This is a genomic window from Corynebacterium occultum, from assembly GCF_009734425.1.
Lineage (GTDB): Bacteria > Actinomycetota > Actinomycetes > Mycobacteriales > Mycobacteriaceae > Corynebacterium > Corynebacterium occultum.
This window is the reverse complement of record NZ_CP046455.1, coordinates 57,672-519,044: the sequence shown is the minus strand read 5'-3', so window position 1 is coordinate 519,044 and position 461,373 is coordinate 57,672. Positions and strand designations below refer to the sequence as shown.

Below are 461,373 nucleotides of genomic sequence, written 5' to 3'. Positions count from 1 at the left end.
CCCTGAACCGGGAACTGATCCGTCGTGATGCCATCGACCATGAGTTCCTGGATAAGTTCTGCTCCGGTGTGGATGAGACCATCGCGCATCTCAGCAGCCTCGATGATGCGGAGTTGCTGCGTGGTTGCGGGCTGAGCATGAAGGAGATCAAGAAGGCCGCGGACATGGTGGAGCAGTCCAGCAGCGTCATCCTCTCCTGGACCCTGGGTGTCACCCAGCACAAGAACGCCGTCTACACCATCCGTGAGATGGTGAACTTCCTGCTGCTGACCGGAAATATCGGCAAACCCGGCGCGGGTACCGCCCCGCTTCGTGGCCACTCCAATGTGCAGGGCAACCGCACCGTGGGTATCTGGGAGAAGATGCCGGAACGTTTCCTGCAGGCCCTGCAGGATCGCTTCGGTTTTGATGTCCCCCGCGAGGATGGTCTGGACACGGTGGATTCACTGCGGGCGATGTGGCAGGGCAAGACCAGGTTCTTCATGTCTCTCGGTGGCAACCTGGTTCGGGTCGCCTCGGACACCACCCGGTTGGAGAAGGCGATGAGTCAACAGGAGCTGACGGTGCATCTGTCCACCAAGCCCAATGGTTCCCATGCCTGGCCGGGTGAGAAGTCCCTGATCCTGCCGGTCAAGGCCCGTACCGATGAGGATGTGCAGGCTTCGGGCCGGCAGGAGCTGACGGTGGAGAACTCGGCGGGCATCGTGTCCGCGAGTGTCGGTAAGCGCCGTGCGAATAAGGACCTGAACCTGCAGGCGGAGCCGGAGATCATCGGCAAGATCGGGCACCACACCTTCGGTGATGAGTTCTGGATGCCGATGGTCAATGACTATGGCGTGGTCCGTGAACATATCGAGGCCACGATCCCCGGTTTTGATGACTACAACCGTCGGATCCGCACCCCGGGTGGTTTCGCCCTGCCGAATGGTCCCCGGGAGAGGGTGTTCAACACGCCCACCGGGCGGGCCATGCTGACGGTCAACCAGACCGAGGTCATCGACCTGCCTGAGGGTTATCTGCTGCTGCAGACGGTGCGTTCCCATGACCAGTACAACTCCACCATCTACGGCCTCGATGACCGCTACCGTGGGGTGAAGAATGGCCGCCGGGTGGTCTTCGTCAACCCGGAGGACGCCAGGGAGCGTGGGCTGCGGGATGGTGACCTGGTGGACATTGTCTCCGTCTTCCAGGGTGAGGAACGCCGGGCACCCAATTTCCGGGTGGTGGAGTACTCCTCCGCCCGGGACTGTGTGACCACCTACTTCCCGGAGGCCAATGTTCTGGTGCCCATGGATTCGGTCGCGGAGAAGTCCAACACCCCGGTCTCCAAGTCCGTGATCGTGCGCCTGGAGCCGCTGGGTAAGCGGGCTGAGGATATGCCGGACAAGGAGGACAAGTAGATGGGACGGATCACCCGAAACTTCGCGGTCACCCGTGTTTCCGTTGGCGCGGATGGCCGGTATTTCACTGACACCCGCGCTGACACCGTGGCGGTGGAGGAACCTCTGGAGTTGAAGGTAAACAACACCACGCTGACCACCACGATGCGTACCCCCGGGGATGATATCGAGCTGATCCACGGTTTCCTCCACGGTGAGGGTCTGATCAGTTCCCGGGTGGATGTGGCGGAGGCCCGCTACTGTGCGGGTACCGATGAGCAGGGGCAGAACACCTATAACCTGCTGGAGGTTGATCTGGCCGAGGGGGTCAAGGCCCCGGGCCCGGAGTTCATCCGTAGCGTGACCACCACCTCCGCCTGCGGGGTGTGTGGTTCCACCTCCATTGAGCAGATCATGGATAAGCAGGCTCATCCGATTGAGCCGGTGGAGTTGGATCCCCAGGTGGTGATCTCCCTGCCGGAGAAGCTGCGCGAGGGCCAGAAGGCCTTCAAACGTACCGGTGGTATCCATGCCGCAGGCGCCTTCACCCTCGATGGGGAACCGGTGGTGATCCGGGAGGACATCGGCCGCCATAACGCCGCCGACAAGGTCATCGGTGCCCTCCTGCTGCAGGACCGGTTGCCCGCCAGGGATCTGATCCTGGTGATGAGCAGCCGTGCTTCCTTTGAGCTGGTGCAGAAAGCCGCGATGGCGGGTTTCCCTGCCCTGGTGGCGGTCTCCGCGGCAAGTTCCCTGGCGGTGGAGCTGGCCCGGGAGGCCGGCATGGCGTTGACCGGTTTCACCCGTGGGGAACGTTTCAACCTCTATTCGGGTGCGTTGAAACCGGTGAAGCAGTTGAGCGAGAGCGCCTGCCCCCCTGCTCACCTTGACGTGTGAGGGGTCGGTTTCTGCAGTGCAGGACCCGGCCCCTTTGTTGTTTACGCACCGCTTTCATCTCCGTCGGGCGGCTACCCCATGAGCGCTGAACACGGCATTCCCACATCAGCCTTCCCTGCGGTCGAGACAAGGGTCGAGGCAGGGTGTCGAGGCAGGGCAGAAAAGCGGGCTTTGCCTGTAATCTTTCGGATTCAGGGGGCGTTGATCTGATGCTGCTGAAGGGGTTCTGGTTATCCGAAGTTCTCCGCGCACCACTGCTCGCCATACTTACGGAAGTCCTCCGGCGTGCCGTACACGTGGTTTGATGCCTGAAATGCATCACGCACGACCAGATCAGGCTCGAGTGACTCAATCTCCTCTACGGTCAATGCCACACCGGAAAGGTATTTTTCCTCGGCAAAAGGAAGGGGTGAACCACCTTTCTCAACGCTCGGGTGGGTGATAATGTACTTTTCCTTTTCCGTGGGTAGCGCAAGTGGTTCCACAATCTCCCATGGTGCTGGATCAGCCAGGTTGATGGCGATGTACCCCGACATTGGCTCGGGTGGCTCCAATTCCCCCAAGGGGGGATTATTCGTCCCGGAAGGGCCGTCGTAGAAACCACCCAAAAGCTCAAGGCGGTTTACCGCATTGTTGTCACAGACATACATATGGACGGTGATATTCCCCTCGTCATCGGAGGAGATACCGGATATGCCTTGGGACTCCACGTTGACATAGTTGCCGCAACCGGTGAGGGCGAAAACCGGAAGCAGCAGGATGAGGCGCTTCATGGGCTCAAGGCTAGTCAGATCTTCTCCCCTCACGGCGGCGATCCTCTTCCCCGGGGCGGACTTGGAGAGGGGCCCTGACAATTAGAAGGCGTACTTCTGCTTGGTTTCGGCTGCAGCCTCCGCACCCGCACACCATTCATTGATCTTGACGCCCACGTTCTGCGCCATCCTTCTATTTCCGGAGTTCAACGCGGTCGATGCCTCTGCCACCAGGTTCTTCCAGGAATCCACCGGGATGGGATATCCAGACTGCTGCTGATAATCGTGGAAAGCCACCATCGCCGCCATCAGCTCCTGTTCCTGGGGGCTGATCGGCCGACCGCCCGCGGATAGCACTGGTAATGGAGCAGCTTTTAATTGTTGTGCAGCCTCCGTGCGCTGTTGTTTCTTGGAAGTAATCCCGAGATACACCGCCCGGAAGATGGCGATGGGGGCACCGAACATAATCGCCATCATGATCATCCCGGCGGCCGCCACAAAGGGGTCATCTTCTCCCCCGCCGGAAAATATGGCCAGAACAATGAAGAGCGCCACGCCCACGGCCAGGGCAATGCCACTTCGTTTGAGACTCTTCATCATTCTTGAGGGTTGTTTCGCCAGCGTCTCCAGGACATGGTTCTGCAATGCGGCATCATCCGCGAAAAAGGCCGCTCGAGTGCCGTTGAGCAGTGGTTCATTGGTGGGTTTCACCAGCGTGAGGAAATTACGCTCCCCGAGAATCAGCTCAAGTAGGGTGGGCTGCTCAACTGGGACGGTGGCTGCCTCTGACATCGGCTCAGGGACAGGTGGTTCCTGCAGCTCCAGGTTTTCTGCAACAGGATCCGGTTCAGGGTTGTCTGCTTCCCTCAGGGGCGGAACCATCTCCACCGTTTCAGTGCTCCCCGATGTCGACTCAGGCAGGGGCTCAGGCAAACTTATTTCTTCCCCATGCTGAGCTTCTTCCGGCTTTCGCTCGGCGGTTATTTCTGCTTCTTCATCGACCCTCGTCAGTTCCTGTGATTCCACCCATTTTTCGAATTCATCGGTGGAGATGATCGGTTTAGCGAATTCCCTAGCCTGCTCGAATTTTGCCGTGGGGGTGGAGGCCGGGTTGAAAATGAGAACATCACAGCGGGTGCGACTGATATTTGCCTTGAATTCCAGCCCCAGCTCCTTAAAGAACTTCTCAAGATCTCCCCGTGGAACAGGCTCGCCCTTGAGCTGGAGTACTCCACTTACGGCGGCGCGGGTGCCTGCTGCGAGCACTTCGTGGGGATCCGCGAATTCAGACTCGAGTATCAACTCTGTCGCTGGGGCCACTATTGGAACTTCCCTGTCCATTTCCGCCTCCGATACTTCTTCTACCAGCGGAGGTACCTCCTTGATGTGCTGTGGTGCATCACCCAGGTACCAGGTGTTGAACTGGTCATTGGAGAAAATGGGTTTGCCCCATTTACGGGCGTTCTTAGCTTTGGTGGACATGGTCGCCACATCAAGGGCGATCAGGGCATCACAACGGGTCTTTGAAACAGCTCCCTTATACTCCAATCCCTTTTCCGCACAGAGTTCTTCAAGTTCCTCGTCACTACGTGGCTTTCCAAGGATGTTTCCACCACCGCTAAAAGCGAGGCGGGCACCGGGGAGCAACACCTCATGGATGTCCACACCGCTTTCCTCCACCTGCGGTAGCTCTGGGACAGCGGCGCCGGTCTTGGTGATGCGGCAACGGAGGTCGTCGTGAAGCTCCCTGGTCCAACCATTTCGGACCCGGGCGGTGTCAGCGATCTGGAGTGCAGCGTGGTGGATGTCCCGTTCAGCGGCATCTCCCTCGCCATTCAGTGCCACCCACGCCAGGTCATTATCATTGGCCTGCCGTTCATCCAGAATCGGGGTCTCCGATGGTGCCCAGGCAGGGATGAAGAGCGCCCCAGCACCAGTGGGATTCGCCCTCACCTCAGTGCCGCGGGTGGGGTTGAAATGGCCCTCCAGGTAGGCGGTGCTCATACTGTTGCAGCGGGAGACCGGATCCTCGCCGACCGGGGAAAAGCCGAGGTCGTGAATGTCATAACCGACCCCGAGGTCCACTTCCAGTTCCCGAGACTGGTGGCGGACTGCGCGTTCTAAGGTGGCCAGGCCGTCACCGATCACGAGAGCGCCATTGAGTTGTCGCAACAACAGGGGCCAGAATTCCTCAATGGTGGGGTTTGCAGCCATACCGCCCGCGGGGATTGAGTATTTCCCGGTGAGGGTACCCAGATCAGCCATAGGGTTGAGCCAGGAACCGAAGTCGGCGGTGATGCTGCCGTGTTCGATGACCGTGGCGTGGATGCTGGCAATGTGCTGACTACGGCCGAAATCAACGTAGTCACAGGACATGAAGGCAACTCGTTCCGGGATGCGCTCCGGGGAGCTGTCCCGGAGAATGCGGCGGACCAGGGAAGCATCTGCAAGCACATTGGCGTGCCGGACGACTTCGGTGAAATAGAGGTTCTCCAGGGACACGGCGCGCGAAAGTGCCACATAGAACTGTCCGTCAGTGGTGGTGCCGCCCTTGAGATCGATGATGCACTTCGGGATTGTCTTGCCCTGGGACTTGTGGATGGTCATCGCCCAGGAAAGGATGAGCGGGAATTGGGTGACGGTGCCGATGACATCGCTGCTGAGCACTCCCCCGGTGACCTTGGGCCGGAGAATTTCCCAGGTGTGGGGTTTAAGTTCAACCAGGGCGAGGGTGTCATCGATCTGCACGGTGATGGATTCCCCGGTGGCCCGAATGATCTCACCCATGCTGCCGTTGACGAATCTTCCCAGGGGATCATTGATCACCGTCATCACCCGGGCGCCTTCGCCATAACGGAACTCAATATCCCCAGGGAAAGAGTTTTCTTCTGCCTCTCCGGTGAAGGTGGCCGCCGAAGTGTAGATCCGAGTACCGAGGTTTTCCAACCATTCCTGGTTGATCTGGGCAACCCGCCTCCTACGGGAGGTCAGGGTGACAAACCCCTCATCAGTGGGCGGGTTTTCTCGGACCCGGGAGTTGAGGATCTCCAGGGCATTCTCATTGACCTTCCCCTCACGCACCTGGTTAAGGATCTCGATGAATTCCTCATCATTTTGACGCCACACCGTCTGCAGGTTGATGGACTCAAGTGCCAGCGCCGGGTAGCAGTGCGCAGAGAAGAAATAGGGGGTCTGCCAGCGTTGGAAATACTCAGCACGTTCCCGGTCGGTGATCACCGGAGGCAGCTGTAACAGGTCGCCGACCAGAATGATCCGGACTCCACCCAAGACGGTGTTCACTCCCCGGATCTGCCGCAGGGCGAGGTCCATCATGTCGAAGAGATCCGCACGGACCATGGAAATCTCATCCACGATGATGGTGGAGACCGCCTTCATCACCGAACGAATCTGATTGCTGGGGTGGTAGTTGGAAAATCCCCGGACATCATCGGGGTACATGCCTGGCCGGAAACCGAAGGCCTTGTGGATGGTGGAACCACCAACGTTGAGCGCGGCGACACCGGTCGGGGCAATCACCAGGATCTTGTCCTTATGCTTTCCGGATGTCGAGTCTAGGTATTCCCGCAGCAGGGTGGATTTTCCGGTGCCAGCCTTGCCGCTGAGCAGGACATGGGCGCTCGAGTGCAGAATCTCCAGTGCTGCATCGGTCTCCGGGGTTCGGATGAACGACATGGTCAGGACACTTCCTTCAGTTGTCTCGCCAACAGGCCGAGGTAGAGGGCCAGGGGGTACGGCAGGGAAGCCGTTGGGGATATCCTTTCCGCGTTGAGAGGCGCGGGAGTTCCACACGGCCATCACGTGGCACCAATTCCAATTTAGAACCGGCCCCGGACATAGCATCCTGAGATATCGAACATATCTTTCAGTTGTTCTAAGTTTTCCCTGGTTACCACCTCTCGCCCCGCCCCGTTGCTGGATCAGGCGAGGTCCTTAATCCCGGTAGCTTTCCCTGCCCTTGTTCAGCCAGGCGTAGACCCCACCCATGAGGAATCCGCCGCCGAGAATATTGCCGAAGAAGACCAGCACCCAGTTCAGGCTGACCTGGGCGGCATTCATCTCCGGGATCAGTGGGTCAGCACTGAAGAAGGTCAGGGAGAAGAGCGAGAAGTTGGCGATCAGGTGCTCTAGGCCGAGGATGACGAAGGCCCCGATGACCACCATGAGCATGAGGAATTTTCCACTCCACTCCTTGATCAGGGTGGCACCCACGATGCCCATGTTGACCACGAAGTTGGCCAGGACCGCCTCGATGAACATCTGCCCAGGTTCCTTGAGCAGCTTGCCCTGGGAAAGTATGGAGAGCAGGTGTCCCGGGTCAACCACCGCGAAGACCTTGGCCTGGCCGAGGAGGAACCCCACCATCACCGCACCCACCAGGTTGAAGAGGGTGGTCACCAACAGAATCCGGGCGGCACTGAACCAGCTGAGGTCTTTGCGGATTGCGCCGTACACCAGGTACATCATGTTTCCGGTGGCCAGTTCCGCGCCGAGCAGGATGATGGTGAAGAGACCCACGAAGAAGAGGAGACCGAAGACGATCGAACCCAGACCGGGGGCAAGATTCTCCACCGCATTGCCCACTGCGGCAGCCATGGCGGTGCCGATGGTCAGGTAGACACCAGCGAGAATGGACCGCACCGCGAAGCGCCAGAAGTCGTGGGAATAAAGATCCACCTTCTTGTCGATGGCCTTGGATACCGTGTCATTCAGACTCATGTCTCCCCTTCTCCTTTAATTGTTTCCGCAGCTCAATGCATCTATTCCCACATTAACTCTAATATGACCAATAATTGCCGTGAGGTTCCTCCCAGAAGCACCCCCTGCCCAAGATCGGTCTCGGAGGCGCAGAAGGTGGCGCCGGCCAAGCCGGGCACGCGGCGCGGGGCAGTCACGCGGCCGTCGATAAGCAGCTTTGAGCGGAAGCGGTGGCGGCCCTGGATTCGTTGGGCGCAACGGGCCAGCATCGCTGGGGTCAGGCCCCCGCCACCCATGAGGGATACTGAAGACTAGCCGGAAAGAAACTCCACCACAAGGCCCATTCCAGTGATATTTCTCATATTTTATTTTCTTCCTGAACCCCTGGCCCAGCCCGTGGCCATGGGGGAAGCCCAGCGTTTATAGGTATCTTTCAGTCCCTACTGGACCGATAGTCAGAATTCATCAACACTATCCCGAATAAAACTTTGGGACTATCATTGATCTCTGTTTGAAGCGCCTTCGGCCTGCAACGCTCATATTCTCCTCCCTGCCGGCCTTGAGGGTGTTTATTTCCCCCTCCCCGACCATGGAAAGAGAGCCTGCGTATGACTGAGTTCCCGCATCAGAACCCCAACAACGAAGAATCCACGCCGAGGGTTGACCGGGAAAAGCTGGGCGGCAGCCAGCGCAACCGGCCCCCGGAAAAGTTGGAACGCGAAGCGAACCGCCCGCCGAAGTCCAGCGCTGAAATGGCCCGGGCCCGCACCGCGGTCGCCGGGGACGGCGCCGTCAAGATCAACTGGCAGGTGCTCATCATCTCCTCGGCGATCATCATCGCCTTCTCCCTCTGGGCGATCTTCGCCCCGGACAACGCTTCCGGAACCCTGCAGACCGTGGTCACCTGGATCGGTGACAACCTCGGCTGGTTCTACGTCCTGACCGTGGCCGTGGTGATCTGCTTCGTGCTCTGGGTGGCCTTCTCCAAGGAAGGCGGGGTCCGCCTGGGACCCGACCATTCCCGCCCCCAGTACAAACTCTTCACCTGGGTGGCCATGCTCTTCGCCGCCGGGGTGGGCATCGACATGCTCTTCTACTCGGTCACCGGCCCCATCAGCCACTACCTGACCCCGCCCAGCGCTGATCCGGAGAGCGCGGCCGCCCTCCAGGACTCCGTCATCTGGACCATGTTCCACTACGGCATGGCCGGCTGGTCCATGTATGCCCTGCTCGGCATGGCCATGGGATACTTCGCCTACCGCTGGGGCATGCCCCTGTCCATCCGCGCCGCGCTCTACCCCCTGCTGGGCAAACGTGTGAAGGGAGCCACCGGCGATGTCCTGGACATCATCACCCTGGTCGGCACCGTCATGGGCGTGGCCACCTCCATGGGCATCGGTGTGGTACTGCTCAACGTCGGCTTCTCCCTCCTCTTCGGCCTGCCGCAGGGACTCAGCCTGCAGATCGCCCTGGTCGTGGTCGCCGTTGTCCTGACCATCGCCGCCACCTCCTCAGGTGTGGACAAGGGCATCCGGCTGATCTCCGAGCTAAACCTCTGGGTGGCCGGCGCCATGATGCTCTACATCCTGGTCAGCGGCCAGACCGCCTTCCTGCTCAACGCCTTGGTCGAAAACATCGGCCGTTTCTTCGCCACCATGCCGCAGCGCATCACCCAGACCATGGCCTACCAGCCTGAAGGTGGGGAATGGATGTCCGGTGAGACCCTCTTCTTCTGGGCCTTCTGGCTGGCATGGGGCCCCTTCGTCGGTCTCTTCCTGGCCCGGATCTCCCGCGGCCGCACCCTGCGGGAGTTCGTCATCGCCGCCGTCACCGCCCCGGTGCTCTGCGATCTGGTGATCGTCTCCCTCTTCGGCAACTCCGCCATCCACGAAGTGGTGATCAACGGCAACCGGGAGTTCGCCGAAACCGCCATCAACAACCCGGAACAGGGCTGGTACGACCTGCTCCAGATGTTCCCCGGCGGGATGTTCCTGGTCGGCCTGGCCACCCTGTCCGGGCTGCTGTTCTACCTGACCTCCGCCAACTCCGGCGCCATGGTCATGTCCAACTTCTCCGCCTCCATCGCCAACCCCGAGGAGGACGGTCCGAAGTGGCTGCGCATTTTCTGGGCCATCGTCACCGCCCTGCTCACCATCGCGATGCTGATGGCCGGTGGTGTGGTCACCATGGAGTACGCCACCCTCATCTTCGCCCTCCCGGTCACCATCGTCGCCTACCTGGTGATGCTGTCCTTCTCCCGGGCACTGCGCATGGAACGCGCTGACCGTGAGGGACACATCAGACGCCGCCGCAGTGAAGCCACCACCGGTGGGCAGGCCCCCGAACGGACGCTACGACAGCGACTGGCCAGCCTGCGTTCCTACCCGGATGACAAGACCGTCCGCCGCTACGTGGAACAGACCATCGCGCCAGCCATGGCCACCGTCGGTGCGGAATTCCGGAACCAGGGTTACCAGGTCACCCAGGAGCAGGTCAGTGACACCACAAGCGGCATCGACGAGCATCTCTTCCGCGTCGAGATCAAGGGCCAGCGGGACTTCCTCTACCAGATCGTGGCGATCCCGACTCCGGTGCCGACCTTCGGTGCCCGTCCGGCACCGCGTTCCGAGAAGTACTTCCGGTTGGAGGTCTTCACCCACACCGGCTCTGAAGGCTATGACCTCTACGGTGTCTCCCAGCAGCAGATCATCGATGACGTGCTCGACCGCTTCGAGGCCCACCTCGGGTTCCTCAGCTACTCCGCCGAAGTGCTGGCGGAAACCGTGATCACCCCGCCGGTGACCTCCGCGGTGGCCGAGGTCCCAGTGGCAGCCGCCGGCGTGGACCCCACCGGGGAGGAAACCCCGGATCAGGATCCGCGGACCTCCGCGCCGAACTAGCGCCAAACCAGAGCCGAGGCACTCCCGTCCCTCCCCCGGCGCGCCTCCCGGGGGGGGCGGGCCGCTCATGCCTCCGCGCGTAGGGACTCCACCCAGGCGGCGACCTGGGTCCGGGAGCTGAACCCGAGCTTGTTCAGGATCCGCTCCACATGCCCGTCCACGGTGCGGCGCGAGAGGGTGAACTTCTCCGCGATCTGCCGGTTGGTCAGCCCCTGGGTCACCAGCTCCGCCACCTCCATCTCCCGGGCGGTCAGTGGATTGTCCTCGGTGCGTGTCACCTTCCGCCCCTTAGGTTTCGTACCCAGCGCCACTGCCAGTGCCTCCGCCACACTGAGAATCTCCCGCAGCGCAGGCTGTTCCGTCTCCGCCAGTCCCAGCTGCTGCCGACAGAAGTCGATGGAACGCTCCGAAGTCCCGGCGATGTGGGGGCCGAAGGCACGCAATGAGGTGCCCATCCCCTGCCACACCGAATCCGCCGCCGTGGCCAGTTCCCAGCCCCGCGCATACTCACCGGTGGACACCGCCACCCAGGACAAGAGCTCAATCCCCATGGCGGTGCAGATGACATCATGGAAATCATGCTGGATGTCCAGGGCTTTCAGGGCCGCCTCCCGGGCCGCCCCATGATCTCCCAGGTGCCAGTGGCACACCCCCGAGATCCACCAGATGAAACCGAGATTCCACCGCTCCCCCTGTGCCTCAGCCAGGATCCGGGCCTGTCCCGCCAGCACCAGGCCCTCCTCGGACTCCCCATGGAAGGTCAGAGCCATCACCAACTGAAACATCGCCAACAGCTGCTCCGCGGTCCGGCCATCCCGTTCATGGGCCGCCACCGCCTGAAGATAAAGGCCAATGGCGTTCGGTAGTTCCCCGGTGAAGATCTGGTGCAGGCCCTTCCAGTGGTCATGGTGAGCACGCATCACCTGATCATCCAGTTCCATGGCGATCCGCTCTGCCACCCGAAGATGATCTGCCGCGGCCCGGTGATCCCCCTGGATCAGGCAGACCCAGCTGACCGCCCAGGCGGCGGTGCCACGTTCCAGATCCGAGAGCTGCCCCGACCTTAGGATCCGTTCCAGCGCCAGGCGCCCGTCACTGAGGAAGCTACCGGAAACCCAGTGGTAGCGGAGGGTGGCGGCCATGCGGGCGGCGGCGTCATGTTCCCCCGGGGTGTGGAGGGACCAGTCCATGGCCACCATCAGGTTGGGGCGTTCACTCCGGGTGGCTGCCAGCGCCACCGACTGCCCCGGCCCACACCACCGCTCGGAGCGGGTGAGCACCCGCTCCAGATAGAGATCCCGGTGACGGCGCCGCAACTCGCCCAGTTCGCTCACCTCCCGGAAGAGCTGGCCGCCGTACTCCCGGATCGTCATCAGCATGCGGTAGCGAACCTGCTCCCCCGCCCGCTCCGTGAGCACGATGGATTTGAGCACCAGCTGCTCCAGCAGGTCGAGGATCTCCGGGCTGCTCAACTCCCCGAAACCACACACCTGTTCCGCCGCCTCCAGGTCGAAGCTGCCCGGGAAGATCGACAGCCGCCGCCAGAGGCACTGCTCAGCAGGGGTACACAACTCAAAGCTCCAGTCGATCAATGACTGAAGGGTCTGCTGCCGGGGCAGGCTGGTCCGGTCCCCTTTGTTGAGCAGCTGAAAACGTTGGTCGAGCCGCTCCAGCAACTGGGATGGGGAGAGTACCCGGAGCCGGATGGCAGCCAGTTCAATGGCCAACGGGATGCCGTCGAGTCGGGCGCAGATCTGTGCGATGTCGGCCCGGTTCTCCGGGGTCACCGCGAAATCGGGGATCACCTGCCGGGCGCGGTCAACCAGCATCGCCACCGACTCAAAGTTCTCCACCTCCACCACTTCCGACGCCACAGCAGCCTGCTCGGTGGAAGACAGCTGGGTGCTCAGTGGCGGGGTGCTCAGTGGCGGAACCACACAGACATACTCCCCGGAGATTCCGAGTGGTTCCCGGCTGGTGGCCAGAACCCGACATCTGGGGGCCATGGCCAACAACACATCCACCACCTCAGCGGTGGCCTGGAGAACATGCTCACAATTGTCCAGCAGCAGCAGCACCTCCTTACCTTCCAGGTAGTCGATCACTCGTTCCAGGGCGAAGCGGTTCGACTGGTCCGGGATCTGCAGCACATCGGCTATCAGTGACGCCACCCGTTCCCCGCTCTCCAGGCTGTCCAGGCCGACCTGGTACACGCCGTCCGAGAAGGCCCGCCGGGAACGCTCCACCAACTCCACGGCCATCCTGGTCTTACCCACCCCTCCGGGACCGGTGAGGGTGAGCAGTCGGGATTCCACCATCCTGGTCTTCGCTTCCGCGAGCTCACGTTGGCGGCCCACGAAGCTGGTGACCGCTGCCCGACCGATCAGGGAGCCACGGTTCTTGAGCTCAATTCTGCTGCTCACAGCTGTGTTCCTTTCCCTCCCGACAACCCGCCCGGGAATTTCTCCGTCGCCCTTTTCCAGTTCGCTCCACCTGCCCGGGAAAACCATGCAGGTATCGCCGGGCACTCATACCCCCTATACCCGGGTACAGGGCAAAATCGCTGCTCAGCGGAAGTGCCCACCGAATGGGTAGTGCTTGGGGTGATTCTACGCATGCTTCCCGTCTCCAAGATCCCTAAATTGTAAGCCACGCCACAAATCAGAACCCAAGGGAGGAGCCTGCACCCCACCCCCAAGGCAGCAGACAACCCGCACTAGTCCACCAACCGCCGGGCCGCGGATTCCCCGAGGCTCCCCTGGCGTTTCCCGCCAACCAACTGGAGGTTAAGCAATGACTGAAGCACCTGCCACCACCAAAAACATTGACCCTCGGGAGCTCCGCAACGCCTTCGGCAAATTCGCCACCGGGGTTACCGTGGTCACCTGCCGAACCCCGGACGGCACCCCGCATGGGGCGACCGTCAATGCCTTCACCGCGGTGTCCCTGGATCCGCCGCTGGCCCAGGTCACCCTGATCCGCGGAAACAAGGCCTCGCAGTACCTGGAGGATCAGCCTTTCGCCATCAACATCATGGCCGAGGACCAGTTGGATCTCTGCCTGAACTTCGCCGGTAAGCCGATGGCGGCACCACCGGAATGGCGTTCCGATGAGGGCATCCCGGTGCTCTGTGGAAACGCCGCCACCATCGAATGCAAACCCTGGCGCATCTACGACGGTGGTGACCACATCATCGTCATCGGTGAAGTCACCGACATCGAGGTCACCGACGCCAACCCCCTGCTCTTTTTCTCAGGTAAGTTCCGCGAACTCGGCCCGCACTGCGAGGGAAGCCCTTGGGAAGCTTCCGGGGACGCGCTCGCCTTCGGATGGTTCGAGGGCAGCACCTCCTTCAAGTCTTTCTGACACCCCCAGGTTTCTTGCCAACCGATTTTTCATCTCATCCCCTCAAGGAGACGTCATGACCACCCCCCAGAATGATCAGATGAGCAGCATGTCTGAGCGCACCACCCCGGCGAACCCGAAGATGCCGATGACCGGCGACGAGTACATCGAATCCATCCGCGACGGCCGCGAGGTCTACCTCCACGGTGAACGTGTCGAGGATGTGACCACCCACCCGGCCTTCCGCAACTCCGTCCGCATGGTGGCCCGAATGTACGACGCCATGCATGACCCGGCGCACTCCGACAAGCTGCTGACCGACACGGACACCGGCAACGGTGGCAAGACCCACGCCTTCTTCAAGGTGCCCAAGTCCGTTGATGATCTGCGTGCATCCCGCACCGCCATCGAGACCTGGGCGAGGATGAGCTATGGCTGGTTCGGCCGCTCCCCCGATTACAAGGCCGCCTTCCTGGGCACCCTGGGTTCCATGCCGGACTTCTACTCCCCCTACCAGGAGAACGCGTTGCGCTGGTACAAGGAGTCCCAGGAGAAGGTGCTCTATTGGAACCACGCGATCATCAACCCGCCGGTTGACCGCCACCTCCCGCCGGACCAGGTCAAGGACGTGTTCATGAAGGTGGAGAAGGAGACCGACAGTGGTGTCATCGTCTCCGGCGCCAAGGTCGTGGCCACCGGCTCCGCGATCACGAACTTCAACTTCATCTCCCACTACGGGCTGCCGATCAAGAAGAAGGAATACGCCCTGATCTGCACCGTGCCGATGGATCAGCCCGGCATCAAGCTCATCTCACGCGCCTCCTACTCCCAGAACGCCGCTGTCACCGGCACCCCCTTCGACTATCCGTTGTCCTCCCGCATGGACGAGAACGACGCCGTGTTCATCTTCGACAAGGTGCTCGTCCCCTGGGAGAACATCTTCGCCTACGGCGACCCGGACCAGATCAACGGATTCATGCCCAAGACCGGCTTCATCCAGCGCTTCACCTACCAGGGCTGCATCCGTCTGGCCGTCAAACTCGACTTCATCGCCGGCCTCCTGCTCAAGGCCCTCGAAATCGCCGGCACCCAGGACTTCCGTGGTGTGCAGGCCCGCGCCGGTGAGGTCATCGGATGGCGCAACCTGTTCTGGGCGATCGCTGACGCCATGATGCTCAACCCCGATGAGGGACCGAACGGCTCGGTCCTGCCCAAGATGGATTATGGTCTGGCCTACCGCATGTTCATGGCCCAGGGTTACCCACGTGTCAAGGAGATCATCGAGCAGGATGTGGCCTCCGGGCTGATCTACCTGCCCTCCGGCGCACTGGACTTCAAGAACGCCGATATCCGCCCCTACCTGGACAAGTACGTCCGCGGTTCCAACGGCATCGAGGCTGTGGATCGGGTGAAGCTGATGAAGCTGCTGTGGGATGCGATCGGTACCGAGTTCGGTGGCCGCCATGAGCTCTATGAGCGCAACTACTCCGGTAACCACGAGAACGTGAAGATCGAGCTGCTCATGAACGCCATGAACAACGGCACCACGGACACCATGCATGGCATGGTCGAGGACTGCATGGCGGAGTACGACCTGGACGGTTGGACTGTCCCGGACCTGTTCAACAGTGATGATGTGAACGTGTACCTGAACCGGAACCGCTAGGAGCGCTCTGTAGGTTCTGCTGCCTGAGGCAGGGCAATAACGTAGAACAACTTCACCAGGCATCATGAGCCGAGGTCCCGGATTCGCCGCCCCCACCCTTGATACACAGCGGGTGGGAGCGGCGCTCACCTTGAGGTGATGGTGTATAAAGTGGGGAAAACGGCCCTTAAGGTCGCCACCTCACGTGCTTAAGTGCCGTTTTCCCCACTCTAGAATGCACAGGGGTCTAAGGTGCCAGGGCCAAGGACAAAACCCTCCCACCCCAGGTAATCCCCGGGGAGGGAGGGTTTGTGTGTCAGACACTCAAGGAGCATCTGAACTGAAGAAGACTACTTCTGGCGGGTGCCGTCTTCGCCCTTGAAGGGGAAGCCCAGCTCGCGCAGGAGTGCACGGCCTTCATCATTGTTGGTCGCGGTGGTGACGACGGTGATGTCCATACCACGGGGGCGATCAACCTTGTCGACGTCGATCTCGTAGAACATGGTCTGCTCAGTGAGGCCGAAGGTGTAGTTGCCGTGACCGTCGAACTGCTGGTCGGAGAGACCACGGAAGTCGCGGATACGCGGCAGGGCCACGGTCAGCAGACGGTCCAGGAATTCCCACATGCGGTCGCCGCGCAGGGTGACCTTGGCGCCGATCGGCATGCCCTCGCGGAGCTTGAAGTTCGCGATGGAGGTCTTGGCGCGACGCATCTGCGGCTTCTGACCGGTGATGAGGGTCAGGTCCTCGAGAGCGCCGTTGATCATCTTGGAGTCACGGGCAGCGTCGCCGACGCCCATGTTGACGACGATCTTGGTCAGACCCGGGATCTCCATGACGTTGTCGTAGGCGAACTGCTCCTGCAGCTTGCCCTTGATCTCGTCGCGGTAGACGTTCTTGAGACGGGGGGTGTAGTTCTCGCTCATGCTTAGATGTCCTTCCCGTTACGACGCGAGATACGGATCTTCTTGCCGTTCTCGTCGAAGCGGTAACCGACGCGAGTCGGGTTGCCGTCGGCGTCCAGAACCATCACGTTGGAGATGTGGATCGGAGCTTCCTGGGTCACGATGCCGCCGGACTCGGCGCCACGCTCGGGAGCGGAGTTAGCAACGTGCTTCTTGATGCGGTTAACGCCTTCGACCAAGACCTTCTCGGTTGCCGGGAAAGCCTGAATGACCTTGCCCTTGGCACCCTTGTCCGGGCCGGAGACGACGACGACCATGTCGCCCTTATGGATCTTCATTTAGATTACCTCCGGTGCCAGCGAGACGATCTTCATGAACTTCTTGTCACGAAGCTCACGAGCGACGGGGCCGAAGATACGGGTACCGCGGGGCTCGTTGTCATTCTTGATGAGGACAGCTGCGTTCTCATCGAAGGAGATGTAGGAGCCGTCTGCACGACGGGTCTCCTTCTTGGTGCGGACAATGACAGCCTTGACGATTTCGCCAGACTTCACATTGCCGCCGGGGGCTGCTTCCTTGACAGTGGCGACGATGGTGTCGCCAATGCCAGCAAAACGTCGGGTAGAGCCACCGAGAACGCGGATGCACAGAATCTCTCGTGCACCGGTGTTATCGGCGATCTTCAGACGCGATTCCTGCTGAATCACTACTGGTCTCCTGACCTGGTTGTATGTGCGTCGGATTTCCGTCCCGAACGCACGCGGTCTGTACTGCTTCCTCGCCTGCCACTACACAATGAGCGACGAACCTCAGCTGCGGAGCATGAAATGCCCTGCATCTGTGCCGAAGGGTCTCGGACCGGGATTCGGAAACGCACCACGGGCCGACCTGGACAAGCGACTGGAACAGTCAACCACAGCGGGCACCCGAATGGCAAATCGCCTGATTACCCTGATGACCTCGACAAACCCGCCTCCCACCGAGGAGGCGCCGGACGGCTGGCATAACCTGTTCAACTCCGCAACCTCAGGGGCATCAGCGCCCCCCTGAGGATGGGGGTTCAGGAAACCAACCCCAGCTCCCGGTCCACCGAGCGCTCCCGGGCCGCCAGATAACCGACGGCCCCCTTGACAACCGCGCCCAGGCAGAGCACCGCCAGGATGACACTCCATCCCCCGAGAGAGTCATAGGCGGCACCCACCAGCAGCGGCCCGGCACCGGCGAAGAGATAACCAACCGGCTGCACGAACCCGGAGAGCCGGGCGGTCATGACGGCACTGACGGTCCGGGAGGGGATCAGCGCCAGCGCCGTCGGGAAGCAGAATCCACCCAGGCCGAGCAGCATCGCCCAGAGCAGCCAGCCCTGTGCCGGGGCGAGGATGATGCCGAGGTAGCCGGCGATGGTCAGGGTGGCGAAGAGGATCGGGAAAAACCGGAAGTGCCGGAAGCGGGCGATCATCGTCGGGATGACCAACCCACCCAGCAGCCCGAAGGCGCCCAGCAGCGCGATGGCGATGCTGGCCTTGTTGAGGCTGACCCCGGCGTCGATGAGCATGGTCGGCAACCAACCCATCTGGATATAGGCGTTCATGGACTGCATGCCGAAGAAGATCATCAGAGCCACCGCGGTCGGGGATTTCCACAGCGACACCTTCGGCTGCGTTGCGACGCCCCCGTCGACCCCCACCCCGGGCGGGGATGCCGGGAAATCATTGCCGCTGCGCAGCCAGACCGGGATCCACACCAGCAGCTGCGCCACGGCGGCGAACACCCAGATGAAGATGACCCACCGCCAGGCCCCCTCCCCGTGGAAGAGCAGGGCTGAAAGTGGACCCAATGCCCCGCCCAGGCCCAGCACAGCGGTGTAGACCGTGGTCAACGCAATCCAGTTCTTCCCGCCATGGAGTTTGATCCAGGCGGGAAGCAGGACATTGGCCACCGCAATCCCCGCGACCAGCAGTCCGCTAAGCAGGATGAACACCCAGATATCACCCACCCAGGGACGCAGCCCCACACCCACCAGGCTGACGGCCATGCCGCCGGTCATGGTGGCCGTCAGGCCGATCTTCCGGGCCAGGGGGACGGCGATGATCCCGAAGATGGCGAAACAGAACCCGGGCAGCGCGGTGAGAACACCTGCCGAGGCACCACCGGCGTCGAAATGCTCGGTGATGTCGGTGATCACCACTCCCAGGGAGGCGATTCCGGGGCGCAGATTGAGGGAGGCGATGAAGACGGCGACGACAGCCAGGAGCGCCGGGATCAGCGGCCGCCGGGACACCTGCCCCTTCCTGGAGTTCTGCGCTTCAGACTCTGATGCTCCTCGCCGATTTCCCATGCCCAGATGGTAGACCCGCCCACCACACAAGGTGAGGCAGGCCCCCACCCAGCCCGAATATTTAGGATACCCTGACCTAATTGCCCAGGGCTTCGCCCATCACCACAGAGGAGAGCATCCCCATGTCCCGAGAATCTGAGAAGCTGCACTACCTGGTCACCGGAGCCCGCGGCGGCATCGGAGCGGCCGTGGTGTCAGAACTCACGGCCGCCGGACACCGCGTGCACGGCTGGGACCTGCCGGAACACGACATCACCGATCAGCCCGCCATCGAGAAGGCAATGGCCTCGCTCGAGAATGAGCACGGCCCCCTGGACGCCCTGATCCACACCGCCGGCACCCTGTTGGCGGACAGCGCCCTTGCCCCCGACGTGGCGGCACTGCGCCATTCCCTGGAGGTGAACCTGCTGGGCACGGTGAATATCTGCTCAGCCACTGCGCGCCGCATGATCGGGCGCAGGAATGGCTCCATCGTCGCAATCTCATCCAATGCGGCTGCCACGCCCCGGGCCGGGATGGCCGCCTATGGCGCCTCCAAGGCCGCGACAAGTTCCTGGCTCCGGACCCTGGGCCTGGAGTGCGCTCCGCATGGGGTGCGCTGCAATATCGTCACCCCGGGCTCCACCAACACCCCGATGCTGCGCGGGATGTGGCAGGAGGGCCGGGATGAGAGCGCGAAGGTGATCGCCGGAAACCCTGAGCAGTTCCGCCTGGGCATCCCCCTGGGCAGGGTGGCCGATCCGGAGGATATCGCCCGGGCCTGCATCTTCCTCAGCTCCTCCGCCGCCCGCCACATCACCATGCACGACCTTCGGGTGGATGGCGGCGCCACCCTCGACCAGTGAAGGCACTCTCCCCGACTTTGCATATTAGGTAAGGCTTAGCTACCTTTGGTGGCCAACAGCTAGTGACCCACACGGATCTAGCTCTCCCCCGAGAAAGGATCAGGATCACAACCATGGCCATCCCTCGCATCGCCCCCTACCCCCTCCCGGAGATCAACCACCCACCGGTCGTTGATTGGCCGCTGAACCCCGAACGTTCCGCACTGCTCATCCACGACATGCAGAACTACTTCATCTCCGCCTATGCAGCGGAGCAGGATCCCATCCGCAGCGTCATCCCCCATATCCGTGGGCTTATCGACGCCGCCGATGCCGCCGGCATCCCGGTCTTCTACTCCGCCCAGCCACCACGACAGCAGACTGCCCGGCGCGGCCTGCTCAGTGATTTCTGGGGCCCGGGGATCCAGACGGATCAGGAGGCTGCGATCATTCCGGAGCTGGCTCCGAAGCAGCACCACCATGTGGTGACCAAGTGGCGCTATTCCGCACTGACGCGCACCGATCTGCGCCAGTCCCTGGCGTTCAGTGGTCGGGATCAGCTGTTGATCACCGGGGTGTACGGGCACATGGGTTGCCAGGTGTCCGCGGTGGACGCTTTCATGAATGATGTGGCTCCCTTCCTGGTTGGTGATGCCATCGCTGATTTCACGGCCGAGGATCATCGGCAGACCCTGGACTGGGTGTCGCGCCGCTGTGGCCGGGTGATCGGTACCGCGGAAGCCCTGGCTGCGTGGCAGCCGGACGCGGCGTCGATAAGCGTGCGGAGCTGATCTGCAGGTGTATTCCTTCATCTTCACCGATAGTCAGCAGACCTTGGAAGCGGAGGGTGTCCAGGACAGTTGGGGCAGCGTGGCTGAGGCGCTGAGTTCGGGTGCCTCGCTGGTGGTGGGTGCGCTGCCTTTCCACCCTGAGGAGACCCCGGCGCTTTTTGCCCCGCAGAGTTTTTCCTTCCGGCGGGGTGCCCCGGAGTTGCCCACCGGGAAGCTGCCCGAGGTTCATGACATTGCGGAAATGACCTCCCGGGGGGAACATGCCAACCGGGTAGAGCAGGCGGTGTCCCAGATCCGTTCCGGGAAGTTCCAGAAGTTGGTGCTCTCCCGGGAGGAGCGTTATCTGCTCGCCGCACAGCCTTCCCCGGAGGTGTTGCTGGGGAGTTTCCTCACCGGTTCCGGTACCGGCCACGGTCACCTGGTGGATCTGGGTTCCGCCGGCCACCGGTACCGCGGTGCCCAGTTGATCGGTTCCAGCCCGGAGCTGTTGATCGCCAAGCGGGGTGAGTTCATCGAGTCTTATCCCCTGGCGGGCACCATCCCCCGTTGCCCGGATCCTGATGAGGATCAGGCCCGGGCGGATGGGTTGCTGCGCTCCGGGAAGGATATTGCCGAGCATGGTTTCGTGACCGAGGACATCCGGCGGGTATTGGAGCCCTACTGTGTCGAGCTGAAGATCCCGGAGGTTCCCTCCCTGACCGCCACCTCCCACACCTGGCATCTGGGTACCCGGATTCGGGGGCGTCTGAAGGATCCCCGGGTCCCCGTCCTGGAGCTGGCCGCTGTCCTGCACCCCACCCCGGCGGTGTGTGGTTTCCCCACCCCGCGCACCCAGCAGGAACTGCGGAAGGTTGAACCAGGGCGAGGTTTCTATGCTGGCGCGGTCGGCTGGTCGGATGCCGCCGGCGATGGGCAGTGGCGGGTGAGCATCCGCAGTGCTGTCCTCCAGGGGAACACCGTCCGGGCCCATGCCGGGGGTGGGATCGTCGCGGATTCCGACGCTGCGGCGGAGGTACGAGAGACCGTCGCAAAGCTCGGTCCGGTCCGCGCGGCTCTGGGGTTGCCCACCGGAGATCTGGTGGTTGCCCCCTAGCTGAGACAGGTGTTGCACGCAGACTCCCCCAGGGAAGGAGGAATTCCGAGACACGACAGGCAGCGCAAGCGGAACATCCTCTGAAAGAAAGGTGCCATGACACCCCCGATGAAACATCACCATCTTCTCCCCTGTTTTCCCACCGAAACTGAGGTCCTGGAGCAGCTCAGCTGGGCCGGAACTGAGCTGCTCGAGGAATTCTGGCGGGAAATCCACCGTCGGGGCACCCCGATCTGGGATCCGACAGGGGTCCGGGCCACCTTCTTCTGGCGCAACCCCAGTGGCACCATCCCGCCGGATGGGGAACCCGTTCACCTGCACATCAACCGGGTCAGCGACGGGGAAAATCACGAACTGGGGTTCATGTGTGCGGTCCCCGGCACCGATATCTGGGTCCGCACCCTGGATCTGAGTCCCACCCTCCAGGCTTCCTATTCCTTCGCGCCGCTCGGGCAGCACCCCGGGCTGCCGAGACACAACCACTACCCCAACCTGATCGACCCCTGCAGTAGCCAACCACCACTGATCCACAGTGCGGAAGGACATGGACTCAGCCTGCTCTCCGGGAAACTGAGCCCCCGGCAAACGGAATGGCAGCACCCCGGGAAGCTGCGGGGAAAGGTGATCCGCGGGGAGCTGCCTCTGGGCAACGGTGCCGGCGAAACCCCCACCCGCCCCTGTCACCTTTATCTCCCCGACAGCCACACCCCGGTAGCTCTGCTCACGCTTTTCGACGCCGAGATCTGGTTCGGCCACCTCAATCTGCCGCAGGCCCTGGAAAACGCCCAGGAGCTGGGGCGGATTCCCCCGGTTGCGGTCCTGGGCATCGAGAATCTGGACCAGGCGGACCGCTTCCAGGTTCTGGGTGCGAATCCCGATTTCCTCAGCTCCCTCGCCGACACCGCCACCACCTGGGCGCAGCAACAGGCCGAAAGTGCGGGGATCAGGCTGCAGGGAAGGGAAGGGAGGTTGATCGCCGGGCAAAGTCTGGGCGGTCTCTCCGCACTACTCGCCGCCCACCTGCAGCCCGAGGTCTATGGCACCGCCATCTGCCAGTCCCCCTCCCTCTGGTGGACCCCGGATGGTGCCTCCACACCCCGGGACTTCGGCAGCCGCAGCCTTGACTGGATAGCCGAGGAATCTGCGCTCCGTCCGGCACGCAGCACACAGGTCCACCTGGATGTCGGCCTACGGGAAGGCCTGACCCTGCCCAGAACCCATCAGTTGAATCAGCTGCTCTGCGCCAAGGGCTGGTCCAGCCAGGTCAATACCTATGACGGTGGGCATGACTTCGCCTGTTGGCGCGGTGCCCTGATAGATCAGCTGGCGCAGTCCCTGGCCTCCTGAAATGGTGTCCGGGGATGGTGTCCGGCATTGAACAGGTCTCAGGAAATGGCCGATTCCACGGCGGCCCGCAGCTCCTGCTGGAAGCTGCTGTCCGGCGGGGTGTAGAAGACACCGCTGGTCCACAGTTCCGCTGTGGCTGCGGTCCCTGACTCTGAGCGGGTCTGAATCGAGGGGGCATGCTGCACCAGACGACTGCCACTGTCCTCATCCACCCAGGATTCCCGCTGGAACCACTCCTGCCATTCCGGCAGTGCCCGGGCGCGTTCCGCCACCTGCCCGACCGCGAAAAACAACACCTCATCCCCCTCGATGCTGTTGATGCCCAGCTGATCAGAGAGGGATCCCAATTCCAGGGAGCTCACGCTGATCCCCATCTGGTTGACCTCCCCGATCAGTGCCAGCGCATCCCCCAGTCGTTGCCGGTTCAGGGGGTTATCGCAGGTGGTGTGAACCCCGAGTTCCAGCCAGCTTTCTCCCCCAGGGTCCGAAACGATGATTCCCAGACGTTGGTTTTCCACCGGATCATCTGCCCGGAGCAGACTCTGCTGTATCTTCCCCAGCTGATCCGCGGCATCCAGCAGACCCTGCATCCACTCCCCCAGGCAATTCATGTCATTGACCTCGCAGGTGTCAATGCTCAGCTGAAGGGCACCATTGCTGCCCACGCCCAACCCAGTGGGCTTCGACTCCAACAACAGCTCCACCGCCGCCAGACTTCCCGGCGACACCTGGGGAGCCAGCTGAACCCGAGTGCCGCTGATGCTGGCGCGAAGCATACCGGGCTGGAAATACACCCCTTCCGAGACAGCCTGCTGGCGCTGTCTCTCCAGCAGGTGCACCGCCCTGGTCAGCTCCGCAAAATCCGTCTCCCCGAGATCAGCCCCGGCAAAAATGAGGGTTGGGACCCGCGCTGGCGGGCTGGGCACCGGATCATCGGCTCGGTCAGGGCACTGCTCCGCCCGGTAGCTGATGGGCAGATTCTGCTCCGCCGCTTCCCTGGTGAAGGTGTCCACCAGGTTCTCCCCCGCTGCAGGTTCAGCGCTGGCACGGGAACTGAACATGAGACCAGCGGTACCGAGTACCCCGGCCAACAGGAGAGTCCGTTTCCTCATGCCCGCCTCCCTACTGTGCTTCCGGCTCCGGCGGCACCCCAGGATCACCGGGGGATGGGCTGCTCCGTTTCCCGGTGTTTCCCATTGAGTTTCAGGGTGCCGTGCGGCCACTGTTCCTGCAGTGAGGGAATAATCAGTCGGCTGGTTTCCTCAGCCAGCGCTGAACCATCCGGGGCGACCCCTCCGAGAATCAGCTCGCCACGCCCATCAGTCCACTTCGCGCCCTCTGGTGGAAGGTGATCAGCCACGATCCAGAGTCTGGTGAAGCTGATGTCCTCCCCGGCTGCCGCCAACACCCCCGGCAATGCGGCGAGTTTCTCCGCGCGCTGTTCATCCACCAGTTCTGCCAGCAGATTCAGCTTTCTCTCACAACCGTGGGCAGAAATGACCATGCCAGGGGAACCTGGCGCATCCCACCCCAGGCCAGCCAGTAACCCCTGGGCCCGATCCACCGCCAGGCCGAAGAAACGCCCCCTCTGAGCTGCCGCATCAGATGCGCACTCCCCGACCTCGGTTTCGCTCCAGAAGACCTCTGCGGTGTTGGTGTCCAGATTCAGGGCAAAGTCGGTGCCGGGAAGCAGCTGCTGATCCAGCACCCTGCTCAGTTCCTCCCAGTGATCGCCATTGACGCCCCGGATCTGCACCTCACCATCCTGCTGCTGGCCCAGGGTGTTCACCTCCAGACGCCAACCGCTCTCCACGAAATCAGGGTGCAGGAAGGAAAGTTTCTCCCAGAGTGGCAGGAGTTGTGATTCATCGAGTTCCTGTTCCAGGAAGAAAACCTTCATCTCCAGCACCGCCCGATCCTGGTTGATGAAGATGTTGTAGCTGAAACTGCCGTGGTGTTCCTGCTCCAGGTAATCCACGATCTCCCCGTGCAGGCGCTGCCCATCCGAGAGGAGGGCGCTGCCATCAGGGCCCACGGCCACCACCGCCTGGCTCTCCGCGGCATTGGCTTCCTGTCGCTCCATGTCCCAGCTCAACTTCAACAGTGGCAGGAGTGCGATTCCGAGCATCAGAACCAGGATGAAGACCAGGGTTGCGATGATGGCGAACAACAGTTTCGCGGTGCTCCTCATGTCCTACTCCCATTCATGATCGGGGGAGCTGCCTCAACCGGCCGGACTCCCCCTGCTACGCACAAAGCCTAACCTGCGGCAGGGGTGTGCGGGCCCCCGGTGGGCATGCAGAAACCCCGCCCGGGGTGAGCGATTTCTCGCGGCCCTGGACGGGGTTTTCTGAAGGTTATCTCGAAAGAGATGCGGGGAAGCCTACTTGGCCTTCTCCACGATCTCGATCAGACGGTAGTGCTTGTCCTTGGAAAGCGGACGGCACTCCTCGATGCGGACCAGGTCGCCGATACCGGCGGTCTGCTCCTCATCGTGGGCCTTGACCTTCTTGTTGGAGCGGAGGATCTTGCCGTACAGCGCATGCTGCTTGCGATCCTCAACCTCGACGACGATGGTCTTGGTCATCTTGTCGGAAATGACGTAACCCTGGCGAACCTTACGAGCGCCCTGATCCTTTTCGTTCACGTTTGCCTCACTCATGATTAAGCCTCAGCTCCCGGAACCAAGGACAGGCCCAGCTCACGCTCGCGGATAACGGTGTAGATGCGGGCGATGTCGCGCTTGACCGTGCGCAGGCGGCGGTTGTTGGTCAGCTGACCGGTGGCCATCTGGAAGCGCAGGTTGAAGAGTTCTTCCTTTGCCTCAGTCAGACGGGTGGTCAGCTCTTCGGGGTTCAGCTCACGGAACTCGTGTGCGGGGGTACCGGTTGCCATTAGAACTGATCCTCCTTCTTCACGATACGAACCTTGCAGGGCAGCTTCTGACCTGCACGACGGAGTGCCTCAAGGGCGGTCTCCTCGTTAGGGTAGGTCATCTCGAAGAGGATGCGGCCGGGCTTGACGTTGGCCACCCACTTCTCAACCGGGCCCTTACCGGAACCCATACGCACGCCGAGCGGCTTCTGGGTCAGGGGGCGGTCCGGGAAGATGTTGATCCAGACCTTGCCGCCACGCTTGACATGCCGGTTGATGGCAATACGTGCGGACTCGATCTGACGGTTGGTGATGTAGGCCGGCTCGAGAGCCTGGAGGCCATAATCACCGAAGGTGACGCGGTTTCCACCCTTGGACACGCCGCTACGGTGCGGACGGTGCTGACGGCGGAACTTGACGCGCTTAGGGATAAGCATGTTTAGCCCTCCTTCTTCTCAGCGCGCTGGCGACGCTGGCCGCCGCGACGCGGACGTGCGTTGCGATCGCGATCGCCGCCGCGGCCGCGACGGTCTGCGGGTGCGTTGATCTCGCTCTCACGACGACCACCGACGACGTCACCCTTGTAGATCCACACCTTGACGCCGATACGGCCGAAGGTGGTGTGGGCCTCGTGGAAGCCGTAATCGATCTCGGCGCGGAGGGTGTGCAGCGGAACGCGACCCTCGTGGTAGCGCTCGGTGCGGGACATCTCGGCACCGCCGAGACGACCGGAGCAGACAACCTTAATGCCCTTGACCTGCGGCTGGCGCATGGCGGACTGGATTGCCTTGCGCATTGCACGACGGAAAGCAACGCGGTTGACCAGCTGCTCAGCGATGGACTGAGCCACCAGAGCAGCGTTGGCGTCGATGTTCTTGACCTCGAGGATGTTGAGGGCGACCTGCTTGCCGGTGAGCTTCTCGAGCTCGCGACGGATGCGGTCAGCCTCGGAACCACGACGGCCGATCACGATGCCCGGGCGGGCGGTGTGAATATCGACACGGACGCGATCACGGGTGCGCTCGATGACAACGTCGGCGATGCCGGCGCGATCCAGACCCTTGGACAGGAAGTCACGGATCTTGATGTCCTCGGCGACGTAATCAGCGTAGCTGGAATCGGCGTACCAGTGGGACTTCCAATCGGAAGTGATGCCCAACCGGAGGCCGTGAGGATGAATCTTCTGGCCCACTACTTGGCCCCTTCCTTGCTCTCAACAACCACGGTGATGTGGCTGGTGCGCTTACGGATCTGGAAAGCACGACCCTGTGCACGCGGCTGGAAGCGCTTCATGGTCGGACCCTCGTCGGCGAAAGCCTCGGAGATGACCAGGGTGCGCGGATCCAGGCCGAGGTTGTTCTCAGCATTAGCTGCAGCCGAAGCCACAACCTTGGAAACCGGAGTGGCGGCATCCTGCGGAGCGTACTTCAGGATGGCCAGGGCCTCAGTCACGGACTTGCCGCGAACGAGGTCGATCATCCGGCGGGCCTTCATCGGAGTGACGCGGACAAAACGCGCAGTGGCGCGTGCGGAGGTGATGGTCTCACTCATCGCTTATCGACGTCCCTTCTGATCCTTGATGTGACCCTTGAAGGTCTTAGTCGGAGCGAACTCACCGAGCTTGTGACCGACCATGGAGTCGTCAATGAACACCGGAACATGCTTACGACCGTCGTGGACGGCGAAAGTGTGGCCGATGAAGTCCGGGAGAATGGTGGAACGGCGGGACCAGGTCTTGATGACCTGCTTGGTACCCTTTTCGTTCTGAGCATCAACCTTGTTGAGGAGGTGCTCATCGACGAACGGGCCCTTCTTAAGGCTACGTGGCATTCTCTGTTACCTCCTCTTAGCGCTTCTTGTTGGACCGGCGGCGACGCACGATCATGTTGTTGCTGTAACGGTTCGGGTTGCGGGTGCGGCCTTCCTTCTGGCCCCACGGCGACACCGGGTGGCGACCACCGGAAGTCTTACCCTCACCACCACCATGCGGGTGATCCACCGGGTTCATGACGACACCTCGAACGGACGGACGCCAGCCCTTCCAGCGCATACGGCCGGCCTTGCCCCAGCGGATGTTGATCTGGTCAGCGTTGCCGACCTCACCAACGGTTGCGCGGCAACGGATGTCCACGCGGCGGATCTCGGTGGAGGGCATACGCAGAACTGCGTAGTTGCCTTCCTTACCGAGCAGCTGGACGGAGGCACCTGCGGAACGAGCCAGCTTGGCGCCAGCGCCCGGCTTCAGCTCGACAGCGTGGATGGTGGTACCGGTCGGGATGTTGCGCAGCGGCAGGTTGTTGCCAACCTTGATGTCCGCGTTGGCACCAGACTCGATGAGGGTGCCCTGCTTCAGGCCCTTCGGAGCAATGATGTAACGCTTCTCGCCATCACGGTAGTGAAGCAGCGCAATGTTGGCGGTACGGTTCGGGTCGTACTCGATGTGAGCGACCTTTGCCAGGATGCCGTCCTTGTCATTGCGACGGAAGTCGATGACACGGTAGCGACGCTTGTGTCCGCCACCGCGGTGACGGGTGGTGATGTGACCGTGGACGTTACGTCCACCGGTCTTGTGGATCGGGCGCAGCAGAGACTTTTCCGGGTTGGAGCGAGTGACCTCGCTGAACTCGGAAACGGAGCTAGCGCGGCGACCCGGAGTTGTCGGCTTGTACTTACGAATAGCCATAATATTCCTTACCTTTCGACGCCTTAAGCGGCGGTGCCACCGAAGATGTCGATAGAGTCGCTGCCCTCACGGAGCGAGACGTAGGCGCGCTTGGTTGCCTTGCGGACACCGAAACCGGTGCGGGTGCGCTTGCGCTTGCCCTCACGGTTGACAGTGTTCACGGAGGCGACCTTCACACCGAAGATCTGCTCGACGGCGGTCTTGATCTGGGTCTTGTTGGAGTCCGGGCGAACGAGGAACGTGTAAACGTTCTGCTCCATCAGGCCGTAGGACTTCTCAGAGACGACCGGGGCGATGATGATGTCACGCGGATCTGCGATCTTGGCCATTAGTTCTTCTCCTCCTGCTCCGCACCAGAGGTGCGGTTGATGAAGGTGTTCAGAGCTTCAACCGAGAACACGACGTCGTCAGCGTTAAGCACGTCGTAGGTGTTCAGCTGCTCAGCGACCAGGGTGTGGACGCCGGGCAGGTTGTTGGCGCTCTTACGGGCGTTGAAGTCCTCACGACCGACGACGAGCAGAACCGACTTACGGTCGGTCAGACGCTCGAGGAAGGTGCGTGCAGCCTTGGTGGACGGCTTCTGGCCCGGGACGAGCTCCTCGACCACATGAATGCGGTCGTGGCGAGCACGGTCGGTCAGAGCGCCGAACAGGGCAGCGGTCTTCATCTTCTTGGGGGTGCGCTGGCTGTAGTCACGCGGCTTCGGGCCGTGGGAAATGCCACCGCCGACGAAGTGCGGAGCACGGATCGAGCCCTGACGGGCGCGGCCGGTACCCTTCTGACGGAACGGCTTGCGGCCGCCGCCAGCGACCTCTGCGCGGGTCTTGGTGGAGTGGGTTCCCTGACGCTTAGCAGCAAGCTGAGCGATAACAACCTGGTGCATCAGCGCGATGCTGGCCTCACGGTCGAAGATCTCAGCCGGCAGCTCGACCTGGCCGTTGGTGGAGCCAGCAGCGGTGTGGACGTCAAGCTTCAGATTGGTCATGCGTGTGCACCGCCCTTCACTGCGGTCTTAACGGTGACGATGCCACCCTTGTTGCCCGGGATTGCACCCTTGATGAGCAGCAGGTTGGAATCGGCGTCAATCTTCTGAACCTTCAGGTTCTGGGTGGTGACGCGGTCATTACCCATGCGGCCAGCCATCTTCTTACCCTTGAAGATGCGGCCCGGGGTAGCGGCAGCGCCGATACCACCGACGCGACGGTGCGCAGCCTGGTTACCGTGACTGGCACCCTGACCTGCGAAGCCGTGGCGCTTCATGCCGCCGGCGTAGCCCTTGCCCTTGGAGGTACCGGTGACGTCGACGAAGGAGATGCCCTCGAAGATTTCAACGGTGACGTCCTGACCGATCTCGTAACCGGAGACATCGTCCATACGAATCTCGGTGACGTGACGGCGGGGGGTAACGCCAGCCTTCTTGAAGTGACCTGCAGCAGGCTTGTTAGCCTTGCGCGGGTCGATTTCGCCATAGGCGATCTGGATGGCGTTGTAGCCATCGATTTCCTGGGTGCGAATCTGGGTGACCACGCACGGCCCGGCCTCGACGACGGTAACGGGGATGACCCGGTTCTCCTCATCGAAGACCTGAGTCATGCCGAGCTTGGTGCCCAGAATGCCCTTGATCTCGTTTTCACTCATTAGTTATTCTCCGCTGCCAAAGTTTCCGTCGATCACTGAATGTTCACGTCGACGCTGGCCGGGAGGTCGATGCGCATAAGTGCATCAACCGTCTTCGGCGTCGGGTCGAGGATATCGATCAGGCGCTTGTGGGTGCGCATCTCGAAGTGCTCGCGAGAATCCTTGTACTTATGGGGAGAACGAATAACGGCGTATACGTTCTTTTCAGTGGGCAACGGCACCGGGCCAACCACACGTGCACCCGTACGGGTCACGGTCTCCACGATCTTGCGTGCAGACGCATCGATCGCTTCGTGGTCGTAGGCCTTGAGCCGAATGCGGATCTTTTGTCCCGCCACGCTTATCCTCTTCCTCGCTTGCCCCACATCCATGATGGAGAGGTGGGAATCGCTTCTCGATTTCTCTATAACGTTGTCCGGCCGGAGCACGGGCGCAACGCCAGTTTCTTCTTGACTGTCATGAATGACCGGATGCATAGCAGGCGTGGGATAAACACACGCCAATGCCTCAGACGGGGTACAAGAAACCCGAAATCAAGCTGGAAGGGACCAATACTCGTGATAAGCGTGGTCCAGACCTACTGCCGCTGTTTATTTGCCATGCCCCTTCACCGGTCCCCGTTCCCGGGCGCGTCGTTTGCACGATCCACTCGAGTTCGGGAGCCTCCTGCAGACCCCGGAGGATCTGACTGAAGGTGTCATGTTCGCCTCACCATGAACGATTTTGTCAGTTGAGCTACCGTCAGCCACCCGTTTCAGGGCAGTGAGCGGAGGCGCGATCGACGCACGTCCTGTTAAAGCAACCTGTCCATTAAAGCACGAGACACCCCGATAACACAAACACTTTCTTCTTTGCCACTCCGAATGAAAGCCAGATCACGTTCCAGGTCAATGAGAGCGCCCCGGGACATAAAGCCAACTGCGGTATCTCCCCAGGATGATCCGGAATCATCCCAGGTGGTGGTGAAACCATCTCAGCCCGCAAGATGAAATATAGGGGACATGGGATGCCCCCGTCATCCCACCTCGTTCAGGCCTCCAGGGGGATGATCCGCAACAGCTCCCCCAATTCCACGTCCTCCCCGTTGCCGGCCTGCCGCACCCGCAGCACCTGCCCCGGGGTTGCGCTGAGCAGCTTCTCCCACTTCAGTCGGCGCTGAGCCACGGCACGACGCGAAATATTGAAGACCCAGAGCCCATGAGTCAACAAGGCGCTACTCCCCTCCCCCAGGATCAGCTGGTAGACCCGCTCCCCGATATCCCGACGTTCCATTCCGTCGAGGGTGCCCACCTCCGCCAGGGGGCGCTCATTGAGGAGGGTGATCCGGGAGACCACACCCAGGCGGTGGTCGATACCCGACTCATCCCGGATCACCAGTGGTTCAGCCACCCGGCAACGACGGATCCGTTCAAACCCCCAGACCCCGGGCTGAGGCTGCTCACCATCCGCCGTCACACGGCGCACACCGATGCGAAAAGGGTCGATGGTGACGCGGTGATCCGGGGACACGGTCTCCACCAGGAAACGCCCCGGAACCTCCTGCCCCGGGATCCCCGCCTCCAGGTCGGCGGACCGGGAGTGGCCACGCACCTCAAGTGGATTGTGGCGGCGCAGCTCCCGCAAGGCCTGGACAAGCTCCTCATCGCCGCTGCCCCAGCCGATCCCCCGGTTCTCCAGCAACCCGAAGAGGGTGGGCAGGGAAAGGTCTGGCTGTGCCTCCCAGGTTTCCTGCAGTTCAGCGATAACCGGGGCAATTCGAGCAGGATCCTTCATGGGTGCCCATTCTAGTCAGCACCCCAGTAGACCAGGCACCATCCATCCCCCTTGCCGGGCACCCCGGCACAACGTAGAAGGTGCATCTGGGGGCTGATTCACCCGTTTTGAGCCCCGCAACCCCCTAAATGCGCCTTCTACGTTGCCCAACCCCGCAACCCCCTGGGACCCCACCCCAGACAAAAACAGCTGCCCCGGAGGAAAATTCCTCCGGGGCAGCTGTTGGCCTGTCAGACTAGAAGAGCTCTGACGCTTAGATCAGTAAATTACTTGGTGATCTTGGTGACGCGGCCAGCGCCGACGGTGCGGGAGCCCTCGCGGATAGCGAAGCGCAGACCCTCGTCCATGGCGACCGGCTGGATCAGGGTGACCTGCATGTCGACGTTATCGCCCGGCATGACCATCTCGGTGCCTTCCGGCAGCTTCACGACGCCGGTGACGTCGGTGGTGCGGAAGTAGAACTGCGGACGGTAGTTGTCGAAGAACGGGGTGTGGCGGCCGCCCTCGTCCTTGGACAGGACGTAGACGGAACCCTCGAACTCGGTGTGGGGGGTGTAAGCGCCCGGCTTGATGATGACCTGGCCGCGCTCGATGTCCTCGCGCTTGATGCCGCGAAGCAGCAGACCACAGTTGTCGCCGGCCTCGGTGTAGTCGAGGAGCTTACGGAACATTTCGATACCGGTGACGGTGGTGGTGGTGGACTTCTCCTTGATGCCGATGATCTCGACATCCTCGTTCACCTTCAGGGAGCCACGCTCGACACGGCCGGTAACGACGGTGCCGCGGCCGGTGATGGTGAAGATGTCCTCGACGGGCATGAGGAAGGGCTTGTCCATCTCGCGCTCCGGATCCGGGATGGAATCGTCGCAAGCCTGCATGAGATCCAGGATGGCCTGGGTCCACTTCTCTTCGCCGTTCAGGGCGCCCAGAGCGGAAATGTGGACGATCGGAGCATCTTCGTCGTAATCCTGCTCAGCGAGCAGCTCACGGATCTCCATCTCGACCAGCTCGATGATTTCCTCATCGTCAACCATGTCGCACTTGTTCAGGGCGACGAGGATGTAGGGAACGCCAACCTGGCGAGCCAGCAGCACGTGCTCGCGGGTCTGCGGCATCGGGCCATCGGTGGCGGCGACCACGAGGATGGCACCGTCCATCTGAGCAGCGCCGGTGATCATGTTCTTGATGTAGTCGGCGTGGCCCGGGGCGTCAACGTGCGCGTAGTGGCGCTTCTCGGTCTGGTACTCGACGTGGGAGATGTTGATCGTGATGCCACGCTCCTTCTCCTCCGGTGCCTTGTCAATGGCGTCGTAGGCGAAGGACTCGTTGAGATCCGGGAAAGCATCTGCCAGAACCTTGGTGATGGCCGCGGTGGTGGTGGTCTTACCGTGGTCAACGTGACCGATGGTACCGATGTTGACGTGGGGCTTCGTACGCTCGAACTTCGCCTTTGCCACTGTATGTCCTCCTGGACTTCATGGTGGCTACGAACTTCGCAGCCACGTGGTGGATGTATGTCATTTCCGCTGTCCACTGTAGTGAATAACAGTCATGACGTTTTTCAGATGTGCCAGTTACATGATCCTAGATTTGTGCAGGCAGATTTTCAAACCACGAACCTGGTTCGCGGTTTTTGATCCACCCACCTGATTCCAGGGATACCGGAGGGTAACGGCCGACTCAGGGTTCTGTGTGGAAATTGAGGACAGAACCCTCAGCAGGCCGCTACCCCCGCGGTTCCCTTCTCCCCCGGTGCCGGCACGGTCACTGGAAGAGAAGGGAGGGGGTTCGACAACCCTTAGGCGCCGGTGCGCTCCGCGATGATCTCTGCGGAAACGGAGGCCGGAACCTCAGCGTAGGAGTCGAAGACCATGGAGTAGTTTGCACGACCCTGGGTCTTGGAACGCAGGTCACCGACGTAGCCGAACATCTCGGACAGCGGTACCTTGGCCTTGACCAGCTTGGCGCCGGCACGGTCTTCCATGGCGTTGACCTGGCCACGACGGGAGTTCAGGTCACCGATGACCTCACCCATGTACTCCTCCGGGGTGGTCACCTCGACAGCCATCATCGGCTCGAGCAGGACCGGCTTCGCCTTGGCGACGCCTTCCTTCAGTGCCTGGGAACCAGCGACCTTGAAGGCCATTTCCGAGGAGTCAACGTCGTGGTAGGCACCATCAAGCAGGGTGGCCTTGACGTTGACCAGCGGGAAGCCGGCGAGGAAGCCGTACTGCATGGCGTCCTGGATACCAGCGTCAACGGAGGGGATGTACTCCTTCGGAATGCGTCCACCGGTGACGGCGTTCTCGAACTTGTAGGTTGCGGACTCGCCTTCCTCCAGCTCCTCAGCCTCCGGGGCGTAGGGCTCGAAGGAGAGGATCACCTTAGCGAACTGACCGGAACCACCGGTCTGCTTCTTGTGGGTGTAGTCGACCTTCTCGACAGCCTTACGGATGGTCTCGCGGTAAGCAACCTGCGGGTCACCAATGTTGGCCTCGACCTTGTACTCACGACGCATACGGTCAACCAGGACGTCGAGGTGCAGCTCGCCCATGCCGCCGATGACGGTCTGTCCGGACTCCTCATCCAGGTGAACGGTGAAGGTCGGGTCCTCTTCGGAGAGCTTCTGGATCGCCAGACCCAGCTTCTCCTGGTCAGACTTGGTCTTCGGCTCGATGGCGACCTGGATAACCGGATCCGGGAAGTCCATGGACTCCAGGATGATCGGACTATCGGAGTCACAGAGGGTGTCACCGGTGGTGGTGTCCTTCAGACCGATGAAGGCGTAGATGTTACCGGCGTGCGCGATCTCAACAGGGTTTTCCTTGTTGGCGTGCATCTGGAAGAGCTTGCCGACGCGCTCCTTCTTGCCCTTGGTGGAGTTGAGCACCTGGTCGCCCGGCTCCACCTTGCCGGAGTAGACGCGAACGAAGGTCAGCTTACCGAAGAAGGGGTGAGCGGCGATCTTGAAGGCCAGAGCGGACAGCGGCTCGGAATCGGCCGGCTTACGGACCAGTTCCTTGGTGTCGTCCTTGGGATCGATGCCGTGGACCTCGCCGATGTCCAGCGGGTTCGGCAGGAAGTCGATGACAGCGTCGAGCAGGGGCTGAACGCCCTTGTTCTTGTAGGCGGTGCCACAGTAGACCGGGTAGATCTCGGAGTTGACCACCATCTTGCGGATGGCGCCCTTGATCTCGTCGATGGTCAGTTCCTCGCCACCGAAGTACTTGTCCATGAGCTCGTCATCGGACTCGGCAACGATCTCGAGCAGCTTCTCGCGGTACTCCTCGGCCTTTTCCTGCAGGTCGGCCGGGATCTCCTCGATGGTGGCCTCGGTGCCGATCTCGGTCTTGCCGCGCCAGGTCAGGGCCTTCATCTCGAGCAGGTCGACGACGCCGTCGAAATCATCTTCAGCGCCGATCGGCAGCTGCATGACCAGCGGCTTGGCACCCAGACGGTCCTGGATGGTGCCGACGGTGAAGTAGAAGTCAGCGCCCAGCTTGTCCATCTTGTTGACGAAGCAGATACGCGGCACGTCATACTTGGCAGCCTGACGCCAGACCTGCTCGGACTGCGGCTCAACGCCTTCCTTGCCGTCGAAGACAGCGACTGCGCCATCGAGGACACGGAGGGAGCGCTCAACCTCGACGGTGAAGTCGACGTGACCCGGGGTGTCGATGATGTTGATCTGGTTGTTGTCCCAGAAACAGGTGACGGCAGCGGAGGTGATGGTGATACCACGCTCCTTCTCCTGCTCCATCCAGTCGGTGGTGGAGGCACCGTCGTGGGTCTCGCCGACCTTGCGGTTAATACCCGTGTAGAACAGGATGCGCTCGGTGGTGGTGGTTTTACCGGCATCGATGTGTGCCATGATGCCGATGTTGCGGACCTTGGTCAGGTCAGAAAGCACTTCTTGTGCCACAGTCATACCCCAATTTAATGGTTATGGGAGTTCATGGCTGCACCATGAACGCCAACGACGAATAGTTCTCGTTCAATTTTGCCACTGATCTGTCGATAAGGCAGTACCAGACCAATATTTCCGGACTGACCTTAGCCTATCTGTGGCTTCTCGCACTATCAGGAATGTCACACTGAACTAGGGCGTGACCCCCGGAAAGCACAATGGACCCAACCACTGCCTTCCGATCCCCGCAGCAGACTGCCGCAAAGCCGGCGTCGCTGCAGGGAGCGGGAGGAGGGGAGGGTCACAGGCATGCGATTGACTACCAGCGGTAGTGAGCGAAGGCGCGGTTGGCCTCAGCCATCTTGTGGGTGTCTTCGCGACGCTTCACGGAGGCACCGAGACCGTTGGAGGCATCCAGGATCTCGTTGGCGAGGCGCTCAATCATGGTGTTCTCGCGGCGGGCACGGGTGAAGGTGACCATCCAGCGCAGAGCCAGGGTGTTGGAGCGGCCCGGACGGACCTCAACCGGAACCTGGTAGGTGGCGCCACCGACACGGCGGGAGCGGACCTCGAGGTCCGGGCGAATGTTGCCCAGAGCCTTCTCAAGGGTGCCAACCGGCTCGGTGCCGGTCTTCTCGCGGCAGATCTCGAGGGCACCGTAGACGATGCGCTCGGCGGTGGACTTCTTGCCACCCATGAGAACCTTGTTCACGAGCTGGGTGACCAGTTCGGACTTGTAGACCGGGTCCTTGACGACGGGACGCTTCGGAGCTGCATTCTTACGCATGGATTACTGTCCCTTCTTGGCGCCGTAGCGGGAACGGGCCTGCTTGCGATCCTTGACGCCCTGGGTATCCAGGGAACCACGGACGATCTTGTAACGGACACCCGGAAGGTCCTTCACACGACCGCCGCGGACGAGCACCATGGAGTGCTCCTGCAGGTTGTGGCCTTCACCCGGGATGTAGGCGGAAACCTCGATGCCGGTGGTCAGGCGCACACGGGCGACCTTACGCAGCGCGGAGTTCGGCTTCTTGGGGGTGGTGGTGTAGACACGGGTGCACACGCCGCGACGCTGCGGGGAACCCTTCAGGGCCGCGGTAGCGGTCTTCTGGTTCTTATCGTGGCGACCCTTACGGACCAGCTGCTGAATAGTTGGCATGAACCATCTTTCTGATAGATCGGCAATCCGGCCGGGATTGCCGACCGAGCTTGAAGATTCTCTGTTCGCCTGCGCACGTTCGAAGAGCTGGGAAACCAACTTCCAAATGAACGCGCGAAACCCAGTCAGCCGCTCTCGCTGGCCTACCGGGGAAAATTTCAGGCTCCCACCATCTAGACGTGGGACTGGGTGTCAGAGTACAGCAGCGCCACCCATACACCAAAATCCCTTCTTGTCCACAATGTAGCGCCCTGGCACCCCTGTACCCCCGGAAATCAGGGTTTTCCCCCTCCCGGGCAGTCACTTCGGCCATTAGCATGGGTGATATGAATGACATTTCCGGCCCTCTGGAACCCGCCAAACCCATCCGCAAACTGGCTTCCGACGCCGATCGTCAACGCGTCTGCGATGAACTTTCCGCCGCCATGAGCCGCGGCCAGATCGACTTCACCGAGTTTGATGAGCGCTCCGCCAAAGCCTGGGCGACCCGGTATCGGGAGGATCTGGTTCCCCTGGTCGCGGATGTCCATGATGCCCCGGAACAGATCGCCGGCCTGCCGCCCAGTGGGCCTGTGGCCGAGACCCCGGTGCCCTTCAACCAGCACTCCCCCATCCCTTTCGCGGCCCCCGGCGGCGGTGCCCTGACACCCCGTCAGGCGGTTGACCGGGTGCGCAGCCGGATCACCGGGGACACCAATGGTTCGGAGTTCAGCTTCTCCATGATGGGCGGCGCAGTACGCAAGGGTGATTGGCTGGTGCCGCGCCGCCACAATACTTTCACGGTGATGGGCGGAAATGACATTGACCTGCGGGAAGCGCGTTTCGAGGGCGGAGAGACCGAGATCCAGGCATATGCCCTGATGGGCGGGATAAACATCATCGTGCCCGAGGGGGTCCGGGTGATCTGCGATGGTTTCGCCCTGATGGGAGGGTTCGACTCGAGCGTGGACAAAAGATGCACCATCCGTCCCGAAAGCCTGCCCCCGGATGCCCCGGTGGTGCGGGTGACCGGTCTGGCCCTGATGGGTGGCATCGAGGTCATCACCAAGCCCCGCGCCGCTTAACGACGCCCCCGGGCAGCGCGGGGCGTCGACAAGCTGTGGTGGGGAAAGGCCGGAGGCCCCCACCACCCATGGTTTGGGTGGTGGGGGCCTCGGACAGCTTCAGGCGGGCTTAGAAAGCCTCATCCAGCGGCACCGAAGGGCCGGTGAATTCGCCGTAGCCATCATCGCCGTAGATCGAATCACCGTAGGTCGGGATCGAGTAGGCGGCGTTGCGGGCAGCCTCGGTCGGCTTGACGGAGATGTTGCGGTAACGGGAGATACCGGTACCGGCCGGGATCAGCTTACCGATGATCACGTTCTCCTTGAGGCCGATCAGCTTATCCGAACGCTTGTTGATCGCGGCGTCGGTAAGCACACGGGTGGTCTCCTGGAAGGAGGCCGCCGAGAGCCAGGACTCGGTTGCGAGCGAGGCCTTGGTGATACCCATGATCTCGGAACGCAGCTCCGCCGGCTGACCGCCAGCGGCCAGAGTCTCGGCATTCGCCATCTTCGCCTCGGAGAGATCCACCAGGGTTCCCGGCAGGAACTCGGTGGAACCGGACTCGATGACGGTGCCGCGACGCAGCATCTGACGGATGATGATCTCGATGTGCTTGTCGTGGATGGCCACACCCTGGGCGCGGTACACGGCCTGCACCTCGTCGATCAGGTGCTGCTCCACGCCACGACGGCCGAGAACCTCGAGCACGTCATGCGGGTCAGCCGGACCACGCAGCAGGCGGTCGCCCACCTCGACGTGGTCATTCTCACGCAGCGCGCGTTCGATCGTGGCGGCCGGGTTAGACTCCATGGGACGACGCACCTGGGCCAGGCCCTGACGCTTCGAGAGCTTCTCGTAGATCACATCATCGGAGCCGTCATCCGGGGTGACGGTCAGGGTCCAGAAGTTACCGTCATCCTCAAGGTGGACGGTGCCGGCGACCGAGACGATCGGGGCACGGTTCTTCGGGACACGAGCCTCGAAGAGCTCCTGGACACGCGGCAGACCGCCGGTGATATCGCCACCGACACCACCCTGGTGGAAGGTACGCATGGTCAGCTGGGTACCGGGCTCACCGATCGACTGAGCGGCGACGATACCGACGGCCTCTCCGATGTCGACCAGCTTGCCGGATGCCATGGACTTGCCGTAGCACTTGGCGCAGACACCGGTCGGGGTTTGACAGGTCAGCACGGAGCGGACCTTGACCTCGGCGACGCCGGCATCGACCAGGGAGTCGATGTTGAGCTCGTTGAGGTCAGCACCCTGCGGCAGGATGACCTCACCCTCGGAGTTTTTGGCGTCAGTGGCCAGCACGCGGCCGGAGACCGAGGTCTCGACCAGGCTGTGGCGCACGTAACCGGCGACCTCGCCGTTGGCGTCGAGAGCTGCCTCGGCGACCGGGACGCGCACACCCTGACGGGTGTTGCAGTCATCCTCGCGGACGATGACGTCCTGGGCGACGTCCACCAGACGACGGGTCAGGTAACCCGAGTCGGCGGTACGCAGCGCGGTATCGGCCAGGCCCTTACGGGAACCGTGGGAGTTGTTGAAGTACTCCAGCACCGACAGTCCTTCACGGAAGGAGGTCTTGATCGGTCGGGTGATGTACTCACCACGGGAGTTCACGACCATGCCCTTCATGCCGGCCAGGGTCCAGATCTGACGCATGTTACCGGCCGCGCCGGACTTCACGATCATCGGAATCGGGTTGTCATCCGGGTACAGGTTCTCAACAGCCTGGCCGACGGTGTCGGTGGCGTCCTTCCACAGTTCCACGAGACGGTCGTAGCGGTCACGCTCGGTGAGCGCACCCTTGACCCAGAACTTGTGCTCGATCTCCTGAGCCTCGGCCTCATAGCGGTCGAGAATCTCATCCTTGTTCGGCAGCACCAGCACGTCAGACATGGCGATGGTGACACCCGAACGGGTGGACCAGTAGAAACCGGCGTCCTTCATCTTGTCCATGGTCTGCGCGACGGTGATCATCGGGTACTTCGCAGCCAGGTCGTTGATGACGTCACCGAGCAGGATGGAGTTCTTCGCGCCACCCTTACGAACCATGACGCCCTCAAGGTAGGGGTAGTTCCACGGCAGAAGCTCGTTGAACATGACCCTGCCCAGAGTGGTGGCGGCGGTCCAGGTTTCACCCTGCTGCCAACCATCCGGGAACTGCTCAGCCTCGATCTCGGCCGGCGGACGCAGGTGCGAGATACGCACCTGGATCGGTGCCTGCAGACCCAGGACGCCACGGTCACGGGCCATGATGGCCTCCGCAACGGTGGAGTAGTTGCCCTGTGCCGGACCGTTCTCATCGGCCGGGCGGAAGCGGCCTGCGCCACCCAGCTCGTCCTCACGCTTGTCCATGGTCAGGAAGTACAGACCCGTGACCATGTCCAGACGCGGCATGGCCAGCGGCTTGCCGGATGCCGGGGAAAGGATGTTGTTCGAAGCCAGCATCAGGACGCGGGCCTCAGCCTGTGCCTCGGCGGACAGCGGCAGGTGGACTGCCATCTGGTCACCATCGAAGTCGGCGTTGAAGGCTTCACAGGCCAGGGGGTGCAGCTGAATGGCCTTACCCTCGACGAGCACGGGCTCGAAGGCCTGGATCCCCAGGCGGTGCAGGGTGGGGGCACGGTTCAGCATCACGGGGTGCTCGGAGATGGCCTCCTCGAGCACGTCCCAGACCTCAGGACGCTGACGCTCAACCATGCGCTTGGCGGACTTGATGTTCTGGGCGTAGTCATTCTCCACCAGACGCTTCATGACGAAGGGCTTGAAGAGCTCCAGCGCCATCAGCTTCGGCAGACCACACTCATGCAGACGCAGCTGCGGACCGACGATGATCACCGAACGGCCGGAGTAGTCGACACGCTTACCCAGCAGGTTCTGACGGAATCGACCCTGCTTGCCCTTGAGGAGGTCAGACAGGGACTTCAGCGGACGGTTGCCCGGTCCGGTGACCGGACGGCCACGACGACCATTGTCGAACAGTGCGTCCACGGACTCCTGCAGCATGCGCTTCTCATTGTTCACGATGATCTCGGGGGCACCGAGGTCGATCATGCGCTTGAGGCGGTTGTTGCGGTTGATCACGCGACGATAGAGATCATTCAGGTCGGAGGTGGCGAAACGGCCACCGTCGAGCTGAACCATCGGACGCAGCTCCGGGGGGATCACCGGGATGCAGTCCAGGACCATGCCGGCCGGGTCATTGCCCGAGCGCTGGAAGGCCGCGACGACCTTCAGGCGCTTGAGGGCGCGCATCTTCTTCTGGCCCTTGCCGTTCTGAATGGTGTCGCGCAGAATCTCGGCCTCGGCGTCGAGGTCGAAGTTGCGGATCAGGGTCTGGATCGCTCCTGCACCCATACCGCCGGTGAAGTAATCCTCGTAGCGGTCGATCAGCTCGGAGTAGAGGTTCTCGTCGATGATCATCTGCTTCGGAGCCAGCTTGACGAAGGTCTGCCAGATCTCCTCGAGACGCTCAATCTCACGCTCGGAGCGCTCGCGGATGTGCTGCATCTCCTTGTCGGCGGCATTCTGCACCTTGCGACGGGCATCAGCCTTGGCGCCGGCGGCCTCGAGCTCGGCGAGATCTTCCTCGAGCTTCTGGGCACGCTCAGCGATGTCGGACTCGGCATCTGCCTCGACGTCCTTCTTCTCCAGCAGCATTTCAGCTTCCAGAGTGGTCTGGTCGTTGTGGCGGGCTTCATCGTCAACACTGGTGATGATGTTGGCGGCGAAGTAGATGATGCGTTCCAGGTCCTTCGGAGCCAGGTCCAGCAGGTAACCCAGACGGGAGGGAACACCCTTGAAGTACCAGATGTGGGTGACCGGGGCGGCCAGCTCAATGTGGCCCATCCGCTCACGGCGCACCTTGGACTTGGTCACCTCAACGCCACAGCGCTCACAGATGATGCCCTTGTAGCGGACACGCTTGTACTTACCGCAGGCGCACTCCCAGTCCCGGGTGGGGCCGAAGATCCGCTCACAGAAGAGACCGTCCTTCTCAGGCTTGAGGGTACGGTAGTTGATGGTCTCCGGCTTCTTGACCTCGCCCTTGGACCAACGACGGATGTCATCAGCGGTGGCGAGTCCGATGCGGAGCTCGTCGAAGAAGTTGACGTCGAGCACGTAACTCCCTTTCCTCCCGGATACCCGGGAGATTGATGGCGTTTAAAAAATAAAGGTGATTATGCGCTCGCGGTCTGGGGCGGGGAAGCGGTGTACCGCTCCCCACCCCGGACCACGAACACCGGGGGTGCCATTGTGGCTGCTAAGCGATGTCCGCGTCGGAACGCTCATCACGGGAAAGGTTGATGCCCAGGGAGGCACCGGCCTGATCCAGCTCGTCGTCATCGGAACCGGACAGTTCCATCGGGGTGCCGTCCGCGGAGAGGACCTCCACGTTCAGGCACAGGGACTGCAGCTCCTTGAGGAGAACCTTGAAGGACTCCGGAATACCCGGGTCCGGGATGTTCTCACCCTTGACGATGGCCTCGTAGACCTTCACGCGGCCGACCACGTCATCAGACTTGATCGTCAGCAGCTCCTGCAGGGTGTAGGCGGCGCCATAAGCCTGCATCGCCCACACCTCCATCTCACCGAAACGCTGGCCACCGAACTGTGCCTTACCGCCCAGCGGCTGCTGGGTGATCATGGAGTACGGGCCGGTGGAACGGGCGTGAATCTTCTCGTCCACCAGGTGGTGCAGCTTCAGCATGTACATGTAGCCGATGGCCACCGGGTACGGGAAAGGCTCACCGGAGCGGCCGTCGAAGAGCTGGGTCTTGCCATCCGAGTTGACCATGACGTCGCCGTCACGGTTCGGGCGGGAGTTGGCGAGCAGACCAGCGAGCTCCTGGTTGGAGGCACCGTCGAACACCGGAGTGGAGGTCAGGGAACCGGCCGGGACATCGTAGAGATCCTCCGGCAGGGTCTTGATCAGCTCAGCGTTCTTCGGATCCTCGGGATCAACCTCCCAGCCGGTTGCAGCCAACCAGCCGAGGTGGATCTCCAGGACCTGACCGATGTTCATACGACGCGGGACACCGTGGGTGTTCAGGATGACGTCGACCGGGGTGCCGTCCGGCATGAAGGGCATGTCCTCCGGCGGCAGGATCTTGCCGACGACACCCTTGTTACCGTGGCGGCCGGCGAGCTTATCGCCGTCCTGGACCTTACGCTTCTGAGCCACGTAAACGCGGATCATCTCGTTGACACCCGGTGCCAGATCGTCATCGTCCTCGCGGGAGAAACGACGCACGCCGATGACCTTGCCGGTCTCGCCGTGAGGCACGCGCATGGAGGTGTCACGCACCTCGCGGGCCTTCTCACCGAAGATGGCACGCAGCAGTCGCTCCTCCGGGGTCAGCTCGGTCTCACCCTTCGGGGTGACCTTACCGACCAGGATGTCGCCGTCGCGGACGTCGGCACCGATGCGGATGATGCCGCGGTCGTCGAGGTCGCGCAGGACGTCCTCGGAGACGTTCGGGATCTCACGGGTGATTTCCTCGGCACCGAGCTTGGTGTCGCGGGCATCGATCTCGTGCTCCTCGATGTGGATCGAGGTAAGGATGTCATCCTCCACGATCTTCTGGTTGAGGATGATCGCATCCTCGTAGTTGTGACCTTCCCAGGGCATGAAGGCAACCATGAGGTTGCGACCCAGGGACATCTCACCGTTGAAGGTACCGGGGCCGTCGGCAAGCACCTGACCGGCCTCGACACGATCGCCCAGGCTGACCAGGGGCTTCTGGTTGTAGCTGGTGCCCTGGTTGGTGCGCTGGAACTTCCGCAGCATGTAGGTGTCGCGGATGCCGTCATCATCCATGATGGTGACGAAGTCAGCGCTGACGTTCTCGACCACACCGGACTTGGTGGAGATCACCAGGTCGCCGGCATCGTAGGCGGCGCGCAGCTCCATGCCGGTGCCGACGTAGGGGGCCTCGCCACGGATCAGCGGAACAGCCTGCTTCTGCATGTTCGCACCCATGAGGGCACGGTTGGCGTCATCGTGCTCGAGGAAGGGAATCATCGCGGTACCGATGGAGACCATCTGGCGCGGGGAGACGTCCATGTAGTCGATCTCGTTGCCGGGAACGACCTGGATGTCACCGTTCTTCACGCGGACGGTGACCATGTCCTCGACCACGTTGCCATCAGCGTCGACCTCGGTCTTGGCCTGGGCGACGACGTAACGGTCCTCTTCATCAGCGGTCAGGTAGTCGACCTGCTCGGTGACCCGGCCGTCGACGACACGACGGTAGGGGGTCTCGATGAAGCCGAAGGCGTTGACACGTGCGTAGGAGGAGAGGTTGCCGATCAGGCCGATGTTCGGGCCTTCCGGGGTCTCGATGGGGCACATACGTCCGTAGTGGGACGGGTGCACATCTCGGACCTCGATGCCGGCGCGCTCACGGGAGAGACCACCCGGGCCCAGTGCGGACAGACGACGCTTGTGGGTCAGACCCGAAAGCGAGTTGTTCTGGTCCATGAACTGGGACAGCTGGGAGGTGCCGAAGAACTCGCGGATGGCCGCGGAGACCGGTCGGACGTTGATCAGCGAGGTCGGGGTGATGGACTCCGCATCCTGGGTGGTCATGCGCTCACGCACGACACGCTCCATACGGGTCAGACCCAGGCGGACCTGGTTCTGGATCAGCTCACCGACGGTACGCAGACGACGGTTACCGAAGTGGTCGATGTCGTCGACCTGGACCGGAATTTCCTCACCGTTCGGGGAAACCATGCTGCGCTCGCCGGCGTGCAGGCGGACGAGGTACTCCAGGGTGGTGGCGATGTCCTCTTCGGTCAGGGTCAGCAGACCTTCATGGTCGCCGCCCAGACCCAGCTTGCGGTTGACCTTGTAACGGCCGACCTTGGCCAGGTCGTAGCGCTTGGCCTTGAAGAAGGAGTTGTCGAGCAGGGACTGCGCGAGATCGCGGGTCGGCTGCTCGCCGGGACGCTGCTTGCGGTAGATCTCCAGCAGTGCCTCGTCGGTGTTGGCCACACCATCGGACTCCAGGGTCGACATCATCAGCTCGGAGAAGCCGAAACGCTCGGTGATCTGCTCAGTGGTCCAACCAAGGGCCTTGAGCAGAACAGTCACCGGCTGGCGACGCTTACGGTCGATGCGGACACCGACGGTGTCGCGCTTGTCGACGTCGAACTCCAGCCACGCACCGCGGGAAGGGATAACCTTCACGGCATGCAGCGGACGCTCGGTGGACTTGTCGATGGACTGGTCGAAGTAGACACCCGGGGAACGGACCAGCTGCGAAACGACGACGCGCTCAGTTCCGTTGACGATGAAGGTACCCATCTCGGTCATCATCGGGAAGTCACCGATGAAGACGGTCTGGGACTTGATCTCCTGGGTTTCGTTGTTGATGAATTCAGCCGTCACATAGAGTGGGGCCGAGTAGTTGATGTCCTTGTCCTTGCACTCGTCAATGGTGTACTTGACGGGCTCAAAACGGGGGGCGGACAGCGAAAGAGACATATTGCCGGAGTAATCCTGGATCGGGGACAACTCCTCGAGAATATCCTCGAGCCCGCTGGTGACGCGGGCATCCGGGCCGAGCTCCTCCTGCTGGCGGGCACGCCACTCCGGCGTGCCAACGAGCCAGGCGTAGGAGTCACGTTGCAGGTCAAGAAGACCTGGAACGGCAATGGGCTCCGAAATTTTCGCGAAAGAGTATCGCTTAGGAGCCCCGGGGATTTCGGCCACTGACTTGGTCTGGCGGGAGACTGCCAAGATGGGTCCTTCCAGCACCTCACGCGGATGGTGGTTTCCTGGACTGAAACCACCGAAACCGCTGGTAATTTAGCATTCGGTCTGCTGTGGAACCGCCGTCCCCAGATAGCACAAAATCACCTTGTCAAATCGGTTTTTGCAAACCGTTGTGAACAAGGTTTCCTCTGCTACCGGAGAGAAGTTCCAGCGCAACGAATCAGCCTATACCATATGTGACTGAAAGTAAAGAACCAGAATGAATGCTAAATTCTCGGACCCAGGACTGAAACCTGAGCCGAGTGGCTAGAGCGGGGCATCCACCGACACTGATGCCTGGGTCACCCGCTGAACTCCATTAAACCGGGACTGTACCACCTGATTATCTTCGGGGAGAATTACGCCCACCGAAAATCCCGAAGGAACCGGCCAATCCGAGCAGAATCAGCAGGCCACCAAAACCGACGATAATCCACCTGATCAGCTGCGCCGTGGACTGCTGTGGCACCTCCGCCGCCTGATTCAGCCGCTCTTCCACCTGTTCATCGGACATTTCTCCGTCGAATTCCAGAACCACCTCACGGGCCTCCCCATCAGCGGTGCCGTAGTAGTTGTCGACCTTCTCCTGGATATCCACGATCAACCCGGAGTTCTGGTCCACGAAGAAATCGCGTTCCACCCCATGGAAGAGATAGCCCTGCTCGGTGCTGCCGTCCTCATTCATGAAGTCGGTGGTGTTGAAGACCCCATTCCAGCGCTGCGCCACATTCTGCGGCTCAATCACCTGGTGGTAGCGGTAGACGGTCTGCCCGCCCATCTCCAGCTCTTCCTGGAACACCGCCGGATGGGACTCCCGCAGGGTCTGATCGAAGACCTCATAGGTGGTCTGCTCCGCATTCGAGGGGAACTTCACCCAGATACCGTCGACCTCGACTTCCCGGACCGGGGAAGCGGGTTGGTCACTGACATTCGCAGGGCTCAGTGCAGCGCCGCTGAGGCGGTCAATGCGGTAGTTCCACACCTCCGCGGAGATCAGGCGGTCCAGGTCGCTCTGCTGGCTACCACGGGCCAGGGAGGTACCCACCCGCACTGTGGCGGCATCGGCATCAACCGGGTTCTGCACCTCCAGGTGGATCTGACGGGTCACCGGGGACTCCACCACCCGCCCACCAGGGTCGGACATGATCCGGGTGCTGGCCTGATCATCGGTGATGCTGAACGTGGTCACCTTCAGGTCCATCGGGAGCCGGCCGTCCACATGGAAAAAACGTGGTGCCAGAAGTCCCGCTACAACTAATGTGACCCCGAGACCGAGGATGAGTGTGGAAATGATGCGGGACTTCGGGAGCATGGCCAAGATGTTACCGCAGGCCTCCCAATAACCGCCGAGCCCCGCCCCCCAAGAACCCAGAAATGCTTCTCGACGCCGCCGCTGACTCTGCCGCCGCTGCGGTAGTCATGGGGGTGAGCAGGGGGTTTGGGTGGGTATTTCGGGAAAACGAGCAAAATTGGTCGATATAGGCCTTCCACGAGGTTGTGCAATCCTTTGCAACTCTCCATATCGACCAATTTTGCCCGCATAAGGCTCCGGGGGAACAGAAAAATCCCGCCACCACCGAAATCGGTGAGGACGGGATTTTCAAGAAGTCATGAGGTGATTCTGGATCACCGCAAAATTACTTCAGGGTGACCTTGGCGCCAGCCTCTTCGAGCTTAGCCTTGGCAGCATCGGCGTCTTCCTTGGAAGCAGCCTCGATGATTGCCTTCGGAGCGGACTCAACGAGCTCCTTGGCTTCCTTCAGGCCCAGGCCGGAGACGAGCTCGCGGACAGCCTTGATGACGCCGATCTTCTTGGCGCCAGCGTCCTCGAGGACGACGTCGAACTCGGTCTGCTCTTCAACAGCAGCGGCAGCTTCGCCACCGGCAGCAGCGACAGCGACCGGAGCGGCAGCGGTGACCTCGAAGACCTCTTCGAACTCCTTGGTGAACTCAGAAAGCTCGATGAGGGTCATTTCCTTGAAAGCCTCAATGAGCTCGTCCTTGGTGAGCTTAGCCATAATGGCATCCTTTCCTTGTCGGCCTCAGTAGTTGAGAACCGGGTGTGTGGTGAAAGCTTGGGTGCGTATCGCCTGATGGCGGTACGACTTAAGCGTCCTTCTTCTCCTGGAGCGCAGCAGCGAGGCGTGCGACCTGGGAAGCGGGAGCGTTGAACAGGCCAGCGGCCTTTGCCAGGTTGCCCTTCATCGCGCCAGCCAGCTTTGCCAGCGTGGTTTCGCGGTTGTCAAGGTCAGCCAGAGCCTTGACCTGGTCGGCGTCGAGTGCGGCGCCATCCAGGTAGCCACCCTTGACAACGAGCTTGTCGTTGTCATCGGCGAACTTCTTGAGTGCCTTGGCAGCGTCGACAGCCTCGCCCTTGATGAAGGCGACGGCGGTCGGGCCGGTCAGGTACTCGTCAAGGCCCTCGATGCCGGCGTCTTTGGCCGCCAGCTTGACAAGGGTGTTCTTGGCGACGGAGTACTGGACATCTGCACCGAGGGCGCGACGCAGCTCAGTGGTCTGAGCAACGGTCAGGCCACGGTACTCGGTCAGCACGACGCTGGAAGCCTCAGCGAACTGAGTCTTCAGTTCGTTCAGGTCCGTGGTGTTCTTCGGGTTTGCCATTACTTCGCCTCCTTCCTTTACGTGTATTTCGACTGATCCGCCGGAGCTCACTTCAGAAAAACAAGAAAGCCCCGTGCAGAAGCACAGGGCGCATCAACCTCAACAGCGTTGAGGAAATGCTCGAAAGTGTCTCCTGCGTGGGCCGTTCCAGGGAAACTGGAATCCTTCGATCCTTAACGGATGACCGACGGTCTTCGGTGAAACTTGAGCTGGACCCCCTCTCGGGAAGTCCTTCAAACTTCGGTTTGTGACTTTATAGCACGGGGTCCCTTTTGAGCAAATCGTCCCTCCAACATGGCTTATCGACGCCCACCGGGGTGAGGCTGCAGGTGGACAGGAGTGCGAGGGAAACCAGCTACCCCCGCTGACGCGGGGAGCCCGCTCCCCATCCCCCTTCACCTCACCAACTGCGCCCCCACCGGAAAGAACCCCAGGTAAGAGATGCCGCTGAGGTTGTATTTGAACTTGATGCCCATGATCACCCGGATGCCGGCATGCATCCCCCAGGCCGCAATCACGAAGCCCTGTCCCAGGCGGCGGTCGATCAGTGCCAGCGGGGCACCGAGTTCCACGGCCAGGGCGGTGCCCGCCAGCACCCCGAAGCTCAGGTTCGAGCGGTAGAGCGCACCGGTGGTGGCTGGCACCTTCCCACCGAAGACCTCTTTGCGGATGCTGTCCGCGGCGATCTGTTCCCGTAGTGCAGTTCCCCCGGCCCAGGACCAGCCCAGTGGGCTGCGCACCTTCGCCACCCCGGAGATCAGGTAGACCGTCACCGCCGCAATATTGACGGCGGTGGGGATACCACCGTAGGTCCTTTCATAGCGCTCGGGCAGCAGTGTCTTCTCCCGGATCACGGAGTCCACGGAGAGCGCATCCCCGGAACGGCTGAGACCCAGGACCATCTGCTGGAGGAGCAGCATATTGTCATTGTGGTAGATCATTCCCCAGGAGTTGCGGTAGCTCAGCGTCCACAGCTGCAATGCACTGTTCAGCGGCCCGCTCACCCGGTGGGCGATGCCCAGGGTGGCGGCGGCATTGGCCAACTGCGCGGCGTCGAAAAGCAGGTCGGCGAACTTGGGTGGCAGGGGGCGACGCAGGATCTTCACGGGCCCCACCGGTCGGAATCGGGCGGGATCCTGGTGGTGCAGGCCCCGGAAGATGCCCCGGCGGCGGTGGTTATTCCACGCGGAGAAGGCCCCCACCCCGAGGCGGATCACCGCGGGGCGGGCGGGTGTGGCTGCTGGGCGCAGCTTATCGACGACGCGTTCAAGCAGCGGTGTCATGGGGTCTGGGTCTCCTTGATTCGGGGCAGGGCTTTTCCGGGTCCGGCCTGGGCGGTGCCACCCACCCGGCAGGCGGCGTGCAGGGATTCCGCGACGGGTCGGGTGTCACCGTTGAAGTACTCATCGAAGAGGAAGCGGGCACGCACCACCTGCACCTCCACGATCTGCTCCTCCCCCGCCTGGGGTCGGACTGCCAGGGAATCGGCGTAGCACTGGGCGATGTCGGCGGCACGACCCTCCCTGATCCCCCGGGAGATCTGGCGGCGAACCTGGTTGAGTCCCCCTGCTCCGAAGTGGAAGTAGTGGGGGATTATCCGCTCCCCCGCTGCCGTGAGTCCCACGACATGAGGAACCGTCACCCGACCTTTACGGTCAGCGGAGAACATCGGGTAGGTCGAAAGCGGGAAGCTGTCCCGCTCATTCTTGGCCGCACTGACCTTCTTCATCGGCCCGAGATAGTGGCGCAGCGGGCTGAGCAGCAACCCGGCGAAAGCGGCATAACCTGCCAGCGCCACCAGATCACGCTCGGTGACCGGGGCGGCGTGCTGGGAACTCATGTCTTATTTCCCACCCTGATCCTGCATCGCGGCCCGGGCGGCCCAGGAACCGGGCACACCATGGACCCCGGCCCCGGGTGGAGTGGCTCCGGAGGCAAGGTAAAGGCCCCGCTCATTGAGCCGGTAGGGGTTCAGGGTGATGCCGGGGCGGAGCAGGGACTGCAGCCCCTGCATGCCGCCACCGGCGATATCCCCGCCGATGAGGTTGGGGTTCCAGGACTCCAGATCATCAGGGCTGTGCTGCACCTGGTGTTGGATCCGCTCCCGGAAACCGGGGGCGAAACGCTCGATCTGGGATTCAATGAGGTTGGCGATGAAACCGGGCTGCGGTTCCCGGTACCCCTGGGGCACATGCGCATAACTCCACAGCACCTGCTTGCCGGCCGCAGGTCCCGTAGCTCGGGTGGGGTCAGCCACCTGCTGCTGGCAGACCATGACGAAGGGGCGGTCCGGCATCCGACCCCGAGCCACCTCCGCCTCAGCATGTTGAATTTCATCAGGCCCGCCGACCACATGCACGGTGCTGGCTTCCCCGACCCGGGGGTCAGACCAGGGCACCGGGCCATCCAGCAGATAATCCACCTTGAACACCCCGGCACCGTACTTCCAGCCAGCCAGGCGTTTGAGTACCCGGGGGGCCAGCCCGGTGTGTTGGAGGCGCAGAATCTGGGCCGGGGTCAGGTTCAGGACGGTGGCCTCCGCGGGAGGCAGTTCCCGCAGGTCATGGACCTCTACCCCGGTGTGGATCTTCACCCCGTGCTCATTGAGGGCGCTGAGCAGGGCGTCGACCAGTCCCTGGGTGCCGCCGCGGACCACCGGCCAGCCGCGGCTCATGCCCAGTGATCCGAAGAGCAGGGCGAAGGCCGTGGTGAAGGGCCTGTTCGGTGGGGTGATGGCATGTACCCCGGAGCCGAGGAAAAGTGCCCGGGTGGATTCCTCCCGGAAGAGCATCTCCGCTGTGGTTTTGGCGGGAAGTGCCGCCAAGGTTCCGAATTGGGCCATGCGGAGGGGGTGCTTCGGCCAGCGCAACATGGGGCCCAGGATATTTTCCAGGTGCTCATCAATATTGCTCACCAGGTGGCCGTGGGCGCGCTTCCAGTTCTTGCCGTCTCCGCTCAGTCCGGCGGCGGTGGCGGCGAGGTCACGGTGCAGGAAGGCGGCGGGCTGGTCCGCCATGGGGTGCGCCATGGGATAAGTCGAGTGGCACCATTCCAGGCCATGCTTCTCCAGCTCAAACTCCCGGAATACAGGGCTGGCCACACCGAAGGGGTGGGCGGCGGCACCACGATCAACAATGGTGCCCTCCCCCAGCAGGGGGGCGGATGCTGCGGCCCCGCCGGGGTGTTCATTGCGTTCGAAGATCTCCACCTCCCACCCTTCGCGCGCCAGCTGGAGTGCGGCGCTCAGCCCATTGGGGCCGGAGCCGACGATGTTCGCCCGGGGGCGGGAATGGTGGTTGCTGTCATGGGGCTGGTTCGGTGGCATGGTGGGCAAACTCCTGAGGATTCATCGACCGGGGAATAAACGTTGTTCTTTCTTCCCCTCCATCATCCGCTCTTTCAATGAAGCTCAGGTGAGCCCCAGATGAGACATCCTTCATCAGCTGGGTGGACCTGCACAGAAGGGGTCCCAGAATGCTGCCCCGGGCAGGAGAAAACCCCGCCTCCCAGTAATTGGGTGACGGGGGTTGCCCTTAAACTATATCCCTCAGCGGGGAAACAGCGGCGGAATTACTCGCCGACGTAGTTCTTCTGCACGTGGGTGTCAACCGGGATGCCCGGGCCAGAGGTGGAGGAGAGGGTGATCTTCTTCAGGTAGATTCCCTTGGAGGAGGACGGCTTGATGCGGTTGAGCTCATCGATCAGCGCGCCGTAGTTCTCGGCGATGGCCTTGGCATCGAAGGATGCCTTACCGATGGAGGCGTGCAGGTTGGAGGCCTTGTCAACGCGGAAGGAGATCTTGCCGCCCTTGACCTCGGTGATGGCCTTGGTGACATCGTTGGTGACGGTGCCGGTCTTCGGGTTCGGCATCAGGCCACGGGGGCCCAGGACGCGAGCGATGCGGCCGATCTTGGCCATCTGATCCGGGGTGGCGATGGCGACATCGAAGTCGGTCCAGCCTTCCTGGATCTTGGCGACGAGCTCGTCGGTGCCGACGAAGTCAGCGCCAGCAGCCTCAGCCTCGGTGGCCTTCTCGCCAGCGGCGAAGACGGCGACGCGGACGGTCTTACCGGTGCCGTTCGGCATGGAGACGGTGCCGCGAACCAGCTGGTCAGCCTTACGGGGGTCAACGCCCAGACGGATGGCGACATCGACGGAAGCGTCGTAGTTCTTGGAGGAGGTCTCCTTGATCAGGGCGGCAGCCTCGATCGGGGAGTACTGCTTGTTCTGGTCAACCAGTTCAGCGGCTGCGCGGTATGCCTTGGACTTCTTGCTCATTTGCGGATTTCCTTTTCTGGAATCTTGTGGTGCGGGCCGGAGCTGGCCCTGCCACGGTTGTGCTGGGGGTGTCCCGGGGCGTGAATCCCCGGGACAGGGGGGTGTCAGGGAAAATTAACCCTGGATGGTGATGCCCATGGAGCGGGCGGTGCCGGCGATGATCTTGGCGGCAGCCTCGACGTCGTTGGCGTTGAGGTCTTCCTTCTTGGTCGCCGCGATCTCCTTGATCTGATCCATGGTGACGGATCCGACCTTGTCGGTGTGCGGGACACCGGAGCCCTTCTGCAGGCCAGCGGCCTTCAGCAGCAGCTTGGCTGCCGGCGGGGTCTTCAGCTTGAAATCGAAGCTGCGATCCTCGTAGACGGTGATCTCGACGGGGATGACGTTGCCACGCTGGGATTCGGTTGCGGCGTTGTAGGCCTTACAGAATTCCATGATGTTGACGCCGTGGGAACCCAGTGCCGGGCCAACGGGCGGTGCCGGGTTAGCGGCGCCAGCCTGGATCTGCAGCTTGATGAAGCCTGAAACCTTCTTCTTCTTCTTCGGAGCCATCGAATTACCTACTTCCCTTGATACCGGGGAGGCGTCACGATGATGACACTTCCCCGTCCGGATTCCGAGACCCGCTACCAGCCTCAAAGGACTGAGATCTTCACGTGTACCCGGCCACCGGGGATGAATGATTTTGGGCACGTCAGAAAAATGACACGCGGTGTACCAGAATACACGGCAGCCCGCCACCCACCAAACACTGTGGGGGACGGGCTGCGGTGGAACCTCAGATGCGGTATTAGGCCAGCTTCTCCACCTGGTCGGCGGTGAGCTCGACCGGGGTCTCGCGACCGAAGATCGAGACCAGGGCCTGGATCTTGCCGCTCTCCGGGTCGATCGCGGAGATGGTGGCGGAAACAGATGCCAGTGCACCGGTGAGGATGGTGACAGCCTCGCCGACCTCGAAGTCGATCTGGTTCTTCGGCCGCTTCTGCTCCTCCGGCATGGCAACCAGCTTCTCACCCTCGGCGGTGACGGCTGCAGCCTCACCGGCAGCGCCACTCTCGGCGGGCATCAGGAACTTGGCGACGTCGCGGTGCTTGACCGGGGTGGCATTGCCCTCGTTGCCTACGAAGCTGGTGACACCGGGGGTGTCACGGACGACGGACCAGGAACGGTCATTGATGTCCATGCGCACCAGGACATAACCCGGGAGCAGCTTGCGTTTGACCAGTTTCTTCTTGCCGTCCTTGATCTCGACGGCCTGCTCGATCGGGACGACCACATCGTAGATGGAGTCCTCCACCTCGAGGGTCTGGGCACGCATGTCCAGGTTGGTCTTCACCTTGTTCTCATAACCGGAGTAGCACTGGATGATGTACCACTGGCCCGGCAGCTTCTTCAGCTCGCGGGTGTACTCCCGCAGGCGCTTGCGGTGTGCGGCCTCAGCATCAAGTTCCTCCGTGTCACCGAGGGCGGCGGCTGCCGCGGCGGTGGCCGGGTCAGCTTCCTCGTTGCCGGCGCTGGCCTCAACGGCAGCTGCGGCATCCTCTTCGAAGGAGGAGGTGTCCTCCTCGATTTCCCCGGCCTGGTTGGCCTGGGCCTCAGCGAGGGCGGTCTCTGCGGCCTTGGCGAAGTCCAGGTCGGTGTTCTGTTCGGTTGCGTTCGAGGCGAATTCCTCGGAAATGCTGTTCTCGTCGCTCATGATTTCTCCCAAACTTAATTCATCGTCGTCCGTCAACTCCCGCAGCGGGGCGACCGAGCTGTCTGGGTCACCATGTTACCTGCGGGATCTGGCAAATAATTATCCCGCCGACTCTTTGAGGAGTCGGCGGGATCAAGATCTGTATATCTAGGAGTCTACCTAGGGTGTCAGTACTGCTTCAACTCCGAGGCCGGCCAGGAAGTCAACGCCGGAGACCAGTGCGGTGAGCACGATCAGGAAGGCGAACACCACCAGGGTGTAGGTGACCATCTGGCGCGCGGTGGGCCAGACAACCTTACCCATCTCCGAGACAACTTCCGGCAGGAAGCGGGTGACGGAACCACCCGGGGAATCATCGTCCTTGGGTTCCGGTGCGAGACGCTTGGCCTCATAAGAGGAGGTGGAGGTCGTAGACACACCAGCCAGCTGTCGCTTACCGGCGGGACGGAGTGAACCGTCCTTGTCCAGCTGATCTTCGCTCACGACACTCCTCAGATAGAAAACTTTGCAGGGGCGACAGGACTCGAACCTGCAACCTACGGTTTTGGAGACCGTTGCTCTACCAATTGAACTACGCCCCTATTGGCCCCCATAACTAGAGGGCCTAAACTATCCTACCAGAGAAGAAATCTTCCGGAGAAAACTACCCCCTGGCTGGAGTTTGGGAAAAGAAAAGGCACCTTCCGCGGCCAAGACCGAAGATGGTGCCGATCTTTGTCCCAGTAGCGATGGAGGGATTCGAACCCTCGACCTCGCGATTATGAGTCGCGCGCTCTCACCAACTGAGCTACATCGCCAAGTGTTCCGCCTCCGCAGCACGCGTGAGACAAAAAACAGAGCCCCCTATCAGAATCGAACTGATGACCTTTTCCTTACCATGGAAACGCTCTACCGACTGAGCTAAGGGGGCATAGTCATTACTTGATCAGGACTCACTTATTTGTGGGCCCCTCTCGTTGCGACCTCCAAAAGATTAACCCGACATACATTTGGAACACAAATCGGCAGGAAGACATAGGTTTTTATCCTTTTCCGGCGCCACCCCGAAGCACGACTCCCCGGAACCCGTCCCACCCTCCGGGGATCTCGGCGACAGAACCCCGAAGCTCCCCCGTTCCCCGGGAAAAACAAAAATCCCTGACTGAGAACCTACCGGTCCAGAGTCAGGGTGACTGCGAAAAAGCAGAGCCCCCTATCAGAATCGAACTGATGACCTTTTCCTTACCATGGAAACGCTCTACCGACTGAGCTAAGGGGGCATGATCACAGTGCAGGGAGGAACTTTTCCAAGCTTCGCCCCTGTGCGATCAACCAAGAGATTAGCCTGAGTTGCCCGAAGAACACAATCGCCAGCTGAGAGCCCCTTTTTTCACTCACCCCAGTCACTCCTGCAAACCCCGGGAACCTCCCAGCGCCCCGGGGAGCACACCGCCCACATTGCCCCCAAGGCCCCCGCTGGCGCCGGAGGCCACCCCGGGGGACGTCGATAAGCGCCTCACAGGGACTGCAGCGCGCCGGCACAGACTTCAGGGCGGCCCCAGCGAGCCGAGCCACCAACCCTGGAAACACCAAAAGAGCCCATCCGATTTCTCGGATGAGCTCTGATCTGGTGCCAGATGAAGGATTTGAACCTTCGAAGGCTGAGCCGGCGGATTTACAGTCCGCTCCCTTTGGCCACTCGGGCAATCTGGCGTTGCACCATTGCTGGTGCGCTTCAATACTTTAGAGGCACTGCCGGAGATACCGCAAATCGGCAGGACAGAAGCGGTTTTTAACCGACCCGGCGGGAGCTGATCTCCGCCAGGGTGCGCAGCGCTGCGGTGACCTGGTTCTGTGGCAGCAGATCCAGCTGCTCCTCCGCCTCGGCCAGGTAGTGCTTGATATCGGCCAGGGCGCGGGCCCGGCCGGTGGATTCGGCAAGCAGGTCGAGTACCCGTGCCACGGTGGCGTCATCGGTGACGGGGCCGGTGAGCAGTCCGCGTAGTTCTGCACCGACCGGGGTGTCCTCCGCCATGGCGTAGAGCACGGGAAGGGTGAACACCCCTTCCCGCAGATCAGTGCCGGGGGTCTTCCCTGACTCATCGGGGTCGGAGAAGATGTCGATGATGTCATCGACGATCTGGAAGACCATGCCGATGGCGGAGCCATAACGCTTGAGGGCGTTGATTTCCGCCTCCTCGGCACCCCCATGGAGGGCTCCGAGGTAACCGGCGGAGGCGATGAGCACACCCGTCTTCTCCCGGATGACCTTGGTGTAGTGCTCGATGGGGTCCTCATCCCGGGCACCGATGGTTTCGCGCATCTGCCCGGTCACCAGGTCACCGAAGGTTTCGGCGAAATGGGCGACGGTTTCCGACCCCAGCTCGGACATGAGCTTGGAGGCGTGCGCCAGGAGAATGTCACCGGCGAGGATGGCCACTGAGTTGGACCAGCGGTGATTGGCGGATTCCACCCCACGGCGACGCTCCGCCTCATCCATCACATCATCGTGATAGAGGGTGGCCAGGTGGACGATCTCGACCACCGCGCCGGCCTTGATGACCCGCTCACTTTCCGGGTCGCTGCCATATTGCGCGGCAAGCAGCGCGAACATGGGGCGGAAACGCTTGCCACCGGCCTCAGCCAGGTGCAGCACCTTGTCCACGAGGAAGTCTTCGCCACGGGAAAGTTCGGCCCGCAGGAGGGTCTCGATCTTGAGCATGCCCTGGGTGATTCGGGCGTTGAGCTGCTCATCTCCGAAATCAATGACTCCGTTAACAGCGCCGGTCAGTTCCGGCTCCACCCGGTGTCCGGAGGGACTCGGCGGAGTGTTGTGACCGTTGCTCATGTGTTGGGTGTCCTTGCAGCTCAGCTAAGATTCCGAAGTGACCGGCGGGTGGTCATCATGGGAATTATCCAGTAGGAGTTCGCACTTAACCGTAGTCCAAACCATGGAGACGGGGCACCCTGGGGTCATCCCTCCCCCGGCGGTGGTGCGACAATGGGCATGTGAGTGTTCAGAACCAGCACGTAGACGTCCTCGTCATCGGGGCCGGCCCGACCGGTTCCACCGCCGCCCTGCACGCCGCGGAGTCCGGCTTCGAGACCCTGCTCATCGACGCCGCCGAATTCCCCCGCGATAAAACCTGCGGTGATGGCCTGACCCCGCGGGCGGTGAATCAGCTGCAGAAACTCGGCCTGGCGGATGAGGTGACCTCCTCCCACCGCAACCGGGGCCTGAAGCTGCACGGTTACGGTGGTTCCGTGACCGCACCCTGGCCGGAGGGTCACTATGGCACGGTGGGTTCGGCCATGCCACGCACGCTTTTCGACGCCCTCCTGGTCGCCGCCGCAGTCCAGCGCGGGGTGCAGCTCTGGGAAGGGGCAACCGCCACCGGGGTGGAGTTCGACGGTGCCCGACTGGATCGGGTCCGCATCAGTGTGGCTGGCCGCGAGGTGGAGGTCACCGCAAAGTATGTGCTGGTCGCCGATGGGGTGCGTTCCACCTTCGGCAAGTTGCTGGGCCGGCGGTGGCACCGTGGGGAGGTTTACGGCATCGCCGCACGTTCCTACTGCTCCTCCACCCGCTCCGATGATGAGTGGATGCATTCCCATGTGGAGCTCCGCGATGCCGATGATGTGGTGCAGCCCGGTTATGGCTGGATCTTCCCCCTCGGTAACGGGGATGTGAACCTCGGCCTGGGGGCACTTTCCACGGAGGAACGCCCGGCGAAGATCAACACCAAGAAGCTGCTGCATTTCTACGCTGATCAGCAGCGCACGGACTGGGGGCTGGGTCAGCCCCGCGAGGTGGCCTCCGCCCTGCTGCCCATGGGTGGGGCGGTGTCCAATGTCGCCGGCCGGAACTGGATGCTGCTTGGCGACGCCGCGGCCTGTGTCAACGCCCTCAATGGTGAGGGCATTGACTATGGCATGGAGACCGCGGAAATGGCGGTCAATCTGCTGGATGCGGGGAGCGGCAGGGACTTCACCCTGCTCTGGCCGGAGGTGCTCCGCGCCCATTATGGGGAGGCTTTTCTCCTGGCCCGTACTGCGGCCCGGCTGCTGACCTACCCCGCTTTCCTGCCGCTGGTGGGCCCTCTGGGACTGCGGGGCCCGGTGGGGGCGACGCTGATGCCGGCGGCGGCCCGCCTGATGGGCAATCTGATCACCGATGCGGATCGGGATCTGATGGCCCGGCTCTGGCGGACCGCTGGAAGGGTGGTCTCCGGAGTCCGTAAGGACAGCCCGCTGTGGGACGCTACTCCGGTTTGATCGCCGAGTGGATGGCGACGATACCGAAGGTCAGGTCCTGCCAGCCACTGTCCGACCAACCGTTGCGGTTGATCTCCCGGGCCAGGCCCTCCTGCCCGGGCCACTCCCGGATGGAGTCCGCCAGATACTCATAGGCTGCCGGGTTGGAGGAGACCAGGCGCGCCACCTTGGGCAGCAGGCGCATCAGGTATTCCTTGTACAGGGTGCCGAAGACGGGCACCGTGGGGGTGGAGAACTCATTGACCAGGAGTCGGCCACCGGGTCGAGTGACCCGGGCCATTTCGCGCAGGCCGGCCCGGAAGTCATGGATATTGCGCAGCCCGTAGGAGATGGTGACCGCATCGAAGCTGTTGTCGGCGAAGGGCAGCTGCATGCCATCCCCGACCACCTTCGGCACATCGCGGTCCCGACCGGCGGCCAGCATGCCCTGGGAGAAGTCGCAGGCGACCACCCAGGCCCCGGATTTGCTCAGTTCCACCGTCGAGACGGCGGTGCCTGCCGCCAGGTCCAACACCTTCTCCCCCGGCTGCAGGGCGAGACGTTCGCGGGCCTTCTTGCGCCAGACACGGTCCTGCCCGAAGGAGAGGATCGTGTTGGTCAGGTCGTATTTTTCTCCGACGTCGTCAAACATGGACGCCACGTCGAAGGGTTTCTTGTCGAGAGATGCCTTAGCCACAGTCCCCCAGTCTAGGTGAGGCTAGTCGGAACGGCCCCTGAGGGCACGGGCAGCCCACATCGGCAGCTCTGGGCGGGGCCCGAAGAAGGTCAGCGGAACACGTCGTGTCTCCGCCAGAACCTCCTCGTAGTAGTCGAGCAGCTGAGCACCCAGGGCCTCCCAGGTTTTATCGGCCACCCCGGCCCGCGCATTGTGGCGGAGCTGCTCGTGTCGGCTGTCATCGAGGAGATATTCCGCAGCCGCCGGCAGATCCCGGCTGAAGGTTTCCACCTCCAGCAGGCGACCATTGTGGTCATCGTGGATCAGGTCGACGGGGCCACCGGCGCGGGGGCCGATGGTGGGGACCCCGGAGGCCTGGGCCTCCTGGATGGCCTGGCAGAAGGTCTCGAATTCACCGGCGTGGACGAAAAGGTCGAGGGTGGCGTAGGCCTCGGCGAGTTTCTCCCCGTGGAGAGCTCCGGTGAACACCGCATCCGGCAGCAACTCTTCAAGGGCCTGTCGTTCCGGGCCGTCACCGACGATGACCAGCTGGATGTCCTTGCGTCCGGAAAGGGGGGCCAGGCGGTGGACCCCCTTTTCGGCGGCCAGGCGGCCGACGAATCCGACGATCTTCTTGCGGCCGTCCGGGTTCCAGCGGCGACGCAGACCGGGGTTGCGTTTGGCAGGGTTGAAGCGGACCGTGTCAACTCCCCGGGCCCAGTGCCGGACGTTCTGGACCCCGTGTTCCTCCAGCTCAGCGATGGTGAGGGAGGAGGGTGCCAGGGTGAGCTGGCACATGTTGTGGATGGTGCGGGTCCATTCCCAGATGGCGGCGGAAAGCCCGGCCAGGTGGTAGCGGGTGGAAAATCCGGCGATATCGGTCTGGAAGAGGGCGACCGCCGGGATCCGCAGCTGACGGGCAGCGAAGGAACCCGCTCCGCCGAGGACGAAGGGGGAGGCCAGGTGGATGAGGTCCGGTTGGAAGCTACGCAACGCCAGGGTGACTGAAGCGGTGGGCACCCCCACCGGCAGGGAGTTGATCAGGGGCACCTTGATGGTGGGTACCCGGACAATCTCGAAACCGAGGTAGGAGGGGATCTCCTCCTCGAAGTCCCGAGCTCCGGGGGCGATCACCATGGCCTCATGCCCCTCCCGGTGGAGGTGCTCTAAGACCCGCAGCACTGAGTTTGTGACGCCATTGACATTGGGCAGGAAGGATTCCGCAACGATCGCAACTCGCATAGGCGTTATCTTCTCCGATCCAGACTAAAACGAACCTAGTTTCACATTTACTTCTAGAGAAGCTTTGGTGAACTAGACCTTTTTGACCCAGCTGTACCAGGTTTCCCGGCAACCTTCTTGGGCCTCGTGAAGAAATTCACACTGAACCAGAGGATAGCGGTGACCACCAGCACCCAGAAACCGACACTGAGCGCCGGGATGATCGAGAGGGTCCATTCCCGGTGTTCCACCTTCACCAGATCAGGATCTGATTTCGCATAGTTGACCCATACCCGCTGGCCCTCCCCCAATCCGGTGGGATAGAGCAGCCCCGTGGAGGGCGAATGGTAGATGCCCTCCTCATCCTGGAAGTCCACGGTGGTGCGCAGCGCACCCACCCCGGTGACGATCGCCAGGGCCCGCCCCTGATCCGCGGCGATGCTGCGGTCATTGAGGAAGGGGCCGGCCACCATGCCGAAGGTTCCCAGCAGAGCAAGGGTACATAAGGCCAGCACCAGCTGGTGGAGCCTGCGACGTACCCCCGGTCGGGCATCCTCCACCGGGGTGGGGATCTCACTCACAGCCCGATCTTCTCCTTCAGCTGGCGGTGCAGGGCACGCCGGGTACCCCGGGTGATGCGGGCCTCGATCACCTGATACCCAGCCGGGGACTCGGTGGTGTCCAACAGGGCGTCGATAAGCTCACGCAGCGTGCCCACCTCACGGTGCGCCACCCCGTAGCCCGCGCAGAGGGCCGCCAGATCAGCGCCGTGCGGGGTGCCGAAGACCCGGTCGAAATCACGGCGCAGGCCGGGGGCACCCACCTCCAGGGACTCGAAGATGCCGCCGCCGTCATCATTGGCCACCACAATCGTCAGGTTCTCCGGGCGGCGCTCATCGGGGCCGATCTGCAGACCGTTGATGTCATGCAGGAAGGTGATGTCGCCGAGCAGGGCCACGGTGCGCGGAGCGCGTGGTTCGGCGGGGTGGGCCGCCTGGGTGGCCAGGGCGACACCCACCGCCTGGGAGACGGTGCCGTCGATACCGGCGACCCCACGGGCCGCATAGGTGTCCACCCCGTCGAAGGGCATACCCAGCAGGCTGGCATCACGCACCGGGTTGGAGGAACCCAACACCAGGGTGTCCCCCGTACCGAGGGTGTCCGTCACCGCGGCGGCGACATGCAGCCCGGTGAACCCGTGTTCCTCAACCTCCAGGGTCTCCCGCATCGCGGTGGCACCCAGCTCGGCGGCCGCCGCACAGATCTTCAGCCACTCCCGGGAAGGCTCACCCTTGACCTTCAGGGAACTGCCGCGCCGGGTGGCATTGCCGGAGGGGTCGGTGAACTGGCTCGTGCGGGACAGCAGGGTCACCTGGATCTCGGGGTCCGCCATCAGGGCGAGCACCTCACGGTGCAGGGTGGGATGACCGACCACCACCAGCTGCTTCGGCTTGGTGTCCACCACATAGTCATTGGCGGAAATCTGCTGGTGGGCGAACACCCCCGCAGCCAGGGGGTGGACCGGGTTATAAGGTGCCGGGGCGGTGGGCTCAGCGATGGTGGGAACATCCTCCAGCCCCTCCACCGGCCATGCCTCATCACCCATGATGACCAGGGTGTTCAGGCTCAGATCCAGCTCCAGCTCACCATGGTCGACGAAGTGAGAATTCGGGGACACCCGGGCCACTGCGGGGCCCGCCTCAGGCAGGGACTCCCCCACCAGCGGATCATCGAAGGCCACATTGAGATGCACCTGGGCGGATGCCCGAAAAGCCTGCTCCACCCGCCCCAGATCAGTGATGTCATTGAGCTGGGTGGTCGGTGCGTAGGAACCGAAAAGCCCCTGCTGCTGGATGCTCTGGGAAGCACCCGTGCCAATCAGACGTTCCGGACGGTCCGCACTGATCACCACCAGCGGGGTATGGGAATGGGCGGCCTCCACCATCGCCGGCAGGCAATTGGCCACCGCGGTACCGGAGGTCATCATCACACCGACGGGACGCTGCTGCACCCTGGCCATGCCCAGGGCCAGGAAGGAGGCACTGCGCTCATCAAGCCGGACATGCACCCGGATATCGGGGCGCGCCAGCAGCGCCAGGGAAAGCGGGGAGTTCCGGGAACCGGGACACAGGACCACGTCACTGAGGTTTTCAGCGAGCTTCGCGGCGAGAGCGGTGGCCAGGGAGATCGATTCGGGTTGCGACATGGACCCGAGTCTACTTCGCGAAACTCCCATCCCCGCACCCACACCAGGGGGTCAGAGGAAGGCCAGGGACTCCCGCACCCTCTCAAACCAGAATGCCCGCCGCTCCGGGGCCGCTGCCAGGGCGGCGATGCGATCGCGTTCCGGCACGATCGGAGCCGTGGACATGAATCCCTCCTCAAACTGGCGCGCCGGGGCCACATCCTCCAGGAAGAGGGAACCGGTGGCCAGGCCGGCGGCGGCCGGAGGCACATCAAGCAGGTCATCATCATCCAGTTTCGGCAGGGCCGCCACGGCTGCAAACCCGGCGTTCATACCCACTGCGGTGTCCAGGGCGCTGGCCACGGTCACATCCACCTGGGAGGCCCGCAACCGGGTGGCGATATCCAGCAGGCGACGCACCCCACCCAAGGGGGCGACCTTGAGCACCGCCACATCCGCGGCCCGCAGCTGCGCCACCTTGAAGGGGTCATCGGCCCGACGGATGGATTCATCTGCGGCCACCCGGACGAAGATCCCGGCGCGTTGCAGGGACATGCGGACCTCGGCGAGTTCTTCGGCGCTGTGGCAGGGCTGTTCGAGGTAGTCCAGGGGGCCCAGGGAGCGGGCTGCTTCGAGGGCTTCCGCCACGGTCCAGCCCCGGTTGGCGTCGACGCGGATGACTGCGCCGGGGCGGGCCTGGCGGACTGCTTCGACGCGCGCGATGTCATCGGCGAGGGTCTGGCCGTGTTCGGCGACCTTGATTTTGATGGTGCGGCAGCCGGGGTAGCGGTCGAGGATGTCGGGGACCTGGGCGGGGTCGACGGCGGGGATGGTGGCGTTGACTTCGATGCGGTCCCGGAGTGGTTCGGGGAATCCGGTCCAGGCGGCTTCGATGCCGGAGCGGAGCCAGGCGGCGGCTTCCTCAGGCCCGTATTCGAGGAAGGGGGAGAATTCTCCCCAGCCGGCGGGGCCGTCGATGAGCAGTGCTTCGCGGGTGTCGACGCCGCGGAATCGCACCCTCATGGGTAGGGCGACGACGTGGGCGCGTTCGAGGATTTCATCGACGGAGGGAGTGTTCATGGTGTCCACCTTAGATAAGACAGGTGTGGGAATCCTCGATGAGCAGGGCTTCGCCGTCCCGGAGGAGGAGCAGGGGGTGTTCCTGGCCGTAGCGGCGCACGAGCTCGGCGTAGGTCTCGATGGGGAAGAGCGGGATGTTGCCGCTGGCATGGGGGATGATGACCCGGTCGGTGAATCCCAGCCCGCGGTGGTCGCTGAGTTCGGGGGCGATGGCGGGGTCGTCGAGAAGCGAGACGGGTTCGATGCTGGGGCCGGCGATGACGGAGCCGGCGCTGCAGCCAATATAGGGCAGGCCGGCGTGGACGTGTCGGCTGAGTATGTCATCGGTGCCGGTGGAGCGCAGTACCCAGGCCAGGTCGAAGGTTTCCCCGCCGGCGACGTAGACCCCGTCGACGTTGTGGAGGATGCGGTCGACCTCCGTGGGGTCGGTGTCGGCCAGGGGCAGTTCCTTAAGTTCCAGGCCGTGGCCGCGGAGCATCTCCCTCTCGACCTGGGTGTCGGGGTGGGTGGCGAAGCTGCGGGCGGCGTCGGAGATGTAGGCGATGGTGCGACCGCCTTCCCCGGGAATGAATTCGGCGATGTGGGGGTGTCCGAAGGAGGTCAGCAGCAGTTTCATGGCCGCCAGGGTACGGCAGAGGGCACACCTGGAACAGGGGGTGTTCATCGGGTGCTTTTGAGGGGAGGATGGGGGTTATGAATGATCACAAGCAGAGACTGACCCCTGACCAGATCGCCGCGGCCAACCTGGTTGGCTGGGAACAGGTCGAGGACACCATTCAGGCTGAGTTTGACACCGGTGATTTCGCCACCGGCCTCCGCCTGCTCAACCTGATCGGGGAATCCGCGGAGGCCGCCAACCACCATCCGGACCTCACCCTGACCTATCCTTCCCTGGCGGTGACTCTGTCCAGTCATGACATCGGTGGTCTCAGCAGCCGGGATGTGGACCTGGCCCGCCAGATAAATGAGCATGCTGCCTCCCTGGGGGTGGAACACGCCTGAATCGCCGGGGTAGATAATGCGCTGTGGCGTCCGCTGCGGCGCACTATTACTAGGCTGTCAGGCATGAGCAATTACAGCACCGAGAATCCTTTTGATCCCACGCAGTGGCGCACCGTCCCCGGTTTTGAGGACCTGAGCGACATCACCTATCACCGCCATGTGGGCACCGAGCGGGTGGACGGGATCGTCCGCATCGCCTTTGATCGGCCGGAGGTGCGTAATGCCTTCCGTCCGCACACCGTGGATGAGCTCTACCGGGTACTCGATCATGCCCGCCGGACCCCGGATGTGGGTACGGTGCTGCTCACCGGCAACGGTCCCAGTGAGAAGGATGGCGGTTGGGCCTTCTGTTCCGGTGGTGACCAGCGGATCCGAGGGCGTTCCGGTTACCGCTACGCCGAGGGTGAGACCGCGAACACCGTTGATGAGGCACGCACGAAGGTGGAGGGTGGTCGTTTGCACATCCTGGAGGTGCAGCGGTTGATCCGCACCATGCCGAAGGTGGTGATCGCGGTGGTCAACGGCTGGGCCGCCGGTGGCGGGCATTCCCTGCATGTGGTCTGTGACCTGACCATCGCCTCCCGCCAGGAGGCGCGTTTCAAGCAGACTGATGCTGATGTCGGTTCCTTCGACGCCGGTTATGGTTCCGCCTATCTGGCGAAGATGGTGGGTCAGAAGTATGCCCGTGAGATCTTCTTCCTGGGCCGGACCTATGGTGCGGAGCGGATGCAGCAGATGGGTGCGGTCAATATCGTCGCCGATCATGCTGAGCTGGAGGCCGAGGCCATTCAGGTCGCCCGGGAGATCAACGGTAAGTCCCCCACTGCGCAGCGCATGTTGAAGTTCGCCTTCAACCTGACCGATGACGGCTTGATGGGTCAGCAGGTTTTCGCTGGTGAGGCCACCCGCCTGGCGTACATGACCGATGAGGCAGTGGAGGGTAAGGAGTCTTTCCTGGAGAAGCGGGATCCGGACTGGTCACAGTTCCCCTACTACTACTAGCTGATTGGTTCCTGGGAGGGTCGTCACAGGTAACGCAAAGCGAGAGTGTTCAGAATCGAAGTTGTGGACAACGACCTAAACACTCTCGCAACAATGACTCTACGTCACCACCGGGGACTTCAGCAATACCCCACCCATACCTGGTCCTTCACTGCCCCAGCTGGATGATTGATTTCTGGGGCGGACCAACCCTCCAAGGGAAGCGCTGCCCCCCAAGGAGGGTTCTTTTATGCCCGAGTGTGGGGAGAAGGAAAATCAGCAGCCCCCGAAGTGGGTTAAATTCATCAACTGTTCATGCAGTAGGTTCCGAGTGTCCATTTATGGGCTAAAAGATGCGGGCAGCCCTACCCCTACCCACCCCCACCAGAAAAGCGCACGTTAAAGATGGGCCACCCCAACTATCGTGTGGCCCCAATACACTGTCCCACCCCCCAGTGGGGGCGGCAACTGTGATTTATGCCATGATCTCCCCTGCTCAGAACCTTTTTTCGATGTCTGAACCCACCCATCTCTGGGGCATACTGACTCCTCGTGACCGAGTTGATAATTCTCCTGATCGTGATTCTCACGGCTCTCGCCTTTGATTTCACGAATGGTTTCCACGACACCGGCAATGCGATGGCCACCTCCATCGCCACCGGAGCCCTCCGCCCCAAAACTGCTGTGACCCTCTCCGCCGTCCTGAACCTGGTGGGTGCCTTCCTCTCCGTGGAGGTGGCGGCCACCGTCGCCAAGGGCATCGTCGACCTCGACCAGTTCGACCTGGGCAATGCCCTGGACGCCCACCAACTGCTGCTTGTGGTCTTCGCCGGCCTGATCGGCGCCATCGTGTGGAACCTGCTGACCTGGCTGGTGGGCCTGCCCTCCAGCTCCTCTCACGCCCTCTTCGGCGGCCTGATCGGCGCCGCGATCGCCTCCCTCGGCGTCGGCGGTGTGGTCTGGGAGGGGGTGCTGGCCAAGATGATCCTGCCCGCCCTGGCCGCCCCCGTGGTTGCCGGACTAGTCGCCGCCATCGGCACCTTCGCGATCTACGCCATCACCAGGACGGTCGCCGAGAATGACAAGAACCGCTATTTCCGTTGGGGCCAGATCGGCTCCGCATCCCTGGTTTCCCTGGCACACGGCACCAATGACGCCCAGAAGACCATGGGTGTCATCTTCCTTGCCCTGGTCGCCACCGGCCATGTCGGCCAGGATGCCGACATTCCCTTCTGGGTCAAGGCCTCCTGTGCCCTGGCCATCGCCGTGGGCACCTACATGGGTGGCTGGCGCGTGATCCGCACCCTGGGCAAGGGTCTGGTCGAGATCGACTCCCCGCAGGGCATGGCCGCTGAAGCCTCCTCGGCCGCCATCATCCTCACCTCCTCCCACTTCGGCATGGCACTGTCCACCACCCATGTGGCCACCGGCTCCATCATGGGCACCGGCATCGGCCGCAAGGGCGCCTCGGTCCGCTGGTCCGTCGCCGGCCGGATGGGTCTCGCCTGGCTGATCACCCTGCCCTGTTCCGCAGCCGTCGGCGCGCTCTGCTGGTTACTGGCACACGGGGTCGGGTACTTCACCACAGACCTGATCGGCGTGTTGCTCGCCTTCGCTCTGCTGCTGGCCCTGTCCGGCCTGATCTTCGCCCGTTCCACCAAGGAACCCATCAACCCGGACAACGTCAATTCCGACTGGGATGAGGAAAACAACGGCCTGACCCCCGTCGCGGCACAGATGTCCGCCCCGCAGCACAGCCCCCAGCACCAGAACACCCCGGACGTCGCCATGTCGGTGGAGGAGAAGTAGATGGACATGAACACCCTCTTCAGCAGCCTCATCGAGGTCACCATCGTCGGCATCCTGCTCGGCGCCGGGCTGCCCGCCCTCTTCGCCCTGGGCATCCGCCTCGCCCACGGCTCCAACGTGACCACCGCTGACGGCATGGTCACCCACAACGCCAACCCCCTGGGCAAAACCGCCGCCGGCATCTGCTTCGCCATCATCATCTTCGCCGTCCTCATCGGCATCCTCTGGGTCACCAAGTCCACGATCCACCAGTACTTCAACCTCGACCTCTTCGGCACCGAAAGCTGATAACCACCTCCGGCGCAGCCTGGCCTGCCCAGAAATGACACCTTCGCCCCGAGGATGATGCCGCGCGCGAGGACTCCAACACCGCCTGATCCAGAACCGCTTATCGATGCCCCTGCCCAAACTCTTCAGTGCCGGAACCCCCGGGGTGCTTTCAGCAGCACCCTGGAGGTCCAGCCGGGCAACCAGGGCCCGGCAACAAGCTTGACAGGGGTGCTGCCCTGCCCCCGTACGGTGCGGCCAGGGCTGCGGGATTCCGCCCCGAAGGAGGTGCGGAGGCTGGCGGAGCGGGGCTCGACGCTGGCGATCACGGAGCCGTCAATCACCGAGAAGATGGCCTTGTCGATCATCTCCAGCAGATCATCTGAACCGGAGTCGCAGGCATCACAGGCGCAGTCCGGTGCCTCACTGAGCTTGAGTGCCGGTTGCCCTGCCCAGACCTCCAGGCAGGGGGCGTGGCCAGTGTCGAAGATGAAGTACTCATATTTGAGCACCAGGGGTTGGGCACCCAGTTCCCCGCGCCGGGGAGACACATTCAGCACTGCTCTGCCCGGTCCGGGATGCGTTTCCTTGAGCGAGGCCACCGCCTTGCGCTCCTGCAGCACCTTCACCCAGGCCGCTCCCCTGGCCTGGGTCAGCGCATAGCGCCCCGGGTCCAGGCAGCGCTCATATTCCTCGTCTTCGGGATTGCGGCGAGCAAAGGGGACATCCGGATCCAGGTGGGGATCCGGCCAGCCGGGGGTATCAGACCCGGTCACAGTGAAGGCCTCGGCGACCTCCCTGAGCAGGCTCAAGGCCGCAGCGGAAAGCTGGTTCCCGGGAGCTGTGTATTCATTGTGGCGTTCCCACCAGGGTGTCATGTCACCTGAGCCTATCCCCCTTGGTGACCCGGGAGGGTGCCTTAAACTTCGTGGCCCTCGCGGTGGGCTCTTTCGATTTCCTCCCGGGGCAGGTTGGAGGCCTCCACCTCGGCTTTGAATTCCGCTTCCTCCCGGGGTGCCATCTTTCCACCGGCACGGAGTCCCAGCAGCACCATGAGGCGGGCACGTCGCCCGGATTCCGCCCGGATCTGACTGTGACCCCGGAACCAGGCCCAGGTCATCACGGCGATCAGCAGCAGGCCGATGTATCCCAGCACCGGGTAGACATAGGCCACCAGGGTCTGGAAGCCGATGAAGCTGAGGACAAAACCGATGATGGTGACCCCGATATAGACCACCCTGAAACGGTCCGGGTTCTTGGCGGTGAGGCGCTTGCCCAGGGCGTAGAACATGCCCAGCGCGGTGTTGAAGATCATCCCGTAGATGACCACCGCCATCGCCTGGCCCAGCCAGGGATTGAGCTGGTTGATGATGGTCAGCATCGGCAGGGCGTCAGTGCCCACACTCTCCACGGCGGCGAAGAGGGTCAGCGCACTGACCAGCAGCATGAGGGAGTAGAGCAGGCCACCGACCATGCCGCCGATACCGGCCCAACGGGGGTTGAACATGCTGCCGCCGATGACGATCGCCATGGACACCGCCACCATGAGGTTGAAACCGACGGAGTTGACCGCCGCCACGGTCCAGTGCGGCAGGGTGGTGTCCACGGTGGCCTTGGCCGCGGCGTCGAGACGCGCGACGTCGACATCCGCGGTGAACAGGGTGTACACCGAGGCAATCAGGATGAAGGCCAGGATGAAGGGGGTGATGGCACCGATCACGGCGGTGACCTTGTCCACGTCCAGCATGCCGGCGGCCAGGACCAGGAGGAGCATGATGATCGCGCCCACCCAGATCGGCAGCCCCCACTGCTGCTGCATATTGGACCCTGCCCCGGCGAACATGACGAAGCCGGTGGAGAAGAGGGTGATCACCACACCGATGTCGAGGATGCGGGAGAAGACCGGGTGGGAGACCCGTTTGAATACCTCACCGTGCTCCCCCGCGCGGAAGTAGCTGCCCAGCTGCAGGATGATCATGGCCATCAGGGTCATGACCAGTCCGGAGAGGACCGCTCCCCAGATCCCCTGGATACCGAAAGCCACGAAGTATTGGAGCACCTCCTGTCCGGAGGCGAAGCCGGCACCGACGACGATGCCGACGAAGGCCATGGCGATCTTGAGGATCTGCATGATTTTGCCCATCAGGGAACCTCTTCTCAGTTTTTCTTCTCGCGGGTCCGGCGGACCGCTGTGTACTGCCTGGGAAAGAAGTTACCTGTTAGATCCATCACCACGCGAGTTGGCCACGCCTCTTTGGAGAAATGACATGATTCAGGCCACTTCTTTACCCCTGAGGAGCGAATCCGTGGCCGGTGTCTCAGGGGCAGGGGAATCCCAGAGGCCAAGGGGGGAGTTAGATCTTGCGTTCCGCGTAGTGGGCCGGCTCAGCGTCCCGCCCCCTGTGGCGGGGGCGGGGGCGAGTACCTTCACCCTGGTGGTCCTCGCGGTGGGCTCGTTCGATGTCCTCCTGGGGCAGGTTGGAGGCTGCCACCTCGGCTTTGAGCTCCTGTTCCTCGGCGGGCTTGAGCTGGCCGGCTTCGCGCAGCCCGAGGAGCACCATGAGGCGGGCGCGGCGCCCGGATTCCGCCTTGATGTGGCGATGGCCGCGGAACCAGCCGTAGATCATCACGGCGATCAGGAGGAGGCCGATGTAACCGAGTACCGGGTAGACATAGGCGACCAGGGTCTGGAAGCCGATGAAGCTGAGGACGAAACCGATCAGGGTGACGGTGATGTAGACGACCTTGAAACGGTCCGGGTTCTTGGCGGTGAGGCGTTTGCCCAGGGCGTAGAACATGCCCAGCGCGGTGTTGAAGATCATCCCGTAGATGACCACCGCCATCGCCTGGCCCAGCCAGGGGTGGATCTGGTTGACGATGGTGAGCATCGGCATCGCATCGGTGCCCACCTTATCCACGGCGGCGAAGAGGGTCAGGCTGGTGACCACGAGAATGAAGACATAGCCGATGCCGCCGACCAGTCCACCGAGGCCGGCGAGGCGGGGGTTGAACATGCTGCCGCCGATGACGATCGCCATGGACACCGCCACCATGAGGTTGAAACCGACGGAGTTGACCGCCGCCACCGTCCAGTGCGGCAGGGTGGTGTCCACGGTTTCCCTGGCCACGGCATCAAGCTGTGCGGAATCAATGTCGGTGGTGGCCAGCGTGTAGGCCGAGGCAATCAGCACGAAGGCCAGGATGAAAGGGGTGATGGCACCGATCACGGCAGTGACCTTGTCCACGTCCAGCATCCCGGCGGCCAGGACCAGAACCACCATGAGGATCGCACCCACCCAGAGGGGAAGCCCCCACTGCTGCTGCATATTTGAACCAGCCCCCGCGAACATGACGAAGCCCACCGAGAAGAGGGTGAGGATCACGCCGAAGTCGAGGACGCGGGAGAAGATCGGGTAGGAGACCCGTTTGAACACCTCACCATGCTCCCCCGCGCGGTAATAGCTGCCCAACTGCAGGATGATCACGGCCAGGAACATCATGATGGCACCAGAGAGAACCGCTCCCCAGATCCCCTTGATGCCGAAAGCCACGAAGTACTGGAGCATTTCCTGGCCGGAGGCGAAACCGGCGCCGACGACGACACCGATGAACGCCATGGCGATCTTGAGTACCTGCATCACATTTCCCATGGGACCTCTTCTCAGATCTTTTTCTGCGGCCAGGGTGGCCAGTTTTCAGGATTCATGAAGACCCATAAAAGAAGATAGCTGTAACCCATGTCACAACATCAGGTATTTATGACTTATTTTAAAAAAGATCCGCCAGCCACCTCCCAGACCCCCTTGCGAATCCACTAGTTGACACGACACCAACTTAATTACTATGTTAATTGACATGTCAAACATCAAAGAGATTGCGCTACTGCTTTCCCGTGTCCTGCTCGGTGTCATCCTGATCGCCCACGGCTGGGACAAGTTCCAGATCACCGGCCTGGAAGGCATCTCCGGCTACTTCGACTCCATCGGCATCCCGGCCGCCAGTGTCGCCGCCCCCGTCGTCGCCCTCATCGAGATCATCGGTGGCGCCCTCCTGATCCTCGGCCTCTTCACCCCTATCGTCGGGATTGTGATCACCTTGGTCATGGCCGGTGCCGCCATCTTCGCCCACCTGCCCTACGGCATCTTCGTCGGCAACGGCGGCTGGGAACTGGTCGGCGCCATCTCCGCCGGCACCATCGCCCTGGCCGCCCTGGGTGCCGGCCGCTACAGCATGGACACCCTCATCAGTGCCCGACGCAGCTCCACCCAGCAGGAAGCAACCTTCGCCTAATCCCCCCCCCCAGCACCCCTGGGATGCCCTGAAATCCAGTCCCCCGGGAACCTCTCTCAACCCCGCGTGGTGCCGACCATTCCCCAGGTCGGCACCCCGCTCCGCTATTTCCACCCCGGAAATACCCCGGGCCGGGATTAGACTCAGGGACATGGCTGCCCGCATCCTTGAACCCCTCCCGGTCGACCCCGCCAACCCCACCGCCATTCTCACTGACCTGGAGGAGGCGATCGCCGGGCAACGCTGCCTCCTGCCGGTCCCCCTGCATGACCGCTCCCGCACCCAGCTGCTGCGCGACACCCAGCACGTGGGCCGCCCCATCGACGGCTCCATCGCCCTGGTGATGGCCACCTCAGGATCCACCGGCACCCCCAAGGGAGCCCAGCTCACCGCCCGCAACCTGGTCAGCTCAGCGGATGCCACCCACCACTACCTCGGCGGGGAGGGACAGTGGCTGCTGCCCATGCCCGCCCACCACATCGCCGGCATCCAGGTGCTCATCCGTTCCCTGATCGCCGGGGTCGAACCCCTGGCTCTGGACCTCAGCAATGGTTTCCAGATCCCCGCCTTCCTCGCCGCCACCCGCGAACTGGCCGAGACCGGGGACCGCCTCTACACCTCACTGGCCCCGATGCAGCTCGCCAAAGCCATGGACACCCTCGAAGGCATTGAGGCCCTGAGGCTTTTCGACGCCCTCCTGATCGGCGGTGCCGCCCTGAACCCCCAGACCCGGCGCGCCGCCGAGGAACTGGGCATCAAGATCGTGACCACCTACGGCTCCTCCGAGACCGCCGGGGGTTGTGTCTATGACGGCCATCCCCTTCCCGGTGCCCGGATGAAGGTGCGCAATGGGCGGATCCACCTGGGTGGGCCGATGATCGCCCAGGGTTATCGCAATCTTCCCGATCATGAGGCCTTCGCTGAACCCGGCTGGTTCGCCACCTCTGATACGGGGGAACTGCAGGAGGGGGTGCTCAAGGTGCAGGGGCGGCTGGATTCGGTGATCGATTCCGGGGGTCTCAAGCTCCACCCGGAGGTGCTGGAGCAGGCCCTCCTGGGGGTTCCGGGGGTCACCGGGGCCTGTGTGGTCGGGATCCCCCATCCTCGGCTGGGGCAAGCCATCGTCGCCGCCTATTCGGGTGGTGCCACCCCGGAGCAGGTGATCGAGGGGTTGGATGAGCTGCCGCGCTGGCAGCTGCCGAAGGAGCTGCGTCATCTGGATGAGCTGCCCTTGATCGGGCCGGGCAAGGTGGATCGCCGGGGCGTCGAGAAGCTCTTCTAGTCCTCCCGGTCATGCGCGCCCAGCAGGAGGTCCATGTCCTCCTGGGTGTAGACCCGCCTGATCTGCTCATCATTGCCACCCATGAGGGTGTTGCCAACCACCAGGGCCCCCACCTGGGTGGTGGGCACCACCGCAAAGTGGCGGGGTTGGGCGTAGACCTGCCGGATGGGGTGTCCGGACCGTAGCGCGCAGGCATGCAGCCAGACATCATCGGCCCGGGGGGAGAGCCCGGTGAACACATCCCCCTGCGCCACCACATAGTCGATGAAGCTCGCCGGGTACATCACCCCGGAGACCCCGGTGGCGAAATGCAGCACCGATGCCGCGCAGGTGTCCGCGGCGGTCCATTTCGTGTAGGGCAGCATCTTACCCTCCCGCAGTTCAATGCGGTGGGCCCGGTAGGCGATCACCGCGTCCAGGCGCAGATCCCCGATGAACAACAGACGCTGCAGGAACCATTCCGGGTAGATCATGTCATCATCGACGGTGACCACCCTGGTCCCGCTGCCGGCCACCTCACGAAACTGACCCCAGTACTTGGTGTGTGGGCCATAATCCCCATCGGAACAGCGCACCTGAAGGCCACGTGTGACCAGGCGGCGCAGTGTCACCGGCCACTCAGCCTCATAATCGGCCCGATCCAGCCAGAGCACCACCGGGGCCTTTTCATGACCCCGGAAGATGGATTCCAGGGTGTAGTGCACCCGGTTGATCCGGTTGCCGTGGGAGGTCAGGGAGATGATGACCTCACCCTCCCGCGGCACCCGGGAACGGCTGAGACGGTTCGCCAGGGCCAGGGGGATCATCCGGAGCAGGGTCAGGAAGAAACTCGCGAACTGTCCCACGGCATAACCGATCCACACGTTGTTCTTTCCCACCTGATCTTCTCGACATCGATTCGCTTGTCTGCACCGTCCCTACTTGAGGAGGCGGCCATAACTCCCCCGACCCTATAACCCCGATCCGCAGGGGGACACTTCGGCGCGGAAAGTTGCCGGATCTTCGCCTTTGGGACGTGATAATCACATCATCCCTTTGGATTGTTCTCAGTGGATTCCGGGTTGACCTGGGGCCACCACCATCAGGGGGTACCCACCCTCGACTCCCCCTCCCCAGCCACCGTGGGGAAGAATAGGGATTATGTCTGAGCCCCTCACCACCACCCCGCAGCCCCGAGCCACCCTCCGGGACTGGCTCACCGGAGCCCGCCCACAGACCTGGGCCAACGCCTTCTCCCCTGTCCTGGTCGGTTCCGGTGTCGCTGCCTTCCATGACGGATTCAGCTGGTGGCGTGCCCTGCTGGCCCTGGTGGTCGCCTGGGCGCTGATCGTCGGCGTGAACTACGCCAACGACTACTCCGATGGTATCCGCGGCACCGATGAGGACCGCACCGGGCCGCTGCGGCTGACCGGTTCCGGTCTGGCCCGGCCCGGGCAGGTCAAGGCCGCCGCCTTCCTCTCCTTCGGTCTCGCCGGTATCGCCGGCATCGCACTCAGTCTGGCGAGCGCCTGGTGGTTCATCATCATCGGTGCCATCTGCATCCTCGGTGCCTGGTTCTACACCGGTGGCAAAAACCCCTATGGCTACCGCGGCCTGGGAGAGGTGGCGGTGTTCATCTTCTTCGGTCTGGTCGCCGTCATGGGCACCGAGTTCACCCAGCGGGGTGCGGTCAGCTGGCAGGGACTGGTCGCCGCCATCGCCATCGGCTCCATCTCCGCCTCGGTGAACCTGGCCAACAATATCCGCGACATCCCCTCCGATGAGGAGGCCGGCAAGATCACCCTGGCGGTACGTCTGGGTGACCGCAACTCCCGGATCCTCTACCGGGTGCTGCTCTGCATGCCCTTCCTGGCTTCCGTGGTCCTGGCCTTCGCCACCATCCCGGCACTGATCGGCCTGATCCTCTTCCCGCTGGCCATCAAGGGTGCCTCCCCCATCGTGCGCCTCAAGACCGGCAAGGACCTGATCCCGGTGATCGGGGCCACCGGAAAGACCATGCTGGCCTGGTCTGTCCTGACCACCGTCGCCCTGGTCCTCGGGCTCTAGGGAGGCGGGACCATGCTCGGCATCATCACCGGATTCGCCATCATCCTGTCGATCATCTTCATCGGCTTCCTGCTCTCTGCAAAGGGCATCATCCAGGGGGAGAAACAGCGGCTGGTGCTCAACCGGGTGGCCTTCTACGCCGCCACCCCCGCCCTGCTCTTCAACGTGGTGGCCACCTCCGACCCGGCCGAGCTCTTCTCCCCGGTGATCGGGGTGATCTTCCTGGCCACCGCCCTGACCGCCCTGCTCTTCTGCGTCATCTCCGTGATCTTCTTCAAACGCGATATCCCCACCACCGCGATGGGGGCCTCAGCCGCCGCCTACGTCAACTCCAACAATATCGGCCTGCCCGTCAGCATCTACGTCCTGGGCACCGGCGCTTATGTTGCCCCCGTCCTGGTGCTCCAACTGGTGGTCTTCACCCCGCTGATGCTCGCCGCCCTCTCCGTCAGCGGTGGTGCCAGTGGACTCAGTGATGACGGCAAGCGACACAGCTCCCGCCGCAAGATTCTGCACGTGATCAAGAACTCCCTCTTCAGCCCCATCGTGCTCGGCTCCGTCGCCGGCCTGGTGGTCTGCCTGATGCAGTGGGAGGTCCCCGCACCGGTGATGGCCCCCTTCGAGATCCTCGGCGGTGCCTCCATCCCCATGATCCTGCTCAGCTTCGGCGCCTCCCTCACCACCACCAGGGTGCTCAACTCCACCGCGGACCGCGCCTCGGTCCTGACCGCCACCACCATCAAACTGGTGGGCATGCCCCTGATCGCCCTGGGGCTGGGACTGGCTCTGCGGCTGGACACCGACGCCCTCTACGCCGCCGTCATCCTGGCGGCACTGCCCACCGCGCAGAATGTCTACAACTACGCCGCCACCTACCGCAAGGGGGAGGTCGTCGCCCGGGACTCGGTATTCCTCACCACCTTCGCCGCCCTCCCGGCGATGCTGGTGATCGCACTGCTCTTCGGACGCTAAAAACCCCGCCGCACCACCAGCTGGCGGGGACGGGGGTTTCAGATATCAGGGCGTGTCAGATACCAGGGGTGTGGCCGAGGGGGAAAGCCGAAAAGCGACTCAGCGCTCCGCAAGCTCTTGGGCGACCCAGGCCTTATGGGCCTTACGCTGGGCACTTAGCTCCGCAACCGTTTCCGTGGCCTCGGTGCGCAGCCCCGCGAAGAGCAACATGGACAGCGGGAAAGCCACGATCAACGCCAGCAGCGCCGACATCACCAGCGGCACCGGGGCGCCGATCAGAATCGCCGCGCCATGGATGACCACCGTGAGAAGCAGGAAGAGACCCAGCCGGGCCAGACCATATTTCAGCAGGGCCCGGTTACGCTTCTTCTTCAGCGCCGGATCCTGCTGCGGGGCCTCATTCAGCTGCTGGGGGGCGGAGTTTTCGGCTGGGGTGGCTACGGACTCCGGCACACTGTTCTGATCGGGGAAATCTGGGGTGCTCACCCCTCCGACCCTACTTCAGAAGCAGCCAAACCCGTACTCTGGATAGATAAGAAGGAGGAGACATGGGACGAGTACTACTGCTGATCCTGATCATTGTGGCCGTGGTGCTGCTCTGGAAGGCCTTCGGCCCCAAAAGCTGGAAGAAGAACCAGCTCAAGGGCCAGGCACCGCCCCGCGAGATCAAGGGTCCTGATGATGACGAGGAATTCCTCTGGAGCCTCGAGAAGGACCGCTTCAAGCAGCGCCGTGCCCGAGAGGAAGCGGCCCGCGAAGAAGCCGAGCGAATGAAACGTGCCCAGGAGCGCTATCAGGCCCCACCTGGTGCCGCCCCGGGCGGTTCAGTGCGAGGAGCTGCGGAAGGCACTCTGGGGCCGCAGGGCTCCACTGAGGGGCCACCCTCAGCCGGCGGCGGTGGCGGTGGCAGCACCCCTGCCGACGGCACCCCGGAAGGGCCAGAAGAACCAGAAGGTGGGCAGCGCAAGAAATAACCGGACCTGACCCACCAACCAGGGCAACCTGAAAATCAGGGTGGGCCACATGGTTTCACAACCTAGCGTGCCGGCCGTTCCCGCCGGAGGGTGTCCAAGAGATAATCCCCGTAACCGGAAGCCTTCAGCGCCGCCGCGCGGGCACAGAGCTGTTCATCATTGATATAGCCCATCCGCCAGGCCACCTCCTCCGGGGAGCCGATCTTCAACCCCTGACGCTGCTCAATGGTGCGGACGAAATCAGCCGCCGCCATGAGCAGGTCCACGGTCCCGGTATCCAGCCAGGCAGTACCACGTGGCAGCACCTCCACCTGCAGTTTCCCGCGGCGCAGGTATTCATTGTTGATGTCGGTGATCTCCAGCTCACCCCGGGCGGAGGGGGTGAGGGAACGGGCGATGTCAATGACCTCATTGTCATAGAAATACAGACCCGGCACCGCATAATTGGAACTGGGTTCCGCCGGTTTCTCCGCCAGGGAGAGAGCCTGCCCCTGCTCATCGAAGTCCACCACCCCATAAGCCTCCGGATTGGACACCCAGTAGGCGAAGATGGCCCCACCCTCAGGTTCGGTGTAGCGCCGCAGCTGAGTTCCCAGGCCCGCGCCATAGAAAATATTGTCACCGAGCACCAGCGCCACGGAGTCCTCACCGATATGCTCGGCGCCGAGAATGAATGCCTCCGCCAGGCCCCGGGGAGCATCCTGTTCCACATAGCTCAAGGCGATGCCGAACTGGGAGCCATCACCCAGCAGTCTTTCGAATTGGCCCCGATCCTCAGGGGTGGTGATGACCAGGATATCGGTGATACCGGCCAGCATCAGCGTGGACAACGGATAGTAGATCATCGGTTTGTCATAGACTGGGACCAGCTGTTTGGAGATGCCGTAGGTGATCGGGCGGAGACGGGATCCGGTGCCACCGGCCAGGATGATCCCCTTCACTCCCCCGCTCCTTCATTGGCGATGACCCAACCATCCCGCAGCAAATTCTCAAAGGCACGACACTCATCAAACTCCGGCAGTAACGCCTTCTGCAGGGAAGGGGCCTTCTGATCCTTCTCGGAGAGGAGATAGTCCATGTCCGGCCAGTCGATACCCAGCTCCGCATCAAAAGGATCAATGGCGTGCTCCACCCCGGGCAGATACTCGGAGCTGGTCAGGTAGGCCACAGTTGAGTCCTCCAGAGCGAGAAAACCGTGGGCGAAACCCACCGGAATATACAACCCCTCCCGGTTCTCCGCGCTCAGCTCCACCGCGATATGCCGCCCGAAGGTCTCCGAACCGCGGCGCACATCCACCGCCACATCCAGAATCCGGCCAGCCACACAGGAGATGAACTTCGCCTGCCCCGGCGGCACCTCCGCATAGTGCAGGCCCCGCAACACCCCCGCCGTTGAGGTGGAGAGATTGGCCTGCTGCAGATCGAAGGGATAACCGGTGGCTTCCTCGAAGGCCGAGGCCTTGAACCATTCATTGAAGACACCCCGGGAATCCGGGTGAATCTTCGGGCGGGAATGCAGGACACCGGGCAGTTGCTCTATTTCATGCAGCATGCCCCCGATCCTACTTGGGCAGCTGTACTTCGCGGCGTCGATAAGCACTTTCTGTGGCCTCGCGGGCCCTTTCCCACCACCCGGGGTTCCCCCGGTACCATTCCACGGTCTCACGCAACCCGGCGCGGAAGTCGCGGTGCCGCGGCTCCCAACCCAGGGCCAGGGTGGAGCTCGCATCGATCGCGTATCGACGATCGTGTCCGGGGCGGTCCGTGACATGGAGGAAGGCCCCCGGCTCCCGGCCGAAAACACGGTTCAGTTCGGCCACCACCGCCAGGTTGTCGTGCTCCCCATCCGCGCCGATCAGATAGGTCTGACCGATCTCACCCTTCTCGATGATGGTCCACACCGCATCATTGTGATCATCCACGTGGATCCAGTCCCGCACATTCTCACCCGTGCCGTAGACCCGGGGTTCCTCACCGGCCAGGAGATTAAGGATCTGGCGGGGAATGAACTTCTCGGGATGCTGGCGTGGGCCGTAGTTATTGGAGCAGTTGGAGATGGTGGCCCGGAGCCCATGGGACCGGACGAAGGCGCGGACGAAATGATCACTGGCCGCCTTGGACGCCGAATAGGGCGAGCTGGGGTTGTAGGGGGTGTCCGGGGTGAAGCGCGCCGGGTCATCCAGGGCCAGATCGCCGAAGACCTCATCGGTGGAGATGTGGTGGAAGCGCACATCATGCCTGGTGGCCGCGTTGATCAGCACCACGGTGCCCTCCACATTGCTGCGGGTGAAGGCCAGGGGGTTGTGCAGGGAGTTGTCATTGTGGCTCTCTGCGGCGAAGTGGACCACCAGATCCGCCTCAGCCATCAGCTCATCCACCAGTTCCACATCACAGACATCCCCCTCCACCAGGCGGCAACGTTGCGGGTCCAGTCCGGCCAGGTTCTCCGGGTTAGCGGCATAGGTCATGGCGTCGAGCACCACGACCTGGGTGTCGGGGCGGGTGCTCAGGGTGCGGTGGACGAAGTTGGAGCCGATGAAACCGGCACCCCCGGTGACCAGGATGCGCACTCAGGCCAGCTCCCCCGGGGCCTGATCTTCCTTCGGCCCATCCGTGTTCTCGATGAGCTTCAGCTCCATGTCGAGGGCGGCGGCCACCGAGACGATCTTCTCCCAGCGCACCCCGGCACCCCCATGTTCAATGGTGTGCAGGGTGGAGCGGGAGACACCTGCCTGATCGGCCAGATCCTGCTGCAGCCGACCCAGGTTGCGGCGACGCTCCGCCAATTGCTCACCCAGGGCGAGCAGTTCGGGGACATCACCTGCGGGCTTGCCGGTTTTGCGGCGGGGACCAGACATTTAACACTCCATCATCCATCTACTTGAATCATCTGTCAGATTACGCGGTTCCCACCCCTGGCGTGGAAACCCGCAGCAGCCGAGAGTCTTCCCCCTTGAGCCCCCGCCTGAAAGATACTGTCCCCGGTCAGGGGGCGCGCAGACCGGGGAGGGGAAGGTGTCTGGGTGGGGGCGGTTGAGACTGGGGTGGTCAGGGATCAGTAGCCGTAGTCTGCCTCAGTGAAGAAGACGATGTAGATGAACTCGCCGTCATTGCTGGCGGCCAAACCCATCGGGCCGGTGTACTCCGGATCAAGGATGCTCATCAGATCCCCGGCCGCCCAGTAGTCGGCCTGTTCCCCGGTGTACCGGATGATCTGGATGCCATTGCCCCAGTCGTCATATCCCTCGGTGATGTAAAGATCCGAAGGGTCACGGTAGTAGGACCAGGTCTCCTCCAGGGAGAGTTCCGCGTAGTCCCGGGCGAAGCGATCCAGGTCGGCGCGACGGATGATATTTCTTGCCCTGATCCAGTCCTCATAGGCCGCGATCAGATTGGCCTGGGAGCGGTCCAGCTCGGTGGGGGCTGCTACCGAGCTGCTGCCGAAGAGCGCTGAGCTGAGATCACTGGTCTGGGCGGTGGCGGTGGTGGTGCCGGAGAGGGCAAGTGCGGCGAGGGCTAGGAGGGAAATGGAGAACTTCCTTATGTGTTTCATGTCACATATCCTAGTTCTAATGAAAATTTTTCCCAGCTCAAGAGAACAGGTATGACCAGAGGGGGCGACCCCCCTTTACCCCCATATCCACCTAAGAGTCCGAGGATGCCCCCTGGGGGGGAAACGACGGTCCAGTGGCGCTGCGACCAGGACCGTCGACAGCGCCTGCACCCCCCAGGCTCTACCCCTGGAGGGTTATGACCAGCGGCAAGGATCAGACCCGGGCCAGGTCCGGATAATTCTCGCTGTAATCAAAGACCAGGGAAGCGTAGATATAGTCGCCGATGCGTTCCATCGCGAAACCGGTGGGAACCCCGTCCTCGGCGGGGATCTCATCCACCAGCCCCCGCTGCGCCCACTCCTCGGCCTCCTCCAGATCGAAGCGGGCGATCTGTACGAAGGCGCCGCCCGGATCGCCGATGACGGCGATCTCGATACCGACGACATCCTCCTGATAGTTCCATTCCGCTTCAGGTGCGCCAGCCACGTATTCCGCGGCGATCGCATCCAGGTCAGCGCGGCGGGGGATCTCATTGAATGCGATCCACTCCTCATGGGCCGCGCGCAGACGCTCCTCCACCGGGACCTCCTCGGACACCTCCCCCGGTGTCAGGGTGATGGCGGGGCCACCATCCTGGGGAGCTGAAACAACCTGCTGTACCCCCGGGGTTCCGGCGGGCTGGTCATCTGCCAGGGTGCGGGCGGAAGCGACCGAGGCGCCGGAGACCACCAGCGCGAGCATGGTCACCACGGAAAGGGAGGCTCTCGTATTGTGTCGCATGCCACAAGGGTATGTAGCACGGATCACTTATTCCTAATACTTGGGGACAGGTGTGACCAGTCAGGGACATCCGGGGGTGATTTTGAGCTAAACGGACATTATTGTCAGGTGGCCTGACTTCTTTTTCACAAGCCTCAGGCAACCCAGCACAAGGGGGCCCTCCCCAAAGGTGGAGGGCCCAAAAACACTTCACAGAAAATACTGCGGTGCTCGCCCAGGTGTGGAATCTGGACTGCTCACACCTCAGGGGCCTAGTTCAGGCCAGCGTAGGAGTGCAGGCCGGCGACCACGATATTGATGAAGAAGAGATTGAAGATCATCGCCGCCAACGCCAGGACGTTGATCCAGGCGGCCTTGGAGTCACGCCAGCCGGCCGTGGCCCGGGCGTGCAGGTAAGCGGCGTAGAGGATCCAGGTGACGAAGGACATGGTCTCCTTCGGGTCCCAGCCCCAGAAGCGACCCCAGGCAGCTTCCGCCCAGATGGCGCCGAGCACCACGCCCAGGCCGAAGACCGGCAGGGCGATGATGGCGGTCTTGTAGGCCACGCCATCTAGGACCTTGGCGGAGGGCAGCGGGCGGACCACAGCGCCGAAGAAACCGTGCTCCTTACCCTTGGGCTGCCACATGCGCAGCAGGTACAGCAGGGAGGCGATTCCGGAGACCATGCCGATGGCACCACCGATGGAGACGGTGGAGACGTGGATGGGGAACCAGTAGGACTGCAGTGCCGGAACAACCGGGGCAGCTTCGGCATAGAGCTTGCCGCCACCGTAGAACAGCAGTGCCAGCATGGGGGTCAGCACCCAGGGCCACATCCCGCGCCACTCTCGACGCTGGAAGACGATGGCGGAGGCGATCATCGTGAAACCGGTGATGATCAGCACATACTCATAGAGGTTGCCGAAGGGGAAACGTTCGGTGGCCAAGCCGCGCAGCACGATGCTGACCACATGGACGATGATGCCCAGCCAGACCAGCGACTGGACCATGCCCGCCAACTTATCGGACTTGAGCTCGCGAAGGTTCAGTTCCTCCTCGCTCGGCAGTTCCCGGGCGATACCCGCCTTATCCTTCGGATCCCCACCATCCACCGAGTCGCTACCGCCGGTGGCTGCGCCCTCAACACCTGCGCCGACACTGATCAGTTCCTTCTCGGCCAGACGTTCGCGCTCCCGGCGGGCATCAAGGATCCCGGAGAGCTTGATGTACTGGAAGATCGAGATCACCAGCGCCAGGAGATAGATGAAGAAGGTGGTGATGAAGGCTGTGTCAGAAAACGACGCGAGGGTCTGGTTGACAGGCATGGCAGGTGGACACCCTATCCAATTTCAATGTGTGAGAAGTTCCGGCCCGATAATGGGCACCATTGAAGGACAATACCCCCGAAGCGGTGGGAAACTCAATGTGGGAGAGCCTCATCATCATTCGAAAGATTGATAGGTTTTCATCCTAAAGCTTGATGGCGGGCAGGGAAAGGCGCCGTGGGAGGATCTTCCTCCCACGGCGCCTTCACCCTCTCCCCGTTGGGGCAGCTGGAAAGAAAACCGCCCCCCTGGTGGTTTCAGCCCCTGAAGCTAGCGGCTGCCCCCGGAGGCACCGCTCCCGGCGTCCTCCTCCTCATCGAGGTCATCCGGATCCGGCAGGCCGAGCAGCTTGCGGTGGACCACCTCATATTCCTCACCCCAGCCCGCCCGGTCGGTGCGCGCCAGGCCGGCGGTCTCGATATGGGTGCCACCGTCCGCCGCAGGGCGCAACCGCACCCAGATGCGGCGACGCTTGATGATCAGGGAGCCGACCAGGCCCACCAGCATCGCCACCGCAGAGACCAGCACCCAGACCTGGGTGGGGTCATGGCTGATCTGGTAGTTGGCGAACTCATAGGCACCATTGAAGGTGACCTTGGTGCCGTCATCCAGGGTGACGGAGTCACCCTCCATGAGGTTGACACGTTCGATCTTCTGCAGCTGGCCGCTGTGGATCATGGCGCTGTCCAGGCTGAAGATCGACTGGGCCCGCCCTGTGTCCAGGCCATTGTCACCCCGGTAAATGTCGATCGCCACCGCCGGATCCCGCATCGCCGGGTAGGAGGACTGCAGCAGTTCCCCGTTCTCACCGGACCATTCCGCGGTCGGGGCAAACAGCCCCTGGATGGCCAGCTGGTTCTGACGACGCTCGAAGAGGTCGGGGTACATACCGGCCGGCGGGTCGAAGCGCAGCGCACCCGAGGAGAGGAAGTAGGTCAGGTCATCGGGGCGGAACTGCACATTCTGGGTGCGGGTTTCGCCATTGGGCCATTCCACGGTGAAGCTCGGGGCATAACCGTGACCCTGCAGGTAGACGCGGTCCCCATCCACCCGCAGCGGGCTGTTGACCCGCAGCTGGTAGTCCTCCCAGGTCTCCGGATCGCTGAGGATGTCCTCCCCGGCGGCATAGGAGATATTCGAGGTGAACATCTCGGCCTGACCATTGGGCAGGTAATCAGCGGTGAAGTCATGGGCCACGAAGCAGAAGGGGGTCAGGCCCGTGCCGTCGAAGGGGGGTCCGGCCCGGAAGGAGTCGAAGTTGGCGGTGGAGGTATTGCAGAACTCACCGCTGTGGCCCTCCTCCTGGGCGCCGGTGACCACAATGACCATGCCCTCGTAGTAGAGCATGCGGCCCAGGGCCACGGTGATCAGCATGCCCACCAGCGCGATGTGGAATACCAGGTTGAAGAACTCCCGGGCGTAACCCTTCTCCGCGGCGAAGGAGAATGCCCCGGCACGGTCCTGCTCCGCCGGGGTCTCGGAGAGATGCCAGCCCTTAAGCAGGCCGCGGACCTCGGTCGAGACTTCGGCCATGGGCTTATCGACGACCCCCTCACCGTGGTGCGGCAGCCGGGAGAGCACCTTCGGTGCCCGCACCGGTGGAGTCTTCATCGCCTTGTAGTGATCCCAGGTACGCGGCAGGATGCAGCCGATCAGGGAGAGCATCAGCAGCACGAAGATGGCGAGGAACCAGGTGGAGCTGAAGACATCGAAGAGCTGAAGACGGTCGTAGAACTCGGCGACCCGGCCGTTGTTCTCGATGTATTCGATGACATTCGTCTCGTTGAGGTTGCGCTGCGGCAGCAGTGCACCCGGGATTGCGGCGAGTGCCAGCAGGAAGAGCAGCGCCAGCGCGGTGCGCATGCTGGTCAGCCAGTTCCAGGCTCTCCTGAGGTATTTGATGACGGTCCGCATCTTGGTCGGCCCTACTCCTTGCACGGTGGGATTGAGCCCTCATCCCGGGGGTTCCGGGTTCGGTGGGCCCTTCTGAGCTGTTCTGGAAGTTTCTCTGCAGCAGGTGGTGCTAGATCAAGGTGGCCCCATACTCCACGGTCCACTGCCGGACCCAGTTGATGAAGTAGGCCCAGGCCCCGGAGGCCAGCATGATGCCGACGGCGATCATCAACCAACCGCCGATCTGCTGGATGCGGCGGGAGTGGCGGCGCAGGAAGTCCACGCCCTTCATCGCCTTGGTGGAACCAAAGGCGAGGAGGATGAAGGGCAGTCCCAGGCCGAGGCAATAACCGATGATCAGGATCATGCCACGAACCGCGGTCATGCCTTCGGTGCCCGCGGAGACCGAGATGATGGCCGCCAGGGTGGGCCCCAGGCAGGGGGTCCAGCCGAGAGCGAAGACCCCGCCCAGGAGTGGGGCGCCCAGCCAGGTGGTCCAGCGTCGGGGCTGCAGGCGGGTGTCGCGCTGCAGGCCGGGCACCATCCCCAGGAACACCAGTCCCATGAGGATGGTGATCACCCCACCTACGCGCATCAGTATCTCGGAGTTCAGGGTCAACATGCTGATTGCCCCGAAGACGGTGACGGTGGCCAGGAGAAAGACCACGGTGAAGCCGAGGATGAAGAGCCCGGCGGCAAGCGTGACCGCCCAGTTGCGTTTCCGGGCCACGCTGGGCCCGTACTCGCCTTCGTAGTTCATCTCCCCACCGACGATGCCGGTGAGGTAGCTCATGTAACCCGGGACCAGCGGAATGACGCAGGGGCTGGCGAAGGAGACCAGCCCGGCAGCCGCGGCGGCCAGAACCCCCAGCAGCAGGGGTCCGGAGACGGCCATGTCGGCGAACTGCGCGCCGATGCCGGCCTGCGCCATCACCTGGAGGGAGGTCATGCCTCCTCCGTCAGGGGCAGGGCCACGTCGAGGATGTCCTCATAGGTGATCTCCCGCAGGAAGACTGCTGCCGGGCGGTGCTGTTTGTCCAGGACAATGGTGGTGGGGATCACCGAGGTGGGGACACCACCCAGTGCCACCGCACTGCGGAACGGTGGGTCGTAGAGGGAGGGGAAGGTCAGTCCGTTGTCACTGACGAAATCCTGGGCGATGGTGCGGTTGTAGTCCCGGACGTTGATGCCGAGGATGGTGCCACCAGCTTCCTGGAGTTCCTCGTGGGCGACCTGGAGGTCATCGGATTCGCTGCGGCAGGGGGCGCACCACTGCCCCCAGGCGTTGAGCACCACAACCTGGCCGGCGTAGTCATCGAGGTTGATCTCCACACCCTCCTCCATGAGGGATTCCCCGGAGAAGTTGGGCAGTGGTTTGCGCTCTCCCTCTTCGTAGAAGATCTCGGTGTTACCGCCCGGGGAGTGGAACTCGAAGGTGCCGCCGGAGGCGACGGCGTTCTGGGTGGCGGTGTCCTCGACGCTGCAGGCCCCCAGGGCGAGAGCGCTGAGCAGCAGGGTCGCCACCATGGCGGCCGCCTTGGAAGGGAACATAGTCACGGGTGGATCAGATCTCCTGTGCAGGTTCGGTGTAGACGACATCGATGAGGTTCCTGCCCTCAAAGACCAGGGAGGTCACCGAAGCCAGGTCGCACTGCCGGGCGGCGGGATTGTGAGCCAGGGACTGGCCGCGCACGGTGCGCTGCACACAGACGATGGGCAGCTGGTGGCTGATCAGGATGGCTTCATGCCCCTCGGCCCGGGACCGCACCTCCTCAATGGTCTCCATCATGCGTTCCGCGATGTCGACGTAGTACTCACCCCAGCTGGGCAGGGTGGGGTTGATCATCAGCGGCCACCGCAGGGGGTTCCACAGCTGGCTGCGCCAACCCTTGACGTGGAGTCCCTCATACCGGTTGCCGGCCTCCAGCAGACCCTGCTCGGTGTTGATGTCGAGGCCGGTGACCTCACTGAAGGGTTGGGCGGTCTCCTGGGCGCGTTCCAGGGGGGAGGCCGCCAGGTAGGTCACGTCATGGCCGCTGAAGGCCTTGGCGGTGCGGGCTGCCTGGCTGCGGCCACGGGCGGAGAGGTGGTAGCCGGGGATCCGTCCGTAGAGGATCCTCGTCGGGTTGTGGACCTCGCCGTGGCGGACCAGATGCACAATCGTGGTGCTCATCTTCGCGTTTTCATCCATTCGCTACTGATTTTTGGGGGCGCTGGCTGCTGCGGCTGCCTTCGCGGCCGGCACCAGCGCCTGCTCGATCTTCTGGAAATCATCCTCGTTCAGGGCTGTGGACACAAACCAGGTCTCGAAGACACTCGGCGGGGCGAAGACACCGTGATCGAGCAGAGCGTGGAAGAAGGCGGGGAAACGGAAGGTCTCGGCGGCCTTCATGTCGGCGAAGTTGTGGCCCTCCCCCTCGGCGAAACGGATGGAGAACATGTTCGCGGCCCGCTGCATGTGGTGGGCCACGCCCTCCCTGCTCAGGGCCTCGGAGATCAAGGCGCTGAGGCGGTCGGCGTTGGAGTTGAGGACCTCATAGGAGGCTTCATCGGCCAGTTTCAGGGAGGCCAGACCAGCGGCGACGGCCACCGGGTTACCGGAGAGGGTGCCGGCCTGGTAGACAGGCCCTTCCGGTGCCAGGTGCGCCATGATGTCGGCCCGACCACCGAAGGCGGCGGCGGGCAGACCACCGGAGACGACCTTGCCGAAGGTGCTGAGGTCACCGGCGACCCCGTCCACGCCGTACCAGCCCTTGTAGGAGGTGCGGAAACCGGTCATGACCTCATCCAGGATGAGTAGGGCACCATCAGCGTGGGCGATCTCCTTCAGGGCGGCGTTGAAGCCTTCGACCGGGGCGACGGTGCCCATATTTCCGGCGGCGGCCTCGGTGATGATGGCGGCGATCTCACCAGGGTGCTCGGCGAAGGCGGCACGCACGGCGGCCAGGTCGTTATAGGGGACGACGATGGTGTCGGCGGCGGAGGCACCGGTGACACCCGGGGAATCCGGCAGGGCGAAGGTGGCGACCCCGGAACCGGCGGCGGCCAGCAGGGCGTCGACATGGCCGTGGTAGCAGCCCTCAAACTTCAGGATCTTGGGGCGACCGGTGAAACCGCGGGCCAGGCGGACCGCGGACATGGTGGCCTCGGTGCCCGAGTTGACCAGGCGAACCTGCTCCGCGGAGGTGCGGTCAATGATGGCCTGGGCCAGTTCCACCTCTCCGGTGGAGGGGGTGCCGAAGGAGAGTCCGGAGGTGGCGGCACGCTGTACCGCCTCGACGATCTCGGGGCGGGCGTTGCCGCTGATCATCGGCCCCCAGGAACAAACCAGGTCGACGTATTCATTGCCGTCGACATCCACCAGGGTGGAGCCGTGGGCGGAGGAGATGAAACGGGCCTGCCCCCCCACGGATCCGAAGGCCCGGACCGGGGAGTTCACTCCACCGGGGGTCACTTCGCGGGCACGGGCGAACCATTCCGCCGAACGGGAAACATTGGCGGAGGTCAGATCAGCAGCAGTCATGCGGACCATTGTACGGGGTCAACCGGGGGTATACTCCACCGCGTCTCCCGGGAAGCACCCGAATGTGTGTTAAGCCACTAACCTGGGTCGATCAGCCCACGAGACGGGCCGCGGCGGCACGCGCATCGGCGACCACCGCGGGTACCCCCACTCCCCCGGCCCAGGCGCCGGAAAGCTCGATACCGGAGACCTGCTCGAGTCCCGCGCGGGCGGCGACGACAGTGGCGAGGTGGGTCTCGTCATAGCGGGGCAGACCGCCGAACCAACGCTGAGTGTAGATCTCCCCCAGGCCGGCGGCACGGCCATCAAAACCGGTGATCTTCTGCAGATCATCCAGGGCGTGGTCGACCAGGTCATCCTCCTCCGCCCGGACCAGGGTTTCATCCCCGAAACGGCCGAAACTGGCGCGGATCAGGGCCCCACCGCGTTCCGCCAGGTGCGGCCATTTGTGGGAGGAGAAGGTGAAGGCCTTGGCGTGCACCCCGGGTTCATCCGCGGCGACCAGCACCCCGGAGTTCTGCGGCAGACCGGTGGCGGTGTCGAAACGCATGCCCACCACCACGGAACTGGCCAGCTTGATCTGTTTCAGGGCGGCCGTGGATTCCGGTGCCAGGTCACGCAGCAGGACCGCGGTGGTCGGTGCCGGGGTGGTCAGCAGCAGGCGGTCATAACTGCCCTCACCGCCACCCTTGAGGAGGAAGGCGCCCTCCTTGTCCCGGGACACCCCGGAGATGAAGGCATCAAGGTAGATATCGGCACCGGATTTCTCCGCCAGGGTCTCATAAAGTTCGGCATAACCCCCACGGAAGGTGTTGAACACCGGCCCATCCACCTTGACCCGGGCCTCCTCCACGCGGCGCACCGCGGCAGAGAGGGTCACCTTCTCCCCCTCCCCGGCCAGGGCGTCCAGTGCCTCAGCCAGCTGCGGGATGGTCGCCCGGATACCCAGGTCATCGGCGGTGCAGGAGTAGACCCCGCCGAGCAGTGCGGACACCACCCGGTCGACGACCTCACCGCCATAGCGTGCCCGCACCAGCGCACCGACATTCATGTCCCCGCCGACCTGCCAGTCGATGGCCGGCTGTTCCCCCTCGGCGTCGATACACGCCGCAGTCTCCTCGGAGACCAGCTCGCGCACCGGTTCAGCGTGGGAGGGAATACCCATCACCCCGCCAGCGGGAAGACGGTTGAGTTGCGCCCCGGAGTAAACCAGGGAACTTAAGCCCGAGGGTGCGACCAGGGAGTCCTGCAGCCCCAGGGAATGGAAGAACTCCATGGCATCAGCCCGCCGCGCCAGGAAAGCCTCAGCGCCCATGTCGGTGGGCCCAGAGGCGAAGGGCACGGTGAAGAGTTTGCCGCCGATGCGCTCCCCAGCCTCAAAAACCTCGATCTGGGCATCCGGGTCGAGGCGCGAGATCTCATAGGCAGCGGTCAACCCCGCAAGTCCGGCCCCGATGATGGCGTAGCGCATGAGCAGCTTTTTCTCCCTCTTAGTTCTCGTGGATGATGGCGACGGTCTCGGTGATGGCCTCAGCCGGGGTGTTCGGCAGCACGCCATGACCCAGGTTGAAGATATGACCGGTGGCATGACCGGCGTCAATGGCGGCGGCGGCCTCCGCCTTGATGCGGGCCACCTCCTCCTTGACCACGTCACGGCCGGCGAAGAGCATCGCCGGGTCGAGGTTGCCCTGCAGCACCTTCGGGCCGGTGGCGGCGTGGATGCGCTCAGCGGCGCGATCCAGCGGTACACGCCAGTCCACACCCATGATCTCGGAACCAGCCTCGCTCATCGCGCCGAGCAGTTCACCGGTGGCCACCCCGAAGTGGATGCGCGGCAGCTGGTACTGGGCGACCTCCTCCAGGATGCGGGTGGAATAGGGCAGCACGAACTTGCGGTAGTCACGCTCGGTGAGGAAACCCGCCCAGGAGTCGAAGAGCTGGAGGGCGTCGATACCGGCGTCGATCTGGATCTTGAGGAAGTTGATCACGGTGGGGGTCAGACGTTCCATCAGCAGATGCCAGGTCTCCGGCTCGGAGTGCATCATGGCCTTGGTGGCCTCATGGTTACGGCTCGGCCCGCCCTCGATGAGGTAGCTGGCCAGGGTGAAGGGGGCACCGGCGAAACCGATCAGGGCCTGGGAATCCTTCAGCTCATCACGGATGATGCCGATACCCTGGGCGATCTCCGGGACATCTTCATCCAGGATCGCCAGCTTCTTCACGTCCGCGGCGGTACGGATCGCCTTGTCCATCACCGGGCCCTTGCCCGGGACGATCTCCACGCCGACACCGGCCGCACGCAGCGGGACGACGATATCGGAGAAGAGGATGGCGGCGTCGACATCATGGCGACGCACCGGCTGCAGGGTGATTTCTGCGAGCAGTTCCGGCATGAAGCAGGAGTCGAGCATGGTGATTCCCTTGCGGACCTCACGGTATTCCGGCAGGGAACGGCCTGCCTGACGCATGAACCACACCGGGGTGCGTTCGGGGGTACGGCCATTTGCGGCATCAAGGATGGGGGAGTTCTTGAGCTTCCGGCGAGTTGCCGGGATTGAAGCGGTCATGTGCTCCATAGTGCCCCAAAATGCCCACATTGGGCCAATACCCGCTTTATCAGGCCCCGCACCCCCATGGTGGGACAGGGTGCCCGGCGCGGCGTGGGGAGGTGGGTGCCCCCGGTGATTCAGAAGCGCCGCGCCTGGTTGGAGCGGGTCTCGATGAGCACCGAGGCCCCCAGCATCAGCACGGTCGCCGCCATGGGATGCAGCACCCCGGCGATCGCGGCCACCATCACTGTCGCGTTATAGGCCCAGGAGAAGGTGATGTTGCGGTCGATGACCCGGATGATGCGCCGGGCCAGGCGCAACAGCTGCGGCACCGCGGACACATCCTCCCGCAGCACCACCACCTCCACCGCCGAATCATCGTCCTGACGCAGTTGTTCCAGGGTGCCGTCTGAGGCGACCAGCACCCCGACATCAGCCACCCGCAGGCACTCCGTCACCGAGTTGTCCCCCACCATGGCCACCTTCGCGCCGCGGGTGTGCACCGCCCGCACCGTCCGGGGTTTCCGGCTCGGCGCGATTCCGGCGAGGACCGCGGAGATGCCGATGCGGTCCGCGAAACGCCGGGCCACCGGGTAGGTGTCGCGGCTGAGCATCATGGTGGAGACCCCCATCATCTCCAGGTCATCCACTGCGCTGGCGGCATCAGGTTTCACCGAGTCATGCAGGGTGATCACCCCACGGTCACGGCCTTTCCAGCGCACCACCAGGGGGGTGCCCCCGGCGACGGCCGCTGCCGCCAGTCGGCCGCGGAGTTCGGACATGTTGTTCGGTCGCCAGAGGGTCGCCTCCACCTGGCGGCTGCTGATCTCCCCCTCAGCATCTTTCAGCGGCAGGGTGACCAGGCCGGTGAACTGTCCGTCTTCCCCGATCCCGGCGTGGGTGACTTCGATCCAGTGCGGGATCTCATCCCCACCGGCCCCGCTGTCCCGGGCCTCCCGGGCGGCGTGCACCAGGGCTCTGGAGACGGGGTGATCGGATTCCATGGCCAGCGCACCAGCCACCCGCAGCACCAGTTCGGGGTTTTCACCCCGTTCGGCGACGACCGTCTCCACGCTCATCTTTCCCTCGGAGAGGGTGCCCACCCGGTTGAAGATGACGGTGTCGATGCTGCTGAGCTGGCGCAGAACATTTTCATCGCGCAGCAGGATGCCATGCCTGGCCAGGGCTTCGATGCCGTGGCGGACCGCCAGGGCGGTGGACAGGGCAAGTGCGACGGGGGCAACCCCGGCCAGCACCGAGAGGGAGGTGGCGAAGGCGGCGTTGAGGTTGCCGGAGATCAGCCACCACATGCCGAAGTTGAGCACCGCGACGGTGATCGCCAGGGGGATCAGGCCGGAGGCGGTGCGGGTGGAGAGGTAGGTGGAATGGTGGTGGCGACGGGTTGCCCGGTCGATCCAGCGGCGGATCAGGGCCAGCTGGGTGCGGTGTCCGGTGCGCAGCACCCGGATCTTGAGCTGTCCTTCCAGGACGGCGCTGCCGGCATGCACCGCCGAGCTGACCTTCACCTGCCGGGGTTCCCGTTCCTTGGCGATCAGGCCCGGGCCCACCAGGGCGGTGCCCCCGATGACCCTGCCATCCACCGGGATCACCCGACCTGCGGGAACCACCACATCATCACCCTCATTGAGCTCCGTGACCGGCAGCTTCACGGCACTGGCCGCTCCCCTGCCGCGATGTCGCTCAAAAACCTCATATTCGCTTTCCAGGGGTGGCTGGTGGGCGCTGATCTCCTCCAGCAGGCCGGCCCGGGAACGTTTCGACAGGGCTCGGCCCACCAGCAGCAGCACCGTGACTCCGCAGGCCACGTCGAGGAAGAGTTCCCCGGCATCCAGTGGGGCATGCCGGAATGCGAACCAGCGGGGCTGGGACTGCCACCCGGGGGAACCGGCGGCGGTGAACACCAGCATCATGATCGACCAGAGGTAGGCGGCAAGAATCGCCACCGAACTGGCGCCGTCCAGGGCTGACATGCCCCGGCGGATCCCCCCGAGCATCGCCCGATGGAAGGGCCAGGCACCCCAGAGCACCACCGGGGTGGCGCACACCAGGGCCGCCCACTGCCAATAGGGGAACTGCCAGGCGGGGACATAGCTGAGCAGCAGTACCGGCAGGGAGAAGAGCAGACTGACCAGCAGTCGGGAGCGGGTCAGCAGGGAGCGGGCGGTGAAGAGGACCTCGGCGTTTTCCTCATCTTTGTCCTCCTTGGCCACGGCCACCCCCAGGCGGCCCGCCAACTTCGCGCGATCCAGCAGTTTCCGGTCCACCCGGGAACGCGTCCGCCGGGTGGTTCCGGAGGAAGGTGACTTCAGCTGAGCGGCGGCGCGGCGGCGCAGCGAAACATCACTGAGATGTGCGCTGACCCCCTGGCTGGCGAAGAACTCCTCCAGCACCCGGGGGTCATAACCTGCTGGGGCGGTCACCCAGGCGGTGGCCGGTTCATAGATGATCCGCGCCTGGATGCCCCGTACCGCGTTGAGCCGATCCTCCAGCCCCCTGATCTGCGGGGCGTCATCCAGGCCCGCCAGCTCAAAGGAGAAGGAGACCTTAGGTCCTTCGGCCGAGTCATGATCCTCCGGATCAACCGGGCCATCCGATTCCACGCCGGCGGCTTTCGCCGCGTCATGGGCCCGACGCAGAGCATCATCAAGGGAGTCGTCCCCGAGCATCAGGGGGCGAGGCTGCTCCGGTATTTCCCGCTCCATGATCTTTCCCCCAGGTACCTAGTCGTTGATCCGGTTGATGTAGGCGGTGGCGGAGGGCTGGAAGATGACAACCCCGGAAATCATCAGCAAGGCTGCAACCAGGGCCAGCGAGAAAGGTTCCCGCAGGATCACGAAGGAGATCAGATTCAGCAGCGTCGCGATGATGATCACCCCGAGCAACCAGCGCCGGGAATCCCGGCTCCCCTTCTTCAACTGCGGTGCCAGGGCCGAAATGAGGATGCCCGCCACCAGGTTGAGGACACCCACGAACGCCAGGTTATTCCTCACCGCGGTGGCCGCCTCTGAACCCAGCGCGCCAGGGTCAGGGGGCCGCGCCGAAAACAGGAAGAGACTGGTGACCACCATCAGGATGGCGATGCCCACCAACAGGTAATAACCCCAGGCGATCGGCAGAGGCACACCACTGCGGTCACGTTCCGTGGGACGATAGCGGCGGTTGAGGTCATTGGGGTCATTGCGAAACCCCGGAAACATACTCGGCACGGCTATTTCTCCTGCTCATGGGAGGGTGGGTCCTGCGGGGTGTCACCCTGCCTGGGGGCTGACCCGGACTGGCCGGGATACTGCCATCCCTGCGGGGTGGGGTCATCGCCCCGACGCTTCCCCGGCGTGTCCCCACCCATTCGCTCCGGACCCCCACGGCGGCGGGTCGGCAACTCAGGGGCACCCGGGTCACCCGGGATCTCCCCGGTCCACTTCAGGGTCTCCTGGCGGAAGGAAAGAATCACCGTCAGGACAGCCAGCACACCAATGAGAATCTGCAGACTGCCATCCACCGCATAGAATGCCACCGGAACATCCGAGGCACCCGGGGTAAGCAGGAAGATCATCAGGATCCGGAAGCCGAAATAGAAACCAAAGAAGAGCAGCAGACGACGTGCCATCGCCGCTTGCCGGGAACGCTTCCGGAACAGCAGCAGCATCCACAACAGCAACCCCATCATGGCGACACTGAGCAGGCCCATCACCACGATGCTGCCGGTGGCGGCAGCACCCAGTGCATCCTCCCCCAGCATCTCCAGCTGCGCATCACTCATGCTCTCCCGGGCTGAAGCCTTCAGAACAGAGGTGTCCAACAAGCCGATCACCACATTGAGAACCTGGTGGGTCACCTCCAGGCCGAGCACCAGCAGCCATAGCTGCACAAACAACCGGATATTCTCCGGCAGACCGGAAAACCACCCGGTCCTGCCACCTGAGTTCGCTGAGCTTCCCGAACCACCATCGGCGGGCGGGCGGGACTGCGGGGAAGGGGCGCCGGCGGGCGGGGTGGGCTGCTGGCCGGGGGAGGGAAATGAAGAAGTCACTACAGGTCTACTGGTCCTAGAAGATCGTTGAGCGGAAGTTCTCGGCTCAGGTTACCCGCTGCCCACCCGGCTACTGCGGCCGCGCCGGGGAAATCTGTGCCGAGGGGGCAGTTCCGGGTTCTCAACCGCGGAGCTTACGGGCAGCCTCGATGGCGAAGTAGGTCAGGATCTGGTCCGCACCGGCCCGCTTGATGCCGATCAGGGATTCCATCATCACCGCATCCAGATCAACCCAGCCATTGCGGCCAGCAGCCTGCAGCATCGCGTATTCACCGGAGACCTGGTAGGCGGCCACCGGCACCGGGGACATCTTCGCCACCTCGGCGAGCACATCCAGGTAGGGCATGGCCGGCTTGACCATGACGAAATCCGCACCCTCATCAATGTCGAGCTGAACCTCCATCAGCGATTCCCGGGCGTTGGCCGGGTCCTGCTGGTAGGTGCGGCGATCCCCCTGCAGGGAGGAGCCCACCGCCTCACGGAAGGGGCCGAAGAAGGCGGAGGCGTACTTCGAGGAGTAGGCCATGATGGCCACATCCTGGAAACCTTCGGCATCCAGCGCATCCCGGATGGCCAGCACTTCACCGTCCATCTTTCCGGAGGGACTGACGATGTGGGCGCCAGCCCGGGCCTGGGCCACCGCCATCTTCTGGTACAGCGGCAGGGTTGCGTCATTGTCCACGATGATGTTGCCGAAACGGTCGGTGGACAGCACCCCGCAATGGCCGTGGTCGGTGAACTCATCCAGGCAGGTGTCGGCCATGATCAGCAGATCATCACCGAATTCCTGTCGCAGTGCCCCCAGGGCCTTGTTCAGCACACCCTCCGGGTTCCAGGATTCGGAGCCGTCGGCGTCCTTGTCCTCATCGCGGGGAACGCCGAATACGTCGATGCAACGGATCCCGGCCTCCAGCGCCTCATGGGCGGTGCGCAACAGGGAGTCGGTGCTGTGCTGGTGGACACCCGGCATGGAGCTGATTTCGCGGGCTTCGCTGAGGCCATCGGCGATGAACATCGGCAGGATCAGGTCCGCCGGACGCAGGGCGGTTTCCGCCACCAGTTCACGCATCGCAGGGGTGGAACGCAAGCGGCGGGGACGACGATCGGGAGCCGGAACAGGGATGTAATTCTCGTGGGACACGGAGCTTCGAGGTCCTTCCTGGAATGTTCCGGGATCACCGGCAGGTGGCGGGCCGGAACTTAAGGGGTGGTCGGAGTTTCCCTCATCTTATGTCAGCGGGTGGCACAGGTGAGCGGGGGTGAGTTCCACCAGAGGTCCCGGAAAATGCGGCACCCCGTCCCGGGGCGGGAGAATTTCTCCGGCCGGGGACGGGGTGAGGGGCTCAGGACTGCGGCGCGGGTGCCCTCCTGGGCAGTCTCAGCTGAGCTTCTTCCGGGCGCGGCGCTTCTTCCGCGGCGGGGGCAGCTGGCCGGCGGCACGCAGCTCTGCGACATGGTCAGCCAGGGCGTCCACCAGGTTGGGGATCTCGGCGATCTCCGGCATGACATCAACGCGCAGGCCCAGCTCCTCAGCGGTGGCCTTGGTCATCGGCCCGATGCAGGCGATGATGGTGCGCTGGTGCGGCTTGCCGGCGATACCCACCAGGTTCTTCACGGTGGAAGAGGAGGTGAAGCAGACGGCGTCGAAGCCACCGGACTTAATCATGTCGCGGATCTCCGCGCTCGGCGGGGCGGCCCGGACAGTGCGGTAGGCGACGACATCGTCAACCTCCCAGCCCAGTTCCTGCAGCCCGTCGACCAGCACATCGGTGGCGATATCGGCACGCGGCAGCAGCACCCTGCCCACCGGATCCAGGTCCTCGACGTACTCCGGGAATACCTCGACCAGGCCGGCGGCGTTCTGCCTGGTGCGTTCCGGCAGCAGCTCCGGGGTCAGTCCCAGGGCGGAGACGGCGGCGGCGGTCTTCTGCCCCACCGCAGCCAGGCGGACCCCGGCGAAGGCGCGGGCGTCGAGACCGATTTCGGTGATCTTCTCCCACACCGCTTCGACCGCGTTGACGCTGGTGAAGGCGACCCACTGGTAGCGGCCCTCAACAATGCCCTTGATGGCGCGTTCCATCTGGGCGGGGTTGCGGGGCGGCTCCACCGAGATGGTGGGCACCTCCTGCGGGATGGCACCGTGGCCGGAGAGCCGGGTGCTCATTGCGGCGGCCTGGGGCTTGGCGCGGGGCACCAGCACCCGCCAGCCGTAGAGCGGACGATTCTCCCACCACGAGTACTTGGAACGGTTGTCCACCCCCTTACCGAGGGTGACCACCAGCTTGCCCTCCAGCTCGGCGTCCAACTTGCCGAGCGTGCCGAGGGTGGTGTCATAGGTGCGCTGCAGACGGGTGGTGCCATGCACGGTGACCGAGGTCGGGGTGTCGGCCGGCATGCCCTGGGCCAGCAGGTTCTCCGCGATCTTCGGCAGATCGGCGGAGGTGGCCTGCAGCACCAGGGGTTGCGGGGCGGCGGCCAGACGCTCCCAGTCCACCTGGTTCTCGGTGACATCGGTTTCGGTGTAGGTGGAACCCAGGCCGATGCCGGCGAAGGAGGGGACGGTGGCCGGCAGGGACATGCCCGGCACCACCTGGAACTCCAGGCCGGCGGCGGCCACCACCGCAATTTCAGCCAGGGAGGAGTCCTTGCTCAGCGGGTTTCCGGTGACCAGGCGGATCACGTCCTCCCCCTCGGCCACCATCGGGCGGATCTTATCGACGATCGCCTCAGGTGCCGGGTCGGTGACCTCGGCGATCTCGGCGGCGGTCGGATCCGCGGGGCGCGGCGGCTTACGGCGGGCGCCGTTGGCCTTGGCCTCGGAGCAGAGCGCCTCATAGGCTTCCTCCGCCGCCTTCAGCACCTCCTCCGGAACCGGAAGATTGCTGGCCACGATCTCGCGTATCCCACTGGGAACATCGGGGTCAGTCAGCACCTTTGCGGTGTTCGAAAGCACCTCACGGGCGCGGACGGTCAACAATTCGGGGTTGCCCGGGCCGGCACCGACAAAGACAATCTTCCCCGCCTGGGAGGTCGGGGCCGTGGAAGCCTGCTGGGCCATGCTCATGTGATTCATTTCTAGGGTCAGGCGGCTGCCACCCAAAGTCGAAGGAGGCTCGTGCCGAAGTCGATGGGTTTCAAGTTCAGCGCACGAAGTAACGCCCTTATCATCCATACGGGGGTATCTGCTGCGAAAATCCGCTCAACCAAGACCCATCGCGGAGGGGGCGTTAACTATGTGGTATTAACAGACTAATTGAGGAAGCCCGGATTAGAAAAACGCCTTATATAAGGGGCTTGCCATCCGGCGCCCCGAAGTGGGGACTCAACCCGGGTTTTCGGCAGGGTATTTCCCCGCCCCAGGGGCGGAAAATCACCCTCGGCAGGAGACAGTGGCCGATACCAGGGGATCAGGCGGGGTTGAGCAGGGCGGCATACCGGTGGGCCGCCGCCGTGGAGATCACGATGCGATCCAGGGTGACATCCTTCAATTCCAGGACGATGCCGGGGCCACGACCGTGGCAGGCGACGAAGCTGGAGGAACGGGAGCCGTCCTCGGTGGTGATGGTGCCGGTGTAGGTCAGGCCGCGGACCCTGGTGGCGGAGACCCGGCGGCCCTCCCCGACTGCGGTGCAGGCATCGTCGACAAGCGTCACCGCCTGGATGGCGCGGCGCGGAACAGTCAGGTGGGAACGCCGGGCCACCACCTTCTCCCACCAGTCAAGTTCGACGGTGACGCGCTGTTCCGTGATCTTCAGTTCCGCCATGACCGGAAAGCCTACTAGCTTCCGATGATTTCGGCTGCCCCCGCGGCGATCAACTCAGAGGCAACCTCCTCAGCCAGGGAGATGGCCTCCTCGCGGGAACCGGTGCGGCTGGCGATCAGCTGGGTGGAGCCGTCGAGGGCGAAGACACCACCGGTCAGGGTGATCTCCAACCCGTCAATCCTGGAGTGGGAGGCCACCGGTGCGGTACAACCAGCCTCCAGGCGGTTGAGCACCACCCGCTCCGCGACCGCGGCAACCTGGGTGTCCGTGTCCACCAGGGTGTCGATGGCGGCCCGGGCCGCCGCATCATCGGCACGGCACTCGATGGCCAGGGCACCCTGGGCCGGGGCCGGCATGATCAGGGTCGGCTCGAATACCTGGGTGGCGCGATCCGACATACCCACCCGGGAAAGACCGGCGTAGGCCAGGACCACGGCATCCAGCTCACCTGCGGTGACCTTGCCCATGCGGGTGTCGATATTGCCGCGCAGCGGAAGAATGTTGAGGTCCGGGCGCTGCGCCTTGAGCTGGGAGATGCGACGCGGTGCGGAGGTGCCCACCTTCGCCCCCTCCGGGAGGGTGTCCAGGGTCAGTCCATCGCGGGCGATGAGGGCCTCGCGGTGGTCCGCACGCACCGGCACCACCAGGTGGAAACGCTCATCGGCGGCGGTGGGCAGGTCCTTGAAGGAGTGCACCGCGATATCGCAGATGCCCTGCTCCATGGCCTCACGCAGCGCCTGGGTGAATACACCGACACCGATGCGTTCGACGGGCGCCATGTTCACGTCACCGGCGGTGGTGATGATCTCCAGCTCGGCGTCGTGTCCGGCGGCGATCAGGGCGTCACGCATGTGGCCGGCCTGCGTGGTGGCCAGCTTGCTGCCACGGGTACCGATCTTGAAGGTCATGCCATCTCCTGGGGGTGTGGAAAGTTGTTGGTGTTTTATTCAGTGCCGAGGGCGACGATGTCGGCTTCGGGCAGCTCATTCAGGTCGACCGCCGCGGAACGGCTCGGTTCGGCCTGCTTGAGACCGAAGAGCTCCTGCAGGGCGGACTCATAGGAGACCACCCCGGACTGGGCGGCGAGTTCCTTGACCCGCACCGTCGGCTGGTGCAGCAGCTTATCGACGACGCGACGCACGGTGCGGGTGACTTCCTCGAAGTCGGATTCATCCATGGAACGGGTACGCCCCTGGAGGCGATCCAGTTCGGCGTCGACGACCTCGGCGGCGTGCTTGCGCAGTGCAGAGACCGCCGGTGCGACATCCCGCACCCGCTGAGCGGAGGTGTAGGACTCCAGCTCCTCATGGACAATGCTCAACGCATCGGTCTTGCCGTCCTCGCCGCCACTGTCGCGCATCCGCTGCTCCCGGGTCTGGTGTAACCGTTCGATATTAACCAGGTGCACGCCCGGCACGGTGGCGGTGTCATCATTGATGTCACGCGGCATGGACAGGTCGATCAGGGTGAGATCGGGGCGACGGTTCTCCGGCAGGTTCTCCGCGGAGATGGTGAAGCTTCCGGCCCCGGTCGCGGAGACGGCGATGGCCACGCGGTCCAGCACGGAACTACGGTTCTCGAAGTCGACGACCTCGGCAGCCACCCCGGCCTCCCGGGCGTGCTCCGCCAGGCGTTCCGCGCGGGAACGGGTGCGGTTGGAGATGATGAGCTTCTCGACGCCCAGTCGACCCAGGTGGGTCGCTGCGAGGGAGGCCATGGCACCGGCGCCCAGCACCAGGGCGCTGCGGCCGGCGAGGGCATTGTCCCCGCTCGGGATGTGCAGGTTCTCCAGGGCCTCATCGAGAGCGAAGGAGACCATGGAGGCACCCGCATCATCGATGTTGGTCTCGGAGTGGACCCGCTTCCCGGTGTGCAGCGCGGACTGCGCCAGCTGGTGCAGTGCCGGTCCGACGGTTCCCTGACCGGAAGCCTCCTGGTAGGCGGTGCGGACCTGGCCGATGATCTGCTGCTCACCGACCACCATGGAGTCCAGCCCGGAGGCGACCACCATCATGTGTTCCGCGGCCGCATCGGCGTAGCGGACGTAGAGGTAGCCGCGGAGGGTCTCGATGTCGACACCGCTGATGTCGTGGAGCACCTCCACGACATCCTTGACACCGGTGTGGAAGCTATTGGTCACCGTGTAAACCTCAAGCCGGTTACAGGTGGAGATGATCATGGCCTCAGAGAGCGAATTCCGGCCCAGAAGATCCGAGGTGGTGCCGGAACGCACCTGCTCATCCATACTCAGCCGCTCCAGAAGAGCCACCGGTGCCGATCGGTGTGACATTCCGACCACAAGCACACTCACGCTAAAGTTCACCGCTTTCAACTGCGATTGACAGTTATCCCCCGGGTTCTCGCGGACCCGGTACCGCATCAACCGAAAGGATACCCCCAACAGGTGGGGATGGAACTAATCAAAGGTAACCCTCGCCCTACGCCTGGGACAACAAAGCCTGTGCTAACTCAGCATTATCAACTTCCCAGCAGGAGAATTCCTCATCGTCAATAACCACCACCGGGACCCGGTCCCCGAACTCCATGTTCAGCTCGGAATCATGGTCCACATTCCGGATCAGCAGCTCCGCCCCGGCGGCAGCCACCACCGGCGCAATCTGTGCGGCCACCCGCTTGCAGGAACCGCACTCCGTCCGCACCATCAGTTCCACCATGTGAACAGCCACCGTCGACAAACCACCTTTCTCAGCCCACCCCCAACACGAGCCCGCACTCCGGCATCTGAACCGCAGGGGGCATACCATAGACACGATACCCAGTCGGTGCCGGAACACCGCCCGACAGCCAGCTGCCAGATCGCCGACAGGAAGGGCCCGGTCCACTCGTGAGCTCCGCCAAGGAAACGAACTCCCTGCCCGACTCCCCCCAGGAGTTCCTCGCCAGCTGGAGCGCGACCCGCGGCAATCTCCGCCGCTTCCTGGAGGAGACCGCCATGCCCCCGCTGGGCGAGGAATTCCAGCGTGAGGCAGGTGAGGCAGCCGCCGCGGCCGCCGTGGCCGAAACCTTCGGCATCGAGTTGGGAGACTTCTCCTCCGGGGTGGACTCCGTCTCCGGGTCCATCGAGGCCGCCGGCAGCTTCCGCATCAACGCCCCCGACCCGGATATTCCCCAGGATGTCGGGGTGGCCGCCTTCTTCGATGTGGACAACACCCTCATCCAGGGTTCCTCCCTCGTCGTCTTCGCCATGGGCCTGGCGCGGCGCCGTTATTTCCGGCTCTCCGAGGTCATGCCCATCGTCTGGAAGCAACTGAAATTCCGGATCACCGGTTCGGAGAACGCCGGGGATGTCGCCGAGGGCCGACAGCAGGCACTGGCCTTCATCAAGGGCCGCCGGGTGGATGAGCTGGTGGAGCTCTGCGAGGAGATCGTCGACTCCCACATGCAGGACAAGGCCTGGCCCGGCACCCGCGAGCTGGCCAATATGCACCTCAACGCCGGACACCAGGTGTGGCTGGTGTCCGCCACCCCCGTGCAGCTGGCCCATATCCTGGCCAAGCGTTTCGGCTTCACCGGCGCCCTGGGCACCGTCGCCGAAGTGGAGGACGGCAAGTTCACCGGCCGCCTGGTCGGCGATATCCTCCATGGGCCGGGTAAGAAACATGCGGTGGCTGCGCTGGCCGCCATTGAGCAGCTCGACCTCTCGGCGTGCACCGCCTACTCCGACTCCATCAACGATGTGCCCATGCTCACCATGGTGGGCACCGCGGTGGCAATCAACCCGGACAAGAAGCTCAAGAAGGTGTCCCTGGAGAAGGGCTGGGAGGTTCGGGACTACCGCAGCGTCCGCAAGGCGGTACGCAAGTGGGGTCTGCCCACCCTGGCCACCGCCGCCTTCAGTTACAGCAGCTGGCGGATCTTCCGTAAGCACTGAGCCCCCTGGGGAAGCGAGTCCCCCCCCCCCTGGGGCCAGCCATGACGAAACCGCGCCCCCACCACCCGAAATAAATCGGGATGGCGGGGGCGCGGTTTCGGGAAAGAAGCGTGTAGCCCCAGCGACTTACTTGCCGAGTTTACGACGCTGCACGCGGGTGCGACGCAGCATCTTGCGGTGCTTCTTCTTGGACATGCGCTTGCGGCGCTTCTTGATGACTGAACCCATGGGGATTCCTCGTTTCATGTAGATCTGTACGTACAAACCTGTCGATCGCCAATCAGCTGGCCCGAAGCCAGTGGCCGGAGTGCACTTCCGTCACCCACCACAATCCTCACCCCGGCAAGGGATTCAGACTGCGGCGCACTGGGCGTGCATCGACACGAATGGGTATCATCTTAGCTTTCTGCTATTCCACATCCAAACACCCCCCACGTAACTGCCGTCCCATAAAGCATTCAAGCTCACAGAAGGCAACCTCAGCGGGGGTGCTGAGCAGGGGAACAGGCAGTGGGAAAAGGGATCCCCAGATGAAGGAACCTGCAGTGCCAACGATCCACCTCAGAGCTTGAGGGCGATGTTGAAACTGCAGGTCCGTTCACAGGGGAAACCGCGGCACCCCAGGGGGGTTAGCCAGCCTCAAAGAAGGAGGCGTCGAGATAGTCGTTGACGGCCTTCTCGTGGACCCGGAAGGATCGACCCACCCGAACTGCCGACAGCTCACCGGAGTGTACGAGCCGGTAAACCGTCATCTTGGAAACCCGCATGATCTCCGCCACCTCAGCGACGGTCAGGAAGGTTCCCTTGTCTTCATGTGCCATAAATTCTCTCACCCTTCAGCAAAGTGGCGCGCTGCAGGCTTCCCCTCCTGCAGATCGGACACGCACGTGCTTGGCCTAGCTTAGCGTGAATCATGTGACTGTTGCGACTGTTGTGTCCGAATATATGTGTTCCACACCAGCCGCAGCGGCCATGTTCACCCGTTTGGGAATGTTCGGACTCCCCCATCTCAGGGGAGAAGATGACCCCCTCAGGGCAGCAGGGAAAGAACCTGCCCCAAGGGGAAGTGCGGAGACTAGTTTCCGCTGTCAGGGGCAGGCGCCCCCAGCTCTGCGGAACGCACCGCGCAGGCCTCAGCAGCCCGGAAGAAGGCCCCCCGGATCCCGGATTCCTCCAGCTCCCGCAGGGCAGCCACGGTGGTGCCTGCCGGGGAGGAGACCTTGGCACGCAGGGTGGTCGGGTCATCCCCGGATTCCTTGAGCATGGTGGAAGCACCGTGGATGGCGGAGACCGCCAGTTCCTGGGCGGCGGCGCGGGTGAGACCTAGGTTGACCCCGGCGTCGATAAGCGCCTCAGCGACCAGGTAGATGTAGGCCGGGGAGGAACCGGACATGGCGGTCACAGCATCCATGTCAGATTCCGCGACCACCCGGACATCACCGACCGAGCGGAGCAGTTCGGCGACGGTGTCCATCTGCTCCGAGTGGGTGAAACGGCCCGCTGCGAGGGCACACATGCCCTGGCGCACCAGCATCGGGGTGTTGGGCATGACGCGCACCACCGGAGTGCCGGCGGAAACTGCCTCCTCCATGGCAGCAAGCGAGATGCCTGCGGCCATGGACACCACGACGGTGTCCTGGTCATTGTCATCCAGGGAGCCGGAGATCTCGGCCAGCATCTCGAGGATGCCCTTTGGTTTGACGCAGAGGAACACCACATCAGCACTGTCGACCGCCTGCGCATTGTCCTGCAGGGCGGTCACGCCATAGCGTTCCTCAAGCTCCCGGCCACGCTCTTCGCGCCGGTTGGTCACCTTGATACTGGCCGGCGGCATGCCACTTGCGATGAAGCCCGAGATCAGGGCCTCACCGATATTGCCACCACCGATTACCGCGATAGAAGTCATGGTCCCCACCTTGCCACGAAAGGGCCTCAGGTGTCTTAACCGGGGTCCTAGGTGAGGTACATGATCAGGGCGGGGCCGAAGCTCATGAGCAGGCCAGCGGCACCTGCCAGGGTCATGCTCAGTCCGTCATTGGTGGTGCGCAATGCCCGGGTTCCCAGCACCATCGCCAGGGTGACCACCAGGGCAGCGATGCCGACGAACACCCGGTTGAAGTTGCCCCACAGGTAGTCGAAGCCGAGGAACACCAGGATACCGAGGATGATCCCTGCCACAGCCAACCCGATGACGGCTGCCGGGGAGATACCCTCGTCCTCCTCCAGCTCCTCCTCCAGCTCATCCTCCAGCTCATCCTCCACCTCGGTCTCCACCGGGGCAGCGTCCCCGACGAGGGGGATCTCACCGGTGGCGTCGGTGGTCTGGGCAATGCCCACACCGGTGGCCAGAGCCGCAGGAACCCCCGCCGCAGCACTCTGGGCCGCGGAAGCGGTGACGGGGCCGCGGCGTAGCGGCTCATCCGCCTCCACCGCGCCGATCACCTGAGTGTCTTCCCCACTCGGGGAAGTTTTTCCGCTGCTGAGGTCTGCCGTTTTGAGGGGCTGGTCCTTGCTCGCCACGGTCTTGGGTTCAGCGGTCTTGGGTTCAGCGGTCTTGGGCTCAGTGGCCTTCGGTTCAGCGGTGGCAGCCTTCGCCGCCGGGCTTCCCGGAGCGGGTGCCGCCGTTGCGGCATCAGCCGAAGGGAACCCCCCGGCCCTGGGCTTTTCAGACTTCTCCGGCGTGGCGGACTGAGCCGGGGCAGCAGTCTTGGCGGTGGCGGCGGCCTTAGCTGCCGCGAACTTATCCGCGGCGCTGGTCTGCCCGGACTTCCCGGCGCGCTTCTCGACGTCGGTTTTCTTCTCCCCTCCCGCTGGCTTGGCGGGAGTTGCGGGCCCCGCGGCGGCCGGTGATGGCTTCTGCGGGGTTGCCGGAGCCTGCTTTTCGCTGGCGGGGGTTGCCGTGGCCGGCTTCGGGGCGTCCCCCTTGGGGAGGTCAGCCGGTTTCGGGGTCTCGGCCGCCTTCGGCTGCGCGGGGGTCTTCGCCGCGGAATTTTCTGCCGGGTCAGCACCCTCCCCCAGTTCCTGGTCCATTGGAACATTGGAGTGTCGCGCCTCTGCAGGCTTCGCCTTGACCTTGGGGATGGATCCGGTCAACTCTGCGACGGAGACGCCACCCTCCTCCAGGCTGCGACGGCGACGCGGGCGCGACTTATCACCGGTGGGGGCATTCTTCCCCGACCGGGCCAGCAGCTCTGCCACTGTCAGTTGCTTCTCGTCGCTCATCTCGACGTCCTTCCTAATCCAAACCCGTATCGATCCGACGCAGGATCACGCCTTCACGCAATGCCCACGGACAAATCTCAATCTTCTCCAGCCCGAGGGCACGCATGCTGGCCTCGGCGACCAATGCGCCCGCCACGATCTGGTGGGATCGGTCAGAGCTGATTCCCTCCAATTCGGCGCGGTCCGCCGCAGTCATTCTGGAGATAAACGCTATCAGCTGGCGGAGGCCGGGGGCGGTCAACGTACGTTTCACATGAGGACCAGCTGAGGAGGGGGCCGCACCCGTCAGACGGGCCAGGGTGCGGAAGGTCTTGGAGGTACCCACCGAAAGGCTCGCCTCACCCAGGTTGCGCATCTGCCGGGAAACATCAACCAGCTCTGCGTCAATGTAGTCCCGGAGCAGGTTGACCTTCTTCCGGGCTGGCGGATCAGTGTCGAACCAGGTGTGGGTCAGTCGACCCGCACCTAGGTCGAGAGAGAAGGCCAGGTCCGGTTCCTCATCTGAGCCGGTGGATATCTCCAGGGAGCCGCCACCGATGTCGAGGTTCGTGATCCGACCAGCGGACCAGCCGTACCAGCGGCGTACCGCCAGGAAGGTCAACCGGGCCTCATCCTCGCCGGAGAGAACCTCCAAGCGAACCCCGGTCTCCTTCTCGACATGATCAAGCACCGCATGGGAGTTCGTCGCCGAACGCACCGCGGAGGTGGCGAAGGGCATGATCTCCTTGCAACCGAGCGTGACCGCCAATTCGGAGGCCTCCCCCACGGCACTGGTCAACTTCTTGATACCGCGATCATCAATGTTGCCATCGTCGTCGAGCAGCTCCACCAGTCGGAGAGTGGTCTTCCAATCACTCATGGGGGTCGGATGCCCGCCAGTCCGGGCATCCACCGCCACGAGGTGGACAGTATTGCTGCCCACGTCCAATACACCTAATCGCACATCCTCAGGGTAGACGGTCTACGGTGGCAAAGTGTGAATCACCCACGTTCGACCAAGGTTTTCCTCGGTTTTCCGGCTTCCTCTCCCGCCGGGAAATCCATCGCCGCCGGGGTGGAGGTCGCCCCCGATTTTCCGCGCGAATGGTTCGAGTTCACGAACCCTGAGGACCCCAAACATCTATTCAGCATCGACCTGACCTGGCTGGAATCCCATTGGAACTGCACCTTTGGCACTTCCGCCTGCCACGGGATCGACGCCGCCCAAACTGATGTCGGCTGCTGCGTCCACGGTGCTTTTCTCGCCGATGAAGAGGATCGCGATCAACTTTATGACGCGGTCGCGGAAATGCCCCCGAAATATTGGCAGAACCGCCCCGCCGATACGGAGCGCTATATCGAGGAGGCTGACCCCGCCGAGCTGGAACCCTGGCTGGTGTGGGATGAACTCGATGATGAGGAGGGCAACCCGGAGCCGGCACTGAAAACCATCCTCCAGGACGGTGCCTGCATCTTCGCCAACCGGGCAGGCTGGGGCACCGGAGCCGGCTGCGCCATCCACCAGTGGGGTGTGGCGGAGGATAAGGAACTGACCGTCGTCAAGCCGGAGGTCTGCTGGCAGCTGCCGCTGCGCCGCATCGAGGATTATGAGGAACGTTCCGACGGTGAGGAGATCCTGCGCACCGTCATCGGTGAATACGACCGCCGGGGCTGGGGCAACGGCGGCGAGGACTTCGACTGGTACTGCAGCGGAGACTCCGGCTGCCACACAGCGGCGGAACCGATGTGGCTCACCCAGGAGTCGGAGCTGCGCGCCCTGATGGGAGATGCCTCCTATGAGCTGCTCGCCGAACACTGCCGGGGGCGTCGTGAAGCGCGGGAAGCGGTCGCCGCAGCAGGTCTGGACCCCACCCAACTGCACTCCCCCCATCCCGCGACAGAGAAGGCCAAGGCCGACATGAAACAAAACCCGTTTGAGTCCTGATCCCCGCCGAGAATGCCCGGCGCGCTGCTTCACGCTATGCTGAAGAACTTGCCTTAAGCAATGGATTGAGGAGGGCCCGGTGACAACTCGCCCAACAGCTCCGCAGCAGGGCAGGCACCGCGCGTCGTCTAGTTCTTCGGCGCTCCGCGCCTTCCTGAGTTCCCCGATGCGGCGGGTCACCCTGCGTAGTGTCGCCTCGAATAAGGGGCGCCTGGCGCTGACGATGCTCTCCGTTCTGCTGGCCACCGCCTTCATCTCCGGTTCCCTGATGCTGACCAACTCGCTGGAGAAGTCCTTCAACTCGCTGGTGGACAGTGGGGTGGAGGGCGTGGATGTCGGTGTGGTCGGCAGTCAACGTTCCCCCGAGGGCGTCCCCTTCGAGGTGATCGAGCAGATCCGTGACCTGCCGCAGGTCAGGGCAGTTAATGTGGTCGGTTCCGGGCCGGGCCTGCCCAGTGGCACCCGCATGGCCGGGGACTCCGGGATCGTGGTCACCGGCACCAACGGGTTACCCCTGCAGACAGGATCCTCCGGGGCCCACCCCCTCGCCGGCTACCCCTCCGAGCAGGTCGTCGGAGCGGTCCCCCAGTTGCACAGCGGCAAACGTCCGGGGGGCCCGGATGAGGTGATGATCAACACCGCTGCCGCGGAGCGGGGTGAGATCGGTGTCGGGGACATCATCAATGTGCTCACTCCCACCGATCGGCTCCGGGTGCGGGTCAGCGGCATCTACGACACCTCCACGGAAACCCCCGGCTGGGTGGGTGTGGTTTTCACCCCGGAGCGCTACCTGGAGTTGTTCACCGCCGGGGAACACGCCTCTCAGATCGTGATCTCGGTCCACGAGGGCCAGGATCCGATGGCGGTACGTAACTACATCGGCATCAACTTCCCCCAGCTGACCCCCCTGTTACCGGAGCAGATCGTGGAACGCAGCGGTGGGCAGTTTGCCCAGCAGCTGGAGTTCCTGCGCTATATTCTGGTGGTTTTCGGGGCGATCGCCTTGCTGGTCGGCGCTTTCAACATCGCCAACACCTTCGCCATGATCGTGGGCCAACGCACCCGGGAATTCGCACTGTTGCGCAGCATCGGTGTCTCCACCGGGCAGATAGTGTTCTCGGTGATCATGGAGGCCGCGGCGGTCGGTCTCCTCGGTTCGGTGCTGGGTATCCTCACCGCCCTGGTGCTGGTGGCCGCACTGGCCCGTTTCCTGGCCGATGGCAGCGGTGATCTCACCGCCATCGAGTTCGCCCCCACCCCGGGGTCCGTGGTGCTGCCGCTGGCCTTCGGTGTGCTGGTCACCATGATCAGTGCCTTCACTCCGGCGAACCGGGCCGGCAAGCTGCCTCCCGTCTCTGCCCTGGAGCTTGCCGACGCCCGCGCTACCCGGCCTCGTCGCATCCAGCTGTTGATCGCCGGGCTGCTCAGCGGGTTGGGCATCGTGGCGGTCATCGCCGCCGCCCTGGTCTTCGCGATCAACAACTCCGAGATCACCACCTCACAACGACTCTCCCTCACCGGGGCCGGTGCGGTCCTGCTCTTCCTGGCGGTCGCCACCGCCGGCCCCAGCCTGATCTCCGCGGTGGGCAACACCTTCGGGGTGGTGCTGACCGCCCCGGTCAAGGACATCGGGCTCCTGGCCCGACGCAACACCACCCGTAACCCCCGTCGTTCCGCCGCCACCGCACTCTCCCTGGCGATGGCGGTGGCCCTGGTGTCCACGGTCAGCATCATCGGCACCACCACCAAGGCCAGTGTCTTCGGTCTGGTGGAGTCCACCGTCAAAGCCCCCTTCATCCTGGAGGGGCTCGGCGGTTCCGTGCTCGCCGGACAACGTTCCCTCTCCGGTAATGGGCTGACTCTCCCCGCGGAGACCACCCAACGGGCGGAATGGACCAGTGGGGTGGCTGCGGCCGGCACCCTGATGACCGCCCCGCTGCGGGCCAACAACTGGGATAATCCGCAGACCACCGTCGTTGATGATGACTTCAGCCGCTACCTGGATCTGGGAATCCGGGAGGGGGCACCCAGTGCGGAGAATGAGGCGGCGGTGATGATCTCCGCCACCTACGCCCAGGAATCCGGGCTGCGGGTCGGTGACACCATCTCCGTCGGTGCCCTCGGCGCCGCCCCAGACAGCGAGGTGACTGTCCCCATTGAGGCGATCTACACCGAGGTCGACATCCTCGGCCACATGGTGATCAACTACTCGGTGGCTCAGGAGCTGGTCGGTGGAGAGGCTGACTTCAACCGCCTGGCGGTCTTCCTGGACACCGATGGTTCGGCCTCCCCCAATGAACTGCGCCGCAACCTCAACAACACCATGGCGGAGCTGCTGGTGGTGCAGATCAAGTCCCGGGAGGAGTTCGGCGGTTCCCTGGGCACCCAGCTCAATCAGTTGCTGACCATCATCTACGGGCTGCTCACCCTGTCGGTGGTGATCGCCGCCATGGGCATCATCAACACCCTGCTGCTCTCCGTTACGGAACGTATCCATGAGATCGGGACACTCCGGGCGGTGGGGGTGCGCCGCAACCAGATCCGGCGGATGATCCAGCTGGAGTCACTGATCCTGACCGTGCACGGTGCCGCCCTCGGCATCACGGTGGGTACCTTCACCGGTTGGTCGGTGGTGGAGGTCCTCGGGTCCAAGGGCATGGCCGCCCCCGAGATCCCCTGGCCACAGATCGCCCTGACCATGCTCGGTGCCATTCTCGTCGGGATGGCGGCCTCGGTGGTGCCGGCAATGAAGGCCGCCGCCACTCCCCCACTGGAAGCCATCAACCGCTGAAGAACCCGCTCCCACACAAAGAGTGGGAGCGGGTTCTCAGGGTTTGGTCGTGGCGTTGATCAGAGGCAGCTTCAGGCCTCGAACTTATAGCCCAGGCCACGGACGGTCACCAGGTGACGCGGGCGGGAGGGCTCTTCCTCGATCTTGGAGCGCAACCGCTTGACATGCACATCCAGCGTCTTGGTGTCGCCGACATAGTCCGCGCCCCAGATCCGGTCGATGAGCTGACCCCGGGTGAGTACCCGGCCGGAATTGCGCAGCAGATACTCCAGCAGGTCGAACTCCTTCAGCGGCATGGGCACCTGCGCACCGCTGACGGTGACGGTGTGGCGTTCCACATCCATGACCACCGGGCCACCCTGCAGCACCTGCTCCTCAACCTCATCGAGGTCATTGTCCTGTTCCGCGCCACGACGCAGCACCGCCCGGATTCGGGCGATCAGCTCACGGGAGGAGTAGGGCTTGGTGACATAATCATCCGCACCCAGCTCCAGGCCCACCACCTTGTCGATCTCGGAGTCCCGGGCGGTGACCATGATGATGGGGACGGAGGAGGTGGTGCGTAGCTGCTTGCACACGTCAGTACCGGACATTCCCGGGAGCATCAGGTCCAGCAGCACGATATCAATGTCATTCTTGGCGAACTCGATCAGCGCAGTTGGACCATCACCAGCGATGATGGTGTCAAAACCCTCCTTCTTGAGGAGGAATGCCAAGGGATCGGCCAACGATTCTTCATCTTCAACGATGAGAATGGTCGTCATGATGTCTTGTCCTTTCGACGTGTCGCCACCCGTGTTACCGCATTACGGATAGGCGACCTGGAGATAGAGTCATCCCCTTCACCAGGTGTGGGGGAATCTTTCTCCGGATGATGGATCGGCAATTCAATGGTGAAGGTGGATCCGGTGCCGGGTCGGGACCATAATTTAATATTACCTCCATGGTTGGCCACCACATGTTTGACGATGGCCAGGCCAAGCCCCGTTCCGCCGGTGGAACGGGATCTGGCCTTGTCGACCCGGAAGAAACGCTCGAAAACCCGTTTCTGCTCTTCTTCACTGATTCCGATGCCACGGTCGGTGACCCGGATCAGCACCAGATCACTGTCCACCACCTTCTGCGACACCGAGACCGGGGCGGTCTGCGGAGAATAGTTGATGGCATTGCTGATGAGATTCGAGAGGGCAGTGACCAGCAGGGACTTATCACCGTTGACGTAGACCCCCCGGGGGTTGCCCTTGGTGAGCACGATCCCGGCATTATCGGCGGCCAGCTGGTTGCGGCTGATCGCCTCATCCACCAGCTCATCCACCAGCACCGGTTCCATGTCCGGCAGGGATTCCGCCCCCTGCAGCTTGGACAGGGAGATCAGCTCATTGATCATGTCCGCCATGCGGTGCGCTTCCTTGAGCAGACGGGCACCGAAGTACTCCACCTGCTCCAGGTCGTCCGTTGACTCCATGAGCGCCTCCGCCAGCAGCGCCATACCACCAACCGGGGTCTTCAACTCATGGGAGACATTGGCCACGAAGTCACGGCGGGCGGACTCCATGCGCACATTCTCGGATTCATCCGTGCCATAGGCGATGACGAAACGATCATCCACCAGGGTCAGGGGTTTGACCACCACCCGGATGGCGGTGACCCGACTGCCGGGACGTCGCCGCGACATACTCAGATCAACTGCCCGGGTTTCCTGGTCACCATAGACATTGGCCGCAAAGCGCCAGATCTCCGGGTTGAGGGTGCGCTCATGCACCATGCCCATCTCATGGGCCCGGGCATTAGAGAGCACCACTTCCCCACCCCGGTCGAGCACCACGATGCCGGTGGGTGAGCCCTGAATCGTCAGGTGGAGCACCTGGCTGACAGTGGTGACCTCATTCTTCGCCAAAGTCCCGGATGAGCGATAACGCTGCACCCGCTTATTCAGCCAGAGCACACCGGGGACCGCGAGCCCAGTGGCCACGGCCCCCAGCAGAAAGGCGATTACAAGGGACAAGTTCCTACCTGATCAAACTAATTACTTGCCACCCTGGGCGGCGACGGCTGCGGCGCCGGCGGCGGCAGCTTCCGGATCCAGGTAGGTGCCACCCGGGTTGAGGACATTGCCCTCAGCGTCGATCTCGTAGATCAGCGGGATACCGGTCGGGATATTGAGCTCTGCGATCTCCTCATCGGAGATATTGTCCAGGTACTTGACCAGGGCACGCAGGGAGTTGCCGTGCGCGGCGATCAGGACATTCTCGCCTCGCTGGGCGCGGGGAGCGATCTCCTCGAGGAAATAAGGGATGAAACGCTCGACGACGTCCTTGAGGCACTCGGTGTTCGGCACCTTGTCCAGGTCGGCATAACGGACATCATTGGCCTGGGAGAACTCAGAATCATCAGCCAGCTCCGGCGGCGGGGTGCCGTAGGAACGACGCCAGGCCATGTACTGCTCATTGCCGTACTTATCCTTGGTCTCAGCCTTGTTCAGGCCCTGCAGCGCACCGTAGTGACGCTCATTCAGGCGCCAATCCCGGATGACCGGAATCCAGTGGCGGTCAGCTGCATCCAGGGCGATGTTCGCGGTGCGGATCGCACGACGCAGCAGGGAGGTGTAGAGGACATCCGGGAGGATGCCGGCCTCAACCAGCAGCTGGCCGCCACGCTTGGCCTCAGCCTCGCCCTGTTCGGTCAGGTTGACGTCATACCAGCCGGTGAACTGGTTAGAGGCGTTCCACTCACTCTGACCATGCCGAAGAAGAATCAGTTTTCCGTTGCTCATAATGTCAAGCATGCCACTTTAAACCCCCTCCCGCCGGTTCTGGCCACAATTTCCCCCTGCCATCTCCACCCGTTGTGTGCTAGAACACGCAGCGACTTCCTCATGGCTGATCCCCGGGTTCCCTCAAGGTGCACTGGATGTGGGCGGGGTGAGGCCGGTACAGGGGCCGGTACAGGGGCCGGTACAGGGGCCGGTACAGGATTAAGTGGTGAAACTCGGCCTTAAGGTGCCAAAACCGAACCTTAAGGCCGAGTTTCCCCACTCTAGAATGCATGGGAAGAGCCACCAACCCCAGGGAAGCCTCCACCCCACCTGAGTCCCCCAGAACACCAGTACTTATCTGCCCTGTGCCCGCCGCCCGTGACAGTTCGGTAATTCCAGGGAGAGCGCCTCCGAATAGACACCGGCCAATTGCTCCGCGGTCCGGGCCCAGGAGAAGTTTGTGGCGTGTGCCACGGCATCTTCAGCCATCCGGATGCGGGTGTCATCATCATCGAGCAGCTGTGCCAGGGCATCCGCCCAGTCCGAAGGATCATGCCCATCGACCAGCAGTCCGGTTTCCCCCTCCGCCACGGCGACTGGGAGACCCCCGACCCGGGCGGCGATCACCGGGGTCCCGCTGGCCTGCGCCTCCATGGCCACCAGGCCGAAGGATTCGTTGTAGCTGGGTACCGCGATGATGTCGGCGGCCCGGTAGATGGCCACCAGTTCGGCCGGGGGACGGGGATCCAGGAAACGAATGCGGCGTTCCACCCCGAGTTCAGCAGCCATCTCCCGGTAGCTTTCCGGGGTGGCGTTCGGCCCGGAGGGACCACCACTGATCAGCACCCTCAGATTACGGTCGGGGTCACGGCGCAACAGTTCCGCCACCGCCCGGATCAGCACCTGGGGACCCTTGAATTCCTGGAGCCGACCGACAAAGGCCACGACCTTGGCGTGCAGAGGCACACCCAGTTGACGGCGGGAGCGTTCGGTGGCGCGGTCATTGCCGGGAGTGAAGAGTTCCGTGTCGGCACCCGGCGCGACCACCACGATGCGCTCTTCATTGGCGTCATAGTGCTGGATCAGGTCTGCGGTTTCCTCCCTGGTGTTGACGACCAGGAGGTCCGCATTGTCCACGAGTTGTTGTTCGCAGATGCGGCGAGCCTCGGATTCCGGGGAGTCATTTTCGCTGCGGTAGACGTTTTTCACTGCGGCCAGAGTGTGGGAGGTGTGTACCTGGGGGATTTCCCACAGGTCGCGGAGCAGCCAGCCGACCTGTCCGGAGAGCCAGTAGTGGGAGTGGATGAGGTCGTATTCGAGGTTTTCACAGCGGGCGTATTGGAGGATTCCTCCGGCGAAGGCCGCCAGCTGGGTGGGTAGTTCTTCCTTGGCCAGGCCTTCGTAGGGACCGGCGATAATGTTGATGACCCGGAGGTTTTCCCCGACTTCCACCACCTCTCCCTGGCTGGGTCTGGTGGCCCTGGTGTAGATGTCCACTTCAATGCCCTGTCTGGCCAGGTGGGTGGCGGTGGAGAGGACATAGACGTTCATGCCTCCGGCATCACCGCTGCCGGGCTGCTGCAGCGGTGAGGTGTGCATGGAGATCATCGCGATGCGCATGTCCTTCATCGTAGCCCCGCGGGACCCCAGACAGCAGCTCCACCGGGAGGCAGCAGAACCGGCACCGATGAAGAGCTCTGATGGAGAACTCGCCCCGCCACCGGGAGGGGATTGAGGACACCGGGAGAGCAGCAGGTGCCCACCTTCTTGCCTAGGGTGGGATTGAAACCCCCCTGGTGGGGGTTCGGCCCGTCCGTATACTCGGAGAGGAAAAGGTCAGGGATGCTCTCGGCGGCCCGGGTTCTGCCAGGTTTCCCGGGGGCTCCTGAATCGGAGGTCCCGGGGTTGTCCCAGGATCCCCGGGGCCGAAAGTTATCCCGCCCCACTCTCAAAGAATCGAAGGAAGAGAAATGTCGGCATTCGAGACAAAGGCCTGGCTCCAGTACTACCCGGATTGGACGCCGCACTCGCTGGATTATGAGCAGACCACCTTGCTCGACATCTACGACAACAACCTCGCCATTAAAGCGGATAAGCCGGCCACGAATTTCTTCGGCCGCACCCAGACTTACGGGGAGCTGGATCGCCAGGTCCGGCGGGCCGCCGCCGGGTTGCGGGCTTTTGGGGTCCGCCCCGGTGACAAGGTCGCCATTGTACTGCCGAATTGTCCGCAGCATATCGCCGCTTTTTATGCCGTCCTGAAGCTGGGTGCGACAGTGGTGGAGCATAATCCGCTCTACACCGCCCATGAGCTGGAAAAGCCCTTCGCCGATCATGGTGCCCGGGTGGCGATCGCCTGGGACAAGGCCGCCCCGACGCTGGAGAAACTGCGGGAGACCACCTCTTTGGAGACCATCATCTCGGTGAACATGATCGAGGCGATGCCGAAGGTGCAGCAGCTGGCGCTGCGCCTGCCGATCCCGGCGTTGAAGAAGTCCCGCGCATCGCTCTCCGAGCCGGCCCCCAACTCGGTGCCCTGGGAGGCCCTGATCGGGTCGGCCATCGGTGGTGACGGTGCCGACATCGAGAGCAGCCCGGAGGTGACCAAGGATACGATCGCCCTGATCCTCTACACCTCGGGCACCACCGGTGCACCGAAGGGCGCGCAGCTTTCCCATGGCAACCTCTTCGCCAACCTGTTGCAGGGCAAGGCCTGGGTTCCCGGTCTGGGTGAGAAGGACGAGAAGATGCTCGCCGCCCTGCCGATGTTCCACGCCTATGGCATGACCATGGTGGGCACTCTGGGTGTCTACATCGGGGCGGAGATGATCCTGCTCCCCACCCCACGGATCGACCTGATCATGAAGGTGATGAAGAAGAACACCCCGACCTGGTTGCCGGGGGTGCCCACCATCTACGAGAAGATCGTCGAAGCCGCCGAGAAGGACAACATCGACATCTCGGGGGTCGACAACGCCTTCTCCGGCGCCTCCACCCTCCCGGTGTCCACGGTGGAGCGTTGGGAACGCGCCACCGGTGGCCTGCTGGTGGAGGGTTATGGCCTCACGGAGACCTCCCCGATCATCGTGGGCAACCCGATGAACACCAACCGCCGCCCCGGCTATGTCGGCATCCCCTTCCCTGACACCGAGGTGCGCATCGCAAACCCGGAGAACCTCTCCGAGACCCTGCCGGACGGGCAGGAGGGTGAGGTGGTGGTCCGGGGCCCCCAGGTGTTCCAGGGTTATCTCAACCAGCCGGAAGCCACCGAATCCAGCTTCCACGAGGACTGGTACCGCACCGGTGATATCGGGGTGATGGAAGAGGACGGTTTCATCCGCCTGGTGGCCCGCATCAAGGAGGTCATCATCACCGGCGGCTTCAATGTCTACCCCGCTGAGGTGGAGGAGGTCGTCACAGGTCACCCGGATGTCGTGGGGGCCGCCGTCGTCGGCCTGCCCCGCGAGGACGGTTCCGAGGAGGTCGTCGCCGCGATCACCCTGCGCGAGGGTGCCGCCATGGATCCGGAAGCGCTGAAAGAGTACGCCCGCGAGCGACTCACCCGATACAAGGTGCCGCGCCGTTTCTACCACTTCGAGGAACTGCCGCAGAACATGATGGGCAAGGTACTACGCCGCGAGGTGCAGGACCTCCTCATCAAGCAGCAGCAGAAATAACGCTTATCGACGCCCCCCGCCCCAACCGTGGGCAGGGGGCGAGGGGGCACGGCGTCGTCAAGCGGGGGGTTTAGTCGAGGGAGACCCCGACCCAGACCGGCTCCGGAACCAGCTGCACCCCAAAGCGGTGCTGCACCCCATCCCGGATGGTGCGCGCCAGGTCCACCAGCTCAGCCGTCGTGGCCGAACCACGATTGGTCAGCGCCAGCGTGTGCTTGGTGGATAAGCGCGCCGGGGCGTTCTCACCCGGATAGCCGCGTTCGAAACCGGCACGGTCGATCAGCCAGGCGGCGGACAGCTTGAACGTGCCCTCCCCCGCGGGGAAGCAGGGCATCTTCGCCGCGTCCTCGGCACCACGTTCCGCGGCCACCTGGGTGCGCACCTGTTCCGCCAGCGTTCCCGACACCACCGGGTTGGTGAAGAAGGAACCCGCCGACCAGGTGTCCACATCATCCGGTTCCAACACCATGCCCTTGCTCCGCCGCAGGCGCAGCACCTCCGCCCGGACATCCGCGGCGGGGCGATGCTCCCCGGTTTCGCTGAGTTCCAGGGCGCGGGTCAGCTGACCGAAACGCAAGGGGGCGGAAAGACCATCCACCCGCAGCTGGAGTTCGATCTCCAGGACCACGGCCCGGCCGGTGAACTTCAGGTTGGAGTAACGGTAGGCCAGTTCCAGGTCAGCCACCGGAACCCAGTGGTCCTGCCCGGACTGGCGGTCATAGAGACGGACGCGGGTGAGCACATCCGCGATCTCCACCCCGTAGGCCCCCACGTTCTGCACCGGGGTGGCACCGGCGGAACCCGGGATTCCGGAGAGACATTCCAGGCCACCGAGCCCGGAGTCCACGGAAAGTTCCACCACCTCATCCCACACCGCGCCGGCTTCGGCACGCAGCAGACCGGTGGCCACATCCACCATCACGTCAGCGCATTCGATGATCACGGCCACCAGATCCAGCTCCCCATCAGCGATGAGCAGGTTGGAACCACCACCCACCACCAGGGTGGGCACCCCCCGACGGTCGAGCAGCTGCAGGGCCGCCACCACTGCCGCCGGAGTGGCACAGCGCACCGCCAGACGCGGTCTCCCACCAAGATGGAGAGTGGTCAGCTCGGCGAAGCTGATCTCGTGGTCGATGCTGACATCAGCGATCTGGGTGAGCTGCTGGGCTAGATCTGGGGTCTGGGATGAGTTCGACACACCGGTAACGGTAGTCTGTCAGGCATGGCAACCCGTAGCGAAAACACCGTAACCATCAACCAGTCCGCCGAAAAGGTGCACCAGGCACTGAGCACTGAGCAGTTCTGGGCATATGATGTGGCGAACCTCAGCCCCGAGCCGGGCGAGGTCAATGAATTCAAGGCCGTCGACGGCGGCGCCGAGGTCACCCTCTTCGAGGTGCTGCCCCTGGATGTCCTCCCCGAGGCAGTGCGCGCCATGATCAGCCAGGCGCTGAAGGTCAAGCGTGTGGTCAACGTCGGCCCGCTGGCTGACGGCAAGGCAGACATCACCTATGTCGCCGACGTCAAGGGCACCCCGGTGGACTTCAAGGGTGAGATCACTCTCGCCGGCGATGACACCACCACCACCCTGGCCTACTCCAACGAGGTCTCCGTGAACATCCCCTTCATGGGCCCCGCCATCGAGCCGAAGGTCGGCACCGCACTCGGTGAGCTCTTCAACAATGAAGGCAAGCTGGCCGAGAAGTGGATCTCCGAGAACCTCTAGTTCTTCCCTCTCTCATCTCCCGTCATGGCTGATCACGCCCATAATTTGCGCGCCCACTTCGCTGCCGCGGAGGCGGGGCGCCCCATCGGGGTGATCACCCGCGGGACCACCAACTTCAACCGTCTCAGGCGCAGTGACCGCTGGAGTATCCACCACCCGGAACTGAGGGGGATGCTCAGTTCATCCCCCCTGCCCCATGCGGTGGATGTGGGTTACGGTGCCAGTTTCACCACCACCGTGGAGTGGGCCCGCTGGCTGCGCCGTCTCCGCCCCGACATCCGGGTCACCGGCCTGGAGATCAACCCCGAAAGAGTCCTCCCACCCCGTGAAGGTGTGGAGTTTGAGCTCGGTGGTTTCGAGCTCGCCGGCTACCGCCCCCATCTGGTGCGCGCCTTCAATGTGCTGCGCCAATATGATGTCGAGCAGGTCACCGCCGCCTGGAACCTGGTTTTGGACAACCTGGCACCGGGAGGCATGTTCATCGAAGGCACCTCCGATGAACTGGGAAGACGCGCCACCTGGGTGTTGTTGGACAAGTCTGGCCCCCGTTCACTGACCCTGGCCTGGGATCCCATGGCGGTGGAACGCCCCTCGGATCTGGCGGAGCGACTGCCCAAGATGCTCATCCACCGTAATGTGCCCGGGGAGAAGATCCACGGTCTGCTCACCACCCTGGACAATGCCTGGGAACGCAGCGCCGGTTGGCAGCCCTATGGTCCGCGGGTGCGTTGGCGTCAGACCCGGGAGTTGCTCGCCCAGGAGGGCTTGACGATGGCCCCGATCCGCCGCAGGGTGCGCGACAGCCTGCTGACCGTCCCCTGGGAGACCGTCGCCCCCTGAGGCACTTCCTCCCACGATGGATATCCTGGATCACCGTGTTTCGGCTCCCCTCCCCCCGGTTTCCACCTCCCCTTGTTGAAAAGTTCCTGTCATTTGGCGGGGCGCAGTGGCGGGCGGGGCGGTTGATGGGAGACACTTGATGCCGTGGCTAAATCAACTGGTACGAAAATCTGGCAGATCCTGGTCGGCATTCTGGTTCTCATCCTGATCCTGCTGGTCATCGCGGAGCTGGGGTTGCGCTGGTTCATCGGGAACCAGCTGCGCTCCACTTTCGAGGACCAGGCTCAGGAACAGGGCATCACCCTGGAGGAGAAGCCGAGTGTCTCCTTCGGGGCGAGCCCTCTGGTGTTCTCCGTCCTCGGCGGCAATATCGGCGAGATGGACATGACGACCCCCTCCACCCTGCAGATCAACTACCCGGATGGGCCGACCTCCATTCCTGAGGTGCTCGGCTCCCCCGCCGCCACGGTCAACATGGTCAACCTGGACATCTCCGACCCCAATAACCCGGTGGCCGGGGAAATGCTCACCACCACCGAAATCCCGGATGAGATGATCCTGGCGATGATCCAGCGCAGCACCGCCGATGCCCAGGGCACCAGCCAGGACACCGGTTTCGGTGCCGCTTTCCTGCAGGAACTGATCAAGGTCACCGGCATCACCTCCCGCCCGGAGGGCAATGTCATCGACGTGGAGTTCACCAATGGTGCCGCAGTGCTCTCGCTGACGCCCCGGGTGGAAGCAGGAGAGCTGCTCTTCCAGGCCACCAATGCCAGCCTCTTCGGTTTTGATCTGCCGGCCGAGGTCAGTGAGATGATCACCACTGCCCTGGAGCAGAACATGCAGGATGCCACAGGCGACATGGAGATCACCGAGTTCGGGGTCATCGATGGCGGTATCCAGCTGAGCATCCGCGGGGAGAACCTGCCCCTGAGAGAAATTGGGGAGTCCGCCGCACTCAACTCCGATTCGGCGGCCACAACCCCTTAAAAGACCCTTCTAACGCCGTTCAGCGGCCATTGAAAAGACTCCGGGCCAGGCTCACACTGAGCATGGCCCGGAGTCCGCTATTTCCGGAGTAGTTTTCACCAAGCCAGCCTGGGGATCCCACCGGGGGCAACCCTTGGGGGCGAGCCCCGCAGAGAACTCAGGCCGGGAACTGCGAGAGGTCTGAGACCAGCACGCGGTCCGCCCCAGCTGCCAGGAGTTCCGCCACCATCTCCGGGGTGGGTTCATCGGTGATCGCACTCAGCCCCGGGATCGGTTGCCCGGGGTGGCTGGTGGCGAAGTCGACCAGTTCCGCGGCGATCACCTCCACATCGGCGGGATCCGCCCCACCGAGGTGATGTTGCCCGGTGGCGGCGATGATGCGGTCCGCGCCAGCCATCCGGATGGTGCCGACCAGGGCCTGGAGCGCGCCATCCTCGAGCAGAGAGGGTTCCAGGATCACCGCCAACCGGGCGGGGTGCGGCACTGCCTCGCGTAGGGCGATCAGTTCAGAGAGCACCGCGTTCCGGTCCGTGCGGGCAGTGACCGGGTCGAGTACCACCGCCACCTCCCCAGCCCCGTACTGGACCGCCAGGCGGGCCTCCGAGGCCTTGATGAGGGTGTGGTGCTTGCCGCTGGGGAAGCCTGCGACGGTACCCAGCAGCACCCCCTGAGTTGCCGCGGTCTGGGCTGAACCCAGCAGGGAGGGGCTGACCACCAGACCACCGAGGCCGCGTTCGAGGACCTCCCGGATCCCGGCGGCCACCTCGGCAGGCGAGTTCTCCGGCGCGAGCAGCGCCAGATGGAGATGGGGGTTCAAGAGCTACCAGCCGCTGTTTCCACTCAGAATGCTGCGCAGGTGGGGGCGGACATCAAACCAGTAGATGCCGATCGCCACCATGCCGGCCCAGGAGAGGAAGGGGAAACGGAAGTAGACCACCACTGCGGAACCCAGCAGGATGGCCGTCCAGATCCACTTGCTGTGCCGGTCACCGGCGGTAAAGGCATCTTCGCGGGTGCTGGCGGCAAGTGCGGCGCCCACCAGACCGGAGAGGGCGATCGCAATGTAGATGATGCGCTCCAACAAACTGGCGGCGAAGAGGATGTAGTCGGCAAGCATGAGGAAACTAATTGTCCTTTTCGGTGGGGTTCTTCGGCTCCGGGGAGGCATCTGCGGCCGGGCCCTCGGAAATCACTTCTCCCTCGATGATATCGGGGATCCCCCGGTTTCCGGCATCCTCGGCATCCAGGGTCTTTTCCCCAGCGGATCCACCACTCCGGCGGGCCATGGAACCTGCCCTGGTGATCAGGTCATCCAGGCGGGCGCGCAGTTCCTCGATGGTGGAATTTGCCTCACCTTCATCGGTTTTGTCACCCGACCCGAGTGTGGCGCGGCGTTCCTGCACGGAATCCACCGCCTCATCGAAGGACTCCCGCACCGACTTCACCGCCGTGGTGAACGCCGCCCGGGCCTGCTCCGCAGATTCGCCCTCCTTGGTTTCTGCGGCAGCCCGGCGGAGGTTGGCGGAGGCATCCCGGAGAATATCCTCCGCATGACTGGCGAAGCCACCGGTCGCCGCCTTGAGCTCACCAGCGCTGCGGGCACTGCTCAGCTTCGCTGAGGCCTCCTTGGTGGCGGCCCTGAAACGACTGGCGGTACTCTCCTGCGCCAGGACGGGGTCATGGAGGGCATGGGCCCCCGCAGAGGTGGTACTGCCCTCCTGTTCCCGGAAACGGCCGGTGAAATCGGAGACCACATCGCCCAGGCGGGAACCTGCCGAAAGCCAGGCCTGACCGGTTTCCTTGAGGTTGTCGAAGATGGAGTCCTTCTCGGGGGAGTTATCAGCGGAGTTGTGGGTGCTCATGGTGTTGCCTTCCGACCTTAAGGGGGGGTACTTCAACTACAGGGGGGCGATGATCAGGGAAGCTGCTGTGTATCTCCCATATTAGGTTCCGAAGAGCAATTGCGACACGGTGTAGATGATCAGGCCCGCCAACGCACCGACAAGGGTGCCGTTGAGGCGGATGAACTGCAGGTCCTTGCCCACCATCAACTCGATCTTCTCGCTGGCTTCACTCGCATCCCAGCGCTCCACTGTCTCGGAGATGATGGCGGTGACCTCCCCGGAGTAGTTATTCGCCAGGAAGGCCGCCGCACCGGTGATCCGCCGGTCCAGGGAGACACGTAGCTCCTGGTCCTCCTGGATGCGTTTGCCCCAGGTCAGGGAGAGCTCGGTGATCTTCTGTCGCAGCAGGGACTCCGGATCCCGAGCTGCCTCGATCACGGCTGCGGAGGTGCTGGCCCAGATGGTGGCACCGGCGGACTGGATGGAACGGGAAGCCATCAGGTCGGCCTTCCATCCCTCCACCCGATCGATCATCACCGGGTCCTCCTGCAGGTCGACGGCCAGGTCCTCCAGCCATCTGCGGATGGCATTGCGGGCCTCATGGTCGGGGTTCGCGGCGACATCGGTGGTGAACTTGATCAGTTCCTTGTAGACCCTTTCCCCGATGAGGTTGTTGACGAACTTCGGGGCCCACACCGGTTTGCGCTGGTCCACCAGGGTGACGATCATCTCCTCGGCACCCAGCGCCTTCTCATGGGCCCATTTGACCACTCCGTCGATGATCGGTTCGGTCTTGCCGTCCTCGATCAGCTGCTGCAGCATCCGACCGGCCGGCGGACCCCACTGGGGTTCCGCCAACTTTTCGATCACCGCGGCATTGATCACCGCCTCGGCATCCGCGGGATCCAGGGCGGCCACCGCATTGGCGGTCAGTTTGCCGGCCTCCCGGGAGACCTTCTCGGCGTTCTCGGGCTCAGCGAGCCACTGCCCCACCCGTTCCGGGATCTTCGCCTTGGACACCTTCTCGGTGATCAGGTCGGCATTGAGGAAATTCTCCCCCACGAAGCTGGAAAGCGCGGCACCCAGCTGGTCCTTCTTCCTCGGAATGATCGCGGTATGGGGGATCTTCAGTCCCATCGGGTGGCGGAAGAGGGCGGTGACGGCGAACCAGTCCGCTAAGCCACCGATCATGCCGGCTTCCGCTGCGGCGCGGACATAACCCACCCAACCCGGGGTTCCCCCCGGCTGAGCGTCGTACCAGCTGCACCAGAGGAAGATGATGGCGGCGACCACCAGCAGGCCGGTGACGAAGGCCTTGTGGTTGCGTAGCGTCTTCCGGCGTTGTGCCTCCACCTCCGCAGTGGTGCCGGGCAATCCCCCAACCTGCTCATCGACGCCTGCGGGGGCCACCTCGGTCCGCGGCGGCTCCAGCGTTGCAGCCTGGTGGGGGGCGGCCGGAGTCGGCTCCTGCCCTGGCTGATCCGCGGGCCCTTCGAGATTATGTTTACCCATGTTTCCCATTATGGCGCGGTCACGGCCAACCGGGGTGGTTCATGTGCCGGAAACCAGGTTTAAATCAGGGGCTCACATCAGGGAAACCCCGGAGGAGATGAGCTGCCAGGCCACCACCGCGGTAAGGAAGACACTGAGGATGATCTGGATCTTCTGCCACATATCCACCAGTTTAGAGAGATACTGCCGGGGATGCCGGAGCCACCTGTGGATATTCACTCCCCCAGATTCTCTGGTGGGCATGGTGGCCGGGTCTGGCATCACGTGAATTGGTGGGAAAGATTAATACCGCCGGACCGGGGCCAGAGTCCCCCGGGGCCCGGCGGCGCGAGGGGGCCCTGCATGAGCATGCGCCCTCCTCCGGAAAAGACAGCACTCCCTCACCCCGCCGGAGCAGGGTGAGGGAGTGTGTTCAGTAGTTCAGCAGGTACCTGCTAGTGAAGTCGTCCGGTTTCCTTGACGTACTTCTTGTAGCTACGGCGGCCGATGTTGATCAGGACAAAGCCGATCACCATACCGACGACACCGGCGATGGCACCACCGATCATGAAGCCCATGGAGTGATCATCACCGCCCCAGAGATGGGTGGCGGCTCCGTAGATCAGGGCACCGAAGCCAGCCAGGCTCACCAGCACAATTCCCATGCCGATCCAGGTTGCGGAACGCTCCAGGGAGGAGTGCGGTGCGCCGAGGCTCACCGGGGTGTAGCCGTCGATGTAGTTCAGCCGACCATCATACGCCGGGAAGTCCTGCGGATCCTGGATATTGGCGGGGGAATGAGCAGACATTACCTAGACTCACTTTCGTCTTCTGAGAAAACAACCTGACTTCAGCTTAGCTGAGGTTAGTTGTCCTTTGCGGAGAAGGCCGCACGTGCCCGCTCCTTGTTGATGGCTGCGACTGCGGTCAGCGGGATACCCGCCGGGCAGACATCGGCGCACTCACCGTAGAGGGAGCAGGGACCGAAGTTGGTCTCCATGTCGTCAATCATCTGACGGGCACGCTTACCGCGCTCCTCCTTGCCGAGCGGGCTCAGCTTCAGGTGGACCAGCTTGGCACCGGTGAACAGGTGCGCGGCACCGTTCGGGCAAGCTGCGACACAGGCACCACAACCGATGCAGGCCGCGTGGTCGAGCGCGAGCTCGGCGGTCTGGTGGTTGGTGTGCAGGGTGTCGGCATCCGGGGCGGTGCCGGCGTTGATGGAGACGTAGCCACCCTGCTGCATGACGCGGTCCAGGGCGGAACGGTCGATGACCATGTCGCGGATGACCGGGAATGCGGCGGAGCGCATCGGCTCGATCTTCAGGTGGTCGCCATCGTTGTAGTTGACCAGGCGCTGCTGGCAGGCGGGGGTGTTCTGCTCAGCACCGTGGGGACGACCGTTGACGGTCAGGCCACAGGTACCGCAGATGCCCTCGCGGCAGTCGGAACCGAAGGCGAAGGGTTCCTTGTTTTCTTCGGTGTAGCGGTTGTTGACGTGATCCAGGAGCTCCAGGATAGACATCTGCGGAACAGCGTCCGGGACCTCAACGGTCTCGAAGTGACCCGCGTGGTTCGGTCCTTCCTGACGCCAGATATCCAGTGTCAGCTTCATTACTTGTAGTTCCTTGTCTGCAGCGGGATGGATTCGAAGGAGAGGGGCTCAGCGTGGCGGACGAAATTGCCCTCGCCGGCCGGCTCCCATGCGGAGACGAAGCACCAGTTCTCATCATCACGCTCTGCTTCGCCATCCTCAGAGAGGTGGTCATCGCGGAAGTGTGCGCCACAGGACTCATCGCGGTCGAGGGCGTCGACACACATGAGCTCACCCAGGTCGATGTAGTCAGCCACGCGTGCGGCGTACTCCAGTGCCTGGTTCATGTAGTTCTGCTCACCGGGGACCTGCACGTTGGTGCGGAAGTCCTCACGCAGTTCCTGGATGTCCTTGATGGCCTGGGTCAGGTCCTTGACGTTACGGGAGACACCACAGGCGAAGTAGAGGATCTCACCGAGCTTGCGGTGGTAGTAGTCCGCACCGTGCGGGTTCGGGCCCTTGGTGTTGAGCAGGTTGTCGATGCGTGCCTGCGCACGTGCCAGGGCTTCCTGGGCGGCCGGGGAATCCTCGGCCGGGGCGTCGGTACCCAGCAACGGCGCCAGGTAGTTCGGCACGGTGAAGGGCAAGGTGAACCAGCCGTCGACGGATGCGGACAGCAGCGAGTTAGCACCCAGACGGTTTGCACCGTGGTAGGTCCAGGAGGCCTCACCGGCGGCGAAGAGGCCGTCGATGGAGGTCATCTCGTTGAAGTCGGTCCACAGGCCACCCATGGTGAAGTGGCAGGTCGGGGCGATACGCATCGGGGTGGAGTAGGGATCCTCGCCGATGGCCTCTTCATACATCTGGAAGAGGTTGGAGTAACGCTCGCGGATGGTGTCCACGCCCAGACGCTCCATGGCATCAGTGAAGTCCAGGTAAGCGGAGTTCTTCAGCGGGCCGATGCCGTAGCCGGCATTGATCTGCTGGGAGATGGCACGGGAGGCGACGTCACGCGGGACCAGGTTGCCGAAGGCCGGGTATCGGCGCTCCAGGAAGTAATCGCGATCCTCCTCGGGGATGCTGTTCGGGTCGCGCTCGTCGCCCTTTTCCTTGGGAGACCAGATGCGGCCGTCGTTGCGCAGGGACTCCGACATCAGAATGGTCTTCGACTGCCAGGTCGCGTTGACCGGCAGGCCGGTCGGGTGGAACTGGATGAAGGAGGGAGAGGCGAAGTAGGCACCCTGCTCGTAGGCGCGCATGAGGGCGCCGGCGTTGGAGTTCTTGGCCAGGGTGGACATGTGGTACACGTTGCCGTAACCACCGGTGGCCAGGATGACCGCATGGCCGGTGTGGGCGCGCAGCTCACCGGTGATGAGGTTGCGCATGATCAGACCCTCGGTGCGCTTCTTGCCCTCATGTTCGGTGACGATCAGGTCAACCATCTCATTGTGGGTGAAGATCTCGACGGTGCCGAGGTGGATCTGGCGCTGCAGTGCCGAAGCGGTCGACAGCTGCAGCTGCTGCCCCGTCTGGCCACGGGTGTAGTAGGTACGGGAGACCTGCACACCACCGAAGGAACGGGTGGCCAGGGCGCCGCCGTATTCGCGGGCGAAGGGGGCGCCGATGGCGTTCATGTGGTCGATGACGCGGGCGGACTCGATGGCCAGACGCCAGCAGTCGGACTCGCGGCCACGGTAGTCGCCACCCTTGACGGTGTCCTTGACGTGGCGGTAGGCGGAGTCATTGTCCACCTTCTTGCCACGGGCGGAGTTGACACCACCCTGGGCGGCGATGGAGTGCGCACGACGCGGTGCATCGTGGTAGGTGAAGACCTTGACGTCGTAGCCCAGCTCGCCGAGGGCGGCTGCGGCAGCACCACCGGAGAGGCCGGTGCCGACGACGAGGATCTTGAACTTGCGGCGGTTCAGCGGAGAGACCAGGTTCATGTGGTCCTTGTTGTACTGCCACATATCCTTGGTCGGAACACCAACGGGCTGGTTGGAGTCCAGAACCGTACCAGGCACAACACCCTGGACCACGGAGGTCGGGTGCTGGAATTCCTGATTCGCAACGGTTTCAGTGTTAGAGCTCATTTTTTCCTTTTCCCCTTTAACCGATCCAGCCGAAGGCGACGGACAGCGGGATAGAGATGTTGCCGATCATGACGACCGCGGGAACCAGGTAAGCCACGAACAGGAGGATTGCCCGCCAACGCTTACCCACGATGCCCAGGTCGCTCACTGCGAGCCAGATGCCGTGGGAGAGGTGGAAGAAGAGAACCACCATGGCGATGATGTAGAAGGCGGCAACCCACCAGCGGGAGAAGCTGGCGATCAGGTTGGCGTAGATCTCACCGTGCTGGAAGACCTCGGCCGCAGCCGGGGTCACACCCATGGTCAGGTCCAGGATGTGGAAGATGATGAAGGCCAGCAGGATGATGCCGGTGATCAGCATGGTGCGGGTAGAGAAGGAGTTCAGGCCACCAACCAGGTTGGTGCGACGGAACTTGCCGCGAGATTCGCTGGCCCGCTTATTCAGCGCGAAGGCACCATAAACGTGGAGCACCACAGCGACCAGCAGGACGATGCGGAAGAGCCACAGGAATCCCTCACGAGGAAGAATGGGGTCACCCATGGTGCGCAACCACTCACCGTAGGTATTCAGTGGGTGAGAGCCGTCCGCGTAGGGGGACATGAAAACCTTCATGTTTCCCACCATGTGGACAAGAACATAAAAGCCGAAGAGCAGGCCGGTGACGGCCATCGTCAGCTTCAGCGCCCAGGTCGGGTATTTCGGCCGCTCACGCAGCGGCTTTTCAGTAATCTTGCCGTGAGCGATTGCGTCACGGTCTGCATTCGTAACAGTCATGGCACCTCCAGTGTCGGGATTACCTTACGTCCTTCCATGAACTTTGAACTACTTATAACCCCCTCAGGTGAGCGTGACCATACCGGGAAATGCCCCCTTTCGGGTATAATTTAGGCCAGCCTTACCTCTCAATTTGAAGTATTTCAGGGAAGCAAGTACACGTCACGCGGTTTCGGCGAATCCCGTGGTAGGAGTTCCTGCGGCTACTGTGAGGTTGATCACGAGGCCCGGTACAAAGTGCCAAAGCCACCCTAAAAGGGATCAACCATTTGGATGAGACTCCCCCTTGCCCCATCTGTTCAGCTGCCCTACTTTTGCCCACCCAATAGTCACAGTCTGCTAATTTTGCGGAAGTTTTTTGTTAAATATGTGCAGTCGTGATCGTCATCACGGTATTGTTGGCGCATGGCTAAGACTTATGTAGGTTCACGTCTGCGTCAGCTGCGTCGGGAGCGGGATCTCAGCCAGGCGTCACTGGCTGCGACCCTCGGTCTCTCTGCAAGTTATGTGAACCAGATTGAACACGATGTCCGTCCTCTGACGGTTCCCGTTCTACTCCGCATCACCGAAGCTTTCGGTGTCGACGCAACCTTCTTCTCCCGGGACGATGACTCCCGCCTCCTGGCTGAGATCCAGGACGTGATCACCGACCAGGAGATCAACCAGTCCCCCGTGGAACTCCAGGAGCTCTCCGAGCTGGTGTACAACCACCCGGTGATCGCCCGCACCCTGGTTGACATGCACCGCCGTTATAGCAATGTCCGCGACAAACTCTCCATCGCCACCGACACCCGTCGTTCCTCCGACCCCTCCGACGGCAAACTCGCCTCCCAGGCACTGTCCATGCCCCATGAGGAGGTGCGCGACTTCTTCTATGCCCGCAAGAACTACCTCGATGAACTCGACCTGCGCGCCGAGGACATCTCCCGTCAGCTCAACGTCACGCTTTTCGACGTCCGCGCCACCGAGGACGCTCTCTCCCGCCGCCTCCAGGTCGAACATGGGGTCCAGGTGAGCACCCGCACCAGCAATGAGGGCACCCTCCACCGCTATGACCCCGCCACCCGGGAACTCTGGCTCGACTCCCAGCTCTCCCCCGGTCAGCGGGCCTTCCGCATGGCGCAGGAACTGGCCTACCTGGAGTGCAACCCCATCCTGGAGTCCCTGGTCGCCAGCGGTAACTTCACCTCCGAGGCCTCCGAGCAGCTCGCCCTGCGTGGCGTGGCCAGTTACTTCGCGGCGGCCGTGATGCTGCCCTACCGCACCTTCCACGCCGAGGCCGAGAAATCGGGTTATGACGTGGAGTTCCTCTGCCAGATGTTCGGCGTGGGTTATGAGACCGTGGCCAGCCGACTGTCCACCCTGCAGCGCCCCAACCTGCGTGGCATCCCCTTCACCTTTGTCCGGGTGGACCGGGCCGGCAACATGTCCAAGCGGCAGTCCGCCACCGGTCTGCACTTCACCAGCTCCGGCGGCACCTGCCCGCTCTGGGCCATCTACGAGACCTTCAGTAACCCGGGCAGCATCGTCCGCCAGTTCGCTCAGATGCCCGATGGCCGCAACTACCTCTGGGTGGCGCGCACCGTCCAGCACCACCAGGGCCGTTTCGGGGAATCCGGCAAGCTCTTCTCCATCGGCCTGGGCTGCGAGGCCCGCCATGCGGACCGCACCGTCTACGCCAGGGGTTTCGACCTCACCGACATGTCCCAGGCCACCCCCATCGGTGCTGGTTGTCGGGTGTGCTCCCGCAAGAACTGCGCCCAGCGCGCTTTCCCGCAGGTGCATGAGCCGGTGGTCATCGACGCCCACTCCTCCACCGTCGCCCCCTACTAAACCCTTTTCGCTTATCGACGCACCCCCTCCGCTCCGGCAGGGGTTCACCGGATGGTGCCCGGCGGGGAAAACACCGGGGACCCCACCACTGCAAAAGCAGTGGTGGGGTCCCCGGTTGCGGTGTCACTTCACCGCGAAAATGATTCAGTCTAGAGGTTGATCATGTGGCCTTCAATGCCGTGAGCGGCTTCCTTGATGGCCTCGGACATGGTCGGGTGGATGTGCACGTTACGGCTGATCTCGGTTGCGGTCAGGTCGAAACGCTCTGCCAGGGTCAACTCGGCGAGCATCTCGGAGACGTTGGCACCGACCAGGTGGGCACCCAGGATCTCACCGAACTCGGCATCCGCGACGACCTTGGCGAAACCGGCGGTCTCGGCCAGTCCGGCTGCCTTACCGTTGGCGGTGAAGGGGAAACTGGTGACCTTGATCTCGCGGTCCGCGAACTTCTCGCGGGCCTGCTCCTCGGTGTAACCGAAGGATGCGACCTGCGGGTTACAGAAGGTGGCACGCGGCATCATCATGTAGTCGCCCAGTTCCTGGGTCTCTTCATCAGCGATGGTCTCGGCGGCGACGACACCCTGTGCCTCGGCGACGTGTGCCAGCTGCAGCTTGGCGGTGACGTCACCGATCGCGTAGATGCCCTCGACGTTGGTGCGCATGCGCTCGTCGATGTCGATGGCGCCACGCTCGGTGAGCTTGACACCGGTGTTCTCCAGGCCGAAGCCCTCGACCCGCGGTGCGAAGCCGACGGAGACCAGCACGCGGTCGACGTTGAGGGTCTCAGACTTCTTGCCGTCCTTGGACTCGACATCCACCTCGACGACATCGCCCTTGTCGCGGACGGCGGTGGTCTTGTAGCCGGTCAGCAGCTTGATGCCCAGCTTCTTGTACTCCCGGGCGATGACCTTGGAGACCTCGATGTCCTCATTCGGCAGGACGCGGTCCATGAACTCGACGAGGGTCAGTTCCACGCCATAGTTAGCCAGCACATAAGCGAATTCCATGCCGATGGCGCCGCCACCGACGATGACCATTTTCTTCGGCAGCTCACTGTTGAGGATCTGCTCCTCATAGGAGACAACGTTCTCGGAGAGCTCCACACCCGGGAGGGTGCGGACGACGGAGCCGGTGGCGATGATGACATCGTCGAAGGTGAGGGACTTGCCCTCATCCTTGCCATCACTGATCTCGATGGTCTTGGCATCCTTGAAAGTGCCCAGGCCGTTGATCTCGGTGATGTTGTTCTTCTTCATCAGGTAATGGACGCCCTTGACGATGCTGTCAGACACCTTGCGGGAACGCCCGTGGGCGACCCCGAAATCAAAGGAAACCTCACCGGAGATGCCGAAGGTCTTCGCTTCATGGTTGAAGGTGTGTGCCACCTCGGCGTTCTTCAGGAGAGCCTTGGAGGGGATACAGCCGACATTGAGGCAGACGCCACCCCAATACTGCTTCTCCACGACTGCGACCTTCTTGCCAAGCTGGGACGCACGAATTGCGGCAACGTAACCACCGGGGCCCGCGCCGAGGACTACTACATCATAATGTTCACTCACGTTTACAAGGATACGTAATCAATGCCGCATTGTCGTAGAAACGTGCAATTGATGGCCCCTCAGGTTCTGCACTTTCGGGACCCCCGGGCCCACAACGAGGGAAAAGTGGACACCCCCGGAAAGCAGCGAACCCCGTTCCGGGTGTGGTACGCGGAGCGGGGTTCGGGCAACGACAGGTCGTATCAGAACATACCCAGGGTGTAGCTCAGGTTGGAGGAACCGGAGGAACCCAGGTGGATGAGGTTGCCCAGGTGGGTGTTGATGAACAGGAGTACCTGCTCGACAATGGGATGCATAGGGAGACTTCCTTCGATTCTGTCGTGGTTTCTTCGGAGCCCCACTCCCGCCACCGAGGCATCGCTGCAGGGCCCCAGATATTAAAGCGACACTCTTCAACAAAGTGTTACGCCCCAGCTGAGTACAAGCCATTATGGCACAGCCCCTACATACCTAACATGGAAACCACCATCACCGCAGTCCCTGAAAACCCCCGGCGCAGGGGGCAGGTCACACACCGGCCCGGGAAAGTGCCCCCGGCCCACTTCACCATCCGCTGATAGCATCTCAGCGTCACCCGCTATCCGGCTCCGCACCCCCCCAATGAGGAAGCGAATCCCCCATGAAATTTCTGCACCGCCTGGCCGCCCCACTTGCCGTCCTCAGCATCTGCGTCACCGCAGCTGCCGGGGGCATGCCCCTCGCCGGCGCCGGAACCATGGGTGAGCCGACCCCGGCGGATCTGGCGGCCGGGGCCCCGGTTTCGGAGATCTACCCGGAAACCGCCCCGGTAACCGCGGACTCCCCGGAATGGCGGCACCAGCTCCACGCCGACACCTCCGGCCGGATCGAGGAACTGATCGCCACCTCGCCCGCCATGGATGGTCGGGAGATATCGCTGGCGGTGATCCGCGCGGAACAGCCCGGTGCCCCGACCATGTACATGCTCAATGGTGCCGACGGTGGCGAGGGCGGGGCGAACTGGATCCAACAGACCGACATCCTCGACTTCTTCCTGGACAAGAACGTCAATGTGGTCATCCCCATGGAGGGTGCCTTCTCCTACTACACGGACTGGGTCACGGAACATCCCGGCCTGGGTGGCAAGCAGCGCTGGGAAACTTTCCTGACCAGGGAGCTGCCCGTCCCCATCGAGTCCCACCTGCAGGCCAATAATGACCGTGCCATCACCGGTATGTCCATGTCGGCCACTTCTTCCCTCCTGCTGGCCCAGCACAATCCTGGGTTCTATGCGGCGGTGGGTTCTTTCTCGGGGTGTGCCGCAACATCCAACCCGGTGGGTTATCTGGCAATGCAGACCACCCTCGACCGGGCCGGCACGAGCCCCGAGCAGGTCTGGGGCCCCCGGGGCACCGCCAACTGGCACTACAATGACGCCCTGATCAACGCCGCTGAGCTGCGCGGCACAGAAATCTATGTTTCCAATGGCTCCGGTCTGGCCGGGAAGTGGGATCTGCCCTCCAGCCCCCGGCTGCAGGAATTCAACCAGATCCAGGTGTCCGCCGCCATGGCGGAGACCATCGTGGTCGGGGGTGCGATCGAGGCGGTCACCAACACCTGCACCCATGACCTGGCCACCGCACTGGCCGCCGAGGACATTCCCGCCACCTTCAGTTTCCGCCCCACCGGCACCCACTCCTGGGGTTATTGGCAGCAGGATCTCTGGGACTCCTGGCCGACCTTCGCCCGCGCCCTCAACCTCTCCTGAGCGCTTGTCGACGCCCTCCCCCTTGGGGAACCGCGGCGTCGATAAGCATCCCCGGTGGGCCACGTAGACTGCGGTCATTATGACTGATTCCCCCTCCCCCGACTTCCTTCCCGGCGAGATTGACCCGGATCTGCTGCTGCCCATCGACTCCGAGGCCGCCCTGGACTGGGCCCGCACCTGGTCCACGCAGACCGAGGCGATGGTGGATGCCGATCCGCTGCGCGCCCAGCTGCAGGAAGAGATTCTCGCCGCCCTGGACAATGATGAACGCATCCCCTACGTCGCCCGGCGCGGGGAGCAGCTCTATAACTTCTGGCGGGATGCCGAGCACAGCCGGGGGTTGTGGCGCACCACCGATCTGGCTTCCTACCTGAATGGGGAGCCGGAGTGGCGGGTGCTGATTGACCTGGATGCGCTGGCCGCGGCGGAGGGTGAGAACTGGGTGTGGAAGGGTGCGGTGGTGCGCCGCCCGGCGGATGACCGTGCCCTGGTTCGGTTGTCCCGGGGTGGTGCGGATGCTGTGGTGGTGCGCGAATTTGATCTGCACAGCGGGACTTTCCTCGAGGGCAATGCCTTCACCCTGCCGGAAGCGAAGTCCGATCTGAGTTGGCTGGACCTCGACACCCTGTTGGTGGGTACCGATACCGGTGCGGGTTCCTTGACCACCTCTGGTTATCCGGTGGAGGTGCGTCGCTGGTCCCGGGGTACTGAACTGGCTGCCGCACCCCTGCTGGCCCAGGGTGAGGCCACTGATGTGGCGGTGGGCGCCTATGTGGACCCCACCCCCGGTTTTGAGCGGGTCACGGTGTCCCGGGCCCTGGATTTCTACCGCTCCCGCACCTGGGTCGGGGATGTTGGTGCTGAGCTGCGGGAGGTTGAGGTCCCGGAGGACTGTGAGAGCATCACCCACCGCCAGTGGCTCTTCCTGCTGCCCCGCAGTGATTTCGCCGGCATTCCGGCCGGTGGGCTGGGTGTCATCGAGCTCGAGAGTTTCCTCGACGGCGGCCGTGAGGTGGCGGCGGTGTTCACCCCGGATGAGGCCACCGCGCTGCAGTCCCTGGCCTTTAGCGAGAACCACCTGATCCTGACCCTGCTGCACAATGTCTCCACCCAGCTGAAGGTGGTGTCGCTGGCGGATCCCCTGGGCGAGCAGCGCCGCATTGAGCTTCCCGAGCTGGTCACCGCCTCGGTGGTGGCCACCGCCGCGCTGGACGGGGATGAGATCTGGATCAGTGCCTCCTCCTTCACCGAACCCGCCACCCTCTACCGCCTGGATCTGGCGGATTCGCTGCGTCCGGTGGCGGTCCGCAGCGCCCCGCAGGTCTTCGATGCCACCGGCCTGGAGACCCGCCAGCACTGGGCGATCTCCGCTGATGGCACGAAGGTCCCCTACTTCATCACCGGTGTCTTCGACGGCACCCCCCGACCCACCCTGGTGGGTGGTTATGGCGGTTTCGAGGTGTCACTGACCCCCGGTTATGCCGGGGTGAAGGGACTGTCACTGTTGGAGCGTGGCTGGTTCACGGTGATCCCCAACCTGCGTGGCGGAGGTGAATTCGGCCCCACCTGGCATTCCCAGGCGGTGAAGACCAACCGGGTGAAGGTCTTCGAGGATCATCGTGCCGTGATCAAGGACATCCAGGCCCGAGGTTACACCACCCCGCAGTTGACGGCCGTCCGGGGTGGTTCCAATGGTGGGCTGCTCACCTCCGCGGCACTGACCCGGATGCCGGAACTGCTCGGTGCGGCCGTCATCCAGGTGCCCCTGACCGATATGCTGCGCTATCACACCTGGTCAGCCGGGGCGAGCTGGATGGCGGAGTACGGCGACCCGGAGATCCCGGAGGAGCGTGCGGTGATCGAGTCCTACTCCCCGCTGCACAATGTCTCCCCACGCACGGAGCGGGAGTACCCCCCGGCGCTGGTGACCACCTCCACCCGGGATGACCGCGTCCACCCCGCCCACGCCCGGCTCTTCGCCCGAGAACTGGCCCGGGCCGCCCAGCCGGTGGTCTATCACGAGAACATTGAGGGTGGTCACGCCGGAGCCGCGGACAACACCCAGGTGGCTGCGGTGGAGTCCCTGATCTACTCGTGGTTGATCACGCAGCTTTCACCCCAGGTAGGATCTCCAGACGATGACTAGAAAGCGACTGCGTTCCACCCCGGTTCCCGGCACCCGGGACAAATACACCGGTATCGACTTCAACCTCGGTTTCCACATCCGTTCCTATGAACTGGATCTGGCCTACCGGGTGAGTCCGAACCACCTCAGCGGAACCGCCACCCTCCAGCTGGACAACTACCTGCCACTGGCCTCGATGACCCTGGATTTAGCCGATAACCTGAGGGTGCAGAAGGTCAACGCCACCGGCACCGCAGGTACCTCCATCAAGGTCAGCCGCTTCCGCCAGTCCGTGGGAAAACTGCGGATCAGCTTCGCCGAGGAGATCCCGGTAGACCAGGAGTTCACCCTCCAGATCCGCTACGCCGGCAATCCCCAGCCGTTGCGCACCGCCTGGGGAGAAATCGGCTGGGAGGAACTGGACAATGGTGCCCTCGTCGCCTCCCAGCCCTGCGGTGCCCCCAGCTGGTTCCCCTGCGATGACACCCCGGATGAGAAGGCCTACTACGACTTCCGGATCAGCGCCGACAACCCCTACACCGTGATCACCAACGGTGAATTCCTGGGTCGCCGCGCCGCCGGATCACGCACCACCTGGCACTACCGCACCGAACATCCCCTGGCCAGCTACCTGGCCACCATCCAGGTCGGTGAGTACGAGACCCTGATGCTGAGCACCCCGGATTCCCAGGTGCCCATCCACGCCTATGTCCCACCCTCCCGCCGCCAGGGCTTCCTCGCCGACTTCCGGGAACAGGCCCAGATGATGGAGGTGTTCACCCACCTCTTCGGCCCCTACCCCTTCACCCGCTACTCCGTGGTCGTCACCGAAGATGTGCTGGAGATCCCCCTGGAGGCCCAGGGACTGTCCATCTTCGGTTCCAACCACGCCTCCGGCAAGGGGGAATGGAACCGCCTGATCGCCCATGAACTGGCGCACCAGTGGTTCGGTAACTCCCTCGGCGTGGCCCAGTGGAATGACATCTGGCTCAATGAGGGCATGGCCTGCTACGCCGAGTGGCTCTGGGATGAACAGGCCCACGGCATCCCCGCCGAGCAGAGCGCCCGCCGACACTACCGCGGCCTGCTGCTCAAACCCCGCACCGTCCTGCTGGCCGACCCCGGCACCGACCTGATGTTCGACGACCGGGTGTACAAACGCGGAGCGATCACCATCCACGCCATCCGCTGCCTGCTCGGCGACGAAGGATTCTTCCGGATGCTGCGCCGCTACGTCGCCGCCAGCCGCCACGCCGTGGTCGAAGCCGTCGACCTACGCAGCGAGGTGCTCCACGTCTGCCGGGAGCTGAACATCCCCACCCAGGAATTCGAGGACCTCTGGCATAGCTGGCTGAATGAGAAATCCCTGCCCCGCTTCCCCCAGCACCGGGATTAGACACCACCCATGAAGGCACTCTCCCTGGCGACCGTCTTCGCCGCCCTCTCCGGCTTCATCGTCCTCTACCTGGCCCAATGGACCCTGGATGAGGGCGGTTACGCCGAATTCCAGATCTACTGGGGCCTCTTCTTCGCCTGCACCGGCATCCTCGACGGCCTGATGCAGGAAACCACCCGGGCGGTCTCCGCAGCGAAAGACAGCGGCCGGAGCGGCAACGCCAGCCCCTGGCGGCTGGGCGCCATCCTGGGCTTCACCGCCCTGCTGATCGTCCTGGCCAGCGGCTTCTGGTGGATGCCCATGCTGGTCAGCGGCAGCACCTTCTCCGCCACCGCCCTCATGGCCCTCGGCCTGCTCTTCTACGCCTTCCAGACCGTCCTCTCCGGTGTTCTCTCCGGCCTGGGACTCTGGGTGCGTTATGCCTGGCTGGTGGCCCTGGACTCCGGCATCCGACTGTTGCTGGCCCTGGTGGCCTGGGCACTGGGCTGGCACCTGCTCGCCTTCCTGATCATCACCGTCATCGGTGCCGCCAGCTGGCTGATCATCCTCGCCGGCTCCCCCGAAGCCCGGCAGGCCCTGCGCGCCGGGGTTGATGTGGATCGGCCCACCCTGGTCCGCCGGGTGGGTTCAGCGATGCTCTCCACCGGTGCTTCAGCGGTGTTGATCACCGGTTTCCCGGTGCTGGTGGGGTTCACCTCCGAGGCTGAGGCCGGCACCGTGGTCGGCCTGGCGGGCATCCTCAATGCAGTCACCCTCACCCGCGCCCCGATCCTGGTGCCGCTGCAACGTTTCCAATCCGCCCTGATCGTCCGATTCGTCAACAATCGGGGTAATCTTTACTCCGCCCTATTGACTCCCATGGCCGTGGTGCTCGGCCTGGGACTGCTCGGTGGTGGGCTGGCCTGGCTGCTCGGGCCCTGGATTCTGGACACCTTCTTCAAACCTGAGCTCTGGGTGCCGGGACTGATCCTGGCCATCCTCACCTTCGCTTCGGCGTGCACCGGAACACTGATGATCACCGGTGCCGCCACCCTGGCCCAGGAACGCCACCGTTGGTATGCCGCCGGTTGGCTCAGCGCCACCTTCATCGCCCTGGTGGTGTTGATGCTGCCCTTCTCCCTGGAGGTGCGGGTCTGTGCCGCCCTGCTCATCGGACCGGTGGCTGGTGTGCTGGTGCACCTGGTGGCCCTGCGCAGCGGGCTGAGCCCAGCAGGCAGGGCCGCGGACCCGGGGGCTGACAAGGTGGCGGGGCATACTGCTCCGGGGCTCCCACCTCACTGATTCTGCGGAGGGTGGCGGGACCGGGTACGTCGACTAGAGTTCTCAGTCATGCCGAGTCTGACCGCCCTGATCACCGTTTACCACCGGATCGACCCCGGGGAGCTCGCCGAGAGCCTGGACAGCCTGAATGCCCAGACCCGCCCCGCCGATGAGGTCGTCATCGTCGAGGACGGACCCCTGGGTGATGGGTTGCGGCGCGTCATTGATGATTATCTGGCCGCCACCCCGGGTGCCAGGGTGGTGCGTCTGGCCCGTAACCAGGGTTCCGGCCCGGCGTCCGCGGCCGGCTTGGACACCATCCACACCGAGCTGCTGGCCCGCCAGGATGCCGATGACATCTCCCGGCCGGAACGTTTCGAGAAGCAGCTGGCCTATTTCGAGGCTCATCCGGAGGTGGATGTGCTGGGTACCGCGGCCACTGAGTTCCGGGATCACCTGGACAATGTGGTGGGGGTGCGCACCCTGCCGGGTTCCCACCAGGAGATCACGAAGTACCTGCGGATCAATAACCCGATCAGCCATCCGACGATGATGGTGCGTACCGCGGCGGTGAAGGAGGCCGGTGGTTATCGGGCGGTGCACCACATGGAGGACTACGATCTCATGGCGCGGCTGCTGCGTGATGGCCGGATCTTCCACAACCTCCCGGAGTCCCTGCTTCACTTCCGGACTTCGGCAGCCCAGTTCGAGCGTCGCACCGATGCCGGCATGTTCGCCGCGGAACGACAGATGCAGCGCAACCTGGTTTCCTATGGGCTGATCTCCCGGCCCCGTTCCTGGCTGAACCTGGTGATCCGCAGCACCTACCGCGCCATCCCCAAGGCATTCCTGCAGCGGGTCTACGGCAAGTTGTTCCACCGATGAAACTGAGTGGGCTAGCATGAAGGACATCATGAATGACGTTTCACCCTCCCAGGACAATCGGGACACCTGGCTGATCATCCCGTGTTACAACGAGGGGACGGTCATCCAGGAGGTCATCGAATCCGCCCGGGAGACCTTCCCGAATATTGTCGCCGTCAATGACGGCTCCCCCGATGACTCCGCTGCGCGTATCCACGCCGGCGGGGCCCATCTGGTCAACCACCCCGTCAACCTCGGCCAGGGCGCCGCCATCCAGACTGGCATTGAATACGCCCGGAAGCAGCCGGGGGCCAAGTACTTCGTCACCTTCGACGCCGATGGGCAACACCAGGTCAAAGATGTGCTGAAGATGGTGGCCCGTCTGCGGGAAGAACCCCTCGACATCGTCGTGGGCACCCGTTTCGGCCGTCCCCGCGCTGAGGATGACCAGGTTCCCCTGATCAAACGCATCGTCCTCAAGACCGTGGTGAGACTCTCCCCCACCACCCGCAAGCTGGGGCTTTCCGATGCCCACAATGGTCTGCGGGCCTTCAACCGGACTGTTGCCGAGCAGATGAACATCCGTATGAACGGTATGTCACACGCCTCGGAGATCGTCTCGATGATCGCCGCCAAGGAATGGCGGGTGGCGGAGGAGCCGGTGGACATCCTCTACACCGAATACTCCATGAGTAAGGGCCAGTCCCTGATCAACGGTGTCAATATCCTCGCTGACGGTCTGCTGGCAAGGAGACTCCCATGACCATCCTCATCCAGATTCTCCTGCTGATCGGTGTCCTGGCACTGGCGTACTACTTCATCAGCAACCGCCGCAAGGCCCGCGCCAAGGCCGGGGTGAAGATCGGTTTCGCCCTGTTCATCCTGGTGTCCATCTGGGCGGTGCTGCGCCCCGATGACCTGACCGTGGTTGCCAATTGGCTGGGTGTCTCCCGGGGCACCGACCTGCTGCTCTATGGCCTGGTGGTGGCCTTCATGTTCGTCACCATCTCCTCATATATGCGTTTCCGCGAACAGGAGCTGCGCTATGCCCGGCTGGCCCGGGCGGTGGCCCTGCAGAACTCCATCACCCCGCAAGAAGAACTCAAGGACGTCTAGCTCCTTCGAGGCTCCCCCCCCCCCACAACGACGCCCCCCTGCAGACCTGGTCTGCAGGGGGGGCGTCGTCACGCTTTTTGGGGCAGGGTCAGACCTGCTCGCCGCGGAAGAAGTCCACGGTGCGGCGAACCCCCTCCTCGATGCTGACCTCCGGCTCCCAACCCAGCAGCTGTTTCGCCTTCGCCGGGGAGATCGCCGAACGCGGCACATCACCCAGCCGGGCCGGTGCGAACTCCGGATTATCCTCGGCTCCGGCGGCAGCCGCCACCAGGGAATGCAGCTGACGGTCCGAGGTCTCCACCGCGGTACCGATGTTGAAACGCTCCCCACCAGCCAGATCCCCGGCTGCCAGGTAGAAGGCACGCACCACATCACCGACATAGACATAGTCACGGGTATTGGAACCATCACCGTAGACCTTGGTGGGCTGAGCACCCAACAAACGCTGCGAGAAGATCGCCACCACACCAGCCTCACCATGCGGATCCTGACGCGGACCATAAACATTGGAGGGCGCGATATGCGAGCACTCCAGGCCATAAAGATGACGATAGGTGTTCAGGTAGATCTCACCGGCCACCTTCGAGGCCGCGTACTGCGAATAAGGATCCACCGGCTGCTCCTCGGTCACCGGCAGCTGATCGGTCTCCCCGTAGATCGAGCCACCGGAGGAGGTGAACACGATCTTGCGGACCCCGTTCTTCCGGGCGGCCTCCGCGATCCGGATGGTGGCCAGGATATTGGTCTCGGCATCATGGAGGGGATCCGCCACCGAAAGACGAACGTCGATCTGTGCAGCCAGGTGGAAGATCACCTCCGGCTGATGCTGGGCCAGCAGTTCATCAAAGTTGACCTCGAGCAGATCCGCCTCGAGGAAGGTGAGTTTGCCGGTTGCCTGGGCCTCCGCCAGGTTGGCGAGTTTGCCGCGGGAAAGGTTGTCCACCACCACGACCTCGTGGCCTTCGGCGATCAACAGGTCAGTGAGGTTGGAACCGATGAATCCGGCGCCGCCGGTAACGAGAGTACGCATGAGCCCAACTTTAACAGCGACGCGTGCTCCAGCTCAGGATCAGCAGACAAAGAAATGCCATCACCGCCCCGAAACCGATCATCTGGGGATAGGTGAAGGTGTCACTGAGGCTGGTCATCACCGCCGGAACCACCATGCCGCTGTAGGTCAGGCAGTAGAAATAACCGCTCAACCCGGCCATGTCCCGGGGTGCGGCGATCTGCTGCACCTCAGCCAGACCCAGATACATGCACAGACCATAGGACAGACCGAGGAACACACAGGCCAGCAGAGACCACCCCAGGTGATGCTTCTCGACGACCACCGCGGCCAACACCATGCCGATCACGGTCACACCCATCGCAATCAGGGGGCCGCGGCTTTGTGATCCCCCGGCGATCCGGGGGCCGAACTGCTGAATGAGGAAACCCGAACCCAGGGTCACCAGCGCAATCAGGGCGGCACTGGCAACCGGATAGGCCACATGCTCCTGCAGCTGCCCCGCCAGGACCGCATAGGCGGTGAATCCGCTGCCGAAGGCCCAGGGGCCGAGCACCACCACCACCAGCAGAAAACGGGGATGACGGGCGGAGGGCACCGCCAGATCTGAAAGGAAGGAACCCTTGATTTTCCGATGCGCTGATTGGCGGGTCTCCGGAACCACCAGCAGGCCGGGCAGTAAAAGCAGGCAAATCAGCACATGCACCGCGTAAGGCAGCTGTCCGGGCAGGGGTCCCCACTGGGCCAGCACCCCCGCCACCGCCGCGCCCAGAGCAAAACCGGCGGTGAGTGACATGCTGGCACGCTTGGCTCCGGTGCCGGGGCGGGCACCTGGATCAAAACGTGGATCAGAGAGCTCCTTGATCCAGGTGCCACCCGCGGTCATCGCAATGCCCACCGCCACCCCGGCGAAGGAACGCCCCACACCCATGAACAGGCCCTGCTGCTCCCCGAAGGCGATGAACACGGACCCCACCACACCCAACAGGGGGGCGAGCAGCATCAGGGGTCGGCGGCCATAACGGTCGGACAGGGGTCCGGCAGCGAGAAGACCCCCCGCCACGCCCACCGCATAATAGACCAGCATCAGGTCGATGATCAGTTCGCTGAGGTTGCCCTGCTCCCGGTAGAGCACCAGCAGCGGGGTGAAACTATTTCCACCCCAGGCCACCGCGAAGATCGAGGCCGCGACCAGTAACCAGAAATTGCTGTGTCCCTGCCGCCGCCCATCCTGCCGAATCTCCATAACGGTCATCCTAAGTGGGGACTGCCTCCAGCGGGCCGCTTTCGCAGCAGGAGATGAGCGGACCCCGGGCACTCCACGGACATTGTCGAGCCCCTGGGGTGGGCCCCTTTCTGACTGGGTGACAGCATCGGCCCGGCACCGGCAAAGCTCAAAGAGGTGGTGCAGGAGGAATCCCCTCTACCGGGGATCCTCTTGCACCACCTCTTCTTTTGTCATTCCGGCCGGTGGAATGTTCCGGCGGGGCGGTTTTTAGTGACCCCGTTTGATCCATTCCTCCAGGTGCGGGGCCTCCGCACCCACAGTGGTGTGATCACCGTGACCGGTCCGCACAATCGTCTCCGCCGGCAGCTCCAGAACCGAAGTCTTCAGGGACTCGATGATGGTGTCGAAGGAGGAGTATTTGCGGCCCGTTGCGCCCGGACCACCCTGGAAGAGGGTGTCACCGGAGAAGAGCTCCCCCGGTTCGGGGAGGTAGAGGCAGCAGGATCCCGGGGAGTGGCCCGGGGTGTTCAGCACCTTGATGTCGGTACCGGCGATCTGGAAGATCTGCTGATCCGCCAGATCCTCATGGGTTACACCGGGGTGGGTCTCATCCCAGAGCATCTGATCACCGGGATGCACATAGATCGGAGCATCCAGCTTCTCGGAAAGTTCCGGGGCCACCGTGATGTGGTCATTATGGGCGTGGGTGCAGATGATGCCCTTGACCTTGCGGCCGTCCACGGCCTTGATGATCGGGGCGGCATCATGGGCGGCATCGATGATGAACACCTCGGAGTCATCGCCGACCACCCAGATATTGTTGTCCACCTCCCATTCCCCGCCGTCCAGGGCGAAGATCCCGGAGGTGCTCACATGCTCAACGCGTAGTCCATTAGCCATGATTAAAGGACCACCACCGAACGCAGCACATCTCCGGACTTCATGGTGTCGAAGGCCTCCTCGACCTGGTTGAGGGCGATCTTCTCGGAGACGAACTTGCCCAGCGGGAAACGATCCTGCAGGTGCAGGTCCACATAGGCCGGGAAATCACGTTCCGGGAGGCAGTCCCCGTACCAGGCCGGACGCAGCGAACCGCCGCGACCATAGAAGTCGATGGCGGGGACGTCGATCCGCGATGTCTGGTTCGGCACACCGACCATGACCATGCGCCCCGCGAAGTCACGGGAGTAAAAGGCCTGATCCCAAGTCTTCATGATGCCGACCGCATCGATGGTGACATCGGTGCCGAAACCATCGGTGAGCGCACGGATCTCCTGCGCGACCTCACTGTTCTCGCCTTCACCGGCCAGGGTGGAGGAATCGATCACGTGGGTGGCACCGAACTCCTTCGCCCACTCCAGCTTCCGGGCATCAATGTCCACGGCGATGATGGTGCTGGCACCCGCCAGCTTCGCGCCGGCAATAGCGGCCATGCCCACGCCACCACAGCCGAAGACTGCGACGGACTCACCACGCTGGATCTCAGCGGTGTTGACCGCCGCCCCCAGACCAGCCATGATGCCGCAACCCAGCAGGCCAGCAGCCGCCGGATCAGCATCCGGGTTGACCTTGGTGCACTGACCCTCATGAACCAGGGTCTTCTCCGCGAAAGAACCGATACCCAGTGCCGGGGTCAGCTCGGTGCCATCGGTCAGGGTCATCTTCTTCGAGGCGTTGTGGGTGTTGAAGCAGTACTTCGGCTCACCCTTCTTGCAGGCACGGCACTCCCCACAGACGGCGCGCCAGTTCAGCACTACATAGTCGCCGACCTCGACGTGGGTGACATCCTCGCCGATGGTATCGACGATGCCCGCGGACTCGTGGCCCAGCAGGAAAGGGTAGTCATCGGCGATATCACCGTCACGATAAGCCAGGTCGGTGTGGCAGACACCGGTGGCCTGAACCTTCACGATCACATCATTCGGGCCCGGATCCGGGATGAGGATATCAACCAGCTCGACGGGGGCGCCCTTGCCACGGGCGATGATGCCGGAAACGGTGGTGCTCAAAATATATTCTCCTTATATCAGATGGATACCTGCCCGAGCCTACCCATCAAATTCAGACTCGGAGCAGGAAGGGACACCCACCTGTGGTTCCCCCACCTGTGGGTTCCACCCGCACCTCCCCAGCCGTCGTCGTCGGAATATCCCGGAGCGCACCTCCCCAGCCTGAATTAAGTGGCGGGATGAAAAGTGCCGCTCGGGAGCAGAAATGACGGCAGGCCCTTCGACGTGGTCATCCACACCACGCCGAGGGGCCTGCATCAGCTCATGTCAACCCAGCCGGAGCAACCAGCTGTACTACTCCTGATCCTGTTCGGCATCATCTTCGGTGATCAGCCGTTCCGGCTCGAAGGTCAGTCCGTGACCGTAGGTGTAGTTCTGCTTCGTCCGGTCCAGGTAGGCATAATTGCCTTCCTTCTCGTGCAGCACCTTGCCCGGGACATCCCGGGGCGAGGTCTCGATGACATGGTGGGAGAAGGGAACCGAGAGCGGCAGCTTGCCCTGGGGGCCACCATCCCAGCCAGCCAGGGACTTCAGCAGGTTCTCCGGGGTGATCTCATAGGTGGCGACCACGGCGCCGGCGGCCGGCTCAATCTCACCGAGCAGCCAGGGGTTGGTCATGTTGACGATGAGGATCGTCGGCACCAGCTTCTCAATCTCCATGACCTGATCAACATCCACGCCATTTTCACGGGGATCCACGGAGAGGGAAACCCCCTCGCGGTCATCCTCGAAGAGTGCGATCTCAGGACGAACCCAGACCAGGGCGACATCGGCGTCTTCCGGTTTCGCCACGAACTGGACGGAGGCGGCGAAGCCCCGGATGGCGGCCTCGAACTGCTTCTGCACCTCAGCGTCTCTGGTGCGACCGGTGACGTAGAGGTAGACCATCCGAGTGCCCTCATAGCGTTCGAGGGGAAGCAGGTCATGGTTGTCACGCAACAGGGTCACCGACTGGCGCTGCGCCTTGGCACCCATCTCAGCCACGGCGGAAGCACCGATGACCTCCGCTGCCCGGTCCACGTCGACATAGGGATTCTCGAAGAGTCCCAGAGCGAACATTTCGCTGAGAATCCGGATGACCGGCTGATCCAGGTCAGCATCCTTCAGATGCCCCTGCTCCACCGCGGCGAGCAGGTCCTCGGGGTTAGCCATGTCAGAGAAGATGTCGGTGCCGGCCTTGACGGCCCGGGCGAAGCGCTCCGGTTCGCTCAGCTCTTCCACGCCCCACATCATGGCGTCGATGACGCCGGAGTCGGAGTTGACGTACCCCTCGAAGCCCATCTCCTTGCGCAGCAGCTCCTCGATGAAGGTGTTGTTGTAGGCGAAGGCCACCTCCTCGAACTGGGTGGTGGGGTTCTGCCACAGGGATTCACGCAGCTGCGGTGCAGAGCTATTCACCGGCTTGGCGTAGTAGGGCATGATCGAGGAGACACCGGCATCAATGGCTGCCTGGAAGGGCGGCAGGTGGTAGGTGTGCAGGGCATTCTCGGTCGGGTACTCATTGTCCTGACCCCACTCGAAGTGCGGGTCATGTCCCTCGTAGCGCACGCCGCCACCCGGGAAGTGTTTGATGGTGGTGGCGACGGAGGTGGCGCTGAGCTTCTCCCCCTGCATGCCGCGGACCACGGCGGCGATGTACTCCGACACCAGCTGAGTGTCCTCACCGAAAGTGCCGTTGAAGCGGGACCAACGCGGCTCACTCGCCAGGTCAGCCATGTAGCCGTAGAGCTTGTGGATGCCGCCGGCACGCCATTCCTTGGCGATCTCGCGGCCGAAGGTCTCCATCAGTTCCGGATCACGCAGGGCAGCCATGCCCAGTTCACCCGGCCATTCAGAGAAGACACCGGCGGATTCATTCACACCGAACTGGGAGACCAGCGCGACGTGGTTACGCGGGTTGGAGGCGAAGACCACCGGGATGCCGAGGCGGGACTTCTCCGCCACCTCCTGCACCGCATTGGTCCAGGTGGCCAGGTCGCGGGGGGCCAGATTGTCGCGGACGATGAGATGACGCTGGTGGCGAAGGTTAATCGCGTTGTCGGTGGAGGAGGTCACCAGCACCGGCTTGGGGTACTCCTGGCCGGTGATCGGGTTATGGGACCGCCAGACATCATTTTCATTGAGCAGCTGGCCTTCGACCGGCTCCGGGAGGAAGTTGGAGTAACCGGGGTGGTGGGAGCCGATGAGCATCATGCCCGCCTTCTCCTCGGTGTTCATGCGGGTGATGAGATCCCGGGCACGCTCCTCGGGACTCAGTCGCCAGTCCTCATAGGGGGCCAGGGAACCATCACCATCCAGGTCACGGAACTCCAGTCCATCTACCTTGAGGGTCTTTCCGGTGCGACTTCCCAGGGTCGGTTGCGTGGTCATAGATTCTGCTCCCATGTTCCTAGCTGTTGCGTTATCGAAGATTCGGCCGGTGCACCGCTCTGCGCTACTACACCAGGGGGGCAGCAGTTCCATCCGAAATCTTTGATCCGCAGGCGGCGTCGGCACAGTCTTATTGCAAGTCTACGTGGACTTCAGGTGAACTCCTGACCAATGAAAAACCTGGGGGTAATTTTTTCTTATACAACCGGCATCAAGCGCTTAAAATAATGCCCGATTGGAGGGTATTGCCAGCTAGGGGTCTCGAGGTCCTTTTCGCGAGGTACATGCTGGAGTTATGGCTGCCCCCCAAATGACCTGCACCCTCGATAACCCCTTGAGGTAGTGCTCCCGCGCCAATGGCGAACGCCGCCTGCGCCCCGGGGATGGGGGCGAGGGCGGCGTCGATAAGCTCAGGAACGCTTACTTGGCGGCGGAAGCGTAACGTGCGGCGACGTCTTCCCAGTTGAAGACGTTCCAGACGGCCTTGACGTAGTCGGCCTTGACGTTCTTGTACTGCAGGTAGAAGGCGTGCTCCCACATGTCGAGCATCAGCAGCGGGGTGATGTCGATGGAGATGTTGCCCTGCTGGTCGGTCAGCTGCTCGATGACCAGACGACCTGCGATGTGGTCGTAGCCCAGGACGGCCCAGCCGGAGCCCTGCAGGCCCAGTGCGGCGGAGTTGAAGTGGTCCTGGAACTTGGCGAAGGAGCCGAAGTCACGGTTGATGGCCTCAGCCAGCTCGCCGGTGGGCTCGCCGCCACCGTTGGGGGAGAGGTTCTTCCAGAAGATGGAGTGGTTGGTGTGGCCACCGAGGTTAAAGGCCAGGTTCTTGGACAGTGCGCGGATCTGGTCCGGGTTGGTGCCCTCCTCGCGTGCCTTCTCCAGTGCCTCGAGGGCTGCGTTGGCACCGCCGACGTAGGTGGCGTGGTGCTTGGAGTGGTGCAGCTCCATGATCTCGGCGGCGATGTGCGGCTCGAGTGCGTCGTAGGCGTAATCCAGTTCCGGAAGCTCATAAACAGTCATTAAATATTTCCTCTCAATAACTCTTATTTATTAATAACTTCCAATATATAGCCTGGGACCGGTTTAAGCTAGGGGTATGTGAGCAATCTCACTTAAAGGGGGTAGTTCTAACCCTCGGCCAGTGAACTAACGTGCCACGGGCGGCTTGGCGCCGGTGAGGCTCAGGAACGTGCGATCCTGATAGACCAATGGAGAACCCTTCGGCCCCTCAAGAACCTCCAGCACCTCAGCCGCAACAAGAGTGGCCTCGCCGACCTTGACCGTGCCGACCGGCTTCACCCGCAACGCGAAGGGCGCGGTACGCAGGTAGGGTTCCCCGCTCGGTAATTCCTCCCAACCCTGTTCCGGAACGAAGCGCGGATCACCGGTGGTGGCGAAAGCCTTCGCCAGCTCGGCATGCTCATCAGCCAGCAGGTGAACCAGGAAACTCTCCGCCTTCAGCAGCTTGCCCGCCGAACCGCTCTGCCGCTGCAGGGAAAAGGAGATGGCCAGGGGATCCAGCGCCAGGGAAGACACGCTCGAGGCGGTGATCCCGACCTGCCCCTCGGCAGTCAGCGCGGTGATTACCGCAACTCCGGTGGGGTGGGCCCGAAAGGCGGAACGGAAGATTTCGGCGGAAGCAGTCATTGGCCAGATGGTCCTATCAGTTCATTATCGGACAGTTACAGCGTACTAGACCGAGCGGTATTTATTCGGTACACCAGTGAGTCGCCACCCTAGGAGCTCAAGTGGGGTTGAGGTCAAACTAACGGTCAACTTCAGGGGAGCCCCACTCCCCCACCGGATCATCCTGATGGGCGATCTTCAGGCGTTGGGCGCTGGGGCCAGCCTCCGCCAGCTCATCCGCGGGGTTCAACAACTCACAGGCTGTCATGGACAAACACCCGCAGCCGATGCACCCCATCAGCTTGTCCTCCAGATCCTCGATCGCCTGACGTCGCTGCTCCAGAATCCTCCGCCACTCCCCCGAAGCCCGCTGCCAGTCTGCCTCACCGGGCAACCGATCCATCGGAATCCGAACCAGCGCTTCCCCGATATCGGCCAGCGAAATTCCCAGGCGACGCCCCACCGAGATCAAGGTGATCCGGCGAAGCATGTAGCGCGGATAGCGACGCTGATTAGCGACATTGCGCTGACTCCGGATCAGCCCGATCTCCTCATAATAATGCAGCGCCGACTTCGCCAACCCGGTCCGTTCCGCGACCTGGCCGATGCCCAGCAGCTCCTCGGCGGCCCCATCAAACCCGGAATTCTGTGGCAGTTCCGCCATGATCCGTGACCTCCTCATGTCATAGCCGGTTGAAATTCCAAGGTACGTGGGAGTTATCGCGGGAGGATCCAGAGTAATTTAAAGCCCCATTCCGATAGGAGGCATCCACGTCCACCATCATCAAGAGGAGGGTGGAGCATTCCACAGCGCCGAACTCCCCGGGAAAAATAGTTTCCCGATTGCACACCACCCCGCATTGGCAGGGGCCCAAAGTGTGCCCAAAATGGTTCCGATTCAGAGATGGTATTCAATAAACAGAAACACCCTCTCACCTGTCCATGCCAGATGAGAGGGTGTTTCTCAGTGGAGCCGCCTGCGAGAATCGAACTCGCGACCTTCTCATTACGAGTGAGACGCTCTACCGACTGAGCTAAGGCGGCCGGAAAGGGCACTCCGAAGAGCACACATTTACCAGAAGACGAGCTTAGCTTAAGCGGTGCGCCGCAGGAAAACCACCTACCTCAAAATCCCTGAGAATCCAATAAAATGCAGGTCAAGAGACTTGGAAAGCCTTGCGGACCCGCCCGATCATGCCATCGAAAGCGACCTTGGGCTGGACGTTTTCCTCGAGTTGTTCCCGGCAGCGGGTGATGGCGTCGAGGCAGGCCACCAGCCCGGCTTCACTGCCTCGTCCCGCCAGCTCAGCAGCCAGTCCGTGATAGTCGGGGTGCGTCAGTTCCACCTGGGCCCCGACCTTGATCATGAGGGCATCCCGGTAGAGGCTGGAGAAGTCCAGGAGGGAGAGGTCGAGCAGGTCTCGGACGCGGCGGGTTTCGCGGAGTTTCTGCTGCTTTTCCAATTCCTTGAGTTGTCCCCCCATCCCGCGGGCCATTTTCTGGGTGCCCTTGCCTCGACCACCGGCCCCCATCGATGCCTCGAGTTTCCGCCGCTCCTCATCATTGGCTTCGGTGAGTTCCTCCCTGACCTGTTTGCGGATCGGATCCACGAAACGGCCGACTGCCTGGAATGCCTGATCACCGTGGAAGACCATTTCGGCGAGGTTGAGGATCTCAGAGCGGCGTTTCTGGGCCTCGGGGTATTTCACCAGTCGTCGGGCCCTGCCGATGTGTCGCAGCGAGGCGACGGCAGCCAGCTCAGCATCAGCGGCGCTGGCACCTTCCTCGGTCATGAGGATGCGGGTGATCTCCGCTTTGGAGGGAGTTTTGACGTAGACGTGGCGGCAGCGGGAGCGCAGTGTGACGGAGAAGTCCTCCGGGTCGGTGGAAGGGGCGCAGAGAATCACCACGGTGTGGGCGGGGGGTTCCTCCACGGTCTTCAGCAGTGAGTTCGCCGCGGATTCGGAAAGCCGGTCGGCATCTTCGAGAACCACGACCCGCCAGTCAGCGACGGTGGGCATGCTCGCGGCGTCTCGGACGATTCTTTCCACCTCACCGACACCAATGCTCAAGGCCCGGGGCACCACATGCACCACATCGGTATGGCTGTCATTGAAAACGGCCAGGCAGTCCTCGCAGCGCCCACAGCCCGGTTCCTCCGGGTTGGTGCAGACCAGTGCCGCGGCCAGTGCCATGGCGGCATTGGAGCGGCCGGAGCCTGGTGGTCCGGTGAAGAGCCAGGCGTGGGTCATGGCGTTTTCTTCGACCTGGTGATCATTGGCGGGGACGCCGCGGATCCGGGCGCGGGCGGCCCACGCGGCGTCGATAAGCGCGGTACGCACGGCGGGAAGGTCCGCGAGACGTTCGGCGACACTGAGGGGTTGGGTAGGGGCACTCACCCCACTAAGTGTATTGGGGTCGCCCGAAAGTAACTAGAGTAATGGTCATGCAACGATTGATCAGGGCATTTAGCTGGCTGTGGGGTACGTACTGGCCCCTCTATGCTGCGTCCGTGCTCGGTTCCAATGTTCTCGGGGCGCTGGCGATCATGCTCTTCGTCCGTTTCTTCATCCCGTTGCCGGAACTCAGGGATTTCGACGCCAGTATCCCCCACATCACCGCGATCGGTGTGGGTTACCTGATTTTCGCGGTGGTGGTGGGTGCCATCGTCACCTTCCTGCTGTTCCGGCCGGTGTTGGAATGGCAGCGTCATCCGGAGGATCATGATCCGAATATGGTGCGCAACCTGGTGATGCGCATCCCCGTTTATCAGGCGGGGGTCTGCGCGGCGGTCTGGCTGATCGGCCTGGCCATCGCGGTGGGTGTGACGGCGTCCCATTCCGGACGGTTGGCAATGGTGCTGGCCGGGGCGATTTTCCTGGCCGGCTGTGTGGTGGTGCTGCTGACCTACCTGGAGGCGGAACGTCTGGTCCGCCCGGTGGCGGCCACCGCCCTGGCACGTCGTTTCGAGGATTCCACCCTGGAGCCCCCGATCAAGCAGCGCCTGCGCCTGATCTGGGTGATGACCTCCGGGCTGCCGATCATCGGTATCGCCCTGATGCTGCTGGGGCAGCGAATGGACTACTTCACCCAGAATCCCTATGACATCCTGCCGGGCATCACGGTGCTGGCGGCCACCGCCCTGATCACGGGTTTCATCGGCACCAGCTTTGCGATCATGAATGTGGTCGACCCGATCCACGAACTGCAGGACGCCATCAACCGGGTCCGCCGGGGTGACACCAACGTCCAGGTCGACATCTACGACGGCTCCGAGATCGGTGTCCTCCAGGCCGGTTTCAATGAGATGATGCGTGGCCTGCGGGAACGTCAGCGGGTGCGGGATATCTTCGGCCGCTATGTGGGCACCGAGGTGGCTCAGCGCGCCTTGGAGGAACGCCCCACGCTCGGTGGTGAGGACCGCAAGGTGGCGGTGCTTTTCGTCGATGTCATCGGTTCCACCACCTTCGCGGTGAACCACACCCCGGAGGAGGTCGTGGAGGAGCTGAACAGGTTCTTCGAGCATGTCGTCGAGGTTGTCCACCGCAACAAGGGCATCATCAATAAGTTCCAGGGTGATGCGGCGCTCGCTGTTTTCGGTGCCCCGATCCCCCTGTCCGACGCGAACTCCCATGCTCTGACCGCCGCCCGTGAGCTGCGCCAGGAGCTCACGGATCTGGAGTTGCAGGCCGGAATCGGTGTCGCCGCCGGCCATGTGGTGGCCGGCCATATCGGCGGCCATGATCGTTTCGAGTACACCGTGATCGGTGATGCCGTGAACTCCGCGGCCCGCCTGACCGACCTCTCCAAGGACACCCCGGGCAGGGTGCTCACCAACGCCGCCACCCTGCGCGGCGCCAATGAGGCGGAGCAGGCACGCTGGACCCTGATGAAGTCCGTGGAGCTGCGGGGCCGCGGTTCCATGACGCAGCTGGCCCGCCCCATCCGGCCGACCCTGGCGGACCGTTCCTAAAACCCGCGCTTATCGACGCCTCCCACCCACGACCCGGGTGGGAAGGGTGATGGCCTTGCCCCTGCTCTTCCCCGCTGGATAGGCTGGTTGCCTACAACCTTCATCATCACCATCCGGCCACCCGGGACGACCCGGTGTGGCCCCAGTACTGACGGGGACGGCCCCGGAACCAAGGAATTCCATGTCTTCCCCAGTCCCCCCATTCCGGGTCACCCCGGCGCGCCCCCTGCTGCTTTCCGCCCTGTTCACCCCCTCGGTGTGGGCCCGTCTCCTTCTCGGCTGGGGCGCTTTTCTCCTGCTGGGTCTCTTCTCCTCCCCGCTTGCCGGATCCCTCCCCGCTCCGGTGGTCTGGGGATTGCTGGGTGGGATCATTCTTGTGATTTTGATCTGTGCCTTTGGAGTGATGGAGCAGGCGGAGGGTCTGGCGCGCCGTCTCGGGGATCCCTACGGCACGCTGGTGCTGACTCTTTCGGTGGTGGGGATCGAGGTCATCCTGATCTCCGCGGTCCTGCTCGGACCGGGTGACCATGCCACCATTGCCCGGGATTCGATCATGGCGGTGAGCATGATCATCCTGAACCTGGTGCTGGGTCTGGCCCTGTTGATCGGCGGTGTGCGCCATGGGGATCTGGCCCATAATCGGGCGGGCACCTCCGCGTATCTGTCGCTGCTGGTGCTGCTGAGTTTCCTGGCTTTCGCCCTGCCCTCGTGGATCGGGGAGGGGGGTGCCTTCACCACTGCCCAGGCGGTCCCGGTGATCCTGTTGACGGTGGTGCTCTACGCCTTCTTCCTCTACCGCCAGATGGGTGCCCAGAAGACTGATTTTCAGGAACCGGAGCTCCTGGCCACGGCCTCGCAGCGTCCCCCGGTGACCCAGGTGATCACCGAGCACCGGAGTGAAGTTTTCGGTCGTTTCGCGCTGTTGCTGGCGATGGTTTTTCCGATTGTGCTGCTCAGCCACACCATGGCGGCGCTTCTCGACGTCGCCTTGGGCAGGCTCGGCGCGCCGGTGGCGCTCTCCGGGATCATCATCGCCGCCATTGTCTTCCTCCCGGAGACCATCACCACCCTGCGGGCGGCGCTGGGTGGGGAGATGCAACGGGTGAGCAATCTGACCCATGGGGCGTTGGTGTCCACGGTGGGATTGAGTGTGCCGGTGGTGCTGCTGATTTCCCTGTTGACGGGACGATCCGTGGTTTTTGCCGAGTCCCCGGTGAATCTGGCTCTGCTCTTGGTGACCCTGTTGATGTCGGTGGCTTCTTTCGTCGGCCCGAAGGTGGGTGCGGTGCAGGGGGCGGCGCATCTGGTGCTTTTTGTGATTTACCTGTTGTGTGTCTTCTCCTGAGTTCTGGTACATGGCGTTGGGAAGCAGACCGGAAGAAACTGCTGGTTGAAGAGGATGCTCCTGGGTTCTGCCCTGTAAGTGTCATCACCGTCGCAGGATGATGGCGGCGATGGTGATCCCTGAGATGCGGTAGGCCGCCCATCCCAGGATCGGCCGAGTCCTTCTCCGCCAACGGTGACGACGAGGATCTTCTGCCGATGTTCACGCCACCTCCTGCCCCCGCCATCGGCAGACAGCGGAAGTTCAATGCGTGTCCATGTCTGGTCTGTGAGTTCGCTGCCTCCGAGGATTGATCAGAAATAACACCTCCCTACCGTGGCGGTCCCCTGACACGACGAACACTTACAGTGCGGGACCTAGAAGAAGAGGGAGAGCAGCAAGGTCAGGAGCAGTGCCACCACCGAAGCCACTGACACTCCGATGGACACTGTCTTGAAGGCACCGCGGGTGGTCTGGCCGAGCAGGGACTGCAGGAGCCAGAAGGTGTTCGAGGTGACATGCACCAGGAACATCGATCCAGCACCTGCGGCAAGTGCGATCAGGACCGGATCCAGACCGATCTGGGCGGCCACCGGGGCAAGCAGACTAGCGGCGGTGATCGAGGAAATCACGATGGAACCGACTGCGATGTGCAGGACTGCGGCAATCAACCAGACGGTGAGGAGCGGGACGGCGGAGTTCGCGGAGAAGAATTTACCCAGGATATCCCCCATACCGGACTGCCCCACCATCTCTGCCAGAGAGCCACCGGCACCGGTGAGGATGAGGATCAGCCCGGATTCCCGGAAACCGTTGTTCAGGGATTCCTCCACCTTCTCGATGCCGAGCGCCCGCCAGGCCAGCACGAAGGTGCCGAGTAGTCCGATTAACAGGGCAACCACCGGGGTGGCCAGGAAACCCAGTACAGGATGGCCGGTTTCCATGATTTCCAGGACTCCACCGACCGCCATGAGCAAGAGTGCGAAGAGCATCGGGGCAAAGAGCAGTCCCAGGGGAAGTTCCTTCTTCTCCACCAGATTCCCGGTGGTCACTGCCGTGCTGCCACCCGGGGTGCTTGTGCTCCCCGTATCTGCTGCCGCTGCAGCGGGACTCAGGTCGGTGGTTTTTTCCTCGACCTCTGTGGGGAAGGCCTCGTCCAGCTTGGGGTTCCAGAAGCCACGGTCAAAAGCCAGGGACATCAGCAACTGGGTGATCACCATGGTGGCCACGCCCACCAGACCACCGAAGAGCAGCATCTTGCCGAGGGAAACCCCCATCACACCGGCCAAGGCCAGAGCACCGACACCCGGTACCACCATGACCACACCAACCTCGATACCCAGGGCCATGGCGCTGGCCAACTTGGCCCGGCCATTCTTCCCCATGAAGGGCACCATGCGTCGCACCAGTGGAGCACTCATCACCAGCATCACATCAGGAAAGATGGACTGCAGCACCGTGCCGTGGGAGATGGCGAGTGCATAGGGAACACGTTTTACCCCGAAGATCCGCAGCAGGGAATCCACCAGACGGGTGATTGCTCCCGTGGCATGCAACAGCGATCCGGTGAGCACACCCCAGGCGATGAGGAGGCCTACCTCGTAAAGGATATTGCCGAATCCACGCATGACGGTCTCAGTGGTTTCCTCGATGCCGAGGCCGGTGGAGAGCCCTAGGGCGAGGGCTCCGATAACCAGCGAAATCGCGGGATGAAGTCGTCCCTTGAGGACGAGGAATACGACACCGATGATGACTGCCGCTGTGATTGTGAGAATCTGCCAGTCTTGCATGAGCTGATTTCTGTGCTTTCTCAGGGATGATCCCGCAGACACGGAACCTAAAGGACCAGGATCATCAGCTGCTCGGCAGGGGGTATTTCCGATCGCATAATGAAAAAGGATAGAGCGGTGGGTACAGCTTAGAAAGATATTAAGAAGCTGCAAATTTCGGGGGCAGCAGAAAGGGAGCCTTGCGTGCCACCGGGGAGGTGACCCCCGGGGCCACACCTGCCAGACCCTTCCCCGCCTTCGCAGCCAGGGAGTAGTCTGAACCCAAATACATTATTAGGTGCTCGAAAGTACCAGCTCCGCCCCTGGGCATCCTGTGCTGATCTGACCCCCTTACACCGGTTCTCAGGCGGTTTGGCTCCACAACTGCAGGAGAAACGATGTCTGAAGCAGCCATCATCACCCGGGACCTGAGCAAGACTTTCGGCCATTTCCAGGCCCTGGACAACTTCAATATCACGGTGTACAGCGGCCAGATCCACGGTTTCCTGGGGCCCAACGGAGCGGGTAAATCCACCACCATCAGGGTGTTTCTGGGAATGCTGCGGGCCACCTCCGGGGAGGTGCAGGTGCTGGGCATGGATCCCTGGGCTGATTCCGTGGCGCTGCATCACCGTCTGGCCTATGTCGCCGGGGACACCAGTCTCTGGCCGAATCTCAGCGGTGGGGAGGCCATCGATGTGCTCACCCGGCATCAACGCAGCCCCGCCCAGCAGCAGCGTCGGGATGAACTGATCGAAAAGTTCGAGTTGGATCCCCGGAAGAAGTCCCGCACCTATTCCAAGGGCAATCGGCAGAAGGTGGCCCTGGTGGCTGCGCTCTCCCTGGATGTGGAGCTCTACCTGCTTGATGAGCCCACCGCTGGCCTTGACCCGCTGATGGAGGCGATCTTCACGGAGGAGGTCCGGAAGTTCCGTTCCGAGGGCCGCACCATCCTGCTCTCCAGTCACATTCTCGGCGAGGTGGAGAAACTCTGTGACCGGATCAGCATCATCCGGGAAGGTACCGATGTCGAACATGGCACCCTCCAGGAACTGCGGCACCTGACCCGTTCCACGATCACCGCCACCACACCGGGTGATCCCGCCCGCCTGTCCACCGCCCCGGGAGTGCACAGGTTTGAGAGCGAAGGGCCGGATATCCGCTTCGACATTGACAATGACCGCGTCAACGAGGTGCTGGGAATGCTGGCGACACTGGGGGTGGATAACCTCCGCATCAATCCACCCTCCCTGGAGGATCTCTTCCTCAGGCACTACGGGGGCGCGGGACGTGAGGGCCCCACCGGTTCCGACACCGACTCCAGCACAGATGCGCAGGTCTCCTGATGATTGGCCTGCGTTCCACTCCCCCCGGATCTGCTGTCCGCCAGGGCAGTGGCCCCTTCACCGGTTCCACCCACCTTCTCCGCCTCTATCTCCGCCTGGACCGCATCCACCTGGTGGCGTGGGGGCTGTCCTTCTTCCTGTTGGTGTGGGCCTCGGTGGCTGCCCTGGACGCCGCCTACCCCGACCAGGCGGCGTTGCAGGCCCGGGCGATGCTGCTGAACAACCCGGCGGCAATCATGATGACCGGCCCCCTCTTCGGGCTGGAGAATTACACCTTCGGGGCGATGGTGGCCAATGAGCTTTCGCTCTACACTTTTCTGCCCGCGGCGATCATGGGCGTGATCTACATGTCCCGGCACAGCCGCGCCGAGGAGGAGAGCGGCCGTCTGGAGATGCTGCGGGCCCTGCCGGTGGGCCGTTTCGCCGCCCCGACCGCAGCTCTGTTGATCCTGCTGATCTTTTCCGTGTTGGTGGGAGCAGCCACAACGCTGGGGTTGGTCCTGGCCCGCATGGAGTTGGCGGACTCCCTCGCCTTCGGGCTGGGCACCACCCTGTCGGCCCTGGTGTTTGCCGCCGCAACCGGGGTGGCAGCCCACCTGAGCACCTCCGCCCGGACCACCACCGGGATGGGGCTGGCCCTGGTGGCCCTGGCCTACTTCATCCGGGGTGTCGGTGATGTCATGGAACCCCGGGGATCCTGGCTCTCCTGGTTCTCCCCCTTCGCTTGGGCGCAGCAAACCCGGCTTTTCGTGGACCTGCGCTGGTGGCCGCTGCTGCTGGCAGTGGTGGCGGTGGCGCTGCTCACGGGCCTGTCCTTCCGGCTGGCCCACGTCCGTGACCTCGGTTCCGGACTCACCCAACCACGCCCCGGCCGCACGCATGCCCGCCCCGCCCAGCTCTCCCCCGCCGGGTTGGCGGCGCGCATGGAAGGGGCCACTTTCCTGTGGTGGACCGCCGGGCTCTTCTGTTTCGCCATCGGTTTCGGGATGCTCTCCTCCGAGTTGGAGGATCTGATTGATGAGATGCCGAACTTCTCCGACTTCATTGAGATAGATCTGGCGGATCTGACCCGTTCCTTCGGCGCGGTGATGCTGTCCATGCTGGCACTGGGCCCGGTTGCCCTGCTGGTGGCAGGAGTGCTGGGGTTGCGTCGGGAGGAATCAGCGGGCCGGGCGGCCGCCCTCATCCGGACGGGAAGTTCCCGGGCTTCGCTGCTTCTCAGCTGGTGTGCCATGGTCACCTTGCTGGCAGTGATCATGCAGCTCATCCTGGGTTTCGGGCTGGGACTGGGCATGGTGTTGGCCAGCGGGGAGATCTCCTGGATCCCGACCATGCTACTGGCCTGCCTGGTGTACCTGCCGGCGATCATCCTGCATGGGGCAATCGCCGCCTGCTGCCAGGGATTTTCCCGACGGTGGGCGCTGCTCGGCTGGGTGCCGGTGGTGTGGACCTCGCTGGTGCTCTTCCTCGGGGAGATACTCAACCTGCCGGACTGGGCCAGTGCCCTCTCCCCGCTCTGGCACACCCCGGCCGCACCCCAGGCTGAAGTTCATGCCCTGCCGCTGCTGTTCATGAGCGCACTCATCCTGGCGTTGTCACTGCTCGCCGTGGTCGCTTATCGACGCCGCGACATCACCGATGGCTGAATCGCCTTGGGTTTCCTGTCATTTCCCATCAGGGAAAAGCCCGTCCACCAGCAACATCTGGGCGATGGTGTAGGTTCCCATCACGCCGGCATCCGCCAACTTCGCCGGCCAACCCTCCCGGCCCAGGAGCAGTTCCCGGCCGATCAGCAGGGCATCAGAGAGCAGGAAGAGATTCCCGCCATGTCCCAGGCCCAGGGTGGGGATGCTTTCCCGGAGTAAGGCGGGGTCGTCGCCAAGCGCCGAAACCGCCGCCAGCAGACTGCCATAACCTGCGGCAACGGGCACCAACCTGGGGCGCTTCCGGGCCACCAACCCCACCGCCATGGCCAGCGGCACAGCCCGGACCATGATCCGGGTGGTTGAGGGGCGGGCACCCCGCTGCCAGAGCAGCCAGAGGTAGGCCAGATGGTTGATCCCGAAACCGAGTGCGCCCTGGGGAAGTTTCCCGGGTTGCAGCAGGATCACATCACCGAAACAGCCTCCAGCCAGTCCCAGCAGAGCAACCGACTTCTCCGCCGCAGATGCCGGGGAGCGTAATACCCGCCCACTGAGCAGCGGCATCAGCATCGGTTTGGCCAGGCGTTTAAGTCGTTCCTGCCCCAGCAGCGGGGTCCAGGTGTTCAGATCGGCAGCCAGGAGGTAACCTGCGCGCTCCGGTTCCCGGGTAGCTCTGAGCAGGGAATGCCTCAGCGCCTGGATGCCTTCCTCGGTGCGGCGGCGGAAAACCGCCAGAACTCCACTCACGTGGGTCTCCATTCTTGAAATTCACCCCTGGATCTTCTGCTCCCCGAGCAGGATCAGCGGTTCCCAAAACCCCGTCAGCCACCTGGGGAAGGGGAGCTGGGGATAACTTCCTGCCCCGCCGGAGTCATCCACCAATGGTAGCTGAGCTGCCCTTCACCTTTTACCCCCAGGGATGCTCCCCCAGGATGCTTCAGTCCCGTCGGTGGCGGTTGTTCTTCTTCCCGCCATGCTCATCCTTGCGGAGGGTCGAACTCCGGGTGAGGTAAAGGGTCCGGTTGAAGCGCTCCTGGTAGCGCATCTGCTGGTATTTCCAGCGCTCCGCCATGCTGGACTTCGCTTCGACCCGGTCCTTGGCATCAAGCGGGTCCTCCCCCAGCACCGGGTCTTCACCCGCCTGGTACGTGTTCGTCCACACCTGGATCACAGCCCACCCCACCGCGGTCAACGGAACCGCGAGGATCGCACCGAAAATACCGCCGATGATTGTGCCGACCGACAGTGCCAGCAACACGACGAGTGCGTGCAGACTGAGCGTCCGGCCCATGACCACCGGCTGCAGCAGATCCCCCTCCAGCTGGTTGACCACGATGACGACCGCGATCACGATCAACGCCACGATGAGTCCGTTGGTTACCAGTGCCACCAAGGCGGCGAGAAGCCCAGCGATGGTGGCACCGACAATCGGCAGGAATGCGCCCACGAACACGATAACCGCGAGTGGCAATGCCAACGGCACCCCGAGCAGAGCCAGGGCCACACCGATGAACACCGCATCGACGGCCGCGATAATCGCCGTGCCGCGTACATAGCCACCCAGAATCTGGATGGTGCGGTCACCCGACTCCGCAAACCGGGCACGGGTTTCCCCGCGGACCCACCGCAAGGCGAAGTTCCACATTTTCGGCCCGTCCTTCAGGAAGAAGAACAGAATGACGATCATGAGCACCACCCCGGTGACGAACTCCGTGGCTGCGGTGATACCGGTCAGTGCGCTGCCCACAAACGCGCCACTGGTCACCAGCGCCGTGGCCTGTTGCAGCGCCTCATCAATCGCCGCGGTATCAACGGGCAGTGGGCCTGACATGACAAAACCCTGCAGCTCCTGCCAGCCCTCTACCGCGGAGGCGGAGAGCGTGTCCCATTCGCTGCGCACCGCAAAAACGATTCCAGTGACCAGACCACTCAGCAACGCAAGAATGCCGATGAAGGCGGCACCCGTGGCCAACAGGCTCGACCACCCCTTACCTTTGAGCCATCTGACCAGCGGGTAAACCGCGGAGGCCAGAATCAACGCCGCGAGGGCCGCGATCACCACGAGGGAGACACGCACCAGCAGCCACATCACCCCGACAAGCACCGCGGACAGAAGCAGAAGCTGGGCCGCCCGGGAGGCAGTCCGCCCCAGGGTGTCGGACCAGGGGGCGACCGCCGGTGGCTCCGACTCGGTGACAACGGGAATCCCTGCCCCGGTCCCGATGTTCGTGGGCACCTCAAGGAGATGCTCCGCATCCCCTGCCCCGGTGTCCGGCAAGATTATGTCTTTTCCACCTGGAGTGGGGTCTTCCCGGGAATAAGGAGAATTCCGGTCAGAATCCTTCGGCGTGTTCATCACAGTATCTCCGGGAGAGTGTCGGACCCCGGCAGGACCTCAGGGATGATCATGAGGCACTTCCTCGGGAGCGGGGGCGCTCCACTTTCCCATCGGGTTCTTCCTCTTCATCCTGCCCTTCGCCCCCACCGGTGAGGAAGATCGTTCCCGATGGGCAGAGTCGCCCAGCCCGCTGGACAGCGGGCCATTCCGATTTCGAGGGTTGCTCTTTCCTCAGACTGACGAAACCCTCGTGCTCCTCCAGGTTCTGGAAGATATCGGGGGCGATGTACCCGCAGTTACCGGAGGCGATGCAGGTGTCGTAATTGAGGGAGACCTCCACGTCTATCTCCTTTCCGAAGCGCGGCCGGGGATCTGGGCGCATATTCTCAGCCCCGGTATTGAAGAACCAGGGGGCAGGTGTAGGGATCATGGTTCCGCAATCCGACCTGGTTGAGATAGCGGATGATGATGCCGTAGGCCTCTCCCAGGGTCGTCTCGGAATAAGGAATGCGGTGGTGGGCGCAATGTTCGCGGACCAGCTTCTGCAGGGCGGGAAGATTCGGCCGGGGTGTCCGGGGAAACAGGTGGTGCTCCACCTGGTACTGCAGTCCCCCCATGAGGAAGTGCACCACCCGGTTGCCCCGGATATTGCGGGACATGTGCACCTGTCTGCGCAGAAAATCAAGTTTCACGTCGTGGGGGACGGTCGGCATGCCGATGTGACTGGCCGCGAACGCCCCACCCAGTAGCAGCCCGAACACAAGGGTCTGGACGAAGATGAAAGCCAGTGCCACCCAAAAAGGCAGGACGATGAACAGATACACCGGGATGCAGATCAGTCGGATTCCGACGAAGAGGATCTCGGCCCACCGGTGCCTGATCCGCGGCGCGGTGAGGATGGCTTTGACGGAGGAGAAATGCAGGGAGAATCCCTCGAAGGGCAACAAGGGCAGAAAATACCATCCCTGATAGCGGGCAAGCTTCGCAGCCAGGCCAGTACGTTTGTCCGTGTTCTCCGGCGTCAGGGAGAACACCCCTGACCCGACATCGGGGTCTGAGCGTTCTTTGTTGGGGTTGGCGTGGTGACGACCGTGCTTGTCCACCCACCAGCCATAACTCAGACCGATGAACAGGCCTGCGATGACCCGGGAGGTCCATTCATTCCACTTCCGTGAAAGAAAGATCTCCTGATGGGCGGCTTCATGACTGATGAATCCCAGCTGGGACATCGCAAGTCCCAGCAGGACCGCGAAAATAAGCTGCCACCAGCTGTCACCGAGCAGGGCCACGCCAATGAGAACCCCGATGATGGACAGGGTCCAGAAGAGAATCCGCCTCCAGTAGAAGCCATAGCAGCGTCGCATGAGACCAGCGTCATTGACTTTCTCTGCCAGATCAAGGAAAGACGCGACATGAGGGTTAGCGATCATGGAAACTCCCATCGCCGTGATCTGTGACACATTGACTCTTCCAATTGAATCACGGGACCACACACCCCGCAACAGATTTGCAAGGGGTGACGGATTTTAAATGTCATCTGGGATCGCGGACAAGTGCCTCCACATCGCCAAGCGAGACAGATCCACGATGAACCGTCCCCGGATCAGCTGGGATTTCTCCCAGGTCAACCGGGGATCTTCCCCGTCTCCCCCAGAGCAGAATGGCATCCCACCAGCGGCCAGAAGCCCGAAACATTCCGGTTTCCCCCACCATCTTCAGGGGAATAACCGGTGCTCAGGTGCCTTTGAGGACGTGGCCCCGAGAAACTTTCCCGGGGCCGCGAACCCCTCTGGTTTACTGCTTCCGGGTGCCGGCCTTGACTACACGCTTGGTGGTCTGCGGCGGCTTCTTGGTGGTTTTCTTCGCCGTGGTCTTCTTGGTGGTCTTCTTGGCGGTGGTTTTCTTCGCCGTGGTCTTCTTGGTGGTCTTCTTGGTTCCACCATCGGCGGCTTCCTTGGCGCGACGCTCAGAGAGCAGCTCATTGGCGCGGGCGTCGGTAAGCTTTTCCGGAACATCTCCCTTGCGCAACGAGGCGTTGGTCTCGCCATCGGTGACATAGGGGCCGAAGCGGCCGTCCTTGACGGTCATCGGCTTGCCGGAAACGTCATTGTCCCCCAGCACCTTCAACGGCGGGGTGGCAGCGGCACGGCCACGGCGTTTGGGCTCAGCGTAGATACGGCGGGCCTCATCCAGGGTGACGGTGAAGATCTGCTCCTCATTTGCCAGGGAACGGGAGTCGGTGCCCTTCTTCAGATAGGGGCCGTAGCGGCCGTTCTGTGCGGTGATGACCTCATTGTCCACCGGGTCGACACCGACCTCGCGGGGCAGGGAAAGCAGCTGCAGCGCCTGCTCCAGGGTGACGGTGGCAGGTTCCATGGAGGAGAAGAGGGAGGCGGTGGCCGGCTTGAGGGATTCCTCGACCAGCTGGTTGATCCGCTTCTCCTTCTGGTTGGCGGCGGTCTTGGTGTCCCAGTTCTTCTTCCGCTTGCCTTCCTCGGCGCGCTGGCGGTCCTCCTCCTCGCGTTCCACGAGGATGATCTTCTCCGCCTCAGTCTCAGCCCGCTCACGCTCATCCTCACGCACCTGCTCGGTGACATAAGGACCATAGCGGCCTTCCTTGGCCACGATGACACGACCATTGGCCGGGTTCACACCCAGCTCACGACCGCCCTGCGGGGTGGCGAAGAGCTTCTCGGCGACCTCCAGGGTCAACTCATCCGGAGTGGTGGATTCCGGCAGGTTGGCGCGCTGGTACTCCGGTTCGCCATCCTCCTTCACACCCACCTGGCGTTCAATATAGGGGCCGTAACGACCCACCCGGACATTGATGGCCCGACCCTCGGAATCATCGTAGAGGTGCAGGGAGTTCACCAGTCGGGCGTCGATCTGCTCGAGGTTCTCACCGACCAGGGTCTTGAGTCCGCCCTTACGGGCAATGGACTCGGCCTTGGCGTCAGAGGCATCGGGGTTGCCGAAGTAGAAGCCGTTGAGCCATTCGGTGCGGTCCTCTTGACCACTGGCGATGTTATCGAGCTCATCCTCCATGGAGGAGGTGAAGTCATAGTCGACCAGGTCCTCGAAGTTCTGCTCCATCAGGCCGATCACGGCGAAGGCCACCCAGCTGGGGACCAGGGCGTTACCGCGCGGCAGGACATAACCACGGTCCTGGATGGTGCGGATGATCGACGCATAGGTTGAAGGACGACCGATGCCCAGGTCCTCCATCTTCTTCACCAGGCTGGCTTCGGTGTAACGGGCCGGCGGATTGGTGGAGTGACCGGCAGCTTCAAGATGGTTGACGCTGAGATCATCATCCTTGTTCAGGCGCGGCAAGCGGCTCTCTGCGTTGTCGGCGACATCGCGCCCCTCGGCGTTGAGGGTGGTTTCGACATAGGCGCGGAGGAAACCGGGGAAGGTGAGGGTGCGGCCGGTGGCGGAGAACTCCACCTGTTCCCCACTTTCGGCCTCACCGCTGACGGTCACCTTCATGGAGGTGCCCTTCGCGTCCGACATCTGGGAGGCGACGGTGCGCTGCCAGATCAGCTCATAGAGCTTGTATTCCTCCGCATCGAGCTGGCCGTGCAGCTGACCCGGGGTGGCGAAGGTTTCGCCGGCGGGACGGATGGCCTCGTGGGCCTCCTGGGAGTTCTTCACCTTGCGGTCATAACGACGCGGGCTTTCTGCGACGAAGGCGGCGCCATAGAGCTCCCGTGCCTGAGCCCGGGCGGCCTCGATACCGGAGGCAGAGAGCGAGGTGGAGTCAGTACGCATATAGGTGATGTGACCGTTCTCGTAGAGACGCTGCGCAATGCGCATGGTCCGCTCCGAGGTGAAGTGCAGCTTACGGCCGGCCTCCTGCTGCAGGGTGGAGGTCATGAAGGGTGCGTAGGGGCGACGGGTATAGGGCTTTTCCTCGACCCCCGCGACACTGAGCTGGGCTTTTTGGAGACCGGCTGCCAACGCCTCGGCACGAACCTGATCCACGACCACAACTTCAGAGGTCAGTTGGCCGCGGTCATTGAAATCACGGCCCTGGGCGATGCGCACCCCGTCGATGGCGGTGAGCTTGGCCTTGAAGGTGCGGGGGTTCTCCGGGTCCTGCCCCTGGTTGCCGGTGTCCAGCTCGGCGGCGATATCCCAGTAGTCGGCGGAGACGAAGGCCATGCGTTCGCGTTCGCGTTCGACGATCACGCGGGTGGCCACGGACTGCACCCGCCCGGCCGACAGCCGCGGCATGACCTTCTTCCACAGCACCGGGGAGATCTCATAGCCATAGAGGCGGTCCAGGATGCGGCGGGTTTCCTGGGCGTCGACCAGGTTGTGGTCGAGTTCGCGGGTGTTGGCGGCCGCCTCGAGGATGGCCGGCTTCGTGATCTCGTGGAAGACCATGCGGCGGACCGGAACCTGGGGGTTCAGGACTTCGAGCAGGTGCCAGGCAATGGCCTCGCCCTCACGGTCGGGGTCTGTTGCGAGGTACAGCTCATCGACCTGCTTGAGCTTGGCCTTGAGGTCAGCGACCTTCTTCTTCTTATCGGGGCTGACCACGTACAAGGGGGAGAAACCGTGGTCGGTGTCCACGCCGAGGCGGGCCCAGGGTTCCTTCTTGTACTTTGCGGGAACATCTGCAGCACCGCGCGGCAGGTCACGGATATGACCCACCGAGGCTTCGACGATGTAGTTGTTTCCCAGGTAAGGCTGTATCTTCTTTGCCTTGGTCGCCGACTCGACAATCACAAGTCGTTTGACGTCCGAGCCATTGTCTGCTGCCACCGGGGTTACTTCCCTCTCGCCTACTGATTAGTGCCTACGCATGGATTCGCCACAGGATTCATCTCCCGTGGTTTTGCATCTTATTACTGTTCACCGTAGCTGTTCGGACCCGGGACGATGTCGCCGAGCCGAAAATTACGATGTTGTCATTTCAGGTGACACTACATCACGCCTTAATTAGGAATACACGCTACACAGTAATTAATGCTCTTCTCCCGGAATGCTCAAATATCCTTTCCCGAACCGAATCATTCACCCATCCCAGCTGGCAGAAGCCCTTTTCCACACCGGGAAATCCGGGACCCCCACCCCAGCCGGGACACGCCCCGTTCCTCCCCCCGAAAGCAAACCCCTTGGGCGCCGATCCCCGGGACACCCTGCAGGGCAGGAACGGAAACGCGCGTTATCGCACCCCACCACCACGGGGGTGAAGGCGTAGAGACAGTGTGAGCCGACATGTGCCGCGAAGAATCACTAGGATTACCGGACAATGCATTTTTTTAATTTGGAGGCCGCCCCTTGAGCGAGAACTTCGTGTCATGGGTCGAATCCCTGATGACCTCCGACGCCTTCTACCCGGCACTCAGCCTGGTGGTTCTCATCGACAGCCTTCTCCCCCTGATCCCGAGCGAGACCGTCATCTCGTTGGCTGGGGCATGGTCCGGGGCGCGCGGCGTGCCGAACCTCTTCCTGATTCTTCTTTTCGCTACCCTGGCCGCCATCATCGGCGATAATCTCTGCTATTTCTTCGGCACCCGCCTGATCGGGGTCGTCAACCGTATCCCGGGTGATTCCAGCCGCGGCAAAGCTCTGAAGTGGGCCCGCAGGAATCTCAACGAACGTGATGTCTCAACGATCATCATCGCCCGCTTCATCCCCTGGGCACGCTGGTTCGTGACCATCATCCTCGGCTCGGTGGGTTATTCCTGGCGACGTTTCCTACTCTGGGACTCCATCGGCGCTTTCATCTGGGCGATCCAGGCCACCTTCCTGGGGTATCTCGGCGGTTGGCTCTTCCAGGAGCAACCCCTGATCGGACTCGTGGCCGGCGCCACCTTCGGCATCATCTTCGGCCTGCTGCTGCAGTACCTGCAGCGTCGTTGGCAACGCTCTCGCCCCCAGCATTGACCCCGCCCCCGCTTATCGACACCCCCACCCCCGGGACTGAAGACATGTTTAACCCGACATGCCGGCAAAGCAAAAGACGTTGATCATCGCATTGCGATGATCAACGTCTTTTGGTTGAGCTGGCGTTAGCCGCTATTTACAGCGGGTTAACAGCCTGAGCCTGCGGGCCCTTGGCGCCTTCGCCGATCTCGAACTCAACCTGCTGGTTCTCCTCGAGGGTACGGAAACCGTTGCCCTGAATCTCGGAGTAGTGGACGAAAACGTCAGCGGATCCATCTTCCGGAGCGATAAAGCCGAAGCCCTTCTCCGCGTTGAACCACTTCACAGTTCCCTGTGCCATATTACTAACCTTTACTTTCCTGGAGAGATACGGCGCTTCCGAATTGCTGGAAACACCGGGTCGGAATCGAACTCCCAGGCATCCCCCAAGCATGCAGTTTCGTGCACAGCGTGAGTTCAACTGGGCGCTCGCGTTAATATCTTTGCGAGCGCCTAGACACTGCGCGCAGAAACCGCGACCAAGACCTAGTCTGTCATGTTTTCCCGGCTCGCGATAGCCATCGACTAAAGTTTGGTCAAAAAGTCCGCAATAACCCACACTTTTAGGGGTGATTTCCAGGTGTCAGATCCCCAGGATTTGGAGTTTCCGCAACCACCAGCCAACGCCGCAAAAACCGGTGCCGAAACCCCGTTCCGCAACCTGCTGGGCGAGGAGCTGGCCGCCGCCATCACCCGACGCTTCCCCGAATCCACCTGCACTTACAGCACCACCATCCCACCCCGGAAAGCCCGCTATGGCCAATGGCCGGAATGGGTTCATCCACCTCTGCAGGCCTACCTCCGGGAGCAGGGAATCACCCGCCCCTACCGCCACCAGGTGGAGTGCGCGGAAATTGCCCACCGAGGTGAGGATGTGGTGCTGGCCACAGGCACCTCCTCCGGTAAATCCCTGGGCTATCAGCTCCCCATCCTTTCCTCCCTCGCCACCGACCCCCGTGCCTGCGCCCTCTACCTCACTCCGACCAAGGCCTTGGGTTCCGATCAGCTGGCGGTGGCCTCCCGGTTCTGCCGTGAGGTGGCAGGCCTGTCCGGGGTGCACCCCGCCCCCTATGACGGCGACACTCCCACCGAGGCCCGCAGCGGGATCCGGGACGGTTCCCGGATGATTTTCTCCACCCCGGACATGCTGCACGTTTCCCTCCTGGCACACCATGAGCGCTGGGGCCGGATACTGCGTCACCTGAAGTTCCTGGTCATCGATGAATGTCACACCTACCGCGGCATCTTCGGCGCGAATATCGCACTGGTGCTGCGACGCCTGCTGCGCATCGCCGCCCATTACGGCTCCCACCCCACCGTGATCCTGGCCTCAGCAACCTCCCATGACCCGGCCGAGCATGCCGGCAACCTGATCGGCAGAAAGGTGCAGGCGGTCACCGAGGATGGCGCCCCCACCGGGGCACGCACCCTCATGCTCTGGGAACCGGGCTTCCTGGAAGGGGTGGAGGGCGAGAATGGTGCACCGGTGCGTCGTTCCGCAACTTCGGAGGCCGCCGGAGTGATGGCCACCGTGGTCGCCGGCGGGGCACGCACCCTCACCTTCGTCCGCTCCCGCCGCCAGTCGGAGGTGGTGGCGATGCGCTGCGCGGAGGATCTGGCTCTGATGGGAAAACCAGACCTCAGCGAAAGAATCGCCTCCTACCGGGCCGGTTACCTCGCCGAGGACCGGAGAAGGTTGGAACGGCAGCTCGATGAGGGTGAACTTCTGGGTGTGGCCACCACCAATGCACTGGAACTCGGTATCGATGTCGGGGGGTTGGATGCGGTGGTCACCGCCGGCTTTCCCGGCACGGTGGCCTCCTTCTGGCAGCAGGCCGGGCGAGCGGGACGCCGGGGGCAGGGCTCCCTGGTGATCCTGGTCGGCCGGGACGAACCGATGGACACCTATCTTGTGCACCATCCGGAGGCACTGTTGGGACGCCCGGTGGAAAGGACCGTCTTCAACCCACGGAATCCTTTTGTACTCCGTGGCCACATCTATTGCGCGGCCGTCGAAAAGCCCCTGAGCACGGCTGATGTCGAGAACTTCCAGGCCGGGGAGGTGGTGGCCGAGCTGGAGGCGGCGGGCCTGTTGCGACGCCGCCCGCGAGGCTGGTTCGCGGTGGCTCGTCCCGCCGATGATTCCGGACTGCCGACCCCGGACACCGCGCACACCTCGGTGAGCCTGCGCGGTGGTTCGGGCGAGGAGGTCATGATCGTCGATATCAGCGATGGTCGACTACTGGGTACCATCGACTCCGCCCGGGCAGCCTCCCAGGTCCACCCCGGCGCGGTTTATCTGCACCAGGGCGAGAGCTTTGTCATTGAGGAGCTGGATTTCGAGGACTACGTGGCTCTGGCGCGGCCCGAGGTGCCGGATTACACCACTTTCGCGCGGAGCCAGACTGATATTCAGATCACCTCGGCGGCCGGGGAGGATGAGCTCTACAGTCCTTCGCCGGGGTTGTGGGTGGCCAATGTTGATGTGGAGGTCACAGATCGGGTGACCGGTTATGTGGCCCGGATGCCGGATGGGACGGTGTTGGATTCGGTGCCGCTGCAGATGCCGCCGCAGGTTCTGCAGACCCGGGCGGTGGCTTACACCATTGATCCGGCGGCACTGGGCGCGATGGGGATTCCGGTCGCCGAGGTCCCTGGCGCATTGCATGCCGCGGAACATGCGGCGATCGGACTTCTGCCCCTGTTGGCGACCTGTGACCGCTGGGACATCGGTGGGGTGTCCACTGCCCTGCATCCGGACACCGGGTTGCCGACGGTGTTTGTCTATGACGGGCACCCTGGTGGGGCGGGGTTCGCGGACACCGGTTTCCAGCGTTTCCGGGTGTGGATTGAGGCCACCTTTGAGGCGGTGCATTCCTGCCGTTGTGAGTCCGGGTGCCCTTCCTGTGTGCAGTCACCGAAGTGTGGTAACGGCAATAATCCGCTGAGCAAGTCGGGGGCGCTGGCCCTGCTCGGGGCGATGGTGACGATGTTGGGTTCCCAGCCGGAGGTCGGGTGATCACAGGGCCAGGGGTGTGATCACCGCGATGCACCACTCCCCTCCCTCCTCAATCAGCTGGTAGCAGAAGCGTTCGCGGATCTGCCCGGAGTAGCTCCAGGCGACATCGACCCACAGGGATGCGGGTGCCTCCCCGCACACGGTGACCTGGCGGCCGAGTTCCTTCACCCCCTCATACTGTCCCCAGGATGAGGTGAAGAAATCTTCGACCTGGTCGCGCTCGGTGACCGCGATGGATTGGCCCGGGAAGAGAATGAGGGCCGGGATCGCGTAGAGGTCGGCTATCCCGGTGGCATCCCGGTCAAGCAGCGCCCTGGCGTAATGGACGAAGAAGTCATGGACGAAGGCTGGTGCTGATTCACTCATGTTCCGAGTTTAAGCCCGAATTGTGAGATGGGACACTAATTTTGGGTTCAAAGTGGCCCGGCCCGGGCCACCGCACCTTGACCCCGCAGCCTGACCTCAATGATGACATCACCTCCCTGGGTGTGGCAGTTCTTCATTTCTCCGGTGTTGAGTGCTACTGTTTCCCCGGCCACCGCACAGGCATCCTCACCGCGGTAATGGGCATGCGCCCCCGCCACAGCTGCCAGCTCAGCGCTATTTCTCAGCTGGTGACTGGCGGTGACCTGCCCGGCTGCGGCGATGACCACCAGTCCCAGGCTGATCAGCACCACGATGATGGCGGTGCTGACCAAGGTGGCGTAACCCCCTTGCTCCCGCAGTAGTGCCCCGATCCGGCGACCGCCGTTCACGGTGTCTCCACCGGGTAGATGGCGGTGGCCTGGACCGGTCCGAAGATCGCCGGGATTTCGGCGGTGGCGGTGAGCAGCCCGTCGGAGGTGTGGATGCTGACGCTTCCCCGGGGTGGTTCATAGTCCACCCCGATGGCCTGGGAGCGTGCGGCGGCACCGGCACTGTCGATGGCTGCGACCTGGGCCGCCAGGGTGGCGATCCCGCCGATCATCGCGGCGCAGACGATCACCAGGCTGCTCAGTCCCAGGGCTGCCTCGATGGTGACCGAGCCCTGTTGGTTGCGAAGTGCCCGGGTGATCAGGTGGCTAAATTCCCGGTGCGGCATCCACTGCCTCATGGTGCTGTGCTCTCCCGCTTACCTAAGGGGTGCTGGTCAGGGCGTCGGTGATGATGGCTTCGATGGCGTCGACGACTCCGCCGCCGTTGATGACGGCGTAGAGCACCGCCGCCAGGGCCGCGGCCGCCAAAGATCCCATGGCATATTCCACCGTCGACATCCCCTCCTCATTGGCCATGATCCGGTGGGTTCTGGCCTTGAGATCTGCGATCTTAAGGCGGGAGGAGGTGGACTGCTGCAGCTTCTGGATGGACATGATTTTCTCCTTGTTCGAGTGTGGTTTTCGAGTGTGGTGTTCAGGATTGATGGGTGAAGTGGGTTGACGGGGATGGAGGGTCAGGGGTTGAGGATCTGGGTGCCCAGGCCGATCACCACCGGAGCCAGGCCCAGGATGATGAAGCCGGGGAGGAAACACATTGCCAATGGCAGCGCAATGAACACCCCGGCGCGTTCGGCGGCGGCTTGGGCCGCGTCCGAGGCCTCACTGCGGAGGGTCTCGGCGATGCGTTCACAGCCCTCGGCCACCGCCGCCCCGGAGCGCTGGGACATTCGGGCCAGGCCGGCGAGTTCCGAGAGTCCCGGGATGTCATTCATCGCGCTCCAGGCCCGGGCGGGGTCGACGCCCACCTGCAGCAGGGCGGCGACCGAGGTCCAGTGCCCGGCGGTGTCGGCTGCTGCTGCGGCAGCCACCGCCGATGCCGCCTGCCCGGTGGACAGCCCTGCTCTCAGGCAGGCGGCGAAGAGACTGATATCGGCGGCCACCCCCAATCGGTCCACCTTGGGGCTCCCCCGGGCCCGGTCCAGTCGGGAGTTGAGCCAACCGGGCAGCGCGGTCGTGGTGTTTCCTTCCGGCCCGTCCCGGGGGTGCTTGGGGCCTCGCCAACCTTCCCTGCCGCGATGCCAGGGGCCGGGTGGGGTCAGCTGGAAAGCTGCGGCGAGCAGGAGCAGTCCCAGGGGTGGGAGGATGCTGATCATGTCGCTGCCCCCATGATGATCTGTCGGGACCAGAGGAAACCACTGCAGCTCAGAGCAACCCCGAGCAGGAGGAGGATGCCTCCCAACCCGCCCCCGAAGAGCAGTCCCAGGGGGTCCGCCCCCATGGCACTGCCCATGCCCACCCCGGCGAGGGGCAGCAGGGTCAGCACCACCGCGGTAGCCTGGGGGCCCTGCAGGGCGGCGTTGGTGGCGGCACGGTGCCGGGTTCTGGCATCCAGGCGTTGTTGTGCTTCTCCGATCAGGGGTGCCAGGGGGATGCCATGATGTTCGGCGGTGCGCCACATCTGTGCCAGTTCCCCGAGTTCCGGGACGGTGGCGCGGGCGTCATGCAGGACATCGGGGCCGGAGCCCCCGGAGCGGGTCCGGGCTGCGGTCACCTCGACTGCGGACCGGAATTCCGGGGGTGCGTTTTCGGGGACTGAGTCGGCTGCCGCTGAGATGGCCTGGGGGATGCTGGAACCGGCGCGTAGTTCACCCAGCAGATGACCGAGGAATACGGCGGTGGCGGCACTGCGTCGGCGGCTGCGCTGCCCTGCCCTGAGTTGTCGCAGGCTCCAGGTGGCGGTGCCGATGATGACACCAGCTGTCAGGGCCACGGTGGGTTCCCCGATCAACAGGAAGCTCAGGATCACCACGGCCAGACTCAGGATGAACACCACGCCTGGGGAGCGGCTGCCGGTATTACCGGGGATCATCTGGCCCAGACCCCGGGTGAAGGTCCGGAGCCGGAGATCCGGGCCGGGCAGTGGGAGAACCAGCCCCAGGCCGAGGAGGAATACGGCGATCACAGTCCCACCTGCCTGCGGAAATCCTGGAATTCCGGGGAGGGCCCATTATCCAGGTCCCAGATGACGACGCTCTCCACCGGGTTTCCCCGCAGGACCCCCACCTGGTGGAGCTGCCTGCCGACCGCGGTACGCCGCATCACCAGGACCACCTTCACCGCGGCGGAGAGCTGGGAGTGCAGGGCCGGGGCATCCAACCCACCCAGGGCGGCGAGGGCCTCCATCCGGGCGGGGACCTCATGCAGTGAGTTGGCATGCACGGTACCGGCGCCGCCATCATGTCCGGTGTTGAGGGCGGCGAGCAGATCCACCACCTCCCCACCCCGGATCTCCCCGACCACGATCCGGTCGGGACGCATCCGCAGGGCCTGGCGCAGCAATTCGGCGAGGCTGATCCCACCGCTGCCTTCTATGTTGCTGCCCCGGCTAACCAGGGAGACCACATGGGGATGCAGGGGCTGCAGTTCAGCGGTGTCCTCGATGCACAGGATCCTTTCCTGCTCCGGGACTTCCGCCAGCAACGCAGAGAGCAGGGTGGTTTTTCCGGAGCCGGTGCCACCGACCACCAGGAATGCCTGCCGTGCGTGCACCATGGCGCGCAGCAGCTGGGCCATTTCCTCGCTCAGGGTTCCCCCGGACACCAGTTGGGGCAGGGTGGTCACTGCCTGTCGTAGGATCCGCAGGCTCAGACAGGTGCCACCTTCTGCGGGCGGACTGAGCAGGGCATGGACCCGGATCTGGCTGCCATCGGAGCGGTGCAACCTGCCATCGGCGAAGGGTTGGGCATCATCGAGTCGTCCACCGCAGGCCACCACCAGTCGGGTGGCCAGCCGCCGGACCTCGACCTCGGAGTCGAAGATGAGCTCGGATTTCTCCATTCCCCGACCCCGGTCAAACCAGACCTGTTCCCGGCCATTGACCACGATGTCGGTGACACCGTTGATCATCAGCAGTTGTTCCAGCTTTCCCACCCCGGTGGAGTCATGACGGAGTTTGCGCAGAACCTCCAGCACATCGACATCACTGATCGCTCCGGCCTCCGCACGGACCAGTCGGGCCGTTTCGGCGGCATCCCCACCGATGGATTCAGCCACCATCCGACGTTGGACTTTCTCCAGCAGCTCCTCAACCCGGTTCATCGGCGCAGCTGCTCTCGGTTGAGCACCTCGACCGCCGCCAGTCCGGCCTGGGCGGCCAACAGCAGTGGCCGGGGAAGATTCTCCGGAAGTCCCTGCATCTCGGTCTGCTTGGACAGCCGAGAGATGGTTCCCAACTCGGCAATGACCTCCGCCCGGGTGATGTTCTCCACCTCAGGGACCCCCAGCCCGGACCAACCGCGGTGTCGCAGGATCAGCTCCACCTCCACCTGGCGTGACCGCCAGCGGGCAACCTGCTGGGCAGCGGCCGCCACCGGACGAACCTCGGCGGGCACCAGCAGCAGCACCCGGTCACAGTGCTCCACCGCAGCTTCGGTGACCTCCCTGCCGACGGGCAGGTCAACCACCGTCAGTTCCGGACCGGAACGCAGGCTCTCCAGGGCGGAGATGAGTTCACTGCCGCTGAGTTCATAGGGGTCTGCGATGGTGGCGCGGGCTCCGGTGAGCAGGGTGATCCCGTCCCGGGAGGTGGGCAGTGCGGCGCGGAGTTCCCCGACCGCGATCGCCCCTTCCCCGAAGCTCAGGTCCTGCCAGCGGGCCCCGCTGACATCCTCCAGACCCAGGAGCAGGTCCAGGCCACCTGCCCGGGGATCAGCATCAATTAAAGCCACTTCACCCACGCGGCGGGCCTGCCTGGCCAGCGCCACCGCCAGGGTACTGGCCCCCGCTCCACCGGCGGAACCCGTGATGCCCAGAACCTTCCCCTGACCTTCAGCGGAGTGTTTCTCCCGGCCCAGAGCGCCCAGGAGTTCCGCGGCCTGCGCCGGAATGACCAGGGCGTTATCGGCGTGACATCCCAGGGCCAGCCGCCAATCCACGGGACCAGAATCAGCGACCAGGAAATAGACATGGCGACGGCGGGGCAGTTCCCCCAGTCCGCTGACGGTGTCGGCATCGATGAGGACCGCATCCACCCTCCGGTAGTGGCGGATGATTTCCGCGGGCTCGGTGGTGTCGATGATCTTTCGGCCGGTGGCGGCCGCAATATGGATGGCTTCGGGATGAAGCACCGGATTACTGATCGCCACCAGAATGGGGGTTTGCGCTGGACTCATGCCACTCACCATCGCGGCGGCACAACGCTTCCACAATGCCTCTCAGACAAAGCTGTGGAGAAACCCCGATCATGTTGATGCCTCAACATGGTTCTGTGGATAACTCCCTTTCCCACACAGCAGGGGAAGGTGGATCATGCGATTCTCTCCACAGAACCTCGCCACGGAGATTCCCCGGCAAGAGAGAGATAGAGAAAATAAAGGACGGTCCGCGCCTCGGGGGGGGTGTGCGCGGACCGTCTACCCGGCCTCGGGGGGCGAGCCGGGGCAGGCCACTCTGTATATCGGGGCCTTGCACTAGGCATTATTACATACCACTCAAGGCATGACAACACTCTCGGAAAAGAAATTAGCAAATCTTTTCGAGAATATTTCCCCTTTCCCGGCTGGTACGCGACTCCGCCCCCAACAGCGCAGGCCAAGACCCCTCCACCCGAAAGGGTCAGCCCTATCCCATTCCTCGAGATTCATTCTTCAAGGCCCGTCGACCCGCCTCAGGGATTCACCCCCTGGACCGGCCTTGGGCACTTCTCCAAATCTTTCCTGAAACGAAGTCACCCACTCCGGCGATATCCCCTTTGAGACCAATTTGTAACCAATGGGAGCTTCCCGCCCCCATGCCCGGCAGAGATGGATACTGATGCAAACGAAGCCCTTGAGAGCCAATCTCTCCAGTCACGTTTTCCACAGCAGCCACTATGCCCACAACCTCCACAGCGTTAGACTGACAAAGATGATCCACCAGGAAGAACACTCGGCAGTCATCGGCCCCCGCCGGGTGGCAGCCTTCTTCGACCTGGACAAAACGGTGATCGCCACCTCCTCAGCCCACGCTTTCGGCAAGGAGTTCATGCATAACGGGCTAATCAGCACGGCAGAGGCCATCGAACTCTCGATGAGCAAGGCCACCTACATGTTCTCCGGCCACAACAGCACCCAGATGGATTCCTCCCGGGACCAGCTGGCCACCATGGTCACCGGCTGGGATGTGGAGCAGGTGCGCGCCATCGCATCCGATGCACTGCACCATGTGGTCACCCCGACCATCTATGCCGAAGCCCGTGAGCTGATAGAAAAGCACCGCGCCGCCGGTCATGAGGTGATCATAATCTCCGCCTCCGCCACCATGCTGGTCGAGCTGATCGCCGAAGAACTGGGGGTGGACCAGGTAGTGGCAACCGAGATGGAAACCTCGGAAGGCAAGTTCACCGGCGAGATCTCCTTCTACTGCAAAGGCCCCGCCAAGGCTGAGGCCATGCGCCGTCTGGCCGAGGAAAACCACTACGACCTCGACGCCAGCTACGCCTACTCGGATTCCGCCACGGATATCCCGATGCTGGAGGTCGTGGGCAACCCCACCGCCGTCAACCCGGACCGCCAGATGAAGAAGAAGTCCCTGGAGAACGGTTGGGAGATCCTCTCCTTCCGCAATCCGGTGCCGCTTTTCCAGGCCCCCAGCGCCCGGGAGCTGACCATCGGTTCCAGCCTCTTCGCCGGTGTCGCCGCCGCCGTGGGTGGCCTGCTCTGGGCCCGGCGGGCCCGCCGCGGCACCGCCTGACCCCCAGAAAGTTCAGCTAGGCGGCGGCCTGGGCGATGGCCTCAGCTTCTGCTGCCCCAGCTTCCCAGGCCCGGAACATCAGCTCCAGGAATACCCCGACCCCTTCCGGACCACCGCCGAATCCAGCCAAGGCCATCGCGTACTCCCTGCGGTGCCGATTGAGATAACTTTCCGGGACCGCCAGTCCCCGCGGGTCAAAACCGGAGTGCACCGCCGCCAGTCGGCAGGCAGCCCGGGCCACCAGCCCACTGCGGGGGCCGAAGATCTGCGCTGAGGCGATCTCCCCGTGGACGATCTGGGGCAACAGACCATCATGGGCACCGCCGACGATGACCTGGGTGAGGGTGCGCAACCTGGTGGCCCCTGCGGCAGCCACCGGCACACCATCCCCACCGGCGAGTACATCCATCCGGGCCAGCACCTGGAGCGGGGCACGCCCGAAGGTGCGGGCCGAGGACTCCAGCTTTCCTGGGGCAAGCAGGCTGTAGCAGCTGATGGCCTGGCCCAGTGGGCCGGCGGGTTCGCTGCCGAGGTCGATGTCGTGGCCGTCGATAAGCGTGCTCAGCCGGGCGCCACGGAGCACGGACTCGGATCCGGTGACCTCCGGGTGCCTTAAACTCACCGGTCGACGGTGGACGGCGGCGATCGCGGCACGGGCACTCTCATGGAGTTCGGCGACCTCGCCGAGGTTCAGCAGTGGGTGAAGCGGGTCTACAACGGTCATATCAACTAGGGTAGTGCTGAGGAAACCAACAACTAATCCGGTCATCAGGCACGCAACCCGCCGCCATCCGTGGCACCATTGGAGCTAGTGCTCCCCAGCGTTTCACCTGTCGATCTAATGGAGGAAAGAGCATCGTGAGCAATCAGAACGGCCTATTTACCAGTGGCACCGAGGATTTCTCCGCAAAGGTGAATTCCATTCCGCTGAGCGATGTGGACACCCACGGCGCCGGGCAGGGATCCATCGGCAACCTGATCAGCGACGCCACCGCCCAGATGTCCAGCCTCTTCCGGGCTGAAGTTGAACTGGCCAAGACCGAGATCGCCGGCGAGGCCAAGAAGGGTGCGATCGGTGGCGGGCTTTTCGGTGTCGCCGGTGTCATCGCCCTCTACAGCTCCTTCTTCTTTTTCTTCTTCGTCGCGGAACTGCTGTCGACCTGGCTGGACCGCTGGGCCGCCTTCCTCATCGTCTTCCTGGTGATGGTCGTCATGGCCGCTGGCCTGGCGTTCTTCGGCTACAAGAAGGTCAAGAAGATCAGCGCCCCGAAGAAGACCATCGATTCGGTCTCTGACCTCAAGCACCTGGTGCCGGGACAGGCCACCAAGAAGCTTGAGGCCAAGAACCGGGGCATGTACAGCTAGGTCCCCCGGGCAACCGCTGGTGCCGCTCACTTAATTTCACTTCCCCCGGGCCGCTGATCTGCCGCACGCAGGTCGGTGGCCTCCCCCATCCCAGGAAGAAGCCCCCGCGCGGTGTGTATCGTCGACCCTGGGATGGTTTTTCCTGTGTCCGAAGGAGGATTCCGGTGACCTCAGCCCGAGAAGGTGCCCCCGCCGAACCTGTGCCGGACGCCCATGGCGAATTTCCGCCCGCCGTCGTCTCCTTGGAGGGCCCCTTCCAGCATGAGCTGGTGCATACCCGGGGCATCCGCCTGCACACCGCCACCGCGGGTGATCCCGCAGATCCGTTGATTGTGCTGGTGCACGGTTCCTTCGGCGGTTGGTTCGACTACCGGGAGGTCATCGAGCCGCTGGCACAGGCAGGGTTCCACGTCGCCGCAGTTGATGTCCGCGGTTATGGGATGTCTGATAAACCCCCCACAGGTTATGGCTATGACCTGCGCAATGCCGCGGGTGACCTCTCCGGGCTGATCCGTGCGCTGGGGCATGGTTCCGCGATCATGGTCGGCAATGACACCGGTGGTGCGGCAGCCTGGGTGCTGGCGGCCAACAACCCGGAACGGGTGCGCGCCCTGGTCGCGGTATCCGCCGCCCACCCCACGGATCTGCGGCGTTGCATCGCCTCCCGCCCCTGGCTCTTCCACCGGATGCTCATCCGGATGCTGCTGAATCAGCTGCCCTCCGGGCTTTCCTCCCGCCTGCACCGCTTCCAGAAGACCGCCTACCGCCGCCAGCTGCAGGTGAACACCACCGCCGAGTATCAGCGCAGCCCGCTCTTCGAAAAAGAGCTGGAGCTACGCCAGCTGGCGGCCCGGATCAGCAACACCGGACCGGCGATCGTGCACAATAACCGCCTGCTCACCGGTGTGGTGCCCCTGTCCTGGATCAGGCAGCAGGTGAAGGTACCCACGCTCCTGCTCTACCAGGAGCAGGGGGCATGGCGGCACCTGGCGACCAGGGCCCGGCAGCGGGTGGCCGCGGGCACCCGGGTGGAGCAGGTGGCGGTGCCCGGCACCCGTAACCTGCCGCACCTGGAGAACCCTGCCGGGTTCGTCCGGGCGATCACCGACTTCCTCGCCGAGGTCCAGCCACAGCGCTGAACAAGCCCCACCCGGCACGTTTAAGCGCTCCCCCTAGCGGGCCACGCAGGCCTGGGTGTCCACCGTCTGCGTCAGGCTGGTGACATCACCGACCTGGCGCTGCACCTCCGCTGCAGTCAGGGCATAACCGGTGTCTGAGGAATCCACTGAGGCCCCGAAGACCACGCCCAGGACCTCACCCTCCGCATTGGCCATCGGGCCGCCGGAGTTGCCCTGACGGATGGAACCGCGCACCGTGTATGCCTCCCGCTCCACCCGACCATTGGCGTAGATATCAGGGCCGGCGATGGTGATCTGCTCCCGGATTCGGGCTGGCGCCGCCTCGAAGGGACTGGACTCCGGAAAGCCCATCACAATCGCATCATCACCGGTGGTGGCCGGGGTCTGCGCCCAGGGCATCACCGGCAGGTCCAGACCGGGACTGTGCAACACCGCGATATCGACATCCGGGTTGTAGTAGACCACCTCGGCCTCCTTCATCCCCAGCACCGTGTCCAGACGAACGGTCTCGGTACCTGCCACCACATGGGCGTTGGTGATCACATAATCCGGTTCCGTGACGAACCCGGAACCCATCAGACGACGGCTGCACACCTGGGCATCACCGAGCACATGCACCACCGTGGGACGCAGCGTCTCCACCAGCTCCTGGTTGGCCACCGTGATGCGTGGGGCCTGCACCTCCGGGGAGGAGTCCGTCTGGAAGGGGGAACCGATCAGCGGGATCCCACTGTCATTGAGCAGCGCAGAAATCTGGGTGGGCACGCGATTCAACTGGTCCGGGGTGACCTGATCCACCGCGCCCAGCACCGTGGAATTGCGGATCCCCTCCCCGATCAACCCACCCACCCCGGTGGCCAGGGGAATCGCCACCAGCCAGGCCACGAATAAGGTGACCACGCCCTGGAAGACGGCACCGATACCGGAATCCACCTTCATGCTGGAACGGAAACGCATCCGGTCCCGCAATGAGGCCCCCAGCAACCCACCCACCAGGTTTCCCACTCCCACCAATAAAATGATGGTGCCCAGCGCCAGCAGCACCCGCAACGCGGTGGAGTCCGTCAGCCGCATCACCACCGGTGCCAGCGCGGCACCACAGATCAGGCCGGCGATGACACCCACCGTGCTGAGCACGGAGGAGAAGGCACCCGCCCGCCAACCGCTGACCAGGGCCGCCAGGATCGCAATGATCAGCAGTACATCGATGATCAGGCTCGCGGTCACTTAGGTGCTCCAATTCGGGATAGCAGGGGAAAATGCGGTGGGGATGTCAGAAGTTCTATCAGAGGGAATCAAAAACACCTACAGGGTTCGCTCATTATTACGTGATGATGCCAGGGCACGGCGTAGATCCACATTCTGCGCCCGATCCCAGGGTTCCTCCCAGCCGGCGTGATACAGCACCGAAGACAACAGCATTCCGGTGAAACCCCAGATGATATAGCCATTCGCCCGGAACGCAGGGCCCCGCCAATCCCCCCAGGAAACCATGAGCCGCTTATCCGGATCAATCAGATCAAAAAGCGGCACCTCGAAAACCTCATCGGCTTCCTCCGGACTGACCACGCCCACCCGGGAAGGCGAATGCCAGTGTCCGAGGATGGGATGCACCGGATAACCGGAGGCCCGGATATGCACCTCATCCAACTCCGCCACCGGACTGAGACTGTGCCGGTCCAGGCCGGTCTCCTCCCACGCCTCCCGCAGCGCACAATCCACCGCGTTGATGTCCGTGGGATCCATCTGACCACCCGGGAAGGCGATCTGTCCGGAATGGGAACGCATCCTCGGCGAACGGTGCGTCAACAACACCGCCGCATCATTGGGCAGCTCCGCAGAGGTCTCCGCCCCCGAGAAGAGCATCAGCACCGCTGCCCGACGCTGATCATCAGGGGCGGTGGAACGGTGCAGCCCACCGGCCCGCAGGGTGGAATGCACACTACCGCTGTCAATGCTGCGCAAAAGTTTATTCATCCACAAGGGTGCGACCTCCGGGCTGAGGTCGATATTTTCCCCGGGGCGATCAGCAATGAACTGCGGCACCGGGGTCATCAGGTCCGGTGGCAGGGGAGATGGTTGCGCTGTGTCCTCGTTGGCGGACACCCCTCCCGACCCACTGTCTCTGCTGTTGTCCCGCACCGGGCGTTGGCTCATGTCAGAGCCTCCGCCACCGCGGTCTCCAACTGCTCCAGGGATTCGAAGGGCTGGGGGAACATCGCCACCTGCTGCCCCTCGACCAGGACCACGGTGATCGGCACGACCCCGGGTAGCCCGAGAGTGCCGGCGAAGAGGTTCTCATCATCCTGGTAGGAGGACAGTTCAATGCCCAGATCATTGAGCATGGCTGCCCCATTGCCCGGGTTGGGGTCGGCATGGACACCGACGACGTTGTATTCCGGGTGGGCGGCGGCGAATTCATCGAAGACGGGCAGTTCATCCCGGCAGGGACCACACCACCAGGCCCAGAGATTGGCCACCGTGGCTTCGGTGCCCACCGGCTCTGCATCCCCGGCCACCTGGCCATTCTCCCCGCCCAGGCAGGGCAGTCCCACCGCGCCCACCCCCATGCCGAGGCAGTCCGGGCGGGCAGCCACCTCAACGGCAGGTTCCGCCACGTCCTCACCTGCCTCCGGAGAGACGCCAGCCCCGTCCCCGGAGTTGACACTGTCAAGCATCATAGGCACCGCCGTGATCAACACCACCACCAGGATGATGGCGGCCACAACGGTCCATTTCACACTATTGCGCATCTGACTCACATACCTGCCATTTCCAGAAGATGCTCCTGATTGCCGCCCCTGAGCAGAGCCTCCGCCGCCACCGGATCCGCCGGCCCAGCCACCCCAAAGGAAGGGCAGTCAGCGGCCAGGAAACAAGCACCACAGGCCGCCTTCCGACTGTGGCAGACCCGCCTGCCGTGGAAGATCATCCGGTGGGAGAACATCGTCCACTCATTTTTCTCGATCAAATCCGCAATGGCGAACTCCACCTTCACCGGGTCGGTCTCCGCGCTCAACTGGAGGCGGTTGACCAGTCGGCCGAAGTGGGTGTCCACCGTCAACCCCGGAAGATCGAAGGCGTTACCCCGGACCACATGGGCGGTTTTGCGACCAACCCCGGGCAGGCTGACAAGGTCATCAAGCGCCTGGGGGATCTCCCCTTCGAACTCGGTGAGCAGGCGCTGCCCCATCCCGATCAGGTTGCGGGCCTTCGCCCGGTAAAAACCGGTCGGGCGAATATAGCCCTCCAGTTCCGCCTGCACCGCACCCCCATAATCCGCGGCACTGCGATAACGGGCGAAAAGCGCCGGGGTGACCTGGTTGACCCGCACATCGGTGCATTGGGCACTGAGCACGGTGGCCACCGTCAGTTCCAGGGGGTTGGAGAAATCCAGTTCACAGTGCGCATCCGGATGTCCGAGCGCCAGGGTCCGGTTGATCCGACGGGCCCGCCGCTTGCGCCCCATCTCGGTCTCCCGCCCGCGGGCGGCCAGATGGGAACCCACCCGTGGTCGGTCGGCGGGGGTGGTCCGCCGAGTGGTTGAGCCTGCTGCCTGGGACATACGCTCCACTTTAGCCAGCACCTCGGAGTAGACCGAAGTCGTGTTGATCCCCACAGTGCCGAAGCTCGATGTTGTCGGGTCACCGACACTTGCTAGTGTGTTTTACATGTCCGCATTCCTCGTCATCCTGGTACCCGTCTTTTTGGCGATCTTCGCCATGCAGATGGAACGACTTGAGGCGACTGTCCTGCGCGATCCGAAGGCTGAAGAGAGCGATCCCACGGCGGCCGAGTAAGATGTATTTTGTCACTTCCGAGCACCTGACCTATCAGAACAACTGTGAGAAATTGTCCAGTTGAATGCGAAAGTGACCAATTCCACGGTACAGTGGTCTTGAACACAGTTTTGAAGTGCAGAAGAGTTCCGACTTCCACCTCATCAGAGTGCGATTCCATTGTGTGGTCGCGCCGAGGATAGTTACGAACAGTTCCCCCGTTGGTCGGATACCGCCCTGCACACGTACCCCAAGGAGATGCACGTGGAAGGTGTACAGGAGATTTTGTCCCGCGCCGGGATTTTCCAGGGCGTGGACGCTGGTGCCGTCGAGAACCTGATCCGCGATATGGAGACTGTCCGTTTCCCACGTGGAACGACGATTTTCGATGAGGGCGAACCGGGTGACCGGCTCTACATCATCACCTCGGGCAAGGTTAAGCTGGCCCGCCATGCCCCGGACGGCCGTGAGAACCTGCTCACGGTGATGGGCCCCTCCGACATGTTCGGTGAGCTCTCCATCTTCGATCCGGGCCCCCGCACCTCCTCTGCGGTGTGTGTCACCGAGGTTCACGCCGCCACCATGAACTCCGAGATGCTGAAGGACTGGGTGGGTAGCCATCCGGAGATCGCGCAGCAGCTGCTGCGCGTGCTGGCCCGCCGTCTGCGTCGTACCAACGCCTCCCTGGCCGATCTCATCTTCACTGATGTGCCCGGTCGTGTGGCCAAGACACTACTGCAGCTGGCCAACCGTTTCGGTTCCCAGGAGGGTGGCGCCCTGCGCGTCAACCACGACCTCACCCAGGAGGAGATCGCCCAGCTGGTCGGCGCTTCCCGTGAGACCGTGAACAAGGCCCTGGCGACCTTCGCCCACCGTGGCTGGATCCGCCTGGAAGGCAAGTCGGTGCTGATCATCGACACCGAGCACCTGGCCAAGCGCGCCCGTTAGCTCCCCCACCTCGCTTATCGACGCCCCCACCGGGGCGTCGATAAGTGCTTTTCCCTGAGGTGGGAAAAGAAAACCGGCCCTTCCCCTCACTGCGGCGAGGGGAAGTGCCGGTTTCCGGATTCCCGGTTATTCGCCGTTGCTGGCGAGGTAGCGCAGCGCCACCCTGGTGGACTGCTCGGCGGCACCACGCAGCACCGGATCCACATCGTCATACATCAGGCTCACCAGTTCCGAGAGCGCGATATCCTTGCCGCGCTCACTCCAGACCTGGCGGATCTGGGAAAGGCGGTGCTCACGGCGCTCGATGTACTTGCGAGCGAAGGCGGAGAGATCCTTCCCCTCCGGGCCGTGACCCGGCAGCAGCATGATGCCACGGCCGCGTTCCTCCAGCAGTTCCAGGGACTGGATGTAGTCACCCAGATCTCCGTCGGTCTCGGAGATCATCGTGGTGTGGCGACCTGCGATGGTGTCACCGGTGATGACGCCCTCCAGGGTGGAGGTACCGACCTCACCGCTCCAGATGAAGAAACAGACCGAATCAGCGGTGTGCCCGGGGGTGTGGACGACCTCGATCTGCGGGGTGACCCCATCAATCGAGATGATCTCCCCGGCCACCAGCTTCTCGGCACCAGCGGTGCAGGTGGCGTCGAAGGCGCGGACCGGAACGCCGGTCAACTGGCGGAACCGTGGGGCGCCATCGGCATGGTCGTGGTGGCGGTGCGTCAGCAGCACCAGGCCCACCTCCCGTGCCTTGGAATTCAAGACATTGAGATGACCCTCGTCTTCGGGACCGGGATCGATGACAATGCTTCGCTCATCCTCCGGGCCACGGATGACCCAGGAGTTGGTTCCCTCGAGAGCGGCATACCCCGGATTAGGACAGAGGACTACTGATGCGGACTCAGTCACCGGCCGAAGCTGGCTATAAGCAGGATGCTCCATAACGTCCACAATAGCCCCCCAAGGCACTTCGGCAGAACTGGAAAGCGAAGCCGGCCCAGAATCACAGGGCCGGGCACACTGTGAATTAACCTGCGGCAATCTCAACGATCAGCTCCAGCTCAACCGGGGCATTGAGCGGCAACTCGGCTACACCCACAGCGGAGCGGGCATGGGCCCCGGCTTCCCCGAAGATCTCCTCCATCAGGTTGGAGGCTCCGTTGATCACGGCGGGCTGACCACCGAAGTCCTCGGCGGAGGCGACGAAACCTACCAGCTTGAGCACCCTGGTGACCTTGTCGATGCCCACCAGGGCGTCGATGGCGGCCAGGGCATTCAGTGCTGCGGTGCGGGCCAGATCCTGAGCGGTGGCCTCATCCACCTCGGCGCCGACCTTGCCGGTGGCCGGCAGCTCACCGTTGATGAAGGGGAGCTGGCCGGAGGTCCAGACCTGATTTCCGGTCTGGATCGCGGGGACATAGGCAGCAACCGGGGTGGCGACCGCCGGCAGGGTGATGCCCAGTTCCTGCAGCTTCTCGGAATGGCTCATCATCGGACCTCACGCTTCAGGTAGGCGACCAGGTTCTCGGGGTTCGGGCCCGGGATGACGGAGACCAGCTCCCAGCCGTCTTCCCCCCAGGTGTCGAGGATCTGCTTGGTGGCGTGCGATAACAGTGGCACGGTGGCGTATTCCCATTTAGTCATGGTCTCCACACTACGTGGCTGCCGGGCCGCTTTCAGTTCTTATATCCACCGGGGGCATGCAACACCGGGGGGCAGTTCAGATGCCCTCCAGCTCACCGCCCGTGGCCAGATAACGCGCCCAGTTATCCACCTCCGGGTTCTTGCGGAGCAGGGCGCGACGCTGACGTTCAGTCAGTCCGCCCCACACCCCGAACTCCACCCGGTTATCCAGGGCATCTGCGCGACACTGGTCCATCACCGGACAATGCCGGCAGATCACGGCCGCCTTGCGCTGCTCCGCACCCCGGACGAACAGGGCATCCGGATCACCTTCACGGCATTTCGCCTTGGTCACCCATTCACCCCTTTCGACTCCCCCTTCGCTGAGGCCGTCGAACTCCCCCACGAGGGAATTGCGGTGGTGGCTACGTTGCAATGACGCTGTCATCATCAACCTCCTTCGTGTGGGCCAAAATTAGTGGGCCAATTCATGTGCAGAAACCTGCTCGAACAGCTATGAGTGTATTCACAGAATTCACATCGTGTCGAGTAAGTCACACGAATAGGGGGATTCATCGGTTCCCCCACCCCGGGTTATCTGCGTAGGGTAAGGGGGTGTCAGTCTCAAAATCTTTCCGAAACGTGCTGGGCGCGACCCTCGCCGCCGCGCTTGTCGGTGCCCTCGCCCTGGCCCCGCTAGCCGGGGTTTCGGGTGTGGCCACCGCACGCATCAACGAAACCATGCAGTCCAATCTCTCGGACATGACCGGTGGTGAAACGCCGGGGGTGACCACAGTCACCGATGTCGAGGGTTCCCCGATGGCCTACATCTTCAAGCAGCGTCGTCACCCCGTGGAGTCGGAGCAGATCGCACAGACGGTCAAGGACGCCATCGTCTCCATTGAGGACCGGCGCTTCTATGAACATGAGGGTGTGGATCTGCAGGGATTCGCCCGCGCCATGATCACCAACGTGATGGCCGGCGGGGTGGAGGAAGGTGCCTCCACCATCAACCAGCAGTATGTGAAGAACTACCTGCTCCTGGTCGATGCCGAGACCGAGGAGGAGCAGGCCGTCGCCGTTGAGACCTCCATCCCGCGCAAGCTCCGGGAGATGCGCATGGCCTCCGACCTGGACCAGCTGCTCACCAAGGATGAGGTGCTCACCCGCTACCTGAACCTGGTGCCCTTCGGCAACGGTGCCTACGGCATCGAGGCTGCCTCCCGGACCTACTTCGGCATCCCCGCCGCGGAGCTGAATGTGCCCCAGGCCGCCATGCTGGCAGGCATCCCCCAGTCCTCCTCCCTCCTCAACCCCTACACCAATGTGGAGGGGGTGACCCAGCGTCGTAACACGGTGCTGCAGTCCATGGTGGAGGCCGGTTACCTCGATCAGGCTTCCTCGGATCAGTACCAGCAACAGCCCCTGGGGGTGATGGAATCACCCGCCACCCTGCCCAATGGCTGCATCGGCGCGGATGACCGTGGTTTCTTCTGCGACTATGCGCTGACCTACCTCGAATCCAAGGGCATCCCCCGGGATGAGCTGGCCACCGGTGGCTACACCATCCAGACCACCCTGGACCCGGCGGTCCAGGACATCGCCCACAACTCGGTGACCACCTACGTCAACCCGGACACCCCGGGTGTGGCCAGCGTGCTCAATGTCATCGAGCCGGGTGAGGAGTCCCGCGACATCCTGGCCATGACCTCCTCCCGTGACTACGGTCTGAATCTGGAGGAAGGTGAGACCATGCTGCCCCAGCCGAGCTCCCTGATCGGCAACGGTGCCGGTTCCATCTTCAAGATCTTCACCGCCGCCGCCGCCATCGACCAGGGCATGACCCTGGACACCATCCTGGATGTGCCCACCCGCTATGAGGCCACCGGGATGGGCACCGGCGGTGCCGCGGGCTGCCCCGCTAACACCTACTGCGTGGAGAACGCCGGCAGCTACCGCTCCCAGATGCCGCTGATTGATGCGCTGGCCCAGTCCCCGAACACCACCTTCATCCAGATGATCGAGCAGGTCGGGGTGACCCCGGTGGTCGACATGTCCGTCAAGCTGGGGCTGCGCAGCTATGAGTCGGAGGGCTCCCATAGTGAGGGCTACTCCATCGCCGACTACATGCGCGATGCCAACCTCGGCTCCTACACCCTGGGCCCCACCGCGGTGAACCCCCTGGAGCTCTCCAATGTCGGTGCCACCCTCGCATCCCACGGCACCTGGTGTGAACCGAACCCCATCAGCTCCGTGATCAACCGCAAGGGCGAGGAAGTCTACCTGGAACGCCCCGAATGTGAGCAGGCCATTGACCCGGAGGTCGCCGACACCCTGACCGTCGGGTTGAGCCGTGACGCCCAAAACGGCACTGCCGCCGGCGCCGCCCAGTCCACCGGTTGGAATGCTCCCATCGCCGCAAAGACCGGTACCACCGAGTCGCACCAGTCCTCGGCTTTCCTGGGCTTCAACTCCAATATCGCCGCCGCCCCCTATATCTACAATGACGGCACCAACACCATGTCGCTGTGCACCTCCCCGGTGCAGCAGTGCTCCAGTGGTGGCCTCTATGGCGGTCTGGAACCTGCCCGCACCTTCTTCACCATGGCCAATCAGATTCCGGCCGCCACCTCCGGCACCCTGCCGGAGCGCACCGCAGACATGATCAGTGGTGAGTCCGGTGCCGGACTGGACGCCCCCGCAGGTGAGGGAGGGGCCGACAACAGCGCTCCGGTCGCCCCGCAGCCTGCCCCGGCAGCCCCGAGCCAGGAGCGGAACACCTCCCGCAATGACAGCCCGCCTCCCCCGGCGCCGGCGATCCCGAATATCCGCCCGGAGGACATTGACGCGATCCGCCAGGACATCGGCGACGCGATCAACAGTTTCCTGCCCTGAGCACCCCCCACCCTGGGATAGCTGAGACTGCTGCGAGAAAACCCGGAAGGCCTCCCGAAAGTAATTTTCGGGAGGCCTTCCAGGATTGGTTATGGGGTAGCGGATCAGCCCTGGAGCTGTGCTTTCACGGTGGCGGAGAGGCGCTTTCCATCCGCCCGGCCAGCAACCTTGGCGGTGGCCAACTTCATCACATTGCCCATCTGCTTCATCGCCACCGGCTCACCGTGCTCCGCAGCGACCTCCGCCATGGCCACGCGGACCACCTCGGCGAGGGCGGCGTCATCAAGCTGTTCGGGCTGGTAGGCGCTGAGGATCTCAGCTTCCGCCAGCTCCGCATCAGCCAGTTCCTGACGACCGTTTTCGGCGTATATCTCAGCGGACTCGCGGCGCTTCTTGATCTCGCGGGCGATGACCTTCAGCACCTCCTCATCGCTGAGCTCATGCTTGGTGCCAGTGGTTTCCTCGGACTGGAGGGCCGCCAGCAGCATGCGGATGGTGCCGGTGCGCTCCTTCTCCCGGGCCTTCATTGCGGTCTTGAGATCATCACGGATCTTGCTCTTCAGCTCACTCATGTTTCACCACGTTACTCCGCAGGTAGTCTGAATGGGTGCACACTAGAACGAAGCGAATCCTGAACCTGACCGCCACCGCGCTGGGCCTGGGGGCGGTGAGCGGCGCCACCCTTGCCGCCTGGGGCCACCGCGAACTGAACCGCTTCGAGTTCAAGGACATCACCGTTCCGCTTCTCGAACCGGGCACCTTGCGCGGCAAGAAGGAATTCAAGCTCCTCCATGTCTCGGATCTCCACATGATCCCCGGCCAGGACACCAAGATCGCCTGGGTCTCCGCCCTGGACGCCCTCAACCCTGACCTGGTGATCAACACCGGTGACAATCTCTCCGATGAGGGTGGGGTCCCCCACGTGCTGCAGGCCCTGGGCCCACTGCTGAGCCGACCCGGCCTCTTCGTGTTCGGCACCAATGACTACTTCGCACCCCGGTTGAGCAACCCCTTCAACTATCTGCTGGGCAAGAAGCGCGAACTCAGCCACATTGAGCTGCCCTGGCAGGGCATGCGGGCCGCCTTCATCGAACACGGCTGGCGGGACGCCAACCAGGCTCGGCATGAATTCCAGGTAGGCCCCGTCCGCATCGCCGCCGCCGGAGTCGATGACCCGCACCATGATCTCGATGACTATGCGGCGATCGCCGGGGCCCCGAATGTCGACTCCGACCTTTCCCTCGCACTGCTGCACTCCCCCGAACCCCGGGTACTGGCCCAGTTCGAGGCTGATGGTTACCAGCTTTCCCTTTCCGGACACACCCACGGCGGCCAGCTCTGCCTGCCGGGCGGCAGAGCGATCGTGACCAACTGCGGTATCGACCATAAACGGGTTTCCGGGCTCCATGACTTCGGGAAGATGAAGATGCACGTCTCCAATGGCCTGGGCACCTCCAAGTTCGTTCCCTTCCGGATTTTCTGCCGCCCCTCGGCTACCTTGCTGCGGATTACCGAACGCTCTTCTTAGAGCCACCTGACAAAGGTGCTCCGAACAGGCGTTTTGTTAGTTCAGAGCATCTTCAGATAGAGTGTTGCATGCACCACGGGATATGGCGCAGCTTGGTAGCGTGCCTCGTTCGGGACGAGGAGGTCGCAGGTTCAAATCCTGTTATCCCGACCATGTGACAACATCACCCCGGATCTGAGAAATCAGATCCGGGGTGATGTTTTTTCCGCGGCCCCCTGGGGAAGCCGCAGGCCGAGCTACCTGGCTCCAGCCCGCTTCCTCCCACCCAGCTGCAGCAGCCCCGTCAGCAGTGCCACTCCCCCCAACACCGCCCCGCTGACCCAGAAGAGCAGCGGATCACCGGCATTGCCGCTGACGGTCAGCGCAGCGGTGGCATAGTGCAGCGGGGTGAGACTGGCGACGATTTCCCAGATGGCTGCGACCTCCGTGCCCGCGGAGCTCTTCCACACCCAGCCGACCAGGCCGACCTGGATGATGGCCCCGACCATGGCGAGCAACCCACCTGGACGTTCCCCCACCACGCGGCGCACCACCAGCGCCAGCCCAGCGGAAGCCGCGGTCATGAGGGCCAGCACTGCGATGGCTGCCCCCAGCCGCAGCGGATTCAGTCCCTGGGCGGCGAGGATATAGAGGACAGTGCCGAGGGCGACCACCCCGATGCCGCCGAGGATCCGATCAAGACGACGCCCGATCCCCCGGCCCAGGTAACTGATGGCGATGCCACCCAGCGTGCTCAGGGCACCGATGAACAGCGCATAGAGGGGGACCAGATAACCCTCCACGTCCCCGGCGGCGGAGGCCACCACCTGCCCTTCAGCTGCCGTACCTTCAGCACCGGCGGCCGGAGTGACCGGAAGGCTGCGTTGGACGTTGCTGAGTTTGTCCTGGGTGGTCCCGGCCATCTGGTCGATTTTCTGGGCACCTTCATCAAGCTGACTGACACCGTCGACGGCCTCCCCCACCCCACCCTGGAGCTGACCGAGACCTTCATTGAGACGGCGGGCGCCATCCGTGGCGGAGTAGATACCGTCATGGAAGCCATAACCGGGGACGGCCAGCTGGTTGGCGATGTCCCGGGCACCCTCGCGGAGCTGGTTGAGCTGGTCGGCGTTCTCCCCGGTCAGGGGGAAAGCCTCGACCTGGGCCCGGAAACCGGTGAGCTGCTCCCGGATCTGTCGGGCTTCGGGCACATCGGATTTCTCCAATTCGGCGTTGATGCCCTCGATCGCCTGGATCAGCTGCATTTGGATGGCGCTGAGCCCGGTGAGTTGTTCGATGGCCAGGGACACCCCATCAGCGACCTGGGTGGCCCCATTGCCGAGCTGGCCGGTGGCTGCCTGCAGCTGCACCAGGCCGTTGGACAGTTCCTGGGCACCGGACTTGGCCTCTTCCATGGCGCCGCCGAGTTCGTCGGCACCTTCGCGGAGCGCACCGGTACCGGCGGTCAGTTCCCCGGTGCCGGAGGCCAGGAACCCCGCCTGGGCACCGGCTTCGCTGGCCGCGCGTCGGGCGTCGACAAGCGCGGCGGGGTCAATTCCGGTGGGGCCCCCCTCGATGGGGGCCCCGGTGCTTTCTTCGGCCGCCGACCAGGAACGGTCGGGGCCGATTCCGGCGATTGCCAGGTACACCGCACCGATGATCAGTGGGAGGAGGACGAGCAGGGAAAGAAGGCGCGACCTAAGGGAGCTCATATCCGTTCAATTTATCCAGCTCTCATCCCCCAACTGGGAGGCGCACCGCATTCCCCCTGCTAACCTTTGAGAGTCTGAAATACCACCTTTAACCGCTTTGGAGAGTGATCGACGCGTGACTCTGCCGATTGTGATCGCCCTTGCCGGGGCGGCAGTGCTCCTCTCTCCACCTCTGGTTCGTCTGCTGGACCGAAAAGCCGGTTGGCCCCTGGCCGCGCTTTTCCTGGCGGCCGCCGCCGTTTTGAGCATGGAACTCCCCGACGTCCTGGCGGGTCGCGCCCAGACCTGGTCCTTTGTCTGGGTCCGTGATTTCCTGGCGGCCGGGGTGGATGTGGATTTTGCGCTGAAAGCTGATGCCCTCGGCGTTTTCTTCGCTTTACTGGCCCTGCTGATCGGCGCGATGGTGTTCATCTATTCCGCCGCTTACCTGCCTAAACATCAGGGAAACACTAGTTTCTACACCATCATGACCGCCTTCACCCTGGCGATCCTGGTGCTGGTGCTCGCCGATGATGTGCTGGTGCTCTTCATCGGTTGGGAACTGGTGTCCATCGCCTCCTTCCTGCTGATCGCGCGTTCCGGATCGGCTGGTGAATCGGGTTCGGTGCGTACCCTGGTGCTCACCTTCATCGGCGGTCTGACCCTGTTGGCGGCGTTGGCGCTGGCCGCCACCCAGACCGGGAGCACCTCGCTGAGTGAAATCCTGGCCAGCCCGGTGTGGGCACAGGATGCGGGGCTCAGCGCGGTGGTGGCGGTGCTGATCGCCATCTCCGCCTTCACCAAGTCCGCCCAGCTTCCCTTCCACTTCTGGCTGCCGGAGGCCATGGCCGCGGCCACCCCGGTGTCGGCTTTCCTGCATGCCGCTGCAGTGGTCAAGGCCGGTATCTACCTGCTGCTGCGGTTCTCCACCATCTTCCACGATGTGACGGTGTGGAATTGGCTGCTCATCGTGGTCGGCATCTCCACTGCAGTGGTGTCCGCGCTTTTTGCGGTGCAGAAGACGGATCTGAAGAAGCTGACCGCCTACTCCACCGTCAGCCACCTCGGCTGGATCGTGGCGACGATCGGCGTGGGCACCCCCTTCGCCCTGGCGGCGGCCCTGGTGCACACCCTGGCGCATGCCCTCTTCAAGTCCTCCCTCTTCATGCTCATCGGTGTCATCGACCACCAGACCGGCACCCGGGATATCCGCCGCCTGGGGGTCATCTGGAAGAAGATGCCCTGGACCTTCGCCTCGGTGTTGATCGGCGCGCTGTCCATGGCCGCGGTCCCCCCGATGTTGGGATTCATCTCCAAGGAGGGGATGCTCACCGCTTTCCAGGAAGCCCCGATCGGGGAGGGCCCCACCTGGGTACTGCTCCTGCTGGGTGGACTGGGCGCTCTGCTGACCTTCACGTATTCCGCGAAAATCGTCTTCGGGGCCTTCACCGACGGCCCCGCCGAGGGCCAGCAGCCCAGCGAGCGGGTGGTGCGGGAGGCCCCGGTTTCATTGTGGTTGCCTGCCGCCCTGCCGGGCCTGCTCTCCCTGCCGCTGGGTCTGGCCGTCGGGATCTTCAATGAGCCCATCGATGCCGTGGTCACGGCCATCGGTGGTGAAGCAGAAACCGAACTGGCGCTCTGGCACGGTTTCACCCTCCCATTGGGCATCTCCCTGGCGGCAATCATCCTGGGGATCATCGGTGTGATCTACCGGCACCGCATCTGGCCGGCCCTGGAATCCCGTCGACTGCTGCCCTTCAACGGCAATGCCGCCCTCCACGCGCTCACTGAAGGATCCGGGAAGCTGGGCCGCATCTTCGCTGGCATGGCAGATTCCCTCAGCCCCTCCCGCCACCTGGTGTGGCCGGTGATCATGGTGATCACCCTGATGCTCTTCACCCTCTTCGGTACCGAGGGCATTGACGGCATCCCCCTGGCACCGCGTGCCGAGGGCCTGGACAATTGGCTGGATCTGGCACCCTTCCTGATCATCCTCGGTTCGGTGAGCATCCTGGTGCTCAGCCGCAACCGCGTCACCGGTGCCGTGTTGATCGGCGCAGTGGGTGTGGGTGTGAGCCTGCAGATGTTGTTGCTGGGAGCTCCGGATGTGGCACTCACCCAGTTCCTGGTGGAGGCCCTGGTCGTGGTGATCATGATGATGGTCATCCGCCACCAGCCCCAGTACTTCCCCAAGGTGTCCAGGACACGCACCATCCGCTCCCTGATCATCGCCGCCCTGGCTGCGGTCACCGCCTTCCTGGCGGTCTTCACCCTCCTGGGTCGCCACGAGCGTTCCGAGCTCGCCGAATGGTTCCTGGCCAATGGTCCGGAGATCACCGGCGGCCAGAATATCGTGGCCACCATCATCGTGGAGTTCCGTGCCCTGGACACCCTGGGCGAACTTTCGGTGCTGGGCATGGCGGCCATCGTCATCGGTGCGGTGGTGTCCTCCTTCCCGCGGATGCAGTTCAGCCGCGGCACCCACCCCCGCCCCTTCGGTCAGTCCCAGCTGAATTCCCTGCCGCTGAAGAAAGCCTATGCCCTGGCCGCCCCGGTGCTGGGTGTGCTCAGTTTCCTGATCTTCATGCGGGGCCACACCGACCCGGGTGGCGGATTCGTCGCCGCCCTAGTGGCCGGCACCGCCATCATGATGGCCTACCTGGCGAAGGGCCGCGACAGCATCGTCGGCAAGCCCTCCACCCCCTACTGGCTGACCGGCATCGGCATCATCGTCGCCCTGGCCGCAGGTTTCATGGGTTACCTCGAGGGTTCCTTCCTCAAACCCATCTACGCCGACTTCCTGGGACAGCACTGGACCACCTCCCTCGTCTTCGACGGCGGTATCTACCTGGCGGTGCTGGGCATGCTGACCGCCGCCATCAACTCCATGGGCGGTTACCTCCGGCCCGGCGCGGCCTCCGTGGCTGAGCTGGACTACGCCCGCAGTTCCGGCCCCCTGCCGGACACCCCGACCCCGGCTCCCCCGGCGGAGATCATCACCGAGCCTTACCCGGAACCACTCGAACCCAATCCTGACCCCCGGGATGACGGGCCCTCCCGCAGCGTGGGCACCACCGCGGTGCGGGAGCAGCGCGACGTCGAAGCAGGCGTCGATAAGCAGAAGGAGAATGACCGATGATCATGGCCCTGACCATCGCCGTACTGGTCTTCGGCGGTGTTTTCCTCATGCAGCAGCGAGGCATGGTCCGCCTGGTGCTGGGGATGCAGCTGATCGGCCATTCGGCGAACCTGATGCTGCTGGCCGCGGGTGTCGGCGCCTGGCGGGGTGAGGTCTTCCCGGACCGCACCGACCTGGCCGCTGATGCCGCCGACCCCCTCCCCCAGGCTTTTGTGCTCACCGCCATCGTGATCGCCATGGCGACCGCCACGATCCTGCTGGCCATGGCCGCCCTGGGCAAAAATGATGACACCGAGCTGACGGATCCCCTCTCCTCCCGGGAGACCGGTGACACTGAACTCCAGAACTCGCCCATGTCCACCCTGGGCCGGGCCACCCAGTCCCGGGAAGAGTTCCTCGCCGGGGAACGAGCCCGCCGGGAAGCCGAGCAGGCCCAGACCGCACTGAAGGAGGGACATCGTTGATGGATGCCCTGATACCCCTCCTGGTAGCCGTCCCCCTGGTGTCCTCCGCGCTGGCCGTGATGGCCCCGTGGAAATGGGCCCGGGATCTGCTCCACCTGATCATCCCCGCCGCCAGCATCCTCGCCGGCATCGGACTTTTCACCTACACCGCCGAGCACGGCACCCTGGCCCATAATGTGGGGCTGTTCCAGGGCGGTGTGGCGATCCCCTTCGCCGTGGACACCTTCTCCGCGATCATGATCATCACCACCGGGATCGTCGCCCTGGTGGCCAACTGGTTCGCCACCGTCGCCGGGGAAACCCGCTCCCGCTACTATCCGGCGCTGACCCTGATGCTGATCACCGGTGTCAATGGTGCGCTGATGACCGCGGACCTCTTCAACTTCTTCGTCTTCATCGAGGTTATGCTGCTGCCCTCCTATGGGCTGATGGCCATGACCGGCACCGGGGCACGCCTGGCCGCGGGGCGCACCTTCGTGCTGGTCAACCTCGCGGCCTCCACCATGCTGGTGGTCGGGGTGGGCTTCGTCTACGGTGTCACCGGCTCCGTGAACATCGCCGCCCTGCAGGGGGTGGCGGCCGGTAATGGCCCAGCCACCGTGGCCATGGGCATGGTGATCATCGCGATCGCCACCAAGGCCGGTGTCTTCCCGGTCCACACCTGGCTGCCGCGCACCTACCCCGGCACCTCGGCGGCGGTGATGGGACTGTTCTCCGGCCTGCACACCAAGGTCGCGGTGTACATGCTCTTCCGCATCTACGTGGTCATCTTCGATCTGGAGGACCGCTGGAACACCCTGATCATCGTGGTGATGGTCGCCTCCATGTTGCTGGGTGGTTTCGCCGGCCTGGCGGAGAACTCCATCCGCCGTGTCCTGGCCTACCAGATGATCAACGGCATGCCCTTCATCCTGGTCATGCTGGCCTTCACCTCGGGGGATCCGCAGCGCGCCCTGGCCGCCGGGCTGCTCTACACCCTGCACCACATGATCACCGTCGGCTCCCTCGTACTGACCTCCGGCGCGATCGAGGAAACCTACGGCACCGGGGTGCTGAAGAGACTCTCCGGCCTGGCGCGCCGGGAACCTGTGGTGGCCGCCGTGTTTGCCGCCGGTGCCTTCTCCGTGGTGGGTTTCCCGCCCTTCTCGGGACTCTGGGGCAAGGCCTTCATCGTGATCGAGGTGGCACGTGCCGCCGATTGGCGTTCCTGGGTGGTCATCAGCGCGATCATCCTCGCCAGCTTCGGGGCGCTCCTGGCCATGCTGCGGGTCTGGCGCCAGGTGTTCTGGGGCCGTCCCATGCAGTCCGTCCCGGGTTCACTGCGGGTACGGGGTGGGGTGATTGGCCCGGCAGCCACCCTCATGGCGGTGTCCCTGGCCATGTTCATCTTCGCCGGCCCGCTTATCGACGCCGCGCTCACCGCCACCGGTGATCTGCTCGACGTGGCCACCTACCAGCAGGCCGTGCTCGGCGATGACCCCGTCGGAGTTCCCGACATGTCCGAACTGCAGGGAGGACGCTAACCCCATGCACCTGTTGACCTATATCCCCTGGCTGATCAAGGAAATCTTCGTGGCCGGCTTCACCCTTCTGGTGGCTGCCTTCCGTCAGGATGCCCAGATCCATCCGGTGGTCGTCCACTATCCACTGCGGGTGAGCACCGACTGGCAGCTCTTCTGGTTCTCCACCTCCATCACCATGACCCCGGGCACCCTGTCCATGGGTTTCCGTGAGCCTGTAGCACCCGGTGATCCGAGGATTCTGCTGGTGCAGGCGGTGCAGGGTGCCGACCCCGCCGATGTCTGCGCCTCCCTGGCCGATATGGAGGAGCGGATGGCACCCTCGGTCAAGAAGATCGACCATGGGGTGCCCGGCCAGGGAACCTCCACCCGCCGCAATAACTACCACTCCCCCTACACGGCCGGTTACTCCGAAGGGAAGGCTGAACCCTGATGGATCCATTCCAGATTGTGCTGCTGAGCTGCGGTGTAATCATGCTGCTCTCGCTGCTCGCCGGAGTGGCGCTGATTCTGCGCTCCGGGGACTTCATGACCCGCGCCGTCACCTCCGACCTGCTCTTCTACACCATGATCGCCATGTATCTGGTGTGGAGCATGGACCATCAGACCTCCATCGCCTATGAGATCGCCATCCTCGCCGCCCTGGTCGCAGGTGTGTTGCCCACGATCTCCATGGCCCGGATGATCTCCCAGGGAAGGCGTTAGAACCATGAGCATCGCAGAAATCATCATCTCCATCCTCGTGATCATCGCGACCCTCTTCTGTGCCTCCACCGCCATCGCACTCTGGCGGGCCCCGGACGCCCTGACCCGAGTCAACCTGCTGGGCACCACCGTCAGCTGTGCCATCCCCATCTTGCTGGTGGCCAAGCTGCTGCGGGACTGGAGCAGCGTCGGTTTCGACCCGAACAACTTCATCCGCGCACTTATCGCCATCGCCGGAGTGTGGGTCATCGGTTCAGTGGGCAGTTTCTACATCGGGCGCTCCATCTACGGGGTCACCGTGGTGGATGACCGGGAGGGGTCGGGATCTGAGGCCGATGATGGTTCGGAGCCCTCGCGGATCTAGGGCTTGGTTTGGGGCTTGGGGCTTGGGGCTTGGGGCTTGGGGCTTGGGGCTTGGGGGCAACCTGGCAAAATTGGTCGGTTTGAGGTGGTGCAATCCTTTGCAGACCCCCTGGAAACCCTCAAACCGACCGATTTTGCCACTTCCCCCACCAGCTGAGTCGGCGACAGTCCCTTCTTGCGCATGCCACCTGAACCCTTCCCCAGCTCAGGGATTATATTGACTCAAAATGATAACGAGCAGCGCATATCCCTTTCGGGGGAGATAATATCGAGATCACAGCAGTTCATCAGCTGTGATGCAGCTTCAAGCCATGTTCGATGAAGATCCTTCACCCCCAGCAAAGGAAAAGCTCATGCGCCGCAAGTCTCTCGCCGCCATCGCCCTCTCCGCCACCCTGGTTCTGGGTGGCACCACCGCCACCGCTAACGCACAGAGCACCACGCCTTACCCGATCTCCGAGATTCAGGTTCCGGTGGAGTTCGTCAACACAGTTCAGAATTTTGTCCCGGCCATGCCGCGCGACCAGATCTACGCTGGCCTGCAGATCGTCACCGCCTGGGTCGGCCTGAGCATCGGCTCCTCGATACTGGGTAGCTCCATTCGCTAACCCTCCCCGCCCCTGAGGAAGTCTGAGCTCCTGAGCTTCCCAGGGGCCCCAGGATTCCCGACCCCCTTCCAGCCCACGCCCCCGGTCACTCTGAAAACTTGAACAGTGACCGGGGGTTTAACCTGGATTCACCTGATGGGAAACACGCAGGAGGCGCATCCATCCCCGAAGTGGAGGGAACAAGGGTGAATTTCAGGCCAGATGCGCCTTCTACATTGCAGGGCTCTCCCTTTGCCCAAAAATAAAAGATCGGCGCCTTCCATATCTTCTCCACGAAGGGAAAGTCACGGAAGGCACCGATCTTATAAGGCAGCTGTGCAGCGCCCCAGGGCTGGCCGGGGCACTACACGCTGGGCAAGTGTGCCAAGGCGGCGTTCATACAGCACCCCCCTGGCGGCACACCTACTTCTTGGTGGCGAAGAGCTCCTTGACACGCTGGCCGAGGTTCTCATCGACCTGGGTCCAGTACCAGTAGACCCGCTCCTCAACGCCGGCAGAGACACCTGCCATGGCGTTGGTGATGTTGTCCGCCAGGCGTTCCTTCTCCTCGTCGTTCATGACCTCGCGGTAGAGGATGCCGGCCTGGACGAAGTCGCCGTCCTCGGGGTGCTGCACATAGGCGGCACGGGTCAGGTCGGTACCGTGGGGATCCGGGTTGACGAAGAGGTCGCTGGCCTGGCCATAAGACTCCCCGGAGGAGGAATCCTTGCCGTTGTCCAGGTAACCGGCGCCCTTCTCGAAACGGTTCGGGCTGTACACCGGCTGGTCGGCAGCGTCGAACTGGTACATCATCGGCCCGTGCTGGGAGTAGGTGTTGACCGGGTTGACCGGCTGGTTCACCGGCAGCTGACGGTAGTTCGGCCCGATGCGGTAGCGCTGCTGATCCGCGTAGGCGAAGGCGCGGGCCATGAGCATGCGGTCCGGAGAGAGGCCGACACCGGGGACCAGGTTGCCCGGATCCAGGGCGATCTGTTCGATCTGGGCGTGGAAGTTCTCCGGGTTGCGGTTGAGGATGAAGTACCCGACGTCCTGCAGCGGGTAATCCTTCTGGGACCAGGTCTTGGTCAGGTCGAAGGGGTTCCAACGGTAGTTCTCGGCATCCTCAAAGGGCATGATCTGGACCTTGACATCCCAGATCGGGTAGTCGCCCTTCTCAATGGCCTCGTGGAGATCCTGGCGGTGGTAATCCGCGTTCTTGCCTGCCATCTCGGTGGCCTCGGCGTCGGTGAAGGTCTCCCAACCCTGGCGAGTCTTGAAGTGGTACTTGATCCAGACCGGCTTGCCCTCAGCGTTGATCCACTGGAAGGTGTGGGAGCCGAAGCCGTCCTGGTGGCGGGAGGTCTTCGGGGTGCCGCGGTCACCCATCAGGTAGGTGACCTGGTGTGCGGATTCCGGGGTACGGGTCCAGAAGTCCCACTGCATGTCAGCGGAACGCAGGCCGGTGTTGCCCTGACGCTTCTGGGAGCTGATGAAGTCCGGGAACTTCATGCCGTCACGCAGGAAGAAAGTCGGGGTGTTGTTGCCGACGATGTCGTAATTGCCGTCCTGGGTGTAGAAGCGCATGGCAAAGCCGTGCACGTCACGCCAGGTGTCGGGGGATCCGAGCTCACCGGCGACGGTGGAGAAACGGATCGCCATCGGGGTGACGGTGTCCTTCTGGAAGACCTTGGCCTTGGTGTACTGGGAGACATCTTCGGTGATGTGAAGCTCGCCGAAGGCACCATGCCCCTTGGCATGCGGGATGCGCTCGGGGACGTTGCGACGGTTGAAGTGGGCGAGCTTCTCAATCAGGTGAATGTCATTGAGAACATTCGGGCCCTGGGGGCCGGCGGTGATGGAGATGTTCTCGGTGGCTACCGGTGCGCCGTTATGGCGCTGGGTCTGGCCCGGCTCCGGGGTCACCCGCCCCTTGTTCAGAATGTTGTTGAGATCGGAGTTCTGGGTGGTCATATACCTGCTCCTCATACTTAATTGGGTTCGACTATCTTTCGGCTGATATTGATAGCCTACCTAAATTGCGTGACGCACGCAACCCCATTCATACACCCAGATCACAGTTAAGGGCGGGTGAACTTTAGCCATGACCTGGGAATACCGGAGTTCCTGGTATCCTCGAATCTCGTGGGACAACACTCCGAGCGCGATGATGAAAGGGTCACTGAGCTGGCACTCGCCGCCGGCCGCGGCGACCGCTCAGCGCTCACGGAGTTCATCAAAGAAACCCAGGGAGATGTGTGGCGCCTGCTGGCCCATCTCGGCGGACATGCCATCGCCGATGACCTCACCCAGGAGACCTACCTGCGGGTGATGGGAGCCCTCCCCCGCTTTGCGGCGCGGAGTTCAGCCCGGACCTGGCTACTTTCCCTGGCGCGGCGGGTGTGGGTGGACAATATTCGCCACGACATGGCGCGGCCCCGGAAGTCTGCTGCGGAGTATGAGGATGTCGCCGAAAGTATGACTTCTCCCGGGGGCGGCTCGAGTGAATGGTCCGATTGGATCGACGCCCGCACGCTTATCGACGCCCTCCCCGAAGAGCGCCGCGAGGCGCTCATCCTCACCCAGGCGCTCGGCTACACCTATGAGGAAGCCGCAAAGATCTCCGGAGTCCGGGTGGGCACCATTCGCTCCCGGGTTGCCCGGGCCCGCAAGGACCTCATCGCCGCCAAGAATGCGGCCGAGAAGAACGAGCGACGCTAGCCGGGGATGGGCGACAGTCCACCACTCCCCGCACAGGGCGCATGAAAAAGCCCCGTGGGCAGTTCAATCCCCACCCACGGGACACAAGATCCAGAACGTAGAACTAGACCAGCAGCTCGGCGATCTGGACGGTGTTCAGTGCTGCACCCTTGCGCAGGTTGTCACCGGAAACCACGAGGATCAGGCCCTTGTTGTCGTCGACGGTCTGATCCTGGCGGATACGACCGACCAGGGAATTGTCCTGGCCAGCGGCAGCCAGCGGGGTGGGGACATCGACGACGGCGACGCCCGGGGCGTCGTTAAGCAGTTCGCGGGCACGATCCGGGGTGATCGCCGCAGCGAACTCAGCGTGGATGGTCAGGGTGTGTCCGGTGAATACGGGCACGCGCACGCAAGTTCCGGAGACCTTCAGCTCGGGGAGGTTCAGGATCTTGCGGGACTCATTGCGCAGCTTCTGCTCCTCATCAGTCTCCTCGGAACCATCATCGACCAGGTTGCCGGCCAGCGGCAGGGCGTTGAAGGCGATCGGGGCGACGTAGGGGCCCAGGTCGGCGGGGCTCAACCGGGAACCGTCGTTGGTGAGCTCGACATTGTGCTCCCCGATCTCCGAGACCTGCTTGGCCAGGGCCTCGACGCCGGCGAGACCGGAGCCGGAGACAGCCTGGTAGGAGGAGATGTGCAGACGTTGCAGGCCAGCCTCATCGTGCAAAACCTTCAGCACCGGCATGGCGGCCATGGTGGTGCAGTTCGGGTTGGCGATGATGCCCTTGGGGATGTTCTTGGTTTCAGCGGGGTTGACCTCGCTGACGACCAGCGGCACTTCCTCGTCCTTGCGGTAAGCGGAGGAGTTGTCCACCACGGTGGCACCCGCGGCGGCGAAGATCGGGGCATACTCCCGGGAGGTGGTGCCACCGGCGGAGAAGAGCGCGATATCCACGTCTGCGACGGACTCCTCGGTGATCTTGCTCAGATCCTCGACCTCGATCTCAGTTCCCCGGAACTCCAGCTTGGTGCCGGCGGAACGCGGGGAAGCGAAGAAACGGAAATTGTCAGCCGGGAAGTTACGCTCCTCCAGGATGGAACGCATTGCGCGTCCAACCTGGCCGGTAGCACCGACGACTGCGACAGTGGTCATCAGGCGTTGCCCTTTCATGAGATCAATGATTCGAACCCCTAGTTTACGCAGGTAGAACCCAAACACAATGTGTAATGGCCCTCTTTCGCTTATCGACGGCGCGCGGGGGCACCCCCAGCCGTGAAACCCAGGGCAGCCCGGGAAAGGCCAGAGCCAGCTTCCCTATTGCAGGGAAACTGGCTTCTGGTGCCGCAAGGCGGTCAGCGGCGATTGAGGAGGTTAGCGACCGGTGCCGGCGTAAACCTGCACTTCTTCTTCGCCACCGAGCTGGAACTTCTCGTGGATGGCGCGGGCTGCCTTGTCCAGGTCGCCTTCCCGGACCAGGACGGAGATGCGGATCTCGGAGGTGGTGATGACCTCGATGTTGACACCCACATCCCGCAGTGCCTCGCTGAAGTCCGCGGTGACACCGGGGTGGGACTTCATGCCGGCACCGACGAGGGAGACCTTGCCCACCTGGTCGTCATAAAGCACATTGGCCCAGTCGAATTCAGCCTGCAGCTTCTTCAGCTGCTCGACGGCGCGGCGGCCGTCGGAACGCGGGCAGGTGAAGGTGATGTCGGTGGTGTTGTCCTCCAGGGAGGAGATGTTCTGCAACACCATGTCGATGTTGACCTCAGCGTCGGCGAGGGCGCGGAAGGCCTTGGATGCCTCACCCGGGCGGTCGGGGATGCCCAGGATGGTGACCTTGGCTTCGGACTTGTCGGTTGCTACGCCAGAGAGAACTGCTTCTTCCACGGGAATATCCTCCATCGAGCCGGACACCAGGGTGCCGGGATCATTGCTATAAGACGAACGAACGCGCAGCGGCACGTTGAATGCGCGGGCGTACTCCACGCTGCGCAGCACCAGAATCTTGGAACCGACGGCAGCCAGTTCCAGCATCTCCTCGAAGCTGAGGTGATCCAGTTTCTGCGCGTCGGGGACGATGCGCGGGTCGGCGGTGTAGATGCCGTCGACATCGGAGTAGATCTCACAGACATCGGCGCCCAGGGCGGCAGCCAGGGCCACAGCGGTGGTGTCTGAACCACCGCGACCCAGGGTGGTCACATCACGGGTGTTCTTGTTCACGCCCTGGAAGCCGGCGACAATGCAGATTTTGCCTTCGTCGAGGGCTTCGCGGACGCGACCCGGGGTCACATCCACGATGCGGGCGTTGCCGTGGCGCTCGGTGGTGAGCACACCTGCCTGGGAGCCGGTGAAGGACTGCGCCTCCGCGCCCAGCGACTCAATCGCCATGGCGACCAGGGCGTTGGAGATGCGCTCACCGGCGGTCAGCAGCATGTCCATTTCCCGGGCCGGCGGGACCGGGTTCACCGCGGCCGCCAGGTCCAGCAGTTCATCGGTGGTGTCTCCCATTGCGGAGCACACCACCACCACATCATTGCCCCGCTTCTTGGTGGCAACGATCCGCTCTGCAACATTGCGGATCCGTTCCGCGCTCTCCAGCGAGGAACCACCATACTTCTGCACAACCAGCGCCACCAGCAGCCGCCTTTCTTCTTCGGAAACAACTGCGAACAAAGTTAATCGTACCGCCGGAACCCACCCCCGGCACATATACAACCCCAAGGTGCCCCCGCCCATCTCTTAGCTGGTTACCCCCATGTGAAAACCGGAATTCACAAGCCCCTTTTCCACTGTCACCCAAGCGGGCAAGCGCTTTGCGACGCCCCCCCCTGAAGCCCCCCAGTGGAGCTGCCCCCTCAGGCCCTGCCCCTCCCCGCCCGAATATTTCCCTCCTTAGAGATTGCGCGGATAGAGGGTGTGGCGGGGTGTCGTGAACAGGGGCAGGCACGAGGCCTGGTACATACGGATTCGACCAAGAAAACGTAAGCACTTCAGGAGCACTCGTGCCTGCCCTTCCATCATTCATCATGAACCCCCTCTTCGACCAGTTCGCCGCGCTGATCCCCACCCGGGAAATATCTCATCCGTGGGGATGCCACCGGCCGAGGATCGCGGACCGGATCGTCTTCGACAAGCTCATCCAGGTCCTCGTCCTCGGTGCCTCGTACGCCAAGATCGCCGATTCCACCTGTTCGGCCACCACGCTGCGTACCCGTCGGGATGAGTGGATTGAGGCCGGGATCTTCACCCAACTGGAGCAGCTGTGTCTGGAGTTCTACGACCGGATCGTCGGACTCGACCTGGAGAACGTGAGCGTGGACGGATGCATCGTCAAGGCCCCCTGCGGTGGGGAAGCCGCCGGCAGATCCCCGGTTGACCGGGGCAAACAGGGCACCAAACGCTCGTTGTTGGTCGACGGCAACGGTATCCCGCTGGGGTGTGTGCTCATCGGGGCGAACCGCCATGACTCCCCGTTGTTGCGTCCGACGTTGGAAAAGCTCGGCCGGTTCGAGTTTTACCTGCCCGAGGAGATCACGGTGCATCTGGACGCCGGCTACGACTCGAACAAGACCCGGACCCTGCTCACCGAACTCGGCTGCGACTGGGTCATCAGTAAGAAAGGCGAGCCCTTACAGGCCGGTGCCCGATGGGTCGTCGAGCGGACGAACTCCTGGCACAACCGGGGGTTCAACAAACTCCTGATCTGCACCGAGCGTCGTGCCAGGGTCGTGGAGGCGTTTATCGCCCTGGCGAACGCGATTATCATCATCCGTCGGCTGGTCCGGGAAGCGTGGACGACCCACCGCTGGGATACCCGACCTGCCCGACGACCATGACCTCTATCCGCGCGATCTCTTATATATATGTGTCCCTCACCATGCCACTCGTTTTAGTTAGCCCATCAACGTGGGTACTAGTATCGACAGCGTGGAAAACAACCTGCTCGCCGCGATCTTCGCCCTCGCATCGGCGTTGACGATCGCCTGGGGGACAGTCGTCCGTCACCGTATCGCCAAGGCGGTTCCGGCAGGTAAATCCCCCTTTCTCACCGCCATCAAACGCCCCATGTGGTGGGCGGGGATGAGTACCGCGATCATGGCCTACTGCCTGCAGGTGGTGGCCCTGGGTTTCGGCCCCCTGCTGGTGGTGCAGCCCATTCTGGTGATGTCCCTGATTTTCACGATCCCGGTGGCCGCGATCTATGACAATCACCGGGTATCCAAGGCGGAGCTGTTCTGGGCGAGTCTGCTCACCGTGTCCGTGTCGGTGATGGTGATTCTGGGCCGCCCCATCGGCGGCCAGAGCCATCCCTCCTTCTCCCGCTGGTGGTTGGCGTTGCTGCTCGGTGTCCTGGTGCTCTTCGTGATGGATCGGGTGGCCAAACACCAGAAAGGACGTAACCGTGCCTTGATTCTGGGCCTGGTCACCGGTGCCATCTTCGGTTATGTGGCGGTGCTCTCCAAGGCGGTGGCGGACTCCTTTGTCAGCTCCGGTGTACTCGGCCTGATCATCTCCTGGGAAAGCTATGCCCTGATCTTTGCCGCCACCATGGGCACTCTGGTGCAGCAGTCCGCCTTCAACGCCAGCTCCCTGCGCACCTCTCTGCCCGCCATGAAGATCGCGGAGCCGATCATCGCCTTCGGCCTGGGCTTCGCAGTCCTCGGGGAATCTTTCCGGGTGGATGGTTTCGACTGGATCTGGCTGGGGGTAGCTTTCTTCCTCATGGTGCTGTCCACGGTCGTGCTCTCCCGGCGCAACGTCACCTGAGGCCGCTTATCGACGCCCCGCTAACCAACCTCCCGGAAAAGAAAAAGAAGATGCCCTGGGAATGTGTTGGCAAACATTCCCAGGACATCTTCCAGGAGATTTCACTAGATCCGCTCATCTCCCCGGCAGGTGCCGACAGGCACCCGCGGGAGGACTGGAGACTTAGATGGAGGAGCCGCTGGAGCCCTCATCCTCGCAGAGTGCCGGTGCGGCAACGAGAGCTCCCAGAGCGGTGGCGAACAGCGCAGCTGCAACCATGCGGGAATCAATCGCGTTAGCAGCGTCGTTCAGACCCTTGTTGATGCCCTGAACCCACTCGGGCTGATCGGGGCCAACGTTGGAGGACAGTACGCGCAGCTGTGCGTCCAGCTGACCGCCGATGGCCTTCACCAGCGGATCGATGGCCGGGCCACCGATTGCGGCAGCGGTACCCAGGACAGCCAGCAGGCCGGTGATAGCGCCAACCGGGGAAGCCATGCACTTCTCCAGGAACGCGGAGGAGCCGGAGATGAAGTCATCTCCATCGGTGGAGCCGCCCGGGGTGGTCGGGGTGATGCTCGGCTCGTCGGTCGGGGTTGCCCCATCAGTCGGGGTTGCCCCATCAGTCGGGGTTGCCCCATCAGTCGGGGTTGCCCCATCAGTCGGGGTTGCCCCATCAGTCGGGGTTGCCCCATCAGTCGGGGTTGCCCCGGAGGTCGGAGTCTCAATTGGGTTAGCAGACTTATCCAAGGAAGCCACAGCGGAGGTAGCGATGGGCAGAGAGAGAACACCGCTCAGGAGGTTCAGCTCTAGTGCGGAAACAGTGAAGAGATCACCATCTGTCGTCTGCCTGTTCACTATGACGTCTGCGAGCGGGCTCACGACACCTTCGAGCAGCGGATCCAGCTGACGTAGGAGGGGAGTGATCACATCTTCCTGAACATCACCGAGCAGTCCGGAAAGCAGACCGGTCCGGTCCTCGTCACCAAAGAGCAGGCCTTCAACAAGGGTGCCAACTGCACCCAGAAGAGGCTGGACCAGGCCCAGTAGCGACTCCAAGAGACGAAGTGCGCCAGTGGTCTCCTGAACATAGGTGCCGTACTTGTCCAGCTCCCACTCAGCTTCGGCGTCCACCTTGGTGGCATCTTCGTTGAGCAACGCACCGAGGGTGGTCTTCAGATCAATACCGGCTACTACACCAAGAACATTCGCACCAATCTGCACCTCAGTACCGTAGAGACCTCCCTGCCCATTATCACCCGTGAGAACGTTCTGAAGTCGAGCATTAAGACCACGCGGGTTGTCCACAGCACCATCAGTAAGCAGACTGGTGACAGTGTCAGTGATCTGAGTGATCTGTGCGGAAGTCAGCAGGTTGGTGTTAGCAGGCAGATCGTTCAGGTCGCCACCATGAAGCTGGGCAAGATTGACGGTGATGTCGCCGCTCCGCAGATCAATGGAGACGAGGCCATTCTCATCCGCCAGCGGCGTGTCAAGGAGTTGGTTGGTGATGTCGGTGAGGGGGATCTCAACCGAAACATCCAGGCTGGTTCCGATGATGGCTGCCAAGCCATTGACCAGGCCAAAGACCTCGCCCAGAACCCCGCGCTCACCGAGCAAGTCGTTAACTGTGGTATCCAGGCCAGCAACCAGTTCCTCCACACTGCCAACAGCAGTCTCAACGATGGGGGCGTCAATGACCAAGTTGGCCTCGGCGATCTGGTAATTACTGTTGGGAACTGTCGCATTTTCCTTGGAAGCCTCCGAACTTAGAGCCCCCAGCTCCAGAGAAGCCTCTGCTAGCAGCTCAGAAAGAGCAGCGCTCAGACCAAGCGCATTCGTGAGGTCAATAGTGGCATTGCCCCCTTCAGTGCCTGCACCCAGGTTCAGGGCACCAGTGTCGGTGATGAGACCAACCGCGGCGCGTGCCTCGCTATCAGCAGGAGCGTTAGCGTAGGCGCGAAGGGCGCCAGCCTCTCCCGCGGCAGCACCGGAGTCCAGTCGCAGCAGGCCATCCTCACCCACGAGAGGAAGTGTGATGCCCCCGAGGTTGATGTTCAGCGCTCCGAGCAGCTCCAGCTCAATATCGGAAAGAACAGGGCCCCGCCCATTATCGGTGTCTCCGTCCCAGGCCTGTTCAGCCTCCAGCAGGGCGAGAATTTTCGTAACCCCCCGCTCATCATCCGTGCGCAGGAGCGCCTGAATTCCCGGAGTAGACAAATTCAGCTGCTGGGCAAATGCATAAGCATCAGCATCAGCAGGAATCTCCTGCGCGCTGGCCACCTGGGTGGAATTCAGCAGCGGGTGGGAGGGGACGACAACCAGGGCGCCACCGACGAGGGCGGTGCTGGTGATGGTGGCGATACCGAGACGCATCCAGCGACTCATGGACTTAGAAGGTTTGCCTACTCGCATGATTTTGAACCACTTTCATTCTTGTGATGGAGAGAAATATCGGTGCCCTCAAGGTTTCTCGCCTGAGAACCCTCTTGATGAACCTGAGAACAGGTTAGCAATCAGATTCGGAAATTTCCGATGAGACTGTGAATTAGGCCTCAAAAATCCCGGCACGAAACTTATATTCCTCCTCTCACAAAAAGAGTTACCCACCAAATACATTGATCATATCAAGCCTTTGAGCTGCAGATACTTCAATATATGCCTATATATTTCTTAGATTAAAGAAATTTCCTCAAGGAAATTCCCCACTCAGCCACCAAATCTTCCTTAAGGAAAATTCAGACATTCACAGACTCAAGCGGGCACATTCAGGGGGATACTTTTGGGCCCCAACTTCAGTGCCCCATAAAGTAGGGCCTTGCATAAGTGCAGATAGGGGCCATTTCCGAAGTGCCGCCGGGAATTTTTCAGCAGGGGTTGGAGTCGTGGTGAAAAATGAACTTTTGAATCCCGGATGACTCCAATAAGGGGGAAATCCGGGAGCTTTTCCCATCTAGGGGGCAATATCCTCCGAACGGGGGTGAGTAACGGGCGGGGTTAGAGGCAAGGATGACCCCAGGCAGGTCGCCGGATAGTGGCCCGGGGACCGCAGGCCCCACCCCGCATCAGGAAGGGGCCGCATTGCATGCAGGCGACCCCACCCCGCGGCGTCGCAAAGCATCCCATGCCCTGCAACGGCCAGCCTCAGCCGGGCACTCCCCCACCCAGCGACCTGAGCTGCACCGAATCCAGAATATTTCCCCCCGATTGGATTTGCTGAGTGAAACAATGGTGTAGCCTCTGTGTCATGTCTCAGCGAGCACTACTCCTTCTGTGCCGCGACGGGTCCGAACAGGTCTAACACGACCGGCACCCCGTCGCGGAGTTTGGTGTTGCCGGTCGTGGACCCGCAGCCGCGCTACAGTTCTGATGTAGCCGCAAAACCACGCACGAAGGAAAAATAATGTCTCCGAACGACTCTTTCATCTCCGCTCCCGCTGAGGTCCGCACCCCCAATGGCCCACGGGGAGAGAACCAGGCACCCTGGAACAAGCAGCGCGCTTCCGCCATGCCGGTGAGCCGTTATCTGGAATTCGCGCAGGAGGTCGAGGAGATTTCCCTGCCGGACCGCACCTGGCCGGACAAGAAGATCACCGTGGCACCGCAGTGGTGTGCCGTTGACCTGCGTGATGGCAACCAGGCGCTGATTGATCCGATGTCCCCGGAGCGCAAGCGCCGCATGTTCGAGCTGCTGGTCAAGATGGGTTATAAGGAGATCGAGGTCGGTTTCCCCTCGGCCTCCCAGACCGACTTCGACTTCGTCCGGGAGATCATCGAGAAGGACATGATCCCCGATGATGTGACCATCCAGGTGCTGGTGCAGGCCCGTGAGCATCTGATCCGCCGCACCTTCGAGGCTTGTGAGGGTGCGAAGAACGTCATCGTGCACTTCTACAACTCCACCTCCAAGCTGCAGCGCCGCGTGGTCTTCCGCAAGGACAAGCCGGCGATCAAGAAGCTGGCCACGGATGCCGCCGAACTGATCAAGTCCATCGCCGCGGACTACCCCGCCACCAACTGGCGCTGGCAGTACTCCCCGGAGTCCTTCACCGGCACCGAGCTGGAGTTCGCCAAGGAGGTCTGTGATGCCGTGGTCGACATCATGGAGGCCACCCCGGAGAACCCGATGATCATCAACCTGCCCTCCACCGTGGAGATGATCACCCCGAACATCTACGCCGACCAGATCGAGTGGATGCACCGCAACTTCAACAAGCGCGACTCCATCATCCTCTCCCTGCACCCCCACAATGACCGTGGTGAGGGTGTCGCCGCCGCTGAGCTGGGTTACCTGGCCGGCGCGGACCGCATTGAGGGCTGCCTCTTCGGCAATGGTGAGCGCACCGGTAATGTCTGCCTGGTCACCCTGGGTCTGAACATGCTGACCCAGGGCGTGGATCCCCAGATTGATTTCTCCGACATCATGAAGGTCCGTGAGACCGTGGAATACTGCAACCAGCTGCGCGTCCCGGAGCGTCACCCCTACGGCGGCGACCTGGTCTTCACCGCTTTCTCCGGTTCGCATCAGGATGCCGTGAACAAGGGCCTGGATGCCATGGCCGAGCAGGTCAAGCCCGGTGCCGACAGCACCGAGGTCACCTGGGAGGAGCTGCAGGGCACCACCTGGGAGGTTCCTTACCTGCCCATCGACCCGAAGGATGTCGGCCGCGACTACGAGGCCGTGATCCGGGTGAACTCCCAGTCCGGCAAGGGTGGCGTCACCTACATCATGAAGACCGACCACGGTCTGAACCTGCCCCGCCACATGCAGGTGGAGTTCTCCGCCGTGGTGCAGGCAGTCACCGATTCCGAGGGTGGCGAGGTCAACCCGAAGAACATGTGGGACATCTTCGCCGGTGAATACCTGGACCGCTCCGATGTGGTGGAGCTGCTGTCGGTGAAGATCGAGAACGCCGAAACCGAGGATGAGGAGGCGAAGGTCACCGCGCACGTGATCCACAACGGTGAGGAGAAGACCATCGAGGGTCACGGCAACGGCCCGGTCGCCGGTTATGCCAACGCCCTGGAGAAAATTGACATCGATGTGGAGGTGCAGGATTACAGCCAGCATTCCCGCACCGCCGGCGATGATGCGGAGGCCGCGGCCTACGTTCATGCCGAGGTCAACGGCAGCACCACCTGGGGTGCCGGCATCGCAGGTTCCATCACCTACGCCTCCCTGAAGGCCGTCACCTCCGCCATCAACCGGGCCCTGCATCTGGAGGCATCCCGCCTGGGCGGCGGCGTCTAAACCCGCTCTGCCTGCCTGGATCTCACGCCGTCGAAAAGCGCACCACGCCTTTCGGCGGCGTCTGTCTTTCCCGCTCCGCTCCCCAGGTGGGGTGTGGATGCGCGGGGGATCGCCCCGGGTGCAGCCCGGCCAATTAGACTCAGAACAATGAACCACCCTGTCAACCCCGAAAGTGCCACCGGGGAGCCGGAAGTCCGGGATAATGCTGAACGACCGGACCGCTCCCCGCAGCCCCGGGAGACCGGGAGCGCCGAACCCCGCAGTGATGTCGAGCGGGAGGCCGAACGTGCCGACCGGGCCCTCCAACGCCAGGCTGAGGTCGAAGCCTTCCCCTACGTCGCTGTCTACCTACTGACCTCCGGTATCCACCCCAGCACCTCCCGGATCATCGGGATCGATGCCCTGACCTTCAATGATGAAGGCGAGATCGGTGAGGAATTCCATGCCGTGATCAACCCCGGTGAAGATCCTGGTCCTTTCCACCTCCACGGGCTCACCCCGGCGGAGGTCGCGGCAGGCCGCAGCTTCTCCCAGGTGCTCAAGAACCTGGGAAGGCTTATCGACGATCGCACCCTCATCGTCCACCGTGGGCCCCGCACCTGGGGATTCATCGTCTCCGAAGCCCGGCGCGCCATGAACTCCGCTGCCCGGGCCAACCGTTCCCGCAACCGGGGTCGGGGTCGTCACCGTCGACACCGGGTGGGGCATGTGCCCCGGCCGCTCGCGATCGTCGATACGCTGGCCACCGCGCGTCGTCAGGGTCTGCTCCTGCAGGACACCCGGTTGGGTGGGTTGGCGGCTGCCATGTCCCTGGAGGCTTCCTCCCCCGTGGCCTCCGTGGCTCGTGCGCAGCGTCTCGAACCTGAGGTCAGCCGGGAGCATACTGAGCTGATCATCGACATCTACCTGCTGCAGCGCGAGACCGGTGTGTTGTCCATCCGGGATCCCCGTGATCTGCGGGCCGATCAGTTCGGCTTGCAGCGTTCCGCGGTGCGGGTCGATGCGGTGGAGGCTCCTCGCCCCCTGGAGAACCCGGGTGTCTATGTGCCCGGGAAATCCCTGCGCAAGGGCATGGAGGTGGTGGTCGCACCGGAGATTGAGATGGATCCCAATGAGATCATCGCGGCCTGCATGCGGGAGGAGCTGGCCTATTCGGAGAAGCTGACCCGGCAGACCTCGGTGGTGGTGTGCAACCAGACCCGTGATCTGCGGGGTAAGGCGATGCATGCGGAGCGGAAGGGAATTCCGCTGATGTCTGATGTGGCCTTCATGAAGGCGGTGCAGCGGGTGCGGGGCGTTGAGCCCGAGGGCGATCTGGCGGATTAGGGTCGTGTCGCCGTCCGGGGAGTTGTCGCGGTTCCGGGTAACACTGGGCCTTCGGGCGCCGGCGGACCTGGCGGTGTATCTGTTCCCCGGGGTGCAGCTGCAGGAGCTGCTGAACCGCGATATCGCCTTATTGGGGGATGCGGAGATTCTGTGGGCGACCCGCTCCCCTGACCCGGAACTGCAGCAGCAGAGATTGCTCTCCTATATGTTGTTGCGTCGCGTGCTGGGTTCCTGGTTGGGTGTCGCGCCGGGATCTTTGAGTTTTGAGCTGGGCGGGGATAAGCGTCTGCGGCTGAGGGATGCCTCACGTGCCCCGAGGTTTTCCCTCTCACGTTCTCAGGGGTTGATCGCCTTGGCTCTGGCACCGGTGACCGTCGGGGTGGATGTGGAAACCTGGCAGAGCCAGGCGCAGGCCGAGCAGCTGTTGCAGGTACTGCACCCCGATGACCAGCGCCTGTTGTCCTGGCTTCCCCCGGAGCTGAAGGCGCGGGAGGTCACCGCGGCCTGGACGCGGAAGGAAGCCAGCCTGAAGGTGCTGGGCACCGGGCTGCTGCGCGATCCTGCCCTGGATCGGGTGGGGAGCAGGGTGCACCCCCTGGCTCCTCAGGGGGTGCAGGTCAGACAGCTGCGGGTGCCGCACTCCCTGGGAGCTGAGGTGGCGGTGGGCTGGGCGGCGGACTAGGCGGGAGCCTTCCGATGAGGATGTTTTTCTGCTACCTCCCCGCCCCTATTTCCTGGTGCGGCGGCGTTTCGTGGGGGCGGCGGGTTCCACCGCACCCGCCGGCGCCCCCGGGGTGGTGTACAAGCCGGTGTGATGCTTCCGGCTGGTCCGGGTCCGGGCGCGGCGACGGCGGCTGGCCGAGGTGTCGATACGCTGCCTGGCCTGCAGGAGCTGGGGCGGGAATCCACTGACCTTGGCAACCACCCATTCCAGCGGGCCTTGGCGGAAGAACCTGCTCCAGAGGTAGACGAAGGCGGTGCCCACGATCAGCTGCAGGGTCAGTGACAGGTAGGGCATCTCTTCCTGCAGGTAGGAGGTGAGGAAGATCAGGTGAGCGGTATAGAGGGTCAGCGTCATGCTACCCAGGAATGCCAGCACACCCAGGTACTTCGGGATGATCCGGCACAGCAGCAGGCAGGCACCGAGGGCCATCATCGCATTGCCGGTGGTCTGCACCAGGGCGAAGAAGGTGTTGGTGTGCGGGGAGGCGACAGTCAGCCAGGCGAGCGAAGTTGCGGGGAGTTCCTGGTAGTCGGCACCGCGGCGGATCATCCACAGCACCTCTCGGACCGTGACCTCCGGGGCGGAGTAGAGCATCCGCTCCCAGCCGCCGAAGAACCAGATCGAGAGATAGGACATGCTGTGCCCCATGATCCCCAGCAGGGCGCCGTAGCCGAGCAGGCTGACCTGGATGGCCAGGCGGTCCAGTGCCAGGCGGCCGATCATCAGTCCGACGAGGAGATAGACGATCCAGGTGGCGGCTGGGTAAGTGCCGGTGAAGAACAGGCTGGTGGCAATCGCCATCGGGGCGAGGAAGAAATCCCCGAGGAGGAACTCATTGTGCACATCGAAGGGTTGGAAATAACGGAAGAGATGGATGACAAAAGGCATGGTGATCGCCAGCCCCAGTGCCCAGACTGCCAACTGGCGTTTCCGCATCCCCAGGAAGGGCAGGAGCAGCAGGAACATCACCGCATAATAAGGCAGGATGTTGTACACCGGTGTGACGAAGAACGTGGTGACGAGGATACCGATCCCGTAGAGCAGCAGCGCCCGGATGGCGATCTTGAAACGTTGACTGCGCAGGGAGCTGCCATGCTCATGACGTGGCCCACGGGTCATCAGTGCCATACCGACACCCGCCAGCAGGGCGAAAAGGGCGGAGGCATTACCGGCCGCCGCGATCCAGGCGATGGAACGGGTTTCGGTGATGGGGTTCCAGGCGGGAATGGTGTGCACCGCCACCATGCCGATCAGGGCGAGTCCACGGGCGACATCCAGGCCGATCAGGCGTCGACCCTTGAACTGCCGCTCATAACCCGCCTCCTCTTTCACATCGGGGGTTTCATCCAGCAGGACAGGTTCCCCGTCAAGTCGACGACCGGTCCAGTGGAGGCGCTGCGGGCGGGGCCCGGGAGTCGGGTGGATGCCCGGGGCGGAGTCACCCTCCGGCACGGCCGCATAGGGAACCAGCTCGGCATACTGCGGGGTTGTGCTCTCGAGCGCCACACTCGTCTGGGGCGTAGATTGTTCACTCATGCTTGTCCTTCCAGGACAATTTTGTTCTTGCTGGCGGGATCATTGCTTCGGGGGGCGCGGTTGGTGTCGATCAGCAGCCGGGTCTCGCCCGGGGCCTCCAGCACGGGGACTCCACTGCGGGAATGGGCTGCCGCGACAGCCACCGCGGTGGCCTCCACCACCAGTTCATCCAGGTCGTGCTCGGAAATGTGGCGGACCGGGTTGCCCTGCCAGACGCTGTGCCCGGGCAGTTCCTCATGACGCTGCACCAGGGAGCCCGGGCCCACGGTGGAACGGGCACCGATCTTCGCTCCGGGCAGCACGAAACTATTGGGTCCCAGCGTGCCACCGAGATCCACCTCCACTGGTTCCATGGACATCACGCGGTCATGGAAGAGGTGAGTCTGCAGCACGGTGCCGCGGTTGATGGAGGCGCGGTCCCCGATCCGGACCAGGTCATACTCGGGTAGCCACCAGGTTTCGCACCAGACATCCTGGCCGATCTTGGCACCCATGAGACGGTTCCAGACATTGAAGAGTGGGGATCCGAGACTGACGCGGATCATGCTGGGGATGGCCAGGGACTCCACGAAGACATCCACCAGCTCACCCCGCCAGACGAAGCTGGAGAAGAGCGGTTTCTGCTGCTCCCGGAAATTACCCACCAGCATCCACTTGACCAGCACCGGGATCAGGGAAGCGATGGTGCCCGCGATAATCAGCACCGGCCAGGACAGCAGGGTGACCACGGCCAGAGCTTCCAGGCGGGGCAGACCATTCATCAGGCCCTGCATGTACAGCATGGTCAGCAGGTAGATGACGGCCAGGTCGAGCCAGTTATTGAGCATCGCCGGCAGGATGCGGCAGCACTCCACCAGGAAACGCAGCACCTTCAGATGGCGCGGCGGGTTATAGGTCAGGGCCGAATCACCGGCGATATTCTGGCGCGGAATCAGGGTGGGGGTACGTCCCAGCCAGGAGGTGCCGGCCTCGGTGTGACGCGGGGTGGAGGAGAGGACCGCCACCAGGGAGTCATCGGCGACATCACGGTCCGGGCCGACGATGCCGGAGTTACCGACGAAGCTGCCCTCACCGATCACGCTGGTGCCAATGTGCAGCCAGGCACCGCGCATGCGGGTGGCCGAGGCCATGGAGTGATCCGCCAGGAAGCTACGATCCCGGATCCAGGTCAGGTGGGGAATGGTTTCCACGGTGGAAATCTCCACGTCCTTGCCCACCCGGGCGCCCAACAGGCGCAGCCAGGTCGGGGTGAAGGAGGAGGCGTAGATCGGGTAGGTGGAGATCAGGGTCCGCTGCATCAGGGTGTGGGTCAGCCAGACCGCGAAGGCGGTGAAACTATTGCGGCTGAAGTAACCGGGGATGATGAAGATGGCGAGGATACGCACCACGATCACCACGCCGGTCAACCAGGTGAGAACCATCAGGATGGTGAACACCGGTACCCAGACCGCCAGAACGGGGAAGACACTCCCGAAGAACTGCATGCCAGCGACCTGCGGGAAGACCAGTACCAGGCCAGGAAGCATGGCAACCACCTGCAGCAGACGCAGAACCCAGAGGCCGGCAGAGTAGGACAGCCAGGACTGGACGGTGTTCATCGGCTGGTGGTGGCGCTCATGACCGAAGACGTCCGGGTCGGTGGACTCCACATCGGGCCAGGAGACACCGGCCACGCCATAGGAGATCAGCGGGGAACCTCCCCAGACCTCATCCTCGGGGACATTGCGGTCCACATGGGAACCAGGCAGGATCTCGGCCTCGGCACCGATGTGCACACCGGGAGACACCAGGGTGCGCAGGCCCACGCGGGCTCCCTTACCGATGCTGATCTGGTTGATGATGACGGCGTCACCATCGACCCAGAACCCATCCAGATCCACCTCATGCTCAATGACGACATCATCGCCGACGACCACCAGGCCGGTCACACAGGGGTTATTCCCCAGGCTGACGTTCCGGCCGATCTTATTGCCCATCATGCGATGCATCATCGGGGCCATCGGGGTGCCGTTGAGATTTTCCAGCTGCATGAAGGCCAGCAGGCGTTGGGCCGCCCAGACCCGCATATGGGTCCAGCCGCCGCGCCGGTAGCGGCCCGGTTTGAGACCGAGGTTGAACATCCGGACCCCGGCCGCGGTGAGCAGCGCCTTACCGGTCATGGAGTAGAGGAGCAGCCAACCGGCCAGCAGGGGAAGACCCGCGATCTCCGGCACCCAACCGGCACTGAAGATATTACCCAGCACCCATATCGCGATCAATGCGCCCAGCACATAACGGATGCCGTTGAAGCCGTAGAGCAGGGCCACGAAGGAGGCCTGGAAGACACCTGCGGCCCGGGGAATCTGACCCGCCAGGGTACGTTCCTCATCGGAGGAACCCAGGCCGGAGAGGTAGTCGAACATATCCTGCAGGGTGGGGTGGGCATAAAGCTCACCGATCTCCGCGGCCGGCTGGGTCGCCCGGATGCTACCCGCCAGGCGGGCGATCGCCACGGAACCACCACCAAGCTTGAAGAAGTCACTGTCCGGCTGCAACGGCACCGGGCCGAGCTGCTCGGTCCACATCTGTGCCAGTGGTTTGAGATGCTCGGGAAGTTCGGCGTTCGCCCCACCGGTATGGGGCAGCGGCCAGGGCAGAGCCTTGCGGTCCACCTTGCCGGAGGTTTTCATGGGCAGTTCATCCAGGACACAGAGCACCGGAACAATGCCACCCGGCATCCGGCGGGCCAGCAGCACGCGGGCAGTGTCCAGGTCAATGTCACCCGATTCTTCCCCGGAGAGGTAACCCACCAACACCGAGTTTCCGCTCTCGGTCTGATGCACGGCGGCGGCACCGGCGTTGACCCCGGGAATTTCGCTGAGGTAGCCATCCACCTCGCCGAGTTCGAGTCGACGTCCACCGATCTTGATCTGGTCATCGATGCGGCCGGCGAAGATCAGCCCCTCCTGTTCCGCCTGCACCAGGTCACCGGTGCGGTAGGCACGTTCCCAACCCAGGGAAGGCAACGGGGCGTACATCTCGGCGTCCTTGACCGGATCAAGGTAGCGACCCAGGCCGACCCCGGCGATGATCAATTCACCGGTCTCACCCCAGGCCACCGGAACCCCCTCGGGGTCCACGACGGCCAGAGCCCAACCGGGGATGGGGCGGCCGATGCGTACCGGCGGTTCCACTCCCATCAGTTCAGCGGTGGCGATCACGGTCGCCTCGGTGGGACCATAGGAATTCCACACCTCACGGCCCGGGGCGGAGAGTTTCTGCACCAGGCTCAGCGGGCAGGCCTCACCACCGAAGATCAACAGGCGGACCGTACCCAGGGTTTCCGGGTCCCACATGGATGCCAGGGTGGGCACCGTGGACACCGCGGTGATCTGCTGATCGACGATCCACTGACCAAGCGCATCACCGGAACGAACCACATCACGCGGGGCGGTGACCAGGGTCGCCCCATTGCGCCAGGCCAGCCACATTTCCTCACAGGAGGCGTCGAAGGCGACAGAGAGTCCAGCCATGACGCGATCCCCCGGCCCCAGCGGGGCGTCGGCCAGGTAGGTCATATATTCCGCATCAACCAGGGCGGCCGCGGAACGGTGGCTGATGGCCACACCCTTGGGCTTGCCGGTGGATCCGGAGGTGAAGATTATCCAGGCCTCATCATCGAGGGTGACCGCAGAGTAGTCCGCGTTGAAGGATTCATGGCGCAGCTCAATGAGCAGGTCCTCGCCATAAACGGCGGCGACATCGGCCTCCTCCCAGACGGTGCGGGCACGTGAATCCAGGTCATCCCAGTCCACCGGCACATAGGCTGCGCCGACGAAAATGGTGGCCAGGATGGCGACATAGAGGTCGGTGGTGCCTGAGGGCACCCGGATGCCGATCCGGTCGCCGCGACCGATGCCGCTTTCCCGGAGTCGACCGACCTCCAGGTCCAGACGCTGCTCAAGCTGCCGGTAGGTCAGGGAAGCATCGGAACCGACGATGGCGAGGGTGTCCGGGTGATCAGCGATCGTCTGCCGGACAATATCGACCAGGGTGCGGGCCGGAGGGGGTGCGTCGACCCCGTAGACGGCGAGCTCCGGGTGGTCCTGTGGGCGGTGGGGCGGGATGAGGTCTTCAGTGGGATGCAAATCATGCTCCTGAGAGTGATACAGCGCCTGTCCCCACTGTGGGGGCAGGGACAGGAATCTCGTTGAGGTTGGAAACCAATACAACCCCTGTGAAGGGATCCAAAAGGAATCTGAGAGGGCCACCCAGAGGATGACCGCTTATTCCGTGTATCCCCTGAAGAGCCATTTTCAGGAGATACTCAGAATGTCGCGGGTTCATCCTAAGTTTTTGCGCCTAGTTTTCCACCCCTAAATAAATCTCCCCTCAAAGAACGGGCGACAGGGCGGTGGGTCCCAATTCCACTAACTTCAAAGTCATATCATTTTCAAGCCCCACTGAGCTGCGAGGAGAAGATCACGCTTTATCGGAAGAGTTCATTAGAGACAATTCTTGTCAAATCTTGTGATCTAAACCACAATAAGAAGTTCACCCCCAGAGCGGGGCTGAATCGTGCCCCTAAACCGTGGGACACCTGATTTAAAATCACACTTTCTGCATTAGCCCAGCTTGAAGCATTAAAAGTATGATTTTACAGAGCAGGAACCAGAGCCAGGCGACGAAAGCCCCCGAAAATGACGGCAGAGCCGGCCACCCCTATTCGGGGCGTTCAGGGCTCCAGGACATCCACGAGCACCTTCGCCTGCGGCAGCGTGAAATGATCCTGCCCCGCCGGAAAATCAGTTGAGACATTGCTGAAACCATGGGAGCGGTACCACTCCGAACCCTCCCGGGCCGCCCCCAGAGCATCGAAGGGCTCCCGCGGATCACTGCCGTCGTCATCCATGCCGCTGATCCAGTACAGCCGCATGCTCTGCCGACGCTCCAGGGGGACCCTCATCTCCAGATGGGTGGGCGCTCCTCCCCCACCAACCATGATCGCCCCACCACTGACCCACCCCGACGTCCGGGGGATGATGCCATAGCTGAGCATTTCCGCCCCACCGGAGTAGCCCATCCACCAGGTGTTTGCGGACTCCACGTCATAATCCGCCGAGGACTTCCCCGCCAGGGCGGTGACCCAACCCAGGTTCGGGGTTATCTCGGACCACCAGGTCCGCGTCAAGACATCCGGGGTGTGCGGGGCCAACATGATCATGTTGTGGGATGCGGCCACCTGCGCCAGGCAGTTCAACAGTCCCTGGGGGCGGTGATATTCATAGCCGCCATCACCGTGCAGCCGAACCAGCAGACCTACCGGGCGGCTGAAGTCCACCCCGCGGGCGAAGAGGTGATACCTACCCTCCAGACCTTCATGGACAAACGTCTGCCCCAATAACACCCCGTCGGCGGTACTACCCTCCGGCCATCCGGCATCCGCCACCGGCAGGTCTCCTGCCAGCAGTTTCAGCTCCGGGGCCCGGGCGCGGGAATCATCGGCGGCAATCCCATAGGAGGTGCAGTCCGTGGCACCGAGGCCGCGTTCCCGCTGCACCAGGGCGGCCACCGCCAGCACCACCCCACAGACCAGAAGGATCGCCAGGACCCCGGCCGCCCGAGAGCGGAAAAACCGCTGCCATGCCTCCCGTATCAAAGCCACCCCCCTTTCCTCGCTTAGCTTAGCCATAGCAAACCTCATGAGCACAGACCCCAAATACCGCTTCTTTTTGGGGGAGGCCCGCGGCGGGCGGCAACCCGAAGGTCGGGAATCCAGTTTCGGTTATACGATAGGAATCCTGCCCATATTTCGGCGTGCTTCCCGGCTGCAATCCACATGGGCGGACTAGGCTGTAGCCCATGAGTTCTGAACGACCTTCCATGATCCGGAGCCTGCGGGCCCGGGCCGCGGTCACCGCAGCGAAACTGGCCACCACCGCCTCTCGCCTGAGTGGCCGGGGCGCAGGCGGCATGATCGGCGGCCTGATCGCCAACGCCATCGACCCCGGCATCCTGGAAAAGCTCGGCGGCAACCGCCCCACCGTGCTGGTGACCGGCACCAACGGTAAATCCACCACCACCAGGATGCTGGCGGCAGCGATGCGCAGCAGATACCCCGTCGCCACCAATGAGCGCGGCGACAACATGGATGCCGGCATCATCTCCGCCCTGCTCGCCGGGAAAGAGGCCAGTCATGTGGTGCTCGAGGTCGATGAGCTGCACGTACCCAAGGTGGCTGAGCGCCTCCGACCCGAGGTGATGGTGTTGCTCAACCTCACCCGCGACCAGCTGGACCGCGTCGGTGAGATCAACAAGATCGAACGTGCCCTGCGGGACTGCATCAACGCCCACCCTCAGATGCTGGTCATCGCCAACTGTGATGATGTCCTCATGAGCTCCGTCGCCTTCGACGCGAAGAATGTCATCTGGGTGTCCGCCGGGGCTGGCTGGGTCGGTGATTCCGTCACCTGCCCCCGCACCCAGAGCCACATCGTCCGGGATGGCGAGGACTGGTACGCCCTCAAGAAACTTGGCGACGGCCGCGAGTTCCGCCGCCCCACCCCGGACTGGATCATCACCGACTCCGGCCTGCAGAGCCCCACGGAGAAATCCCAGCTCAACCTGCAGCTGCCCGGCCGAGCCAACCGCGGCAACGCCGCCCAGGCCATCGCCGCCGCCGTCGAAGGCTTCGGGGTGTCCTTCACCGCGGCGCTCCGCGCCACGGAGGAAGTGGAATCCGTGGCCGGGCGTTACTCCACCATCCACTTCGAGGGCCGCGATGTACACCTCCTGTTGGCCAAGAACCCCGCCGGCTGGCAGGAAGCCCTCTCCATGATCGACCGCAGTGCCGAAGGACTGGTCATCGCCGTCAACGGCCAGGTCGCCGATGGGGAAGACCTCTCCTGGCTCTGGGACGTGAAATTCGAGGACTTCGAATCCCTGCCCGTCAAGGCCGCCGGGGAACGCGGCACCGACCTTGCGGTCCGCCTGACCTACGCCAGTGTGGAACATGACTACCACCGCGACCCCCTGGCCGCGATCCGTGCCTGCCCCACCGGGCGGGTCGAGGTCCTGGCCAACTACACCGCGTTCCGCGACCTGAAGAAGGCCCTGGAGAAGGAGAATGCCAATGACTGAGCTGAACATCGGACTGATCCTCCCCGACGTGCTGGGCACCTATGGGGATGATGGCAACGCCCTGGTGCTGCGCCAACGCGCCCGGATGCGCGGCATCTCCGCTGAGATCCAGACCGTGAAACTCAATGAACCGGTCCCCTCCTCCCTCGATGTCTACTGCATCGGCGGTGGCGAGGACACCGCCCAGATCCTGGCTGCGGAACACCTGATCAAGGACCAGGGTCTGGTCCGCGCCGCCCGGGCGGGCCGACCCATCCTCGCAATCTGCGCCGGCCTGCAGATCCTCGGTGATTCTTTCCGGGCTGGGGGACGTGTGGTCGACGGGGTGGGTCTCATCGACGCCACCACCGTCTCCCTGGATACCCGAGCCATCGGCGAATCCCAGTCCGTCCCCACCGGGGCCGGTATCACCGCCGAACTTACTGAACCCCTGAGCGGTTTCGAGAACCACATGGGTTCCACCCTGCTCGGTGGGGATGCCCAACCCCTGGGCAAGGTCACCCGCGGCATGGGTAACTGCGACACCTACAATGCCGCCGATATCGCCGGTGACTATAAGCAGAAGGATGCCGAAGGGGCGGTGCAGGGCAGTGTGATCGCCACCTATATGCACGGGCCGGTACTGGCACGGAACCCCCAGTTGGCGGACCTGTTGCTCGCCCAGGCGATGGGCATCAAACTGGCTGAACTTGAACCGTTGGAGATTGAGTCGGTGGCCCGGCTTCGTAAGGAGCGCGTGAAGTAGTTTCCCGCCCAGGGAAGGGCCTTCAGGCCCCGGCCATAAGTTTCGGCAGCAACCGGACCAGCATCACCATGATCACCAGCTCCACCAGGGTCTGGGTGACCACCACCAGTCCTGCCAGCTCAAAACCTGCCGGCAGTGCTAGCACCAGGGGCAGCACCACCAGTGAATTACGGGTCACCCCGGAAAAAATCAGGGCACTTCGCCCCGGAGCATCCAACCCCACCACTTTTCCGGTCAGCAGTCCCAGAAGCACCATGATCAGGGCGAAAAGGAGATAGATGGGAACCATCAGGAGCAATGAACCCAGTTCCTGACTCACCCCGTGGATCTGGGAGGCCACGACCACAGCCAGGGTCGCCATCATCAGCGGCACCATCGCCGCCCCCACCGCATCCGAAATCTGCTGTCCCAGCACAGTCCTGGCCGCCCCGGCCTGGGTCAGGCCGGCCGCGAGCAGCGGAACCAGGATCAGCCAGATGAAGGCACTGAGGAAAGGTTCCCACTCCACCACTCCCATCACCTCAGGTCCGGCCATGAGCCAGAGAAAGAAAGGCAACAGGAGCATCTGGGCGAGCATGAGTACCGGGGTGGCGGCCAGCAGTCTCCCCTGTGCCCCACCCGCCAGGCCGGTGAAGACGATGACATAGTCGATGCACGGTGCCAGCAGGACGAAGAGCATTCCGACCAACAGCACCTCCTCCCCTGCCACCAGCCTGGATAACATCCAGACCACCAGGGGGACAACGAGGAAGTTCAACCCCAGCACAGTGCCCAGGAAACGCCAGTCCTTGAGTGCCGGGCCAAGCCGGGAGAAAGGCACCGCCAGGAAGGTGGCGTAGAGCAGCAACCCGAGCACCGGGTTGATGGCTTTCTCCGCAGGCCCTGAGATTTCCGGGAATCCGAGGCCGATCAGGGCACCTGCCAGCAGTGCCAGCAAATAGCAGGCCACCTGGTGTTTCTCCAGCCAGGCCACCAGCCCGGGCACGTTTAAATCTTCAATCGGCCGCTGAGCGCCCGGGAGAGGGTGAGCTCATCGACGAATTCGAGGTCCCCACCCAGGGGCATCCCGGAAGCCAGGCGGGAGACCACCAGGTCGGGGAAGTCCTTGAGCAACCGGCCCAGGTAGGAGGCGGTGGCCTCCCCCTCAGTGTTGGGATCAGTCGCCAGGATCACCTCGCGGATCTCCGGGGTCTCATCATGGAGCGGTTTCTCCGGGGTGGAGTCGGCGAGCTCCCGGTCGGGCAGCACCCCTCCGATGCGTTGCAGCAGGGAGGTGATGTTCAGGTCCTTCGGCCCTACATTGGCCAGGGGATCCAGCGCACCGCCCAGGACGTGATAGCGGCCGTGGTACTCCCCGGTCCGCTCGATGACCTGGATGTCCTTGGGTTCCTCGACCACGCAGATGGTGCCGCGATCCCGGCCGGAGTCAGCGCACACCCGGCAGAGTTCATCCCGGGAGATATTGCCGCAGATACGGCAGAAAGCGACGCCGTCACGGAGGGCGCCGAGGGCATCGACCAGGCGGTTGATATCGGCCGGTTCCACCTTCATCAGGTGGAAGGCGATGCGTTGCGCGCTCTTCGGGCCGACGCCGGGGAGGCGGGAAAGCTCATCGATGAGGTCCTGCAGTGGTCCTTCAAACACGAGTGTGCGGTCACCCTTTTCAGTTCAGGCGGAGGGGGAAACTCCCTACAGCTTAGGCGGGGCAGCGCAACGGCCGCCCCACCGCACCAGTTCTGGGGCGGGGGGACGGCCGGAGCGTCGTGAAGCGGTTTAGCCGAAGAGGCCACCCAGCTCCTCGCCACCCATGCCCTGGGACAGCGGGCCCATCTTCTCCTGAGCCAGGTCAGCGACCTTCTGGTGGGCGTCGTTGAAGGCGCCGGTCAGCAGGTCCTGCAGGGTCTCGATGTCCTCCGGGTCAACGACCTTCGGATCAATCTTGATCTCGGAGACGGTGCCGCCACCGCTCATAGACACGCTAACCAGACCATTGCCGGCCTCACCGACGACGGTGCTTGCGATGATCTCCTGCTGTGCCTGCTGCAGCTGAGCCTGCATCTGCTGGGCCTGGGCGAGGAGCTGGGACATATCCGGCTGAGACATGGAGTGCCTTTCAAGTGGGTGACAATACGTCTCTGCAGTCTACCCACTCACAGCGGCCGCGCGCCCAGCTCCTTCGCCAAAAGCTCCATCGCGATATCCTTCGCATCCCGACGATCCAGCTGACCGGGTTCCAGGGAGGCCGCCAACATCTCATCTTCCTCGGCGCGTCGTCGATCCGCCGCGCTGGAACCGCTTTGCGACGCCGCGGACTCCGGCTGCCCCGCCGGAGCCGGGCTCGGCGCGGGCTGCGAGGCCCGGAGGCCACTGCGGTCCGGAATGCCCTCATCAGCCGGATAATCATAGGGATCAGCAGGCACATCAGCGGAAGAAGGTTCCGGCGGCAACGGCACCCCATCGGAGAACTGGGGTCGCTGATCGCGCTGCGCCATCGTGGCCTGCCCGCGGGCAGCGGCCTGTTCCCAACGTCGCAGGCGTGGCTCCTCCGGCTGGGGCACTACCTCAGGGGCAGGCTCCGGTGCTTCCGGCGGTACTGGGGCAGGTGGGCCTCCCAGGGGTGCCGGGCTCCCCCAGGTGGGGGCCGACTGCTGCGGCTGCGGTGCTGGCGTGGCCTGCTGAGTGGGTGGATTCTTCGGGGCCTGCGGGGCACCCCCAATCGGAGCCGGAGCACCCCACACCGCACCTGAGGTGGGATGCTGCGGCGTCGGGGTGGGTTCAGGGGTTGGGGTCGGCTGCGCCGGCTCCTCGGCGGAATCAGCGGGCTCCCGCAGGCGGGAAGCCTGCGGGGGTTGACCGGCAGAACCGACAGCCTGGGTCTCATTGGGATTCCAGGCTTTCTTCACCGCGGCGGGAGGCGCGAAACCCATGGCCTCAGGGTTGGTACCCACCACGCAATGGACCTTCAGATTCAGACCCATCTCATCGCGCAGCACCGCCACGATCACCTCATTCTTGCTGGCCTCATTGAGACGACCAGCCAGGGCCCCGGTGTTGTGTCCCAACACCAGGGTGTCCTCCTTGAGGCCTAGGACATGGGCTTCGGTGAGCATGATCTCGGCGACCTTGTTGCGTTTACCCACCTCCACACGCAGCCGGGCCCACTCGGTGCGGACCGCTTCGACAACGTCCTCCGGGACAGCGGCCGGGGTGACAGTTCGGGGAGCTTCCTGGGGTGCGGGAGGCTGCTGCGCGGGCTGCGGTGCTGGTTCCTGCTGCGCGGGTTGTTGCTGCGTGGGTTGCTTTTCCGGTTGCTGCGCGAGAGGCTGTGGCACAGGCTGCGGTTGTTCTTGGGGCACAGGCTGCGGTGCCGCTGGCGTCGTTACGTTCTGTGTCGTGGACGCCTCACGGGCGGCCCTCTCCGCGGCTTCGCGGGCGCGCCGCACCGAAGGACGCTCATAGGTAGTGCCCTGACCATTCGCGACCCCCGGACCGACCGGAGCTACCGCTGCACCGGGGGCGGCGACGGGAGCTGCAGGCAGCAGCAGGTGGGCGATGAGGATCTCGAGCAGCAGGCGGGGGGAGGTGGCGCCCTTCATATCCGAGATGCGCGCGTTGACCTGCGTCGCCAGGTGGGCAAGCTGGGCGTCGCTGAACCTGGTGGCCTCCTCCTGCAGGATCTCGGCACGCGCGGTCGGTGCGGTGACCAGGCCCATTTCAATGGCCTCCGGTACCGCGCGCAGCACCATCAGGTCCCGCAGTCGGTTGAGCAGGTCGGTGACGAAACGACGGGGCTCATGACCTGCCTCAATAACATCATCAACAACCTGAAAGAGGCCGGCCTTGTCATCGACGGCGAGGCAGTCGATCGTGGCGTCGATAAGCGAAAGGTCGGTGACACCCAGCAGGCCGAGGGCCTCATCATAGGAGACTCCGTCCGGGCCGGAACCGGCGACCAGCTGGTCCAGGATGGAGAGGGAATCACGGGGGGAACCGCCGCCGGCCTCGATGACCAGGGGGTACACCTCATCCTGGACGTGCACCCCCTCGGACTCGACGGTGCGCTGCAGCAGGCCCCGCATATCACCCGGGGTGAGCAGTCGGAAGGGGTAATGGTGGGTACGCGAACGAATCGTACCGATCACCTTCTCCGGCTCCGTGGTCGCGAAAATGAAGATCAGATGCTCCGGGGGTTCCTCCACGATCTTGAGCATCGCGTTGAAACCCTGCGGGGTGATCATGTGTGCTTCATCGATGATGAAGACCCGGTAGCGGGACTCCGCGGGAGCATAATGTGCCTTATCGCGGAGCTCACGCATGTCCTCGACACCGTTATGGCTGGCGGCATCAAGCTCGGTGACATCCAGGTTGCCCGAGCCACCCGGCGCCAATGAAACACAGGAATTACAGACCCCACAGGGCCGGGAGGTCGGACCCTCCGCGCAGTTCAGGGAACGCGCCAGAATACGGGCCGAGGAGGTTTTGCCACAACCACGCGGACCAGAGAAAAGGTAGGCGTGATTGATGCGGCCAGTGTCCAGCGCAACCGACAATGGGCCGGTCACCTGTTCCTGGCCGACAACCTCGGCGAAGGAGGCGGGACGATATTTCCGATACAGAGCCACGGATCACAGCCTACCTGGGGCAGCTGCCGGCTTGATAGCGGGCGCAGGCCCGGGTCAGCGCTGCCAGTCCAGCAGATCCACCCCGGTCCGGGTCAGTTCCTGCTGCAGATCCCCGATCCCGTAGGTCAGGGCGAAATCCCGTTCATCATCGGTGAGCAGGATGATCTGCAGCATCACCGTCAACCGACCCGCCTCCCCGGTTTCCTCACCATGGACATCCCCGGCAGCCTCAGTCATCTGGGGAACCTCCCGGCCCCAGACATAAGGCACCGAAAGCAGGCCATGACGGACGGTGAACTTCTCATCCAGCTCTGCCAGCACACCCAACCCCGGGATCAGACTGCCCGGTTGGGCCGGGATGCTGCCCTTGGCGGCTCGGAGAAAAGCGGCGGCCGCCCCCACCACGCGGGCCGCGGCAATCTCATCGACCCGGCCGATGGTGAAGAGCTCACTGCGCACCTCCACCGTCTGGCCACCCTGATCCTGGGTGATCAGCCCGGTGTCCACCCGACCGAAATCAGCCGAACAGGCCAGCTGCTGCGAATCCCCCAGATTCGCGCAGCCGACATGAAAATCATCCACACGATGGAAGCCCAGATCAACGGGGAAGAGCGAGTTGACCCAGTAGGCCCCTTCCTCCAGATTCATCTCAGACCTCCCCCGTACTACTTAAACGCCGAGCTTTTCGACGGCCGCGAGCAGGACGCAGGTGGCGACGCCATCCATCGCGACCTCGACCTCCTCCACCGGCGGCAGGGTCGGCGCCAGGCGGATGTTGCGGTTGTCCGGGTCCTCATGCAGCGGGAAGGAAGAACCCGCCTCGGTCAGTGCGATACCGGCCTCCCTGGCCAGCTCAACCACCCGAGCGGCAGTACCGTCCACCACATCCAGGGAGATGAAATAACCACCCTCCGGCCGGGTCCAGGTGGCCACCCCATGCTCACCAAGACGGTTCTCCAGGATCTCCAGCACCGACTGGAACTTCGGGGCGATGGATGCCGCGTGCTTGCGCATGATCGCACGAACCCCCTCAGCGGAACCGAAGTACTGGGCATGTGCCAGCTGGTTCAGTTTATTCGGGCCGATGCCACGGACACCGGCCTTAGCGGTGTACCAGGCCAGGTTCTCCGCCGAGGAGGCGAAGAAAGCGACACCCGCACCGGCGAAGGTGATCTTCGAGGTGGAGGACATGAACCAGAAACGGTTCGGGTTGCCGGCCTGCTCAGCCAGCTCAAGGACATTGATGACCTCGGGGAACTTATTGCCCAGCACATGCACGGCGTAGGCGTTGTCCCACACGATGCGGAAGTCCGGTGCAGCGGTCTCCATCTCAGCCAGCTCGCGGGCGACCCGCTCCGAGAAGGTGATGCCCGTCGGGTTACCGAATACCGGAACCGTCCACATCCCCTTGACCTGCGGATCTTTGACCAGCTCACGCACGGCATCCATGTCCGGGCCATCCTCGAGCATGGGGACGTTGATCATCTCGAAGCCGAGGGTCTCGGTGATGGTGAAGTGGCGGTCATAACCCGGGACGGGGCAGACCCACTTGACCTTCTCCTCATCTTTCCAGGGACGCTCGGAATCATTGTTGCCCCAGATATAGGACCAGGACACCAGATCAAACATGATGTTCAGGCTGGAGGAGTCGCCGGCGTAGACCAGCTCAACGGGAAGGCCCAGCAGCTCGGCCCAGATTTCCCGGATATCGGCGATGCCCTTGAGATTGCCGTAGTTACGGCAGTCAGTGCCATCTTTGGCACGGAAGTTCTCCCCGGGCAGGGCGAGAAGTTCATTGTTAATATCAAGCTGTTCACTGGCGGGCTTGCCGCGAGTCAGATCCAGCTTGAGGTTCCTGGCCTGCAGTTCTTCATATTCTGCACGGACCTTCGCAGCGAGATCGGCGAGGGCTTCCGGAGCCAGTTCGTTGAGCGTCATGTGGGCCTACCTTCCATGGTGCAACAAGTGCTCGACATGTCCGGTTCCACTCTAGACGTATTAAGAATTAAGGGGACCCCGCGCACCCGCTAGAGCTCGTTGACCCTTGCTGCATTCCTGCCCTGGGGGAGTTCACAAGATAGACGCCGCACGGGATCCTGGTTCAGATAGTAGCGCATGACCGTCAGGGAGGGCTAACCGCGGGGGTCCGGGCATTCGCCGGGTCCGGGAGGTGCCCAGGATCGCAGGACTGGCCAGAAATTCAGGACCACTGTCCCTCAGGGGTGATTTTTGAGCCAATGACCAGCGATTTGGTGAATTCGGGGAGAATTGTGTACTGTTTTTCAAGGAACGAAGCAGCACTCCGGTGCAGCTTATGTTTCGCTGGAGGATTCGACTAGCGGCCTATGTCACACGCCTGGAACGCGTGCGGGTAGCAATACCCTCAAGGGTTCAAATCCCTTATCCTCCGCCACTTAAAGTTCAGCCCCGGACCTCACGGTCCGGGGCTGAACTCGTTTCCGAACCCCAGGGGTTGGGGGCTACCAGGCTTCGTAGCTTTCACGACTGATCGTGAAACCATGCTCCCCATTATTGATCATGCAGGTCAAAGCGACTTCCCGGGAAGCGCAGGAGATACTGCTCGACTGTCCGTTGATGCTGCGCTGCATGCTGATCTTCTGCCCATACTCCAGCACATTGCCCACCCCGGTCGCCGGGAAGGTGCCCTGCTGCAACCAGGTACCAGGTTTACCCAGCAGATCCATCTCCCCCATCCATCCCACGGCGGTGGGTGTCACGTGCGCGAGACCGTCAGGAAGACGATCCTCTCTCGGCCAGGGAGCATGCTCCCGGACATTACAGGCGGCGGGAATCTCAGCCACATGACAGTGGATGTTGCCACTCGGTGTCTGGAAGCGGAAACCCGGGAAGGACCCCTGCTCATGACCCCAGAACCGCTGGGAGTCAACCTCCTCCAGGCCGGAGAAATCCCGGGGGTTCTCGGCGATCGGCGCTGCGGCACCGGTATCCGGAGGTCGCTCCACGGTGGTGGTGGGCTGCTGTTCCGGACTCACCTGAGAAGTGAGGGTCTGGGTGACCGTCTCCGACAAGGGCGGTGTCGGGCTCTCAGACGTGGCGCAGGCACTCAGTGCGGAAGTGGCCAGCAGGAATCCTGCCACCAGTATTTTCGGTGTGGGATCTAGACGATTGAGAAGCATGATCTTCCTCCGTAGGGTCTCCCCCCTGCTTCCCCTTGAGGTTAGCGGGGAAACCCGCAGACGGAAAGGGTTTCCGCTATCAGATCTACAACGCCCCGAGCACCGCGTGGGCGATCAAGGAATCCAGGCGCCGGACATCAACCTGCCGGCCAAGTTTGATCTTGATGTGCCCGGCACGGGTCCAGAGCTCGAGTTCAGCGTTGAAATCAATGCGCCCGGCATTTTCAGATGACCACATGTTGATCGAACTGTACGGCAGCGAATAGAGCTCAACCTTCTTGCCGCTGATGCCCTGGGCGTCCCGGACAATGAGCCGTCGGTTGGTGAACACCGCGGAGTCCCGGAAGGTCTTGTAGGCGGCGATGGGTGTTTCCCCGGCCACCAGCAGCGGGCCGATATCCTGCGGAATCGGCACCTCCGACTGAAACTGCCAGGCGGTGATGACACTTACTTCGGTGGGCATGGCCCCTCCTGAAATTTTCGTGGAATTGAAAGCAATGAGGAACTCTAACCATCGCCCCAGACCAGCCCCATCCGTTCAGCCACGCCATTCGAACGGTTCCCGCGGCAGGCCCACAGGATCGAAGACCTCCAGCAGCTGGAGGGGCGTCTCGACACCCCGGTAGCCGAGGGAGGCGGCGAGCTTGGCGAAGACAGCGGTGATCGGGGCGTCGACAAGCATTTCGCGGAGGGTGACCGCACCATCGCGTTTAGCCAGGCGGCGGCCTTCCTGGTTCAGCACGAGAGGCACATGCACGAACTCGGGTACCGGTAGGCCGAGGAGCTGGGCGAGATATGCCTGGCGCGGGGCGGAGGAGAGCAGGTCATCCCCGCGGACGACCTGGTCGATGCCCTGCGCACCATCATCGACTACCACCGCGAGATTATAGGCCCAGTCCGGGGTCTGGCCACCGCGGCGGAGAATGAAATCATCGACATCCCCGGTGTAATCACCGAGCAGAGTGTCATGGACCGTGAAGCTGGAGACCTCGGTACGCAGGCGCAGTGCCGGGACCCGGTTCTGGGCGGCCAACTCCTGGCGCTTCTGCTCCCGAACAGCCTCCGGGAGATCACGGCATGTGCCGGGATAGGAACCGGGGATCGCGTGGGGGGCACGGGAAGCCTCCTGGATATCCTTGCGCGAGCAATAACACTCGAAAGTGGGGAGTTTCTTGAGGGCGGCGGCATAATTGCTGAAATTATCCGACTGATATGTGGGGTCACCGTCCCAGTCCAGTCCCAATGTGGCCAGATCCTCCAGCTGGCGGTGTGCCGACTCCAGGGAAGAACGCTGGGTGTCTATATCCTCCACCCGCATATAGAAAGCACGGCCGCTGTGACGGGCGAAAAGCCAGGCCAGCAGCGCAGTGCGAAGATTACCGAAATGGAGGTCACCGCTCGGGGAGGGGGCGTAGCGGCCGGCGCCGGAATCACTAGGGTGCATGTTAAAGAGGTTATGGCACGATATCCGGGTGACCAATACACCAGATAACGGGCCTGGGCAGGGCGCCGCCGTGAACCCCACCGCAGTGTCCGCTAAAGCCCGTTTCATTCCCCTGCAGAAGTCCTACTACCCCATTCTCCTCGCGAGCTTCGTCGCGGTCTTCCTGATCTCCAATATCCTCGCCACCAAGGGCGTGGAAATCGGGCCGTTGATCACCGACGGTGCCTTCTTCCTCTTCCCCATCTCCTATGTCATCGGCGATGTGTTGGCCGAATGCTACGGATTCACAGCCACCCGGCGCGCCATCTGGACCAGCTTCGTGGTGACCGTGCTGGCGGTGCTCGCTTTCTATGTGGCTATCTGGCTGCCACCAGCGTCCTTCTACTCGGGCCAGGTTGAGTTTGAGATGGTGCTCGGGCTGGTGCCGCAGATCGTGGTGGCATCCTTGGTCGGCTATATCGTCGGGCAGCTGCTCAACTCCTATGTGCTGGTGGCGATCAAGAAACGTACCGGCGAAAAATCGCTCTGGGCCCGACTGCTCGGCTCCACCGTCGTGGGCGAATTCGGTGACACCCTGCTGTTCTGCCTCATCGCGGCACCGGTAATCGGCATCACCACGGCTGGTGAGCTGGGGAACTTTGTGGTCGTCGGGTTCCTGTGGAAGACACTGCTGGAGATTGCGCTGCTGCCGCTGACCTATGCGGTGATCCGTTGGGTGAAGAAGGCCGAGGGGTATTAGGGGCTGGTTGGGCTGGTTGGGCTGACGAGCAAAATTGGTCGAAATGAGCACTTTCCGGGGCTGTGCAATCCATTGCCTAACGCCAGATCGACCAATTTTGCTCGTTTCCGCATCACACTTCCGCATCACACTTCCGCATCACACTTCCGCGTCACACTTCCGCGTCACACTTCCGCATCGCACCTTCACCACGCCGGCCCAGCCGAATCCCACTGCTGTTCCGGAAAGCTGAGGTCTGCCCCTGCAGAACGCTCAATTTCGCGTTTTAGCACCGATAACCAGGAACCATCCCGAAAGCTTTCACGGTCAATCCGGATCATCCGGAGACCTGTGTTCAGCAGATCCCGCTCCCGGAATCTCTCATCCTCCAGAGCTCCCAGCTTTGACTGGCCGAAAGCGCCCTCATATTTGATTCTCCCGTCGTATTCGATGGCCAGGGAATACTTTGGGTAGAAAAAGTCAACGCGCCCGATGAACTCACCCCGAACATTCCGGATGCTGGCCTGGAGGTGTGGCGCTGGGAGCCCTGCCCGCCAGATCTGTAGGCGGACCTGGGATTCTCTGGGGCTCTCCGCAGCAGAGTGTGCAAACTTCAGGGCTTTTCGCGCCTGCTTCACCCCTCCCCAGCCGCTGGCTATGTCCAGGACCTGTTCCAGGTCTCGGCGATGTACTTTTCTCTTGTTCAGGCAGGCATCAATGGCTATAACGGCATGCTCCAGTTCATACCAACGTGCGATGTCTATCAGGGTCTGGGGCAAACCAGCCACCTTCGCGCGCTCATATGGTGCTGCCATGCCCAGGATCGGCAGCTGCCCGGGCAGTAGCAGTTCCCGGGACTTGACCCCTTTAGAGCTGAAACCCCCGGACCCCTGCTCTCTGGCCATCTCCACATACCTGGGGATCTCCCCATAAGGTACCTCCCAGAGCGCGGCAGCGGATTTTCCCACCAGCACAGAGCCGGGCCGGGAAATCGCTGTGGCCATGCATTCAAGTCGGTAGCGTTCCCAGGGCTTCAACCGGTGGAAGGCTGCGGAATCCGCATAGATTCCCGTCCTCAGTTTGAGCAGTTGACCCGCACGAAATCGTTCCCTAGCTTTCTTTCTCTCCCAACTGCTCAGATTGGCGGTCAGGATCAACATCCCCCGATGCTTCACCTCTCCAGCTCACCACAGTGGCCCGGGTTCTGCAGCCTTAGAGCAGCTGCCCCAGTGACCGCAGGATGACCACCACCGCTCCGAGCAGTGATAATCCGACTGCCCCGAAGTAGAGGGCCTGACTGTTCAGGTGCCGGTTGACCACCCCGGAGAGCAGGAAGCCGATGACCACGGCCGGCAGGAAGAGCACTGCCGCCTTGAGGTGCTCAAAGGTCAGCGAACCGCTGAGCGAGAGCAGGGTGATGGAGAGGGTGCTGCCGATGACGAAGGCGGCGCCCATGGTGCCGCGGATCTTCTCCACTGCCAGATCCCGGAGGATGATGGAGAGGGGCGGGCCTCCAATCGAGGTGGAGGTGCCCAGGAGCCCGGAGGCGGCTCCTGCCACCAAGGAGGCTCTGGGACCGTGGCCGGGTCGCCAACCGACCAGGCTGGAGACAATTCCTAGGATCACGGCGGTGGCCAGGGCCAGGGAGAGCCCGGTGAGGGGGAGAAACGCCACCGCGGTTGCCCCGAGCAGGGAACCAGGGAGTCGTCCGATGCTGGTCCACAGCACCACCCGCCATTCCACCCCTCCCCGATCCCGGATGAGGGTGGCTGAGGAGAGCACCAGTGCCAGCAGGAGGATGAGGGCGGGCAGGAGGTCTGGGCGGATGAGCGCGATCAGTGGTGCCGCCAGCATGCCGAGGCCGAAACCGATGGATCCCTGCACGCAGGCTGCGATCATGAGGATCACGCCGATCACCACAAGTTCCACGTGAAGCCTCCCAGATATCACCCGATATTTTCTTTTCCAGACAGTAGCTTCCCATGTTCTTCCGAAGCAGGCGTGATCTGGTTCCCGGAAAGTTTGCCACCTGCGCTGAACCTGAAGGGCAAAACTCCCCCCATCATCGCAGATGACGGGGGGAGTTTTCGCTGCCCTCGGGGCGTCGATAAGCGGGTCAGGCCAGGCTCGCTTCGCGGTCGTCATACTCCTGCAGTACCGCACCGATCGTATCCCGCAGGGCGCGGCCGTACTTGGGGTGGGAGAGCCCGAAATCCACGCAGGCGGGGATATAGCCAGCCGGATTACCCAGGTCATGGCGTTTACCCTGGTGGATCACCACATGCACCGGGTGCCCCTCCTTGATCATCAGCTCGATGGCATCCGTCAGCTGCAGTTCACCGCCCTGACCTGGCTTGATGCGACGCAGGGCATCAAAAACCGCGCGATCCAGCAGATAACGGCCGGCGGCGGCCAGACGAGAGGGGGCCTCCGCCGCCGGGGGCTTCTCCACCATGCCGATGACCTGTTTCACGGTTTCGGTGGGCAAACCCTCATCCGGGCAGATCTCCATGACCTCGAAGACCCCGTAACTGGACACCTCCTCCGGTGTGACCTCGAAAGCGCAGAGCACCGAACCACCGAAACTGGCCCGGACCTCAGCCATCTGTTCCAGGACCCCGAAGGGAAGCACCAGGTCATCGGGAAGCATGACCGCGAATGCCTCCTCATCATCATCGAGGGCACTTTCCGCCAGGCCCACGGCATGCCCCAGGCCCAGAGCCTCATGCTGGACCACCGACACCGGTTCAATCAGGCGGCCGGCGCGCTCCACCATGGCCACCTGTTCATGCTTGCCACGGGCCTGCAGGGTGGACACCAGCTCCGGGAAGTCCTCGAAATGGCGCAGCAACCCCGGCTTGCTCGGGGAGGTGATGATCGCCATGCGCGAAGCACCCAGCTCGGCGGCTTCCTCGGCGATCAGCTCGATGCCGGGGGTGTCGACCACGGGGAGCAGCTCCTTCGGCACGGTCTTGGTGGCGGGCAGGAAACGGGTGCCATGTCCGGCTGCGGGCACCACCACGGTCTTGATCTGGGCGGAGTTGGCGGTGTTCAGGTAGTTAGTCATCAGATCTGCACTTTCCAGGCATGGGTGGACACGGTGTCGAACTTGCTCTGGGCCTTGTGGAAGTGTTCGACGGTCAGTCGAATCCCCTCCCGCAACGGCACCAGGGGCTGCCAACCCAGCTCGCGGTGGGCGAGGCCGGAGGACAGCGCCGAGCGGGGTAGATCACCCAGCCCGGCCGGAAGGAAATCCGGTTCATCCGGCACCCCGATGGTCTCCGCCACCAGGGTGTGGAGCTGCCGGTCGGTGGTCTCCACACCGGTGCCGATATTGAAACGCATCCCGCTCCCCCGTTTCCCGGCCGCAAGGTAGAGGGCACGGACCACATCACCGACGTAGACATAATCGCGGGTGTGGGAGCCATCCCCGTAGACATGGGTGGTTTCCCCGGCGAGCAGTCGCTGGGCGAAGGTCGCCACAACCCCGGCCTCACCATCCGGGTTCTGGCGTGGGCCGTAAACATTGGCCGGAGCTATATGAGAGCAGTCCAGCCCATAAAGGTTCCGGAAGGTGTTCAGGTAGACCTCAGCGGCATATTTGCTGGCCGCAGAGGAGGAATGGGGATCCACCGGAACCCCCTCCCCCACCGGAAATTCCCCCGGGCGGCTATAAAGGGTGCCGTCGGAGGAGGTCAGCACCACCTTGTGGACCCCATGTTTCCGGGCGGCCTCCGCCAGGCGGATCGTGGCGAGAATATTGGCTTCAGCATCACGGACCGGGTTCTCCACCGAGGTGCGCACATCAATCTGGGCGCCCAGGTGGAAGATGACATCAGGACGGTACTGCGCCACCAGGGCATCCAGGTCGGCGCTGAGGAGATCAACATGGAGGAATTTCAGGCGCCCGCTGTGCAGGGCGGCACTCAGGTTTGACAGGCGGCCATGGGAAAGATCATCAAGCGCAATCACTTCATGTCCCTGCGCAATCAGATAATCAACTAAATGGGAGCCAATAAAATCTGCGCTCCCAGTCACCAGAGCCTTAATGGGTTCTTTTCTCAGGTAATTCATATGTTCCATGAGGCACAGGATAGAGGCAAATAACTGCCCCACCCAGCATATGGCGCAGGAGTGTCCACTTCAGTGGCTATCTAGGTGATTTTGGGGGTGAATATTTCCGCAATGTCCGAAAATTCCCCCCATTCGGAAGCCCCTCCCTAGAGAGCTCCCGGTAGCCATACCTGAGAAAATTAAGAAAACCTCCCCAAGACCTCCCCAAGACCTCCTCAAAACCTCGCCCCTAAACCGCCCAAAAACCGCCTATAAACCTTGTCTCGGGCGAGGTTGCACCGTGGTCAGAGCCGCTACTTCTTGGGAGCGTAGTAGCGTCCCATGAACTCATCGCGGTAGGCCTCGTAGTAGCCACCCTCGATGGCGGCACGCGCATTATCCACCAGCTGGAGCATGAACTGCAGGTTGTGGATGGTGCACAACGTACCTGCCAGAAACTCCTTGGCCTTGAGCAGGTGATGGATATAAGCCCGGGAATAGTTCTCCGAGACATACCCACCGAACTCCTCATCCACCCCGGAGAAGTCCCGCTTGAAACGCGCACCGGTCAGATTCAGGCGGCCGTCGAGGGTGTAGACCCCGCCGCGGCGTGCCAGCCGGGTGGGAGCGACACAGTCGAAGGTGTCTGCACCAGCCTCAATGGCGGCGAAGAGATCATCCGGCTCAGAGATGCCCAGCAGGTGGCGGGGTTTGTTCTCAGGCAGCTCATCACAGACCCAGCCGACGATGGTGCCCAGGTTCTCCTTCTCGATGGCACCGCCGATGCCGAAACCGCCGAAACCACGGCGGCCCTCGGCTTCCGCGGCGTCGGAAAGCTCGATCAGACCGCGCGTGGCCTGGCGGCGCAGGTCCTCGTACTGTGCGCCCTGCACCACACCCCAGAGGGACTGCAGCGGCTTGCCCACCCGTTCCCGGGTCAGACGGTCATGCTCATCCAGGCAGCGCTGCGCCCAGCGGCGGGTACGCTCCACCGAATTGACCTGGTAATCATAGGTGTCCACCAGGGTGGTCAGCTCATCGAATGCGAACATGATGTCCGCCCCCAGGCCATGCTGGATCTGCATGCTGAACTCCGGGGTGAAACGGTGTCGGGAACCGTCGATGAAGGACTTGAAGTTCACCCCGTCATCATCGACATGGGCCATGCGTTCCTTCTCCGCGGCCTTGATGTCACCCCGGGTGAGGTGGGTGGTGTCCATTGCCAGGACCTTCTTATATCCCGCGCCCAGGCTCATCACCTGGAAACCACCGGAGTCGGTGTAGGTGGGCCCCCGCCAGTTCGTGAAGGCCTCCAGACCACCGGCCTCATCCACAATGTCGTGGCCGGGCTGCAGGTAGAGGTGATAGGCGTTGGAGAGGATCGCCTGGGCACCGGTCTGCCGGATCTGCTCCGGGGTCAGGGTCTTCACGGTCGCCTTGGTGGCCACCGGGATGAAGGCCGGGGTGGCGATGTCACCGTGCGGGGTGTGGATGACACCGGTGCGGCCATGTTTGCCCGGGCCGTCCTGCTCCAGGGAGGTGCCCAGGGTGAAGGAGGTGTCCGTTGGGGAGGGGTTGCTCATGGCCCCCAGTCTAAGGGGGATGGACTCCCCCGCTGAAAACCCTGCCCGGAAAACCCGGTTCTAGCGGCCTGCCGGAAGTTCTTCGCTCGGTTGTTCCTCATGCGGGGTCTTGTCGAAGCTGTCTAGGGTACGCTCGTATTCCTTCTCCAGGGCGGAACCCTCGACATCAAGCTGGGGCAGGATCTTGTCCAGCCACTTCGGCATCCACCAGGTGGCGCGGCCCATGAGGAACATGGTGGCCGGAACCAGTGCCATGCGGATGAAGAAGGCATCGAAGAAGACACCGGCTGCCAGTGCGAAACCGAAGATCTGGATGAAGGGCAGCGGCTGGTCGATGAAGGCGACGAAGACGGCGATCATGATCAGTGCGGCGGCGGTGACCACCCGAGCGCCCGAGGTGAAACCTTCAATCACCGATTCCTCCACGGCGTTGAACTTCGAACCGGGACGGTCCACCCCACCGCTGTGCGTGTAGTGCTCGCGCATGCGGGTGACCAGGAAGACCTGGTAGTCCATGGCCAGGCCGAAAGTGACACCGATGAGGAAGATCGGCATGAAGGAGATCAGGGGGCCCGGGGTGTTCACCAGACCCCATAGTCCCTCCTGCCACACCAGGACGGTGATGCCGAAGGCCGCGCCCACTGAAAGCAGGAAGCCCAGGCCTGCGACCACCGGCACCATGATGGAACGGAACACCAGCAGCAGCAGGATGATCGCCAGGCCCACCACGATCGCCAGGTAGAGCGGCATGGCCTCGGCCAGACGCTCGGTGATGTCCATCTGCACGGCGGTCAGCCCGGTCAACCCGAAGGTGACACCGGTGGCGGCCTCGATCTCCGCACCCTGGGTGCGGATCGCCTCAGCCACCGCGGTGGTTTCGCTGTCATCCGGCCCGGTGTAGGGGGTGACCAGCAGCTGGGCGGCGGAACCATCATCATTGAGCCCGATGATCTGGGCGTGTTTGACATCCGTCAGACCCGAGAGTGCCTGGGTGGTGTAGAGGTAGCTGCTGGTCTGGGCGGCGCTGAGGGGGTCGAACTCCCCGCCTGTCTGTTCCGTCAGGTCCTCCTGGGCACGCACCAGGGGCTGCAGGGCACCCGCCTCCGGGTCGATCCCGTCAGCGGCGATGACCACCAGGAAGGGGGCGTTGACGCCCTCCCCGAAACCCTCCGCCATGAGGTCAGCGGACTTGCGCTGCGTGGTGTCCAGGTTGGAGGTGGAGTCGGAGGGTAGCGCCATCTCCAGGCTCAGCACCGGGGCGCTGAGTGCACCCAGGCCCAGCACAACCACCGCCATGATGAGGGCCGGGAACTTATGGACGAAGGTGACCCAGCGATAACCCATCGTGGGGCGGGTACGGCGCTTCCCGGCGTTGGCGCCCCGCTTACGCGGATTACCGGCGATACCCGGGATCCGACCGCTGAAGGTCCGCTCCCCGAAGACACCCAGCAGGGCGGGGATGAAGGTCAGCGCCACCAGGACCGACACCAGGACGGTGAAGGCCGCGGAGAGACCCATGGCGGTGAGGAACTCGATGTTGACGATCGAGAGCGCCACCAGGGCGATGATCACGGTGGCGCCGGCGAAAAGCACCGCGGAACCGGCGGTACCGACCGCCATGCCGGCCGCCTCATCAGCGGGCATCCGGGCGCGTTCCGAACGGTAGCGGGAAAGAATGAACAGGGCGTAGTCGATACCGACCGCCAGGCCGATCATCACCGCCAACACCGGGGTGACATTGTTCAGCTCGGTGAAGGCGGTGGCACCGATGATCACCAGTGCGCCGATACCCACACCGATGATCGCGGTGAGCACCGGCAGACCTGCGGCCGTCAGCGAACCGAAGGTGAAGATCAGGACGATGAAGGCGATGATCAGACCGATGATCTCAGAGGTGGTCTTCACCGTGATCGGATCACCGAAACCGGCACCGCCGGCCTCCACCGTCAGGCCGGCATCCCGACCCACCTCCATGGCGGCCTTGACCACATCCCGGTGTTCCTGGGTGACATCCATGCTGGTGGGGACATCAAAGTTGAAGGTGGTGTAGCCGATGGTGAGTTCATCATTGACCATCGCCAGGTTATTGGCGTCGATCTGGGCGACCTCCACCGGCACACCGGCTTCAGCCATCTGCGCGATGACACCCTCCTGCAGCGCCGGGGACACCTCCACCGGGTTGCCGAAGCGTTCGGTGCCGGAGATCTCCTGCAGGTTTTCCTCGATATAGACGATCGTCTCATCGATCGCCGCCATATTGGCCGGATCTTCCAGCGTCTCACCGTCCGGGGCCTGGAATACCAGGTTCACGCCGGCCGCATTAGCCGGGTTCGGTGCCCCGGGGAACTGCTCATCCAGGAGGTAGATCGCGTCGATGGAGGGGGTGCCGGAGATCGCGAACTGGTTCGAGAAGGGCTTCATGATGCTCAACGAGCCCACTGCCACCGCCGCGAAGGTCAGCAACCACGCCGCAATGACGATCCACTTCTTGTGAAAGGACCAGCGTCCCAACTTGAACAACCATATGGCCACGTGCGGAAACTCCTGCGGGTGGGTGCGAAAGGATTAACGGGGCCAGTCTACTGCTGAGAGCTGAAACCTCTATATGGCAACGCTTATCGACGCCGCGGGGCGGCAGGGGCACCGCCCATGAAAAAATCCCGCACTCAGCAAGGAGCACGGGATTTCATCTGGCGGTGGCGGAGGGATTTGAACCCTCGGTTGGGGGTTACCCAACAATCGCTTTCGAGGCGATCACCTTCGGCCGCTCGGACACGCCACCGCGAGTCAGATTATCGGATGGGCACCGAGGCAGCCAAATCGCCTAGGGTCGGTCCTCGCGCTTATCTTCCTGGAAAGAGCCGAGCACCTTATTGGCGGCATCCTTCACCTTCTCGCCGGCATCGGAGATCGTCTCCTTGATCTGGGCCTTGGTCTGGTCGGCCTTGCCCTCATCCTCGAGACGGCGGTTACCGGTGGCCTCGCCGAGGCCTTCCTTGGTCTTGCCGCCAAACTCTTCTGCCTTGTTCTGGAAATCACCCATGGTCAAACTCCCTTATTAGTCGTTGCCGCCGAATTTATCGTCGTTGTCATTGTGGTCGAGGTGGGCCCGACCCAGCTTTTCATTCAGCGTCTGATCCTCGGGGTCGAGGGCTTCTTCATCGGGGTTGGAGGTATTGGAGCCGAGTTTCTCGCGCGCTTCATCTGCGGTTTTGCGAGAATCCTGCGTCTCTTTCCTCAGAGTCTTCTCCACCTTGTCGGGAAAATCCGTCATGACGCCGTCCTTCCATTCGGTCTGGATGTACTTTCCACCCTAACCACCGGAGACGAACTGTGCCGGATGTCACTAAATCGTTATCGGATACACAGCCCGCCACCAGCAAGCAGACAGAACTAGCGCAGTTCCCCGCGCAGCTCCCCGAAGAATTCCGCCAGCTGGGCGGCGCATTCCGTTTCTAGAACACCGCCGCGCACTTCGGGACGGTGCAGCACGGAGGGGTCGCGAACCACGTCGAATACGGAGCCGCAGGCCCCGGTCTTGGGCTCGAAGGCACCGAAGATGATGCGGTCGATCCGGGCTCCGACCAGAGCGCCAGCGCACATGGTGCAGGGTTCCAGGGTGACCGCGAGAGTGCAGCCGCTCAGCCGCCAACCGTCGTTGTGGTGGCGTACCGCTTCCCGGATGGCGAGGATCTCGGCATGGGCGGTGGGGTCACCATCAGCTTCTCGACGATTGGTTGCCCTGGCCAGCTCCACACCGTCCGGGCCGAAGATGACGGCCCCGACCGGGACGTCGCCAAGCGGGGTGGTGGCGGCCACGTCGAGGGCGCGGCGGATTTTCGCCTCGGCAGCAAGCTCACCGCGGGGTCGGGGCAGGAAACTCAATCGATGTCCAGGTCCGCGGCGTCGGCAAACTCTTCCAGGAAATTGAGGTCCTCGGCGATCCGGATGAGTTGCTCGCTGGGCCACATCTCCTCATCATCACAGATCACTCCCATCGCTTCCTCGGAGAGACCGAGGTCGGCGAGGATGTCGAAGTCACCCTCCGCCCAGGGGTCCACCTCATCGAGTTCATCGGGGTCGAGATCGGGGATCTCGGCGTTGATCTCCTCCAGCGCGGCAGCGGCAATGTCATCCTCGATGGCGGCGGTGGCGTCGGAGAGCAGCACCCGCGAACCTTCGGGCGTGGGGCGGATCAAGATGAAGTAGTCTTCGTCGACACAGAGCATGGCGAAAGCGGGGCCTTCGCTGCGTAATGTGCGGACCTGCCTGATCGAATTCTTCAGGCTGGAAAATTCATCGTCGAAGGATCGGACGTGCCATGCACCGTCCACCAGGGTGACCGTAACTGCGAAACTGTCCCCGTACTCATCGGCGTTCATATCAGGTAACCGTAGTCTTTGTGTGCCACACTTGTCAGGTGACTTCCAGAGACATTTCCCGCCCGGTCTGCCTACTCGGCCTCGGACTGATCGGCGGCTCCCTACTTCGTGACCTCAGTGCCCTCGGGCACCCCGCGTTCGGTTTCAACCGTTCCCCCTCCGGAACCAAGGCCGCCCAACAGGAGGGGTTCGACGTCAGTTCCGACCTCGTGGCCACCGTGCAGCGCGCCGAGCAGGAGAACGCCCTGCTCATGATCGCCACCCCGATGCCCGCGGTGGCTTCCATCCTCGCCGTCATCAAGGAGCATGCCCCCTCCTGCGGCATCACCGATGTCGTCTCCGTCAAGGCCCAGGTGCTAGACCTTGTCCGCGAGGCCGGCCTGGTCGAACGTTATGTCGGCGGGCACCCCATGGCCGGCACCTCTGAAAGTGGCTGGCAGGCCTCCCGGAAGGAACTCTTCAAGGGTGCCGCCTGGGTGGTCACCTTCGACCACGCCTATGACAGCCCCGAGGGGCCCGGCAAGGAATGGATCGAGCTGTGGACCGATGTGGTGCGCATGGCCAAGATGGTCAAGGCGGAGGTCATTCCCTCGCGGGTCGACGCCCATGACTCCGCCGTCGCCCGCATCTCCCACCTCCCCCATGTGCTGGCCGAAACCCTGGCGATCGTCGGCGATAATGGCGGTGCCCTGAGCCTGTCGCTGGCCGCCAGCAGCTTCCGGGACAGCACCCGCGTCGCCGCCACCTCCCCCTCCCTGGTGCGCGCCATGTGCGAAACCAACTCCGAGGCCCTGCTTGTCGCCCTGGATGAGGCCCTGGCGCTGCTTCAGGACGCCCGCGCCCACCTCTCCGAGGCCAGCCCCAGCATGGAGGAGCTCGCCGACAACGGCTACCGCTCCCGCATCCGTTATGAGGCCCGCTCCGGGCATAGTCGCCAGGGGGCGGACTCCGTGAGCCCCTCCCCCATCTCAGGGCGTCCCGTGCTCAGCATCAACCCGGGCAGCCCGCACTGGCTGCGCAGTCTCGAACAGGCGGAGAACCTCGGTGCCCGCATCGAGGTATCGGTGTTCTAACTCCTGCAGATGGTCCCGGGTCTGCGACCTGGGACCTACGGACTGGGGGTGGGGCTGGTGTATAGAGTGGGGAAACCTGCGCTTAAGGCCCCGACCTGAGTGGCTAAGTGCAGGTTTCCCCACTCTAGAATGCAAAGCCCCTTTGCAGAGCCCCGGAATCTGGGGTTGGATTCCAGGCAAGCGAAAACCCCGCCCAGAATTTCTTCTGTGCGGGGTTTTACTATTGGTGCGCCCGGAGGGATTCGAACCCCCAACCTTCTGATCCGTAGTCAGATGCTCTATCCGTTGAGCTACGGGCGCATTGTCATCACAGCCTGCGCTGTGCAACGAGAAACAACTTTACACCGACAAGCTCATTTAGAACAAAACGCCAGTTCAGAGGGCATTGAAAGGGAAAGCCACCACCCAGGCGGGAGATCTCCGCCCGGTGGTGGTGCCCCCACCCCCAAGGAGTTTCTAGAGCACGATGCCGAAGACCGGCACCGCGATGAAATAGGTGGAGAGGGTGACCAGGACCAGGCCGATGAGATTCAACCAGAGTCCGCCCTTGATCATCTCGCCGATCTTGACATATCCGGAGCCGAAGGCGATGGCGTTCGGCGGGGTGGCCACGGGGAGCATGAAGGCACAGGTGGCGGAGAGCGCGACCGGAATGGTCAGCAGCAGAATATTCTGCTCTCCACCGGCAGTCAGCCCGATGCCGACGGCCACACCGGCCAGGATCGGCAGGAAGGTGGCTGCAGTGGCGGTGTTGGAGGTGAATTCCGTGAGGAAGAGGACGATCGTGGCGACCGCTGCCACCAGCAGGAAGGTGGGCAGCACCTCAAGTCCCTTGGCCAGCTCACCGATCCAGATGGAAAGGCCGGAGGCGGAGAACATCGAGGAGAGACTCAGTCCGCCACCGAAGAGGAGCAGCACATCCCAGGGCAGCTTATTCGCGGACTTCCAGTCCATCAGCCGGGTCCCCTTCTTCAGGTCCACCGGGATGATGAAGAGCAGCAGTGCGGCGGTGATGCCGATCGCGGCGTCGGCAATGGTGATGTCCACATCGATCCAGTCGATGACCAGGGGGATGAAGACCCAGCAGAGGGCGGCCAGCCCGAAGATGACCCCGACACCGATCTCCGGGGCGCTCATCTTGCCCATCTTGTCCACCTCGGCCTTGATCATCTCGCGGCCACCCGGGATGGTGTCCATCTCCGGTTTGAATACGGTGACCAGCACGAACCATGCCAGCGCCAGGAAGATCACGGCGAGGGGGACACCGACGAGCATCCACTGCCCGAAGCCAATCTGGATATCATGGTTGCTGGCCATGTAGGCCACCAGCAGCGCATTCGGCGGGGTACCGATGATCGTTCCCAGGGAACCGATGGAGGCTGCGTAGGCGATGGCCAGCATCAGGCCGGTGGCGAATTTCTTCTGGTTCTTCATGCCACCGACGGTTTCGGCCGTCAGCTGCAGCACCGACATGCCGATCGGCAGCATGACCACCGCGGTGGCGGTGTTGGACACCCACATGGAGAGGAAACCGGTGGCGATCATGAAACCGGCGATCAGCTGCCTGGGTTTGGTGCCCACCAACAACACCACCGTCAGCGCCAGCCGGCGGTGCAGGTCCCAGCGCTGCATGCCCAGAGCCAGGATGAAGCCACCCATGAAGAGGAAGATGGTGGGCTCCGCGTAGGGGGCGGCAATGTCCTTGAAGGAGATGATCTGGGAGAGCGGGAAGACTACCAGCGGCACCAGGGCGGTGGCCGCCAGGGGGATCGCCTCCGTCATCCACCAGATGGCCATCAGGACGGCGGTGGCGGCGGTGATCCGTAGCGCCATGTTGTCGTAGACGACACCTTCCTCCGCCGATGCCTGGATGGTTTCGGCGGCGTTATCCGGGAAGATGAAGAAAATCAGGGCTGCGAGGGCGAAACCTGCCAGCAGGCCGATGAGCTGCCGCCGCCATTCGCGGGATTCCGCCCGGGAGACTGAGCCGGGAGCAGGGCTGTAAGCGACCTCGAGATCTTCGGTTGTCGAGACTGAGACTGAAGTATCGCTGGCGCTCGCCCCGGTACTGGGTGTGCTCATGACGCATCCTTTTCTACTGTCGGTGCTGCCAAAGGCCCCTGCGGCGAGGGTGGCCGCAGTTTCGATCACGGTGAGGCTAAGGAGCCGGGCCACCACCCCACCCCCGAGGATTGATTCGACCACGGAAGATCGGAGACGGAGCGGGATAGGGATGCGACCAGACTCACGAGACTCTATCCATTTTCAATCTACAATGGAATGGGACTGAAAGTTCGGCGAAAAAGAGCTGGTTCAAGATTCCCCCCCCCTGCACTCACCACCTGCACATATAAAATATTGCAGGATTAGCAGAACTCCTCCGGGGAAGGCTTGGCGGAGGGTACGCGAAAACCCCGCCCAGAATTTCTTCTGTGCGGGGTCTTCCTGTTGGTGCGCCCGGAGGGATTCGAACCCCCAACCTTCTGATCCGTAGTCAGATGCTCTATCCGTTGAGCTACGGGCGCAGTTTCCACAAGTGGAACGGGTTCAGCCTATATCCACCCAACCTGAGAGTCAAAATCCCCGGTTGAACTGGTTTTCTGTTTTCCCGGCACTGCACTGCAGCGCCGGGACACAGCATATTCATAAGCTGGCGGAGACGAGAGGATTTGAACCTCCGGTCCTCCGTTAAGAGGACAACTCATTAGCAGTGAGCCCCATTCGGCCGCTCTGGCACGCCTCCAGCGATTTACCTTAAGCGGTAAACCTCACAGTATCTTAGCCAGCGGACGCCAGACTCTCCAAACCCGCTGGCACAGCCGGGGAAACCTCCGCACCCAAAAGCATCACACAAGCTTCGCAGCTGCCCCCGTATATGCTTGAGGCCCATGAGCTCCCTGACACGTGCTGACCTCGCCGACATCCCTGCCTACGTCCCCGGCAAGCGGCTACCCGAGGCGCTGAAGCTTTCCTCCAATGAGGTGTCCACTCCCCCGCTGTCAGCCGCGGCCCGGGCAATGGCCGAAGCTGCGGCCGGGGCAAACCGCTACCCGGACATGGGCGCGGTGGAACTACGCACTGCCCTGGCTGAGCATCTGGAGCTGACCCCGGAGCAGATCGCGGTGGGTTGCGGTTCTTCCGCACTGTGTCAGCAGCTGGTGCAGATCGCTGCTGGCCCGGGCGATGAGGTGCTCTTCCCCTGGCGTAGTTTCGAGGCCTACCCGATCTTCGCCAGCGTGGTGGGCGCCACCCCGGTGCCCATCCCGTTGCTTGAGGATGGCCGTCATGATCTGGATGCGATGGCTGCCGCCATCACGGAGCGCACCCGGGTGATCTTCCTCTGCAACCCGAACAACCCCTCGGGAGCCTTGATGAGCTCGGCGGAGTTCGAGGATTTCATGGTGAAGGTGCCGCAGAATGTGCTGGTCGGCCTGGATGAGGCCTATGTCGAGTATGTCCGCAGCGAGGACACCCCCCTGGCCACTGAGGCCATCACCCGCTATCCGAACCTGATCGGCCTGCGCACCTTCTCCAAGGCTTATGGGCTCGCCGGGGTGCGGGTGGGTTATGCCTTCGGCTCCGCAGAGCTGATCGCCACACTGAATAAGGTGGCCATCCCCTTCGCGGTGAACAGCGTCGCCCAGGCCGGCGCGATCGCCTCCCTGGCAGCAGCGGATGAGCTGCTGGAACGCACCGAGATCATCGTCCAGGAACGGGATCGCGTGGCAGCAGCAACCGGGGCCCGCCACTCGGAGGCGAACTTCATCTGGTTGCCCACCGCCAATGCCGCCCCCATCGCCGCAGCACTCAGCCAGGAACAGGTGCTGGTGCGTGCTTTCCCGGAGGGACTGCGGGTGACGGTCGCCTCCCCGGAGGAGAATGAGATCTTCCTCCGGGCGTGGGAGAAGTTGAACTTGAGCTCCCAGCTCTAGCCACCGGCGAAGGGTGGCAGCACATCCACCCGGTGCGCCCCAGCCAGGGCCATGGTGGACTCGGCCTTTGCACCGTCCACGAGGAAGGTGCAGCGTTCGAAGATCTCCGCCAGGTTCATCCCTGCTTCGGTGGTTCCCCCGTTGTCTGCCGCCAGCTGGGACAGCAGTTCGGCAAGGGTGGCGGGAACCTGCTCGAGGGTTTCCTGGGCGGTGCCGCGGGCGGCTCGGGCGGCGGCGAAGTAATGGACCTCCACGTCGGGTTTCCTTTCTCTTCTGAGGTGCTTCCCAGCATGCCATGTCCGGCGCGGCAGGTAACGTGGGCGAGGTAGGAAATCACCTAGTGGGAGAGGGGTTATATGCGTACACCCGAGGATCATCTCGCCGACCTGCGGCAGCTGGTGCCGCCGCGCCCCGTCATCACGATCCCGCTCATCGGCGCATCCGGCCATCGGTTGGCCGGGGAGGTCAGGGCCCGCGAGGATTCCCCGCGCTTCGACAACTCCCAGATGGACGGTTATGCCCTCTCTGCGACACAGCTGGCGCGAACCCCGGCCAGTTTCCCGGTGGGGCCCACCATCGCTGCCGGCCAGGACCCGGATCTCAGCTACCCGGTGGGGCTCACCGAAGCCATCGCCCCCATCATGACCGGGGCGAAGGTCCCTGCCGAAACTGCCGGGATCGTGCCCGTGGAGCGGTGCTCACCGCAGGAGTTCGCCGCCGAAGGCGAGTTGGTTGAGGTGCCGGTCATTCCGGTGGGACAGTTCATCCGCAGGGCGGCTTCAGATATCAGCGCAGGCACCCCCCTGTTACCGGCCGGCCATCTGCTCGGCCCCCTGGATATCGGCCTGCTGGCCAGCCAGTCCCTGAAGGAGGTGGAGGTCCATCCTCGCACCAGGGTGTTGATCTGCAGTGGTGGTGCGGAGATCGGCAGTCAAGGTGTGGCCTCCATCCCGGATTCCAATGGGCCGATGCTGCAGGCTCTCTGTGAGGCCGCCGGAATTGAGGTGGCCCATCGGATCCTCACCGATGATGATCCCGGGAAATTGGGGCGCGAGCTGAAGGAAGCCATCGCGCAGCATGAACCGGATGCGGTGATCACCTCGGGCGGCATCAGCCACGGCAAGTTCGAGGTGATCCGACAGGTTCTGGAAATCCAGCCCGGGGCCTGGTTCGGGCATGTCGCCCAGCAGCCCGGTGGCCCCCAGGGTTTCGCGCTTTTTGAGGGGGTACCGGTAATCTGTCTTCCCGGCAATCCGATCTCCACGCTGGTCAGCTTCCGCCTTTTTGTCGCACCCCTGCTGGGTGAGGCCCCTGAACCGCTGAGCGCCCGACTGTCCGTGGACACCCCGGGGCTCGCTGAGGGGCGCACCCAGCTGCGTCGCGGCACGCACCGCGTCGTCGACACGCAGCTTGAGGCCACCCCGCTCAGTGGGGCGGGTTCCCACCTGCTGGCCCGCGCTGCGGGGGCGAACTGTCTGATCCGTATTCCCGGTGGGGCGCAGCTGCGCGCCGGGGATCCTGTCACCATCTACCCTTTCTAGAAGGAAAAACGTGCCCAAAACAGGACTGGTCATTGTCTCCTCCACCCGCGCCGCCGCCGGGGAATATGAGGACCGTTCCGGCCCCATCCTGGTGAATTTCCTGCGGGAGCAGGGTTTTGAGACCCCGGATGCCCTGGTGGTTAAGGATGCGGATATGCCCGCGAGCATGGCGAAGCTCTTGAGCTCCCCGGAGAAGCTGCCCGCTGTGCTGCTGACCTCGGGTGGGACGGGGTTGTCCCCGGATGATCGGACGGTGGAGGCGGTCAGCCCTCATCTGGATCGGGAGCTGCCGGGAATTGTGCATGCTTTCTGGGATCTGGGCCAGGAGAAGATCGCCACAGCCGTGCTTTCCCGTGCGGTGGCTGGAACAATCGGGCGCACCTTTGTGATGACCTTGCCGGGTTCCACCGGCGGGGTCCGGGATGGGGTGGCCATCCTGGCCCCGATCCTGGGCCACATCACCGAACAATTGGAGGGAAATCATGAGCACTGATCCGGCCTATGTGGCGGAACAGACCGGGAAACTCATCGACGCCCGGATGACAGAAAGCCCGATCGAGGAGCTGCTGCCCCAGGCTCGCCGCGACACCCTCCGGGAGGCGATGGGCGCACTGGTCACCTTCGAAGGCATCGTCCGTGACCATGATGGTGGGCAGCGGGTGGCCAACCTGAGTTATACCGCGCACCCCAGTGCCGGGGAGCGGATCAGGGAGGTGGCTGCAGAGGTTGTGGTCCAGCATCCGAAGACCCGGTTGTGGACCGCCCACCGCACCGGTGACCTGCAGATCGGGGAGCTGGCCTTCGTGGTGCTCGCCGCCGCCGCCCACCGCGGGGATGCCTTCCAGGCGGCTTCCGAACTGGCGGATCGGGTGAAGGCGGAGGTGCCGATCTGGAAGGAACAGCTGCTCACGGACGGCAAGACACAGTGGGTGGGGTTGGAATGAAGGAACTGAACCCTGCCCAGGTGGCCCGCTACCGACGCCAGATCACCCTCGGTGGTTTCGGCCCGGCCGGCCAGCAGAAGCTTCTCGACGCCCACGTCGCCGTGATCGGTGCCGGTGGGTTGGGCTCCCCTGCCCTGCTCTATCTGGCCGGGGCCGGAGTCGGGAAGGTCACCATCATCGATGATGATGTGGTGGATCTGTCCAACCTGCACCGCCAGGTCATCCACCGCACCGCCGCGGTGGGTGAATTCAAGGCTTCCTCGGCCCGCCGGGAGATGCTGGAGCTGAATCCTGATAGTGAGATTGAGCTCTTCCAGGAACGTTTGACCTGGGAAAATGCCCGGCAGGTACTTGAAGGGGCCGATGTGGTGCTGGATGGCAGCGATAATTTCGCCACCCGGCATGTGGCCTCCGCAGCCTGCGCCCAGCTGAGGATCCCCCATGTGTGGGCCTCGATCCTGGGTTTCGACGCCCAGATCTCCGTGTTCTGGGCTGATCATGGCCCGGTCTATGAGGACCTCTTCCCCACCCCACCACCCGCAGGTTCCGTGCCCAGCTGCTCCCAGGCCGGGGTGTTGGGCCCCCTGGTGGGTGTCATGGGTTCCACCATGGCGATGGAGGCGCTGAAGCTGATCACCGCCATCGGGGAACCCCTGATGGGCAAGCTGGGTTATTACTCCTCGCTCAGTGGGCGGTGGGAGTACATCCCGGTGGTCGGCAACCCGGAGACCGTGGCGAAGCTGCGGGCCGAGGGCCCCGTGGAAACCGGGATCATGGTGCCGAGCGGGGTGGGCGGGGCGTCGCAAAGCGGGGTGCCGGAGGTGTCCGAGATCCCCGAGGGTGCGCTCCTGATTGATGTGCGGGAACCGGAGGAGTTCGCGAACTTCATCATTCCCGGCGCGGTGAATGTGCCGCTGGCCCGGATCACCGAGGAGGGTTTTGTGCCTGCGGGGGTGCATGCTGATGCCCCGGTGGTGATCTACTGTGCCGGTGGAGTGCGTTCGGCGAAGGCGGTGCGTGCGCTGCAGGAGGCGGGGGTTTCGGGGCCGGTGAGTCTGGCCGGCGGGATCGATGCCTGGTTGGATCGGCAGGGTTAGGATCGGGGCATGTTAACTGGACTGTGGAATCTGCTTGTCCGATCCGTGGGCACCGCCATTGCGCTCTGGGTGGTCACCCTATTCGTGGAGGGTGTCACCATCGCCACCCCGGATACCATTCTGGCTGGGGACGGCTCCTATGACCGGCAGCTGGTGTTCCTGGCGGTCGCAGCGGTGATTGTGCTGCTGAATATGCTGGTCAAACCGGTGTTGAATCTGATTGGTCTGCCGATCACGATCATCACCCTGGGGCTTTTCGCCCTGGTGATCAATGCGGTGATTTTCCTGCTGGCGGAGTGGATCTCCCAGCAGCTGGGACTGGGGCTGTCCATTGACACCTTCATGGACGCCTTCTGGGGTGCGGTGATCATGGCGCTGGTGAACTGGCTGCTGGGTCCGCTGAGCGGGATGCTGAGTTCGAAGCGACGTTAGCCCCAGACCCGGGTGGAAAGCAGAAAACCCCGCTCACGGTGCATACCGTGAACGGGGGATCGGCGGAGACGGCGGGATTTGAACCCGCGGATGGTTTCCCATCGCTGGTTTTCAAGACCAGTACATTCGGCCGCTCTGTCACGTCTCCCTGGCCGGTACCTCACCGGTACCAACCCCATCAGATTACCTGACGCGCCCCGGAGTCGAAACTTCCCCTACCCTGGGAGGGCATGAAGGCAATCACTCTCATTGAACCCACTGAAACAAACCCGAAGGCCCAGCTGAACTTGGCGGAGGTGCCCACGCCCGAGCTCCAGGACGGGGAGGTGCTGGTCAAGGTCCATGCTGCCGGTGTGAACCGCGCTGATCTGCTCCAGTCCCAGGGCAATTATCCGGTTCCCCCGGGAGCCTCCGAGTTCCTCGGCCTGGAGTGTGCCGGTGTGATCGAGGATCCGGGCACCACCGGACGCAGCAAGGGTGAGAAGGTGGCCTGCCTGCTGGCGGGTGGTGGTTATGCGGAGTACGTGGCGGTCCCCGAGGGGCAGCTCATGCCGATCCCGGAGGGCTACTCCATGGTGGAGGCGGCTTCCATCGTGGAGGTGGCCTGCACCGTCTGGTCCAATATCGGCATGCTCGCCGGCCTGAAGAAGGGCCAGACCTTCCTGATCCACGGTGGGGCGGGCGGCATCGGCACCTTCGCCATCCAGATGGGCAAGGCCCTGGGTGCCACCGTCGCGGTCACCGCAGGTTCCGCCGAGAAGCTGGCCACCTGCAAGGAACTGGGTGCCGATATCCTCATCAACTACCGCGAGGAGGATTTCGCGGAGGTGCTGAAGAACAAGGTGGATGTCATTCTCGACATCATCGGCGCAAAATACCTCAACCAGAACCTCACCGCGCTGGCCAAGGACGGTCACATGGTCACCATCGGTCTGCAGGGGGGTCGCAAGGGGGAGCTCAACCTGGGGCTCATGCTGAATAAGCGCCTGAACATCTCCGCCACCGCACTGCGCAGCCGCGACCTGGCGGACAAGGCGAATATCGTCGCCCAGACCATCGAGCACATCTGGCCGATGCTCGCTGATGGCCGCATCACCCACCAGATCGACCGCACCCTCCCCCTCTCCGAGGCAGGCCAGGCCCTGGATCTGCTGGAAGACAGCGCCGTGACCGGCAAGATCGTGCTCGAGGTCCGCTAAGAACCGCTTATCGACGCTCCGTACCCACCGCCACCGGCGGTGCGGATCGAGATGGCCTCCCCGGCGCGCAATTCCACCCGGGACATTGATTCCAGGTCACGCACACCCTCGGTGCCATGGTGCTGCACCCCGGCTGGCGTGCCGGGTTCCCCACCATGCAGGCCCCAGGGTCCGCTGCTGACTCTTTCGGTACCGACGGTGACGATGGCGCTGCCTGACCTGAGCCGCAGTGTTCTTTCCAGGCCGTTCCCACCCCGGTGCCGACCGTCCCCACCGGTGTCCGGCAGAATGCGGTAGCTCTCCACCAGCAGTGGATATTCCCGCTCAATGACCTCGCAGGGGGTGTTGCGGGTGTTGGTCATGTGGGTGTGGGTGGCGCTGGCACCAGCCTGGTCGGGGAAGGCACCCTGCCCCCCGCCGTAGGTCTCCACATAGGAGTAGTACTCCCCGCTTGAAGGGTCCATTCCCCCGATGGTGAGCATGCTCATCGAGCCGGAGGAGGCTGCCGGAACCAGGCCCTGGGTGAAGGTTTCGAAGGCACCGAAGAGGGTGTCCACGATGCGCTGGGAGGTCTGGATATTGCCGTGTGCCACCGGTGCGGGAAAGACGGCGTGCACCAGGCTGCCGGGGCGGGTGATCACCTTGATGGGGTGGGTGAGGCCCGCGTTGGAGGGCAGGCTGGGATCGCTCAGGGATTTGAGCACATAGGCCACGCAGGCGGTGGCCACCGCCCGGGAACAGTTCACCGCCCCAGGCACCTGATCGCAGGTGTCGGAGAAGTCCACCTCGATCTCATCTCCGCGGACCGTGACGGTGGCGGCGATGGGCAGCTGCTCAGGATGCACCCCGGTGTGTTCGAGGTGGTCGGTGAAGCTGCCCCGGCCGTCGGGAAGTTCGCGGATGGCGGACCGGGTGCGCCGCTCGGCGTAGTCGACCAGGGCGTGGCAGGCGGTGTGGAAGCCCGCCACACCCCACTCTTCCAGCAGTTCCTGTACGCGCCGGGTGCCCAGCCGGTTGGCCGCCACCTGTGCCATGAGGTCCCCGCGGGTCTTGTCTCTGGTGCGGATATTCATCAACAGCAGTTGGAGCAGCTCTTCCTGTAGTTCTCCTCGGGCGAAGAGTTTCAGGGGCGGGATCCGGATGCCCTCCTGGAAGATCTCGGTGGATCGGGTGGACATGGATCCCGGTGTCTGACCGCCGACATCAACGTGGTGGGCCATGTTGGCGATCACCGCCACGATCCGGTCTTCCTGGAAGACCGGGGTGATCACGCACATGTCGGGCAGGTGGGAGCCACCGAGGTAAGGGTTGTTGGTCAACAGCACATCCCCCGGGCGGAGTCGTTGTGCCCCGTATTCGGCCAGGGTGGTGCGGATCAGGGTGGGCATGAGTCCGAGGTGGAGGGGGATGTGTTCAGCCTGGGATATCAGTTCCCCGTCGGGGCCGTAGATGCCGGCGGAGCAGTCCCGCCGGTCCTTGATGTTGGGGCTGTAGGCAGTGCGGATCAGGGCGGTGCCGACCTCCTCGGCGATGGATTCCAGCCGGTTGCGGGCGATCTCGAGTTCCACGGCATTAAGTGTCATGCCCGGGTTTCCTTCCGGCTCAGGTGCAGGAAACCGTATTCATCACAGCGGGCTTCCTGGTCGGGGCGGATATAGGTGGTGGAGTCGAACTGGTTGAGCACCGCCGGGCCCTTGATCACTGCACCAGCGGGGATTCCGGCGCGTTCGAAGATCGGGGTTTCCCACCATGCACCCTCGATATAGACCGGGCGATGCTCCCCCGGTTCCACAGTTCCCCCGGTATGCCAGGTTGGTTGTGGCACTTCCTGGTGCGGCACGGTGGCCACCAGTCTGGCCACCACCACTTCCATGCTGGCCACCGGGTCCTGGAAGCCATAGCGTTCCTCATGGGCGGCATCGAAACGCTCCCGCTGGGTTGACCAGTCCGGGGTCCATTCGATGCTCAGTTCATAGCTTTGGCCGATGTAGCGGGCATCCACCAGGCGGGTGATCAGGAATTCCTCCGTCCCCATTTCCTGGGCGGCCTGTTTCTCCAGGGCCTCGAAGACGTCCTCCAGTCCGGTGGTGGTGGTGACCGGGGTGGCGAAATCATGTCGGACGGGGGCATCCAGCATGCCCACCGCAGAGGCGATGCCCGGGGTCGGGGGGATCACCGTCGAGGGCATGCCCAGTTCCTGCATCAGGTCGGAGCCGTGCAGTGGTCCTGCCCCACCGAAGGCGATGAGGTGGCAGCTGCGGACGTCCACCCCCTGTTCCACACTGACCTTTCGGATGCCACGGGCCATGGTGGCGGTGATGACCGACAGAATGCCCTCCGCGGTCTCCTCCACCCCCAGACCCAGCTGGCTGCCCCACTCCGCCATCCTCGCCCGGGCGGTGTGCAAGTCCAGCTGGAAGCGCCCACCCAGCAGACTGGGTCCCAGGCGCCCCAGCACCAGGTGGGCATCGGTGACGGTGAGTTCGGTGCCACCACTGCCATAGCTGACCGGCCCGGGTTCCGCGCCCGCGCTCCGGGGGCCGACCCGCAGACCACCACCGGAATCCACCCAGGCGATGGAACCCCCACCGGCACCGATGGTGTGGACCGATACCGAGGGCAGTCGCAGTGGCAGGGAATCGATCTCCCCGGCCATGGTCTCCTCGGGCTGTCCCCTACGGATCAAGGCGATATCGGTGCTGGTGCCCCCGATGTCGAAGCTGACGGCATGGTCCAGGCCGAGCAACCGGGACCAGTGTGCGGCCCCCACCACCCCACCGGCCAACCCGGAGAGGACGGTGCGGGCGCTGTGTTCACTGGCCAGGCGGGGGCTGAGCAGCCCACCATTGGACTGCATGATCCACAGTTTGGAGGGGATCTGCAACTGCTCGATATCGGTGTCCAGCCGGGAGAGGTACTCGGAGATCCTGGGCTGCACATAGGCGTTGACCACCGCGGTGGAGGTGCGTTCATATTCCCGCATCTCCGAGGTCACCGAGGTGGCGGTGCTGATCCTGGGGGCTGCCCCCAGTTCCTGCAGCCGCTTGGCCGCCTGCTCCTCATGTGCCGGGTTGGTGTAGGCGTTGAGGAAGGAGATGACGAGGATGTCCAGTTCCAGGGCCCGGAGCTTTTCCGCCACCTGTACCAGTGCCGACTCCTCCAGTGCCTGCAGCACCTGACCATCGGCAGCCATCCGCTCCGCCACCTCCACGACCAGTTCGCCCGGGACCAGCGGGGCCACCCTGGTGATGCGGCTGTCATAGAGGGAGGGGCGGGCCTGGTGGGCGATTGCCAGCAGGTCCCGGAAACCTGCGGTGGTCAGCAGCCCGACCCTGGCCCCGGTCCGGGTGAGCACGGTATTGGTGGCCACGGTGGTGCCGTGCACCAGACGCTGGATCTGGGTGAGACTGGCATCCTGTTGTGCCATCGCCCCCTTCAGCCCAGCCATCACCGCCTCATCGGGGGCATGTGGGGTGGAGGGTACCTTCCACACCGCCAGGGAACCATCACTGCGGCGCACCCCGATATCGGTGAAGGTGCCACCGGTGTCCACCGCCACCTGTAGAGCTGCTGAATTCATGGGCACTCCCTATCTGAAGAGTGCCCCCGAGCTTAGCGCGGCGTCGAGAAGCGAATCAGGCCAGGGAGGCGAGGACCCGGACCAGGTTGTCCACGTCGGCTGAGGTGTTGAAGGGCCCAAGGGAGACGGTGACTGCCCCACCGATCTCCTCCACCCCCATCTCGCTGAGCAGTGGGCTGGTCGGGCAGAGCGTGGTGACCAGACCATTGTCGATCAGACGCTGGTGGACGGTTTCCGCCGGGACATCACGCACCGCGAAACTCAACCGGGGGATCCGGTCACTGATGCCGCCATTCGCGGCCTCCCCGGTCACCCCCAGGATGTGCACCGAAGCCAGGTTGCCCAGGGACATCTGCAGGTCTGCGGCGAGATGCTCCAGATAGTCCTCAAGTTCCCGCATCGAATGCTGCAGGCGGGTGCTGCGGGTGCCACGGGAGATCACCAGATCCGCGAGATGATCCACGGTGGCGGCCACACCCCCGGCCAGACCGGTGGAGATCGGGGACTCCAGCTTCGCGGCCGAATCCCCCGCCGCGTGGGGGTTCAGGGAATCCAGGCGGCGGAACATGCGGCTGTCACGGAACACCAGGGCTGCCAGCTGTGGGCCCCCCAGGGCGGCGAGGTCCAGGCCCAGGATGTCCGCCCCCAGCTCCGCCGCACTCAACGGCCGGTAGGGGGCCACCGCGGTAGCGTCCACCAGCACCCAGGCCCGGGAGCGGTCCCGGACGATCTCGCAGATCTCCGCCACCGGGGCGACCGTGCCCAGCAGCTCATGGGCGTGGGAGAGGGCGACCAGCCGGGTGCTGCCATCCACCAGGTCCGCATATTGGAAACCGGGCAGGGCACCGGTGGCCAGATCTGGCTGGGCCCAACGCACCCCGGCGTTCAACCCCTCGAAAGCTGCGGTGAGCACCGCCTGGTCGAGGCGGCTGAGCACGATGGAGGAATTATGGCGCAGCAGGGGGCGCATTGCCCTGGCCAGGCTGTGATAGAGCACCGGCAGGCTGGGGCCCAGCACCACCTGTTCCGGGGCGGCACCCACCAGATCCGCCACCGACAGGCGGGCAGCATCGAGGTAGTGCTCCCCCTCCAGGCGGCCAACCCGACCCGCCCGGGAGTGGGTGCCGGAGGTGGGCTCACTGTCCGCCAGGCCGGGTGAGAGTCGGAAGGAACGGGCCACCGCCGCCGAGACCCGCTCCGGGATCTGCGGACACGCATGTGCGTTGAGGTAGGTCCACCCATCGCTCAACGAGACGTAGAGCCCGCGAACCCGAGCCACGTCATAGGCCATCAAACCTTCTCCTTCTCCCCCGAAACCTCAACTTCAAGTATGCCGCTTCGCTCTCATCATTGCACCGACTCTGACAGAACACATATTCGCCCCTCACCCGCCACGGGGTGGGGTCTGGAGTGGCCTTCAGAACATGGGGAATACTTTTCCACATCTGACTGTGAACTGCCTGTGAGCTGCACCAGCGCCGGAGAGTGGGAAAGCCGGGTTGCTGCCGATACCCCGGGGAAGCATGGTGACCGCGATGGGTCCGACGGATCGGCAACTCTGGGTTCCCGGCCCCCAAGGGTTAGGCTGTTCCTCGTGCACGAAGAAGCTGAGATCCAGAAACTACGCGCCGACCTTGAACGGATGACCCGGGTCGAGGTCGACAATGTACCCCCTTCCGAGTCGGCGACCTTCAAGATGGCCTGGCAAGACCTGGTCCGTGGCTTCCAGCAGCGTGAGCTCTGGCTGTCCCTGGGTTGGCAGGACATCAAGCAGCGCTACCGGCGTTCAGTGCTGGGCCCGCTGTGGATCACCATCGCCACCGGCGTGATGGCCGTTGCCCTGGGCCTGCTCTACTCCGTGCTCTTCAAGATCCCGCTGGCGGAGTTCCTGCCGCATGTCACCGTCGGGCTGATCATGTGGAACTTCATCTCCGGCTGCATCAAGGAGGGGTCCGATATCTTCATCGACAATGAGGGGCTGATCAAACAGCTCCCCTCAGCCCTGTCGGTGCATGTCTACCGCCTGGTGTGGAAGCAACTGCTCTTCCTGTGCCACAACCTGGTGATCTGGGTGATCCTGATGCTGGTCTTCCCCCGTGACCTGGGCTGGGAGGTGCTGCTGGTGATTCCGGCGATGGCACTGCTGGTGCTCAACGGGGTGTGGGTGGCCATGTTCTTCGGGATCGTCGCCACCCGCTACCGGGATGTCTCCCCCTTGCTGGAGGCCGGCACCCAGCTGCTGTTCTATGTCACCCCGATTGTCTGGATGACCTCCACCCTGCAGGAGAATGTCGCCGAGCTGGGCTCCCGGGCCCGTCTGGCGGAACTCAACCCCCTGTACCACTACCTCGAGATCGTCCGCGCCCCGATGATCGGCGCCGACCTGCCCGCCTACCACTGGTGGGTGGTCATCGGCTTCACCGTCGCCGGGCTGTGCCTCGCCATGCTGGCGATGAAACAGTGGCGTTTCCGCGTCAGCTACTGGGTTTAGGAGTTTTCACCATGGTATCCATCGACACCTACAACGCCTGCGTTGATTTCCCCATCTTCGACGCCAAGTCCCGCTCCATGAAGAAGGCCTTCCTGGGGGCGGCCGGTGGCGCGATCGGACGGAACAAGAACAACACCGTCGTGGTTGAGGCCCTCAAGGATGTCAACCTGCACCTGCGCGAAGGTGACCGGGTTGGTCTGGTCGGGCACAACGGTGCCGGCAAATCCACCCTGCTGCGCCTGCTCTCCGGCATCTATGAACCCACCCGCGGTTCCGCGGACATCCGGGGCCGGGTGGCCCCCGTCTTCGACCTGGGTGTGGGCATGGACCCGGAGATCTCCGGCTATGAGAACATCGTCATCCGGGGTCTCTTCCTCGGCCAGACACGTAAGCAGATGAAGGCGAAGATGGATGATATCGCCGAATTCTCCGAGCTGGGTGAATACCTCGCCATGCCGCTGCGCACCTACTCCACCGGCATGCGCATCCGTCTGGCGTTGGGTGTGGTCACCTCCATCGAACCGGAGATCCTGCTTCTCGACGAAGGCATCGGCGCCGTCGACGCAGCCTTCATGGCCAAGGCCCGCAACCGCCTGCAGGAAATGGTGGAACGCTCCGGCATCCTGGTCTTCGCCTCCCACTCCAATGACTTCCTGGCCCAGCTGTGCAACACCGCCCTCTGGGTCGACCACGGCACCATCAAGCAGACCGGAATGGTCGACGAGGTCGTCGAAGCCTACGAGGGCAAGGGCGCGGCCGACCACGTCCGCCGCCTGATCACCCGGATCGACGCCGAGAAGAAGGGCATCCCGCTGGAGGAGCCCGAAAACTAGTTTTCCGGGGCCTCCTTCACCACCTTGGCCAGCATCTCCTGCAGGGGCCTAAGATCCCGCTCCTCCGCAGCAACCCGGCTGGCGGAGTCATTGTCTTCCTGATCCGCCCGGGTCCAGTCCAGTTCCCACCCCGCGGCAGCCGCCACCCGGGACCAGAAGATCCGCTGGGTGCGACCATTGCCCTCCCGGAAGGGATGGATGTAGTTGAACTGGTCATAGTGGTGGGCCAGTCGGGCGATGAAATTCTCCCGGTTACGCCCCCGCAGGTAGTGGTCGGTGCGTAGATCACCGGCCGTGATGCCGGCGGCCCGGTCGATGGCGATCGCCGGGAGGAATCCCTCGGTGCTGCGGCGCAGATCCACGGTGCGGATCTCACCGGCCCAGGGATAGATGTCCTGGAAGAGGTGGTGGTGGAGAGCCTTGAGTTCCGTCAGGTCCCGGGTTTCGGGAAGCTCCAGATCTTCCAGCTGGAGGGTGCGGACGAAGGTCAGGTCCGCCTCCGCCTCCGCCAGTTCCCCCTGGGTGGTGGCACCCACCAGATTCCGCAGGATGCCGCTTCCCTCATCCAGGTAGGGGTCCTGATATTCAGCCATGGCGGTACCTCTCCTTCACCTTGGCCACCAGTTCATCGGCATCGAACCCGCCACTGATGTATTCCTCGGCCAGTTCCCGGGTGGCGGCACTGATCTCCCGGCCCTCCATCCGACCATTGTGTTCCGCCGCCTCAACCTGCCGACGCCGTGCATTCCAGCCCGGATCATCTTCCATGACTGATCACTCCCATCCTCGGATACCTGGCCTCAACCATATGACCTGGAACACACCCGCGCCAGGGCTGTCCTGGTTTTCACCCAAAGCAACCCCCTTCCCCGAAGCGCCCCGCCCCGGTATCAGGGGCGTGCCGTGGCACAATGATCCCCATGTCAGATCCCAGCGCCCTGCCCCACCTCAACCGCAGCAACACCACCGCCGCGGTGATCGTCACCCACAAACGCGTCGAACTGCTGCGCGCCTCCCTGGAGCAGGTCTGCCGCCAGACCAAGCCGGTGGACTGGGTGATCGTGGTGGACAACGGCAATGAACCCCCGGTCCAGGAATTGCTGGAGGAACTCGCTGGAGAGCGCGGGGTATACGTGCCCTCCAAGACGAACCTGGGTGGGGCAGGCGGCTTCGCACTCGGCTTCCTCAGCGCCCTAAGCCTGGGTGCGGAGGCGGTGTGGTGCGCCGATGATGACGGCCGCCCCGCCGATGAGAAGGTGCTGGCCACCCTCTACGAGGTTGCCGAACAACACCGTCTACACGAGATCTCCCCGGTGGTCTGCAATATCGAGGACCCCGGCGCGCTGGCCTTCCCACTGCGCCAGGGGCTGGTCTGGCGGCGCCGTCTGGAAGAACTCGAAGGTGATTTCCTGCCCGGCATCGCCAGCCTCTTCAACGGTGCCCTGATCAGTGCCCGTGCCATGGAGATCATCGGGGTGCCGGACTACCGGCTGTTCATCCGCGGGGATGAGGTGGAATACCACCGTCGCCTGGTCCGTTCGGGACTGAACTTCGGCACCTGCCTACGCGCCGCCTACCTGCATCCGGACGGTTCCGATGAGTTCAAGCCGATCCTGGGCGGGAAGATGCACACCCAGTACCCCGACAATGAAAGCAAACGCTTCTTCACCTACCGCAACCGCGGTTATGTGATGAGCCAGCCCGGCATGCGAAAATTACTGCCCCAGGAGTATGCCCGTTTCGGCTGGTTCTTCCTCATCCGGCGCCGCGATCCGAAGGGATTCCGGGAGTGGCTCAAGCTCCACCGCCTGGGCCGGCAGGAACGCTTCACCCGGCCTTGAGGCCCTAGATGAACCTGAAGATGATGGTGCGCTGCACCACGAAGTTCAGCACCGTGGCAATACCCTGCGCGATGACATAGGCACAGATGATCGCCAGCCCACCCTGCAACCCCCACTCCGTGAAGAGGTTGTAGCCCAGGCGGTGCAGCCCCACATTCACCCCCCAGGTGATGGCATACAGCAGGGTCACCGCAAGGAAACGACGGGTGGAGGGCTCCGCCTTGAAGGTCCAGCGACGGTTGAGGAAGTAGGCGGTCAGGGTGCCCACGATGAAACCGACCGTCCGGGCGAGCACCGGGCCCACCCCGAAGAACATCTGCAGAATGAGGGTCAGCCCCAGGTCCGGGATGGCGGAGATGCCACCGGAGATGATGAACTTCATGCCCTGGACGCTCAGCCGGCTCTCGGAGAGCTCGGCGCGGGAACGGGCCCGGGACAAACGGGCCTCCCGCTCCGCATCGGTTTCCGCCCCAGCATGCAGCGGCACCGGATATTCCATGGCCGCTTCCGCCATGTCCCGGGTCGTCGGTTCAGCGGCGGTGAATAAGCCGTCTTTTTCACGTTCAGTGTCAGCCACGGGAAGACAGCCTACCGGTAGACCCTGTGAATTCAGGACCCCAGCAACTCACGGTAGATATCCAGCCGATCCACCGGAGCCAGCGCATCCTCACCATAGGCACCGATCTTCGCCAGCTCCATCAGCGAAGCCGCACATAAACCCCTGATCTGCCTGCCACTGAGTGCGGAGCCATCATCATCAACCCACCCCAGGGAAGCCATCGTCGCCTCCAGAACCTCTGCCGCGAGATGTTCATCACTCATACATGACAGGGCCAACACCACAACCCAGAAAGCATCCCGGGAAACCTGCTCATCCTCCAGGGGCAGCGCCCGACACACCGCCACCACCTCCTCCGGCAATGGGCTGGCCCGACGCAGATCCAGGGCCTGCAACAAGGGCACAAAATCAAAGATACTGCTGCGGCGGATCAACTCCCGGATCTCAGCATGGGTGGACGCCAACACACTCCGGATCTTCTCCGTCCCGGTCAACGCCGCATTCACCGCTGCCAGATCAAACTCCCCGTCCGCGAAGGAACCGGAGCCACCCACACACAACACCTCAGGTGTGCCCCGGTCACGGGGATAGGACTCAAGGGTGCGCAGACGGAGCTCCCACAACCCCCAGTGGTAGGTGATCTCATCCCCGGAATAACGAAGATGATGGTTGATCTCCACCGCCGGATCCACCCGCTGCCCACCCCGCGTGAACCACCAGGGCCCACCCTCCGACGGGTTCCCCGGATCCAGGGAAAAGGAGATGTCGAGTGCCTCATGCAGATCCACCAGATGCAGCGAATCCTTGATGCCAATATGACGGTGAACCTCCTGGTCCGCCTGCACATTCGACACCTGTAGAATCACAGTCCGGGGCTCCCGTTCCGGTGGGGGCACCCCCTTTCCCCGGGCACGCACCGACGCCAGGGAGACGACGTTATCTGGGGTGCTCTCGGGGGACATGCCTCCCAGGGTAGCGACTTGGCCGCGCCGGGGTCGGCGTGCTCCCTCCCCTCAGGCCACAGCCTCCGGCTTGTCCCAGGGCAGGGGCCGGACCTCTGTGCCGAAGAGTTCCTGCAGGTATTTTCGGGCGCGTCGCTGAGCTTCCAGGGTGTGCCACTGCTCCACCAGTTCCGCCACCGCGGTGGCATGCGCCCAGGTCTCGGCCGCCACCTCCTCACCGTGGTAGCTGGCGCGCAGCTCTTCCGGATCAGGCAGGCTCACCGCCTCCAACCGAGGCAGCTGCAGGGTCTTGTTCCGCGCTTTGGCAGCCTTCGCGGCTTCCTTCACCTCATCAGCGGCAGCCCGCATGCCCGCCATGATGGTCGCCAGGTCGGTGTGTGACTGAGCCGGGGCAACCGGCCCGGAGCCCGCCACCTCCAGAATCACGGCATCGTGCAGCAGATCAGCCAACTGCCCCGGATCCAGCTCGCCCTCACCGAAGATCCAGGCACCACTGAGGGCCCCCGCGGCAGCCGGACCTTCCGGGGAGGTCTGCACATGCCAGAGCACCACTTCCCCGCTCTCCCGCTTATCGACGACCGCGATCACCGGGTGCCGCAAGATCTCGCTCATCAGGCCTGCACCTCTTTTTGCTGCTGTCGGTTGAACAGCTCAGAAGCGACATAGACCAGGACCGCACCGGCAGCGCCGAGGAGGGTGTGGGGACGTTTGATCCCCCGCCTGAGCAGTGCCCCGGCCAACCTTGCCCGCCCCTTGGACTCCAGGCGGGAAAGCAGCACCGCAGCCAGCAGTGCGGTGCCCATGATCAGCCAGGTGCGCAGCGGGGAACCCAGATCGCTGACCGAGGTATCTGATTCCGGGCCACCCTTCTGCCCGATATCGCCTATCTCCTGACGCATGCGGTCCAGCAGCACCGCCGGATCATTATTCGGGTCCTCATCCACCGCATTGAAATAGGCGACCAGGCCCAGACCACCGGCAGCGAGCAGCGCGTTGATCAGGAAGCGGGCGATACGGGAGGATACATAATCAGGGAGGGCGAGACTGACACCGGCGATTCCGGCTTGAGTGAGACGACCTGCCAGGGTGTCGTCGAGGCTGTAGAAGTCCGTGTTCGAGCTCATGCCACCAGCGTAGTTGCTCCCCCAGACCCTGGCCCGATGACATCCCCCAGGCAACTGGCTACGGTTCCGCCGGCCTGAGGGGGTACCCTCGGGAGCATGTTCGGGAGAAAAAAGAAGGAGCAGGCCGCTGAGCGCCACGTCGCCGCGGAACAGACCAACCTGCCACTCGATGACCTCATGACCCGCCTCGTCGCCCAGGAGCTGCCGCTGCTGGACAGCAAGGACCGCACCGAGCTCTACCAGGTGCTCAAGGATTATGAGGGGCCACAGATCACCTCCCAGGAGGAATTACCGCAGCGGATCCGGGAGATCCTGGGCCTCTGAAATGCAATCAACCCCCGTTCCCATTTCAGGGAGCGGGGGTTTCAGCTTAAAAAGCGCGAGCTGTTCTTACTGAGTGTTGCCGAAAACCTCGGAGGAGGCGGTGACGACGCTCTGCAGGCCGCCGAAGATGCTTCCGAAAACGCCGGAGATAGCGGAGATGATGGTGGAGATGACTTCGGTCATGATGAAAACCTTTCAGAGTTCTATGGATGGGGTACGGTGACGCACCCTTAGAATTGATGAATATCAGGGCAGAATTTCGCTCCCCACCCCAGGTGGGGAGCGAATTTCATTACTGAGCCTGGTTCATCCCGCCCATATGACGGGATGATCGGCCCAGGAAGCCTTAGGACAGGTTGCCCAGAGCGTCGGAGGAGGCGGTGACGACGCTCTGCAGGCCGCCGAAGATGCTTCCGAAAAGGCCGGAGATAGCGGAGATGATGGTGGAGATGACATTGGTCATGATGAAAACCTTTCCTGGGCGGGTCGGCAGAAGATGCCGACCACAGAGTGCATGGTCTTAAATCTCAGTTTCCCCTGGGGAGGGGAAGCGGGGCCTTAGGACAGGTTGCCCAGAGCGTCGGAGGAGGCGGTGACGACGCTCTGCAGGCCGCCGAAGATGCTTCCGAAAAGGCCGGAGATAGCGGAGATGATGGTGGAGATGACATTGGTCATGATGAAAACCTTTCGAAGTTTGGGGGGCCGGCTTCGTGGCACCGAACCCCGTCAGGATTCAATTCACACCAACCCATGGAGCGCGGGTTCCTTATATCTCGGGTGAGATCCTCAATGAACTCTCGATGACACTCATTGTGAGTAGTCACTTCGCGTTCACCGAACATGAGAACCCTTGAGCCGGTGTGGTGATTACCAGTATTGCAGGCTCCGAGATGTGACGGCAAGTGAAAACTGAAACTTGAAAATCAATTCATGAAAACGATTGATATTCACCTTCACATCACCCAAGTTCAGTACCCAGATTTCAGGGGTAATTAAGAAAACACACACCCTTAAATGAGCGGGAAAAACCGCCCCCATGTGGGGGCATTTTGCATTTTTATCCAATATTTACGCAGGTAGAGGGGCACTCCGTGAAAACTCGACCCCTCCAATCCGCTGCATAATATTTAATGCGGAATTCCTGTAACACATTGAATTAAATAACGATTCAATTCCTTTAAATCCAGAGTTGGTCGAGTATATCGCGGAACAACAATCATTCGTTTCACGATCGACAAATATTGACTTAATTTCAGAAATGACCCCTTTATCCTCATTCGCAATTAAGGACAATCACATTTTAAGTAAATTCCCATAGCCCCCTCCCGGCGACATCACCCACTCCCCGATACCCCCGAAACGGGCAGGGGTGTTGGAGACCCAACTCCAGGGGAGCACCCCGGGCCCCCACTTAAAGGGTCTTCCTTATATAGAGGACGGCGCCGAGGGTGCGTCCCATTTCACGGCGCGTAGACACCGCCCCCTCCCCCACCGCGGGTAGAGTCATTTTCGTATCCGCGTGTCCGCCCTCCCTGGAATCCTTCCGGGGTGTTGGGGCGTAGACATGTCCGTCGACAGAAGAATCGGAAGATGGAACTGCAGACCACTGAGAAGTCCCTGCACGGCTGGGGCCGTACCGCCCCTTCCACTGCGCAGGTCCTGTCCACCCCTGATGCCGAGCAGATCATCGCGGCCGTCAAGCGCGTCGCCGATGACAACAGCTCCAAGCCGGCGCATCTGCGCCGTGGTGTCATCGCCCGCGGCATGGGCCGCTCCTATGGCGACCCCGCCCAGAACGGTGGCGGCCTGGTCATTGACATGCCGGCACTGAACAAGATCCACTCCATTGACCCGGATTCCGCGATCGTCGATGTTGATGCCGGCGTGACCCTGGATCAGCTGATGAAGGCCGCCCTCCCCTACGGTCTCTGGATCCCGGTGTTGCCGGGCACCCGCCAGGTCACCATCGGTGGCGCTATCGGCCCTGACATTCACGGCAAGAACCACCATTCGGCTGGTTCCTTCGGCGACCATGTCACCAGCATGGATCTGCTGGTCTCAGATGGCCGGGTCCTGACCTTGACCCCGGAGGGCTCCGCCGATGACCCGAAGGGCGAGCTCTTCTGGGCCACCGTCGGCGGCATGGGCTTAACCGGTGTCATCCTGCGGGCGAAGGTCCGCATGACCAAGACCGAGACCGCCTACTTCATCTCGGACACGGACCGCACCAGGAACCTGGATGAGACCGTCGCCTTCCACTCGGATGGTTCGGAGCATAACTACACCTACTCCTCTGCCTGGTTCGATGTGATCTCCCCGGAACCGAAGCTGGGACGTTCCACCATTTCCCGCGGTTCGCTGGCCACCCTGGCGCAGCTGGAGGAGCTGGCACCGAAGCTGGCGAAGGATCCGCTGAAGTTCAACGCCCCGCAGCTGATGACCGTCCCGGATATCTTCCCTTCCTGGACCATGAACAAGCTCTCGTTGATGGCCATCGGCGAGGCCTACTACGCCATGGGTGCCCCGGCCCGTAACCAGGTGAAGAACCTGACGCAGTTCTACCAGCCGCTGGATCTGATCGGCGAGTGGAACCGTGGTTACGGTTCCAAGGGTTTCCTGCAGTACCAGTTCGTGGTGCCGATGGATGCCGTGGAGGCCTTCAAGGAGATCATCCGGGACATGCAGCGTTCCGGCCACTACTCCGCGCTGAACGTCTTCAAGCTCTTCGGTGAGGGCAACCGCGCCCCGCTGTCCTACCCGATGGCCGGTTGGAATGTCTGCGTGGACTTCCCGATCCGTCCGGGTCTGAACAAGTTCCTCGATGATCTGGATCGCCGCGTCCTGGAGTTCGGTGGCCGCCTGTACCTGGCCAAGGAGTCCCGCACCTCGGCGGAGATGTTCCACAAGATGTACCCCGGCATGGCCGACTGGCTGAAGATCCGCAATGAGATCGACCCCAATGGTGTCTTCGCCTCCGATATGTCCCGCCGCCTCGAGCTGCAGTAGAAAGGACCGACTAAAAATGCTGAACGCAGTGGGCCAGGCCCAGAACATCCTGCTCCTCGGAGGTACCTCCGAGATCGGTCTCGCGATCGTCAATGAGTTCCTCTCCCGCGGCCCCGCCCGGGTCACCCTCGCCACCCGCGCCGACTCCCCGCGTATCGACGCCGCAGTGGCGGAGGTCAAGGCCGCCGGGGCCAGCGAGGTGAAGATCCTCGATTTCGACGCCACTGACTTCGATTCCCACCCGGCCGTCATCGACGAAGCCTTCGCCCACGGTGACGTGGACATCGCCATCGTCGCCTTCGGCACCCTGGGAGATCAGGAGGAGTTGTGGCAGGACCAGGCCAAGGCCGTGGCCTCAGCCCAGATCAACTTCACCGGCCCACTGTCGGTGGGAGTACTGCTGGGGCAGCGTTTCAAGGCCCAGGGACACGGCACCATCGTCGCCCTCTCATCGGTCGCCGGAGTCAGGGTGCGCCGCTCCAATTTCGTCTACGGTGCCGCCAAGGCCGGCCTCGACGGCTTCTACACCCAGCTCGGTGAGGCCCTGCATGACAGCGGCGCCAAGGTTCTGGTGGTTCGCCCCGGTCAGGTGCGCACCAAGATGTCAGCCTCCGCGAAACCCGCCCCGCTGACCGTGAACCGGGAAGATGTCGCTGCGGCCACTTTCAAGGCTGTGATTGAGGGCAAGGACATCATCTTCGTCCACCCGGCCTTCCAACTGGTCACCACCGCCTTCAACTTCATTCCCCGGCAGATCTTCCGCAGGCTGCCGATCTAGTTTTTCAGTTCCACCACACCGCCACCGGAGGAAAGTCCCGGTGGCGGTTTCTGTGATTCCGGCCCGTACCTGGGGATCGGAACGGAGGTTATGGGAGAATGCCAGACATGACGACCACCACCAGCACAACCGGAATGCCGGAGCCACACCCGCTGGATGTCCCGGAACCGGAACAGACAGAGGGGTACTACATCGATCAGCCGAACCGGAAGCAGACGGTTCTGGCGATGGTGGCGGCAGCCCTGGGCGGCGGGGTGCTGACCCTGGTGGCCTGGTTCACCCTCAACCTGACCTCACTACCGGCTTTCTCCACCTCCATGGTCACCAAGGGGCTCGCCACCGCCGGCACCCTGGTGGTGCTGGTGGCCGTCGCCCTGGTGGTCATCTTCTGGCTCTTCGATGAACATTCCGCCAACCAGCGCTATGACAGTGCCCTGGGGAAGTTGCGCGCCGTGGTGCGGCCGAAGGGGAAAGATGCGCCGGATGAGGGGGGCGTCGATAAGCCGGTGGGCCTCACCCGGCCACGCTGGCGGGTGATCCTGACCTACCTGGTCTGTTATCTCTCCCCTGCGGGGCTGGTGGTCACCACCACGGCGATCCCCCTGGCCTCCACCAAGCTCTACCTGGACGGCATCCAGGTGGATCAGGGTTTCCGCACCCAGTTCCTCACCCGGATGACAGACACCTGGGCACTGGCGGACATGAACTACATGGACATTCCCACCTTCTACCCGGGGGCGTGGTTCTGGTTCGGGGGCCGCATGGCGAACCTGCTCGGCCTGGAAGGCTGGGAGGTCTACCAGCCCTGGGCACTGGTCTCCATGGCCGCTGCCGCCTGTGTGCTGGTGCCGGTATGGCAGCGCATCAGTGGTTCCCTGGTGGTGGCCACCGCCATCGCCCTCTTCAGCACCTGCCTTGTGCTGACCATGACCGCCGATGAGCCCTATGCCGCGATCATCGCCCTGGGTGTACCGGTTGCCACCGTGCTGGCACGCCGCGCCGTGCTGGGAGATCTCTTCGCCGCTGTCGGCATGGTCATCTACCTCGCCATCTCAGCTTCGACCTACACCCTTTTCACCGGTGTCATCGCCCTGTCGGTGGTAGCCATCGCGGCAGTCTTCGCCGCCACCAGTGAGCGTTCCTGGCTGCCGCTGCTGCGGATGGCCGGGATCGGCATCGCCTCAGTCCTCCTAGCCCTGATCTTCTGGGGCCCCTTCCTCCTGGAGGTACTCAGCGGCGCGGAACTCTCCGGGGGAAGTGCCACCCACTTCCTGCCGCAGGAGGGCACCGAAATACCGGTCCCCTTCCTGTCGCCCTCAGCCATCGGGGTGCTCTGTCTCCTCGGCCTGATCTTCCTGATCATCCGCGCCGTAGACCCTGATCTGAGGGCCATGGGGGTCGGTCTGGTCATCTTCTACGTGTGGGCGATGGCCTCCATGGTGGCTACCCTGGCCGGTTCCACCCTGCTCGGTTTCCGCCTGGACACCATCATCGCACTGCAGCTGGGCACCGCCGGTGTACTCGCCCTGGCAGATATCCGGCTGGTCGGGGTGGAGCGTCTCTATCCGGATCGCATCACCCCCCAGGTCTCCCGCTACATCACCCTGGTGATGGTCATCCTGCTGATCTTCAGCGGCCTGAAGTACGCCCAGGACATCCCCTACAAGAACCAGGACGAAATCGACCAGGCCTACACCGACACCGACGGCAACGGGGAACGCGGTGACCGTCGCACCCCGGATGCCGGCAGCTACTACGCCGAGATCAACCAGCACATCACGTCCTTTGGCTACCAGCCGAACCAGACCGTGGTGCTCACCGATGAAATCAACTTCCTGGCATATAACCCCTATCACGGCTTCCAGGCCTTCACCAGCCACTACGCCAACCCGCTGGGTGAGTTCGACCGCCGTAACGCCGCCCTGGAAAACTGGGCCGAGGATTCCTGGGACCGTCTTTCCGACCCCACGGACTTCCTCCAGGCAATGGAGTCCTCCCCCTGGGAAATCCCAGATGTTTTCATCCTCCGGGGTTCCCTCGAGGAACCGGAGAAGGGGCTGAACTACCACATCGCCGAGGACATCTACCCCAATAATCCCAATGTCCGTTATCAGCGCCTGAACTTCAGCCTGGAGCCTTTTACCGGCCCCGATTCAGTGTGGGATTTAACTCAGATCGGCCCCTTCGTGGTGGTGACCAATGAAGGCTGAAAAATCTGACGTACACTCTCCCATTGTGTCTGAAACCGCCAAAACGAAGCTCAACGTGGCGCCGCAGTGGCTGAAGGTTCTCGCCATCCTCACCGGTGTGCTCGGGTTCCTCTCCTTTGTCGCGCTCCCCTTCTTGCCGGTGAACCAAACCCAGTCCTCATTGAACTGGCCGCAGAATGACAACCTGGGCAGCGTGAACGCCCCCCTGGTGTCCTATGCGCCAGAGGAGTTCAGCGCCAGCGTCCCGATCGCGGCCGCCGAGGCGCTGAACGAGGGTCAGAGCATGATCCTGGGCACCCTGCCCCAGGACAGTACTGACGCCACCAGCCGGGGACTTTTCGTCCGCGGTTATGAGGACAGCATGGTGGTCACCGTGCGTGACCGCGTGGTTCTCGAGGTCACCGAAGAAGAACTCAACGATCTGCCGGAGGAGGCGGTCCTGGAGGTCTCCTCCACCGGCACCGAAACCACCGCCGAGATCCCGGGTGCCCGGGATGAGGACGGTGATCCGCTCCGCGGGGTCGTCGATGAGGATGTCCGCCCCCAGGTCACCGGCATCTACACCGAGATCGAGGACAGTGCGGAGAACTTCACCGCACTGAGCGAAGCCGGCCTGAACGTTGACCTCGAGATCAACTCCCGCTTCACCTCCACTCCCTCGGTGATCAAGTACATCGCGATGTACGCCGGCCTGATCCTGCTGCTGGTCTCCCTCTGGTGTCTGCACCGCATGGACAAGCTGGATGGCCGCAGCAGTCGTCGCTTCCTCCCCGAGAAGTGGTGGAAGCCGAAGGTCCTGGACGGCCTGGTCGGAGCCATCCTGGTCTACTGGCACATGATCGGTGCCAACACCTCCGATGACGGCTTCATCCTCACCATGGCCCGGGTCTCCGAGAACGCTGGCTACATGGCCAACTACTACCGCTGGTTCGGAGTGCCGGAGTCACCCTTCGGCTCCCCCTTCTACGACATGCTGGCCCTGCTCACCCAGGTGTCCACCGCCTCGGCGTGGATGAGACTGCCCGCACTGATCTCGGGTCTGGTCATCTGGCTGGTGCTCTCCCGGGAGATCATCCCCCGACTGGGTGCCGGTATCAGTGGCCGGAAGGTGGCCTACTGGTCCGCCGCCTTCATGTTCCTGGCGTTCTGGCTGCCCTATAACAACGGCACCCGCCCGGAACCGATCATCGCGATGGGTGCGCTACTGACCTGGGCCTCCTTCGAGCGTTCGATCGCCACCGGCAGGCTCTTCCCCGCGGCGGTGGGCACCATCATCGCCACCCTTTCCCTGGGTGCCGGCCCGACCGGATTGATGGCGGTGGCTGCCCTGCTGGCCTCCCTGTCCCACCTGATCCGGATCGTCAACCGTCGACTGCCACAGATGGGTGCCCCTCAGGGTTCCTCCCGGGGCACGGTATTCACCGCCGTCTTCGCCCAGATCGCCCCCTTCCTGGCGGCCGGCACCGGCATCCTCATCGCCGTCTTCGGCGACCAGACCTGGGCCACCGTCATGGAGTCCATCCGGGTTCGTTCCGCCAAGGGCCCCGCCCTCAACTGGTATGAGGAATGGGTCCGTTATGAGACCCTCATGCAGCCCACGGTGGATGGCTCCCTGACCCGTCGTTTCGCCATGCTGATCATGTTCTTCACCCTGATCGTGGTGTTGGCGACCATGCTGCGTAAGGGCCGCGTGCCTGGCTCCGCGAAGGGCCCCGCCCTGCGGTTGGTCCTGATCATCTTCGGTGCCATGTTCTTCATGATGTTCACCCCGACGAAGTGGACCCACCACTTCGGTGTGTACGCCGGTATCGCCGGTGCCCTCGCCGCCCTGGGCGCGGTGGCGCTGAGCTATATCGCGCTGCGTTCCAGTCGGGCCCGCACCCTGCTGATCGGCGCGGTGCTCTTCGTCATGGCGATCTCCCTGGCCGGTATCAACGGCTGGTGGTACATCTCCAGTTTCAATGTCCCCTGGTGGGACAAGACCGTCCAGCTCAAGGGCATCGAGTCCTCCACCGTAGTGCTGTTCCTCGCCCTGCTGGTGCTGCTGGTCGGCGTGATCCAGTCCTTCGTCTCTGATGTCCGGGCCGACCGAGCCGAGGCCCGGGGTGAATCCGCGGCCTTGGCTGCTGAGGAACAGGCCAAGCGCAAGCGTTGGGTCGGAGTGGCTGCCGCCCCCGTGGCGGTGTCCACCGCATTGATCACCATCTTCTCCCTGGTCTCCCTGACCAAGGGTTTTGTGGACCAGTACCCGGCCTACTCCGTGGGCCTGGGTAACTTCCGCTCCCTGGCCGGAGACCGGTGCAGCCTGGCCTCCGATGCCATGATGGAAACCAACACCAATGATTCTTTCCTCCGGGTGGCCGATGGTTCTGACTTCGGAGAATCCCTGGAAAGTGAGGATCACCGCGGTTTCGATCCGAATGGTATCCCGCCGACCATCAATGCTGAAGGGGTGTCCGTCTCCTCGACCAGTGCGATCTCCGACTCGGTGGATTCCGATGGCGGCAGTGAGGAGGCCACCGGACAGGAGACCGGCACCACCGGTGGTGTCCGCGCCACCGAGGGTGTCAATGGTTCCACTGCCCGCCTGCCCTTCGCCCTGGATCCTGCCGAGGTCCCGGTCATGGGTTCCTGGCGCCAGGGTGCGCAGCAGCCCGCCGAACTGAGCAGTACCTGGTATGAGCTGCCCGCCGCTTCCGAGAATGCACCCCTGATCGTGGTGTCCGCCGCCGGCCGTATTGAGCACCATGACATCAATGGTGTGAAGCAGGACGGCCAGGAGCTGCTCCTGGAGTACGGCACCATGGGCACCAATGGACAGGTCAGCAACCAAGGTGAGATGGAGATGCTTGACATCGGCCCAACCCCCTCCTGGCGCAACCTGCGTCTGCCTCTGGAAAACCTGCCGGAGGAGGCGAATGTGGTGCGGATCGTCGCCGCCGACCCGAGCCTGGACCCGGATCAGTGGCTGGCCTTCACCCCGCCGCGCGTGCCGGAACTAGCTTCTCTCAATGAGGTCGTCGGTTCCGAGAAGCCGGGTCTGCTGGACTGGTCCGTCGCCCTGCAGTTCCCCTGCCAGCGCACCTTCGACCACTTCGCCGGTGTGGCCGAGATCCCGGAGTACCGGATCTCCCCGGATCATGCCGGTAAGGTCACGCTGACCCCCTTCCAGGACTACGCCGGTGGTGGTGTGATGGGCACCTCGGAGGCCGTGAACTCCTCCTATGAGCTGCCCAGCTACACCCGCAATGACTGGCACCGCGACTGGGGATCCATCGAGATCTACGAGCGCCGACAGAACTCCCAGGGTGAGGTCCCGGCTGATGCCCAGATCGACTATGAGGAGATCAACCGCTCCGGGTTCTGGGACCCGGGCGAGATGATGATCGACTAGCTTCGCTTATCGACGGCCCCCGGTGGCCCGAGGGAGGCGGACCCCGCTGTGGGGTCCGCCTCCCTTTTTGTTCTTCCAGCCTGGCAACCTGTTCCGGCATTATCAGGCGGGATCAGGCAGAGAAAAAACCTCGAAAACAAGAGGGAACACTATTTATTTATGAAAAATATATTCAATAAATCTATTGCGACAGCCCTTTTCGGGGGTGATGTGCCGATCCAAAATCATGTCGCCACGGGCCCCTGAGCTGGTTTTTCAGCCCCCAGGCCGATCCCAAAGGCCACTGGGAGGCAAATTTTTTGCCTGGGAACTTGTAACTATTCGGATACTTTTAGAAAATCTAACTAGTTCTGAAGTGAAAAATGTGACAGATTCAAAAGCAGTACACCCCTACGAAAGGTTTTCCATGAAGCGCATCATTGCCCTCTCCGGAGCCGTCAGCCTCGCCCTCGCTCTCGGCGCCTGCGCCACCGACGAGGACGCCGGCACCACCACCACGGCAACTATGGAAGAGACCACCACCGAAGAGACGGCGACCGAGGAGGCCACCACCGAAGCTCCCGAGGCGAGCACCGACATCGTCGACACGGCCGTCGCCGCTGGCAGCTTCACCACCCTGGCCACCGCTCTCGAGGCTGCGGACCTGGTCGAGACCCTCAAGGGCCCGGGGCCGTTCACTGTCTTCGCCCCGACCGACGAGGCCTTTGATGCACTGCCGGAAGGCACACTGGACGAGCTGCTGGCAGATCCCACCGGGGACCTCTCCCAGATCCTGCAGTACCACGTCGTCTCCGGCGAGGTGATGGCCGCAGACGTTCTGGAGCTGGACGGCCAGACCGTCGAAACCATCCAGGGCTCCGATCTGACCGTCGAGGTCGAGGGTGAGAACGTCGCCCTGATCGACGCCGCCGGCAACCGCGTCAATGTCGTGGACACCGATATTGCCGCCTCCAATGGCGTCATCCACGTCCTGGACGGCGTGCTGATGCCGAACGCCTAAGCACTACCTGGCACCCACACCGCCCCGGCCCGACCCCCGCAATGGGGATCGGGCCGGGGTTCCGTTTTCCCACCCTTGCCAGATACCCCCATGGGGTATAAAGTTGAGGCTGATGGTGCGCCAAACTCGAAGGGCCCACACCCCCCATATGCTCAATAAAGAGGACTGATAACCCATGCCCCAGACTCAGGCACCACTTGAGTTGCTCCAGGTTGATCTTGGTGTCACCGGCATGACCTGCACCTCCTGCTCCTCCCGCGTCGAAAGAAAGCTCAACAAGGTCGAGGGAGTCGAGGCCAGCGTCAACTTCGCCACAGAGTCCGCGTCAGTGAAATATGACCCCACCAAGGTCGACACTGGGCAGCTCATCGAAACCATCCGGAACACCGGTTATGACGCCTTCGCAATGAAGACCGACACCACCGAAGAATCCCCGGGCCCCGGAGAGAACCTGATGGCCGGTGGCCAGAGTCAGATCGATGCCGCCCGCGAAGCCGAAGCCGCCGATCTGAAGCACCGCCTGATCGTCTCCGCCCTGCTGGCCGTCCCGATCATGTTGCTCAGCATGGTTCCAGCCCTGCAGTTCAACAATTGGCAGTGGGCCGTGCTGACCATGACCACCCCGGTCTACTTCTGGGGTGGCGCCCCCTTCCACCGGGCCACCCTGGTCAATCTGCGCCACGGTTCCTTCACCATGGACACCCTGGTATCTCTGGGAACCACCGCCGCCTACCTCTGGTCACTCTGGGCGTTGTTCATCGGCAATGCCGGCATGCCGGGCATGAAGATGGAGATGCATCTGTTGCCCTCCGCCTCGACGATGGATGAGATCTACCTCGAAACCGTCGCCGTGGTCATCGCTTTCCTGCTGCTGGGCCGCTGGTTCGAAACCCGGGCCAAGGGGCAGTCCTCAGAGGCGCTGCGCACACTGCTGGATATGGGAGCCAAGGACGCCGCAGTCCTCCGGGATGGTGCCGAGGTCCATGTCCCGGTCAGTCGACTCAAGGTGGGTGATATCTTCATCACCCGCCCCGGAGAGAAGATCGCCACCGACGGCACAGTCACCGAAGGGTCCTCCGCCGTGGATGAATCCATGCTCACCGGTGAATCCGTTCCCGTTGAGGTGAGCAAGGGTTCCAAGGTCACCGGCGCCACCCTGAACACCTCCGGCCGCCTACTGGTCGAAGTCACCCGTGTCGGCGCAGACACCACGCTGTCCCAGATGGCACGCCTGGTCACTGATGCCCAGTCCAAGAAGGCCCCGGTACAGCGCCTGGTGGACCAGATCTCCCAGATTTTTGTGCCCACCGTCATCGGTATCTCCATCCTGACCCTGCTGGCACATATCTTCTTCACCGATGCTGGCCTGGCACCTGCCTTCACCGCTGCGGTCGCCGTGCTGATCATCGCCTGCCCCTGCGCCCTGGGCCTGGCCACCCCCACCGCACTGCTGGTCGGAACTGGCAGGGGTGCGCAGATGGGTCTGCTGATCAAAGGCCCGGAGATCCTGGAATCCACCAAGAAGGTGGACACCATCGTCATGGACAAGACCGGTACCGTCACCTCCGGCGCCATGTCCGTCAGTGAGATCACCGCAGCACCCGGTTTCGAGGAGGAAGAGGTGCTGGCCAAGGCTGCCGCAGTTGAGTCCGCCTCCGAGCACCCCATCGCCCAGGCCATCGTCCGGGAGGCGGAACGCTCCGTCCCCGTACCTGAGGTCAGCGCCTTCAACAACACCGCCGGCCAGGGTGTCAGCGGCACCGTCGAGGGCCAGACTGTGACCATCGGCCGCCCTGCGGGATCCCTGGAACCCACCCTGCAGCACGCCTTCGATGCGGCTCAGGAACAGGGCGGCACCCCGGTGGTCATCCAGATCGAGGACAAAAATGCCGGAGTGATAACCATTCGTGACACCGTCAAGAAAACCTCCGCCGAAGCCGTCGCAGGATTGAAGGAACTGGGGCTGACCCCGATGCTGCTGACCGGTGATAATGCCGGTGCCGCCCGAGCGGTTGCGGCTGAAGTCGGCATCGACCCGGAGCATGTGATCGCCGAGGTCATGCCGGAGGAGAAGGTCGCCCAGATCGAAAAGCTGCAGGCCCAGGGCAAGAATGTCGCCATGGTCGGCGATGGCGTCAATGATGCCGCAGCACTTGCCCAAGCAGACCTGGGCCTGGCGATGGGTGCCGGCACCGACGTCGCCATCGAAGCCTCCGACATCACCCTGATGAACAATGACCTCCGCTCCACGGTGGATGCGATCCGTCTTTCCCGCCGCACCCTAGGCATCATCCGGGGCAACCTCTTCTGGGCCTTCGCCTATAACGTCGCCCTGATCCCGGTAGCTGCGCTCGGCCTGCTCAACCCGATGCTCGCCGGGGTCGCGATGGCTTTTTCCAGTGTGTTCGTGGTCCTCAACTCCCTGCGTTTACGTGGCTTCCGTTCCTCACATGGGGCCGCCGCCTAAACCCTGCTTATCGACGCCCCCCTGCCCACCACGGCCCGTGGTGGGCTTTGGCCGTTGTGGGGATTGTTTAGAAGGGTGGTTCCTCCTCCCGGGTTGTCTCCTCCGGGGTCGGGGCGGGTACGGCGTTTGTTGACCCGTTGGGCACGACGCTGCATAAACGACTGCGCAAACAGTGTGCCCGGCCGAGACAAAGGCCCCCGCGGGTGGGTGACCACCACATCACCATCCGGATAGGTCCAGCTCCACACCCCCTGCGCATCCATCACCAGGTTCAGGTCCCCACGGGTTTTCCTCAGGTGATGCCTGCGACACAGACACTGCAGGTTACTAGGGGTGGTGGGACCCCCGTCGGTGTGGTTGAGCACATGATCAACATCGCAGGCCTCGGCATCGATCCCGCAGTCCTCCGGCCCCCGACAGGTCCCGTCCCTGCCTTTCACGGCCCGGATGATTTCCTCGGTGGGTCGGTAGGTCAGGGTGGTGGTGTGGGCGGGGGGGTCCATGGTGCGGGTGTGGGTGATCCGTTCGGCCCAGCGTCGGGCCTGGCGGTCATCGAGGTAGCCGGCTCCTGCCAGATAGGTCGGGGTGTCACCGTCTGGTCCGTAGAGGTTGTACACCACCTTCGGGTTGTGCATCGTCCCGCGGAGCAGCCCCAGCAGGGCGTCATGCAGGGTGGTGTCTTCGGCGGTGGCGGTGGCCCGCAGGATGGTGTGGATGTCCAGGGCGTCATCGGCGGCGAGCACCGCCTGGATCTGGGTGTGTCCGGTGCCGGTGGTGCGGAAGTGGATGCCCAGGGCTCTTGGGTGGGTGTCGTGTTCGGCGGCCGGGTGTCGTGTTCTATGAGGAGGAGGCGTAAGGAACCGGCGGATGGTTGTCGGCCCCGGGAGGGCTTCCGCGGCTTTGGTGGGGGTGAGGAAGGTGGTGAGGTGCTTATCGACCTCGGTGATGATGTCGGGGTCGTCCACGGCGATCAGGGCGTGTTCGATGGCGCGCAGCCTGGGGTGGTCGAGCAGGCCGAGGTCGTGGTTGTGGGCAGCCAGCACCGGGTAGTGGCGCAGGAGTTGGACGATCGACAGCCAGGTCAGTGTGGTGGTTGTGCTCAAGGAGGTGCGGGCGGCGAGGTGGGAGGTGGTGGTGTCGATATCGGCGTCGTCGTCTGGGGTGACACTTGTCCAGAAGGTGAGGTCCTGGCGGTTGCGGTGGGTGGTCCAACAGGCGGCGGGGTCGGTGTGGCGGTAGTAGGGGTGTGGGGTGGTGTGCATAGGTGTTCCTGGGCAGGCTCGTGCATGGAATGCGTGTTCGATATCGAAGCTGGGACACGGGCAGGGCATGCCCACCACCCTGGGGGTGGTTCAACTACATAAGACCATGTGCGGCGCTGATCTGAAGGGGCACCCGTTCGGCAGGACTCACGCACATACACATTCGAATCAAGACTCCGCAGTAAAGATCAGGAAGCCTGAACCACCTCAGCTCCCTGACCTATCGAAATGCCTTCTAATACGCCCGTGTTAAACCGCCAGGGGCTTATCTTCAGGGCGCACCGCGACCGGCAAGGCACTCTCCCCCATCAGATCGCGGTCCACAGCCGCCGCAGCAGCACGGCCCTCTGCAATGGCCCAGACGATGAGGGACTGACCACGACCATTGTCCCCGGCGATGTAGATGGGGGCCTCGAAACCCGGGAAGCGGGGTGAAGCCTGGGCCCGGTATTCGCTGCCCCGGCTGATCCGACCACGGGAATCCGCCTGCAGACCCAGTTCACTGAAGAGCCCACTTCTTTCCGCACCACTAAACCCCAGAGCGATAAACACCAGATCTGCTTCGAGGTGGAAATCAGTTCCCGGTACCGGCACACGCTTTCCCTCAATGACCTCGATATCCACGCACTGCAGGGAACTCACCTGTCCATCCACCCCGTTAAAGGCCATTGAGCCAGCGTTGAAGAGTCGCTGGCCGAGGGGTTCACCGGGCATGCGGGTGGCCAGCCCCAGAGCCTCGATCTCGGCGGCAGATTCATCACCGCTGATGCGGTACTCCCCTTCCTCATGAGCGGTGGCCACCCGCTTGATCAGGGGGAACATCGGCCAGGGGGTTTTCGGGGAGCGGGTTGCCGGAGCCTCAGGACGGATGTCCACCTGGGTGACTGAGGCTGCGCCCTGGCGCAGCGCAGTGCCGAAGCAGTCCGTGCCGGTGTCACCGCCACCGATGATGATGACCTTCTTGCCGCGGGCGTCGATAAGCGAGCGGGGACTGTCACCCTCGTTGGATTTGTTCTGGGCGGTGAGGTATTCCATGGCCGGGTAGATGCCAGCGAGTTCGCGGCCCGGTACATCCAGGGGGCGCGGTACCGGGGTGCCGGTGGCCAGCACCACTGCGGAGAATCCGGCCAGGTCAGCCAGGGTGGGAGCGAAGGAGGTGCGGAAGTTCGTGCCCTCGGCACGCATCTGTTCCAGACGGCGGTCAATCCAGCGGTTCTCCATCTTGTACTCCGGCACGCCATAACGCATCAGCCCACCGAGGCGGTCATCACGTTCGAAGACGGTGACGCGGTGACCGGCGCGGGTCAGCTGTTGAGCGGCAGCCAGACCCGCGGCGCCGGAGCCGATGACGGCGACGCTCTGTCCGGTGTCCATGCTGGGTCGGATCGGGGTGATCCAGCCTTCCTGAAAGCCGTGTTCGATGATCTCCAGCTCGATGTTCTTGATGCTCACCGCATCATCATTGATGGCGAGTACGCAGGCACCTTCGCAGGGGGCGGGGCAGAGTCGGCCGGTGAATTCGGGGAAGTTATTGGTGGCGTGGAGTCTTTCCAGGGCTTCCTGCCAGCGGTTCTGCCGCACCAGATCATTCCATTCGGGGATGATATTGCCGAGCGGGCAGCCCTGGTGACAGAAGGGCACACCGCAGTCCATGCAGCGCGCGGCCTGCTGCTTGAGCTGGTCTTCACCGAAATTTTCATAGACTTCGCCGAAGCTCAACAGACGCAGCGGGACCGGCTTGTGGGTGGGTTCGCGTCGGGGGTAGGTGAGGAATCCATGTGGGTCGGCCATCAGTTCACTGCCTCTCTGATTGCGGGGCTGGTGTTGAATTCGAGTGTCACGCGGCGGTAGTCCCGCGGCATGATTTTGAGCAGGTCGGCGGCACGGAAGGGAGTCCGGGAGCCGGTCAGGCGGATGTGGCGGGCGATGGTCTCTTCGACCCATTCCACATCGGCAGGGTTGAGCTCCTCAATGTCGACCAGCTCGGGGTTGACCCTTCCCGGCAGGTCAGCGGAACGGGGAAGGTAGGCGATGCCGCCGGACATGCCGGCACCGAAGTTCGTGCCCACCTCACCGAGCACCACTACTCTGCCGCCGGTCATGTATTCACAACCGTGGTTGCCGATGCCCTCCACCACGGCGGTGGCACCGGAGTTTCGCACGCAGAAGCGCTCCCCCACCTCACCCCGGATGAAGAGTTCACCGGAGGTGGCACCATAGGCGATGACATTGCCGGCGATGATCTGCGGCTGGCTACCCTGCCGCTCAGCTTCCTTTCCGTCGGGGCGGATGGTGATCCGCCCGCCGGAGAGCCCCTTGCCCACGTAGTCATTGGCATCACCGTGGAGGTTGAGGGTGAGTCCGGCGGGGATGAAGGCCCCGAAGGAGTTGCCGGCGGCACCCCGAAAGTTGAGGGTGATGGTGCCCTCGGGCAGTCCCTGGGCACCTGTGGCGCGGGTGATGCGGGAGCCGAGCATGGTGCCCACGGACCGGTTGATATTGCTCAGCGGGTAGTTCAAGGAGAGCCGGGGGCCCGACCCACCCGGGACACCGGGGGTATGCGCATTCCCAGAGGCCCAGGTGGCTGCAGCGGTGATGATTTCCCTGGTGTCCGCGATCAGTTTATTGTCCAGGGACTTGTCCAGACTGTGGTCCTGAGGGATCGCATGCCGGATCTGCTGCCCGGGGAAGTTGCTGTTGGGCCGGTGGAAGATGGGGCTGAGGTTGAGCTTGGCTGCCCGGCCGACGTCCAGATCCCTGCACTGTCGCAACACCTGGGCCTGCCCGATGGCCTCATCCAAAGTGCGGAAACCCAGCTGGGCGAGGTATTCACGGACTTCCTGGGCGAGGAAGGTGAAGAAGTTGATCACGTGCTCAGCTTTTCCGGTGAATCTTTCCCGCAGCTTGGGGTTCTGGGTGGCGATGCCCACAGGGCAGGTGTCCAGGTGGCAGACCCGCATCATGACGCAACCTTCCACCACCAGGGGTGCGGTGGCGAAACCGAATTCCTCGGCACCTAGCAGGGCGGCGATGATGACGTCCCGGCCGGTCTTGAGCTGGCCGTCAGTCTGAAGGCGGACGCGGTCCCGCAATCCGTTGAGCAGCAAGGTCTGCTGAGTTTCGGCCAGCCCGAGTTCCCAGGGGCCACCGGCGTGCTTCAGCGAGGTCAACGGGGAGGCACCGGTGCCGCCATCATGCCCGGAGATGAGGATGACATCCGCATGGGCCTTGGCCACACCTGCGGCGACCGTGCCCACGCCCTGTTCGGCGACAAGTTTCACGTGAATCCTGGCATCGGGGTTCGCGCACTTGAGGTCGTGGATCAGCTGGGCGAGGTCCTCGATGGAGTAGATGTCGTGGTGCGGCGGCGGGGAGATCAGGCCCACGCCCGGGGTGGTGATCCGCACCTTGGCGATCCACGGGTAGACCTTGTCCGGCGGCAGCTGACCTCCCTCACCGGGCTTGGCACCCTGGGCCATCTTGATCTGAATGTCGGTGCAGTTATTGAGGTAATGGCTGGTCACGCCGAATCTTCCTGAGGCGACCTGTTTGATGGCGGAGCGTTTCCAATCCCCGTTCGCTTCGGGTTCGAAGCGTGCGGTATCCTCCCCGCCCTCGCCGGAGTTGGACATCCCACCCAGGTGGTTCATGGCGATCGCCAGGACCTCGTGGGCCTCGGCGGAGATGGATCCGTAGCTCATCGCGCCCGTCGAGAAGCGCTTGACGATGTCCGCGACCTCCTCGACCTCCTCGATCGGCACGGGTGGGAGCTCCGGGGCGAACTCGAAGAGTCCGCGCAGGGTGCCCAGTCGCTCGGACTGGGAATCAATGGCTGCGGTGTACTCCCGGAAGATGTCCTCCCGGCCGCTGCGGGTGGCGTGCTGCAGCTTGAAGATGGTTTCCGGGTTGAAGAGGTGGAATTCGCCCTCCCGGCGCCAGCGGTACTCCCCACCCAGGTCCAGCTCGCGGTGCGCCTGCTCCTCCGGGCGGGGCAGGAAAGCGCTGCGGTGCCGCTTGGCGACGTCCGCGGCCACCTCCGCCAGCCCGATTCCGCCGATGGGTGCGGCGATGCCGCCGAAATAACTGTCCAGCAGTTCCTGGGAAAGACCGATGACATCGGCGAGCTGAGCACCCCGGTAGGAGGCCACGGCGGCGATGCCCATCTTGGACATGATCTTGAGTACCCCATTGGTGGCGGCCTTTAGATAGTTGGCGCCGGCCGCAGCCAGGTCCAGACCCGCCAGCTGACCCTTGATACGCAGCTCATCGATGGTCTCGAAGGCCATGTAGGGGTTGATGGCATCTGCCCCGAAGCTGATCAACATGGCCAGATGATGCACCTCACGGGCATCACCACACTCGATGATCAGGGAGCAGCGGGTCCGTACTTTCTCGGTGACCAGCTGCTGGTGGACGGCAGAGACCAGCAGGAGGGAGGGGATGGGGGCCAGTCGCTCATCGGATTCTCGATCGGAGAGCACGATCAGGGTTGTGCCCTCAGCCACCGCCGCCGAGACCTCTCGACGCACGCGGCGGATGGCATCTCGCAGCCCGGCACCGCGGTGCGCCACCGGGTAGAGCCCGGACACCACCACAGAGTCGAAACGGCCCCATTCTCCGTGGTCATTAGCGTGGATGAGGGTGGCCAGCTCATCATTGTCGATGATGGGGCGGTCCAGGCGGATCCGGCGGGCGCTCTCCGCACCGGGGTTGAGCAGGTCCGCCTCCGCACCCAGCAGGGTGTACATGGAGGTCACCGGCTTCTCCCGGATGGAGTCCAGGGGTGGGTTGGTGACCTGGGCGAAACGCTGGGAAAAGAAGTCGAAGAGCATCCTGGGGCGCTGGGAGATGGCAGCGATCGGGGTATCCGAACCCATGGACCCGATGGCCTCGGAACCCTTCAGTGCCATCGGCTGGATCAGCAGATCCACATCCTCCTCGGTGATGCCGAAGACCCGTTGCCGCAGCACCACCCGATCATGGGGCATGTAGTCGTAGCGGGTCTGGGGCAGACCATCCAGGTGGACGAAGTTCTCCCGGATCCACTGCCCATAGGGTTGGGCGGTGGCCAGCTCATGCTTGATCTCCGCATCGGGGATGATGCGCCCCTGTTCGGTGTCGATGAGGAACATCCGGCCGGGCTGCACCCTGGTGCGCTGCACAATGCGATCAGGGTCGATGTCCAGCACCCCGACCTCTGAGGCCATGACCACCAGGCCTTCATCGCTGACCCAGATCCTCCCGGGGCGTAGACCATTGCGGTCCAGCACCGCGCCAACATAGCGGCCATCGGTGAAGGCGAGAGCGGCTGGACCATCCCAGGGTTCCATCAGGCAGGAGTGGTACTCATAGAAGTCCCGCAGCTCAAGGTCCAGTGTCTTGTCATTCTCCCAGGCCTGGGGCACCATCATCGCCACCGCATGGGGCAGGCTGCGTCCACCCAGGTAGAGCAGCTCCAGGACCTCATCGAAACGGGCGGTGTCCGAACCTCCCGGAGTGCACACCGGCAGTGCCCTGCCCAGGGGTCCCAGGCTTTCCGAGTTGATCAGGGATTCCCGGGCCCGCATCCAGTTCTCATTGCCGCGGACGGTGTTGATCTCACCGTTGTGGGCCACCAGCCGATAGGGGTGCGCCAGTGGCCAGCTGGGGAAGGTATTGGTGGAGAAACGGGAGTGCACCAGGCAGATGGCGCTAGCCATGCGGGGATCCTGCAGGTCGGTGTAGAAACCGGCGAGCTGGGAGGTGGTGAACATGCCCTTGTAGACGATGGTCCGGGAGGACAATGAGGGGAAATAGACGGTGGGCTCATCATTGGACTGGCCCAGCTCACGGGAGCAGCGGTTGCGGATGAAGAACATCAGGCGGTCCAGGTCAAGGCTGGATTTCCCCTCCGCAGTGAGGAAGATCTGGGCCAGCCCCGGCATGGCCTCCCGGGCCATGGAACCCAGCTCTGCCGCGTTGAAGGGGACATCACGCCAGGCCAGAACCTGTGCACCTTCCTGAATGATGATGCCTTCGATCTCTCGCTGGGCATCCATCCGGGCCATGCGGGTTCGGGGCAGGAAGACGATGCCGGTGGCATAGTGGCCGGGTTCCGGTAGTTCGATGCGCTGCTCGGCGAGGATTTCCCGGTAGAACCCATGGGGCAGCTGCATCAGGATGCCGGCGCCATCACCGGTGGTGGGCTCAGCCCCGGCGGCACCGCGGTGTTCAAGGTTGCACAATGCCTGGATGGCCTGCTCGACCAGTGTGCGGCTGGGGCGACCGTGCAGATCCGCCAGGAAGGCCACACCACAGGCGTCCTTCTCATGGCTCGGATCATAGAGTCCCTGTTTATTCATTGCGCCTCCCTTTGGGGCTTCACCGGACATACACCTCAGCAAAACCTATCTATTGATCTATAGATTTCACTAGAGCCCAGAAAACACCGTCTGAAAAGACCGCGCAACCCCCCGTGCGGGAAAACCTGCAGCTCACGCCAAGGAATGTGACTCATACCACAATAATATACCTGTCAATCGACCGGCGACCACCCCCAGAACACCCTAAATTACCCCTGCTAGCTGGGACTACTACTAAGTGATAGATATTCACACCCCCACAGGGCGCAGAAGGTCAACCCACAAAGATCAGCAGGGGTCGGTGATCCAGAATTTCAAATATCCGCCCAACTCCCGGGCCACATGATAAGGAATACGGAGCTTATCCACCCAGCCATGGAAGACCACGGTGGCGGGCACCTCCGAGCACTGCTCGAAGACACTCCGGACGCGGCGGGTATGAGGACGGTTGGTCACCACGACCACACTTTCCCAACCCTGCTCCTGCGCCAGTTGCGCAAAGGTCTGCGCCTCACCCACCGTGGTCACCGGGGAAGGTTTCATGCACAGCGAGTCTGCATCGGCGGGACGTGCCGAACCGCGGCAATGCTCCCAGCCCACCTCATCTTCAACGCCCTTCCAATTGGAGATCACCAGGATGCCCGCCACCCCCTCATCCACCAGGCGGGCGCCGTATTCATGGCGGCCGTCACTGGCACCAGCCAGCACCAGCACCACATCAGAACGCGGCGGGACATCACGCGGCGGATAGAGAAACCAGGCGGTGGTGGAGAGAAAGGCGACCAGCAACAGGGCAAGTAGTCCGACCAACCAGGACAACCGATTGAGGTGACGTCCCCCTGCTCTAGCGCGTTTCATCCCACACACCTCTCCCCGATTCCGATGACAAGGCCTCATCCTAGGCCCGGACATGAGAAAAAGCCCGGGGCTCCTCTCAATTCCAGAGAGGAGCGCCGGGCCCTTATTCAGCGCCAGATCAGCGGTTAGCGGCGAGGAACTGCAGGTAGTTGGCGAAAGCGATCATGCCACCCACAACGGCGGTGATACCGATTATCTCAGTAGCGTCGCGCCAGATCATGGCCCACTCCGGGTTGGTTTCATCGGAACGGCTCTCGCCCAGCAGGTCACCGCCGGTGACGCGGTCATCTGCGTCGACAGAGTCAAAAAGGTCGGAGGAACCCGCGATGGAGGAACCAGCGGCGGGGGCGGGCTGAGCTTCCTCAGCGCCTGCGACTGCAGTGCCGGAGAAGGTCAGGGCCAGGGCGGCGGCGGCTGCAACGGCTGCGTTACGGATCTTCATGTGATTGCCTTTCTTGAAAACGGTCGGGTCTTAATTACTGGCCGTGGACAATGAAGTTGTACAGCGGGCCAACGATCAGGCCGATGACGGAGCCGATGGCACCGGTCACGGTCAGACCGTAGAGCAGCTTGGCCCAGGCCGGCTGTCCGTCGAAGGTGGCGCCGGTCTCCGGGTTGACCTTGGAGGAGCCGAAGAGGGCACGACCGTCAGCCTCGTTCTGGCCGTTCAGGTTATCGCCGAGCCCCTCGGAGCTACCGACCGGAATGGAGGAGCCCTCCGTGACGACGATATCGCCCTCGCGCGGCGGGACATAGGTCTCGGCGGTGGCGACGGAGGTGGCGCCCAGGGTCAGGGCGGTGGCGGCTGCGGCGGCGATGGCCGCATTACGGAGCTTACGCATTGGCATTCCTTAGCTATCGTGGATTGTCGGATCACATGACGCCTGAATCGCTTGTTGACGATGGACGCTTAAGTTTTTCGACGGACCCCCACCAGGGGAGGCCGATGTCAAGGTTAACGATAACGCCCACACCCTGAATTTTCATCGGAATAAGAATGTGCGGAACCGAATAGACCCTTATTCCAAGTACAGGCAGAACTTAAATCAGGGCCACGTGGGAGGCCCTAAAGGAGCAGCTCAACCCCCATTTACCCGCCCCCGAAACAGGGGGCGGTGGGGATGGAAAATAGGTTTATAACAATTTGATAAACTTAAATTCATGAGCCACAAAAGGGTGATTACTGCAGCTCAGCGGGGGCATCCACACCCCCACCCTCGTTTCCCTTCCCGCGGAAACTCATGGGCAATACGAACCCAGCATATTGAGATATTCATTTGCCATGGAAAAGCAATTAAGGTCGCTTCACATTTCCCCGACTATAACTTCGATATTCACAATATTTTGCATTGACATTTTCTTTAATAAACCTTAATCAATCCCGTGATTCGGTGTAGCTATATGTGGGAAATCAGTCCCACTTCTTTCCACCAGGTGGGAATTAAGGGATCGTCGATAAGCCTCCAGGCCGACCAGGCTGGTGATCATCACCGGCAGTTCCACCTGGGTGGCATCCTGCTTCGCCAGGCGGTGACAACGCCGGTAGAGCCAGATGAACAACGGGTACAGCAGCACCGCCACCACCGCCATGGTCACCAACTGGAAGCGGGGGTCCTCCCACATCAGATTCCAGGCGAAATGGAGGGCAAAGGCGATGAGCACCCAGAACAGGGCGACCGACCAACGCCACAGTGTGGAGCGCTGCGCCGTGAAAATCGCCAGCCCCACACCCCAACCGGCAAGGGCGGTGAAGGCCACATGCAGCCCCGGCCCCAACACCACCCGGGACAACCAGGTGATCAGAGCACCATCAAGATCCGAGTTCGGGTTCAGGAGCGCCCCATATGCGCCATAGGGAATATTCTCCATCACCTCAAAACCAAGACCGACCAGGGCACCGGTGATGAAACCGTGCCAGGGCCGGGTCAGACGATGGAAACTGAACAGGATGACGGCCACCCCCAGCGCCTTCCCCAGCTCCTCCGGATAAGCCCCACCCCAGGAAGCCAGGGTGAAGGTCAAGTTGAACTTCTCCGCCAGCTCCAGGATCGGCAACCCACTGAGCAACACCACCAGGAAGGACACTCCCCCACCCCAGAGCAGGCTAGATACCAGCCACCACCACCCGGCGCGGGGCCAGGCCGCGGAAACCCGCAGGATGAAAATCCACAGCAAGGCGTACACCAGTCCGAGGATGATGCCGAGTCCACCGCCCACCGGGGAGAGGATCACGCTGCTGAAGAGATCGACCATCAGCAGTGGCAGGCTGAGGAGGACCAGGACGATCAGGGTGAGCTGGAATAGCCGACTCATACATTCTCCATCTGCAGTTCCTCGAGGAAGCCGAAATCGTTTTCGGGGACACTCGGGGTGATGTCATCGAGTAGCAGCAGCACCGGCGTGGGTAGTGGCTGTCGGCTGAATTGGAACCAGACCGCGTCCGCCAGTTCGGGCACCTCAGGGCCGCCGTGGACCAGCACAATCATGGACTGTCCTTCGCGCTCATCGCTGCCGGCCAGGGACATGCCGACTGCGCCGTAGCGGGGGTCGATGACCATGCGGGCATCCCCTTCGCGGAATACCGGGGCATCCTCGGGCGGGAATTCTGCCAGGTTGGCGCGCATCATCCGCCGCAGCGTCACCTCCTCATCTTCCACGCCTTCCACCAGGAGCGACTGGATCAGGGTGCCATCGCAGTCCCAGAGGTAACCGAGGATGACATTGCTGGACTTGGAACAGGAGATGACCTCGCCTTGTTCATCATGCAACAGCATCTCCCAGTCATAGCCGAGGGAGCCGAGCCGGATCTCATCCGTGCCGGCTTCCCGTTCCGGGGTGAGGAGGTTGAGGATACCGGGCAGAGCGAAGAGAAGTGCGGCCACAGCGAAGATGGCGCACCAGAGCTTTCCGGCGCGGGTCGGGCTGAAACGGTACTGCGGCATGGGTGCCAGGTTACCTGCCCGTCAACCGCCGCCGAGCAGTCCGCTCCTTCACCTAGGATGGCGGCATGAACGATCTTTATCACTATGTCAATGGTCCCTGGCTTGCCGAACACGTGATCCCCGAGGATCGCGGTGTCGACGGCACCTTCCACCAGCTTCGCGACGACGCCGAGGCGGATGTCCACGCCATCGTCAAGGAGGACGGTGGCCGCGCGGGCACCCTCTTCAAATCCTTCATGGACACCGAGGCGATCAACGCCGCGGGTCTGGCTCCCTTGGATGCGGACCTGGACCGCCTCGCGGTCAGCGATATCCAGGGTTTCCTGCAGGTGCTCGGGGAGCTCGACCGGGAGGGTGTGGGTGCTCCGGTGGGGTTCTGGGTGGAGAAGGACTCCGCCGGGGAATCCGGTGACACCGCCGTGGCTTATCTCATCCAGTCCGGTCTCGGTCTGCCCGATGAAGCCTACTACCGTGAGGCGGCGCATGCTGAGACGCTTGCCACCTACCGCGAGCATGTGGCCTCGATGTTGACGTTCCTGGGCAGTGACCGTCTCCAGGGCATGGATCCGGACACCGCCGCCGCACGCATCCTCGCCCTCGAGACTGAGATCGCAGCCGGCCACTGGGATGTGGTGAGCTCCCGGGATGCGGTCAAGACCTACAATCCCACCACCCTGGGGGAGTTGCCCCGCGCCCTGCAGATCATGCTCGAGGCCGCCGGGCTTCCGGAGGGTCGGGTGGTCAACATGATGCCCTCGGCTGCGGAGCACATCGCCCACCTGCTGGTGGAGGAGCGCTTGGCTGATTGGCAGCTCTGGGCTACCTGGCACATCCTCAGCTCCCGGGCGGGTCTCCTGCCGGAGGAGGTCGGGGAGAGGAACTTCGGGTTCTACGGCACCCGTCTTTCCGGGGCCACCCAGCAGAAGGACCGCTGGAAGCGTGGTGTTGCCCTGACGGAACGCCTGGTGGGGCATGAGATCGGCAAGATCTATGTGGAGCGCCACTTCCCCGCCTCCTCTAAGGCAAACATGCTGGAGCTGGTCAGCTACCTCACCGAGGCCTACCGTGAACGCATTACCAACCTGGCCTGGATGACCCCGGAAACCCGGGAGCGCGCCCTGGCCAAGCTGGATAAGTTCCAGGCCAAGATCGGTTACCCCGAGCAGTGGCGTAGCTATGAGGGTCTGGAGGTTGCCGCCGGTGGGTCGCAGCTGCTGGCCAATGTCCGCAAGGCCACCGCTTTCCTGCATGACTATGAGCTGAACAAGATCGGTGAGCCGGCGGACCGGGATGAATGGTTCGCCACCCCGCAGACCGTGAATGCCTTCTATAACCCGGTGGTCAATGACATCACCTTCCCCGCTGCCATCCTGCGTGCCCCCTTCTACTCCCCCGATACCGAGGCGGCCGAAAACTTCGGTGCCATCGGTGCGGTCATCGGTCATGAGATCGGCCACGGTTTTGATGACCAGGGCAGCCAGTATGACGGGGACGGCAACCTCAACTCCTGGTGGTCCGATGCGGACCGCGCCGCCTTCACCGAACTCACCGACCAGCTGGTCGCCCAATTCAACGGCCTGGTGCCCTCGGTGCTGAAGCAGACCGGGGTGGAGACCGCCGGTGTGAATGGTTCCTTCACTCTCGGCGAGAACATCGGTGACCTCGGTGGACTCGGCATCGCCGTGGTGGCCTACCGTCGCTACCTCGCCGACCAGGGGCTCACCTTCGAAACCTCCCCGGTTCAGAAATTCGAGGCGGAGGGGGCTGACCCGAAGCTGGGTGAGCGTGAGTTCAATGGCATCCAGCGGCTCTTCCTCGCCTGGGCCCGGGTCTGGCGCACCGCCATCCGCCCCGAACTGGCCACCCAGTACCTGGCGATTGACCCGCACTCCCCCGCCGAGTTCCGCTGTAACCAGATCGCCGCGAATATCGCTGAGTTCTACGAGGCCTTCCCGGAAATCACCCCGGAGTCCGAGATGTACCTGGCACCTGAGCAGCGTGTGACGATCTGGTGAGCCCTGGGTTTGGTGGAAGGTTTCCGCGATGCCTGGAACCAGGCTTCTGCCGCCGAATTAGCTGCGGTTTTCACACCAGACGCTGATTTTGTCAATGTCGTCGGTTTCTGGTGGCACGGTCAGCGCCAGATCAAGCACAACCACGCCATCAGCTTCCGCGACATGTTTCCCGCCACCAACCTGCAGTTCGAGAAAACCAGGGTGCGGTTGCTCGCGGATGAGCGGGCAGCTGGGTGGGGAGCGGCGTGGGGTGTTCATCTTCGTCGTCTCGCTTATCGACGACCGCTGGCTCGCCGTTGCCGCCCACAACACCGATATCCTGCCGGGGCAGCAGATCCACCTGGCCTCGGAATCAGGTTCAGTGAGCGCGGTGCGCTATGAGGGGCAAGAGGCAGAATGGGATTAGTTTCCGGATCCCTGATACCGGCCAGGGCCATTTCCCCCAGAGAGATAAATGGTATTTATTGGGTATCTTAAACGTCACTCATGGCCGTTTATATTGAGGGCGTTGCAAAGTTGGGTGGGGAGCAGAAAAGGCTCCCCCGTGAACTTCCCAGTAGGTTGATATATTAAGAACTTCTCGCCTGACCCCTCTGACACCGCCAAGAGTAAAGGATCCTTCGTGAACCCTCCACCAACCCAGAGCAAGAAGCGGGGAAGCCTGTCGGCAAAGGTTGAGGTCCAGGTCCGCGAACAAATCCTGTCCAAGCAGCTTGCGGCAGGCTCAGTGGTAAGGCCAGAAGATGTCGGGCGGGAACTTGGAGTTTCGCAGACCCCCGCACGCGAAGCTCTTCAGACCCTCAAATCTGAGGGGTTTCTGACCACAAAACCAGGTGTGGGATTTGTCGTCGCTTCCCTCACTGCGCAGGATATCAGGGACATTTTTAGCGCTCACGCTCTTGTGGCAGGAGAAATAGCCTCGCGCGCCGTCAGCAATTCCTCCGAGGAGCAGGTCAACGAGCTTGAAGCTGTCCACTTTGAACTCCTGGCTGCCGCCAAGCGCCACGACTGGCAGTCCGTGGAAGAACGCAACCACGCCTTCCACCGGCAGATCACCCATATGGCTAACTCACCGAAATTAGCGCACATACTGGGAATTATCAGCCGTTATGTCCCCCGTTCGTTCTACTCCTCCGTCGGGGGGTGGGTCGATGCCTCCGCACATGACCACGAAGCCATCACCGCAGCCTTCCGGGAGCAGGACAGCGCAAAAGCCCGCGCAGCCATGGCTACACACATGACGAACGCAGGCGAACTGCTTGCAGAGAGCTTCGCCCGAAGAGCCGATTAACCGGCTCTGTATGAGGGCGGGGAATTAGCTACTCGTCCTGGGTGAGTCCGGCGGCTTTGAGAGCCCGGTCGTCCCACACCGGATCAACGCTGGCATGACCGGGGCTGTGGGCGCGTTTGTAGACCATGATGGTGCGTTCGAAGGTGATCACGATGACCCCCTTCTGGTTGAATCCGATCGTTCGGACAACAATAATTCCCACCGTCTCACGCGAGGAGGACTCTCGCTTAGAGAGCACCTCCGACTGGGAGTAAATGGTGTCTCCCTCAAATACAGGATTGGGCAGTCGCACTCGATCCCAACCCAGGTTCGCCATGACGTTCATCGAGATATCCGTCACTGATTGCCCTGTGACCAGTGCCAGCGTGAAAGTGGAATCAACTAGCGGTTGCCCGAACTCGGTTTTCGAGGCGTAGTGCACATCGAAGTGAATCGGGGCCGTGTTCTGTGTCAGGAGGGTCATCCATGAGTTATCGACCGGCATGACGGTTCGCCCCAGCGGATGCTTATACACATCACCGACTTCCATGTCCTCATAAAAACGTCCCCGCCAGCCGTCGGTGGAAACTCTTCTTTCAGTCATCAGCGATCTCTCCCACTAGCATTATGTGAAATATATTGGGTCGAAACATCAGTAAGTGCGCGGCAGGTTCAGGACCTTCGAACCAATGAAGGCCTTGATGAGGTTGTTGTTGACGGGAGCGACCTGGTACATCCGGGTCTCGCGGAATTTCCTCTCGACGTCATATTGGTCGACGAAACCATAACCGCCGTAGGTGTTGAGGCAGACATTCGCAGCCTCCCAGGAGGCCTCTGATGCCAGGTGCTTAGCCATGTTGGCCTCCGCCCCGACGGGGGCATCGTTATCCGCGAGAGCGCATGCCTCCCAGCGCACCGCGTCCGCCGCACGCACCTTCATATAAGCGTCCACGATGGGGAATTGGACCCCCTGGTTCACCCCGATCTTCCGGCCGAAAACCTCACGGGTTGAGGCATAGGAGCCAGCTCGATCAATGAACCAGTAGCCATCGCCGATGGCTTCAGCTGCCAACAAAACACGTTCCATGTTCCACCCGTCAATGACGTAGCGGAAACCCCGTCCAACCTGGCCCACAACCGCAGAGGAAGGAACACGCATGCCGTCATAGGTCACCTCGTTCGTCGCATAGTTGAACATCGTGCGAACCTTTTGAGGGCGAAAAGCTTCTGGCTGCTCGGCCCGCACTTCGCGCAGATCCACCAGGAACAGTGTCAGGCCACCGTTGCGGTCCTCTGGATCAAAGTCACTGGTGCGGGTGAGCACCAGGAGCAGGTCAGACTCATCGACTCGACTCGTCCAGTTCTTGTGGCCGGTGATAACCCAGTCATCGCCGTCCCGGATGGCGCGGGTCTGGATGGCGGAGGTATTCGACCCGGAGATCTCCTCCGTGATCGAGAAGGCCTGCAGGCGAATTGATCCGTCCGCGATACCTGGCAGATAAACGTCTTTCTGCCATTGAGATCCATGATTGAGCACGGCCTTCATGGTGTAGAGCTGTGCGTGGCATGCGGCTGCGTGGCCGCCCGAGCGGTTAATTTCCTCCATGATGATTGAGGCCTCAGAGATTCCGAGACCCAGCCCGCCATATTCCTCTGGAATAAGAGCCGCGAGTAGCCCATCCTCCGTCATGGCATCCACGAACTCCTGCGGATACTCGCGATGAAGGTCCTTTTCCCGCCAGTACTCATCCGGAAAACCAGCGCAGAGATCACGGACTCGGGTACGCAACTGCTGAAAGCTGGGTCGGTCACGAAAAATCACGGCAGAATCCTCCAGGTCATCAATATTGCCTGCATCAATAGTGTCCACGTACAGGTCATCTCGTTCATTCAGGAGCATGGTCTTCACCTTTCAATGGCAGCTTGTGATTGAAGCGGGATCAGGAACACGTTGTGATCCAAACCTCATGAGACGATAATATATTAGAATGTTAGGGAAGGTGCAAGCTTTATGAAAATACCTGTTCAAATGCGGTTCAAACCAATATAGTGAGGAAATATGGACTCAATACTTTTCGGTCACACTGCCCTGTTCTGCCCGGCCGACCGGCCAGATCGATCAGCCAAGGCATTAGCCAGCAATGCCGAGATCATCATTCTTGATCTGGAGGATGCGGTGGCTCCTGATGCCAAATCCCAGGCCAGGAATTCGCTGGGCACTCTACTTTCAAACGCTCAAGAGCGAACCGGGATTGTCATCCGGGTCAATGACCCGGCAACAGAGACAGGTCAAGCCGACCTGGCGGAGCTGGCGAGGCTGAGCACTTCCCCGGATCTCCCCGAGTTCACCGTCATGGTTCCCAAACTCACCACCGACACTCCCCTGGATTCCCTACCCGGGGAGAATGGAATTATCGGACTGATCGAAACCGCCCGAGGTGTACGCGATCTCCATACGATCGCCCCCCACCCCCGCATCCGCAGATTGTCCCTGGGGGCGGTTGATCTCTCTACCGAGCTGGGGTGCGAACCTGACTCATCCACCATCGATGCGGTCCGCGCACAGCTGGTCATCGCTTCATCAGCTGCCGGCCTCCCCTCCCCTCTCGACTCTCCCTGCCTCGATTTCCGCAACTCTGAGATAATCGAGCGCGCTGCTCAACGCGCTCGGCGGGATGGGTTCGGTGGCATGTTGTGCATTCATCCGGTGCAGCTTGCCCCCGTCACGGCTGCCTTCTTGCCCACCAGGGAAGAGGTTGAGTGGGCCCGGCAGGTGGTGGCAGTTGGGGATGCCGTCACCTCCCTCAATGGACAGATGGTGGATCGCCCGGTGATTCTGCGCGCCCAGCGCATTCTTGGGACCACCCGGCATTGAGGAACCAGAAGCATTCCCACCTTTTAGGAAGATGTTTTAGCTATCGTCGTGAGATGTTCCAGTACTCGAGAAGGGGGTAAAGATGGAGCTACGTTTGCTGCAGTCATTTCTCGTACTGTCCGAAGAACTACATTTCGGGCGGGCGGCTGCCCGGTTATTCATTGCCCAGCCTCCCCTGACCAAGCAAATCCACCAGCTGGAGAAGCAATTGGGGGTCCAGCTATTTGAACGCCACCCCCGCGGAGCGCGACTGACCCCTGCCGGCGAGGTGTTAGCGGAAGAAGTGAAGAATATTTTCGCTGCGGTCGACAGCGCCGTGCACAATGTCCGCAATGCCGAACATAGTGGGGTCGGCCGCTTGGTGTTAGGTGCCTCGGGAATGACCGGCGGGGCACTCCTTCCCAGGATGCTGCGTGCCATCTCCGATACACATCCAGGGGTGGATCTAGGTGTCCAACAGTTCGAAAATTCTTCCCAGGTCACCGCGGCAGTACTCGACGGAAAGCTCGACGCCGGACATGTGCTGCTCCCCTTTGAACACCCCGATTTGAGCGCCAGGAAGATCACCTCTCATCAGCCGCTGCTCGCGGTGGCTTCCGACCACCCTTTTGCCAGCAGGGACAGCATTCACGTCGCCGAGTTGGAAAACGAGGGTTTCATCATTCCCCGCCGCTACAGTGGGTCTGCCCTACTCAGACTGATCGAGTCAGTGTGCGAGACTGCGGGATTTAGCCCACGAGTGGTCAAGGAAGCTGCTGATTCCTATGCCACCCTGGCGTTAGTGGCTGGTGGTCAAGGAATTTCCATCTCCGTGACCGGCGTAACCACAATCTCTTCCGACGTCTCTTTGATCCCTTTCGCGGATGAAGACCTGCCGTCCATGGAGTCCGCGATCGCCTGGCGTACCAAAAATCCTTCTCAGCTCCTGAAAAGCGCAGTCGATGCCGTGGTGTCTCAGCACTGACCACCATCACTATTGTGGTGCTTAACCCCAGAAATAGGCCTGCCCCAGACCGGAGGGTCTGGGGCAGGCCTAAGGGGCGGGGTGGGTTTAACCGCGTTGGGCGTAGTCGTACATTTCCGGCAGACCGGAGGGGTGGTTGGCCAACGCAGTGACCTTGACATCCATGTACGGAAACAGCGGCAGATTCGACAGCAGCTCATGGAGCTCCTCATTGGAATCCACTTCGAAGATGCTGACATTCGACACATCCCCCACCACTCGCCAGATGTGGCGGAAGGTGCCCTTCTTCATCAGCGACTGCCCGTATTCCATCTCTCGGCTACGCAGCTCATTCCACTGCTGATCATCAAGGGACTCCGGACGGTTAACGTACATCTGCACCATGAAAAACATGTTTCTTCCTCTTTCTACATCTCAATGTGAAATGACCACCGGGCACACCCCGGGAATCAACTTGCAGTTATTTCTCGTCGCCGTTATCCAGCGAAGTTTTCAAAGACCACGGCGATCCCCTGGCCACCGCCGATGCACATGGTTTCCAAGCCGTATCGGGCATCCCTGCGTTGCATTTCTCGGCTGAGATTCGCGAGTATCCTGGCACCGGTGGCACCGACCGGATGTCCCAGGGAAATGCCTGACCCGTTGACATTGATTCGGTCATGGTCGTCGTCGCCGAGCCCCAGACTGCGAGTACATGCCAGTACCTGGGCGGCAAACGCCTCATTGAGCTCAATGAGATCCATGTCCTTCAGCTCCAGGCCAGCACGCGCAAGGGCCTTCCTGGACGACTCCACCGGTCCTAACCCCATGCGGTGTCCCTGCAGCCCGGCCAGTGCCCAGGACACCAGCCTCACCCGCGGGGTGAGACCCAGTTCATGAGCCTTCTCCGGGGTCGTGACGATGACCATGGCGGCGGCGTCATTCTGTCCGGATGAATTGCCGGCGGTCACTGTAGCGTCAGGATCCTGGGATCCACGCATAGGTTTCAACTTGGCCAGGGAGTCTACTGACGCATCAGGACGGAGATGTTCATCTTTATCGAACATGATGGTCTGCTTCCCCTGTTTCACCGGAACAGGCACAATTTCATCATCGAACTTTCCTGCGTCTACCGCAGCTGCGGCGCGACGATGGCTACGGACCGCTAATTCATCCTGGTCCTCTCGACTGATGCCAAACTCCCGGCGAAGGTTCTCGGCGGTCTCGATCATCCCGCCAGGGATGGGTTTTGTGACACCACCAGCATGGATGCGACCGTGCACGAGGGAGTCTTTGAAATCCAAGCCTTGGCGGTTCGCGCCCCACCGCGCGGTGGTGGTGTAAAAAGATGCCGCGCTCATTGATTCCGTGCCACCGGCGAGGATGAGATCGGCAACTCCGGTCTGGATCTGCATTGCCGCATCTATGACCGCCTGTATGCCCGACCCACATCGTCGATCCACCTGCATTCCGGTTACCGAGTCTGGGAAGCCGGCGTCTTGGGCGACAGCCCGGCCAATACACGGGGCATCCATTGAGTTGTATCCCTGTCCGAGGATCACCTCGTCGATCTCCTCAGGAGAGAAGTTGTTGCGCTGGACGAGTGCTTTCGCCGTGATCACCCCTAGATCCAACGCCGAGATGTCTCGGAGGCTGCCACCGAACTTTCCGATTGGGGTTCTGACTGAGTCACAGATGACTACTTCACGCATCGTAGATATTCCATTCCGGTAGAAGGGTTAGACCGTGGCCATGACCTTGGCGATTTCCAGGTCGCGGACCTTATTGCCCTTGTACAACCGGGAGAGCCCGACCAAGGCGACGATGAGCCCGAGCATCGATAGACCGATCAGGTAGTAACCCGGCATTTCACCGATATCGGTGCGGGAGACCATCCAGACAGCCAGGTACGGGGCGGTACCGCCGAAGGCGGCGTAAGCAAGGTTGTACGACACAGCGCTGGCGGTGTAGCGGATATGTACGGGGAAGAGGTCGACCATCAAAAGCGGGGTGAGGGTGGCGATTCCCGCCACCACGATTCCGTAGAGTGAAAGACCGAAAATTGCTGAGACAATCATGCCGCTCTCCATCATCCCGAAGGCGGGGATGACCACCACGGCAAGAACAACAGCTGACGTAGCCGCGATCCTCGGCGGACCAAAGCGGTCGATCAGAATGCCGACGAAGGGGCATGCCACCGCGAAGGCCGCGAGTCCAATGATGTAGATCCAGAGCGCTTCCGACTGGGCGAATCCCACTCGCTGGGTCATGTAGGAGACCATGTAGCTGGTCAACAGGTAGAAGGAGACGGCGTTGAGCGCAGCCCAGCCGAAGAGAATGAACATGCGGGACTTCGTCGTCCGGAATGCCTCGATGACCGGGGCATGCTGCTTCTGGCCTTCTTCAACCTCGAGGATCGCGCTGAATTCCGGAGTCTCCTCGACCTTGGATCGAAGGTAGAGGCCGATGAGCCCGAGTGGTCCCGCCACGATGAAGGGGATGCGCCATGCCCACTCGATTAAGACGGCCTCCGGAACGGACACCGTGACGATCAGGCCAACCAGGGCACCACCGATGGTGCCGAGGGCAGTTGCCACCGGATTGATACTGGCGAACAACGCACGCTTTCCAACGGGTGCATGTTCCACCACGAAGCTACTGGCGCCTGCATATTCGCCGCCGGCAGACAGTCCCTGGCAGATACGCCACAGCAGTAGCAGCACCGGGGCCATTACCCCGATGGTCGCAAAGCTCGGGGTGAGGCCGATGGCTACGGTAGCGAAACTCATCAAGATGACCGCCCAGGACAAAGCAATCTTGCGTCCCTTGCGGTCTCCCAGTTGGCCGAAGATCAAACCGCCGATGGGACGGGCTAGGAATCCCACCGCGAAAATCGCAAATGTTGCCAGGAGCCGGGCTGTGGGGTCCTCTGAAGGGAAAAAATGGAGGCCGATGATGGTGGCAAACTGTGCGTAAAGCGCAAAGTCGAACCATTCCACGAAGTTGCCGATTCCCCCGGCCATGATCGCCTTGCGTCGGGTTTCCCGTAGCTGTTGGGCTTCTGTGACTGTCTGCATGTGAACCTCCCAGGAGGAGCCGCCCCCAGATTGGTGGACGGAAAGTTAATTAATGGATCATGGCTCGATACATAACAGAGCCATGTGATGCATATTTAATTTTCCATTGAACGTGATGTGCCTTACATCACCTACTACTCAATCAAGAGACGCGTCGCGGATCCAATACCGTTAAAGAAATGGGCTGATACCCCACGCAGCGACCAAAAATCCGGGCCTGGACAGGGAAACCTGCAACAGACACACTGACCCACTTTTCTTCGACACGCTGTCGAAGAAAAGTGGGTCAATAAGAAAATTGGTGTTAACCGCGACGTTATTTGCTCACGTCTGTCCGGAGGAAGTTCCCGATGAGTCGCCCGAATTCCTCCGGTGCCTCAATATTTCCCACGTGTGCGGCGCCTTCCACGACGTGGTATTCGGCGCCAGGGATCCCCTTCGCAATCACCTCAACGACAGCGGGCGGGGTCGAAACATCCTCGGAGCCAGCGATAACCAGAGTCGGGGTGGGGATCTCATGCAGCTGATCGGTGACATCGAATCGGGCGACGGCGTCGCAGGCGGCGGAGTAACCGTGCGGATTTAGTGCCACCAGGTCATCCAATAGCTTCTGGGCACCTGCATTGCCGTCCGCATAATTTTCGGTGAACCACTTACCGGCGCTCGGCTCCCGCAGCCATTCCATTCCGTTTTCCCGCACATTTCTGGCCCGATCCTGCCAGATTTCCGGTTGTCCAAACTTAGCCGCGGTACAAGTGAGAACGAGCTTCTCGATTCTTTGGGGAGCATCCAGGGCCAACTGCTGACCGATAGCTCCGCCAAGAGAGAGACCGACGTAGGAAAAGGTGTCGATGCCGAGGTGATCGGCGAGCTCGAGGACCTGGGCCGCAAAGTTCTTCACGGTCGCGTCAGAAGATTCACCCGAGGCCTTCTCCTGAATTCCCTCGAGAGATTTTCCGTGGCCCGGTGAATCGAAACGGATGACCTGGAAGTCTTCTTCCAGGTAGGGCAGCTGATTGTTCCACATGGCGGAGGTAGTGCCCAGCGAGCTACCCATGAACACGGCGGGGCCATTCTGGTTACCGGAAACGATGTGATGCAGCATGATGAAGCCTTTCTGATGATGGTGGTCGAACATGAGGGAGAGGACTATCTCAGGTACACCTTGGTGGGGTCGATCTCATTTCGAAGCAGGTGAACTTCGGTATCTGTGGGGGCTGGAACCGTCGTCAGAGTGTCACTGACCTTCAGATCCCATCCCGTGGCGGCCACGACGTCGGCTGGGTCGACCCCGGGGTGGACTGCAGTGAGTACAAGCTCTTCACCGACGTTTGAGCGACTCAAGACACCCAACTCGGTGATGACTTTGGTGACGCCGAGTCCGCGAGGTTTAAAGCCGGCGGCCAGGGCCCTGTCTGGCCCGGGCGAGGTGCAGAAGTCGAGTTCCTCAACCAGGGAACGTGCTTCGTGGCGACGCATCACCACGTAGACCTCCTTGGAGTTGGCCATCACTTCAGCAGCACCTCCCGACCCTGGGAGGCGAACTTTTGGATTTTCCCAGTCTCCGATGACGGAGCTGTTGAGGTTGCCCCATTTATCGATCTGCGCGGCGCCGAGGAAACCGACATCGATATGCCCACGCTGCAGCACATAATTAAAAAGCGCGGTCATATCAAGCACCGCTTCGGCACCGGTGATGAGTACGGAGTCAGCGACGGTCTCTGGAAGGCTGGCGGGGTGAGCCCCGCACACCCCGGATTCATAGATAATTTCGATATCAGGGGCGCAGGTGAGGTGCGCCAGAGATGTCGCCAAAGTCGGTAGGCCGATGCCGGCAAAGACCGTGCGGGTAGCGGCAAGCTCTCGTGAGGCAACCACCGCCAACAGTTCCGACGATGTTGCTTCGGACACTTTAATCGACTGAGTCACGCTCGCCTGCTTCCATAGTTGACGGGGAGTGAAGGAACGTACGGGGATTCCAATTGGCCCCAAAATTCGCGGCCCTGCTTATCCACATAATCTTGGTGGCCACCGAGTTCGTGAACCCACTCCTGGAGCCACTTCTCCAGGGTCTCCGGATCCTTACTGATGTCGTTCCATTGGCGGTAGAAGTCACCGTCCCGGTCGTAATAACCCTGGACAAACGAGGGATGCGCCCCCTTCGGCACTTCGACGACTGCGTCCACGACGTGACTGGGCAGCAGGGTGCGGTTGGGGTCTGATGTGATGACATCATCCTCAACCAGCTCCTCGACAGTGACAATCACCTTGTTCGCGGAGTAGGCCACCTCCTGTTGGATGCCGGTCAGGCCCCAGATCTGAACGTTGCCTTTTGTATCAGCTCGCTGCGCATGAAGGATCGCCACGTCGGCGTTGATCGGTGGCACGACGTAGACCTTCTGCCCGTCATAAGGCGATTCCATTACCCGGATATCTTCATTGACCTTGGGAAGATCTGAACCCGCGTAGGAAAGAACGGGGTAAAAGGGAAGGCCAGAGGCACCAGCCAGATAACGGGCAATCATGCCCCCATGGCTGTACTCGTGGTACTCAAGAGGTGCCCGCCCCCTCCCCTCGATACGGCGGCGCAGCTCATGTAGGGATCCCACGGAGCTATTGCCGATAAAGGATGAGGTCAGCGAATCGACACAGTCACCGGCGATGAGCTGATCAACGACAATATCTGCGGTCATCCGGTACACCGTCAAGTGACGTTTCTTCTGACGAATGATCTCATGGGCCGCTGCATAGGGGATGATGTGGGTAAAGCCCTCGATAGAGACAGATGAGCCATCATGGACAAACTCCCTGATGGCATCCGGCAACGTCTTTACTTTTGTCTGTGACATGGTGACCCTTTCCACTAAATCTAAACCCATTGTGATACGAAACACGATGGCGATCCAATACGTGATGGGTATCATGAACATTCTTTTCCCACCTCAGCAGCTAACCCATCACCCAAGAGGGCCTGCGCGATAGTCACATTGAAGGCAATACAGCAATCAGAAGCAGCATCCTGAATCAGCTAGGACGGCTTCCCTGGGCACTTTGGGGAGGGTCATCGGGTTCTGGACACAGGCGTGTGTCTTTTATTGAATTCGGCATCATTGTTCAGACCGTGACCACCGGAAACAGATCTAACTATCCGACAAAAGCGGCCGACATTGCGCTGACATATCAATGGGCCCGTGTCCGGTTATATCCCGGAAAGACCTCACGTCCGGTTGCCTATCCGGGATAACTGCGGGATCGCGCTCCCCTCAGGCCCACAGGTCCCCGTACGGCAAAGGCCCGAGACAGGCCATTTACTGCCCTTCAAAGACAAGACAGTCCAGGACTGTTTGTCGATGGCAGGCAGTAAATGGAACAGGTGGTGTCCAGCCTCGGAAGCTGCTCCTGATCGAGATCAGAGTGACATGATAATCACTGCAATGTGCACTCCGGATCATTGGACCTGACCCCCGTTTGGTGGACGCTGATATCCCAACAATCTGGGACTGAAAGGTAATCTGCCACCATGCCGAGCAAGACCTACACCGAGCAGTTCAAGCGCGACGCCGTCGCCTTGTACGAGAACTCCGATGGCGCCTCAATCCAGAAGATCGCCACCGATCTCGGGATCAACCGAGTCACTTTGAAAAACTGGATCACCAAATACGGGGCCCACGCCTCCACGAGTAAAAATAGTGCGGCCACAGAGTTGTCCGTGGCGGAAGAAAACCGCCAGTTAAAAAAGGAAAACGCGCTCCTTCGTGAAGAACGCGACATCCTGCGAAAGGCTGCTAAATATTTTCCCGGCAAGAGACGAACTGGTGATCCGCTTCCGGTTCGTTGATGACGCCCAGAAAAACCATTCGGTTAAGCGGTTGTGCCAGGTTCTCAAGCTGAATCGATCCTCGTATTACAAATGGAAAAACAGTGCTGCCGCCAGGAGAAAACGCCTGTTCAGTGATGCTATCCCCGGTGCCCAGATCACCACTGTGTTCACGGATGAACGTGGCTGTTACGGTGCTAAACGGATCACGGCCGAACTCAAGGACCAGACAGGTCATGAACCGGTGGATCATAAGCGGGTCGCCCGAATCATGCGTTCGTTGAAACTATTCGGCTACACGAAGAAACGCAAGGTCACCACCACCGAGTCAGATAAGAAGAAGCCGGTATTTCCCGATCTGGTGGGCCGGAAATTCACTGCTCCTGCCCCGAACCAGGTCAATGTCGGTGATATCACGTATTTGCCGATTGCAGATGGGTCAAATATGTACCTGGCCACGGTTATTGATTGCTATTCCCGCCGGCTGATCGGCTTCGCGATCGCGGACCATATGCGTGACCTGCTTGGTCCAGGACGCATTGACCATGGCTAAGGGTCAGCGAGAGGGAGCCTTACGGGTGCGATTTTCCACTCGGACCACGGAAGTGTTTATACCTCGAATGCATTCCAGGACACCTGCAAAAATCTAGGGATCAGACAGTCGATGGGATCAATTGGAACCAGTGCGGACAACGCGCTCGCGGAGTCGTTCAACGCCGCACTCAAGAGGGAGGTCCTGAAGGATTCCAAGACCTTTGAGAATCAATTGCGCTGCCGCCGGGACGTCTTCCGCTGGTGCACCAGGTATAACACCATTCGCCGGCATTCCTGGTGTAAATATCTCGCCCCTGCGGTGTTTGAAGAGCGCTGTCCTGCTATCCTGATATCTGCTTCCTGATCAAATCCTCCGTCCACTACTCGAGGGTAACCTCAATCCGAGCGGTCATTAGCTTCTACCGGTCCACTCACGGTGTGGGCCCGTTGTGGCGCGAGGTGGGATACGAGGTCGGGCTGGATACTAGCGCCCTGGAGGTGGTGCTCGAAGAGCTTAAGTCTCAGGGGCAGGTGACGTTTAACCTCGAGACCCGCTCACTGGATGTCACATAAACACATCTGAAAACCGCTGGTAGGGGGATAGAAGATGGGTTTCATAACGGACCCCTCGCCTCCCAGGTGCCTAAACATACGTATGTTGTAGCGCTACAACGTCAAATATAACAACGCTATGACGTACTGCGGCGATGGTGTCGACTGTCTGTAGGGTCGGGTCCCTTATAAGTCGTTGATGTCGACGGAGGGTACCTCGTCAAGCTGGCCATCGTCTTCGTCTTCGTCGGGAACATCGCAGGCTCGATAGGTGCTCAGGTCAGAAGCGGGAACGAGGCGAAATGCCTTCGGGGTGGTATCCATGCACTCAATCATGGAACATAAGTTCTATTTTTTGAGGTTGTTCCCTTCACCATTTCAATGACCACGGCGCTGCCGTCCCGGGAAGTGCTTGTGCTCTTGGGTCAAGGTGGGCGAGGTGGTGCTGTCGGCCTCGGATGTGTGACCCGGATCTGTGGCGACAGCCGCCAGCGAAGTGCCGGAATGCGCCGCCTATCACGGGGGCGTGGGGTCCCAGAGCCAGCATTGCTGCTCCGGCGACCAGGTGCCCATAACTGCGTTCGTGGCGGACAACATCGGGTCAACCAGGGCCTTGGCAACCTGTAGGGCATCTGCCACCGCGGTGATCTCTGCGCGCAGGTACGGGGAGTTCTTGTTCAACCCCGCATATCCCTTCTCCCATTTAGGCCCGGGCAGATGCATTGCCTGTGGCAGGGAAATGCCCCGGATCTTCTCCTGGGCTCGCAGCGCCTGGGCAAGTTCTTCCCCCTTGACCTCGAGAGAGAGGGCGATCAGGGCAATGTCGTAGAGATCGCGGTACCGGGTCGAGACCCCCAAGTCGTGGATCTTATACATCGCGCAGACCTTGTCAGCGACCTGGTTTTCGATCGGATAGGACCGGATCGTGTACTCCCGGCCTATAAATGCCAGGTCGAGACTGTCCGAGCGTTCCACCGTGATCGTCTCGGTCACGGCCGGGACCCGCAGGTCACCGCTGACATCAATATGAAACTGCAGGAGTTTGCTCACGCCCTGGAAGACATGAACGGTCAGCTGGATACTGTCGATGGTCCCAGAGACTGTTTGCCTCTTCGGTTCGGTGACCTGGAAGAGGTAGGGGCCGATCTTGGTCCCGTCCATGCTCTCGATCAGATCTTTCGCGGCATCCCGGTAGGAGGTGGGGTCATCCTGGCGGTAGAGATCTAAATCCCGGGTGGTCCGGGCATCGGGGATCCGGCAGTGCAGGTTCGTGCCGCCTTTAAGCACCCAGCCCTGGTCACGAGATCCTAGTTTGCCGAGGAACAGTTCCCGGAAGAAGCGGTTGTAGACATCATTCATCGCCAAGCCGTGGTCGCGACTGTCCTTCTGTAGCCCGTGCTTGATTTGCCCATGCCGGCTTTTCGGCTCACTCACCTAGAATCTCCTGTGTCTTTGTCGTCTTCCTTGCGCAGCTGTCCTTCAAGGTCAGGGGGCGCGGTCAGGGATTCCCCCAGGTCGTTGCCGATAGCTGCCCACGACTGGGGCAGGTCCGAGAACGTGCCGTTGTGCTCCATTATTTTTGCGGCCATCGACGCCCAGTCCTCGCTTCGTATTGTTCCCGGACGCGATGTGTTCCCCTGCGAATAGAGGTGGGAGTTGCGGACTATCTCCTGGGCCAAGGCCACCAGTGTCGCGCTGGGGGTCATCTGCTCGACTAGGGTGCGCATCTGCTTTAGGGCTGGGCCCAATGCTGCGTCTATCCGTTGCCGCAGGATCTGCTCCTCTGAGCTCTCCTGGGGAGGGAACCGCTCATCCAGCCACGACTCCAGGTCAGCCTTGGTGCCGAAGCTCTGGCCGGGGACCTCAGGGTTGCCGGCCAGGCCATCAAGGATCTCAGCGCGGGTAGCGAGACGTTCCTGGAGGATGTTGCCGATCATATCGACCAGATGATCTGGTTCATGACCGGCATTTGCCAGGTCGAGCACGGTCCGCACCGGTGTGGTGACCGGCAGACCATCCACCATTACCCAGTCCTTACTGTCCAGGGCGTCGAGGTGGAATACGACCTCCGGCTGGCGGGTCTGGCGCCTGGTGGCCACAGTGAAGTGAATGCCGTTGCTGTCAAGGTCACCGATCCCATGGAGCTCTGCCGCTGATTCATGCGAGACCACCGCTAGCGGAGTGTCTGATGCCCGGTCGGCTGCCATGGTTTTCGGTTCCAGGGCCAGCCACTGGGCCCTGATATTGGTGGCCGGGGACCAGGGGGTGGCCTCGGCAGCGTACACGCCGGACCGGATGCGGGTGAGTACTGCTCTATCGACGAGACGGCCTAGTAGGACCGCGTTAACGCCTTCGGCTCCTGCCTGGGCGCTGGTGACCAAGCCCCATTGCTGGGCGGCGAGATCCATCACGATCTCCGTGGCTTGTACGATCTTCATGATTCAATTATTGCATATGTTGATATTATTGAAGTAATTATAGATATTATTGTGCTTCAAAACTATCTATTTGAGATACTAGTGCAGTATAGGGGGCGTGTGGGGCCGCTCGTTGGGTAACGGGCCACCCATATCCCTGGAGGGCCCTTAGTCGAAGGTACCTCCAAGTATGGATTTCCTGCCTGGCCGACCTGCCTGGACTAGAGGCCAGGTGAGGCCGGAGGTCCAGCACCTGAAACCTCGCCTCCGGGTGGAACTGACTTGCGGGGGCACGGGGGACTGCCATCTACCAGTACGATCAGTGAAAAATAATCTTGGTAACTACGACTAGGTCCTGTTACGAAAGTCGGTGCTGAAGGGTGTGGCGGTGACACACAATAAGGGAACTCCCGTGTAGCGAAGAAGGTACCAACCCAATCTCGCTGCCACAGGAGCTCTACTTGTCTACCCTAAACGTTGAAACCCGCCACGACCTCACCGACGCCAATGGAATGTACTGAAACCTCTACTACCAGCACCAACACGCCAGGGTCGGCCGTGTCGCTATCGACTGCGCGACCTGATCAACGGCATTCGACACCGGATCCGTATCGGTTGTCCCTGGCGGGACGTCCCCGACCGTTACGGCCCGTGGTGGCGGGTCTACGCATTGTTTCGGTCCTGGCAGCTGTCCGGAACATGGTTGTGTATTGAGGAACAGCTCCAGTCGAAGGCCGATGAGCAGGGCAAATTCGGCTGGGATCTGGCCGTTGACTCCACCACCAGCAGGGCGCATGTCCATGCCGCCGGGGCACGGCGTGACTCATTCGAGCGCGTTGAGGGTGAACCCGCTGATCACGCGTTGGGCCGGTCCCGCGGTGGGTTTTCCACCAAGATTCACCTGGCCTGCGATCGCTACCTGCAGTCAGTATCATTTACTATCACCGCAGGACAAGCCGGGGATGCCCCGCAACTGACCGAGGTACTGGGCCGGGTTAAGGTCAACAGGCCCGGACGGGGCCGGCCGCGAACGCGACCGAACCGGGTGATGGCGGACAAGGCCTATTCCTCCCGGGCGATTAGGGCGCATCTGCGCCGTAGGGGCATCAAGACCACGATCCCGGTCAAGGATGACCAGGTCAAACACCGTAAAGACCGTGGTCACCGGGGTGGACGACCCCCGGCGTTTGATGCCGAAATCTACAAAGCCCGGAATGTGGTGGAGCGGTGTTTCAATGCGCTCAAGCACAAACGTGGGGTAGCCACCCGGTACGACAAACTCGCTGTCCGGTTCGAAGCCACCGTCCGGATCGCGAACATCGATCGCTGGCTCAAACGACTTTCGTAACAGGACCTAGAAACCCACCAGGGTGTTCGAGTAGCACCAGCGGTTTTAGCGCTCCATATCCCGCCAGAAGAGTTCCGCCACCCGTAGCACCTTCTCCGGGGCCTCTTCACTGGTGCCCCTGAGGTGCATGCGGGCGGCATCATAATCCACGCCGCTGGACTTCTTCTCACCCAGGATTCCGGGCAGGCGCAGGACAAAGGAACGGACCAGATCATTGATCACCACGGTGCCCACGGCACGCTGACGGGTGACTTCCTCGAGTTTCACCTCTCCGATCCGGGCTTCCGGGGCGTAGTAGGAGCCAGCTCCCCGGATGTCGACCAGGGGGGTCGTCCCATTGCTGTAGGTCGCGCCATCGTCACCGGTGAGGATGGTGCGGATGAATTCACGGACCGCCACCGGATCACCGAGGGCATTGCTGACCCAGCGGCGGCCGAGCACGCTGTGCTCTATCTCGGTGAGCGTGTGTTCCGGGGCGAGTTCGGCGGGGCGGTAGCTCAACGGCATCTGCACCAGGCGGTTGTCGATGTCGCGGCCGATCAGCACCTCAATACCAACTTCACCATCAACGGTGTCCACCAGCCGGTAGGACCCGAGGAGGGTGTTCAGACCACCATAGATGCGGGCGACCTCCTCTTTCCCGGGATTCAGTTGCGCATCAAAGATCTCGGCAATTCCGCTCACGTCGGTACTCCTTCAGCAGTTCCAGATCCGGCATCTCATGACCGGCCTCAGACCCCAGACTAATGACATTTCCCCTGCGGCGCGGCCCCCCTTTCCCCTGGGCACTGAAGCAGCCGGAAAGTGGTCTCCCCCGGCTACCGGGGATCACTAGGCTGGGGGCATGAGCGAAAATACCCCGCAGAGTCAAAGTCGTGAAGAATTCCGGGTCGGTGGCCACGAGGGTGAGCTTTCCCCCGAACAGCAGCTGGAGCAGATCGCGTCCTATCTCGATGCCCACTATGAGCTGCCTGATTTCACCCCGCCCTGGGCCGGTGGTGCCGGAGACCCTGATCCGGCGGACTCCTATATCGCCAGGCTGCCGGACCGTATCACCCACACCGCCATGCTGATGTTGGGTTCTGCAGTGGACCACACCATGCCGGGTGTGGCCTACATCGGGGATGTGGATGTCGCTGAGGTTCCGGAGATCGGGGCCCGGAAGTTCATTCCCTCCAACCCGAGTGGTGCCTGGGCAATTTCTTTCCACAGTGGTGGTTGGTGGCGTGGCTCCGGGGATGCCCTCGAGTTCTCCTGGCGTCCGGAGGTGGCCGCCGCCGCGGAGCTTTCCGGCACCACCATCCTGGACCTGGATCATCCGCTGGCCCCGGGTCACAACATTGATGCGATGCTGGAATCCGTGGCGAAGGCGGTGGGTTTCGCCCATCACCATAACGCCAGCAGCCTGGCCGGTTGGGGTTATTCCTCTGGTGCGGCACTTGCCGTCCTGGCGGCGAAGCATTTTGATTCCCTGGTGCTGACCTTCCCGGATCTGGGTTCCGTGGCGAAGCTACCCGAGGAGATCCGCGGCGACCATGCCATCCCGGAGGTCGGTGAGTGGCCGCGCACCCTGGTGCAGATCGCCCTGCAGGATGAGATCGCCGCCCGACCTGAGGGGTTGGCGGGGGCTGAGCAGGTCACCGTCGCGGAGTATGTGTCCAGGCACCGCGTATCGACGCCCGCGGTGGCCCGGGAGAAGGTCCGCGATATCGCCGAGTTCCTCCGCGGCTGATCAGCAGGCGGGCACCGCATCACTGAGGGCCGTGGGCACCAGCAGCTCATTCGGGATCACCTGGCGCAGGTTATGCGGATCCTGGCAGGCCACCTTCGCCTTAAGCTCGGCTCCGGTGATGGCCGGAATACTGGTGGAGCCCAGGTACAGTTCCCGGGTGCCCGGGGAGCTGGGAGCCCCCGGTGATGTGGGGATCACCGGTGCCCCGATGATCGCACCCAGCACATCTGCGGTGTGGGCCGCCGGGGTGCCGTAGGTGTTCGCCGCGATGGTGAAACCGGGGCCGTAGGAGACGGTGGCGTGGACGTTGCGGTCATCGGACCAGCCGAACTTAGTGCCCTGCACCCCCGCCACCCGAGCTGTCCCGAAGTCCTGGGCATACCCGTCAGCGGCCACCGGGGAAGCCGTGGCCATGCCGTTGAACAGCGGCGCGGAGACCGGATCATTGCGAGTTTCCGCCACGAAGCGTGCCACATCATTGCTGCTGGTGGAGGTGTTTCCCCAATAACCGTTATGGCGGGTCTGCCCCAGTCCGAAAGCGGCGATGGTGTCGGGGATGGCACTGGGGTACGTGCGTTCCAACTGGCTGGCCACTCCATCATCGGAAACCCGGATCATGTGCTCCACCTTCGCCTTATCCTCCGGTGCGCCATGGTGCAGCACCCAGTGGCCGAGGTAGAGCTTGGAGAGGGAAAGCGCGGGGCGGGACTCCCCGGAGTTCGGGGTGGAGAACTGCTGGCCACCGATCTGCAGGGTGATCTGGGTGCGGGATGGGACGGCACCGGGATTCAGGGTGATCGCGGCGGCTGCCGGGGCAGCGGAGAGAGCGAGCGTGAAGCTGAGCAGGGCGGCGGCTATTTTCCTCATACCCAGCACCCTAATGCAGATCCTCCTCCGCTTCCTCTGCTTCTCGTTCCTCCCCTGCCGCTTCCCGGAATTCCCGGCCCTCGGCGGTCAACTTCTGCTGGGCGAGTTTCATTCCGGTGATCCGGGTGATGGAGCGGGGCGGCGTCAGGTTGTGGACCTCGGCGGGGATCCCGGCCTGCAGTTGCCGGGCCCGACTGATTTCGGCGTCGATCTTCACCCCGAGCAGCAGCATCAGATTCATCAGCCAGATGCCGATCAGCAGTGCCATCACGGAACCGACTGCACCATAGGAGTTGTAGCTGGCGAAGTGGTTGAAGTAGATGTTCACCAGCACACCCACCAAGAGGACACCGAGGACGGCGGTGCCTGAACCGCCACTCAACAAGCGGAAACGTACCGGTTTAACATTGGGTGCGAAGTGGTAGAGGACGGCGACCAGGCCGATGAGCAGCACCAGAATGACCGGCCATTTCGCCCATACCCAGATCGGCAGGAAGGTTTCGCTGAGATAATTCACCAGCCACACCAGCCGCAGGGGTTCTGCGATGGGGGCAAGCAACCGATCCACCAGGGTGTCATTGATGACCAGGGACACCAGGATCAGGACGGTGCCGATGAGCAGCCCGATGTTGGTCAGCAGCATTTCCAGGGCCTGGCGGATCAGTCCGCGGCCCTCCACCCGGTTGTAGATGGTATTGGCACAGCGGCTGAAGGCCCGGACATAGGTGGAGGAGGTCCACATCGCCACCAGCACACCGATGATCAGGGCGACCCGGCCACCAGCGGCGGAACCTGCCACCGCAGCAACCACACTCAAGGCCAGCTCCTGCTGTTCCTGCGGCACATTCCGGAGCACAAATTCTTCCACCCGGCTGATGATCTCGAAGGCGTCGCTGGCCAGCACCAGGGTGATCAGGGAGTAGACCACCAGCAGTGCAGGTGCCAGGGAAAGCACTGAGTAGTAGGTGAGCAGGGCGGCGAGGTCAGGCAGGCTTTCCGCGAGGAAGTCCCGGGCGACTCTTTTGAAGGCATAGCGCCAACCGACCCGACGCAGGTTCCGGAGTTTCTCCGGTGTCTGCTCTGAGGGGTCGGCGGCGATCAGGGTCGCATCGATGTGTTCCCGGGGTTGCACCACGTTTTCATCCTGACACAACCCACCCCTGAAGTGTTGCTAGAAGGTGGTGGCGTCGATGACGAAGCGGTAACGCACCTGGGAGTCCACGGTGCGCTGGTAGGCATCGTTGATCTCGGCGGCGTCGATAAGCTCAATTTCGGCGGTGACCCCGTGCGCGGCGCAGAAGTCGAGCATTTCCTGGGTTTCGGGGATGCCGCCGACCAGGGAGCCGGTGAGCACGCGGCGACGGCCGGTGAAGGTACGGGTTTTCGCGGACAGCGGCTTGGCCGGCAGGCCGAGCAGCACCAGCGCACCGTCGAGACGCAGCAGGTTGAGGTAGGCGTCGATGTCCAGGTCGACGGAGACGGTGTTGAGGATCAGGTCGAAGCTTTCGCGGTGGGTCGCGGCGAAGCTCTCATCGGCGGTGGAGACATGCTCATGGGCACCGAAACGCAGCGCATCCTCCCGCTTGGCGGTGGAGTGGGAGAATACGGTGACTTCCGCACCCATCGCCACCGCAATCTTCACCGCCACATGCCCCAACCCACCCAGGCCGATGATGGCGACCTTCTTGCCGGGGCCCGCACCCCAGCGCTTCAGCGGGGAGTAGGTGGTGATGCCGGCGCAGAGCAGTGGGGTGGCGGCCGCCGGGTCCAGGGATTCGGGCACGCTGACCACGAAGGATTCCTGCACCACGATCTGCTGGGAATAACCACCCTGACTGTACTCGTGGTCGGTGTACCGGTCCTGGGAACCGTAGGTGAGGACGGCACCGTTGGCGCAGTAGCTCTCCTCCCCGGCGCGGCAGGCCTCGCAGTCACCACAGGAGTTGATGAAGCAGCCCACGCCCACCCGGTCGCCGACGCGGTGTTTTTCCACTGCCGCGCCCACGGCTTCCACCCGGCCGATAATTTCATGTCCCGGGACCAGGGGGTACTTCCGCTCGCCCCAGTCACCTCGGACGGTGTGGATGTCGGAGTGGCAGATGCCGGAGTATTCGATGGCGATGCGGACGTCATTTTCACGCAGCGCACGTCGCTCAATGTTCAGCGGTTCCAGGTCACCACCTGCGGTGGTGCAGCCCCAGGCTCGGGTGGTGGTGGTTTCGTTCAGGTGTGCAGTCAACTTCGGAGCGGTCATGCACCCCAGGCTAATCATCTGGGCGGTGCGGCGCAGTGCTTTTCGACGCCCCCTGCGCTCATCCCAGTTCCCAGCGACAGGCCCGCAGCTCCACTTTCCAGGTGTCGCCGGCGGTGCGGTGGGGGATGTTTTCGGCTGCCCAGTGTTCCTGGGCACGCGCTGCCACCGCGGAGCTGCCGTCGGCGCGCACCACCCGCCACCAGGGCACCAGGTGACCGAGGGTGGCCAGGATTTTTCCGATCTGGCGGGGGTTACTGTTCACCTGGGCGGCGATATCACCGTAGGTGCTGACCCGGCCCGGTGGGATGAGTTCCACCAGGTCGAGGACCCGGGAGCTGAGCGCATCGAGCTGCAGTTCCGGGTCTTTCCGCTCCCCCACTGTTTGCTGCCCGGGGTGGGGTTACTTGAACTGGCTGAGGTCGATGTCCAGCAGGGAGTCCGCTTCATCGCCTTCTTCGACCGGTTCAGCCACCTCGCAGAGGGTCAGGGTGGCGTTGGTGGAGTCCGCGATGATGGCCATGCGGCCGAACTGGGAGTCCCAGGGTTCGCGGATGATCTCGCCACCGAGTTCCGGTACCTTGGCCACTGCTTCATCGACGTTGAGCACCCCGAGGTAGGACTGCCAGAAGCTGGGGACCTGGGGTGGGAACTGACCTTCGGCTCCAAAGAGGCCGGCGAAGGCGCCGCCCCCGGCCATGGCGGTGGTGTACTGGAAGTCGTCTTCCTGGGCCATGGTGGCGGTGTCCCATTCGAAGACCTCGCGGTAGAAGTCCACGGTCTGCTCATAGTTGCTGACCACGGTGTTTTCATGCCATACCGGGGTGCCTGGTTCGCCGGCGGCGACGAAGGATTCCTCACCGCGCGGGGCGATCAGGCCGAACATGGAGCCGGCGGTGTCCACCACGATGGCCATGCGGCCCAGCTGTGCTTCGGTGGGTTCCCCGAGCACGCGGCCCCCCTTGGCCTTGATGGCCGCCAGGGTTTCATCCAGGTCCGGGGCCAGGAAGTAGGTGATGAAGGTGTCCGGGAAGGGTGCCTGTTCCGCCTGGCGGATGAAACCGGCGACGGGCAGACCCTGAACGCGGGCGATGCGGTAGTCGGAGTCCGCCACCTCCTCCTTGATGTCCCAGCCCAGCAGCTGGGAGTAGAAGTGGGCGGACTTCGCCGGGTTGGAGGTGGTCAGGTCGAGCCAATAGGGCATACCGGCTTCGGCTTGGAACGCGGGCATTAAATATTCCTCCACTTTTCGGGGTCGAAGTCATCATTGGCGGTGGCTTCATCGAAGTAGTCGTCGTCCCCGCCCGCATCGGTGGCGACGCGGGCGCAGTTCTCCCCGATGCACACCAGGTCACCGATCTTGAGGGTGGCACCCCGGCGGGTGTCCACCTCACCGTTGACGGTGACCTGTCCCTCGTTGATCAGGGCCTTCGCTTCACCACCGGTGGCGGCCAGGTTGGCCAGCTTGATGAACTGTCCGAGCTTGATATTCTCGCCCTTGATGGCGATGTCCTCACTCTGCATGCGGCCCAGTCTATCGACGCTCCCACCCTGCGGCGTTCCCGGGGATGGTTGCGGGGAAAAATCAGCCACTTCAGAGGAACCCGGCCACACCCTCATAGATCATGAAGGCTGCCAGCAGCATGAAGATGATTCCGGCGATGATGTCGAGCAGCGCGGAGTTACGCAGCAGACTCTTCGCCAGGGAACCGACCGCCAGGGCCACCCCGACGAACCAGGCCACCCCGATCAGGATCAGCAGCACCGCCACCAGGGCGCTGGCACCCAACCCCATGTCGGGGCGGATGAACTGGGTGAAGACAGCACCGAAGAAGAGCACCGCCTTCGGATTGGCCAGGTTGGTCAGGATGCCGGTGCGCAGGGCCTGCCCGGCGGTCATCTCCACTGCGGTGCTTATCGACGTCGTGCTCTCCCCCGCCGCACTTTCCCCGACGATCCGGGCGGGTTGACGGCGTGTGGCCAGCCCACCCCGCACCGAGGAATAACCCATCCACATCAGGAAGGCACCCCCGACCAGCTGGAGGAGATGCAGGATGGCGGGTTGGGCGTTGATCAGGGCGGACAGTCCCGCCAGGCTGGCCAGGATCCAGATGGTGTTACCCACCATGATCCCCAGGGCACACCACACTCCGGCGGGACGGCTCCGGGAACCCACCCTGGTGATCTGCAGGAGATCAGGGCCGGGGGAGGCGATCGCCGCGATCCACACGGCAACCAGGGCGAGCAGTGTCGAAATGTTCACCCGGGGAAGTTTAGGCCTGGTCGCGTGGCTTCATGATGATGCGGTCGATGTTGACGTGCTTGGGCTGGGCCGCCACCCAACGGATCGACTCGGCCACATCCTCCGCGGTGAGGTTGAGCTTGTCGGCGTAGACGGCCTCCGCCTTGCTCTGGTCGCCCTTGAAGCGGACCAGGGAGAAGTCGGTGTCCACGCGGCCCGGGTCGATCTGGGTGACCCGGATGGGGTTCTCCTGGTGGTGTTCCAGGCGCAGCACCTGGCTCAGTGCGCTTTCGGCGAACTTGGCGGCGTTATAACCGGCACCACCCGGGTAGATGAAGAAGGAGGCGACGGAGACGACGTTGACGACATGCCCTTCCGCCGCGACGAGCTTGTCCAGCAGCGCCTTGGTCACCCGCACGGTGCCGAGCACGTTGGTCTCGTACATCCAACGCCAATCATCCAGATTCGCCTCCGCTAGGGAGTCCAGTCCCTTGGCACCACCGGCGTTGTTGACCAGCAGGTCCACCTCCCCCACCTGGGCCACCAGGTTGGCGACGGATTCCTCAGAGGTGACATCCAGCTCGATGGGGATGCCCCCGATCTCGGCGGCCACCTCCTCGATCTTGTCCTTGCGGCGTGCCGCCACGATGACCTTCCAGCCGTCCTTGGCCAGGGCGGCCGCGGTGGCTGCACCGATGCCCGAGGAGGCGCCGGTGACGATTGCTGTTTTCTGGGAGTTCTCAGTCTGTGCCATGCCCCATAGTGTGGCAAGGGCCACTATTTGCTGAGGGGGAATAGGGGAAAGATACCCCCGCTCCGGCGTTTCCATACCCCCGAAAGCCCGGCAAAAACCCTGATCAGAAGGGAACCCCGGAGCCTTGGGGGATGTTCGACAAGCGCACGATCTCCCCCCCCCTGTTCACTCCCCGACCTGACGGATGGTGATGTTTATCCTCCCCTCCCGCAGGCCACACCCCTCCGGTGCGGTTCCCGGCTGCACCCCAGGTACCCCGTGGTAGGCGCGGCGGGAGGGACCCCCGAAGATGATCACGTCCCCGGAGAGCAGGGAGACATCCACCCAGGGTTTATGACGGTTCAAGGTGTTACCCATCCGGAAGAGGGCGGTGTCACCGATGGACAGGGAGATCACCGGCGCCCCGGAAGGTTCATCGGCATCCACATGCATCCCCATCCGGGCATCCGGTGGGTAATAGTTCACCAGTCCACCCTCGGCCCGGAACCCCTCGGACCAGGGGGCCAGTGCCGGGGAGATTGCCGCCGCCTGCCGCAGAAACTCCACCGCCAGCTGCTGGTAGTTCCCAGGCACCCCCGGAACCGCATGCCCCGCAACCTGACGGACCAGCCGGTAGGGGTTGGTGGCCCAGTGATGACCGAGGCTGAGCACGTGCACGCTCATCTGCCCACCACCGATCAGGGGGCGGCGCATCCCCACCGGGGTGCCGGCCACGCTGCGGGTGATATCCCGGGCCTGGGAAACCAGGCTCTCCTGCTGCGGCAGGTCCAGGGCCCCGGGCAGGTGGACCACCCCGGGGGCGATTTCCCGGGCGGGGCGCGGGAGGTCCGGGGCGTCGAAAAGGGATGGCACGTGGGGAACCCTTCCACCAGAATGGGCTGGTATGAGCGACTTCGACCTTAACAAGCCCGGCGTCCTGGATCAGATGCGGGAACAGCAGTGGCACCAGCCCGGGCATCCGGAAGCCGCCGCGCAACGCCTGGCCACCGCCCGGAAACTCAAGGAACTCAATGACCTGGCCAACACCGAACCCGAACGTGCCCGCCAACTGGTGGCCGAACTGCTCAATTCTGATGGCAGTGCCACCGTCATGGCACCCGCCGCCATCGAGTACGGGGTGAACACCTTCCTGGGGCGGGATGTCTTCCTCAATTTCGGGGTGACCATCCTGGATTCCGCGGAGGTGCACATCGGGGACCGTAGCGGAATCGCCCCGAACTGCCAGCTGATCACCGTCGGCCACCCCGTGGATGATGTGGCGATGCGACGCGGCGGTTGGGAACGTGCCCAGCCGATCCATATCGGCGCGGATGTGTGGATCGCCGCCGGGGTGATCATCTTCCCCGGGGTCACCATCGGGGATCGCTCCGTGATCGGTGCCGGTTCCCTGGTGACCAAGGACATCCCAGCGGACTGCCTGGCGATGGGAGCCCCGGCCAAGGTGGTCCGCCAGCTGGACCCGCCGGCGCGCAGGGAACGAGATCAGCTGCCCGAGGGGGCACCGGTGGTGCCCCGGCCGGGGGAGCTGTTCTGAGCACGGACCTGCTCATTAACCGGGCACAGCTGTAGTTCGGGTCTTAGAGTGGGGGCTGTTCCCACTCCGGAAGAACCCTGAGGTGAAGTGATGACCGCACCGGACCCCTCCAGATCCGGCCCTGCAGCCGGTACCGAAACGCCGTCCGCGCCCCATGCCCTGGACCTACCGGAGGTATTCGCCCGCTTCGACAGTGGCGAAGCCGGGCTGAGCCTGGCCCAGGTGCAGCAGCGGTGGGATGAGTATGGCCCCAATGCGCTGCCGACCACCAGGCCGGAGTCGTCGCTGCAGCGCCTGCTCCGCCAGTTCCGGGATCCGATGATCTATGTGCTGATCGCGGCGGCTGTCTTCACCGCCATCCTGGGTGAGGTGGTGGACACCATCGTCATCGCGGCGGTGGTGCTGATCAACGCCCTGGTCGGTTTCTTCCAGGAGGGCAGGGCGGCGGATGCGATGGAGGGGATCCGGAATATGCTCTCCCTGGAATCCGCGGCGCTCCGCGATGGGCGGTGGGGCAATGTGCCCGCCGAGGAGCTCGTGCCCGGTGATGTCGTCCGGCTGCGTGCCGGGGATAAGGTGCCGGCGGATCTGCGTCTGATCGAGCAGCAGAGCCTGCAGATCGAGGAGTCCGCGCTCACGGGTGAGTCCGTGCCGGTGTCCAAGGAGCTGGGCACCGTGGACGTTGATTCCCCCCTGGGGGACCGCAGCAACATGGCGTTCTCGGGCACCACCATCACCGCCGGTTCCGGGTTGGGCCTGGTCACCGGGACCGCCTCTGACACCGAGATCGGTCACATCACCACCATGCTGGAGGAGGTGGAGGAGGTGGCGACCCCCCTGACCCGGGCGATGTCGAAGTTCTCCTCCCTGCTCGCCGTGATCGCCGTGATCCTGGCGGTGCTCATGGTGGTGGTCTCCGGGGTGCTCTACCGGACCGAATTCGGTGAGCTGATGATGTCCGCCATCGGTTTCGCCGTGGCCGCCATCCCCGAGGGCCTGCCCGCCGTCATGGCCATCACCCTGGCCCTGGGGGTGCAGAAGATGGCGGGACGCAAGGCCATCACCCGCCGCCTGAACTCCGTGGAAACCCTCGGTTCGGTGACCACCATCTGTTCCGACAAGACCGGAACGCTGACCCGGAATGAGATGACCGTCCGGGAGGTGGTCACCCCCTCCCACCGCTACCGCGTCAGCGGCACCGGTTATGCCCCCGAGGGTCATGTCGAACTTGCCGGGCAGGGTGGGAAGGTCACCGCGGATCAGGAGGGGCACCGCGATCTGCTGCGGATCGCCAAGGTCGCCGCCTACGCCAATGACTCGGACGTCGAGAAGCGCGCGGACGGCTGGACCCTGATCGGGGAACCCACCGACGGTGGCATCCGCACCTTCGCCATGAAAACCGGGGTGGCCTATGAGGGCAGGCGCATCGCCGCCGTACCTTTCGACTCCACCCACAAATACATGGCCACCCTTGACACCCACGCGGACCGTGAAGGCCTGGTCATCCACCTCAAGGGCGCCCCGGACCGTCTCCTGGAGCGCTGTTCCACGGAAAGAGTCGCGGATGGTGGCACCCGGCCCTTGAAGCGCGACCACTGGGACGCCGAGATCGAGAGACTCGGTGCCGAAGGCATGCGGGTGCTGGCCGCGGCAGAGCTGAAGGTCCCGGCGGACACCCGGGAGATCAGCACCCAGGACATCGATGCCGGAGGTTTCAGTTTCCTCGGCCTCTACGGCATCATCGACCCACCCCGGGATGAGGCCATCGAGGCGGTGGCCACCTTCCACCGCGCCGGGGTCAACGTCAAGATGATCACCGGTGACCATGCCGCCACCGCCACCGCCATCGCCCGGGAGATCGGCATCCCCGCGGAGCGCGCCATCACCGGCCCCGAACTGGAGGCCGCCTCGGATGAGCAGATGCGGGAGATCGTGCGGGAATATGATGTCTACGCGCGTACCAGCCCGGAGCATAAACTGCGCCTGGTGCAGGCCCTGCAGGCCAATGGGGAGGTGGTCTCCATGACCGGTGACGGGGTCAATGACGCCCCCTCCCTCAAACAGGCAGATATTGGTGTGGCCATGGGAATCAAGGGCACCGAGGCCACCAAGGAGGCGGCGGATGTGGTGCTGGCGGATGATAACTTCGCCACCATCGGGGCCGCGGTGAAGATGGGCCGCACCATCTACGACAACCTGCGCAAGGCGATCGTCTTCATGCTGCCCACCAATGGTGCCCAGGGTCTGGTCATTCTGGTGGCCATGCTGATCGGCATGACCCTGCCGATCACCCCGCTGCAGGTGCTCTGGGTCAACCTGATCACCGCGGTCACCCTCTCCCTGGCGTTGAGTTTTGAACCCTCCGAACCGGATGTGATGGACCGCAAACCCCGGGACCCGAAAACCCCGATCCTGGATTCGGAGGCGATCATCCGCATCATCTACACCTCCCTGTTGATCGGTGGGGCCACCATCGCCGCCTTCCTGCTGGCCCAGGGGGGTGGGGTGGAACTAGCCGCCTCCCGAACCATTGCGGTGCACACCCTCGTGGTCGGACAGATCTTCTACCTCTTCGCCAGCCGCTTCTCCAAGGTCAGCTCGGTACGCAAGGAACTGTTCAGCACCAACCCCATCTCCTGGGTCTGCGTGGGGCTGATGATCCTGCTGCAGCTGGCCTTCGGCTACCTGCCCTTCATGCAGGCCGCCTTCGACACCACCGCCGTCCCACTGCAATGGTGGCTGCTGCCGCTGCTGGTGGGAGTGGTGATCTTCCTGGTGGTGGAGCTGGACAAGCTCATCCGACGCCGGGGGGCACGGAACTGAGCCAGGTGGCTCAGCCCGCCAGGTGCACCCTGACCCCGGTGGCCGGGCGGGTGAGGAACTGGGTCCAGGAGAAGGTCTGGTCCTCCGTCTCCCGGGAGACCTGCACCTCCGAACGGGCGAGTGCGGCCACCCCCACCGAAAGCGCGGTGACCGCGATCTTCTCCCCCGGGCAGCGGTGGCCACTCCGGACCTCCCCACCACCCTGCGGAATGAAGGCCCCCAACTGCTCCGCATCCCCAGCATCCAGGAAGCGCGCCGGGTCGAAGGTGTCGGCATCCTCCCATTCGGTGTGGGCGGTGTTGGTGCCCAGGATGTCGAGGAGGATGCGCTGGCCACGGCGGATGGGGCACCCCTTGATCTCGGTGTCAGTGGTGGCCAGGGCCGGCAGCATCGGCACGAAGGGGTAGGTGCGGCGGACCTCCTGGGCGAAGGCGGTGGCCTCGGGGATGTCGATGAGTTCTTCCCCGGCGGCTACCCGGATCCTTTCCGCCCACTCGGGGTGCTCCACCAGGGACACCGCGGCAAAAGCCGCGAAGCGGGAGACCGCGATCGTCGGCCGGGTCAGGTTCTGCAGTTCCACTCCGGCGGTGTGCTCATCCACCAGCTCACCGTGTTCATCGCGTAGTTCCGCCATGCTGGCCAGGGCAGAGCTGGCGGGGGCGTTGATCTCACCTGCGCGCACCCCGGCGATCAGGCTGCGGTACCAACGGTCCGCGCGCCACCGTTCCACCCAGGCCACGGGATTGCCCTTCGGGGTGCCGAAGTTGTCCAGCAGGCGACTCAGGCTGCGGGCCTGGCGTTCCATCTCGGGGGTGGACACGGAGATCCCCGCCCAACGAAATGCTGCCCGACCATAGGCCAGGGCGAAGTCGTCGTAGACATTGCCCGGTTGCTGCCGCCAACGGTCCAGGGTGGTCTGCACCTCTTCGGCGACCAGGGTCTTGAAGCGGGCCACCGGTTCATCCTCGTAGACCTGATCGGCCAGGGCATTCTTACGCACCCGGTGGGCTTCCCCATCAAGGGTATGCACCGCGCCACTGCCGAAGAGCGGTACCTGGATGAATTTAGGCATCGCACCGGCGCGTTTGACCTTGTCGGTGTCATAGAAGAGTTTGACCCCCTCTTCCCCACGGAGCAGGGTGGCACGTTTGCCCATCAGGGTCAGATTCACCGGGGTGTCGGCGTTGGGGTGGGCCCCGGCTTTGCGGCGCACCCGGGAGGTGAAGAGATAACCGTGTTTGAGTAGGTTCAGGGCTTGTTCAGTGCGAATCTTCGGTGGTGTGCTCATGCTGATTCCTTGACGTTCCTTCGAAAAAATTGTTGTCTTGGGAGGACGTGATGGTCTCGCTGCGCTCCCCCGAGGGGTGCCGGCACCTCCCACTGTAGAGACGCTATTGAACAAGGATGGTGGGCCTCACAATTTTGGTGGGCGGGATACCCTTGAACCCGACATGAACACCGCACCTTTCAATCTTGAGCGCATCGGCACGGGTCTCCCCGTCGCCGACACCATCGACCAGCTGACCGGTCTTCTCCACGAATCCGGGGCGGTGGTGATCCAGGCCCCGCCCGGCACCGGTAAAACCACCCTCATCCCGCCTGCCCTGGCCAACCACACTGGGGGAAAGGTCCTGGTCACCGCACCCCGGCGCGTGGCGGTGCGGGCCGCGGCGCGCCGACTGGCACAGCTGGATGGTTCCCGCCTGGGTGAGCGGGTGGGGTTTTCGGTCCGGGGCGAACACCACCCCGGTTCGATGGTGGAGTTCCTCACCCCGGGTGTGCTGCTGCGCCGCCTGCTCAACGATCCCTCCCTGGAGGGGGTCAGTGCGGTGGCCGTCGATGAGGTTCATGAACGTCAGCTGGACACCGATCTGGTGCTGGGCATGCTCATCGAGTTGCGGGAACTTCGTGATGATCTGCAGCTGGCGGCGATGTCCGCGACCCTGGACGCGCAGCGTTATTCCGAGTTGCTCGGTGGCCCCGTCCTGGCCACCCCGGCGGTGATCCACCCCTTGGAGGTGGAGTACGCCCCAGCGGAGGGCAGGCTCAGCCAGCGGGGTGTGGAGTGGGGTTTCCTGGATCATCTGGCACGGCGCGCGGTGTCCGCGGCGGAGCGTACCGGGGATTCGGTGCTGGTCTTCGTCCCTGGGGTGCGGGAAGTGGAACGGGTCTGCCGGAGTGCCGCCGGGCTCACCAACCTGGCGGTGCTGCCCCTGCATGGCCGGTTGAGTTCCCGGGAGCAGGATGCTGCGTTGAGTCCCGCCGAGGGGGCCCGGATTGTGGTGTCCACGTCCCTGGCGGAAAGTTCGCTGACTGTCCCGGGTGTCCGGGTGGTGGTTGATTCGGGGCTTTCCCGGGTGCCGCGCCGGGACGCGGCCCGCGGTATGTCCGGACTGGTTACGGTCTCTGAGGCTCGGTCCACCGCGGAGCAGCGGGCGGGTCGTGCCGGCCGTGAAGGGCCGGGTCTGGTGATCCGGGCTTTTAGCGAGGCTGATTTCCGGCACCTGAGTTCCCACATCACCCCGGAGATCCGCACCTCCGATCTCACCCAGGCGGCCCTGCAGCTGGCCTGCTGGGGCACTCCGCGGGGTGAGGGTCTGCCGCTTCTCGACGCCCCGCCCGCCCCCGCGATGCGGGATGCAGAGGAGGTGCTGCGGGGCCTCGGGGCCATCGATAAGCAGGGGGCGGTGACCCGGCGGGGCCGTAGTTTGGCCTCGATGCCGGTGTCCCCGCCGCTGGGGGCCGCCCTGTTGGAGCATGGGGCGGGTGCCGCGGAAGTGGCGGCCTGTCTGGCGGAGGATCCCCGGGGGGATATCACGGTGCAGCTGCGCGCCTTGAGGGGGCAGCGCAGTTTCGAACGTGAGGTGAAGCGCCTGCGGCGCCTGGCGGGGGCGGATCGTGGGGTGGTGGATCCGGGTCGGGCGGTGGCCACTGCTTTCCCCGGACAGGTGGCCCGCCTGGAGGATCCCACCAAGCAGGAGTATCTGCTGGCCAGTGGGACGCGTGCCGAGTTACCTACGGACCTGGGGCTTTCCGGGGCGCCCTGGTTGGCGGTGGCAGAGGTTACCCGGGCTGGTTCGCGGGCGATCATCCGGGCGGCGGCGAGGGTGTCTGAGGAGGATGCCCTGGCGGCCATCGGGGTGGAGAAGGTGCTTTCCGCCAGCGTGGTGTCAGGTAGGGTGCGGGGCCGGGAGATCCGGCGGGCCGGGGCCATTGAGCTTTCCGCCACCCCGGTGAAGGTGACGGCGGAGCAGGCCGCTGGGGCGCTGGCGGATGGGGTGCGTCAGCAGGGGTTGGGCATGTTCCACTTCTCGGAGAAGGCCGCCGGCCTGCTGCAACGCCTGGAGTTCCTGCACACCCAACTGGGTGATCCCTGGCCGGATCCGACGGCGGCGGATCCCCTGGAGTGGCTGGGTCCGGAGTTGCGTTCCCTGGCTGGTGGGGGTCCGATCAACAAGATCGACATGTACCCCGCGTTGCAGCGCCTGCTGCCGTGGCCGGAGGCCACGAAACTTGCGGAACTGGCCCCGGAAAGGCTGCAGGTGCCCAGCGGTAACAGTCACCGGGTGGACTACGCCACCGGGCGGCCGGTGGTGGCGGTGAAATTGCAGGAGTGTTTCGGTCTGGCATCCTCTCCGGAGCTGGCCGGGGTGGCGGTGCAGTTCCACCTGCTCTCCCCCGCGGCCCGGCCCTTGGCGGTCACCGATGATCTGAGCAGTTTCTGGTCCGGCCCCTATGTGCAGGTGCGTGCCGAGATGCGGGGCCGTTACCCGCGGCATCCCTGGCCGGAGGATCCCTGGTCGGCGCAGGCCACCGCAAAAACCAAGCGGCGGATGTGATTCAAGTTCCGTGATTTAAGTTCCCAGGGGGGTGGAGATGAATGAAGCGGACCTCCCAGGGGGATTTCCGGGGATCCGCTCTTATTTAACCTTGGCCTTATTTAGCGTTGGCAGGGTGCTTTTCAGGCCGCCTGGCAGGCCCGGTCCAGGCCGAGCAGGGAATCCACGGAGAGCTGGGTGGCATTGGCCGGCAGATCGCTGAGCTCGCCGCTTTCGGCGTCAATCTGGCGGAGCTGGAAACCCTCCGGAATTTCGCTGACCTCAGCGGCGGCCACCGCCAGTCCGGGCAGCTGCACGGCCGAGGCATAGAGGAGCAGCTCGGGAAGCCCCAGGAGATGGGAAGCGGACACGGCACCGCTGATCAGTTCCACCAGTTCCCCGTGTTCCATCGCTGCGTCGGGAAGGGTCACGACAATAGCGGAATCCATTGCCGGGACACCGCTGGTGCAGATACTTTCAGGCTCCGATTCGAGGGGCTCAGGGCCCTGGAGGTTCATTGTCATCATGATTTTCAGCCTAACCCCTGCGTCTGGAGTTGGCTGGAAAACTCCCTGAAAGAACACTGTGAATAGACAGCTTTGTATACCCTAAGTAAGGTGTTTGAGCTGCTATCCCAGGGAAAACTGCTGGTAACTGAGATATACACCCATGACAACCACCATCGTGAGCAGTGCCACACGAATGAATCTAATTCCTCCCCCCAGAACAGTTTTCGCCCCCATTTGGGCACCTGCGATATTCGCCACCGCCAAAACCAGGCCCAGCGTCCACCACACATGCCCGTTCAGGGCGAAAATCAACAGCGCCCCGAAGTTGGTCGCGGTATTGACAACCTTCGCCATCGCCGCCGAGGAGAGGAAATTCTGGGAGAGCACAGAGGTGAAAAGCATGATCAGGAACATGCCGGTCCCCGGACCGAACACCCCGTCATAGGCGGCCACCAGACCCACCCCACCCAGCGCCACCCACCGCCGCCAACCCCGGGCAGGCAGCTCCCCACTTTCCCCGCCACCGAAGCTGGGCCGGAAAGCCACGAAGATCCCCACCGCCAGCATCAACACGATGATCACCGGGCGCATCACCGAAGCCTGGATCAGACTCGCCGCCAGGGCACCCCCACCAGCACACACCACCGCCAGCGGAATATAGCCCAGCAACAGTGCCCGGGAGGGGCGGATGCGGCGCATCAGTGTGAAAGCCGCCGAGGCGGTACCGAAGACGGCAGCCAGTTTATTGGTGGCCAGGGCACTCGCCGGGGCCAGGCCGGGCGCCACCGCCAACAGCAGCGGAATGAGCACCAGGCCACCACCACCGATGACCGCATCCACCCAGCCGGCGAGCAGCGCCCCGAAAATCAGGATCGCCCAGCCGCCCACTTCCAATTCCACCATCCCCACCCCACCACCCTTCGCAACACGCCAACCGGACCCTGCCCCGCCCCGGGGATAAGAGGCGGAAACTCAATGAATCCTGATTTTCCCCCAGGAATTATTTCCGACTATTCCACATGTTCTCTTCAGCCGGACACGGTATCCTGAACGAACATAACTGGCACTCAAGACGGGACCCGCTTGCGCACAAACAGGCAAATCTGAGGGAGCAACATTGCACACAAGAAGATCCCGCCCCCTGGCCACCCTGGCAGCGGCCCTTTCCGTTGTGCTCCTCGGCGCCTGCTCCGGCACTTCCCCCCTGTCCACGGATGCCACCCCCACCACGGAAAACATCCTCACCTCCGACTCCGCCGGAGAATCAGACCTGCGCCGGGCCCCCATCGCCGCCGCGCCGGATCAGGACCCGGACCCGAGCACCTTGGCGACAGCACCCCCGGAAACCACGGTGGTGCAGGCCGAAACCTCCTCCAGCCCCCTGAGCACCACACCGGAACAGGAGTGCGAGCATCCCCGCCGCCACCTCATCGACACCGAGTTCGGCCGTCACCTGGTGATGAACCGCATCCCGGTGGCCGGAACCGGGGACACCTTCTTCAGCTTCGAGATCAAGGAAGATCACTTCGACCCCTGCGCCGAACTGAGCTATCTGCTGCTCAGCGGCTCCCTCGAGGGGGGCGACAAGATGGAAAGCCTGATCTTCTTCCACGCCGGCCAACTGATCACCCAACCCGCCCCCTTCCTCAGCACCCCCGTGGAGCAGGTTGAAAAGCTCGACGATCACACCCTGCAGGTGAGCCACCGCGGAAACAACACCTCCACCAGCACCCACCGGGTGGTGAATGGGCAGCTGGAATCAGATCTCTCCCAGCTGCCGCCCCAACTGAGGGAAAACCCCACCCTGATCGACCTCACCGCCCCGGCACTCACCCCGGACCCGAACGACAGCACCATCGACCAGACCCTGGCCGCCGGACGCTACCGCCTGCCCATCAACGATTACCAGCACCTGCTCTGCGACATCGACCAGCCGGAAGGCCCCCTCGTCGACTGCTACGCAGACTTCCCCACCACCTGGAAAATGAACAGCAACCTCCGCCCCCAGGCCAACCGCATCATCTACACCGAGAACCCCTCCTACGCCCGCGGCACCGCCGACCCCGCCCTCACCCACAGCCAGGCCGAAGAATACGGCGCGGTACAGGGCGGAACCACCCTCCAGATCGGGGGCGCCCTGGTGGATCTGAACCAACCCAACCAGGTGACCATCAGCACCGAACAAGGCGGCATCCTGATCACCCCGGATTCCTACCAGGTGCTCAGCCAATAGGAAGCACCTAGGTTGGGAACATGAACCACCTCACCCGAACCCGCAGCACCGCCACCCTGGCCGCCCTGAGTCTTTTGGGGCTGGCCCTTACAGCCTGCTCCCCACCCTGGAGCACCGACCCCGTCGAGGAGTTCATCTCCGCTTTCAACGCCGGGGATGATGCGGCCGTCGCCACGCTTTCCGACGACCCCGCCCGGGCCACCGCCGATCTCGCGGCCCTGCGCGCCGGGATCGGTGCCACCCAGGTCCAGCTGGCCGAGGGCGATGAGGTGGAGGGAGTCACCGCTGTCACCGCCACCTGGACCGTTCCCAATGGGGAAAGTGTGGAAAGTCAGGGTCAGATGCTGGTCTCGGGGCAGGATGCCGCACTCATCGACTGGGACAAGCAGATCTTCGCCGCTGAACTCGATGCGGACTCCACCTTTCTCTATTCTGATGACCGCGATTTCAGCGTCCCGGTCCTGGACCGCAACGGCACCCAGGTCCTGGCCTGGGGTCCGGTCACCGTCGTCACCGCCAGCCCGGAGCTGGCACCCCGGGGCGCAGAGATTGCCGCCGCCATCTCCCCGGTGGTCCCGGAAGCCACCTCGGAAAACGTCAGTGCCGCGATTGAGGCCGGTGAGGGCGACCCAGTGGCGCTCTACACCCTGCGGGAAGAGGACTTCACTCAGGTGGGGGAGGAACTGGCGGCCATTGAGGGCCTGAGTTTCCGGGAGGAGGGACGCCTGCTCACCCAGGCACGCGAAGCCTCATCCATCCTGGACAATGGGCTGCGCGAACAGTGGGAGGAAAAGATCAGCGCCGATGCCGGCTGGACGCTACGCGCCACCTCCCCCACCACGGAGATCCTGCTCGGCCAGAACACACCCCGCGCCACCGAGCCGATCCGGACCACCCTGGATCTGGGGGTGCAGTCCGCGGCGAACCGGGCATTGGAATCCATCAGTGAACCCGCCACCATCGTGGCAGTGGACACCAGCGGCGGGGTGGTTGCAGTGGCCCAGAATGAGGCCGCAGATGCCCAGGGGGCGATCTCCCTGACGGGCCTCTACCCGCCGGGTTCAACCTTCAAGACGGTGACCACCGCTGCAGCGCTGTCCCGGGGAATCATCACCCCGGATGCCCTGGTGCCGTGCCCGGCCTCGGCGACCATCGAGGGCCGCCGCATCCCCAATGACAATGATTTCGAATTGGGTGAGGTCACCATGACCGAAGCCTTCGCTCAGTCCTGCAACACCACCCAGGGATTCATCTCCCAGGAGCTGGACCCCGCGGACATGAAAAACACCGCCGCCAGCCTCGGCCTGGGGGTGGATTTCGAGGTACCGGGCATGACCACGGTGACCGGTTCCGTCCCCGTCACCGAACCCGGCGCCGCCCGGGTGGAGGCAGCCATCGGCCAGGGCGAGGTGCTGGCCTCCCCCTTCGGACTGGCCGTGATGGAGGCCTCCCTGGGAAATGGGGGCCAGATGGTGCTGCCCACCCTGATCCAGGGAAATGAAACCACCCCTGATCAACAGCCCGAACCCCTGGATCCGGAGGTGGTGGGGCAGCTGCGCGCCATGATGGCCGAAACCGTGAACTCCGGCACCGCCACCGCACTGCAGGACATTACGGGGCTGGGTGGCAAGACCGGCACCGCAGAAACGGGCAACGGTCCGGCCCACGGCTGGTTCGTCGGGGTGCTCGGTGACCTGGCCTTCGCCACCTTCATCGAGGGTTCCGGTTCCTCCACACCCGCGGTGGAGCTCAGCGGGGAATTCCTCCGGGATGAGGCACTTGCCCGGTGGCGTTGATGGGCCGCTCAGCGCAATTTTGAATAGAGATGCTCGGGGCGTCCGGAGGTGCCATAACGCAGCCGGACCTGCACCACTCCCTGACTGGCCATCGTCGCCAGGCGCCGCTGTGCGGTGGCACGGGAGACACCGGCGGCTTCGGCCGCCTCTGCGGCGGAGAGTTCACCCCGGCCCAGGGCGTCGAGAAGCAGCTGCTCGGTGGTGGAACGTGAGACCGCCGTCCCCGGGGGCGGGCCGTGGAGGATGGACAGTGCCTGGTCGATCTTCTCCTGGCGCAGTCCCCGCTGCCCGGAAAGCACATGCCGGTAGCGGGCGTAACGGTCCAGCCGCTCAGTGAGAACCTGGCGTTGGAAGGGTTTGAGCAGGTATCCCAGGGCCCCGGCGTGCAGGGCGCGGCGCACCGTGGCCGCCTCATCAGCGGCGCTGAGGATGAAGGCATCGATACCGGTGCTGCGGACCAGTTCAATGCCATCCCCATCCGGGAGGTAGACATCCACCAGCATCAGATCCGGCTGGGTGCCCGCCAGGACCTGATGGGCCTCGGCGATGCTGCGCACCGAATCCTGCACCCGGAAACCCGGCGCGGCCTCGACGATTTCAGCGTGGATGCCAGCGACCCGGAAGTCATCATCGACCACCAGCACGGACCAGGTTTTCTCCATCAGTTCTCATCCTTCCCGGGGGGTTTCAACTTCTGTGGCCATGACATCGGGGAGCCGGGCCGCGAAGACCGCTCCCCGCCCATTGTCCCCACCACCGGGGTCGATGATCCAGAGTTCACCGCCGCGGCGTCGCACCAGATCCCGGCAGAGGGTCAGGCCAATGCCGTGGCCGTGGACCTGGTCCCGTTCCGGTTCCGGTGTGGGGGAGTTGAAGACCTCGGTTCCGGCGGGGATGCCGGGGCCGGAGTCGGCGACCACCAGAACCAGTTCGGGGCCGTCGTCAAGCAGGGTGAGTTCCACCCGGCGGGGTTCCGGGCCGTGCAGGGCCGCGTTGATCGCATTGTCGAGCAGGTTACCCAGGACGGTGGCGGTGTCCTCCACTGCGGACACGCCCTGGAGGGTGCCCAGGACCAGGGAGTCCTCCTTGATCTGCAGCTGCACCCCACGTTCGGCGGCGGCCAGGGATCTTGCCCCCAGGAAGGACTGGAGGAAGGGTTCGGAGAGCAGTTCCGCACCGACCAGGGGGTAGTCCACCGGCCCGCGGTGCTGCATGGTGCGCAGGAATTCGGTGGCCTCGGTGTTGCGCCCCGCCTCAACCAGGCCGGCGGCCACATGGATGCGGTTGGCGAATTCATGGCGTTGCACGCGTAGGGCGGAGGTCATCGCCCGAACCGAGTCGAGACGCGTGCTCAACGCCATCATGTCAGTGCGGTCCCGGACGATGATCACCGATCCGAGGCGTTGGCCACCACGGTCCACCTCTCGGGAATCGAGGTAGAGCACCCGCTCACCGACGACCACCCCGTCCCGGGCTTCACCCTGCTGCAGGGAGGCGATGACATCCGCGGGCAGGTTCAGTTTTTTCAGACTGAGGCCTTCCACATCCGTCCGGTGGAAGATCTGCTTCGCCACCTCATTGGAGACCCGGATGATGCCCCCCTCATCCAGGGCGATGACCCCCTCCCCCACGCCATCCAGGACCGCGGCCTGGTTCTGGACCAGGGTGACCAGTTCCTCCGGTTGCAGACCCAGGGTGAGCTGTTCCCACCGGCGGCGCAACAGCAGGGCAGCACCAATCCCGATCAGGAGTGCCAGGGCGGCGGCCGCGCCCACGCTCAGCAGGAGGCGGGGCAGCTGGTCGAAGACGCTGGCCCTTTCAAAACCGACGCTGACCTCCCCCACCGGTTGTCGGCTGGCGGGGGCGAAGATGGGCACCTTCGCCCGGGCGGACTCCCCCAGGGTGCCGTGTTCCCAGGCGATGACCTCCTCACCACGCAGGGCGGCATCGAAGGAGGTGCTCACCTCACGGTCCAGTTGGCCGGGGTCGGGGTGTGCCAGGCGTATCCCCTCCCCATCGGTGATCACCACGAAGAGTGCGTCAGTGCGCCGGGTGACCTCCCCTGCGTAGGACTGGAGGGGGCCGGTGGCGAGTTCTGCGGCGGAGGGGTTGATCTGCCGGGTGGTTTCCAGGGTCACCTCGTTGCGGACCAGGGGTGCGGTGGCGACGGTGCGGGCGATGGACAGCGCTGCGGACTCACTCTCTGCCTTGAGTTGTTCCACGGCCAGCAGGGTGAACACCCCGGTGCTCACCGCCACCACGGCCACCACGGTGGCCAGCTGGAGCAGCAGCACCCTGGTGGTGAAACGCATTCTCTTCACTCCCCGCCGCCCCCTTTCCCTGAACATGTGGTCACGTGGTGTGGAAACCTCGTGAAAGTACATTTGAGCATGGGGTATTCCAATCAGCCAAGAATCTGCACTAAATGCGCAAAAGGACATTTATGCACCTCTGGGAAAGTAACGCACAGAAGACTAGGCACGTGATTCAGGACACTCTAGCCTGACTCCTGCATTCCAGAACACTCTGTTGAGCCAAGGAAATCAGGAGTCCAGCATGTACCCACCCACCGATGTGCTGCTCGCCGCGGATTACGCGATGAGCCACACCCTTTCTGACGGCGTTCTCGTCGTCCTGGGATTCACCATGATCCTCACCTTCATGGCCCTGATCATGCTGGGCCGGGTCACCCCCCTGGTCGCCCTGATCCTGGTGCCCACCGTCTTCGGCCTGATCGCCGGCGCGGGTCTCGGGCTCGGCGACATGGTGCTGGACGCGATCGGCGACATGGCCCCCACCGCCGCCCTGCTGATGTTCGCGATCATGTTCTTCGGGATCATGATCAATGTCGGTCTCTTCGACCCGCTGATCCGGGTGATCACCCGCACGCTTGGCGACGACCCCGCCAAGGTGGTGCTGGGTACCGCGGTGCTGGCCGGTGTGGTCTCCCTCGACGGTGATGGTTCCACCACCTTCATCATCACCACCTCCGCCATGCTGCCGATCTATCTGCGGCTGGGCATGAACCCGGTGGTGCTGACCGTGGTCGCCGGCCTGATCAACGGCACCATGAACATCGTCCCCTGGGGTGGCCCCACGGTGCGTGCCGCCGCCGCTCTGGGCGTGGACCCCTCCGATATCTTCGTGCCCATGCTGCCCTCCCTCGCCGTCGGCATCGTGGTGGTCTTCGTCTTCGCCTGGACCCTCGGCATGGCGGAGCGCCGTCGCCTGGGTGGGGTCGTGGACACCTCCCGCTTCGAGGAACCCCGGGGCGGTGGGGGTGGACGTGGCGCAGCACCCACCGGTGATGGTGGGCTGCTTCTTAAGGAGCGTGGCACCCCAAGGAAGGTTCTGGCTGAGGTTTCCCAGGATGCGGAAACAGAGGCCACCATGGCCGACACCATGCTGGATCCCCACCGCCCCAGCCTGCGACCCAAACTGATCTGGTTCAACCTGGCCCTGACCCTGGTGGTCATGGTGCTGCTGGTCGCCGATATCTTCCCCCTGGCCTTCATCTTCATGGGCGGCACCGCCCTGGCCCTGGCCGTGAACTTCCCCCGGGTCAAGGATCAGGCCACTGAGATGCTGGCCCACTCCTCCTCCATCGTCGGGGTGGTCTCCATGGTCCTGGCCGCCGGCGTGCTGGTCGGCGTCTTCAACGGCACCGGGATGGTGGAGGCGATGGCCGCCTGGATCACCCAGGTCATCCCCAACTCCATGGGCCCCTACCTGGCCGTGATCACCGGCCTGCTCTCCATTCCGATGACCTTCTTCATGTCCAATGACGCCTTCTACTTCGGGATCCTCCCGGTGCTCTCCGAAAGCGCCCTCCACTTCGGGATCGAACCGGTGGAGATGGCCCGGGCCTCCATCACCGGCCAGCCGGTGCACATGCAGTCCCCGCTGGTCCCGGCCATCCTGCTGCTGGTCTCCCTGGCCAAGGTCAACCTCGGGGAGCACCACAAGAAGGTGCTCTGGCGGGCCACGATCGTCTCCCTGGTCATGCTGGGGGTCGGTATTCTCGGCGGGGCCATCCCGCTGGGCGTCTAGCTGGCCATCTAGCTGGGCCCTCTAGTTGGGTCCGCCTTTCGGTACCTGCAGGGTCACGGGGCAGGAAGGCCTAAACTCAGACACGTCCAGAACCAGAACCCAGGGAAGCGGCGGAACAGCAGATGACGGAGACAGCACAGGACCGGTGGCTTCCCCTCCGCTGGGTACTGGTCGCCATCTTCTCCCTGTTGCTCGGCTGGGGACTGAACCGTCTGAATGTGCCCGCCGCCTGGATCCTGGCCGGCATCTTCACCGCCGGGGCCAGCGCCCTGGTCTCCGGCAAGGAACTGAACCTCAACCGGCATATCAGTGTCAGCGCCCGGGGTGTCATCGGCATCCTCGCCGGGCTCCCCTTGATCGGGGTGCCCCCAGGGCAGCTCGCCGGCTACCTGCTGCCCGGGCTGTTGGTCACCTTCATCACCCTGGCCATCGGCATCATGGGTGGGATGCTGCTGGCCAGGGCACAGCAGGAGATCAGCCCCGAGACCGGCATCCTGTCCATGCTCGCCGGCGGGGCCTCCCTCATGCCGCCGCTGGCCATGGAACTGGGCGCGGACTACCGCTACGTCGCCCTCTCCCAGTACCTGCGGATGAGCATCGTCTCCGTCACCCTGCCCCTGGTGGCGGTGCTCTTCACCCCACCCGGCAACGCCGCCCACCACAGCGATGAGGGCAGTGAGTTCAGTTGGCTGGTGCTGGGGATGATCATCCTGGTGGCGGTCTTCGGGGAGAAGCTCGGTCGGCTCATCAAACTACCCGCACCCACCGTGATCGGCCCGCTGCTGCTGACCGTGATCATCGGCCTCCTGCTGCCCGGTCAGCTGAGTATGCTGCCACCGGAGGCCCTGCGTACCTTCGCTTTCCTCAGCATCGGCTGGATCTGCGGCGGCAGTCTCTCCCTGGCCGCCCTGAAGGTCTTCGCCAGGCAGCTGCCCGCCACCCTGCTTTTCATTGCGGTGCTCATGGGAGGTTGTGCCCTCAGCGCCATCCCGCTGACCTTCTGGCTGGACATCAGTTATTTTGAGGCCTACCTGGCCAGCAGCCCCGGGGCCCTGGACACCGTGCTGGCCCTGTCCAATGAAGGTGGGGCGGGGCCGGTGGTGGTGACCATCCAGATGGTGCGACTGCTCTGTGTCATCATCCTCGCCAGCCACCTGCCCGCCGTGATCCGGTTGATCATCCGCCTCTTCCACCGCGGTCACGGGGCTTAAAACAGGTATAGAGTCATGAAGGTCACAGCCTGCGGTGAAAGCTACCGGGGTGCGGATAAAAACGCAGCTCAGGGACCCCGGAAGGTCATCCTGTGGGGAGAGGGGCGGCGAACTAACATCCAAACCCTAGGTAATTCCTGTGATTCTGACAGGTAGCAGGAGCACAATACCAAGCTGTACCTGTGTCTGATTCTCCACTCATCTTCCGGAAGGACCCTCCGCTTGCTTAACTCCGTCATCGAATGGGTGATCTCGCTCATGGAGCTGCTCGGCGCTCCGGGTGTCGGCATCGCCATCCTGCTGGAGAACCTCTTCCCGCCCATCCCCTCCGAAGTGGTGCTGCCTCTGGCCGGCTTCACCGTCGCCACCGGCGAACTCAATGTCATTGCGGTGTTCCTCTGGGCCACCCTGGGTTCCCTGGTCGGTGCTTACTTCCTCTACTGGGTGGGTGCGGCCGTGGGAGCCCAACGTCTGCGCCGCATCGCGGACTGGATGTGGCTGGTGGAACCCGAGGACGTGGACAAGTCCCTGGGATGGTTCGACAAGTACGGCCAATGGTCCATCTTCTTCGGCCGGCTCATCCCGGGCATCCGTTCGCTGATCTCCATCCCGGCGGGTATCGACCGGATGAACCTGGTGAAGTTCGGACTGATGACCCTGGTGGGATCCGGCCTGTGGAATGCGGTGCTGATCGGCCTGGGCATGTGGCTGGGTGCACGCTATGAGCTGGTGGCCCACTATGTGGACCAGTATTCCACCATCATCTACCTCGCCATCGCGCTGGTGTTGCTCGTGGTGTTTGTCCTCCTGCTGACCCGGTCCGTGCGGCGGCGCAGGGAACAGAAGTCGGGGGGCAACAGTCCCGAGGATGAAAACCCCGAGGAAGCCACCGGGGCGACGACAGCGAATGAAGCCACCGCCTCGGCACCCACAGAGACCGAGCGGCCCTGAGCTTTTAAAGCCCGCACCCCCCTCCGAATCCCACCGCTTCCTGGTAGGGGTCCCGGGGGGTCTTTCATTCCGGGACATGTTTCGCCCCCTTCCCAGGGGGTTTTCTGTCCCTGCCCGAAGAACTGATACGGGTGTACTACACGTCACTCAAACTGCAGAAACCTGATTCTATTCCTATAGTGTTCCCCATGCGCCCCACCTTCCGCGAAGATCTCGATGACTTCTCCCATGATCTGATCATCATGTTCGACATGGTGCGTGAGATCATGGCCGAGGCCTCAGATGCGCTCATCCGGGGTTCGCTGGATTCCGCTGAAGATGCCCTCTCCCACACCGAGGACCTCAGGGAGCTCCGGAGCCGGTGCGACCAGCGTGCCATGCAGCTGCTGGCACTGCAGGGCCCCATCGCCCGCGATCTGCGCCAGGTGGTCTCCTCCATCTACATCGTCGATGACTTCGACCGGATGGGCGCCCTGGCCATGCACATCGCCCGCTCCGCCCGCCGCCGACACCCGGATCAGGTCGTCCCCGAAGAGATCAAGGGCCAGTTCGAGGAGTTCATCCGCCTGACCCGGGACATGACGGAACAGACCCGGAACCTCCTGATCTCCCCTGATACCGAGCTGGCGCTGACCCTGGCGGAGGAAGATGATGCGGTCGATGAGCTCCACAATGCCCTGATGGTCCAGCTGACCCAGCCGGAATGGTCGCACTCCGCCCGGGAAGCAGTGGATGCCGCGCTGCTCAGCCGCTTCTATGAGCGCTACGCCGACCACTGTGTGAACGTGGCCTCAAGATTGGTCTACCTGAACTCGGGACTGCGCCCCGAGGAGTACCGCGCCGCCCAGGAACCGGGCGAGCTCGACATTGAGGCCCACTATCAGGCGATGGAGAGAAAGTTCCACCGCGGCACCCTGGACTAGCACCACCGCGAGAACCCCGAAAACCTCGAGGGGACGCCGCAGCGCTTTCCCGCCGCAGCGCCCCCTGCCCCGGGGCGCAGATCAGGGTCCGGGAAGAACCCCCTCTAGTCCAGCAACTCCTCACGGAGGATGGACATGGGGATGGAACCGTAGTTCAGTGCCGCACTGTGGAACTGACGCAGATCCATGCCCTGGGTGAGAGCATCTTCCCGCAGCTGCATCCACAGCCGCTGGCCGAGTGCATAGGAGGGTGCCTGGCCGGGCCATCCCAGGTAGCGGTTGAGCTCGAAGGCGAGGACCGCCTCATCCATGGCGGTGTTCTCCCGCAGGAAGGTCTTGGCGTAGGAGGCATCCCAGATGCCGCTGCCCTCCGGGGTTTTCTTGCCCAGGTGGACACCGATGTCGAGGACGACGCGGGCGGCGCGGAGCCGCTGGGCGTCGAGAAGCCCCATCCTGGTGCCCGGGTCCTCGTGATAACCCAGTTCCTCCATGAGGGACTCCGCGTAGAGCGCCCAGCCTTCACCGTGGCCGGAGTTCCAGCAGGCCACACGGCGCCACAGGTTGAGCTTTTCGCTCTCGGCGAGGGTCTGTCCCAGCTGCAGGTGGTGGCCGGGTACCGACTCGTGGAAGACGGTGGTCAGTTCCTGCCAGGTGTGGAAGATGTGCTGGCCTTCCGGCACGGACCACCACATCCGGCCCGGTCGGGAGAAGTCATCGGAGGGCGGGGTGTAGAAGATGCCGCCGGTGCCGGCCGGATCGATGCAGGCCTCGATGGTCTTGACCGCTTCAGGAATGTCGAAGTGGGTGCCGTCGAGCTCCGCGATCACGCGGTCCGCGGTTTTCTGCATCCACTGCTGCAGCGCTGCGGTGCCCTCGATGTTGTAGCGTTCCTCATTGTTGAGGTTGCGGAAGGCCTGCTTGACGGGGGTGCCTTCGCCGTAGAGCTGATTGGCGATCCGCTGCTGCCGGGAGGTGATCTCCCGCAGCTGCTCCAGACCCCAGGTGTAGGCCTCATCCAGGTCGACGGTGTCGCCGATGAATTCGCGGGAGAAGAGCTCATAACGTTCCCGACCCACCGCATCCTCGCTGGCGGAGTGCGGGGAGAGCTGCTCCCCCAGCCAATCAGCCATCAGACCGAAGGCTTCCTTGGCGGCGACCACCTCAGCGGAATCGGCGGACAGACCGAGATTCTCCAGCAGGGAACCGGAGTCGGCGAGATCGGTGCACTGCGAGATCACTTCATCGATCTGGCGGTGCGCGGCCACCTTGCCGTGGGCGGCGGACTCGGAGAGGGATTCGCGATAGCCCTCGAGGGAATTGGCGACCTTGGACAACCGCGATCGGATCGCGTCCTTTTCCTCCGCCGTGTCCTGGGGCATGAGGAGGAAGGTGTCCCGGATCGTCTGAACCGGGGACTCAATGTTGTTGAGCAGGCGGAGGTACTCGCCGCGGTGGTGCTTATCGGCGATCAGGCTGAGCCGGTCGCGCAGCACCGCAGCGGTGACGTGGTCGACTTCATCGAAGTCATCCTCATCATCATTGTCGTCCGTACAGTCATCAAAGGCGTCGATGTCGGCGACCATTTCGCGGGCACGCTCCGCCACCGACTCCCAGTGCTCGGGGGAGAAGTCCTGTAGCTCCCCCTCAAAACCCGGAATGCCCCAGGCTGTGGCATCGGTCGGCGCGAGGGCGGCCAGGTCATGGACGAACACCTCACAGCTGGCGTCCAGAAGGGACGGAGACCGCTGTTCGGAACTCACTAAACTCATGAGTGCAGAGTCTAGCCCCGAAAAGCTTTCCTTATCCACCCGGAGTGAGTCCACCCCGATAACCATGGGAAAGGGGCCCAGACCACTCTCAGTGCTTATCGACGCCCCGCCCTACCGGGCGGGGTGCCGTGGTTTCCCAGTTCAGGCCCATTTATCACCCGGGGCCCGCCAATTCCGGAAACCCTCGAAGAGCTCCGCCGGGGTTTCCACGACGATGAGGGAATCAATGAATTTCCGGCGCAGAAATCCCTCCGCCGCCATCTTTTCCAGCATCTGCAGCAGAGGATCCCAGAACCCGTTGGTGTTGACCAGCGCCAGGGGCCCGGACAGTTCCCCCAGCTGCATCATGGTCAACACCTCGAAGGTCTCCTCCAGGGTGCCGGCACCACCCGGCAACACCACGAAGGCATCGGAGAGATTCTCCATGCGGGTCTTGCGCTGCGCCATAGTCTCCACCACCTCCAGGCTGCTCAGCCCATGGTGGGCCATCTCGCGGTCCACCAGGGACTGGGGGATCACCCCCACCACTTCCCCACCATCTGCCAGGGAGGCATTGGCCACCGAACCCATCAGCCCGATGTTGCCGCCCCCGTACACCAGGCGGATCCCCCGCTTGGCCAGCGCACTTCCCAGGGCTTCCGCCGCAGCCTGGTACCCGGTGCCGAAACCGGAACGCGAACCGCAGTAGACCGCCACGGAACGGATCTCCGGGGTGGCGGAAAGGCTACTGTCAGAGCTGCTGATCTGAGCGGCGTTGCTCCCCTCGGCGAAAGCGAGGAACATGGTGCCCTCCGCCGCCGCCGCGACAGTTTCAAAACCGACCCGCTCATAGAGCCGTTTGGCGGGGTTCTCCGCCTCCACCGACAGGGAGATGCCCGGCCAGCGAGCCTCCCGGCCATAGTTGCGGATCACCTCCAGCAGCATCGCCCCGATCCCCTGCCCCTGGCGGGACTCATCCACGCTGATCACCAGCTCCGGGACATCCACCTGGATGAAACCCAGGGCCCGGGCGAAGACCACCCACACCACACCCACCGGCTGTCCCGCCAGATGAGCGACAATGCCGTAGTCCCCGCGGGCGGGTTCGAAATCGAGGTAATGCCGCCAAGGTTCCCTGGCCAGGTCATGCTCGGTGATGTGCGCGCTGACCCGGTTGACATTGCGCAGCACGGCGGCGCCACGTACTCCGGTGTCGGCGGCGATCATCGGACGGAGATCCAGTCCGGCAATGGCAGATGATTCGGGAGGAGTCATGAGCCCGAGCTTAGTGAGCGCAGCCGGGTCATGGCTGTACTTATGGGAAAGATCTGCCCTTCGGGGGAAAGGCCCTGGCCGGACCAGGGTTGAACAGCTAGCGTCAAAGAGTATGGAGGAGAAGCAGCTTCACCGTGCCCTTGATCTGACCCGCAATGCCCGCCGGGTGGAGTTCTTCACCGGGGCGGGGATGAGTGCGGAGTCGGGCCTGGACACTTACCGGGATGCCGAGACCGGGGTGTGGGAGAAGGTGGACCCCCAGGCCATGGCGAGCATCTCCGCCTGGGCGCGGGATCCGGAGCCGATGTGGGCCTGGTACCTGTGGCGGGCCCGGTTGGCGGCCCAGGCCAACCCCAATGCCGGGCACCACGCGATTGCACGGTGGGTGAGACTGGAAGGTGTGGATAAGCTGCAGGTGACCACCCAGAACATTGATGACCTGCATGAACGCGGTGGAATGGCAGACACCACCCATCTCCACGGCAACCTCTTCCGTTTCCGCTGCACCATCTGCCACCGTCCCTGGAAAGGTCCGGTGAACTTCCCCACGGAGCCGGTGGCACGTTTGAGTCCCCCAACCTGTCCGCTCTGCGGCAATCTCATCCGCCCCGATATCGTGTGGTTCGGAGAGTCCCTCCCGCAGCGGGAATGGGAACGGGCGGAGCTGGGGATGCGGGAGGCGGACCTGGTGGTGATCATCGGAACCTCCGGGGTGGTGCAGCCCGCGGCTTCCCTGCCACTGCTGGCCCACCAGCGGGGCGTGCCGATCCTGGAGATCTCCCCGGCAAGGAGTGAGCTCACCCCGCTCTGTGAATTTTCCTGGCGGGCCACCGCCGCCACGGCACTTCCGGCCCTGGTGTCGGCGCTGGAATCAGAGGTGACCGGAGGCTGAGCAGGGGCGCCTCCCTGCAGCCCACACTGAAACTGCTTTTACCCCCGAAGGCATCAATGTCACCCACACCAATACAGCCATGTCTTAATCTCTGAGAAGAAACTTCTCATCATTGTCCTGCTCCGGCGCAGTGTGGAACCCATACCCTTCCACCCCCACCGCAGCCAGGACCTTTCCCCAGCAGGCCGTCAGGAGGGTCCCATGCAGCTTTCGCGTCATCTCCCGCGTTACCGGACCCCTCGACGGACCGCCCTGCTGCTGGGTGGACTGCTCAGTGTCCTGATACTGACCGCCTGCGCCGCAAAAACCGAGCCGCACGGGGAGGAGAGCACCGCAAGCTGTGAGTCGGTGGACCTGGCCGAGACCGCCTTCGGCCCCTACACCGCCCTGAATCAGGTGCCCACGATTCCGCCGGAGGGCGAACGTGATCAGAGTGGTTTCTGGCGCACCTCCCCCGCCTTCCAGATCAGCCATATCGAGAATCATTTTGATCCCTGTGCCGCTTTGAGCTGGGTCATCCTCTTCGGCTCCACCAACCAGGACCCGCCGGGGACGGAAAGCTCTGCCCTACTACTCTTTCACCATGATCAACTGTTGAAGGATCCGCTGCCGATCCAGCTGATGGCGGATCCGAAGGTGGAGCGGGTCGCTGATGAGTCACTCGAGGTGACCTACGAGTATTTCGCGGTTCCTGAGGAGGAACAGGGCGCTGAACTGCTCAGCACCACCCTGACTTGGGAGGATGAGGGCGATGTAGTGACCCGGGATGATCAGGCGTTCCGTCGGGAGTATGCGAGGCAGGTCATCGAATTGGATCTGAACACCCCCGCCCCCCAGGATGAAACCCCGGTGCTGCCCCTGGGCAATATTCACCACCGCCCCCTGGATGCGGAACATGAGCTGGCGGAGTATCCCGACTCCAATGTCCGGATCAGCATTGACGAGGACAGTGAACTGCTGTGCGTCCTGAAGTTCGCTGAATACCACCACAACTGGGGTTGGGTGGGTTGCATCGGCCACGGAGTGGAGTGGCCCTATGTCGAACCCCCCTTCGCCCCACCCACCGATAGTGCCGCGCGGCCCCCCGAACCCGGGGAATCAGCGAATTACCTGCGGATTTCCCTGGAGCCCGCGGCGATCGCCACCGCCTATTTTGATGATGAGACGATGCCGGACCTCCCGGTCGCCATCGAGGCGGAAGCGGACACCCTGACCCGGGTGGGCCACTATCTGATCGACACCCGGGGCGAGCATCCCCGTCTGATCTACGGCGGCACCGCCATCGAGATCCGGGAGGATGGTTTCGACTCCGGCCCGGCGAATATCCTCGACCGCAGCCGCTGGTAAACCGCCCCACCTGGCGATACCCCCTGCCCCGGACCCTGGCCCCTGTCCACCCAGGCCGGGGCTAGGATCTCCGGAGTGAGCTTCCGTGACATTCTCGCCGACACCCGGCCGCTGAAGGTTCCGGCCTATAAACGGTTGTGGACCGCCAATATCGCCACCGTGATCGGTGCGCAGCTGACGGTGGTCGCCGTGCCCGCGCAGATCTACGCCATCACCGGTTCCAGCGCCTATGTCGGCCTGAGCGGTCTTTTCGGACTGGTTCCACTGGTGATCTTCGGGCTTTATGGCGGTTCCATCGCGGATGCCTTTGATAAGCGGAAGGTGCTGATCACCACCACCTTCGGGATGATCCTGACCACCGCCCTCTTCCTGCTGCTCAGCGCCCTGGATAATGAGAATGTCTGGCTGCTGCTGGGGGTATTCTCCCTGCAGCAGGCTTTCTTCGCGGTGAATCAACCGACCCGGACGGCGGTGTTCCGCTCGATCCTGCCGACCGGCCTGCTCCCCGCAGGTGCCTCCCTGAACATGATGCTGATGCAGGCCGGGGCAATCATCGGACCACTTCTGGCCGGCGCAATGATCCCCCTGATCGGTTACATCTGGCTCTACCTGCTGGACGTACTCTTCCTGCTGCCCACCCTGATCGCGGTAGTGAAACTGCCTTCCCTACTGCCCACCGGGGAGGTGATGAAGGCGGGACTGCGTTCCGTGGTGGATGGGTTGCGTTATCTTTTCACCCAGCCGGTACTGATGGTGGCGATGCTGCTGGATCTGATCGCGATGGTCTTCGGCATGCCGCGTGCCCTCTACCCGGAGATCGCGGCGGTTGATTTCGGTGGTGCCGCTGAGGGTGGCACCATGCTCGCCCTGCTCTACTCCTCGATGGCGGCGGGCGCGGTGTTGGGCGGACTGCTCTCCGGCGGGGTGTCCCGGGTGGTGCGTCAGGGGGCGGCCGTCTATGTCTGCATCATCGCCTGGGGTGTGGCGGTCATGGGGGCCGGGCTCGGGGTGCTGCTCAGCCCCGGTGCCGTCACCACCTGGGCGTGGTTCGTGATCCTGATGCTGGTGGCCGGGGGCGCGATGGACATGTTCTCCGCCTCCCTGCGCACCGCCATCCTGCAGCAGTCCGCGCAGGAACATGTGCAGGGCAGGATCCAGGGCATCTATATTGTGATCGTGGTGGGTGGCCCCCGCCTGGCGGATGTGCTGCACGGCGGGTTGGCGGGCACGCTAGGCACGGGATGGACCACCTTCCTCGGTGGTGCCGCGGTGGTGGTGTTGACTCTGCTCTGTGTGGTGGCAGTGCCGGCTTTCCGACGCTATGAACGACCCCCGGGTGGCATTGCGGAAGAGCCGAGCGAGTAGACCGCTTGGTCTAATTATGGCGGAGATTGATTAGACTACATTGTCTATGTAGCTTATTATTCAGGCCATGACCACTTCTGCACGCCCAACAGCGCCGACGCCCTTCAGTCGACCCCAATTGCCGGCAGCGAAGTGCCTCCACCTGATCCGCACCCGCCAGATCATCACCCGCAGTGAACTGGTCACCGCCACCGGTCTCTCCCAACCCACCGTCACCCGCGCAGTCAACGCCCTGATCGGCGCCGGACTGGTTCATGAACGCACTGACCTCAGCCGCGCCAGGGGACGGGGAAGGCCCACGATCCCGATCGAACTGGCCCCCAGTCCCTGGTTGCACGCCGGCATCGCCATCGGCACCACCAGCACCTACATGGCCCTGTATGACTCCAAGGGACGGACCTTCCGGGACGGCAACGTCAACCGTAACGTGGCGGAGACCCGCCCCGAGGACTTCCTCGAGTACATCATCGCCGGCCTCCATCAACTGACCAACGGAGTCACCAACCCACTGGTCAGCGTCGGGGTGACCACCTCCGGGCGGGTCAGCAGTGAAGGCGTGGTCAACGCCCCCAACCTCGGCTGGCATGAGCTGGACCTGGCGGAACGCCTGCGCTACCAGTTCTCCGTCCCTGTGATCGTGGCCGCCGCGGTGCCCGCCCTGCTGGCCGCCGAAATGCAGTCCGCTGAGCTGCCGGCCCCCGGCGAAAGCGAGAATGTGCTGATCCTCTTCGCCGATGACTCCCTCGGCGCAGCCGTCAGCGATGACCGGGGTGTCCACTCCATCGGGACCCTTCCTGGCACCGAGAGCCAGGTGCTGGACACCACCGGCCTGGCCACCGAGGAGGCACTGAGCACCCAGGGGTTCCTGCGCCGCCTCCGGGACCTGAGCCTGGATCTGCCCGACCTGGGCACCGCGGTGGCGGAGGGAGAGAAAAACCCTGAGGTGCGTTCCCTGCTGGATGAGCGCGCCCGCCTGCTCGGCCGGGTTGCCGCCGATCTGGTGGATGCCCACCAGCCCCAGACCATCGTGGTCGCCGGCTCCGCCTTCACCGATGACCCGGGCGCTCCCCGGGTCTTCGCCGAAACCGTCCGTGGGCTGGAGGAGAGCGAACTGAACCTGCGGATGATTCCCACCCACCGGGAAATTGTCCGCGCCGTGGCGCGCGCCGCAGCCCTGGATCAGCTGTTGCGTGACCCCCTGAAACTGGCTCCCTGAAACTGGCCCTGGAGGGCTCAGTCCACCCAGACATCCTCGAGCTGCAGGCGCTCCCCGGACTGCTGGGCCGCGGTCTCCACATAGCGCCGCGCATGCGGGATAAAGGCCGCCGACTGCTCCTGGCTAAGCTCCCGGCGTACCTTCGCCGGGATGCCCGCCGCCAGGGAACGCGGGGCAATCACCTGCCCCTCCAACACCACCGCACCAGCCGCGATCAGAGAACCGGGACCCACCTCAGAGCGGGAGAGCAGGGCTGATTTCATACCGATCAGGCAACCATCCCCCACCCGGGCACCATGCACCAGCGCCAGATGCCCGATGGTGACATCCGCACCCAGGATGCAGGGAGCGTTGCGGTCCACATGTAGGACACAATTGTCCTGGATATTGGATCTGGCCCCCACCTTGATCGCATTCACATCCCCACGCAGCACCGCACCATAGAATACGGAGGCCTCCGGCCCGATCTCCACATCACCAATGATCGTGGCGGTGGGTGCGATCCAGGCAGAACGATGAATCCGGGGACGCTTATTCCCGAAGGGCAGGAGCAAGGGGCCGGGCTGCGCACTCATCGCGCTTTCACCCCTTCCAGGACGGCGTGGATCTGGGAGACATCCCGGAACAGCACACCCCGCATGCCGAGCTTCTCCGCCGCCTCCACATTATCGGGATGATCATCGAAGAAAATGGTGTCGGCGGCTTTCGCTCCCATCGCATCCAGGGCGACGTGGAAGGCCTTCTCATCCGGTTTAACCAGGCCGATATCAGAGGAGAAGGTCACCGCATTGAACTCCTCCAGCCAGCTGTACTTCTCCCGCACCCGCTCCGCCAGACCCGCTGGAATATTGGCCAGAACACCGGCCCGCCAGCCTGAACCGATCAGACTGAGCACCTCATCCACAACCCTGGTATCGGCATGCAACCAGCTCTCCTCATCAGCGGCGACCGCCTCATAGAGATCAAAATCCCCCAGCCCCGCGCGCAACCGCAGTTGATGCCAGTAGTTCTGATCGCTGACCAGACCGGCATCGTAGGCGGGACGCAGCGCCCAATAATCAGGCCAGATGGATGCCTCCCCCAGAACTGCTCTTTCGATCCGCTGTTTCGCTTCCTCACTCTGGGTCCGCATGAGGACTCCGTAGAGGTCGAAGAGCAGGCTGGTCATGGGGCCTCCTTTAGGGCAGGTCGTACTACTGACTCAAGGGTACCTATCTGACAACGGGTGGTGATGGACAATGGCTTTCCCTCCACGGCTCCGATCCTTAGACTTGGTGAGCAATGATCAATTTCCTGGACCCCGCCGATATCGTCGCCCCGCAGCTCCTGGGTTGCGTACTCACCCACGCCGGAGTCAGCATCCGTCTCACCGAGGTGGAGGCTTACCTGGGTGCCGAGGATCCGGCCGCCCACACCCACCGGGGTCGCACGGAGCGCAATGCCGCCATGTTCGGTCCCGGTGGGCACATGTACGTCTACCTTTCCTACGGCATCCACCGCGCCGGCAATATCGTCTGCGCCCCCGAAGGCATCGGTCAGGGTTGTCTGCTGCGTGCCGGGGAGGTGGTGGCCGGGGAAGAGATTGCTTATCGACGCCGCGGTGAGGTCCCCTTCGCCCGCCTGGCCCAGGGGCCGGGGAACCTCGGGCAGGCACTGGATCTGCAACTTGAGGACAACCACTCCCCGGTCGGGAGTTCCGGGGATTTTGCGTTACGCCCCCGTGAGGTGGAACCGGAATGGGTGAGTGGCCCCCGGATCGGGATCACCAAGAATGCGGCGGCGCCCTTGCGTTTCTGGATCCCGGGGGAGAAGACGGTCAGCGTGAGGCGGGGCCGGCCGAAGAGCTGAGCCTTGGCGCCGGGATCCCGGGGCTGGAGTCTAAACCGATCAAGGCTTTGCATTGTGGGGTAGCCGGCTCCGCGGCACCTATACTCATCGCATGTCCGGTATTGATGCTTCCCGGGTTCGCACCCGCCATTTCGCCCAGGCCAAGGCCGAGGGTCTCAAGATTTCCGCCCTGACCAGCTATGACGCGCTCACTGCCGCCATTTTTGATGAGGCTGGCATTGATCTGCTCCTGGTGGGTGACTCCGCCGCCAATGTCGTCCTCGGGCGGGAGACCACCCTTTCGGTCACCATCGAGGAGATGATCACCATGGCCCGCTCCGTGGCCGAGGCCACCAGGCGTGCCTTCGTGGTCGTCGACCTGCCCTTCGGCAGTTATGAAACCTCCGCCGCGCAGGCCGTGGACACCGCCGTCCGTTTCATGAAGGAGTCCGGGGTGGCCGGTGTGAAGCTGGAGGGTGGTGTGGAGGTGGCCCCGAGCATCCGCCGCATCGTCGATGCCGGAATCCCGGTCTGCGCCCACATCGGTTTCACCCCCCAGTCCGAACATTCCCTTGGCGGCCCGGTCATCCAGGGCCGGGGCGCGGCGGCCGAAAAGCTGCTTGCCGACGCCCTCGCTGTGCAGGAGGCCGGCGCCTTCGCCGTTGTCATTGAGATGACTCCCGCGGCGATCGCCGCCCAGGTCACCGCAGAGCTCAACATCCCGGTGATCGGCATCGGTGCCGGTGCGGGAACAGATGGCCAGATTCTGGTGTGGCAGGATGCCTTCGGCCTGAACCGGGGTCACAAGGCACGTTTCGTCCGTGCATACGCCACCCTGGGTGAGCAGCTGGTGGCGGCTGCCCGCCAGTATCACGAAGATGTCATCGGTGGGCAGTTCCCCAGCGCCGCGGAATCCTATGAGGACAACTAAGCGATGCATCTGACCCACAGCATCGCGCAGCTGCGCGCCGCGATCCGGGAAGCAAGCGCAGGAAAGACTTCCCTAGGGCTTGTCCCCACCATGGGAGCCCTCCATGATGGACATGCCTCATTGGTTAATCAGGCCAGGTCAGAGAATGATCTGGTGGTGGTCTCCATCTTCGTCAACCCCCTGCAATTTGAGAACCTCGGGGACTGCGATGACTTCCGGAACTATCCGCGTCAGCTCAGCGAAGATGTGGCCCTGCTGGAGGAGGCCGGCGCCGACATCGTCTTCGCCCCCACTGAGCAGGAGATGTACCCCCATGGCACCCCGCTGCTCTGGGTGCGCAGCGGAACGATGGGTGAGCGCCTGGAGGGTGCCAGCCGTCCCGGGCATTTCGACGGGGTGGCCACGGTCGTCGCAAAGCTCTTCCATCTGACCCGCCCAGACGGAGCTCTGGCCTTCCGCGCCTACTTCGGACAGAAGGACGCCCAGCAGGTGGCGGTGATCAAGCGGATGGTGGCGGACCTGAACTTCCCCGTGGAGATCCGTCCGGTGCCGATCATCCGGGCCTCGGATGGATTGGCCGAATCCAGCCGGAATCAACGGCTCGCGCCCGAGGAACGAACCCATGCCCTGGTGTTGTCACAGGTGTTGCACCGCCTGCGGGATGAGGTGGCCAGCGGGGAAGTCATCGATCTTGAGGGGGCACGGGAGGAGCTGCGCTCTAGTACGGGCGTGACACTCGATCATCTGGAGATCGTGGATCCCGCCAGCCTGGAGCCGGTGAGTGAGTCCACTCTCCGGGAACCCTTGCGTTCCCCGGCGCTGGTGGTGGCCGCGATTCATGTCGGCCCGGTCCGGCTGATCGACAATATGGAGCTGCGGCCCCAGTCCTAGTTCTCAGGCCTGAGAGGCAACAGATCGGCAAAGTTTTGGGATTCAAGCGACGCGGATCCTGCCCATGTCTTAGGGTCGAGACATGATCCCGATTCGAAAATTCACCCTGACAGCCTTCGCCATCCTCAGTCTCGGACTCGCCGGCTGCAGCGCCAGCACGGAGGATGACAGCGCCACCACAGCCGACACCGCAGCCTCCCTGAGCACCCCCGAATCGGAGACAAGCAGCGAAAGCACCACCGTGGTCACCACCACGGAGGAGGATCCCACCCCGGAGACCACCGTCGAGGAGGAGAGCAGCCCGAACCCCTCCATCGATGCCACCGCGGACGCCGGCCCGACCCTGGTGGATCCCGCACGGTTCTCCATGGACGGCCCCTACGTCTTCGATTACGCCACCCAGAGCGGCGAGACGGGCACCTGCCTGCTCACTCCGGATGGCGCGACCTGCACCGGCGTTCCTGCCGCCGATGTCCCCGACATCACCTACGCCCCCTTTGCCGGACAGCGCCCCGGCGCGGTATCCGCCAGCATGGGCGGCATCCACTACACCATTCTTGAGGGTGTGCCGCCCGCCCCGGCACAGTTGCAGCCCGGAGAGAAGCTCGTGGTGGATGCCACCACCTGCGAGGTGTCCCAGACCAGAGATGTCACCTGCGTCAGCGGAGACACCTCCTTCACTGTCTCCGGCGCGGACCGCTCCATCACCACCGGCTAGAAATACACTCCCCCTTGGGGAACAGAAAATCCCGCTTCCCTCACGGTGCGTGAGGGAAGCGGGATTTTTGTCATCCACCCCTTTCAGGGTTTTTGATTAGAAGGTCTGGACAACCTCATCGAAGGCCAGACGCGGCAGGCGATCATAGAAGGCACCCTCGCCCGGCTTGCCGATATTGATGGCGACCAGGACGCGGTGGCGGCCGTCCGGGAAGAATTCCTTGGACACGCCCTCGGCGTTGAAGCCGGTCATCGGGCCAGCAGCCAGGCCAGCGGCACGAATACCCAGGATGGCATAACCGATCTGCAGGCCGGAGTTCAGCTCAGCCATGCCCACGCGACCCTCTTCATTGGCGGCGAACATCTCGCGTGCGCCCTCGAAGTGCGGGAAGACCTTGGGGAGCTCATCATGGAAGTCGACATCCGCAGCGAGCAGGACAGTGGCCGGAGCAGCCTCGGTCTTGGCGCGGTTGCCCTCGTCCATGTGGGGGAGCAGGCGGGTCTTGGCCTCGGCGGAGCGGACCACTGCGACGCGCAGCGGCTGGGCGTTCATGGCGGTGGGAGCCCACTTGACCAGTTCGAAGATGGCGTTGATCTGCTCATCGCTCACCGGCTCATCGGTGAAGGCGTTGGCGGTGCGGGCCTCGCGGAAGAGGAGGTTCTGTGCGGCTTCGTCAAGGGCCAGCAGGTTGTTCTTATTCTCAGTCATATTTACTTCAAGCGTTGAGTAATTCTAAAAATTCCAGCCAAAGGTGTGACCTTGGGCACGGTAGAGGATTTTTCGCCCACGCTGGAGAGGCAATGACCGCTCTGCGAACACAGGTTCACCCCCATTGGGGGTGGGCGACGCCCGTTTCCACCCCCGTTTAGGAGAGTTTTCCAACATCTTCGCGAAGACCCTAGCGCGTTTTATGGGGAGGGCATAGCCTGCCAAACAAGCAACAGAGACAAGAATTGAGAAGAACCAAGGAGCGTCAGACCATGAGCACCATCACCCTCGAGAATGTTGACGCCGTGCAGGTTTCAGCAGATGAACCCCATAACAGCAGAAATAACTGGGTTGCGCAGACCCCCCTCGCGACCCTTGCAGCATGCACCACCGCCCTCGTCCTCTTCCTCGATTCCCGCCGCAAGGCCTGAATCACCGACCCCTGAGGAAGCTACCCCCGTATCGGATGTTATTTCCCATAACCATCTGATTCTCCCCCAAGGGGGAGCAGTACCGGTACCCCAAGAATATCTCCCCCACGGTGACTTCCCTCCCCCTCCTCGCGGAGGGGAGAGATCTCTCGCCGGTGGGGGTTTCCCGCCCGATCATGGCCACCTGCTCCCCCCACCCCGGCTCCCCTGCCGCGGCTCCTGGCCTACGCCGCTGGGGACGTAGCTGGAAGGAGGGGCTACCCCCAGGGGATCAGGTTCTGAGGGTGGCGGGAAATATCGGTCTGGAAACTGGGGACCTCGACGGGTTCGGCGATGCCCTCTCCCAGGCGGTAAGCCCAGTTGACATCATGGATGATGATGGCCCCGCCGTAGGTGCGGATGAAGAAATCACCCACCTGGATCGTGGCTTCCGCCGGCAGCAGCTCATGCTCGCCGCCCACCTGGGGTGGTTCAACCAGGCTGGTCACCACGTGCCAGGGTGCCTGGAAATTCATCCGGGCCAGATTCGCGGACTCCCCCGGGATGGCCTTGAAATCCGGGGTGAGCAGCGGCCAGGGTACGGAATCCTCCGCGTAGCAACTCAACTGCCGACCATTGAAAGCCGGGAAATCACAGTTGATCCGTGACTCCCCCATCATGATCGTGTACTGCTTCCGCACTGGGAGCTCCTGATCCCATGGGCGGTAGATGGCATTGCCGAAGGGCCGGAAATCGCCTTCCACGGGCAGGTCGGCGCGGCTGAGATCAAGGCGGGGATTGTTGTCGAACTGGGCCGGGATCTGCTCGTCCCCCAGCAGACGGGCGCCTTCCATGCGGTAATGCACCGGTAATTTCTCGGGATTCCGGGGAGCGATGAGATAGCTGTAGCTGACCTCCAGGGCGCTGTCATTGATCCGCTCCACCCCCACGGCCGGGAATTGGATGGGCAGCGGATCGCTGATCAGCTCCTCATAGTTGAAGAAGAGTACGGTGCTCAAGGCAGCTTCCTGGTTGGTGTTCTGTCCCTCCAGGGTCACCCAGCTCAGCTCTGAGCAGGGGTTGAACTGGTTATTCCCCACCTCGAAGTAGAAGTTGTTGCCCGCGTCCGTGGTGGGGATGATCTGGGAGTTCAGCCAGGCCCCGAAGGCCGTTTCCACCAGATCCAGGCGTGCCAATTCACAATCCGTGGGCGGAGGCTCCGGCGGGATCGGAACCGGGGTGCTGGTTGGTGGCCTTGTGGTGGGGGAGGTACTGGAGGACAACGTCGTGCCCGGGGATGTGCCAGGAGGTACTGAAGTCCTCCCCGATTGACTGCCTTCCCGGGGTGCTGGAGAAACAGTTGTTGTGGTGGTGCTACTCGGGGGCGGTGTGGCTTCGGGGCCGGGACGGGCGCAGGCCATCGGGATAAGTGCCAGGGTAGCGGCGAAACAGATGGCGGATAGTCTGCGGAGTTTCATCTCAGCCCTCCTTCCCTAGGAGGCGGGTGCGGGGTGTGTGCTTTACCCGGTTTATCGCCTTCCAGGTTCCTCGTGATAGCGAATTTTCGGAGGTTGATCTGCATTGATGCGCAGCCGTGATCAGAAGGAGATCAGGTGGGCGAAAGCGCATGTTAGGTTCGGGGAATCCTAACTATTTCTGGTGGCGTGGCGGGGTCGGAAGGTGCGCTGTGGAAGAGAAGACAACCTGCGTGGTGGTCGGCGGTGGGCCGGCCGGCATCTTCGCGGGACTGATCCTCGCCAGAGGTGGGGTCCAGGTCACCGTCCTGGAAAAGCATGGGGACTTCCTCCGGGATTTCCGCGGCGACACCGTGCATCCGAGCACCCTGCAGCTCCTGGATGAGCTGGGGCTGGGCGAGCAATTCAGGCAATTGCCGCAGAGCAGGGTGGAGAAAATGTCATTCAAGGACTCCGCCGGCAGGTCAACCACCATCATCGACTTCAGCAAGCTCAAGGCTGAGCACCCTTATATAGCGATGGTTCCACAGTGGGACCTCCTGGACCTGCTCGCCACCGCCGCCACCATGGAGCCCAACTTCACCCTGCGGATGAACACCGAAGCCACCGGGGTGATCCGCTCCCCGGAGGGCATGGTGAGGGGAGTCAGGTACCGCCGCCGGGAAGGTTCCGGGGTCGAGGGAAGCATCTTTGCGGACCTGGTGCTCGCCTGCGACGGCCGCCGGTCCACCTTGCGCCCCAAAGTCAACCTGGTCCCCCGCAATTTCCCGGTGCAGTTGGACGTCTGGTGGTGCCGGGTTCCGGTGGGCCCTGGGATCGCCCCGAATCTGCTGCCCCGTCTGGGGAAGGGGCGGGCGATCATCGCCATTCCCCGCGAGGGTTACTACCAGGTGGCCTACCTGGGAAGGAAGGGAACTGATGCGCAGCTGCGCGCCCGTGGGATCGAGGCCTTCCGCTGGGATATCGCGGAGCTGCTGCCGGAGGTCTCCGAACAGGTGGCGGAGCTCTCCACCATGGATGAGGTCAAATATCTTGATGTTCGCGTGAATCGCCTGAAGAAATGGCATGTGCCTGGGCTGCTGTGCCTGGGGGATGCCGCCCACGCCATGTCACCGGTCGGCGGGGTCGGCATCAACGTGGCAATTCAGGATGCGGTGGCCGCCGCCCGATTATTGGCGGCACCGTTGCGGAATGGAGAGAACACCGAAAAGTATTGCGCCAGGGTGCGCCATCGACGGTTGCCTGCGGTTTTTCTGACTCAGGGACTGCAGCTTTTGTTGCATCGGAACCTGATCGACCCGGTACTCCAGGGTGAAAGAGGCGCTCCCCCGGATCGGATCCTGGGATTGGTGCGCCACCTCCCCTTCCTGAATGTGGTGCCCGCCTACTTGGTGGGCATCGGGCTTCGGCCGGAACATATTCCTGAGTTCGCCCGGCGCTGAGGACGGCGCTGCCTCGGCTCCGCAGGTCTGGGTGAACCTCCTCCGCGGGAGAAAGAATGGCCGATATGGTGCCGCCAAAATGGGTTGGCTCCTTAACAATGGAGTATGAGTGACTCGCCGGAGGCCCCGTTGTGGTGATTTAGCTAAAAGTTAAGATTCGGGTAGCAAAAATTCACTCAATGAAAATACCTTCCTCTCAGAACTGCCATCAGCCAACTGTGACAGACATCTCCGCAGGTAGCGGACACAACTTTTCAGCCCCGACTTCCCACGCCCCGCCTTTCGGGGACAGGTTGAAGGGAGATGGTTGGTTAAGGCCCATTAAATTCCACGCCAAGGCCCGCCTTAAATCCACCAAAACCACCTCACCGACAGATAAGTGTTGATTTATATTCAATGCTAAGCATGGCTTCGCAAAATTATCCACACAGTTCAGCCAAAAAGTTCACACAGCGCACACTTTTTCACTTGGTGAACACCGGCATGGGCTGTACCTTATGTTTACTGCACAAATATATTCAGCCGATTAAAGCGAGATGATGATCATGTCCACTCCGACCGCCCAGTCCATCCAGCCCTTGAGCCGGAAAGAGATCTTTGAGGCCCACGAGGGTGGCAAGCTCAACATCTCCTCCGCCCGCCCCCTGGAGAACATGCGGGACCTCTCCATCGCTTATACCCCGGGTGTGGCCACCGTCTGTCAGGCCATCGCCGAAGATCCCGCCGTGGCCCGCACCCACACCGGTGTCGGCAACACCATCGCCGTCATCTCTGATGGCAGCGCAGTCCTCGGCCTCGGAGATATCGGACCGCAGGCTTCCCTGCCCGTCATGGAGGGCAAGGCCCAGCTCTTCAACGCCTTCGCCGGCCTGAAGGCCGTCCCCCTGGTGCTCAATATCCGCGAGGTCGATGAACTCGTCGACACCATCGCAGCCCTGGCACCTTCCTTCGGTGGCATCAACCTGGAGGACATCTCGGCCCCGCGTTGCTTCGAGGTGGAGCGCAAGCTGATCGAGCGCCTGGACATCCCGGTCATGCACGATGACCAGCACGGTACCGCCATCGTGACCCTTGCCGCCCTGCGCAACGCCGCCAAGGTGCTGGATCGTGAGATCGCTGACCTGCGCATCGTCATCTCCGGTGCCGGTGCAGCCGGTGTCGCCATCGTCGACATGCTGCTCGGTGCTGGCGCCCAGGACATCGTGGTCCTGGATTCCCGTGGCATCATCCACGAGAGTCGTGAGAACCTCGGCCCGGTGAAGGAGACCCTGGCGGCCAAGACCAACCCGCGGGGCATCACCGGCGGCATCAACGAAGCCTTCACCGACGCCGACACCTTCATCGGTGTCTCCGGCGGCAATATCGGTGAGGAATCCCTGAAGTTGATGGCGGCGAAGCCGATCCTTTTCACCCTGGCCAACCCGACCCCGGAGATCGACCCGGAGCTCTCCCACCGCTATGGTGGCGTCGTCGCCACCGGCCGCAGTGACCTGCCGAACCAGATCAACAATGTGCTGGCTTTCCCCGGCATCTTCCACGGTGCGCTGGCCGCTGAAGCCAAGTCCATCACCCCGGAGATGAAGCTGGCCGCCGCCGCTGCCATCGCCGAGATCGCCGCTGATGATCTCAACGCCGGCTACATCGTGCCCTCCCCGCTCGATCCGCGCGTCGCCCCGGCCGTCAGTGCCGCAGTGAAGGCCGCCGCCCAGGCTTAAAACCCCTGCTCCCCACCCCGTGGTGGGGAAGATTTCGGAGCCCCAGGTCAAATAGACCTGGGGTTTCGTCATTTCAGCCAGGGATCCGAACACCCCGGAACAAGTTCTCAGCGGCGCCCCGTACTATCGGTGCCATGGAGAAGCTATGGATTCGTCGTGAAGCTGAGGAGGATATTTCCTCTATCCACCGCCTGGTCGCCCGTTCCTATGAAACCGCCCGACACTCGGCACATAATGCCCCACAGATCGTGGAGGGTCTACGGGACGCTGATGTCCTCTCCCTGTCGCTCGTCGCAATCCAGGGGTTCGATGTGGTGGGCTATATCGCCGCCTCCCCGGTCCTCATCTCCGATGGCACCGGGGGCTGGTACGGTCTCGGCCCGGTGGCGGTGGATCCGGAACGGCAAAATGCCGGCATCGGAGGGAGCCTGATGGGCCAGGCATTGCAGGAGCTGCGGGAAGGCGGAGCCGGTGGGGTGGTGTCTCTCGGTGACCCGGACTTCTACCGGCGCTTCGGTTTCGAGGTCATCGAGGGCCTGGCCTACCGCGCCGCCCCGGCCGGTGAACTGCTCGCCATGAACCTCTGCGATAGCTCAGTGCCGCAGGGATCCGTCAGCTACCACCAGGCCTTCGGCTCCCCTTACCAGGACTGAGCAGCCCCCTTGGTAGCGGTGTCTCACTCCTCCGACAGGATGGCGATGGCGTCAATCTCCACGCTGGCGCCATAGGGCAGTGCGGAGGCCTCCACGAAGGAGCGGGCCGGCCGGGATGCCATGAAGTGCTCCCGGAACTGCTCATTAGCCTCCTCCCGCAGGGTGACATCAGTGACGAAGTAGGTCAGTTTCACCACATCCTCGAGTTTTCCCCCGGCGGTGGCCAGACGTTCCCGCATCCGTTCCAGGGCCGCGGCCATCGCCTCGTTCCGGCCTTGAACGGGCTGATAGTCCCGGTCCACCGACAAGGCCCCGGAAACAAAAATATGGTTGGCGACCCGCTTGGCGGGGGCATAGGGATGGTCATTGAGCTCACTCATGGCTGCGTCCTTCCATCGGCTGGGGTGATCTGAGCCCACCCTAGCCATCTCCGCACAGCCCGGCTTTCAGTCCTCCGGTTGGTTACGCCATGCTTCGGCGATCATCTCGGCCAGCACCTCAAGGTCGATGTCCTCGGGTTTGTTGAGGTAGATGCACCCCGCGCCAACGGTGTACTTCCCCAGCTTCGGCAGAAGTTCCTCTGAACCCGGGGAATCCTTCAACCCGTAGAGGGTGAGTTTGGCTTTGCGAGGGCTGAAACCCAGGTGGAACCAGTCCCCCTCGCGGCCGGTGTGGGACTCATAGTGGACCTGCCCATAACCGATCATGGAGGGACCCCACATCACCGGCTTTTCCCCGGTCACCCGGTTGAAGATCTCCAGCAGCTGTCGTCCATGTTCCACGCGGCGCGGAGTATCCAGACTTTCGATGTATTCGACCGGATCAACCTCGGTGGGGTGGGTCTTGATGTCGGCGGCATTCTTGCCGGTGTGCCCGGCCGTGATCCGGGCACCGCCCGGTGCTGTTGTGGGGATCTCCCCGCGCAGGCTCAGACCACGTTCCAGGAGCGCGGCCTGGATCCGCTCCAGACCGCGACTGCCTACCCCGTGCAGGGCGGCGAGCTTTTCATGGGGGACGTCGTGAAGCGATTCGAGATCCGGGTATCCGGCGGCCACCAGGGCGCGGTGCAGTGGGCGGGCAGTTCCCTTGACCTGATCGAAGCTGGTGCTCATATCAGAAAGTCTAGGACAGGGATCCGATCAGCGCTGCCCCCCAGGAAATATCCAGGCCCCCACGCAGCCGATCTTTCTCTGTAGACTGACAGTGTTTTTAAGCCCTTGACACCTGAACTTGACACCTGAAATTGAAGAAGAGGTTTTGACTCCATATGGAGCCTCCCGGACGATCTATCTGGCCCGCCCACACTGAAGAACAAAACGTGCTGAGGCGGGTGGAATCATGATGACGGCTGTGATCACCCTGCTCCTGGGTTTGTTGGTGATCGGATTGATCATCGTTCTCAACGGCTTCTTCGTGGCGCAGGAATTCGCCTATATGTCGGTGGACCGCACCCAGCTCCGCGCCCGGGCAGACACTGGGGACCCCAAAGCGGTACGTGCCCTGGCCATCACCGAGAAAACCTCTTTCATGCTCTCCGGCGCCCAGTTGGGCATCACCGTCACCGGCCTGCTGGTCGGTTTCATCGCGGAACCCCTGGTCGGTGAATCTCTGGGTGTGCTGCTGGGCGGGGTGGGTGTGTCCACCGCGGTGGCCGTGGGTGTGGGAACCATCCTGGCTCTGGGGTTGTCCACGATCGTGCAGATGATCTTCGGTGAGCTCTTCCCGAAGAATTACACCATCGCGGCCCCCTTGAAGTCCGCGTTGGCGCTGGCCCCCTCCACCTCGGTCTACCTGAAGTTGACCGGCTGGATGATCCGCTTCTTCGACCTCTCCTCCAATGCCCTGCTGCGGTTGCTGCGCATTGAGCCGGTGGAGGACATCGATTCCTCCGCCACCACCGAGGACCTGGGGCATATCGTCACCACCTCACGGGAAAGCGGTGAGCTCAGCGCCCACACCTATCTGGTGCTGGACCGGCTGCTGGACTTCCCCGGGCATGACGTCGGTCATGCGATGATCCCCCGTTCCCGGGCGGATGCCGTGAGCCCGGAGACCACCATCGCCGAGGCCCGGGACCTGATGGCCAACGCCCACACCCGCTACCCGGTCATTGATGAGGAACATGAACCCATCGGTGTCATCCACCTCATTGACCTGCTCGACACCGAGGTCCCCGAGGATGCCTCGGTGACGGAGCTGATGCGTGAGGCCGTGGTGGTCTCGGAGTTCATGGGACTCCCCGATGTGGTTGATGAGCTGCGGGAACGCAATGAGAAGCTGGGCTGTGTCATTGATGAGTATGGCGGGTTCATCGGCATCATCACCCTGGAGGACCTGGCCGAGGAGATCCTCGGGGATGTCTCCGATGAGCACGATCTCTCCCAGACCGAGGAGATCACCCTCACCCGGGAGGATGAGTGGCTGGTCGATGGTGACACCCCCCTTGATGAGGTGGCCCGCGCGGTGGGCCATGACCTGCCCGAAGGGGACTTCGAGACCATCTCAGGTCTGCTCTTCTCCCACTCCGGTGGATTGGTCGAGGCCGGTGAGATCCATGAGATCGAGCTCGCCGCGGAGCCGGAGGACTTCATCGAGGCCGGTGAGTCCCCACGGCGGATCCTGCGCATCCGCATCGAGGAGATCGAACGCAATGTGCCCACCAGCGTCCGGATCCAGCTCATTGAGATCCTTCCTTCCGAGGAATCGGAAGAGCCGACCGAGGAGGAACGCTAAACCATGACTGAATGGTATGTCGCACTACCCGCGACGATCCTGCTGATCGTCCTCTCCGCCTTCTTCGTCATCATCGAGTTCGCTCTGCTGGCGGCGAGACGCAACCGGCTGGAGGAAACCGCGGAAACCTCCCGCTCCTCACGTGCTGCGCTGCGCAGCCTCAATGAGCTGACCATGATGCTCGCCGGCGCCCAGCTGGGCATCACCGTCTGTACTTTCGCACTCGGTGCGATCACCAAACCCTGGGTGCATGATGCGCTGATGCCGCTCTTCGAGCTGTTGGGAATCCCGCTGGGGGTGGCTGATGTCATCGCCTTCATCCTGGCGCTCTTCGTGGTCACCTTCCTGCACCTGGTGGTCGGTGAGATGGCGCCGAAATCCTGGGCCATCGCCCACCCGGAGTCCGCGCTCCGCGCCATCGCACTCCCGGCGCGGGGTTTCATCAATATCTTCCGTCCCCTGCTGAAGTGGATCAACCAGATGGCCAACGCCCTGGTCCGGAAGGCTGGGGAGGAGCCGGTGGAGCGTGCCGCTGCGCGTGGTTATGATGCCGAGACGCTGCGTCTGCTGGTCAAGCATTCCCAGTCCACCGGCACCCTGGATGAGGCTGCGGCCACCCAGATCACCGGTGTCATCGAGTTGGAGAAGACCACCCTCGCGGAGGTCATCGACCACCCCGACAATGATCCCACCACCTTGTCCGCAGCTGCGACGGTGGCGGAGGTGCATGCCGCCGCGCAGCGTTCCGGGCACCTGCGGGTGCTTCTCGACGACCCCTCCTGGGACGTTCCCCGCATGGTCCATGTGCGCGACACCCTGGGCGCCGAGAAATCGGTATCCGTGCTGGAGTGGTCCCGCCCCACTCTGACCCTGCCGGAGGATGCCACCCTGCGGGAGGCGCTGGAGCAGATGCGCACCCGGAATGAACAGCTGGGTGTGGTCATCTCGGTGAATAACGGCCACAGTGTCCGGGGTGTGATCACCTGGGACTATATGCTGCGCCAGTTGTGGCCCAGCATTGAGGAGGAACTGGACCGGAGCAGGTCCGACTAGAGTTCCACCTCGCGGCGCTCAAATTCATAGCGCCGCTTCTGCCCCTCCTGGAAGGGCCGCTTGGGGATCGGGTCCGGCTCCACCCCGCCGGCGTCCCCGGCCCGCATCCGCACCTCACCGTTGACGGTGGCGGCACGGTGGATGATCAGCTCCTGACCGGAGTCCAGGGTGAAGCGCAGGCCCGATTCCCGCCACCATTCCCAGGCCACGGCCTCCTCGAGCTTGTCGACGGCCGTGATCTTGTCCTGGATCCTGGTGATTTTTGTGATTCGCCCCTTCAGGTCGTGGGATTCCCAGCCGGGGAACTCCCCGCCCTGGGGGTGGATGCGGAGCAGGGACTCCACATTCTCGAAACCGGCATCGAAATCCACGACGGTTTCCTCATAGGCCAGGTGCACCCAACCCTGCTCACACTCCAGCCACACATCGAAGGCTGCCAGGCCTTCATCGATCTCCAGGTCAGTGCCATAGGAGCTGAGTTCCTGGCCGAGCAGACCCCGGAGGATGTCCAACTCGGCCGGGGTTAGGAAGGTTTCGGTGCTCATCAGGGGGTCTCCTCAGGGTGTTCCGGTGCCGTGAACCCCCACTCTGCCAGGCCACGACTGACCCTGACAGTCCGTGACAGGCAAAATCGGTCGATCTATGCCTCCTCTCGAGATTTGCAATCGTTTGCAGTGGGATAGATCGACCCATTTTGCCTGAAACCCGGGAGAGATCAGCCTCTCCCACCGGACTAACTCAGTAAAATCACGTCCAGGGTGCGCGGCCCATGGACCCCCTCCACTCTCTCCAATTCGATGTCGGAGGTCGCCGAGGGCCCGGAGATCATGGTGATCGGGGCGGTGGGCTCCACCCTGGCCAGGGCCTCGGGGATCAGTTCCACCACCGAGTCCACCGCCACCACGCAGATGTGGTGATCAGGTACCAGGCTGATGGCACGACGGCCCTCGTCCGTCTTCCCGGAGAGAAAGATGGTGCCGGTCTCGGCGCAGGAGACCGTGGAGGAGGTGATGACGGCGGCGACATCATTGAGTTCCCGCACACTCAAGGTCATGCCGACGCGCTCATCCCGGGACTCCACGATGATGGTGCGGTGATCGCTTTCCGGCAGCCAGGAAGGTTCGAGGCCCTCGGGGATCACGAAGGTGGCGTCTTTGCCGAGCAGCGCATCGATCCTTCCCGCGATGCTCAGGGATGTTTCATGGAAGACATTGGCCTTGTAGTCGACCAGTCGGTCCTCCATCATCTCGAGTACCTGCTCGGCCGGCTTTTCCGAGGTCTGACGGTATTCCCGCGGTACCTCCGACACTGCGGGGGCGTCGTCAAGCGACGAACGCAGTCGGGCAAGGATCTCCTGCTTGGCGTTGCTCATTGCTCGTCCTTTCCAAGATTGCGGGGGCCGCCATCGCGGGCGACGCGCGCTGCGGTCTCATTCTCGTGTTCCGCCCACCAGTTACGGAAGGACTGCTTCGGTGGGGCGGGGATATCGCGTTCATCGGTCCACCCCCCGGCGACACCCGGCAGCCAGGTGATCGCCTGGTCCCTGCCGGCGAGGATGCGGCCCAAGGGCAGGGCACGTTCAGCCAGGGACATCATCTTGCCGGAGGACATCATCACCGAGGCGCCCTTCATCATGACGTCCATTTCAGAGGGCACCCGTGGCAGCTTCGCCCTGAGTTTGGCCAGGCGGCTCTTGGCCGCAGCGGAGTCAGCTGAAGGCCCGCGCTCCCCGTGCTGGGTGCGCACATCCTCATCCCGCAGGTGAACCAGGATCTCCGGGATGTTGATCTTGACCGGGCAGGCGTCGAAGCAGGCGCCACAGAGCGAGGAGGCATAGGGCAGCGAGGCGTTTTCCGCGGAGGTGATGCCCGTGAGCTGGGGTGAAAGGATCGCGCCGATCGGCCCCGGGTAGGTGGAGCCGTAGGCATGCCCACCGGCCTGTTCATAGACGGGGCAGACATTCAGGCAGGCGGAGCAGCGGATGCAGTGCAACGCGGAACGGCCCTCGGGGTCGTCGAGAACCGCGGAGCGGCCGTTGTCCAGCAGCACCAGGTGCATGTTCTGGGGGCCATCCCCCGGGGTCACTCCGGTCCACATGGAGGTATAGGGGTTCATCCGCTCCCCGGTGGAGGAACGGGGCAGCAGCTGGAGGAAGACCTCCAGGTCGGCGAAGGTGGGGATCAGCTTCTCAATGCCCATCACCGAGATCAACGTGTCCGGCAGGGTCAGACACATCCGGCCGTTGCCCTCTGATTCGACGATGGTCAGGGTGCCGGAATCAGCCACCCCGAAGTTGGCGCCGGAGATGGCCACCGAGGTGCTGAGGAATTTCTCCCGCAGGTGGACCCGGGCCGCCTCCGCCAGGACCTTGGGGTCATTTGTCAGATCCGCCGGGACCTCGGGCATTTCCCGGAGGAAGATATCGCGGATCTCATCGCGGTTGCGGTGGATGGCCGGGACCAGGATGTGGGAGGGCTTGTCATGGCCGAGCTGGACGATCAGTTCCGCCAGGTCGGTTTCGGTGGCGGTGATGCCGTGGGCATTGAGGTGCTCCTCCAGGTTGATCTCCTGGGTGGCCATCGACTTGATCTTGATGACCTCCTTCGACCCGGTCTGCTGCACCAGCTCCGTGATGATCCGGTTGGCCTCCTCCCCGTCACGGGCCCAGTGGATGTGGCCTCCGCGGGCGGTGAAGTTGCGTTCGAACTTCTCCAGCAGTTCCGGCAGGTTCGCCATGACCTGCTGTTTCAGGGCGGAACCGGCATCACGCAGATCCTCCCAGTCCGGGAGTTCATCAACCACCCGGGCACGCTTGCCCCGAATGGTGTGGGTGGCGTGGCGGATATTCGCCCGCATCTGGGTATTTCCCATTTCTTTCTGCGCCGCAGCAGGGAAAGACTCATCGGCGTGCAGGTTGGATGATTCGGAGGCATGGCTCAGCACGCCGGGCATGCCCAGGGAGATCGGGCTCATCGGTTCGCTCCTTCGATGGTGGAGGGGCTGGCGGTGGAGGGGCTGGTCTTGGCGAGGTCGTTCTCGGTGATGGACAGCTCCACCGGACCATCAACCAGCAGGGGGTTCTCCTTCGTTGAGGCGAGGATTTCCGCCAGGTGAACGGTGCGGATCGGGGATTTTCGGCGGGCCAGGGCGCCCCCGAGGTGCATCAGGCAGGAGGAGTCCCCACCGGTGCACAGATCAGCTCCGGTCTTTTCGATGTTGCCGATCTTCTCATCGGCCATCGCGGCGGAGACATCGGGGTTCTTGAAGGAGAAGGTGCCGCCGAAACCGCAGCATTCCTCGGGGTCGGGAAGCTCAACGAAGTCGATGTCGCCGACTGATTGGACCAGGTTCTTCTGCCGATCCCCCAGGCGCAGGAGACGCATGCCATGGCAGGAGGGGTGGTAGGTGACCTTTTCCGGGAACCAGGAACCCAGCTGGGAGGCCGCATCGGTGACGCCGAGGACATCAGTGAGCAGCTGTGCCAGTTCATAGGTGTTATCGGCGATGTCCTGGGCCTGCTGTGCGAGGTGTTCATCTCCCCCGGCGCGGGCGATCATCGGCTGCTGGTGGCCGAGGGAGGCCACACAGGAGCCGGAGGGTGCCACCGCCACATCATAGGAGGCGGCGCTGAAGGCCTTGACGTGGTTGCGGACCACGGGCAGGGCGTCATCGAAGTAGCCGGAGTTGACGTGCATCTGGGAGCAACAGCCCTGGCCTGGGGGGAAGACGACTTCATGGCCGAGGCGCTCGAGGACACGGACCGTGGCGAGCGCGACCTTGGGGTACATCGCGTCCACGATGCAGGTGCTGAAAAGTGCGATTCTCATTCGTGACCTCCGGATGATGAGGGAGAGGAAGAAGGCGGGGAGGGATGGGAGGGAGTGAGGGGCCACCTCGGGGGCGGGGCTGGCCCCGCTGTGCCCCACTGTGGTCTGACCATAATAAACCAGTGAGGCAGATCACGCAAAGCTTTTCTTTTCCGGCGGAAACTCTTGACGGTAGTGATCCACGCCATATATTCTCATGTGGTCAGTCCACAGTGGTCAGTCCGCAACCCTCCCCCATGTGCGCTGCATGTCAATCTCAACCACTCCGGGATTGCCCTCGGAGCCCGGGCCTGGCGAAGGCGCCACCCCGGAGAAGAAAACCACCACTTCCCATTCCTCTCAGGAGATACGCGTGAACACATACACCGCGTTGACCGATGCAGTCGGCGGCAATCTGGCCCTGACTGCCCTGGTCGGCACCCTCCCCCTGATCACCTTCTTCGCGATGCTGCTCCTGGTGAAGGCCAAGGCCTATGTCGCCGGCCTCACCTCCCTGGCGGTGGCCCTGCTCGTGGCCATCTTCGCCTTCGGGATGCCCTGGAATCTGGCCCTACTCTCCGCCAGCCAGGGAGCGGTCTTCGGCTTCTTCCCGATCGTCTGGATCGTGGTCATGGCACTGTGGTTCTACCAGGTCACAGTGCTCTCCGGAAGATTCGAGGACATGCGCGCCATCTTCGACCAGATCGGCGGCGGTGACCTGCGCATCCAGGCCATCCTCATCGCTTTCTGTTTCGGTGGCCTGCTTGAGGCCCTCGCCGGTTTCGGCGCCCCGGTGGCGATCACCGCAACCATGATCCTGGCTCTCGGCCTGAAACCCCTGAAGACCGCGACGGTGGTGCTGATCGCCAACACCGCCCCGGTGGCCTTCGGCGCCATCGCCATCCCCATCACCACCGCCGGCACCCTCACCGGGCTGGACCCGGCACATATCGGTGCCGTCGTCGGCCACCAGGCCCCTTTCCTCGCGGTCATGGTTCCCTTCTTCCTCCTGCTGATCATCGACGGCTGGAAGGGTCTGAAGCAGGCCTGGCCGGCAGCCCTGGCCATCGGCGGTTCCTTCGCCATCGCCCAGTGGTGGTCAGCCACCTACTTCTCCTATGAACTCACCGATGTCGTCGCCGCCCTGGTGGGCCTGGGTGCCGCGGTTCTCCTCATGCGCTTCTGGCAGCCGAAGGACACCGAGGGAGTTCGGGAGCGCCTCGAAGCCCCTGCCCGCCCCACCGCTGAGGGCCTGACCCCCGGTCGGATCTGGATGGCCCTGGTCCCCTACCTGCTGGTCGTGGTGGTCTTCGCCATCGCCAAGCTGTGGCGGTTCGGGGTGGATGTGCCGGCGGCGCTGGCCACCACCGACCTGAAATTCCCCTGGCCCGGCCTGGACGGCCGCCTGTTCAAGGAAGATGGTGAAGTTCTCACCAGCACCGTCTATAACTTCCAGTGGCTCTCCAGCCCGGGCACCCTGCTGCTCATCTCGGGCCTGCTGGTCACGATCATCTACGCCTTCTTCAACCACAACGGTAAATTCAAGCTCGGCATCGGTGATGCCCTGGCCGAGATCGGCCGCTCTTTCTGGCGGATGCGTTTCGCCGCCCTGACCATCGTCGCGGTGCTGGCACTGGCCTATGTGATGAACTTTTCCGGCCAGACCATCGCCATCGGCACCTGGTTCGCGGGCCTGGGGGCCATCTTCGCCTTCTTCTCCCCGGTGCTCGGCTGGCTGGGCACCGCGGTGACCGGTTCCGACACCTCCGCGAATGCCCTCTTCGCCAACCTGCAGCAGACCGCAGCTGAGGGGATCGGAGCCGATCCTCATCTCCTGGTCGCCGCCAACACCTCCGGTGGTGTGGTGGGCAAGATGGTCTCCCCGCAGTCCCTGGCCATCGCCGCCACCGCCGTGGGCATGGAAGGCAAGGAATCCGCCATCTTCCGGGCCGTGATGTGGTGGTCCCTGGGCCTGCTGTTCGTGCTCTGCTGCCTGGTGTTCCTGCAGTCCAATGTGCTCGCCTTCATGCTGCCCACCCCCTGAGCCGGAACCGCCCCGCCCCACACCGCTTGACGACGTCCCCCACCCACGGTGCCGGCGGTGGGGCCTGGACGCTCAGCCCGGGGAGGGTGGTGCCTAAGATTGAGCTCTCCCACCCCCACCCCCAGGAGATTGCCATGACCCCCGCACCCCGCGCCTATAACGTCGTTCTTGACTGGATCGAGGACACACTGCGCTCCGGGGAGATCTCGATCGGGGACAAACTGCCCAGTGAACGTGTGCTGGCGGAACAGTTCAGTATTTCCCGCGCTTCGGTGCGGGAGGCGATCCGCATCCTCGATGTGATGGGACTGGTCCGCTCCGCCACCGGATCCGGCCCGACTGCCGGCGCCACCGTAATATCCGAACCCTCCGCGGCGCTGGCCTGGGCACTGCGGATGCATGTGGCCACCCGTTCCCTGCCGATCCGGGATCTTGTGCAGGCCCGCCTGCTGTTGGAGACCCAGTCCGCGCTGGAGGCGGCCACCGCACCGGAGTCCCCGGGGCGCACCACCACCCTGGAGCGGGCAGCGGAACTGGTGGCGCAGATGGATGAGCCTGATCTGCCGGCTGATGAATACCATGTCCTCGACGCGGAGTTTCACGTGAAACTAAGTTCCCTGGCCGGCAATGTGGTGGTGGAGACCATCATGGATTCCCTCCGCCAGGCCACCATCAGCTACGTGCAGGAGACGGTGGCTCAGCTGCCCGATTGGGCAGAGGTCCGGGATGAACTGCAGGCACAGCATCGGGTGATCCTGGCGGCCTTCCGGGAGCGACGTGGTGGGGATGCCGCGAAGGCGTTAAGGCACCACATCACCTGGTTCTTCGCCCTGAGCCCGGAGAGCTGAGCCGGGGAGAATTAAGGAAACACCGGGTGATGTTCAGCTGGAGTTTTCCCCAATGGCAGGTAAAATCGCCTGGCCAGCCTTTCTATAGATAGCCTAAACTTGGTGGTTTATGCAGGTCAGGGGATTTATAATGGGCAGTGTCAGATGCGCGACACCCATTGAGGACAATCACCAACTCAGGAGCTGATCCCCGATGTCCACACCCACCATCACCAATGTCTCGTCCTGCACCACCACCGCCTGCGCCTTCAATGACGGCGGCTGCAACGCCTACGCCATCACCGTGGGCGGCGAAAATGCCGCAGCCTGCGGAACCTTCACCACCCTCGACATCCGGGCCGGGATCTCCGATGCCCACAGCGAGGTCGGTGCCTGCCACCGCCTGGACTGCACCCACAACAAGGACCTCATGTGCGCCGCCGACAGCATCAGCATCGTGGGCGAGTCCGCGATGTGCGCCGACTACAACGCACGCTAAAAAGGGGGGCACATTCCCCCTGATCATTCACCCATATTTCATCCGACATCCACGAACGCGCAGGGTCCCCCAGGCGACGGGGCCCTGCGCGTTTCCCTGGTTGCCGGGCACCCCAGCAGCCGCTCGATGAACAGCGTCAGACAGAGACCTGCTCAGCCAGGGCAGCAACTGCCTCGGCCAGATCTGCGAGGGAATCCACCTGTTCGGGGAAGCGGACCATCGCGGTGGTGATCCGGCGTTCACCGGCCCGGAAGAGAACCACACCATGGCGGTCGACGTCCGCGACCCAGATCCGGTTTTGGTGGGCACCGCACAGCGATTGTTCCCGGTCCGAGAGAATGAATCCCGGCAGCACCCCCATCGAGACACCGGCCACCAGGCCAGACAGCTGGGAGAAACTGAGTCGGCCAATCTCATTCCGGGCATCCAGTTCATCGAAGGAGGCCCCAGCCTCCAGCACCCCGGGCATCAGGTCGGAAAATTCACTCTTGGTGGTCCCGTGGGGGTCACGGACGTAGATGGTATCCAGCTCCAGCACCCCGACCCGGAGGTGCGATATGGGGTGGTAGCCGAAGCCAGCTACTCCTTCACCCTCAGCCAGCCAGCTGATGTGTGCGAGGGCGTGAAGACTGGCGACGGTGATGTCGACATCGAATTCCAACGCCTTCTTCACACTGTCCACCCGGACCGCTGTATCCCCTATCAGCTCCGCGTCTTCGACAGCGCACAGGACGAGGACCCTGCCGGAGGGGTCAACCCCGTGTGCCAGGACAGAGACATAGGCTTGCGGATCAACCCGGTAGGGCACCAGAGACAACCCACCGGCACCAGCAAGGATGCGGCGGGTGAGATTTTCCGCATAAGAAGTATAAGCGATCATCAGGCTCCTAAATAAAGGTAAGGCTAACCTATATCACCTCAGTATTTTTCGTCAAGACCCACCGTGCCATGCCGCCATGAGAGCCCCGAGGCCATGTTTGATCATATTTTTCCCTGATCCACGGGTACTTCCCCAGCCCGCCCAGAGCGAAAGCTCAGGCAGGTGCTGGAGCGTCAGAGTTTCGATGCCGGAACATAATGCTCCGCCAGGTCCCGGAAAGCCCCCTGGTTCAGGGCGAAGGCCCGGTTGGCCTCAGCGATCAGGTGCGCCACCTGCCTCCCATTGAGTTCCAGTGCGTCGAGGCGGGAACGGTAATCATCCCGGTAGGGCTTGATTTTGCCGATGCCGGAGAAGTCATAGAAGCTCAGACCCTGCTCCCCGATGCCATAGGAGCGGTTCAAGATCCGCGCGATGACCTGGCCACCAGCCAGATCCCCCAGATAACGGACATAATGGTGGGCGATCAGCCCGAGATCATCCTCCGCCGCCGCCAGGCGGTTCAGGCGGTGAACATATTCCACCGTGCCCGGGTAGGCCTGCAATTCATCCCGCCAGCTGGCTCCCAGCAGTTCCACCAGGTCATGTTCCAGGGATTCCAGACGCTCCAGACGAACATCAGTGATGAGGGACATGAAGGGCCGCTGTGACACCGCGCGCACGCCCTGCTCCAGGGCCGAGTAGATGAACCAGAGCTGTCCAGTATAGGCGGCCGCAGCCTCGCGGGAAAGCTTGCCCTCCAGGAGCAGGGACATGAACGGGGACTGCTCGGCGTCGGTGTGCGCGGCAGAGGTGCATTCCCGAAGGCTGGTGGACAAGGACTTTTCGATGGCGAGTTGCATGATGAACTCCCCTCCCTTCAAATACTTTCATTTGGGCATCTATTTTATGGTTAGGCTCACCTTATCCATATATGTGATGGGCGCAACCCCCTGCGGATGAAAATCAACCTTTTGGATGCCCTCAGCGCCCCAACCCGACGCTTATCGACGCTCCGCCCGGGCAGCGCCGCCAGACAGCCAGGCCCTACTGCACCAGATTCAGCCCAGTCAGCGGGAACCCCAGGTCAAGCACCAGTGCGGTTTCACCCTCAAGACCTTCCGGGGCGGGAACCTTCCAGATCTTGCCGGAAAGATCAGCCACATAAGCAACCTTTTTCTGCTGCTCCACCGCCAGGCCGATGGCCTCCCCAAAACCCTCCCCGAGGATGGTGGGAGGCTCCCCCTTCTGACCCACCGGCGGCACCTTGGCCCGGTTGAGTGAGTTACCTCCGGGCCAGGAACCGGAACCACGGTCAGTCCAGAGCAGCCTGTCCTCGATCAGTTCCAGATCAATCGGGGCCGGCAGATTCTCCCAGAGCACTTCAATATCACTCCGGTTCTCTGCGGTCTCCCCCACCGGGATCTCCAGTCCGGCACGGAAGATTCTGCCGTCTCCCCCGGTGAAGGAACCTTTTTGGGACCAGTAGATGTGGCCGTTGGCCTCATCGATGGCCACCCCGACAATCCAGTCACGTTCCCCATCCGAGCCATCATGTTTGACCAGATCCCGCAATCCACTGCCGTCGGTGCCGACGGTGACCAGGGAAAAACCTTCCCGGTTACCCAGGTAGAGATTGCCCCGGGCATCGAGCGCCACCTGTTTGCCGGTGGTGATGCCACCGGGGGCCACGATGTCCCGGCGATGGGCACCGTCGACGTCGATGGCGTGAACCCCACCGTCGACCCCGCCGTACACCGCTTCACCACCGGGGGCCAGGGAGGTCCGCTCCCCCATCGTGGTCCAGTAGATGGTGCTGCCATCACAGACCACGCCATCCGGGTGCGGCCCGGTGTCGGTGATGATGACCTCGCGTTCTCCGCTTTCCGTGTCGATCATCTCGATCCGGTCCAGATCCCGGGCCAACACAAGCAACTTCGCCATACCGGACTCCTCAGTGCTGTGGTCGTGGGAGTTTCTTGGCCCCAGGATAGCTAAGAAAAAACCGCGGTGGCCCAGCCTGGAAAGCCGGGCCACCGCGGGGGGCGTCGTCAAGCGGTTCAGCTCAGCGCCTTCACCGCATCGATCACCAGATCCCAGAACTTCTCCCGGTCCAGCTTCACCGCAACCTGGGTGTTGCAGTCCTCCGGTGCGGGTGAACGGAAATCGGCGACGGTCATGCCCACGGTCAGGGCACCCCGCAGTTCCACATCCAGCGGCACCTTCCGGGTGGTCATCACCGTGGGATCAATGAGGTAGGCGACGGTGCAGGGATCGTGCACCGGCGGGTCATCAAAGCCCTGCGCATCCTGGTAGGACTGGCGGAAGAAGCCGAAGAGTCCGACCACGAAGTTGGCGATATCAGAGTCCAGATCCACCAGCCGCTTCTCAACCTCCGCGGTGGCCAGGGCCTGGTGGGTCAGGTCCAGGCCGACCATGGTCAGCGGCCAGGACTCGTTGAAGACGATGTGCGCGGCCTCGGGATCAACCTTGATGTTGAACTCCGCCACCGCGGACCAGTTGCCCTCGTGGTAACCGCCGCCCATCAGCACGACCTCCTTGACGCGCTCCGCGATCCGGGGTTCTTTGCGCACCGCCAGGGCGATGTTGGTCAGCGGGCCGGTGGGAACCAGGGTTATGGTGCCCGGTTCGTTGTTCATCACGGTGTCGATGATGTAGTCCACGGCATGCACGTCCGGAACCACGTCAATGGCGGGTTCGGGCAGCTGGTAGCCGTGGATCTCCATGCCGGAGTCACCGTGGATGTCCGGGGCGACCTCAACCGGCTGTACCAGCGGCCGGGTGCAACCCGCGTAGACCGGAACGGAGGTCTGACCGAGCACGGTCAGCACGGTGAGAGCGTTGTGGGTGACCTTCGGCAGGGTCTGGTTTCCACCGATGGTGGTGATGCCGAGCAGGTCGATGGCGGGGTTGCCGGCCGCCAGGATGATGGCGACGGCATCATCATGGCCAGGATCGCAGTCCAGGATGATTTTCTTGGGGGCTTGAGTCATGAGTCCATTGTTCCTTAATTTTCGATGGTTGCAGCTTCCTCACCCACGGCATCGGAGAGACTCTCCGGGCGGGGGATGAGGAAGGAGGTCAGGAAGGCCAGCAGCAGGATCACGGCGCCGGTACCCATGCCGGCCCGGAAACCCAGGGCGGCGTCGGTGTCGGCGAAGAAGGTGAACACCGCGAAGAGAATGGCGAAGCTCAGGCCCGCACCCAGGTTGAAGGCAGCGGCGTTCATGCCCGGCAGGTAACCGGGGTTATCCGCCGGGGAAAGCACGATTCCCATGCCGTTGAGCATGATGTTGGAGATACCGGCGTAGGTGACACCGACGAACAGGGAGATCAGCAACAGGGAGATCGGGCCGGGGTTACCCACCACGAAGATGGCGAAGCCCAGGCCTATGGCGGTGCCGATCAGACCGACCTGCAGCACCAGCTTATATCCGAACTTACCGGCCAGGGTGCCGGCAATGGGGCCCATCACCAGTCCAGCCAGGGCGTAGGGGGTCAGGGTCCACCAGGAGACGGTGTCCGCGCTGATGCCCGCCCCGACGTCCACGTTCTGACCCAGGTTCGGGATCAGGCCGTTCATCACCGCGAAAACACCAGTCATGGTCAGCAGGGTGGTGATCAGCAGGGCCCAGGTACGACGCTGCTTCATGTAGTAGGTGGAGACCAGGGGATGCTTGACCGTGGACTCGATCTTCCAGAACACGATGAAGGCGACCACCGCCAGCACCAGCAAACCGATCACCAGCAGCCAGTTCGCCGCCGCCAGCTTGCCCGCCTCATTGAAGGCGATCAGGGCCGATGCCAGGGCGATCACGATGGGCAGAACACCCTTCCAGTCCATGGGGTGGACCTCCACCGCGGTGGATTCCCTGGTGCCGAACTGCACCGCCAGCAGCGCGATGATGGCGACAACCGACATCACCCAGAAGATGGAACGGAAACCGAGGTTGTCCGCCAACCAGCCACCGGCGAGCGCATCCACGCCGCCGATGCCACCGTTGATGGAGGTGATGATACCCATGAGCAGGGCATACTGCTTGTCATTGGGGACCTGCACCCGCAGCATGATCAGACACATCGGCACCGTCGGACCGGCGATACCCTGGATCACCCGGCCGATGAACAACACCGTGACATTGGGGGCCAGCGCGGCGACGATACAGCCGAGGAAGAGCACCGCCATCATGCCGACCAGAACTTTACGACGCCCGATCAGATCGGCCCAGCGCGGCAGGAAGAGGGAGAACAGGGCGGCGGCGGTGAAGAAGGCGGTCTGGGTCAGACCGATCTGGGCGCTGGTGGCACTGAGCTCCTGCTCCATGACCACGAGCGCGGGGGAAAGCATGGAGGCATTGAGCTGGAAAGCGAAAACCGCGGCCAGCAGTGCCAGCATCAGGGCGGTGATCTGCCCACCCTGAAGCTTCGGGGGATCTGCCGCGAGCGTGGGTTGGGCGGAGGGTGGTGTCATGCGGACACACCTCTTTCGGTTCAGCCGGGAAGTGGTCATACCCGGGGCGAGGTCAAGGGATAATCTCTCCCCAAGCTTAGAGCCTGACCCATAAGGTTAAAAGTAACTTTTTGGGGTCGAAACAGACCCTGAACTCAGCCTTTGAACCACGCTTCTGACCTGCGGTAGCAATACCGCGGCCACGGCCTTTCAGCGAGAGTCTTATGCCGCGGGCCGCCACTCACCCAGCTGGGCCGGTAATTCTCAGAACCAGGTTTCCGCCAGCAGCTGCAGGGAACGCTGGCGGACGGCCGGATCGAAGGCGTAGGTGACGGTGATCAGTTCATCCACCCCGGTGCGCTCAACGAACTCCCCCAACTGCGCCTTCACGGTCTGCGGGGAACCCACCGCCTTGATCCGCAGCATGGACTGCTCCGGGTTAGCCTGCCCCGGCAGCGACTCAGGGTCCACCGGGGGCTGGATCTTGCGGGAACGTCCCTGCCGGATGTCCAGGAACATCTGTTCCACGGTGGTGAATTCCCGCTGCGCCTGCTCATCGGTGTCAGCGACCATGACATTGACGCCGGCCATCACATAGGGCTTATCGATCTGGGCGGTGGGCATCTCGGTGGAGAAGGCCTCCTTGTACACCGCGATGGCCTCGTCGATCTGGTCCGGCGCGAAATGGGAGGCCAGAGAGAAGGGCAGGCCCAGCTGTCCGGCGATGGAGGCACCGTTGACGGTGGAGCCGAGCACCCAGATGGGCACCCCGGTTCCGGCGGAGGCCGCGGAGACGATTGGGGTGCTGTGGGCACCACCCGACTCCCCGAACCAGCCCTGCAGGTCATAGATGCTCTGGGCGAAGGCCTGGGGTTCCGCGGAGGAACGGCTCAGGGCCTGGGCGGTCATCTGGTCCGTTCCCGGGGCCCGGCCGAGACCGAGGTCTATCCGGTCACCGTGGATATTGGCCAGGGTGCCGTACTGTTCCGCCACCATCAGGGGAGCATGGTTGGGCAGCATCACCCCGCCGGCACCCACCCGGATCTGCTCGGTGACTGAGGCAGCCTGGGAGATCAGCAATGAGGTGGCACTGGAAGCAAGATTCGGGGTGTTGTGGTGTTCAGCGAACCACAGCCGGTGATAACCCAGCTGATCAGCGAGCTGGGCGGATTCCATCGACGTGGCGATGGCCTCCCGGGCGGTGGCTCCCTCAGGGATGGAAACCAGGTCGAGAATACTCAGTGGGACAGACAAAGGGGAGGTTTCCTAACGTTTATCGGGGTAAAGGCATACATCAGTGGCAACCATCCCCACCTGCGCTTCATTCCTGCCCCCGGTTTCACGTGCGGGCCCCCGGGGGCCTCCCCATAGGAGTTTAACGCCCCGCGCCAGCCATGGTTTCCGTCGGTTCGATGTGCCGGTCGCGTAACTCCGCCACCGGAATCCCGACCAGTGCCTCCTGCAGCTCCCCCTTCAGGCGTCGGTTGAACTCGGAGCGGTTATCCGTGCGGAACTCAGCGCACCGGCGGGCCGCCACCGCCGCCCGGTCCGCGTAGGTGTTGAGCAGGTGGCCGGCATGGCCCCGGACCCAGCTGATCCGGACCTCGAACCCGCGGGCCTCCAGGTCCGCGAGCTTGTTCAGGCAGTCATCCTGGGCTGCCATCCCCTTGCGCGCACCACTGCCGATCCGGGCGTTGAGGAAATGACTCACCTTCTGCGAATCGGTCAGGATCCACAGCACCCGGGAACGACCACCCCAGGTCTTCAGCGCCATCCCCACCGCGGCGAACTCACCAGCCAGGATGCAGTGGGTCAGGGCATGGTTCATTCTTACCCGTCCATCAGAGCCGACCACCGCCAGACCGGTGACCTGACCCCGCTTCTGCCGGGAAGCATCGGTGGCCACCACCATCAGCTCCGGCAGCTCCGGAACCACCGGGACCGGTTCCCGCTCCACCTCAGCCTGATGGTGGGAGGCCCGGCACAGCTCCCAGGTGGCGCGCATCCTGCCGCCGGCGATGACATCCCGGATGACCAGCCCCGGGAAGGCCACCGCCTGTTCCTTGAGCAGGCGGCGGACCGTGGTGTCCGAAAGGTAGAGGATCAGACCGCTGTCATGGTGTTCCTGCCACAGATCCAGGAAAGCATCGATGAGATGACCCCGCACCACCAGGCTGTCATCCGCCGGGAACCAGGTGGAGTGCGCTCCCTGCCCCTCAACCGCCACCGAAAGCAGAAACTCCAGTCCGGAGTGCTCCTCATTGTTGAGGGGGCGGGAACTGTGGATCACCGCAACCGGGGCGGTGGTGTTCCCGGGCTGGGTGAGGGTTGACGCGGCTGCGCACATGGGAAGGCTCCTTGGGGTTCAAAACGCACTGACGGGTTCAAACTTGAACCATGCCAGACACACCGGAGCAGCTGCCGGACCTTTCCCCCAGGGATCCGAACAGTTGACCGAGACCCGGCGCAAGGGGGGCGTCGTCAAGCATCCTTTACCGGAACACGGTGGCCCGGCCTCAGCGGACCTGCTCAACCTCAAACTGCATGCGCGGGTTGGCGTAAGCCTCCTGGGACTCGATGAGCAGCAGTTCCCGGGAGTCGGCCTCGAAGGTGTTCTGCAGGAGGTCGTAGACGCTGGAGGCGGTGCGTGCCAGGGCGTCAGCGGCATCACCGGTGGAGACGTAGTGACCGGTGAACAGAGCGGCGGTGACATCCCCGGAACCATTGCGCTTGAAGGGCAGGTAGGGGGTGCGCACGATCCAGGCGCCGGAGTCATTGACCGCGAGCATCTCGATGCTGCCCTCAGGGCGCTCCGGGCGCTCCAGGGAGGTGACCAGGACGGTGGAGGGGCCCATGGCGCGGGCGGCGTCAACGGCGTCCAGGGTGGAGGCGAGGTCGGCTACGTCCCGGCCGGTGAGGAAACCCAGTTCAAACTGGTTGGGGGTGATGATGTCGGCGACGGGAACCACCCGGTCGCGCAGCAAGGGCGGGATTGCGTCGGCGACGTGGCAACCGGACCTGGCGTTACCCATCACCGGATCGCAGGCGTAGATCGCTGTGGGGTTGGCTGCCTTGACCCGGGCGACGGCGTCGATGATGACGTCCGCGATGTCGGAGCCACCCTGGTATCCGGAAAGGACCGCGTCGACCTGAGCCAGTGCCCCACGCTCCTCCATACCCGTGATGATCTCGGCGACATCCGAGGCCGGGATCATCGGTCCCCGCCAGGAACCATAACCGGTGTGGTTGGAGTAGTTCACGGTGTACACCGGCCACACCTCGTGGCCCAGGCGCTGGAGCGGGAAGACGGCGGCGGAGTTGCCCACATGGCCGTAGGCGACAAAGGACTGGATGGAGAGGATGTTCACGAGGTCAATCTTGCACCACATGCCTCGACTCATGAAAGTTCGGGGCGGCGGTGAACCTCCACCGCCCCCCACCCACTCAACCCACCCCGGGCACCCGCCAAGCCCCTCCCGCCAGCCCTACCGGAAGGGCACCTCCCCCATCGTGCGGCGTAGTTTGCGGGTGCGCAGGCGTTCCGGGTCAGCGGCCAGGGACTCCACCGCATGCACCGCACACATCACATGTGCCTCCTTGGAGGAGGAATAGAAGGCCTGCGCCTGGGTGGGCAGTTTCGGTACCGCATGAAGCGGAAGGTCAGAAACACTCAGCAGGGTGCCATAAGGGATGCGGTAGCGATAACCATTGGCCGCCAGGGTGCAGGACTCCATGTCCACGGCCGCGGCGGTGGAACCCTGGAAAAGCTCCCACAGCCCCTGCGGGGTGTGCCACTCCCAGTTCCGGTCATCGGTGGACAACACCGTGCCGGTGCGCATCAGGGACTTGTCGTCCCCGTAGATCTGGGCGACGCTGGCCTCCAACGCACGCTGGATCTCCGGTACCGCAGGAATGGGGATGGCGGGCTGGATCCGGGAATCCAGAATCCGGTCCTGACGCTGGTAGGCATTACCGAGGATGAGGTCACCGATGCGCATCCGGCCATCCAGCCCGGCACAATGGCCGATCATGATCCAGGCCTCCGGACGCAGCACCGCCAGACAGTCCGTGATGGTCTTGGCGTTGGAGGGGCCCACACCGATATTGATCATGGTGATGCCATAACCATCATCGGTGCAGAGATCATAACGTGGCATCTGGAAACGCGAACCCAGCTCCAGGGCCCCACCCTCAACAGCGGCCGCCTCCTCCGCCCCGATCCGCTGCCCATTCGGCAAAATCAACGCAGTGTAACGAGACCCCTCCTCGGTGAGGGAACGCAACCCGAACTTCACGAACTCAGTGGTGTGCATGGCGTAGTTGGTGAAGAGGATGAACCGCTGCACACTGTCCACCGCGATGCCGGTGTAATGCTCGATGCGGGCGCAGGCGATGTCGAAACGCTGCGGACCAAAATGGAAAAGAGGTTTCTCCGCACCATGGAAAGCCTCCCACTCACCATCCACGATCGCATCATGCACCTCATCCAGGGTGGGGCGCGGGATGGCGTCAGCCACGTCCCCGGCGCGCCGGGCCTCACTGGCGTCGGGGACATCCCGCAGGAATTCCGGTGGGATGCGGGTTTCGGAGGGGCCGACGAAGATCTCACAGGGGTAGTGGCCGTTGAGTCGTTCCAACTGTTCCTGCAGGTAGTTCCGCATCAGGTGTGGTTTGGAGAAGGTGGCGGAGTAGCGGCCGGCTTCATTGACGTAGCCGAAGGGTTCCGAACGTGAGATCGGATGCCAGGCTTTCACGTCCACGATCAGCTTGGGGTAGACCACCCGGCGGTAGTCCTCGTAGTTGCCGTTCTCCAGGACTTCGCGGGCCAGGTCCTCGGCATTCTCATAGAGTCTGATCAGCGTGGCGACGGCCTCTTCCACGCTGTTCACCTGTGTGAGTTCCGGCTGGTTCATGTGCCTTCCTCCCCTGCTCTTCCGGTGCGGTCCCCCGGGGTTTCCCTCCGGGACCGGTTGGGAACTTCCCGGACCCCAGCCTAGCGGTGGGCCCCTACACTGGAGGGCAGCGAAGATTCACCGCCGAAGCGAAGGATCCGTGAATGCCCCAGGAGCGCCCCTCTGAACTGCTGCAGGAAATCTCCGATAAACTCAGCAGACTTCTGCCCCCACATCTTCTCCCTTCTGATGCCGCCGCTGCGGGCCGGGAGGTGGAGTCCGCTGATGCGCTCAGTGATGATCCCGACAACCCGGTCATCCTGCCCGGTGGGGCATGGCGTCGGAGGATGCGGCGTTCGTCGGTTTCCCCGGCCGAGGGAGAACTAGCACAGTCGGCTGGGACTGGGGATGCCCCGGAGAGCGGGGCGACCGGAGGGGAGGGAGACCCCACCGCCCGGGATGCCGCCCGGGATACCGCCGATCAGTTGGCTGCCGCGGAGCTGGGCCCTGGTGATATCCCGGCCGACCTGAGGGTCGTCGATAAGCAGGAGGTGGAAGGGGAATCTGCGGCGGAAGCTGCCAGGGTTCTGCTCCCCCTGCCGTTGCTGGCACGGATGCGGGCGCGTGGTCTCTTCGAGGATGACTGGCGTGCCCGACCCACCACGGAACATCCTTATCCGGTGATCTGCATCCATGGCACCGGCACCACCAAGGGGGACTGGCAGGAACTGGGTGAGGATCTACGGGCTGAGGGTTATGCCGTCTTCGCCCCGGACTTCGGCAACCGGGCCACCGATTCCATCGCGGAGTCCGCCTCCCAGATCGGCGCTTATATCGATGTGGTCCTCCAGGCCACGGGGGCGCAGCAGGTGATCCTGATCGGGCATTCCCAGGGTGGGACCCTGGCGCGTTATTGGATGCGGTTGATGGGTGGCGCCCCGAAGGTCCGCCACCTGGTGTGTCTGGCGGCGCCCAACCACGGCACCACCCTGGGTGGGGTGGTCAGTCCCCTGGTGCGTACCGCCATGGCGGAGAACATCATGAACTCGCTGGTCAACAACTGGTTCGGCAGTTCCGGTTTTGAGCAGGTCACGGGGCATCCCACCATCACCGCCATCAATGAGGGCGGGGATCTGGATCCGGGGGTGAGCTACACCTGTATCGCCACGCGGGGGGATACGGTGATCCAGCCGCCGGAGACCTGTTTCCTCTATCCCGATGAGGATGAGCTGGGGGATGAGACGGTGGACGAGTTGGGGACGGAACGGGTGCACAATATCTGGATCCAGGACCGTTATCCCCGGGCGGTGATCCTGCACGCTGATCTGCCCCAGGATTCCCGGGTGCGGCAGATCATCCGGGCGGAACTCGCCCAGGTTCGATGAAGGTTGCACATCTCTGTGCGCCTGGTGATTGTCCCAGGAAAATAAGCTGGTCATCCAGTATTTCCCGGCTGTTTACTTTGGGAGGAAGCTCACCTTTGTGGGCCGTCCCGGAGGCTGGATTTTCACTAGAGTGGAGATAAGGGACGGGTTTGTCAGGAGTCCCTCAGACCGTATTCATCTAAGGAGACATAATGCGCGCAGTCCGCCACACCGCCTACCACACCTTCCCCACCCTCAAGGAGGTGGAGAAGCCCACTCCCGGACCCGGTGAGGTGCTGCTGAAGGTTGCCGGGGCCGGGCTCTGCCACTCTGATGTCGCCATCTTCCATGAATTCGATGAGGGCCTGAACCCCCAGATGGATCCGGAGTTCACCCTCGGACATGAGAACTCCGGCTGGGTCGAGGAGCTCGGCCCCGGCGTGGATGGCCTGGAGATCGGTTCCGCCCACCTGGTCTACGGCCCCGTCGGCTGTGGCCACTGCCGCGCCTGCACCCGTGGTCAGGACACCTACTGTGAGAACGCCACCGAGATGCCCTACGCCGGCATCGGCCTGGGCCGTGACGGCGGCGTCGCCGAGTACGTCGTGGTTCCGGCCCGCAACCTGATTCCGCTGGGTGATGCTGACCCGATCAAGGCTGCCCCGCTTTCCGACGCCGGCCTGACCCCCTACCACGCCATCAAGCTCGCCCTCCCGCACCTGAACGGGGGCGGCAAGTATGCACTGGTCGTTGGCCTGGGCGGCCTGGGCCTGGTGGGGGTGCAGATCCTCAAGGCGCTGACCGGTGCCACCATCATCGCCACCGACATGAAGGAGGAGGCGATGGCGGAGGCTGAGAAGCTCGGCGCCATCACCGTCCCGGGTGGCGAGGGCCAGGTGGAGCGCATCCGTGAGATCACCGGTGGCAAGGGTGTCGACGCCGCCTTCGATTTCGTCGGCGTGGGCGCCACCGTCCAGACCGCCATGGCTTCCGCGGCACGCCAGTCGCGTGTCACCATCGTCGGCATCGGTAACCTCTCCCCCTACGAGTGGGCCTTCCTGACCACCCCCTACGAGGCTGAGCTGGTCAACACCTACTGGGGCACCGTTGAGGAGCTGCACGAGGTCGTCGACATGTACAAGGCGGGCCAGATCACCCCGCAGGTGACCACCTACTCCCTGGATGAGGCACTGGACGCCTACCAGCTGCTGGTCGAGGGCAAGATCGCCGGCCGCGCCGTGGTCGTGCCGCACGGCGAGAAGTAATTCTTCCGGTTCCACATTCTGCCCCGCCGCGAAACTATCGTAGCGGGGCAGTTTTCGCGCTTATCGACGCCGCCCGCAACGCCGGGGCCGCAGGTACATTTGGGCCCATGAGCACCCCAACCGATAAAGCTGCCCGCAAAATCGGATTGATCGGTGGCACCGGCCCCGAATCGACCCTCATCTACTACCAGCGCCTGATCAAGGGCGTGCAGGAAAAGCTCGGCCCTGAGGTGGTTGCCCCCATGGTCATCGAGAACCTCAGCGCCTTCGAGGTCTTCCGCTTCCTCGGCGAGGATGACCGCGAAGGTGCACTGCAGTACCTCCTGGCCGGTGTCAGGAACCTGCAGGCCGCTGGTGCGGAATTCGGGGCCCTGACCGCCAACACCACCCACCTCGTCTTCGAGCAACTGGCGGAACTCTCCCCCATTCCCCTGATCAGTTCCATCGACTCCACCGTCCGGGCGGTGAAGGAGGGCGGTCATGGTTCCGTTGCCCTGCTGGGCACTGAGTTCACCATGGTCAATGACTTCCTCTCCGCACCCCTGCGTGACGCCGGGGTGCACGTGGCCATCCCGGACACCGGGGAGATCGCCTTCATCCAGCAGCGCATCGCCGAGGAATTAGAGCTGGGCAAAGTCACCGAGGACACCCAACGGGGTTTCCAGCAGATTGTGGAGCGGTTGATCGAGGAGGAGCAGATCGAACTGGTCATCCTCGCCTGCACCGAACTGCCCCTGCTCTTCGACACCATGGACATCAGCGTTCCCACCCTGGACACCATCGAACCGCATGTGGCGGATCTGATTGAGGCGATCACCGGGAAGTAGGTTTCCTGCGACCTTCAGATGTCCAGGGCGTCGAGAAGCTCATCAAAGGCCGGGGCCACCCGGGTGCGCCAGAGGGTGTGGGCCTTCTGGTCCGCCCGGCCCGGGCCGCCATTGATCACCGCCACCTGTTTGCCCTGCTTGAGGGCATCGAGCACAATCCGGTAGCCACTCATCACCGCCAGAGAGGAACCCGCGACCAGGACTGAGGCAGCCTCCTCGAGCATCTGAGTGGTGGCCTGCTTCCGCTCCGCGGGGACATTCTCACCGAAATAGACCACATCCGGTTTCAATTTCACCGCACCACAGCGCTGGCAAGCAATCATCTGGAAACGGGCGATGTCCATCACCGCCAGGTCCACATCACCGTCCGGATTCACCATCTGGGGACTCAGCTGGATACTGGCCAGGAAATCCGGGTTAGCGACCTCCAGACGCAGATCAAAATGATGACGATCCTCCCTGCTGCCACATTCCAGACAAATGACGGACTGCATGTCACCGTGCAGATGAACCAGATTCCGGGTGCCCGCCGCGCGATGGAGACCATCAACATTCTGGGTGACCACACCAGAGACACGGCCGGCTTTCTCCAATTCCACCAGAGCGAAGTGGGTGCGGTTGGGTTCCATCCCCGTCATCCGCCGCCAGCCCACAAAGGCACGCGCCCAATAACGCTGCAGGGCCTCCGGATCATGGCGGAACTCCTGGTAGGTCATCGGCCGGTGCTGGGTCAGCCGCCCACGTGGACTGCGATAATCCGGGATCCCCGAATCAGTGGAGACTCCCGCTCCGGTGAGCACCAGAGCCGGCCCCTCCTCCAACTGCGCGGTGATCTGCGCCAGGGCGCGCTCCGGTGGGGTGGGCGTGGCGGTTTCCTCAATCACCCGAGCAATGGAACGCAGCGCTGACTGGTGGGCCTGGTTGATCGCCGGGTTCTGGAAGGTGCTTCGGGTTGTCGCTCGGTTGCTCACAAACCTCAACTTAGTTGTCGAAGGTGGGGATGGTCGAGGAGACATCGTATTTCGGCTACCTGACCGGCCGGAACCCAACCCCACTCCAGGATTCCCCCTGGGTGGGTGGAGCGGGTGGCTGGGGGGCGTCGCCAAGCGCTGCCCAGGGGGGTCATTTCCAGGTTTTCAGCGAGCAGAGGTAAAAGTTCACATAAACCTCATTTTCCCTGTTCACGAGAGGTACCCACCGGGGTCAAAAGCATCTCCATTACCCGATACGATTTCTCCCCGCAATGTGATTGAGGAATCATTTAACCCATGAACACCGACACCACACAGGACGGTGTGACACCCGAACCCAACGGCTCCGCACCAGGAACCGCTATTTCGGATGCCCACCAGGACAGAAAATTCTTCGGCCAACCCTGGGGTCTGGCCAACCTCTTCGGCGTGGAGATGTGGGAGCGATTCAGCTTCTACGGCATGCAGTCCATTCTCGCGTTCTATCTGTACTACTCCGTCACCAACGGTGGCCTGGGTATGGACCAGACGACTGCACTCTCCATCGTCGGTGCCTACGGCGGCTTCGTCTACATGACCTCGCTGGCCGCCTCTTTCATCGCGGACCGCATGATCGGTTCCGAGCGCACCCTCTTCTACTCAGCCATCATCGTCATGCTCGGCCACATCGCACTGGCCGTCTTACCGGGTTATATCGGCCTGGCCTGTGGCCTGGTGCTCGTCGGCCTGGGTTCCGGTGGTGTGAAGACCGCCGCCCAGGTGGTCCTCGGCCAGCTCTATGACCGCACCGACACCCGGCGCGACGCCGGTTTCTCCATCTTCTACATGGGTGTGAACATCGGTGGTCTCTTCGGCCCGTTGATCACCAACGCCATCTGGGGTTGGAAGGGTTTCCACTGGGGCTTCGGCATCGCCGCGGTAGGCATGGCTCTGGGCCTGATCCAGTATGTGCTGATGCGCAAGACCACCATCGGTGCGGCCGGCCACGCGGTCCCCAACCCGTTGCCGCGCAATGAGTACCCCAGGTGGATCATCGGCACCCTCGTGGTGATCGTTGCCATTGTCGCCCTGATCGCCACCGGTGTGATCAAGCTGGCCTGGCTGTCCAACATCATGGCTGCCATCGCCCTGATCGCCGCGGTTGCCCTGTTGACGCAGATGTACCGCTCCCAGGAAACCACCGCGACGGAGAAGTCCCGCCTGCTGGGTTTCATCCCGCTGTTCATCGGTGGTGTGCTCTTCTTCGCCATCTTCCAGACCCAGTTCACCGTCCTGGCGGTCTACGCCGATCAGCGTCTCAACCGTGACTTCTTCGGCTTTGAGCTGCAGCCTGGTCTGGTCAACTCCTTCAACCCGATCTTCATCATCATCTTCGCGGGTATCTTCGCCACCATGTGGACCAAGCTGGGTAAGCGCCAGTGGTCCTCCGCGGTGAAGTTCGGCGTGGCCAACATCATCATCGGCCTCTCCTTGTTCTTCTTCCTGCCTTATGCGGGTGGCGGAGCCAACTCCACCCCGATGCTCCTGATCATCTGGGTGCTGTTGCTGTTCACCCTGGGTGAGCTGCTGCTCTCCCCGGTGGGCAACTCCCTGGCCACCAAGGTGGCGCCGCAGGCTTTCCAGTCCCGCATGTTCGCCGTCTGGCTGATGGCGGTGTCCATGGGTACTTCGCTCTCCGGCACCCTGGGTGGTTACTACAATCCGGAGGATGCCGACGCTGAGCGGGTCTTCTTCATCGTGGTGGGTGTCATCGCCATCATCATCGGTGCGCTGATCATCGCCTCCAAGAACTGGGTGATGAAGAAATTCATCGACGTCCGTTAACTCCCTTTTTCGGGAATCATTCCCTCCGGCTCCGGTGCACCGCGCATCGGGGCCGGATTTTTGTCATTCACCCCACGCCGCCTGTGAAACCACGGCTGCCTCAGCACACCATATTCGGCGTGCTTTTTCACTGGCATGTTAAGAACCCCGCCGGGCAGCTGGATCCATAGTGGCATCAGTAATTAACGGGATCCCAGGTAAGCGACCCCAGAAATTTCCACGAGGAACTGGGGCCGCGCGAGTGCGGCGACGCCGAGAACTGTATGAGTGGGAAGAACCTCACCCGTGAAATGACGGGCCCGGGCAGCATTAACCACAGGGGCATCTGTGACGTCGGTGAGGTAGGTGGTGGTTGAGACAATGTCGTTGATCGTGCCACCGGCTTCCTCAACTACAGCTCGTAGATTCTGAAAAACCTGCTCTGTCTGCGCCTCAATATCCCCCTCGCCGATGATATTCGCTTCAGAATCAAAGGCGACCATCCCCGAAATATGGAGACTATCGCCGGCTCGCACGCCATAGGAGTAGACGGTGCGTTCGGCGGGCCCCGCGGGCAGCTGGGAGGGCATGACGGCAGAGACGGGACGGGCCTGAATTTCGCTCATCTGGAGGATCCTTCTGGAAAATTGAGGGGATACTGCCTGGTTCCAACTCGAGGTAGTTGTAGAGCAACCCTACGGGGGCTTAACCCGGATGGGGCAGGGACTTTGAGTGGTGGTTGGCCGGGGTGTTCGAGGGACACCAGGTTTTTGTGATTCACCCCCCGGGTCCCGGGGGTGTTTCAGGACGCCTCCCTTGGCTCAGCCAGGGGCGTGTCAACCAGCAATCACCCTGGTCAGCAACCTGGCCACCCGGTCCGGGGCCAGAGAACGGCCCAGGTAGAGCGCCTTATCCAGGGTGGAGACCCCATGGTGAACCTTCCCGCGTTCCCAACGGTTCTTGTAATTCACCGCCCGCCAGAGGGTCTGCGCCACCTGCTCCGGGGTGATCCGTACCCCGAGCCTGCGCACCGAGGGGGCCTCCACCTCAGCCAGTCCGGTCCGTGCCCACAGTGGCCAGAGATCGATCACCCGGATGCCGTCCCTGCGCCACTCCAGGCCCAGGGCCTCGGTCAGTCCACCGACATAGGATTTGGTGGCGGAGTAGACGGCGATGTTCGGCTGCCCGTGAATGGCGGAGGCGGAGGCCATGTTCACCAGCTGCCCCTTGGATTTTTTCAGATAAGGGTGGGCGGCCTGCGCACCCAGGGTGACGCCGAGGCAGTTCACCTCGATCTGCCGGGCCACCGCGTTGGGGCCGAGGGAGGAGAGTGCCCCATCGATGAGGATGCCGGCGTTGTTGTCCACGACGTCGATAAGCCCACCGCTGTGGGTGGCGAACTCCCCCAGGGCTTCCTCCCAGCTGGCGGCATCGGTGACATCGAGGATGCCGCTGAACAGGTGGGGGTGTTCATAGGTGATGGGGGCGATGTCATAGGCACCGACGGTCCAGCCTTCGGCGAGGAATTTCTCGGCGACGGCCCGGCCGAGGCCCCGGGCGGCACCACTGATGAAGATACTTGGCATGGCAGCGAGTGTAGGTGGCCTGCTGCGGAGATTCCCGGAGGGCTTTCCTCCCTCTGGAGAGACGGCCACCAGATACCGAGTTGGACACAATCCCCTCTCAAGCCTGGACTTAAGCGCCGCCGCGTTTTACTCTCCCAGAGCACCACCGACCAGAACCACCGACCAGCGATCAGGAGTATTGGAGTGATCTCATCTTTGTTCTCTTTTCCTAACCCAGTCAATGAGCACGCCGCCCGACTCACCGCAGGCCTGGTGGTCATCCTGGCCCTGGCCACCATCTTCACCGCCGGCCCCCTCCGACTGGTACTGCTCAGCCTGCTCACCGCGGGCTTTGTGCTGCGGGTCGCCGGTGGCCCCCGCTACTCCCCCTTCGGCCGACTCTCCGTCCATGTCCTGGTGCCGCTGCTGGGTGCCAAACCGGTGTGGACCGCCGGCCCGCCGAAGCGTTTCGCCCAGGTCATCGGCCTGGTTGTCAGTGGCACCGCCCTGGGTTTCACCCTGCTCGGCTGGCCGATGGCCGCCACCCTGATGCTGCTGATCCTGGCGGTCGCCGCCAGCCTGGAATCCCTGCTCGGCTTCTGCCTGGGCTGCGAGGTCTTCGGCCTGCTGATGCGTTCAGGTGTGATCCCGGAGAGCGTCTGTGAGGAATGCGCCAGCGTATCCAAGGGGCTCAGCAATGTCTCCCCCAACCGGATCCACGTTCAGCACATTGATGTCGGGGTTCAGGTCCACAAGAACTGAGCAAAATGATGCCGGGAACCAGACTCCCCTACCGTGGAACCCATGAACAGCATCACCGTCACCTCCCCTTCCGACGGCCGGATCCTCGGCACCGTTCCGGCACACACGGCCACGGACACCTCCCGGGCCTTTGAACGCGCCCGTCGCGCCCAGAAACAGTGGGCCCACACCCCGGTCAAGGAACGCCGGGAGATCATGCTGAGTCTGCATGATCTGGTGTTGCACCGCCAGGAACAGATTCTGGACACCATCCAGGATGAGTCCGGTAAGAACCGGGCCAGCGCCTTCGATGAGGTGATGGATGTGGCGGTCACCGCCCGCCATTACGCCTATGCCACCGCCGCACTGCTGCATCCCGACCGTGTCAAGGGAGCCTTGCCGCTGCTGACCTCGGTGGAGGTGCAGCACTCTCCCAAGGGTGTGGTCGGCATCATCGCCCCCTGGAATTATCCGCTGGTCATGGCGGTGTCTGATGCGATCCCGGCGATCCTGGCCGGTAATACAGTCGTGCTAAAACCGGATGATAAAACCCCGCTCAGTGCCCTGCTCGCAGCAGAGCTCCTGGCGGAGGCCGGCCTGCCGCAGGATGTCTTCCAGGTGGTCACCGGCACCGCAGAGGAGGTCGGCCAGCAGATCGTGGCGGAATGCGACTACCTGATGTTCACCGGTTCCACGAAGACCGGACGCCTGCTGGCCAGTCAGGCCGGGGAACGGCTGATCGATTTCTCCGCGGAGCTCGGTGGCAAAAACCCCCTGATCATCGCCGCTGATGCCGACCTGAACAAGGTGGTACCCGGCGCAATCACCGCCTGCTTCTCCAACTCCGGCCAGCTGTGCATCTCCATCGAGAGGATCTACGTCCACCGGAATCTCGCCGCCGAGTTCAGCGCCCGTTTCCAGGCCGCCACCAAGGTCCTGCGGGTCGGGGCCGGGCGGGAATGGACCGTGGAGATGGGTTCCCTGATCTCCGAGGAACAGCTGGCCAGGGTGCAATCGTTTGTCGACGACGCGGTGGCCCGGGGTGCCACCATCCTCAGCGGTGGGCACGCCCTGCCCGAGCTGGGCCCCTGCTTCTTCGCCCCCACCATCTTGAGCGATGTTCCGGAGGATGCGGAGCTCTTCCGCGAGGAGGCCTTCGGCCCGGTGGCGGCCATTGAGATTGTGGACAGCCACGAAGAAGCCATCCGGCGGGCCAATGATTCCGACTACGGACTCAACGCCAGTGTCTGGGCGAAACCGGCCACGGGGCGGAAGATCGCTGCGCAGCTGGAGTTCGGCACCGTGAACATCAATGAGGGTTTCGCCGCCGCCTGGGGCAGCCTGGACGCACCGATGGGTGGTTGGAAGGCCTCGGGGGTGGGGCGTCGTCACGCAGACGAGGGCCTGTTGAAGTACACCGAGTCCCGTACCGTCGCACTGCAGCGGGGGTTGTCGATCGCAGGTCCCTCGAAGCTGTCACGGGAGAGGTACGCCAGGACCTTGAGCACCGCGCTGCGACTGGGTAAGAGGGTGTTGCGCTGAAGTTTTTGCGGCTGGATTTATGCAGGCCTGGGTTACTGAGGCTCTCAGTTATGACGAGGGCACTGCTGGGTCCCGCCCTCCCCCAATAACTGGGCATGCCGGGAATAATATCCACTAACCCTTTAGTGTGGGGACGAACAATGGTGAAGGTCGACCTGGGGATCAGCCCCCACGCCGGCCCCTTGAACCAACCCTCCCCGAACACTGAAGGAACCCCCACAAACGATGCTCTACACCTCTCCCTCCGCGACCGAAGCCCTCATTGTTACGGGCGGATTGACCAAACGCACCCCCGAAAAACCTTTCAAGATCGTCGCAGGTCGGGGTGTATTCTGGCTTCCCTTCTTCCAGCAGGTCAGAAAACTCAACCTGGGGACCTACAGTGTCGATGTCCGCATCACCGCCCAGACCGCCCAGAAGATCGACATCAATGTCGCCGCCAATGCCATCTTCCGCGTGGACCCCTCCGAGGAAGGCATCGTCTCCGCGGCACGCTACATCGAAAAATCCGACGATGAGATCGAAGACATCATCCGCAAGGAATTCGACGGTGAAACCCGGAGCCTGATCGGCCAGATGTCCGTTGAGGACATCATCACGGACCGCATGGCCCTGGCCAGTGAAGTCATCACCAACATCACCCCGAAGCTGCTGAGCATGGGGTGGAAGGTCGACAGTTTCCAGATCTCCTCCATCACCGACGACAACAATCACATCGCCAACCTCTCCAAGCCGGAGCTGGCCCGAGTGGAGCAGGCCGCCGCCATCGCCCAGGCTGAGGCCAACGCCCGCGTCATCGAAAAGGAACAGGAAGCCGAACGGCTGACCTCCCAGTATCGTCGCGACACCGATCTGCAGGTCTCGGAGAACACCAAGGAGACAGCCAAGGCACGTGCCGAGGCTGAACAGTCCGGGCCAAAAGCCGAAGCTGAGGCACGCATCGAGGTGGAGGAGAAGCTGAGCCTGTTGGCCGCGGCCCAGGCCACACGACGCGAAGCGGAACTGGAGACCGAAGTCATCAAACCTGCTGAGGCAGCCGCCCGCGAACGCCTCATCACCGCCGAAGCAGATGCCGAAGCCCAGCGAAAGCTGGCTGCCTCCATCGCCTCCGAGCGGGGGATCCTCCTGGAGAAGGACATGCTGGACAATCTGCCGGCCATCATGGAATCACTCTCCGGTGCACTGTCCAACGGCAAGCTCACCTTCTTGGGCGACGGTGAAGACTTCAACAGCCTGATCGCCAAGCTCGTCGGTACCGCCACCACCCTGCGTGACACGCTCGGCGACACCTCCCAGGGAAAACTGGACCGCACCGACGCACCGCAGTCCACCCAGCCGGAACACTGACGCCTCCCCCACCGGGGATCATTCCCGCGCCACGCCGTGGGCCTTAACCTTTCGCACAGGAGGCGAATCCCAGCCAGGTGTGTCGGTTGTTGTGCCAGCACCAGCCCACCTTCGTGGTGTTCTTGTTTTCCTTGCCGTCCCGACCGGTGCCACCGCTGATCCAGATCGCCGGCGTGCGGGCATCCAGCCCCTTGCCGCTGCGTGCGGGCTTGCGGGAGGCGATCGTCATGAAGCATTTACCGGGTTCCAACTGCGCAGGATCCTGCAGCAACCAGGAGATTCCCTCGTTGATGCTCAGGGGGCGTCGGCCCCGACCCAGCAGTTCCGGCATGGCCTCCGCCGGGGACCAGTTCAGCAGTTCATCCCCACGTTCCACCTTTTCGATGGTGTAGAGGCCTGCGCTCGGAACATCCAGGTCCGGCAAGGCATGGAATCCATCGAGGTCGGTCATGTCGGTGACCACGAAACCGGGTTTCCCGGCGCGCTGCAGCAGTGGGGCCAGGCGGGAAGCCGGCAACAGGGCAGGACCGACCACCAGCAGTGGTTTCTCCCCCGTCACCTTCACCTTCGCAATGTCCCCCCGGAAAGCTTCGGCGCTCATGCCCGCCAGTGCCGGCACACCGAGTTCGATGAGTTTTTCACCCTGGGCCCTGATATCCATATCTGTACTCACCCAGGGCGCAACAGGTTTGGGCAGCAAAATATTCCCGGTTCATTGCTGCGGGAGGAACTAGATCTTGTACTGGGCGATCTGGATGAGGTTGCCGCAGGTGTCATCGAGGACTGCGAAGGCGATGTTGTCCATGTCCACCGGTTCCATGGTGAATTTCACGCCGAGCCCCTTGAGTCTTTCCACCTCGGCGGCGAGGTCATCGACGGCGAACTGGGCGGCGGGGATGCCGTCCGCGACGAGTGCCTCCTTGAAGGGTTTGACCGCGGGGTGGCCGTCCGGTTCGAGCAGCAGCTCGGTTCCCTCCGGGTTTTCCGGGGAGACCACGGTCAGCCAGAAGGCGGTGCCGTCCACGGGCACGTTGTGGCGGATCTGGAAGCCGAGTTTTTGGGTGTAGAAGTCGCGGGCTTTTTCCTGGTCGTCAACGAAGACGCTGGTGATGTTGATGCGCATGCACCCCAGGCTAGAGCACCGACCGGACCTGCCTCTGAGATGACCAGAGGGACAACTCCAAGCCCCCCCGGGGAACCTGCCCAGATCAAACCTTGGGCGGGGGCCCTGAGCTGCTCCCCAGGGGGGCGTCGATAAGCGGTTCAGGCGCTGGAAGCGGAGGCAGACATGAAAGATCATCCGTTCTTGGGTTCAGGGAAAATTCGCTGCGGTTTCCAGGGGGTTTCAGTCCTGGGCCAGGACCACATCGAAGCGGGCCCGCGCCCAGGTCTTCTCACCCAGATTCCGGCCATCCGGGGTCGGGGTCCCGGCGGGCTGTGGGATGAAATCCTTGATCAGGGATTCCTTGACCCCGAAAACGGAATCCCCGATCTCCAGCTGGGGATCACCGGTGACGAAGATATGGGTGACCAGGCGACGGTAACCCTCGGCGGTGACCATGAAGTGAAGGTGCGCGGCACGCACCGGGGAGCGGTCCACGGCCTGCAACATCTGGCCAACCGGACCATCATGGGGGATCGGATAGGGAGTGGGGGTCAGTGCCCAGAAGGCGTAGCGCCCATTTTCATCGGTGCGCAACCAGGCCCGCCCCGCGGTGCGCTCATCGCTGTACTGGACATCATAGAAACCATCCTCATCGGCCTCCCAGGCCTCGATCTTCGCCCCGGCAACGGGGTTGCCCTCAGTGTCGGTGACGGTGCCCTCCACCCAGCAGGGCTGGCCGACCGCGCCCCCGGCGATGTCCCCGCCGATCTCGATCTCCGGGGAATCCTCCACATGGAAGGGACCGAATACGGTGGCCTCCGTGGCATCCCCCGCGGCCGGGTTATTCACCGCGATGGTCTGCATGGACACCCCCAGCACATCAGAGAGCAGCACAAACTCCTGGCGGCGATCATCGGTGATATGCCCGACCCGGGTGAGGAAGTCAATGGCATACTCCCACTCCTCCTCCGTCAGACGAACCTCCCGGACCAGGGCATGCAGGTGACGGACCGTGGCCTCCATGATCTGCTTCAGGCGGGGATCCTCCGCCCCGGCGAAAGAGGCGACGACCTCCTCGGTGAGCCTGGCTTCACGCTGGGACTGCTCAATGACGGCGGCGAGCTTCTCGGCGGTGGTTGCGGTGGTGGTCATGATCAGGCCTTTCGGGTGGCAAATTCGCCCTCAAGGGCGTTGGTGAGCAACTGGGTGATGTTCTCCTCGGTCGCGGTGACCGGGTTGGACGCCGGGACGACGGCCAGGGTGCGGCGGACTGCTTCGGGGATACCCTCAGCGGTGAAACCGACCTCGGCAAGGGCCCCCGGGGCCTCCACCTCGCGGTAAAGATCCGCCAGGGCACCCACCGCACCCCCCGGATGGGAATCCCCACCGCTTAGGGCACGGGCCAGACGCTCCCCCAGCTCCGGGACGGCCGGGGCGTTGAAAGCCAGGACATGAGGCAACACAGTGGCATGGGTCTCCGCATGCGGCAGGTTGAAGGTGCCGCCGAGAATATGGCAGATCTTGTGGTGCAGACCGGAACCCGCGGAAGCGAAGGAAACCGCCGCCAGATAACAGCCGTAGAAAGCCTCACCCCGGGCCTCAACATCATCAGGATCCGCGTGGATACGGCGCAGCGCACTGGCCAACGCCCTGGCCCCCTCCAGGGCATTGACCTGGTTGATCGGATCAGCCTTCGGAGCCCAGAGCGAATCCACACAATGCGCCATGGCATTGAGCGCACTGGCCACCGCCAACCCCATCGGCAGGGTGGCCACCAACTCGGCGTCATAGATGACCGCCCTCGGCAGCACCTTGTCGTCCAGGCCGGTGCTCTTGGTGGCCTCCTCCGTCATCCCCCACATATTGGTGGCCTCAGAACCGGCATAGGTGGTGGGCACCGCAACCACCGGGATGGCGGTCTCCAAGGCGATGGCCTTGGCCAGACCGGTGGTGGAACCACCACCCACCGAAAGAATCAGATCCACCCCGGACTCCCGGGCGGCGAGGGTGGCGCGCCGGGCCAGGTCCACGGGGACGTGCTGGGTGACCTCGGCCCAGTTCAGCGCGATGTCGATAAGCTCGGTGGCCTGGGAAGCTTGGGGGGCTTCACGTTCACTGGAGATCAGCATCACCTTGGTGGCGTCGTGCCCCTTGACCTCCTCGGCGACGTGCTGTCCGACCTGGCCCCGACCGAAACGAACCCGTTGTCCCAGGGTCTGGTGAGTGAATTCATAGCCGCTCATGTGTTCTCCTTGCTGTGTTCCCCCAGGGAAAGGCTGTTTCCCCTGGGGGATCTGGCATTGTGATGGATGCTTAAGGATGCCAGTGATTGGTATGTCTCGCAGCACAAAGGTTCATTTTTATACAGCGGATCACATTGTGTTGCAGCTAACACTAGGGGCGGGACAAGGTATAGGCCAATACTAAATATCTGTACTTGGCATAAAGGAAATTTATGGATAGTCGGCAGCTCCACTACCTGCGCACCATCATCGATCAGGGTTCCTTCACCGCCGCCGCCGATGTCCTCTTTCTGACACAACCCTCCCTTTCCACTGCGATCCGGGGCCTGGAGAAAGAACTGGGCACCGAGCTGCTCATCCGGAACCGGAACGGGGTCAGCGCCACCGAAGCCGGCCGAGAGGTCTACCGTCTGGCCACCCACGTGCTGGACCAGATGGCGGACACCAAACACAAGATCCAGGAACTGGCCACCGGCACCACCGGGCAGATCAGCCTGGATGTCGCCCCCGAATTCAACTGGTCCTATCTGCCTCCGCTGCTACGCCGCCTCCGCCACGAATTACCCCAGGTGACCCTCACCCTCTCCGACCCGGAACCCATCGTCACCCTGCGCAACATCAAGAGCGGCAGAACCGATATCGGCATCATGCCCAGCAGTGACCTGGAACGCTTGACGGCCCTGCACCCCGACCTGAACTTCGAGAAGCTGGTCACCCTCCCCATGGTGCTGGGGCTGCCTCCGGAGCACCCTGCGGCGGCACCTGAGATCAAGGCGGTGCACCTCCGGGAAATCCGGGACACCGACTGGCTGGTACCCACCCGGCATCCCGAATTCCCGGGGCTACCGGAATCCCTGGATCGTTTCTGGGCCCTGAACCCCGACGCCAGACCCAACCGGGTCCACCAGATCGCCACCCTGCAGACCGCACTCCCCCTGATCGCCGGCGGGGTGGGTGTGTCCATCCTGCCGAACTTCACCACCGGGCTGAACTCGGATGCCTTCGTGCACCGCGAAATCCTCGATGACATCCCACCCCTGCACATGGTCATGCTCTGGCGCAGCCAGAACTACCTGCCCCCGGTGGTGAGCAGGGTGCTCGACCTGATCCGCGGCAAGATCGCCGAGGTGGAAAATGACACCGCGCAGGATCAGGAATCAGCTTGCCGGTGGTAGAAACGCTGCAGTTCCTTGACCTCAGCGGCCAACTCCTCCACCGGCCCCTCCACCAGCAGGGAGGGGGCGACCTGGCGGATCGGCAATCCCTCCACCGGCGCCAACGGGGCACCGAAATCATTGAGCCAGCTGCCCAGCTGAGCGGAAGAACTGGCGTAGACGATTCTGCCCAGCCCGGCCCAGGCATGCGCCGCCGCGCACATCGGGCAATGCTCCCCGGAGGTGTAGACGGTGGACATCATCCGGTCCTCAGGGCTGAGATTCTGCACCGCCCAGCGGGCGATCTCCAACTCCGGATGGCGGGTGAGATCCCCCTCCGCATCACGGCTGTGATCCTCAAAGAGAACCACTCCGCCCTCCGCGACCAGGATGGAACCGAAGGGACTATTACCGCTGGCCAAGGCCTGCTCAGCCAGCTCAATGCAGCGCCTGAGATGCTTCCGGTCCACGGCGGTGATCATGCTGCCATGATGGCACAGATCCCGGGAACAAACCGGGCGGGATATATGGCACCCTGGGCTCATGACTTCCGACCACCGCGAAATCCTCGACCTGGCCCGCGACCACGGCCTTGAACTCGACCCGGAGAGCTTCCGGATCATCGAGATGGGCCTGGACTTCCGGGTCGTGCTTGGCGACGCCGCAGACCCGCAGAGCCAGGTGTCCCGCTGGGTGCTGCGCATCCCCCGCCGCCCCGCGGTGATGGAACAGGCCCGGGTGGAGGGCAAGGTGCTCACCCTGGTGGCACCGCAGCTGGGGGTTGACGTTCCCGATTGGCGCATCCACTCCGACACCCTCATCGCCTATCCCCTGCTCCCCGGGGAACCCGGACTGGAACTTAATGAGACGGGAGAGCCGGTCTGGGCGGTGGACCCCTCCTCCGAGGCATATTCCCTCTCCCTGGCAGAGCTTCTGGCACAGCTGCACCAGATCGACCCGGCCACCGCCGCCGCAACCGGGATCAGCGTGCACACCCCGGAACAGGCCCGCCAGCAGTGGCAGGACCAGATCACCCGGGTGGGGGAAGAATTCACCATCGCCAAACACCTCCTGGAACGCTGGCAGGCCTGGCTGTCAGAAGACAGCTACTGGCCTGATCACTGCGTACTCACCCACGGGGAGATCTATCCCGGCCACACCCTCATCCGGGAGGGCCGCATCAGCGGAGTGCTGGACTGGACCACCGCCTCAGTCACCGACCCGGCGAAAGATCTCCTCTTCCACCAGGCCACCGCCTCCCCGGAAGCCTTTGCCCTCACCCTTCGCCGTTATGAGGAACTGGGGGGCCGAACCTGGCCGCGCCTAGTGGAACACTGCGCCGAGATGTTCGCCGCCAATGCACTCGGCTACGCGATCTACGCCCTGGAGACAGGCGCCGAGGAGCACCGCGAAGCTGCCCGTGCGGGACTGAACCCGCCGGCGGTGTCCTGAAAACTCAGGACCTGGAACGCAGTCTCGCCTGCAGCTGCACCGGCAGATCATTGAACCAGGCTGTCTCTTCCCCGGGTTCCCGCAGCAGGTGACCATATTCGGTCATGTTGGATCCCGGAATTTCAGCGAGATAAACCCAGACCTCCTCAGTGGGGATGTCCAGGATCTCCGCCACTTCTGCCGTGAGTCGGGCCAGGAGGGCCTGCTTCTGTTCCAGGGTGCGCCCCGAACGGATCTCACCCCGGATCCACACCTGGTTCGCCGGGGCGGGGTGCCCACCGATGAAATGAGAGTCGGCGTTGACCTCCTGGAAGAACACCTGCACCAGATAACGCGGTGCTTTGGCGAGGTGGTGATGGGCATCAGTGATTGCGGCGGCGATCCGGGTCTTGACCTCCCGGGAGATCCAGTCCCCCTGCGACCAGCAGGTATAGGTGGGCATGGTGTGCTAGTCCTCCGGACTTTCCATCTGCCTGACCTCTACCTTGCCCCCACATGCGACAGCCGCCTGGGCGGCAATCCTGGTGGCCACATCGAAGTCTGCGGCCCGGATGATCCAGAAGCCGCCGAGGTAGGACTCGGCGTGAAAGGCGGGGCCGTCGATAAGCGCACCATCGGGGGCGACAGTCACCCCGAGAGTCGGGGCGGAGAGACCCGCGGCGAAGACCAGGGTGCCGGAGTTCTGGAGGAATTCGTTGAATTCTGCGGTCCGGGCGAAAGCTGCCTCCATATCGGCAGCGTTGGGATAGGGGCCGAATTCCCGCTCATGAGAGCCGGCCGGGTTATACACGGACAATAAATAGCTGCTCATGATTTTGAGCCTAGTCCGATGCCGGGAGCTAAGGAAGAGGCTGAAAATGGGGGGCCTGCCTGAGCCTTCCCCTGCCTCAACGGGTGGCTTTGGCAGCGAGTTCACCACCTCTGAGAAACCCCGGCAGGGAACACTCACCGGGACAATCCCGTTAGGCCCGATGCGTTGTCTCCAGGGCGAAGGCCAGCACCTCACGGAGGTCACCGGTCTCGGCGAACACCTCACGCTGGCGCACCGCCCCAGAGCCACCATTCAACAGCTCCCTCAGCATCTCCTCCACCACTTCTGCTTCGCCGTACTCAACCAGCACCGGGCGGATCTCGGCCAGCAGGGCGGCAACCACCTCAGCAGCCGGAGCGGGGCGCCCCGTGGTGGGCAGATGGAGCTGCTCCTGAACCCCGTCGCGGCTGGCCCGCCAGGACCAGGCCCGGAGCAGGGAGGTGGATACCTGGGGTGCCGGGAGTTCCGCCTGCCAGGATCGGGCAGCGCTCTCAACCAGGGCACGGACCATCACAGCCAGGGCCGCGGCATGCTCAGCTTTCATACACACATCGGTGACCCGTACCTCCAGGGTGGGCTGATGATCGCAGAGCCTGGCATCGAAGTAGAGCATGCCGACGTCCAGCGGCACCCCGGTGTCAAGCAAGGCTGCCAGGTGCCTGTCATGGGCTTCCACTGAACCGGCGTAATCAGTTGGCCCGGTCATCGGCCAGCGGTTCCACGCCTGATAACGGTAGGAGGCGAAGCCGGTGTCCGATCCCTGCCAAAAAGGGGAGTTCGCGCTCAATGCCATCAAGGTGGGCAGCCACACTCGGACCCGATCCAGCGCCGCCACCGCCTCCTCCCGGGAATACACCCTCACATGGACGTGAAAGGCGCAGGTGAACTGCTCATCAGAGGTCAGCCCGAAACTCTGGTCGATTCGGCGGAAGCGAGGATTATGCACCAGGTGGGTGGCTATCGGGCCGGGGATGGTGGGCAACGCGATCACCCTGCCTCCCAGCGTGGCGGCGGCACGATCCGCAAGTTCCCGGCCCTGTCGGATGGCGGAAAGCTGTCCCTGGAAGGTAAGCTGAGGTCGGGAGACCACCTCAATCTGTTCCTGCTTGAACTCCAGGGTGATCTCCGGCTCGGCGGCTGCGGAGGAGCGGTGGCGGGCCACCAGACTTTCCGCCCGGGGCAAGGGGGCGAGACTGTACGCGTCGACCAGGAGCAGCTCCTCCTCGACACCGAAGGTGCGCATTGCTCAGCCCACCTGAACCCGGCGGCTATTGCCCGCCCTGATCTGATCATCCCCAGCGGTGAAAAGCGTGGGCGCACATTCAGACGCAATCATCGACGCCATGGTGGCCTCCCCCTGCTCAAGGTTCAGATACCCCACCCAGGTTAATACGTGGCCAGGCAGCATGGGAAGATTTTCACATCTTGTCATTAAGCAGGGGTGACGCGGAAAACAAGGGTTGTCCCCGGCACACCAGGGGGGGGCACCAACTCCCCGGCAGGGACGGAAGATGGTGCTCCGGAAAAACTATTCGCAGTTGATGCCGTCATTATCCCCATCGCGGTACCAGTTGTACTCCACGTCCACACCGGACACATAAGGTCCATGACCGGCTGCCTTCGCCTTGGCACAGCTGCTGAAACGGGGGTCGGTGGCGGTATCCGCCGTTTCCGGGACTGCCGCCGGAAGCACCTCAGCATCATTGGCCGGTGCCGCGGGAACCTCGATCGGCTGTTCTTCCGGAGCTACCTCGGTCGCCGGAAACTGCGTACCGGTGGTGGTCACCTGATAAGCGGTGTTCGCGTTGACATCATCCGGGAGGGGGTGGGCGGGGCAGTTACCCAGCACCGTGGACATGGCGTCCTTCTCCGCAGCGGTGATCCACAGCTGGTAGCGGGCCTTCACCGCGATCTGCCGGGACACATAGTCACAACGGAAAGCGCGGTTCGGCGGCAGCCAGGTTGCGGCGTCACCATCACCCTTCTGGGAGTTGCTGGGGCCGTCCACCGCCAGCAGGTTCAGCGGATCATTGGCGAACTGACGACGCTGCTCCTCATCGAGCTGCTGTGCGCCTTTTTGCCAGGCGTCGGAAAGAGCGACCACATGGTCGATCTGAACTGCTGTGGAGGTGTCCTGGCCACGTTGGAAATGGATCTCGGTGGCGGTGAAGGGATCGGCGAGCAACCCGGTGAGCACCACACAATCCTGGGTTCCGGGCCGGAAGGTCTCGTTCTCCAGATCGCGGGCGAGAATGTCATTGCGGGTGTCACAACCGTTGTGATCCACATCCGCCCAGGCAGGACCAAACAGCTCCCGCTCATAACCGGTCTTCGGGGCACGGCCCTTGACCGCAAGGTTCTCCAGCGCGGCCGCCGCGGTGCCCGCCTCAGGGGTGGCTTCCTCACCGGAATCTGTCTCGCCGGGATCTGCCTCAGCCTCCTGCTCCGGGGCAGGCGACGCGTCCGGGGTGGTGGATTCGCTGGTGGCAATCGAGGAACTTGAGGATTGGGAAAGCTCAGGTACTTCATTTTCAACCGGACCGCAGGCGCTGAGGCCCAAGGTCAGTACCAGGCCCGCTCCGCCAACTCCGAGTAAACGCCGCAACATCATGGTGGTCCTCCTGGACAGTGCTTATCTGATATCCCCCGAGTATTTCACGGGGGGAAAATCGCCCTGACCTTGAGGTGCCCTGCTGATCGATACCAGGCCGCGGAAGGCAGGGCGTCGATAAGCAGTGATTCCCGGTAGATATCGTGCCAAGACCCCGAGGACCCCTTCCTGAAGCCCACTCTTTCAGCCCACTCCCAGCACCCGGAAACCCTCCCAAAAGCACCTCCATCTATGCGACTCAGACTCGCCCCAGAACTCACGGAGTTCCCACAAATTCGGCATCTTCCCTGCTAGCCTCGCCCCCACCATGCAGATATCACCCCTTAAATCATCGGTGCACAGGAAGGGAGCCACCCCCATCTCAACCGCAACCCCTGAGCAGGAACCCCAACCCCGAACCCCGGCGAAACCCGCCCGGCTGCTGCACCGTGGTTACGCCTTCATCTTCGACACTTTTCTGCTGCTGATCGCGGTCACCCTGATCACGGCGGCCACCCCGCTGAATATCGTCGAGGACAGTTTCATCTATGTCTTCCTGCTCGGTGTCTACCGGTCGCTTATGGAGTTCTTCAGCGGAAACACCTTCGGCAAGGCCTTATTGCGCCTCCGGGTGTGCTACTTCGACCGCCGGGGACGGGAACGCCGCAGTCTCAGCCGCCTTTTCCGGGTGATGTTGCGTAATGGGTGGCTGCTCGTGTCAGGTTTCGCCCTCTTCCTGGAACCGGACTCCAATCTCCGCAGTATTGTTGTCATTCTCGCTGGAATACTGGCCCTGATCAGCTACCGGATCAACCTGATACGCCCCCATCTCGGTGCCCTGGTGCTGCAGTTGCGCACCCCGGATCCCTGGGAAGAACTCGAAAACTAGGCCGCTGACAGGACCAGCCAACCCCACTGGAACACTCGTTCGAGACTTGCCGTATCCTCAAATCCAGTTGATACGAGTGTGAAGGAAGTGATGTCAGTGGTCATGGGCCCCACCCATGCGATGAGTGGTGCAGCCGTCGGACTGGCGGTCGCACAGCTCCTGCCCGAGGAATGGGGCGGAGTGAACACCGTGCAGGAGGCTTTCCTCTATGCCGGCCTGACCGCAGGTGCCGCACTCCTGCCGGACCTGGACTCCCCCTCCGCCACAGTTTCCCGCTCCTTCGGACCCTTCACCCAGGCACTTTCCCACACGGTGGAGAACACCGCCCAGGGCTTCGTGAACCTGACCAAGGCCAGGAAGGATCCGAAATGCCGGAACGGGCACCGCACCCTGACGCACACAATCTGGTTTGCTTTAGCTGCTGGAGCGGGGGCAACCGCACTGATCAGCGCCTTCGGCAAACCTGCCGTGATCGGATTATTGTTCATCTTCCTCGGCCTGGCCATCCGTGGCCTCTTCCCCGAATGGTCGAAGAAAACGGACTGGCTGATTGTCGCCGCACTATCAGCTGCCCTGGCCTACGGCGCCTGGTATTTCATTCCGGCCAGTTCCTTCGGCCTGGTGATGGGTTCCGCGGTGACGGTGGGCTGTGTGACCCACATGCTGGGCGATCTGGCCACCAAACAGGGCATCCCGGTCTTCGCGCCACTCCTGCAATTCGGCCGTAAACGCTGGTGGAAGTTGAAATTACCGAATTTCCTGAGCATCACCGCGAGTGGTCCGGCCGACAAGGTGCTGCTGACGCTCTTCACCGCTTCGGTGCTGGTGCAGACCTACCTCGTGGCCACCGGGGACTACACCGAACTGATGATGGCACTGCTCAATAAATAAGATTCCCCGCCCCCTGCTTAACCATGACCGCCGGCCCCACAGGGTCGGCGGTTTTGTCATTCTCGGGCAGGGGCGGGTCAGGGATGCCGCGGGGGCGTACTACTGTGCCGCCTTGGAATCCCCGTCCACCGAAAACTGCTGGCCGGAGATCGTCCTGGCATGGGGTCCACAGAGGAACACCGCAAGAGCGCCGATATCCGCGGGATCCGTGAAAGACTTCATCGCCTGATTCTCCAGCGCGGCCGCCTTCTCCTCCTCGATACTGTGGCCTGAGAGCGCGGCACGCCCCTCAAACACCGCTGCCATGCGGGGTCCTTCCACCGCCCCAGGATGCAGTGAATTCACGGTGATCCCATGCGGGCCAAGTTCCAAGGAGAGAGTTTTGGTGAAACCGACCAACCCCCACTTGCTGGTGGAGTAGGCAATCCGGTTCGGGTAACCGAAGCGGCCAGCCAGCGAAGACATCACCAGAATGCTTCCCCCACCTGCCGCCTTTAATAAGGGCACCATCGCCCTGGTCACGTTGAAGGATCCATTCAGATTGACCTCCATGACCGATCGCCAGGCGGCTGGGTCATAATCCTCCACCGGGGCGGTGGGCCCGGCGATACCGGCATTGCTGATCAGGACATCAAGTCCACCCATCTGCTCTTGAATGTCTCTGACCAGTACGTCGACATCCTCCTCAGAGGTCACGTCTCCGACGCTCCCCTGAAGGTTCCGGTGGCTGCCCGATACTGCGGCGACCGCCTCAGCATCCCGGTCAAAAATATGGACCTGAGCCCCGGTGGCTAGGAATGCCTGCGCCATAGCCCAACCGATTCCACTGGCACCTGCCGTGATCAGAACACGTTGCGACATGATTTCTTCAGATCTCCTTCTCTTATATTTCAGTGGTGTGGATCAAGGTCATGCAGACTGTCGGCGGGTGTCCGCCAATTTCTGAAACCAGTCGAGAACCTCAGGGTTGAGAACTGAATCACGGGCAATCCGCTGTCCACCGGCGGTCTCGGAGAACATCCGCTTGATCGGCACCTCAAGGCGCTTCATGGTGCGGGTCACCGGGATGCCCGGGCATTCGATGATCTCATCGGGGACGTGGCGGGCACTGGCCCGGGAGCGGAGGGTGTCGCGGATGCGATCCCGGAGGGCGTCGTCAAGCACTGCTCCTGCCGCAGGTGTAATGAACAGGGGCATCCAATAACCGCCATCCGCCTGTTCCACGCCCAGCACCATGCAGTCCTCAATCTCTTCGATGTCCTGCAGGACACCGTAGATGTCGGAAGCTCCGATGCGCACCCCCTGCCGGTTCAGGGTGGCATCGGCCCGTCCATGGACCATGAACTCACCGGTGCTGGTTCGGGTGATCCAGTCACCGTGCATCCACACTCCCGGTTCGGCAGTGAAGTAGGAGGAACGGTAACGCTCCCCGTCGGTGTCCCCCCACAGGAAGAGCGGCATGGAGGGCAGCGGCCGGGTGACCGCCATTTCACCGACCTCGTCGAGCAGGGGGCGGCCGTCAGGGCCGTGGGCCTCAACCGCAACTCCGAGGAGGGGACCCTGGAGGTATCCCAGATGGACCGGTTCCATCGGGTTAGATCCCAGGAAACCACCGCAGATATCCGTTCCACCGGAGTCCGATCCCAGATGGACATCCTGCTTCACCTTCTCATGAACCCAACGCCACGTGCTGCTGGGCAGGGGCGAACCGGTGGAGAGGATGGCGCGCAGGGCTGAGAAATCACGTCCCGCAGCCGGATCAAGACCCGCCTTCTCCACCATGGAGAGATAGGCCGCTCCGGTGGCGAACATTGTCACACCCATGTCAGAGATGATCTGGAAATGGTGGTCCTTGCCGGTGACTTTCGGGGAACCCGCATAGGTGACGATGGCCGCACCCGCAAGCAGATTCTGAACGAGGGTGTTCCACACCATCCAGGAGGTGTTGGCCGCGACATAGTAAATATCGCCGGGTCCGATGTCCTGGTGCAGGGCAATGCCCTTGAGGCTGTCCAACACCATTCCGCCGTGCCCGTGGACGATGCCCTTCGGATCTCCGGTGGTACCGGAGGAAAAGAGGATCCACAACGGTGCCATGAAATCCACCCGCTCATAGGAGATGAGTGCTGGCTGGCTGACCGCTTCATCGAAAGCGATACGCACCCCGGTGGTATGCCCCTCCCCGGCCATCTCGCCTGCTTTGCGGTGCGGTTCCAGGAGTCGCACCAGCACCGTTGCCTCCAGGGAGGGAAGTGCTGCCTCCACCTCAGCGGTGTGCTCACGACGGTCGATGATCTTGTCGGCGAACTCATAGCCATCGCAGGCCACCAGAATCTTCGGTTCCAGCTGTCGGATGCGGCGGACACTGGCCTCCGCGGAGAGATCCGGGGAGTTGATGGTCCACAAAGCGCCCAGGGAGGCCGCAGCGAGCAGCCCGATGACAGCTTCCGGGACATTAGGCAGGATGGCGGCGATCCGGTCTCCTCGCTGCACCCCCAGCTCCCGGAAGGTTGCGGCCAGGGAGGCTACCCGGGCCTCCAACTCTACCCAGCTCAGGTCACTGCGCTCCCCATTTTCCTCGACCCGGATGATCGCGGGAGTATGCCGAAGCAGGGGGTCACTGGCATGGCGGAGAACATTCTCCGCGAAGTTCAGCTTTGCCCCGGGAAACCAGGTGGCGAAGGGCATAGTTGCCTCACCCAGCACCGGAGCGGTGTCGAAACCATCACCGAGGACATCAAAGAACTGTCGGATGCTGCCCCAGAACTCCTCCGGCTGCGCCACCGACCAGTCCAGCAGGCTACGGAAATCCTTCAGTTCACGTTGGTGGCGCTGCGCGGACCACTGCGCAAAACGGGCCATGCGACAGTCACGCAGCTGTTCTTCCGTCGGCTGCCAGGTGATGAGGGAACTGTTATCGGTGGTGGGGGCGGGATTGATGACGGTGGTCATGGGGTCCTCCGGTAGATCAGAAGCGAAAGAATTCAGGTGAGTTCAAGGGGGGTGGCTGGGTGAAGCTCTGTTGAGGTTTAGTCAGCCAGAGCGCTGTGACGCCTGCCCAGCAGAAGAGAACCTGCAGCGAGACCGGAGATGGCGAGCGGGATGGCGAAGAGGAAGAAGACTCGCTCAGGGGCCACGCCCGCAGCCAGGATGTAGCCGACGATGATCGGTGCGGCGACGGAAACCAGACGACCCAGGCCGATCATCCAGCCGATGCCGGTGGCACGGGCCTGGACGGAGTAGACGGTGGGGGCGACAGCGTAGAAGCCGGCGATGGCACCGGTGGTCAGCACACCCAGGAGAAAGCCGACCGCGATGGCCACAGAGACAACATTGAAGATCAGGCCGAAGAGGACGAAGGCACCGGCGGCGGCAAAGAGGGAAAGAAAGAGCAGGAGACGACCACTGAAACGGATCGCCAGAGCCGCGAAGACGAAGCAGCCGAGGACACCGCCGAGGTTCGCGCCGATTCCCATGGTGGTACCCAGCTGCTGGTCACCGGTGACATTGCTCAGAATGGTGGGGATCCAGGTGTTGGCGAAGTAGTAGGCGGCGACCAGCAGCCCGTAGCCGATCCACAGTGCGAGGGTGAGTCGCAGCGTGGGCGGGGTCAGGATCTCCTGGATGGCGCCCTTTTTCTCGACAGAGGCGGTCTCCGAGACCTGGTTCTCCGGCAGCTCCCGCAGGGGTTCCAGATTCATCTTCCCCAGAATCCGGTTGACCCGGTTCAGAGCATTCGCAGGACGTTTGGCCAGCAGATAGTCAAGGGACTCCGGGAGTCGTATCCAGCTGATGATGAGGGCGACAACCGCCAAGATGGTGCCGGCGAGGAACATGGCGTGCCAGCCGTACATGGGGATCAGGGGGCGTGCCAGGAAGCCTGCGATGGTGGCCCCGATGGGGTAGCCGGCTGCATAAATGGCGATCGCGGTGGTGCGTCGGCGGTCCGAGGAATACTCCGCGACCAGGGCATTGAGGTTGGCCATCATTCCGCCGATACCCAGACCGGTGACAATGCGCCAGAGAATCAGCGTGCTTGCTGAGGTGGCGGTCAGGGTGAGCGCCATGCCCACCACGATCAGGACCAGCATCATCAGGGTGAGGGGACGACGCCCCATGCGGTCAGCCAGCGGGGTCAGCGTGATGGATCCAATTGCCATGCCGAAGAGACTGCCGCTGAGGACATAACCGAGGATGTCCGGACTGATGCCCATCTGCTCTTGGATCTGGGGAGCGGCGAAGGCCATGATCCCCACCTCGAAGCCGTCCAGCACCACCAGCATCAGCGCGATGCTGACGGTGATGATCTGGAAGCCACTCATTCGTCCTTCACGGACGGCGGCAAGAACCTCTGCTGGTCCTCGTTGGGTTTGCTGGGTTGTAATCGTCATCGGAATCCTCCTCTTAAGGCACCTATGTGACATGTCGTCATAAAGATCTTCTGGTGTGACATGAACCATATAGAGCGACTTAAGTAGGAGTCATTACTTTTGTCTAGAATTCTTCCTGAAGGAATGTATTTCAGCCATCTACACCCTTGTGGGTGGGTTGTGGCGGCTAGCCCCGCGTCCAACAGTCATGAATCATGAACCGCTGGATCATAATCTTGTTTTTAATTCCGTTAGAAGGAATAAGAAACGTCATCTCGGCCATAAAGATTATTCTCCACTTTCTGTACGGCAGATCGCAGCGCACTGACGTAATCCTGGATCTCCCGGCGATGGAAACGCACACTCGGCACAGCCGCGGTCAACGCACCGATGGGTGCCCCATCAGGGGCGCTGATACACACCCCGACACCAGAGATCCCCGGCTCCGTCTCCTCCCGGCTTATGCCATAACCGTCCCGGCGTACCTGGGTGAGCATTCGCTTCAGCATCTGCATGGACTGCACCTTCCGGGTGGGCCAGGCCTCCAGACCCTGCTGGTACATCCGTTCCACCTCGGGATTGGTCATTCGGCCGAGAATCGCCTTTCCCCCGGAAGACACAAAGGCCGGCATCTCATCCCCGATCCGCTTGGTCACCCGCAGGATCGCCTCCGGTTCCTCCCCCTCCAGGAAGCGGATATTGCCCTCCCGGAGCACCATGAGCTGAACCGTCTCCTGCAATTTTCCCATCAGTTCGATCAAGGGACCCTGGGCAGCTTCGATCAGGTCAGAGTCCGTCACCTGCGTCGGAAGAACATCGGAAAGTGCGGCACCCAGGCGATAGCGTCTCTCAAAATCCTGGACCACGAACCCCCGGAGCATCAAGGTCGACAGCAGCCGATGGGCCGTGGAGGGGGCGGTACCCAGATAGACGGCAGCCTCCTTCACCGATATGGAGCTGTGGGAACGCAGGTGAAGGAGCAGCCGAAGCGCCCGATCCACCGACTCGATCGGCGCTGGAACCTCCGAGGTGTTGTTCACCTCAGCATCCCGCCCCAACTGGCGGGTTCCACCCCGACTTCCCCGGGGACATGAGAGATCATGCCTTCGGGGTCACACCGAGAACCTTGAGGGCGTTACCCTTGAGAATTCCCGGCCGTACCTCATCCTTGATGGGTAGCTCAGCGAAAGCCCCCAGCCACTTCTCCGGGGTGAGAAGCGGGTAGTCCGTGGCGAAGAGCAGTTTTCCGGCCAACATATTGGAGGCGAAACGCACCAGGGACTCCGGGAAGTACTTCGGGCTCCAGCCGGAAAGATCGATGTAGACATTCGGCTTGTGGATGGCGATGGAATTCGCCTCATCCTGCCAGGGCACCGAAGGGTGGGCCATGATGATCTTCAGATCAGGCAGCTCAGCAGCAATATCATCCAACAACAGGGGGTTGGAATAACGCAGCTTGAGACCCCCACCACCAGCCATACCGGCACCGATGCCGTTCTGCCCGGTATGGAAGAGAGCGGGTACACCCAGCTCGGAGATCTTGCGCCAGAGGGGGAGGTACTGCGGATCGGAAGGGTCAAATCCCTGCAGGGAAGGGTGGAACTTCATCCCCCACACACCCAGCTCCTCGACCTGACGGGTCGCCTCAATGATGGCCGCTTCACCAGTCCGGGGATCCACACTGCCGAAAGGGATCAGAACATCATTGTGCTTGGCTGCAGAAGCGACCAGGTCATCGATCGAGTTCGGCAGATGACCAAGCTGGGTGCGTGCATCAACGGTGAAGATCACCGCCGCCATGTTGAGCTCACGGTAGAGCTCGGCGATCGTGTCTGCCGAAGGCAGCCGCTCCCCACTCTTGAAGTACGCCACGGAAGCATCAATATAATCCTGGGGCAATGACGCATGCCCACACTGATCGATTTCATAGTGCACGTGCATGTCAACAGCTTCAATGGCATCGAAATCGATGGCGGATTTATAACGCATGAAAAAGGGGGCCCTTTCCGGGTCACGAGGAGATTGGCTTCACAGCTTATGCGATTGCACTGATCACTTTCCGGCTTTTCACGGATTCAGAAACGGATGCCGAAGATGCCCCGGAACCTCCCTCTCACCTCCATCCCCTCCCCACCCCGCTTATCGACGCTCCAGATACACCGAGTCCAGCTCCCCGTGCCGGGAGCATTCCGCCCGCCACCCATCGGGACGGACCTGCACCACCATCCGACGACCGCAAAGCTGGCAGTAACGCGGGGCCTCCAACCCGGTGCGGGCGGAAGGCGAGAGCTTCAACTCGGCACCTGCCGCCAGTTCCTGGCCGGTGTTGGGGTGAAAGAGGGCTGTGTCCCCGGTCAGGACAGCACTGAGCAGGGCTTCAGAATCGGTTGCCGCCATGTGTATCAGACCGCGGAGCTCAGGGCCTTGATGGGCAGCTGCATGCGGCCCATCATGTCCAGGTCATCTTCCATGGGACGGCCCAGGGTGGTCAGGTAGTTGCCCACGATGATGGCGTTCATGCCGCCGAGGAGACCCTGCTCTGCGCCATCTTCCCCAAGGGTGAGCTCTCGGCCACCGGCGAAGCGGAGGATGGCGCGGGGCAGTGCGAGACGGAAGGCGCCGATGGCGCGCAGGGCGTCGGCGGATTCCATCACCGGATAGTCCGCGAAAGGGGTGCCGGGGCGGGGGTCCAGGAAGTTCATGGGCACTTCAGCTGGTTCCACTTCGGCGAGTTGGGCGGCGAATTCTGCACGCTGTTCCAAGGTCTCCCCCATGCCGAGGATGCCACCGGAGCAGACCTCAATGCCAGCTTCGCGTACCAGTTCCAGGGTGTTGCGGCGTTCCTCCCAGGTATGGGTGCTCACCACCTCGGGAAAGAAGGAGCGGGCGGTTTCCAGGTTGTGGTTGTAGCGGTGGACACCGGCATCAGCCAGGCGTTTGACCTGCTCCGGGGTCAGTGTTCCCACCGAGACGGAAACCTCGATGTCCACTTCCGCCTTGATGGCGGAAACGGCTTCCTCGAGCTGTTTCATCAGCTTTTCATCGGGGCCCTTGACGGCGGCGACGATGCAGAATTCGGTGGCTCCGCTCTTTGCGGTCTGTTTGGCCGCCTCGATCAGCTCATTGATATCCAGCCAGACGGAGCGCACCGGGGATTCGAAGACCCCGGACTGGGAGCAGAAGTGGCAGTCTTCGGGGCAGCCACCGGTTTTGAGGGAGATGATGCCTTCAACCTCGACTTCCTCACCGCACCACTTCACCCGGACCTGGTGTGCCAGTTCCAGGAGGTTCGGTATCTGCCCATCGGGCAGGTTCAGGATCTCGAGCAGCTGGGACTCTCCCAGGCCCCGGCCCTCCTCCAGGACCTGTTGGCGGGCGAGGGCGAGAATATCGGCGGGCTGAACCACGGCGTAACTCCTTGAAAGACCATTATTGAACACTGTTTAGTGACGGGACAGCGTTCACTTTAACCCACAGAACTAAACGCCGTTCAATAATGGGGTAGGAATTGATAATTGACAGATTCAGTTTTCCGAGGGAGAGAAACCACCCGCCACCTGTCCCTCACCTACAGTGGAGCCGTTGACCTCATGAAAGGCGGAAACCCCCAGATGACCCTCTACGATGACACCCTCGAGCTGCTCCAGACCATGGTGCGCAATGCCTGCGTGAATGATCTGACCGCTGATTCCGGCGAGGAGTACCGCAATGCCATCACCCTGGAGGAGTTCTTCAAGGACACCCCGAATGTCGAGGTCCAGCGTTTCGAACCGCACCCCGGCCGAGTGTCAGTCGCCTTCACCGTCCCCGGCACCGATGACACCGCCGAACCGTTGACCCTGCTCGGCCACACCGATGTCGTCCCGGTGGACATCGACCGCTGGAGCAAGGACCCCCACGGTGGGGAGCTTATCGACGGCCGCATCTACGGCCGCGGCACGATGGACATGCTCTTCATCACGGCGACCATGGCCGCCGTCACCCGCGAGCTGGCCCACCGGGGTCGGCCCCGCGGCACCCTCACCTTCGTGGGTCTGGCTGATGAGGAGGCCCGGGGTGGGTTGGGCGCGAAGTGGATCTCCGAGCATGAGCCGGAGGCCTTCAGTTGGCGGAACTGCCTCTCCGAGACTGGTGGTTCCCACCTCCCGGTCGCTGATGGCAGCGATGCTCTGGTGGTCGTCGTCGGTGAGAAGGGTGCCGCCCAGCGTCGCCTGCACGTCACCGGGGACGCCGGCCACGGTTCCACCCCCTTCGGTCGGGAGTCCACCGTGGCGAAGATCGCCGAAGTCGCCCGCCGCATCTCCCTGATCAAGCCCCCGGTCAGCTCCGATGAGCTCTGGCAGGGCTATGTGAAGGCCTTCCGTTTCGATGCGACCACCGAGCAGGCACTGCTGGAAGGTACCGACCCGGCGGCCTATGAGAAATTCGGCCGCCTGGCCGGATATTCGGATGCGATGAGCCACCTGACCATCGCGGAAACTGTGATCCGCGCCGGCGGTGCCATTAATGTGCTGCCCTCCAAGGCGCACCTGGAACTGGATATCCGCCCCCTGCCCGGCACCACCGATGAAGATGTTGATGCCATCCTCCGCGAGAGTCTGGGGGATCTGGCCGATGAGGTCCGTATCGAAAGGTTGATCTCTGAGCCCGCCACCGTCTCGCGTACCGACGGCCCCCTCTACGAGGCCATCCTGGAGACTTTCGATGAGTTCTTCCCCGGCGTCCCGGTGGTGCCGACGATCTCAGCCGGCGGCTCTGACCTGCGCTTTGGCCGTCGTCTGGGTGGGGTGGGCTATGGTTTCGCGTTGCATGCCAGGGAACGCACCCTTTCCGATGTTTTCGCGCAGCTGCACACCCATGATGAACACCTCCACCTGGAGGACCTGGACCTGACGGTCAAGGCCTACCGGTCCCTGGTGAACGCATTCGTGGGAGCCTAGAAAACCCCGCTCAACGATTCAGGATGCCCGCCGCATAGGCGGCCTGGCCGACATGCTGCGCCGCATCATCGAGGATGGAGATCAGCCGGGCCCCGCGGGTGACGGCCGGGTCCCAATTGTGATCGATGATCTCCGCCAGGTCAGCCTCGCTGAGCCCGGCGATATAAACACCACATGCGTTGAGCGCGGCCCGGAGGTAGTCGATCAGCAGCTGCTGATCTTCCACCACGATCTCGGCGGCCTGCTCCGGGCTGTGGCCATAGCCCAGGGAGTCACCCACCTCACCCAGGTTGAAACGTTGGCGGAAATCCTCCCAGACCTCCGGTGTTCCGCTGAGGTGGGAAAGCTGCACATCCACCTCCCGCCCACTGTGCCAGAGCAGCCAGGCGATGGAGTTGGGGTGACCGCCGGGGTGTGCGTTGAGCTGCTCAGCACTTAAGTGGGGCAGCTGTTCCACCGCCTGGATGGGCCGTTGGGACAGATCCTGGAGAAGCGCGGTGATGTTCATGTCCCCATTGTGCGCCACTGCGCACAGGTCTGCGGTCAACCTGGAGCTGAGCGGCACCTCCCCCTGGACTAAACCTTGACCACCATCTTGCCGATATTTCCACCCTGCAAGAGTTCGATGAAGGCCCTCGGTGCTTCTTCGATGCCCTCCACGACGGTCTCGTCATAGGAGATCCGGCCCTGGCGGAACCACTCCCCGACCACTGTCTCAAACTCCTCGCGGTACTCCAGGTGGTCACCGACGATGAAGCCCTGCAGCTTCAGCTTCTTCATCACGATCTGCCCCAGATTGTCGGGCCCCGGTTCCGGCTTTTCATTGTTGTACTGACTGATCGCACCACAGAGCGCGACCCGGCCATGAGGTTTGAGCACATCAAGTGCCGCCTCCAGGTGATCCCCGCCGACATTGTCGAAGTACACGTCTATCCCCTCCGAGGCGGCATGGGTGAGCTGCTGGCGGATCGGCCCCTTCTTGTAGTTGATCACGGTGTCAAAGCCGTACTTCTGCTTCAACAGTTCGGTTTTTTCCTCACTGCCCGCGGATCCGATCACCCGGGAAGCCCCCATCAGTCTGGCGAACTGCCCTACCGCGGAACCCACCGCTCCGGCAGCACCGGAAACGAAGAGGACATCACCCTCCCGGAGCTCCGCGATTCCCCGCAGGCCCACATAGGCGGTCAAACCGGGCATGCCGAGTAGACCCAGGTAGAGGGATGGTGAGACACCCTCCAGGGCTGGGCGGGGACTGAATTCCGCTGCCTGGCCCTGGGCGATGTCCCGCCAGCCATGGGCACTGCTGACCAGGGTGCCCACCGGTAGTTCCGCGGCACGGGATTCAATGACGGTTCCCACCGCGCCCCCGCCCATGGTCTCGCCGAGCTCAAAAGGCGGAATGTAGCTCTTGGCCCCTGACATCCGTCCTCGCATATAGGGGTCCACTGAGATGTACTCATTTCGGACCCGTACCTCGCCTTCGAGGAGGTCAGGAAGTTCGATCTGCACGGTGCGGAAGTTCTTCAGCTCCGGCATGCCCTGGGGGCGGCTGGCCAATTCGATCTGGGTACTCAAAGAATCTGTCATGGGGAGAAATCTCCTTCTGATCGCGGTTTCCCGGGGCAGTTCTGCCAGCTTCCTGCTGGGGGAGCAGCCAACACCATCGGCCTGTTTAACCGACCGCCCGGCCACCGAACCTGAATGACCCCGGTGTGGGTGCAACGACTGAAGGGGGAGGAAAATTCCCTCACCTCCAAGCAGCGTCACTCCGCATCCGGCTCCGCACTTCCTGAAACTGAAATCCTGAGCAGATACTGAAAAATGTTCAGCTTGAGCTGCGGGATCAGCTGTTTCATGTCACCATATTATTTCCACGTATAGAACATTCTTTAATCGAGAGGCTAAAACCATGTTGTCTCCCTCCCTGCGTCTGTCCAAGCGGGCACTGCTATCCCTTGCAGCCCTCGCTACCTCCGCCGCGGTCCTGAGCGCCTGCGCTGAGCCGAGCGAATCTGAAGATGCTGCAGCCACCACTGCCACAGCGGATGGGGAGAAGACCATCCTGACCGTCTACACCTCCGAGCCGGAGGCCAAGGTCGATGAAATCAATGCCGCTTTCATGGCCGCCCACCCCGAGATCGAGGTCGAGGTGTACCGGGCCGGTACCGGTGATCTGAACGCCCGTATCGCCGCCGAGAAGGAATCCGGTGATATTGAGGCGGATGTGCTCTGGGCTGCGGATTCCCCCACCTTTGAAACCTATGCCGCCGAGGGTGACCTGGCCCAGCTGCAGGACATCGACACCGCAGACCTGATCGAGGAGGCCGTGGATGAGGATGGTTACTACGTCGGCACGCGCATCATCCCGACCGTGATCGCCTATAACTCCGAGCTGGTGAAGGAGTCTGAGCTGCCGCAGTCCTGGGCCGATCTGACTGACCCGAAATATGCCGGTCAGCTGGTCATGCCGGATCCGGCGGTCTCCGGTGCCGCTGCCTTCAACGCCTCGGTGTGGAAGAACGATGAGAACCTTGGCGAGGAGTGGATCAACGCCCTGGGTGAGAATGCGCCGATGATCGCCGCCTCCAATGGCCCGACCTCCCAGGAGATCGCCGGTGGCGGCCACCCGATCGGCATTGTCGTGGACTACCTCGTTCGCGATCTGGCTGCCGAGGGTTCCCCGATCGACCTGCTGTACCCCAGCGATGGTGTCCCCTTCATCACTGAGCCAGCCGGTGTCTTCGAGGCCTCCGAGAATAAGGAGGCAGCTGAGCTCTACATCAACTTCCTGCTCTCCGAGGAGGCACAGCAGATCGCCGTGGAGCAGAACTACCTGCCGGTACGTGAGGATGTGGGCACCCCCGCGGGTGCACCGGCACTCGCTGACATTGCCCTGATGACCCCGGACCTGCAGGTTGTCACCGATGACAAGGATGCCGCTGTAGAGCTCTTCCAGAACGCAATGAATTAACACATGCGGTTAATTTCCTCTTTGGCCACACTCCGGATCGGGGTGTGGCTCATCGTCATTGGACTGTTCCTCACCCCACTCTCCCTGGTGATCTCCCTCGCTCTGGGTGCCAACCAGATTCCGGTGTTGCTTGAGGAGGACCTGGGGACCACGGTGTGGAACTCGGTGTACACCACTTTCCTCTCCGCGGTGGGGGCGGTGGTGATCGGGACACTCATCGCTCTGCTGTTGGACCGCACCGATGCCCGTGGCACAGGTGTACTAAGACTCTTCCTGCTCTCCCCCCTGTTGATCCCGCCCTTCGTCGGGGCGATCGCCTGGCTGCAGCTCTTCGGACCCAACCAGGGGCTGAACCGCTTCTTCGGCACCGAGATCTGGAATGTCTACGGCGCAGACGGGGTCACGGCGCTGATGACCCTGCACTCCTACCCCATCGTCTACGTGATCGTGGCTGCGGCGCTGCGCTCCATCCCGGCAGACCTGGAGCAGGCTGCCCGGGTCGCCGGTGCCGACACTCTCACGGTGTTGCGCACCGTCACCCTGCCGCTGCTGCGCCCGGCACTGTTGAGCTCCTTCACCCTGACCGCGGTGGCCAACCTCGCAGACTTCGGTATCCCGGCCCTGCTGGGCTCCCCCGCGCGCTTCGAGACACTGGCGACGATGATCTACCGCTTCATGAATTCCGGCACCATCCCGAATCCACTGCAGGTGACCTCCACGGTGGGTGTCCTGCTGCTGCTGCTGGGTGTTGCTGCGGTAGTCGCGGACCATGCGGTCTCGCTCTATGCGGGCTCGAAGCTGCAGCACACCGGCAACGCCCTGCGTTTCCGTCTGGGTCTGGCACGGGGTCCGATCACCGCCTTGGCCTGGGTGTTGGGGCTGGGGATCACCCTCCTGCCGATTCTGGGTCTGGCTTACCGTGCGTTGCTCCCCGCCCCGGGTGTTCCCTTCACCTTGGAAAACATCAGTCTGGGTAATTTCGAAAAGGTGTTGAGCAATCCGCGCACCATCGACGGGTTGAGCAACTCGCTTTTCCTGGCGCTCATGGCCGCACTGATCTGTGGCGTGTTGGGCTGGCTGGTGGGTTTGCTGGTCACCCGGACCACTTCACGCTGGAACACACCGATGACTCTGGTGGTGTTGCTCCCCACTGCATTGCCGGGGCTGATCATCGGTGTGGGGTGGTTGATTCTGGGTCGCTACACCGGTACCTACAACACCATCTGGGTGATTCTGGGTGCCTACGTCTGCGCTTTCACTGCCTTGGTGCTCCAGGCGGTGCGGGCTCCGCTGCGACAGACTCCTCTGGCGGTGGAGGAGGCGGCCCGGATCAGTGGCGCCGGGAAGGTTCGTTCCCTGCTGGACACCACCGGTGCAATGGCGGTTCCCGCCGCAATCTCCGGGGCAGTGCTGGTGGCAGTCACCGCCGTGCGGGAGCTGACGGTTTCAGTGCTGTTGATAGCACCCGGCACCACCACCCTGGGGGTCCAGGTGTTCAACCTGCAGCAGGCCGGCGACTATAACCAGGCATCGGCATTGTCCCTGCTCTTTGCAGCTGTCGGTATTATCGCTCTCGCGTTGACGGTGCGTGGGGTGTCTGGCACCGCGACGCCGACGCGCCCCCGAAACATTGCCGAAAGGATGTAAATTTATGGCGGCAATTGATATTCAAGATCTCACGGTTGTCTTCCCGGATGGCACCACCGGCCTTTCCCGGGTCAACCTGGAGGTGGCGGAGGAGGAGTTCCTGGCGTTGATCGGCCCCTCGGGTTCCGGTAAAACCACACTGTTGCGCACCATCGCCGGTTTCCTGCAGCCCAGTTCGGGTTCTCTGCATATCCAGGGTCGTGATGTCACCAGGGTGCCCCCGGAGAAGCGACGGATGGGCATGGTCTTCCAACAGCATGCGGTGTGGCCGCACATGTCCGTCGCCGCGAATGTGGCCTACCCGCTCAAGCAGGCTAAGGTCGCTCGTCCGGAGCGGGAGCGCAGGGTGCGGGAGGCGCTGGAACTGGTGGGGCTCGGCGGTTATGGTTCCCGCAAACCAGCCAGCCTCTCCGGTGGTCAACAGCAGCGTGTCGCCCTGGCCCGGGCCATCATCGCTGACCCCAGGGTGCTGCTGCTGGATGAAGCTCTTTCCGCCCTGGATGAGCCCCTGCGGGACAGTCTGCGCCGTGAGCTGGTTTCACTCACCCGACGGCAAGGGTTGACCACGGTGCATGTCACCCATGACCGTGCGGAGGCATTGTCCATCGCGGATCGCGTGGTGGTGTTGATGGCTGGCGAAGTGCAGCAGATCGCGGAACCGGCAGAACTGACCCGACGTCCCGCAACTGCCCAGGTTGCCGCCTTCATCGCCGATGCCGCAGTGCTGGAGGGCTCGCTTGACGATGCCCGTGTCACCTGCCCGGCACTCGGTTTGAGCTGGTCCCAGGCAGAAGTGGAGCTGATCGGCGATATGGGAACCACCACGGGAGTAGTACAGCTGGCGGTGCTTCCCGCGGCCGTCGAGACGCTCCCACCGGGTACCCCGGGTGCAGTGCCGGCCCGGGTTGCCTCAGTGCTGTTCGCCGGTGAGTACTTCAGTCTCACCGTGGAGACCGAATCGGGGCACCGTTTCCGGGCTGCGGTCCGTGGCCCCCGCCCAAGGGTGGATGAGGCGGTGTCCATCCGGATCACCCGACCCCTGGTCTACCCGGCATAGCTTTCGTGGCGCGGCGGGATGGTTGAGTCGCTAGTGTCGGTGGCATGGCGATCTCAGATATTGTGCGCAAGATCGAAGGCAGAATTAATCGGGCGGGAACCAGGCGTAAGGCACAGGCCGGCTGGGTTCCCGCGATCACCGGTTTCTCCGGATACGGCTCCCAACGCCGGGTCAGGGTGCTGGGCAGGGTGCTCATGGCCGACCCGGAAGCAGACACTGCTTCCCTGGCCGGTCACCTGCCGAAGTCCACCCACCGTTCCCAGATCGGGCAGTTCCAGGAATTAAGCCAGGAGGCGCAACGTGGCTGGCGGCAGTTCTTCACCACCCAGGTGGGTGATCTACCGGTCAGTGTCCAGGTGGCGGACCGTCAGGTGGAGTCCAAGACCGATGACAACGGTTATATCGATGTCCTGGTCGAGGACCATGGTCTGAAACCTGGTTGGCATGAGGTGAGCATCAGTGCCGAAGGAGCTGAAACCGTCAGCGCCAGGGTGCTGATCGTGGATTCCTCAGCGAAGATCGGGCTGGTCTCGGATATCGATGACACCGTCATGGTGACCTGGTTGCCCCGTGCCCTGCTCGCCGCATGGAACTCCTGGGTGCGGCACACCAGCAGCCGCAAACCCGTCCCCGGCATGGCCGAGTTCTATGCCGAGGTGCTCAGGGAACACCCCCAGGCCCCGGTCTTCTACCTCTCCACCGGAGCGTGGAACACCTTCGAAACCCTCGAACTCTTCCTGGCCAAGCACCGCCTTCCCAGCGGTCCCCTGTTGCTGACTGACTGGGGTCCGACACCTACCGGCATGTTCCGTTCCGGGCAGGAGCACAAGAAGGTGCAGCTGCGGAACCTGATCATCGAATACCCCGATATCCAGTGGATCCTGGTTGGTGATGATGGGCAGCATGATCCCCTGATTTACGGTGAGGCCCTCGCAGAGCACCCGGACCGCATCGCGGGTGTGGCGATCCGCCAGCTCTCCCCCGGCGAACATGTGCTCTCCCACGGCACCACCACCGCCATCAGCGAATCCGGCATCAACCACGGCCCGGATGTGCCCACCATTTTCGGCAGGGACGGGCATGAGCTGCTGCGTCGCTATCAGGCGGAACCCTTCCCGAAGGTGCTTAAGCAGGACCGATAAGCGCCCATAGTTTTCCCGTCATCCCCTGCCCAGCGCAGTCTCAAAGGCCTCCACCACCACATCGAAACGGATCCGCTCCTGCTCGATGCGGAGGTGCCCACCCATGATCAGGGCATCCAGACCAGCATTTTCGGCATCAAGAAGCCGCTCATAGATCCGGGGCTGGAAACTGCGGTCCTCCACCCCGAGATGTTTCCAACGCTGCACCGTTGCCTCGTCCATCAGGACCGAGAGAGTCTCAGGCACCAGAGCGCGCACGGCATCCAGGATCGCATAACCGTCGGCATCAAGGTCACCCCAGTAGAACAGGGGTGTCTCCCGGAAGAAAGGTGCCTGCACGGTGTCGACGGCCCGGTAGCCGGCACCCCAGGCAAGAACCACCCCGGGCCAGGTGGGCAGCGCCAGGAAGGATTCGAGGTTCTCCACCATGATCACCGCCTCAGGTGCACTCAGGTGAGCCAGGTCCGCCAGGGGAATCTCCATGTCCCCCAGCCCGGCAGGCGCATCCGAATCATGGAAGCGCAGGCGAACCCTCCTGGGGGGCGCCGCCAGCCCAAGGTCGGCCCTGCCCTCCCAGCCGTGCCGACCAGCCAGCAGACTTTCCACCAGTGGTCGGTGGTTCTCCAGCCACTTGCCGTGCACGCCTTCCACGGCCACGGCGCGGGGCAGCACCCCGGAGGAAGGATGATTTTCGAACCATTCCACCACTTCCCCAGCCAATCGCAGATCTGCCAGGGATTCATTCCGCCACAGCGGCAGGGCCACAATCACCGGGGCCAGGGAGCCGACCACCGAAACCAGCAGCTCCCGCCGCTCCACCAGGGACGCCCATTCGGCTTCATAACCGGTGAAATCCACGAGCTGAGAGATGGTGTCCAGCTGCACCCTCACCGGCACCTCCTGACGGCCGAAACCGACGGAAGACCAGTTGCGCAGCGCCGTCTCCACATAGGGGTGACCCTGCCACTGCCGGATGAACTCCCTGGTGGCGGGAGTGTCCCCGGCGGCCTGGGCCGCGGTCGGGGGACGCAGCGGGAAGCCGAAGCCGGCGAACTCCCCGGCGAGGAGTTCCCGTTCATGGGAGTCCAGGAAACGCCGGGCGCGGGCGCGGGCGTCGATAAGCGAGAGCATCTCAGACCCGGTCTATCCGGGAGAGCCCGCTGAGTCCACGGATCTCACCATTCGCATCGGGTTTCTCCTGGTAGTCGACGAGGAGGGTGGCGCCGACATAGGGGCTCAGCGTCCGGATCAGCTTCAGGGGCGTGGCCAGCACCATGTGGAAACCAAAACTGGTGAACACGTCCATCGTCTGGCGGGTGAAGGTCGGATCGGCACGGTCGAAGGCCTCATCGAGGATGACGCTGGCATAGGTGGGGTACTGCGCACCCGGCTCGGCGAGCTGATAGCGCAGGGCCGCGGCGAGGCAGAAAAACACCAGTTTCTGGGCCTGACCACCGGAAAGCGAGGAGGAATCAACATAGGTGTTCACCGTCTGCCCCTGGGCATCACGTTCCAGGCCGATGAAACTGACATGGCGGCGGGTGTCCAGCACCAGGTTCTTCCAGCGGATATCAGCGGAATCCTGGGAACCCAACCGACCGATGATGCGGGCGATGACCCCATAGCGGGCGAAGGCCTGCTTCTCATCATCCATACCCAGACCCCCGCTGATGGCCTCATCAAGATCCCGCTGGAACTCCACCACCACCTCACCCCGACGATCCCGGACCTCGATGTGCAGGTAGCGCTCCCGGTTGAACTCGGAACGGGCGAGGGATTCATTGATCGGCTCAATGCGCTCCTCGATCTCCCGGCGCGCATTACGCAGCGTGTTGGCGATGGCCACCAGGTTTCGGGTGGACATTTCGTTGATGAGGCGGAGGAAGCGTTCGGTGAATTCTCCCAGCCGCTCCCCGCGTAGGGCACCGAGGCGGTTGAGTGCTTCCCCGATGTAGTCCGGATGGGGCATCAGGTCTGCTTGTTCGGACCGCCAGGTTTCCAGGTACTGGGTGAGTGTGCGGGTGATCTGGTTGTTGAGGGTGTTGATGCTGGTTTCATTGCGCCGGATGGTTTCATCCAGTTCATCGCGGAGCGCTGCGGTGCGTTCATCAACATTGCCGCGGTGGATCCGCCGGGTGGCCTCTGCGAGGCGTTTCTCCAGCTCTGCGTTGATGTCCGCCGATACCTTGGGCATCGGTTGTTTCTGCAGCCTCTCATACTCAGCCAGGGCGTGGTGATGCTCGTTCTCCGCCACGGCCTTCGCACCGTTGAGCTGTGACCATTCCGCTTCGACGCTGATCCGGTGGGTTTTGGCGGCTGCCAGGGCGCGGCTCAGTTCCTCTGCTTCCGGGGTGCGGCTCAGTTCCGCGATGGCACGGTCCAGCTCGGTCACGGCCGCCTGTGCGGAGTCGGTGTCCACGGCGGCCCAGGTGGTGTCCAGGATCAGCTGGGCTGCCCGGAACTCCCGGTCCAGTTCATCCCGGCGGGCACCGGCCTGCCGTTGTCGGTTCCGGGCGGCCTCAATCCTGATCCCGGCCTGGTGGACCTGTTCCCGCAGCAGTTCAATTTTTTCGTGGTTGGTGGAACCCAGCCGGTAGGTGGAACGGTCCCCCAGGGTGCGGGCATCATTCTTCTCCAGCCGCACCGTGGGGTCGCCCTTGGCCTGGGCATGCTGGATGAGTCCCTGGAGGGTGATGCCCCGGTCCCGGGGAGTGAGTTGATCCAGTTCTGCCGGGATGCTCACGCAGCGGAAATTGTGTTTGCTGGCCAGTTCGAAGTTCAGCCAGCTCTGGAATGGGGAGTCGATCACCTGCACCTTCCGGGGCAGGGCGTTGGCCGCCATGCGGGGTGAGGTGTACTCCTGGTCCAGGGGCACCGCATTGACCCGCAGTCTGGCCCCGAGGTGGTGCGCGTTGATCCACTCACGCACCCTGGGAAGCAGGCTGCCGGGCACCAGGAGGGTCGCCGCCAGGCTGCCGAGCTGGCGTTGGATCACCGCTTCCCATTCCGGATCAGTGACATCCATCAGTTCGCCGGCGAAGGGCAGGTCCCGGGTGTTCAGGGCCAGATCCCGGCAGAGTTTTTCCCGGATCTCCAGGAGGCGGGAATCAATATTGGAGGTGCCCCGGCTCAGCGCGGAGAGTTCCCGGTCGAGGTCCCGGGAGATGTCCTCGGCGCGGGTGCGTGCCACCACCGCGTTCTGGCTCTCCTCATTGAGTTCTTCCTTGGCTTCGGGATATTCCTCCACCATGACCCGGGCATCACCACTGATTCGCTGGAAGGCTTCCGCGTCCTGCGGTTCCTCCCCGTTGATTCCGGTGACCGCCTCCACCAGCTGGGTACGGCGGGCGGTTGCGCGCTCCAGCTCCCCCACCGCCGCCGCTTTGCGCAGTTCCAGTTCCCGGTGCCGGGAGCCCAGGGTGGCATCGACCGCGTCCTGGGCCATCCGCTCCCTGGTGGCTGCCCGCTCCCGGGCCTGGGAAGCTGAGGCCAGTTGGGAGGTGGCTTCGTCGATGGTGACGGCACAGCGGCGCACCGCCTCCTGCGCCACCTTGAGTTTGATGCGCAGGCTCACCGCCGGCAGGGCGCGCCGCAGTTCTTCGGCATGATCGCGTTCCTTCACCGCCCGGGTTTTCTTCTGGTCCAGGGCAGTCAGGGGTTCCAGGGCCGTGATCTGCGCCCTGATATCCTCCACCTTTTCATAGGCGCCCTCCAGGTCCCGGAAGCTGTTGATCGCGGTGTCGGCGTAGTCGAAGGTCTGCGGCTCGGGGAGCATATAGTCCCGGAAGAGATCATCCAGGCTCTGCAGGTCCTTGGCGGATTGGGCGCGGTGCAGCAGGAACTGGGCCTCCTGGTGCGCAATCCCGAGGCGGGCCCGGAAACGGTCCGCGAACACCGCATGATTCTCGCTGAAGGTGGCCTGCTGGAAGGTGGCTTTGATGCGGCGTTTGTCGATGCCCGAACCGAGGAAGGGCACCAGGTCGAGCACCTTGAAATCCTCGGGGAAGATTCCGTAGAGACGATTGACCTCGCCGGGGTTATTGTGTCCTGATTTCAGGTAGAACACCGCCAGCAGGGTGTGGGTCTGATCCAGCCCGTCATCATAGGTCAGCCCCACCACCGAATAGGTGGCCTTGGGTCGCAGGTAGGTGGCCACCACCTTTCCGGTGGCGTGATCCTCCCGGGAGCGCCAGGCCCCACGGATATAGCTGACCAGGTTGCGACCCCTGCCCCGCTGGGTGTTCAACTGTGCGGCCGTGTTGAAACGCAGCCGGTCACCGGGCAGCAGGACGGCGGTCACGGCGTCGATAAGCGTGGATTTACCGGAACCGGAGCCACCGGTGATTAGGAAGCCTTCCCGGGAGACGGGGATGTCCACCGCCCCGTCGAAGGTGCCCCAGTTGATCAACTGGATGCGGCTGAGCCGGAACTGTCCCGGATGAATGCTCACTGCTCCTCCTCGGTATCTTCCGCGCCTTCATCGCTGTCGAGGTAGCGCTCATATTCGGCGCGGACACCCTCCACGGTGGCGGCGTCGAAGATCTGGCGGAGTGCCGGTGAGACCTCGAAGCGGCCATCCGTTTCGGTGGGAGAGAGCAGGGAGTATTCGGCCATGCGTCGGAAGGCGGCATCGAAACGCTTCGCCAGTTTCGTCTCATCCCGTTCCTTGTCCACCCGGTAGAGCAGCACCTGCTCCCGCAGTTCCGCCCGGTCGACGATCACCCGTTCACCGGGTGCCGCCAGGGCCAGTTCCTGGCGCAGATGAAGGATGATCAGGGTGTCGGTGTGGCTGAGGGACTCGGTGCGCAGCACCTTCGGCATTGCTTCTCGACGCCCTCCCCCGACCTCTGCGTCCTGCCCACCGTTGGCGGCGCGGGAGAAGGCGATACCGGAATCCTCATCGAGCACCAGATCCAGGAAGACATTGTTCAACGCGGCCCGCAGGGCTGGTTCATCACTGATGATCGCCCGCCACACCTGAGGATGTGCCGCCGCGGTGACCATCGGCCCCTTGAGTAACTGCACCAGGGCACGACGGGAATGAAAAGAAAGGGTGCCGGTATCGGACTCCCATAATGGCTGGCTCATTCCTTCTCCTGTCCGCGGGTGAACAGCCACCCGCTGATCCTCGCCCCGATGAGCTCACCTTCATCTTCCCACTGCACCGTCTGGGGCCGGCCGGTGGGTACACCCCGACCCATGGCCAGGTACAGCAGGCCAACCACGCTGGCCAATCCCTGGGAGGCTGGGCTCAGTTTCAGCACCTCGGTGATGGTGGCCTGGGGTTGCTTGGCCAAGGCATGGCTGATGGCTTCCTCCAGCTCCTCGAAGTCGATCTCACTGGCCCGGACCTGTTCCAGGAGAACCTCGGTGTCCAACTCTGAATCCTCGATCTGTGCCGGAGGCTCCTCCACCAGTTCCTCACCGGGGTTCTTCAGTTTGAGGGCCGCCACGGAGCGAATCTGCATGCCGATGCGCACTAAGGGGGTCTCCATCTGATTCAGTGCGCCCACCTCACCGGCCTGAGCGGCCTGGGCCGCGGCATGCCGGGTGGTGCGCAGCAACTGGACCATCCGGCGGTTCTCGGCGAACTCATCGGTGGTGACATAGTGCCGGAGGCTGCGGGCCAGGCCGGTCATCTCCTGGTTAACCTCATAGCTGGCATCCTCCATGTCCCGGAACACCCTGGCCAGGCTGGTGCGCAACTGCTCGGGGATGGCCTTTGCCTCCTCCCTGCCCAGAACCTCGGTGATCCAGCGGTCCAGGAGGGCGGAACGTTCCCGATCCAGCAGGACATCATAGAAACTGTTGAAACTGCGGCCGGCATCCGAATCCCCGATCAGATCCACACCCCGGAAAATCTGCTCCAGAACATCACCCCGGGAGTCCTCCGGATCCAGCAGCTGACGACGCAACTGCCGGTTGAGGTTGGAGAGCTCATGCCTCACCCTGGCGAAATCCGCGGGGATGGACGCCGCCTGATCCAGGATGTCAGCTGTTCGCTCCGCAATCTGTGCGGAGCTCAACACCTCATACTCACCCCGGTGGGTGGCCTCGATCAGCCGATCCAGTTCATCGCGCTGACGTTCCAGAGCCGCCAGACGCTGCCGCGCATCCGGGTCCGACTCCCGCGCCAGGGTCTGCAGGGCCTGCGCCAGGGACTCGATCCTTGAAGCCGTCACCGAACGGTGTGGATTATCCCAACGCTGCACCGCATCCAGCACAGCGAGGACATCCTCGCTGGGTTCCAGGGTTTCACCGGTCCGGGTGGTGCCGGGGCGACGCACCAGCCACTCACTGCGCACCCAGTCATTCACATAGTCCTGGGGACCCCTGGGCAGGGTGAAACCCTGGGAGCGGAGGTGGCGTAGATCCTCATCCAGAAGCCGGTAGATTTCCTGGGCGGGCCGGGCGGTGGCCCCCTGCGGAAAGTACTGTGCCACAAGGCCCAGCACCACCGGAAAATTATCGCTGCGCAGCAGCGTCATCATCGGTGATTCTCCCTTGAAGCGGAGAAAACCCAGCGCATGGGAGAGCAGACTCATGAAGATGATTTTCGCAGATTCTCTGGGCCGGGCCAATGCTGGCCGAAGAACACCCCTGGCCGGGGATGCCTGCCGGAGAGTCCTGGGGCCATCACTCGGCGTTGAGGGGGTGTTGAAGGGCTACTGGGTTTTAAGCACGGCGGGGTTTTAGACGCTGTGGGGTTTTAGGCGCGCAGGGTCTTCAGCGCATCGGCCCAGGCAACAACCTGATCGAAGACGAGTTGCAGGGCATCAGTGGCACCAGCGGTGGGCTGGAAATCGTCCATCCCCTTGAAGTCCGTCTGGAAGGGCAGGAAGACCTGTGCCCGGACATCAGCCATCTGCAGTTCAGCAGCGATGAGCCGCCAGGCTTCCACGGCACGGGTGCCGCCGGCACTGCCATAACTGATGAAACCGATGGCCTTGTTGTTCCACTCGGCGTAGAGGAAGTCAACGGCATTCTTCAGGGCAGCAGGAACGGAGTGGTTGTACTCCGGGGTGACAAAGATGAAGCCGTCGAAAGAGGCGATCTTCTCGGCCCAGACCTCGGTGTGTTCCTTGGTGTACTGCCCCATGGCCGGAGGCAGGCCCTCATCCAGGAGGGGGAGGTTGAAGTCGGCGATGTCGACGAGTTCATATTCAGCGTCATTGCGGCCCTGGGTGTTCTCCAGGACCCAGTTGGCGACGGTCGGGGCAATCCGGTTCGGGCGGGTACTTCCAATGATGATGGCGATGCGGGTCATAGCTGCTCCTCAGGCAATCTACTGGGTGAGACGGCTCCCTGGGGCGTTCTCTCAGTCAGAACCGTCCTTGGCCCCACTCTAATAATTTCATGACAAAAATGCCTGGATCGCTGAAAACTTCCCGGGATATCCTCCGCGGCCAGCAGAACAATTTTCACTAGACTCGCGGAAACACCAACCCAGGAACCAACCCCAGGAAAGAAACCCCATGTCTGATTTACTCAGCCGTCTCCGTGGACACCAGCCCAACCGCCCCTCTCAGACTCTGACCCGGATCGGGCTCGGCACCATCATGACCTTCGCCGGGATCACCCACCTGACCACTGCCCGGGAAGAATTTCAGGCCCAGGTACCAGACTGGTTCCCCATGAACAAAGACCTGGTGGTGCTCGGTTCCGGGGTGGCGGAGATCAGTCTGGGAGTCAGCATGCTGGCGCTGCCCGGACACCGTCGTCTCACCGGCACCGCGCTGGCCGCCTTCTACACCCTGATCTTCCCGGGCAATATCGCCCAATATGCCGAACGCACCGATGCCTTCGGCCTAGACACCGATGCCAAACGGCTGATCCGGCTCTTCGGGCAGCCCCTGTTGATCGCGGGCGCATTATGGGCGGCGGGAATCCCTGAGCAGCGACGCTAGCTGTGTTTTCCGGGCTGCTCGGCCTTGGGCAGCGTCTCCACCACCAAACGGTAGGAGTCGACCACCAGCTCCTGGACCAGCTTCTTCTTGATGGATTCCCCATTGACAACAGTGAGCCAGTGTTTCTTGTTCATGTGGTAGCCGGGGCCGATTTCGGGGTATTTCCCCCGCAGGGTTTCGGCATCGAGGGGATCCGACTTCAGGATGAGGGCGCGTTTCCCCCGTAGGTTTTCATCAATACCCTGGCCGGCACTTTCCCGGGGCACCCTGGCCAGCAGCAGGAAGATCTTTCCCGCGACCTGGTAGGTCTCATAGTCCGGGCCGAAGGGATGCGCCACCTGGACACCGGGGAGCTTTTCCGCCTCTTTCCGGGCGGCTTTCTGCAGCTTCTTGCCACTCTTCATCAGATGGCTTCCCTTCCATGCTGTTCGTTTCGGGGTGATTGGTTTCGGGGGTCAGGATTATTTCCAGCATAGGGTTTAAGAGGTTTCATTAGGGGTTTCCAGGGTGCTGGGCGCCCAGATGTGTGGCGATTTGTGATGTAGGGAGATCAGGTCGGGAGATCAGGGCAGACCCCAAAATGTAGAGGGCGAAATGTAGAAGGCGCATCCAGCCCCAAAATCACCCGTTTTCACCCTTTAAAAGCGGTGGATGCGCCTTCTACATTTCAAAGACCTGCTCCCCTGCACCCCGCCAGCTCCAAATTCGGCGCAAGCAGCCAACCGAGCCTGTACGGAAAGGGCCACTCAGCTCAGGAAACAGCGAACCGCCCCACCGGATATAGTGCTCAATCCCCGGTGGGGCGGTTCAGTTACCGCCAGAAGGCAGCGTAGATAAGGTCCTTAGTTGGACTTCTTCTCCGGCTTGGAGGCAATCAGGGCAGCGGAGATGGCGGCCATGAAAAGGTCCTTGGACAGGCCGGTGCCAGCCTCGGAGGGGCGAATGCCATCCTTCTGGGTCATGGCCTCGTTGCGGAAGTAGATGGCCAGCAGGCCAGCGGAGAAAGTGCCCATGGCAGCGCCAGCGATCCGGTTAGAGACGAAAGGGGCCAGCAGGGCAGCGCCAATGCCGACCTCGGAGTAGCTGAGGAACTTGCTGAAGGTGTCCGGGGACATCTTCTTCACGGCGGGAACACCGGTGGCGGCGAACTCCTGGACACCGGCTGCTGCCTCAGTGGGCATGCCGAGCTTGCCGACACCGGACTGCAGGATATAAGCGCCGGAGACACCGCGGAGGATGGCGTTCGAGATGTTCATCAAATAATTCCTATTTCTTCTGAGATCTGGAGGTTGCCCCCGGAAGGTATTCCGGGAACTTTATCTTGCTCGCTTTCACCCCACCGGGGTGAAGAGGAATACTCCCCGAGCACTACACCACCCAACAATAGTGACACGTCAACTTATTCCCTGCAAGGTCGGACTGTTCACCCCTCAGAGCGAAATCGGCCCCCGAGGTCAAGAAATCTTTAAATATAAGTTAAATATTAACTTATATTTCAAAAATACCATCCTGTTCAGGAGATTTTCCCACCTGTGGGCTTTCATCCACCCGCTTTTTATGCTTAGTTAAAGGCCATGACCCTCTTCTCTCGTTTTTCCCTCAAGACCGGCCTGGCTACCGCAGCTGTGGCAGCTTCCTTTGCGATCCTCGCTCCCGCAGCAGCGAACGCCGACCCCATCGACGATGCCCTCAACGCGTTGCCCGCTGGCCAGATCAGCTGCGAGCAGGCCGAAAGCTACTGGACCAACACCGATGATTACAACCAGAAGGTCGCGATGGCCCAGGCCGTCTCCCGCTTCGATTCCCGTGGCGGCGAGATCAACGCAGCCCTGGCCCGTGTCGATGAGGCCGCCAACCGTTGTGGCCTGAAGGGTGGCGCCGCCCCAGCGCAGAACACTAACGGCGGTAACACTGCGCCGGTTCAGAACAACACCAACGGCGGTAACACTGCGCCGGTTCAGAACAACAATGGTGGCAACAACGGCGGCAACAATACCCCGGCCCAGAACAACGCCATCGAGGGTGCACCGACCATCACCGTCCCGACCGCTCCGGGTACCCCGACCATCACTGTTCCCGCCTTCAACATGGTGAACGTGGTGATGCCGGATCTGCTGCGCATCGTCCAGGAATTCCTGGCTCAGTGGGGCATCAACATTGATCTGACCCAGTTCCTGCGTTAATCACTGCAGTTTGAAGTAGAGCGGCGCGTGTGCCGAGCATCCCGGATTGAAGGGGTGCCCACAACCGCCGCATTTTTCTATCCTCGAATACTCGTCATAATCCATTTCCCACCCGCAGGACCCGCAGCGCGCCGCCGGCACATCGAGCGGCATTCGCCCAAAGGGGTGATCAGCCTGCTCGCGGTGGCATTGAAAACAGGCCCACCACTGCCCACAGGTGGCGCAGCGATTAGCGATGACATCAAGTTCAGACTGGTAGTGCGCGCAACGCCCCTGTTCATCGAGACCCCTTCCACGCACGACCCCGCCTTTTCCGGCCATTTCAGGGTTTGACGACGGCCCGGCCATGACGTTTGCCCGCCAGGAGGGCGGCACCCGCTGCCGCGGCCTCCTCCAGGCCGAGCACCTCGGTGAAACTCTCCAGCACCGCCGTATCAAGCTGTTCAGCAAGCAGCGCCCAGGCACTTTCCCGCAGTTCCAGGGGAGCGTCCACGGAGTTGATGCCGAGCAACTGCACGCCGCGGAGGATGAAGGGAAGCACACTTCCCGGAAGGTCAGCGCCCTGCGCCAGGCCACAGGCGGTGGCCACACCACCCCACTTGATCTGGGCGAGTGCATTGACCAGGGTGTGGGACCCCACTGAGTCCACCACCCCAGCCCAGCGGGCCTGCTGCAGTGGCTTGCCCTGCCCGGAGAGAGCAGCTCGATCCAGCACTTCAGTGGCACCCAGGTCGCGGAGATAATCACCGTATTCCTCGACCCGGCCGGTGAGTGCCACCACGGTATAACCGAGTTGCTTGAGCAGATGAATGGAAATGGATCCGACCCCACCGGTGGATCCGGTCACCAGGATTTCTCCGTCCCCCGGCTTCACACCCTGGCGTAGCAGCGCATCCACCGAGAGGGCTGCCGTGAATCCTGCGGTGCCGATGGCCGCCCCCTGCTCCGGAGTGAAAGCTTCGGGAAGCCTGATGGTGGAGGCGGAATCGATGCGCAGACGCTGGGTGTAACCACCGTGGCGGCGCTCCCCCAGGCCGGCACCATTGAGCACCACGACATCCCCCGGCTGGAAGTCGGCGGCATCGGATTCCACGATGGTTCCCACGGCGTCGATACCCGGGATGATCGGCAAGTTACGGACCACACCGGGATTGCCAGCCAAAGCCAGGGCGTCCTTGTAGTTGAGGCTGGAGTAGGCGACATCGATGAGCAGGTCACCTTCCCCGAGGAAGTCTTCGCCGACCTCCCGAACCTCGCTGTTCACCTGTCCGGATTCGTCCTTGTTCACAATCAGTGCGCGCGTCATGGGCCCGAGTGTAGGTGGCCGAACAGTGTCGTGGGTCTCATAAACCGTATTCAACGGTTTGCCCGGATAGTTCCCCACGCCAGCACCGCCTGCCGCCACCAGCGGCGGGGCGAGCTGAGCGCCCGCCAGGACACCTGCACCACACTGTGTCGGTCAATGAGGATCTTCTCCCCTTCGCGCAGGCGAAAGCTGAGGTCAAAGTCGTCGTGGACCCGTGGGCTCAGATGGACCCCTTCCCGGACTTCCAGCCACCAGCTGCGGCGCAGCGCCATATTAGAGCCCCAGAGGGCGGGGTGATGCAGGAAGATCCCGGCGACCCCGCGATAGAGGTTGATGTAGCCCAGCGCGGCAAGTGTGCCCCACCAGGTGGAACGGTCCCCGAAGTGAGGCACCCCGGAAACGGCGACCACTTCAGGGCCAGCCTGGGTGAGGGTGCGGTGATGGCGGGTGATCCAATCAGGGGGAACCCGGCTGTCTGCATCACAACGCAGTATCATTTCCCCGGCCGCAGCATCGTATCCAGCCACCACCGCAAAGGGAATACCTTTTCGGGGCTCCTTGAGGATTTTCATATTCAATTCGGGATAAAGTCTCACAACCTCGGCGAGATTATCCTCTGAGCCATTGTCAACGATGATCACTTCCTCAGGAAAAGTATCCTGAGCTGCAATTTTCTTCAGGCAGACATCAAGGATCAGGGCATCATTCCATACCGGAATCACAATACTGGTTCGCATTTTTCCTCAATTCATTTCCCGCCTGAGTCCTATTGGAAATAGCTCGACGTTTCACGTGAAACATCCCCGTCAGGATCCAGCCCTTCGAGACATAATGACGAACATTGGTCATACGAATAATCTTTTCGATCTTGCACCAGGGGGTAATATGAGGTGGGACACAACCTCTGCTGATTTAAGGATCGCAAAATGGTTCAGTCCACACAATCCCCCGGCTCCAACTACCTCAACGCTGAAGCGGCCAATGAGATCGAATTCTTCAAAACTGAAGAAATCCCGACGGTGGTGCAGAAATTTGAGCACTATCCGATGTCGGAGATGAGAACCGCCTTCGACAGCACCTTCAGCTCCATGAAATCCCTCCTGGAACCCCATGACATTCACCCCACCGGCCCCGCCTTCGCACTCCACCACTCAATGCCGGGTAAAACCGCCACCTTTGAAATTGGTATCCCGGTGAACAGGGCCCTGAAAAAGCCGGTGCATTCCGGAACCGGCGTCACCCTCGAGAATTCCTCCCTACCCGCCAAGAAGGTTGCCCGCCTCAGCGTCTTCGGCTCTTACGCGGGTCTCGGCGGCGCCTGGCAGAACTTCATGAACTCCGTGTTCCGTGCCGGCAAGAAAGCAGATCTCCCCTTCTGGGAGGTCTATGTCAGTGAACCGACCCCGGATACTGATCCCGAGACGCTGCGCACTGATCTGTACACCGCCACCTCCCATACCCACTGACCTCTCATGAAACGGAGGTTGCAGTCAATGAGAAACCCCCGCCCACCCAGCTGAGGGTTGGAGCGGGGGTTTCCCTTCACTGCCGTAGCTTTAAGCGCACTTAAGCCCGGGCCCGGTCAACCGAACCCTTGATCAGCTTCATGTCATCCACGAAGAGTGCCCGGCCAGCATAAAGACCAGCCAGTGTCTGCGCGAGTACGATGCTAAGGATCACCCAGATGACCGCATCCCAGTTGCCGCTGAGTTCCCGGAGTGCGCCAGCGCCCACCGGCCCCACCGCAGAAAGGGCATAACCGGCGGTCTGGGACATGGCTCCCAGTGCCGCCGTCCCCTGGACCGTCCGGGTGCGCAGCATCGCCAGCGAGAAACCCACCCCGGTGGCGGTGCCATGCCCGATACCGAAGCAGATCGCCCACCACACCCAGGTGGATGCCGGGGCGAAGAAGATCCCGGCCAGACCCGCCCCGAGCAGCACTGAACCACTGACCGTGGCCCACACCTGGGAACGGGTCCGTGCCACCAGCATGGAGACCACCAGGGCGAAGGGGATGGCCACAAAGTTCACCACGGTCAACACACTGGCGCCGAGTTCCGCTGAGTTGCCACGGTCCTGGAGCATCGTGGGCAACCAACCGTTGACGGTGTAGAAGAGCACCGAGAGAACAGCGAAGTAGATGGTCACCGACCAGGCCAGTGGACTACCCCAGAGCTTGAGCGGCGCCTGACCACTCTTCACCGCAGTGCCGGGAAGAGTACGGGCGGAACCCAACACCTGGGGCAGCCATAATGGGATCGCGCCCACCAGCAGCACACCCCAGCTCAACAGGGCGATCTGCCAGGAACCGGTGGCCCGGACAATGGGCAGAGTGCCGGCGGCAGCTAAGGCGGGACCCAGGTAGAGGGCCACGGTGTAGACACCCATCAGCGGCCCAGCGCGGTCCGGGTAGCGGGCCTTGATGTATGCGGGCAGCAGGACATTACCGATGGCGATCGACAGGCCCACCACCGCCATGCCGATGAAGAGGACTGCGGCGTTGGGGATCAGGCGGATGGCGAATCCGACTGCCAGGAGAATCATGGCGAAAAGGATCAGTCGGGCCATGCCGAAGCGTCTCCCCCATCTTGGCACCTGCATGGAGAAGCAGACGAAGGCCAGGAGGGGGACGGTGGTCAGCAGGCCGGCGGCGGTCGTGCCAAGTGCCAGGTCGGAGCGGATCTGGGGGAGGACGAAGGCCACGGAGGTGATCGCCGCGCGCAGGTTCAGCCCGACGAAGAAGACACCGAGCAGTGCCAGCCACAATGCTGGGCGGGGTTGGTGGTCTGTGGGTTTCTGGGATGGGTTGTGGGTCAAGGGGGGTACCTCGGTCAGGGGATTTCCTGCATATCGGAAAGAGGATGATGTCCCTCAATCTAGCTACCCGGCGCGGGACTTTTGGGGTATTGCCTAAGCTTCCCCGGAACCCTGGTGCCCCCTGTCATTTCGGTGTTCCGGAACCACCAGGTGTTTTTGTCTGAGGCACTCTCTCAGCAGCCAGGGGAGGTCACTGCCCACCTGGCCAGGGAGCTGCTGCGTTCTCAGGGATCTCTTCGAAGCCTGGGGGCGGTGGCCGGCGGCCTGGGCTTGCAGTAGCATCCACGCAGTTCAGGTGCCCAGAATCAGGAATATGCCGACCAGTCCGAAGAGCAGCATCCCCAGGGTCATGGCCATCACCGCCCCCAGCTGCGGTTTCACCTGCCCACCGGCCAGTCCTCGGGCGGAGGCCCGGTAGCGGGGACGTTGGGAGAGGTAGATCCCCAGGGCAGTCAGCGCCATCAGGGCGATCATCCCCACCATGAGCATCCCGTAGTGCGGTAGCCAGCGCAGTAAAATTGCGGTGGCCACCGAGTAGGAAACCGTGGTGCGGGCCCAGGCCAGGGAGGTCCGCTCCGGCTGGAGTCCGGGATCATCATGCAGCACAGTTTGGGGCATCAGAACAGCATCACAAGCGCCAGCAGGCAGGCGCAGAGTGCGGCCAGGGACAACAAGGGAACGATTCCGGGAATCGGCAGGGGGTGCCCACGGCGCATGGCGCGTTCCACCCGTAGCCAGCGCACCGCGGCACCACCGGAGATCAGCATGCCGATGATCACCACGAAGGCGGCGGTGAAGGTGCGTAACTCATCAGAGATCTGTTCCAGCGGAAAGGCTGCCAGAGCGATGCCGCCGGCCAGGAAGGCCAGGGAGGTGCGCGTCCAGGCCAGGAAGGTGCGTTCATTGGCCAGGGTGAAACGCGGGTCAGGCTCTTCTCCTCCTCCGAGCAGCGCAGCCTCCCAATTGCGACGGGTGGGCTCATCTCCTGGTTCCAGGGGCGAAGTCATCGGATCTGGGGTCCTTTCGGTGGGCAGGAGTTCTGGGCAGCTTCAAACCGGGCGGAGAGGTTATTCAGCGGATCTGGCGGAACAGCAGTGGTTTTCCATTGTAGGTTTGAATCCCTCCCAGCCAGACCCCAACTACCCTGGGCTTCAGATCCCCCGACTCAATAACCACCAGGAGCAGCCATGCCGATCATCCAGGTCACTCTCATCGAAGGTCGCGAAGACGCGGTCGTGGAAAATTTCATCCGGGAGGTTGCCCGCACCGCCGCCGAGACGCTAGATGCCCCGCTGTCTTCGGTGCGGGTCATGGTCAATACCGTCGCCCCGAATTATTTCGCCGTGGGCGATCAGCTCAAGAGTGAGTAGTACGGTTGTGCCACTTTCAGGGGACTTAATGAAATCTTGTCATTCTCTCCTAAAAAAAGATGCTTGCGGTGTAGCCCGAAGCTCCTTAAGCTCCCTTTAAAGGGTCTCGCATAATAGTCGTTCACCTGCCCAGAGTGCCCTCCCGGACAGATGGTTCCCAAGGAGCCGGAAGATGAAAGCCTTCGCTTTCCAGCAATATGGTTCAGAATTACAGGAAGTGGAGATTCCCGAGCCAGAACTAAAACCCCACGAGGTGCTGGTGCGGATCGTTGCGGCCGGAGTCAACCACATCGACGAGAAGATCCGGCGCGGAGATCTCCGGCGGGTGGAGCATTTCGTACTCCCGATGGTGCTGGGGGCGGAGTTCTCCGGTGAGGTGGTGGCCGTCGGCGAGCTGGTGCGGGAGTTCAAACCCGGGATGCAGGTCTTCGCCATGGCGGATCTGAAGCGGACCGGTGGTTTCGCCGAATATGCTGCCATTGATCAGCGGTTGCTCGCCCCGATTCCGGCTTCCCTGAACACCATCAATGCTGCTGCCCTACCGCTGGCGGGGTTGACCGCCTGGCAGGCTCTGGTGGACATCGGGCAGCTTCATGCCGGTCAGAAAGTGCTGATCCACGGCGGTACCGGTGGCATCGGTTCCATCGCCATCCAGCTGGCCAAGCATCTCGGGGCCAGGGTGACCACCACCGTCGGTTCCACCAATGTCCGCCTGGCCCATGAGCTGGGGGCGGACACCGTGATCAACTACAGCAGTGAGGACTTCGTGCAGAAGGTCCAGGGGATAGATCTGGTGCTGGACACCCAGGGTGGGATCACCCTGCAGAAGTCCCTGCAGGTGGTCCGCCCCGGTGGCAAGGTGGTCAGCCTGGTGTCTCCCCAGGATCCGATCTATGCGGCGCAGGTTGAAGCGGGCATGGTGACCAGAGCGAGGATCCGGGTGGGAAGTTCCGGGGTGCGCCGCCGGGCACGGCACGCGGGGGCGGATTATCGTTTCCTTTTCACCCGGCCTGATGCGGAACAGTTGCGTGCCCTGGCGGAACTGGTGGATGAGGGCAAGATCCGGCCGGTGATCGACCGGGTGCTGCCCTTCGATGAGACCCCGCAGGCCATTCAGACCCTGCTGGGTGGTGGGTTGCGCGGCAAGGTGCTGGTGCGGCGGCGGTGAAAAAGGACGTCGAGAAACAGGGCGTCTTAAAGCAGGAAAAGGCCCTCAGGGAGGGCCTTTCCGCTGATTCGGGTTTTAGACTTCGAGCATTTCCCTCTCCGCAACCATCGACTGTGCCACTGGCATCTCCTCCCGGAGGGTGGGGCGCAGCAGGAGCATGGCGATGGCGATGACCAGCAGCACCGAGGCCTCGTGGACCAGCATGCCGATCGACATGGTCACCCCGCCGAGCAGGACTCCTGCCAGCAGAACTGCCACCGTGAGCAGGGCGATCCCGATGTTGAAGCGCATGGTGCGGACGGTACGCTTGGCCAGACCCAGGGCGTAGGGCAGGCGCGGCAGGCGGTCCGCCATCAGCGCGATATCAGCGGTTTCGATGGCCGCCGGGGAACCCGCCGCACCCATCGCCACCCCGATATCAGCCTGGGCGAGTGCCGGGGTGTCATTGACACCGTCACCGACCATGGCAACCGTGTGGCCACGGGCCTGCAGTTCCTTGACCAGTTCCAGCTTGTCCTCGGGCATCATTTCAGCGTGGATCTCATCCAGGCCGAGCTCCGCACCGACGTTGAGGGCGACCAGTCGGGCGTCACCGGTGGCCATGACCACCTTGATCCCCTTGTCCTGCAGGGCCCTGATGGCGGCCGGGGCATCGGCACGGATGGTGTCGGCGACGGCGACGACACCGATCGCGCGCCCATCCACACCGACATACATGGCGGTCTTGCCCTGGTCATTGAGCTGGAGGATCTGCTCCTCCGCCGGGGTGTGATCCAGCAGTTCCGCGGACCCGACCACCACCTCGCGGCCATCCACCTGGGCGCGGATTCCCTTACCCATGACAGGTTGCGCCTTCTCCACCAGTTCCACCTTCAGGCCACGATCCTCGGCACCCCGGATGATCGCATCCGCCAGGGGATGTTCGGAGGCGGTCTCGGCGCGGGCCGCCAGGGCCAGCACCTCACCCTCGGTGTAGGCGTCATCCAGCACAGTCACATCGGTAAGTTCGGGGCGGCCATTGGTCAGGGTGCCGGTCTTGTCGACGACCACGGCATCCACCTTCGCGGAGGTCTCCAGGTACTCCCCACCCTTGATCAGCACCCCATCCTTGGCGGAGCGGCCGATGCCGGCGACGATCGAGACCGGGATGGAGATGACCAGCGCACCGGGGCAACCGATGACCAGCAGGGTCAGGGCGAGTTCCACATTCTGGGAGAAGACACCGACCAGCAGGGCGGCGAGCATGACACCAGGGGTGTACCACTTGGCGAACTTCTCCATGAAGGTCTGCGTCCTGGCCTTGTCATCCTGGGCATCCTCCACCCGGTGGATGATCTTGGCCAGGGTGGAGTCGGCACCGATGCCGACAGCCTCCACCCGCAGCACCCCGGAGCGCAACCAGGTGCCGGCGAAGACCTCGGAGCCCTCGGCTTTCTCGGCGGGGACGGACTCACCGGTGATGCTGGCCTCATCCACACCACCGTGTCCGGAGATCACCTTGCCATCCACCGGAACCTGCTCACCGTTGCGGACCAGGACGATATCACCGGGGATGAGTTCCCAGAGTTCCACCGTGTCGGTGGAGCCGTCCTCATTGAGTTTGGTGGCGGTTTCCGGGGCGGAATCCACCAGGTCGCTCAGGGCCTTGCGGGTGCGGTTCATGGTGGCCCGCTCCAGCGCCTTACCTAGCGCGAAGAGGAAGGTCACGGCCGCGGACTCCCAGTAGTTGTTGATGAACAGGGCACCGACCGCGGCGACCACGACCAGCAGATCAATGGAGATCATCCTGATCCGCAGGGCCTGCCAGGCCGAGACGGCAATGGGGTAACCGGCGACCGCGGCGGCGGCGATCATCAGGGCATCTGCACTGAGTTCACCGGCCACGGTTCCCCCGGCGGTGGCCCCCAGTATCCAGGAGGCGATGATGAGCAACCCGGAGACTCCGACCACGCCCCAGGTTTTCCAGTTCTTCATGGTTCTTCCTACTTTCCTATGAGATGAATTTTTGTGATTCAGGTGGGACCTGAAGTGAATTTTTCTTCCTACACCTCTGAATCTATGGGCCCCGGCGGGGAAGTTCCTTGACGCTGATCAAATAAGGAAAAGTACTTCTGAAATGGTCTTTTAAGGAGATCCAGGGCGGTGAGGGTGCAGGCCCCTAGAAGCCACTGCCGGCCCCAAGGGGGCGTCGAGAAGCTTGGTGGGCGGACCCCCCTGGCGCAGCGGGGTAAATGACAAAAACCGCCCACCCCCTGAGATAAGGAAGTGAGCGGAATGTTTGAGCTGATTTAGGTTCTGGGATCAATAGGCGGAGGGTTTAGCCGTATAACCAACCTCGGCGACGGCATCCACCAGGTTCCGGACGCTGACCTGTTGCGGATCATGCGTTACCAGGATGCGGCCGGAGGAGAACTTCACCTCAGCGGACTCCACGCCGTCCAGGCCATGCAACTTATTCTCGATCTTGGCCACACAGCTGGGGCAGGAGAAGCCTTCAGCGCGGAGGGTGGTGTTCTTCAGGGCGGTCGGGGCGCTCATTTTCAGTTCCTTTCGGGTTATCTCTTTCGCTTACAATCCTTACTTTAGGAACCTTCCGGCAAACCTTCCTTGACCTGGATCAAAGAGCAGGAAAATATCGTTGAGCTGCCCTTACTCGGCCTGTGCGAGCTCTGCCAACCCCTGGTGGTCCAGGATGGAGACCCATTCCCGGCCCGAATCAATCAACCCGTTCCTCTTCATCTTCGACATCACCCGGGAAGCCGACTCCAGGGTGGTGCCAGCAATGCCCGCGATGTCATCCCGACGCAGCCTCACCTGCAGCAGGGTGGAACCATCCCCCTGTTCCTGCCCCAGCTTGGCGGCCAGGTTCTGCAGGACCGCGGCCACCCGCTGTTCCACGGTGCGGGTGCTCTGCCCGATCTCTCGTTCCCGGGCCTGCGCCAACCGCTCCTGCTGCATCCGCAACATGGCCAGCGCCATCGGGGGGTACTCCTCCACCACCTTCGCCAGCGCCGCTGCGGGCAGGAAGAAGGCACAGGTGGTTTCCATCGCCCAGGCCGAATCCTCCACCTGGCTGGGGTGGGTGTGCAAGGGTCCGATCACATCCCCCGGCGCGGCGATGTCCACGGTGATCTCGCGGCCGTCGATGGTGTCCCGGGTGACCCGCACCCTGCCCGAGGCGACCATATAACTGCCGGTGGCCTCCTCCCCCGCCAGGAGGATCGGATCCGACTCCGTCCACGCCCAGGAGCTGAGGTGCTGGTCCAGTTCGGCGTGCTGCTCCGGGGTCAGATCCCGGGTCAGTGGGGAACGCGCCATCACCTTCATGCGGACCTCAACCGAACAATGATGGGGCTGGGCGCAATTGTGACGGACCGGGTTCTGAGCCATAAACCCCATGCTATCCCTAATTTTCCGGGGTGCTTATCGACGGGCCCGCGGTGGGGCTGTTATGGGGTTTGGGACTTTCTTAACCCACCCCCACGGCGCCCCTAAGCCGCAACTCACCTCACCCATCACCTCGGATCAGTTCAGTGAAATATTCTATCGGCTGCCGAGGTGAGGGACGGTGAGCGCGGGTCCCGGAACAAGCGTCCCCGAGCACCCCACATCACCCAGCAGAGGCCTCTTGTGGGGATGGGAAGAGCGTCGATGATTCCGATACCTCTCGGCGACTCCAGGAACGTGACACCCGTTCGGGGGGCAAACTAAAACCAGTTAGGTATGACGATTTAGCATTGCTATTTTTATGAGTTGGCCCACTAGTAGATCGGTATGAAAATCATGAGTATTTCCCCTGCCCGCCCGCTGCTTAAGGTTGCCCTGACTGGAGCTCTGGTTCTCTCACTGACGGGAATCGCCGCCTGCACCGCCACCGAGGCTCAGGAGGAATCGGCCGCCACCACCGATCAGTCCACCACCGCTGCCAGCGCTTCCCTCAACAAGGTGAATGCCAATGACTTCCCGGTGAACGTCGATGAGTCGACCCACCCAGCGGGCACCCCACCGGAAGAGGGTGATCTGCGGGTCACCCTGTTAGGAACCGGCAGCCCGATCCCCAGCACGGAGCGCTTCGGATTTTCCGTCCTAATCCAGGCCGGAGACAACAACTATGTCATCGACGCAGGCCGCGGCACCATCATCCGCCTGATCCAGGCCGGTGTGGAGGCTGGCCAGATCGACGGCCTCTTCCTCACCCACTTCCACTCCGATCATGTCATCAGCATCGATGACCTGTGGATGACCGGTTATGTCCCCGCCTTCGGTGGGCGCGAGGGCACCTTCAATGTCTATGGGCCGGAGGGTGTCACCAATATCGTTGATAACCTGCGCACCGCATTCCAGAATGACATTGATGTCCGTGTCGCTGATGGTGAGGTCGAGCGTGACACCACCGGCATCGAGGCGCATGAATTCACCGAGGACGGGGTCATCTTCGATCAGGATGGCCTGCAGGTAACCATGTTCGAGGTACAGCATGATCCGGCGGATGTGATCAAACCCTCCAAGGGTTTCCGCATCGACTACAACGACAAGTCGGTGCTGATCAGTGGCGACACCATCCCCCATGAGAATGTGGTCAAGTACGGCAAGGACGTGGACATCATGCTCCATGAGGTTGCCGCCTTCCAGGACCGCAATGTACTGCCCCAGGTGATTTCCCACCACACCACCCCGGATCAGGCCGGTGAGATCTTCGCTCAGGCCCAGCCTGAACTGGCGGTGTACACCCACTTTGTCAACGGCATCCCCGGCAAGGTGGAGGGCATCAGTGATGAGGAGATGATCGCCCGCACCCAGGAGAATTACGACGGCGAGGTGATCCTGGGCGAGGATCTGATGAGCTTCCTGATCACCGATGAGGGCATCGAGATCACCGATCAGGAAGATCTCGCCGCCAACTAACCCACGTCCCGCCCTCAAGCCTCCCTGTTCACGCCAGCATGCGGCGCTTGCTGGCGTGGAAGAGCGCCGGATTGCTGTCCAACTCCTTATAAACCTTGGTCGGCCGCCAGGTCTGCCGCGCCGTCTCCAGGTCCCGAACCGCCATGCTCAGGAAATCAGCCAGCGCTAACAAGACGGGTGGTTCGCAGGTGGGGCAGGAGTTGACCTCATAGACCACCAGTTCACCGGTGGCCTGGTTCTCCCCGATGTCCACCCCACCGATCAGGGTGCCAGCGGCCTCTGAGGCCCGGCGCGCCACCTCGGTGATCTCCGGGGTGAGGGGGCACATGGCGATCCCGCCACCGGCCCTGACGTTGGTGATCCACTTCCCCGGTGGGGCGTAGCGGTACATGGCGAAGACAGGTTGGTGGTTGATGGTGTAGACCCTGATGTCTCGGCCGGGGTTTTCCACCCAGGACACCGCATAATAGGCCCCGCCCTGTTGTCGGACCTCGGTGAGGAAGTCCTGTAGTTCTGTTTCCCCTTCAACCCGGCGTAGTCCTCGGCCGCCGAAACCAACCAGGGGTTTGATCACTGCGGGGCCGTCGAGTTCACGTAACCAGGTTTCGAGGGCATCGGGGTCTCGGCCGGTGATCACCGGATAGCGGAGTGCCCCGGCGAGGTTGAGCATGGAGCTGTCGAGGTATTTGTTCTGGGCGCGGAAGAGGGTGAAGGCATCGTTGATCACCGGGATACCGGCGCGTTGGAACACATCGAGGTGTGCTATGCCGGGGATGAGCAGTTCATCAAGGACCCACCCCACCACCAGGTGGGGTCTGAGCTTCTGCCCGGCCACGCTGAAGCTGATGCCGTGATCTGTCATCTCCACCACCAGTTCATGGGGATGAACCCGCACCACCGCCACCCGATGCTCCCGGAGGGCCGGGAAGAGGATGTCATGATCCTCTTCATCGATGTCATCGCCGAGGAAGACCACCAGGGGGCGGGTGGAGTCCAGGGCGTCATCCAGTCGACTCAGCATGGGGGCTTTCAACCTCTTTCTGTGCTTCCTCGGGCAAAGGGGTGTGGCGGGTGGTGCCAGGGGGCGGGCTCACTCCTTGTTCAGTTTGTCCTGAACTTTGCCGGCGATCTTCTCCACCACGTTGGGGATGTCGGTGGTGCCGTAGAAGCGGGCGTCGGGGCGGGTGGGCGGTGCCATGGGCACACCTTCCGGGGGCGTTTCCACATAGGTGAACTTGCCGAGTCCGTCCGGGGCGGGCCCGGAGGCCCAGGAGCCGCCGGCCATGTGGGCACCATCGGAGAAGTTGATGGCCTGGTAGGCGAACTCCCCGTGCTCCTTGCCCTGGGGGAAGTTACTGGGCACCGGCAACTTCTCGTTGCCCTCGGCCTGGAGTTCCCGGGCGGCGGCCAGCCACTGGTTCTGGTGCATGGTGTCGCGTGCCAGGAGGAATCCGAGCAGATCCTTCACGCCGCGGTCATCGGTCATGTGGTACAGCCGTGCCACCTGCACGCGGCCCTGCATTTCGGCGTTGACATTGGAGGTCATGTCGGCGAGCAGGTTGCCGCTGGCGGTGATGTAGGCACCGGTCCAGGGGTTGCCCATGCTGTCCACGGGGCGAGCACCCGCACCGGAGACAATGGCCTGCTGAAGGTCGGTGCCACCGATGATGGCGGCCACCGCGGGGTCATCCTGGAGGGCCTGTTCGGTGATGCCGAGGGGGGCTTTCTCCAGCAGCTGGGCAACCATGGTGGCCAGCATCTCGATGTGTCCGAACTCCTCGGCGGCGGTGCTGAAGAGCAGGTCCCGGTATTTGCCGGGGATGTGGGCGTTCCAGGCCTGGAAGCTGTACTGCATGGCCACGGTGATCTCACCGTACTGGCCGCCGATGACCTCCTGCAGCTTGCGGGCGTACACGGCGTCAGGCTTCTCCGGCTTGGACGGGTATTGGAGGGTTTGCTTGTGAATGAACATGTCCGGTCTTCCTGTGTTGGTGTTGTGGTCTCCGAAAGGGGGGTCCGCCATCACACATCAGGGGGCGGTCCGTTTCAGGCGCCGTGCAGCGCCAGGTCCTGAACCCGGGACATCAGGATCGCAGGTGGACTGATGCCAGCCGGCCCGCGTCAGGGGCCAGCTTGGGAGCATTGGTCGAGGGGGACTGTCATGCCCTTGACTCGCTCATTCAGTGAGTGATCGCCATCATACATTTATGCGGAAAGGATAGATCTGATCTTTTTGAAAACCATTCCAAAAATACCCTGACCAGCGTCGATACGGTCATTTCACCACGCACAATCTCCTCCACCTCCCTTGCTGACTCATGCGTCAGACCTGATCGATGTCATCCAGCGCAGCATCCCCACCGGCCAGCACCACATTGCGGGCCAGCGGGATCTGATGGGAGGCACTTTCCAGGATGTGCATGAAATAACCGGCGGTGTTCGGGATCCCCACAATGTCCCCGGGGGCGATGCCCTCCGGGAAGCGCATCCGGCGGCGCACGATCACCTCATCCTCGATGCAGTAGGCACCCACCAGGAAACCCTCGGACTCCGGACCCCATCCCGCTTCTTCCGTTGCGGGCCCCGGGGAGCGCACCAGCACCGGATCCACCAGGATGTCATCGGAGGTGGTGCGGCACTGGGTGCGGTTCATCTCCAGGCCCACCAGGGGAACCCCGTCGCTGCGGTGCTTGAGAAAAGCGACCCGTGCCAGAATGACCCCGCACCCGTCCAGCACCGAACGCCCCGGCTCCAGGTGGAGGCGCAGACCACGGCTGATGAACTCCGCCGCGATGCTTCCCCCACCCGGGGTGCCCTCCCCTTCCAGCAGCTCCCGCAACCACTCCCCACGGGTAGGTGACTGGTGGAAGGGGTAGGTGCTCTGCAACGGGTCAGCCTTCCAGGTGAAGGGTTCAATCTCCCCGCGGTTCATGGCCTCACGGGCCTGCTGGAAGTTCTCCCACTGCGCCGCATCATCGAGGTAGCTCATGGGCACCCCACCACCCAGGTCAATGAACTCAGGCTGCTGCCCGGCGTCGCGGGCGGCGTCGATAAGCGCGAAGGCCTCCACCAGTGCGGTCTGCCGATCCCGGGCGGCATAACCGTGGAGGTGGATGTGCACCCCGTTGATCTCCACAGCTGCAGAAAGCTCACCCATGACCCCCTGCCAGACCGCCAGCCTCTCCCCGAAACGGGTGGGGGGAAGCTGCGCAGGGTCCGGCGCCAGACGGGGTGCCAGGTGGGCGATCTGACCCTGCGCCCCCGCGATCTTCTCGATGCGCCGCAGTTCCGGCACCGAATCCACCGAGATGGTGACACCCTCAGCCACCGCCAGCTGCAGCAGCTCATCAGGTTTCACCGCGGCACTGAGAATGATGCGCTCCCCCGGAACCCCCCGCCCCAGCACCTGGCGCAGCTCCCGCTCCCCGGCCACGTCCACGCTATGCCCGGCATCCCGAACGGTGTCCACGAAAGCCAGTGCCTTATTGGCCTTCCGGGCGAAGAAGACCCGGGTCTCCACACCGGCATCCTCACCCGCGCGCACCAGCTCCTCAATATTGCGCAGCATCGGTTCAGGGCGCAGCACATTGACCGGGGAGGCGAACTCCGCCACCAGATCCTGGCAGCGCTGGGGATCCTCCAGCAGTTCCACCGCCCAGGGTTCCAGCCTGCCGGTCAGGGGAACCGTCGCCGCCATGCCCTGAGCTCGCAGTACCTTTTTGCCATTGTCCTCAATAACGCGCATTGCCCACCTCGGAATCACATCATGAAGGGTCCGGGACAAGGTGTCCGGACCCAGAACCACATCTTCACTATCTCTACCCGCCACCGCCAGATGGCGCTGCCCCACCACCGTGCCATCCCGTGCCACAGTGATCCCCCGGCCCGGACCCTGCTCCGCCAGACCACGTTCCACCAGCCCGGCAGCCAGGGTGCCGGGAACCACCCCGGGCGGGGAGAGCACCGCATCCACCAGGACATCCGCATCCATCTCCCCACCGGCCATCCGGCTGATATCGATCAGCCCGGCATCAATGAGCGTGAGCAGCTGGGTGGCGTTGACCACCGGAGGACCAAAACCCACCCGCTCCAGACGCACCGCCAGCTCCGCGAAACCAGGCATGTCCACCCGACCACCGAAGGAGGTCCGCGCCACGATCGCAGGGTAGAGACGACGCCAGGCCTCCCCCACCGCCCACTCCGCACCCGGTTCCAGGAGACCGCACGCCACATCCCGGGAACGGCGCAGGTCCCGGACCGGATCACCACTGCCGTCCCGACCCGCCAACACCCCCCGGATCTCCTCCTCAACACCCGCTTCTCGACACCCCTCCCGGGCCACCGCCAGCATCTGCGCCGAGGTCTCAGCCAGCACTTCACACAGCTCCGCCAGGTCACGGCTCAGCCGGACCCCGGCCTGCCCCGCAGCCACAGCCTCAGCCAGATCCAGCTGGGTCAGGGGCCCACCGGGTTCCGGCTTCACCGTCATGAAACGACCCTTCCTGGTGACCGGGAAAATCACCGCAGGTTCACGCCCACTGGGCTGATACCCGGAGCCCCTCATCCGGCCGCCACGGCCCACCGTCAGCTCCAGGACCGCATCAATGAAGGTCAACGCAGCACCCCGAACAGCCACCCTGGCACCGGCCGGGATCCGCGCCAACTGGGCGGCCGGATACACCCCCAGCACCCCTTCACCCCGCGGCAAGGCACCCGGCCACTCCGGGGCATGACCGGTAACCAGCAGCACCTCCTCATACTCCCGGCCCTCCACCTGCCACCGCTCCCCCACCGGTTCCAGGGAACTCACCCGGCGCGGAACCTGCCTCAGCGTGCACCCCTCGGGGAGATGACACAGCAGCTCCCGCCACTCCTCAGCGAAGAAACAACCCACCAGGCGACGCGCCGGGAAAGGCTCCAGCGGTTGCTCCTCCCCCTCCTCCAGGCGCCACTGGTCGAAGGAACGGCGGCGGGTGCGGATGATCGCCGAGGTGACATTCAACCGCCAATGCTCAGGCTGCCTGGGGGAATAGGCCGAACCGGCACCCAACTCCCCCGGCTCCCAGACATCGATCTCCACCGGGACCTGATGGGTGTGCGCCTGATGCAGGAGTTCCTCCACCGCCCAGAGCGCACGGGGTCCACCACCGATGACCGCAACCCTCATCGCAGCGCCGCTTCCCGCCGCGCCAGTTCCGCCGCGTCGATGTTCAGGGTGCTGTGCACCCACTCATCGTCATAGATGGTCTCCACGTAGGCGGCACCCGAATCATGGAGGATCAACACCACCTCCGTGCCGGAGGGCAGCTCATGGATCCGCTGCAACAACGCGGCCGTCACCGCCCCAGCTGAGGCACCTGCCAAAATCCCCTCCCGGTGCACCAGGGCACGGGCACCCACCACCGAATCAACATCAGCCACGCGGATGATCTCATCCGGTGCCACATCACGTTCCAGATCCGGGGACACCCCCGCCCCGAAACCCGGCAGGTTCCGGGTGCCCCGGCTACCGCCGAAAAGCACCGAACCCTCCGCATCCACCCCCAATGCCCGGGTAGCAGCCTTCTCCTCCTTCAGACGTTTGATGCAGCCACCGATCGTCCCGGTGGTGCTCATCGCCACAAAAAGCAGGTCCGGGGCATGCCCGAGAGTATCCAGGATCTCCCGCATAGTCCCCTCCGAATGTGCCTCAAAGGCGGCCCGGTTGGAGTACTGGTCCAGGGTCACCGCGCAGGGAATCTCCTTGAGCAGCTCCTGCACCTTGTTGCGGCGGGCAGCAAGCCAGTCCCCGGTCAGTGGGTCCGGTTCCTCCACCATGTGGACGACCGCCCCGAAGGCCTTCATGATGGCCACGGTGCGGGCATTGGCGCGGGGATCCACCACGCAGTGGAAGGGCCAGCCGTGCAGGAGGCATTCCCGGGACAGGGCGATGCCCAGGTTTCCGGAGCTGGACTCCACGATGCTCACCCCCTCGGTGAGCAGGCCGGAACTGATTCCCTGATCCACCAGCGCAGCCGCGGTCCGATCCTTGGTGCTGCTGCCTGGATTGAACTCCTCTAATTTCGCCCATACCGTGATGTCTTCACGTGAGGTGAGACGGTCCAGCCGCACCAGGGGGGTGTCCCCGACGGTACTGCGAATTCCCATAGGTGAACTTATATTCGGTGCGTACATGCGCCCCACTTTATCCATTTGCACCGGTTACGGTGTGACTCCTTTCATATTCTTGGGCAGCGCTCAGAGAGTCATTTTCAACAGGCCCCAAAGACCCGGTGGGCACAGGATTGCGCCAGCTGAGGCTCAGAAAAAGCACATTCCCCCTCATTAGACTTCAGCGGAAGCGAACCTTGCCGGACCGCCTGGCTCTGATTCTTCACGCCCACCCCCCTGAGGAGCCGATCTGTGTCATCCAGAGAGAATGCAGAAAAACCTGTCCCCGGTCAGCGGCTGCGGGCAGCCGTAGATGAGCGGATGCGCAGACCCGAGTTCCAGACCTCCCTGATCCAGGGCCTGAAGATCGTCTTCGCCGCCACCCTGGCATGGTGGGTCTCCATCACCTTCCTGGACACCTCCTTCCCCTTCCTCGCTCCCTGGACCGCCCTGCTGACCATTCAGGCCACGGCCTACCGCACTCTCTCCCGGGGCGTGCAATCCACCATCGCCTCAGTCCTTGGCATCGTGGTCACCTTCCTGGTCGGCGAGTACCTGGGAGTGAACATCGGGACCTACGCCCTGGCCTTGTTGATCGGCCTGCTCATCGCCCGCATCAGGTGGATCCGAGAAGAGGGCATCACAGTGGCCACCACCGCGATCTTCCTGCTCAGCGATGGTTTCACGGAACAGTCCCGGGACTTCAGTGAACGCATGCTGGAGATCATGGTGGGAATCGCCATCGGCGTGCTGGTGAACCTGCTGGTCCTGCCACCGTTGCGGGACCGCCAGGCCTCCAACTACATCGACAGTGTCACCCACCGCATGGGTGCGGTCCTGGCGAATATGGGCGCCGAGATCTCCTCCTCCTGGGACACCGAATGCGCCGAGGAATGGATCAAGGAGATCGAGGCTGTGGACGCCGAACTCAACTCCGCCTGGTCGTCCGTCCGTTTCGCCCGGGAAAGCCGGCGCATCAACCCCCGCCGGCGCATCCGACGGAGACGAGGTTCCCCCATCGCTGATCCCGTGGACGCACCCAGCTGGGAGCAACTCCTGGAAAAAACCAAGGAGGGTGTCTCACACCTCCGGGCCATCACCCATATCCTGCATGCAGCAACCTACGCGGAGGGCTCCTGGGACACCCGCTTCCGCAAGCAGTGGTCCGCCATTGCCCAGGACGCAGGTGAGGCGATCTCGGACCCGGAAGGGGAAACCGATTCCGGGGCCCTGCGGGACCGTATCGACGACCTCGCCCATGAAATGTCCCGGGATGAGGATCTGCCCAGCAAACTCTGGCCGATCTATGGCTCCCTGCTCACCGGGCTGCGACACATTGTCTCGCTTGTCGACGAAGTGCGGGCAGCACGGCGCGCCCAGGTCCTGCAATGATCGGGGCGGGGCAGGGATAAACGCGGATTTCAGCGGCTGTGGTCGGCCGGGTCGGAATCATCCGAGGCCAGTGACCGGAGGCGCCGCAGATCCTCGGGGTGGATGCCGGGTGTATGTGCCAAAGACTCCAGCAGCAGACACCGCTGGCGGTCCAGGGTGGGCACCAGCTCCGGCTTATCCTCCTCAACATGGGTGATCAACATCCGCAGCACCCGGAGTAAGGTGCCGATCACCTCAGTCTGATCCCGGGTGGCCTGACGCAGCTGGTCAAAGGCGTGGAGAATGTACTCCTCATGGGAGAGATTCTAGGGTTGGATCAGCACTCTATCCTCACCATCCTGCAGCGCCTCCGGGGCAAGTGGCGTGGTGAGGACGGTGCGCAGCAGACTACCCAGGCGGAGAATGACCTCAATCGCGGTGGTGGGATCATTGCTGCTCAACGCCCTCAAACCGATGTCCACCAGCTGACGGATGGCAAAATCCGTGTCCTGGAGCATGGCCCGCATAGCCGAGATCTCGACGGCTTCTGCCAGCTTCTTCGGCTTCTGCTTCGGAACCGGCCACACCCGCAGCAAGGGTTCACCGGAGTGGATATAAGCACCGACGCGGGTTTCCATCCGCACCCTGGTGCCCGAGGGAATGGACTTGAACAGGTGTCGGGCATCCACCTGGGTGACCCAGCCATTGAAGGGTGAGACAATGCGCAAAGCATCATCGGGAACCTCATGAAAATCTGCGGGGTCCACGGCGCTCAGACCTGGGGGCACGGTACCGAGCTTGGCCGCCACCCTGGCGCCCTCCGCCGAGATACCGCGCGCCACATTGCCCACCTGAAGGCCATGCGCCAGATGATCCAGGTGGGAGAGAATCCCGATCACGGTGATCAGGGTCAGCACCACCGCCGCCGTCAAAGACACCCGCGGTGCCGGGTCAGTGGTTTCCCCACTGACATTCGGCAACACCAGAACACAATAAAAGAAGGTGGCCACCAGCAGGCCGATCACCCGCTGGCTCAGGCGGTCCCGGATGAAGGAACGCATCACCCGGGGTGAAAACTGGTCACTGGCCAACTGCAGACTGACCACCGTGAGGGAGAAAACCACACCGACGGTGGTGATCATCGCCCCGGCAACGGTGGACAATAACCAGGTGGCGGCATTGCTGCTCATCGCCAAGGTGAAGGGGAGCTCCGCATCATGGCCGAGGGCATCATCAATCGCGGTGGTGACCACGGCAAGCCCGACCCCGACCAGCATCAGCAGCGCCGGGTAGGCGAAGAGGCTCTCCTTGAAGCGGTAGGTTTCAGTCTTCCATCAGTGCCGGACGAACATGGGCAATTATTTACTGCTAAGAAAACAGTTAACAAGCTAAATCAAGCTCAGCCAGTTCCCCTATCGGTTTCCTCTAAATCCTCTTGATTCTCACGTTTCGCCCACAAGTATCTGCGAACCAGGAAAATAGGCAAAACCAGAACATAATAAAACCCAAGATACTGAACTACGTAAAGAAAAATTCCCTCAGAGTTATAGCCCTCCCAAAACAAAAGCTTCGTAGATTTGTGGGGCTGAACTTTGATGAACTGGCTTTTCTCTTGCTGGCCTAGCTTCGTAGACACAGCTTTTGATTTGGGAGAGCTATAACTTCGCTCCACGGAACACCCTCTACGCTTGAAGAGGCGACCCCGCGCCAGCCAGTTACCTGGCTTATATAGAAACTTGCGACAACCATTAGTGGCAGTACCACCAAGGAAAACCACCACGGGGGAACCCAAGGCCTACCGTCTTTCTCAGTTCTGTACAAAGCCCCGCCAAAGCCCATCGCACATGCCTTTCTAGTTACAACTGCTCACTAAGGGCACAGGATCCCGCATAAAGTGCAAGCTTTGCAACCCATACGACAGGGCCTCCGATGGCGCTAATACCGTAATCGAGGGCTGCCGTTGCACCGTTGAGTGCCGCTACCTGTGTGATCTTTTCTGCTGCTGCCCTCCACTGCTTAGCTTTCAATAGATTGCCAATGGCAGCTGCATCTTGCGGAGACATCGGCACTGGAGCAAAGTTCCAAACAACGCATTCCGCATATGTTCCTAAGCTTTGGGCTGAGACAGACGGCTGAGTTTCATCTGGCAGTGGGGCTTCCATAAACTCCACCAGAGATTCTGCTTCTTCTGCAGAAACATTCTCACGTTCAGCTGCTTCATAATCGACAGCCCATTTGCCTGGGGATTGCTCGTAAATAACCTCCGTGAAGAGTGTCTCGAATCCTTCAGACAGCTCTTGAGAGATCTTTTCCTGCTCTTCATCGTTAAGCGCGGTATCTTGCGTCATAGCTTCTTCTTGCGCTGCGGCCGAAGTGCGCTCGTCAAGTTTTTGAGACAGCTTGATTGATTTTTCTTCTTACGCTGCTGCTAATCCATACTGCTGCTGATATGCGGTCAAAGCACTAGCCGGTGAGAGCCCCTGGTTATTGCTATGCGGGCGGCGCCGGTTGTACCAACCCTCGATGTACTCCATCACCGCGGTAGACCAGCGCAGCCAAGCGCAGCCGCCAGGATATGTCATGATGTTTGGGCATCAGCTACTCCCCTGATTTTCTCGGTGTTGAATTAGAGCGGGGCCCCGGGCCTATCCGGGCCGACCCGCCTTCTCCTATGGCGGAGTGCTGAGAGGAACGCCGCCCCAGCCAGGTGTCTGATGGGCCAGCCTACCGGCGGGAAATCACCAGGGCAGGATGACCATTTTCTGGCTGCGGCAGCCGCGACCTCCGGGGCGCATCTACCCCACGCCAGGCGCCAAGGGGGATGCACCACTTGAAGAGCTGCTTGGGTCGGATCACTTCGACTGTGGATAGCAGCTGAGAAATCAGCTCCGCAGCGGTCCAGGTTCCGGTTGAAGGGGAACGGTCGCGGGGAACAGTCACCTCCTGCCACCCCCGCAGATTCTGGATGCGAACCGTGATGGTGCCGGCATGATCAGAAACCGATCAGATTCGGGGATGAGCGATTGGTTCCAGATGATGGACACCAGCCACAAGAAATGTGATGATAATCACCATGAAGACCATGGCTTCCACTCCCCGCCGTACCGCTCTGACCATCGGTACCGCTGCCCTCGCTGCACTGGCGATGTTCACACCCCCGGTCTCTGCCACCGTCCCCTACGATGAAGGTCGCATCACCATAGGGAGCCCCTGGACCGGTCCAGCCCGCACCCTGAACGTCAACGTCAGCTCCGGCTGCTCCTACGTTAATGATGTTCCCACCATCCCCATCCTGCAGGTGAGCACCCGAGATCAGGCCTGGGAAGAGTATCTGCAGGCCACTTTCCAGGTATCCAGCACCGTGCCCTTCGTGCGCACCCGGGCAGAGATTCGTTGGCACAACCGCGACACCGGGGAACGTGGCACCGGTGTGGAGTACGGCATCAACGGGGCCATTCTCGGCGTTCAGCAGTGGGAAGTCAGTCCCGGCCTGACCGATGTGGAGGTGGTGGTCACCCAATCCCCGGGTGTACCCGTGGAGATCGGCCCCGTCCGCTCCCACACCGCCGCCGGAAATTTCAGCGTCACCGTCAACGGCTGCAGCGGTGCTTAATCTTGGATGATCCATCGATGTAACTCTAAAAGAACCTGGTTAGGCGCATCTACCTGCGGGGATGCTGTTGTAATGAGGGACAGAAAGGGGGTCAAGGGGTTAAGCACCCCTTGACCCGAAGACAAGAAAAAACCGCCACACCCGAAGGTGAGACGGTTATTCTTTAGCCAGCGATTGGCTTAGAGCGGGTGAACCTGCTGGGCCTGCGGGCCCTTGGCACCTTCACCGACCTCGAACTCAACCGGCTGGTTCTCCTCGAGGGTGCGGAAGCCGCCACCCTGGATCTCGGAGTAGTGGACGAAGAGATCAGCGGATCCGTCGGAAGGAGCAATGAAACCAAAGCCCTTTTCGCCGTTGAACCACTTAACAGTTCCCTGTGCCATAATGTGTTACCTTTTTCCTGATGATGGTGATGCTACGTTCGCCAGCATGATTCGCTGACGCCCGAGTCGTTGGAACTCCTTGTCAACCATCAACTTCCGCATTACTGCAGGGCTGAGGAAAACCAGGCGCTCGCGTGTACATCTCTTGCGAGCGCCTAGACACTGCGCACAGAAACCGCGACTAGGATCTAGTATGCCATGGATTGCGCCTGAGCGATAGTGCAAGCTTCAAAAATGTTTTTAGAAAGTGGGATGGAGGGCCGAAAACGGTCAAGATTTCATCTCCCGCCGGCCACTGCGCGCTGGCATTCTTGGGCCATTCGGAGACTCGGTTGATGATTACGGCGGCTGGATTGGGGTGACCACAGGCGAACATTGCTCCCCTAATCCTTTCCGTGAATCGAGTGCATCTTTCCATCTCCTATCAATGCTCGGCAGGTGGACGTGCGGTTCTTAACGCCCTCTTCAGTTCGAGACTTTGTTTTCAACCGGCGTATATAGTTAGCGGGCTGGGCGAATATAATTATTGAACGCTATTTACGCCATGTTGTGCTTGTTCAGGAGTGAATCCTTCAAAGATGAGTTGGTCATAAAGACCGGAAGCGGAAAACGCCGAGTATTCCGTATAGCTCTCTGCTGATTCAACTGCTTCTGCAAACCAATCTGCATTCACATTATCGATGGCATACTGCGCCTGCCCTGGTGTGAATTCCTCAAAGATGAGCTGGCCATAGAGACTGGTCGCCGAAAAGCCCGAGTAACCTAGCCCGGTGTTTTCACGGGAATGAAGAAAAGAGGGACAAGAAAGACAACGAAAGTGATCCTGACCAGGTAAAATGGTAGTTCTTGAAGCTTCCAAAACCAGGTCGAAAGGATCACCTTCTTAGGTGACAACTCACCAGCTTTCATATCGATACCCCCACCACTTCCCAGCTATGTTCCAACGCCGGACTCATGCTATTGGCCCAGGCCGCCGACCGGGTCGGTGTCGCCGATGCAATCGACACCGCACTCGGTGACCGGCAGAAGCCGAACCTGGTCCACACCACCGGCCACACCATGACCTCACTCGCCCTGGCCCTGGCAATCGGTGGTGATGATGCCACCGACATCAACCTGCTGAACCCACTGGTTGCCACCGGGCTGATCGATAAGATCCCCTCGGACTCCACGATCCACCGCCGCCACCACGAACTCCACGATTCCGGCGACGAGGACGAACACAGTGCTGAACTCATCGATGATGCCAGCACCGCAGCGGTGCTGGCCGGGATGAAAACCGCCCGCACCACAGCCTGGGGCATGTGTGGGAAACACAGTCCCGCCACCCGAGCCAGCCTGAAAAATCCCCTGGTCATCGACATCGACGCCACCGAAGTCGCATCTCACTCGGACAAAGAGCACGCGATGCCGACCTGGAAGAAACACTTCGGCTTCCACCCCTTAACTGCGATCATCGATCACGGAGCAGGACTGACCGGGGAGCCGACCGCAGTGCTCCTGCGCCCCGGCAACGCCGGCTCCAACACCGCCGATGACCACATCATGGTGCTGAATCAGACTTTGTCCGCGATCCCGGACCACACCGACGGTCACGACTGGGGCCGGCGCCTGCTGGTGCGCACCGATGCGGCCGGCGGATCGAAGAAATTCATCAACCATCTCGACCAACAAGGCCTGGCCTACTCGGTCGGGATCGGTACGTTTTGGCAGATCGCCGACATCGCTTCAACGCTGGGCGATAAGGTCAAACAGGGCATTATCCGCCCGGACGGCACCGTCAGTGACATCGATGACGCCTTGCGTCGCGGACATCACCAGTCGCATGCACTGCTGGGCCGGGGAACCCGTCGGCATCGCTTTGAACGACTATCCACCGGATATGCGGTTTATCATCCGCGTCGAACACGCCGCATCCGGTGCGCAGCTGCGCACCACAGATCTGGATGGCCGACGCATCGCAGATGTTTGTCACCAACCGGCCAGGACACGCCCAAACCGTCGATGTTCTCCACCGGGCACGTGGCCGGTGCGAGCAACGCATCCGCGACTTCAAGAACTGTGGCCTGGGAAAACTCCCACACACCGCCTTCCGGATGAACCAGGCGTGGGCCTACTCCGCGATGCTGGCGATGAATCTGATCAGCTGGGCCGGACTGATCACCGCCGCCACACCGCCACCATCAACCACATCCCGGCAACGGTGGTGGGTCTGGGAACCCAAAACCCTACGCGCCCGAATGCTATCGATCGCCGGTGTCGTGGTCCGGCACGCCAGACGCTTATACATCCGCTTCGATGGCGGTGCCGCTCACCGTGAGCTGTTGGAGCACGGCTTGTCCCGGCTGAGATCCACGGCCTGATCCCGGCACTTGTTGCCCCGCCTTTTCAACGCGCAGTCCACAGCCACCACTACTTAAAGGACCTTCGAACCTGGTCACCCCGGCACCAGCACCCGCCGGGATCTCGTCGATCTTTGCTGCTGCTACCCCCACGTACTCATCACGAAACGAATTCACGTGAAAAATTCGGGCTAAGGGTGTCCCACTTCCCAGGAAGTGGGACACCCGAGCCGAGAAGGACTGGCCAAAACGGCACCAGCTATCCCTTAAGGATGACGGCCGCCCTGAGCCGGTCGAAAATCCCTTAAAGATGGATGCGGTCCATGACCCGCACCACGGACGACCCGAACGCGGCCCGGCCGCTTCAGGGCTCCCGATCCGGGAGAAAGCTGTCGGCCAACAGTGCCAGTGAAGTCGCAGCCCCCTCGAGCAGCATCTCAGTCTCTTCCACTGGACTATTACGTCTAGACAGGTAGATCCCGTCGATCATTGCGACGGCCAGGGCACCGGTTTTGTCGGCGATATTCTCCGCCATCTGTGCTCCGTGTCGCTCATACGCCGCCCTGATCTGGCGATGCATGACCTCCACACCACGTCGATAGACCTCATCACAGACCTCATAGAAGGCCTTGCCTTCATGTCGCTGCCGGTTCAGACGGAACCTCAACTGCAGCTGCAGGAACTGGGCCTGCTCCGGATCGGTGATCAGCTCCATGCCTGACTGGATAAACATCCGCTTTACCTGCTCGGCCGCGGTCTCCGCCTGCCAGGCACGTTGCTCGACCCCCCCGAGGAACTGCACCGCCCCCCGCTCCATCACCGCAGCCAACACACCCTCCTTGCTGGAGAAATGCCAGTAGATGGAACTGGCCGGGAAACCTGATTCCTTCTCCAGCGCGGCAACTGTAGTGCCCTCAAATCCCCGCTCAGCCATAAGCCGAGCGGCGGCGTCGAGAATGGCTTTCCGCGTTGGCTCAGCCAATTCTCGACGCTTCTGATGCATGGGGAGATCTTTTGCGACCATGGCCCCACCCTAATCCACCCCTGCCCCCTCCCCTCGAAATCCCGGGCCAAGGCTGATTCCACCCTGTACCGACCAGGCCACATAAGGATGGCGTAGATCACTTTTTAAAAACACTTGCGTCAAAGATCTCAAAGTCCTACAGTCTGTAGTAATCACTACAGAAAGGAGATCGGTGATGCTGCAAGTCGATTTACGCTCAGAACAGGTGCAGGTCGGAGACCTGAACCTTCACCTGACCCGCTCGGGAGAAGGCTTTCCCCTGATCTGGTTGCACGGCAGTGGTCCGGGCGCCAGTGGGATGTCGAATTTCAAGGCAAACCTGTCCGCGTTCCAGGATTTCGAGAATCTCGTCTTCGACCACCCCCGCTTCGGTGAGTCCAGCCGCCCGCACATTGAGGAACCGCTGATCGCCTACAGCGGGGAGAAGATCCTGCAGGCCATCAGGACACTCGGCCTGGAGCAGGTCGATCTCATCGGCAACAGCTACGGCGGGGGTGTCGCCGCCTGGATCGCCGCCACCGCGCCTGAGCTGGTGCGCAATCTGGTGCTCATGGCACCCGGTGGATTAACCCCCAAGAATGTCACCGAGCACCGGGAGATGCCCTACGGCATCAAGCTCATCGGTAAAGCCATGACCGGCGGGGTGGATCGTCCCCTGATGGAGGAATTCGTCACGGCCATGGTCCATGACCCCGCCCTGGTCACCGATGAGCTCATCGACGAGCGTTATGAGGCCGCGCAGAAGAACAATCCCGAGATCGAGGGCATCCCGGTGATGGGTGACCTCGCGGATCTCCTGGGCAACATCACGGCCCGGACCCTGCTCATCTGGGGTCGGGAGGACCGCTTCCTCCCGCCGGCCTGGTCCCTGCTCTGGCTCGAGGCCATCACGGACTCCGAACTACACATCTATCCCCGCTGCGGACATTGGGCGCAGTACGAGCAACTCGATTCCTTCAATGAACTGACCGGCACTTTCCTCAGGAGGACAGCATGACCACCTACAATCCCGGCCCCCGTATCGCCCAGGTCGGAGGCATCAGCCTCAGCACCCCCGATCTGGAGAAGTCCCTCGGGTTCTTCCGTGATCTGCTCGGCATGGAAGTGGTCTTCCAGACCGAGGAGGTGGCCTACCTTCGCGGCTACATGGAACTGGGACATCATTCCCTGGTCCTTCGCCGCAGTGAGGAAGCCATCGTCGATTCCTACAGCCTGCGGGTGCAGCGTCCCGAAGATGTGGAGCTGTTCTACCACCAACTCCAAGCCCAGGACATCGATGTCATTGAGCTTCCCGCAGGCCAGGAACGCGGCCGCGGCGAGGCCATCCGTTTCCTGTGGCCCGGTGCCGGCCATCCCCTCGAGCTGTTCTACCACCTCGACAAGCCCGAGGCGCCCGAGGAGATCCGTTCCAAGCTGCCGTCGAACAGCTCCAAGCGCCGCGGACTGGGGGTGCGCCGCATCGACCACCTGAACCTCCAGTGCGCCCCCGGTGACATGAACCAGGCAGAAGGCTGGCTGCGCGAGAACCTGGGCTTTAAGCGCCGCGAGTTCATCCGCATCCCCGAGAACAATCTTGTCGTAGCCTCGTGGATGTCGGTGACCCCCCAGGTTCATGACATTGCCCTGGTGGCCAACCCCTTTGAGAAATCAGCGCAGCTGCACCACGTGGCCTTCAACCTGGAGAACTTCTCCGACCTGCTCACCGCCGCCGATGTGCTCAAGGACCATGACGTCCAATTCGACATCGGTCCCGGCAAGCACGGTATCGGCCAGGCCCTCTATCTCTACGTCCGTGACCCCGGTTCCGGACACCGCGTGGAGCTCTACGCCGGCGGTTACCTGGTCTTCGACCCCGACTGGGAGGCGATTGAGTGGACCCCTGCCACCGTCAGGGACGGGTTGACCTGGTTCGGTGACCCGCTGGAGATGGGCCCGGACAACTCCATGGCCCCCACCACCAACTCCGCCCCTCTGCGTCCCCGGGTTGTCCAACCGGTCTGATCTCCGGTGCGCCGTGTGAGCACGGCACACGGTCGGGGACTGGCTCTCCCCCGGCCCCTTCCTATCCTCACTCCCGTCGCCCCCCGGGGCGAGCCTTTCGAGAGAAAGAACCATTATGAGCAGTCAACTCCCCGACACTCAGGATTATGACTACGACGTGGTGATCGTCGGTTATGGACCCAGTGGCGTCACCGCAGCCAACTTCCTCGGCCAATACGGCATCTCCACCGGCGTCTTTGAACGCGCCGTGGATATCTATTCCCGGGCACGGGCTGTGACCATGGACGATTACACCATGCGCCTGTTCCAACAGGCCGGGTTGGATCACAAGCTCATGGCCGACATGGACCCCCGCAGCATCCTGCGCTGGAAGACTTATGACGGACATGAGTTCCTGCGCGTCTCTTCCCCCGACACCACCTATGGCCATCCCGCCAACTCCCAGATTTTCCAGCCCAGGGTGGAAAAGACCCTGCGCGAAGGAGTCGGGCGGTACACGGACAGTGTCGACGTCCACTTCAATCACGAGTTCGTCGACATCACCCAGGACTCAGACGGTGTGGGTCTCACCATCCGGGACCACACCACCAACACCACCCGAGAGGTACGCGCCAAATACGTCCTCGCCTGCGACGGTGGCAGCAGCCGGGTGCGTTCGCTCCTGAAGATGGAACTGCGCGGAAAATCCAAGCCCACCGAGTGGGTGATCGTCGACGCCAAGGTCAAAAGCTGGTGGCCTGAACGTGACCTGCTCACCTTCTGGTCCGACCCCGATCGACCCGTGGTGGACATGCCCCTGGCACTGGGCCATCACCGGTGGGAACTCCCCCTGCGGTCCCATGAAAAACGCGAGGACTTCGAGAGCCGCGAAGCCCTGTGGGAGTTGCTGGCACCCTTCGGAGTCACCGACGAGCAGGTGGAGATCCTGCAGCACGCCTTCTATACCCATCATGTGCTCATGGCCGACCGGTGGCGGAAGGACCGGGTATTTCTCGTCGGCGACGCCGCCCACATGATGCCTCCCTGGGCCGGCCAGGGCATGCAGTCCGGGGTCCGGGACGCCCACAATATCTCCTGGAAGCTGCGCCTGGTGCTGGAGGGACGCGCCCCGGACGGACTACTCGACCTCTACCAGGCCGAGCGGGAGCCGCATGTACGCGAGATGACCAAACTGGCCGAAATGCTGGGATTTTTCATCGAGGAACCCAACCCAACGAAGGTGGCCATCCGGAATCGGGCACTGCCGGTGCTGCAGAAACTTCCCGGGATCGGCCCCGTCATCAAAGAATTCAGGTTCAAGCCGGCGCCCACCGTTAAAAAGGGCTTTATCAACGGCCATGTTGGTCGTGGCACGGCGGTCGGGCGGATGATCCCCCAGCCCACGGTGGCCACCCGCAATGCCCATCAGAGCCTGCTGGATGATTTTCTCGGCGACGGATTCGCCATTCTGGGCTTTGATACCGATCCCCGGGAGAAGTTGACCGACGCCCAAATTACCTCCTGGGAGACCCTGGGTGCCACGTTCCGGACGGTACGCTCGACCACCCACGCACCGCACACCGATGACGACCTCATAGATTTCACGAACGTGCTGATGCCCTGGGCCAGGAAACACCGGGTTTCTGTGGTGGTGTTGCGCCCCGACCGGTTCGTCATGGCCACCGACCGCACCGGTCTTGATATCCCGCGCCTTGCGGGGACGTATGTGCAATCACCGGTGACCGCACCTGCCGCGTAGGAGGCCCCGAGCGCCGACGATTAACACATGAGTGCCCATGTTTCCTTTTCCACCTTTGGATACGGGAACGTGGGTATTTACGTCTTCTCATACTTATTTATGTCCTATATATAGGACCTCGAGAGGTGCCCAACTTGCAAGCACCTTGTTATCGGTCTTCCGAAGACCTTTGCTTGAATAGGGAAGCAGGACCACGCCTTCTCCGAGGACTAGGTCCTGTTCCGCGCCAACATGAGGAAGGGGCGGCTCGCGGTCCGGCGCAAGCCCGATCTGCACAGTAGGTCGTAAACATTAATGTCGCGGGCTACCGTGCGATACGGGAAGTCGGACGAAGAAGAGCCCAGTGACAGCTCATGCTATTTCGTCTCGTTGGGGTGGCTCGTGTGCACCTGCTCGAGAAACACGGTGTGTCCATCTACGTAGAACCAGATGCGTGCGGTGCCCTTCATGGTCGGCTTGTGCTGCCAGCGGTCATAGGTTTCCCTGCTCCGTTGGATCGTGGCGAGCTCGCCCTTCAGTCGATAGTTCGTCGGCGTCGTGGACAGGGGTGTTCTCGTCAGGAAGTCCCACGTCTCTGCCATGGGGTTGCGGATCGTCGCGACGAGGTCCCGCCACCCCTTGCGGGCGTTGGTGGTGGCGAAGCGGATTTCATACTCGGTCCTTTTCGGGGGACGGGGGACCAGCTCGTCCTTCTTGGCGGCTGCCACGACTAGGGGCGCTCTACGGTCTCGTTGTCATCGAGCCACTCGAGGTCGGTGCTGCCCAGTCCGGCAGCGAGGGCCGTGGCCGTCTCCTTCCAGGAGGTCAGCTCGGCCAGCGCCAGGTGAGGTTGTTCGGTGGAGAACGAGGCGCGTGCGGCGTCAACGAGGTCTTGTGCACAGGATTCACGGTCTGCCGGGGACAGCGCGAGCATCCAGGGGAAAGCCTTCGCCATGCGCTCGGCGAGCGTCCCGTGGTCCTCGATAGCGACGGTGATCAGCTGCGCGGCGAATTCAAGGAGACGCGCACGGCCGTCGGCCTCGCGCTGCGACATCAACACCAGTGCTTCGCCGTCGCGGCGTGTCACCGTGACGGGATGGTTCTCGGCCTCGGCGAAGACCTCGGCCGAGTGCTTGCTCAGATCCGAGGAGCGCCGTGTGCGGTTGGGGCGATCAGCTGTGATGGGCATGAACCCATCATATTCGGAACGTGTTCGGAAGTCCAGGGGTGAAAGAAAGGCAATGGGGCGCCATGCCCGCGCCGCATGAGGTGGTCCGGGTCTTTATAGGATCTCTCGCGATAACAGAACCATCAGGCAGGGCTGGCCGTAAACTCCCGCAAAAGAGATAGCCATCAGTCTTGCCGCCACAAGAGGCATAAGAGATTGCGCGGATAGAGGGTGTGGCGGGGTGTCGTGAACAGGGGCAGGCACGAGGCCTGGTACATACGGATTCGACCAAGAAAACGTAAGCACTTCAGGAGCACTCGTGCCTGCCCTTCCATCATTCATCATGAACCCCCTCTTCGACCAGTTCGCCGCGCTGATCCCCACCCGGGAAATATCTCATCCGTGGGGATGCCACCGGCCGAGGATCGCGGACCGGATCGTCTTCGACAAGCTCATCCAGGTCCTCGTCCTCGGCGCCTCGTACGCCAAGATCGCCGATTCCCCCTGTTCGGCCACCACGCTGCGTACCCGTCGGGATGAGTGGATCGCCGCCGGGATCTTCACCCAACTGGAGCAGCTGTGCCTGGAGTTCTACGACCGGATCGTCGGACTCGACCTGGAGAACGTGAGCGTGGACGGATGCATCGTCAAGGCCCCCTGCGGTGGGGAAGTCGCCGGCAGATCCCCGGTTGACCGGGGCAAACAGGGCACCAAACGCTCGTTGTTGGTCGACGGCAACGGTATCCCGCTGGGGTGTGTGCTCATCGGGGCGAACCGCCATGACTCCCCGTTGTTGCGTCCGACGTTGGAAAAGCTCGGCCGGTTCGAGTTTTACCTGCCCGAGGAGATCACGGTGCATCTGGACGCCGGCTACGACTCGAACAAGACCCGGACCCTGCTCACCGAACTCGGCTGCGACTGGGTCATCAGTAAGAAAGGCGAGCCCTTACAGGCCGGTGCCCGATGGGTCGTCGAGCGGACGAACTCCTGGCACAACCGGGGGTTCAAGAAACTCCTGATCTGCACCGAGCGTCGTGCCCGGGTCGTGGAGGCGTTTATCGCCCTGGCGAACGCGATTATCATCATCCGTCGGCTGGTCCGGGAAGCGTGGACGACCCACCGCTGGGATACCCGACCTGCCCGACGACCATGACCTCTATCCGCGCGATCTCTAAAAAGCGAGATAATCTAAACCCCTGCAAAGTGACTGGAAACAACCTGAAACCAGAACTTGCGCCTGCAACTCCCCCACTGCGCACTTCACAAACAACCGACACCAAAAACAAAAGAAACCGGAGGTCACACCCTCTTTCGAGTTTGTGATCTCCGGCTGTTGCAGTTCGAGAACTGCTCGCTGTGCCCGGGGGGGGACTTGAACCCCCACGCCCTTGCGGACACTGGCACCTGAAGCCAGCGCGTCTGCCATTCCGCCACCCGGGCAGGTGGTGAATCTTCGCGACTATTCGCCGCTCGACTGGATTAAAGATAGCATGCCCCACCGAGACTTATACAAATCGGCAGGTAGACCCGGGAAAACAGCGATAACTGCCGCTCTTTTGTGGCCATCTTGGCATTCGCTGACTCTACGAATTCGCGCCACTTGCCCCCTATACTGATGAAGAACGTATATCCGGCGATGAGTCCTTCCTTTTCCCCTCAAAGGAATTGGAGGGCATCATGTTGGGCGTGCGGCAACAAAACCGCAATAGAAAGATTCCATTATCCGTTAGAGATCATGAGCCCCTCAACCGAGGTGTTTGTGATCAGGCCGGTACCGGTATCTGGGGCTCAGGAAGCCCCAACCGGTGCCGGTTGGATTGTTCCCGTTAAAGGAGGAGGTCGCGAATGTCCATGTTGGGGCGTTTTGCCAAGCTTGATAGTGCCCTGCAGCGCGGCCTCGACAATAGCTTCGCCCTGGTCTTCGGTGGTCGTGTCGTGCCGCCGGAGATTGAGGAACTTCTGAAGCAGGAGGCCGAGGACAATATCTTCCAGCGGGAAGATGAACTCATCGAGGCCCCCAATGTCTACAGCGTGAGTGTGAGTGAGAAGGACTTCCTGAATCTTTCGGGTCAGAACCCGGAGTTGCCGATGTCTTTCGCCGACCAAATGTACCGCTACTGCCGTAACCACGGTTGGGCGCTGGTCGGTCCGGTGGTGGTCACCATCAGTCTGGATGCCGGTATGCGTACCGGCCAGCTGAAGGTGTCCTCAACCTCCTCGCCGCAGCCGGCGTCGCAAAGCGGTTTCGATGAAACCGAGTTGGATCGCCAGCCTGCCGCCGATGACTCCCCAGCAGCACAGGAGGGGCCCGCTTGGGCGGGTCCGGAGAGTCAGAATGCTCCCCCTTCTGCATCAGTTCCCCCGGTTGGCGGAGGTTCGGTTTTCCCGGTTGCACCGGGTAGCGTCTACCCTTCTGTCCATGCCGGGGAGGGACAATCCCCCGAAGAAAGTGAGAACATGAGCTTTTCCGGTCATCAGGAAGCACGAAGCAACGCCAACACCGAACACATGGAGGCGCAGACCCCGGGTGGGGGTCAGCAGGTGTCCGCGGGTTCCGGCCCAAAGGTGAGTCTGCTGCTGCAGGACGGTTCCAGCCGGACCTACCTGGTCCATGAGGGTTCCAACATCATCGGACGTAGCAATGATGTTGACTTCCGCCTGCCGGACACCGGGGTTTCCCGCCAGCATGCCGAGGTTACCTGGGATGGCCGGGATGCGGTTCTGGTTGATCTGCAGTCCACCAATGGAACCACCGTCAATGACACTCCGGTGGAAAACTGGTTGTTGGCGGACGGCGATGTGATCACCATGGGTCATTCTCATATCGAAGTTCGCATCACCGGGCTCTGATCCCCCGGTCATCGCCGCCCCCAACCAAGGAGGAACGCCACATGGATTCTATTGTGCTGCTGTCATTCCGGATCGCACTGCTCGTGCTGCTGTGGTTCTTCATTTTCATGGCCATGCGCACCATGCGCCGGGACGTCAATGCCGCAGCCGGGGTTTCTCCGCGCCGGTCCAAGGGTAAGGGTGGTGTCGCCGCTTCCGCTGCTGCACCTCCCCCCGCCCCGCCCCGAAAGCGGGGTGAGCAGGCCCGGGCACTGTCCATCGTGGATGGCCCGTTGAAGGGCTCCCACATGGAGATCACCTCCCTGCAGGATGTGGTAATGGGCCGCAGCCCGGACTGCACCTTCGTGCTGGGTGATGATTATGCCTCCGGGCGTCATGCCCGGCTCTTCCGTCGTGGCAATGACTGGTTCGTGGAGGACCTGGATTCCCGCAACGGCACCTTCGTCGGCGGGAACCGGATCGATCAGCCGGAACGTGTTGAGGTCGGCAGCGACATCAAGCTAGGTAGAACAACTGTGAGGCTGGTTCCGTGACCCTTCGACTGGATTTTGCCGCCGCTTCGGATCGCGGCCTGGTGCGTGGCAATAATGAGGACTCGGCTTATGCCGGCCCCCGCCTATTGGCCTTGGCTGATGGCATGGGTGGGCATGCGGCGGGCGAGATCGCCTCGCAGATCATGATCAGTCATCTGCAGGTGCTTGATGCCGACCCCGGTGACAATGACATGCTCGCCCTCCTGGGCGGGATGGCGGATGACGCCAACCTCGCCATCGCCGAGCATGTGCGCCAGCACCCCGAGACCGATGGCATGGGCACCACACTCTCCGCGTTGATGTTCAACGGCACCACCCTGGGGCTCTGCCATGTGGGTGACTCCCGTGGTTACCGGCTGCGGGACGGCATCCTGGAGCAGCTCACCGTCGATGACACTTTCGTGCAGTCCCTGGTAACCGAGGGCAAGCTCGACCCGGAGGATGTTTCCACCCACCCCCAGCGTTCCCTGATCCTCAAGGCCTACACCGGACGCCCCGTGGATCCGACTCTGATGACCCTGGAACCGCGCGTCGGGGACCGCCTGTTGCTCTGCTCTGATGGTCTCTCGGATCCGGTCACCCACTCCACCATCGAAACCACTCTCTCCACCGGCACCCCGGCTGAGGCCGCGACCCGTCTGGTGGAGCTGGCTCTGCGTTCCGGTGGTCCGGACAATGTCACGGTGATCATCGCCGATGTGGTTGAGGATCCGAATGCGGAAACCACCCGGGCCCTGCAGTCCCAGCCGATGACCGTCGGTGCCCTCAACGGAATACAGGAGGATGAGCCTCGCCCGGATACCGCGGCGGGCCGGGCAGCTGCCATCGCGCGCCGCCCCCAGACCATCTCCCCCAGCGGCCAGTCCCAGCCGCAGGCGTTGGGTGGCACCCCGGAACCTCCGGCGGCCGCCGATGAAGAGGAGGATCACACACCAGGGGAATCCTCTTCCCCCAGCCGTAAGCTGATCCCCCTGATCATCGTGCTGGTGCTGCTGGCCGCCCTGGCAGGTGGTGGTTGGTGGGCCGTGAAGAAGGTTCAGGAGAACTACTACGTGGCCACCGCCGCCGAGGACCGGATCGGGATCTGGAAGGGCGTGAACTACTCGGTCTTCGGCCGGGAACTCAATGAGGAATACCAGCTGGCCTGCATCAATGAGCAGGGTGGCTTGAAGATGGTCTCCCCTGGCGATCAGGGTGACTGTGAGCCTTTCAACCTGGATGACCTCCCCGAATCAACCCGGAATTCGGTGTCGGGTCTTCCCAGCGGCACCTATGACGAGGTGTTGGAGCAGATGCAGCGTCTGGCTGGTTCTGCCCTGCCGGTGTGTGTCACCCGGGAAGGTGCTGAAGCGGAACCGGCACCCCAGGATGCTGAGAACAGCGAAAGCGCCGCGCCTGCGGCCCAAGCAAATAGTGGGGATCGAAACACCCCCGGAGTCGACTGCCGGGAGGTGGGTGTGAGATGAGTGTTTTCAAGAAAATCGCCCTGCGGCGCACCGAGATGCTGCTGCTGATCCTGGCCGCGGTGATCGTCGCTGCCGCCCTGATCAACCTGGAACTGTCCCAGGGCAATGCCCTGAGCACCGAGATCCTCTGGCTCATCGGTGGTTTCATCGTGGTGTTCACCCTCGCACACCTGGCATTGTGCCTGCGGGCCCATCATGCCGACCAGGTGATTCTGCCGGTGGTGGCACTGCTCAATGGCCTGGGCCTGGTGATGGTCTACCGCCTGGACCTGGCCACGGGCAACACCATGGCCACCCGTCAGGTGATGTGGACCCTGGTGGCCATCATCCTGCTGATCGGGGTGCTGGTGATTGTCAAGGACCACCGGACACTGGGCCGTTATAGCTACCTGCTGGGACTGGTGGGTCTGGTGCTCCTGGCACTGCCCCTGGTCTGGCCCACCCAGATGAATGCGGACGCCCGCATCTGGATCTCCATCGGCCCCTTCTCGGTGCAGCCCGGTGAGTTCTCCAAGATCCTGCTGCTGCTTTTCTTCGCCCAGCTGCTGGTGAATAAGCGGGCCCTGTTCACGGTGGCCGGCTACCGGATCTTCGGCATGGAGTTCCCCCGCCTGCGTGACCTCGCCCCGATCCTCGCGGTCTGGGCGGTGGCCATCCTGATCATGGCGATCTCCAATGACTTCGGCCCGGCGCTGCTACTGTTCACCACGGTGCTCGGCATGCTCTACCTGGCCACCGGACGCACCTCCTGGCTGCTCATCGGCATGGTGCTGGTCGCCGTCGGTGCGGTCGGTATCTACACCATCTCCAGCAAGATCCAGGAGCGGGTGAACAACTTCATGGACCCCGTCGCCAACTATGACACCACCGGTTATCAGCTGAGCCAGGCCCTGTTCGGCATGTCCTGGGGCGGGCTCACCGGTACTGGTCTGGGCCAGGGTTATCCCGAGCAGGTGCCGGTGGCACACTCGGACTTCATTCTCGCCGCCGTCGGTGAGGAGCTGGGCCTGATCGGTCTGGCGGCTGTCCTGATCCTCTTCGCGGTCCTGGTGTCCCGGGGTTTCCGGGCGGCCCTGACGGTGAAGGATTCCTATGGCAAGCTGCTGGCCTCCGGGCTTTCCCTCACGGTGGCGATCCAGGTGTTCGTGGTCGTCGCCGGCGTCACCGCCCTGATGCCGATGACCGGCCTGACCACCCCCTTCATGTCCCAGGGTGGTTCCTCCCTGATGGCGAACTACATTCTGGTGGGTCTGCTGCTGCGGATCTCCCATTCCGCCCGCACTCCCGCCGAGGAATTGACTGTCCCCCAGGTGCCCACCGGCAATTCGGCACTGGCGGCCCAGTCCTATGGTCCGGATGAGCCGGAGACCGGTTTCTTCCAGCAGGTTCCCGACGTGTCTCCACAGTCCCGGCATGCCGGTCCCGGGCAACAGAACGGGCAGGTGAGCTAGATGAATCGTTCCATTCGTTTTGTTTCCATTTTCGCCCTGATCCTGACCCTGGTGCTGCTGGTGAATATCACTGTGGTGCAGGCTTTCCGTACGGATGAGTATGCCG

At 62.9% G+C, this 461,373-nt stretch carries 415 protein-coding genes, 14 tRNA genes, 1 other RNA gene and 6 pseudogenes (2 of these 436 running past the window's edge); 154 read left to right on the top strand and 282 right to left on the bottom strand.

Annotated elements, in window-relative coordinates; genetic code table 11:
* Both COCCU_RS02400 and fdhD read left to right on the top strand, forming a co-directional pair.
* Window positions 1–1,400, top strand: the 3' portion of a protein-coding gene (locus tag COCCU_RS02400) for an FdhF/YdeP family oxidoreductase (RefSeq protein WP_197088414.1). It extends 913 nt beyond the left edge of the window; 1,400 of the gene's 2,313 nt are visible here — the last part of the coding sequence; its start codon lies beyond the left edge, outside the window; its stop codon occupies window positions 1,398–1,400.
* A complete protein-coding gene (fdhD, locus tag COCCU_RS02395) occupies window positions 1,401–2,276 on the top strand; it encodes a formate dehydrogenase accessory sulfurtransferase FdhD (RefSeq protein ID WP_156230015.1) in 876 nt (291 codons plus the stop codon).
* 230 nt (window positions 2,277–2,506) lie between these two features.
* Here the strand turns inward: fdhD and COCCU_RS02390 are convergent, their stop codons facing one another.
* From COCCU_RS02390 to COCCU_RS02380, 3 genes are all read right to left on the bottom strand, one after another.
* Entirely contained in the window at window positions 2,507–3,049 is a 543-nt protein-coding gene (locus COCCU_RS02390; protein WP_156230013.1) for a hypothetical protein, read from the bottom strand.
* An 81-nt stretch (window positions 3,050–3,130) separates the two neighbouring features.
* Window positions 3,131–6,721: an ATP-dependent DNA helicase gene (locus COCCU_RS02385; protein ID WP_197088413.1), complete on the bottom strand. Its 3,591-nt coding sequence runs from the start codon at window positions 6,719–6,721 to the stop codon at window positions 3,131–3,133.
* Between the two features lie 258 nt (window positions 6,722–6,979).
* A complete protein-coding gene (locus COCCU_RS02380; protein WP_156230009.1) occupies window positions 6,980–7,765 on the bottom strand; it encodes a formate/nitrite transporter family protein in 786 nt (261 codons plus the stop codon).
* Window positions 7,766–8,352: 587 nt separating this feature from the next.
* Between COCCU_RS02380 and betT the strand changes: the two genes are divergently transcribed.
* Window positions 8,353–10,644, top strand: a complete 2,292-nt coding sequence (gene betT / locus COCCU_RS02375) for a choline BCCT transporter BetT (protein ID WP_156230007.1) — start codon at window positions 8,353–8,355, stop codon at window positions 10,642–10,644.
* Between the two features lie 65 nt (window positions 10,645–10,709).
* On the opposite strand, the gene COCCU_RS02370 is transcribed toward betT, so the two are convergent.
* Window positions 10,710–13,067 carry an ATP-binding protein gene (locus tag COCCU_RS02370; protein ID WP_231598833.1) on the bottom strand — a complete coding sequence of 786 codons (2,358 nt, stop codon included), beginning with the start codon at window positions 13,065–13,067 and terminating at the stop codon, window positions 10,710–10,712.
* A 370-nt stretch (window positions 13,068–13,437) separates the two neighbouring features.
* Here COCCU_RS02370 and COCCU_RS02365 point away from each other — a divergent pair, with 370 nt between their 5' ends.
* Both COCCU_RS02365 and COCCU_RS02360 read left to right on the top strand, forming a co-directional pair.
* A complete protein-coding gene (locus COCCU_RS02365) occupies window positions 13,438–14,010 on the top strand; it encodes a flavin reductase family protein (RefSeq protein WP_156230006.1) in 573 nt (190 codons plus the stop codon).
* 79 nt (window positions 14,011–14,089) lie between these two features.
* Window positions 14,090–15,655, top strand: a complete 1,566-nt coding sequence (locus COCCU_RS02360; protein WP_231598910.1) for a 4-hydroxyphenylacetate 3-hydroxylase family protein — start codon at window positions 14,090–14,092, stop codon at window positions 15,653–15,655.
* Window positions 15,656–15,984: 329 nt separating this feature from the next.
* Here COCCU_RS02360 and rplE read toward each other — a convergent pair whose 3' ends face one another.
* The 4 genes from rplE to COCCU_RS02340 all read right to left on the bottom strand — a co-directional run bounded on the left by rplE (window position 15,985) and on the right by COCCU_RS02340 (window position 18,820).
* Window positions 15,985–16,560 (bottom strand): 50S ribosomal protein L5, encoded by a 576-nt coding sequence (gene rplE / locus COCCU_RS02355; protein WP_156230003.1) that lies wholly within the window; start codon window positions 16,558–16,560, stop codon window positions 15,985–15,987.
* Window positions 16,561–16,562: 2 nt separating this feature from the next.
* On the bottom strand, window positions 16,563–16,877 hold the full coding sequence (gene rplX, locus COCCU_RS02350; RefSeq protein WP_156230001.1) for a 50S ribosomal protein L24: 315 nt from the start codon (window positions 16,875–16,877) through the stop codon (window positions 16,563–16,565).
* Entirely contained in the window at window positions 16,878–17,246 is a 369-nt protein-coding gene (gene rplN / locus COCCU_RS02345; protein ID WP_156229999.1) for a 50S ribosomal protein L14, read from the bottom strand.
* Window positions 17,247–17,599: 353 nt separating this feature from the next.
* On the bottom strand, window positions 17,600–18,820 hold the full coding sequence (locus COCCU_RS02340; protein ID WP_231598832.1) for an MFS transporter: 1,221 nt from the start codon (window positions 18,818–18,820) through the stop codon (window positions 17,600–17,602).
* A gap of 179 nt (window positions 18,821–18,999) precedes the next feature.
* Here COCCU_RS02340 and COCCU_RS02335 point away from each other — a divergent pair, with 179 nt between their 5' ends.
* The 4 genes from COCCU_RS02335 (at window position 19,000) to COCCU_RS02320 (ending at window position 22,932) form a co-directional block, all read left to right on the top strand.
* Window positions 19,000–19,722, top strand: coding sequence for an SDR family oxidoreductase (locus COCCU_RS02335; protein ID WP_156229996.1), 723 nt, complete (start codon window positions 19,000–19,002; stop codon window positions 19,720–19,722).
* Between the two features lie 113 nt (window positions 19,723–19,835).
* The gene (locus COCCU_RS02330) at window positions 19,836–20,492 is read left to right on the top strand and encodes an isochorismatase family protein (protein ID WP_156229995.1); all 657 of its coding nucleotides are present in this window, start codon (window positions 19,836–19,838) and stop codon (window positions 20,490–20,492) included.
* Between the two features lie 7 nt (window positions 20,493–20,499).
* Complete coding sequence (locus COCCU_RS02325; protein WP_156229993.1) at window positions 20,500–21,585, top strand: isochorismate synthase; 1,086 nt, start codon at window positions 20,500–20,502, stop codon at window positions 21,583–21,585.
* A gap of 108 nt (window positions 21,586–21,693) precedes the next feature.
* Window positions 21,694–22,932, top strand: coding sequence for an alpha/beta hydrolase-fold protein (locus tag COCCU_RS02320; protein WP_231598831.1), 1,239 nt, complete (start codon window positions 21,694–21,696; stop codon window positions 22,930–22,932).
* 38 nt (window positions 22,933–22,970) lie between these two features.
* Here the strand turns inward: COCCU_RS02320 and COCCU_RS02315 are convergent, their stop codons facing one another.
* From COCCU_RS02315 to rpsL, 18 genes are all read right to left on the bottom strand, one after another.
* Entirely contained in the window at window positions 22,971–24,044 is a 1,074-nt protein-coding gene (locus tag COCCU_RS02315; protein ID WP_156229990.1) for a hypothetical protein, read from the bottom strand.
* Between the two features lie 44 nt (window positions 24,045–24,088).
* Window positions 24,089–25,123 (bottom strand): hypothetical protein, encoded by a 1,035-nt coding sequence (locus COCCU_RS02310; RefSeq protein WP_156229988.1) that lies wholly within the window; start codon window positions 25,121–25,123, stop codon window positions 24,089–24,091.
* A gap of 192 nt (window positions 25,124–25,315) precedes the next feature.
* Entirely contained in the window at window positions 25,316–25,594 is a 279-nt protein-coding gene (gene rpsQ, locus COCCU_RS02305) for a 30S ribosomal protein S17 (RefSeq protein ID WP_156229986.1), read from the bottom strand.
* Between the two features lie 2 nt (window positions 25,595–25,596).
* Window positions 25,597–25,827: a 50S ribosomal protein L29 gene (rpmC, locus tag COCCU_RS02300; protein ID WP_156229985.1), complete on the bottom strand. Its 231-nt coding sequence runs from the start codon at window positions 25,825–25,827 to the stop codon at window positions 25,597–25,599.
* Window positions 25,827–26,243 carry a 50S ribosomal protein L16 gene (gene rplP / locus COCCU_RS02295; RefSeq protein ID WP_156229983.1) on the bottom strand — a complete coding sequence of 139 codons (417 nt, stop codon included), beginning with the start codon at window positions 26,241–26,243 and terminating at the stop codon, window positions 25,827–25,829. The genes rpmC and rplP overlap by 1 nt, the downstream gene beginning before the upstream one ends.
* A 2-nt stretch (window positions 26,244–26,245) precedes the next feature.
* A complete protein-coding gene (gene rpsC, locus COCCU_RS02290; protein ID WP_156229982.1) occupies window positions 26,246–26,998 on the bottom strand; it encodes a 30S ribosomal protein S3 in 753 nt (250 codons plus the stop codon).
* Complete coding sequence (gene rplV / locus COCCU_RS02285; RefSeq protein ID WP_156229981.1) at window positions 26,998–27,357, bottom strand: 50S ribosomal protein L22; 360 nt, start codon at window positions 27,355–27,357, stop codon at window positions 26,998–27,000. Before rplV ends, rpsC begins: the two co-directional genes overlap by 1 nt.
* Window positions 27,358–27,360: 3 nt before the next feature.
* Window positions 27,361–27,636 carry a 30S ribosomal protein S19 gene (rpsS, locus tag COCCU_RS02280; protein WP_156229980.1) on the bottom strand — a complete coding sequence of 92 codons (276 nt, stop codon included), beginning with the start codon at window positions 27,634–27,636 and terminating at the stop codon, window positions 27,361–27,363.
* Window positions 27,637–27,652: 16 nt separating this feature from the next.
* The gene (gene rplB, locus COCCU_RS02275; RefSeq protein ID WP_156229978.1) at window positions 27,653–28,489 is read right to left on the bottom strand and encodes a 50S ribosomal protein L2; all 837 of its coding nucleotides are present in this window, start codon (window positions 28,487–28,489) and stop codon (window positions 27,653–27,655) included.
* 23 nt (window positions 28,490–28,512) lie between these two features.
* Entirely contained in the window at window positions 28,513–28,818 is a 306-nt protein-coding gene (gene rplW / locus COCCU_RS02270) for a 50S ribosomal protein L23 (protein ID WP_156229977.1), read from the bottom strand.
* Window positions 28,818–29,474 (bottom strand): 50S ribosomal protein L4, encoded by a 657-nt coding sequence (gene rplD / locus COCCU_RS02265; RefSeq protein ID WP_156229975.1) that lies wholly within the window; start codon window positions 29,472–29,474, stop codon window positions 28,818–28,820. The genes rplW and rplD overlap by 1 nt, the downstream gene beginning before the upstream one ends.
* Window positions 29,471–30,127, bottom strand: a complete 657-nt coding sequence (rplC, locus tag COCCU_RS02260; protein WP_156229973.1) for a 50S ribosomal protein L3 — start codon at window positions 30,125–30,127, stop codon at window positions 29,471–29,473. The genes rplD and rplC overlap by 4 nt, the downstream gene beginning before the upstream one ends.
* Before the next feature lie 32 nt (window positions 30,128–30,159).
* Window positions 30,160–30,465, bottom strand: a complete 306-nt coding sequence (gene rpsJ, locus COCCU_RS02255) for a 30S ribosomal protein S10 (protein ID WP_003854291.1) — start codon at window positions 30,463–30,465, stop codon at window positions 30,160–30,162.
* A 691-nt stretch (window positions 30,466–31,156) separates the two neighbouring features.
* Window positions 31,157–31,900 carry a hypothetical protein gene (locus COCCU_RS02250; protein WP_156229971.1) on the bottom strand — a complete coding sequence of 248 codons (744 nt, stop codon included), beginning with the start codon at window positions 31,898–31,900 and terminating at the stop codon, window positions 31,157–31,159.
* A 266-nt stretch (window positions 31,901–32,166) separates the two neighbouring features.
* Window positions 32,167–33,357: an elongation factor Tu gene (tuf, locus tag COCCU_RS02245; RefSeq protein WP_156229970.1), complete on the bottom strand. Its 1,191-nt coding sequence runs from the start codon at window positions 33,355–33,357 to the stop codon at window positions 32,167–32,169.
* 341 nt (window positions 33,358–33,698) lie between these two features.
* Window positions 33,699–35,822, bottom strand: a complete 2,124-nt coding sequence (gene fusA / locus COCCU_RS02240) for an elongation factor G (RefSeq protein WP_156232514.1) — start codon at window positions 35,820–35,822, stop codon at window positions 33,699–33,701.
* 304 nt (window positions 35,823–36,126) lie between these two features.
* Window positions 36,127–36,594 carry a 30S ribosomal protein S7 gene (rpsG, locus tag COCCU_RS02235; RefSeq protein WP_156229969.1) on the bottom strand — a complete coding sequence of 156 codons (468 nt, stop codon included), beginning with the start codon at window positions 36,592–36,594 and terminating at the stop codon, window positions 36,127–36,129.
* A 3-nt stretch (window positions 36,595–36,597) separates the two neighbouring features.
* The gene (gene rpsL, locus COCCU_RS02230) at window positions 36,598–36,969 is read right to left on the bottom strand and encodes a 30S ribosomal protein S12 (protein WP_156229967.1); all 372 of its coding nucleotides are present in this window, start codon (window positions 36,967–36,969) and stop codon (window positions 36,598–36,600) included.
* Window positions 36,970–37,295: 326 nt separating this feature from the next.
* Here rpsL and COCCU_RS02225 point away from each other — a divergent pair, with 326 nt between their 5' ends.
* Window positions 37,296–38,033: a DUF1707 SHOCT-like domain-containing protein gene (locus COCCU_RS02225; RefSeq protein WP_197088412.1), complete on the top strand. Its 738-nt coding sequence runs from the start codon at window positions 37,296–37,298 to the stop codon at window positions 38,031–38,033.
* Between the two features lie 109 nt (window positions 38,034–38,142).
* On the opposite strand, the gene COCCU_RS02220 is transcribed toward COCCU_RS02225, so the two are convergent.
* The 18 genes from COCCU_RS02220 to COCCU_RS02135 form a co-directional block, all read right to left on the bottom strand.
* A complete protein-coding gene (locus COCCU_RS02220; protein ID WP_156229964.1) occupies window positions 38,143–42,147 on the bottom strand; it encodes a DNA-directed RNA polymerase subunit beta' in 4,005 nt (1,334 codons plus the stop codon).
* 142 nt (window positions 42,148–42,289) lie between these two features.
* Window positions 42,290–45,790: a DNA-directed RNA polymerase subunit beta gene (gene rpoB, locus COCCU_RS02215; protein ID WP_156229963.1), complete on the bottom strand. Its 3,501-nt coding sequence runs from the start codon at window positions 45,788–45,790 to the stop codon at window positions 42,290–42,292.
* A gap of 340 nt (window positions 45,791–46,130) precedes the next feature.
* On the bottom strand, window positions 46,131–47,099 hold the full coding sequence (locus COCCU_RS02210) for a DUF3068 domain-containing protein (protein WP_156229962.1): 969 nt from the start codon (window positions 47,097–47,099) through the stop codon (window positions 46,131–46,133).
* Window positions 47,100–47,424: 325 nt separating this feature from the next.
* Window positions 47,425–47,805: a 50S ribosomal protein L7/L12 gene (gene rplL / locus COCCU_RS02205; RefSeq protein WP_156229961.1), complete on the bottom strand. Its 381-nt coding sequence runs from the start codon at window positions 47,803–47,805 to the stop codon at window positions 47,425–47,427.
* 88 nt (window positions 47,806–47,893) lie between these two features.
* Complete coding sequence (rplJ, locus tag COCCU_RS02200; protein ID WP_156229960.1) at window positions 47,894–48,409, bottom strand: 50S ribosomal protein L10; 516 nt, start codon at window positions 48,407–48,409, stop codon at window positions 47,894–47,896.
* A 395-nt stretch (window positions 48,410–48,804) separates the two neighbouring features.
* Complete coding sequence (locus COCCU_RS02195) at window positions 48,805–49,692, bottom strand: hypothetical protein (RefSeq protein WP_156229959.1); 888 nt, start codon at window positions 49,690–49,692, stop codon at window positions 48,805–48,807.
* Entirely contained in the window at window positions 49,689–50,249 is a 561-nt protein-coding gene (locus COCCU_RS02190; RefSeq protein WP_156229958.1) for a hypothetical protein, read from the bottom strand. Before COCCU_RS02190 ends, COCCU_RS02195 begins: the two co-directional genes overlap by 4 nt.
* A gap of 3 nt (window positions 50,250–50,252) precedes the next feature.
* Window positions 50,253–51,734 carry a phytoene desaturase family protein gene (locus COCCU_RS02185; RefSeq protein ID WP_156229957.1) on the bottom strand — a complete coding sequence of 494 codons (1,482 nt, stop codon included), beginning with the start codon at window positions 51,732–51,734 and terminating at the stop codon, window positions 50,253–50,255.
* A 245-nt stretch (window positions 51,735–51,979) separates the two neighbouring features.
* On the bottom strand, window positions 51,980–52,687 hold the full coding sequence (rplA, locus tag COCCU_RS02180; RefSeq protein ID WP_156229956.1) for a 50S ribosomal protein L1: 708 nt from the start codon (window positions 52,685–52,687) through the stop codon (window positions 51,980–51,982).
* Window positions 52,688–52,801: 114 nt separating this feature from the next.
* Window positions 52,802–53,239, bottom strand: a complete 438-nt coding sequence (gene rplK / locus COCCU_RS02175) for a 50S ribosomal protein L11 (protein ID WP_156229955.1) — start codon at window positions 53,237–53,239, stop codon at window positions 52,802–52,804.
* Window positions 53,240–53,477: 238 nt separating this feature from the next.
* Window positions 53,478–54,383, bottom strand: a complete 906-nt coding sequence (gene nusG, locus COCCU_RS02170) for a transcription termination/antitermination protein NusG (RefSeq protein ID WP_156229954.1) — start codon at window positions 54,381–54,383, stop codon at window positions 53,478–53,480.
* A gap of 159 nt (window positions 54,384–54,542) precedes the next feature.
* Window positions 54,543–54,866, bottom strand: coding sequence for a preprotein translocase subunit SecE (gene secE, locus COCCU_RS02165; RefSeq protein WP_197088411.1), 324 nt, complete (start codon window positions 54,864–54,866; stop codon window positions 54,543–54,545).
* A 25-nt stretch (window positions 54,867–54,891) separates the two neighbouring features.
* A tRNA-Trp gene (locus COCCU_RS02160) sits at window positions 54,892–54,964 on the bottom strand.
* A gap of 142 nt (window positions 54,965–55,106) precedes the next feature.
* Window positions 55,107–55,180 (bottom strand) — tRNA-Met (locus COCCU_RS02155).
* Window positions 55,181–55,220: 40 nt separating this feature from the next.
* A tRNA-Thr gene (locus COCCU_RS02150) sits at window positions 55,221–55,293 on the bottom strand.
* Window positions 55,294–55,569: 276 nt separating this feature from the next.
* A tRNA-Thr gene (locus tag COCCU_RS02145) sits at window positions 55,570–55,642 on the bottom strand.
* 348 nt (window positions 55,643–55,990) lie between these two features.
* Window positions 55,991–56,075 (bottom strand) — tRNA-Tyr (locus tag COCCU_RS02140).
* 79 nt (window positions 56,076–56,154) lie between these two features.
* Window positions 56,155–57,210: a polyprenyl synthetase family protein gene (locus tag COCCU_RS02135; protein ID WP_156229952.1), complete on the bottom strand. Its 1,056-nt coding sequence runs from the start codon at window positions 57,208–57,210 to the stop codon at window positions 56,155–56,157.
* A 161-nt stretch (window positions 57,211–57,371) separates the two neighbouring features.
* On the opposite strand from COCCU_RS02135, the gene COCCU_RS02130 reads away from it, so the two are divergent.
* Window positions 57,372–58,637, top strand: a complete 1,266-nt coding sequence (locus COCCU_RS02130) for a geranylgeranyl reductase family protein (protein WP_156229951.1) — start codon at window positions 57,372–57,374, stop codon at window positions 58,635–58,637.
* Here COCCU_RS02130 and COCCU_RS02125 read toward each other — a convergent pair.
* Genes COCCU_RS02125 through COCCU_RS02100 form a run of 6 tightly spaced genes read right to left on the bottom strand, consistent with a single transcriptional unit; the run spans window position 58,624 to window position 64,394 of the window.
* Entirely contained in the window at window positions 58,624–59,313 is a 690-nt protein-coding gene (locus COCCU_RS02125) for a demethylmenaquinone methyltransferase (protein ID WP_156229950.1), read from the bottom strand. The two genes, COCCU_RS02130 and COCCU_RS02125, sit on opposite strands and share 14 nt — an antisense overlap.
* Window positions 59,314–59,334: 21 nt before the next feature.
* The gene (locus tag COCCU_RS02120; protein ID WP_156229949.1) at window positions 59,335–60,534 is read right to left on the bottom strand and encodes a glycosyltransferase family 4 protein; all 1,200 of its coding nucleotides are present in this window, start codon (window positions 60,532–60,534) and stop codon (window positions 59,335–59,337) included.
* 53 nt (window positions 60,535–60,587) lie between these two features.
* Window positions 60,588–61,094, bottom strand: a complete 507-nt coding sequence (locus tag COCCU_RS02115; RefSeq protein ID WP_231598830.1) for a DUF3592 domain-containing protein — start codon at window positions 61,092–61,094, stop codon at window positions 60,588–60,590.
* Window positions 61,091–62,719: a 2-succinyl-5-enolpyruvyl-6-hydroxy-3-cyclohexene-1-carboxylic-acid synthase gene (menD, locus tag COCCU_RS02110; protein WP_156229948.1), complete on the bottom strand. Its 1,629-nt coding sequence runs from the start codon at window positions 62,717–62,719 to the stop codon at window positions 61,091–61,093. The genes COCCU_RS02115 and menD overlap by 4 nt, the downstream gene beginning before the upstream one ends.
* 51 nt (window positions 62,720–62,770) lie before the next feature.
* Window positions 62,771–63,778 carry an o-succinylbenzoate synthase gene (locus tag COCCU_RS02105; protein ID WP_156229947.1) on the bottom strand — a complete coding sequence of 336 codons (1,008 nt, stop codon included), beginning with the start codon at window positions 63,776–63,778 and terminating at the stop codon, window positions 62,771–62,773.
* A gap of 10 nt (window positions 63,779–63,788) precedes the next feature.
* The gene (locus tag COCCU_RS02100; protein WP_156229946.1) at window positions 63,789–64,394 is read right to left on the bottom strand and encodes a Type 1 glutamine amidotransferase-like domain-containing protein; all 606 of its coding nucleotides are present in this window, start codon (window positions 64,392–64,394) and stop codon (window positions 63,789–63,791) included.
* A 77-nt stretch (window positions 64,395–64,471) separates the two neighbouring features.
* On the opposite strand from COCCU_RS02100, the gene COCCU_RS02095 reads away from it, so the two are divergent.
* From COCCU_RS02095 to COCCU_RS02080, 4 genes are all read left to right on the top strand, one after another.
* Window positions 64,472–64,780 (top strand): 4a-hydroxytetrahydrobiopterin dehydratase, encoded by a 309-nt coding sequence (locus COCCU_RS02095; RefSeq protein WP_156229945.1) that lies wholly within the window; start codon window positions 64,472–64,474, stop codon window positions 64,778–64,780.
* Between the two features lie 63 nt (window positions 64,781–64,843).
* Entirely contained in the window at window positions 64,844–65,782 is a 939-nt protein-coding gene (locus COCCU_RS02090; RefSeq protein ID WP_156229944.1) for a 1,4-dihydroxy-2-naphthoyl-CoA synthase, read from the top strand.
* Window positions 65,783–66,313: 531 nt separating this feature from the next.
* Window positions 66,314–67,570 (top strand): inorganic phosphate transporter, encoded by a 1,257-nt coding sequence (locus COCCU_RS02085; protein WP_156229943.1) that lies wholly within the window; start codon window positions 66,314–66,316, stop codon window positions 67,568–67,570.
* Window positions 67,571–67,858, top strand: a complete 288-nt coding sequence (locus COCCU_RS02080; protein WP_156229942.1) for a hypothetical protein — start codon at window positions 67,571–67,573, stop codon at window positions 67,856–67,858. It begins immediately after the preceding gene.
* Window positions 67,859–67,983: 125 nt separating this feature from the next.
* Here COCCU_RS02080 and COCCU_RS02075 read toward each other — a convergent pair whose 3' ends face one another.
* The 3 genes from COCCU_RS02075 to COCCU_RS02065 all read right to left on the bottom strand — a co-directional run bounded on the left by COCCU_RS02075 (window position 67,984) and on the right by COCCU_RS02065 (window position 71,487).
* The gene (locus COCCU_RS02075; protein ID WP_156229941.1) at window positions 67,984–68,715 is read right to left on the bottom strand and encodes a DUF6226 family protein; all 732 of its coding nucleotides are present in this window, start codon (window positions 68,713–68,715) and stop codon (window positions 67,984–67,986) included.
* A gap of 41 nt (window positions 68,716–68,756) precedes the next feature.
* A complete protein-coding gene (locus COCCU_RS02070; protein WP_156229940.1) occupies window positions 68,757–69,980 on the bottom strand; it encodes a YkvI family membrane protein in 1,224 nt (407 codons plus the stop codon).
* A 211-nt stretch (window positions 69,981–70,191) separates the two neighbouring features.
* Window positions 70,192–71,487, bottom strand: a complete 1,296-nt coding sequence (locus tag COCCU_RS02065) for a YkvI family membrane protein (RefSeq protein WP_231598829.1) — start codon at window positions 71,485–71,487, stop codon at window positions 70,192–70,194.
* A gap of 205 nt (window positions 71,488–71,692) precedes the next feature.
* Between COCCU_RS02065 and COCCU_RS02060 the strand changes: the two genes are divergently transcribed.
* Together COCCU_RS02060 and menE are read left to right on the top strand one after the other, a co-directional pair.
* Complete coding sequence (locus COCCU_RS02060) at window positions 71,693–72,127, top strand: DoxX family protein (protein WP_156229939.1); 435 nt, start codon at window positions 71,693–71,695, stop codon at window positions 72,125–72,127.
* Window positions 72,128–72,278: 151 nt separating this feature from the next.
* The gene (menE, locus tag COCCU_RS02055) at window positions 72,279–73,409 is read left to right on the top strand and encodes an o-succinylbenzoate--CoA ligase (protein ID WP_156229938.1); all 1,131 of its coding nucleotides are present in this window, start codon (window positions 72,279–72,281) and stop codon (window positions 73,407–73,409) included.
* Here the strand turns inward: menE and COCCU_RS02050 are convergent.
* Entirely contained in the window at window positions 73,406–74,272 is an 867-nt protein-coding gene (locus tag COCCU_RS02050; RefSeq protein ID WP_156232512.1) for a glycosyltransferase, read from the bottom strand. The genes menE and COCCU_RS02050 overlap by 4 nt on opposite strands.
* 277 nt (window positions 74,273–74,549) lie before the next feature.
* Between COCCU_RS02050 and COCCU_RS02045 the strand changes: the two genes are divergently transcribed.
* Entirely contained in the window at window positions 74,550–75,455 is a 906-nt protein-coding gene (locus tag COCCU_RS02045) for a 1,4-dihydroxy-2-naphthoate polyprenyltransferase (protein ID WP_156229937.1), read from the top strand.
* 12 nt (window positions 75,456–75,467) lie between these two features.
* Entirely contained in the window at window positions 75,468–76,427 is a 960-nt protein-coding gene (locus COCCU_RS02040; protein ID WP_156229936.1) for an AEC family transporter, read from the top strand.
* 99 nt (window positions 76,428–76,526) lie between these two features.
* Here the strand turns inward: COCCU_RS02040 and COCCU_RS02035 are convergent, their stop codons facing one another.
* Window positions 76,527–76,832: a DUF4229 domain-containing protein gene (locus COCCU_RS02035; RefSeq protein ID WP_156232510.1), complete on the bottom strand. Its 306-nt coding sequence runs from the start codon at window positions 76,830–76,832 to the stop codon at window positions 76,527–76,529.
* A gap of 143 nt (window positions 76,833–76,975) precedes the next feature.
* Between COCCU_RS02035 and COCCU_RS02030 the strand changes: the two are divergent.
* Window positions 76,976–77,230 (top strand): annotated as a pseudogene (locus COCCU_RS02030) (hypothetical protein); the annotation flags it as partial.
* A 233-nt stretch (window positions 77,231–77,463) separates the two neighbouring features.
* Here COCCU_RS02030 and rfbA read toward each other — a convergent pair.
* The 23 genes from rfbA to COCCU_RS01915 form a co-directional block, all read right to left on the bottom strand.
* The gene (rfbA, locus tag COCCU_RS02025; RefSeq protein WP_156229935.1) at window positions 77,464–78,342 is read right to left on the bottom strand and encodes a glucose-1-phosphate thymidylyltransferase RfbA; all 879 of its coding nucleotides are present in this window, start codon (window positions 78,340–78,342) and stop codon (window positions 77,464–77,466) included.
* Entirely contained in the window at window positions 78,339–78,953 is a 615-nt protein-coding gene (gene rfbC / locus COCCU_RS02020) for a dTDP-4-dehydrorhamnose 3,5-epimerase (RefSeq protein ID WP_156229934.1), read from the bottom strand. Before rfbC ends, rfbA begins: the two co-directional genes overlap by 4 nt.
* A 10-nt stretch (window positions 78,954–78,963) precedes the next feature.
* Window positions 78,964–79,971, bottom strand: coding sequence for a dTDP-glucose 4,6-dehydratase (gene rfbB, locus COCCU_RS02015; RefSeq protein WP_156229933.1), 1,008 nt, complete (start codon window positions 79,969–79,971; stop codon window positions 78,964–78,966).
* A complete protein-coding gene (locus COCCU_RS02010) occupies window positions 79,972–80,259 on the bottom strand; it encodes a helix-turn-helix domain-containing protein (RefSeq protein WP_156229932.1) in 288 nt (95 codons plus the stop codon).
* Window positions 80,260–80,456: 197 nt separating this feature from the next.
* Window positions 80,457–80,954 carry a hypothetical protein gene (locus COCCU_RS02005; protein WP_156229931.1) on the bottom strand — a complete coding sequence of 166 codons (498 nt, stop codon included), beginning with the start codon at window positions 80,952–80,954 and terminating at the stop codon, window positions 80,457–80,459.
* Window positions 80,955–81,168: 214 nt separating this feature from the next.
* Window positions 81,169–81,735: a hypothetical protein gene (locus COCCU_RS02000; RefSeq protein WP_156229930.1), complete on the bottom strand. Its 567-nt coding sequence runs from the start codon at window positions 81,733–81,735 to the stop codon at window positions 81,169–81,171.
* A gap of 251 nt (window positions 81,736–81,986) precedes the next feature.
* Window positions 81,987–83,039, bottom strand: coding sequence for a c-type cytochrome biogenesis protein CcsB (ccsB, locus tag COCCU_RS01995; protein ID WP_156229929.1), 1,053 nt, complete (start codon window positions 83,037–83,039; stop codon window positions 81,987–81,989).
* A gap of 270 nt (window positions 83,040–83,309) precedes the next feature.
* Window positions 83,310–84,953: a cytochrome c biogenesis protein ResB gene (locus COCCU_RS01990; RefSeq protein ID WP_156229928.1), complete on the bottom strand. Its 1,644-nt coding sequence runs from the start codon at window positions 84,951–84,953 to the stop codon at window positions 83,310–83,312.
* A gap of 109 nt (window positions 84,954–85,062) precedes the next feature.
* Window positions 85,063–85,881, bottom strand: a complete 819-nt coding sequence (locus tag COCCU_RS01985; RefSeq protein WP_156229927.1) for a cytochrome c biogenesis CcdA family protein — start codon at window positions 85,879–85,881, stop codon at window positions 85,063–85,065.
* Window positions 85,878–86,483 (bottom strand): TlpA family protein disulfide reductase, encoded by a 606-nt coding sequence (locus COCCU_RS01980; protein ID WP_156232508.1) that lies wholly within the window; start codon window positions 86,481–86,483, stop codon window positions 85,878–85,880. Before COCCU_RS01980 ends, COCCU_RS01985 begins: the two co-directional genes overlap by 4 nt.
* A 13-nt stretch (window positions 86,484–86,496) precedes the next feature.
* On the bottom strand, window positions 86,497–87,105 hold the full coding sequence (locus COCCU_RS01975) for a histidine phosphatase family protein (protein WP_156229926.1): 609 nt from the start codon (window positions 87,103–87,105) through the stop codon (window positions 86,497–86,499).
* Window positions 87,106–87,126: 21 nt separating this feature from the next.
* Window positions 87,127–88,464 (bottom strand): glutamate-1-semialdehyde 2,1-aminomutase, encoded by a 1,338-nt coding sequence (hemL, locus tag COCCU_RS01970; protein WP_197088410.1) that lies wholly within the window; start codon window positions 88,462–88,464, stop codon window positions 87,127–87,129.
* A gap of 82 nt (window positions 88,465–88,546) precedes the next feature.
* A complete protein-coding gene (locus COCCU_RS01965) occupies window positions 88,547–89,926 on the bottom strand; it encodes a protoporphyrinogen oxidase (protein ID WP_156229925.1) in 1,380 nt (459 codons plus the stop codon).
* 19 nt (window positions 89,927–89,945) lie between these two features.
* Complete coding sequence (gene hemE / locus COCCU_RS01960) at window positions 89,946–91,022, bottom strand: uroporphyrinogen decarboxylase (protein ID WP_156229924.1); 1,077 nt, start codon at window positions 91,020–91,022, stop codon at window positions 89,946–89,948.
* Between the two features lie 119 nt (window positions 91,023–91,141).
* Complete coding sequence (locus COCCU_RS01955; protein WP_231598828.1) at window positions 91,142–93,727, bottom strand: heavy metal translocating P-type ATPase; 2,586 nt, start codon at window positions 93,725–93,727, stop codon at window positions 91,142–91,144.
* 18 nt (window positions 93,728–93,745) lie between these two features.
* Window positions 93,746–94,231: a hypothetical protein gene (locus COCCU_RS01950; RefSeq protein WP_156229923.1), complete on the bottom strand. Its 486-nt coding sequence runs from the start codon at window positions 94,229–94,231 to the stop codon at window positions 93,746–93,748.
* Window positions 94,232–94,233: 2 nt separating this feature from the next.
* On the bottom strand, window positions 94,234–95,055 hold the full coding sequence (locus COCCU_RS01945) for a hypothetical protein (RefSeq protein ID WP_156229922.1): 822 nt from the start codon (window positions 95,053–95,055) through the stop codon (window positions 94,234–94,236).
* Window positions 95,056–95,176: 121 nt separating this feature from the next.
* Window positions 95,177–96,178, bottom strand: a complete 1,002-nt coding sequence (gene hemB / locus COCCU_RS01940; RefSeq protein ID WP_269434471.1) for a porphobilinogen synthase — start codon at window positions 96,176–96,178, stop codon at window positions 95,177–95,179.
* Between the two features lie 255 nt (window positions 96,179–96,433).
* Complete coding sequence (locus COCCU_RS01935; protein ID WP_197088409.1) at window positions 96,434–98,119, bottom strand: bifunctional uroporphyrinogen-III C-methyltransferase/uroporphyrinogen-III synthase; 1,686 nt, start codon at window positions 98,117–98,119, stop codon at window positions 96,434–96,436.
* Between the two features lie 343 nt (window positions 98,120–98,462).
* Window positions 98,463–98,819, bottom strand: a complete 357-nt coding sequence (locus COCCU_RS01930) for a hypothetical protein (RefSeq protein ID WP_156229919.1) — start codon at window positions 98,817–98,819, stop codon at window positions 98,463–98,465.
* A gap of 14 nt (window positions 98,820–98,833) precedes the next feature.
* Complete coding sequence (hemC, locus tag COCCU_RS01925; RefSeq protein WP_156229918.1) at window positions 98,834–99,727, bottom strand: hydroxymethylbilane synthase; 894 nt, start codon at window positions 99,725–99,727, stop codon at window positions 98,834–98,836.
* A gap of 35 nt (window positions 99,728–99,762) precedes the next feature.
* Entirely contained in the window at window positions 99,763–101,130 is a 1,368-nt protein-coding gene (locus COCCU_RS01920) for a glutamyl-tRNA reductase (protein WP_156229917.1), read from the bottom strand.
* 127 nt (window positions 101,131–101,257) lie between these two features.
* Window positions 101,258–101,506, bottom strand: coding sequence for a glutaredoxin family protein (locus COCCU_RS01915; protein ID WP_197088408.1), 249 nt, complete (start codon window positions 101,504–101,506; stop codon window positions 101,258–101,260).
* A 158-nt stretch (window positions 101,507–101,664) separates the two neighbouring features.
* Here COCCU_RS01915 and COCCU_RS01910 point away from each other — a divergent pair, with 158 nt between their 5' ends.
* On the top strand, window positions 101,665–102,711 hold the full coding sequence (locus tag COCCU_RS01910; RefSeq protein ID WP_156229916.1) for an HAD-IB family hydrolase: 1,047 nt from the start codon (window positions 101,665–101,667) through the stop codon (window positions 102,709–102,711).
* A gap of 126 nt (window positions 102,712–102,837) precedes the next feature.
* On the opposite strand, the gene COCCU_RS01905 is transcribed toward COCCU_RS01910, so the two are convergent.
* From COCCU_RS01905 to COCCU_RS01885, 5 genes are all read right to left on the bottom strand, one after another.
* Window positions 102,838–102,939: a 30S ribosomal protein bS22 gene (locus tag COCCU_RS01905; RefSeq protein WP_003855542.1), complete on the bottom strand. Its 102-nt coding sequence runs from the start codon at window positions 102,937–102,939 to the stop codon at window positions 102,838–102,840.
* A 401-nt stretch (window positions 102,940–103,340) separates the two neighbouring features.
* Window positions 103,341–103,532, bottom strand: coding sequence for a helix-turn-helix domain-containing protein (locus COCCU_RS01900; RefSeq protein ID WP_156229915.1), 192 nt, complete (start codon window positions 103,530–103,532; stop codon window positions 103,341–103,343).
* A gap of 254 nt (window positions 103,533–103,786) precedes the next feature.
* Window positions 103,787–104,617, bottom strand: coding sequence for a pyrroline-5-carboxylate reductase (proC, locus tag COCCU_RS01895; RefSeq protein ID WP_156229914.1), 831 nt, complete (start codon window positions 104,615–104,617; stop codon window positions 103,787–103,789).
* Window positions 104,618–104,664: 47 nt separating this feature from the next.
* Complete coding sequence (locus COCCU_RS01890; protein WP_156229913.1) at window positions 104,665–105,933, bottom strand: hypothetical protein; 1,269 nt, start codon at window positions 105,931–105,933, stop codon at window positions 104,665–104,667.
* Between the two features lie 13 nt (window positions 105,934–105,946).
* On the bottom strand, window positions 105,947–106,876 hold the full coding sequence (locus tag COCCU_RS01885; RefSeq protein ID WP_156229912.1) for a Ppx/GppA phosphatase family protein: 930 nt from the start codon (window positions 106,874–106,876) through the stop codon (window positions 105,947–105,949).
* A gap of 33 nt (window positions 106,877–106,909) precedes the next feature.
* On the opposite strand from COCCU_RS01885, the gene COCCU_RS01880 reads away from it, so the two are divergent.
* Together COCCU_RS01880 and COCCU_RS01875 are read left to right on the top strand one after the other, a co-directional pair.
* The gene (locus tag COCCU_RS01880; RefSeq protein ID WP_156229911.1) at window positions 106,910–107,857 is read left to right on the top strand and encodes a hypothetical protein; all 948 of its coding nucleotides are present in this window, start codon (window positions 106,910–106,912) and stop codon (window positions 107,855–107,857) included.
* Window positions 107,858–107,936: 79 nt separating this feature from the next.
* Entirely contained in the window at window positions 107,937–110,648 is a 2,712-nt protein-coding gene (locus COCCU_RS01875) for an ABC transporter permease (RefSeq protein WP_331457798.1), read from the top strand.
* Between the two features lie 71 nt (window positions 110,649–110,719).
* Here COCCU_RS01875 and COCCU_RS01870 read toward each other — a convergent pair whose 3' ends face one another.
* From COCCU_RS01870 to mshA, 4 genes are all read right to left on the bottom strand, one after another.
* A complete protein-coding gene (locus COCCU_RS01870; protein ID WP_156229910.1) occupies window positions 110,720–111,412 on the bottom strand; it encodes a response regulator transcription factor in 693 nt (230 codons plus the stop codon).
* Entirely contained in the window at window positions 111,409–112,653 is a 1,245-nt protein-coding gene (locus tag COCCU_RS01865) for a sensor histidine kinase (RefSeq protein ID WP_156229909.1), read from the bottom strand. Before COCCU_RS01865 ends, COCCU_RS01870 begins: the two co-directional genes overlap by 4 nt.
* A gap of 21 nt (window positions 112,654–112,674) precedes the next feature.
* Window positions 112,675–113,421, bottom strand: coding sequence for a phosphoglyceromutase (locus COCCU_RS01860; protein ID WP_156229908.1), 747 nt, complete (start codon window positions 113,419–113,421; stop codon window positions 112,675–112,677).
* Window positions 113,422–113,757: 336 nt separating this feature from the next.
* The gene (gene mshA, locus COCCU_RS01855; protein WP_156229907.1) at window positions 113,758–115,023 is read right to left on the bottom strand and encodes a D-inositol-3-phosphate glycosyltransferase; all 1,266 of its coding nucleotides are present in this window, start codon (window positions 115,021–115,023) and stop codon (window positions 113,758–113,760) included.
* 350 nt (window positions 115,024–115,373) lie between these two features.
* Here mshA and COCCU_RS01850 point away from each other — a divergent pair, with 350 nt between their 5' ends.
* Window positions 115,374–117,080, top strand: a complete 1,707-nt coding sequence (locus tag COCCU_RS01850; protein ID WP_156229906.1) for a long-chain-fatty-acid--CoA ligase — start codon at window positions 115,374–115,376, stop codon at window positions 117,078–117,080.
* Window positions 117,081–117,150: 70 nt separating this feature from the next.
* On the opposite strand, the gene COCCU_RS01845 is transcribed toward COCCU_RS01850, so the two are convergent.
* Complete coding sequence (locus tag COCCU_RS01845) at window positions 117,151–118,281, bottom strand: UDP-N-acetylmuramate dehydrogenase (protein ID WP_156229905.1); 1,131 nt, start codon at window positions 118,279–118,281, stop codon at window positions 117,151–117,153.
* A gap of 24 nt (window positions 118,282–118,305) precedes the next feature.
* Here COCCU_RS01845 and COCCU_RS01840 point away from each other — a divergent pair, with 24 nt between their 5' ends.
* From COCCU_RS01840 to COCCU_RS01830, 3 genes are all read left to right on the top strand, one after another.
* A complete protein-coding gene (locus tag COCCU_RS01840; protein WP_156229904.1) occupies window positions 118,306–118,809 on the top strand; it encodes a DUF2505 domain-containing protein in 504 nt (167 codons plus the stop codon).
* 24 nt (window positions 118,810–118,833) lie between these two features.
* On the top strand, window positions 118,834–119,649 hold the full coding sequence (locus COCCU_RS01835; RefSeq protein WP_156229903.1) for a class I SAM-dependent methyltransferase: 816 nt from the start codon (window positions 118,834–118,836) through the stop codon (window positions 119,647–119,649).
* A gap of 144 nt (window positions 119,650–119,793) precedes the next feature.
* The gene (locus COCCU_RS01830) at window positions 119,794–120,639 is read left to right on the top strand and encodes an LmeA family phospholipid-binding protein (protein ID WP_231598827.1); all 846 of its coding nucleotides are present in this window, start codon (window positions 119,794–119,796) and stop codon (window positions 120,637–120,639) included.
* A 157-nt stretch (window positions 120,640–120,796) separates the two neighbouring features.
* Here COCCU_RS01830 and COCCU_RS01825 read toward each other — a convergent pair whose 3' ends face one another.
* From COCCU_RS01825 to COCCU_RS01790, 8 genes are all read right to left on the bottom strand, one after another.
* Window positions 120,797–121,456 (bottom strand): 2-deoxyribose-5-phosphate aldolase, encoded by a 660-nt coding sequence (locus tag COCCU_RS01825; RefSeq protein WP_156229902.1) that lies wholly within the window; start codon window positions 121,454–121,456, stop codon window positions 120,797–120,799.
* Window positions 121,457–121,459: 3 nt separating this feature from the next.
* Window positions 121,460–121,756 (bottom strand): DUF2516 family protein, encoded by a 297-nt coding sequence (locus COCCU_RS01820; RefSeq protein WP_156229901.1) that lies wholly within the window; start codon window positions 121,754–121,756, stop codon window positions 121,460–121,462.
* A gap of 7 nt (window positions 121,757–121,763) precedes the next feature.
* Entirely contained in the window at window positions 121,764–122,501 is a 738-nt protein-coding gene (locus COCCU_RS01815) for a CGLAU_01105 family protein (protein ID WP_156229900.1), read from the bottom strand.
* Window positions 122,502–122,582: 81 nt separating this feature from the next.
* Complete coding sequence (locus COCCU_RS01810; RefSeq protein WP_156229899.1) at window positions 122,583–123,995, bottom strand: DUF445 domain-containing protein; 1,413 nt, start codon at window positions 123,993–123,995, stop codon at window positions 122,583–122,585.
* A 434-nt stretch (window positions 123,996–124,429) separates the two neighbouring features.
* Complete coding sequence (locus COCCU_RS01805) at window positions 124,430–124,783, bottom strand: hypothetical protein (protein WP_156229898.1); 354 nt, start codon at window positions 124,781–124,783, stop codon at window positions 124,430–124,432.
* 56 nt (window positions 124,784–124,839) lie between these two features.
* A complete protein-coding gene (locus COCCU_RS01800) occupies window positions 124,840–125,589 on the bottom strand; it encodes a succinate dehydrogenase/fumarate reductase iron-sulfur subunit (protein ID WP_156229897.1) in 750 nt (249 codons plus the stop codon).
* Window positions 125,589–127,601: a fumarate reductase/succinate dehydrogenase flavoprotein subunit gene (locus COCCU_RS01795; protein ID WP_156229896.1), complete on the bottom strand. Its 2,013-nt coding sequence runs from the start codon at window positions 127,599–127,601 to the stop codon at window positions 125,589–125,591. Before COCCU_RS01795 ends, COCCU_RS01800 begins: the two co-directional genes overlap by 1 nt.
* A gap of 16 nt (window positions 127,602–127,617) precedes the next feature.
* Window positions 127,618–128,376, bottom strand: coding sequence for a succinate dehydrogenase cytochrome b subunit (locus tag COCCU_RS01790; RefSeq protein WP_156229895.1), 759 nt, complete (start codon window positions 128,374–128,376; stop codon window positions 127,618–127,620).
* 405 nt (window positions 128,377–128,781) lie between these two features.
* Here COCCU_RS01790 and ramB point away from each other — a divergent pair, with 405 nt between their 5' ends.
* On the top strand, window positions 128,782–130,209 hold the full coding sequence (gene ramB / locus COCCU_RS01785; RefSeq protein ID WP_156229894.1) for an acetate metabolism transcriptional regulator RamB: 1,428 nt from the start codon (window positions 128,782–128,784) through the stop codon (window positions 130,207–130,209).
* Window positions 130,210–130,358: 149 nt separating this feature from the next.
* Here the strand turns inward: ramB and lpdA are convergent, their stop codons facing one another.
* The gene (gene lpdA / locus COCCU_RS01780; RefSeq protein ID WP_156229893.1) at window positions 130,359–131,768 is read right to left on the bottom strand and encodes a dihydrolipoyl dehydrogenase; all 1,410 of its coding nucleotides are present in this window, start codon (window positions 131,766–131,768) and stop codon (window positions 130,359–130,361) included.
* A 619-nt stretch (window positions 131,769–132,387) separates the two neighbouring features.
* Here lpdA and COCCU_RS01775 point away from each other — a divergent pair.
* The 7 genes from COCCU_RS01775 to COCCU_RS01745 all read left to right on the top strand — a co-directional run bounded on the left by COCCU_RS01775 (window position 132,388) and on the right by COCCU_RS01745 (window position 140,255).
* The gene (locus COCCU_RS01775) at window positions 132,388–133,494 is read left to right on the top strand and encodes an alpha/beta hydrolase (protein ID WP_156229892.1); all 1,107 of its coding nucleotides are present in this window, start codon (window positions 132,388–132,390) and stop codon (window positions 133,492–133,494) included.
* A gap of 79 nt (window positions 133,495–133,573) precedes the next feature.
* Entirely contained in the window at window positions 133,574–135,640 is a 2,067-nt protein-coding gene (locus COCCU_RS01770; RefSeq protein WP_156229891.1) for a prolyl oligopeptidase family serine peptidase, read from the top strand.
* Window positions 135,633–137,015: a M1 family metallopeptidase gene (locus COCCU_RS01765; protein ID WP_156229890.1), complete on the top strand. Its 1,383-nt coding sequence runs from the start codon at window positions 135,633–135,635 to the stop codon at window positions 137,013–137,015. Before COCCU_RS01770 ends, COCCU_RS01765 begins: the two co-directional genes overlap by 8 nt.
* A 9-nt stretch (window positions 137,016–137,024) precedes the next feature.
* Window positions 137,025–138,296, top strand: a complete 1,272-nt coding sequence (locus tag COCCU_RS01760) for a polysaccharide biosynthesis protein (RefSeq protein ID WP_231598826.1) — start codon at window positions 137,025–137,027, stop codon at window positions 138,294–138,296.
* Window positions 138,297–138,344: 48 nt separating this feature from the next.
* A complete protein-coding gene (locus tag COCCU_RS01755) occupies window positions 138,345–139,160 on the top strand; it encodes a glycosyltransferase (protein ID WP_156229889.1) in 816 nt (271 codons plus the stop codon).
* A 28-nt stretch (window positions 139,161–139,188) separates the two neighbouring features.
* Entirely contained in the window at window positions 139,189–139,902 is a 714-nt protein-coding gene (locus tag COCCU_RS01750; protein ID WP_156229888.1) for a glycosyltransferase family 2 protein, read from the top strand.
* On the top strand, window positions 139,899–140,255 hold the full coding sequence (locus COCCU_RS01745; protein WP_156229887.1) for a DUF2304 domain-containing protein: 357 nt from the start codon (window positions 139,899–139,901) through the stop codon (window positions 140,253–140,255). Before COCCU_RS01750 ends, COCCU_RS01745 begins: the two co-directional genes overlap by 4 nt.
* An 88-nt stretch (window positions 140,256–140,343) precedes the next feature.
* Here COCCU_RS01745 and COCCU_RS01740 read toward each other — a convergent pair whose 3' ends face one another.
* The 10 genes from COCCU_RS01740 to COCCU_RS01695 form a co-directional block, all read right to left on the bottom strand.
* Window positions 140,344–141,285, bottom strand: a complete 942-nt coding sequence (locus COCCU_RS01740; protein ID WP_156229886.1) for a GDP-mannose 4,6-dehydratase — start codon at window positions 141,283–141,285, stop codon at window positions 140,344–140,346.
* A gap of 10 nt (window positions 141,286–141,295) precedes the next feature.
* Window positions 141,296–142,510: an MFS transporter gene (locus COCCU_RS01735; RefSeq protein ID WP_231598825.1), complete on the bottom strand. Its 1,215-nt coding sequence runs from the start codon at window positions 142,508–142,510 to the stop codon at window positions 141,296–141,298.
* 249 nt (window positions 142,511–142,759) lie between these two features.
* Window positions 142,760–143,392, bottom strand: a complete 633-nt coding sequence (locus COCCU_RS01730) for an MBL fold metallo-hydrolase (protein WP_197088406.1) — start codon at window positions 143,390–143,392, stop codon at window positions 142,760–142,762.
* A gap of 2 nt (window positions 143,393–143,394) precedes the next feature.
* Window positions 143,395–144,501, bottom strand: a complete 1,107-nt coding sequence (locus COCCU_RS01725; protein ID WP_156229883.1) for an S-(hydroxymethyl)mycothiol dehydrogenase — start codon at window positions 144,499–144,501, stop codon at window positions 143,395–143,397.
* A gap of 294 nt (window positions 144,502–144,795) precedes the next feature.
* A complete protein-coding gene (locus COCCU_RS01720; RefSeq protein ID WP_156229882.1) occupies window positions 144,796–146,871 on the bottom strand; it encodes a glycoside hydrolase family 3 protein in 2,076 nt (691 codons plus the stop codon).
* Window positions 146,872–147,291: 420 nt separating this feature from the next.
* A complete protein-coding gene (locus tag COCCU_RS01715; RefSeq protein WP_156229881.1) occupies window positions 147,292–147,894 on the bottom strand; it encodes a superoxide dismutase in 603 nt (200 codons plus the stop codon).
* A gap of 126 nt (window positions 147,895–148,020) precedes the next feature.
* Window positions 148,021–148,521: a flavin reductase family protein gene (locus tag COCCU_RS01710; protein ID WP_156229880.1), complete on the bottom strand. Its 501-nt coding sequence runs from the start codon at window positions 148,519–148,521 to the stop codon at window positions 148,021–148,023.
* 118 nt (window positions 148,522–148,639) lie between these two features.
* The gene (gene soxR, locus COCCU_RS01705; protein WP_156229879.1) at window positions 148,640–149,164 is read right to left on the bottom strand and encodes a redox-sensitive transcriptional activator SoxR; all 525 of its coding nucleotides are present in this window, start codon (window positions 149,162–149,164) and stop codon (window positions 148,640–148,642) included.
* Between the two features lie 304 nt (window positions 149,165–149,468).
* A tRNA-Thr gene (locus COCCU_RS01700) sits at window positions 149,469–149,544 on the bottom strand.
* A gap of 113 nt (window positions 149,545–149,657) precedes the next feature.
* Window positions 149,658–150,899, bottom strand: a complete 1,242-nt coding sequence (locus COCCU_RS01695; protein WP_156229878.1) for a DNA polymerase III subunit delta' — start codon at window positions 150,897–150,899, stop codon at window positions 149,658–149,660.
* A 47-nt stretch (window positions 150,900–150,946) separates the two neighbouring features.
* On the opposite strand from COCCU_RS01695, the gene COCCU_RS01690 reads away from it, so the two are divergent.
* Window positions 150,947–152,473: an adenylate/guanylate cyclase domain-containing protein gene (locus COCCU_RS01690; protein ID WP_156229877.1), complete on the top strand. Its 1,527-nt coding sequence runs from the start codon at window positions 150,947–150,949 to the stop codon at window positions 152,471–152,473.
* A 181-nt stretch (window positions 152,474–152,654) separates the two neighbouring features.
* Window positions 152,655–153,818: a calcium:proton antiporter gene (locus COCCU_RS01685; RefSeq protein WP_156229876.1), complete on the top strand. Its 1,164-nt coding sequence runs from the start codon at window positions 152,655–152,657 to the stop codon at window positions 153,816–153,818.
* A gap of 356 nt (window positions 153,819–154,174) precedes the next feature.
* On the opposite strand, the gene COCCU_RS01680 is transcribed toward COCCU_RS01685, so the two are convergent.
* Entirely contained in the window at window positions 154,175–155,587 is a 1,413-nt protein-coding gene (locus tag COCCU_RS01680; RefSeq protein WP_156229875.1) for a GntP family permease, read from the bottom strand.
* Window positions 155,588–155,964: 377 nt separating this feature from the next.
* Between COCCU_RS01680 and COCCU_RS01675 the strand changes: the two genes are divergently transcribed.
* Both COCCU_RS01675 and COCCU_RS01670 read left to right on the top strand, forming a co-directional pair.
* Window positions 155,965–156,912 carry an ABC transporter ATP-binding protein gene (locus tag COCCU_RS01675; RefSeq protein ID WP_156229874.1) on the top strand — a complete coding sequence of 316 codons (948 nt, stop codon included), beginning with the start codon at window positions 155,965–155,967 and terminating at the stop codon, window positions 156,910–156,912.
* Window positions 156,912–158,558: an ABC transporter permease gene (locus COCCU_RS01670; RefSeq protein ID WP_231598824.1), complete on the top strand. Its 1,647-nt coding sequence runs from the start codon at window positions 156,912–156,914 to the stop codon at window positions 158,556–158,558. Before COCCU_RS01675 ends, COCCU_RS01670 begins: the two co-directional genes overlap by 1 nt.
* 18 nt (window positions 158,559–158,576) lie before the next feature.
* Here the strand turns inward: COCCU_RS01670 and COCCU_RS01665 are convergent, their stop codons facing one another.
* From COCCU_RS01665 to topA, 5 genes are all read right to left on the bottom strand, one after another.
* Window positions 158,577–159,302 carry a lysoplasmalogenase gene (locus COCCU_RS01665; protein ID WP_231598823.1) on the bottom strand — a complete coding sequence of 242 codons (726 nt, stop codon included), beginning with the start codon at window positions 159,300–159,302 and terminating at the stop codon, window positions 158,577–158,579.
* Between the two features lie 190 nt (window positions 159,303–159,492).
* The gene (locus COCCU_RS01660) at window positions 159,493–160,833 is read right to left on the bottom strand and encodes an AI-2E family transporter (RefSeq protein ID WP_231598822.1); all 1,341 of its coding nucleotides are present in this window, start codon (window positions 160,831–160,833) and stop codon (window positions 159,493–159,495) included.
* 127 nt (window positions 160,834–160,960) lie between these two features.
* A complete protein-coding gene (locus tag COCCU_RS01655) occupies window positions 160,961–161,233 on the bottom strand; it encodes a ferredoxin (protein WP_197088405.1) in 273 nt (90 codons plus the stop codon).
* 46 nt (window positions 161,234–161,279) lie between these two features.
* Window positions 161,280–162,323 carry a fatty acid desaturase family protein gene (locus tag COCCU_RS01650; protein WP_156229871.1) on the bottom strand — a complete coding sequence of 348 codons (1,044 nt, stop codon included), beginning with the start codon at window positions 162,321–162,323 and terminating at the stop codon, window positions 161,280–161,282.
* 364 nt (window positions 162,324–162,687) lie between these two features.
* Window positions 162,688–165,663 (bottom strand): type I DNA topoisomerase, encoded by a 2,976-nt coding sequence (gene topA / locus COCCU_RS01645; RefSeq protein WP_156229870.1) that lies wholly within the window; start codon window positions 165,661–165,663, stop codon window positions 162,688–162,690.
* 519 nt (window positions 165,664–166,182) lie between these two features.
* Between topA and COCCU_RS01640 the strand changes: the two genes are divergently transcribed.
* Window positions 166,183–166,791 (top strand): DedA family protein, encoded by a 609-nt coding sequence (locus COCCU_RS01640; protein WP_156229869.1) that lies wholly within the window; start codon window positions 166,183–166,185, stop codon window positions 166,789–166,791.
* 136 nt (window positions 166,792–166,927) lie between these two features.
* Here the strand turns inward: COCCU_RS01640 and COCCU_RS01635 are convergent, their stop codons facing one another.
* The gene (locus tag COCCU_RS01635) at window positions 166,928–167,131 is read right to left on the bottom strand and encodes a cold-shock protein (protein WP_156229868.1); all 204 of its coding nucleotides are present in this window, start codon (window positions 167,129–167,131) and stop codon (window positions 166,928–166,930) included.
* A 360-nt stretch (window positions 167,132–167,491) separates the two neighbouring features.
* Here COCCU_RS01635 and COCCU_RS01630 point away from each other — a divergent pair, with 360 nt between their 5' ends.
* Window positions 167,492–169,849: a DEAD/DEAH box helicase gene (locus COCCU_RS01630; RefSeq protein ID WP_197088470.1), complete on the top strand. Its 2,358-nt coding sequence runs from the start codon at window positions 167,492–167,494 to the stop codon at window positions 169,847–169,849.
* Here the strand turns inward: COCCU_RS01630 and COCCU_RS01625 are convergent, their stop codons facing one another.
* The 8 genes from COCCU_RS01625 to ssd form a co-directional block, all read right to left on the bottom strand.
* Window positions 169,850–170,215 (bottom strand): hypothetical protein, encoded by a 366-nt coding sequence (locus COCCU_RS01625; protein ID WP_156229866.1) that lies wholly within the window; start codon window positions 170,213–170,215, stop codon window positions 169,850–169,852.
* A gap of 47 nt (window positions 170,216–170,262) precedes the next feature.
* Window positions 170,263–170,604, bottom strand: a complete 342-nt coding sequence (locus COCCU_RS01620) for an Rv3654c family TadE-like protein (protein WP_156229865.1) — start codon at window positions 170,602–170,604, stop codon at window positions 170,263–170,265.
* Window positions 170,601–170,942, bottom strand: coding sequence for a hypothetical protein (locus COCCU_RS01615; RefSeq protein WP_407924149.1), 342 nt, complete (start codon window positions 170,940–170,942; stop codon window positions 170,601–170,603). Before COCCU_RS01615 ends, COCCU_RS01620 begins: the two co-directional genes overlap by 4 nt.
* A gap of 22 nt (window positions 170,943–170,964) precedes the next feature.
* Window positions 170,965–171,198: a DUF4244 domain-containing protein gene (locus tag COCCU_RS01610; protein ID WP_156229864.1), complete on the bottom strand. Its 234-nt coding sequence runs from the start codon at window positions 171,196–171,198 to the stop codon at window positions 170,965–170,967.
* 80 nt (window positions 171,199–171,278) lie between these two features.
* Window positions 171,279–171,917, bottom strand: coding sequence for a type II secretion system F family protein (locus COCCU_RS01605; protein WP_156229863.1), 639 nt, complete (start codon window positions 171,915–171,917; stop codon window positions 171,279–171,281).
* Window positions 171,914–172,726: a type II secretion system F family protein gene (locus COCCU_RS01600; protein ID WP_156229862.1), complete on the bottom strand. Its 813-nt coding sequence runs from the start codon at window positions 172,724–172,726 to the stop codon at window positions 171,914–171,916. Before COCCU_RS01600 ends, COCCU_RS01605 begins: the two co-directional genes overlap by 4 nt.
* Window positions 172,723–173,862: a TadA family conjugal transfer-associated ATPase gene (locus COCCU_RS01595; RefSeq protein ID WP_156229861.1), complete on the bottom strand. Its 1,140-nt coding sequence runs from the start codon at window positions 173,860–173,862 to the stop codon at window positions 172,723–172,725. Before COCCU_RS01595 ends, COCCU_RS01600 begins: the two co-directional genes overlap by 4 nt.
* Entirely contained in the window at window positions 173,859–174,935 is a 1,077-nt protein-coding gene (gene ssd, locus COCCU_RS01590; protein WP_197088404.1) for a septum site-determining protein Ssd, read from the bottom strand. The genes COCCU_RS01595 and ssd overlap by 4 nt, the downstream gene beginning before the upstream one ends.
* A gap of 733 nt (window positions 174,936–175,668) precedes the next feature.
* Here ssd and COCCU_RS01585 point away from each other — a divergent pair.
* Window positions 175,669–176,493, top strand: a complete 825-nt coding sequence (locus COCCU_RS01585; protein WP_156229859.1) for an HAD family hydrolase — start codon at window positions 175,669–175,671, stop codon at window positions 176,491–176,493.
* A 16-nt stretch (window positions 176,494–176,509) separates the two neighbouring features.
* Here the strand turns inward: COCCU_RS01585 and COCCU_RS01580 are convergent, their stop codons facing one another.
* Window positions 176,510–177,217 carry a hypothetical protein gene (locus COCCU_RS01580; protein WP_156229858.1) on the bottom strand — a complete coding sequence of 236 codons (708 nt, stop codon included), beginning with the start codon at window positions 177,215–177,217 and terminating at the stop codon, window positions 176,510–176,512.
* A gap of 134 nt (window positions 177,218–177,351) precedes the next feature.
* On the opposite strand from COCCU_RS01580, the gene COCCU_RS01575 reads away from it, so the two are divergent.
* Both COCCU_RS01575 and COCCU_RS01570 read left to right on the top strand, forming a co-directional pair.
* Window positions 177,352–177,858 (top strand): phage holin family protein, encoded by a 507-nt coding sequence (locus COCCU_RS01575; protein ID WP_156229857.1) that lies wholly within the window; start codon window positions 177,352–177,354, stop codon window positions 177,856–177,858.
* A 164-nt stretch (window positions 177,859–178,022) separates the two neighbouring features.
* Entirely contained in the window at window positions 178,023–178,997 is a 975-nt protein-coding gene (locus tag COCCU_RS01570) for an alpha/beta fold hydrolase (RefSeq protein ID WP_231598821.1), read from the top strand.
* Window positions 178,998–179,030: 33 nt separating this feature from the next.
* Here COCCU_RS01570 and COCCU_RS01565 read toward each other — a convergent pair whose 3' ends face one another.
* The 4 genes from COCCU_RS01565 to nth form a co-directional block, all read right to left on the bottom strand.
* Complete coding sequence (locus COCCU_RS01565; RefSeq protein WP_156229856.1) at window positions 179,031–180,224, bottom strand: MarP family serine protease; 1,194 nt, start codon at window positions 180,222–180,224, stop codon at window positions 179,031–179,033.
* A 78-nt stretch (window positions 180,225–180,302) separates the two neighbouring features.
* Complete coding sequence (locus COCCU_RS01560; protein WP_156232493.1) at window positions 180,303–181,052, bottom strand: NUDIX hydrolase; 750 nt, start codon at window positions 181,050–181,052, stop codon at window positions 180,303–180,305.
* Window positions 181,053–181,150: 98 nt separating this feature from the next.
* Window positions 181,151–181,750: a TlpA family protein disulfide reductase gene (locus COCCU_RS01555; RefSeq protein WP_156229855.1), complete on the bottom strand. Its 600-nt coding sequence runs from the start codon at window positions 181,748–181,750 to the stop codon at window positions 181,151–181,153.
* A gap of 5 nt (window positions 181,751–181,755) precedes the next feature.
* Window positions 181,756–182,562 (bottom strand): endonuclease III, encoded by an 807-nt coding sequence (gene nth, locus COCCU_RS01550; RefSeq protein ID WP_156229854.1) that lies wholly within the window; start codon window positions 182,560–182,562, stop codon window positions 181,756–181,758.
* A gap of 106 nt (window positions 182,563–182,668) precedes the next feature.
* Between nth and COCCU_RS14805 the strand changes: the two genes are divergently transcribed.
* Both COCCU_RS14805 and glxR read left to right on the top strand, forming a co-directional pair.
* Entirely contained in the window at window positions 182,669–182,797 is a 129-nt protein-coding gene (locus COCCU_RS14805; protein ID WP_269434466.1) for a hypothetical protein, read from the top strand.
* A 243-nt stretch (window positions 182,798–183,040) separates the two neighbouring features.
* Window positions 183,041–183,724, top strand: coding sequence for a CRP-like cAMP-activated global transcriptional regulator GlxR (glxR, locus tag COCCU_RS01545; RefSeq protein ID WP_156229853.1), 684 nt, complete (start codon window positions 183,041–183,043; stop codon window positions 183,722–183,724).
* A 126-nt stretch (window positions 183,725–183,850) separates the two neighbouring features.
* Here glxR and COCCU_RS01540 read toward each other — a convergent pair whose 3' ends face one another.
* The 4 genes from COCCU_RS01540 to COCCU_RS01525 all read right to left on the bottom strand — a co-directional run bounded on the left by COCCU_RS01540 (window position 183,851) and on the right by COCCU_RS01525 (window position 185,795).
* Window positions 183,851–184,666, bottom strand: coding sequence for an MBL fold metallo-hydrolase (locus COCCU_RS01540; RefSeq protein WP_156229852.1), 816 nt, complete (start codon window positions 184,664–184,666; stop codon window positions 183,851–183,853).
* A gap of 85 nt (window positions 184,667–184,751) precedes the next feature.
* Entirely contained in the window at window positions 184,752–185,213 is a 462-nt protein-coding gene (locus tag COCCU_RS01535; RefSeq protein ID WP_197088469.1) for a RidA family protein, read from the bottom strand.
* Window positions 185,213–185,368 carry a DUF4177 domain-containing protein gene (locus tag COCCU_RS01530; RefSeq protein ID WP_156229850.1) on the bottom strand — a complete coding sequence of 52 codons (156 nt, stop codon included), beginning with the start codon at window positions 185,366–185,368 and terminating at the stop codon, window positions 185,213–185,215. The genes COCCU_RS01535 and COCCU_RS01530 overlap by 1 nt, the downstream gene beginning before the upstream one ends.
* A 76-nt stretch (window positions 185,369–185,444) precedes the next feature.
* Entirely contained in the window at window positions 185,445–185,795 is a 351-nt protein-coding gene (locus tag COCCU_RS01525; protein ID WP_156229849.1) for a WhiB family transcriptional regulator, read from the bottom strand.
* Window positions 185,796–185,962: 167 nt separating this feature from the next.
* Between COCCU_RS01525 and COCCU_RS01520 the strand changes: the two genes are divergently transcribed.
* Window positions 185,963–188,242 carry a transglycosylase domain-containing protein gene (locus tag COCCU_RS01520; protein ID WP_156229848.1) on the top strand — a complete coding sequence of 760 codons (2,280 nt, stop codon included), beginning with the start codon at window positions 185,963–185,965 and terminating at the stop codon, window positions 188,240–188,242.
* 104 nt (window positions 188,243–188,346) lie between these two features.
* Here COCCU_RS01520 and COCCU_RS01515 read toward each other — a convergent pair whose 3' ends face one another.
* Window positions 188,347–188,814 (bottom strand): GatB/YqeY domain-containing protein, encoded by a 468-nt coding sequence (locus COCCU_RS01515; protein WP_156229847.1) that lies wholly within the window; start codon window positions 188,812–188,814, stop codon window positions 188,347–188,349.
* Between the two features lie 35 nt (window positions 188,815–188,849).
* On the opposite strand from COCCU_RS01515, the gene COCCU_RS01510 reads away from it, so the two are divergent.
* Window positions 188,850–189,770, top strand: coding sequence for a metallophosphoesterase (locus COCCU_RS01510; protein WP_197088403.1), 921 nt, complete (start codon window positions 188,850–188,852; stop codon window positions 189,768–189,770).
* A gap of 76 nt (window positions 189,771–189,846) precedes the next feature.
* Window positions 189,847–189,923, top strand: a tRNA-Pro gene (locus COCCU_RS01505).
* Window positions 189,924–190,006: 83 nt separating this feature from the next.
* Here the strand turns inward: COCCU_RS01505 and COCCU_RS01500 are convergent.
* Window positions 190,007–191,461, bottom strand: a complete 1,455-nt coding sequence (locus COCCU_RS01500) for a YhgE/Pip domain-containing protein (RefSeq protein WP_156229846.1) — start codon at window positions 191,459–191,461, stop codon at window positions 190,007–190,009.
* Between the two features lie 115 nt (window positions 191,462–191,576).
* On the opposite strand from COCCU_RS01500, the gene COCCU_RS01495 reads away from it, so the two are divergent.
* The 7 genes from COCCU_RS01495 (at window position 191,577) to COCCU_RS01465 (ending at window position 198,239) form a co-directional block, all read left to right on the top strand.
* On the top strand, window positions 191,577–194,579 hold the full coding sequence (locus tag COCCU_RS01495; protein ID WP_156229845.1) for a DUF4040 family protein: 3,003 nt from the start codon (window positions 191,577–191,579) through the stop codon (window positions 194,577–194,579).
* On the top strand, window positions 194,576–195,043 hold the full coding sequence (locus tag COCCU_RS01490) for a cation:proton antiporter subunit C (RefSeq protein WP_156229844.1): 468 nt from the start codon (window positions 194,576–194,578) through the stop codon (window positions 195,041–195,043). The genes COCCU_RS01495 and COCCU_RS01490 overlap by 4 nt, the downstream gene beginning before the upstream one ends.
* On the top strand, window positions 195,043–196,566 hold the full coding sequence (locus tag COCCU_RS01485) for a monovalent cation/H+ antiporter subunit D family protein (protein ID WP_156229843.1): 1,524 nt from the start codon (window positions 195,043–195,045) through the stop codon (window positions 196,564–196,566). The genes COCCU_RS01490 and COCCU_RS01485 overlap by 1 nt, the downstream gene beginning before the upstream one ends.
* Before the next feature lie 4 nt (window positions 196,567–196,570).
* Entirely contained in the window at window positions 196,571–196,996 is a 426-nt protein-coding gene (locus COCCU_RS01480) for a monovalent cation/H+ antiporter subunit E (RefSeq protein ID WP_156229842.1), read from the top strand.
* A complete protein-coding gene (locus COCCU_RS01475; RefSeq protein WP_156229841.1) occupies window positions 196,996–197,268 on the top strand; it encodes a cation:proton antiporter in 273 nt (90 codons plus the stop codon). The genes COCCU_RS01480 and COCCU_RS01475 overlap by 1 nt, the downstream gene beginning before the upstream one ends.
* A 4-nt stretch (window positions 197,269–197,272) precedes the next feature.
* Window positions 197,273–197,632, top strand: coding sequence for a Na+/H+ antiporter subunit G (locus tag COCCU_RS01470; protein WP_156229840.1), 360 nt, complete (start codon window positions 197,273–197,275; stop codon window positions 197,630–197,632).
* Between the two features lie 352 nt (window positions 197,633–197,984).
* Entirely contained in the window at window positions 197,985–198,239 is a 255-nt protein-coding gene (locus COCCU_RS01465; protein WP_156229839.1) for a hypothetical protein, read from the top strand.
* Window positions 198,240–198,641: 402 nt separating this feature from the next.
* Here the strand turns inward: COCCU_RS01465 and COCCU_RS01460 are convergent, their stop codons facing one another.
* A complete protein-coding gene (locus tag COCCU_RS01460) occupies window positions 198,642–200,189 on the bottom strand; it encodes a catalase (protein ID WP_156229838.1) in 1,548 nt (515 codons plus the stop codon).
* A gap of 171 nt (window positions 200,190–200,360) precedes the next feature.
* Between COCCU_RS01460 and COCCU_RS01455 the strand changes: the two genes are divergently transcribed.
* Entirely contained in the window at window positions 200,361–200,936 is a 576-nt protein-coding gene (locus tag COCCU_RS01455) for an RNA polymerase sigma factor (RefSeq protein ID WP_156229837.1), read from the top strand.
* Between the two features lie 103 nt (window positions 200,937–201,039).
* Here the strand turns inward: COCCU_RS01455 and COCCU_RS01450 are convergent, their stop codons facing one another.
* A complete protein-coding gene (locus COCCU_RS01450; protein WP_156229836.1) occupies window positions 201,040–202,071 on the bottom strand; it encodes an aspartate-semialdehyde dehydrogenase in 1,032 nt (343 codons plus the stop codon).
* A gap of 219 nt (window positions 202,072–202,290) precedes the next feature.
* The gene (locus tag COCCU_RS01445; protein ID WP_156229835.1) at window positions 202,291–203,556 is read right to left on the bottom strand and encodes an aspartate kinase; all 1,266 of its coding nucleotides are present in this window, start codon (window positions 203,554–203,556) and stop codon (window positions 202,291–202,293) included.
* A 368-nt stretch (window positions 203,557–203,924) separates the two neighbouring features.
* Here COCCU_RS01445 and COCCU_RS01440 point away from each other — a divergent pair, with 368 nt between their 5' ends.
* Both COCCU_RS01440 and COCCU_RS01435 read left to right on the top strand, forming a co-directional pair.
* Entirely contained in the window at window positions 203,925–204,758 is an 834-nt protein-coding gene (locus tag COCCU_RS01440; RefSeq protein ID WP_156229834.1) for an IS5 family transposase, read from the top strand.
* Window positions 204,759–204,849: 91 nt separating this feature from the next.
* Complete coding sequence (locus COCCU_RS01435; RefSeq protein WP_156232489.1) at window positions 204,850–205,689, top strand: DMT family transporter; 840 nt, start codon at window positions 204,850–204,852, stop codon at window positions 205,687–205,689.
* A gap of 162 nt (window positions 205,690–205,851) precedes the next feature.
* Here the strand turns inward: COCCU_RS01435 and COCCU_RS01430 are convergent, their stop codons facing one another.
* A complete protein-coding gene (locus tag COCCU_RS01430; RefSeq protein ID WP_197088402.1) occupies window positions 205,852–208,056 on the bottom strand; it encodes a choice-of-anchor G family protein in 2,205 nt (734 codons plus the stop codon).
* A gap of 1,015 nt (window positions 208,057–209,071) precedes the next feature.
* Between COCCU_RS01430 and leuA the strand changes: the two genes are divergently transcribed.
* From leuA to COCCU_RS01415, 3 genes are all read left to right on the top strand, one after another.
* Window positions 209,072–210,919, top strand: coding sequence for a 2-isopropylmalate synthase (gene leuA, locus COCCU_RS01425; RefSeq protein ID WP_156229832.1), 1,848 nt, complete (start codon window positions 209,072–209,074; stop codon window positions 210,917–210,919).
* Window positions 210,920–211,066: 147 nt separating this feature from the next.
* A complete protein-coding gene (locus COCCU_RS01420; protein WP_156229831.1) occupies window positions 211,067–212,245 on the top strand; it encodes an exonuclease domain-containing protein in 1,179 nt (392 codons plus the stop codon).
* A gap of 73 nt (window positions 212,246–212,318) precedes the next feature.
* The gene (locus tag COCCU_RS01415) at window positions 212,319–212,927 is read left to right on the top strand and encodes a 4'-phosphopantetheinyl transferase family protein (RefSeq protein ID WP_156229830.1); all 609 of its coding nucleotides are present in this window, start codon (window positions 212,319–212,321) and stop codon (window positions 212,925–212,927) included.
* A 45-nt stretch (window positions 212,928–212,972) separates the two neighbouring features.
* On the opposite strand, the gene COCCU_RS01410 is transcribed toward COCCU_RS01415, so the two are convergent.
* The 3 genes from COCCU_RS01410 to COCCU_RS01400 all read right to left on the bottom strand — a co-directional run bounded on the left by COCCU_RS01410 (window position 212,973) and on the right by COCCU_RS01400 (window position 220,149).
* Window positions 212,973–214,505 carry a heparan-alpha-glucosaminide N-acetyltransferase domain-containing protein gene (locus COCCU_RS01410; protein ID WP_156229829.1) on the bottom strand — a complete coding sequence of 511 codons (1,533 nt, stop codon included), beginning with the start codon at window positions 214,503–214,505 and terminating at the stop codon, window positions 212,973–212,975.
* A complete protein-coding gene (locus tag COCCU_RS01405) occupies window positions 214,502–218,632 on the bottom strand; it encodes a Pls/PosA family non-ribosomal peptide synthetase (protein ID WP_231598820.1) in 4,131 nt (1,376 codons plus the stop codon). Before COCCU_RS01405 ends, COCCU_RS01410 begins: the two co-directional genes overlap by 4 nt.
* Before the next feature lie 587 nt (window positions 218,633–219,219).
* Window positions 219,220–220,149, bottom strand: coding sequence for a hypothetical protein (locus COCCU_RS01400; protein WP_156229828.1), 930 nt, complete (start codon window positions 220,147–220,149; stop codon window positions 219,220–219,222).
* A 197-nt stretch (window positions 220,150–220,346) separates the two neighbouring features.
* Between COCCU_RS01400 and COCCU_RS01395 the strand changes: the two genes are divergently transcribed.
* Window positions 220,347–221,624, top strand: coding sequence for a MurT ligase domain-containing protein (locus COCCU_RS01395; RefSeq protein WP_156229827.1), 1,278 nt, complete (start codon window positions 220,347–220,349; stop codon window positions 221,622–221,624).
* Window positions 221,617–222,369: a type 1 glutamine amidotransferase gene (locus COCCU_RS01390; RefSeq protein ID WP_156229826.1), complete on the top strand. Its 753-nt coding sequence runs from the start codon at window positions 221,617–221,619 to the stop codon at window positions 222,367–222,369. Before COCCU_RS01395 ends, COCCU_RS01390 begins: the two co-directional genes overlap by 8 nt.
* Before the next feature lie 22 nt (window positions 222,370–222,391).
* Here COCCU_RS01390 and COCCU_RS01385 read toward each other — a convergent pair whose 3' ends face one another.
* The 7 genes from COCCU_RS01385 to ffs all read right to left on the bottom strand — a co-directional run bounded on the left by COCCU_RS01385 (window position 222,392) and on the right by ffs (window position 229,092).
* On the bottom strand, window positions 222,392–223,354 hold the full coding sequence (locus COCCU_RS01385) for an arsenic resistance protein (RefSeq protein ID WP_156229825.1): 963 nt from the start codon (window positions 223,352–223,354) through the stop codon (window positions 222,392–222,394).
* Window positions 223,355–223,356: 2 nt separating this feature from the next.
* Window positions 223,357–224,013 (bottom strand): recombination mediator RecR, encoded by a 657-nt coding sequence (locus COCCU_RS01380; RefSeq protein WP_156229824.1) that lies wholly within the window; start codon window positions 224,011–224,013, stop codon window positions 223,357–223,359.
* 129 nt (window positions 224,014–224,142) lie between these two features.
* Entirely contained in the window at window positions 224,143–224,472 is a 330-nt protein-coding gene (locus tag COCCU_RS01375; RefSeq protein ID WP_156229823.1) for a YbaB/EbfC family nucleoid-associated protein, read from the bottom strand.
* Window positions 224,473–224,519: 47 nt separating this feature from the next.
* Complete coding sequence (locus tag COCCU_RS01370) at window positions 224,520–226,991, bottom strand: DNA polymerase III subunit gamma and tau (protein WP_156229822.1); 2,472 nt, start codon at window positions 226,989–226,991, stop codon at window positions 224,520–224,522.
* Between the two features lie 54 nt (window positions 226,992–227,045).
* Window positions 227,046–227,639, bottom strand: a complete 594-nt coding sequence (locus tag COCCU_RS01365) for a suppressor of fused domain protein (protein ID WP_156229821.1) — start codon at window positions 227,637–227,639, stop codon at window positions 227,046–227,048.
* Window positions 227,640–227,660: 21 nt separating this feature from the next.
* Window positions 227,661–228,929 (bottom strand): aminotransferase class I/II-fold pyridoxal phosphate-dependent enzyme, encoded by a 1,269-nt coding sequence (locus COCCU_RS01360; protein ID WP_156229820.1) that lies wholly within the window; start codon window positions 228,927–228,929, stop codon window positions 227,661–227,663.
* A gap of 64 nt (window positions 228,930–228,993) precedes the next feature.
* Window positions 228,994–229,092: signal recognition particle sRNA small type (gene ffs / locus COCCU_RS01355), an RNA gene on the bottom strand.
* Window positions 229,093–229,315: 223 nt separating this feature from the next.
* Here ffs and COCCU_RS01350 point away from each other — a divergent pair.
* Window positions 229,316–229,404: transfer RNA gene (locus COCCU_RS01350), tRNA-Ser, on the top strand.
* Window positions 229,405–229,471: 67 nt separating this feature from the next.
* Here the strand turns inward: COCCU_RS01350 and COCCU_RS01345 are convergent.
* The 3 genes from COCCU_RS01345 to gluQRS form a co-directional block, all read right to left on the bottom strand.
* Window positions 229,472–230,149, bottom strand: a complete 678-nt coding sequence (locus COCCU_RS01345) for a hypothetical protein (RefSeq protein WP_156229819.1) — start codon at window positions 230,147–230,149, stop codon at window positions 229,472–229,474.
* A gap of 85 nt (window positions 230,150–230,234) precedes the next feature.
* Window positions 230,235–230,612 (bottom strand): PH domain-containing protein, encoded by a 378-nt coding sequence (locus COCCU_RS01340; protein ID WP_156229818.1) that lies wholly within the window; start codon window positions 230,610–230,612, stop codon window positions 230,235–230,237.
* 75 nt (window positions 230,613–230,687) lie between these two features.
* The gene (gene gluQRS, locus COCCU_RS01335) at window positions 230,688–231,593 is read right to left on the bottom strand and encodes a tRNA glutamyl-Q(34) synthetase GluQRS (RefSeq protein WP_156229817.1); all 906 of its coding nucleotides are present in this window, start codon (window positions 231,591–231,593) and stop codon (window positions 230,688–230,690) included.
* Here gluQRS and COCCU_RS01330 point away from each other — a divergent pair.
* Window positions 231,592–232,332, top strand: a complete 741-nt coding sequence (locus COCCU_RS01330) for a queuosine precursor transporter (protein ID WP_156229816.1) — start codon at window positions 231,592–231,594, stop codon at window positions 232,330–232,332. The genes gluQRS and COCCU_RS01330 overlap by 2 nt on opposite strands.
* A 185-nt stretch (window positions 232,333–232,517) precedes the next feature.
* Here COCCU_RS01330 and COCCU_RS01325 read toward each other — a convergent pair whose 3' ends face one another.
* The 11 genes from COCCU_RS01325 to COCCU_RS01275 all read right to left on the bottom strand — a co-directional run bounded on the left by COCCU_RS01325 (window position 232,518) and on the right by COCCU_RS01275 (window position 242,329).
* Entirely contained in the window at window positions 232,518–233,315 is a 798-nt protein-coding gene (locus COCCU_RS01325) for a hypothetical protein (RefSeq protein WP_156229815.1), read from the bottom strand.
* Window positions 233,316–233,523: 208 nt separating this feature from the next.
* Window positions 233,524–234,240 carry a sulfite exporter TauE/SafE family protein gene (locus COCCU_RS01320; RefSeq protein WP_156229814.1) on the bottom strand — a complete coding sequence of 239 codons (717 nt, stop codon included), beginning with the start codon at window positions 234,238–234,240 and terminating at the stop codon, window positions 233,524–233,526.
* 187 nt (window positions 234,241–234,427) lie between these two features.
* Window positions 234,428–235,378, bottom strand: a complete 951-nt coding sequence (locus COCCU_RS01315; protein WP_156229813.1) for a UTP--glucose-1-phosphate uridylyltransferase — start codon at window positions 235,376–235,378, stop codon at window positions 234,428–234,430.
* A complete protein-coding gene (locus COCCU_RS01310) occupies window positions 235,378–236,361 on the bottom strand; it encodes an NAD-dependent epimerase/dehydratase family protein (protein ID WP_156232485.1) in 984 nt (327 codons plus the stop codon). Before COCCU_RS01310 ends, COCCU_RS01315 begins: the two co-directional genes overlap by 1 nt.
* A gap of 317 nt (window positions 236,362–236,678) precedes the next feature.
* Complete coding sequence (gene tgt, locus COCCU_RS01305) at window positions 236,679–237,947, bottom strand: tRNA guanosine(34) transglycosylase Tgt (protein ID WP_156229812.1); 1,269 nt, start codon at window positions 237,945–237,947, stop codon at window positions 236,679–236,681.
* A 60-nt stretch (window positions 237,948–238,007) separates the two neighbouring features.
* The gene (locus COCCU_RS01300) at window positions 238,008–240,479 is read right to left on the bottom strand and encodes an MMPL family transporter (RefSeq protein ID WP_156229811.1); all 2,472 of its coding nucleotides are present in this window, start codon (window positions 240,477–240,479) and stop codon (window positions 238,008–238,010) included.
* Window positions 240,480–240,638: 159 nt separating this feature from the next.
* Window positions 240,639–240,729: transfer RNA gene (locus tag COCCU_RS01295), tRNA-Ser, on the bottom strand.
* 42 nt (window positions 240,730–240,771) lie between these two features.
* Window positions 240,772–240,990 carry a CsbD family protein gene (locus COCCU_RS01290; RefSeq protein WP_156229810.1) on the bottom strand — a complete coding sequence of 73 codons (219 nt, stop codon included), beginning with the start codon at window positions 240,988–240,990 and terminating at the stop codon, window positions 240,772–240,774.
* Window positions 240,991–241,005: 15 nt separating this feature from the next.
* Window positions 241,006–241,221: a hypothetical protein gene (locus COCCU_RS01285; RefSeq protein ID WP_156229809.1), complete on the bottom strand. Its 216-nt coding sequence runs from the start codon at window positions 241,219–241,221 to the stop codon at window positions 241,006–241,008.
* A 119-nt stretch (window positions 241,222–241,340) separates the two neighbouring features.
* Window positions 241,341–241,832 carry a nucleoside deaminase gene (locus COCCU_RS01280; protein ID WP_156229808.1) on the bottom strand — a complete coding sequence of 164 codons (492 nt, stop codon included), beginning with the start codon at window positions 241,830–241,832 and terminating at the stop codon, window positions 241,341–241,343.
* Window positions 241,829–242,329, bottom strand: coding sequence for a tRNA adenosine deaminase-associated protein (locus COCCU_RS01275; RefSeq protein WP_156229807.1), 501 nt, complete (start codon window positions 242,327–242,329; stop codon window positions 241,829–241,831). The genes COCCU_RS01280 and COCCU_RS01275 overlap by 4 nt, the downstream gene beginning before the upstream one ends.
* Before the next feature lie 38 nt (window positions 242,330–242,367).
* On the opposite strand from COCCU_RS01275, the gene COCCU_RS01270 reads away from it, so the two are divergent.
* Window positions 242,368–243,402 (top strand): prephenate dehydrogenase, encoded by a 1,035-nt coding sequence (locus tag COCCU_RS01270; RefSeq protein ID WP_156229806.1) that lies wholly within the window; start codon window positions 242,368–242,370, stop codon window positions 243,400–243,402.
* A 224-nt stretch (window positions 243,403–243,626) separates the two neighbouring features.
* Here the strand turns inward: COCCU_RS01270 and COCCU_RS01265 are convergent.
* The 4 genes from COCCU_RS01265 to COCCU_RS01250 all read right to left on the bottom strand — a co-directional run bounded on the left by COCCU_RS01265 (window position 243,627) and on the right by COCCU_RS01250 (window position 246,145).
* Window positions 243,627–243,702 (bottom strand) — tRNA-Arg (locus COCCU_RS01265).
* Window positions 243,703–243,858: 156 nt separating this feature from the next.
* Window positions 243,859–245,484 carry an SLC13 family permease gene (locus COCCU_RS01260; protein ID WP_156229805.1) on the bottom strand — a complete coding sequence of 542 codons (1,626 nt, stop codon included), beginning with the start codon at window positions 245,482–245,484 and terminating at the stop codon, window positions 243,859–243,861.
* A gap of 367 nt (window positions 245,485–245,851) precedes the next feature.
* A tRNA-Arg gene (locus COCCU_RS01255) sits at window positions 245,852–245,927 on the bottom strand.
* Window positions 245,928–246,053: 126 nt separating this feature from the next.
* Window positions 246,054–246,145 (bottom strand) — tRNA-Ser (locus COCCU_RS01250).
* 154 nt (window positions 246,146–246,299) lie between these two features.
* Between COCCU_RS01250 and hisC the strand changes: the two genes are divergently transcribed.
* Window positions 246,300–247,334 (top strand): histidinol-phosphate transaminase, encoded by a 1,035-nt coding sequence (gene hisC / locus COCCU_RS01245; RefSeq protein ID WP_156232483.1) that lies wholly within the window; start codon window positions 246,300–246,302, stop codon window positions 247,332–247,334.
* Here the strand turns inward: hisC and COCCU_RS01240 are convergent.
* Window positions 247,331–247,588 carry a MoaD/ThiS family protein gene (locus COCCU_RS01240; RefSeq protein WP_197088400.1) on the bottom strand — a complete coding sequence of 86 codons (258 nt, stop codon included), beginning with the start codon at window positions 247,586–247,588 and terminating at the stop codon, window positions 247,331–247,333. The genes hisC and COCCU_RS01240 overlap by 4 nt on opposite strands.
* A 102-nt stretch (window positions 247,589–247,690) precedes the next feature.
* Here COCCU_RS01240 and COCCU_RS01235 point away from each other — a divergent pair, with 102 nt between their 5' ends.
* Genes COCCU_RS01235 through COCCU_RS01215 form a run of 5 tightly spaced genes read left to right on the top strand, consistent with a single transcriptional unit; the run spans window position 247,691 to window position 251,348 of the window.
* Entirely contained in the window at window positions 247,691–248,875 is a 1,185-nt protein-coding gene (locus COCCU_RS01235; protein ID WP_156229803.1) for a molybdopterin molybdotransferase MoeA, read from the top strand.
* 10 nt (window positions 248,876–248,885) lie between these two features.
* Window positions 248,886–249,368, top strand: coding sequence for a MogA/MoaB family molybdenum cofactor biosynthesis protein (locus tag COCCU_RS01230; protein ID WP_156229802.1), 483 nt, complete (start codon window positions 248,886–248,888; stop codon window positions 249,366–249,368).
* Window positions 249,358–249,819 carry a molybdenum cofactor biosynthesis protein MoaE gene (locus tag COCCU_RS01225; RefSeq protein WP_156229801.1) on the top strand — a complete coding sequence of 154 codons (462 nt, stop codon included), beginning with the start codon at window positions 249,358–249,360 and terminating at the stop codon, window positions 249,817–249,819. The genes COCCU_RS01230 and COCCU_RS01225 overlap by 11 nt, the downstream gene beginning before the upstream one ends.
* Window positions 249,820–249,824: 5 nt before the next feature.
* The gene (locus COCCU_RS01220) at window positions 249,825–250,916 is read left to right on the top strand and encodes a ThiF family adenylyltransferase (protein WP_407924180.1); all 1,092 of its coding nucleotides are present in this window, start codon (window positions 249,825–249,827) and stop codon (window positions 250,914–250,916) included.
* Window positions 250,917–250,925: 9 nt separating this feature from the next.
* The gene (locus tag COCCU_RS01215) at window positions 250,926–251,348 is read left to right on the top strand and encodes a phage holin family protein (protein WP_156229799.1); all 423 of its coding nucleotides are present in this window, start codon (window positions 250,926–250,928) and stop codon (window positions 251,346–251,348) included.
* 63 nt (window positions 251,349–251,411) lie between these two features.
* Here COCCU_RS01215 and COCCU_RS01210 read toward each other — a convergent pair.
* A tRNA-Ser gene (locus tag COCCU_RS01210) sits at window positions 251,412–251,496 on the bottom strand.
* A gap of 82 nt (window positions 251,497–251,578) precedes the next feature.
* On the opposite strand from COCCU_RS01210, the gene COCCU_RS01205 reads away from it, so the two are divergent.
* Window positions 251,579–252,547 carry an NAD(P)H-quinone oxidoreductase gene (locus COCCU_RS01205; RefSeq protein ID WP_156229798.1) on the top strand — a complete coding sequence of 323 codons (969 nt, stop codon included), beginning with the start codon at window positions 251,579–251,581 and terminating at the stop codon, window positions 252,545–252,547.
* On the opposite strand, the gene COCCU_RS01200 is transcribed toward COCCU_RS01205, so the two are convergent.
* The 3 genes from COCCU_RS01200 to COCCU_RS01190 are packed head-to-tail and all read right to left on the bottom strand — an operon-like array spanning window position 252,544 to window position 257,418.
* Window positions 252,544–254,130 (bottom strand): hydantoinase B/oxoprolinase family protein, encoded by a 1,587-nt coding sequence (locus tag COCCU_RS01200; protein ID WP_156229797.1) that lies wholly within the window; start codon window positions 254,128–254,130, stop codon window positions 252,544–252,546. The two genes, COCCU_RS01205 and COCCU_RS01200, sit on opposite strands and share 4 nt — an antisense overlap.
* Window positions 254,127–256,127, bottom strand: coding sequence for a hydantoinase/oxoprolinase family protein (locus tag COCCU_RS01195; protein ID WP_156229796.1), 2,001 nt, complete (start codon window positions 256,125–256,127; stop codon window positions 254,127–254,129). Before COCCU_RS01195 ends, COCCU_RS01200 begins: the two co-directional genes overlap by 4 nt.
* A gap of 55 nt (window positions 256,128–256,182) precedes the next feature.
* Window positions 256,183–257,418 (bottom strand): aminotransferase class V-fold PLP-dependent enzyme, encoded by a 1,236-nt coding sequence (locus COCCU_RS01190; protein WP_156229795.1) that lies wholly within the window; start codon window positions 257,416–257,418, stop codon window positions 256,183–256,185.
* A gap of 351 nt (window positions 257,419–257,769) precedes the next feature.
* On the opposite strand from COCCU_RS01190, the gene wzm reads away from it, so the two are divergent.
* Entirely contained in the window at window positions 257,770–258,618 is an 849-nt protein-coding gene (wzm, locus tag COCCU_RS01185; protein ID WP_407924179.1) for a galactan export ABC transporter permease subunit Wzm/RfbD, read from the top strand.
* An 11-nt stretch (window positions 258,619–258,629) separates the two neighbouring features.
* Entirely contained in the window at window positions 258,630–259,451 is an 822-nt protein-coding gene (wzt, locus tag COCCU_RS01180) for a galactan export ABC transporter ATP-binding subunit Wzt/RfbE (RefSeq protein ID WP_156229794.1), read from the top strand.
* On the opposite strand, the gene COCCU_RS01175 is transcribed toward wzt, so the two are convergent.
* Window positions 259,448–260,044 carry a Fic/DOC family protein gene (locus COCCU_RS01175; RefSeq protein ID WP_156229793.1) on the bottom strand — a complete coding sequence of 199 codons (597 nt, stop codon included), beginning with the start codon at window positions 260,042–260,044 and terminating at the stop codon, window positions 259,448–259,450. The genes wzt and COCCU_RS01175 overlap by 4 nt on opposite strands.
* Window positions 260,037–260,219 carry an antitoxin VbhA family protein gene (locus COCCU_RS01170; protein ID WP_156229792.1) on the bottom strand — a complete coding sequence of 61 codons (183 nt, stop codon included), beginning with the start codon at window positions 260,217–260,219 and terminating at the stop codon, window positions 260,037–260,039. The genes COCCU_RS01175 and COCCU_RS01170 overlap by 8 nt, the downstream gene beginning before the upstream one ends.
* 152 nt (window positions 260,220–260,371) lie before the next feature.
* Here COCCU_RS01170 and glfT1 point away from each other — a divergent pair, with 152 nt between their 5' ends.
* Window positions 260,372–261,292: a galactofuranosyltransferase GlfT1 gene (gene glfT1 / locus COCCU_RS01165; RefSeq protein WP_197088398.1), complete on the top strand. Its 921-nt coding sequence runs from the start codon at window positions 260,372–260,374 to the stop codon at window positions 261,290–261,292.
* Window positions 261,293–261,296: 4 nt separating this feature from the next.
* Here the strand turns inward: glfT1 and COCCU_RS01160 are convergent, their stop codons facing one another.
* The 4 genes from COCCU_RS01160 to COCCU_RS01145 form a co-directional block, all read right to left on the bottom strand.
* On the bottom strand, window positions 261,297–261,674 hold the full coding sequence (locus COCCU_RS01160) for a GtrA family protein (protein ID WP_197088467.1): 378 nt from the start codon (window positions 261,672–261,674) through the stop codon (window positions 261,297–261,299).
* Window positions 261,675–261,901: 227 nt separating this feature from the next.
* Window positions 261,902–262,813: a hypothetical protein gene (locus tag COCCU_RS01155; protein WP_197088397.1), complete on the bottom strand. Its 912-nt coding sequence runs from the start codon at window positions 262,811–262,813 to the stop codon at window positions 261,902–261,904.
* A 51-nt stretch (window positions 262,814–262,864) separates the two neighbouring features.
* The gene (locus COCCU_RS01150; RefSeq protein ID WP_156229791.1) at window positions 262,865–263,425 is read right to left on the bottom strand and encodes a hypothetical protein; all 561 of its coding nucleotides are present in this window, start codon (window positions 263,423–263,425) and stop codon (window positions 262,865–262,867) included.
* Window positions 263,425–263,937, bottom strand: coding sequence for a hypothetical protein (locus COCCU_RS01145; RefSeq protein WP_156229790.1), 513 nt, complete (start codon window positions 263,935–263,937; stop codon window positions 263,425–263,427). Before COCCU_RS01145 ends, COCCU_RS01150 begins: the two co-directional genes overlap by 1 nt.
* A 96-nt stretch (window positions 263,938–264,033) precedes the next feature.
* Between COCCU_RS01145 and COCCU_RS01140 the strand changes: the two genes are divergently transcribed.
* The 7 genes from COCCU_RS01140 to COCCU_RS01110 all read left to right on the top strand — a co-directional run bounded on the left by COCCU_RS01140 (window position 264,034) and on the right by COCCU_RS01110 (window position 277,116).
* A complete protein-coding gene (locus tag COCCU_RS01140) occupies window positions 264,034–264,261 on the top strand; it encodes a hypothetical protein (RefSeq protein ID WP_156229789.1) in 228 nt (75 codons plus the stop codon).
* Window positions 264,262–265,851: 1,590 nt separating this feature from the next.
* Window positions 265,852–267,267 (top strand): FAD-binding oxidoreductase, encoded by a 1,416-nt coding sequence (locus COCCU_RS01135; RefSeq protein ID WP_156229788.1) that lies wholly within the window; start codon window positions 265,852–265,854, stop codon window positions 267,265–267,267.
* A gap of 16 nt (window positions 267,268–267,283) precedes the next feature.
* A complete protein-coding gene (locus COCCU_RS01130; protein ID WP_156229787.1) occupies window positions 267,284–268,045 on the top strand; it encodes a decaprenylphospho-beta-D-erythro-pentofuranosid-2-ulose 2-reductase in 762 nt (253 codons plus the stop codon).
* A gap of 107 nt (window positions 268,046–268,152) precedes the next feature.
* Window positions 268,153–270,255, top strand: coding sequence for a galactan 5-O-arabinofuranosyltransferase (locus COCCU_RS01125; RefSeq protein ID WP_231598819.1), 2,103 nt, complete (start codon window positions 268,153–268,155; stop codon window positions 270,253–270,255).
* The gene (locus COCCU_RS01120) at window positions 270,245–273,649 is read left to right on the top strand and encodes an arabinosyltransferase domain-containing protein (RefSeq protein WP_156229786.1); all 3,405 of its coding nucleotides are present in this window, start codon (window positions 270,245–270,247) and stop codon (window positions 273,647–273,649) included. The genes COCCU_RS01125 and COCCU_RS01120 overlap by 11 nt, the downstream gene beginning before the upstream one ends.
* A 406-nt stretch (window positions 273,650–274,055) precedes the next feature.
* Entirely contained in the window at window positions 274,056–274,649 is a 594-nt protein-coding gene (locus COCCU_RS01115; RefSeq protein ID WP_156229785.1) for a fasciclin domain-containing protein, read from the top strand.
* A gap of 175 nt (window positions 274,650–274,824) precedes the next feature.
* Window positions 274,825–277,116 (top strand): heavy metal translocating P-type ATPase, encoded by a 2,292-nt coding sequence (locus COCCU_RS01110; protein ID WP_156229784.1) that lies wholly within the window; start codon window positions 274,825–274,827, stop codon window positions 277,114–277,116.
* On the opposite strand, the gene COCCU_RS01105 is transcribed toward COCCU_RS01110, so the two are convergent.
* The 8 genes from COCCU_RS01105 to COCCU_RS01070 form a co-directional block, all read right to left on the bottom strand.
* Window positions 277,113–278,378 carry an HNH endonuclease signature motif containing protein gene (locus COCCU_RS01105; RefSeq protein WP_156229783.1) on the bottom strand — a complete coding sequence of 422 codons (1,266 nt, stop codon included), beginning with the start codon at window positions 278,376–278,378 and terminating at the stop codon, window positions 277,113–277,115. The genes COCCU_RS01110 and COCCU_RS01105 overlap by 4 nt on opposite strands.
* A 249-nt stretch (window positions 278,379–278,627) precedes the next feature.
* On the bottom strand, window positions 278,628–280,169 hold the full coding sequence (locus tag COCCU_RS01100) for a glutamate synthase subunit beta (RefSeq protein WP_156229782.1): 1,542 nt from the start codon (window positions 280,167–280,169) through the stop codon (window positions 278,628–278,630).
* Complete coding sequence (gene gltB / locus COCCU_RS01095) at window positions 280,169–284,719, bottom strand: glutamate synthase large subunit (protein WP_156229781.1); 4,551 nt, start codon at window positions 284,717–284,719, stop codon at window positions 280,169–280,171. Before gltB ends, COCCU_RS01100 begins: the two co-directional genes overlap by 1 nt.
* 288 nt (window positions 284,720–285,007) lie before the next feature.
* Complete coding sequence (locus COCCU_RS01090) at window positions 285,008–285,577, bottom strand: YdcF family protein (RefSeq protein WP_156229780.1); 570 nt, start codon at window positions 285,575–285,577, stop codon at window positions 285,008–285,010.
* A gap of 118 nt (window positions 285,578–285,695) precedes the next feature.
* On the bottom strand, window positions 285,696–286,019 hold the full coding sequence (locus COCCU_RS01085) for a hypothetical protein (RefSeq protein WP_156229779.1): 324 nt from the start codon (window positions 286,017–286,019) through the stop codon (window positions 285,696–285,698).
* Window positions 286,020–286,053: 34 nt separating this feature from the next.
* The gene (locus COCCU_RS01080; protein ID WP_156229778.1) at window positions 286,054–286,419 is read right to left on the bottom strand and encodes a hypothetical protein; all 366 of its coding nucleotides are present in this window, start codon (window positions 286,417–286,419) and stop codon (window positions 286,054–286,056) included.
* A 529-nt stretch (window positions 286,420–286,948) separates the two neighbouring features.
* Window positions 286,949–287,890 (bottom strand): PrsW family intramembrane metalloprotease, encoded by a 942-nt coding sequence (locus COCCU_RS01075; protein WP_156229777.1) that lies wholly within the window; start codon window positions 287,888–287,890, stop codon window positions 286,949–286,951.
* Window positions 287,887–288,519 carry a hypothetical protein gene (locus COCCU_RS01070; RefSeq protein WP_156229776.1) on the bottom strand — a complete coding sequence of 211 codons (633 nt, stop codon included), beginning with the start codon at window positions 288,517–288,519 and terminating at the stop codon, window positions 287,887–287,889. The genes COCCU_RS01075 and COCCU_RS01070 overlap by 4 nt, the downstream gene beginning before the upstream one ends.
* A 65-nt stretch (window positions 288,520–288,584) precedes the next feature.
* Between COCCU_RS01070 and COCCU_RS01065 the strand changes: the two genes are divergently transcribed.
* From COCCU_RS01065 to COCCU_RS01055, 4 genes and pseudogenes are all read left to right on the top strand, one after another.
* Window positions 288,585–290,534, top strand: a complete 1,950-nt coding sequence (locus COCCU_RS01065; RefSeq protein ID WP_156229775.1) for a M13 family metallopeptidase — start codon at window positions 288,585–288,587, stop codon at window positions 290,532–290,534.
* Between the two features lie 12 nt (window positions 290,535–290,546).
* Window positions 290,547–290,711, top strand: a pseudogene (locus tag COCCU_RS14905) (SgcJ/EcaC family oxidoreductase); the annotation flags it as partial.
* 40 nt (window positions 290,712–290,751) lie between these two features.
* Entirely contained in the window at window positions 290,752–290,940 is a 189-nt protein-coding gene (locus COCCU_RS14600; protein ID WP_231598817.1) for a hypothetical protein, read from the top strand.
* 216 nt (window positions 290,941–291,156) lie between these two features.
* Window positions 291,157–291,825, top strand: a complete 669-nt coding sequence (locus COCCU_RS01055; RefSeq protein WP_231598816.1) for a GntR family transcriptional regulator — start codon at window positions 291,157–291,159, stop codon at window positions 291,823–291,825.
* A gap of 28 nt (window positions 291,826–291,853) precedes the next feature.
* On the opposite strand, the gene COCCU_RS01050 is transcribed toward COCCU_RS01055, so the two are convergent.
* Complete coding sequence (locus COCCU_RS01050) at window positions 291,854–292,408, bottom strand: MaoC family dehydratase (RefSeq protein WP_156229774.1); 555 nt, start codon at window positions 292,406–292,408, stop codon at window positions 291,854–291,856.
* Between the two features lie 48 nt (window positions 292,409–292,456).
* Window positions 292,457–293,704 (bottom strand): acyl-CoA dehydrogenase family protein, encoded by a 1,248-nt coding sequence (locus COCCU_RS01045; RefSeq protein WP_156229773.1) that lies wholly within the window; start codon window positions 293,702–293,704, stop codon window positions 292,457–292,459.
* A gap of 159 nt (window positions 293,705–293,863) precedes the next feature.
* On the opposite strand from COCCU_RS01045, the gene COCCU_RS01040 reads away from it, so the two are divergent.
* Both COCCU_RS01040 and COCCU_RS01035 read left to right on the top strand, forming a co-directional pair.
* Window positions 293,864–294,679 carry an HpcH/HpaI aldolase/citrate lyase family protein gene (locus COCCU_RS01040; protein WP_156229772.1) on the top strand — a complete coding sequence of 272 codons (816 nt, stop codon included), beginning with the start codon at window positions 293,864–293,866 and terminating at the stop codon, window positions 294,677–294,679.
* Window positions 294,680–294,761: 82 nt separating this feature from the next.
* The gene (locus COCCU_RS01035; protein WP_156229771.1) at window positions 294,762–295,643 is read left to right on the top strand and encodes a LysR substrate-binding domain-containing protein; all 882 of its coding nucleotides are present in this window, start codon (window positions 294,762–294,764) and stop codon (window positions 295,641–295,643) included.
* Between the two features lie 87 nt (window positions 295,644–295,730).
* Here COCCU_RS01035 and COCCU_RS01030 read toward each other — a convergent pair whose 3' ends face one another.
* From COCCU_RS01030 to COCCU_RS01005, 6 genes are all read right to left on the bottom strand, one after another.
* Window positions 295,731–296,036, bottom strand: coding sequence for a muconolactone Delta-isomerase family protein (locus COCCU_RS01030; RefSeq protein ID WP_156229770.1), 306 nt, complete (start codon window positions 296,034–296,036; stop codon window positions 295,731–295,733).
* A gap of 83 nt (window positions 296,037–296,119) precedes the next feature.
* A complete protein-coding gene (locus COCCU_RS01025) occupies window positions 296,120–297,334 on the bottom strand; it encodes an acetyl-CoA C-acetyltransferase (protein WP_156229769.1) in 1,215 nt (404 codons plus the stop codon).
* Between the two features lie 27 nt (window positions 297,335–297,361).
* Window positions 297,362–298,699 (bottom strand): MFS transporter, encoded by a 1,338-nt coding sequence (locus COCCU_RS01020; RefSeq protein ID WP_156229768.1) that lies wholly within the window; start codon window positions 298,697–298,699, stop codon window positions 297,362–297,364.
* Between the two features lie 316 nt (window positions 298,700–299,015).
* A complete protein-coding gene (gene pcaD / locus COCCU_RS01015) occupies window positions 299,016–299,804 on the bottom strand; it encodes a 3-oxoadipate enol-lactonase (RefSeq protein WP_197088395.1) in 789 nt (262 codons plus the stop codon).
* 44 nt (window positions 299,805–299,848) lie between these two features.
* On the bottom strand, window positions 299,849–300,628 hold the full coding sequence (locus tag COCCU_RS01010) for a CoA-transferase subunit beta (RefSeq protein WP_231598815.1): 780 nt from the start codon (window positions 300,626–300,628) through the stop codon (window positions 299,849–299,851).
* Window positions 300,625–301,548 (bottom strand): CoA transferase subunit A, encoded by a 924-nt coding sequence (locus COCCU_RS01005; RefSeq protein ID WP_156232467.1) that lies wholly within the window; start codon window positions 301,546–301,548, stop codon window positions 300,625–300,627. Before COCCU_RS01005 ends, COCCU_RS01010 begins: the two co-directional genes overlap by 4 nt.
* A 671-nt stretch (window positions 301,549–302,219) precedes the next feature.
* Between COCCU_RS01005 and COCCU_RS01000 the strand changes: the two are divergent.
* Window positions 302,220–303,414, top strand: a pseudogene (locus COCCU_RS01000) (IS3 family transposase).
* A gap of 374 nt (window positions 303,415–303,788) precedes the next feature.
* On the opposite strand, the gene COCCU_RS00995 reads toward COCCU_RS01000, so the two are convergent.
* From COCCU_RS00995 to COCCU_RS00985, 3 genes are all read right to left on the bottom strand, one after another.
* Window positions 303,789–303,926 (bottom strand): hypothetical protein, encoded by a 138-nt coding sequence (locus COCCU_RS00995; RefSeq protein WP_156229766.1) that lies wholly within the window; start codon window positions 303,924–303,926, stop codon window positions 303,789–303,791.
* A 192-nt stretch (window positions 303,927–304,118) separates the two neighbouring features.
* Window positions 304,119–305,036, bottom strand: coding sequence for a nucleotidyl transferase AbiEii/AbiGii toxin family protein (locus COCCU_RS00990; protein WP_156229765.1), 918 nt, complete (start codon window positions 305,034–305,036; stop codon window positions 304,119–304,121).
* Entirely contained in the window at window positions 305,033–306,040 is a 1,008-nt protein-coding gene (locus COCCU_RS00985) for a type IV toxin-antitoxin system AbiEi family antitoxin domain-containing protein (RefSeq protein ID WP_156229764.1), read from the bottom strand. Before COCCU_RS00985 ends, COCCU_RS00990 begins: the two co-directional genes overlap by 4 nt.
* Window positions 306,041–306,480: 440 nt before the next feature.
* Between COCCU_RS00985 and COCCU_RS00980 the strand changes: the two genes are divergently transcribed.
* A protein-coding gene (locus tag COCCU_RS00980) for an IS5 family transposase (protein ID WP_231598814.1) occupies window positions 306,481–307,367 on the top strand; the annotation gives its coding sequence in 2 pieces (ribosomal slippage) (window positions 306,481–306,523 and window positions 306,523–307,367; 888 coding nt in all).
* A 45-nt stretch (window positions 307,368–307,412) separates the two neighbouring features.
* Here the strand turns inward: COCCU_RS00980 and COCCU_RS00975 are convergent.
* Window positions 307,413–308,051: a CG0192 family protein gene (locus tag COCCU_RS00975; protein WP_156229762.1), complete on the bottom strand. Its 639-nt coding sequence runs from the start codon at window positions 308,049–308,051 to the stop codon at window positions 307,413–307,415.
* 160 nt (window positions 308,052–308,211) lie between these two features.
* Between COCCU_RS00975 and COCCU_RS00970 the strand changes: the two genes are divergently transcribed.
* The gene (locus tag COCCU_RS00970) at window positions 308,212–309,099 is read left to right on the top strand and encodes an alpha/beta hydrolase (RefSeq protein WP_156229761.1); all 888 of its coding nucleotides are present in this window, start codon (window positions 308,212–308,214) and stop codon (window positions 309,097–309,099) included.
* On the opposite strand, the gene COCCU_RS00965 is transcribed toward COCCU_RS00970, so the two are convergent.
* The 9 genes from COCCU_RS00965 to COCCU_RS00925 all read right to left on the bottom strand — a co-directional run bounded on the left by COCCU_RS00965 (window position 309,100) and on the right by COCCU_RS00925 (window position 316,065).
* Entirely contained in the window at window positions 309,100–309,966 is an 867-nt protein-coding gene (locus tag COCCU_RS00965; protein WP_156229760.1) for a hypothetical protein, read from the bottom strand.
* A 10-nt stretch (window positions 309,967–309,976) separates the two neighbouring features.
* A complete protein-coding gene (locus COCCU_RS00960) occupies window positions 309,977–311,101 on the bottom strand; it encodes a YihY/virulence factor BrkB family protein (RefSeq protein ID WP_156229759.1) in 1,125 nt (374 codons plus the stop codon).
* A 36-nt stretch (window positions 311,102–311,137) separates the two neighbouring features.
* Window positions 311,138–312,220 carry an NAD(P)-dependent alcohol dehydrogenase gene (locus tag COCCU_RS00955; protein WP_197088394.1) on the bottom strand — a complete coding sequence of 361 codons (1,083 nt, stop codon included), beginning with the start codon at window positions 312,218–312,220 and terminating at the stop codon, window positions 311,138–311,140.
* A 58-nt stretch (window positions 312,221–312,278) separates the two neighbouring features.
* Window positions 312,279–312,599, bottom strand: a complete 321-nt coding sequence (locus tag COCCU_RS00950) for an MGMT family protein (RefSeq protein WP_231598813.1) — start codon at window positions 312,597–312,599, stop codon at window positions 312,279–312,281.
* Between the two features lie 21 nt (window positions 312,600–312,620).
* On the bottom strand, window positions 312,621–313,448 hold the full coding sequence (locus COCCU_RS00945; protein ID WP_156229757.1) for a VOC family protein: 828 nt from the start codon (window positions 313,446–313,448) through the stop codon (window positions 312,621–312,623).
* Window positions 313,448–313,741, bottom strand: coding sequence for an RNA-binding S4 domain-containing protein (locus COCCU_RS00940; RefSeq protein ID WP_156229756.1), 294 nt, complete (start codon window positions 313,739–313,741; stop codon window positions 313,448–313,450). Before COCCU_RS00940 ends, COCCU_RS00945 begins: the two co-directional genes overlap by 1 nt.
* A 70-nt stretch (window positions 313,742–313,811) precedes the next feature.
* Complete coding sequence (locus tag COCCU_RS00935) at window positions 313,812–314,480, bottom strand: LysE family translocator (protein ID WP_156229755.1); 669 nt, start codon at window positions 314,478–314,480, stop codon at window positions 313,812–313,814.
* Between the two features lie 10 nt (window positions 314,481–314,490).
* Window positions 314,491–315,213, bottom strand: coding sequence for an SDR family oxidoreductase (locus COCCU_RS00930; protein ID WP_156229754.1), 723 nt, complete (start codon window positions 315,211–315,213; stop codon window positions 314,491–314,493).
* Between the two features lie 165 nt (window positions 315,214–315,378).
* Window positions 315,379–316,065 (bottom strand): alpha-ketoglutarate-dependent dioxygenase AlkB family protein, encoded by a 687-nt coding sequence (locus COCCU_RS00925; protein ID WP_156229753.1) that lies wholly within the window; start codon window positions 316,063–316,065, stop codon window positions 315,379–315,381.
* Between the two features lie 31 nt (window positions 316,066–316,096).
* On the opposite strand from COCCU_RS00925, the gene COCCU_RS00920 reads away from it, so the two are divergent.
* Both COCCU_RS00920 and COCCU_RS00915 read left to right on the top strand, forming a co-directional pair.
* A complete protein-coding gene (locus COCCU_RS00920) occupies window positions 316,097–316,747 on the top strand; it encodes a sugar O-acetyltransferase (RefSeq protein ID WP_156229752.1) in 651 nt (216 codons plus the stop codon).
* A gap of 90 nt (window positions 316,748–316,837) precedes the next feature.
* Window positions 316,838–319,570: a cation-transporting P-type ATPase gene (locus COCCU_RS00915; RefSeq protein WP_156229751.1), complete on the top strand. Its 2,733-nt coding sequence runs from the start codon at window positions 316,838–316,840 to the stop codon at window positions 319,568–319,570.
* Between the two features lie 10 nt (window positions 319,571–319,580).
* Here COCCU_RS00915 and COCCU_RS00910 read toward each other — a convergent pair whose 3' ends face one another.
* Window positions 319,581–320,858: a cytochrome P450 gene (locus tag COCCU_RS00910; protein ID WP_156229750.1), complete on the bottom strand. Its 1,278-nt coding sequence runs from the start codon at window positions 320,856–320,858 to the stop codon at window positions 319,581–319,583.
* Window positions 320,859–321,021: 163 nt separating this feature from the next.
* On the opposite strand from COCCU_RS00910, the gene hrpB reads away from it, so the two are divergent.
* A complete protein-coding gene (gene hrpB, locus COCCU_RS00905; RefSeq protein ID WP_156229749.1) occupies window positions 321,022–323,409 on the top strand; it encodes an ATP-dependent helicase HrpB in 2,388 nt (795 codons plus the stop codon).
* A 122-nt stretch (window positions 323,410–323,531) separates the two neighbouring features.
* Here the strand turns inward: hrpB and COCCU_RS00900 are convergent, their stop codons facing one another.
* The gene (locus tag COCCU_RS00900; protein ID WP_156229748.1) at window positions 323,532–323,915 is read right to left on the bottom strand and encodes a hypothetical protein; all 384 of its coding nucleotides are present in this window, start codon (window positions 323,913–323,915) and stop codon (window positions 323,532–323,534) included.
* A gap of 102 nt (window positions 323,916–324,017) precedes the next feature.
* Entirely contained in the window at window positions 324,018–324,800 is a 783-nt protein-coding gene (locus tag COCCU_RS00895) for a TSUP family transporter (protein ID WP_156229747.1), read from the bottom strand.
* Between the two features lie 214 nt (window positions 324,801–325,014).
* On the opposite strand from COCCU_RS00895, the gene COCCU_RS00890 reads away from it, so the two are divergent.
* Both COCCU_RS00890 and COCCU_RS00885 read left to right on the top strand, forming a co-directional pair.
* Window positions 325,015–326,130, top strand: a complete 1,116-nt coding sequence (locus tag COCCU_RS00890; RefSeq protein WP_156229746.1) for an LppP/LprE family lipoprotein — start codon at window positions 325,015–325,017, stop codon at window positions 326,128–326,130.
* 20 nt (window positions 326,131–326,150) lie between these two features.
* A complete protein-coding gene (locus COCCU_RS00885; RefSeq protein WP_156229745.1) occupies window positions 326,151–327,926 on the top strand; it encodes a penicillin-binding transpeptidase domain-containing protein in 1,776 nt (591 codons plus the stop codon).
* Window positions 327,927–327,934: 8 nt separating this feature from the next.
* On the opposite strand, the gene COCCU_RS00880 is transcribed toward COCCU_RS00885, so the two are convergent.
* Together COCCU_RS00880 and COCCU_RS00875 are read right to left on the bottom strand one after the other, a co-directional pair.
* Window positions 327,935–328,588 carry a response regulator gene (locus tag COCCU_RS00880; protein ID WP_156229744.1) on the bottom strand — a complete coding sequence of 218 codons (654 nt, stop codon included), beginning with the start codon at window positions 328,586–328,588 and terminating at the stop codon, window positions 327,935–327,937.
* A gap of 6 nt (window positions 328,589–328,594) precedes the next feature.
* A complete protein-coding gene (locus tag COCCU_RS00875) occupies window positions 328,595–330,238 on the bottom strand; it encodes a sensor histidine kinase (protein ID WP_156229743.1) in 1,644 nt (547 codons plus the stop codon).
* A 244-nt stretch (window positions 330,239–330,482) separates the two neighbouring features.
* Here COCCU_RS00875 and COCCU_RS00870 point away from each other — a divergent pair, with 244 nt between their 5' ends.
* The 4 genes from COCCU_RS00870 to phoU all read left to right on the top strand — a co-directional run bounded on the left by COCCU_RS00870 (window position 330,483) and on the right by phoU (window position 335,061).
* Window positions 330,483–331,976 (top strand): CitMHS family transporter, encoded by a 1,494-nt coding sequence (locus tag COCCU_RS00870; RefSeq protein WP_156229742.1) that lies wholly within the window; start codon window positions 330,483–330,485, stop codon window positions 331,974–331,976.
* Window positions 331,977–332,098: 122 nt separating this feature from the next.
* Window positions 332,099–333,187, top strand: a complete 1,089-nt coding sequence (locus COCCU_RS00865; protein ID WP_156229741.1) for an AbrB family transcriptional regulator — start codon at window positions 332,099–332,101, stop codon at window positions 333,185–333,187.
* 258 nt (window positions 333,188–333,445) lie between these two features.
* Window positions 333,446–334,138 (top strand): DedA family protein, encoded by a 693-nt coding sequence (locus COCCU_RS00860; RefSeq protein WP_156232463.1) that lies wholly within the window; start codon window positions 333,446–333,448, stop codon window positions 334,136–334,138.
* Window positions 334,139–334,326: 188 nt separating this feature from the next.
* Window positions 334,327–335,061, top strand: coding sequence for a phosphate signaling complex protein PhoU (gene phoU, locus COCCU_RS00855; protein WP_156229740.1), 735 nt, complete (start codon window positions 334,327–334,329; stop codon window positions 335,059–335,061).
* Between the two features lie 104 nt (window positions 335,062–335,165).
* On the opposite strand, the gene COCCU_RS00850 is transcribed toward phoU, so the two are convergent.
* Together COCCU_RS00850 and COCCU_RS00845 are read right to left on the bottom strand one after the other, a co-directional pair.
* Window positions 335,166–336,830: a DUF885 domain-containing protein gene (locus COCCU_RS00850; RefSeq protein ID WP_156229739.1), complete on the bottom strand. Its 1,665-nt coding sequence runs from the start codon at window positions 336,828–336,830 to the stop codon at window positions 335,166–335,168.
* A 141-nt stretch (window positions 336,831–336,971) separates the two neighbouring features.
* Window positions 336,972–338,084 (bottom strand): TIGR00730 family Rossman fold protein, encoded by a 1,113-nt coding sequence (locus COCCU_RS00845; protein WP_156229738.1) that lies wholly within the window; start codon window positions 338,082–338,084, stop codon window positions 336,972–336,974.
* A gap of 112 nt (window positions 338,085–338,196) precedes the next feature.
* Here COCCU_RS00845 and COCCU_RS00840 point away from each other — a divergent pair, with 112 nt between their 5' ends.
* From COCCU_RS00840 to COCCU_RS00825, 4 genes are all read left to right on the top strand, one after another.
* Window positions 338,197–338,976 carry an NAD-dependent deacylase gene (locus tag COCCU_RS00840; protein ID WP_156229737.1) on the top strand — a complete coding sequence of 260 codons (780 nt, stop codon included), beginning with the start codon at window positions 338,197–338,199 and terminating at the stop codon, window positions 338,974–338,976.
* A gap of 201 nt (window positions 338,977–339,177) precedes the next feature.
* Window positions 339,178–340,323: an LppP/LprE family lipoprotein gene (locus COCCU_RS00835; RefSeq protein WP_156229736.1), complete on the top strand. Its 1,146-nt coding sequence runs from the start codon at window positions 339,178–339,180 to the stop codon at window positions 340,321–340,323.
* Window positions 340,324–340,398: 75 nt separating this feature from the next.
* Window positions 340,399–341,688: an MFS transporter gene (locus COCCU_RS00830; RefSeq protein WP_156229735.1), complete on the top strand. Its 1,290-nt coding sequence runs from the start codon at window positions 340,399–340,401 to the stop codon at window positions 341,686–341,688.
* A 67-nt stretch (window positions 341,689–341,755) separates the two neighbouring features.
* Complete coding sequence (locus COCCU_RS00825) at window positions 341,756–342,904, top strand: ROK family transcriptional regulator (protein ID WP_156229734.1); 1,149 nt, start codon at window positions 341,756–341,758, stop codon at window positions 342,902–342,904.
* A gap of 17 nt (window positions 342,905–342,921) precedes the next feature.
* On the opposite strand, the gene COCCU_RS00820 is transcribed toward COCCU_RS00825, so the two are convergent.
* Window positions 342,922–343,479, bottom strand: a complete 558-nt coding sequence (locus tag COCCU_RS00820; protein WP_156229733.1) for a gamma carbonic anhydrase family protein — start codon at window positions 343,477–343,479, stop codon at window positions 342,922–342,924.
* Window positions 343,476–344,072: an HAD-IA family hydrolase gene (locus tag COCCU_RS00815; protein WP_231598811.1), complete on the bottom strand. Its 597-nt coding sequence runs from the start codon at window positions 344,070–344,072 to the stop codon at window positions 343,476–343,478. The genes COCCU_RS00820 and COCCU_RS00815 overlap by 4 nt, the downstream gene beginning before the upstream one ends.
* Window positions 344,073–344,185: 113 nt before the next feature.
* Between COCCU_RS00815 and COCCU_RS00810 the strand changes: the two genes are divergently transcribed.
* From COCCU_RS00810 to COCCU_RS00795, 4 genes are all read left to right on the top strand, one after another.
* Complete coding sequence (locus COCCU_RS00810; protein WP_156229732.1) at window positions 344,186–344,752, top strand: DNA-3-methyladenine glycosylase; 567 nt, start codon at window positions 344,186–344,188, stop codon at window positions 344,750–344,752.
* A gap of 91 nt (window positions 344,753–344,843) precedes the next feature.
* Window positions 344,844–345,662, top strand: a complete 819-nt coding sequence (gene panB, locus COCCU_RS00805; RefSeq protein ID WP_156229731.1) for a 3-methyl-2-oxobutanoate hydroxymethyltransferase — start codon at window positions 344,844–344,846, stop codon at window positions 345,660–345,662.
* Window positions 345,663–345,665: 3 nt separating this feature from the next.
* Window positions 345,666–346,553 carry a pantoate--beta-alanine ligase gene (panC, locus tag COCCU_RS00800; protein WP_156229730.1) on the top strand — a complete coding sequence of 296 codons (888 nt, stop codon included), beginning with the start codon at window positions 345,666–345,668 and terminating at the stop codon, window positions 346,551–346,553.
* Window positions 346,554–346,635: 82 nt separating this feature from the next.
* Complete coding sequence (locus COCCU_RS00795) at window positions 346,636–347,271, top strand: hypothetical protein (protein WP_156229729.1); 636 nt, start codon at window positions 346,636–346,638, stop codon at window positions 347,269–347,271.
* Between the two features lie 96 nt (window positions 347,272–347,367).
* On the opposite strand, the gene COCCU_RS00790 is transcribed toward COCCU_RS00795, so the two are convergent.
* Window positions 347,368–347,979: a malonic semialdehyde reductase gene (locus COCCU_RS00790; RefSeq protein ID WP_156229728.1), complete on the bottom strand. Its 612-nt coding sequence runs from the start codon at window positions 347,977–347,979 to the stop codon at window positions 347,368–347,370.
* 272 nt (window positions 347,980–348,251) lie between these two features.
* Here COCCU_RS00790 and COCCU_RS00785 point away from each other — a divergent pair, with 272 nt between their 5' ends.
* Complete coding sequence (locus tag COCCU_RS00785) at window positions 348,252–348,410, top strand: hypothetical protein (RefSeq protein WP_156229727.1); 159 nt, start codon at window positions 348,252–348,254, stop codon at window positions 348,408–348,410.
* A 257-nt stretch (window positions 348,411–348,667) separates the two neighbouring features.
* Here COCCU_RS00785 and COCCU_RS00780 read toward each other — a convergent pair whose 3' ends face one another.
* The gene (locus COCCU_RS00780) at window positions 348,668–349,585 is read right to left on the bottom strand and encodes an LppP/LprE family lipoprotein (RefSeq protein WP_197088392.1); all 918 of its coding nucleotides are present in this window, start codon (window positions 349,583–349,585) and stop codon (window positions 348,668–348,670) included.
* Between the two features lie 491 nt (window positions 349,586–350,076).
* Between COCCU_RS00780 and COCCU_RS00775 the strand changes: the two genes are divergently transcribed.
* The 3 genes from COCCU_RS00775 (at window position 350,077) to COCCU_RS00765 (ending at window position 353,674) form a co-directional block, all read left to right on the top strand.
* Window positions 350,077–351,306, top strand: a complete 1,230-nt coding sequence (locus tag COCCU_RS00775) for an FAD-dependent oxidoreductase (protein ID WP_197088391.1) — start codon at window positions 350,077–350,079, stop codon at window positions 351,304–351,306.
* 545 nt (window positions 351,307–351,851) lie between these two features.
* A complete protein-coding gene (locus COCCU_RS00770) occupies window positions 351,852–353,021 on the top strand; it encodes an NAD(P)-dependent malic enzyme (protein ID WP_156229724.1) in 1,170 nt (389 codons plus the stop codon).
* A gap of 134 nt (window positions 353,022–353,155) precedes the next feature.
* Window positions 353,156–353,674, top strand: coding sequence for a GNAT family N-acetyltransferase (locus COCCU_RS00765; protein WP_156229723.1), 519 nt, complete (start codon window positions 353,156–353,158; stop codon window positions 353,672–353,674).
* Between the two features lie 23 nt (window positions 353,675–353,697).
* Here the strand turns inward: COCCU_RS00765 and COCCU_RS00760 are convergent, their stop codons facing one another.
* Entirely contained in the window at window positions 353,698–354,054 is a 357-nt protein-coding gene (locus COCCU_RS00760; RefSeq protein ID WP_156229722.1) for a RidA family protein, read from the bottom strand.
* 66 nt (window positions 354,055–354,120) lie between these two features.
* Entirely contained in the window at window positions 354,121–354,786 is a 666-nt protein-coding gene (locus COCCU_RS00755; RefSeq protein ID WP_156229721.1) for a DUF1801 domain-containing protein, read from the bottom strand.
* A gap of 226 nt (window positions 354,787–355,012) precedes the next feature.
* Between COCCU_RS00755 and COCCU_RS00750 the strand changes: the two genes are divergently transcribed.
* Complete coding sequence (locus tag COCCU_RS00750) at window positions 355,013–356,407, top strand: hemolysin family protein (protein WP_156229720.1); 1,395 nt, start codon at window positions 355,013–355,015, stop codon at window positions 356,405–356,407.
* A 3-nt stretch (window positions 356,408–356,410) separates the two neighbouring features.
* Window positions 356,411–357,460: a hemolysin family protein gene (locus COCCU_RS00745; protein WP_156229719.1), complete on the top strand. Its 1,050-nt coding sequence runs from the start codon at window positions 356,411–356,413 to the stop codon at window positions 357,458–357,460.
* Here COCCU_RS00745 and COCCU_RS00740 read toward each other — a convergent pair.
* The 4 genes from COCCU_RS00740 to COCCU_RS00725 form a co-directional block, all read right to left on the bottom strand.
* Window positions 357,457–358,005, bottom strand: coding sequence for a hypothetical protein (locus tag COCCU_RS00740; protein WP_156229718.1), 549 nt, complete (start codon window positions 358,003–358,005; stop codon window positions 357,457–357,459). The genes COCCU_RS00745 and COCCU_RS00740 overlap by 4 nt on opposite strands.
* Window positions 358,006–358,193: 188 nt before the next feature.
* Window positions 358,194–358,832 (bottom strand): LutC/YkgG family protein, encoded by a 639-nt coding sequence (locus tag COCCU_RS00735; protein ID WP_156229717.1) that lies wholly within the window; start codon window positions 358,830–358,832, stop codon window positions 358,194–358,196.
* The gene (locus COCCU_RS00730; RefSeq protein WP_156229716.1) at window positions 358,829–360,433 is read right to left on the bottom strand and encodes a LutB/LldF family L-lactate oxidation iron-sulfur protein; all 1,605 of its coding nucleotides are present in this window, start codon (window positions 360,431–360,433) and stop codon (window positions 358,829–358,831) included. Before COCCU_RS00730 ends, COCCU_RS00735 begins: the two co-directional genes overlap by 4 nt.
* Window positions 360,430–361,287: a (Fe-S)-binding protein gene (locus COCCU_RS00725; RefSeq protein WP_156229715.1), complete on the bottom strand. Its 858-nt coding sequence runs from the start codon at window positions 361,285–361,287 to the stop codon at window positions 360,430–360,432. Before COCCU_RS00725 ends, COCCU_RS00730 begins: the two co-directional genes overlap by 4 nt.
* A gap of 352 nt (window positions 361,288–361,639) precedes the next feature.
* Here COCCU_RS00725 and COCCU_RS00720 point away from each other — a divergent pair, with 352 nt between their 5' ends.
* From COCCU_RS00720 to COCCU_RS00710, 3 genes are all read left to right on the top strand, one after another.
* Window positions 361,640–363,310 carry an L-lactate permease gene (locus tag COCCU_RS00720; RefSeq protein WP_156229714.1) on the top strand — a complete coding sequence of 557 codons (1,671 nt, stop codon included), beginning with the start codon at window positions 361,640–361,642 and terminating at the stop codon, window positions 363,308–363,310.
* A 134-nt stretch (window positions 363,311–363,444) separates the two neighbouring features.
* Window positions 363,445–364,158, top strand: a complete 714-nt coding sequence (locus COCCU_RS00715; RefSeq protein ID WP_156229713.1) for a FadR/GntR family transcriptional regulator — start codon at window positions 363,445–363,447, stop codon at window positions 364,156–364,158.
* Between the two features lie 193 nt (window positions 364,159–364,351).
* Window positions 364,352–364,636, top strand: coding sequence for a DUF1540 domain-containing protein (locus COCCU_RS00710; protein WP_156229712.1), 285 nt, complete (start codon window positions 364,352–364,354; stop codon window positions 364,634–364,636).
* 136 nt (window positions 364,637–364,772) lie between these two features.
* On the opposite strand, the gene COCCU_RS00705 is transcribed toward COCCU_RS00710, so the two are convergent.
* From COCCU_RS00705 to amn, 9 genes are all read right to left on the bottom strand, one after another.
* Window positions 364,773–365,516 (bottom strand): hypothetical protein, encoded by a 744-nt coding sequence (locus tag COCCU_RS00705; protein WP_156229711.1) that lies wholly within the window; start codon window positions 365,514–365,516, stop codon window positions 364,773–364,775.
* 173 nt (window positions 365,517–365,689) lie between these two features.
* On the bottom strand, window positions 365,690–366,355 hold the full coding sequence (locus tag COCCU_RS00700) for a biliverdin-producing heme oxygenase (RefSeq protein WP_156229710.1): 666 nt from the start codon (window positions 366,353–366,355) through the stop codon (window positions 365,690–365,692).
* Between the two features lie 184 nt (window positions 366,356–366,539).
* Window positions 366,540–367,436, bottom strand: a complete 897-nt coding sequence (locus COCCU_RS00695) for an SMP-30/gluconolactonase/LRE family protein (RefSeq protein ID WP_156229709.1) — start codon at window positions 367,434–367,436, stop codon at window positions 366,540–366,542.
* Between the two features lie 116 nt (window positions 367,437–367,552).
* Window positions 367,553–368,506 (bottom strand): uridine-preferring nucleoside hydrolase UriH, encoded by a 954-nt coding sequence (gene uriH / locus COCCU_RS00690; RefSeq protein ID WP_156229708.1) that lies wholly within the window; start codon window positions 368,504–368,506, stop codon window positions 367,553–367,555.
* A 14-nt stretch (window positions 368,507–368,520) separates the two neighbouring features.
* Window positions 368,521–369,984 (bottom strand): uridine transporter UriT, encoded by a 1,464-nt coding sequence (gene uriT / locus COCCU_RS00685; RefSeq protein ID WP_156229707.1) that lies wholly within the window; start codon window positions 369,982–369,984, stop codon window positions 368,521–368,523.
* Window positions 369,985–370,227: 243 nt separating this feature from the next.
* Window positions 370,228–371,217 carry an LLM class flavin-dependent oxidoreductase gene (locus COCCU_RS00680; protein WP_156229706.1) on the bottom strand — a complete coding sequence of 330 codons (990 nt, stop codon included), beginning with the start codon at window positions 371,215–371,217 and terminating at the stop codon, window positions 370,228–370,230.
* 121 nt (window positions 371,218–371,338) lie between these two features.
* Window positions 371,339–372,310, bottom strand: a complete 972-nt coding sequence (locus COCCU_RS00675; protein ID WP_156229705.1) for an RNase H family protein — start codon at window positions 372,308–372,310, stop codon at window positions 371,339–371,341.
* 169 nt (window positions 372,311–372,479) lie between these two features.
* Window positions 372,480–373,331 (bottom strand): pyridoxal kinase PdxY, encoded by an 852-nt coding sequence (gene pdxY, locus COCCU_RS00670; protein WP_156229704.1) that lies wholly within the window; start codon window positions 373,329–373,331, stop codon window positions 372,480–372,482.
* A gap of 117 nt (window positions 373,332–373,448) precedes the next feature.
* Complete coding sequence (amn, locus tag COCCU_RS00665) at window positions 373,449–374,876, bottom strand: AMP nucleosidase (RefSeq protein WP_156229703.1); 1,428 nt, start codon at window positions 374,874–374,876, stop codon at window positions 373,449–373,451.
* Between the two features lie 143 nt (window positions 374,877–375,019).
* On the opposite strand from amn, the gene COCCU_RS00660 reads away from it, so the two are divergent.
* The 3 genes from COCCU_RS00660 (at window position 375,020) to COCCU_RS00650 (ending at window position 378,311) form a co-directional block, all read left to right on the top strand.
* On the top strand, window positions 375,020–376,240 hold the full coding sequence (locus tag COCCU_RS00660) for an esterase/lipase family protein (protein WP_231598810.1): 1,221 nt from the start codon (window positions 375,020–375,022) through the stop codon (window positions 376,238–376,240).
* 191 nt (window positions 376,241–376,431) lie between these two features.
* A complete protein-coding gene (locus tag COCCU_RS00655) occupies window positions 376,432–377,484 on the top strand; it encodes an NAD(P)-dependent alcohol dehydrogenase (RefSeq protein WP_156229702.1) in 1,053 nt (350 codons plus the stop codon).
* Window positions 377,485–377,591: 107 nt separating this feature from the next.
* Window positions 377,592–378,311, top strand: a complete 720-nt coding sequence (locus COCCU_RS00650; RefSeq protein WP_156229701.1) for an aspartate/glutamate racemase family protein — start codon at window positions 377,592–377,594, stop codon at window positions 378,309–378,311.
* A gap of 14 nt (window positions 378,312–378,325) precedes the next feature.
* On the opposite strand, the gene COCCU_RS00645 is transcribed toward COCCU_RS00650, so the two are convergent.
* Window positions 378,326–379,282: a Sir2 family NAD-dependent protein deacetylase gene (locus tag COCCU_RS00645; protein ID WP_231598809.1), complete on the bottom strand. Its 957-nt coding sequence runs from the start codon at window positions 379,280–379,282 to the stop codon at window positions 378,326–378,328.
* Window positions 379,283–379,579: 297 nt separating this feature from the next.
* Here COCCU_RS00645 and COCCU_RS00640 point away from each other — a divergent pair, with 297 nt between their 5' ends.
* Complete coding sequence (locus COCCU_RS00640; RefSeq protein WP_156229699.1) at window positions 379,580–381,106, top strand: peptide MFS transporter; 1,527 nt, start codon at window positions 379,580–379,582, stop codon at window positions 381,104–381,106.
* A gap of 182 nt (window positions 381,107–381,288) precedes the next feature.
* Here COCCU_RS00640 and COCCU_RS00635 read toward each other — a convergent pair whose 3' ends face one another.
* Complete coding sequence (locus COCCU_RS00635; RefSeq protein ID WP_231598808.1) at window positions 381,289–381,711, bottom strand: RidA family protein; 423 nt, start codon at window positions 381,709–381,711, stop codon at window positions 381,289–381,291.
* A gap of 210 nt (window positions 381,712–381,921) precedes the next feature.
* The gene (locus COCCU_RS00630) at window positions 381,922–382,671 is read right to left on the bottom strand and encodes an SDR family oxidoreductase (protein WP_156229698.1); all 750 of its coding nucleotides are present in this window, start codon (window positions 382,669–382,671) and stop codon (window positions 381,922–381,924) included.
* 183 nt (window positions 382,672–382,854) lie between these two features.
* Between COCCU_RS00630 and COCCU_RS00625 the strand changes: the two genes are divergently transcribed.
* From COCCU_RS00625 to COCCU_RS00615, 3 genes are all read left to right on the top strand, one after another.
* A complete protein-coding gene (locus COCCU_RS00625) occupies window positions 382,855–383,412 on the top strand; it encodes a DUF4395 domain-containing protein (protein ID WP_407924148.1) in 558 nt (185 codons plus the stop codon).
* A 42-nt stretch (window positions 383,413–383,454) separates the two neighbouring features.
* On the top strand, window positions 383,455–384,933 hold the full coding sequence (locus COCCU_RS00620) for a succinic semialdehyde dehydrogenase (protein WP_156229697.1): 1,479 nt from the start codon (window positions 383,455–383,457) through the stop codon (window positions 384,931–384,933).
* A gap of 225 nt (window positions 384,934–385,158) precedes the next feature.
* Window positions 385,159–386,280, top strand: a complete 1,122-nt coding sequence (locus COCCU_RS00615) for an SPFH domain-containing protein (RefSeq protein WP_156229696.1) — start codon at window positions 385,159–385,161, stop codon at window positions 386,278–386,280.
* A gap of 43 nt (window positions 386,281–386,323) precedes the next feature.
* Here the strand turns inward: COCCU_RS00615 and COCCU_RS00610 are convergent, their stop codons facing one another.
* From COCCU_RS00610 to COCCU_RS00595, 4 genes are all read right to left on the bottom strand, one after another.
* Complete coding sequence (locus tag COCCU_RS00610) at window positions 386,324–386,941, bottom strand: DUF5701 family protein (RefSeq protein WP_156229695.1); 618 nt, start codon at window positions 386,939–386,941, stop codon at window positions 386,324–386,326.
* A gap of 69 nt (window positions 386,942–387,010) precedes the next feature.
* The gene (locus tag COCCU_RS00605) at window positions 387,011–387,403 is read right to left on the bottom strand and encodes a VOC family protein (protein ID WP_156229694.1); all 393 of its coding nucleotides are present in this window, start codon (window positions 387,401–387,403) and stop codon (window positions 387,011–387,013) included.
* 222 nt (window positions 387,404–387,625) lie between these two features.
* On the bottom strand, window positions 387,626–388,537 hold the full coding sequence (locus COCCU_RS00600; protein WP_156229693.1) for an intradiol ring-cleavage dioxygenase: 912 nt from the start codon (window positions 388,535–388,537) through the stop codon (window positions 387,626–387,628).
* A 2-nt stretch (window positions 388,538–388,539) separates the two neighbouring features.
* A complete protein-coding gene (locus tag COCCU_RS00595) occupies window positions 388,540–389,628 on the bottom strand; it encodes a maleylacetate reductase (RefSeq protein ID WP_156229692.1) in 1,089 nt (362 codons plus the stop codon).
* 212 nt (window positions 389,629–389,840) lie between these two features.
* Here COCCU_RS00595 and COCCU_RS00590 point away from each other — a divergent pair, with 212 nt between their 5' ends.
* Window positions 389,841–390,803 carry a LysR family transcriptional regulator gene (locus tag COCCU_RS00590; RefSeq protein WP_156229691.1) on the top strand — a complete coding sequence of 321 codons (963 nt, stop codon included), beginning with the start codon at window positions 389,841–389,843 and terminating at the stop codon, window positions 390,801–390,803.
* Here the strand turns inward: COCCU_RS00590 and COCCU_RS00585 are convergent.
* Window positions 390,779–391,264 carry a nucleoside deaminase gene (locus COCCU_RS00585; RefSeq protein WP_156229690.1) on the bottom strand — a complete coding sequence of 162 codons (486 nt, stop codon included), beginning with the start codon at window positions 391,262–391,264 and terminating at the stop codon, window positions 390,779–390,781. The two genes, COCCU_RS00590 and COCCU_RS00585, sit on opposite strands and share 25 nt — an antisense overlap.
* Window positions 391,265–391,325: 61 nt before the next feature.
* On the opposite strand from COCCU_RS00585, the gene COCCU_RS00580 reads away from it, so the two are divergent.
* A complete protein-coding gene (locus COCCU_RS00580; RefSeq protein ID WP_156229689.1) occupies window positions 391,326–392,234 on the top strand; it encodes a macrolide 2'-phosphotransferase in 909 nt (302 codons plus the stop codon).
* A gap of 4 nt (window positions 392,235–392,238) precedes the next feature.
* On the opposite strand, the gene COCCU_RS00575 is transcribed toward COCCU_RS00580, so the two are convergent.
* The 4 genes from COCCU_RS00575 to COCCU_RS00560 form a co-directional block, all read right to left on the bottom strand.
* Entirely contained in the window at window positions 392,239–392,676 is a 438-nt protein-coding gene (locus COCCU_RS00575; RefSeq protein WP_156229688.1) for a tautomerase family protein, read from the bottom strand.
* Between the two features lie 6 nt (window positions 392,677–392,682).
* Window positions 392,683–393,045, bottom strand: coding sequence for a YciI family protein (locus COCCU_RS00570; protein ID WP_156229687.1), 363 nt, complete (start codon window positions 393,043–393,045; stop codon window positions 392,683–392,685).
* Between the two features lie 151 nt (window positions 393,046–393,196).
* On the bottom strand, window positions 393,197–394,288 hold the full coding sequence (locus COCCU_RS00565; RefSeq protein ID WP_156229686.1) for a glutamate--cysteine ligase: 1,092 nt from the start codon (window positions 394,286–394,288) through the stop codon (window positions 393,197–393,199).
* Window positions 394,289–394,573: 285 nt separating this feature from the next.
* A complete protein-coding gene (locus COCCU_RS00560; protein ID WP_231598807.1) occupies window positions 394,574–395,656 on the bottom strand; it encodes a GmrSD restriction endonuclease domain-containing protein in 1,083 nt (360 codons plus the stop codon).
* Window positions 395,657–395,990: 334 nt separating this feature from the next.
* On the opposite strand from COCCU_RS00560, the gene COCCU_RS00555 reads away from it, so the two are divergent.
* Both COCCU_RS00555 and COCCU_RS00550 read left to right on the top strand, forming a co-directional pair.
* Window positions 395,991–396,524 (top strand): RDD family protein, encoded by a 534-nt coding sequence (locus COCCU_RS00555; protein WP_197088390.1) that lies wholly within the window; start codon window positions 395,991–395,993, stop codon window positions 396,522–396,524.
* A 90-nt stretch (window positions 396,525–396,614) separates the two neighbouring features.
* Window positions 396,615–397,415 carry a metal-dependent hydrolase gene (locus COCCU_RS00550; protein ID WP_269434465.1) on the top strand — a complete coding sequence of 267 codons (801 nt, stop codon included), beginning with the start codon at window positions 396,615–396,617 and terminating at the stop codon, window positions 397,413–397,415.
* Window positions 397,416–397,514: 99 nt separating this feature from the next.
* On the opposite strand, the gene COCCU_RS00545 is transcribed toward COCCU_RS00550, so the two are convergent.
* The 7 genes from COCCU_RS00545 to bioB form a co-directional block, all read right to left on the bottom strand.
* A complete protein-coding gene (locus COCCU_RS00545) occupies window positions 397,515–398,276 on the bottom strand; it encodes an SDR family oxidoreductase (RefSeq protein ID WP_231598806.1) in 762 nt (253 codons plus the stop codon).
* A 48-nt stretch (window positions 398,277–398,324) separates the two neighbouring features.
* The gene (locus tag COCCU_RS00540; RefSeq protein ID WP_156229683.1) at window positions 398,325–400,367 is read right to left on the bottom strand and encodes an acetoacetate--CoA ligase; all 2,043 of its coding nucleotides are present in this window, start codon (window positions 400,365–400,367) and stop codon (window positions 398,325–398,327) included.
* Between the two features lie 77 nt (window positions 400,368–400,444).
* On the bottom strand, window positions 400,445–401,806 hold the full coding sequence (locus COCCU_RS00535; protein WP_156229682.1) for an MFS transporter: 1,362 nt from the start codon (window positions 401,804–401,806) through the stop codon (window positions 400,445–400,447).
* A 230-nt stretch (window positions 401,807–402,036) separates the two neighbouring features.
* On the bottom strand, window positions 402,037–402,825 hold the full coding sequence (locus COCCU_RS00530) for an IclR family transcriptional regulator (RefSeq protein ID WP_156229681.1): 789 nt from the start codon (window positions 402,823–402,825) through the stop codon (window positions 402,037–402,039).
* Window positions 402,826–402,883: 58 nt separating this feature from the next.
* Window positions 402,884–403,774 carry an amidohydrolase family protein gene (locus COCCU_RS00525; protein WP_156229680.1) on the bottom strand — a complete coding sequence of 297 codons (891 nt, stop codon included), beginning with the start codon at window positions 403,772–403,774 and terminating at the stop codon, window positions 402,884–402,886.
* Between the two features lie 150 nt (window positions 403,775–403,924).
* The gene (gene bsaP, locus COCCU_RS00520) at window positions 403,925–404,182 is read right to left on the bottom strand and encodes a biotin synthase auxiliary protein BsaP (RefSeq protein WP_156229679.1); all 258 of its coding nucleotides are present in this window, start codon (window positions 404,180–404,182) and stop codon (window positions 403,925–403,927) included.
* A 5-nt stretch (window positions 404,183–404,187) separates the two neighbouring features.
* The gene (gene bioB / locus COCCU_RS00515) at window positions 404,188–405,192 is read right to left on the bottom strand and encodes a biotin synthase BioB (protein WP_156229678.1); all 1,005 of its coding nucleotides are present in this window, start codon (window positions 405,190–405,192) and stop codon (window positions 404,188–404,190) included.
* A 204-nt stretch (window positions 405,193–405,396) separates the two neighbouring features.
* Between bioB and COCCU_RS00510 the strand changes: the two genes are divergently transcribed.
* Window positions 405,397–406,725 (top strand): M20/M25/M40 family metallo-hydrolase, encoded by a 1,329-nt coding sequence (locus COCCU_RS00510; RefSeq protein ID WP_156232449.1) that lies wholly within the window; start codon window positions 405,397–405,399, stop codon window positions 406,723–406,725.
* 10 nt (window positions 406,726–406,735) lie between these two features.
* On the opposite strand, the gene COCCU_RS00505 is transcribed toward COCCU_RS00510, so the two are convergent.
* A complete protein-coding gene (locus COCCU_RS00505; RefSeq protein WP_156229677.1) occupies window positions 406,736–407,233 on the bottom strand; it encodes a mycothiol transferase in 498 nt (165 codons plus the stop codon).
* Between the two features lie 68 nt (window positions 407,234–407,301).
* Entirely contained in the window at window positions 407,302–408,312 is a 1,011-nt protein-coding gene (locus COCCU_RS00500) for an NADP-dependent oxidoreductase (RefSeq protein WP_156229676.1), read from the bottom strand.
* Window positions 408,313–408,634: 322 nt separating this feature from the next.
* Between COCCU_RS00500 and COCCU_RS00495 the strand changes: the two genes are divergently transcribed.
* From COCCU_RS00495 to COCCU_RS00480, 4 genes are read left to right on the top strand one after another with little or no spacing between them, the layout of a single operon-like run.
* Window positions 408,635–409,696 (top strand): ABC transporter substrate-binding protein, encoded by a 1,062-nt coding sequence (locus tag COCCU_RS00495; RefSeq protein WP_156229675.1) that lies wholly within the window; start codon window positions 408,635–408,637, stop codon window positions 409,694–409,696.
* A 3-nt stretch (window positions 409,697–409,699) separates the two neighbouring features.
* On the top strand, window positions 409,700–411,343 hold the full coding sequence (locus COCCU_RS00490; protein WP_156229674.1) for an ABC transporter permease: 1,644 nt from the start codon (window positions 409,700–409,702) through the stop codon (window positions 411,341–411,343).
* A gap of 4 nt (window positions 411,344–411,347) precedes the next feature.
* Complete coding sequence (locus tag COCCU_RS00485; protein WP_156229673.1) at window positions 411,348–412,400, top strand: ABC transporter ATP-binding protein; 1,053 nt, start codon at window positions 411,348–411,350, stop codon at window positions 412,398–412,400.
* Between the two features lie 44 nt (window positions 412,401–412,444).
* Window positions 412,445–413,542, top strand: a complete 1,098-nt coding sequence (locus tag COCCU_RS00480) for an App1 family protein (protein WP_156229672.1) — start codon at window positions 412,445–412,447, stop codon at window positions 413,540–413,542.
* Between the two features lie 18 nt (window positions 413,543–413,560).
* On the opposite strand, the gene COCCU_RS00475 is transcribed toward COCCU_RS00480, so the two are convergent.
* The 5 genes from COCCU_RS00475 to COCCU_RS00455 all read right to left on the bottom strand — a co-directional run bounded on the left by COCCU_RS00475 (window position 413,561) and on the right by COCCU_RS00455 (window position 420,809).
* Window positions 413,561–414,673: a Wadjet anti-phage system protein JetD domain-containing protein gene (locus COCCU_RS00475; RefSeq protein WP_156229671.1), complete on the bottom strand. Its 1,113-nt coding sequence runs from the start codon at window positions 414,671–414,673 to the stop codon at window positions 413,561–413,563.
* Window position 414,674: 1 nt separating this feature from the next.
* Entirely contained in the window at window positions 414,675–417,992 is a 3,318-nt protein-coding gene (locus tag COCCU_RS00470; protein ID WP_156229670.1) for an ATP-binding protein, read from the bottom strand.
* Window positions 417,989–418,630, bottom strand: a complete 642-nt coding sequence (locus tag COCCU_RS00465; RefSeq protein ID WP_156229669.1) for a DUF4194 domain-containing protein — start codon at window positions 418,628–418,630, stop codon at window positions 417,989–417,991. The genes COCCU_RS00470 and COCCU_RS00465 overlap by 4 nt, the downstream gene beginning before the upstream one ends.
* Window positions 418,627–420,087: a DUF3375 domain-containing protein gene (locus tag COCCU_RS00460; protein WP_156229668.1), complete on the bottom strand. Its 1,461-nt coding sequence runs from the start codon at window positions 420,085–420,087 to the stop codon at window positions 418,627–418,629. Before COCCU_RS00460 ends, COCCU_RS00465 begins: the two co-directional genes overlap by 4 nt.
* Before the next feature lie 164 nt (window positions 420,088–420,251).
* The gene (locus COCCU_RS00455; RefSeq protein ID WP_156229667.1) at window positions 420,252–420,809 is read right to left on the bottom strand and encodes an NADPH-dependent FMN reductase; all 558 of its coding nucleotides are present in this window, start codon (window positions 420,807–420,809) and stop codon (window positions 420,252–420,254) included.
* Window positions 420,810–421,017: 208 nt separating this feature from the next.
* On the opposite strand from COCCU_RS00455, the gene COCCU_RS00450 reads away from it, so the two are divergent.
* Window positions 421,018–421,449, top strand: a complete 432-nt coding sequence (locus COCCU_RS00450; RefSeq protein WP_156229666.1) for a DoxX family protein — start codon at window positions 421,018–421,020, stop codon at window positions 421,447–421,449.
* Here COCCU_RS00450 and COCCU_RS00445 read toward each other — a convergent pair.
* Both COCCU_RS00445 and COCCU_RS00440 read right to left on the bottom strand, forming a co-directional pair.
* A complete protein-coding gene (locus COCCU_RS00445) occupies window positions 421,446–421,853 on the bottom strand; it encodes an MmcQ/YjbR family DNA-binding protein (protein ID WP_156229665.1) in 408 nt (135 codons plus the stop codon). The genes COCCU_RS00450 and COCCU_RS00445 overlap by 4 nt on opposite strands.
* A 438-nt stretch (window positions 421,854–422,291) precedes the next feature.
* The gene (locus COCCU_RS00440) at window positions 422,292–422,705 is read right to left on the bottom strand and encodes a hypothetical protein (protein WP_156229664.1); all 414 of its coding nucleotides are present in this window, start codon (window positions 422,703–422,705) and stop codon (window positions 422,292–422,294) included.
* 318 nt (window positions 422,706–423,023) lie between these two features.
* On the opposite strand from COCCU_RS00440, the gene COCCU_RS00435 reads away from it, so the two are divergent.
* Window positions 423,024–423,632 carry a hypothetical protein gene (locus COCCU_RS00435; protein ID WP_156229663.1) on the top strand — a complete coding sequence of 203 codons (609 nt, stop codon included), beginning with the start codon at window positions 423,024–423,026 and terminating at the stop codon, window positions 423,630–423,632.
* Here COCCU_RS00435 and COCCU_RS00430 read toward each other — a convergent pair whose 3' ends face one another.
* The 3 genes from COCCU_RS00430 to COCCU_RS00420 are packed head-to-tail and all read right to left on the bottom strand — an operon-like array spanning window position 423,633 to window position 425,675.
* Entirely contained in the window at window positions 423,633–423,953 is a 321-nt protein-coding gene (locus COCCU_RS00430; RefSeq protein WP_197088464.1) for a CHY zinc finger protein, read from the bottom strand.
* A 1-nt stretch (window position 423,954) separates the two neighbouring features.
* A complete protein-coding gene (locus COCCU_RS00425) occupies window positions 423,955–424,938 on the bottom strand; it encodes an MDR family oxidoreductase (RefSeq protein ID WP_156229662.1) in 984 nt (327 codons plus the stop codon).
* A 50-nt stretch (window positions 424,939–424,988) separates the two neighbouring features.
* Window positions 424,989–425,675, bottom strand: a complete 687-nt coding sequence (locus tag COCCU_RS00420) for a glycosyltransferase (protein WP_156229661.1) — start codon at window positions 425,673–425,675, stop codon at window positions 424,989–424,991.
* Between the two features lie 189 nt (window positions 425,676–425,864).
* Here COCCU_RS00420 and COCCU_RS00415 point away from each other — a divergent pair, with 189 nt between their 5' ends.
* Window positions 425,865–426,404 (top strand): GyrI-like domain-containing protein, encoded by a 540-nt coding sequence (locus COCCU_RS00415; protein ID WP_231598805.1) that lies wholly within the window; start codon window positions 425,865–425,867, stop codon window positions 426,402–426,404.
* Window positions 426,405–426,504: 100 nt separating this feature from the next.
* Here the strand turns inward: COCCU_RS00415 and COCCU_RS00410 are convergent, their stop codons facing one another.
* The 3 genes from COCCU_RS00410 to COCCU_RS00400 form a co-directional block, all read right to left on the bottom strand.
* Window positions 426,505–427,755: a CynX/NimT family MFS transporter gene (locus tag COCCU_RS00410; protein ID WP_156229660.1), complete on the bottom strand. Its 1,251-nt coding sequence runs from the start codon at window positions 427,753–427,755 to the stop codon at window positions 426,505–426,507.
* A 291-nt stretch (window positions 427,756–428,046) separates the two neighbouring features.
* Window positions 428,047–428,373, bottom strand: coding sequence for a DUF202 domain-containing protein (locus COCCU_RS00405; RefSeq protein ID WP_156229659.1), 327 nt, complete (start codon window positions 428,371–428,373; stop codon window positions 428,047–428,049).
* Entirely contained in the window at window positions 428,373–428,762 is a 390-nt protein-coding gene (locus tag COCCU_RS00400) for a YidH family protein (RefSeq protein WP_156229658.1), read from the bottom strand. The genes COCCU_RS00405 and COCCU_RS00400 overlap by 1 nt, the downstream gene beginning before the upstream one ends.
* A 180-nt stretch (window positions 428,763–428,942) precedes the next feature.
* On the opposite strand from COCCU_RS00400, the gene COCCU_RS00395 reads away from it, so the two are divergent.
* Both COCCU_RS00395 and COCCU_RS00390 read left to right on the top strand, forming a co-directional pair.
* Complete coding sequence (locus COCCU_RS00395) at window positions 428,943–429,125, top strand: tautomerase family protein (RefSeq protein WP_156229657.1); 183 nt, start codon at window positions 428,943–428,945, stop codon at window positions 429,123–429,125.
* A 172-nt stretch (window positions 429,126–429,297) separates the two neighbouring features.
* Window positions 429,298–430,293: an NADP-dependent oxidoreductase gene (locus tag COCCU_RS00390; protein WP_156229656.1), complete on the top strand. Its 996-nt coding sequence runs from the start codon at window positions 429,298–429,300 to the stop codon at window positions 430,291–430,293.
* Between the two features lie 75 nt (window positions 430,294–430,368).
* On the opposite strand, the gene COCCU_RS00385 is transcribed toward COCCU_RS00390, so the two are convergent.
* From COCCU_RS00385 to COCCU_RS00375, 3 genes are all read right to left on the bottom strand, one after another.
* Window positions 430,369–432,267, bottom strand: a complete 1,899-nt coding sequence (locus tag COCCU_RS00385; protein WP_156229655.1) for a heavy metal translocating P-type ATPase — start codon at window positions 432,265–432,267, stop codon at window positions 430,369–430,371.
* Between the two features lie 327 nt (window positions 432,268–432,594).
* Window positions 432,595–432,831, bottom strand: coding sequence for a heavy-metal-associated domain-containing protein (locus COCCU_RS00380; protein WP_156229654.1), 237 nt, complete (start codon window positions 432,829–432,831; stop codon window positions 432,595–432,597).
* A 111-nt stretch (window positions 432,832–432,942) separates the two neighbouring features.
* The gene (locus COCCU_RS00375) at window positions 432,943–433,683 is read right to left on the bottom strand and encodes a Crp/Fnr family transcriptional regulator (protein ID WP_231598804.1); all 741 of its coding nucleotides are present in this window, start codon (window positions 433,681–433,683) and stop codon (window positions 432,943–432,945) included.
* Between the two features lie 393 nt (window positions 433,684–434,076).
* Here COCCU_RS00375 and COCCU_RS00370 point away from each other — a divergent pair, with 393 nt between their 5' ends.
* Entirely contained in the window at window positions 434,077–435,198 is a 1,122-nt protein-coding gene (locus COCCU_RS00370; RefSeq protein ID WP_156229653.1) for an MBL fold metallo-hydrolase, read from the top strand.
* A 28-nt stretch (window positions 435,199–435,226) separates the two neighbouring features.
* Here the strand turns inward: COCCU_RS00370 and COCCU_RS00365 are convergent, their stop codons facing one another.
* The 4 genes from COCCU_RS00365 to COCCU_RS00350 all read right to left on the bottom strand — a co-directional run bounded on the left by COCCU_RS00365 (window position 435,227) and on the right by COCCU_RS00350 (window position 441,345).
* Window positions 435,227–436,219 (bottom strand): ATP-grasp domain-containing protein, encoded by a 993-nt coding sequence (locus COCCU_RS00365; protein ID WP_156229652.1) that lies wholly within the window; start codon window positions 436,217–436,219, stop codon window positions 435,227–435,229.
* Between the two features lie 69 nt (window positions 436,220–436,288).
* Window positions 436,289–437,170: a manganese catalase family protein gene (locus COCCU_RS00360; RefSeq protein WP_156229651.1), complete on the bottom strand. Its 882-nt coding sequence runs from the start codon at window positions 437,168–437,170 to the stop codon at window positions 436,289–436,291.
* Between the two features lie 351 nt (window positions 437,171–437,521).
* Window positions 437,522–440,365, bottom strand: coding sequence for an FAD/NAD(P)-binding protein (locus COCCU_RS00355; RefSeq protein ID WP_156229650.1), 2,844 nt, complete (start codon window positions 440,363–440,365; stop codon window positions 437,522–437,524).
* A complete protein-coding gene (locus tag COCCU_RS00350; RefSeq protein WP_156232441.1) occupies window positions 440,362–441,345 on the bottom strand; it encodes a pyridoxal-phosphate dependent enzyme in 984 nt (327 codons plus the stop codon). The genes COCCU_RS00355 and COCCU_RS00350 overlap by 4 nt, the downstream gene beginning before the upstream one ends.
* 255 nt (window positions 441,346–441,600) lie before the next feature.
* Between COCCU_RS00350 and COCCU_RS00345 the strand changes: the two genes are divergently transcribed.
* Window positions 441,601–442,740: an FUSC family protein gene (locus tag COCCU_RS00345; protein ID WP_231598803.1), complete on the top strand. Its 1,140-nt coding sequence runs from the start codon at window positions 441,601–441,603 to the stop codon at window positions 442,738–442,740.
* A 29-nt stretch (window positions 442,741–442,769) separates the two neighbouring features.
* On the opposite strand, the gene COCCU_RS14875 is transcribed toward COCCU_RS00345, so the two are convergent.
* The 4 genes and pseudogenes from COCCU_RS14875 to COCCU_RS14595 all read right to left on the bottom strand — a co-directional run.
* Window positions 442,770–442,973, bottom strand: coding sequence for a hypothetical protein (locus tag COCCU_RS14875; protein WP_331457797.1), 204 nt, complete (start codon window positions 442,971–442,973; stop codon window positions 442,770–442,772).
* Window positions 442,974–443,045: 72 nt separating this feature from the next.
* Window positions 443,046–444,014 (bottom strand): annotated as a pseudogene (locus COCCU_RS00340) (DUF2254 domain-containing protein); the annotation flags it as partial.
* A gap of 561 nt (window positions 444,015–444,575) precedes the next feature.
* Entirely contained in the window at window positions 444,576–445,067 is a 492-nt protein-coding gene (locus COCCU_RS00335; RefSeq protein ID WP_156229649.1) for a hypothetical protein, read from the bottom strand.
* A gap of 69 nt (window positions 445,068–445,136) precedes the next feature.
* Window positions 445,137–445,262, bottom strand: a pseudogene (locus COCCU_RS14595) (IS3 family transposase); the annotation flags it as partial.
* A 539-nt stretch (window positions 445,263–445,801) separates the two neighbouring features.
* Here COCCU_RS14595 and COCCU_RS00330 point away from each other — a divergent pair.
* Complete coding sequence (locus tag COCCU_RS00330) at window positions 445,802–446,332, top strand: hypothetical protein (RefSeq protein WP_156229648.1); 531 nt, start codon at window positions 445,802–445,804, stop codon at window positions 446,330–446,332.
* 179 nt (window positions 446,333–446,511) lie between these two features.
* Here COCCU_RS00330 and COCCU_RS00325 read toward each other — a convergent pair whose 3' ends face one another.
* Together COCCU_RS00325 and COCCU_RS00320 are read right to left on the bottom strand one after the other, a co-directional pair.
* Window positions 446,512–446,715 carry a cold-shock protein gene (locus COCCU_RS00325; RefSeq protein WP_156229647.1) on the bottom strand — a complete coding sequence of 68 codons (204 nt, stop codon included), beginning with the start codon at window positions 446,713–446,715 and terminating at the stop codon, window positions 446,512–446,514.
* A 523-nt stretch (window positions 446,716–447,238) separates the two neighbouring features.
* A complete protein-coding gene (locus COCCU_RS00320) occupies window positions 447,239–447,574 on the bottom strand; it encodes an Ltp family lipoprotein (RefSeq protein WP_197088389.1) in 336 nt (111 codons plus the stop codon).
* Window positions 447,575–447,669: 95 nt separating this feature from the next.
* Between COCCU_RS00320 and COCCU_RS14590 the strand changes: the two are divergent.
* Window positions 447,670–448,407: pseudogene (locus COCCU_RS14590) on the top strand (transposase); the annotation flags it as partial.
* 254 nt (window positions 448,408–448,661) lie between these two features.
* Entirely contained in the window at window positions 448,662–449,078 is a 417-nt protein-coding gene (locus COCCU_RS14510) for a transposase (RefSeq protein ID WP_156229644.1), read from the top strand.
* Between the two features lie 343 nt (window positions 449,079–449,421).
* Here COCCU_RS14510 and COCCU_RS00305 read toward each other — a convergent pair whose 3' ends face one another.
* Entirely contained in the window at window positions 449,422–450,081 is a 660-nt protein-coding gene (locus COCCU_RS00305; RefSeq protein ID WP_231598801.1) for a TetR/AcrR family transcriptional regulator, read from the bottom strand.
* A gap of 175 nt (window positions 450,082–450,256) precedes the next feature.
* Between COCCU_RS00305 and COCCU_RS00300 the strand changes: the two genes are divergently transcribed.
* The 3 genes from COCCU_RS00300 (at window position 450,257) to mhpA (ending at window position 453,820) form a co-directional block, all read left to right on the top strand.
* Window positions 450,257–451,078, top strand: coding sequence for an alpha/beta fold hydrolase (locus COCCU_RS00300; RefSeq protein ID WP_156229643.1), 822 nt, complete (start codon window positions 450,257–450,259; stop codon window positions 451,076–451,078).
* On the top strand, window positions 451,075–452,082 hold the full coding sequence (locus COCCU_RS00295; RefSeq protein ID WP_156229642.1) for a VOC family protein: 1,008 nt from the start codon (window positions 451,075–451,077) through the stop codon (window positions 452,080–452,082). Before COCCU_RS00300 ends, COCCU_RS00295 begins: the two co-directional genes overlap by 4 nt.
* A gap of 115 nt (window positions 452,083–452,197) precedes the next feature.
* Window positions 452,198–453,820: a bifunctional 3-(3-hydroxy-phenyl)propionate/3-hydroxycinnamic acid hydroxylase MhpA gene (gene mhpA / locus COCCU_RS00290; RefSeq protein ID WP_156229641.1), complete on the top strand. Its 1,623-nt coding sequence runs from the start codon at window positions 452,198–452,200 to the stop codon at window positions 453,818–453,820.
* Window positions 453,821–454,176: 356 nt separating this feature from the next.
* Here the strand turns inward: mhpA and COCCU_RS00285 are convergent, their stop codons facing one another.
* Both COCCU_RS00285 and COCCU_RS00280 read right to left on the bottom strand, forming a co-directional pair.
* Complete coding sequence (locus COCCU_RS00285) at window positions 454,177–454,527, bottom strand: hypothetical protein (RefSeq protein ID WP_156229640.1); 351 nt, start codon at window positions 454,525–454,527, stop codon at window positions 454,177–454,179.
* A 2-nt stretch (window positions 454,528–454,529) separates the two neighbouring features.
* A complete protein-coding gene (locus tag COCCU_RS00280; RefSeq protein WP_156229639.1) occupies window positions 454,530–454,988 on the bottom strand; it encodes a prevent-host-death protein in 459 nt (152 codons plus the stop codon).
* 298 nt (window positions 454,989–455,286) lie between these two features.
* On the opposite strand from COCCU_RS00280, the gene COCCU_RS00275 reads away from it, so the two are divergent.
* A complete protein-coding gene (locus COCCU_RS00275; protein ID WP_156229638.1) occupies window positions 455,287–456,120 on the top strand; it encodes an IS5 family transposase in 834 nt (277 codons plus the stop codon).
* A 204-nt stretch (window positions 456,121–456,324) separates the two neighbouring features.
* Here the strand turns inward: COCCU_RS00275 and COCCU_RS00270 are convergent.
* Window positions 456,325–456,407, bottom strand: a tRNA-Leu gene (locus COCCU_RS00270).
* 405 nt (window positions 456,408–456,812) lie between these two features.
* Between COCCU_RS00270 and COCCU_RS00265 the strand changes: the two genes are divergently transcribed.
* The 5 genes in view from COCCU_RS00265 to COCCU_RS00245 are tightly spaced (at most 41 nt apart) and all read left to right on the top strand, a layout consistent with a single transcriptional unit that may run on beyond the window.
* Entirely contained in the window at window positions 456,813–457,817 is a 1,005-nt protein-coding gene (locus COCCU_RS00265; protein WP_156229637.1) for a DUF3662 and FHA domain-containing protein, read from the top strand.
* Between the two features lie 41 nt (window positions 457,818–457,858).
* Entirely contained in the window at window positions 457,859–458,350 is a 492-nt protein-coding gene (locus tag COCCU_RS00260; RefSeq protein ID WP_156229636.1) for an FHA domain-containing protein FhaB/FipA, read from the top strand.
* Window positions 458,347–459,816 (top strand): protein phosphatase 2C domain-containing protein, encoded by a 1,470-nt coding sequence (locus COCCU_RS00255; protein WP_156229635.1) that lies wholly within the window; start codon window positions 458,347–458,349, stop codon window positions 459,814–459,816. Before COCCU_RS00260 ends, COCCU_RS00255 begins: the two co-directional genes overlap by 4 nt.
* Window positions 459,813–461,267, top strand: a complete 1,455-nt coding sequence (locus COCCU_RS00250; RefSeq protein ID WP_156229634.1) for an FtsW/RodA/SpoVE family cell cycle protein — start codon at window positions 459,813–459,815, stop codon at window positions 461,265–461,267. The genes COCCU_RS00255 and COCCU_RS00250 overlap by 4 nt, the downstream gene beginning before the upstream one ends.
* Window positions 461,268–461,373, top strand: partial view of a penicillin-binding transpeptidase domain-containing protein gene (locus tag COCCU_RS00245; RefSeq protein ID WP_156229633.1) — the 5' portion only. It continues 1,346 nt past the right edge of the window; 106 of the gene's 1,452 nt are visible here — the first part of the coding sequence; its start codon is at window positions 461,268–461,270; its stop codon lies beyond the right edge, outside the window.

Excerpts from the sequence above, each read along its gene's own strand:
- fdhD (WP_156230015.1), top strand. The coding sequence starts at position 1,401 with ATGGGACGGATCACCCGAAACTTCGCGGTCACCCGTGTTTCCGTTGGC.
- COCCU_RS02390 (WP_156230013.1), bottom strand. The coding sequence starts at position 3,049 with ATGAAGCGCCTCATCCTGCTGCTTCCGGTTTTCGCCCTCACCGGTTGC.
- COCCU_RS02385 (WP_197088413.1), bottom strand. The coding sequence starts at position 6,721 with ATGTCGTTCATCCGAACCCCGGAGACCGATGCAGCACTGGAGATTCTG.
- COCCU_RS02380 (WP_156230009.1), bottom strand. The coding sequence starts at position 7,765 with ATGAGTCTGAATGACACGGTATCCAAGGCCATCGACAAGAAGGTGGAT.
- betT (WP_156230007.1), top strand. The coding sequence starts at position 8,353 with ATGACTGAGTTCCCGCATCAGAACCCCAACAACGAAGAATCCACGCCG.
- COCCU_RS02365 (WP_156230006.1), top strand. The coding sequence starts at position 13,438 with ATGACTGAAGCACCTGCCACCACCAAAAACATTGACCCTCGGGAGCTC.
- COCCU_RS02360 (WP_231598910.1), top strand. The coding sequence starts at position 14,090 with ATGAGCAGCATGTCTGAGCGCACCACCCCGGCGAACCCGAAGATGCCG.
- rplE (WP_156230003.1), bottom strand. The coding sequence starts at position 16,560 with ATGAGCGAGAACTACACCCCCCGTCTCAAGAACGTCTACCGCGACGAG.
- rplX (WP_156230001.1), bottom strand. The coding sequence starts at position 16,877 with ATGAAGATCCATAAGGGCGACATGGTCGTCGTCGTCTCCGGCCCGGAC.
- COCCU_RS02335 (WP_156229996.1), top strand. The coding sequence starts at position 19,000 with ATGTCCCGAGAATCTGAGAAGCTGCACTACCTGGTCACCGGAGCCCGC.
- COCCU_RS02330 (WP_156229995.1), top strand. The coding sequence starts at position 19,836 with ATGGCCATCCCTCGCATCGCCCCCTACCCCCTCCCGGAGATCAACCAC.
- COCCU_RS02320 (WP_231598831.1), top strand. The coding sequence starts at position 21,694 with ATGAAACATCACCATCTTCTCCCCTGTTTTCCCACCGAAACTGAGGTC.
- COCCU_RS02315 (WP_156229990.1), bottom strand. The coding sequence starts at position 24,044 with ATGAGGAAACGGACTCTCCTGTTGGCCGGGGTACTCGGTACCGCTGGT.
- COCCU_RS02310 (WP_156229988.1), bottom strand. The coding sequence starts at position 25,123 with ATGAGGAGCACCGCGAAACTGTTGTTCGCCATCATCGCAACCCTGGTC.
- rpsQ (WP_156229986.1), bottom strand. The coding sequence starts at position 25,594 with ATGAGTGAGGCAAACGTGAACGAAAAGGATCAGGGCGCTCGTAAGGTT.
- rpmC (WP_156229985.1), bottom strand. The coding sequence starts at position 25,827 with ATGGCAACCGGTACCCCCGCACACGAGTTCCGTGAGCTGAACCCCGAA.
- rplP (WP_156229983.1), bottom strand. The coding sequence starts at position 26,243 with ATGCTTATCCCTAAGCGCGTCAAGTTCCGCCGTCAGCACCGTCCGCAC.
- rplV (WP_156229981.1), bottom strand. The coding sequence starts at position 27,357 with ATGAGTGAGACCATCACCTCCGCACGCGCCACTGCGCGTTTTGTCCGC.
- rpsS (WP_156229980.1), bottom strand. The coding sequence starts at position 27,636 with ATGCCACGTAGCCTTAAGAAGGGCCCGTTCGTCGATGAGCACCTCCTC.
- rplB (WP_156229978.1), bottom strand. The coding sequence starts at position 28,489 with ATGGCTATTCGTAAGTACAAGCCGACAACTCCGGGTCGCCGCGCTAGC.
- rplW (WP_156229977.1), bottom strand. The coding sequence starts at position 28,818 with ATGGCCAAGATCGCAGATCCGCGTGACATCATCATCGCCCCGGTCGTC.
- rplD (WP_156229975.1), bottom strand. The coding sequence starts at position 29,474 with ATGACCAATCTGAAGCTTGACGTCCACACCGCTGCTGGCTCCACCAAC.
- rplC (WP_156229973.1), bottom strand. The coding sequence starts at position 30,127 with ATGAGTGAAAACGAGATCAAGGGCATTCTGGGCACCAAGCTCGGCATG.
- COCCU_RS02250 (WP_156229971.1), bottom strand. The coding sequence starts at position 31,900 with ATGAAGGATCCTGCTCGAATTGCCCCGGTTATCGCTGAACTGCAGGAA.
- rpsG (WP_156229969.1), bottom strand. The coding sequence starts at position 36,594 with ATGCGTAAGAATGCAGCTCCGAAGCGTCCCGTCGTCAAGGACCCGGTC.
- rpsL (WP_156229967.1), bottom strand. The coding sequence starts at position 36,969 with ATGCCAACTATTCAGCAGCTGGTCCGTAAGGGTCGCCACGATAAGAAC.
- COCCU_RS02225 (WP_197088412.1), top strand. The coding sequence starts at position 37,296 with ATGAATGACATTTCCGGCCCTCTGGAACCCGCCAAACCCATCCGCAAA.
- COCCU_RS02210 (WP_156229962.1), bottom strand. The coding sequence starts at position 47,099 with ATGCTCCCGAAGTCCCGCATCATTTCCACACTCATCCTCGGTCTCGGG.
- rplL (WP_156229961.1), bottom strand. The coding sequence starts at position 47,805 with ATGGCTAAGCTCACCAAGGACGAGCTCATTGAGGCTTTCAAGGAAATG.
- rplJ (WP_156229960.1), bottom strand. The coding sequence starts at position 48,409 with ATGGCAAACCCGAAGAACACCACGGACCTGAACGAACTGAAGACTCAG.
- COCCU_RS02195 (WP_156229959.1), bottom strand. The coding sequence starts at position 49,692 with ATGACACCGCTGCTTGAACGCGTCGTCGATAAGCTGCGCCCAGCAGCC.
- COCCU_RS02190 (WP_156229958.1), bottom strand. The coding sequence starts at position 50,249 with ATGAGTTCCCAGCACGCCGCCCCGGTCACCGAGCGTGATCTGGTGGCG.
- COCCU_RS02185 (WP_156229957.1), bottom strand. The coding sequence starts at position 51,734 with ATGCCACCGAACCAGCCCCATGACAGCAACCACCATTCCCGCCCCCGG.
- rplA (WP_156229956.1), bottom strand. The coding sequence starts at position 52,687 with ATGAGCAAGAAGTCCAAGGCATACCGCGCAGCCGCTGAACTGGTTGAC.
- rplK (WP_156229955.1), bottom strand. The coding sequence starts at position 53,239 with ATGGCTCCGAAGAAGAAGAAGAAGGTTTCAGGCTTCATCAAGCTGCAG.
- nusG (WP_156229954.1), bottom strand. The coding sequence starts at position 54,383 with ATGAGCGACGAGAACAGCATTTCCGAGGAATTCGCCTCGAACGCAACC.
- COCCU_RS02135 (WP_156229952.1), bottom strand. The coding sequence starts at position 57,210 with ATGAGCAACGGTCACAACACTCCGCCGAGTCCCTCCGGACACCGGGTG.
- COCCU_RS02120 (WP_156229949.1), bottom strand. The coding sequence starts at position 60,534 with ATGCGAGTTGCGATCGTTGCGGAATCCTTCCTGCCCAATGTCAATGGC.
- menD (WP_156229948.1), bottom strand. The coding sequence starts at position 62,719 with ATGTCGCAACCCGAATCGATCTCCCTGGCCACCGCTCTCGCCGCGAAG.
- COCCU_RS02105 (WP_156229947.1), bottom strand. The coding sequence starts at position 63,778 with ATGAACACTCCCTCCGTCGATGAAATCCTCGAACGCGCCCACGTCGTC.
- COCCU_RS02100 (WP_156229946.1), bottom strand. The coding sequence starts at position 64,394 with ATGAAACTGCTGCTGACCTCCTTCGGACACCCCCACATCGCCGAATTC.
- COCCU_RS02095 (WP_156229945.1), top strand. The coding sequence starts at position 64,472 with ATGAATGATCACAAGCAGAGACTGACCCCTGACCAGATCGCCGCGGCC.
- COCCU_RS02090 (WP_156229944.1), top strand. The coding sequence starts at position 64,844 with ATGAGCAATTACAGCACCGAGAATCCTTTTGATCCCACGCAGTGGCGC.
- COCCU_RS02080 (WP_156229942.1), top strand. The coding sequence starts at position 67,571 with ATGGACATGAACACCCTCTTCAGCAGCCTCATCGAGGTCACCATCGTC.
- COCCU_RS02075 (WP_156229941.1), bottom strand. The coding sequence starts at position 68,715 with ATGACACCCTGGTGGGAACGCCACAATGAATACACAGCTCCCGGGAAC.
- COCCU_RS02070 (WP_156229940.1), bottom strand. The coding sequence starts at position 69,980 with ATGGGCAAAATCATGCAGATCCTCAAGATCGCCATGGCCTTCGTCGGC.
- COCCU_RS02065 (WP_231598829.1), bottom strand. The coding sequence starts at position 71,487 with ATGGGAAATGTGATGCAGGTACTCAAGATCGCCATGGCGTTCATCGGT.
- COCCU_RS02060 (WP_156229939.1), top strand. The coding sequence starts at position 71,693 with ATGTCAAACATCAAAGAGATTGCGCTACTGCTTTCCCGTGTCCTGCTC.
- menE (WP_156229938.1), top strand. The coding sequence starts at position 72,279 with ATGGCTGCCCGCATCCTTGAACCCCTCCCGGTCGACCCCGCCAACCCC.
- COCCU_RS02045 (WP_156229937.1), top strand. The coding sequence starts at position 74,550 with ATGTCTGAGCCCCTCACCACCACCCCGCAGCCCCGAGCCACCCTCCGG.
- COCCU_RS02040 (WP_156229936.1), top strand. The coding sequence starts at position 75,468 with ATGCTCGGCATCATCACCGGATTCGCCATCATCCTGTCGATCATCTTC.
- rfbC (WP_156229934.1), bottom strand. The coding sequence starts at position 78,953 with ATGCTGCATGAAATAGAGCAACTGCCCGGTGTCCTGCATTCCCGCCCG.
- COCCU_RS02010 (WP_156229932.1), bottom strand. The coding sequence starts at position 80,259 with ATGTCTGGTCCCCGCCGCAAAACCGGCAAGCCCGCAGGTGATGTCCCC.
- COCCU_RS02005 (WP_156229931.1), bottom strand. The coding sequence starts at position 80,954 with ATGAAACACATAAGGAAGTTCTCCATTTCCCTCCTAGCCCTCGCCGCA.
- COCCU_RS02000 (WP_156229930.1), bottom strand. The coding sequence starts at position 81,735 with ATGCGACACAATACGAGAGCCTCCCTTTCCGTGGTGACCATGCTCGCG.
- ccsB (WP_156229929.1), bottom strand. The coding sequence starts at position 83,039 with ATGCCTGTCAACCAGACCCTCGCGTCGTTTTCTGACACAGCCTTCATC.
- COCCU_RS01990 (WP_156229928.1), bottom strand. The coding sequence starts at position 84,953 with ATGCGGACCGTCATCAAATACCTCAGGAGAGCCTGGAACTGGCTGACC.
- COCCU_RS01985 (WP_156229927.1), bottom strand. The coding sequence starts at position 85,881 with ATGACCTCCCTCCAGGTGATGGCGCAGGCCGGCATCGGCGCGCAGTTC.
- COCCU_RS01980 (WP_156232508.1), bottom strand. The coding sequence starts at position 86,483 with ATGTTCCCTTCCAAGGCGGCCGCCATGGTGGCGACCCTGCTGCTCAGC.
- COCCU_RS01975 (WP_156229926.1), bottom strand. The coding sequence starts at position 87,105 with ATGAGCACCACGATTGTGCATCTGGTCCGCCACGGCGAGGTCCACAAC.
- hemL (WP_197088410.1), bottom strand. The coding sequence starts at position 88,464 with ATGGTCCGCATGACTGCTGCTGATCTGACCTCCGCCAATGTTTCCCGT.
- COCCU_RS01965 (WP_156229925.1), bottom strand. The coding sequence starts at position 89,926 with ATGCGCTACGCCATCATCGGGGCCGGACTTGCGGGGTTGACCGCTGCC.
- hemE (WP_156229924.1), bottom strand. The coding sequence starts at position 91,022 with ATGACCGCTTCAATCCCGGCAACTCGCCGGAAGCTCAAGAACTCCCCC.
- COCCU_RS01955 (WP_231598828.1), bottom strand. The coding sequence starts at position 93,727 with ATGGAGCGGGAAATACCGGAGCAGCCTCGCCCCCTGATGCTCGGGGAC.
- COCCU_RS01935 (WP_197088409.1), bottom strand. The coding sequence starts at position 98,119 with ATGAGCATGGCCCAGCAGGCTTCCACGGCCCCGACCTCCCAGGCGGGG.
- COCCU_RS01930 (WP_156229919.1), bottom strand. The coding sequence starts at position 98,819 with ATGGCGGAACTGAAGATCACGGAACAGCGCGTCACCGTCGAACTTGAC.
- hemC (WP_156229918.1), bottom strand. The coding sequence starts at position 99,727 with ATGACCTTCAAGATCGGTACCCGTGGCAGCAAGCTGGCCACCACGCAG.
- COCCU_RS01905 (WP_003855542.1), bottom strand. The coding sequence starts at position 102,939 with ATGGGTTCAGTCATCAAGAAGCGCCGCAAGCGCATGTCCAAGAAGAAG.
- COCCU_RS01900 (WP_156229915.1), bottom strand. The coding sequence starts at position 103,532 with ATGGCACATGAAGACAAGGGAACCTTCCTGACCGTCGCTGAGGTGGCG.
- proC (WP_156229914.1), bottom strand. The coding sequence starts at position 104,617 with ATGACTTCTATCGCGGTAATCGGTGGTGGCAATATCGGTGAGGCCCTG.
- COCCU_RS01890 (WP_156229913.1), bottom strand. The coding sequence starts at position 105,933 with ATGAGCGACGAGAAGCAACTGACAGTGGCAGAGCTGCTGGCCCGGTCG.
- COCCU_RS01870 (WP_156229910.1), bottom strand. The coding sequence starts at position 111,412 with ATGACGACCATTCTCATCGTTGAAGATGAAGAATCGTTGGCCGATCCC.
- COCCU_RS01860 (WP_156229908.1), bottom strand. The coding sequence starts at position 113,421 with ATGAGCAACGGAAAACTGATTCTTCTTCGGCATGGTCAGAGTGAGTGG.
- mshA (WP_156229907.1), bottom strand. The coding sequence starts at position 115,023 with ATGCGCATCGCGATGATCTCCATGCACACCTCACCGCTGCAGCAGCCC.
- COCCU_RS01850 (WP_156229906.1), top strand. The coding sequence starts at position 115,374 with ATGTCGGCATTCGAGACAAAGGCCTGGCTCCAGTACTACCCGGATTGG.
- COCCU_RS01840 (WP_156229904.1), top strand. The coding sequence starts at position 118,306 with ATGGCAACCCGTAGCGAAAACACCGTAACCATCAACCAGTCCGCCGAA.
- COCCU_RS01835 (WP_156229903.1), top strand. The coding sequence starts at position 118,834 with ATGGCTGATCACGCCCATAATTTGCGCGCCCACTTCGCTGCCGCGGAG.
- COCCU_RS01820 (WP_156229901.1), bottom strand. The coding sequence starts at position 121,756 with ATGCTTGCCGACTACATCCTCTTCGCCGCCAGTTTGTTGGAGCGCATC.
- COCCU_RS01815 (WP_156229900.1), bottom strand. The coding sequence starts at position 122,501 with ATGAGCACCCACAACTCCGCTGATAACTCCCCCGAGAAGGACTCCATC.
- COCCU_RS01810 (WP_156229899.1), bottom strand. The coding sequence starts at position 123,995 with ATGGGTAAACATAATCTCGAAGGGCCCGCGGATCAGCCAGGGCAGGAG.
- COCCU_RS01805 (WP_156229898.1), bottom strand. The coding sequence starts at position 124,783 with ATGTCTGCTCATTCCCCCGCCAATATCCAGGATCCGCAGGACTTCCCG.
- COCCU_RS01800 (WP_156229897.1), bottom strand. The coding sequence starts at position 125,589 with ATGAAGCTGACACTGGATATCTGGCGTCAGGAAGGACCGAACCACGCG.
- COCCU_RS01795 (WP_156229896.1), bottom strand. The coding sequence starts at position 127,601 with ATGAGCTCTAACACTGAAACCGTTGCGAATCAGGAATTCCAGCACCCG.
- COCCU_RS01790 (WP_156229895.1), bottom strand. The coding sequence starts at position 128,376 with ATGACTGTTACGAATGCAGACCGTGACGCAATCGCTCACGGCAAGATT.
- ramB (WP_156229894.1), top strand. The coding sequence starts at position 128,782 with ATGGCTAAGACTTATGTAGGTTCACGTCTGCGTCAGCTGCGTCGGGAG.
- COCCU_RS01775 (WP_156229892.1), top strand. The coding sequence starts at position 132,388 with ATGAAATTTCTGCACCGCCTGGCCGCCCCACTTGCCGTCCTCAGCATC.
- COCCU_RS01770 (WP_156229891.1), top strand. The coding sequence starts at position 133,574 with ATGACTGATTCCCCCTCCCCCGACTTCCTTCCCGGCGAGATTGACCCG.
- COCCU_RS01765 (WP_156229890.1), top strand. The coding sequence starts at position 135,633 with ATGACTAGAAAGCGACTGCGTTCCACCCCGGTTCCCGGCACCCGGGAC.
- COCCU_RS01760 (WP_231598826.1), top strand. The coding sequence starts at position 137,025 with ATGAAGGCACTCTCCCTGGCGACCGTCTTCGCCGCCCTCTCCGGCTTC.
- COCCU_RS01755 (WP_156229889.1), top strand. The coding sequence starts at position 138,345 with ATGCCGAGTCTGACCGCCCTGATCACCGTTTACCACCGGATCGACCCC.
- COCCU_RS01750 (WP_156229888.1), top strand. The coding sequence starts at position 139,189 with ATGAATGACGTTTCACCCTCCCAGGACAATCGGGACACCTGGCTGATC.
- COCCU_RS01745 (WP_156229887.1), top strand. The coding sequence starts at position 139,899 with ATGACCATCCTCATCCAGATTCTCCTGCTGATCGGTGTCCTGGCACTG.
- COCCU_RS01740 (WP_156229886.1), bottom strand. The coding sequence starts at position 141,285 with ATGCGTACTCTCGTTACCGGCGGCGCCGGATTCATCGGTTCCAACCTC.
- COCCU_RS01735 (WP_231598825.1), bottom strand. The coding sequence starts at position 142,510 with ATGGAGATTCGGCAGGATGGGCGGCGGCAGGGACACAGCAATTTCTGG.
- COCCU_RS01730 (WP_197088406.1), bottom strand. The coding sequence starts at position 143,392 with ATGGCTAATGGACTACGCGTTGAGCATGTGAGCACCTCCGGGATCTTC.
- COCCU_RS01720 (WP_156229882.1), bottom strand. The coding sequence starts at position 146,871 with ATGACCACGCAACCGACCCTGGGAAGTCGCACCGGAAAGACCCTCAAG.
- COCCU_RS01715 (WP_156229881.1), bottom strand. The coding sequence starts at position 147,894 with ATGACTGTTTATGAGCTTCCGGAACTGGATTACGCCTACGACGCACTC.
- COCCU_RS01710 (WP_156229880.1), bottom strand. The coding sequence starts at position 148,521 with ATGACTGCTTCCGCCGAAATCTTCCGTTCCGCCTTTCGGGCCCACCCC.
- soxR (WP_156229879.1), bottom strand. The coding sequence starts at position 149,164 with ATGGCGGAACTGCCACAGAATTCCGGGTTTGATGGGGCCGCCGAGGAG.
- COCCU_RS01690 (WP_156229877.1), top strand. The coding sequence starts at position 150,947 with ATGCAACGATTGATCAGGGCATTTAGCTGGCTGTGGGGTACGTACTGG.
- COCCU_RS01685 (WP_156229876.1), top strand. The coding sequence starts at position 152,655 with ATGTCTTCCCCAGTCCCCCCATTCCGGGTCACCCCGGCGCGCCCCCTG.
- COCCU_RS01680 (WP_156229875.1), bottom strand. The coding sequence starts at position 155,587 with ATGCAAGACTGGCAGATTCTCACAATCACAGCGGCAGTCATCATCGGT.
- COCCU_RS01675 (WP_156229874.1), top strand. The coding sequence starts at position 155,965 with ATGTCTGAAGCAGCCATCATCACCCGGGACCTGAGCAAGACTTTCGGC.
- COCCU_RS01670 (WP_231598824.1), top strand. The coding sequence starts at position 156,912 with ATGATTGGCCTGCGTTCCACTCCCCCCGGATCTGCTGTCCGCCAGGGC.
- COCCU_RS01650 (WP_156229871.1), bottom strand. The coding sequence starts at position 162,323 with ATGATCGCTAACCCTCATGTCGCGTCTTTCCTTGATCTGGCAGAGAAA.
- COCCU_RS01635 (WP_156229868.1), bottom strand. The coding sequence starts at position 167,131 with ATGGCACAGGGAACTGTGAAGTGGTTCAACGCGGAGAAGGGCTTCGGC.
- COCCU_RS01625 (WP_156229866.1), bottom strand. The coding sequence starts at position 170,215 with ATGAGTGAATCAGCACCAGCCTTCGTCCATGACTTCTTCGTCCATTAC.
- COCCU_RS01615 (WP_407924149.1), bottom strand. The coding sequence starts at position 170,942 with ATGAGGCAGTGGATGCCGCACCGGGAATTTAGCCACCTGATCACCCGG.
- COCCU_RS01610 (WP_156229864.1), bottom strand. The coding sequence starts at position 171,198 with ATGTCCATCCAGAAGCTGCAGCAGTCCACCTCCTCCCGCCTTAAGATC.
- COCCU_RS01605 (WP_156229863.1), bottom strand. The coding sequence starts at position 171,917 with ATGATCAGCATCCTCCCACCCCTGGGACTGCTCCTGCTCGCCGCAGCT.
- COCCU_RS01595 (WP_156229861.1), bottom strand. The coding sequence starts at position 173,862 with ATGAACCGGGTTGAGGAGCTGCTGGAGAAAGTCCAACGTCGGATGGTG.
- ssd (WP_197088404.1), bottom strand. The coding sequence starts at position 174,935 with ATGAGTCCAGCGCAAACCCCCATTCTGGTGGCGATCAGTAATCCGGTG.
- COCCU_RS01585 (WP_156229859.1), top strand. The coding sequence starts at position 175,669 with ATGATCCACCAGGAAGAACACTCGGCAGTCATCGGCCCCCGCCGGGTG.
- COCCU_RS01580 (WP_156229858.1), bottom strand. The coding sequence starts at position 177,217 with ATGACCGTTGTAGACCCGCTTCACCCACTGCTGAACCTCGGCGAGGTC.
- COCCU_RS01560 (WP_156232493.1), bottom strand. The coding sequence starts at position 181,052 with ATGACCCCGGTGCCGCAGTTCATTGCTGATCGCCCCGGGGAAAATATC.
- COCCU_RS01555 (WP_156229855.1), bottom strand. The coding sequence starts at position 181,750 with ATGCGCAATAGTGTGAAATGGACCGTTGTGGCCGCCATCATCCTGGTG.
- nth (WP_156229854.1), bottom strand. The coding sequence starts at position 182,562 with ATGTCCCAGGCAGCAGGCTCAACCACTCGGCGGACCACCCCCGCCGAC.
- COCCU_RS14805 (WP_269434466.1), top strand. The coding sequence starts at position 182,669 with ATGTCCGCATTCCTCGTCATCCTGGTACCCGTCTTTTTGGCGATCTTC.
- COCCU_RS01540 (WP_156229852.1), bottom strand. The coding sequence starts at position 184,666 with ATGGAGCATCCTGCTTATAGCCAGCTTCGGCCGGTGACTGAGTCCGCA.
- COCCU_RS01535 (WP_197088469.1), bottom strand. The coding sequence starts at position 185,213 with ATGAGCCATTCCGAGAAGCTGCAGGAACTGGGCATCACCCTGCCGGCG.
- COCCU_RS01530 (WP_156229850.1), bottom strand. The coding sequence starts at position 185,368 with ATGACTAAATGGGAATACGCCACCGTGCCACTGTTATCGCACGCCACC.
- COCCU_RS01525 (WP_156229849.1), bottom strand. The coding sequence starts at position 185,795 with ATGACAGCGTCATTGCAACGTAGCCACCACCGCAATTCCCTCGTGGGG.
- COCCU_RS01515 (WP_156229847.1), bottom strand. The coding sequence starts at position 188,814 with ATGAGTGAGCTGAAGAGCAAGATCCGTGATGATCTCAAGACCGCAATG.
- COCCU_RS01500 (WP_156229846.1), bottom strand. The coding sequence starts at position 191,461 with ATGAGCTCCCTTAGGTCGCGCCTTCTTTCCCTGCTCGTCCTCCTCCCA.
- COCCU_RS01490 (WP_156229844.1), top strand. The coding sequence starts at position 194,576 with ATGATCATGGCCCTGACCATCGCCGTACTGGTCTTCGGCGGTGTTTTC.
- COCCU_RS01485 (WP_156229843.1), top strand. The coding sequence starts at position 195,043 with ATGGATGCCCTGATACCCCTCCTGGTAGCCGTCCCCCTGGTGTCCTCC.
- COCCU_RS01480 (WP_156229842.1), top strand. The coding sequence starts at position 196,571 with ATGCACCTGTTGACCTATATCCCCTGGCTGATCAAGGAAATCTTCGTG.
- COCCU_RS01475 (WP_156229841.1), top strand. The coding sequence starts at position 196,996 with ATGGATCCATTCCAGATTGTGCTGCTGAGCTGCGGTGTAATCATGCTG.
- COCCU_RS01470 (WP_156229840.1), top strand. The coding sequence starts at position 197,273 with ATGAGCATCGCAGAAATCATCATCTCCATCCTCGTGATCATCGCGACC.
- COCCU_RS01465 (WP_156229839.1), top strand. The coding sequence starts at position 197,985 with ATGCGCCGCAAGTCTCTCGCCGCCATCGCCCTCTCCGCCACCCTGGTT.
- COCCU_RS01460 (WP_156229838.1), bottom strand. The coding sequence starts at position 200,189 with ATGACCACCCAGAACTCCGATCTCAACAACATTCTGAACAAGGGGCGG.
- COCCU_RS01450 (WP_156229836.1), bottom strand. The coding sequence starts at position 202,071 with ATGACCACTGTCGCAGTCGTCGGTGCTACCGGCCAGGTTGGACGCGCA.
- COCCU_RS01430 (WP_197088402.1), bottom strand. The coding sequence starts at position 208,056 with ATGAGTCGCTGGATGCGTCTCGGTATCGCCACCATCACCAGCACCGCC.
- leuA (WP_156229832.1), top strand. The coding sequence starts at position 209,072 with ATGTCTCCGAACGACTCTTTCATCTCCGCTCCCGCTGAGGTCCGCACC.
- COCCU_RS01420 (WP_156229831.1), top strand. The coding sequence starts at position 211,067 with ATGAACCACCCTGTCAACCCCGAAAGTGCCACCGGGGAGCCGGAAGTC.
- COCCU_RS01410 (WP_156229829.1), bottom strand. The coding sequence starts at position 214,505 with ATGAGTGAACAATCTACGCCCCAGACGAGTGTGGCGCTCGAGAGCACA.
- COCCU_RS01395 (WP_156229827.1), top strand. The coding sequence starts at position 220,347 with ATGAGTTCTGAACGACCTTCCATGATCCGGAGCCTGCGGGCCCGGGCC.
- COCCU_RS01390 (WP_156229826.1), top strand. The coding sequence starts at position 221,617 with ATGACTGAGCTGAACATCGGACTGATCCTCCCCGACGTGCTGGGCACC.
- COCCU_RS01375 (WP_156229823.1), bottom strand. The coding sequence starts at position 224,472 with ATGTCTCAGCCGGATATGTCCCAGCTCCTCGCCCAGGCCCAGCAGATG.
- COCCU_RS01365 (WP_156229821.1), bottom strand. The coding sequence starts at position 227,639 with ATGAATCTGGAGGAAGGGGCCTACTGGGTCAACTCGCTCTTCCCCGTT.
- COCCU_RS01360 (WP_156229820.1), bottom strand. The coding sequence starts at position 228,929 with ATGACGCTCAACGAACTGGCTCCGGAAGCCCTCGCCGATCTCGCTGCG.
- COCCU_RS01345 (WP_156229819.1), bottom strand. The coding sequence starts at position 230,149 with ATGCTTCTCAATCGTCTAGATCCCACACCGAAAATACTGGTGGCAGGA.
- COCCU_RS01340 (WP_156229818.1), bottom strand. The coding sequence starts at position 230,612 with ATGCCCACCGAAGTAAGTGTCATCACCGCCTGGCAGTTTCAGTCGGAG.
- COCCU_RS01330 (WP_156229816.1), top strand. The coding sequence starts at position 231,592 with ATGTTAAAGAGGTTATGGCACGATATCCGGGTGACCAATACACCAGAT.
- gluQRS (WP_156229817.1), bottom strand. The coding sequence starts at position 231,593 with ATGCACCCTAGTGATTCCGGCGCCGGCCGCTACGCCCCCTCCCCGAGC.
- COCCU_RS01325 (WP_156229815.1), bottom strand. The coding sequence starts at position 233,315 with ATGGCCACAGCGATTTCCCGGCCCGGCTCTGTGCTGGTGGGAAAATCC.
- COCCU_RS01315 (WP_156229813.1), bottom strand. The coding sequence starts at position 235,378 with ATGACTAACTACCTGAACACCGCCAACTCCGCCCAGATCAAGACCGTG.
- tgt (WP_156229812.1), bottom strand. The coding sequence starts at position 237,947 with ATGAGCAACCCCTCCCCAACGGACACCTCCTTCACCCTGGGCACCTCC.
- COCCU_RS01290 (WP_156229810.1), bottom strand. The coding sequence starts at position 240,990 with ATGGGTGATTTCCAGAACAAGGCAGAAGAGTTTGGCGGCAAGACCAAG.
- COCCU_RS01285 (WP_156229809.1), bottom strand. The coding sequence starts at position 241,221 with ATGACGGATTTTCCCGACAAGGTGGAGAAGACTCTGAGGAAAGAGACG.
- COCCU_RS01275 (WP_156229807.1), bottom strand. The coding sequence starts at position 242,329 with ATGAACGCCGATGAGTACGGGGACAGTTTCGCAGTTACGGTCACCCTG.
- COCCU_RS01260 (WP_156229805.1), bottom strand. The coding sequence starts at position 245,484 with ATGAGCACACCCAGTACCGGGGCGAGCGCCAGCGATACTTCAGTCTCA.
- COCCU_RS01235 (WP_156229803.1), top strand. The coding sequence starts at position 247,691 with ATGCGTACACCCGAGGATCATCTCGCCGACCTGCGGCAGCTGGTGCCG.
- COCCU_RS01225 (WP_156229801.1), top strand. The coding sequence starts at position 249,358 with ATGAGCACTGATCCGGCCTATGTGGCGGAACAGACCGGGAAACTCATC.
- COCCU_RS01215 (WP_156229799.1), top strand. The coding sequence starts at position 250,926 with ATGTTAACTGGACTGTGGAATCTGCTTGTCCGATCCGTGGGCACCGCC.
- COCCU_RS01205 (WP_156229798.1), top strand. The coding sequence starts at position 251,579 with ATGAAGGCAATCACTCTCATTGAACCCACTGAAACAAACCCGAAGGCC.
- COCCU_RS01200 (WP_156229797.1), bottom strand. The coding sequence starts at position 254,130 with ATGACACTTAATGCCGTGGAACTCGAGATCGCCCGCAACCGGCTGGAA.
- COCCU_RS01195 (WP_156229796.1), bottom strand. The coding sequence starts at position 256,127 with ATGAATTCAGCAGCTCTACAGGTGGCGGTGGACACCGGTGGCACCTTC.
- COCCU_RS01190 (WP_156229795.1), bottom strand. The coding sequence starts at position 257,418 with ATGGCCTATGACGTGGCTCGGGTTCGCGGGCTCTACGTCTCGTTGAGC.
- wzm (WP_407924179.1), top strand. The coding sequence starts at position 257,770 with ATGACCCGGGTCGAGGTCGACAATGTACCCCCTTCCGAGTCGGCGACC.
- wzt (WP_156229794.1), top strand. The coding sequence starts at position 258,630 with ATGGTATCCATCGACACCTACAACGCCTGCGTTGATTTCCCCATCTTC.
- COCCU_RS01175 (WP_156229793.1), bottom strand. The coding sequence starts at position 260,044 with ATGGCTGAATATCAGGACCCCTACCTGGATGAGGGAAGCGGCATCCTG.
- COCCU_RS01170 (WP_156229792.1), bottom strand. The coding sequence starts at position 260,219 with ATGGAAGATGATCCGGGCTGGAATGCACGGCGTCGGCAGGTTGAGGCG.
- glfT1 (WP_197088398.1), top strand. The coding sequence starts at position 260,372 with ATGTCAGATCCCAGCGCCCTGCCCCACCTCAACCGCAGCAACACCACC.
- COCCU_RS01160 (WP_197088467.1), bottom strand. The coding sequence starts at position 261,674 with ATGAAGTTCATCATCTCCGGTGGCATCTCCGCCATCCCGGACCTGGGG.
- COCCU_RS01155 (WP_197088397.1), bottom strand. The coding sequence starts at position 262,813 with ATGTCCCCCGAGAGCACCCCAGATAACGTCGTCTCCCTGGCGTCGGTG.
- COCCU_RS01150 (WP_156229791.1), bottom strand. The coding sequence starts at position 263,425 with ATGAGCGAGATCTTGCGGCACCCGGTGATCGCGGTCGTCGATAAGCGG.
- COCCU_RS01145 (WP_156229790.1), bottom strand. The coding sequence starts at position 263,937 with ATGAGCTCGAACACGGACTTCTACAGCCTCGACGACACCCTGGCAGGT.
- COCCU_RS01140 (WP_156229789.1), top strand. The coding sequence starts at position 264,034 with ATGTTCGGGAGAAAAAAGAAGGAGCAGGCCGCTGAGCGCCACGTCGCC.
- COCCU_RS01135 (WP_156229788.1), top strand. The coding sequence starts at position 265,852 with ATGGAACTGCAGACCACTGAGAAGTCCCTGCACGGCTGGGGCCGTACC.
- COCCU_RS01130 (WP_156229787.1), top strand. The coding sequence starts at position 267,284 with ATGCTGAACGCAGTGGGCCAGGCCCAGAACATCCTGCTCCTCGGAGGT.
- COCCU_RS01125 (WP_231598819.1), top strand. The coding sequence starts at position 268,153 with ATGACGACCACCACCAGCACAACCGGAATGCCGGAGCCACACCCGCTG.
- COCCU_RS01120 (WP_156229786.1), top strand. The coding sequence starts at position 270,245 with ATGAAGGCTGAAAAATCTGACGTACACTCTCCCATTGTGTCTGAAACC.
- COCCU_RS01115 (WP_156229785.1), top strand. The coding sequence starts at position 274,056 with ATGAAGCGCATCATTGCCCTCTCCGGAGCCGTCAGCCTCGCCCTCGCT.
- COCCU_RS01110 (WP_156229784.1), top strand. The coding sequence starts at position 274,825 with ATGCCCCAGACTCAGGCACCACTTGAGTTGCTCCAGGTTGATCTTGGT.
- COCCU_RS01105 (WP_156229783.1), bottom strand. The coding sequence starts at position 278,378 with ATGCACACCACCCCACACCCCTACTACCGCCACACCGACCCCGCCGCC.
- COCCU_RS01100 (WP_156229782.1), bottom strand. The coding sequence starts at position 280,169 with ATGGCCGACCCACATGGATTCCTCACCTACCCCCGACGCGAACCCACC.
- gltB (WP_156229781.1), bottom strand. The coding sequence starts at position 284,719 with ATGAATAAACAGGGACTCTATGATCCGAGCCATGAGAAGGACGCCTGT.
- COCCU_RS01090 (WP_156229780.1), bottom strand. The coding sequence starts at position 285,577 with ATGAAACGCGCTAGAGCAGGGGGACGTCACCTCAATCGGTTGTCCTGG.
- COCCU_RS01085 (WP_156229779.1), bottom strand. The coding sequence starts at position 286,019 with ATGAAGATCCGTAACGCAGCCGTTGCAGCCGCCGCCGCCCTGGCCCTG.
- COCCU_RS01080 (WP_156229778.1), bottom strand. The coding sequence starts at position 286,419 with ATGCGTAAGCTCCGTAATGCGGCCATCGCCGCCGCAGCCGCCACCGCC.
- COCCU_RS01075 (WP_156229777.1), bottom strand. The coding sequence starts at position 287,890 with ATGAGTCGGCTATTCCAGCTCACCCTGATCGTCCTGGTCCTCCTCAGC.
- COCCU_RS01070 (WP_156229776.1), bottom strand. The coding sequence starts at position 288,519 with ATGCCGCAGTACCGTTTCAGCCCGACCCGCGCCGGAAAGCTCTGGTGC.
- COCCU_RS01065 (WP_156229775.1), top strand. The coding sequence starts at position 288,585 with ATGAACGATCTTTATCACTATGTCAATGGTCCCTGGCTTGCCGAACAC.
- COCCU_RS14600 (WP_231598817.1), top strand. The coding sequence starts at position 290,752 with ATGAGCGGGCAGCTGGGTGGGGAGCGGCGTGGGGTGTTCATCTTCGTC.
- COCCU_RS01050 (WP_156229774.1), bottom strand. The coding sequence starts at position 292,408 with ATGACTGAAAGAAGAGTTTCCACCGACGGCTGGCGGGGACGTTTTTAT.
- COCCU_RS01045 (WP_156229773.1), bottom strand. The coding sequence starts at position 293,704 with ATGCTCCTGAATGAACGAGATGACCTGTACGTGGACACTATTGATGCA.
- COCCU_RS01040 (WP_156229772.1), top strand. The coding sequence starts at position 293,864 with ATGGACTCAATACTTTTCGGTCACACTGCCCTGTTCTGCCCGGCCGAC.
- COCCU_RS01035 (WP_156229771.1), top strand. The coding sequence starts at position 294,762 with ATGGAGCTACGTTTGCTGCAGTCATTTCTCGTACTGTCCGAAGAACTA.
- COCCU_RS01030 (WP_156229770.1), bottom strand. The coding sequence starts at position 296,036 with ATGTTTTTCATGGTGCAGATGTACGTTAACCGTCCGGAGTCCCTTGAT.
- COCCU_RS01025 (WP_156229769.1), bottom strand. The coding sequence starts at position 297,334 with ATGCGTGAAGTAGTCATCTGTGACTCAGTCAGAACCCCAATCGGAAAG.
- COCCU_RS01020 (WP_156229768.1), bottom strand. The coding sequence starts at position 298,699 with ATGCAGACAGTCACAGAAGCCCAACAGCTACGGGAAACCCGACGCAAG.
- pcaD (WP_197088395.1), bottom strand. The coding sequence starts at position 299,804 with ATGCTGCATCACATCGTTTCCGGTAACCAGAATGGCCCCGCCGTGTTC.
- COCCU_RS01005 (WP_156232467.1), bottom strand. The coding sequence starts at position 301,548 with ATGTCACAGACAAAAGTAAAGACGTTGCCGGATGCCATCAGGGAGTTT.
- COCCU_RS00995 (WP_156229766.1), bottom strand. The coding sequence starts at position 303,926 with ATGGATACCACCCCGAAGGCATTTCGCCTCGTTCCCGCTTCTGACCTG.
- COCCU_RS00985 (WP_156229764.1), bottom strand. The coding sequence starts at position 306,040 with ATGAAGATCGTACAAGCCACGGAGATCGTGATGGATCTCGCCGCCCAG.
- COCCU_RS00970 (WP_156229761.1), top strand. The coding sequence starts at position 308,212 with ATGAGCGAAAATACCCCGCAGAGTCAAAGTCGTGAAGAATTCCGGGTC.
- COCCU_RS00965 (WP_156229760.1), bottom strand. The coding sequence starts at position 309,966 with ATGAGGAAAATAGCCGCCGCCCTGCTCAGCTTCACGCTCGCTCTCTCC.
- COCCU_RS00955 (WP_197088394.1), bottom strand. The coding sequence starts at position 312,220 with ATGACCGCTCCGAAGTTGACTGCACACCTGAACGAAACCACCACCACC.
- COCCU_RS00945 (WP_156229757.1), bottom strand. The coding sequence starts at position 313,448 with ATGCCCGCGTTCCAAGCCGAAGCCGGTATGCCCTATTGGCTCGACCTG.
- COCCU_RS00940 (WP_156229756.1), bottom strand. The coding sequence starts at position 313,741 with ATGCAGAGTGAGGACATCGCCATCAAGGGCGAGAATATCAAGCTCGGA.
- COCCU_RS00930 (WP_156229754.1), bottom strand. The coding sequence starts at position 315,213 with ATGGCACAGACTGAGAACTCCCAGAAAACAGCAATCGTCACCGGCGCC.
- COCCU_RS00920 (WP_156229752.1), top strand. The coding sequence starts at position 316,097 with ATGAGCGACTTCGACCTTAACAAGCCCGGCGTCCTGGATCAGATGCGG.
- COCCU_RS00915 (WP_156229751.1), top strand. The coding sequence starts at position 316,838 with ATGACCGCACCGGACCCCTCCAGATCCGGCCCTGCAGCCGGTACCGAA.
- COCCU_RS00910 (WP_156229750.1), bottom strand. The coding sequence starts at position 320,858 with ATGAGCACACCACCGAAGATTCGCACTGAACAAGCCCTGAACCTACTC.
- hrpB (WP_156229749.1), top strand. The coding sequence starts at position 321,022 with ATGAACACCGCACCTTTCAATCTTGAGCGCATCGGCACGGGTCTCCCC.
- COCCU_RS00900 (WP_156229748.1), bottom strand. The coding sequence starts at position 323,915 with ATGATGACAATGAACCTCCAGGGCCCTGAGCCCCTCGAATCGGAGCCT.
- COCCU_RS00895 (WP_156229747.1), bottom strand. The coding sequence starts at position 324,800 with ATGGTGGAATTGGAAGTGGGCGGCTGGGCGATCCTGATTTTCGGGGCG.
- COCCU_RS00885 (WP_156229745.1), top strand. The coding sequence starts at position 326,151 with ATGAACCACCTCACCCGAACCCGCAGCACCGCCACCCTGGCCGCCCTG.
- COCCU_RS00880 (WP_156229744.1), bottom strand. The coding sequence starts at position 328,588 with ATGGAGAAAACCTGGTCCGTGCTGGTGGTCGATGATGACTTCCGGGTC.
- COCCU_RS00875 (WP_156229743.1), bottom strand. The coding sequence starts at position 330,238 with ATGCGTTTCACCACCAGGGTGCTGCTGCTCCAGCTGGCCACCGTGGTG.
- COCCU_RS00870 (WP_156229742.1), top strand. The coding sequence starts at position 330,483 with ATGTACCCACCCACCGATGTGCTGCTCGCCGCGGATTACGCGATGAGC.
- COCCU_RS00865 (WP_156229741.1), top strand. The coding sequence starts at position 332,099 with ATGACGGAGACAGCACAGGACCGGTGGCTTCCCCTCCGCTGGGTACTG.
- COCCU_RS00860 (WP_156232463.1), top strand. The coding sequence starts at position 333,446 with ATGGAGCTGCTCGGCGCTCCGGGTGTCGGCATCGCCATCCTGCTGGAG.
- phoU (WP_156229740.1), top strand. The coding sequence starts at position 334,327 with ATGCGCCCCACCTTCCGCGAAGATCTCGATGACTTCTCCCATGATCTG.
- COCCU_RS00850 (WP_156229739.1), bottom strand. The coding sequence starts at position 336,830 with ATGAGTTTAGTGAGTTCCGAACAGCGGTCTCCGTCCCTTCTGGACGCC.
- COCCU_RS00845 (WP_156229738.1), bottom strand. The coding sequence starts at position 338,084 with ATGACTCCTCCCGAATCATCTGCCATTGCCGGACTGGATCTCCGTCCG.
- COCCU_RS00840 (WP_156229737.1), top strand. The coding sequence starts at position 338,197 with ATGGAGGAGAAGCAGCTTCACCGTGCCCTTGATCTGACCCGCAATGCC.
- COCCU_RS00835 (WP_156229736.1), top strand. The coding sequence starts at position 339,178 with ATGCAGCTTTCGCGTCATCTCCCGCGTTACCGGACCCCTCGACGGACC.
- COCCU_RS00825 (WP_156229734.1), top strand. The coding sequence starts at position 341,756 with ATGACCACTTCTGCACGCCCAACAGCGCCGACGCCCTTCAGTCGACCC.
- COCCU_RS00820 (WP_156229733.1), bottom strand. The coding sequence starts at position 343,479 with ATGAGTGCGCAGCCCGGCCCCTTGCTCCTGCCCTTCGGGAATAAGCGT.
- COCCU_RS00815 (WP_231598811.1), bottom strand. The coding sequence starts at position 344,072 with ATGACCAGCCTGCTCTTCGACCTCTACGGAGTCCTCATGCGGACCCAG.
- COCCU_RS00810 (WP_156229732.1), top strand. The coding sequence starts at position 344,186 with ATGATCAATTTCCTGGACCCCGCCGATATCGTCGCCCCGCAGCTCCTG.
- panB (WP_156229731.1), top strand. The coding sequence starts at position 344,844 with ATGTCCGGTATTGATGCTTCCCGGGTTCGCACCCGCCATTTCGCCCAG.
- panC (WP_156229730.1), top strand. The coding sequence starts at position 345,666 with ATGCATCTGACCCACAGCATCGCGCAGCTGCGCGCCGCGATCCGGGAA.
- COCCU_RS00795 (WP_156229729.1), top strand. The coding sequence starts at position 346,636 with ATGATCCCGATTCGAAAATTCACCCTGACAGCCTTCGCCATCCTCAGT.
- COCCU_RS00790 (WP_156229728.1), bottom strand. The coding sequence starts at position 347,979 with ATGACTGAGAATAAGAACAACCTGCTGGCCCTTGACGAAGCCGCACAG.
- COCCU_RS00785 (WP_156229727.1), top strand. The coding sequence starts at position 348,252 with ATGAGCACCATCACCCTCGAGAATGTTGACGCCGTGCAGGTTTCAGCA.
- COCCU_RS00770 (WP_156229724.1), top strand. The coding sequence starts at position 351,852 with ATGTCCACTCCGACCGCCCAGTCCATCCAGCCCTTGAGCCGGAAAGAG.
- COCCU_RS00765 (WP_156229723.1), top strand. The coding sequence starts at position 353,156 with ATGGAGAAGCTATGGATTCGTCGTGAAGCTGAGGAGGATATTTCCTCT.
- COCCU_RS00760 (WP_156229722.1), bottom strand. The coding sequence starts at position 354,054 with ATGAGTGAGCTCAATGACCATCCCTATGCCCCCGCCAAGCGGGTCGCC.
- COCCU_RS00755 (WP_156229721.1), bottom strand. The coding sequence starts at position 354,786 with ATGAGCACCAGCTTCGATCAGGTCAAGGGAACTGCCCGCCCACTGCAC.
- COCCU_RS00750 (WP_156229720.1), top strand. The coding sequence starts at position 355,013 with ATGATGACGGCTGTGATCACCCTGCTCCTGGGTTTGTTGGTGATCGGA.
- COCCU_RS00745 (WP_156229719.1), top strand. The coding sequence starts at position 356,411 with ATGACTGAATGGTATGTCGCACTACCCGCGACGATCCTGCTGATCGTC.
- COCCU_RS00740 (WP_156229718.1), bottom strand. The coding sequence starts at position 358,005 with ATGAGCACCGAAACCTTCCTAACCCCGGCCGAGTTGGACATCCTCCGG.
- COCCU_RS00735 (WP_156229717.1), bottom strand. The coding sequence starts at position 358,832 with ATGAGCAACGCCAAGCAGGAGATCCTTGCCCGACTGCGTTCGTCGCTT.
- COCCU_RS00730 (WP_156229716.1), bottom strand. The coding sequence starts at position 360,433 with ATGAGCCCGATCTCCCTGGGCATGCCCGGCGTGCTGAGCCATGCCTCC.
- COCCU_RS00725 (WP_156229715.1), bottom strand. The coding sequence starts at position 361,287 with ATGAGAATCGCACTTTTCAGCACCTGCATCGTGGACGCGATGTACCCC.
- COCCU_RS00715 (WP_156229713.1), top strand. The coding sequence starts at position 363,445 with ATGACCCCCGCACCCCGCGCCTATAACGTCGTTCTTGACTGGATCGAG.
- COCCU_RS00710 (WP_156229712.1), top strand. The coding sequence starts at position 364,352 with ATGTCCACACCCACCATCACCAATGTCTCGTCCTGCACCACCACCGCC.
- COCCU_RS00705 (WP_156229711.1), bottom strand. The coding sequence starts at position 365,516 with ATGATCGCTTATACTTCTTATGCGGAAAATCTCACCCGCCGCATCCTT.
- COCCU_RS00700 (WP_156229710.1), bottom strand. The coding sequence starts at position 366,355 with ATGCAACTCGCCATCGAAAAGTCCTTGTCCACCAGCCTTCGGGAATGC.
- COCCU_RS00695 (WP_156229709.1), bottom strand. The coding sequence starts at position 367,436 with ATGGCGAAGTTGCTTGTGTTGGCCCGGGATCTGGACCGGATCGAGATG.
- uriH (WP_156229708.1), bottom strand. The coding sequence starts at position 368,506 with ATGACTCAAGCCCCCAAGAAAATCATCCTGGACTGCGATCCTGGCCAT.
- uriT (WP_156229707.1), bottom strand. The coding sequence starts at position 369,984 with ATGACACCACCCTCCGCCCAACCCACGCTCGCGGCAGATCCCCCGAAG.
- COCCU_RS00675 (WP_156229705.1), bottom strand. The coding sequence starts at position 372,310 with ATGTGCGCAGCCGCGTCAACCCTCACCCAGCCCGGGAACACCACCGCC.
- amn (WP_156229703.1), bottom strand. The coding sequence starts at position 374,876 with ATGAACCAGCCGGAACTCACACAGGTGAACAGCGTGGAAGAGGCCGTC.
- COCCU_RS00660 (WP_231598810.1), top strand. The coding sequence starts at position 375,020 with ATGCCCCAGGAGCGCCCCTCTGAACTGCTGCAGGAAATCTCCGATAAA.
- COCCU_RS00655 (WP_156229702.1), top strand. The coding sequence starts at position 376,432 with ATGCGCGCAGTCCGCCACACCGCCTACCACACCTTCCCCACCCTCAAG.
- COCCU_RS00650 (WP_156229701.1), top strand. The coding sequence starts at position 377,592 with ATGAGCACCCCAACCGATAAAGCTGCCCGCAAAATCGGATTGATCGGT.
- COCCU_RS00640 (WP_156229699.1), top strand. The coding sequence starts at position 379,580 with ATGAACACCGACACCACACAGGACGGTGTGACACCCGAACCCAACGGC.
- COCCU_RS00635 (WP_231598808.1), bottom strand. The coding sequence starts at position 381,711 with ATGAGCGAAATTCAGGCCCGTCCCGTCTCTGCCGTCATGCCCTCCCAG.
- COCCU_RS00630 (WP_156229698.1), bottom strand. The coding sequence starts at position 382,671 with ATGCCAAGTATCTTCATCAGTGGTGCCGCCCGGGGCCTCGGCCGGGCC.
- COCCU_RS00620 (WP_156229697.1), top strand. The coding sequence starts at position 383,455 with ATGAACAGCATCACCGTCACCTCCCCTTCCGACGGCCGGATCCTCGGC.
- COCCU_RS00615 (WP_156229696.1), top strand. The coding sequence starts at position 385,159 with ATGCTCTACACCTCTCCCTCCGCGACCGAAGCCCTCATTGTTACGGGC.
- COCCU_RS00610 (WP_156229695.1), bottom strand. The coding sequence starts at position 386,941 with ATGGATATCAGGGCCCAGGGTGAAAAACTCATCGAACTCGGTGTGCCG.
- COCCU_RS00605 (WP_156229694.1), bottom strand. The coding sequence starts at position 387,403 with ATGCGCATCAACATCACCAGCGTCTTCGTTGACGACCAGGAAAAAGCC.
- COCCU_RS00600 (WP_156229693.1), bottom strand. The coding sequence starts at position 388,537 with ATGACCACCACCGCAACCACCGCCGAGAAGCTCGCCGCCGTCATTGAG.
- COCCU_RS00595 (WP_156229692.1), bottom strand. The coding sequence starts at position 389,628 with ATGAGCGGCTATGAATTCACTCACCAGACCCTGGGACAACGGGTTCGT.
- COCCU_RS00590 (WP_156229691.1), top strand. The coding sequence starts at position 389,841 with ATGGATAGTCGGCAGCTCCACTACCTGCGCACCATCATCGATCAGGGT.
- COCCU_RS00585 (WP_156229690.1), bottom strand. The coding sequence starts at position 391,264 with ATGATCACCGCCGTGGACCGGAAGCATCTCAGGCGCTGCATTGAGCTG.
- COCCU_RS00580 (WP_156229689.1), top strand. The coding sequence starts at position 391,326 with ATGACTTCCGACCACCGCGAAATCCTCGACCTGGCCCGCGACCACGGC.
- COCCU_RS00575 (WP_156229688.1), bottom strand. The coding sequence starts at position 392,676 with ATGCCCACCTATACCTGCTGGTCGCAGGGGGACTGGATCTCCCGGGAG.
- COCCU_RS00570 (WP_156229687.1), bottom strand. The coding sequence starts at position 393,045 with ATGAGCAGCTATTTATTGTCCGTGTATAACCCGGCCGGCTCTCATGAG.
- COCCU_RS00565 (WP_156229686.1), bottom strand. The coding sequence starts at position 394,288 with ATGCGCACCTTCGGTGTCGAGGAGGAGCTGCTCCTGGTCGACGCGTAC.
- COCCU_RS00560 (WP_231598807.1), bottom strand. The coding sequence starts at position 395,656 with ATGATGTTGCGGCGTTTACTCGGAGTTGGCGGAGCGGGCCTGGTACTG.
- COCCU_RS00550 (WP_269434465.1), top strand. The coding sequence starts at position 396,615 with ATGTCAGTGGTCATGGGCCCCACCCATGCGATGAGTGGTGCAGCCGTC.
- COCCU_RS00545 (WP_231598806.1), bottom strand. The coding sequence starts at position 398,276 with ATGTCGCAACGTGTTCTGATCACGGCAGGTGCCAGTGGAATCGGTTGG.
- COCCU_RS00540 (WP_156229683.1), bottom strand. The coding sequence starts at position 400,367 with ATGACCACCGTCATCAATCCCGCCCCCACCACCGATAACAGTTCCCTC.
- COCCU_RS00535 (WP_156229682.1), bottom strand. The coding sequence starts at position 401,806 with ATGACGATTACAACCCAGCAAACCCAACGAGGACCAGCAGAGGTTCTT.
- COCCU_RS00525 (WP_156229680.1), bottom strand. The coding sequence starts at position 403,774 with ATGCGTTATAAATCCGCCATCGATTTCGATGCCATTGAAGCTGTTGAC.
- bsaP (WP_156229679.1), bottom strand. The coding sequence starts at position 404,182 with ATGGCGGCAACCGATTCTGAAGCCCTGCTCAGTGCTGTCCTGACCGGG.
- COCCU_RS00510 (WP_156232449.1), top strand. The coding sequence starts at position 405,397 with ATGACCCTCTACGATGACACCCTCGAGCTGCTCCAGACCATGGTGCGC.
- COCCU_RS00505 (WP_156229677.1), bottom strand. The coding sequence starts at position 407,233 with ATGAACATCACCGCGCTTCTCCAGGATCTGTCCCAACGGCCCATCCAG.
- COCCU_RS00500 (WP_156229676.1), bottom strand. The coding sequence starts at position 408,312 with ATGACAGATTCTTTGAGTACCCAGATCGAATTGGCCAGCCGCCCCCAG.
- COCCU_RS00495 (WP_156229675.1), top strand. The coding sequence starts at position 408,635 with ATGTTGTCTCCCTCCCTGCGTCTGTCCAAGCGGGCACTGCTATCCCTT.
- COCCU_RS00490 (WP_156229674.1), top strand. The coding sequence starts at position 409,700 with ATGCGGTTAATTTCCTCTTTGGCCACACTCCGGATCGGGGTGTGGCTC.
- COCCU_RS00485 (WP_156229673.1), top strand. The coding sequence starts at position 411,348 with ATGGCGGCAATTGATATTCAAGATCTCACGGTTGTCTTCCCGGATGGC.
- COCCU_RS00480 (WP_156229672.1), top strand. The coding sequence starts at position 412,445 with ATGGCGATCTCAGATATTGTGCGCAAGATCGAAGGCAGAATTAATCGG.
- COCCU_RS00475 (WP_156229671.1), bottom strand. The coding sequence starts at position 414,673 with ATGCTCTCGCTTATCGACGCCCGCGCCCGCGCCCGGCGTTTCCTGGAC.
- COCCU_RS00465 (WP_156229669.1), bottom strand. The coding sequence starts at position 418,630 with ATGAGCCAGCCATTATGGGAGTCCGATACCGGCACCCTTTCTTTTCAT.
- COCCU_RS00460 (WP_156229668.1), bottom strand. The coding sequence starts at position 420,087 with ATGAGTCTGCTCTCCCATGCGCTGGGTTTTCTCCGCTTCAAGGGAGAA.
- COCCU_RS00455 (WP_156229667.1), bottom strand. The coding sequence starts at position 420,809 with ATGACCCGCATCGCCATCATCATTGGAAGTACCCGCCCGAACCGGATT.
- COCCU_RS00450 (WP_156229666.1), top strand. The coding sequence starts at position 421,018 with ATGTCTGATTTACTCAGCCGTCTCCGTGGACACCAGCCCAACCGCCCC.
- COCCU_RS00445 (WP_156229665.1), bottom strand. The coding sequence starts at position 421,853 with ATGAAGAGTGGCAAGAAGCTGCAGAAAGCCGCCCGGAAAGAGGCGGAA.
- COCCU_RS00440 (WP_156229664.1), bottom strand. The coding sequence starts at position 422,705 with ATGAACATCTCGAACGCCATCCTCCGCGGTGTCTCCGGCGCTTATATC.
- COCCU_RS00435 (WP_156229663.1), top strand. The coding sequence starts at position 423,024 with ATGACCCTCTTCTCTCGTTTTTCCCTCAAGACCGGCCTGGCTACCGCA.
- COCCU_RS00430 (WP_197088464.1), bottom strand. The coding sequence starts at position 423,953 with ATGGCCGGAAAAGGCGGGGTCGTGCGTGGAAGGGGTCTCGATGAACAG.
- COCCU_RS00425 (WP_156229662.1), bottom strand. The coding sequence starts at position 424,938 with ATGACGCGCGCACTGATTGTGAACAAGGACGAATCCGGACAGGTGAAC.
- COCCU_RS00420 (WP_156229661.1), bottom strand. The coding sequence starts at position 425,675 with ATGCGAACCAGTATTGTGATTCCGGTATGGAATGATGCCCTGATCCTT.
- COCCU_RS00415 (WP_231598805.1), top strand. The coding sequence starts at position 425,865 with ATGGTTCAGTCCACACAATCCCCCGGCTCCAACTACCTCAACGCTGAA.
- COCCU_RS00405 (WP_156229659.1), bottom strand. The coding sequence starts at position 428,373 with ATGCCCCAAACTGTGCTGCATGATGATCCCGGACTCCAGCCGGAGCGG.
- COCCU_RS00400 (WP_156229658.1), bottom strand. The coding sequence starts at position 428,762 with ATGACTTCGCCCCTGGAACCAGGAGATGAGCCCACCCGTCGCAATTGG.
- COCCU_RS00395 (WP_156229657.1), top strand. The coding sequence starts at position 428,943 with ATGCCGATCATCCAGGTCACTCTCATCGAAGGTCGCGAAGACGCGGTC.
- COCCU_RS00390 (WP_156229656.1), top strand. The coding sequence starts at position 429,298 with ATGAAAGCCTTCGCTTTCCAGCAATATGGTTCAGAATTACAGGAAGTG.
- COCCU_RS00385 (WP_156229655.1), bottom strand. The coding sequence starts at position 432,267 with ATGAAGAACTGGAAAACCTGGGGCGTGGTCGGAGTCTCCGGGTTGCTC.
- COCCU_RS00380 (WP_156229654.1), bottom strand. The coding sequence starts at position 432,831 with ATGAGCGCCCCGACCGCCCTGAAGAACACCACCCTCCGCGCTGAAGGC.
- COCCU_RS00375 (WP_231598804.1), bottom strand. The coding sequence starts at position 433,683 with ATGGCTCAGAACCCGGTCCGTCACAATTGCGCCCAGCCCCATCATTGT.
- COCCU_RS00370 (WP_156229653.1), top strand. The coding sequence starts at position 434,077 with ATGAGTATTTCCCCTGCCCGCCCGCTGCTTAAGGTTGCCCTGACTGGA.
- COCCU_RS00365 (WP_156229652.1), bottom strand. The coding sequence starts at position 436,219 with ATGCTGAGTCGACTGGATGACGCCCTGGACTCCACCCGCCCCCTGGTG.
- COCCU_RS00360 (WP_156229651.1), bottom strand. The coding sequence starts at position 437,170 with ATGTTCATTCACAAGCAAACCCTCCAATACCCGTCCAAGCCGGAGAAG.
- COCCU_RS00355 (WP_156229650.1), bottom strand. The coding sequence starts at position 440,365 with ATGAGGGTTGCGGTCATCGGTGGTGGACCCCGTGCGCTCTGGGCGGTG.
- COCCU_RS00350 (WP_156232441.1), bottom strand. The coding sequence starts at position 441,345 with ATGGGAATTCGCAGTACCGTCGGGGACACCCCCCTGGTGCGGCTGGAC.
- COCCU_RS00335 (WP_156229649.1), bottom strand. The coding sequence starts at position 445,067 with ATGACGCAAGATACCGCGCTTAACGATGAAGAGCAGGAAAAGATCTCT.
- COCCU_RS00330 (WP_156229648.1), top strand. The coding sequence starts at position 445,802 with ATGGCTTCCACTCCCCGCCGTACCGCTCTGACCATCGGTACCGCTGCC.
- COCCU_RS00325 (WP_156229647.1), bottom strand. The coding sequence starts at position 446,715 with ATGGCACAGGGAACTGTTAAGTGGTTCAACGGCGAAAAGGGCTTTGGT.
- COCCU_RS14510 (WP_156229644.1), top strand. The coding sequence starts at position 448,662 with ATGGCCGACGCATCGCAGATGTTTGTCACCAACCGGCCAGGACACGCC.
- COCCU_RS00305 (WP_231598801.1), bottom strand. The coding sequence starts at position 450,081 with ATGGTCGCAAAAGATCTCCCCATGCATCAGAAGCGTCGAGAATTGGCT.
- COCCU_RS00300 (WP_156229643.1), top strand. The coding sequence starts at position 450,257 with ATGCTGCAAGTCGATTTACGCTCAGAACAGGTGCAGGTCGGAGACCTG.
- COCCU_RS00295 (WP_156229642.1), top strand. The coding sequence starts at position 451,075 with ATGACCACCTACAATCCCGGCCCCCGTATCGCCCAGGTCGGAGGCATC.
- mhpA (WP_156229641.1), top strand. The coding sequence starts at position 452,198 with ATGAGCAGTCAACTCCCCGACACTCAGGATTATGACTACGACGTGGTG.
- COCCU_RS00280 (WP_156229639.1), bottom strand. The coding sequence starts at position 454,988 with ATGCCCATCACAGCTGATCGCCCCAACCGCACACGGCGCTCCTCGGAT.
- COCCU_RS00265 (WP_156229637.1), top strand. The coding sequence starts at position 456,813 with ATGTCCATGTTGGGGCGTTTTGCCAAGCTTGATAGTGCCCTGCAGCGC.
- COCCU_RS00260 (WP_156229636.1), top strand. The coding sequence starts at position 457,859 with ATGGATTCTATTGTGCTGCTGTCATTCCGGATCGCACTGCTCGTGCTG.
- COCCU_RS00250 (WP_156229634.1), top strand. The coding sequence starts at position 459,813 with ATGAGTGTTTTCAAGAAAATCGCCCTGCGGCGCACCGAGATGCTGCTG.